We start from the raw sequence: 459,557 nt of genomic DNA, 5'->3' as shown, positions 1-459,557 counted from the left end.
TCTAGGTTGAGCACTTTACACAATTCATTTAAATTGTCTTTGTTTGCATCAACAAACTGTGGCTCAAGAGTGTTGAGGTGGTTTCGATCGTCTGAAAATATTTTTATGTGGTGGCAGTCATGATAATCACTATATTTTTTTATGATTTTTTCATTATAGCTTCCATCGTTATCTGTTATTACGGCTACGCTTTTGTTGATTTTCTTGGCAATTTCCAAAAAACGTTTGAATGTCAATTTCACAGAAATTACATCAATGCCATGCTCAATAGGTAATGATCCAAGGTTTTTATCCATATAAGCTTTTTGAAATATGAGTTCATCTGAATCACCCTCAACAAGCACAGCTTTACTACAGAGAATAAGTCTTAATGTCTGGTATCCTGGTAGTTTTTTAAAAAAATCAAAAGTATCTTTTGATAAATCAGTGAACTTTGTGACTTGGTGTTCATTTAGTAAAATTAAATTTTCAAGGCCAAGTTTATTGGCTACAAAGCTACTGTGTGTTGAGATAATAACTTGTTTGTCAGCGGAGTTATCAACTATTGATTTTAATAAATGATTTAGCTTGGAATGTGATAGATGATTCTCAGGTTCTTCTATTAATAACAGACTAGCCTCTTTTGCTTTTTTGTGAGCTAGAGCAAGATTCGTTTTTATGATGCACTGATAGCCTTTTCCTATTTGATGAAAGGGTATATCTCCAAGATAGGTCATTAAACTGGATTCCCAAGCATTTTGAGATCCCAAATCAACGGAGATGCGAAGGTGATCACCTTGGATATTTGATTTGCTATCAATTTTTTCATTAATTACTTTGACCGAATCATCTTCAGCAAAGTTATCTTTCATCTTTCTATATGCCTGAGATAGCTTAACTTTTTCACTATCGTCTAAGTCATTTTTTATAATTCTTGATATGTATACATCAGAACCGTTTTGATACTTATTGGATGTTGAATCTATTAGGACAGATTTAATTGGAATGCTTCTTGATGTAACTGCATCTCTATCGAATGATGACCAAGATATTTTATAGTACTCTATTGGTAGTGTATTTACTTTCTCTCCACTGTTTATTAGTTCTGAATACTCATCAATATAAGTGTCATCAAACTCTATTTTGAATGAAACACCACATGCATCACTCCGTTCCTTATTACCAGTGCCTTGTAATTTTGGTGCGCAATCTTTTGCAAAAAATACTTCTATACAAACTTCTGGTAAAAAACTCGGCTCCCGATTGTTTACTTTTTCCAAATACTCGGCTACAGCCTTGCTATTGAATATATATTGTGTCAATTCATTTTTTAAATATCTGCCATATAATATCCCACTCAATGCTAAATGAGTCGCCTCAAGTATTGTTGATTTTCCAGACCCATTGTCACCGACAAGAATATTTACGCCTTTGTTAAACTCGATTGAGAATTTGCTGTAATAGCATTTGTAGTTATAAATATTAACTTTTTCTATTTTCATTGTTCATTCCTATCTACATGGATATTAACTAGGAGACTATGTATTTAAAATTATTGATTAGTGTACAATTACTTAGGGTCTTTTTTGAAGCCCTGAATGCTGAATATGTGAGGTCATAATACATAATCCGATAGGAGTAATGTAAATTGCTCTGCGAATTTGGTCTTTGGTTTCAGCCCAAAAGCCGCTCGGCAAATGGTGCAATGCGCTGCGCTTATTGCACCCTACCTGTTTCGTCAATTCGCTGGGGGGCGGCTGAGCACTGAGCCTTGCCAAAGCAATAAAAGGGGCGATCTGCGCCCCGACTGTTTAATGTCCCCGTTTTATATCGCCGCGCGCTTGTCTGGCGCTGCCTGATTGTCTGCTGACTCACAACCAACACTCCAGTTTCTCCCCCATCAGGGCGAGCAGAAAAAGGCCAAGTTTACTCATACCTCGCCGCTTCCCAGGCGTGTATCGCCTGTTTGCGGGTCTCGCCCCAGTGATAGCCGCCAAGCTTGCCGTTTTGCTGAATGACCCTGTGACAGGGGATCATCAAGGCGACGGGGTTGGCGGCCACCGCCAACCCCACGGCGCGGGCGGCTTTGGGGCTGCCGACGGCGCTCGCCACCTGGGCGTAGCTCACCACCTTGGCGGGCGGGATCTGCAGCAGCGCCCGCCAGACGCTGATCTGAAAGTTGGTGCCGCTCACGTGCAGCGAGATGGGGCGATCCGGCGCCTTGCTGCCATCGAACATGGTGTTGATGACCCCTTGAGTGCGTGATGGTGCTTCTTGCAGCGTTGCCTCAGGCCAGCTGTGGGCGAGGGCGGCCAGCGGCGCCTCTGGGGCCTTTTCATCGAGAAACGAGAAGTTGCACACCCCCCGCGGGGTGAGGGCGACGAATGCCTGACCAAAGGGGGTGTCGTGCACCCCGTGATCGATAACCAGCCCGGCCCCGCGCTGCTTGTACTCGCCCGGCGTCACCGCTTCGAGCTGCACGAAGTGATCGTAGAGCCGCGAGCCGCTGCTAAGGCCCAGGGTATCGGCCACCTCAAGCAGCGGGCGCGACTCCTGCAGCAGCGCCTTGGCCCGCTCCAGGGTCAGCACCTGCAGATAGCGTTTGGGCGTCACTCCGGCCCAGCGGCTGAACAGCCGCTGGAAGTGAAAGGGACTTAAGTGAACGTGCGCCGCTATCTCGTCCAGAGTGGGCTGGCGCTCCACCTGACTTGCGATAAAACGGATGGCATCGGCGATACGGGCGTAATCAGACATAAGGCGCTCTCACGATAAGATTTCGGTCGCAGGATCTTGGGGGCGACAACGTCATGTGCGACAAATTGATACCCCACCATCTGCCAGCAGGGCAATGCCGGTGGTAAAGCTGGATGCATCGGACGCGAGATAGAGGGCCGAACGGGCGATCTCCTCCGGTTGGGCCAGCCGTTTGAGGGCATGCATATTCTGCACAAAGGCGAGACTCTCCGGCGTATCGGTAAAGGCCCGTCCCATGGGAGTGTCGGTGCCCCCCGGCAGCAGGGCGTTGACCCGCACCCCTTGTGCCCCATACTCGGCAGCCAGCACCCGGGTCAGGCCAATGAGGCCCGCCTTGCTCGCCGCATAGGCCGCCATGCCGGGCAGCCCCAGGGTATGGCCGACGAAGGTAGAGGTAAAAATAAGCGAGCCACCGCCGCGCGCCAGCATGGCGGGGATCTGGTACTTGGCCCCCACAAAGGCGCTGGTGAGGTTGGTATCCAGAATTTCCTGCCACTGCGTCAGCTCAAGCTGCTCTACGCTGCCCGGCGTGCCTGTGGTACCTGCGTTGTTGAAGGCGATATCGAGCCCGCCGAAACGGGTTAACGCGAGATCAACAAGAGCGCGGGCGTAACTCTCGCTTTTCACATCTCCCGCCAGACTCACCGCCTGGCCCCCCACATGGCGGATCTCCTCCACCAGCAGGTCCAGCTCGGGTTGGCGGCGGGCGCCGACGACGACGCAGGCCCCTTCGCGGGCAAACAGGATGGCGCTGGCGCGGCCGATGCCGGAGCTGGCGCCGGTGATAATAGCGACCTTGTTGGACAGTAATGACATGGCAGTTCCCTCGCTGGTGTGTTGTGCGCCAAATCAGTGGGGCACAGGGTTGGCTGTGGGTTGGAACCCCAATAGGTTCCAACCGACTTGGGTTTGACTCCCACTATGGCAACCACTCCTCGCCGGGACGACCCGAATCTTGCTCTCTTTCTCTCCAACTCGTTTTGCTACATGTCGATACAGGCCTTCGTGGCAACAAAAGGGGAGAACTGAGCCCCGAATTCTTTATAATGCCCCCCTTTAAAATCGCCGGACCCGGGTTCGGCGCGCGCTGATGGTCGCTGTGCCATCGGGCAGATCATCAGGATTGAGAAACGGTTATGCATACTCTGGAACAGCTGCGCGCAGGTGAACTGTGCGGTGCCCGCCATCTGAAGCTCTCTGAAAAACTCGCGGTTTTCCCCCCCGAGATTATGAGCCTGAAAGAGACGCTGGAGGTGCTGGATCTCACCGGCAACCAGCTAAGCACGCTCCCCGACGAGCTGGCCGGGTTTGGCAAACTGCGCATCATCTTCTGCTCCGAGAACCGCTTTACCGAGCTGCCCGAGGTGCTGGGGCGTTGCCCGGCGCTCACCATGGTGGGCTTTAAGGCCAACCGGATTGCTACCGTCTCGGCCAAGGCGTTGCCCGCCGGTTTGCGCTGGCTGATCCTGACCGACAACGCGGTGGAACAGTTGCCTGATGAGCTGGGCCAGTGCGACGCCCTGCAAAAGCTGATGCTGGCGGGCAACCGTCTGCGCGAGCTACCGGCCAGCCTTGCCAACTGCCGTAATCTGGAGCTGCTGCGTATCGCCGCCAACCGCATCGAGCGCTTCCCCGAGTGGCTGCTCTCGCTGCCGCGCCTTGCATGGCTCGCCTACTCCGGAAACCCCTTTAGCGAAGGGGCGGAGGCGCGGGCCATCGATGATGCCCATGTAGAACCCCTTTCCTGGGAGACGCTGGCGCTGGGCGAGTTGCTGGGGCAGGGAGCATCCGGCGTTATCCATCGCGCCACCCTTGTGGCTAATCCTGCTGATGAAGTGACTCAGGCCAGCGGCAGAGGCGATGGCAATCAGGTGGCGGTCAAGCTGTTCAAGGGGGCGGTGACCAGCGACGGGCTGCCCCGCTGCGAGATGGCGGCGTCGCTGGCGGCGGGCACTCATCCCAACCTTATCAAGGTGATAGGCAAGGTGGCGGATCACCCCTCCGGTATTCCGGCGCTGGTGATGGAGCTGATCGACCCGGCCTTTGCCAATCTGGCCGGGCCGCCGAGCCTGGACTCCTGCACCCGGGATATATATCCCGAGGGGCTGCACCTGAGTGTGCCGGATGCGCTGGCGATGGCCCACGGCATTGCCTCGGTGGCGGGCCATCTGCACCGCGCGGGCATCATGCACGGGGATCTCTACGGTCACAATATTCTGTTTGCCCGTGGGTCTGACGCACCGGCTCGCGCCCTGCTGGGGGATTTTGGTGCGGCTTCTTTATATGAGCGCAGCGACCGCGAGCGGGCCGTGGGCCTTGAGCGACTGGAAGTGCGCGCCTTTGGTTGCCTGCTGGAGGAGCTGTTGGCCCATTGCGATACGCAAGACTCATCGCTTGATGGGTTGCATCAACTCAAAGCGGCCTGCCTCTCGGAACTCCCCGCCGATCGTCCCGATCTTGCTTATATCGAGCGTCAGCTGGCGGCCGCTCGCGCCACGCTGTCGTGACCTTTCTGGCGTTGGCAGGCACGTTTTGGCCTGCCAACGTCATTTCCTTCTTTCATTAATGGCTATCAATGCATGACGTATTTGCATGGATAGGTGTGCCTCTGCCCGTCATAAACGCACCTAATAGCGATCATTGTGACAGCGAGATGCAGGGCAAGGGGAACTCCTGTCATTCATCCGTCAAAACACTGGGGCTGCGCGGCAAAAAGGGGAGGGCAGAGGGTTGCGCGGTGCCGGTTAAGTTGTGATATTGAGGCATCTTTAGTACAGAAGGGTAATAACGATGGAAGCTGCGTTTTGGCATCAGCGTTGGGAAGAGAACCGGATTGGCTTTCATCAGGCGGACTTCAACCACTGGCTGCAATCCTGGTGGTCAGCCCAGCAAGCGGACGAGCCGGTGCTGGTTCCCCTGTGTGGCAAAACCCGCGACATGCTCTGGCTGAGCGCTCAGGGTCATCCGGTGGACGGTTTCGAGCTATCGAGCCTTGCCGTCAGTCAGTTCTTCAGTGAAAACCAGCTCGCCGCGACCGTGAGCGAGGTGGGCCCTTATCAGTGCCATCAGGTGGACAGCCTGCGCATTTTTCAGGGGGATTTTTTCGCCGCCCCCAGTCTGGGTCGCCGTTACCGGCTGGTCTATGACCGCGCGGCGCTGATCGCCCTGCCGACCGCGATGCGCCGCCAGTATGCAGCCCTGATCAGTTCGCTGGTCGAGACCGGTGGCCAGATCCTGCTGGTGACCCTTGAATATCAGCCGGAGCAGCAGAGTCAGCCCCCCTTCTCGGTGGGGGAGATGGAGGTGCGGGCGCTGTTTGAACGGGATTTTCGCATCGAGGTGCTGGGGCGCGCCGCCGAGGTGGATCACCCACGGGTGTTGTCGGGCCAGCTCTCCTACTTCGATGAGGTGGCCTACCGGCTGGTTCGCCGTGGCTAACGGACAGCGAACGGGCGGCCAAAGGGTGATCTGCGCCGACAAATCGTCGGGCTGTGCGCTCTTCGCTACCTCCTTTGACGTAGATCAACGTGACTGGCGGGGGGAGTGCCTAATATGAGGCTGTTTCTCAATCACTGTTGGCATTGCAAAGCGAGTATCGGGTCTTTCCTGCTTGCTGATCAGCAACTCAGTGTCTGATTTTCACGCTCATGTTCACTTTTGGCGGCTTTGGTCGCAATTGTTATGGTTTTTCCAGCCGACCCAGATGGGTCGGCTTTTTATTGCCTGCGATATGCCGTGGGAATGGAAAAACGGGGGAGTGCGAGGCCTGATCAGGCCTCGAAGGTGGCGGCATTGAGCCGAAATGCCCGTGGATCGTCGATAAACTGGCCGGTGATCCGCTCGTCATGTTCGTGCCCGTGACCATAGCTGCAGAGGATCAGCCGATCGGAGGTGCGCGAACGCAGCTGGGTGATAAAGCGCACCAGATCGGCGCGACTCAACTTGCCCACCTCATCGCAGACCCGTTCCCGCTGATCGAACCCCAGATCCTTGTTGCCGATGCTGACCCACAGCCGCTGGCCGCGACTGCGCAGGTTGGCATCCCGCTCGCTCAGCTGGGCTTGCAGCCCTGCCTTGCTCTCCTGCCACTGCTGCTCGGTAAATTCGAGCATGGCGAGCGGAAAGAGGTCGATAAACTCCTCCACCGCATCGAGCAGGATCTGCGGCCCCGCCACCGGCGACTGGATATAGAAGATCAGCCCCGGATGGCGATTGAGGGGCAGGTTGCCGGCACCCACCACATACCCCAGTTGCTGGCGGGTGCGCAGCTCGTGGAAGAAAGTAGAGGACATGATGTGGTTCGCCAGAGTGAAGCAGGCGAGATCCCGCGCTCGGGTGGTGCGGGATTGGTAGTAGACCAGGAGCGCAGAGTCTTCGTGATCGCAACCCTGCTCGCGAATAAGGGTGCCCCTGTCCTGAATGGAGATGAGCGGGCGGCGGGTCTCGCCACTCGGCTTGCTGCTGGTGCCATTGATATCGCTCAGGTGACGCTCCATCAGGGCGGCCAGCTCCAGAGCTTCGGCGGCAGTCCAGTCGCCGTGTACCAGCGCCTCGACATGCACCTCGCCAAACAGCTGGGCCACGAAGCCGGGCATCTCCTCCAGCTCGACGGTGCGCAGGTGGCGCAGCAACTGCTCGAACGGCGGGTTGTTGGGTTGCAGCAAACTGGTGAGCTGGTTAAAGAGCTGGGAGATGGGGCGCGCCTTGGACTGGTTGTCCCAGTTGCGAATGAGCTGCTCTTTAATCTCGGCGAAGCGACCCGGATCCGGATACCCCAGGGTGCGGTTGCCGAGGATCATGTCGAGCAACAGCGGCTGCTTGTCGGCAAAGCCGCTCAGGTTGATGGTAAAGCCCCCCTGATGGGCATAGATCTGGTAACCCAGCCCCGCCAACTCCGCAGGATAGGTGAGGGCGTTGAGGTGGTCGGCCAACAGCTCCACGGCAAGGCGCGCCATGGCGATATTGCGCGGATTTTTGACCGCATGTTCGCTGTCGATGGAGATATAGAGATTGCCCTTGGGCACGCTGAACAGGTGCTCATGAAGGTGCCAGAGGCGAAAACCGGGGCGATCGATAAGGCAGGCGGGCATGTCGGCGGCAAGCTCTGGCGTGCGCGGATCGAGCCGGCTGCTGATAAAGGGGTTGGGCTTGGGCAGCGCCAGCGCCGGATCCGGTTCGCTCTGCTGCCAGCGAATTTTCTCGGCCTCGGTAATGGTCGCCACGCTGTAGGGAGTCTGATACCAGCGGGCCAGCCGATCGGTCGCCACTTCCGGCGCAGTGATGGTGATACGCAAATTGTGCGGGGTGAGCTTGGCGAGGAAGCGGCGGATCAGCCCCTCGTCATATTCGCGCATCATGTAGTCGCCGTAGAGCAGATCCTCTGGTTTGTAGCTAAAGAGGTTGAGCACCAGCCCCGACACCGTATCGAGGGGGCGGCCGCGCTCCTGAAAACGGAATGCCGATTCGAGCACGGTCCGTTTTTCGTCATAGCGCCAGCTCTGCAGCCCTTCGCGGCCAATCAGTTTCAGATAGCCAAACAGGGCGGCGAGGATGTCGTCCACATGTTCAAGGCCCAGAGGAGTGAGGCCAAAGTTGACGCCAAAATCCTTGAAGTTGGCGCCGCTGATGCCACCGCCCGCCGAGAGCTGATTGACCCAGCCTTTCGCCTTGAGCAGGGAGAGCAGGCTGCCATCCCCCTCATAACCAATCAGATGGCTCAGGAAGGTGAGGGGCTTTTTGTCGTAAAACTCGTCCACATTGGGCAAGGGGAAGCAGAGCGACAGCTTGCGGGTCTCCTTGACCGGATTGATGTGGATGCGCACGCCGAGATCATCGAGCCGGTACAGTGGCATGGTGAGGGTCGGGGTTCCCAAATTGCGATTCAAAATGGGAGCAAAGTAGCGACAGCACCACTGCAACTGGGTATCGATGGATTCCGGCGAGATCATCACCAGCGCCATGCGATCCGCGCTGTAGTGGCTTTCGTAAAAACGGATAAGGTCGGAGCGCAGATCCCGTCCCGGCAGATCGGCCAGGGTATCGAGGTTGCCCACCGAAAACTTGGAGAAGGGGTGCGCCGGGTTGACCGTCTCTTTATGCACCTGATAGCTGCGGCGCATGTCGTCCTGCAGCTTGAGGCGATACTCGGAGTCGACCGCGTTGCGCTCCTTGTCCACCCACTCCGGATCAAACGTGGGACAGATAAAGAACTGGGAGAAGCGATCCAGCCCTGCTTCGAAGAAGCCGTTGTCGATCTCGAAGAAGAAGTTGGTGAACTCGGTACCGGTCCAGGCGTTGTTGCTGCCGCCATGACGGCTCATAAATTGCTGGTACTCACCAGGCTTGGGGTAGGTGCAGGTGCCGAGAAACAGCATGTGCTCGAGAAAATGGGCCATTCCCTGCCGGTCAGCGGGATCGTCAAAATGGCCGGTATTGACCGCCAGCGAGGCGGCGGATTTGTCGGTGTCGGGATCACAAATCAACAAGACCCTGAGCCGGTTGGCCAGCTCCAGAAAATGGTATTGCCGATGGTCATTGGGACTGGCATATGGGCTCATTGGCGTGTGACTCACGTTGGATTTATTTGAATTTAAACATGATTATCGACCCCGCTATCCCGTCAGGCAAACCCTTTTCTGAGAGGTAGCGCAATTGTTTCCACACCCGTGGCGGGGTAAGATCCCCCGGCTATCAAAACAGGCCCGTTGGGCGAGGTTGTAATGAAGATCTATATCATGCGTCATGGCCAGGCTGGCATGAATGCGAAAACAGATGAACAGCGTCCATTGACCGAGCAGGGTATTGAAGAGTCTATCCAGATGGCCCGCTGGCTGGCGCCTCAGCTGATTGGCCCGTTGGATCGGGTGATCCACAGCAACTATCTGCGGGCACGCCAGACCTGGCAAGCCATATGCAGTGAATTACCTGACGCAGCAGCCGTTGAAGAGAGTGGCGACATTACCCCTTACGGTGATCCTGCTTTCGTGGCCAGCTACCTTACCACCCTGGCACAGCAACATGACCAGATCCTGATGGTCAGCCATCTGCCGCTGGTGGGTTATCTGGTGCAGAGCCTCTGCCCGGCCGCAGGAGCACCCATGTTCGCCACCTCGGGGATCGCTTGTATCGAGTGGCACGATGGCAAAGGAGCCTTGCTCTGGCTCGAAGGGCCGCATACAATAGGCTAAAAGTTAATAAAAAGTTATAGATTGAATTTTTTGGGAAGAGATGGGCGAGTTTTCCGGATTTTTATAAATACTTTACGGAATTAATTCGCAGAAGCTGCTGTCATACGGATACAACTGCAAGAGGTTGCAAACGATGAGAGTGTTCAAGAAGTACCTGCCACTGATGGTGGCAAAGCATGTCAAAACCTTCTTTAAAGGTCGGATTTACATCCATGGTCGGGGGCGGTTTGATTTCCAATCCGGTTTGTTGCTGATGCCGAATCCGGCGGATATTCCCCACCGCCAGACAGTCACCGAGGTCAACGAGCTGATCTCCAGACTGCACATGGATGCCGCGTGATGCGCTTCTGAACTTGTTTCTGCACTGATATGCCCGCACTTTTGCGGGCATATTTGTTTCTGGCGACTGGCGTTCACCGCGTGGCGGTTCAGGCCCACACCTTTGTTTATCTTCCATCGCCCCCTATACTGGCCCGCTGTTGTCTCTTCGGTCTGGATCCTCTCATGCCCCTTGCCTTTCTGTTTCCCTTTTCCTGCATTGCCATCTGGGCTGGCAATGGCATCGTCAGCAAACTGGCGGTTGGTGTGTTGTCCCCTGCAGCCTTGGCCTGGTCGCGCTGGGTGGTGGCTGCGCTGGTATTAAGCCCGTTTCTGGCCCGTCGGGTATGGCGTGCGCGTGCCCATCTGCGCGCTGGCCTTTGGCAGATCGCCATGCTGGCCTCGCTGGGCATGGTGCTCAACCAGACTTTTGGTTACTACGCGGCGCAAACCCTGGGAGCCACCGAGATGGGGTTGATGATGGGACTGACGCCGCTGCTGACCGTGTTGTTCAGCATCTGGCTGTTGCGTGAGCGGCCCACCTGGGGCGCCGTGTTGGGGGCGCTGCTCTCCATCCTTGGCTTGTCTATCTTGCTGGGGCAGGGGGATCCGACCCGGCTGTTTACCCAAGGCATTCATATCGGCTCTGTCTATATGCTGATCTCGGCCGGTACTTATGCCCTTTACAGCGTGCTGCTCAAGAAGTGGGATCTGGGGCTCGACAACTGGTCGCTGCTCTACGGTCAGGTGATCTGCAGTGTGGTGATCCTGACCCCCTTCTTTTTGCTGGTGGATGGCCAGTGGCCTGATGGGCGGGCCCTGTGGCTGATCCTCTATGCCGGTATCCCCACTTCGGCGCTCTCACCCTGGCTCTGGATGCAGGGTATTGCCCTGCTCGGTGCCAACCGTACCGCCATCTTTATGAACCTGCTGCCGGTGATGACGGCTGGCCTTGCCATCACCCTGTTGGGTGAGCGGTTGACCAGCTATCACCTGATCGGGGGCGGTCTGACCCTGCTGGGGGTTTTGCTGGCACAGCTGCTGGTGCGTCCGGTGGTGATGGGTCGCCGCCGGGTAGTGCTGGCTCCTTGTCCCGAAGAGTAATCTTGCGCGAAAGCGTAAGTGGGCCCAATGGCCTGCTTGGCCGCCAATGAAAGCGCCTGCAGCAATGTAGGCGCTTTTTATATGATCAAGCAGTGCCAGACAGGTTACTGGGCGACCAGATAGAGGTCCCGGCTATAGACGATGTCTTGCGGGCTCTCATAGGGATAACCCTTGACGAACGGCTTGAGCAGTCGTGATTTGACGTAGAAGTAGAGCGGCGCGATAGGAGCGTCAGCCTCGATCAGTGCTTCTGCCTGCTGGTAGAGCTGATTGCGCTCGGCTGCATCCTGTGAGTCGTGGGCCTTGGCCAGCAGGGCATCGTACTCCTTGTTGAACCACTTGCCGCTGTTGGCACTGCTGCTGGAGGTCAGAATATCGAGGAAGGTAGAGGCATCGTTATAGTCCCCGTTCCAGGAGTAGCGACTCACCCCGAAATCCCCCTCGTTCAGTGCCGAGACCATGGTTTTCCACTCCATGTTGTTGAGGGTGGCGGTGACCCCCAGGTTGTGTTTCCACATGGAGGAGACAGCCAGCGCGATCTTTTTATGGCTCTCGTTGGTGTTGTAGAGGATATCCACGCTGAGCGGTTTGTCCGGGCCATAACCCGCTTCGGCCAACAGCGCTTTGGCCTGCTTGATCCGCCCCTCTTTGCTCTGCTGCTGACTGGCCGGTTTTTTCAGGTCAAAACCATCGACACTCGGTGGGGTAAGGCTAAAGGCGGGCAGTTGCCCTTGTCCCAGGATCTTGTCGGTGATGGTCTCCCGGTCGAGGGCCAGCGAGAGCGCCTTGCGCACTTTCGGATCATCGAACGGTTTGCGGTTCACGTTGAACACATAGTAATAGGTGGCGAGCATGGGGGCGCTGACCAGGTCTTGCGGGCTCTGGCTCTTGATGTGCTTGTACTGCTCCAGCGGGTAGGTGGTGTAGTGCAGCTCGCCGGTGCGGTAGCGGTTGTAGGCGGCGGTTTCGGAGACGATTTCCAGATAGACCACCTTGTTCAAGACGGTGTGCTGGTTGTCCCAGTAGTGGGTATTGCGCTCGGCACTCAGCCGTTCGTTGGGGGTCCACTCCTTGAGTACAAAGGCACCGTTGGAGACGATATTGCCCGGTTTGACCCAATCCTTACCGTATTTTTCAATGGTGGCCTTGGGGGCCGGGAACGTGGTGTAGTGGGCCAGCATCTTCAGGAAGAAGGGGACCGGATTTTTCAGGGTGACCTGCAGGGTGTGGTCATCGAGCGCCTTGATCCCGAGCTCTGACGGGCTCTTCTTGCCCTGGATCACCTCGCTAGCATTGACCACACCGGTCAACTCGATAAACCAGGCGTAGTTGGAGGCGGTCTTGGGATCGGCGGCCCGTTGCCAGCCGTAGACATAATCGGCGGCAGTGACCGGTTCACCGTTAGACCATTTGGCCTCGGGCCTCAGCTTGAAGGTGTAGACGGTCCCGGTTTTGTCGACCTCGTAGCTGACAGCGCCAGCGGGCTGGGTCTTGCCTTTGCTATCCAGTACGTAGAGCCCTTCAAACAGATCGTTGACGATCTCGCTACCAGCACTCTCTTCCACCAGCTGGGGGTCGATGGTGGTGGGCTCGGTGCCGATATTGGTCACGTAGATTTGTTGGGCATCCGGCAGCAGCTTGGTACCGGCAGGCACCTGGGCAGCCCAGGCGGGAAGGGCAAACAGTCCGGCTACCATGCCGGCAATGAGAGTCTTGTTCATTGATAATCCTTGAGTTTTATTTGCTTCCAAAGCGAAATCAGTGTGCTGGATCGGCGATCGGATCTCAAGAGGCAATGACTGAGGGAACGGCAGGCCCATCAGACTCCATCTTTAATGACTCAAGGCCAGTCAGCTCATGGCTTGCCACAGGTTATTGCCACGAATTAAGAGGGCGAAAGTTATCGATTGAAACCGAATAAAAAGCGCCTTTTACCATAACATGAGGCGAAATAGTCTATTTAATAGGCCGCTTAATTCGCTGCAAAAACAAAAAACAGACGTTACATTAGGTTACAAATCAAGGCCGCCGGTGATCGGCATTTTTTTTGCTGACGCCTGCAAACGTTTTCAATGCCAACGGATGCGATCTAAAGGAACAAAAATGCGAAACATGATCACCATGGGTGAGTTCATCGTCAAAAAGCAGGCGGATTATCCTACCGCGACCGGCGAGCTGACCTCGTTGCTCAGCTCGATCCGCCTTGCTGCCAAGGTGGTGAACCGGGAGATCAACAAGGCGGGACTGGCGGATATCATCGGTTCCATGGGCGCTGAAAACGTACAAGGCGAGGTGCAGCAGAAGCTGGATGTCTACGCCAACGAACGCTTCAAGGCGGCGCTGGAAGCGCGCGGCGAGGTGTGCGGCATGGCTTCGGAAGAGGAAGAGGACTTCGTCGCCTTTGACTCACCGCTCTCCAAAAACTCCAAGTATGTGGTGCTGATCGACCCGCTCGATGGCTCTTCCAATATCGACGTCAACGTCTCGGTCGGGACCATCTTCTCCATCTACCGCCGTTTGAGCCCGCAAGGTTCGCCGGTGACGCTGGAGGACTTCCTGCAGCCGGGCAACCGTCAGGTCGCCGCCGGTTATGTGGTCTACGGTTCTTCCACCATGCTGGTCTACACCACCGGCTTTGGCGTTAACGGCTTTACCTACGATCCTTCAATCGGCTGCTTCTGCCTCTCCCACGAGAACATCCGTATTCCGGAAGAGGGCAAGATCTACTCCATCAACGAGGGTAACTACATCAAGTTCCCGGACGGGGTGAAGAAGTACCTCAAATATTGCCAGGAGCGCGACGAGGCGACCCACAGACCCTACACCTCCCGTTACATCGGCTCCTTGGTCTCTGATTTCCATCGCAACCTGCTCAAGGGCGGCATCTACATCTATCCGTCCGGCACCAACTCGCCGAACGGCAAGCTGCGCCTGCTCTATGAGTGCAATCCCATGGCGTTTCTGGTGGAGCAGGCCGGTGGCAAGGCCTCCGACGGTTTTGGCCGCATCATGGATATCCAGCCCACTGCGCTGCACCAGCGTACCCCTTACTTTGTTGGCTCGACCAAGATGGTGGAGCGCGCCGAGGCCTTTATGCGGGAGTTCTCCGCCCATGAGGATCCAGCCAACCAGGGCTGAACGTACGCAGTAGTCAGATAGCAAATAAAAAACGGGAGCCGATTTGGCTCCCGTTTTAGTTGGCATTCTCTCTCTGGCTCGACGCCAGCGTTGCAGAGACTCACAGGCTGTTGTTGGCCAGATCCGCCAGCAAACCATCCACCAGTTTCAGGCGCATGGCGCGATCCTGGGTCGGTACCTGGAAACGCAACCGGGTCGGCCCGTCCATCTTGTAGACCCTTGGCTGGCTGGAGAGCAGTTTGACCAGATAGGCCGGATTGACCTTGGTCTCCTGGGTGAAGTCCAGATAGCCGCCGCGCTCGCTCATCTCCACTCGCCGAATGCCAAGGGCGGTGGCACGCTGGCGGAAAGCGGCCAGCTCCAGCAGGGTTTTGGTCGCCTCCGGCAAGAGGCCGAAGCGGTCGATCAGCTCCACTTTCAGCTCCCGTAGCTCCTGTTCGTCCGCCGCGCTGGCGATCCGCTTGTACATGGAGAGGCGCATATTGACGTCCGGAATATAGTCATCCGGCAACAGCGCAGGCAGGCGCAGCTCCACCTCTGTGTGCTGGCTCATCAGTTGCTCGAGCGAGGGCTCTTTGCCATTTTTCAGCGCCTCGACCGCCTGCTCCAGCATCTCCATGTAGAGGGTGAAGCCGACCGATTCAATCTGGCCGCTCTGATCGTCGCCGAGCAGTTCGCCCGCGCCACGGATCTCCAGATCGTGGGTCGCCAGCGCAAAGCCGGCGCCGAGATCTTCGAGCGAGGCGATCGCCTCCAGCCGCTTGGCCGCATCCTTGGTCATCAGCTTGGGATGGGGGGTGAGCAGGTAGGCATAGGCCTGATGATGAGAGCGGCCAACCCGGCCACGCAGCTGGTGCAGTTGAGCCAGACCGAGATGATCCGCTCGATCCATGATGATGGTGTTGGCGCTCGGCACGTCGATGCCGGTCTCGATAATGGTGGTACAGACCAGCAGGTTAAAGCGCTGGTGGTAGAAGTCGGACATGATCCGCTCAAGGTCACGCTCGCGCATCTGGCCGTGGGCGATGCCGATGCGGGCCTCGGGTACCAGCTCCGCCAGGTCGGCGGCGCACTTCTCGATACTCTCCACGTCGTTGTGCAGGTAGTAGACCTGGCCGCCACGTTTGAGTTCACGCAGCACCGCCTCGCGCACCACAGCCGGTTCGTGCTGGCGCACGAAGGTCTTGATGGCGAGTCGCTTGGCAGGCGGGGTGGCGATGATGGATAGATCCCGCATGCCGGACATCGCCATGTTGAGGGTGCGCGGAATGGGGGTAGCGGTGAGAGTGAGGATATCCACATCGGCCCGCAGTGCCTTGATCTTCTCCTTCTGGCGCACCCCGAATCTGTGCTCCTCATCGACGATGAGCAGTCCCAGATCCTTGAAGGTGAGTTCGGAGCCGAGCAGCTTGTGGGTGCCGATGATGATGTCCACCTTGCCTTCGGCCAATTCCTTCATCACTGCGCTCTGCTCTTTAGCGGAGCGGAAGCGGCTCAGCACCTCGACCCGCACCGGCCAGTTGGCGAAGCGGTCGCGGAAGTTGTCGTAGTGCTGTTGCGCCAGCAGGGTGGTGGGCACCAGCACGGCAACCTGCTTGCCGCCGTGTACAGCCACAAACGCTGCCCGCATCGCCACTTCGGTCTTGCCGAAACCGACGTCGCCGCACACCAGTCTATCCATGCTCTTGGCCTGACACATGTCCCCCAGCACTGCATTGATAGCGTTGAGCTGATCGTCGGTCTCCTCGAACGGGAAGCTGGCGGCAAATTGGCGATAGGCCTCTTTGTCGTGCTTGAAGGCAAAACCGGCGCGAGCGGCGCGATGAGCGTAGACATCCAGCAGCTCGGCTGCCACGTCGCGCACCTTCTCCGCCGCCTTGCGCCGCGCCTTGCTCCAGGCCTCGCCGCCGAGCTTGTGGCTGGGCGGGTTATCCGACCCGGTGTAGCGGCTGATAAGGTACAAACTGGTGACCGGCACGAACAGCTTGTCGCCGCCGGCATATTCGAGGGTCAAAAACTCGGTGGGCAGGCCACCGGCATCGATGGTTTCGAGCCCCAGATAGCGGCCGACCCCGTGATCCAGATGGACCACCGGCTGACCCTGGGTCAGCTCGCCCAGGTTTCTGATCACCGCATCGGAGCTTAAGTTTTTGCTCTTCTCCCGCGCCCGATTGCTGCGCACTTTGCCGCCCAGCAGTTCGGTCTCGGTGATCAGCGCCAATGGATCCTGACCGGCCTCCTGCCACAGGAAGCCACGCTCAAGCGGTGCAACCAGCAGGCCGTGGCGATCCGGGCTCGCCATAAAGGCGTCGAGGGAGGGGAACTCTTTGGGTTGCAGTGAGATACGCGCCAGCAGATCGCCGAGTACCTCCCGCCGTCCTTCGGATTCCACCGCAAACAGGGTGCGCCCGGCAAAACCTTGGAGGAACTGGTTGAGCGCCAGCAGGGGTTGCTCTTTGCTGTGATCGAGTTGCAGGTCGGGCAGCGCGGAGATGGGCAGATCGTGCTGACCAGCATCACCGGCGGTAGCGGACTCTTGCAGCCGCACCGCACCATATTGGCCCAGAGAGGCAAAGAGCTGCTCCACCGGCAGATAGAGCTGGGCCGGGGGTAGCAGGGGGCGAGTGTTGTCCCAGCGTCTGTCTTCATAGCGCTGGCCGATATCGTTCCAGAAACGCTGGGCGGCGGGGTAGATATCCCCCACAGTGAGCAGCAGGGTCTCTTCCGGCAGGTAGTCAAACAGGCTGGCGGTCTGGTTGAAAAAGAGCGGCAGATAATACTCGATGCCGGCGGGCCAGCGCCCCTTGCTCACCTCCTGATAGACGGAACCCTCGGCCCGCGACAGCTCGAACTGCTCGCGAAACTGGCCGCGAAACAGTTCGATGGCCGCCTCGTCGGTAGGGTATTCCCGGGCGGGCAGCAGGCTGACCGTCTTGACCGGTTCGCTGGAGCGCTGGGTTTCGGGATCGAACGGGCGGATGGAGTCCACTTCATCGTCGAAGAAGTCGATGCGATAGGGGCTGCTACTGCCCATGGGGAAGAGATCGAGCAGGGAGCCGCGGGCGGCAAATTCGCCATGTTCCAGCACCTGATCCACCGCCACGTAACCCGCCTCGGCCAGCCGCCCGCGCAACTGTTGCAGATTGAGGCGTTGGCCGGCCTTCACCATCAGGCTGTATTTGTCGAGATAGACCCGGGGGGCGCAGCGCAACATCAGGGTGGAGATGGGGACAATCAGCACCCCCTTGCTCATCTGCGGTAGCTTGTAGAGAGTCTCGAGCCGCTGGGAGATGATGTCCTGATGGGGAGAGAAGGTGTCGTAGGGCAGGGTCTCCCAATCGGGGAACAGCAATACGGGAACGGATTGAGCGGCTGGCTGCTTGCCTGCCAGCAAGTACTGAAGCTCCTGCTCCAGGCGCAGGGCGCTCGGGGTATCGGCGGTGATAAGCAGTACCGGCCCCTTGGCTTCACTGGTGAGACGGGCTGCAATCAGCGAGAGGCTGCTGCCGACCAGCTGGCCGAGCGTGATCTTTTGGCCCGCTTTGGCGGGCAAGGCGGGGAGTGTCATTGGCATGGTTCGATTCTTTTAACGTTGACGTTATCTATCGCTGACGTTCGCTCTGGTTAGCGCTGACGCTCTTGGGCGCGCAGCTTGAGCTGTTTCGATTGCACGTGGAGGCTGGCACGAACCAGCAGTTCACGGTCATCTTCGCGGATCCGCACATAGTCGAGCTGCACATGGGTGCCATGTTCACCGCCGTCGAGCTGTTTGACCTGGCCATAGCAGTAGATGGCGGCCGCCTCTTCCCGCAGGAAAATCTTGAGGCGGACGATCTGGTGCAGGTGCGGTGCATCCCCGTGATCATGATAGGGGTGGAGGTAGGTGAGCTGGCCAGCCCCGAAGCGCAGGGTGTGAAAGCGCTGCTCCGGATGGTCCTGCAGGGAGAGTACATAGCCCATGATCATGTCGATCTTGCGGGACTGCTGATTAACGATCTCGATCAGATCGTGCATCGACTCGTTCTGGTTGCGCAGCAGGCGGGTGGTCACCAGATCGATGGAGGTAATGGCCGAAGAGATCCGAAAGGGCTCCGGCAGCTCAGCGTCCAGCTCCTCCAGCGAGGGGAGGTGGAAGTCGGCCGGCATGGGGATCACATTGACCGGCGTGGCATGAGTGACGCTGAAGAACTGTTCCTGCATGGAGGCTATCCCTTGTTGTCATGGACGGTTTCCCTTTATTATCCGGTATCTTATTTTGTTGGCAACGTACATATCCTTGAAGACCGGACTTTTTCAGCCCCTTTCGCTGGCCATCGGCCTGCGTTATGCAGGCTCGAAGCGCAGCAATCGCTTCGTCTCATTTATCTCCCTGTTCTCTACCTTTGGCATCGCCATCGGGGTTGCCGCCCTGATGGTGGTCATTTCGGTGATGAACGGTTTCGAAGGGCAGCTCAAAGGGCGCATCCTCGGGGTGATCCCCCATGTGGTGGTGACCAATCAGGCTGGCCGCATTGATGCCGACCCGCAAGGGTTGCCTGATCTGGCCAAATTACCCCATGTGGTTGCCTCGGCTCCCATGCTCGACAGCGAAGGGATGCTGCAAAGCCCCGGCCAGCTGACCGGGGTGAGCGTGCAGGGGATCGACCCTGCAAAGTGGCCCAAGGATGACATCCTCCATAGCCAGATGTTGGGGGGGCGCCTCGATACCCTGCAGGCCGGCCACTACCGCATCGTGCTGGGGCAGGGGGTGGCACGTCGCCTCAATGTCTCCATCGGCGATCAGGTTCGTTTGATCCTGACCGAGGGGACCCGCTTCACTCCGTTTGGCCGGGTACCGGCCCAGCGCCTCTTTACCGTCTCCGGCATCTTCGGGGTCGGCGCCGATGTGGATAATCAGATTGCGCTGATCGCCCTGGGGGATGCCCAGCGGCTGCTGCGTCTGCCGCCAGAAACCGTCGGTGGCATTCGCCTCTGGCTCGATGATCCCTTTGCCGCTGACGAGGTGATCAAGACACCGTTGCCGGATGGGCTGCTGTGGCAGGATTGGCGCCGCGAGCGGGGCGAGCTGTTCCAGGCGGTCGCCATGGAAAAACGGATGATGGGGCTGATGCTGGTGCTGATCATCGCCGTCGCTACCTTCAACATCCTCTCCGCGCTGGTGATGGTGGTAACGGACAAGGAGGGCGAAGTGGCCATCCTGCGCACCATGGGCATGAGTGAATCGGGGATCGTTAAAATTTTCATGGTGCTTGGCGCTTCCAGCGGGGTGATTGGTGCTCTGTTTGGCGGGCTGGCGGGCCTTGCGCTCTCCTTGGGTCTCAACCCCCTGCTCAATGCGGTGGGGCTCAACCTCTATATGGCGGCGGGCGGCAGTGGCCTGCCGGTGATTGTCGAGCCGGCTCAGGTCATCACCATTTTGCTGGGCGCCGTGCTGCTGAGCTTCAGTGCCACCCTCTATCCTGCGGCCCGCGCTGCGCGGGTGAAACCGGCCGAGGCGCTGCGTTATGAGTAATGCCGTGAATAATGCATCTTCTGTTGTGACTGGTGCCCCCGTTGTTGCGGGTGCCAGCGTTGTTACCGAGGCAAGTGGAGCCCCTGTTATGAATGAAGCCGTATCCTGTGAACCTCTGCTGCGCTGCCAGGCGCTCAACCATGTCTATAAAGAGGGGGAGCTGGAGACTCAGGTGCTCAAGGGGATCGATCTCTGCGTCGCACCCGGTGAAATGCTGGCGGTGGTGGGGAGCTCCGGCTCCGGCAAGACCACTCTGCTGCATCTGATGGGGGCGCTCGACAACCCCTCCAGTGGCGCCGTGCTGTTCAAGGGGGAGGATATTCACCATTGGGACAGCCGTACCCAGGCCCGTTTTCGCAACCGCGAGCTGGGCTTTGTCTACCAGTTTCACCACCTGCTCTCCGAGTTCAGTGCGCTGGAAAATGCGGCCATGCCGCTGCTGATCGCCGGTGAGTCGGTGGCGGTTGCCACCGAAAAGGCAACCAAGATGCTGGGGCGGGTGGGGCTCTCCCATCGCTTGAATCACCGTCCCTCCGAGCTCTCCGGTGGTGAACGTCAGCGGGTGGCGATCGCCCGAGCGCTGGTCAACGAACCGAGTCTGGTGCTGGCGGATGAGCCCACTGGCAATCTGGATCACGCCAGTGCCACCGCAGTGTATGAACTGCTGTGTGAACTGAATCGTGAACTGGGCACCGCCTTTGTGGTGGTGACTCACGACCTGAGCCTGGCGGCCAAGCTCCATCGCCGGGTGACCCTGGTGAGCGGCGTGATGGCGGAGGTTGCCTGATGTTCAAACCGCTGCCCCTCTTTCTGGGCCTGCGTTACAGCCGCTCCCGCCGTCGCAACGGGTTTATCGCCTTTATCTCAGCCTCTTCCCTGATCGGTATCGCCCTCGGGGTGATGGCGCTGATCCTGGGCCTCTCCGCCATGAACGGTTTCGAGCGGGAGCTCAAAGACAGGGTGCTCTCCGTGGTGCCACAAGGTGAGCTGGACGCCGTCGAGCGGCCGCTGCCGGATTGGCCCCGTCTTCGTGACTACCTGCTGGCCCAACCGGGCGTCGAGGCCGCTGCGCCGGTCATTCGCCTCAATGGCCTGCTGGAGCACGGCTCCGCCCTCAAGGGGGTGCAACTGCGCGCGGTATTGCCGGAGCTGGAAGCCAATTTGTCGGATGCGGGCAAATACATGACGGGCCGCGGCCTGCGTGAGCTGCAACCGGGTGAGCGTGGGGTGATCCTTGGCAAGACCATTGCCGACAAACTGGGCGTCAAGGTGGGTGACACTCTTGGTTTGTTGTTGCCACAAGGGGGTGATCAGACCGGGATCAAGAATCCCCGGCGCGAAGCCCTGACTGTGGTGGGGCTGCTGGAGATCGGCGGTCAGCTCGACGGGTTGCTCGGCTTTATGCATCTGGCCGATGCGCAAGCGATCACCGGCATGGGCAGCGATGTGGAGGGCTTCAGCCTGCGGGTGAGCGATGTGCTCAAGGCGCAATCCATCACCGTAGCCGCGGCGCAGCAGTTCCCTCATCATGTTTACATCCGCAGCTGGATGAACAGCCAGGGCTACCTCTATCAGGACATCCAGATGGTGCGTACCGTCATGTATGTGGTGATGCTGATGGTGGTGGCCGTCGCCTGCTTCAATATCGTCTCCACCCTGGTGATGGCGGTGAACGAGAAGCGCAGCGAGATTGCCATCCTCAAGACCATGGGGGCGAGCCCCGGCCAGATCCGGCTCACCTTCGTCATTCAGGGCATGTTCAACGGCGTGGCCGGTGCGCTGCTTGGCGCCCTGCTGGGCGGGCTGCTTTCGAGCAAGCTGACCCAGATCCTGAGCGTTGTCGAAAAGCTCATCGGCCATCGCTTCCTCAATCCGGATATCTACTTTATCGACTTCTTGCCGACCGAGTTGCATATGCAGGACCTGCTCATCGTGACGGGCGCCGCCATCCTGATGAGTCTGGTGGCGACCCTCTATCCCGCCTGGCGGGCGAGCGGTCTGGTACCCTCCCGCGAGCTGGGTCACTGATGCGTTGCATCTAATGCGCAATAAAGAACGAAGGGCCCGCCGGTGCAAACCGGCGGGCCCTTCTGTTTTGAGGTCGAGTGACGTGGCTTAGTGGGCGTTCAGCTCATCGAGCGGCAGGGAGAAGCTGGCTACGAAGGTGTCGATAAAGTAGCGCATCTCCTCGCTCATCCGCGCCGCCAGCATCGCCTCGAGGCGCTTGCGAGCCGGTTCAAACTCCCGGTTGCCCGCGTTGATCTCCTCCAGACACTTGGTATAGGCACAAAGGGTGTCAGCATCTTTCACCAGCCTTGCCAGCTCCTCATCCTGCATAGCCGAGTCGAGCAGGGGGCGAAAGTCCTCGACCAGCTCAGGTGGCAGCATGGCGAGCAGACGCTGCTCGGCGGCCAGCTCTATCTTCTTGTACTCGCGGGCGATTTCGGGGTTGAAGTATTTGACCGGGGTGGGCAGATCGCCGGTCAGTACCTCGCTGCTGTCATGATAGAGCGCCATCACCGCGGCGCGATCGGCATTCACGCTACCGCCAAACAGCCGGTTTTTGATGATGCCGAGGGCATGGGCCACCATGGCGACCTGCAGGCTGTGCTCGGCAATGTTTTCGGGCTGGATGTTGCGCATCAGGGGCCAGCGGTAGATGAGTTTCATGCGGGCGAGATTGGCGAAAAAGTGGCTGGGTAACATGATGGCCTCAACAAAAGAGAATAGAAAAGGGCAGACCCTAGTCTGCCCTTTTTTTCGTTGCAGGGCAGCTTCTGCCCGCGCATTTCCCGCCGTTAGCGGATATAGCGGCCCGATTCCGCTTCCTGGTTGGTCACAATCATCTGGCCGATGGGCGCCAGACTGATGAGTGCCAGCTTGAGGTGCTGGATACCGAACGGGATACCGACGATGGTCACGAAGCAGGCCAGCGCGGAAGCGATGTGGCCGATGGCCAGCCAGACACCGATCAGCACGAACCAGAGGATATTGCCAATCAGCCCCAGAGTACCGGTGCCGATATCGCTCTGGCCTGTCATGGTCTTGCGATTGACCGCCTGCTTGCCAAACGGGAAGAAGGTAAAGGTGCCGATCACGAAGCAGGCGCGTCCCCAGGGGATGCCGACCAGCGAGATAAAGCAGACAAGACCGGCCAGCCACCAGGCCAGGCCCATAAAGACACCTCCCAGTACAAACCAGAGCAGATTGAACAAGAAGCGGAAAAAGGCCATGTGAGTGACTCCAGATCATCAATTTGGTTGCCACCATAACGAGGGAGGGGTAGGGACGCAATGGTTGATTGGTCCAATCGCCATTTGGCTGGTCAAATTGAGTCGCCGCCCGCAACGGTGGGCTGTTTTTCGGCGAAAGATGGGTAATAAAGCGGCGTTCGGATGAAAAAAGGTGAGCAAACGCAAAATTATTGCCATCGGATAGTTGAAGTCGGGCTCCTATCTCCCCATATAAAGGGCAGTTTTGCACGAATTGTGCTTGCACGCCGCTCAATGTGGGGGATGTGTGGCTCGACTCGACCAAAGTGCGCCGCTATAATGCCGCGTCATATTTTCTCATCACAAAGACATATCGTTGTCTTTATAAACAGGAAGACTCCGGGCTTTGCCCAGGGGCAATAAAGGGTCAGCACACAGTGCTGAGTTGAACGAGGTAGAAGAATGCAAGTTTCTGTAGAGACAACCCAGGGTCTGGAACGCCGTCTTACCATCACTGTACCGGCTGCTACCGTAGACGCCGCTGTGCGTAAAGAATTGAATGGCCTGGCCAAAACTCGTCGCATCGACGGTTTCCGTCCTGGCAAGGCTCCGGTTGCCATCATCAAGAAGATGTTCGGCGCCATGGCTCACGCCCGCGTTGCTGATGAAATGATGCAGAGCAACTTCATCAAAGCCATCATCGAAAACAAATTGAGCCCGGCCGGTGCCCCGACCATGGATCCGAAAGAGATCAAAGAAGGTCAGGATTTCGAGTTCACCGCCACTTTCGAAGTGTATCCGGAGTTCGAAGTTGCAGGTCTCGAGACCATCAAGGTCGAGAAGCCGGTTGCGACCGTGAAGGATGAAGATCTGGCCAACATGATCGACACCCTGCGCAAGCAGCACGCTACTTGGGCTGATGCCGATGTTGCCGCTGCCAATGGCATGCGTGTGACCATGGACTTCGTCGGTTCCATCGACGGTGAAGAGTTCGACGGCGGCAAAGCTGAAGGCTTCAACCTGGTGCTGGGCGCTGGCCGCATGATCCCGGGCTTCGAAGACGCCATCATGGGCAAGAAAGCAGGCGACGAGTTCACCATCGAAGTGACCTTCCCGGCTGACTACCACGCTGAAAACCTGAAAGGCAAAGAGGCCAAGTTCGCTTCCAAGCTGATCAAGGTTGAAGAGCAGATCCTGCCTGAGCTGACCGAAGAGTTCGTAAAGCGTTTCGGTATCGAGAGCGGTTCTGTTGAAGAGCTGAAAGCCGAAGTGCGCAAGAACATGGAGCGCGAACTGGCTCAAGCCCTGAAAAACAGCGTGAAAGAGCAGGTTCTGAACGGTCTGGTTGAAGCCAACCAAATCGACCTGCCGAAAGCTGCCGTTGCTCAAGAGATCGACGCACTGCGTCAGCAGGCTCTGCAGCGCTTCGGTGGCTTCCAGGGCGGCAACGCTCCCGAGCTGCCGGCTGAACTGTTCCAGGCTCAAGCCGAGCGTCGTGTACGCGTAGGTCTGCTGCTGGGCGACGTGATCCGTACCAACGAGATCAAGGCTGACGATGCCCGTGTAAACAGCATCATCGAGTCCATGGCGACTGCCTACGAAGATCCGAAGGAAGTGATCGAGTACTACCAGAAGAACGAACAGATGCTGAACGGCGTTCGTAACCTGGCAGTAGAAGATCAAGCTATCGACCTGATCCTGTCCAAAGCGCAAGTGACCGAAAAAGAAGTTGCCTTTGACGAAGTGATCAACAAGTCTGGCGCCGCTGCCTAAGAACATTTGACTTAAGGTCAAGACTGTTAAGTATAATGGCTCGTGTGATCTCCACTCGGGCCATTTTATTTTAGGGACAATGCCTTATGTACAAGAACTATAACGATATGACCGATTCTCCCAGCAATGCGCTGGTCCCCATCGTGGTCGAACAGACTGCCAAGGGTGAACGTTCCTACGATATTTACTCCCGTCTGCTGAAAGAGCGGGTGATCTTCCTGACTGGTCAGGTTGAAGATCACATGGCCAATCTGGTGGTTGCCCAGCTGCTGTTCCTCGAGTCCGAGAATCCGGACAAGGACATCTATATCTACATCAACTCGCCGGGTGGTTCGGTGACTGCGGGCATGTCCATCTATGACACCATGCAGTTCATCAAGCCGGATGTCAGCACCGTCTGCATGGGGCAGGCCTGCTCCATGGGTGCCTTCCTGCTGGCCGGTGGCGCCAAGGGCAAGCGTTTCTGCCTGCCTAACGCCCGTGTGATGATCCACCAGCCGCTGGGTGGCTTCCAGGGTCAGGCATCTGATATCCAGATCCACGCCCAGGAGATCCTGAAGATCAAAAATACCCTGAACGAGCGCCTGGCGTTCCATACCGGTCAGGACATGGCTACCATCGAGCGTGACACCGATCGTGACAACTTCATGTCCGCCGAGCAGGCCGTGGCCTATGGTCTGGTAGACGGTGTCCTGAGACAGCGTAGCTGAGCAGGGTGTCCCGGTCTGTTGTAAACTCAACAGGCCGATCCATCCTCTATTGATAAAACGAGGTTGCTGAATGACAGAGAAACGCAAGGGTGAGGGTGATAAGCTGCTCTACTGCTCTTTTTGCGGCAAAAGCCAGCATGAAGTGCGCAAGCTGATCGCTGGCCCTTCCGTCTACATATGTGATGAGTGCGTCGAGCTGTGCAACGACATCATCCGCGAAGAGATCCGTGAGATCTCGCCCAAGCGCGATGGTAACGAGCTGCCGACCCCTCATCAGATCCGCGCTCATCTCGATGACTATGTGATCGGGCAGGAGTACGCCAAGAAGGTGTTGGCCGTTGCCGTCTACAACCACTACAAGCGTCTGCGCAACAGCGGCGAAAACAGTGGTGTGGAGCTCGGTAAATCCAACATCCTGCTGATTGGCCCGACCGGTAGCGGTAAAACCCTGCTGGCCGAGACTTTGGCTCGTCTGCTGGATGTGCCGTTCACCATGGCCGATGCGACCACCCTGACCGAAGCCGGTTATGTAGGCGAGGACGTGGAGAACATCATCCAGAAGCTGCTGCAAAAGTGCGACTACGACGTAGAGAAAGCCCAGCGTGGCATCGTCTACATCGACGAGATCGACAAGATCTCCCGCAAGTCGGACAACCCCTCCATCACCCGCGATGTCTCCGGGGAAGGGGTACAGCAGGCACTGCTCAAGCTGATCGAAGGGACCATTGCTTCCGTACCGCCGCAAGGTGGTCGCAAGCACCCACAGCAGGAGTTCTTGCAGGTTGATACCTCCAAGATCCTCTTCATCTGTGGCGGTGCCTTTGCCGGTCTGGACAAGGTGATCGAGCAGCGTTCCGTGAAGGGAACCGGTATCGGTTTTGGCGCCGAGGTGAAATCCAAGGATGCCAAGGCCACCCTGAGCGAGACCTTCGCCAAGGTAGAGCCGGAAGATCTGATCAAGTATGGTCTGATCCCCGAGTTCATCGGCCGTTTGCCGGTGGTCGCGACCCTGACCGAGCTGGACGAGTCTGCCCTTATCCAGATCCTGAAAGAGCCGAAAAACGCGCTGACCAAACAGTACGCTGCGTTGTTCGATCTGGAAGGGGTCGAGCTGGAGTTCCGTGACGATGCGCTCAACGCCATTGCCCGCAAGGCGATGGAGCGTAAAACCGGTGCTCGTGGTCTGCGTTCCATCGTGGAAGCCGTGCTGCTGGATACCATGTATGACCTGCCTTCTCTGGAAGGGGTCAGCAAGGTGGTGATCGACGAAACCGTGATCAAAGGGGACTCCGCGCCCTTGATGATCTACGAAAATCCCGAAACCCAGGCTGCAGCATCAGAATAAATGTCTGATTTTTAATCAAATGGAAGGGGCTTTTTGCCCCTTTCATGCTTTTTACGGTTTCGGCGATTGAATCTCATCTCAGCGCCCCCATATACTCAGCCAAGCGCTTTGCCAACGGTATAACAAGCCGAGAGGACATATATGAACCTAGAGCGTTCAGAACGCATCGAGATTCCCGTCCTGCCTCTTCGTGACGTGGTGGTTTATCCCCACATGGTCATTCCACTCTTTGTGGGGCGGGAAAAATCCATTCGCTGTCTGGAAGCGGCCATGGAGCAGGACAAGAAAGTTCTGCTGGTGGCCCAGAAGGATGCGTCAACCGATGAGCCAACGGTGGAGGAGATCTTCACCGTCGGGACAGTGGCCAATATTCTGCAGATGCTCAAGCTGCCGGACGGCACCGTCAAGGTGCTGGTAGAGGGTGGGCAGCGTGCCCGCCTGGAGCGGATGATCGACGACAAGGATTTCTTTGTCTGCGAGGCCCAGTACATCCCTTCCCAAGCCATTGAGGAGAAGGATCAGGAAGTACTGGTTCGCTCCGCCATCGGCCAGTTTGAAGGCTATATCAAGCTCAACAAGAAGATCCCGCCCGAGGTACTGACCTCGATCTCGGCGATCGACGATGCTGCGCGTCTGGCTGACACCATGGCGGCCCACATGCCGCTCAAGCTGGAAGACAAGCAGAAGGTGCTGGAGATCGTCTCGGTCTCCGAGCGCATCGAGTTCCTGATGGCGATGATGGAGTCGGAAATTGACCTGCTGCAGGTCGAGAAGCGCATCCGTACTCGCGTCAAGAAGCAGATGGAAAAGAGTCAGCGCGAGTATTACCTCAACGAGCAGATGAAGGCCATCCAGAAAGAGCTGGGTGAGCTGGAAGATAGCCCGGATGAGTTTGAAGCCCTCAATCGCAAGATTGAAGAGGCTGGCATGCCGGAAGATGCCCGTGAAAAGGCCCAGGCCGAGCTTGCCAAGCTGAAGATGATGTCTCCCATGTCCGCCGAGGCTACCGTGGTACGCAGCTATGTGGACTGGATGGTACAGGTGCCGTGGAAGGCGCGCTCCAAGGTCAAGAAAGACCTTGGCAAGGCGCAAGAGGTGCTGGATGCCGATCACTATGGCCTCGAGAAGGTCAAGGATCGCATCCTCGAATATCTGGCGGTACAGGCACGGGTGAACAAGCTCAAGGGCCCCATCCTCTGTCTGGTTGGGCCTCCCGGTGTGGGCAAGACCTCGCTGGGCCAATCCATCGCCAAGGCGACAGGCCGCAAATATGTGCGGATGGCTCTGGGTGGGGTGCGTGACGAAGCGGAGATCCGCGGTCACCGCCGTACCTATATTGGTTCCATGCCCGGCAAGCTTATCCAGAAGATGGCGAAAGTCGGCGTGAAGAACCCGCTGTTCCTGCTCGACGAGATCGACAAGATGAGCTCGGACATGCGTGGCGATCCCGCATCCGCCTTGCTAGAAGTGCTGGATCCGGAACAGAACAACAGCTTCAACGATCACTATCTGGAAGTGGATTATGACCTGTCGGACGTGATGTTCGTGGCTACCTCCAACTCCATGAACATCCCCGGCCCCTTGCTGGACCGGATGGAAGTGATCCGTCTCTCCGGTTACACCGAAGATGAGAAGCTCAACATTGCCAAGCAGCATCTGGTTGCCAAGCAGATCCAGCGCAACGGCCTGAAAGAGTCCGAGATCACCATCGAAGATTCTGCCCTGGTCGGAGTGATCCGTTACTACACCCGCGAGGCGGGCGTGCGGAGTCTGGAGCGCGAGATCTCCAAGATTTGTCGCAAGGCGGTCAAGCGCATCCTGCTGGACAAGAGCATCAAGCATGTTCAGGTCAATCAGGAGAACCTCAAGGAGTTCCTCGGGGTGCAGCGTTTCGATTACGGCAAGGCCACCGACCAGAACCAGGTGGGTCAGGTGTGTGGTCTGGCGTGGACCGAAGTGGGGGGCGATCTGCTCACCATCGAGACCACCAACATGCCGGGCAAGGGCAAGCTCACTTATACCGGTTCTCTCGGTGACGTGATGCAGGAGTCCATCCAGGCGGCCATGACGGTCGTGCGGGCCCGTGCCGAGAAGCTGCGCATCAACGCCGACTTCTACGAGAAGCGCGATATCCACGTGCACGTACCGGAAGGGGCAACCCCGAAAGATGGTCCGAGCGCCGGTATCGCCATGTGCACCGCCCTGGTCTCCAGCTTGACCGGTAATCCGGTTCGTGCTGATGTGGCGATGACAGGGGAGATCACCTTGCGCGGCGAAGTGCTGCCCATCGGTGGTCTCAAGGAGAAGTTGCTGGCAGCCCATCGTGGCGGCATCAAGCGAGTGCTTATTCCGAAAGAGAACGAGCGTGACCTTGAGGAGATCCCGGCAAACGTCAAACAAGACCTTGAAATTTATCCGGTTCGCTGGATTGACGAGGTGCTGGAATTGGCGTTGCAGGACAATCCACAGGGGTTTGAGCGCGTTTCTGTCGTGTAAATGTTGATGCGCCGCAAATTTGGCGCATTCGGCGGGTGGTTAAGGCTTGCATGCGCCCGATAACGGAAGTAGCCTTGACCACCGATCGGGTACTCGTGATGAGTCGCAATGCGTTGTGTGGCGCGGGTTTGCGCCAGATTGTCACTTGCAACTGATCAGGAGGCTTGCTATAAAACCTCCACTTGTTGTGGCCAGGGAAATCAGCGCCGCAGCGGTGTTTGATAAAAGGGGAATATAAGAGTGAATAAATCTCAACTGATTGACAAGATTGCAGACGGTGCCGATATCTCCAAAGCTGCCGCTGGCCGTGCGTTGGATGCCTTCATTGATGCTGTTGGTGAAGCGCTGAAAGAGGGCGACCAGGTTGCTCTGGTTGGTTTCGGTACTTTCGCTGTACGCGAGCGTGCTGCCCGTTCAGGCCGTAACCCGCAGACTGGCGCGACCATCGAAATCGCTGCTGGTAAAGTTCCTGCCTTCAAAGCCGGTAAGGCCCTGAAAGACGCTGTTAACTAAGTCGGTCGCTGATATCCGTCGGCTACCGTCCTTGGTCGCAGACCAGACAAGTTAGAGAGTCTTCTCTCATACTGATTGACCAAGGCGCATCGCAATCGGTGCGCCTTTTTATTGTTTACGCCCATCGAGTTCGGGAGCATAAGTACAAACATGATGTTGGATAAACTACGCGAAGGGGCGCAGGGCAAGGTAGCCAAGGTTATCTTGGGCCTGATCATCCTCTCCTTTGCCTTGGCTGGTGTAGGTAGTTACCTGAACGGCCCGGCCCGTACCGCCCCCGCCACCGTCAATGGCACCGAGATCAGTGCTGCGGCACTGGAAAATGCCTACCGTAACGAGCGCGCCCGCATGGAATCCCAGATGGGAGAGGCATTCAGCCAGCTAGCCGCGAACCCCGATTACATGAAACAGTTCCGTCGCGGTGTGCTGGATCGCCTGATCGATCAGGCGCTGCTGGACAGCAAGGCCCGTGAACTGGGTCTGCGCATCAGCGATGAACAGATCAAGCAAGCCATCGTGGCCATGCCGGAGTTTGCCGAGAACGGCAAGTTCAACAATGACCGCTATCTGCAACTGATCCGTCGTGCCGGCATGACTCCTGAAATGTTCCGTGACTCCCTGCGTCAGGACATGGTGCGTCAACAGTTGATGAGCGCCCTGCTGGGCACCGAATTCTCCCTCAAGGGTGAAGCGGAGCAGCTCGACAAGCTCTACAACCAGACTCGCGATCTGCGTCTGGTACGTCTGGCTGCCGCCAACTACATGGCTGACGTTCAGGTCTCCGACAACGAGCTGGAGCAGTACTACAAGACCAATGGCGCCCGTTTCATGAACGACGAGCAGGTCAAGGTCGACTATCTGCTGCTGGACGCCGCCAACCTCGCCAAGGATATCAAGGTCACCGAGCAGGATGCCCAGGATTACTACGATCAGCACCAGGATCTGTTCCAGCGTGCCGAGCGTCGCCATGTGGCTCATATCCTGATCCCGTTTGGCAAGGATGAGAAAGCGGCCGAGCAGAAAGCAGAAGCCGTTTTGGCCAAAGCCAAGGCGGGTGAAGATTTCGCTGCGCTGGCCAAGGCTGACTCTTCTGATACCTTCTCTGCCAAAAAAGGCGGCGAGCTGGACTGGTTCGAGAAAGGGGTGATGGATCCGGCCTTCGAGAAAGCCGCGTTCGCCCTGGACAAGGCTGGCGATCTCTCCGGCGTGGTGAAGAGCCCGTTCGGTTTCCACATCATCAAGCTGCTGGGGGTTGAAGCAGCCCAGACCAAGCCGTTTGCCGATGTGAAAGAAGAGACCATCACTCGTCTGCAAGCTGACAAGGCCAAGGAGAAGTTCTTCGCCGAGCAGCAGAAGATGGCTGACAACAGCTTCGAAAACCCGGACTCGCTGGATCTGACCGCTGATGCCATGGGGATGAAGGTTCAATCTTCCGATTTCTTCACCCAAGCGACTGCTCCGGCTCCGCTGAACGATCCCAAGGTGCTCTCAGTTGCGTTCTCCGAACAGCTGCGCGATGACAACACCAACTCCGACGTGATCGAGCTGGCTGACGGCAAGGCGCTGGTGCTGCACATCACTGGTCACAAGCCCAAAGCGGTCAAGCCGCTGGCCGAGGTGAAAGAGCAGGTGATTGCCGCCATCAAGCATGACAAGGCTAGCGAAGTGGCCCGTGGCAAGGCCCAGGGCCTGCTGGACAAGCTGAAAGTCGGTGAGAGCATCACCGCCGATCTGACTGCACTCGGTCTGAAAGTGGAGACCCACAAAGGGGTTGCCCGCTTCGATCGCGAGCTGGATCAGAACCTGATTGCTCAGGCGTTCACGCTGCCCCATCCGATCGACGGCAAGCCGAGTGTGGCTCTGGTTGCCGAGACCAATGGTGACCGCGTTGTGGTTGCGCTGGACAAGGTCAACGTCCCTGCCGCCGCATCCGGTATGGCTGCCATGCTGCAAGCTCAGCTGGGTCAGGGCAAAGCCCAGGTGGATTACAAGTCTCTGATCGACGAGCTGCGCAAAGCGGCTAAGATCGAGTACTTCACCAGTGTGGAAGCGACCGTCGAGTAATCGGCACTGTGCAATCCATTGAGAACGGCTCCGTGATGGAGCCGTTTTTTATTGGCTATGTCTCTATGAACTGTTCATGAGAGTCCTAGCGTCTCATGCAGCCATGCATTTATATTCAACACCCTCATGTGATCTACAGTATCCTGCGTCAACCCAGATAATTCCTTAGGTAGTGAGCCGCCACGCCATGGCCGTGCGCCATCCCATTCTTTCAACTTATGCTGATAGTCGTTTACATGCTGAATGTGATACGCACCGGCCACTTACTTACCCTGATGATTGCGCACTCCTGGATGAGTCATACCTTGCACTGTGTGGAAACTGGCATACACACCAGCACACAGTACCGCATCTGGGGAAACTAGAATCTTCAAGACAGCTCTCACCGTCTCGGTATTCTTCTTTTCCAACTAAAATGCCGTATCTTGGATCTCCCTGTTCTTTAACCGCCATCACCGTGATGTAATCCGGCCAGGCTCTGTTGGTTCGCCCCTCGTCACTATGATCCTACTCGGTTGCGCTCATCTAAGTTGTTCTAGAACGATTCGAAGAAGAGGGCTTCATCTACTTTAGCGATGCTATTTTCCCTTGCGCCCTGGTGGAGTTGCAGAGCTTGGCGCGGCGGGATTAGCGCCCCTTTTTGCCGACCATGATGGCGATCGTCTTGCCGATGATATGCACATCCTGCACCAGCCAGCGCCAGGGGTGGAGCAGGGCGACCGAGTAGGCCAGATCGAACGCCAGCTTGCTGCGCACATCATCCAGCGACTCGTCGTAACCCTGATTGACCTGCGCCAGACCGGTAATGCCAGGGGCCACTTCATAGGTGCGTTCGATAAAGTACGGCACCGCATCTTCCAGCCGGTTGGCGATCCCGGGTCGCTCCGGACGGGGGCCGATCAGCGACATCTCCCCCTTGAGCACATTGATAAACTGCGGCAGCTCATCGAGCCGGGTTTTGCGCAGGAAGTCGCCGCTGCGGGTGATCCGGCTGTCCCCCTTGCCACACCAGACCGGCCCGGTGGCCGCCTCGGCGTCGGCGCGCATGGTGCGAAACTTGATCATGAAAAAGAGCTCGGTATGGGTGGCGTGGCTGCGCCCGATCCGCAGCTGACGAAAGAACACCGGCCCCGGGCTATCGAGCCGGATGGCCAGCATGATCAGCGGCCACAGTGGCAGCGTCAGCAGCAGGCCAAAAGTGGCACCGAGCAGATCCATGCTGCGTTTGACCACCAGGGTCAATCTTGGAATGGGGTGTGTCATACGGCTTTCTCCTGTGACATGAAACGTATGGGGGCGCGCAGGCAGTAGCGCAGGGTGCCCATGCCGTTGTACCAGTGTCCGAGTACCAGATAGTGGATCTTGCGAAACAGATTGGGCCAGGGGTGCACAGGGGTCAGCTGGATCAGGATGACCAGCAGATACCCCAGCAGTTGCAGCCCCAGCAACAGCTGAAACAGCAGGGATTGGGTGGCCAGCGGGATGGCGCAGAGCCACAGCAGGGTCAGGCAGAGCGGCATCAACACCCGCAGCCCCTTGCCACTGGCAAAGTTGAAGGCAACCCAGCCGAACTTGGGGTGTAGCAGGGGCAGTAACCGCAGCAGCTGCTGGGTGTTGCCGGCCCCGATCCGCTTGCGCCGTGTCGCCTCCAGCGCGGCATCCGAAATTTCCAGCTCCAGTGCGGCGCAGCGATTGTCATAGACCGCCCGATACCCCTTGGCGATGGCCTGCATCGGCAGGATGAAATCGTCGTTGATGGTATCGGCGGCCAGCGGGGTGAGGCACTCCCGGCGCATCATGTAAAAGGCCCCGTGGGCCCCCAGCATGCCGCCAAGGGCCGACTCGCAGAGCTTGATCTGGCTTTGATAGTGCCAGTAACTCTCCTCGCCCTGTGAGCCCGGTTGCCAGAAGCGGTACGCTTCCCCGACCACCCCTACCTTGGGATCGGCAAAATGGGCGACCGCCAGCAGCAGGCTGTCGATGGGCAGCAGGGCCGAGACATCGGTGAGGGCCACCAGATCGCTGTGCACCCGGGTCATGGCCTCGTTGAGCACGGCGACCTTGCCGCGATTGCGGGGGTGATCAAACAGCCTGATCTGCAACTGCTGCAGGGCGGGATCACCGAGCTGGCTCAGCGCAATGGGGTAACTGTTGTCGCTGCAGCCGTCGAAATGCACATGTACCCACAGCTTGTCGGCGGGGTAATCGAGGCTGGCGAGGTTTTGCAGCTTGGCCGCGATGGTCGCTGCCTCGTTATAAACCGGCATCAGCAGGGTGATGGTCGGCAGCGCCTCATCGGTGGCGTCTGTTTTGAACCCTCGATCCAGAGGGCGGGGCGGATTGGCTACCTTGCGCGCCTGCCGACCACCGAATTTGAGCAGCAGGGGATAGCCGACATGGTGGTAGACCACCAGTACAGCGCACAGCCAGAACACGATCATGATCCATTCCATGGGATGCTCCTCTGGTCATCGGGTCGCTTGATCAGCGGCTGTAAAGCTGCTGATAGGCCTGAGCCATCCGGCTCAAGCTGCTTTGCTGGCACACAAACTCTCGGGTGACGGCACGCAGGCTATGGCAGTGCAGCAACCCTTGTGCCAGAAGCTGGGCAAGGCGGTCGGGATCCCGCTCCGACAGGATATGGCCGCTGGCCTGACAGACGATCTCTCTGGCCGCCCCCACATCGCTCATCACCACCGGTACCCCGCAGGCCTGCGCTTCCAGCACGCAAAGCGGCATCCCTTCCGCCAGCGAGGGAAGACAGAAGAGATCCAGCCCCTGATAGAAGCGCGGCATGTTTTCGACCAGCCCCAGAAAATGGACCCGATGGGCGATCCCCAGTTGCTGACACTGTTGTTGCAACGCATTTTGCAAACTGCCGACCCCTGCCAACGCAAGATGCACCTCCTGTGGCAGGGTGCGGATCGCCTCCAGCAGCAAGGTGTGACCCTTGACCGACTCAAGGCGGGCGGCGCAGCCAATCAGTTTGACCCCTTGCGGCAATCCCATCTCCTGACGGGCGAGGGCGGCGGCGCCCGGGGCAAAACGCCGCTCATCGATGCCGTTGGGGATCACGGTTGGCGACAGCTGGCCCAGCTTGGCCAGCAGCTGGTTGGCCACCGGCGTGGCATCGGCAACCAGAATGGGTTTGAAGGCGCGCAGCCCCCACAGGGCCAGCGTGCGCTGATGGAGATCATCGAGATACCAGGCATCGTGCTCTGTGTGTACCAGGGTGGGCACCCGGGCCAGCCGGCTGGCCAGACCGCCATAGAGCATGGGCCCCAGATGGTGGGTATGTACCGCGACGGGCTTGAGTTGGCGCAGCAGTCGGGTGAGCCGCCAGAGGGTTGCCAGCGACCAGCCTGCGGGCTTTTCCAGACAGTGAATGTGGTCCGCGAAGGGATGCAGGGCGGGCCATGCACTTAGCACATCCCCTTTGCGCCCTTCGAGGGAGATGATGTGCACCGGTTGCTCGGCAGGGCTCGCCTGCGTGAGGTTGAGCACCATGGTCTCCAGTCCGCCCGGCTGCAGGTGCTGCACGATTTGCACGACAGGTTGCACGACAGACTGAACGACGGGCTGGGCGCTGGCGCTCCCGTGGGGATGGGGTCTGTGCGACGGGGTTGATGACAACATGGTTCGCGCTCCGGCAAGGGAAGGGGTGACACCCCGGATAGCGGGAGAATGCGAATCTTGTACCACTCTTGCGATCTGCCCACAGAGGCTATCAGCTCCTCTGGTGGCACTGCCTTTGCATCATGCGGGGGGAGGGCTTTTCTCAGGGAGTGATGCCATGCCTGTCCAGTTCTATTACAACCTCTACATCATTCTCTTTGCCGCCTGGCGCCGTCGCTATCTGCTGGTGATCCCGGTACTGGTGATGCCGCTGGTGGGTGTCACAGTCGGCCTGCTCACCCCCAAGGAGTATGAGAGCCGCACCACCTTTATGGTGCCGCAAGATGCAAACCAGACCCCGACCCTCAAGGATCTGATCACTCAGGAGAGCCTGAAAGATCGCTTTGCGGTGCTCGAAGCCCTGCTGCGCAGCCGTTATGTACTGGATGGGGTGGCGCGGGATCGCGGTCTGGTCAATGACGAGACCCCGCCAGCTCAGCGCGATGCCATCATGGATTGGCTCTCGAGTGCCGTCTCGCTTCGGCTGATTGGCGATGAGGTGATCGAGATAAAGGTCAAGGCGGATTCGGCGGCCAACAGCGCCGGTTTGCTCGAAGCCATTTCGCGGCGCTTTTTCTTCAACCTGCTCAGCAAGGGGCGCCAGTCGGCGGAATCGTCCGAACGTTTCCTGCAAAGCCAGCTCGACAGCCGCCGCAGCGAACTGCAAGAGGCCGAGCAGCTGCTCGCCGATTTTAAACGGGAGCATGCCAGCGCCTTGCCCCAGCAGCAGAGTACCAACGTCGCCCGTCTCTATGGTTTGCAGGAGCGCTATGCCGAGAGCCTGATCACCTTGCAGCAGGCCAAGGCCAGGGTCGATCAGCTATCGCTGGGGCAGGAGAGCCAGCTGGCCCGCCAACTGGATGAGAAGCTGCAGCTGATGCGCACCGAGCTGGTGTTGCTGCGGGCCCGCTACAGCGACGAACACAGCAAGGTGCAGAGTCTGCGCTATCAGATTGACCAGTTGCAGCAGGAGTTCGAGCAGCTCAAATCCCAGCCGGATATGGCCCGTGGGCCCGAGTGGCAGCTGGCCCAGACGCAGTTGACGGAGGCGGAGCAAAACGCCGCCGGCCTGAAGAACCAGCTGGATGGGCTGGACAAGGTGGTCGACTCCCAGGGGGATACCGAACGCCAACTCGCCGAGCTGGAGCGGGATCTGGCGGTCAAACGCACCCTCTATCAGGATTTGCTGCTGCGCTATGAGAAGGCCAAGGTGACCGGCGATCTGGGCAACTTCGAGCAGGGGGAGCGGATCAAGGTGATCGACAAACCCTTTGCCCCCAGCAAGCCTAGCAACTACCCGCTCTGGCTGTTTCTGCTGGCGGGTATGGTTGGCGGACTGGGGCTCGGCTGCGGTCTGGCGCTGGTGGCCGAACTGGCGGATGCCAGCCTGCGCCGCTCCGATCAACTGGCCGCCCTGGTCAAGGCACCAGTGCTAAGCCGCATTCCCTACTGCGAGCCGGTGCGGGACTATCCATCCAATAGTGATCATGCGCTGGATGGGCAGGTGTTGCCCTTGTCACCAGAACCGGGTTGATTGCCGTAAAAACGGGCTGCCAGCCTGAATCTGGATATTTCTGAAAAGGCCTTGTGATAAGGCCTTTTTTATATTGTACGGATGGTGGAGTAAACATCGCGGCAAGCCCCATAAAAGAGGAGATAGGCTCCATTTTCTATTTCCGTTTCTTGACTGTGGTTTTATCCAGTGATACAAGTGGAACCGGCGCAAGGCTATTGATAATAGACCTATAAGAAGGACTTATAAGTCAGATGCTGGTTGGTAATACAGTGATTTTAATATTATCTATTGGTTGTGATGACGAGTGGTAGGGCAGAGCTAGATGGAAGACGTTACGAAGGCATTAATAGTGTTTTCCATCCTATTACCGTTAGGCGATATTAAGGCTGGCTTGAAATTATGAGGGATAAACTTTGGCAATAGAATCACCATTATTTCAGAGTGCAATGGAGTTACTTGGTCACTCTATTACACATTACAATGGTAAGAAAGAGCTAGACCGAAAATTGTTGATTTTGCATTTGGCAAATGCAGTGGAATTAATATTGAAAGATTTAGTGCTTGACTCTGGTGAATCTATATACAAAGGGCCAAAGGAAACAATTACTATTCAAGGTTGTATAAAAGTATTGCAAGATAAGTCTATAAGTCTACCCTTACTAAATAAGATAGAGTTGTTAGTTGACGAAAGAAATGCTCTACAGCATCGTTTTGGTTCTCCGAATGAATTGACCAGTATTTTTTACATGAATATAGCAGAGAACTTTTTTCGAGAGGTTCTGAAAAAATATTACAGTCAGGAGTATGATGAAATTATAGTGCAGTTTTCAGATGAATCTGACTTGCTTGAGTATAAATTGAGTGATCCAAGTAATGACCAAGAATTAGACAAGCTTAAAGATTTAGCTAAAATACATCCTTTAGGTGCATTACTCTCGGCTTGGACATATCTCGAAAAAGAAGTTGAAGTATTTGCAGAGGAAACAGGCATAAAATTTCTCCAACGTCGCCCTGCAACCACAGATCTGGTCAATGGTCGTTGGGAGCGATTCGGTGTAGCGGTACCTGATGGATTGAGTGACCGTTTCCATGAAGCACGTCGATTAAGAAACATGGCAGCACATGGCCGCCTTGAGCCGACGGTCGAAGATGTCATATCTTCAGTTGATACAATTGAAGCATTAGATAAATACTTATTGAGCCTAGATAAATCTGTTATTAAGCAAAGTGCCCAAATTGAGAGAGAACGGCATGAAAAAGAGCAGAAAGAGTATCTTGATAAACGTTCTAAAGAGCGCCAGCCAATAAAATTCATTGATTTGTTCGGTGGTACGGTAGCCTAACAAGCCCTTGAATAGGGGGGCTGCCAACGTATGGTGTTTACAGCGCGTAGGTTCGATTAGCGGGTGGTAGGCATAATCGGATGCTCGCTGTGACACTCCACTTCAATGCTGTAACTACGCCCCGACCGGTGCCAGTTCGAGGGTGATTTTTTGTGGGAGGGGGAGAAGTGGCAAGATGGAAGGGTTTTAGCGAGTTAAATAGAAATGTTGCAGAAAGACCGCGAACGTCCGATTACGCTTCGCTAATCGAACCTACTGCCCTTAAAAAATCGTAATGAGGAGAGACTATATTGATAAATCATCTGTTGTCACGCTCTGCTGAACTTGAAAAAAATTTACTGGAATTTTTAGTACTGCCTCCCTTCGATGACTCACAAAGAATCATGGTGAGCAGAGTCATGTGTAGTATTGCTTTCGAGCATGCTGAAAGTGCCAAAATGCTTATATCAGCAGGTAATCTAACCTCGGCTACGGGGCTTGTTCGTCTTCAATATGAGGCACTGGTTCGGGCAATGTGGCTGCTCTACGCTGCAACCGATACAGATGTTTTAAAGTTAACCAGCGAGCTGACGCAGGAGACGGCAAATAAGGCAAATAAGCTTCCTATGCTCAGCGAAATGTTAGAAAAACTACAAGGAAAGTCCCCTCAAGAACCGTTGGATATGTTGAGAGAATTCAAAGAGTATTCTTGGAAACCTCTTAGTTCGTTCATCCACGGTGGACTTCATGCAATCCATCGCCACAGTAAGGGTTATCCACTTCCTTTACTTGAACAGATGGTCAGAATATCCAACGGGGTGTCGTTAATGGTGGGCATGCTGTTAGTTATATTGCATGGTGGTGGTGAGCAGGTAGGTAAAATCCCACGTATTCAAAGAGAGTTTGCTGATTGTCTACCTGATACCAAGTTGTAAATTTCAATAAGAAGTGTCGTAAAGAGCCGCCAGCCCCATGTTTTAGTCGAGTAGCCTGCCTCAGCCCAATCATGAGCACAACTGCTGTATATGCTCAGCCACTTATCCTTGTTTCCAGATAAAAATCAGGGAGCCATGGCTCCCTAATCGCGACACACGGGGTGATTAACTAGCCGATAGCTGGCGATTGTTGCCAGTTGGCTTGCTGCGGACGGCCTTGAGTTCGGCGTTGATAGCGCCAGGCCAGCAGTAGCGGCATACCGAGCAGCAGCTGGGCGGCCAGCGGGATCTCCTCGATGGGGGCGGCCAGTGCACCTTCCGGAATAATGCCCCCTTCAATTTCGGCCGCCAGTTTGAGCTCCAGCGCATTGCCAAAGTCAGCGAAGGTGGTGGCATTGATGACAAATGCATCCTGACCGCCCGCCACGTTCTCCACATACCACTCTTGGAGCACCCCATCGGCATAGTCCTGACCTATGGTGATGCCGTTGATGGTATCGATGCCGGAGGCGAGCAGTTGATCCCGCACGGTAGAGGTATCCAGCCCGTTGTTCTGGATGCCATCACCCGACACATCCATCACCTGGCGGGCGGCGGTGTAGTTGTTGGTATCAAACTGCTGGGCACCAAAGGCCATGGCCGAACCGGGGGCCGTCATCCCCGCATAGGGGCGGACCAGGGCATCCAGGGTGGCGGCGAAGTTGTTGATGGAGGTCATGTCGTAGAGGTGGAACCAGTCAGTCATCACGCTCTGCTGGGTCGAGCCGCTCCACATCACCATCTGTACCGCAATGGACCCCAGCTTGTCGCCACTGGTGTCGAGGATGGCGCTCTGTACATCCTGACTGTAAAAGGCGTCCACATACCCCTGTAACTGCAAATTGAATTCCGATGAACTGACGCTGCCCGACACATCCATCAGCAGTTGCAGTTCGGTATCGACTTCGGTCAAGGCGTATGCGGGGGAGGTTACCAACAACATCCCCAGCAGCCCTGCCAACGGTTTGAGTTTCATTGCTCACTCCTTCTCCCTGGCGCTAGTGCCAGCAGGGGGAATGAATAAAGCGTGCCAGCTTTGTTGCATCCTCTGACTTGGCTTGGTCCGGGTGAGCGCGGGCAGGCATGGAACTTGCGACAGCGGTCAAAAGCGCTGATAACCGGCAGGAGTTGCGATGGAGATCCGTCCCTGGCAGTGGGCACCCAACTGGCTGCTACTTGGTTTGGCCAATCAGTGGGGCATGGTGTGGCTCAATATGGGCCACTTCAACTTGCTGGTGGTGTTGCTGATTGCTATCTGGTGGCAAATTGCATCGCGGGTTGCACCGAGCTGGCGCCCGCATCCACTGGCGCTCGCCCTCTTTATCCTGCTGCTCCTGATCCCCAGCGCCAGTTGCAAGGCGCTGGCCTGTCTGCTGTTGGTGGCCTCGCTGTGGCGCCGTCATCAGAGTGGCGATGAGCGGGCGGTGTTGCAGATTGTGCTCGCCTTTACCGTGGCGGTGTTGTGGGGGCAGCAGGTGTTTGCCCTGCTCTCCGGCCCTGTGCTGGCCCTCGACGCCTGGGGGGTGGGCCAGTGGTTGCAGCTGCTGGGCTGGGAGACTCGCCTTGATGGCAATCGCATCGAGCGGCTGGGAGGCCATGCGCTGATTGTGCTCAAGGGGTGCTCCTCGTTTTCTCAACTCTATCTGGTGGTGCTCTCCTGGTTGGTCTCCTGCTGCTGGCTGGCGCCGGATCGGCCCCTCTACCGGCAGTGGCCCATGTTGCTGCTGGTTTGCCTGCTCTATATCGGGGCCAATCAGCTGCGGTTGGTGCTGATGAGTCTGGATCTGCGCTGGTATGGCTGGCTGCATACCGGCTCGCTGGCCCAGCTCTACCAGTGGGCCATCATGTTGTTGGTGATGACCATCCTCTTTATCCGGGGGCGCCGTGATGCGTCTGTCTAAGGGATATCTGCGGTTGGTGGCGTTATCAGAGCCGGGTGGTCAATATGATGCTGCTGGTGATGACCATCCTGTTTCTAAGAGGGCGCCGTGATGCATCTATCTAGGGGATATCTGTTGCTGTTGCTGGTGGCGCTGCTCAGTGCTGCCGCCATGGGCTGGCGTTATCAGAACCGGGCAGTTAACGAGGGAGCCAAGCCCATGCTGATGGAGCTGGTCCAGATGGGCTGGCGCTTGCGGGTGGCTACGCCGGTATTGGGCGGCACCTATGTCAGCTATCAGCTGGCCCATCCCCGCTGTGATGGTCTGCTGCAGGCCATGCTGGTGGCGCCGGATAGCGAGGCGATGTCAGTGACGCTGGCGGGTGAAGGGATGAGTCAGGGGGTGATGTTTTTAGGCGAGCTGCACCAGAGTCCGCCGCTGCTCTCGTACCGTCTGACCCAGGGTTGGCGCAAATTGTGGGGGCTGGCCCCTTATCCCCTCTATCGGGTGGCCTTGCCAACCTCTTGCCTCGCGCTTATTGCGCCGCCGTTGGCGTGACCGCCCCCGATTCACCGTTTGGCAGAATGCGGATCAGCAAGGTATTGGGGGCCAGCATGGGGTCATAGCGTGGCTCCAGCTCAATGGCGCGAGAGCCCAGCAAACGGGTGAGGGCGGTCAGTCGCACGCTCGCCATCCGCGCACTCTCCAGCATGTCGGTTTGCAGCCCGGGGCCGCTTACCAGCGCAATTCGGGCCGGATCCTTGCGTCCTAAAAACTGATGCAGCAGCTGCTCCTGATCCGCTGGCAGTTGTGTCTCCGCTTGCTGGTACTGCAGTTGCAGCTGGGGCTGTTCGGCCATTTGTTGTTCCCGCAACTGGTTGAGGATCGGCAGGGTCTCATTGACCGGCTCCTGACGGGCGCAACCGGTGAGGATCAGCAGCGGCAGCATCAGGGGCAACAGGCGGGGCAGGACGCAGTCTTTTGCTGTGGTTCGGGGAGTCTGGTTGGCCATACGCAGTCACTTCAGGAGGATGAGTTGGCACCAGTTTGCAATGTTTTCAATCCCTTGGCCAGTTGTTCAATCTCGCGGCGCCACTGGATCCAGGCGGCAGAGGGCAGTTGCTCTGCCACCTGCCAGCGGGTCGGCAGCTGATCGCGCAGGCGCTCCAGCAGCAGGGCGGCCTCTACTTGATAGCGGGCCTCCTGCTCCAGCCAGGCGAGCCAGCGCAGATCCTCGATGGCTTGCTGCAACAGCAACAGATCGTGGGAGAGGCGGTGCGCCTCGCAGGCTTGCGGGCCGAGCAGCATAAAGTCGCTCTCCCGTCCGTCGGTGGGGTCATAAGGCAGGGCGGTGGGCATGCGGCCATGCCACTGCAAATAGCCCTCGGCGCCGCTTTGCCACAGATAGAACCCGGCGGCTCTCGGGGTGCCCAGATTGTAAAACCAGGGGGTGACCTTGTGCTGGCGTACCCGCGCCACATCGGCCTTGTCGGCGCCAAAGCCTGCGTTGATCAGGGCAATCTCCACCTCTGCCAGCAGACCAACCTGACCCGGATGATTGAAGTGACCTGCGCGGATCACCGCCGGATCCCGCCGTTTCATCTCCCGCGCCAGGCTGGTAATGGCGGGCAGGGTGGCAAGATCGGGCTCATCAAAGAGGCTCCATGCAAGCGGGGGCAAGCCGCTGGCGGTCAGCCCCTGTTGCCGCGCCTGCCACTGTTCGAGCTGGCTGGCAGGGTCGCTCCCCCAGCGCTTGAGCGGGGTATAGGCCAGCAGGGGGGGAACAAAACCGAGCCCCACCGCCTCTCCCATGACCTCCCGCATCCCCGCCTCATCTTGTGGCAGGGCGGGTGAGAGGCCGCTGATCCCGAGTTTGGCGAGCCGCTGCAGATCGCAGCGACTGGCCTCGGCGATCTGCTCTTTTAACGCCTCGGGATTGGGGCTCAGCCAATTCAGATAAGGGGGCACTTCGACATAGATGCCGACCGGCTTGCTGGCCGCGGGCAGGGTCAGCGGCAGCACCTCGATAGTCAGTGGCAGCTGCACCAGTTGCTGTTGGCTGAGCAGCTGAATATTGCCCAGATAGTGACCCGCAGGCGCATCGCGGGGGACGGTCATTTGCAGCACCAGACGCCGAGGTACCCCTGCCAGCAGGGTGAGCCCGGCGATCCCCTCGACCAGCTCCTGATCCGAGGGGGCCAGCAGGGTGCCACTCGCCTGCGGGCGAACCAGATGCCACTTGCCGTAATAGGGGGTCAGCGCCAGCGGCGATCCTGCCTGCTCGGGGGGCTGGATCACCAGCAAGGGGGCCGGATCGTCGGTGGCGGCGTGGATGGCAAATTCCAGCAACAGCTGGCTGCCACGGGCTGCCAGCACCGGTTGCGCAGCCTGCTGCAACGCATCGGCCGCAGATAGCGGGGCGATCTGCAGGGTTGGGGCGGCATCCGTAATCGGCGTGAGGCTCAATTGCTGGGAAGCAGGGGTTGGGGCTGGGGTTGGGGAATAGGGGGCCAGAGTCCACTTTTCCAAAAACAGCTGGCGCTGCTTGGTCAGCACGCTTGCGGTAGCGTCAGCCAATACGGCGCGATCTTTTCCACTATTCGGGAGAGCCTCTTTGCTGGTGGGGGCCGGATAGGGGGCAAGCAGCAGCCCCGCCAGGTATTTGGCATCCGGCGAGTGACCTACCAGTGTGATAGTGATCGGGCCGCCGGGGTGGTTCAGGGTGACATGGACCGGGCCGCCCTGTCGTGCCCCGAACAGCTGCCAGGGATCCGGATTTGGCAGCGCCTCGCGAGATTGTCCCGCCAGATAGCGCTGCGTTAGCCACTCCTGCGGTTGCCACTGCTCGGCCCAGATGGGCTCATCATTGACCAGTACACTGCGCTCGAAGGGGTGGGGCAGGTACTCCCACTCGCCGGGGTCATCCAGCCAGAGGGTGAGCTGGTAGCGTCCTTTGGCCAGGTCCAGCCGCACCCCGTCGAGATTGCGCAGTCCATCACGAACCAGGGCATCGCCGGAGGGACGCAAGATGGGGGTGGGGTGGCCAATCAGCCGGGGATCCCCCGGGCTCAGGGCCTCAAAGCCGGTAAAGCGGGGCGCAGCCGCAGCCCCCAGATCCAGCGCAATGGTGCCCGCTGGCAAGGTCAAACCGGGCTCCCAGTACCAGCGGCGAATGGTCAGCGAGGGGGCGTTATCGGCCATAAAGAGATAGAGCTTGGTGAGTTTGTCCAGCGCCAGCGCTCTGGACTGGCTGGTGCGCCACTCGCTCAAGGCAAAGCGCTGGGTGAAGGGGCCGGGTGCAACAATCCGCTCCAGATTGACCCGGCTGCGGTAGTTGACCGAGGCCTCATCGTCGATACGCAGGATCAGGGTTTGCGGGCGGGCGCTGGGGTTATGGCCCTCGATCACCAGTTCATCATCGCTGCCTATTGGCCAGTTGTGGGTGCTCAGATCGAGCCGCTGGGGTGTCTGGTTGCCTGTCAGGGGCAGCGGGGTCTGCCCCTCCAGCCGGGTGGCGGCCATTGCTGCATGGCAGCATAGCAGGATAACCAGCCAGAGCCCTCTGCTCATCCGGCCAGTCCCTTCAACCAGTTGTTCAGCTCGGCAGCCTTGTGATCCCAGCTTTGCTGGGCCACCTGCTGTTGGCGAGTGTGGCGCCCTTCGCTGCGGGTGAGCCCCTCCCAGCCACTCTCCTGAAACCAGCCCGGATTGGGTTGATCAAAGGCGGCCCGATTGATGGCCTGGGCCAGGTTCTCCCCATCGTGGGGGAGCTGGATCTGATCCCGATAGCCATCGAGGGCCGGAAAATCGGTGCTGACGATGGGCCTCCCTGCGGCCAGATACTCGCGCAATTTCAATGGATTGCAGGCACGGATCTGGGCGTTGTCGACAAAGGGCAGCAGGCTCACCTGCCAGTGCTGGGCATAGGCCGCCAGCGTGTGGTGGGGACGGGGCCCCAGCAGATGGATATTGGGGAGCCCCTTGAGGGGGGAGATATCGGTCTGGACCGGGCCAATCAGCACCAGATCCCAGTGGGGCAGGGCGGCGGCCGTCTCTGCCAGCAGGGGAATATCAATCCAGTCGCTCAGGCTGCCGTAAAATCCGGCAATGGGACGGCCGGAGGGGAGGTCCGCCGGGCGTTCTCTGGGGGGCATAAACAGCTCGAGATCCACCCCGTGGCTGAGCAGCCGGGTTTTATGGGGGGGAAAGCGGCTGGCCAGCACAGGGCTGGCGGCCAGAATGAGATCGGCTTTTTCCACCAGTCGGGCCTCGCAGTGGGCGATGGCCTGATGATCCACCCCCGCCAGCGCCGAGAAGTCATCGCCGCAGTAGTAGATCACCGCCCGCTCTTCGAGCTTGCCAATCAGATCGACGGCGCTGGGCAGGGAGATCCAGAGCAAGGGGCGATCCAGCTCGGGCAACTGGCGCCGGATCTGCGCCGCCAGCCAGTGGCCATTGATCTTGCCCGCCAGCCGACTGCCCGGCAGTGGCAAGGCGAGCGGCGGCAGTACCCGAGGGCTGCTGACCTCTGATGGCGAAACCGACTGGCCGCCAGCATGGCGCGCGCCGCGCAGCACGGCCCCCAGTTTGCGGACGATGCGGGTGAGATCATGAAGGGTAAAACGGGGGCAGCGCATGCCGATGGAGTTGACCCAGAGCACCTGATAATCGGGCAGCAGACGCTTGATCAGATGCTGGGTGCTGGAGGGGTGCTGGCCCCAATCCTCTCCCAATACCACCAGTTGCGGCAATGAGTGTGGTTTCATGCAAAGGTCTCCGAAGCGTGTGCGAGGTCGCTGTGATCTTGTGGCTGCAACGGGCGCAGTACGGTGGCCGGTACACCCGCTGCCAGCACACCTGCAGGCAGATCCCGGGTGACGACGCTGCCTGCGGCGACAATGGTTCCGGCGCCTATGGTGACGCCGGCCATCACCATCACACCGGTGCCAAGCCAGACATCCTGCTCCAGCACAATGGCCCCCACCTGTTCATCGCGATCCGGCAGGCCCCGGGCGCGATCGCGGGCGTTGACCGGGTGCCCCGGGTAGCCCGCCAGAAAGGCACGGCCAGCAATCCTGACGTTATCCCCCAGCACTATCTTGCTGCCCACCGCCAGGGTGGTTTGCCAGCCAATCCCGACATTGCGGCCAATCACCAGCCTTGGTGTCTGGCTCGATGCCCGGCCGCTGATGGTCATGGCGGCGCTGAGGCGGCAGTCGGCACCAATTTCGATGGTGACCGGACCGCTGATATAGGGGATGCCGCCATAGAGATAGAGACGCGGAGCGGGGGCCGTGAGGCGAGATTGAAACAAGGGGGTCCACCAAAGGGTGCGGGTCAGGGTCGCCAGCGTGTTGCTGCCCAGCAAATAGAGCCGATAAAGCAGCCGATGCAGGGGAGGGAGCACTGGGAATGACCAGTGGCGGGCACTTTTGGCCAGTCGCCATACCCGGCGAGCCAGTGGCGTTTCCCCCTGTTTGGCCCAGCTTTTCATCCGGTGCAGGTTGATGGTGTTCATGGCGACCTCTCCCTCTGGTGCAGTCCGTTGCTCGCTAAGCAGAAAGCAGGGATCGGGCCAACAGGACGGCCCCAGCTAGATCGGGCCAAATTGGGCTAAGAGGAGGGGCAGATTGCGCCGGTCGGTGCAATTTGCAGCCAGCGTTGTGCAAAACGCAAATGCCAGTCTCATTCTGGACTTGTTCAGGCCGGTTAAGCCGCACTAAGGGGCTATCGCTTCAGGGCGGGAGTGAGTGGCGTGGGCTTTGCATTAGCGGTAGCTGACCCGGAGCAGGATGCTTCTGGTGGCTGGGAGGCCCTATGAAACTTGGTGTGAACCAGATTGCCATGCTCTATTACGCCGGCGGCTTGCTCCTGATGAAGGGGATCTCCCTGCTGATGCTGCCAGTGTTGACCCATCAGCTGCTGCCTCGCGAATACGGCCAGCTGGAGGTGCTGCTGACCCTCATCAATCTGGGTTCCCTTATTTTGGGCTTCGGGCTGGTGGATGCCCTCTACCGTTTTGCCGGATTGGCGAAAGATGAGCAGGAGCGCCAGCAGGTGGTGGCCCGCATGTTTGGTCTGGTCTGGCTGATCGCCCTGGCCAGTCTGGTGCTGCTCTGGCTGCTGGCACCTCTGGTGCAAGCTTGGCTGCCGGTTGAAACCCGCCTTGCGGATGTGCGCTGGGTGCTTTGCGCCCTGCCGTTTGAAGGGGTGATCGGCGTACCACTGGCATGGCTGCGGATGCGCAATCAGGCCCGGCTCTTTTTCGTGGCGACCGCAGGAAAGGCGGTGATCCAGTCCCTGCTGACTGGCTGGTGGCTCTGGCTCGGCTGGGGCGTGAGCGGGGTGCTGGCCTCCGGCACCCTGACCTGCGTTGCACTGGCGTTGCTGCTGAGCCTCTGGCAGTGGCGAGATAGCGGGATCCGTTTTGACTGGCAGCACTATCGGCCGCTGTTGCGCTATGGATTGCCCCTGGTGGTGAGCGGGCTGGCAGGCTTTGCCCTGAGCGGACTGGATCGCTGGCTGCTGGCCGATGTGGTGGGGGAGGCGCTGCTCGCCTACTACGCGGTGGCGGGCAAGCTGGCGCTGGCAGTGGGACTTCTGCTGCAACCCTTTGCCCTCTGGTGGTATCCCCGCCGTTTCATGCTGCTGCGCGAGCCGGATGGACTGCAACTAAATGCTCACTACAGCGTGATGGGGTCGGTACTGGGGTTTGTTACCGCGGGGATTGTCGGGCTCACCGCCCCCTTGCTCATTCGCTGGCTGACCCCGGAGAGCTATCACGGGGCGATCGCCTACATTCCGCTGCTGGTGCTGGGCATGGCGGTGCGCAATGTTTCGGACTTGCTCAATGTCGGCTGCTTTAGCGGCGAGAAGAGCAATGCCCAGATGGTGATCAATCTGGGCTGCAGCGCCCTTGGGGTGGCAGGCTTTCTGCTCTCCATCCCCCCCTTCGGGGTCGCCGGGGTGATCTGGACCCTGCTGCTGGTCTATCTGGTACGGGCGCTCGCCTTTTATCTGGTGAGCCAGCGGTTGCTGCCGCTGCCGTATCGCCTCTCGACCCTCTGGGCCAGTTCCCTCGGGGCGCTGGCGATGGTCTGGCTCGGCCAATGGTGGGCAGGATCATGGCTCGTCTAACGCCGGCCATCTGGGCAAGCGCCATCTGTCTGGTGCTGGCTCTGCTCTGGTGGCGGCTGCCCCATCCCTTGCTGCTGCCGGTGCTCGGCCTTGCCATTCCCGCCATCTGGTTTGCCCTGCGCTGGCCCTTCTTGATGGTGCTGGGATTTGTCACCTTCTCTTTCTTTCGGCTGCATGAGGTGTTCCCCCAGCTCTATCCCCTCAAGATCCCGCTGCTCTTCTCGCTGGCCGCCATCGGCGCGCTGGTCTGGCACATTTTGCTGACCGGCCGGATCAAGCCCTACTGGAGTCCAGCCCTGAGCTGGCTGACGGCCTTCTTTGTGATGGTCTCCATCGGTGTGCTGTTTGCCAGCAACCGGGGCGAGGCGATCGCCACCTGGACCGGCAGCTACAGCAAGATCTATCTGATGACCCTGGCCACCGCCTGGCTGGTGCGCACCCCGGGGGATTTTGCGCTGGCGGTGCGCACCTTTGTTGTGGCGGGCTGTCTGGTGGCGCTGGTGGCCCTCTACAACAAGGCGAGCGGGATCGGGCTGGTGGAGGGCACCCGGGTGACCATAGGGCGCGAGCTGGGCTCTGTGCTGGGGGATCCCAACGATCTGGCGCTGGTGCTGCTCTTTCCTGCCGGTTTTTCGCTGAGCTTGCTGCTCAATCAGGGCAATGGGGTGGGGGGGCGTTTACTGGGTGGGCTCGGCTTTGCGCTGACTGCGGCCGCCATTATCGCCACCCAGAGCCGCGGCGGCTTGCTTGGCGTGTGTGCGGTCAGCGGCCTGTTTGCCTGGCAGCGGGTGAAGTCGAAAACCCTGTTGATCTCGCTGGGGATAGTCGCGCTGGTGGTGCTGTTTGCCGCCGCCGGGATCAGCGACCGAGCATCTGGCGGCGCCGCCGAGAGTGGGGTCGATGCCTCGGCCATGGGGCGGATCTACGCCTGGCAAGCGGCCTGGGGCATGGCGCTGGGCCATCCGCTGGTGGGGGTGGGCTTGTCCAATTTCTATTACAACTACTTCTTCTACAGCCCCCATTGGGATGGACTCAATCATGCGGTGCACTCCACCTGGTTCGGGGTGCTGGCTGAAACCGGCTTTGTCGGGCTGGCGCTGTTTATCGGCATGGTGACGGTGACCCTGCGCAGTTGCTGGCGTTGCCAGCTTGCTGGCATGCCTCCTGCAGTGATCACGGCGATGCAGGGGGTGATGGCTAGCATGGTGGGGTTTGTGATTTCGGGATCCTTCCTGACCCAGGGGTTTACCTGGCCCATCTATCTGGAGCTGGCGCTGGCCGTTGCCGCCATCAAGTACGTGCAGCAGGCGGCCACAGAGGTGAAGGCCACCGCTGAGGAGCATCAGGAGGCAACCCGGTTGCCGGCAGTGCCACCAAAGGGAGCAAGAGGATGAACGCAACCCCTGTTTTGCTGGTTCACTACGGAGAGGACTGGATCCGCGGCAGCGAACGCTGCCTGCTGGATCTGCTGGCCCACCTCGATCGCAGCCGCTTTACGCCGTTGCTCTGGTGCAATAGCCCGACGCTGGCGGCAGAGGTGGCCACCCTCGGGGTAGAAACCATGGTCGAGCCGTTCAGCCTGCTGCTGGGATGGCAGGCGCCCCGCTTTGATCTTGCTGCCCATCGGCGCCTCTCCCGGCGAGCCAGAGAGCTCATCACCGAGCGGCAGATTGGGCTGGTGCATGCCAACAGCGCGGCCCCTTGTCAGTGGCTGGTGGGGGTCTGTCGGGCGTTGCAGGTACCGCTGGTGTGCCACCTCCATGCCCGTTACCAGCCAAGAGACAGGTTCAGCCTGCGGGTCCATCAGGCAAGCGTGCTGATCGGGGTGAGCGAGCCGGTGTTGACCGGTTGGCGCCAGGATGGCTGCGCGGCCGATCGGTTGATCCGGGTACCCAACGGGGTGGATGCCGCTCGTCTGAATGGCGGTGCTCACTGGCCGGTCGTCGGCATGCTGGGCTTGCCCCCGGGGGATATGATCATCGCAACCGTCGGCTCATTGATCAAACGCAAGGGGATTGATCTGCTGATCCGCTCGCTGGCTGCCCTGATGGCATCGGGGGAGGAGGCTCAGTTGCTGATCATTGGCAGCGGTCCGGAGCGGGAAGCATTGGTGGCGTTGGCTGTCGAGCTCGGGGTGGCCGAGCGGGTCCACTTTCTCGGCGAGCGACCAGACAGTGCCGCTATCTTGCGGGGCGGGGTGGATCTGCTGGTCTCCGGCGCCCGTGAGGAGGTGTTTGGTCTGACGTTGGCGGAGGCGGGCATGTTGGGGCTTCCGGTCAGTGCCTACCGAGTGGGCGGCATCCCCGAAGTGGTGGAGGAGGGAGTGACCGGCTTGCTGGCAACCCCGGGGGATTGGGCCGAGATGGCTGATCGCTGGCGGCAATTGAGCAATCCGCAGCGCCGATGTGAAATGGGGCGGGCCGCTAAGTTGCGTGCTGCACAGTTGTTCACGGTGGCGCGCTACGTTGACGGGGTCACGGCGGTGTGGGACGCCGCGCTGGCTGGTCGTTGGCACGCCACGGCCCCCACACCCTTCCGACCACTCATGCATTGGGCGGGGCAGCGACTTCTTGCCAGAGGTCGCAATATGCTGGCGAGTGGAATGGCAAGAGCGGCGCAAAAAGTGCAACTGGGGTTTGGCCGCCGCAAGGTGCCAGAGTAAGGGAGCAGCAAGATGAGCATGCAAACTGAGCCGGTGTTTGGAAAGATCATCGTTGTGGATCCCATCCCGTTTCGCGGTGGATCCAAGGTTGCGACCGAAGTGCTGCTCGATGAGTTGGCCAAACGGATGCCCGGGCTCACATGCCATGTGTTGACCCAGGATCCCGACTCCTGGTCCCGTTGTCAGCATCATCCCTTTTGGCTGCCCCACATATTGAAGGGGCGGGAGTCCGGCATCGGTTATCTGCTCAAACAGGGGTGGCAGACCCTGCTCATCCTCTGGCTGGTGTTGCGTTTGGGGGAGGTGAAGTGCCTGGTGGCGGCGTCAGGGCCGGGGGTGGATCTCTGCTGTTACTGGGCGGCCCGCTGGTTGCGGTGCCGGGTGGTTCAGCTGATCCATGGCCCTGTGGGGTGCTCGGGGCTCTCTGCCAGGGCCTTGCAACGGGCGAATTTTGTGTTTTATCTCGAATCAACGCGCAGCTCCCTGGCGGCATTGCTGGCCCGGGTTGGCGAGACCGAGTTCCCGTCACACTGGCAGCCATTTACCAACGGCTTGAGCGAGATTGATTGGCCCAAAGCGACTCTGGGGGGGCCTCGTATTTTGTGGGCGGCCTCGTTGCTGCGCTGGAAGGGGCTGGAGACCATGCTGGCCGCCCATCAACTGATCCCTGACGCTCGCCCCGAGCTGATGGTGTGCTATCTGCAGCCCAAGGGCACGCTGCAACCCTGCAGCCAGCCCCAGCCACAACTGCCAGACACCTATTGGTATGCCAACCCCGCCAATCTTGACGAGATCCGATCTCAATGCGGCATTTTTGTCTCCACCAGTCATCAGGAACCGTTTGGTCTCTCCATTCTGGAGGCCATGGCGGCAGGATTATGCGTAGTGATCCCGGCCGATGGCGCCTGGTGGGATCGACACCTCACCGATGACGTGAATTGCCGCAAATATCAGCCAAACGATCCCGGCGATCTGGCGCGGGTGCTGGCCAGCCTCAATGCCATGCCCGACGTGGTCAAGCGACTTGGCCATCATGCCCGCCTGCATGCCATGGCCCATTACAACGCGGCGGATACCTACCAAAGCACACTGGATCAGTGGGAAGGCATGTTGCGATGGGATGCGTTGAGCCTTGCCGTGGATGGTTAGCGCGCAGTGGTTCCCCACGGGGAGGATGGGGGTGTATGAGGGACTTATGGTCAGACTGGTTGCGGGAGGCTGGGTGACTCCGCCACTCTGATGCAGTTACGGCCGGATGATTTGGCGGTGTAGAGCGCAGCATCAGCCAGTTTTACCAGTTCAGATGGCTGCCAGTGACTCGATGGTCTGAGGCAGGCAACACCCATGCTAACGGTCACCAGACCGGTGGCATTCTGTGCGTGTGGTTGTGCGAGTGCAAAAATGAGCCGCTGTATGTGTTGGGCAATCTCGTAGGCGGATTGATGTTCGACATGCGGCAACAGGATGACAAATTCCTCTCCGCCGTAGCGGGCCACCAACTCCCCTGAGCGGCGCCCGGATTGCGCCAGGGTGTGGGCCAGCAATCGAAGGCACTCGTCACCGGCAACGTGGCCATAGAGGTCGTTGAACTGCTTGAAATGATCGATGTCGAGCATGATGAGCGCAATCGGCATCTCTGTCTGAATACAGTGCTCCCAGGCCTGGTTCAATGAGTTGTCGAACAGACGACGGTTGCCGATGTTGGTGAGCCCGTCGGTATTGCTGAGCGCTTCCAGTTTCCGGTTCGCTTCCGCCAGCTCTTTGGTTCTGAGTTCGATAATCAGCTCCAGTTCATGCTGGCGCTCCTCCAGATTGGTCATCGGGTAAATCTCGTTCTCGCGAGCCAGACCGTAAGGGATGGAGATACTGCTGTGAGCAATTTTCCATTCCATGGCTTCATGCCGAAAGATCAGCACCAGTCTGGCGGTTCTGCGGGAGAGGATGGGTTCTGATTTTGGTAGATGGATATGGAAGAAGGCGGTGACAGCCACCACATCAGCGGCCAGATCTTGCAGGGCCACATCGAGTATTTCCAGGCGGATCCTGCCCGGGATCTGGGCAAAATCGCGGCGGGTTATCCGGATCCACTCATCCCTATCGGTAACCAGAACATCACTGCTGCCGGCAAAACCGCTGAAATTGTCGCTAAACCGCATGGTGAGCCGATCATCCCGTGATGAATACAGCTCGATGTACTCATCAAACAGTGAGCGGATCAACTGTTCCCGTTCAGTGGTCATTGCACTGGGTCCATGTGAAGTGGTCACGTTTTTCAAACGTTCGATTGAACTATAGTCAATTATGTCATTTTAATTGGCTATCTATCTTGATTTTTCTCGTTTTTTTGTTCAATTCCCGCACTTGGCAAGTGTCCGTAGGGCCAGCCAGAAACAAGGCTCCATGGCGTGGTTATCAGAGGCAGTCAGGGGGAGGTTTCTCTCTGCAACTGCGGCCGCTGCGGGCTGCATTTCACGAGGTGAGCAGGGCTGTCAACGAGTTCGAGTTCGATAAGGCAAGGTAGTTGCTGGAGCCACTGCTTGGCTGATGATTAACACCCTTATCGTTTGTCATGTTTATCGTCATCCCCGTTCATTTCTTTTTGCTGCAGTTGAACAAGAATAATTATCATCTATCTCGATGGAGATGGATATTTACGCTCTGGTTAATTAAGCGGGGTGACGTGAAGGTAAATAGTGTGAATGTGGGCGGTAACATCTGTAACCGGATGAGCGAATGCATCGAGAGTTAAATATGATCACTATGTTGCAGGCAGCCTTCCACCTTGCTTTTTCTCTCACCATTAATTTGAATGCAGATTCACGATGATGCGTAAACATATCCGTGAACGCGATATTTTACTCACCAGCATCCAAGACAATAAAGAGTGGGGAAGGTCATACTGATATGCATACCTCGGCGGCATCTTTTCACTAAGCGGTGTTAAACATCAGGGAGGCCAAGCGGGGTTGTGCTGTGTGGGCTAGCAGTAGAACGTGTCGCACTGAAGCGCAGGTAAAATGCAAACTGAAACCAAGCGACATGCAGGTAAATCTTGCCGTGCAGGCCGTGCAGGCCGTGCAGGCCGTGCAGGCCGTGCTTGCTACCGGTGGCAGCTGGCCGTGAGAGCGTTCTGGTGTGGGGAGGCAAGTCAGGAGGTTGTCCCGTGGATGACTGTATGAAATATGCAATGGAATGAGTAAAGATATATTCAACGGATCATTTATTGGTGGGCATCAGTATTGTGAAATGAGCGGTATAGCCAAGATTTCAATCATGTTAATTTGGCTCACAGTGAAAGAGAGGATATGCGGTGATTAATTATTTAATATCCAATTAAGTTCATAAAATTTACGGTGTTGCTAAATATCCCTTAGGGGGTAATTAATTTCGTTTGTGATGTGGCTCGCTATGAAAATAGGGGTAAGCCGGTCGAAATTGATAGAGATCAATACTGCAGGGTGGGTGAGTCCTTAGCATTTCCGCTATTAAGCATTTATCAAACAAGTGCTCACTACGGGAATAAGTAGAATGGTCGAGGATAATTTTTTATCGGCTCATGGGATTAATCGCCGTGATTTTATGAAATTGTGTGCCGGGATGGCCGCAACCCTGGGATTAAGTCAGCATGCCGTCGCCAAGATGGCCACCGCGCTCACCAGCCCCGAACGGCCGCCGGTGATCTGGATTGGGGCGCAGGAGTGCACCGGTTGTACCGAATCGCTGCTGCGCGCCACCCACCCCACCATCGAGAACCTGATCCTCAATACCATTTCGCTGGAGTACCACGAGGTACTCTCGGCGGCCTTTGGTCATCAGGCGGAAGAGAACAAGCACAACGCCATCAAGCGCTATAAAGGCAAGTATGTGCTGGTAGTGGATGGCTCCATTCCGCTGAAAGATGGTGGCGTCTACTGCATGGTGGCCGGTGAGCCTATCGTCGACCATATTCGCCGTGCTGCCGCCGACGCGGCTACGGTGATCGCCATCGGCTCCTGCGCCGCCTGGGGCGGTGTGCCTGCCAGCGGTGGCAACCCGACCGGTGCCGTCAGTCTGGAAGAGGCGCTGGGCAATATCGGTACTCCCATCATCAATATCCCGGGTTGCCCGCCCAATCCCCACAACTTCCTCACCACGGTTGCCTACTACATCACCTACGGCAAGCTGCCGGCCCTGGATAGCAAGAAGCGCCCGCTGTTTGCCTATGAGCGGCTGATCCACGAGAACTGCGAGCGTCGTCCGCACTTCGACGCAGGGCGTTTTGCCAAGGAGTTTGGTGATGAGGGTCACCGTCAGGGTTGGTGTCTCTACCATCTTGGCTGCAAAGGGCCGGAGACCTACGGCAACTGCTCGACTCTGGAGTTCTGCGATGTGGGCGGTGGTATCTGGCCGGTCGGCATCGGTCACCCCTGTTATGGCTGCAACGAGCAGGGGGTCGGTTTTAGCAAGGGGATCTTCCAGCTCGCCAAGGTCGAGAACCCGACCCCGCGGGTGGATAAACCCGATGTGAAAATTCAGGAGGGGGGCTATACCTCGCCCACCGCGACTGGCCTTATCGGTGGCGCCCTCGGGGTGCTGGTAGGGGTGAGTCTGATGACGGTGCGTGAACTCGGTCGCCAGCAGAAGCGCCACGAAGCCGGGCAGCACCCATTACGGGAGGAGTAACCGTGAACAGACGCAACTTCCTCAAATTCGCCTCCGTCGGTGCGCTGGCGGCGGGCACAGCCGTACCCGGCACCGCACTGGCGGCGGCCAAGAACAAGCCACCCATTCCCGGCGCGCTCGGCATGCTCTACGACTCTACCCTTTGCGTCGGCTGTCAGGCCTGTGTGGCGGAGTGTCAGCGCCTCAACGGCAACCCGGCCAATCCAGCCGGGGCGCAAACCTGGTCCAACAACGACAAGCTGACCCCCTACACCAACAACATCATTCAGGTGTGGAAGAGCGGCACTGGCGAGCACAAGGATCAGTTGGTGGATGGCTACGCCTACATCAAGAAGCAGTGCATGCACTGTGTCGATCCCAACTGCGTCTCTGTCTGTCCGGTGCAGGCCCTTAAAAAAGATCCCAAGACCGGCATCGTTCACTACGACCCGAGCGTCTGCACCGGCTGTCGTTACTGCATGGTGGGCTGCCCGTTCGATGTGCCCAAATATGACTACGACAATCCGCTGGGGGCGATCCACAAGTGCGAGCTCTGCAACCAGAAGGGGCTTGAGCGGATCGATCAGGGCAAGTTGCCCGGCTGTGTCGAGGTGTGCCCCACCGGCGCCGTCATCTTCGGTACCCGCGAGGAGCTGATGGCTGAAGCCAAGCGCCGCCTGCTGGCGACCCCTGGCAGTGAATATGCCTACCCGCGCCAGACCCTCTCTGCCAACGACCCTTACCTGCACGAGGTGCCCAACTACCAGCCTTACGTCTATGGCGAGAAGGAGGGGGGCGGCACCCAGGTGCTGGTGCTGGCCGGGGTGCCCTATACCAAGCTCGACATGCCCGACTTGCCGGAGCTCTCCTCCGGTGCCCGCTCCGAGCATATCCAGCACACCCTCTACAAGGGGATGGTGCTGCCCATGGTGGTGCTGACCGGCCTTTCGGTGCTCATTCGCCGCAACACCAAGAATGGTCACGATCACCATCACGATGATGGTCATGATCAGGGGAGTGCGCAGATCAAGGATCAGGGCACCACAAAGGGAGGCAAGGATCATGAGTAACCACAAGGCGTATCCCCTCGGCGGCAAGCTGGTCAGCTGGCCTGTGCTGGTGCTGGCCCCCTTTGCCGTGCTGTGCGGCATGTTGATCTTGAAACGCCTCGTCTTCGGGCTGGGCTCGGTCACCGATCTGAATGGCGGTTATCCCTGGGGACTCTGGATCTCGTTCGATCTCTTGATCGGTACCGGTTTCGCCTGTGGTGGCTGGGCGCTGGCCTGGGCGGTCTATGTGTTCAACCGGGGCGAGTATCACCCTCTGGTGCGACCGGCCCTGTTGGCAAGCCTGTTCGGCTACTCGCTCGGTGGTCTCTCCATCACCATCGACGTGGGGCGTTACTGGAACCTGCCGTACTTCTACCTGCCCGGTCACTTCAACACCTCCTCAGTGTTGTTCGAGACGGCGGTCTGCATGACCATCTATATCGGGGTGATGGCGTTGGAGTTTGCGCCCGTGCTGCTGGAGAAGTTCGGCTGGAAGGCGTCACTCATTCGCCTCAACAAGATCATGTTCTTCGTGCTGGCGCTGGGGGCTTTGTTGCCTACCATGCACCAGTCCTCGATGGGCTCGTTGATGATCGTGGCGGGGGAGAAGATCCATCCGCTCTGGCAAAGCTACGAGCTGCTGCCGGTCTTTTCGCTGCTGACCGCCTTCATCATGGGTTTTTCCATCGTGGTATTTGAGGGCTCTTTGGTGCAGGCGGGATTGGCGGGGCGGGGCCCCAACGAGAAGTCGCTCTTCTACAAGCTGACCCAGGTGATCGACATATTCCTGATCCTGTTTGTGGCGCTGCGCTTTGCCGAGATCGTCATCCACGACAAGTCGGAGTACCTCTCCGAGTTCAATCGCTACTCCATCATGTTCTGGAGCGAGATTGCGCTGATGATCTTCCCGCTGCTGGTGTTCCACTGGGACAAGAGCCGCCGGGATTCGCGCATGTTGTTCCTGGGGGCCCTCAGCATGCTGCTGGGCGCCGCCCTCTGGCGGCTGGATTACTCCCTGCTCGCCTTCAACCCCGGCAATAGCTACCACTACTTCCCCTCTGCGGAGGAGGTGCTGATCTCTCTGGGCTTTGTTGCCATCGAGGTGTGTGCCTATTTGCTGTTGATCCGGCTCTTGCCGGTACTGCCATCACTTGAACGTGTTCACCAAGATTATCAGGCCCGAGGGAAAGCCAACGTATGAGCCAACGTATCACCATAGACCCCATCACCCGCATTGAGGGGCACCTGCGTATCGACTGCGAAATCGAAGGCGGTAAAGTGACCAAAGCCTGGTCGTCCGGCACCATGTGGCGCGGGATGGAGGAGATCGTCAAGGGCAACGACCCGCGCGATGCCTGGATGATAGTGCAGCGGATCTGCGGGGTGTGCACCTCCATTCACGCCATCGCCTCGGTGCGAGCGGTGGAGAACGCCATCGGTGCCAAGGTGCCGGTCAACGCCCAGTTTATCCGCAACCTCATCATCGCGGCCCACAACATCCACGATCACATCGTCCACTTCTACCAGCTCTCCGCGCTGGACTGGGTGGATATCACCGCGGCCCTTGAGGCCAATCCGCAAAAAGCGGCGGACATGCTCAAGGGGGTATCGACCTGGTCTCTCAACAGTGCCGATGAACTGACCAAGGTGCAGGATAAAATCCGCGCCCTGGTGGCGAGCGGCCAGCTCGGCATCTTTGCCAACGGCTACTGGGGTCACAAGGAGATGAAGCTGAGCCCGGAGGTAAACCTCATCGCCGTGGCCCACTACCTGCAGGCACTGGAGTGCCAGCGCGATGCCAACCGCATTGTCGCCATTCTGGGGGGCAAGAGCCCGCACATCCAGAATCTGGCGGTGGGCGGCGTGGCCAACCCCATCAATCTGGATGCGCCGAGCGTGCTCAACCTGGAGCGGCTGCTCTACGTGAAGAGCTTTATCGACCGGCTCGGCGAGTTTATCGAGCAGGTTTACAAGGTAGATGCCGCCATCATAGCCGCGCACTACCCCGAGTGGCTGAGTCTGGGGCAGGGTGCCAAACACTACCTGAGCGTGCCGGAGCTCCCTACCGACGCCAACGGTGGCAGCTTCCTGATGCCGGGCGGCTATATCGAGAATGGCAATCTGGCGGGATATCGCCCCATCGAGAGCCATCAGGATGGCTGGCTGATGGACGGCATCGCCGAGAGCAACAAGCACGCCTGGTACAAGGATGACGAGCCTCTCAAGCCGTGGGAGGGCAAGACCGAGCCGAACTACACCGGCTGGCAGGATGACGGCAAATACTCCTGGGTCAAATCCCCCACCTTCTACGGCAAGGTGGTGGAGGTGGGGCCGCTCGCAGACCTCTTGGTCAAGCTTGCCGCCAAACACCCGGAGACGGTAGCGCACTTCGATCAGCTGAACGGCATCTACAAGGCGCTCACCGGCTCGGCCATCAAGACTGAGCAGCTGCACTCCACCATGGGCCGCATCATCGGCCGTGCGGTGCGCTGCTGTGTGCTCAAAGAGACCCTGTCCCATCAGTGGAAGGCGCTGGTGGACAACATCGGCAAGGGGGATACCACCGCCTATATCAAGGCCGAGATCCCGGCAACAAGGAGTTTCGCGGGGTGGGCTTTGAAGAGGCGCCGCGCGGCATGCTCTCCCACTGGATCGTCATCAAGGGCGGCAAGATCGAGAACTATCAGGCGGTGGTGCCATCGACCTGGAACTCGGGCCCGCGCAACTTCAATGATGAGCCCGGCCCCTACGAGCAGGCACTAGTGGGCACCCCGGTGGCGGATCCCGCCAAACCGCTGGAAGTGGTGCGCACCATCCACTCGTTCGACCCCTGCATGTCCTGTGCTGTGCATGTGGTGGATACCCAGAATGGCGAAACAACTCAGGTGAAGGTGTTGTGATGAACATCCTGATCCTGGGCGTCGGCAACCTGCTCTTGAGCGATGAGGCGGTGGGGGTTCGCATCGTCGAGGCGCTGGGGCGCAACTACCGTTTCGCCCCCGGCATCGAGCTGCTCGACGGCGGTACCGCTGGTATGGAGCTGCTCGAAGCGATGGCCAGTCGCGATCACATCATTCTGGCGGATGCGGTGCGCAGCGGTAATCCGCCGGGCACCGTCGTGACCCTGAAGGATGAGGAGATCCCGACCCTGTTTGGCCGCAAGATATCCCCCCATCAGCTGGGACTGGCGGATGTGCTCTCGGCGCTGCACATGACGGGGGAGTCGCCCAAGCGGCTCACTCTGATCGGCATTGAGCCTGAATCCCTCGAACCCCGCATCGGCCTCACCCCAGTGGTGGCAGCCGCCATGGGGGAGGCGACGGATCGGATTTTGACCCTGCTCGCTGCCGTTGGTGCGCCCGCCATTGCGCTCTCTGAGCAGGAGAAAGCTGAACAAGCGCGGGAGGGCCTATGGCGCAGTCCCATTTAAGCGAGGCTGAGAGAGTGCTGGAGAGAGTACCGGAGACGGCACAGGAGTTTGCCGGTTTTGCCATCAATCCAGCACCCTTGCTGGTAGCCCAGTACGAGCGGATCGCTCGCGAAGAGATGCAGGCGTTGCCCTTCTATCACGCCACCATGCCCATAGTGGCAGAGTGCGTGCTGTTTGAAGGTCAGTGGCTTGGCTGTGTGCTCACCCCCTGGATGCTGAGCGTGGTGGTGCTGCCGGGGCCGGATCAGCTTTGGCCGGTGCGCAGTAGCAGCGATCGGCTCGCCCTGCAGCTCCCCTGCGGCAACATGACCTTTATGGTGGGGGCATTGTCCGAGACGGGGCAGTTGCTGGCCTGCTCGCTCATGTCCCCCATCGACCCGCATCTGGGGGCCGACGAGGGGCGTGCACTGGTGAGCAGCACCCTCAAGATGCTGCTCTCCTTGCCGGTACAACAAGGGGCTGGCGGCGTGGATCTGGGTCGCAGACGGCTATTCGGTGCCCGGCGCGGTCAACCGGCATAGTCGCTAGGTTTCACGCGAAATCAAGTTTAGAATAGGGGGCCATTTTGGCCCCTCACTCTCATGTTCAGACACGCATTCCGCCTCTTTTTTGAGTGATGATCCGTGAGTGGTACAAAACAAGAAGGATCCCCATGACTGTTTCTCGCAATTCCCTTCGCCATTACGCCAGATCCAGCGCTACCGCCCTGTTGACCCTGCTGCTGGGCACTGCCTCTCACACGGCGCTGGCCGCTGCTCAACCTGTGCCTGCCGAGCTCAAGCTCGCCATCGGAGCCGAACCCACCGAAGGGTTTGACCCTCTGCTTGGCTGGAGCCACGGCAGCTACCTGCTGCTGCACAGCCCGCTGCTCAAGCAGAACGCCGATCTCAGCTGGCAGAATGTGCTCACCCAGGCGGTGACCCCGAACAAGGATGGCAAGGAGTGGCTCATTACCCTCAAGCCTGACCTGAAATTCTCCAACGGCGCGCCGCTCACCGCCGAGGATGTGGCCTTTACCTACAACAGCGCGGCCAAGGGTGGCGGCAAGATCGACATGGGCAACTTTGTCTCGGCCAAGGTGCTCTCGCCCACCGAGGTTGCCATCACTCTTAGCGCCCCCCAGAGCACCTTCGTCAATGTGCTGGGATCCTTGGGGATAGTGTCGAAGCGGGATTACGACGCAAAAGCGTACGCCCAAAAGCCGGTCGGTGCTGGCCCTTACCGGCTGGTGAGCTTCCTGCCCGGTCAACAGCTGGTGGTGGAGGCGAACCCCTATTACGCTGGCGGCAACAATGACTTCAAACGGCTGGTCTTTGTCTTTATCGACGAAGAGAGCGCCTATGCCGCGGCCCAGAGCAGCCAGCTCGATGTGGTGCGCATTGCCCCGTCACTGGCGCCCACCGTGCCTGCCTCCCTCAAGCTCTGGGTGCGGCCGAGCGTGGAGAACCGCGGCATCGTCTTCCCCATTCCTGCTGCTGGTAAAAAAGATGCCAAGGGTTATCCCATCGGCAACGACGTGACCTCGGATGTGGCGGTGCGCCGCGCCATCAACTACGCCATCGACCGCAAGCTACTGGCCGACCAGCTGCTGGAAGGGCACGCCATCCCCGCCTACAGCGCGGTAGAAGGCTTGCCCTGGCTGAACAAAGCCACCGCCTTCAAGGATGGCGATGCTGCTCACGCCAATGCCCTGCTCGACGAGGCCGGTTGGAAGATGGGCAGTGACGGCATTCGCCACAAGGGCGACCTGCGCGCCGCCTTTACCCTCTGGTACACCAGTGGCGACAGCACCCGCCGGGATTTGGCGGAAGCGGTGCGGGCCATGCTCAAACCCATCGGCCTTGAAGTGAGCCTCAAGTCTGGCAGCTGGGAACAGGTGGAGCGCGAAATGCACGCCAACCCGGTACTGATGGGGTGGGGGAGTCTGGATCCCATGGAGCTCTATCACCACTACCAGAGCGGCTCCGGTGGCGTGGAGTTCTACAACCCGGGCTACTACAGCAACCCTGTGGTGGATGGCCACCTCAAGCAGGCGCTGGATGCTCCAAACTGGCAGGCTGCCGTGCCGTTCTGGCAGCAGGTGGAGTGGGATGGCAAGACCGGCGCCGGAGTGCAGGGAGATGCCGCCTGGGCCTGGCTGCTCAATGTGCAGCACACCTATCTCGCCAACCGTTGCATCGATCTTGGCAAGGGGGCGCCGGAAATCCACGGTAGCTGGTCCCTGCTCAACAACCTGCAGGATTGGCGGTGGACGTGCCGGTAAGTTCGCCCTTGAGTCATTCAGGTTATCTGTTGCTAAAAGCCCTGCTGCGTCTGGCAGGGCTGTTATGTCTGGTCTCGGTCGCCACCTTTGTGCTGCTGAGCTACTCCCCCATCGACCCCATCAAGGCCTATATCGGCAACGACCTGCTCCATGTGCCGCCAGAGCAGTACGCCCGCATCGCCGCTCGCTGGGGGCTGGATCAGCCGCTCTGGCTGCGTTACTGGCACTGGTTTACCCAGGTGCTGCGGGGGGATCTCGGTTACTCCATGCTTTATAACGCACCGGTGGGTGAGGTCATAGGCCAGCGCTTTGCTGCCTCCTTCCTGCTGCTGGCGGGCGCCTGGCTGCTGTCCGGCTTTTTCGGGATTTTGCTGGGCCTCTGCGCCGGTCGCTATCTCAACCGCTGGCCCGATCGCCTTATTTGCCGTTTTGCCTACCTGCTCGCCTCCTTGCCCACCTTCTGGGTCGGCCTGTTGCTGCTCGCCCTGTTTGCGGTGCATTGGCCGCTACTGCCGGTCTGCTGCGCCTGGACGCCGGGGCTCGCTGCCGATGAGGCGGATTGGCTGATGCGGTTGCGTCATCTGCTGCTGCCGGTCACCACGCTCGCCCTGCTCGGGCTGGGCAATATTGCCCTGCATACCCGGGCGCGAGTGGCCGAGGTGCTGGAGAGCGACTTTATCCGCTACGCCCGCGCTCAGGGGGATGGCGGCTGGCCGATGCTGCGTTTTCACGTGCTGCGCCACGCCCTGACCCCGGCGCTCTGCCTGCAGTTTGCCTCGCTCGGTGAACTGATTGGCGGATCGCTCTTGGCCGAAAAGGTCTTCTCCTACCCGGGGCTCGGCCAGGCCACCGTGGATGCGGGGCTCAGGGGCGATATCCCCTTGCTGATGGGAATCGTGCTCTTCTGCACCCTGCTGGTCTTTATTGGCAACACGGTGGCCAGTTTGCTGCTGGCGCGCATCAATCGGGGTTGGGAGGGTGAGCATGTTGTTTAATCCGCTTCCCTCCATACTGCGGCTGGTTTTTGCCCTGCTCGGATTGGCGCTGCTGGCCACTTACGGCTGGAGCCTCTCTCATCAGGATGTGCCGATGGATCTGCTGGCGCGCCAGCAAGCCCCCTCGCTGACCCACTGGTTCGGCACCGATCAGATGGGGCGGGATCTCTGGTTGCGGGCCTTTCAGGGCACCCTCACCAGTCTGGAGCTCGGTATCAGCACGGCACTCTGCAGTGGCCTGCTGGCCATGGTGGCGGCAAGCGTCTCGCTCATTCACCCCAGATGCGATGTGGCGGTGCGGCTGCTTATCGATGCCATGCTGGCGTTGCCCCATATGCTGCTGCTGATCCTGATCTGCTTTACCGTGGGGGGCGGCATGCGCGGGGTGATCCTGGCGGTGGCGCTGACCCACTGGCCCAAGCTCGCGCTGATCCTCTGCGCAGAAGCGCGGCGGATCGCCTGCAGCGACTATGTGGTGCTGGCCCGCTGTCAGGGGATGGGGGCGCTGCGTCGCTGGCGTACCCACCTGCTGCCGGGGCTGTTACCCCAGTGGTTTATCGGCACCTTGTTGATGTTTCCCCATGCGGTGCTGCACAGCGCCGCGCTGAGCTTTCTCGGCTTTGGGCTGGCGGCCCACGAGGCCTCGCTGGGCCTGCTGCTGGCCGATGCCTTGCGTTATCTGGCCGGTGGCGGTTGGTGGCTGGCCCTCTTCCCCGGCCTGATGTTGCTGCTGCTGGTGTTGCTGTTTGATCAGGCTACCCGCGCCCTGCAACAGCTGTTGTGGCACAGGAGTGAACCATGCTGAGTTTTGATCATGTGACCATAGAGGCGGCCCACTACTCCTGGCTGGGGCGGCGCAGCTGGCAGCCTTTGCTGACCGATATCAGCCTGCAACTGGCGCCAGGGGAGATAGTGGCGCTGGTGGGGGGAGCGGCGAGGGCAAGAGCCTGTTGCTGCAAAGCGCCCTGACATTGCTGCCGGACAATCTGCGGATGCGCGGCAGCATCTCCCTCGATGGCACACCTCTGTGCGATGCCAGCCGCGCCCGTCTGCGCGGTCACACCCTCTGCTATGTGCCACAGGGAGTAAGCGCCCTCAATCCATTGCTGACGGTGGAGCGCCAGCTGGGGCGTGCGGCACGTCTCTGCGGCCAGAGCGGTTCTCGCGAGCGGCTCGGCGAGCAACTGCTGCGCTACCAGCTGCCCGCGACCACCCTGGACAGATTCCCGCGCCAGCTCTCCGGCGGCATGGCCAAGCGCATTCTGGCCTGCACCGCGGCGCTCGGCGGTGCCCGCTACATTCTGGCAGACGAGATCACCGCCTGGCTCGACGAGGAGCTGGCCTGTCTGCTGCTCGGTCAGTTGCGTGAATTGGCCAATCAGGGCAGCGGTATCCTCTGGGTCACCCACGATCTGGCGCTGGCGGCCCGGTTTGCTGATCGCATAGTGGCGCTGCATCAGGGGCAGGTGAGCGATACCTTGAGCTGCCACCATCTGCGCCAGGGGCAGGGGAGCGAGATGCTCAGAGCCCACTGGCAGGCGCTGCCCGAGTTCAATGCGCTCTTCTCTGTGCCGGAGGTTTCCTGATGTTTGAAGTACGGGATCTCACTATCGCTCAGGGGGAACGCCCCCTCTGGCAGGGTTTATCGCTGACGGTGAAAGCGGGCGAGCGGCTCGGTATCTCTGCGCCGAGTGGCCATGGCAAGACCACGCTGGGACGGGTATTGGCAGGTTGGCAACCGGTTGGGGCCGGCGGGCTGCTCCTGCTTGATGGGCAGCCGGTGCCTGAACAGGTAAAAGGTTATAACCCCATCCAGCTGGTGCCCCAGCACCCGGAACTCACCTTCAATCCCTATCGCACCACCGGGCAGGCGCTGTGGGATGTGTGGCGTCCCGATGAGGCCATGCTGATCCGCTTTATGGTCAAGCCTGAATGGCTTGGTCGTAAACCCGGTCAGCTCTCCGGTGGCGAGCTGGCCCGCATCGCGCTGCTGCGCGCCCTCGATCCCCGCACTCGACTGCTGATTGCCGACGAGGTGACCGCCCAGCTGGATCCGCAAATCCAGCGCCAGCTCTGGCGGGAGTTGATGGTTGAGTGCGAGCAGCGCGGGCTTGGCATGCTTGTCTTCAGTCACCAGCAGGCACTGCTGCGCCAGATCTGCCATCGGGTGTTGCGTTTTGGTGAGGCGCAGCCTGCGCCTGTTGTGCTGGCTGAAAGCGCGGCCTGATAGTTAGTTCCCCCTCATCCCCAACCCTTCTCCCGCGAGGGGAGAAGGGAGCAGAAGGAGCCATCTCCCTAGGCTCGTGGTTTGGAAAACAGGGCTGGTTGTTATGCTCGCAGACCCTCTCAGGGGGGCGAATATTTCGAGCATATTGCCAGCATCCACGCATAGGTTTCCCTTTCTCTGTTGAGACAGAAGAGAAGAATACGACATCCACGAACCGGTTCCCTCTCCCTGGGGAGAGGGCTAGGGTGAGGGGGCGTGAGTAACCTTATGCAATGCAGATAAAAGAGAGGGAGGCATCAGCCTCCCTCTTTTGCTATCCGCCGTTGGCAACGGCGTTTAACCGGTTTACCACTCAGGCACTGGCCAGCCAATTAAGCCAGGCATCCATTCCTTCGCCTGTGGTGGCGCTGACCTGGATCACCTGGATATAGGGGTTGACCCGTTTGGCGTTCTCGATGCAGCGGGCCACGTCAAAGCTGACATGGGGCAACAGATCAATCTTGTTGATCACCATCAGCTGGGCGGCGGCGAACATGTCCGGGTACTTGAGGGGCTTCTCTTCCCCCTCGGTGACGGAGAGGATCGCGACCTTGTACTTCTCGCCGAGATCGAAGCTGGCGGGGCAGACCAGATTGCCCACGTTCTCGATAAAGAGGATGCCCCCTTCATTGGCGGGCAGTTGGTGGCAGGCATCGTGGACCATTTTGGCATCCAGATGGCAGCCCTTGCCGGTGTTGATCTGCACGGCAGGCACGCCGGTGGCGCGAATGCGATCCGCATCGGCGCTGGTCTGCTGATCCCCTTCGATCACCGCGCAGGGGCGTTTGTCGGCCAGTTGGCGCAAGGTTTCGCACAGCAGGGTGGTCTTGCCTGAACCCGGGCTCGACACCAGATTGAGTACCAGCTGGGCCGCTTCGTCGAAGTGTTCGCGGTTGTGGGCGGCCAGTGCGTTGTTCTTGGCCAGCACATCCATCTCGATGGCGATCAACTGGCGCTGCCCCATGCCAGGCACCGACAATCCTGCTTCCCCCTTGCCGTAGTGCAGATCACCCTGCTGATGGTCATGGTCATGGTCATGGTCATGGTCATGGTCATGGTCATGGTCATGAGAGTGGGCATGTTCATGATGATGGTCATGAGGGTGATCGTGATGGTGCTCATGACCCTCTGTTCCCACTGGCGCCCGTACCCCGTGGTAGTGGTGATGGACATCTCCCTGATGGTGATAGTGGTGGTGAATGATCAGGGTGCGTTGCGCGCTCTGCTCGTGGTCATGGTGATGATGGGCGTCATGAGCATGATGATGGTCGTGCTGGTGGCCATGCTCATGAGCGTGTTCATGGTCATGATCGTGGTGGTGGTGGGCATGGTCGTGATCATCTTTATGGCCGGCGATCCGCGCCTGGCCGCATCCGCATACGCTACACATATCAACTTACCTCGATGTCGGTAATGCGCAGGCTATCACCCTGCGCGACTCGTAATTTGTATCCGCCACACTCGGGACAGGCCTGCCCGCGCTCGGTGAGGGTGACCGTCTGGTTGCAGTCGTAACACCAGGCCTCTGCCGCCTGGTGCTGAAAGTGCAGCTGGGCCCCTTCGACGGCGGTGCCCTTGGCGGCGGCCTCGAAACAGAAGGCAATGGTGTCGGGGTCGACGCAGGAGAAGCTGCCGACCTCGAGCCAGAGGGCGGTCACCTTGTTAAAGCCTCGCTGGGTGGCCTGTTCGGCCGCCAGATCGATGGCGGCCATGGCCAGAGACATTTCGTGCATGGTGGCTCCTTAACCGATATTGGGAGGAGTGACTCCTCCCTGTGCTTGGGTGAACGGCATGGCCGATCAACAGATCCGCGGCAGCAGCTCCCCCTGCGGCAGCTCCAGATAACGGCGGCTGCCCCAGGGGTTATTGAGGATCACCTTGTGGCGATCGCTTGCCTGCACCACGCCGATCTGGCTGGCTGCGGGGTTGAATTGCCGCAAGATGCCCAGTGCGTCCTGCGCCTGTTCGGCAGGCAGGGCCAGTACCATGGTCCCCTCGTTGGCGAGATCATGGGGCTCGAAACCGTAGAGCTCGCACAGGCCACGCACCGGATCGCACACCGGAATGGCGGACTCCTCCAGCTCGATGGCAACGCCGGAGGCGCTGCTCCACTCGTTGAGCACGGCGGCGATGCCACCGCGGGTGGCATCGCGCAGGGCGTGAGGGGTGATCCCCGCTTGTAGCAGCGCTTCTACCTGCGGCCAGAGGGTGGTGCAGTCGCTTTTCAGATCCGAGCCCAGCTGCAGGGCGTCACGGGCCATCAGGATGCAGGCGCCGTGGCTGCCGATATCCCGCGACACCAGGATGGCGTCACCGGCCTTGAGGTTGCGTACCGAGATGCCCCGGCTCTGCTCAGGCAGCGGGAAGGTGCCGACCCCGCTGGTGTTGATAAAGATCTTGTCGGCCGCTCCCCTCGGCACCACCTTGGTGTCGCCGCAGACGATATGGGCGCCGCTCTTGGCAAGTTCAGCCGCCATCGACTCGACGATGCGGGCGAGCTCGGCGTAGGGGAACCCCTCCTCGATGATAAAGCTGCAGCTCAGATACTCGGGCTTGGCCCCCATCATGGCGAGATCGTTGACCGTGCCGGCGATGGCCAGCTTGCCGATATCACCCCCCTCGAAGAAGAGCGGCGAGACGGTAAAGCTGTCGGTGGTGAAGGCGACGGGGCCGCTGACTGGCAGCAGGGCGGCATCTTCACCGCGCAGCAGGATCTCGTTGCCAAAGTGGCGAAAGAAGAGCTGGTTGATCAGCTGGTTCATCTCGACGCCGCCGCCGCCGTGGCTTAACTGGATTTCTCTCATTGTTCCTGGATCCCCATATATCGGTAGTAGGCATTGCAGGCCCCTTCGGAGCTGACCATGCAGCTGCCCATGGGCTGGGTCGGGGTGCAGCCCCGGCCAAAGACCTTGCACTGGTTCGGTTTGGCCAGCCCGCGCAGGATATCGGCGCACTGGCACGCCTTGTGATCGTCGATGGGGGTCTGATTGAGCGCGAAGTGGCGTTCCGCATCGCGCTTGGCAAACGCATCGCGCAGGCGCAGGGCGGAGGCGTTGATATCCCCCAGACCCCGCCAGCGAAAGTGCTCGCGGGTCTCGAAAAAGCGTTCGACCAGCCGCTGGGCGGCTTTATTGCCGCTGGCAGTGACGGCGCGGCTGTATTGCACCTCCAGCGCGTAGCGACCCTCCACCTTCTGGCGCACCATCATCAAGAGCGCCTCCATCACATCCACTGGCTCGAAGCCGCTCACCACCACAGGCACCTGATAGCGATCGACGATGGGCAGGTAGATATCGGCGCCTGTGATGACGCTGACGTGGGAGGGGCCGATAAAGGCGTTCACCTTGGCAACTCCATCGGCCATCACCGCATGAATGGCGGGGGGCACCAGCACATGGTTGATATGAAACAGCAGGTTCTCGACCCCCTCTGCTTCGGCTGCAGCCAGCAAGGCGGCCGTCATCGGGGTAGAGGTCTCGAAACCGATGGCGAAGAAGACCACGGTTTTGTCCGGGTTCTCACGGGCGATGCGCAGCGCATCGAGGGGGTCATAGACCGGGCGGATATCGCTCCCCCTGGCCCGTTGCTGGGCCAGCGTGCCTTTGGAGCCCGGCACCCGGATCATGTCCCCCAGGGTGACCAGAATGACGCTCGGTTGACTCGCCAGCTCGATGGCCTGATCGATGCGCTCCTTGGGCATGATGCAGACCGGGCAGCCGGGACCGTGGACAAACTCGATGCTGGCTGGCAGCAGCTGGTGCAGTCCGTACTTCATGATGGTGTGGGTATGGCCGCCGCACACCTCCATCACCCGCAGCGGTTCGGGCAGATCTTTGGCAAACTCGGTAATTTGGGCGGCGAGGGCGCGGATCACCTCGGGCTGACGAAAGCCCTGAAAGAGATCATTCAAGGTCAGCATGGCAAGATATCCTGCGCAGGGATAAGGGCCACCATCTGGCGGAAGCTCTCGAGGCTGGCCTGCGCCTCCTCCTGGTCAATCTTGCTCATCACAAAGCCGATATGGAGCAGCACATAGTCGCCAATGTTGAGAGGCTCTTCGAGCAGCATGCAGCTGACGCGCCGCTGCACCCCCAGGGTGTCGACGGTGACGCAGTTATCTTCGGGGTGCAGCTGCACCACCTGAGAGGGGATGGATAGACACATGGATTTCAGGACTCCGACAAGGTGGCACAACCGGTGGTGACAGGCTGGTGCGTGGCAAGATGGTGGATGGCAAACCAGAGTTGACCGGCGGCGATGCCACCGTCATTGAGCGGCAGGGTTTCGCTGGTCAATACCTGCCGACCGGTCGCTTCGAGAGCGGGCACCAGCTGGTCCATCAGCACCCGGTTTTGAAACACGCCGCCCCCCAGCGCCACCGGATAACCGGGGAAGCGTTCGGCCAGGGCAACCACCAGATTGCTGATGGCGCGGATAAAACCGGCGGCCAGGCTGGCGGTGGAGGTGCCTTTGCGCTGTTCGTTGACAAGGGTATTGAGTAGTTCTGCCCACTCGATGTGCAGTGGCCCCTGTGCTGATTGGCTTAGGCCAAAGGCGAGGGGGAAGGGCAATTCATCGGGGGCCAGCCACAAGGCGGCGGCCTCCAGCAGGAGCCCCGCTTCGCCCTCGTAATCCGGGGTATCGACAAGCCCCAGCAGCGCCGCCACCGCATCGAACAGCCGGCCGATGGAGCTGGTGTAGGGGGCGTTGCGACCCAGCTGCCAGAGCTGGTGCAGGTTGCGGATTCGCTCAGCTGGCAGTTGCTTGATCGCCGGAATATTGAGGGTGCTGATCTCCTCCACGCTATACGACTCAAACAGCAGCCCCAGCAGCTGACGTACTGGCTCGCGAATGGCCGCCTCGCCACCGATCAGCTTGAAGGGTTTGAGGTGGGCAACCCGCGTAAAGCCCAGTACGTCTGCGATCATCAGCTCGCCACCCCATAGGGTGCCGTCATCGCCAAGGCCGGTACCATCGAAGGCAAAACCCAGCACCGGGCCTGTGATGTCGTGCTCGGCCATCACCCCCAGCAGGTGGGCGTGATGGTGCTGCACCTCAAGATGGTCTGCACCGTGAGCGTGGCAATAGCCCTTGGCCCACTGGTGGCTGAGGTAGCCCGGGTGGCGATCCGAGACCAGTAGTTCGGGTTTGAGATCGTAGAGATCGCGAAAGGTCGCCAGGGTCTGCTCGAAGTGGCCCTGCATCGGCAGGCTGTGCAGGTCGCCGATATAGGGGCTGTAGATGCGCTGGCGACCGAAGGCGAGCGCCAGCTGGTTCTTCTGCTGCGCGCCGACAGCCAGCAGCGGCACCCTGACTACCTCTTTCAGGCTGGGAGTGCAGGGGGCATAGCCTCGGGCCAGTCGCAACGTCTGGCGTCGCCCGCCCGCCCACTGCACCAGGCTGTCGTCGCACGGGCGCAGGATGGGGCGGTTGTGATCCAGGATACCGTCAATCTCGCTGCCGAGCTCCCTGACCACCGCCTCGCAATCGACAAGGATCGGGCTGCCGCGACCATTGGCGCTGGTGGCCACCAGCGGCATGGCGCAGGCGTCCAGCAGCAACTGATGGAGCGGGGTATAGGGGAGCATGACGCCAAGGTAGGGGATGCCGGGGGCGATCCCCTCGGCCAGCGGCGCGGCTAACTGTCGGGATTCTGACGGTCGATCATCGTTTTTGCGCTTGCGCAGCAAGGTAATGGGTCTGGCCTGAGAGGCGAGCAGCTTCCATTCGTCTTCGCAGCCGGTGACATGCAATTTGGCCTCGGCAAGGGAGCCCATCATCACCGCCAGCGGCTTGCGCGCGCGCCGTTTGAGCTGGCGAAGCCGTACCACGGCGGACTCGTTGCGCGCATCGCATATCAGGTGATACCCCCCCATCCCCTTGACCGCAATCAGCGCCCCCGCTTGCAGGGCGCTGGCAGCTTCGTGCAGGGCATCCTCGCGCTCGGCCAGCGCATCGCCGCGACCGCTGCGCCAGCTGAGATGGGGCCCGCACTCGGGGCAGCTCACCGGCTGAGCGTGGTAGCGTCTGTCCAGCGGGTTTTCATAAGCCGCCGCGCAGCGCGGGCACATGGCAAAGTCGGCCATGGCGGTGTGGGGCCGATCGTAGGGGAGGCTGCGGATAATGGTGTAGCGCGGGCCGCAGTGGGTGCAGTTGGTAAAGGGGTAGTGGTGGTGGCGATCAACGGGGTTGGCCACATCCGTGGCGCACGCCTCGCACATCCCCTGATCCGGCGAGATGGCGACCGTGGCGGCGCTCTGCTGCTGACTCGCCTTTATATGGAATTGACCGTCATAATCGGGGTCATCGTTTTGGGGCAGCTCCCGCTCGCTGAAATGATCGATACGGCTAAGCGGCGGCGCCAATTCGCGCAGTTCGCGGGCAAAGCTGGCGAGCTGCTCAGGCGATCCCTCGGCGCCAATGGTGACGCCGCTCGCGTCGTTCAACACATAGCCGGCAAGGCCGTGGCGCAGCGCGAGCCCATAGACGAAGGGGCGAAAGCCGACCCCCTGCACTATGCCGTCGATATGAAATTCGCGGCGCAGCCGGTTGGCCACAGGATTGGCAGAGACAGAGGGGGCGGTGGCAGCGCTCATGCCGGCTCCATCTCATCTTGAGTCTGCGGCAAACGCAGCACCCGGCGCTCGTTCTCCTCGCGTCGCACCCAGCCATCCATCTCCATGCGCAGGCAGAACGGAATGGCGTATTTGCGCGACAAACCGGTGATCTCCTTGAGGGATGCCATGTCGATCAGATCTCCCACCTGATGGCCAGCCAGCACGGCGGCGACCATCTGGTTGTAAAGCTCGGCGTCGTAGTAGATGGGGCCATCGAGCTGCACCAGATACTTGAGTCGCGCCAGATTGCGCAACTGCTTTTGCAACGCGCCTTTTTGTAGCAAGCCCTGCTGCAGGGCGACGGGCAGTTTGCGGGTGATAAAGGGATCCAGCTCCACGCCGCCGGGGCCCAGTTTACCGGGCTCGTAACCCTCCTTGCCTTGATCTCGCACCACTTTGAGCACCAGCTGCGCCTCTTCCCCCAGATCATCTTCCGACTCGCCGCTGCCGTGCTGCCACTTGTCATGGTGCAGGCGGATCAGCTGCTCGCCCTTGAGCTGCTGGAGCAGGGCCTGAGTGACCGGCAGGGCGATGCCAAAGCGGGTCGCCAGCTCCGCAGCGCTCAGCGGTTCGTTTGCCAAGGTAGCGAGCAGCTGGTCGCGGCTCTGGGCCAGCCAGTGGTTGTCCAGCAGCCAGTCACCGAGGGGGGTGACCTGCTCTGGCTGCTGGTCAAAGCGGCTGGCCAGCACATAGCCGTTGAGCCCCAGTTGCAGGGTGGCCGGGTTGTAGTGCTCGAGCTCATCTGGCAGCTCGCCCAGCAGGGTGTGCAGTGCCTTGCGTCTGGCGGGATGGATGTCGCCGCACCAGACGATGCGGGCGCCGTGCAGCAGTTCGCTGCTGCCGTGGCGAATGATGGCGAGCGGCTGGCCGAAGAAGCAGGGGATGGGGCTGGTAAAGATCAGCCGCGCAAGCCGGGTCTCTTTTATCGGTACAAAGCGCGCACGGCCATGCCAGCTGCCGAGGGCGACTTCGACCTCCTTGTTGTGCAGAGAGGGGCGTAGCGTCTTGCCGCTCAGGCTCTCGGCATTGAGCCGCACGATAAGGTGGGTCGCCGCCTCGCACTGGCCGACAGTGCTGGTAAGACAGTGACCGCGTGCCACCTCCTTGTGAGGCACTTTTTTAAGGCCTACCGCCACCCGGCAGACGGCGCCAATCTCGTCGACGCTCTGGTGATAGGCCTGCAGGGAGCGCACCTGCACCTCCCGATCGGCGGGGTAGAGGCGCAGCTTGTCCCCCACCTTGAGGCGGCCCTGCTGCAAGGTGCCGGTAAGCACTGTGCCGGTGCCATTGGCGGTAAAGACACGATCAACATAGAGGCGCGGAACACCCTGTTCGCGGGTACTTTGAGATGCTGGCAGATCGGCAAGCTGACGTACGATAGCGGCGTGCAGGGCAGCCATATTGGCGCCGGTTTTGGCGCTGACGCTGACGATATCGGGCACCATGCCGCTCTCGTCCATTACCCGCTCCAGCAGGCTCTCTTCCAACAGCAAAAGCTCGTCGGGGGAGACCAGATCGCACTTGTTGATGCAGACCAAGAGGCGCGGCACCCCCATCGCCTTGAGCAGGCGCAGGTGATCGCCGGTCATCGGCATCCACCCCTCGTCGGCGGCGATGACCAGCAGCACCAGATCCAGACTCCAGAGCCCCGCCACCATATTGCGGATATAGCGTTCGTGGCCGGGCACGTCGATGACGCCTATGGTGTTGCCCTGACCGTCGTCGAAGTGGGCAAAGCCGAGATCCTGGGTCATGCCGATGGCCTGCTCGTGGGCACGGGCGGTGGTGATGCCGGTGAGGGCTTGGATCAGCAGGGTCTTGCCGTGATCCACGTGGCCGGCAAGACCGATAACTGCGCGATAGGGGGTCATGGGATCAGGGCTCCTCGGTCGCATTTGTTGCATTGAACGGGGCGGGGAGCAGCAACTCCCTGAGTTGGGCGATCAGCAGTTCCATCTCGGTCGACAGCAGGGTGGCCATATTGAGCAGCACTCTCTGCTGGCGCACGGTGGCGATGACCGGCACCGGCAGTTCGCGCAAATCATCGAGCAGCTGCTGGGCCGGGCGCGGGTCGGTGCATTCGAGCGCAGGGGCCGGGTAGAACTCGTCCGGCAATGTGCCGCCGCCCACCACCAGCTGGGCGGGGACCGGCACAAAGCAACCGGGCAGGGCGGCCATCAGCCGGGAGGCTCTCGCCTCCATGGCGGCCGGGTTGCTTAAGGTGCGCTGGGCAATCCCTTCACCGATTGGGGACTTGTTGAGCTTGTGAATGAGCAGGCGTTCGAGCAGGGAGTAGACGATGCGGCTCGGGCGGAAGGTGCGCATCATGGGGTGCTTTTCCAGCCGCTTGATGAGATCGCTGCGGCCGCTGATGATGCCAGCTTGCGGGCCGCCCAAGAGCTTGTCGCCTGAGTAGCAGACCAGATCCGCCCCCGCCTTGATGTACTGGCGTACCGAGGTTTCGTCTGGCGCAAACTCTTCGGTGGTCAAGCCCGACCCCTGATCCACCGCCAGCACCACCTGCTCGGGCAGGGCGCGGGCCACCTCGCCGATATCGGGGGATTCGGTAAAGCCGCGAATGGCGAAATTGGACTTGTGCACCATCAGCACCAGCGCGGTCTGATCGGTGATGGCATCGAGGTAATCCCGGGCTGTGGTGATATTGGTGGTGCCCACCTCCACCAGTTTTGCGCCGGAGAGGGCCAGAATATCGGGGATGCGAAAGCCGCCGCCAATCTGGATCTGCTCGCCGCGTGAGACGATCACCTCGCGCCCCTTGGCCACCTCCTGCAGCAGCAAAAAGAGCGAAGCTGCGTTGTTGTTGACCACCAGTGAATCCTCGGCCTGGGTGAGGCAACGGAGCAGGGGGGCGATCAGCCCCTTGCGCCCGCCGCGTTTGCCGGTGGCGAGGTCCAGCTCCAGATTGTTGTACCCGGTGTTGAGGTCACGCACCTCGTCCCACAGATCGGCACTTAGCGGTGAGCGTCCCAGATTGGTATGCACCAGGGTGCCGGTGGCGTTGATCACCCGGGTTTGACGCTGGCGCAACTGCTGTTGGCAGCGTTTGGCAATCAGCGCCTCGATCTGCTCGGGGACGACGCCGTGCTGGCGAAAATCTTCGCTCTGGCGCAGCTCGCTCAGGGTGTCGCGCACCGCCTGAGTCACCAGCGGGCGGCTCAGTGCCTCGATAAACCCGGCGAGAAAGGGTTGCTGCAGCAGCTGTTCCACTTGGGGCAGACGGCGGGTTTGTTGCTGGCCGGGCTGTTGCTGTGAATCTGGCTGTGAATCGTTGGCAGCCGTACCTGATGCGGGCTGGCGGTGGGGGATGGCTGGCGCGTGAGACGAGTTCGGCATGGGATTACCAGTGCAGTGCGTGGGTTCGGGATGCGCACCGGTTTGCCGATAGAGAGGCCGAGCTGACGGGTTATGGCACTGCTGGCGATTTGCGGATAACTGCAAACTGGGTGCATCAATGAGCGGGTATAAATTAATGCTGCATCGATGCTGATAAATTAATTTTTGGCCAGCGAGATAACCTGAGTTCGGAGTATATTGGCAAGCGGCAAGCACCTTTTTTAAGGTATTACTTCAAACATATTGAACAAACAATGGAAATAACATTCAGGCCGAAAAATTCAGCGAGAGAGTATTTGTTCAATAGATAAATTTGGCGGAAGAGGCAGGAATCGAACCTGCCAAAGCCTTCTCGGCTCACATCGGTTTTGAAGACCGAGGAGGCCACCAGACCCCATCAACTTCCGTAACGGTCGCCATTTTGTGGCAAATTTCTGTGACTGGCAACGCTTTTTTTGTCATAAAAAAGCGAGAGTTAGCGATTTTTTGAAAAAATCAAAGAACCTTGTTTTATATCAAGTTCAGCACAATTAGCCCGATGTTTTTAATTTAACATCGGGCCTCGATCACATTGCCGTAACAGTCGGTCAATAACGGTCGTTAACAACTCGATAAATAGTTATCGCTCGGCGTTGGTAATATTCCACTGATCCAGTTTCTCTATTAACAAGTCGGTATCCCTGGCGGCATCAAGATGCAGATAAAGATAATCCATCGCCTCGCTCACCATCTCGGTCATCGGGAAGGAGAACGCCACGATGGCCGGTTGTACCCCGACAAAGATCACCTCTGGGACAAAGGTCTTGAGCTCGTCGATCAGGAAATTGAGCGGCATATTGTGGGTCGAGAAGATAAACATCTCGGCGATGGTCTCGGGGGGGATCACCTGCAGGGTACCCGCCTTCTCGCCGATCTCGGCGGCATCCACCAGCACCACTCGCTCCGGTTGCAGCTTCCGCACCTTGTAGACCACATTTTCCGGCGCGATGCCGCCGTCGATATGGATCCAGCCGGACAGGGGGGCGGCTTGCAGTTTGTCGGCAAGATAGGGGCCGGCACCGTCGTCCCCCATCATGGCATTGCCCACGGTCAACACGAGATTGCAGCCCATCAGCGGCTCCTTACCATCAGGTACATATGGGGGTCGTTAAAGAGGGCGGTCAGCTGATCCATAAAGGTGTTGGTCCAGCCCAGCTCCTGCTCATTGAGTAGATTGTCGGCTTTGCGCAGTCGGTCGAAGGCGCAGGCCAGCATATGGCAGTGCTCGCGATAGATGGTGATCTCGCCAAAGGTGAGAAATCCCTCCATCTTGCGGCGCGCTTCACTCCCCTCTGGCAGCTTGGCTACCCAGTCGCGATAACCGATCAGCGAGCAGACCAGGTCTGCTCGCAGGCAATCGACGATGCCGAGGTGGTGGCCGATGGCGAGGCTGTAGTACATCACCTCCTTTGCCTCTTCCGGCACGTCGAACTGCTCGTCGACGAACTTGCGCGAGAGGCGATAGAAGAAAACCTCGTCAGCCATGCACCGCCTCCCCCTTGCCGGCCGCCCGGTTGAGGCAGGCGTTTGCGAGGTTGTTGACGATCTCCGAGAGGCGCGGATCATCGTGCTGATCGAGGTAGCTCTGGATACGCAGATCCACATCCTGCTGGGTCGCCCCTTCAAGCAGGGCCATGAACTCGTCGGCGATGATCCGCCCCTGCCGGTAACCGGCCATGCGGCGCGCCTCGCGTTCGATCATCACCCGGATTTCATTGGGGATGCCGGTGTGGCGCAGTTCGACCCGCTCACCCGGTTGCACCTCGTGGCTGGTGGCTTTGAGTTTCTGCTCCAGCAGACCGAGCGCCACGGCAAAGCCATAAATGGTAGCCGCCGGTGTCGGAGGGCAGCCCGGGATATAGACATCCACCGGCACAATTTTGTCGGTGCCGCCCCAGACGCAGTAGAGGTCGTGGAAGATGCCGCCGTCACAGCCGCAGGCGCCGTAGGCGATGCAGATCTTGGGATCGGGCGCCGCCTCGTAGGCGCGCAGGGCCGGTACCCGCATCGCCCGCGTCACCGCGCCGGTAAAGAGCAAGATGTCGGCGTGACGGGGAGAGGCGACCACCTTGATGCCGAAACGCTCGGCATCAAACAGCGGGGTGATGGTGGCGAAGATCTCGATCTCGCAAGCGTTGCAGCCGCCGCAATCGACCCGGTAGACATAGGCTGAGCGGCGAATGTCTTTGAGCAGGGTCTTCTTGAGTTTGGTGATCTCGGGATCCTGTGCCAGCGGCACGGCGCGGGTATGGGCATGGCCGACAACCGGTTCTATGCCTTTGATCTTGCTCATCACATCCACTCCTTTTGTGCGGCCATCGGTGTGGCTATCGGTGTGATCAGGGCCGAGTCAGGCTGGCTCAGCATGCTCTGTTTTCGTTTGCAGTCGGGGCAGTGGTGCAGTCGCTCTGGCGGCGCTAGCGGCTTGGCATCGCGAGCCAGCGGTGTGCCTGCCTGCTTGAGTGTGTCCTCCACCAGCGCCACCAGCTTGCTCGGGGCAAAGTAGGTGCCGCACAGGGTGCAGGGGGCCAGCGCGAAGCGGGCCTCCTCATAGAGGTCCGCCTTGTTGGTCACCGCCAGCTCGAATTCAGGGGAGAGGGCGATGGCGCGGGTCGGGCAGACCTCCTCAGCGGCCGCAGAAGATGCAGCGCGCCATGGAGATCTCCCAGCGCCGTTCGCCGGTCTCCATGTCCACTTCCATCACCAGCGCATTGGCCGGGCAGGCCTTGGTGCAGGCGGCGCAGGCGATGCACTGATCCGCCTGATATTTGGGTTTGCCGCGAAAATCCCGGTTCACCTCATAAGGGGCGAAGGGGTACTTGGCGGTCGGGGTGCCAGCCTTGAGGATGGTCTTGAACAGCTTGATCATGATGACCCCTTATTTCAGCGGAGAGTTTTTGCGATCGATGCCGTAGCGCTCGATCTCCTTGTAGGAGACCACGGTGGATTTGCCCTTCTTGGGGTCGACCAGGGTGACCCGGTCGGTACAGGAGTAGCAGGGATCCAGACTGCCGATGATGAGCGGCGCGTCCGCCACGGTATTGCCGCGCAGCATGTAGCGCAGAGCAGGCCAGTTGGCGTAGGTGGCGGCGCGGCAGCGCCAGCGGAACAGCTTCTGGTTGTCCCCGGTCATGCTCCAGTGGACGTTCTCGCCGCGGGGCGCCTCGGTAAAGCCCAGCGCAAACTTGCCCGGCTGGTAGGTGAAGCCTTCGGTGAGCAGTGGCCCTTCCGGCAGGTGCTCAAGGCCAAACTCAATCATGTCGAGGGAGTCGTAGAGCTCGTGGATCCGCACCAGTACCCGGGATTGCACGTCGCAACCCGCCTTGGTCTGGATCTCCATCGGCAGCTCGCGATAGCCGGCAAAGTCGTGGACCCGACGCACGTCGCGCTTGAAGCCGCTCGCCCGCACCATGGGACCGACGCAGCTGAAATCGCGGGCAATTTGCGGCTCGAGCTTGCCGATACCGATGAGGCGGGAGGAGATGTTGGCGGTATCAAGCAGCATGGCCACCAGGGGTTTGAGCTCATCACGGAGCTCGCGCACCAGCTGGGCACCCTTGATGCGATCTTCCTTGAAGATGTCGCGGCGCACCCCGCCAATCAGGTTGAGACCGTAGGTCTTGCGGGCGCCGGTCAGCAGCTCGGCCAGGGTCATGGATTTCTCCCGCACCCGGAAGAACTGCATAAAGCCGGTGTCGAAACCGGTGAAGTGGCTCGACAGGCCGATGTTGAGGATATGGCTGTGCAGGCGCTCCACCTCCAGCAGCACGGCGCGGATCATCTTGGCCCGCTCCGGCACCGGAATGCCCATGGCGTTCTCCACCGAGGTGGTGTAGGCGACGCTGTGGGTAAAGCCGCAGATGCCGCAGACCCGGTCGGTCAGAAACGCCACTTCGTTATAGCCCATGCGGGTTTCCGCCAGCTTCTCCATGCCGCGATGGACATAGAAGAGGCGGTAGTCAGCATCGATGATGTCTTCGCCATCGACGAACAGACGAAAGTGCCCCGGCTCATCGGAGGTGATGTGCAGCGGGCCGACCGGCACGATGCGGTTGGCATCACTGCCCAGCTCGTTGACGAAGGGGTAGGTCTCGGTGTCGGTGGTGGGCATCGGGCGCTGGCGATAATCCATGGCGTCCTTGCGCAGCGGGTGGATATCCTCCGGCCAGTCATCCGGCAGCACCAGACGGCGTTCATCCGGTAGACCGATGGCGCGTAGGCCGTACATGTCGCGGATCTCCCGCTCGCCCCACACCGCCGCCGGAATGGTCGGGGTGATGGAGGGGTACTCCTGGGTATCGGCATCCACCAGCACCTTGACGGTGATCCAGCACTTGGTGTCGCCCTCCATGGAGAAGACGTGGTAGACGGCGAAGTGGCCGTTGAGGCTGCGCTCGTCATTGGCAAAGGAGAGCGGAAGCCAGCCCCCCAGCTGATGGAAGATCAGGCTGGCGGTCTCGACCAGACTGGTGGGCTTGACGGTAATGGTGGCCTGATCGGCGGTTTGCCACTCCTCGTCGACGATGGCGTGGGGCAGTTGGGCTCGCACCTGCTGGATGTAGTCGCAGCCGATGCGATCCGAAATGGCGATGGTCATGCAGTTCTCACTTTAATGTTCGGGAATGAGCATTCACAAATGATGAAATCGGAAAAAGTTGCTGTGCTGGCGGGCATGATTCAGATCCCGACCAGATAGGCGAGCAGCGCCAGCAGGGCCAGCCCCAACCCGTAGCGGGTGAGCTTGTGGGTGCGCACGAACTGGGTACGGGCCATGGCGTTTTCGATGATGCCAGCCAGCAAAAAGGCCACCAGCAGCTTGCAGGCGAGGATCAGTGCCGCGCCGATGAGCGCAGGCAGGCTCCAGTTCGCTGCCTTGCCGAAGGGCAGGAAGATCACCAGAAAGAGCTGCACCACCACCAGCTGCTTGAGGCCGATGGAGAGCTTGAGCAGGGCCAGGCCCGCACCGGAATACTCGGTGAGCGGCCCCTCCTGCAACTCCTGCTCGGCTTCGGCGCAGTCAAAGGGCAGCTTGCCCATCTCGACAAACACCGCGAAGGCGCAGGCGGCGCCCGCCAAGAGGGTGGCAACCGGCGCGGCCAGTGGCTGGGTCGCCACATAGTTGCTGATGTTGCCCAGATCCGAGCTGCCCACCATCATCGCCATGATGAAGCAGGCGAGCACCAGAATGGGCTCCACCAGAATGCCGAGAGTCAACTCGCGGCGGGCACCGATCCCTGCAAACATGCTGCCGCTGTCGAGCCCGGAGAGGGAGAAGAAGAAGCGGAAGATGGCGAACAGGTAGATGTCGGTGATGAGATCCCCGGCGATGGGGAAGGGGGACTCGTGAGTCAGGGTTGGCAGCGCCATCCCTACCAGCAAGAGGGCGGCGATGAGCAGCGCAGGCATCAGGTTGAAGATGATGCCGGCAGGCTCGGGAGTTACCTCCTGACGGCGCAGGAGCTTGGCGATATCCCGGTAATCCTGCAGCAGGCCCGGCCCTTGGCGGGAGTGCATCTTGGCCCGCAGCACCCGGTTGAAACCGGTGGCGAGCGGTGCCAGCGCCAGCATGGCGATGGCCTGGGTCAGGGCGAGGGCAACCATGCCCCAGCTCGGCATTTCAAGAACAGGCATATCAGACTCCTACAGCCATCAGGATAAAGAGCGCCAGCACAACACCGTGCAGCAACCAGCCGGTTGTCCCGCTGGTATCGCTCACCCCGTCCAGGGCGCTGGCCAGATCGAGCTGCGGCTGCTTGCGATAGAGCGGCGCGCAGAGTTGGCGCAAGGTGTGGGTGACACCGCCGGAGGTGAGGCTCATGCGCTCCTCATAGGCGTAACCACAAGCCCACGGGGTGCCAGCGTGACGACGACCCAGCTTGGGGCCCTTGAAGATGGCCAGTACCAGCAGCGGAATGAGGAACAGCCCCAGCAAGGTGATGGCGATAACGGGTGGGGAGAGGATCGCCTGGCTGCTATCGAGCGGCAGCAGGGTGGCGCCGGTGGCGACACTCATCTGGCTGTTGACCAAGCCCTGGCCATAGCTGGCGATATGGGGGGCAATCCAGGGGGCGCCCAGACCCAGCACCAGACAGACCGCGGCCAGCAGCAGGGTGCCTGCCACCATGGCGCCCGGCACTTCGCGGGCATGGCTCGCGTGTTCGCTGCGCGGGGCGCCGCAGAAGCAGATGCCGTACACCTTGACGAAACACATCACCGCCATGGCGCCGGTCACCGCCAGCATCACTACCGCGAGCGGCGCGACGACAGAGGTGCCGAGTTTGGTCATGGAAAGGAGCGACTGGTAGATAAACCACTCGCTGACAAAGCCGTTGAGCGGCGGCAGCGCCGAGATGGCCATGGCACCGATCAGGAACGCCAGCGCAGTCCAGGGCATCAGCTTGGCCAGCCCCCCCATCTTGTCCATGTCACGGGTGTGCAGGCGGAACATCACAGATCCGGTGCCCATAAAGAGCAGGCTCTTGAAGATGGCGTGGTTGAGCAGGTGATAGAGGGCGCCGAGCAGCCCCAGCACCACCAGTGCCGGTTGCTGGTTGGCGATGCCGATCATGCCGATCCCCATCCCCATCAGGATGATGCCGATGTTCTCCACCGTGTGGTAGGCGAGCAGCCGCTTGAGGTCGTGCTCGGCCAGCGCAAACAGTACCCCGAGCACTGCCGAGCAGGCACCGAAGATCAGCACCACATAGCCCCACCAGAGCTGGCTGGCGCCGAGAAAATCGATGCTGACCCGCAAGATGCCAAACAGACCCAGCTTCACCATGACGCCGGACATCAGCGCCGAGATATGGGACGGCGCAACGGGCTCGGCCACCGGCAGCCAGCCGTGCAGCGGCACGAAACCGGCGCGCAGGCCAAAGCCGCAGAAGCTGAGCAGGAACACCAGGGAGGCCAAACCGCCCGCCAGATGGTGCTCGCGCAGCGCAGCGAACTCCAGCGAGCCAGATTCGCGGCAGAGCAGCCAGAAGGCGATCAGCACCAGCGCCATGCCGATATGGTTCATCACCAAGTAAAGCCGGCTCTGTTTGGCGGCATCCGGGTTGGTCTTGACCAGCCAGTAGGTGGTGAGGGTTACCAGCTCGTAGCAGAGCAAGAAACCGAGTGCGTTGTCGGCCAGCACCATGCCCACCATGGCAAAGAGGAAGAGGTTCATCAGCGCACCGATGGCCACATCCCCCTTGCCCTGATATTCGCGGATATAGGCAAAGGAGTAGAGGGCGACGGCGACGCCGACGGTGCTAATCACCAGCAGCATCAGCGCGGCCAGCATGTCGAGGTGCACCGAGCCCAGCAGCCAGAGCTGGCCGTCGACGGGGGCGCCTTGGGCAAAGATCTGGATGGCGGCGACCAGACCCGAGAGCGAGCCCAACAGGGCAAAGCCACTGTTGAGACGGTTGGCCAGTGCGGGCAACTTTTGCAGGAACAAACCGGCGGCAGCGCCCAGCAAAAAGAGCAGGAGCGTAGCCATAACAAGGGGGGACAACATCAGCACGCTCCCTCTGTGGTGGATAAATCGGATGCAGGGAGCGCCGTGTCAGGCGCCGAGAAGGCAGAGGCCCCTTGCGGGTTGGTGTCGGCCGCTTGCTGGCGACGGATACGGGCGGCGCGTTCGGTGTCGCCGTCATTGACCAGCTTCAGTGCCTGGGAGGGGCAGGCTCCGACACAGGCCGGGCCGTCGGCGCGAAACTCGCACAGGTCGCACTTGACCGCGATGCTGCGCACGCCCGGCTCCCAGCTCAGCAGATCCTCGCCAAAGCAGCGCAGGCCGGCAGAGGTGGAGGGGTTGCTGGAGCGGATGGAGCAGGGGATATAGGTGTCGTAACTGGTGGCCACGGCCACCGGACGGCTGCCGCCGCTCTGGATGGCGCCAAAGGGGCAGGCCACGGCGCAGAGATTGCAGCCGATGCAGAGTGACTCGTTGAGTTGCACGCAATCGCCGGTCTGGCGAATGGCCTCGACCGGGCACACCTTGATGCAGGGGGCATCGTCACAGTGACGGCACTGAACCGGCATGGTCGCCTGCTCGTGTCGCATAACGGTTAAACGGGGGGCTTGCTGCAAACCTTGCGCCTTGTGTACCTCGCTGCAGGCCGCCATACAGGTGCCACAGCCGATACAAAGCTTGGGGTCAGCGATAACGAAGCGGTTCATAGCCTACCTTGTCGTGTCGCGAACGGAGAAAGTAGGGGCAGGTTGGCAAGATACGGGCCAGAATGGTTTTTACAGATAAATTGGTTTTAAGTGGCTGTTTTTTAGATGAATAAAAATCTTGGTGTGGTTGGGTGAAAGGACGAGTGTGGCAGTCGAACTGTGACGTTCGTCACTTGTGACGAAGCCATCGAGAGGGTTCGTCACCTTGGAAAACGCAGCATGAGTAGGGTGCAAAGAACGAAGTGAATTGCACCGCTATCAAATATGTTCGCGGTGCACGGCGCTGCGCTTGTTGCACCCTACGGTGGGATGTCTGTGGGGGGGCGCCGTGGTTTGCCCCCTTCTCCCCTTGCGGGAGAAGGGCTGGGATGAGGGGGGAGGTCAGCCATATGTTCGCGGTGCACGGCGCTGCGCTTGTTGCACCCTACGGCGGCCTGTCTGTTCGGATAGAGGCCGCCTGTTTTGAAACCGTAGGTTCGATTAGCGAAGCGTAATCGGACGCACGAGAACGCAAACATATCGGTATCATGCCGGGAGCAGGGGCAAAGAACGAAGTGAATTGCACCGTTGGCAACATATGGTCGCCGTGGTTTGCCCCCTTCTCCCCTTGCGGGAGAAGGGCTAGGGATGAGGGGGCCGGTAATGGGGGTTAACGGAAAAAGAGGGAGGCCAATGCCTCCCTCTCTAATTACTGACGTTTTAAATGCCATCAAGAGGCCATCAACCCGCCATCAGATATCCACCTGCGAACCCAGCTCGATGACCCGGTTGGGCGGGATCTCGAACTGATCCGGGGCGCGCAGGGCGTTGCGCTGCAGCAGCATAAAGAGCTTGCCGCGCAGATAGAGATACCAGGGGCGGTCTTTCATGATGAGCGACTCGTGGGCCATAAAGAAAGAGGTTTCCATCATCCGGCAGCTGAGCCCTTCGGCGTTGCAGCGGTGGAAGATCTCCTCCACGTTCGGGGTCTCGCGCCAGCCGTAGCTGGCTACCACCCGCCAGAAGGTGGGGGAAAGCTGCTCGATGCAGACCCGGCGCACATTGTGGACGTAGGGCACCTCTTCCACCCGCAGGGTGAGCAGGATTATCCGCTCGTGCAGCACCTTGTTGTGCTTGAGGTTATGGAGCAGCGCATGGGGGATCACATTGACCACCCGCGACATATAGACCGCAGTGCCAGCCACCCGGGTCGGCGGGGATTTCTCCAGCGAGGCGATCATCGGCTCAAGGGAGTTGCCGTGCTCGTTCAGGCGACGAATAAGCTGAAAGCGCTCGCTCTTCCAGCTGGTCATCACGGTGAACATCACTGCGCCCAGAGTGAGCGGCAGCCAGCCACCGGAGAAGATCTTGGCGAGGTTGGCGGCAAACAGCGGCACGTCGATACAGAGCAGCGCGGCAAACAGGATGGCCACCAGATACTTGTTCCAGTGCCAGCTGTTCTTGGCCACCGAGCAGGAGAGGATGGAGGTGAGCACCATGGTGCCGGTCACCGCAATGCCGTAGGCCGCCGCCAGATTGCTGGAGTGCTTGAAGCTCATGATGACGATCACCACCGAGATATAGAGCATCCAGTTGATGACCGGAATATAGATCTGGCCGGACTCCTGCTCGGAGGTGTGAACGATGCGAATGGGGGAGAGATAACCGAGCCGCACCGCCTGACGGGTCAGCGAAAAGACCCCGGAGATCACCGCCTGTGAGGCGATCACCGTCGCCATGGTTGCCAAGAGCAGCAGCGGCACCAGCGCCCATTTCGGGGCGAGCAGGAAGAAGGGGTTGGCAATGGCGGCGGGGTTACTCAGCAGCAGCGCCCCCTGACCGAAGTAGTTGAGCACCAGGGAGGGCAACACCACGATAAACCAGGCGAGGCGAATGGGATTTTTGCCAAAGTGGCCCATATCCGCGTAGAGCGCCTCCACCCCTGTGATGGCCAGCACCACGGCGCCGAGGGCAAAGAAAGAGGTGGTCTGGTACTGGATAAAGAAGCGCACCGCCCAGATGGGGTTAAGCGCACCCAACACCTCGGGGTTGTGGATGATGCCGCGCAGCCCCAGCACCGCCAGCGTCATAAACCAGATCAGCATGATGGGGGCAAACAGCTTGCCCACCATGGCGGTGCCATGTTTCTGGATGGCAAACAGCAGGGTCAGCACCAGCACCGAGAGAGTGACGATATAGGGGTCGAGGGCGGGGGTGAGAATGCTCAGACCCTCGATGGCCGACATCACCGACATCGCCGGGGTGATCACCACCTCGCCATAGAAGAAGCTGCCGCCAATCAGGCCGAGGATGATCAGCAGCGGCGTCCAGCGGGTGGATGCGTTGCGGGTTGCCAGCGACATCAGGGTGAGAATGCCACCCTCGCCGGCGTTGTCGGCCCGCATCACAAAGGAGAGGTACTTGACCGACACCACCAGGATCAGCAGCCAGAAGATCAGCGAGAGAAAGCCGAGAATGGAGGCCGGCTCGACGCCGAACCCGAATTGACCTGACAGGCACTCGCGCAAGGTATAGAGCGGGCTGGTGCCGATATCGCCATAGACTACGCCAATCGCCGCCAGCATAACGCCGGGAGTGGCTTGTTGTTTATCACAGTTCATGAGTTCATCTTGTCAGTTTGATGTTTACACGTTTGCCAACGCACAGCTGCCCGACCTACCAAGAGAGTCGTGATATTTAATCGGGAGAGAATAAATGGATTGCGATGGGAAAGGGCGCTAACGGAATAGTGATCTGCTTGTCATGGAACACAGTCTGTTCATCTGTCATTAAGCTTATAATGACACACACTCTGCGGGACTATGCTCAGTTATAAATAATCAAAAGTTCAATTTGAGTAAGAGAATTAATTATCCGGTGATTGAAATTGGCAGCGATAATGCAGGCAACTGTTTGTTTTATCTAGTGAAGTGTTTTGGCTACTCTCTTTTACCAAAACGGATAATAAATAGACGATAAAGTAATCGCTAATTAATTGTTGGCAGGATGGCAAAGGGGAGAGCGTTGGGTAGCAATGGAGTCTTTATTTGCTAAAGGAGAAAAATGTAGGGTGCAATGAACGAAGTGAATTGCACCAAGTATTAAAAGAGGCAAGAGGTGCAATGCGCTGCGCTTATTGCACCCTACGGTAATTATTACTATCCATGATAGTGCTTCAATAAAAAGTAGCGGTCAGGACTATTTTTTACGCCGCTCACTTTACCGACTATTTTAAATCCCATTTTTTCATAAAATTTGGGTGCCTGAAATGAGAGAGTGTCGACTTGAGCAGCGATACATCCCCGTTTTTTTGCCTCACGTTCAGCAATCTCCATTAATTGAATGCCGAGCCCCTGTCCTCTCTTGTCATTGTGTACCCAAAGCACTTCGATCAACAGTTGATGATAAATAGTTCGTCCGGCAATGCCACCGACAACTTCGTCATTATCATCATGAATGGCAATAATTAAAGGTTGGGAGCGTTCCTCACCCATTTTATCAAAGTTAAATTGTCTAAGGTTATCAACAAGTACATTGAAGATATCATCTTTATGTTCATTATGGATTTTTATATACATCAAATATTACTCCATTAAAATATAATCGTAGGGTGCAATGAACGAAGTGAATTGCACCAAATATTGAAAGAAGCAAAAGGTGCAATGCGCTGCGCTTATTGCACCCTACGGCACTAATTTAAAATGTGATAATAAGATATCAAGTTTCAGTAGTGTTGGTATCAACTACTTCAATTGCTTTCCTTTCTTCAATTCTAGCCATTGATTCTCTCTCAAACTTAAGAGCTTCGGTGCGATCACCTAGATACCTTGGTAGGTTGCCCAAAGCCATAAAACCACCTAGATGTTGTTCATGGTGACCGATTATTAGTCCCCCATAACAATTGTGTGCACGACAACCACTAATTAAAGTAGAGTTGTTTGTGATTAATATGTTTTGAGGTCTAACCAATATCTCTACACCATTTTTTAAAAATCTTCCACGATTAACAATTACTTTGTTCGGAGGTTTGAAGTCTATTTCAATTAGTATCTTTCGGTGCGCCTCACGAATCGATAGTTTTGTACCTATTAACTGTATGTCCCAAGGGGTTGTTGAGTAATATAGTTGATTGTTTTTTATATGAAGAACTGGTGCATTAAATTCATCGAAAATAACTAGATTTAGAAGTAGATGACCATCCGCCATGATAAGGCCAATCAAGGGAGTACCATCAACACTAATAGGTACCATTGCGGTTCCATACCCTTGGTCATTACATGTAAAGCTGTTTCCACCTATTTCAATTTCAGCTGTTTTTCCGGAAAAATGTAAGCTATAGGGTTTAGATACACCCTTACGAAGATTAAATGGATTTTGATTTGCATCACGTACTACTTGTTTTGGGAGTAGGCCACCTGTTTTTTCTCTGTGGTGTTGATCACACAATAAAGTTATCTCTTCAGCTACATGGCGTTTGACGTTAGCCCATTCCTCCATGTGCTCATATTCATACAATGGCATTCCGCAGATAACACAACCGAAGCCACAACGCTGTCTAACCTCTCGTTGAATTGGAAGAGGTATATTTCGACTATTTAAATCTTGTTCTTTAGTCATACAGATTCCTATTTTAAGCTAACAATTATTTAAATGGAGAGTACCAATACTGTAACTTGGTATTATAAAAATTGTTTTCGTAGCCATCCCTCAATCTCCCCAAGTTTCAGTCATCAGTCTATTTTTGAACCCATGAGATTGTGTTGCGTATCTGCATGAAATGACCCCCCCAACGAAGCTGGTTGCCAACTGAAGCATGCTATCCAATCGGGTAGGGGGTAAAAAGGGCAATCGGCGTATAATCTGTTCAGGATCAACAAATTAGTCATTGATTGGGTGTTGCTTGAGCAATTAAGTTGAAAGGGTAGGGTGAAATACCTTAGTCAGCCGGTGTCGAGCTCGTCACTTTTGTCGTGTCGATCACACTTCCCAGCCCGTCGTCACCCTCGTCAGCGGTGATAAACAGCACACTGCGCTTTTTTATTAATCCTTTATTTTCAGTTGGTTGTAAATTTTTACCGCACCCTTGGCCCGTTTTGGTCTGATAAATGCTTTGTGGGGGGCTGGCCGCCTCTTTGCCTGTCGGCGGGCGGCCCGGTGTAACGAACCATTTAGGATCCCTCTCTATGAACAGCTTCGTGATTGCAGATCCCAGTCTCTGTATTGGGTGTCGTACCTGTGAGGTGGCTTGCGCCGTTTCACACCAGTCAGGGTCTTGCAGCGGGACCCTTGAGCGGGAGGGCGGCCTGCATCTTGCCATCGAGGATGGACATCTGGTCTCCAGGGACAGCTACTTTCAGCCGCGCCTGAAGGTGATCGTGGGCAGCAAGGTGACCACGCCGGTGCTCTGCCGCCAGTGTGAAGACAAGCCGTGCGCCATGGCCTGCCCGAACAATGCCATCGTCAGCGAGGATGGTTGCGTCAAGGTGTTGCAGGAGCGCTGCATTGGCTGCAAGTCCTGCGTGGTGGCCTGTCCTTACGGCGCCATGGCGGTGGTGCTCAAAGAGGTGCCCCCAGCTGCTGATTCGCTCTTCAAGCGTCCGCAGACCAAGGCGCAGGCGCTCAAGTGCGATCTCTGCCGTCACCGCGAGGCGGGCCCGGCCTGTGTCGAGGTGTGTCCGACCCAGGCGCTGCGGCTGGTCACGCCGGAGCATCTTGAAACCCTGAACCGGCAGAAGCAGCTGGCCAGTGCCGAGGCACTGCTGGCGATGCCTGCGCGGGTGTGAGCGGGCTTGCCGAGCCGTTTTTCGTTAACAAACAAGAGTGTGAGTCATGAAAAAAGTCATTACCGTGTGCCCCTATTGCGGCACCGGTTGCAAAATCAACCTGTTGGTTGAAAACGACAAGGTGGTGGGGGCTGAAGGCGCCAACGGCCGGACCAACGAGGGGCAGCTCTGCCTCAAGGGCTATTACGGTTGGGATTTTTTGAACGACACCAACCTGCTGACCCCCCGTCTCAAGAGCCCGATGATCCGCCGCGAGCGCGGTGGCAAGTTCGAAGCCGTCTCCTGGGATGAAGCGATCGAGTTTGCCAGCAGCCGTCTGGCTGCCATCAAGGCGAAATATGGCCCGGACGCCATCATGACCACCGGCTCTGCCCGTGGCCCGGGCAATGAAGCCAATTATGTGATGCAGAAATTTGCCCGTGCGGTGATTGGGACGAACAACGTCGACCACTGCGCGAGGGTGTGACACGCACCCTCAGTCTCCGGTCTGGAGACAACTGTAGGCAACGGCGCCATGAGCAACGCCATTCCCGAAATTCAAGAGACCAAGTGCCTGCTGGTGTTTGGTTACAACGCTGCTGACTCTCACCCCATCGTCGCTCGCCATATCCTTAAGGCGAAGGCAAACGGGGCCAAGGTGATTGTGTGTGATCCCCGCATGGTGGAGACCGCTCGTATCGCCGATCAGTGGCTGCCGCTCAAAAACGGTTCCAACATGGCGCTGGTTAACGCCTTCGCCAACGTGTTGATCAATGAAGGGCTCTACAACAAGGCCTTTGTCGCTAACTACACCGAAGGGTTCGACACCTTCAAGGCCACAGTGGCCAAGTACACCCCGGAATATGTGGAGGGGATCACCGGCCTCAAAGCCGCCGATATCCGCGCCGCCATTCGCACCTATGCCGAGTCGCCTGCTTCCATGATCCTGTGGGGCATGGGGGTGACCCAGTATGGTCAGGCAGTGGACGTGGTCAAGGGGCTGGCGGGTCTGGCGCTGCTGACCGGCAACTTCGGTCGCCGTGGCACTGGCTGCGGGCCGGTACGTGGTCAGAACAACGTGCAGGGCACCTGCGACATGGGGATGCTGCCGCACCAGTTCCCGGGTTATCAGTCAGTGGCCGATCCCGCCATCAGCGCCAAGTTCGCCAAGGCGTGGGGCGTGGCGTCACTTTCCCAAAAGCCCGGCTATCGCCTGACGGAGCTTGGCCACAAGGTGGAGGAGGGCAAGTGCAAGGCTTTCTACATCTTCGGTGAAGATCCGGCTCAGACCGAGGCTGACTTGGGTCAGTTCCGCCGCACTCTGGCGGGGATGGAGCTGGTGATCGTGCAGGATATCTTCATGACCCAGACCGCCGAGATGGCCGACGTCATTCTGCCCGCCACCAGCTGGGGCGAGCACGAAGGGGTCTACAGCTCGGCAGATCGCGGCTTCCAGCGCTTCTACAAGGCGGTGACGCCCCCCGAGAATGTGAAGCCGGACTGGGCGATCTTCTCGTTGATGGCGACCGCCATGGGGTATCCCATGGAGTACCACAACACCGAAGAGATCTGGGACGAGATGCGTGCGCTCTGCCCGCTCTACGCCGGGGTCAGCTACGACAAGATGGCCGATCTCAAGAGCGTGCAGTGGCCTTGCCCGACCGAGGATCACCCGGGCACCAGCACTCTGTTCGAGGGGAATGTGTTCACCACCCCGAGCGGCAAGGGTCAGCTGATCGCCTCCGAGTGGCGGCCGCCGCTGGAGCAGCCCTGTACCGAGTACCCGCTGGTGCTCTCCACCGTGCGCGAGGTGGGTCACTACTCCTGCCGCTCCATGACCGGCAACTGCTCGGCGCTGCAGACCCTGGCCGATGAGCCGGGCTATGTGCAGATCCACCCGAGCGATGCCAAGAAGCTTGGGGTGAAGGATCAGGCGCTGGTCTGGATCTCGTCGCGCCGTGGCAAGGTGATTACCCGGGCCAACTACAACGACCGGGTCAACGCCGGGGTGGTCTACATGACCTACCAGTGGTGGATCGGGGCCTGCAACGAGCTCACCATCGAGCACGTCGATCCCGTCTCCCATACGCCGGAGTACAAGTACTGCGCGGTTAAGATCGAGCGCATCGACAATCAGCCTGAGGCGGAAGTGTACGTCCAGACTGAATACAGCGCGCTCAAGGCGAAATTGCGCAGCGCAGCCAAAGGCTGATCGCCCTAAAAAAGAGGTTCTGCACAAATAAGGGAACCCGACTCGGATTTATCGAGTCGGGCACCCTTTTATTACCCAAAAACAGGGGATGAATGATGCAACATGAAATTGGTCGCTTATTCGGACTTTTCTATATTGGCACCTATCTGGCGGCGATATTGCTGGGAATAGGTTGCTATATTTGGCGCGACGAGATGATATTTCTGCTCGGCTTCGGTTTTTTCGGCTGTTTTATGGCAGCGCGGCTCGCCATGAGCAGCGTATTTTCTGCCTTGAGTATTTCCAGTGCCTGGCTGATCGGGTTTATCTCCACCACCTTGATCAACGGCCTGCTGCTGGGGGTGATCACCCTGCTGGTCTACCTCACGCACCAGAGCGTCACCGCCGAGCTTGCCGACAACGCCAGCTGGCTGCTGATGGCCTTCCAGAGCCTGTCGGCCCTCTTTATCTTCGGTGGCCTGAAGTGCTGCCACAGCCGGATCATCACTTCGTAAATTGCCGATAAATAGGCAGCAAACGCCATCTTGAAACCCGCAACCAGCGAAGAGTAAAGGGCAGATCTGACAGTTGACGGCGGCCCACTTTTCGGGCGCCTTAATTGAGATCAAGAACTGATGAAATAACCGGTTAAATATGGCCATCAGATATATTAAATCGGATTGTAATGAAATTTGAGCTCATCTATGATGAGTCGCCATTCCAATATATCCCCCGATAACGATGTTACTTTTTGTTGTCGTTCGTTAATAACAACTCTGGAATTGCAACATGCGACAATTTTCGTCACCGCTTTTCTTATTGGCAGCCGCTATTACGGGCTGTGGCTATTTATTTTGGTGACGGGTGCTTGTCGTGATGCGATGGCATGGACAGCCTGACTGGTGACTAAATCGATATAACGTGAGGCCGCAATGCTAAATGTGAGTGCCATCCCCCTGGACGAGATCTCTCCCATCTGGGACGACGGTTTCCTCCTGCTCTCCAAATCCCTCCTGTCGGCCGTGACGCTCGATGATTTTATCCACAAAATCAACAAGATAGATGCCAGCTTCGGCGGCGTGACCCGGGTCAACCTGATCCTCAACATGGGGGCGGACGAGGAGGCCATCTTCTACTTCATGGGACATTCCGGCCCAAAGCGTCTGGTCTGCCCCAAGGCAGAGCTGCACCTCTCCCCCCGTCCCACCAAAGAGACCCCGGAACAGGCCATCATTCTCGCTGCCGCCCGCTTTGAGAATCGCTGCCCGGCGCTGGATCGCGAAGGGGCCTACGAGGGGCTGCGCTCCTATTGCCAGCTCCCCATCACCACCGCCCGCAGCCACCTTGGCGGGGTCGAGTTTATCAACACCCAGCTCGACAGCTTCACCATGGAGACGCTCGCCAAACTGACCCAGCTGGCGGCCATTATCGCCATTGCGCTGGAGAACGTGCTCGACAAGGAGCGCACTCTGGAGCAGGCCAACTCCCTGCGCCTTGAGCGCGACAGCTGCAAAATTCTGGTGGATGTGACCAACGCGGTAATCAAACTGGTGCGCATCGCCGAGCTGCCCAAGAGCCTGTTTGCCATCCTGCACCACCACTTCGGCATCAGCAGCTTGTGTCTGGCCGAATACAACGCCACCTCCGACAGCTTCAAGAGCTATCTGGTCAATCAGCACCAGAGCGATCAGCCGGGCATCATCGATCACTCCTGTTTTGAAAAGAAGTGCCTGCAGGGGGCCCTTGGTCATAGCGAGCCGTTTTTTGTCTATCGCGAACACGGCCACGGCTGCAGCAATCGCTGCCGCTTTACCTCCCAGATCCTGCCGCCCGAGGCTGACAGCTCCTGCATTTTGCCGCTGCGCTATCGGGGCAACCTGCTGGGGGTGTTGATCCTCTCGCACCCCAACGCCGACTTCTTTGCCGATATCGATATCTCCTTGCTGGAGCAGGTGGCGGCGCGCACGGCCATAGCCATGAACAACGTGCAGGCGCAGCAGGAGATCTCCAACACCAACGGTGCCAAAGAGAAGACCATTCGCATCAACGAGCCGCAGATGCAGGGGGAGTTCCCCCACATCATCTACCAGAGCGCGGTGATGGAGAGCGTGCTGGAGAAGGTGCGGCTGGTGGCCGAGAGCGACAGTACCGTGCTGATCCTCGGTGAGACCGGTACCGGCAAGGAGCTGATCGCCCAAGCCATTCACGCCCTGAGTGCCCGCCACGACCACGAGATGGTGAAGGTGAACTGCGCCGCCATCCCCACCGGCCTTATCGAGAGCGACCTCTTTGGCCACGAGAAGGGAGCCTTTACCGGCGCCCTGACCCAGCGGATTGGCCGCTTCGAGCGGGCCCACAAGGGGACCCTGTTCCTCGACGAAGTGGGGGATATGCCGCTGGACTTGCAGCCCAAACTCTTGCGGGTATTGCAGGAGCACGAGCTGGAGCGGGTGGGCAACAGCAACCCCATCGCAGTGGATGTGCGGCTGGTGGCCGCCACCAACTGCGATCTGCTCTCCATGGTCAAGAACAAGCGCTTTCGAAGCGATCTCTACTACCGCCTCAACGTCTTTCCCATCGAGCTGCCGCCCCTGCGCGAGCGGCGTGAGGACATTCCGCTGCTGGTCAATTTCTTTATCAAGAAGATTGCCAAGCGGATGCGCCGCACCATCACCTCGATCCCCGCCGATGCCATGAAGATGCTGGTATCGCTGCCCTGGTACGGCAATATCCGCGAGCTGGAGAACGTCATCGAGCGTGCCGTGGTGATGACCCGCGGCCATGTGCTCAACCTCTCGCCCGATGAGCTGATGCCCCTCAAGGGCTACCACAAGATTGAGACTCTGGTTTATGACGAGCCCGCCACGCCGCTCTTTGCCGAGGAGGGGCCGATTGATGAGCGCGAGGCGATCATCGCTGCCCTGCGTGACTGCAACGGCATCGTCGCTGGCGAGCGGGGGGCGGCCAACCGTCTCGGCATGAAGCGCACCACCTTGCTGTCGAAAATGAAGCGGCTCGGCATTTCGGCCAGAGATCCCGAGATCATCGATGGGGTCGCACCATGAGAGAGCTACTTGAGCTGGAGGCGCGTGACGAGCTTAGCGAGCAGAGCGAACAGAACGAACTGGCCCGCTGCGCCATCCACCGCGAGGTGGTGCACTACCGCGCCGATACACTGACATGCGACAGCGAAATGGCGCTCCCCTCTGAGACGCCGGTGGCGCTGGTCTACAACGGTATCGCCCACAGCGTGATGATGTGCTCGGCTTCCGATCTGGAAGATTTTGCCACCGGCTTTTCGCTATCCGAGGGGATCATCGACAGCCTGCTCGATATCCACGACATCGAGCAGATAGACGGCTGTCAGGGGATTGAGCTGCATATCACCCTGGCCAACCGCTGCATTCATCGCCTTAAAGAGAAGCGGCGCACGCTGGCGGGGCGCACCGGTTGCGGCATCTGCGGCAGCGAGAGTCTGGAGCAGGTGATCCGCACCCAGCCAAGCTTGCCCGACAGCCAGCGTCTGGCGGTGGGGCATATCGACAAGGTGCTGAGCGCGCTGCGCCCGCTCCAGCTGCTGGGCCAGCGCACCGGCGCTACCCATGCGGCTGTGCATCTGGATGGTGAGGGCAACATTCTCGCCATCCGTGAGGATGTGGGACGCCATATTGCGCTGGACAAGCTGGTGGGCCATCTGTGCCGCACTGGTCGCCGTGATGGTGCCATTCTGGTGACCAGCCGCGCCAGCTTCGAGATGGTGCAAAAGTGCGCCAGCGCCGGAGTGGAAATATTGCTCGCCATTTCCGCTGCCACCGAACTGGCGGTCGAGCGGGCCGAGCAGACCGGGCTCACCCTGGTGGGCTTTTGCCGTCCCGGGCGGGCCGAGATCTACAGCGGCTGTCAGCGCATTCTGCTTAAGTGACAGCAAGAGTGAGAGCCTGCTAAAGGGCTTATAAAAACTGGCAATGAAAAAGGGCGGGGAGTGTGACTCCCCGCCCTTGTTGTATCTGCTGCTGTGGCGGTTTAGCGTGCCAGCAGGATACGCAGCATGCGGCGCAGCGGCTCGGCGGCGCCCCACAGCAGCTGGTCACCCACGGTAAAGGCGGCCAGATACTCAGGGCCCATATTGAGTTTGCGCAGACGACCGACCGGAATGCTGAGGGTGCCGGTAACGGCCGCCGGAGTCAGCTCGCGGGCGGTGATATCGCGATCGTTGGGGATCACTTTTACCCAGTCGTTGTGGGCAGCCAGCAGGGCTTCGATCTCCGCCAGCGGCACATCCTTTTTCAGCTTGATGGTGAACGCCTGGCTGTGGCAGCGCAGGGCGCCGATCCGCACGCACAGACCATCCACCGGAATAACGGCGTTTTCGATACCCAAAATCTTGTTGGTCTCGGCCTGACCCTTCCACTCTTCACGGCTCTGGCCGTTGTCGAGCTTGGTGTCGATCCAGGGGATAAGGCCACCGGCCAGCGGCACGCCGAAGTTGTCTACTGGCAGGGTGCCGGAGCGGGTCTTCTCGGTGATCTTGCGCTCGATATCGAGGATGGCGGAGGCAGGATCGGCCAGCTCAACCGCCACTTCGTCGCGTAGCATCCCCATCTGGGTGACCAGCTCGCGCATATGGCGGGCACCGCCACCGGAGGCGGCCTGATAGGTCGCCACGCTCACCCACTCCACCAGGTCGGCCTTGAACAGGCCGCCGAGGGCCAGCAGCATCAGGCTGACGGTGCAGTTGCCGCCAACGAAGGTCTTGATGCCATCGTTCAGGGCCTGCTCGATGACGTCGCCGTTGACCGGATCCAGAATGATGACGGCATCTTTCTCCATCCGCAGGGAGGAGGCGGCGTCAATCCAGTAACCCTGCCAGCCGGCGGCTTTCAGGCGCGGATAGACATCCTTGGTGTAGTCGCCGCCTTGCGCGGTGATGATGATATCCTGCTTGGCTAGCGCCTCGATATCGAAGGCGTCCTGCAGAGTACCGGCATCGACGCCGAAGTTGGGAGCGGCCTCACCGGCCTGGGAGGTGGTGAAGAATGTGGGTTGAATATGGGCGAAATCCTGCTCTTCCTGCATCCGGCTCATCAGAACCGATCCCACCATGCCACGCCAACCGACCAAACCTACTTTTTTCATATTGTCCTACCCTGGATTGCTGCTAAAGAAACTTGCGATGACACCCGTAACCCCTTGTCTGGCGACGCCTGTTTACAAGCGGTTTACAGGCCATTTAAAAAATATGCGCTGCGAAAAATGCGTCTATCCACATTACGGATTGTGACGGCTTGCGCAAGTCGAATTGCGCAATATTCTGTGCCGTTTGCTGCATTAACCGGCAGCCAGAGCACCGCTCAGGCAGACGGGCAGGGAGAAGGTCAACATCAGACGAAAAGGCCACCGTTTATGGCGGTGGCCTGTCAATAAAGCGGTTGAGAACGTCCTCTGCTGCTGTCTGGGGGCGTAGTTGGCGAGTGAAACAACCCGACCTGTTATGCGCTTAGCCGTAACGGGCCAGAGTGAGCCCCTCATCGCTGATGGCGGGCTCGCTGCCGCTGATAAGATCGCATAGAAGCTGACCCGAGCCGGCCGCCATGGTCCAGCCCAATGTGCCGTGGCCGGTATTGAGCCAGAGGCCGGGAATGGGGCTTGGCCCCACCAGCGGGGTGCCGTCCGGCGTCATGGGGCGCAGGCCGGTCCAGAATTCAGCCTTGCTGATATCGCCCCCTTCGGGAAAGAGATCCCCCACCACCATCGCCAGAGTGTCGTGGCGTCTCGGATTCAAGGCGAGGTTGTAGCCCGACAGCTCCGCCATGCCGCCGACCCGGATCCGCTCGTCAAAGCGGGTGATGGCCACCTTGTAGGTCTCGTCGAGCACGGTACTGCGCGGTGCGGCCTCGGCGTTGATCATCGGCAGGGTGAGGGAGTAGCCCTTGACCGGATAGACCGGCAGCTCCAGCCCGAGCGGGCGCAGCAGCGGCCGCAAAAAACCGGTGGCATAGCTGCCGAGCGCACAGACGATGGCATCGGCGCGATAGCGCTGCTCGCCCGCCCGCACCGCCACGGCGCGGCCGCGGGCTTGCTCAATCTCGTCGATGTCGCAGTTGAAGACAAACTTGACCCCGAGCTTCTCGGCTTCAAGGGCAAGGGCCTTGGTGAAGCGGAAGCAGTCGCCGGTCTCGTCGCCGGGCAGACGCAAGCCGCCAACGATTTTGCCGCGCACCCGCGCCAGCGCAGGCTCTGCCGCCTCGCAGCCGCTGGCATCAAGGGATTGGTAGGGGACGCCATACTCCTCCAGCACCTCGATATCGCGCTGACTGGCATCGAGCTGGGATTGGCTGCGAAACAGCTGCAGGGTGCCGAGCTGGCGCCCTTCGTAATCGATGTTCAGCTCGTCGCGAAGTGCCTTCATGCAGTCGCGGCTGTATTCGGCCAGACGCACCATGCGCCCCTTGTTGGTGGCATAGGCGGTCGGGGTGCAGTTGGCGAGCATTCTGAGCATCCAGCGTAGCTGGAAGGGGTCGGCAGTGGGGCGCACGGTGAAGGGGGCATGCTTTTGCAGCATCCACTTGGCGGCCTTGAGGGGGATGCCGGGGGCCGCCCAGGGGGCCGCATAACCGGGTGATATCTGCCCGGCGTTGGCATGGCTGGTTTCAAGGGCGACGCCCCCCTGTCGCTCCAGCAGAGTCACCTTGTGACCCGCTTTGGCCAGATACCAGGCGCTGGTTACCCCGATCACGCCACCACCGAGAACCACTATCTCCATATCGTCTTTCCTTGACTGATCTCCTGATATGGCCACCACCATAATCAGCCGCCACAGGATATTCAACCGCTCTGCGCAGGATTGGGATCTCCGTCTGCTTGCCGGTCACAGGCTGGTGTTTGGTGCGATGACGCGCCTGATTGCCAGCGTAAATCGCTGCGCTGTTTTCAAGGCAGTGTCAGGGGCTATGGCCCGCTTACAACTGCTCCAGCTGGATCAGGTACTGCTCCGCAGTGGCCAGAATGGCCTGCTGCTGTTCGGCGGCTTGGCCATCCCAGTTGGCATAGGGGAGGGCGAGGCGGGGATTGCCGCCCAGTTTGTCCCGATTGCGCCAGAGAAAGTGCCAGTAGAGGCTGTTGAAGGGGCAACTTCCGTCGCCGTGGCGTGCTTTGACCTGATAGTGGCACCCCTTGCAGTAGTGGCCCATCCGCTCGAGATAGGCGCCGCTGCTGGCGTAGGGCTTGCTGCCCATCAGGCCGCCATCGGCAAACTGGCTCATGCCGCGGGTGTTGGGCAGCTCCACCCACTCGATGGCATCCACATAGATGCCGAGATACCACTGATCCACCTCGTCAGGATCGATCCCCGCCAGCAGGGCAAAGTTGCCGGTCACCATCAGCCGCTGGATATGGTGGGCGTAACCGTGTTCAAGAGACTGGCCAATGGCGTGGCGCACGCAGGCCATCCTGGTTTCTCCATTCCAGAAGAAACCGGGCAGCGGTCGGTTGGCCCCGAGAAAATTGGTCTGCTTATAGTCGGGCATCTTCTCCCAGTAGAGGGCGCGGACAAACTCGCGCCAGCCGAGGATCTGGCGGATAAACCCCTCCACCTGCGCCAACGTGATGGTGGCCTGATTGGCCTGCCAGTGGGATTCGGCGGCGCGGATCACCTCAAGCGGATCAAGCATCTTGCTGTTGAGGGAAAACGACAGGCGGCTGTGAAACAGGCTCCAGCCCCGCTCGCTCAGGGCATCCTGATAGCGGCCAAAGTGGGGCAGGCAGTGGGTGAGAAAATGGGCCAGCAGCTCGCGACTCTGGCGCCTTGTGATGGGCCACGGCAGTCTGCTGGCATCCGCCTCGCCGATGGTGCTGACCCCGTGGCGGGTCAGCATGGCATCAATCTCGATCACCTCGTTGGCAAAGGTGAGGGGCGCCGGGATCGGCTGGCTCGCCGGCAGTTTGGCGCGGTTCTCGTCATCAAAGTTCCAGCGCCCGCCAAGGGGTTGGCCGCGCTCATCGAGCAGCACTTGGTATTGCTTTCGCAGGGCGCGGTAGAAGAACTCCATCCGGCTATGGGGGTAGCGCTGCCAGCCATCGCGGGAGGTGAGAAAATGTTCGCTCTCCACCTCGGTAGCTGGGATGACAAGACCCGCCGCCCAGCTTTTCAACTGGCTGGCGAGGCGCCACTCATCCGGGCTCTGCCAGGCAAAGCTGCTGGCCTGATGCGCCGCGATTTGGGCTGCCAGCAGGCTGGGCAAATCGGGCCAGCGGGCGCTCTCATCAAGGGTCAGGTAACAGACGCGGTGGCCCGCCTTGCCAAGGGCCGCTGCGAAGGCGCGCATGGCGGCAAAGAAGGCCAGCACCTTCTGGCGATGGTGGCGGCAGTAGTCGGTCTCTTGGCGCAGCTCCGCCATCAGATAGCAGACCGCCGGATCCGGCGTGCGAAACCAGCTGTGAGCGGCGTTCAGCTGATCGCCGAGAATCAGGCGCAGCTCCATCAGACTCGCTCCCCCTCAGGTTGCTGGCTGCGGTGACGAGCGTGGCGACAGCGCTCGCTGCAATAGCGAACCTCCTCCCAGCTGCGCGCCCACTTGCGCCGCCAGCTGAAGGGGCGCAGGCAGACGGGGCAGATCTTCTCGGGGAGATGGGGTTTGCGATGCATGATGGCTTCCGGCCTTGGCTGATGGGGGATGTGGCGTGTGGGTAGGGAGAATAACGAAACGGGGGCGCGGGCGGATCAACCTCACTGCCAGTTTGCCGCGCAGACGCCCACTTTGTGAGCGGGCGCACAGCCCGTCGGTGCGCCCCTTGTTTGCCAATTAACCAGCCGTTAACGTGGCGAGGCTGCCTGTTGGCAGCATCCATCAATGAACATGGGTTCATCGACATAGTTGGCCACCGACTGTCTACAACCGATATGGAGGGGAGTGATGCCAATCATGACAGCTACGCCCCGGGCAGCTTGCCTGCTCGCCCACTGGTATACCCGGGATCCCATTCTCACCTTCGATTTTCCTCACCGCTGATTGGCGGCACCCGCCGTTTGAATTTGTCAGCCGGACGACCCTGATCGCCCCGGCCTCTTTGCCAATTCCAATTCCAATTTCAAACACACTGGCCCCGCGCCGGTGAGGAGTCTTTTATGCGTCGTATACCCGAGCCGTTTCGTATCAAGATGGTCGAGCCCATCAAACAGACCACTGGCGCCGAGCGCCGTGCCGCCCTCGAGGCCGCTGGCTGGAACCCCTTCCTGCTGCTGGCTGAAGATGTCTATATCGATCTGCTGACCGACAGCGGCACCGGCGCCATGTCCGATCGCCAGTGGGCCGGCATCATGATGGGGGATGAGGCCTATGCCGGCAGCCGCAACTTCGTCGAGCTGGAGCGCACGGTGCGCGAGATTTTTGGCTATCAGCATGTGATGCCCACCCACCAGGGGCGCGGGGCCGAGCAGATCCTCTTCCCCGAGCTGGTCAAGCGCTGCAAGGGCAAGGCGCCAGTGTTTATCTCCAACTACCACTTCGACACCACCAAGGCTCACGTGGAGTTGGCCGGCGCGCGGGCCATCAACCTGCTCACCCCGAAGGCCCTCGATACCACGGCCCCTTATGCCTGGAAGGGGGATTTTGATCTCCCTCGCCTGACCGACACCATCGAAACCCTGGGGGCCGACAACGTGGCCGGCATCATCATCACGGTGACCTGCAACAGTGCCGGTGGCCAGCCGGTCTCCATGGCCAATATGGAGGCGGTCGCCGAACTGGCCCGTCGTCACCATATTCCGGTGGTGATCGACGCAGCTCGCTTTGCCGAAAACGCCTGGTTTATCAAGGAGCGGGATCCGGCCTATGCCAAGCACAGCATCAAGGAGATAGTGCGCCAGATGTTCGCACTGGGGGACATCTTCACCATGTCGGCCAAAAAGGACGGGTTGGTCAATATCGGCGGGCTCTGCTGTTTCAAAGATGATCTCGACCTGTTCCGTGCGGTGCAGGTGCGCTGCGTGGCGATGGAGGGGTTTGTCACCTACGGCGGCCTTGCGGGGCGGGACATGGCGGCGCTCGCCATCGGCCTGCGCGAGGGGATGGATGAGGAGTATCTCACTTACCGCATCAGTCAGGTGGCCTATCTCGGCGAGCGGCTGGCCGAGGCGGGCATCCCCATCCAGACCCCCACCGGCGGTCATGCGGTCTTTGTCGATGCCAAAAAGCTGTTGCCCCATATTCCGGCCGAGCAGTTCCCGGCCCATGCGCTCGCTTGCGAGCTCTATCTGGAAGGGGGCGTGCGCGGGGTGGAGATTGGCTCCCTGCTGCTGGGGCGAGATCCCGCCACCGGCAAGCAGGAGGCGGCGGACTTCGAGCTGCTGCGGCTCACCATTCCGCGCCGGGTCTACACCCGGGATCACATGGACTATGTGGCAGACTGCCTGATCGCGCTGAAAGCGCGGGCCAGCGACATTCGCGGGCTCACCTTTGACTACGAGCCGCCGCTGCTGCGCCACTTCACTGCGCGGCTCCAGCCTGTCTGATCAGCAATCGGTCAGACGGGGTGATCAACCGCTCCAAGCTGTGAAGACCAAGAGCAGTTCCCGGTTAAACAGCCAAGTAAAAAGCCCCCGCACCAAGGTGCGGGGGCTTTCGTTTATCGAAGCAAACTGGGTCAGACCGCTTGATACTCCAGCTCGACCGAGCCCAGCGCCTTGAGGGTGGACTGGGCGGAGTCACGCTGGCTGATCTGGCCGTTTTTATTCTCCAGCAGTACGGCGCGGCGGATGGTGGCGAGATCTTCGCCGTTAAGCACCGCATGGGCGCAGGCCATCTGCATCGGCGGCAGGCTGGGGTTGAAGGCGGCGTTCTCGGCGTAGCGGCCAGAGAAGATGTGGCCATCGGCAAACTGCAGCGCCACCGCGGCATAGCCCTGGCTATAGGGGGCGTAGCTTTGACGGGCGGCGGCCAGCGCGGCTTGCCACAGCGGGTCTTCGCTTTGAAGCTCAAGCTCTGCGTGATCCTGCGGGCTCATCAGCGCATCCGTGATGTCGAGATCCGCCGGGCCAAACGAGTGGGGCAGGAAGGATTGCAGGGCGCTCAGGTCATCGGGTAGAGAGACTTTCAGGATCTTGGCGGTGCTCAGCTCGTTCATGAACTGACGGCAGTGGCCGCAGGGGGTGTAGTTGACGGTGATTTCAGAGATCCCGGTCTCGCCACCCAGCCAGGCGTTGGAGATGGCGGACTGCTCGGCGTGAACCGAGTGGAACAGACCTTGTCCCGCGAACTCCATATTGGCGCCAAAGTACCAGCTGCCGCTCAGGCCGCAGGCGATGGCACCGACATAAAACTTGGAGATGGGCGCGACCGAGCAGGCGGCGGCCAGCGGCAACAGGGCGAGGCGCAGGGCGCGATCATCGAGACCTGTGGCGGCTTTCAGGGTGGCGACTTGCTCCGGCGTGAAGCGGGCGTTGAAGTCGGCACTATCCAGCATGGGCTGCACGGCTGCTTTGAGCGGGGCAGAGAGGGTATCGAATGGCTTGGCAAAACGGGGATGCATAGTGTGTCCTCAAAGGCCAATTGGGCGGCCATTGTAGGGAGCAAGCTCGGGTAAATGTGTGAGCAGGCTCACGCCCTGATGGGCAAACGGAGGGGGATGGTAATGGAAACGTTTGTCTTGTGCAAATTGTGCGGCAGGTCGCACCCCGACAGCGCTGCAGAGCCGTCGGGGTGGTTAATCATCGGTCAGGTGAGCCAGTGATAGATGGCAAAAAGGAGGGGCGCGACGGCAGCGGTGAGGATACCGCACACCACCATGGCGAGCGATGCAAAGGCGCCCTGGGTGATCCCCTTCTCGGCGGAGGTGGCGGTGCCGATGGCGTGGGCACAGGCCCCCATGGCGAGCCCTTGCGCTTCCGGGTCGGTCACTTTGAACAGTTTGAGCAGCGGGTAGCCGATCAGGGCACCGACAATCCCTACCACCACCACCACTGCGGCCGCAATGGCGGGAATGCCGCCAATGGACTGGCTGACGCTCATGGCGAGCGGGGTGGTGATGGATTTGGTCGCCAATGAGGCGAGCAGCGCCGGATCTGTGCCCATAAAATGACCGATCAGCAGGGTTGTGCACACCGAGATCAAGACGGAGGCGAGGGTACAGATTAGGATGGGCTTGAGCTTGGCCTGGATCTGGCGCGCCTGCTGATAGAGCGGCAGCGCCAGCGCCACCACGGCGGGCTCCAGCAGCATGGTAATGGGGCTGCTGCCGCGCTCGTACTGCTCAAGGGGCAGATCGAGCCAGAGCAGCAGGCCGATGATCACCGCAGTCGGCACCAGCACCGGATTGATGATGGGCCAGGGCAGGCGACGATAGAGGGCCCGGGTGGCGAAATAGAGCGCCAAGGTCAGGGGAATGGCTAGCCAGAAGATCATTTGTTCATCCTCTGGTAGAGCCGACCGACGGTGGCAAGGATCAGCACGATCCCGAGCACAATGCAGAGCATGATGACGCCGAAGGATTGGCGCAGGGGCTCAAGCCAGGCCACCAGCCCGACTGCAACCGGCACGAACAAAACGCCCATGTGGCGCAGCAGCAAACCTGCCCCCAGCTCGACCCAGTGCAGCTTTATCAGCTGCAGGGAGAGCAGCACGAAGAGCAGCAGCATGCCGATGATGCTGCCGGGAAAGGCAAACGGCAGGATGGCTGCCACGGATTTGCCTGCCAGCAGGCAGGCGACGATGACCATAAAGTCACGAAAGTACAGCAAGGCGCGTTGCGCGATCACGTGAACCTCATCGACTGGGAAGAAAAATCGCAGTTTACCAGAGAGGCCGGGTCGCGGCATTAAAACAATAACAACTGAAATCAGTTCATTTGAAGCTGATTTGATTGGCAATTTTTGAAAATTGTCTGATAGAACCCTTTTCGAACTTCAAGGAGTAGTGATGACATCCCTCTTGTCCCGAGTTCGCCAGCTGGCGAACGATACTGCGTTGCCACCCAGTCTGTTGCAAACCCGTCAGTGGGAAGGGCCCCTGTGTCGGGTGCGACTCGACAACACCGGCGCTGATGCCACTTCGGTTGAGCGCTGGGTGCTGTTTGACGGCAAGCTTGGCCTGCCTGTGGAGAGCGCCATCTATGGCGAAGGATTCCAGATGCTGGCCCAGACCATGGGTAGCTGGCAATCACCGCAACATGTCGGCCGTTGCCCCGATGCCAGCGTCTATCGCATCACTGATGACAATGGCTATCACACCATTCACAACCTGCTGCTGGTGGAGCATGGCAAGGGGTGGCTGCTGCTCGCCTTTGCCAGCTGCCACCGTTTTGGTGGGGAGTTTCGCCTCTATCCTGATGGTCGCCTGCAGATCCTGATGAACTGCGAAGGGCGAAAACTTGCGGCCGGTGGGCACTGGCAGAGCGAGGCGCTGATCTGCCTCGAAGGGGCGGAGCGCGAGGATCTGCTGGCTGAGCTGGCACGGCTGATCGAGGTCGAACATGGCTCGCTGATCGGCAAGGTGAGTGAGCGCCCGAGCGGCTGGTGCTCCTGGTATCACTACTACGCCGAGGTAAGTGCTGCCGACATTCGCGAGAACCTGCAGGTGCGTGCCGAGCGTTTCCCGGTCCTGCGTTATGTGCAGATCGACGACGGCTATCAGGCCAAAATGGGCGATTGGCTCACACCATCGGCCAAGTTCGAGCAAGGCGTTGCTTCACTGGCTGCCGAGATCAAACAGGCTGGCTGCGAGCCCGCCCTCTGGGTCGCTCCTTTTATTGCAGAGCCCGGTTCACAGGTGTTTCAGGAGCACCCAGACTGGTTTGTGAAGGGGGATGACGGCCTGCCGCTCCCCTCCGAGCGGGTCACCTATGGCGGTTGGCGCTGCACCCCCTGGTATGTGCTGGACGGCACCCACCCCGAGGTGCAAGCGCACCTTGAACAGGTGTTCCGTACCTTGCGCGAGCAGTGGGGAATCCACTACTTCAAGCTCGATGCAAATTTCTGGGGCGCTATCCACGGTGGCCGTTTCCACGATCCGGCCGCCACCCGGGTTGAAGCCTATCGGCGAGGCATGGCGGCCATTGTGCGTGGTGCTGGTGAAGGCGCTTTCCTGCTCGGTTGCAACGCCCCCATCTGGCCAAGCCTTGGGCTGGTGCACGGCATGCGGGTGAGTGACGATGTGGAGCGCAATGGCCACCGCTATCGCCAGATCGCTTGCGAGGCCTTCTGCCGTGCCTGGCAGAACGACAAGCTCTGGGCCCTCGACCCCGACTGCATTTGCCTTCGGGATCTACCGAGCCAGCAGGCAAGTAAAGCTGAATACAGTTTCCATCTGGCTGCACTGGTGGCGAGCGGCGGCATGATGCTGGCCGGTGATCGGCTGCAAGATCTCGATGAGGAGCAAGCGGCGCACCTGCGCAAGCTGCTTGAGCTCTGTGCGGCCCGGACACCCTCTGCCCGTTTCGAGTCGATGGATTTTGCCTGCGGCGAAGTGAGCCTACCTGAGGGCGGCACTCTGCTCTGCCTGTTCAACTGGGAGGAGCAACCACAGGAGTTTCTGCTGCCGGAAGGGGGAGCCGATTTTTGGCAGGGGCAGGCAGTCGGCACAACCGTGACCCTGCAAGGGGGCGAAGGGCGGGTGATCCACTACACCTGATCACAGCGTCATCACATACAATTCAGGCTCCATCACGGAGCCTGAATTGTTTCAATCAGCGGTTATCAGTAACGCCACTCAAAACCGACGGCATATTTGGCTGAGCCATAGCCGGGGATGTCACTGCCTGAGGCGATCGCCTTGAGGGTCAACAACGGGGTGATGGGTACCCCCAGACCAAAACCGATGGCCAGTTGATCATTGGGGTTCCCCATCAGATCGACCCGCATCACCCGATAAAGGGACATATCCTCGCTCAGGTGCATATAGGCTTGCGAAGCGCGGTTATAGACCTGACCAAACACCTCCAGCTGGAAACCTGACTGGGCGCTGATGGCCAGCGGTACCCCGACAAACTTGTAGAGATGGGAGCCGTTGAAGTAGCTGTTGGTGATCAGGGGAGTGAAATCAGTCTGCTGATAAAGGGTATTGAAGTTCTGTTCTACGATGCGATAGGTCTGCTCGGGCAGGCGAGCAAGATAATCCGGTACATCGAACCGGTATGCGGCGTTGGCTGCCAGCGGCAGCAGGGCCAGTAATCCGAGCAGTGCGTGGTGACGAGGCATCAGCAAATGGCTTCCGTTCGGCCAAAGAAATCTCTTGCTTGGGAGACATCCGCTCAGGATGTTGCAAGATATTGGTTTTTGGGGAAATCCCCTTCGTCATTATGACCTGAAGAAGGGGATGAGCGGGAAGGATTTATTGTGAAACTACTCACAACTCATAAATCTTCCAGATAGTGGTAGAGACTCTTTAGAATCGTAAAGTTCCGTTCGTTACTCTGGTTCTGCTCGGCAAGCGCCTCGAGGCGCGGCACATAGTCCGGCAGACGGCGGCTGAAGTAGTCGCTGCAGTGCAGGCGCCAGCGTTTCTGCTCTGCTTCGCTCAAGGTGTGTGGCCAGTTGCGGGCGCGGTAGCGGAACAGCATCTCCGGCAGCCGGGCGTCGGTAAAGGCGAACTCCCGCTCACCCAGCAGATCCGCGGGGGTGGCACGCACCAGATCCATGGTGGACTTGTCGCCATGGCCAAAGAATCCGGCGTAGAGCTGGGTATCGGGGTCGCTCTCATTGCTGCCAGCAAACTCCTGATTGAACACTTCCACCAGTTTTTCCCGCACTTCGGGGTGGGCGCGCAGCAGATCCAGGCTCTTGCGGCACTGCTCACGATTGATGCCGAGCTCGTCGGCACGCTCTGCCGTCAGGGTGGCGGCCGGTGCCAGCACCGGGCACTTGTTGATGTGTACCAGTTTGACCGGAATGCCCGCCAGATCCCCCAGCTCCTCTTTTTTGGTATAGAGGCGCTCGCGGATTTCCTCGCTGGTGAGCTCGATAAGCGGGGTGGGGTCACGGGTCAGATCCACCATGATCACTGCGTTCTGGTTGGTGGGGTGCCAGGCGAGCGGCGAGACCCAGCTTGCACAACCTTGCCAAGGAGAGAACATGCCGGAGACGTGTACCAGTGGCTTCATGGTCACCACGTCGATGAGGGCCTTCACCTTGTTTTTGTTACGCAGATCAAAGAGATAACCAAACAGCTTGGGTTGGGCTTTTTTCACCAGCTTGGCCATCTCGATGGTGGCCAGTACGTCCGAGAGTGCGTCATGGGCATTGGCGTGGGCCACGCCGTTGGCGACTGTCAGCTTTTCAAGTCTGAAACTCGGTTTCCCCTCATCGTCAAAGGCCCACTCGATCCCCTCCGGGCGCAGGGCATAGCAGGCCCGCAGCATGTCGAGAATATCCCAGCGGGAGTTGCCGTTCTGCCAGCTGTAGGCATAGGGGTCATAGAAGTTGCGATAGAGGGTGTAACGGGTCACTTCATCATCGAAGCGGATGCTGTTGTAGCCAAGCACACAGGTATTCGGCGTGGCGAATTGCTCGTGGATTTGGGCAATGAAATCCGCCTCGCACAGCCCATCCTTCATCGCCTTTTGTGGCGTGATACCGGTAATGAGGCACGCCTCCGGATCCGGCAGATAGTCCGCCGGCGGCTTGCAGTAGATGACCAGCGGCTCGCCAATGATGTTGAAATCCGCATCGGTACGAATACCGGCAAACTGCGACGGCCTGTCCTTGGCGGGGCTGATGCCGAAGGTCTCGTAGTCGTGGAAATAGAATGTTGGCTCGTTGCCCGCGTGTGCTGTTTTGCTCATGTTGCTCGAGATGAGGTATCCGATGACGGTAGCGCCTGGCGCTAGGGTGGGCGGTGCCAGGCACCACAATTGCCTGCATGGTAAACCATAGCGCAGGCAGAACGAAGGGCGAGCCGTGCAGGTGGCGGTTTATTGGGCGGTTGTTCCCGATATCTTATGCACTTCTGTCTTGCACACCGGGACTATAAGGTCAATCTATCTCTCAGGATATGATGATTGTTTAGTGATATCTGTAGTGACCGGTTAAGAGGACCCTGATTGGCGATCCTGTCCAGGTTCGGGGTCTGATAGCCCATCATCCCCTGGTTGTAGGCACTGATGTTCCAGTAGCCGATGTCATCGCCCATGATGGCAAGAATATTGGGCTTGGCGGCTGCTGTGGCACTACCAGCGGTGGCCATTAAGGCAAGGCTCATGGCTATTTTGTTTATTTGAATGGCCATTATTGGCTCCACTCCTAATCTGATGTGAATTGGTACACAAAATGGGCGATGAAAGCAGCGTGCGTTTAACGCGGTGGAAATATCATCCCGTGCAGGCTGTTGGAGGGGATGGAATACCCGGATGGGCACATTCCCCTTTATCGCTGTCGTTATGACCTGCAAAGAGTGATATGACCTGAATAGCCCGAGTTAACCGCAGCTTGGAAATCAGCTTTCAACAGTTTCAATCTATAAATCCCGTTTATCCTTGTCGCCTTATAGCGAATATAACCGCTGGTTATCCGATATTTTTTCTCCAACCTTTCGGTCGCAGGCTATCGGGTGGGCTGGAGCGAGCATGGGAAGCTGTGTCCAGAAAGCGTGAGGTGTCTAGCACTATCGATGGCGACAAGGCGAATAAATGGGTGATGGAGTTCACAGTTTGGTTAATTAATTTGGGGATGGAGGCAGTTATGGGCGTTGTGGTCTGCCTTTATTCAAAATTCTTACTGACAAGCCGAGCACTCTTTAATTCTGATTAAGTCATAATTAAGTAAAGTTGGGGTGTTGATTGTTTCGCTCAGATATGAGTTTTTAAAATTGCTCACAATCTCTACGCGAGATTTAAAAAGTCTGCTCGCATATTTTTGAACGGATAAATATAACTTGAATGGGAGTGGCCAAATAAATCCAGCTGTGATCTTTGTCTTTTCAAGGTGCTAGGGTCATAAATGCCTATAAAAACAAGGTAAAAGGCTCGGCTATTGACTAAGTTGATAGAAGGCGAAGCATAAAACAGCGCCAGTTTGATACGACAACATCGCATGGGACCCGGATCATGGACAGAGCGCAGGGCACAGCCCCCTTTTCGTTGCAAGTGGATCTAAGGCAGGTGGTGTATGCCCTGTCAGCCTCGCTGGATCTGGTGGGCATTGGCGATGTGGCCCACGGTAAACGGGTCGGGATTATGGCTGCCGAGTGCAGCCGGGAGCTGGGGATGAGTGAGGCCGAACGCTGTCTGCTGTTCGAGTTGGGGGTGCTGCATGATATCGGTGTCTCCTCGACCATCACCCATCACCATCTTGTCAGCGAGTTCGATTGGGAGTCCTCCCAGCGCCACTGCGAGGTGGGATATCAGCTGCTCAAGGATTTCCGTTTGCTGGCCCCGCTGGCCCTGCCTATCCGTTATCACCATACCCACTGGCACCTGTTGCGCGAGATGGCCGATGTGGACCCCAATGTAGCCCGTCAGGCCAACCTTATCTTTCTGGTGGATCGCTGCGATGCGTTGGCGGCGCCCTACTATGGCGATGGTTCATTGTTGATGCATACCAACGAGATCCGCGCACGCCTGCAGGATTTCCGTGACGAGTTCTTTGCCCCCGAGCTGGTGGATGCCTTCCTGAAGGCGTCTCGCTCTGAGGCATTTTGGCTGCAGCTGGAAGCACGCTCCATCAATGATTACATGCTGGAGATGCTGCAGGTGCGGGAGCCTTGCCTGACCTTCAACGGGGAGCTAAAAGCGCTGGCGCAGATCTTCTCCGGCATTGTCGACGCCAAAAGCCCATTCACGATGACGCATTCACTCGGTGTGAGCAGGTTGTCTCGGGCACTGGCAGAATTGATGGGAGTCAGTGCCATCCATTGTGACATGCTGGAGATCGCCGGTTTGCTGCATGATCTGGGCAAGCTCAGGGTGCCGGACGAGATACTCGACAAGCCTGCCAGTCTGACGAAAGAGGAGCGGGCCATCATCAATACCCACAGCTTCGAGACTTACCAGATCCTGCGCCATATCGAAGGGTTTGAAGAGATTGCCTGTTGGGCGGCCTATCACCATGAGGAGCCTGACGGGGAGGGCTATCCGTTCCACCTGCCGGCATCCGCCATGGCGCTCGAAGCGCGGATCCTGCGGGTCGCTGATATTTTTCAGGCAATGGTGCAGGACAGACCCTATCGGCGCGGCCTGCCTGCCCGTGACGCATTGACCTTTATGCAGCAACTGGCGGATCAGGGGCGGGTCGATCCCGCTGTGGTGGCGGTGCTGGCCGATCACCTGCCGCAGATGATGATGGCAGCCATTCCGGATCGCGAGCCGGATCATGCCATCAATTGAGGGAGGGGCTGGCCGCTGACTCATACTGCCGTGAGCCAGCTATGCTTGGAACAAGCCGAGCATGGTGCCGGTACCGGCGCACAAGACGCCAGCTTGATGGACTACCGTAGGGGAGCAGATATGGAATCGCTAAAAGCCAAGGATTATATGCAGAGCAGACCCATCACCTTCACTGCCGACATGATGGTGCAAGCTGCGGTCGAGAAATTTCTGAACAGTCATCAGCTCGGTGGCCCGGTGGTGGATGGGCAGGGCCATCTGATTGGCTGGATCTCCGAGCAGGATTGCATCGCAGTGCTGCTTAAGGAGGCCTATCACTGCGAACAGGTGGCGCAGGTCAAGGATGTGATGCGCAAGGAGGTGTTGTCGGTGGGACCCGATACCAGCATTTTGAGCCTGGCGGAGATGATGATGGGACAAAAGCCGAAGATCTATCCGGTGGTGGAGGAGGGACGCCTGCTCGGTGTCATCAATCGCCACAACGTCATGCAGGCCATTCACGCCCAGCTCACCACCTGTTTTGTCCATCACACCCACGGTTAACCCTGTATTCCTCTCTCCCAAGGCAAGCTTCGGCTTGCCTTGGCTATTTCATATGCTGCCATTTATTCATGTTATGCCATCTTACAATGATTGTTCTGTCATGTTTGGGGATTGGCCAATCTCTCTGTCTTCCCATATATAACGCTACGTTAAGGCTTGCACCGTTCCCGCTCGCTCTTTAGGATCGCTCCCAGCTAATCGATATGGCCCCTTTGGGCACCTATTTAAGGAATTCGTCCCTTGTCTCTCTCTATCGAGGCGCTGCGCCGCCGTCTCTCTGCCTGCATGAATCTCGACGCCCGCCGTCTTTCCAGCCGTCTGCACGGGGTCAAGAAGCTGCCTGAAGGCAAACAGGCCGCCGTGCTGGAGACCATCGCCGCCGATCTGGATGCCGCGCAAGTGCGTTATCAAACCCGTCTGGCCGGAGTGCCCAAGGTCACCTATCCGGACAACCTGCCGGTCAGCCAGAAGCAGGCTGAGATCGCCAAGGCCATTCAAGAGCATCAAGTGGTGATCATTGCAGGGGAAACAGGCTCGGGCAAAACCACCCAGATCCCCAAGATCTGTCTGGCGCTCGGGCGCGGAGTGAAGGGCTTTATCGGCCACACCCAGCCACGCCGTTTGGCAGCCCGCACCGTCGCGGCCCGTATTGCCGAGGAGATGGAGTCCGAGCTTGGGCACTACGTGGGTTACAAGGTGCGCTTTACCGATCAGGTGAGCGAGCAGACCCACATCAAGCTGATGACCGACGGTATCCTGCTGGCGGAGATCCAGAACGACCGGATGCTCACCCAGTACGACACCATCATCATCGATGAGGCCCACGAGCGCAGCCTCAATATCGACTTCATCCTGGGCTATCTAAAGCAACTGCTGCCCAAGCGCCCCGATCTCAAGGTGATCATCACCTCGGCCACCATCGACCCACAGCGCTTCTCCCGCCATTTCAACAAGGCGCCGGTGATCGAGGTCTCCGGCCGCACTTATCCGGTGGAGGTGCGCTACCGTCCGCTATTTGTTGATAAAAAAAGCAGTGACAAGAGCGAAGGTCTTGAAGAGCGCGACGAACTGCAGGGGATCTTCGACGCGGTGGAAGAGCTGGCCCGCGAGGGGCTCGGGGACATCCTTATCTTCATGAACGGCGAGCGGGAGATCCGCGATACTGCCGATGCCCTGCGCAAGCTCAATCTGCGCGATACAGAGGTGTTGCCGCTCTACGCCCGTCTCTCCAACGCCGAGCAGAACAAGGTGTTCCAGCAACATGCCGGACGGCGTATCGTGCTCGCCACCAACGTGGCGGAGACCTCGCTGACGGTGCCGGGCATTCGCTACGTCATTGACCCGGGCACCGCCCGCATCAGCCGCTACTCCTGGCGCACCAAGGTGCAGCGCCTGCCCATCGAACCGGTCTCCCAGGCCAGTGCCAACCAGCGTAAAGGGCGCTGCGGTCGGGTGGCGGACGGCATCTGTATCCGCCTCTACTCGGAGGAGGATTTCAACAGCCGTCCCGCCTTTACCGACCCCGAGATCCTGCGCACCAACTTGGCATCGGTCATCCTGCAGATGCTGGCGCTCGGCCTTGGCAATATGGAGGCGTTCCCCTTCGTCGAGCCGCCGGAATCCCGCCATATCAAGGATGGTCTGACTCTCTTGAAAGAGCTGGAGGCGGTGCGCGAGCTTCCCGCCACCGGCGATCGCGAGGCCAAACTGCAGCTGACCGAAACCGGTCGCCAGCTCTCGCGCATCCCCCTTGATCCGCGTCTGGCGAAGATGGTGATCAGCGCAGCGCAGACCGGCTGTCTGAGCGAGGTGATGGTGATCACCGCTGCCCTCAGCATTCAGGATCCCCGCGAGCGTCCCATGGAGAAGAAGCAGGCCGCCGACGAGCAACACAGGCGCTTTGAGGACAAGGATTCCGACTTCCTCGCCTTCGTCAATCTGTGGAACTACCTGAAAGAGCAGCAGGATGCCCTTGGCAGCAATCCATTCCGCCGCATGTGCCAGAAGGAGTTTCTCTCCTACCTGCGGGTGCGTGAATGGCAGGACATTCACTTCCAGCTGCGCCAGACTGTCAAGGAGCTTGGTTTTAAAGCCAACCATGAACCTGCAGATTTCAAGACGGTGCACTGCGCGCTGCTGACCGGCCTCTTGAGCCATATCGGCAACAAGGATCTGGAAAAGCCCGAATTCCTCGGCGCCCGCAATGGCCGTTTCCACCTGTTCCCGGCCTCGGGTCTGTTCAAGAAGCCGCCCAAGTGGGTGATGGCCGCAGAATTGGTGGAGACCTCGCGCCTCTACGCTCGCATCAATGCCAAGATTGAGCCCGAGTGGGTGGAGCCGCTGGCAGGCCACCTCATCAAGCTGCACTACAGCGACCCACATTGGTCGAAGAAAAACGGCGCTGTAATGGCCAAGGAGAAGGTGACCCTCTATGGTCTGACTCTGGTCAACGAGCGCACCATCAACTTCAGCCGTATCGATCCGGCGCTGTGCCGCGAGCTCTTTATCCGCCGCGCCTTGGTGGAGGGGGATTTCGAGACCCGTCACCGCTTCTTCAGCGATAACCGCAAGCTCCTGGCCGAGGTGGAGGCGCTGGAGCACAAGTCCCGTCGGCGCGACATCCTGGTGGATGACGAGGACCTGTTCCGCTTCTACGATGCTCGTTTGCCGGAGGAGGTGATCTCCTCCCGTCACTTCGACAAGTGGTGGAAAGAGGCGCAAAAGCGGGAGCCCGAACTGCTCAACTTCGAGAAAGAGATGTTGATGAAGGGGGATGCCGCCCACATTAGCGATCTCGACTACCCCAACTTCTGGCAGCAGGGGCGCCTCAAGCTCAAGCTGACCTATCAGTTCGAGCCGGGAGAGGCGGCGGATGGTGTGACCCTGCATATTCCGCTTCCGCTCCTGAATCAAGTGGAGGTGAAGGGGTTCGAGTGGTTGATCCCCGGGCTGCGCCATGAGCTGTTGGTGGCCCTCATCAAGTCGATGCCCAAGCCGATGCGCAAGAACTTCGTGCCGGCGCCAAACTATGCCGATGCGCTGCTTGCCAGCATCAACCCCGAGCAGGGGCCGCTCTTGGACGAAATGGAGCGCCAGCTGCGCCGCATGACCGGCGTGACCGTGCCCCGTGAATCCTGGGACTGGGCTGCTGTGCCCGATCACCTGAAACTCACCTTCCGCGTGGTGGATGATAAGCACAAGAAGGTGGCTGAAGGGAAAGATCTGGAAGCCTTGAAAGAGTCGCTGCGTGGCAAGGTGCAGGAGACCCTGTCGCAAGTGGCGGATGATGACATCGAGCAGTCCGGTCTCACCCTGTGGAGCTTTGGCGAGCTGCCCCAGGAGTACAGCCAGAAGCGCGGCGGCTTCGAGGTGAAAGCCTATCCGGCGTTGGTAGACGAGAAGGATTCGGTCGCCATTCAGCTGGTGGAGAGCTCTGTGGTGCAGCAGCAGCTGATGTGGGCGGGCCAGCGCCGGCTGGTGCTACTTAACGTGCCATCCCCCATCAAGTATCTGCAGGAGAAGCTGCCGAACAAGGCCAAGCTCGGGCTCTATTTCAACCCGTTTGGCAAGGTGGCGGAGCTGATTGATGACTGTATCGCCTGTGGCTGCGACAAGCTGATCGAGCAGCATGGCGGGCTGGCTTGGGACGAGGCCGGTTTCGAGGCGCTCAAGGAGTTTGTCCGTGCCGAGCTCAACGATGCGGTGGTGGAGGTGGCCAAGCAGGTGGAAGCCGTGCTGACGCTGTCCCATGAGATCAAGAAGCGGCTCAAGGGGAAGATGCAGCTCGACACCGCTTTTGCCATGTCGGATATCCAGCAGCAGCTCGGCAACCTTATTCACAAAGGTTTTGTCACCGAGACCGGCTGGCAGCGGTTGCCTGATTTGCTGCGCTATCTGCGCGCCATCGAGCGCCGCCTGGAGAAGCTCGCCATCGATCCCAACCGGGATCGGGTCTACATGCTCAAAGTGCACAGCGTGGAGTCGGAGTACAAGGCGCTGCTGGCCAAGATCCCCAAATCCCAGCTCATTCCCACCGAGGTGGCCAATATTCGCTGGATGATCGAGGAGCTGCGGGTGTCGTTTTTTGCCCAGAATCTGGGGACCCCTTATCCGGTCTCCGATAAACGGGTGCTTAACGCCATCGCTCAGTGCTAAGCTGCTATCTAACTGTTTTAACAGCATGATAGCGGGTGCTGAGAAGGGGTTACCGGTCAGGTAGCCCCTTCAAACCGCAAGTCAGGGAGGCAAGGATGCTGGGGATCTGGTTGAGTGTGGCGCAGGTGGTGATCAGCGGTTATCAACCCATCGCGGAACAAACCTGGGTGCAGTTGAACCCGGAATATTACCCGCTGGCGCGCACGCCGCCTGCGATGTTTGTGGCTTGGCGTGGCAATCAGTTTCCGCCGCTGGCCCAAAAGCAAAAGCACGGTCGCTGGCAGATCCTCTTTCCAGCCCGATTGGTGCCCCCCTTCGATCTGTTCGAGGGGGAGGCGCAGCTCTCCAAAACCTATCTGGCAAGGCTGCGGCGCATCGACGAGATGGCTTACGGGGTTGTCCCCGGGCAGGCTGTTGCGGCTGGTGCAATCGTGCAGCAGGGGAGTGGGTCCCCGGCTTATCACGCGCAACCTGTCGCGCCCTTTATCGCCGAGTTTCGCACACCTCAAGAGGCGTTCGGTGGCGTTGATATGCCCATCGACCCCGACGAGAGCGAACCTCTACTGGCTCAGCTGGGAGTGACGTTTCGCACTGCGGGGATGAGTGGTGCCAAAGGAGAAGAGGGAGTAGCGAGCACCGATATGGCGCTCGCCAGCCACACGGCTAGCTTATCCGCAGGCAGTGACGCCATGCTTACCCTCTCGGCTCCTGCGGTTGGCGGTCCACAAACAGTGTGTCATCAGGTCGCAGCAGGGGAGACCCTGTGGCGTATAGCGAATCAGTTATCCAGCGCCCAGGGAGCAGATACCTACAGCTATTTGCTGGCGCTGGTGGCGGAGAATCAGCAACGGCTTGGCAAGAGCATTCGAGTCAGAACGGGGGAGGGTCTCTACTGTCCGCGCGCCGAGACCCTGGCGCGGTTTGATGCCCTGAGCCCGGCTCAGCGTCAGCAGCAATTCGCCCGGTTGGAGCAGGGGCGCTAAATGCAGAATCGGTACCTTGTATCCGAATTTGGCCCGTGGTAGTATTCGCGCTCGTTTTGCGAGGTGTTGACCGGTCGCAGTTAGCACCATAAATTCATCCAAAAGAGATACATACTATGTCTTTCGTATTCCAAGCTGAAGTCCGTTCTGACCTGGGGAAAGGTGCGAGCCGCCGCCTGCGTCAAGCTGACCAAGTTCCTGCCATCGTTTACGGTGCAGGCAAAGAAGCCCTGTCCATCACTGTTGACCACAAGAAAATGATCCTGGCTCAAGAGAAGCCGGAATTCTATGAGTCTGTACTGACTCTGGTTATCAACGGTGAAGAAGTTAACGTAAAAGTGAAAGCTATCCAGCGTCACCCGGTACGTTACAAGCTGATCCACCTGGACTTCGTTCGCGTTTAATAGCGAACCGTCAGGTCGAAGAAAAGCCACTCTCAGGAGTGGCTTTTTGCTATCTGGCATCTTGTGAGCGGGCTGAAAGGACTTTGCCTGATAAGCCAGCAAGGTGGCTATCCCAGCTGGCTAAGGGCCTGTTGGCAGCGCTGCTCGGCGGCATCAAGCTCCAGTAGTACCATCCTGATATCTTCCATCTGCTGTTGCAGTGTCTCCCGTTTCTCCTCAACCAGTCCCAGCATGGTCTGTAACTGGGTGCGGCTGCTTTTGTCGGCATCATATAGATCAAACAGCTCGCGGATCTCGGCGAGGCTGAATCCGAGCCGCTTGCCGCGCAGGGTGAGCTTGAGGCGAACCCGATCCTGCTTGCTGTAAATGCGGGTCTGTCCTTCTCTGGCGGGATTGAGCAACCCCTGATCCTCGTAGAAACGGATACTGCGCGTCGTAATATCAAATTCCCGGGCCAGCTCACTGATGCTGAAGCGCCGTCCTTCATCCTTGTTGTTCATACAGACTTCTTGGCGAACTAAATCCTGTCTGCACCTTACCTAAACGTAAACTGCACTGCAACTCTTGTTCCATCGCGTCAGAACCCCTATGTTATGGCCATGTAACAAACAGAGGCAGGCAAATGGATATTGCAATTGTGGCGGCAAAGCGGACTCCGATGGGGGCGTTTCAGGGGGCATTGGCAGAGGTCACTGCGCCTGAGTTGGGAGCCTGTGCCATTGAGGCGGCACTACAGCAAAGTGGGCTGAGTCCGGAGCAGGTCGATGAAGTGTTTATGGGCAATGTGCTGGCGGCGGGTGTGGGGCAAGCGCCAGCCCGGCAGGCGTTGTTGAAAGCAGGGTTGCCAGATAGTGTGCCTGCTACCACGGTCAACAAGGTGTGCGGATCCGGCATGAAAGCAGTGATGCTGGCGGCGGATACCATCCGCCTTGGTGACAACAGGGTAGTGGTCGCGGGGGGGATGGAGAGTATGAGCCGTGCCCCCTATCTGCTGGATAATGCCCGCAGCGGCTTTCGGATGGGGCATCAAAAGGTGCTGGATCACCTATTCCTCGACGGTTTGCAAGATGCCTATGATGGCCAGCTGATGGGGATACATGCCCAGCGCAGCGCTGATCAGGCCGGTTTGACCCGCAGTGCCATGGATGAGTTTGCCCTGGCGTCATTGCAGCGGGCCCGCGATGCGCAGCAAGCCGGCGCGTTTGCATCCGAGCTGGCAAGTGTCTATCGCGGTGATCGCTTGTTACTGGCCGAAGACGAGCAGCCCGGCAAGGGCAGACCGGAGAAGATCCCGACCCTGAAGCCAGCGTTTGGCAAGGAGGGCACCATTACGGCAGCAAATTCGAGCTCTATCTCGGACGGTGCGGCGGCGCTGATATTGATGGATGGCGCCACGGCGCAAGCCTGGCAGGTACCAGTGCTGGCACGGATCGTCGGTTATCAGAGCCATGCAGCATTGCCCGCCGAGTTTACCTCTGCGCCCATTGGCGCCATTTCACGCTTGCTGGCGCGTCTTGCATGGTCGGTGGAAGAGGTGGATCTATTTGAGATCAACGAGGCCTTCGCCATGGTCACCATGCTGGCCATGAGCGGGGTCGGCATCCCTCATCACAAGGTCAATGTCCATGGAGGGGCCTGTGCACTCGGTCATCCGTTGGGGGCGAGTGGCGCACGCATTCTGGTGACGCTGATTGCCACGCTGCGGCAACGGGGTTTGCGGCGAGGCGTAGCCGCGCTCTGTATCGGGGGCGGGGAGGCGACCGCTATCGCGGTCGAAGTGAATGACGAAATGAATTAATTGGTTGCTTCCATCGCCAGCAGTTGTTCCGTGACCCAGGTGGTGGCGGCCAGATAGAGGTGACTCACCTTATCCTCGCTCAGCCCCAGGCGGGCTGTTCTGGCCGTGACCCGTGACCAGTTGGCGCTTTCGTAATCTTCACAAAACGCGAGGTAGAAACCCAGATTGCCTTTGCGCTCCAGCAGCGCCAGCCGAATATCGTCGATGAGAGGGATAGTGCCGAGCAGCTTGTCCATCGGCTGTTCCATTAGTACATCCAGCAGGGAGAAGAGACCGGTGATAAAGGCCTGTTGTGCCTGCTGGCTCGGGGCGTGGGCGTGGGCCAGCAGTTCACAGAATCGGGCACGGATCATCGACATCTGGTAGAGCTCGGCGCTCTTGCCCTTGCCGGCGCTGGTCGCGGCTACCAGCGAAACAAAGCGCTTTAGCTGGGTGTTGCCCAGATAGATGGCAGCCTGACGAAATGAGGAAATAGGGTTGGTGTGACCTTTGAGATGGTTGACATAGCGCAGCAGTTTGAGGGAGAGGGAGATATCCTGACCGAGTAGCTGCTCAATCTTGTTGATATCAGGCTCTGCCTCGTTGACCACGTTGAGCAACTGCATCACCACGACTTGCGCCGGCTCCATGGTGGCTTGCTTGACCATCTCGGGTCGGCTGAAGAAAAAGCCCTGGAACAGCTGGATCCCCAGCTGTTTGACCCGCTCGAACTCCGCCTTGTCCTCTACTTTTTCCGCCAGATAGGTGAGCCCCAGGGTCTGATGCCGCTGGATAAACACTTTGATCTGCATCAGGGGGGTGGCACGAAGATCAAACTTGATGATGTGGATAAAGGGGAGGAAGCGCTCCCAATCCGGTGACATGGTGAAGTCATCGAGTGCCAGTTGATATCCCAGCTTGTGCAGCTGTTTCACCTTTTCCAGCAGGGCATCATCCGGTGGGGAATCTTCCAGGATCTCAATCACCACTTTTTCGGGCGGCAGGCACTCTGCCAATCCCTCCAGCAGCAGTGAGTGGGGGAAATTGATAAAGCAGGGGCGGCCCCCCAACAGCTGATCGATATTTTGTTGGAGGAACTGTTCGACCACCAGGCGTGACGTCGCCTGCTGGGAGGAGATGCTCGGGAAGACATTATTCAGACTATCGCGAAAGAGCAGCTCATAGGCATGAGTTTTGAGGTCTCTGTCGAGGATCGGCTGTCTTGCTACGTAGGAATACATGCCTTGCTCCAGTAAAGGTACTGGGTTGATTTTATGGTGTTGCAGAACACTATGCCAGTGTTCACCTTATTGAGTAAGGCAATAATTGGCATAGCGTTTTTTGCAGGGAAGGAATTTAGAAGAGATAGCTCAATTGTGCACCAGCCAGCCAGGCATCTCCTTCGGAAGTGCCGTCAAAATTGGACTGGTAGTGGGCCGGAACGCCGTTGGGCAGGCGAACAGATTGCGTGAAGGATTCATGTACCCCCACTTTTTTGCCATCGATCAGGGTGACGCCCACATCGACCGAGAGTGCCTTGCTGTACTGATATCCCACTCCCAGGCTGTACCAGATGCGATCCGAGTCGGGGATGGAAATGGTGCGATTAGCCGCAGGGACCGGACTCTCATCGTAGGCAATGCCGGAGCGCAGTTGCCACTTGGGCGCCACTTGATAGGTCATGCCGAGCGCATAGCGCCAGCTGTCTTGCCAGTTTTCATCCTTGATGTGCATTGGCCCCTGATGATCCAGACTGGCATCTAGACCGACAAACTTGCTCCAGTTAGTCCAGTTGACGCTTCCATGGAGCGCGAGCTTGTCTGTGAGCTGCTGGAAGAGGGCAAGTTCGGCGGTGGCAGGCAGTGGCAGCACCAGATTGCCGGTATCTTTGAATGTCTGTCCCTGGTCATCTACCCCGACGGCATCCCCCTTGAGCTTGAGATCGACCCCGTTGCGATAGGTGAGACCGATACGGGTCCGCTCGCTTGGGGTGAGCAGCACACCGATATTCCAGCCAAGCTCGTTACCAGTGCCTTCGAGATGCTTGGCGATCTTGTCCTGGTGGGGGAAAGTGCCACCTACTTCCCCCTCGCCACGAATAAGGGAAAGTCCCATGCCTGCGGAGAAGAAGGGGGCGAAATGATAGGCCAGGGCCGTGCCGAGCTCGACCGTCTTGATATCGGACACATTGCCAAAGTGGCCGGCGCTGTACCCTTTTGGCATCTCGATCCCGAGCCCGTATTGGGAGGAGAGGTAGAGCCCCAGGCTGAGCAGTTCATTCAGGGGGGTAACGACATAGAGGTTGGGCACCCAGGCATCGCCCGCCACGTCGCTGGCGTCGGCGGACTTGTTGCCGGTGGGCAGGCTACCCACTGGGGTCACGAACTTATCGCTTACACGCCCTTCGATATCGACCTGGGGGCGAATATAGATGAAGCCGCCGGAGAAGGCGGTCTGTTTGAAGCGGGTAATGGCACCCGGGTTGCGGCCCAATACGGAGGCGTTGTCGGCAATGGCGGCTTCACCGGCAAAGGCGCGTCCCAGTCCTGTAGCGGACTGTTCAGCCAATTGGAACCCGGCGGCATGGGTCTGACCCGCGATCACCAGCAGGGCGATGGCGGACGGTTTGATGATGGGATGCATGGCAAAATCCTTGCTGTTACCCGAAGGTTCAATCGGTCATATGAATGGAGGCAGGATTTTATATGGTATGACCAGTAAGGCAACGGTAATGGTCGGCATCAGGATAAAACAAGATTTAATGCTGGGGGAGTACACCCTAATAGCTTGATAAAAAAAGAAAAATAAACACGTGTGCGCTACAGCTGTGCGCTGAAACGTGTTTTATGAATAAAAAAAGAGCGCCTGGTGGCGCTCTTTTTAATCGTTCAGCAATCAGAACTTCATGTTGAACTGGGCAGATGCCAGGAAAGCGTTGCCCTGGGAAGTACCCTGCCAGCGAAGCTGACCATTGTGATCAGGTGTTAAGCTTTCATTAACATCCACTTCTTTACCACTCAGGTAGGCCATACCGAAGTCCAGGCTCATATCCGGGTTGATATGGTAGGTGGTTCCTGCGCTGTACCAGATGCGGTCGGTATCGGGAATGCTCAGGCTGCGGTACTCGGCCTCGACCGCGGTATTATCGTATGCGAAGCCGATACGGGCTTCCCATGCCGGGTTGATATACCAAGTACCGCCGATGGCGTAGCGCATCGAATCCTTGAACTTCTCATCTTTTTTCAGGCACTGACCTGGAGTGCCATCATTACAAGCCCCACTAGTAGCTTTCAGTTCCTGGAAAGCGCTCCAGTCGGTCCAGTTGACCGAGTAGTGAACGGCAAACTGCTGGTTCAGACGATGATAACCGGCGAACTCAGCTTGAGCTGGTAGATCCAGCTTCAAATTCCCATCAACGGTGTTAAATACAGGTTTCCCATTTTGGACTGTTTTGAGACCGGCTGCAGTGCCTTGGAAGTCGCCATCAAAGCTCAGATCTACTTGAGAGCGGTAGGTGAGTGCGAAACGATTGTTCTCATTGACTTCATAGAGAGTACCAACGTTCCAGCCAAAGCCCCACGTATCACCTTTCAAGCTACTGATATTGGTGTCATAGCCAATACCTGGGACGTTATTCAAAGGGGGTTGAGTTGAAAGTATACCAGCATAACGATTCAGCTCGGCTTTTGCATAAACAGCGTTAATACCAGCACCGATACTGAACTGCTCGTTGATGCGATAGGCAATATTGGGGTTGATATTAAAGGTCATCAACTCGGTATCGCCTCCAGCTGAGCCGGCTGCAAAGGTCTTGGAGTATTCAGTCGAGAGACCATAGTTCGAGAAGAGTGCGAGCCCCCACGCTAGCTGATCGTTGATGGGCTGGATAAAGTAAGTGGCGGGAACAAAAGCTGCCGGAGCAATACCAGATTCGCTGACCCCTGGACTTAAGGTCATAAGCTTCTTGTGTGGGGACTCTTTCTCAGTCAAATTAATATCCCCAGCGACATCCACATCCGGTTTGATATAGGTGCCGGAGACAGAGACCGCCATCTTGTCGAAGGTGGTCATAGCGGCCGGGTTACGGGCCAGCACGGAGGCGTTGTCGGCGATAGCCGCTTCACCGGCATAGGCGCGACCCAGACCGGAGGCCGAGTGCTCGTTCAACTGGAATGCCGCAGCATGGACTTGACCGGTGGCCAGCGCAATGGTGGCGGCAATCAGGCTCTTCTTGAAAATAGTTGTCGTCATGGTGTTCTCTCTTGTAGGCAGATTTTTTTGCCGATATTGGCTGCACGTTCAATGCAAACCTCGACAAAATCCGTTTTTATTTCAGCTTCTTCCCAATCAATTCTGGCGTGATTCTATGGATCTGGTAGGAGGTAAGAAATCAGACCAGTGACAGCAGAATACATAAAAGTGATCGATGTGTTAATCATTTGTTTTAACTTGCTGTTTAATTCATCATTTTCAGGGTCTAAAGATGGATTATTGACCTGGATTGCCGATCTCCGTCACAAAAATAATTTTGTCAATTTTTCGAAATCTTGAGGCAAATGAGTGACAAAGGGGAGTAAACAGGAAGGGAACAGGCTGCGGCTCGTGACCGCAGCCTGCTATTGAGGATGGTTCGGAGGTTGTTAACCGGCGATGTTAAATGTCCCACTGCAGACGTGACTGCAGGGCGTTGGCAACGGGGGCAAGTGGCTCTTTCATCTCGCCAATCAGTACCATATTGGCGCCTTTGAGCTGGACAATCTCCCCTTTGAGGGTGCCATCTTCAAAGGTGGCCTGTTGCAGGGTTAATGGCACATGTTTGGGCACTAAAAAGAGGGTGACAGGCCCCATCTTTCCCTGGATCACCATGTGCAAGGCTGGTCCCTGATAAAACGAGCAGTGATTGACATAGGTCACCTTGAGCCCATCCATCCCGCTTAAGGTGGCGCCATACTTCTCCATCTTGGCATTGATGTTATGCAGATTGACCTGCTCATCGACACCTTCAATAAAGGGTTCTTCGCCATAGACATGAGCCATCGCCACCTGTGCGAGCGAGAGGGCCGCAGGAGCCGTTTCTGGCAGCGTGATCCAGCGGGTGCTTATTCCCAGCAGGAAGGCGACCGATGCAGCCAGGGCGATCTGGCGCCAGGATGTCGATGTCCGGATCTTGACTGGCACCGTGCCAAGGGGGCGGGATGGCGGCATCTCATCTGACGCGTCACTGTCTTGCAGCATGGCTTGCCTGAGCAGGATCCGCTCGGCCAGTCCGGCGGGGACCTCTACCTGCATGGCGTGCTTGAGAGTTCTGTCGAACTGCTTCATCTCGTCGAGATAGTTCCGATTGGCCTGGCTTGCTTCAGCGGCTTTGAGAAAATCCGGCAGTTTATCGTTGGGCTGGATCATGGCGTTGCGGCGAAATTCGAGTTCATCCATGTCCGTGTCCTCTTGCTTGGTTCTTCTGCTCCATCGCCTCCTTGATCTGGTTGCGGGCGCGAAACAGTCGGGTCATGACGGTGTTCTTGTTGAGGCCGAGCATCTCGGCAATCTCCTCACCACTGAATCCTCCCACGACTTGCAGCAGCAGTGGCTCCTGATACTCCTCGGGCAACCGGGCGATGTGACGGTGCAACCACTCGTTCTCCATTTCCTGTTCGCTGTGCAGCGCGTCGTGCTGGGGCTGAGGGTGATCGTCGAGATCCACCAGCTCCAGCTGTTTGCGTTCAAAGCGGCGGGCGTTCTCCCGTCTGAGGATGGTGATCAGCCACCCTTTGGCCGCCTTGTCATCCTGCAGGGTGTCGATAGCCTTCCAGGCACGCAGGAAGGTCTCTTGCACCAGATCTTCCGCCACGTTGGGATCCCGGGTCAGCCAGTAGGCATACCGGTAGAGATCGCCATGTAGTGCATGAACCAGTGCTTCAAATTTGGTTTGTTTGTCAGCCATGGGATCAGAGACCGGCGAAGTGGCCGGATCATTTCCACCAATATGCTGCTGAGCACGTTTTTTTCTAAAAAACAGCAGTGCCATAGGGCAATCCTTGTCAGGGGGCGTGGCGGCGGGAGCGGGAAATCCCGTGCGCCAGCAGGTAAATCAGATGCGCAATACCGGCCGTTTCATCAGCCCTGAGGATACGCGCCAGAGCGCACCACTCGATGGGCGGGCCAGAAGAGGGCCGTGCAAAACAGGCTCGCTCGAGTGCGGCGAGTGCGTTGCCGAGCCGATTATGCCCAGCGTCGGGCAACTGGCCTAATTGATAATAGGAGACCTGCCAGCGCATGGTCGCCCACTTGATCAGCGCCTTGCGACTGGCATCCGGCTGGTGTCGGGCAAGGGCTCGTTGCAGTTGATAGAAGGCGCGCCAGCGGGGCCAGTGGCGCCATAGCGTACGCAGCGCCACGGCCAGCACGACCCACCAAAGGCTCTCTCGCAGTGCCATCTGTGATGTCTGCTGATCAGGTTGTCGATTTGTCGTTGCCTGAAACGTCAGCGTGATGGCAGGGAGGCTGGCCTGCTCAATCCGGCCGCTTTGGGTATTAAACCAGGGCAGATCAAGGGGGGGCAGCTGATAGTCGCCGCTCTGCTCTGCAACCAGAGTCTGGCGCCACTGTCGCTCAAACAGCAGCTTGCCATCTCGGTAACGCTCCTGCTGTTGCTCGCCATCGGGATGTGCCTGTATGCCGCTTGGCAGTTGATGGGCCATCAGGGGGGCAAGCTGTATCTGGCCGCTGTCACCATTTTCCATGGTCAGGGTGAGGATACGGATCAGTGGTTCACCCACTTCCCCCGTGGAGGCCGGTTCAAGCCGTTGACTCAGGGTCAGCCGGGTGGCCACCGGCGTGGCGGGGGCTTTGTCGACCCGAACCTCGAGTGGTGCCGCACGGGCCGAGAGTTTTTGCGGCTTGCTCCCTTGCTGCGTGAGCTGCCCCTGCAAGCGGGGTGAGTCGAGGTACCAGAGTCCCGGCGCTTTTGCCTGAACGAGCCAGCTGCGGGTGAGCCTGCCGGGCAGACCTGCCTGAGCGGGGGCGATCCACTCGTCGCTACCGAGGCGACGGATGGTGAAGTGGGCAGAGCTAAGCTCGCTTAGCGCCGGGTTTTGCATACTGGTGGGCAGCCAAAGAGTCAGGCGGTAGATCACCGGCTGGCCGGGATAGAGCGGGCCCTGATGTTCAAGGCTGGCCTGCATCTCGAGGGGCGAGGGGGCTGCGGGTTGCGGCAGCGAGGCAGTTTTCGCCTCTCTTAATGGCAATCTCAATGGCAATGTGAGCGAGGGAGTGAACTCATTTCCGAGCTTGAGCGGGGCAATCACCACCTCTGTATTTGCGGGTGAATTGCTCTGGTGCAGCGGGATCTGCCAGCGAGTCAGTTGTTGTACCGGGGTCGTGACCCGGCTCATGGTCACTCTGCCCACTGCAAACTGGCGTAGTAGGGGGGTGATCTCCAGTTCGCTGCTCTGGCGCTCGCCATCCGCTTCGATGATCAGCAGCCAATCGCTGGGGTCGGCCCCCGGCAGCAGCTCTACCCGAGGGGGCAAAGCCCAGCAAAGTGGACTCGCGAGTGCGAGCAACAGCCCCCATCCTGCCCGTGTCACCAGGGCTCCTCCACCTTGATCAGGTCCCGGCGTAGTGCCTCTTTGCGCAGTCGCTGCTCCAGCAGCAACACAGGGGGAGAGGGGGGCAGGGGCATTGCTGCTGCCTGCTGTTCAGCCGATGGTTCGGGTTGCTTGCTGGTGCTGGTATCGGGAGCGGCGGCCGCACCGCCTTGCAACAGAGAGAGGTTATAGAGCGCATCTTCATGGCCGGGCTCCAGTGCCAGAGCGGCCAGATAGGCCTCTTTGGCGGCCGCAAACTCCCCCAGTTGCAGCAGGGCATTGCCGCGGTTGTAGTGGGCGGTGGCACTCTCTGCTTCCTGATAGGCTGCGATGGCTGGCCGGTAGGCACCAGCCCGATACCAGGCGTTGCCGCGCCAGATCGGATCGTCGAAAGTGCGGGCGGCCCGCAGAAAATCCCCCTCTTGATAAGCCTGCATCGCTTGCAGATCTCCCTTCTCTGCTGCTTGCAGATCTTGTGGCGCAAGCAGCTGAGCTCCCACCATCAGCGCCATCATCAACCGGGCGCCGACTCTGGCCAGCAAGGCCAGTGGTAACAAGGGGATCAGCAGCCAGGGGCCAAGATCCAGTGGTGCCGGGGTGAGGGCCGAGGTCGTTGTGGGCAGCGGCGCAAATCGGGGGGCGTCGCTGCCAAGCCACTGCAGCTCACCGCCGAGACGGTTGGCCAGAGCGGCAATGGCCTGACTATCGGGGGCGGGCAACTGCGCGGGCATGCGGGCGGCAAACCCCAACTCATTGGCCGGAATGGCGGGCATGGGGGCCGGTTGACCGCTGCTGGCAAGCAGAATATCGAGGCGTGCCGACTGGGTGTCGCGGCAAAGAAGGCGTTGCTGGCAGGGCCACAGGGCGGCGATTTGGGTCATCTGATTCTGGGTGAGGTCGTCGGTGATCAGCAGCAGACGCGCTTGTTCTCCAGGGGCCAGCTGCTTCATGGCAAGTTCCACCGCCCGTGCCGGGTTGCTGCCCTGCAACGGCATGATATCGGGGCGCAAGTCGGGCAGTAGCAGCGAAAGGGCCTGATGATCCCGGGTTGGCGGCATGGCGAGGTAGGCGTCGCCTGCGTAGAGGATCAGCGCAATGCGCTCGCCCTTGGCGCGGCTCAGCAGCTGCTGTAATTGCCATCTGACCCGGGTCGCCCGATCCGGTTTGAGATCGGTGGCGGTCATCGAGCGTGACAAGTCCAGTAGCCAGATATCTAGCGGTGCTGCAGGCTGCTGTTGCAGCTCACCGCGCAGTGCCGGTCCACTCAGGGCCAAAATGACGGGCAGGGTTGCCAGCCAGAGCCAGGGACGTTGAGGACGGGATGCTGGCAGCAGATAAGCCTGCATCGCAGGTGCGAGCAGCGGGGGCTGGCGACGACGGTGCCACCCTTGCCAGAGCCAGGGGATGAGTGCGATCAGCCACAGAGGGCGGAGCAAGATCAGCTCCATCTGCGCGCGACTCGTGCCAGCCAGTTACGCACCATGCGAAACTCCAGTCTGCCGTGCCTTGATGGCAGAAGCAGCAAGCCACAAAGCAGTGCCAATGGCCAGGGGTAGAGCTCGATCACCGGCTGGTACTGGGCAATCGGCATAGGGGCAGGTTCAAGGGCATTGAGAGCCGCGTTGATGGTATCGAGATCGCTTTGGGTTCGCGCCCTGAAATAGCGCCCCTGTCCTGTTTTTGCCAGCTCTTTCAGGAGCTGTTCGTCCAGTTCGCTGCTGGGATCGGCCTGACCGCTGCCCGCCTCATCATAGGGTTGGATAAAGGTATCGGGATCGGCCCCGACCCCCAGCGTGTAGATCCGTATTCCCTGCGCTGCGGCGAGTTTGGCCTCCTGCAGCGGGTCGGCATTGCCTGCGGTATTGCGGCCATCAGTGACCAGCAGCAAGGCGGTGGGGCGACCAGGATCCCCATGCTGACGTGCCAGCTGGATCGCCTCGCCAAGGGCGGTGGTTCGGCCGACCAGATCAAAATCGAGCTCGTCGCTCAAGGTCAACAGCGCCGGGATCTCCTGAGTGAGGGGAGAGAGCAGGTAGGCGTGATCGGCAAATACGATGAGGCCCACCCTGTCTCCGGCCCGTTTGGCAATCAGCGCCTTGATCTGCAGGCGCACCGCCGTCAAGCGTGCTTGTTGCTCACCGTTATCGAGCATATCAGGGGTGCGCATGCTGTCTGACAGATCCACCGCCAGCAGCAGATCCCGACTCCCTTCATATTGAATAACCGGTTCCCCCCACCACTGGGGGCGGCAGAGGGCGAGGATAAGGGCGCACCAGAGCAGCATGGCGCGCCAGAGCGGCAATCCGGCCTGAGGACGCAGCAGGGCAAACCCGGGGTGAGCCAGATAGCCGCGGCGAAGGGGCGGCAAGCCGAAGCGCACCAGCAAGGGGAGCACCAGCGCCAGTGCGAACCAGGGCCAGGCCAGGATCATGAATGCCTCCGTACGGCTTTACGCCCCGAGTGGGGGGAGCGTTGCAAGAATAGGGTCTGACCCCAGCGGCGATAATGTTGCCGAAGCTGTTCGCACTGCTCGCGAGTCGGGTTCTGGCTGCCATAGAGCCAACTGCTCCAGTGAGGGGCGAACTGGCTGAAATCGCTGCCGCCGTGGCGATCGACGAAGGCGAGCCACGCCTCTCCCTGCAGCTGGCGCGCCTCGGGCCAGCGTTGCAATGCTTCATGACGCAGGGCCTCCTGTATGCGTGCCACCAGCAGTGCCGGATCTCCCTCCAGCTGATGACACCAGCGGCGGTAACGTATCACCCTCTTGGCAATCAGGACGATCAGCAGTAGCAATAACGCTGTGATCAACAGCCACAATAGCGCCTGGACTCTGGGGTCAAGACTCTGTTCAATCAGATCCGGCCCCGGGTGGATGTCTCGCATCAGGGCGGCTAGCGGCGGAGTGATGGCCTCGGAGGCGGGACTGGCGCTGTCGAGTTCGGTGGGCGAGCTCATCCCTGATGACATAACCCCTCCTGCCACTGTTGTTGCAGCGTCTGGCCGTTATCGAGTAGATAGAGGCGCTGCACCAGCGGCAGCAACTGCTGCTTGCCGTGGGCCAGCTGCTGCTCGGCGGCATGCCGGTAGCGGCGGGAGAAACCGGCATGGCCCCCATCCAGCCAGCCCTGATAGTGTTGCCCTGGCCGATCGATGGCCACCGGCAGCTGGCCGTCAGGGGGAAGGGCAGCCTCAAGGGGATCGCGGATCTGCCAATAGTGGATATCGTGGCGGCGGGAGAGCAGCTGCAACTGCTGACAGAGCGCTGACTCACAGGGTCTGTGGTCGGTGATCAGCGTCAGTTTGGCACCATGGGGCAGCTTCACGCTGGCCAAGGTGTCGGCCAGTGAATGGGATAGTACCCGACGTGCCAGCCCTTGCTGGTAGTGATGGCAGAGGGATTCGAGCAGGGGCAGCACGCTGCCGCGCTGGCTCTGGTGATTTGGGATAAGCCCGTGGCAGATCAGGGTGTTGTGCTGCTTCTCCCCTTGCCAGATGAGGGCGGCCGCCAGCTCGCATCCCAGACGCGCCTTGAGCTGCCGTGTGGAGCCGAAATACATGGCGGGGGAGAGATCAAGCAGCAGCCAGTGCGCCTGATCCAGCTCCTCGCTATAGAGGCGGGTATAGGGACGACCGAGGCGCGCCGTCACTCGCCAGTCGATATGGCGTACCTCGTCACCAGCCTGATAGGCGCGCAGCTCGCGAAACGTGAGTCCGGGAGAGCGGCCCGGTTTGCCGCGTTCGCTACTGCTTCTGCCTGCGTGAGGTGGCTTCCTGGCCTTGGCCCAGAGCCGGATATTGAGCAGCCGTGGCAGCGACAGGGCGATATCGGGATGGAGCTCCGGCGCTAGGGACATGGCACCTGATCCAGCAGTTGGGCGATCAGGATATCGTTATCCAGATTGTCGGCCAGTGCCTGATAGCTGGGAATAAGGCGGTGGCGCAGCACCGGATAGGCTTGCAGCTGGATATCTTCCGGCAGCACATAATCTCGTCCGGCAAGCCAGGCTCGGGCGCGGGCGGAGCGAGCCAGCCCCAGCGTAGCCCGAGGGCTGGCCCCCACGGCAATCAATGGCTCAAGGGCAGGGCAAAGACCACTGCCTGGGCGAGTGGCGCAGACCAGCTCCACCAGATAGTGCTCCAGTCTGCTTTGCATGGTCACCGCCAGCACTTCGCTGCGGGCACGTTGCAAGGTGGTCTGGCTCAGGGTCACCGGCGCTGCACCAAGCTGTTCGCCGCTGGCATTGAGCTGCAAGATGGCGAGCTCCATCATAGGGCTCGGGTAATCCACCATCAGCTTGAGCAGAAAGCGGTCGAGCTGGGCCTCCGGCAGGGGATAGGTTCCCTCCTGCTCGATGGGATTCTGGGTGGCGGCGACCATAAAGAGGGGTGGCAGCCGCCAGCTCTTTTTGCCCACGGTGATCTGGTGTTCGGCCATGGCCTCCAGCAGCGCTGATTGCACCTTGGCCGGCGCCCGGTTGATCTCGTCCGCCAGCACCAGATGGTTGAAGAGGGGGCCGGGTTGGAATACAAAACTGGCATCCTGCGGGTGAAACACCTCGCTGCCGGTGAGATCGGCGGGAAGCAGGTCGGGGGTGAACTGGATACGGGCAAAGCGCCCCTCGACGGCGCCAGCGAGCGCCTTGACGGCGCGGGTTTTGGCCAGCCCGGGAGCCCCTTCGATTAACACATGTCCTTCACATAACAGGGCAATCAGGAGCCCTTCTATTAGCTCCTCCTGCCCCAGGATCTGACTGCCAAGATAGTCCCTAAGTGCTCTGAACTCGGCCGCTGCCATGCGATAAACCCGTTGTTTTTATGGAAGTTGATCTTTTTATACTCCAGTTGCTTCCCAAGGGCGAGCAAAGGGGTCTTGCCGTGCTTAATTTAGTTTCAATCAGCTGTATGAAACTTGTGATTGGATTGTTAAGATGTGGCGCAATGAGGTCAGACCTCTGCCTTTTAAACCAAGGAGCCAGGATGAAACAGCCATTGAAACTGACGACTCGCCAGGGCGAACGGATTGCCGTCGTGGCGGGGCTGCGTACCCCCTTTGCCAAGCAGGCCACCGCCTTTCATGGCGTGCCTGCAGTTGACCTCGGCAAACTGGTGGTGAGCGAGATGCTTGCCCGTACCGATCTCGATCCCAAGCTTATCGACCAACTGGTGTTTGGTCAGGTGGTTCAGATGCCAGAAGCCCCCAACATTGCTCGCGAGATCGTGCTCGGTACCGGCATGAGCGTCAATACCGATGCCTATAGCGTCTCCCGCGCCTGCGCCACCAGTTTTCAAGCAGTGGCCAACGTCACCGAATCCATCATGGCCGGTACGGTAGACATCGCCATCGCCGGCGGCGCTGACTCCTCTTCCGTGCTGCCCATCGGGGTGAGCAAGAAGCTGGCCCGCGCCCTGGTGGATCTCAACAAGGCGCGCAATTTGCAGCAGCGCTTCAATATTCTGCGTCAGCTGCGGGTCAAGGATCTGCTGCCGGTGCCGCCTGCCGTGGCGGAATACTCCACTGGCCTCTCCATGGGACAGACCGCCGAGCAGATGGCCAAGAGCCACCAGATCAGCCGCGAGGCGCAAGATGCGCTGGCTCATCGCTCCCACACCCTGGCCGCGCAGGCTTGGGCTGATGGCAAGCTCAGCGGCGAGGTGTTTACTGCCCATGTACCGCCTTACAAGTCACCGCTGGAGCGGGACAACAATATCCGTGAAAGCTCGGATCTCGTGAGCTACGCCAAGCTCAAACCGGTGTTTGACCGGGTTCATGGCACAGTCACTGCAGCCAACGCCACGCCGCTGACCGATGGCGCCGCTGCCGTGTTGCTGATGCGGGAAGGTCGGGCGAAAGAGCTGGGCCTCGAGCCGCTTGGTTATATCCGCAGCTTCGCCTTCTCGGCCATTGATGTCTGGCAAGACATGCTGATGGGGCCCTCCTACGCCACGCCGCTGGCGCTGGACAGAGCCGGTATCACGCTCAGCGATCTGACTCTGATCGACATGCACGAAGCCTTTGCCGCCCAGACGCTGGCCAACCTCAAGATGTTTGCCAGCCACGAGTTTGCCCGTGACAAGCTGGGCCGCGATCAGGCCATCGGCGAGGTGGACATGGAGAAGTTCAACGTCCTCGGTGGTTCGCTGGCCTATGGCCACCCCTTTGCCGCGACCGGTGCGCGGATGATCACCCAGACCCTGCACGAGCTGCGTCGTCGCGGCGGGGGACTGGGGCTCAACACCGCCTGTGCGGCGGGTGGATTGGGCGTGGCTATGGTGTTGGAGGTTGAATGATGAGCGCTAAGACTTTTTCCCTGGATGTTCGCAAAGATGGCATCGGCATCCTCACCATGGATGTGCCGGGCGAGAGCATGAATACCCTCAAGGCCGCCTTTGTCGAGGAGATCCGCTCTGTACTGGACGAGGTAAAACGCAACAAGGATTTGATCGGGCTGGTGATCACCTCCGGCAAGAAGGACTCCTTCATCGCCGGCGCTGACATTACCATGCTGGCCGCCTGCACCAGTGCCAAGGATGCCGAGACCCTGTCACGAGAAGGGCAGGAGATCTTTGCCGAGATCGAGGGGCTGACCATTCCGGTGATCGCCGCCATTCACGGCCCCTGCCTCGGTGGCGGGCTGGAGCTGGCGCTGGCCTGTCATGGCCGGGTGGTGACTGATCATGGCAAATCTGTGCTGGGATTGCCGGAAGTGCAGCTCGGCCTGCTGCCGGGCTCTGGCGGTACCCAGCGTCTGCCGCGCCTTATCGGGGTGGCCAAGGCGCTGGATCTGATGCTGACCGGCAAGCAGGTTCGCGCCAAACAAGCCAAGAAATTGGGGCTGGTGGACGATGTGGTGCCGCCGTCAATCTTGTTGGATGCTGCTATCAAGCTGGCCAAGAAGGGCAAACCGCGCCATCAGTTGAAACGGGATCTGCAGGGCAAGGTGCTTGAGACCAACAAGCTGGGCCGCAAGGTGCTGTTCGATCAGGCCAGCAAGGGGGTGAAAGCCAAGACCCGCGGCAACTACCCGGCGCCGGAGCGGATCCTGGACGTTGTACGCATCGGCGTGGAGGAGGGGATGAAGGCCGGTCTGGCCGCTGAATCCCGCCACTTTGGCGAGCTGGTGATGACTGCTGAGTCTGCCGCCCTGCGTTCCATCTTCTTTGCCACCACCGAGATGAAGAAAGAGGTCACCTATCAGGGAGCCGAGCCGCGCAAGGTGGCCCATGCCGCCGTGCTGGGCGGTGGTCTGATGGGGGGCGGCATCGCATTTGTCACCGCTACCAAGGCGGGCGTGCCGGTGCGGATCAAGGATGTGGCAAGCGCCGGGATCGGCAATGCCATGCGCTACAGCTATGACATTCTGGCCAAGAAGCTCAAGCGCCGTCACATCCTGCGCAGCGAGCTGGAAAAGCAGATGAGCTTGCTGACCGGCACCCTCGACTACTCCGGTTTTCACCGGGTGGACATAGTGGTGGAGGCGGTGTTTGAAGATCTCAATCTCAAACACCAGATGGTGAAAGACGTGGAGCGCGAGTGTGGTGAGCACACAGTGTTTGCCTCCAACACCTCCTCCCTGCCCATTAGCCAGATTGCGGCAGAGGCGGCGCATCCGGAGCGGGTCGTGGGGCTGCACTACTTCAGCCCGGTGGACAAGATGCCGCTGGCGGAGATCATCCCCCATGCGGGCACCAGTGCCGAGACGGTCGCCACCACTCTGGCCTTTGCCCGTGCTCAGGGTAAAACGCCTATCGTGGTGAAAGACGAAGCCGGTTTCTACGTTAACCGCATCCTCGCCCCCTACATGAACGAAGCGGCGCGACTGTTGCTGGAAGGGGAGCCAGTGGAAGTTCTGGATAGCGCCCTGCTCGACTTTGGCTTCCCGGTTGGCCCCATCATCTTGCTGGACGAGGTGGGGATCGATGTGGGGGCCAAGATCTCCCCCATTCTCGAGAAAGAGCTGGGCGGCGAGCAGTTCCAGGCGCCCAAGGCGTTCGACAAGCTGCTGCAAAACGATCGCAAGGGACGCAAGAACGGCAAGGGCTTCTACCTCTATGGCAAGGCGGCACCGCGCAACAAGCTGACCGGCAAAGAGGGCAAGAAGACGGTGGACGAGAGCGTCTATGGCGTGCTCGGCATCAAGCCTTCTGCCAAGCTGGCCCGTCAGGAGATCGCCGAGCGCTGCGTATTGTTGATGCTCAACGAAGCGGCGATGGCGCTGGATAGCGGTGTGGTGGCGTCGGCCCGTGATGGCGATATCGGCGCCATCTTCGGCATCGGTTTCCCGCCTTTCCTTGGCGGCCCGTTCCGTTATATGGACACGCTCGGGATCGATCATCTGGTTGGCCGTCTGGAGTATTACCAGAAGCGCCACGGTGATCGGTTTGCTCCCTGTTCCCGCCTCAAGGCAATGGCCGCAGAGCAGCAGACCTTCTACTGATAACCGCTGCAGATTGACCGCAAGACAAAGAGGCCCGCACCCCATGCGGGCCTCTTTCTATGTTGTGGTTTGTTCGGGTTGTACGGCTTGGGCAGCGCTCATGCTGGCAGAAGCAACCGATTAAAAAACGGCCCACCGAAGTGGGCCGTAGAGATATCAGATTACGGGTCAGAGCCCAGGTTTGCGCTCCGGGCAGCGGCCGATGATATCGGGTGGCAGATCGCCGTTATCCTGTTCCAGCACCACGTCGAATCCCCACAGCTGATGCAGGTGTTTGAGCACCTCATGGCGTGAGTCGCCAAGGGGGATGCGGTTGTGGGGTACATAGCGCAGGGTGAGGGAGCGATCCCCCTTCACGGCAACGTTGTAGACCTGAATATTGGGCTCCAGATTGCTCAGGTTGTACTGGGCTGACAGGGTATTGCGCACCTGACGGTACCCCTCGTCATTGTGGATGGCAGAGACCTTCAGATAGTTCTTCAGATCGTCGTCATCAATGGCGAACAACTTCATATCCCGCATCACTTTCGGGCTTAAGAACTGGCTGATAAAGCTCTCGTCCTTGAAGTTCTGCATGGCAAAGTGGAGGGTGTCGACCCAGTTGCTGCCGGCATAGTCGGGGAACCAGTATCTATCTTCCTCGGTCGGGTTCTCGCAGATGCGGCGCAGGTCGGTAAACATGGCAAACCCCAGCGCATAAGGGTTGATCCCCGAGTAGTAGCGGCTGTTGTAAGCCGGTTGATAAACCACGTTGGTGTGGCTGTGCAGCACCTCCATCATGAAGCGATCGCTCAGCTTGCCCTCGTCATAGAGGTGATTGAGGATGGTGTAGTGCCAGAAGGTGGCCCACCCCTCGTTCATCACCTGGGTCTGCTTTTGCGGATAGAAATACTGGCTGATTTTGCGCACGATGCGCACCACTTCCCGCTGCCAGGGCTCCAGCAAGGGGGCATTCTTCTCGATGAAGTAGAGAATGTTCTCCTGGGGCTCGGCGGGGTAGCGCCTGTCCTCCACGCCAGCCGCTTTATGCTGTTTGGGCAGGGTTCGCCACAGCTCGTTGACCTGAGTCTGCAGATAATCTTCCCGCGCCTTCTGACGCCGCTTCTCCTCTGCCATCGAGATCTTCTGGGGACGCTTGTAGCGATCCACCCCGAAGTTCATCAGGGCATGGCAGGAGTCGAGCAGCTGTTCCACCGCCTCGATGCCATGCTTCTCTTCGCACTGGGTGATGTAGTTCTTGGCGAACAGCAGGTAGTCGATGATGGAGGAGGCATCGGTCCAGGCCTTGAACAGGTAGTTGTTCTTGAAGAAGGAGTTGTGACCGTAGCAGGCGTGTGCCATCACCAGCGCCTGCATCGGCATGGTGTTCTCCTCCATCAGGTAGGCGATGCAGGGATCGGAATTGATGACGATCTCGTAGGCCAGCCCCATCTGGCCGCGCTTGTAGTTGCGCTCGGTATGGATAAAGCGCTTGCCGAACGACCAGTGCTGATAGCCGATAGGCATGCCAACGCTGGAGTAGGCATCCATCATCTGCTCGGCGGTGATCACCTCGATCTGGTTGGGGTAGGTATCCAGCTTGTAGAAACGGGCGACCCGGGCGATCTCCTGGTGATAGGTCTCCAGCAGATCGAAGTTCCAGTCTGGTCCGTCATCCAGTGGCGCTACACGTTTTTCTGTTTCGATCATGTGACCTCCTCACGCCGCTTGTTTCTTGAACAGCTCGCGGAACACCGGATAGATATCCTCGACCTTGCGAATGTGCTCCATCGCAAAGTGGGGGAACTGGCTGGCTACCGACTCATATTCGTGCCACAGGGTCTGGTGGGCACGGGTGGTGATCTCAATGTAGGAGTAGTACCGCACCCTTGGCATGATGTCCCGCGCCAGAATTTCACGGCACTGCGGTGAGTCATCAGCCCAGTTGTCACCATCCGATGCCTGCGCCGCATAGATGTTCCACTGGTTGGCGGGGTAACGCTCGTTGATGATGTCGTTCATCATCTTGAGGGCGCTGGAGACGATGGTGCCGCCAGTCTCCTGGGAGTAGAAGAACTCGTGCTCGTCCACCTCCTTGGCCTGGGTGTGGTGGCGGATATAGACCACTTCGACGTTCTTGTAGGTCCGGCTCAGGAACAGATAGAGCAGGATATAGAAACGCTTGGCCATCTCCTTGGTGGCCTGATCCATGGAGCCCGAGACGTCCATCAGACAGAACATCACCGCCTGGCTGGAGGGGACGGGCCGTTTGACGAAGTTGTTGAACTTGAGATCGAAGGTGTCAATAAACGGCACCGCATCGATCCGCCGTTTCAGCTCCCTGATCTCTTTCTCGAGTAGGGCTATTTCGGCAAAGTGCTCGTTGGGATCGGTGGCCAGCAGGGCCAGCCGCTCTTCCAGTTCGTGCAGTTGGTGTTTCTTGCCCGCTTGCAGCGCCATGCGCCGCGCCAGCGAATTTTGCAGGGAACGCACCACGTTGATGTTGGCGGGCACCCCGTTTGAGGTGTAGCCCGCCCGATAGGTTTTGACCTCCATCAGCTGATTGAGCTGGGTTTTCTGCAGCCTGGGTAGCTCCAGATCTTCAAACAGCAGATCGAGATACTCATCCTTGGAGATCTGGAACACGAAATCATCGGCCCCTTCACCCTGATTGGATGCCTGTCCCTCGCCGGAACCCTGTCCGCCGCCCCCTCCTTTGGGGCGGTCAATCTTGTCGCCGGAGACGAACTGGTCATTGCCGGGATGCACCATCTCCCGTTTACCACCGAGCCCCTGATGAAAATGGGGCTCGCCGATATCCTTGGTCGGGATGCTGATGCTCTCACCCTTGTCTACGTCCTGAATGCTGCGCTTGGAGACAGCATCAGAGACCGCTTGTTTTATCTGCTTCTTGTAACGGCGGATGAAGCGCTGCCGATTGACAGCGCTTTTGTTTTTGCCGTTGAGCCTGCGGTCGATAAAATGCGCCATAACTCCCCCTTGAACAGTCAGGGTCAGGATGACTTGCGTACCCTGAGATACCATTCGGAGAGCAGTCGCACCTGTTTGCGGGTGTAGCCTTTCTCCATCATCCGTTCGACAAAGTTATCGTGCTTCTTCTGCTCCTCGGCCGAGGTTTTGCTGTTGAAGGAGATAACCGGCAGCAGTTCTTCCGTGTTGGAGAACATCTTCTTCTCGATCACGGTGCGCAGCTTCTCGTAACTGGTCCAGTTGGGGTTACGGCCTGCATTGTTAGCCCGGGCACGCAGCACGAAGTTGACGATTTCGTTACGGAAATCTTTCGGGTTGCTGATCCCGGCGGGTTTTTCAATCTTCTCCAGCTCGCTGTTGAGCGAAGCCCGATCAAACAGCTGGCCGGTTTCGGGGTCACGGTACTCCTGATCCTGGATCCAGAAGTCGGCGTAGGTGACGTAGCGATCGAAGATGTTCTGCCCGTACTCGGAGTAGGACTCGAGATAGGCGGTCTGGATCTCCTTGCCGATGAACTCCACATAGCGGGGAGTCAGATAACCCTTGATGAACTCAAGGTAGCGATCGTGCAGCTCTTGCGGGAACTGCTCGCGCTCGATCTGCTGCTCCAGCACATAGAAGAGGTGCACCGGGTTGGCGGCCACTTCCGCGTGGTCGAAGTTGAAGACGCGGGAAAGGATCTTGAACGCAAAACGGGTAGAGAGACCATTCATCCCCTCGTCCACACCGGCGTAGTCGCGATACTCCTGATAGCTCTTCGCCTTTGGATCGGTGTCTTTGAGGCTTTCGCCATCATAGACCCGCATCTTGGAGTAGATGCTGGAGTTTTCGGGTTCTTTTAGCCGTGACAACACCGAGAACTGGCCCAGCAACTCGAGGGTTCCCGGGGCGCACTTGGCCTCGGTCAGCTCGCTGTTGACCAGCAGCTTCTCGTAGATCTTCACTTCTTCGGAGACGCGCAGGCAGTAAGGCACCTTGACGATGTAGACCCGGTCGAGGAAGGCCTCGTTGTTCTTGTTGTTGCGGAACTGCTGCCACTCGGATTCGTTGGAGTGAGCCAGCAAGATGCCGTCAAAGGGGAGGGCTGAGAGCCCTTCGGTACCGTTGTAGTTACCCTCCTGAGTTGCAGTTAGCAGCGGGTGCAGTACCTTGATAGGCGCCTTGAACATCTCCACAAACTCCATCACCCCCTGGTTCGCTTTACACAGCGCACCTGAGTAGGAGTAAGCATCGGCGTCATCCTGGGCGAAGTGCTCCAGCATGCGGATGTCGACCTTGCCGACCAGTGAGGAGATATCCTGGTTGTTGTCATCGCCCGGTTCCGTTTTGGCGATGGCAATCTGATCGAGGATGGAGGGGTTGACCTTCTCCACCTTGAACTTGGTGATGTCGCCGCCAAACTCGTGCAGGCGTTTGGCCACCCAGGGGGACATGATGGGACGCAGGTAACGGCGCGGGATGCCGTACTCTTTTTCCAGGATCTCCCCATCCTCTTCGATATCGAACAGGCAGAAGGGGTGATCGTTGACCGGTGAGCCCTTGATGCGATAGATGGGCACCTTCTGCATCAGGGATTTGAGTTTCTCTGCCAGCGAGGATTTACCGCCGCCAACGGGGCCCAGCAGATAGAGGATCTGTTTCTTCTCCTCCAGCCCTTGGGCGGAGTGTTTGAGGTAGGAGACGATCTGTTCGATGGCCTCTTCCATCCCGTAGAAATCCTTGAAGGCGGGATAGCGTGCCACGACGCGGTTGGAGAAGAGTCGGCTCAGTCTGGGGTTGGCTGAGGTGTCTACCATCTCCGGCTCACCAATGGCGGTCAGCAGACGTTCGGCTGCGGAGGCGTAGCAGGCTTTGTCCTGCTTACACATATCCAGGAACTCCTGGATGGTATATTCCTCTTCTCTCGCTTTTTCATATCGCTGTTGGTAATGCTCGAATATGCCCATAACTTTGCCCTCGTTATAGTCGCTTACCCTGAAAAAAGTGGATGACTGCTTTTGTGTTGTGCGCTTTTAAAGCCTAGTCAACAGACTCCAGTAATCCATCACGGTTGATAGGTTAAATTCTGAAGAAACCTGCCCGATCCTTGTGCGGGGAGGGTCAGTCAACAACACCGCTATGTTACTGACTGTTAAATTATTTTTGCCACGATAGTGAGGTAAATGTCAAAGACATAAAAAATAAATGTTTATGGGAAAGAGGGAACTTATTGCGAAAAGATTAAGGGGTTTGACGAAAGTCAATGGGGCTGCGGGTTGGCGGGGTTATGGATGAGAATGTCATTACGTGAACGTCAACGTAAATCACCTTGTTTGGAATTTTAGCTCTAATTTTTACATTGACGCTACATTTTGAGTGCCCTAGATTGGCGATGTGTGAGCAGCAAGACGCTTTAGCAAGAGAGTTGACTGTTGCCTCACCAAGCTCTGTTTAAGCACGTTTCCGTTGGCTTGACCCTCGCAACCGCGAGGGTCTTCTTTTTCTGCGTCCGTAAACGCTTGTTTCTGCTGGTGGCTATTGACGCCGCCAGCACTCATCTATCAAGGGTAGGCTTGTTGCACTGCCGCCAGGACGCGGGCAAACGGGTGGGCGGCCAATTGGCCTGCGCCCGCCAGCGATTTGGCCTTAACCCGGCTGGTCAACGGTGTGGCGATACCGCACAAGAAGCGGGCCAGAACACGAGCATCCACGAAACCGGTTTTGGTAATCAGCGGATCGCACCAGGCGCGGATCCCCGCCTCGTTTGGCATGGTCAGTGAGGGCAGGGGCGGGAGATGCGCCACCTCGCCGCGACAAACCGAACAGTGGCCACAATGAACCGGCGCCACCTCATCGGCAAAATAGCGGGCGAGGCGGTGGCTCAGGCACTCACTTGAGGTGAAAAAGTCGAGCATGGCTTGCAGTCTGGCCAGCTCACTCTGCTCTTTTTGCAGGAACAGGGCATGCAGGGCATTTGCTTCCTGCTCGTTGTCCCATTCCTGACGGGTGATCCGGTAGACCTCGGTCATCTGCTTGCTTTCAAGCTCGATCCAGCCTTGCTGCTGCAGGTAGTCGAGCGCCGCAACCGCCCGCTGTCGCTCCCCCTGATAGCCCTGCCAGAGGGCGTCAAAGTCCATGGTGCACCAACTGCGGGCTTGCGGGGCACAGGCGAACAGCTGCTCCAGAAACTGGCGGCGTTCCGGATTGAAGCGGCTCACTATCTCGCCTTTATCCAGCACAAACTTGAAGCGGTAATCTGCGTAGTAGCTGTAGGCCGGGGTGATGATGCCTGCCATCTCCAGATAGACCAGCAGGGTTTTAAGGGGCAACTGGCGGATATTGGTGTCGTTGGAGAGGCGCAGCAGGGTGAATTCCCACTCGCTCCCGCTCTGCTTGATGATGGCAAGGAGCTGGAGGATGGCACTCAAATCCGGCGTATCGCCGTAGACGAAGTTCTCCAGCACCGGTAGCTGGCTCTGGTTGGCCAGCACGATACAGCGCGATGGCTGGCCATCCCGTCCGGCGCGGCCAATCTCCTGGCTGTAGTTTTCAATGGACTTGGGCAGATCGTAGTGAATGACCCGCCGGATATCCGCTTTATCGATCCCCATGCCAAAGGCGATGGTGGCGACGATGCAGTCCACCTTGCCCGCCATGAAATCGTGCTGGATCTGACTGCGCAGCGCCGAGTCGAGTCCGGCATGATAGGCGCGGGCGTTGATCCCTTCTCTCATGAGTTGCTCGGCACAGGCTTCTGCGGTGTGTTGCAAGGTGACGTAGACGATGGTGGGGGCCGCCGGATCGTTGGCCAGCTCCTGTGCGAGCCAGCTATCCCGCGCGTCGGGCGACAGGGGAATGACTGCCAGATCAAGATTGGGGCGATAGAAACCGGTGACCACGACCCCCTCCGGCGCGATGCCGAATTTGGTCTGCATATCCTGAATCACCGCCGGTGTGGCGGTGGCCGTCAGCAACAACACCTGCGGGATCTTCAGGTCATGGCGATAGCTCGGCAGCTTGAGGTAGTCGGGGCGAAAGTTGTGGCCCCACTCCGAGATACAGTGCGCCTCATCGACGACTAGCAGCGAGAGCGGCACTTGCTGGATAAAGCGGCGAAAGCGCTCGTTCTTGAGTCGCTCCACCGAGATCATCAGGATCTTGAGCTGGCCATCCAGCGCCTGCTGCATCACTCGTCGGCTCTCCTCCGGGCTCTGGCTTGAGTCGAGGGTGGCGGCGCTTATTCCCTTGCTTTTGAGGAAGGCGAGCTGATCGTGCATCAGCGCCAGCAGCGGCGAGATCACCAGGGTCAGGTGAGGCAGGGCGAGGGCCGGCAGTTGATAACAGAGGGACTTGCCGGAGCCGGTGGGAAAGATGGCGGCGGCACTCTGACCTGCCAGCACCCGGCTGATCACCGCCTCCTGACCTGGCCTGAGTGCGGAGAAACCAAAATATTGGTTGAGCAGGGATGGGATCATGGCAAGGCTCCGCGGCAAATGGGGGATGATAGCACAGCGAGCCGGTCACGGGTGACACAGGAATGGTCGTGAGGGTAAGGGCAGAGAGTGTCGATAAAACGTACAAAAATGGGTGGTTGCGCTGTAGTTAAGGTTTTGTTGCGGTTTTTTGTGATGGAAACGGGATATTTTTTGGTGAGTCTCTGGAAAAAAAAGATGGCGAATGGGATATTCCGTCATGCAATCCGGTGACTGGCGGATCGGCCCGACAGAAGGCTGGCCACAGACACCACATTCGGGCGACAGGGGTCTCCCGATGAGTGGTTGCAGACAGGACTCATGATTCATGCACTACGGTGCTTAGGGACTTTTTTGATGACACAACAACACCCCCTCCTTCGGCTGGTCAATAGCACCAGCCTGGTCAGCCAGATCCTGGTTGGTCTGGTATTCGGTATCTTGCTGGCACTGTTTGCGCCCGAGTGGGCGAAAACGGCAGGTCTGCTTGGCAGTCTGTTCGTTGGTGCACTGAAAGCGGTAGCTCCGCTGCTGGTATTCGTACTGGTGATGGCGGCCATCATTGGTCACAAGCAGGGTCAGAAGACCAATATTCGCCCGCTGCTGGCGCTCTACCTGTTTGGTACCTTCTCTGCGGCCGTGGTCGCGGTGATTGCCAGCTTCCTGTTCCCCTCCAACCTCCATCTGGTGGCCAATACTGCCGAGATCACCCCGCCCGGCGGGATCACCGAGGTACTGCAGACCCTGCTGTTCAACGTGGTGACCAACCCGGTCAAGGCGTTGATGGATGCCAACTATATCGGGATCCTTGCGTGGGCCATCGGTCTGGGTATCGCCATGCGCCATGCCAACGAGAGCACCAAGGCGCTGATCACTGACCTGTCTCACGGTGTATCCGCCATCGTGAAAGCGGTGATCCGCTGTGCTCCCCTCGGGATCCTGGGTCTGGTTGCCTCCACTCTGGCAGAGACCGGCTTCGATGCCCTGTTTGGCTATGCTCAACTGCTGGTGGTGCTGATCGGCTGCATGCTGTTTATCGCCTTTGTGGTCAACCCATTGATCGTCTTCTGGAAGATCAAGCGCAACCCCTATCCGCTGGTGCTGACCTGCCTCAAAGAGAGCGGCGTGACCGCCTTCTTTACCCGCAGCTCTGCCGCCAACATTCCGGTCAACATGGCGCTGTGTGAAAAACTGCGTCTTCCCAAAGATACCTACGCGGTCTCCATCCCGCTGGGTGCCACCATCAACATGGCAGGTGCCGCTATCACCATCACTGTGCTGGCCATGGCGGCGGTACATACCCTGGGGATGGAAGTGGACATGGCAACGGCCGTGCTGCTCTCTGTGGTAGCTACCGTCAGCGCCTGTGGCGCATCCGGTGTCGCCGGTGGCTCCTTGCTGCTGATCCCGCTGGCCTGCAGCCTGTTTGGCATCAGCAACGACATCGCCATGCAGGTGGTGGCCGTCGGCTTTATCATCGGCGTGTTGCAGGATTCTGCCGAGACAGCGCTGAACAGCTCCACCGACGTGCTGTTCACCGCCGCTGCTTGCATGGCCGAAGATGAAACCTTGCTGGATGTGGCTCCGGTACCGAGCCGCGAAGCCTGATCCCGCAACGCTCAGTTTCGCAACACACTTGCGCCCTCTTAGGAGGGCGCTTTTTATTGCCGGATTTGCTCTCTTTTCCTCTTTGAGCAATCTCATTGGCTGATGTGCCGGACATTCTGTCGCCCTTGTCCAGGGCGCTGCCTTATCTTTATCCCTTCGAGTTGTGCTTCCTCCTTCTGTTGTGCGCTACACATTTTTGTCTGTTCTGCTAACAGCCGATTGCTATGGCTTACCCCAGATCTTCAGGACAATCACAGCATCACAGAAAAACGAAGATGGCTGGCTGCGGCAGATGAACCCAATCCGTCCTATCAGACACGCCATCATGGTTTGGTGAGGAGGAGTAAACGTGTTGGCAGATATTGATCAGCGGGCCTGCCATGGCGCTGGTGAGCATGCAGATATCCAACAAGGTGAGGAGAGTAATAAGGAGAGAGCAGGGCAATCGCGGAGGCACAGATTGCAGAGATAAAAAAGCCAGCCGACTGTTCGGCTGGCTTTTTGCTATCAGCGGCAGGTAGGGGATTAACCGACCAGCTGATAGAGGATGGCGGAGATGGCGATCATCCCCATCACAGCGACAAATACGTTGCTGATATGGCCCTGATATTTCGCCATGGCCGGTACGCGCTTGATGGCGTACATCGGCATGATGAACAGGATGGTGGCGATGATCGGGCCGCCAAGAGATTCAATCATGCCCAGGATGGAGGGGTTGGCAATGGCAGTGCCCCACAGGGTCAGGATGAAGAAGGCGATGATGAACATCTCGACTTTCTTGGCGTTCGGCTCTTTGCCGGACTTGCGCATGTTCTGCACGATCATCCCTTTCAGACCTTCACGGGCACCCAGATAGTGGCCGAAGAAGGAGGAGACGATGGCGACGAACGCAACCAGCGGACCAAAGTAGGAGATGATGGGGCTGGCATGCTGGTTGGCCAGATAGGAGAGCACGGCGATGTTCTGAGCCTTGGCTTCTGCCAGCTGGGCCGGAGTTAGGCTCATGACGCAGGAGAAGACGAAGAACATCACGAAGCCCAGCAGCACCATGGCGGTACGCTTGAGGATGGCATCGGCTTTCTCGACAGCCTGATCACCGTGGTCGCGGCGCTGGGCCAGGGAGAAGCTGGAGATGGCCGGGCTGTGGTTGAAGGAGAAGACCAGTACCGGGATGGTCAGCCACAGGGTAGTGGCGAAATCCTTGGCAGAGGGCACTTGTTCCAGCGCGGCACCGGTCCAGTCCGGGATCAGGTAGAGGGAGATACCGGCCAGAATGGCGATCAGCGGATAAACCAGCAGCTCGGTCACTTTCAGCATCAGCTTTTCACCGGCCAGCATCACCGACATCATGCCCATGATCAGCACGATGGAGAGGATCCAGCGCGGCGGAGCACTCATCTGCAGCTGGTTGACCATAAAGCTTTCCACGGTGTTGGTGATACCCACGCCATAGATCAGCACGATGGGGTAGATGGCGAAGAAGTAGAGCAGGGTGATTAATTTACCGGCACCCACGCCAAAGTGCTCTTCCACCACTTCGGTGATGTCTGCATTTGGCTTTTTGGAGGAGAGCACGAAGCGGGCCAGACCACGGTGTGCCAGATAGGTCATGGGACCTACCAGCAGCGCCATGACGACCAGCGGCCAGAAACCGCCCATACCCGCGTTGATCGGCAGGAACAGGATCCCCGCGCCAACCGCGGTCCCGAACAGACTGATGACCCAGGTAGAGTCGCGTTTTTCCCAACGAGTGGTTTGAGTAGAGCGGATCCCTTGCTCTGTTGACGCCGCAACTCCCTGCGTGCCAGTGACTGTGTTTGACATCTATCTCACCCCGAATGTGTGGTTCTTATTAAGTCGGCGCAAGGATACGGTTTTTCCAATCAAAAATGTTGATCAAATTCATCTTTACGGCACGAAAAACCGCACTTTCTTATGGAAATGTGATCAAAACAAGAAAAATTCAATTATTGTTTATCAATTGGCACGTTATTTTAGTGTTAATGATTAAATCTCGCTCAGCCAAATGTAGGTAAATTGTTATTTTGCGAGATGCTGGGCTAGCTGGTTGATCATGCTGGCGGTAGCCCCCCAGATAAAGTGCTGTTGCCAGGGGATCCAGTAGATGGTGTGCTGTTTCCCTCCTCTGTAAAGGGTCAGGGGGATATGGTTGCGCCGATCCAGTAGATGGGTCAGCGGCACTTCAAAGGCGTGATCCACCTCATCCGGACTCAGGATGAGGGGATAGTTGCCATCGAGCAGCCCCAGCACCGGCAGTACCTCGAATCGTGACACCGTATTGAGCGGGTTGAGGGTGCCGATCACTTCAACCAGTCGGGCTGGAATGCCGAGCTCCTCTTCGGTCTCCCGCAGCGCCGTGGCAATCAGGTTCTCGTCACCGGGATCCTGTCGCCCGCCGGGGAAGCTGATCTGCCCCCCATGATGACGCAGCCGTGGGCTGCGCCGGGTCAATAACACGCTGAGCCCCTCATCGCGCATCACCACCGGGATCAACACCGCCGCCGGACTGAGCCCGCCAATGGCGAGGCGATGGGCCGGGGCGGGTCGCTGCAACTGGAAGCGGGTCAGCAGTTCGTGGCGATCCATGGCGGGGAGCTCTCCTGTGTGTTGCCTTGACGGTGGGGGCGGTTACAGCGCCGAGAGGGGCGGCAGGATGCGGGCGACCTTGTCATAAGTCTCTTGGTATTCGCTGTCGGCATCGGAGTCGGCGATGATGCCGCCACCGGCCCAGCAGTGCAGGCGACCCGCTTCGGCGATCAGGGTACGAATGCAGATGCTGGTATCCATCCGGCCATGCTGGCTGAGATAGCCGATGCTGCCGCAATAGGCATTGCGGCGCTGGGGCTCCAGCTCTTCGATGATCTCCATGGCGCGGATCTTGGGGGCGCCGGTGATGGAGCCACCCGGGAAACAGGCCCGCAGCAGATCGACCCCTTGCCAGCGTGCATCCAGCTCACCATGGATGGTGGAGACCAGATGATGTACCGCCGGAAACGACTCCACCGCAAAGAGATGAGGCACGCTGACCGAGCCAGGCCGGCTGACCCGACCTATATCGTTGCGCAGCAGATCAACGATCATCAGATTCTCTGATCTGTCCTTTTCCGCCTGCGCCAGCTCCAGCGCGACTTGCCGATCGGTCGCCGGATCGGGGTGGCGAGGGCGAGTGCCTTTGATGGGTTTGGTTTCGATATGGCGGCCATCGAGCAGCAGGAACCGCTCGGGGGATAGGCTCAGCAGCGCGCTCTCCGGCAGACGGATAAAGGCTGAGAAGGGGGCCTTGTTGGCGGTTGCCAGCAGGCAATAGGCCTGCCACTCATCCCCTTGATAGGGGGCGCTGAAACGCTGGGTCAGGTTGATCTGGTAGCAATCCCCCGCGGCAAGGTATTCCTGAATGCGGGCAAACTTTTCGCCATACTCGGCGCGGCTCATATTGCTCTGCCACGACCCCTGCAAGGCAAAAGCGGGGGCCGGTTTGGTCTGCTGCTGTTCAAGCCAGGCCAGCCGCTTGGCAAGGCCTGCTTCATCCCCCCAGTGCACCAGCTGCCAGTCGCCGGTCGCCACATTGCGCAGCAGCGCCCAGTCGTAGATGCCCACCACCATGTCCGGCACCGCGATATCGGCGGCGGCCTGCACTGGCAGTCGCTCGAAGCGACGGCCGAGATCATAGCCAAACAGGCCGAGGGCGCCGCCAATAAAGGGCAGGTGAGTGGCGCACAGATCCAGCTCCCCCAGCAGCTGTTGCTGGGTATGGGCCAGCAGGGCGAGGGGATCTTCGCTGTGTTCGCTGATATCCGCCCCGACACGCAGAGTGGTCACCTCGCCGCGGGTTTCGAGGGTCGCCAGCGGATCGGCAGTGATGATATCAAAGCCGTTATCGGCGCCGAGTGGCCCCGCCGATTCCAGCAACATGGCCCACGGCTGATGTTGCAGGCGGGCAAAAAGCTGATGGAGTTCAGCACTATGGTCTAGATGATGGATATGAAGTGTTGGCGTCATTTTATGTTACACAGGCAACAGTTTGGTTCCCGAACCCTAGTCGGTGCTGGTGGGCAAGCGTATCATAGGTGTCGGTGACTTAAGAAAAAACTGCCGTGTCGTTCGCTTTTTGCTGGTTGATAGTTTTTAGCCAGCACGTCAGCACGGCCCATCATATGGAAGCCCTTGCCCTGCTCCGTGGCAGAGACAAGGACCAGTGAGGATGATATGAGCATTATAAAAAAACAGGATTTCATCGATTCTATCGCAGATGCCCTCCAGTACATCTCCTATTACCACCCGTTGGATTTTGTTCAGGCTGCCAAAGCGGCGTATGACCGCGAGGCCAACCCGGCCGCCAAAGATGCGCTTGCCCAGATCCTGATCAACTCCCGCATGTCCGCCGAAGGTCATCGTCCGCTCTGCCAGGACACCGGCATCGTGACCTGTTTCGTCAAAATTGGCATGCAGGTCCAGTGGGACAGCGACATGACAGTGCAGGAGATGGTGGACGAAGGGACCCGTCGTGCCTACACCAATCCTGACAACCCGCTGCGCGCCTCCGTGCTGGCCGATCCGGCCGGCAGTCGCAAAAATACCAAAGACAACGCCCCTGCCGTGGTCCATATCGACATGATCCCCGGCAACAAGGTGGAAGTGAGCATCGCGGCCAAAGGCGGCGGCTCCGAGAACAAATCCAAGATGGTGATGCTCAACCCCTCTGACGATATCGTCGAGTGGGTACTGAAAACAGTGCCGACCATGGGCGCAGGCTGGTGCCCACCCGGCATGCTGGGCATCGGCATCGGCGGTACCGCCGAGAAAGCGGCGGTGCTGGCCAAAGAGGCCCTGATGGAGCACATCGACATTCAGGAGCTGATCGCCCGTGGCCCGCAAACCACTGAAGAGAAGTTGCGGGTCGAGCTCTACGACAAGGTCAACAAGCTGGGGATCGGTGCCCAGGGTCTGGGCGGCCTCACAACCGTGCTGGATGTGAAGGTGAAATCTGCGCCGACTCACGCCGCTTCCAAGCCGGTGGTGATGATCCCCAACTGCGCCGCGACCCGCCACGTTCACTTCGAGCTGGATGGTTCAGGCCCTGCCGAGCTGACCCCGCCGAAACTGAGCGACTGGCCGGAGATCACCCGTGAAGCGGGTGGCAACGTGCGCCGCGTCAATGTCGATGGCATCACCAAGGCCGAGCTGGCCAGCTGGAAGAGCGGTGATACCGTGCTGCTGTCGGGCAAGATCCTCACCGGTCGCGACGCCGCCCACAAGCGTATCGCCGACATGCTGAAAAATGGCGAAGGGCTGCCGGAAGGGGTCGATTTCACCAACCGCTTTATCTATTACGTTGGCCCGGTCGATGCGGTGCGCGACGAAGTGGTTGGCCCGGCAGGTCCCACCACCTCTACCCGGATGGACAAGTTCACCGACATGATGCTGGGTGAGACTGGCCTGATCGGCATGATCGGCAAATCCGAACGCGGCCCGAAAACCGTCGAGAGCATCAAGCAGCACAAGGCTGTTTATCTGATGGCCGTTGGTGGCGCCGCCTATCTGGTGGCCAAGGCCATCAAGAAGGCCCGCGTGGTTGCCTTTGCCGATCTCGGTATGGAAGCGATCTACGAGTTTGAAGTGGAAGATATGCCGGTGACTGTTGCGGTCGACTCCGAAGGCAACAATATCCACGAAACCGGCCCGGCCTACTGGTCTGCCAAGATTGCAGAGCTGGATGGCAAACTCTCCTCCTGAGTGACCGTTTCCGCTGCCGGTTAACGGCATCGGCTATGTAAACAAGGCGCGTCCATCCGGATGCGCCTTTTTGCTTTGGCTGGCTTGTTATGGGCTCAGGTTGGCCGTTTGCGGCAAGCGGGTATAAAAAAGGATGGCGTGACGCCATCCTTTTTCGTCGTACTTGTGCTCTGGCAGTAGACAGCCGAGCAATCGGCCTTGGCTTAGGCCTTTTTCAGGTAGGCGGCAACCAGTACGATCTGCACGCCGTTGACTTTGCCTTCGATATGAAGCGGGTTGTTGGTCAGACGGATGCCCTTGACCAGGGTGCCGCGCTTGGCGGTGAAACCGGCGCCTTTCACGTCCAGATCCTTGATCAGGGTGACGGAGTCGCCCTCTTGCAGCACGGCGCCGTTGGAGTCAACGGTCGGTACGCTGTCGTCATCTTCGTCAGCAATACCAGCTTCAGCCCAGGCCTTGGCTTCGTCCTCCATGTACATCATGTCCAGCAGATCCTGAGCCCACACCTCACCCTTGCCGGAGAGTGCTTTCAGCTGGCGCCATGCCATCACCTGCACCGCAGGCACCTGGCTCCACATGCTGTCACTCAGGCAACGCCAGTGGTTGACCACCAGGGTATCCGGTTGTTCCAGCTGACCACGGCAGGTGTCACAGATAGCAACGCTGTGATCATCGTCGCTGGCGGGGGAGTGAGGCACCACGAAGGCGGTCAGCGCCTGCTCGGCGCTGCACAGTTCACACTTGGCGCCCGCGCGCGCTTGCAGAATGGCGTTGATGGTCATGTTGTAGGTCCCATAGCTAGTGTAAAGCGACCCGCGTTGGGCGGGGCGCGTGAAAGAGGGGGCGGAATATAGCATAAAACCCCGCACTTTGTCAGGTCTGCCCTGGCTCACAGGGTGGGTGGTGCTGTTCTGCGGCGTTGATCGTCAGGTATTGAGAGTGCAATTTGAAGCGGGATCGCTAGAATGAGCCTCCTTTTTGACTGTAAGGCAGGGGCATTCTTGCTGGCTCAACGTTTTCAACAACTGGATCGACTGCTCACCCGCTACCGACGCTGGTGGCAATATCAGCCATATCATCATCTGACCATGGCCTTTGCCGATGAGGCGCCCGAACTGGCGGCGCTGCTCAATGGGCTGACCCTTGCCCAGTTGGCGGAGCTCGATGCGGATATGGATGCACTCAGCAGTCTGCTTGCCCCCTGGATTGCCGAGGGAGCCGAGCTGCAGCAACTCAGCCAGCTTGCCCCGTTTACCCCTGAGCCCATCACCTGCAGCAAGGAGATGGCGCTGCATATGCCGGGGCGCAAGCAGGCCCAGATCGAGTCGTTCACCGCCTGTCTGCCTACCCATCAGGGCCCCTATCTGGAGTGGTGTGCTGGCAAGGGCCACCTTGGGCGGCTGGTGTCACTTCATCGACATGCTCCGATCCTCAGTCTGGAGTTGCAAGGGCAGCTTTGTGACGAAGGTCGGCTGCTGGCCGAGCGGGATGGCGCCAATATGACCTTTACCTGCGCCGATGCTTTTGCCCCCGAGTCGGCGGCGCTGATCGCCCCCGAACATCACGCTATGGCACTCCATGCCTGCGGCGAGCTGCACACCCATCTGCTGGAGCGGGTGGCCGAGCGCAGTGCCAGCGGCGTGACCATCTCTCCCTGTTGTTACCACCTGATCCGTACCAGCCACTATCGCCCGCTGTCAGCCGCGGCCAGCGCCAGCGAGCTGGTGTTGAGCAAGGCGGATCTCAAATTGCCGTTGCAGGAGACGGTGACCGGCGGTGCGCGGATCGCCCGTCTGCGCGAGCAGGAAGTGGTGTGGCGGCTCGGGTTTGACTGTCTGCAGCGTCAGGTGCGCGGGGTAGATGAGTATCTGCCGGTGCCCAATATGCAAAAGAGCCTGCTGACCGGCACCTTCGAGGCATTCTGCGTTTGGGCTTCCGAGCGCAAAGGGATTGTGCTGCCCGCCGGGCTGGACTACCCCGCCTGGTTGGAACACGGGGAGCGCCGCTTTGGTGATGTCGCCCGCATGGAGCTGGTGCGTCATTTGTTTCGCCGTCCCCTCGAGATCTGGCTGGCGCTGGATCGCGCGCTCTTTTTGCAAGAGCAGGGCTATCGGGTCGAAGTGGGGGAGTTCTGTGCCAAACCCATGACCCCGCGCAATATCCTGATCCGTGCCGTGCGTGTCTGACATCCGGCTATTTTGAGCATTTTTCTTGAATATTGATGATGGCTGACAGCTTGAGCTTGTCAGCCATTTTTTTCCATCACGAACAATGACCGTATGGCAGGCCACCTTGCCGTCTCGACTGTTCTAAAAATAGGCGACAGATCACGCTGGGGCGTTTTCGTTTGGGTTCCTTTTATTTGTTTCAGCTGCACTGAATATCACAAGGTGAAATGGCTCACAAATTCTGCTTATTTCTTAATTCTCATCGTGAATTTAGTTGTTGAAACACCTACTCTTGGAACGCATTAATTCAAACAAGGACGATAAACATGTTCAAACCCAAGCGTTGTGCCTTGCTAATCGCTGCCGCCTGCGCATTGCCAAGCTATGCCGCAATGAGTGCAGCCATGAATATTCAACCCGATCCGCAAAATGCGGGAGGATATGTGATTGCGGCCCCGGATCTGGCCGCCGTGGAAAAAGCCAAGACGGCCAATCCCATGTATGCAATATGGGCCAAGGCATTGGTGACCCGGTCAAATAAAATTGTTGATGCCATTGAACCGGGTCTGGCAAGCAATCCTGACAACGTAAAACGGGTTGAACGGGTATTTCCCCAATCTGAATGGGAATATTTAACCCAGATGGCAGCGCCGGAATATACTTATGTCCGCTTCTTGCGAGCCATCGGTAAATTCCCTGCGTTCTGTGGCGAATATACTGACGGGCGTGATTCTGATGCGATCTGTAAAAAATCCATCGTGACCGCTTTTGCCCACTTCTCTCAGGAGACCGGTGGCCATATATCCAAGGAGAACGTCTCCGACAACCCGCTGGGGCTGGAGGAGTGGCAACAGGCGCTGGTGCATGTGCGGGAGATGGGCTGGTCAGAGGGACAGACCGGCTACACCACCGGCTGTGGCCAGAACGACTGGCAAAACAAGAAGTGGCCCTGCAGCACGGGTCAGGGGTACTTCGGCCGCGGCGCCAAGCAGCTTTCTTACCACTTCAACTACGGTGCCTTCTCCGAGGCGATGTTCGATGGCGATGCCTCCGTGCTGCTCAACAACCCGGGGCTGGTGGCGGACTCCTGGCTCAACCTCGCTTCTGCCATCTGGTTCTTCCTCACCCCGCAGGCCCCGAAACCGGCCATGTTGCACGTGATTGATCGCACCTGGGTACCCTCCAAACGGGAAGCTGACGCCGGTATCGGCTATGGCTTCGGTACCACCATCAACGTCATCAACGGCGGTATCGAGTGTGGTGAACAGAACAAGGACAAGGGGCAGCCGGTCAATCGCATCCGCTATTGGGAAGGGCTGGCCAACCACTACCAGATCCCGATCAAGGCGGATGAGAAGAACACCTGCTGGCAGCAGACTCCCTATGGCAGCCTCAATCTTAACGGCGCTACCGACGTGCTCTACACCAACTGGGATGGCAACTGGAAATACTATCCGGATCGCCCGGGCGGTTACTCCTTCGAGTGCGAGCTGGTGGGCTTTCAGACCGCTTATTCTGCGTTGGTGCCGGGTGATTACGAGAAGTGCGTGACCAACTTCTACGGCTCCCACGCCAACTGGCCGAAAGTGCGTATCGTGGACAAACTGACTCCACCGCCGGTCGATCCGAGCGAACCCCCCATCGGTGGCAACCCGGCCTGGGAAGCCAGCAAGGTCTATACCGCTGGCAGCAAGGTGAGCTACAAGGGAGCCGTCTATCAGGCAAAATGGTGGACCCAGGGGGATGATCCCGCCAAAGGTGGCCCCTGGGCGTTGGTGACGACCCAATAAAGAGACAGTCCATCCATTGATTGATAAGGAGAGGGGGCTTAGCCCTCAGAGATCCCCTCATTTTTAGAGACTCAAATAATTCCAAGTGTGCGGGTATATAAGCGGTGTTGCTTCAGGTAGTAGATAAATTTATCCATCAACAAGACCGCATTGGCTTCTTTCATTTTAGGTAACAACTGGTAATAGATGACCCCTTGCCGAAAGAACGAATAGGTTCGGCTCTTGCTGGTATTGACCTTGATCGTTCTCTCTAGACCGACACTGTCTCCAGCCTTACCCAGCAGCGTCAGCAAGACGATGGCCAGGGCACTGAATAAAAACAGTCGGTCGCGCCGGACCGGATTACTGATGTGCACATCTCCCATACCCATGCCGAATTTGTAATCTTTGATATCACGAAAACTGGTCTCGATACCCCAGCGCTGGCCGTATAGTTGCAACGCCTTGGCGGCGCTCAGGTCGGTCCGGTTACTGGCCAGAAACCACGCGTCTTTCATGCCACTCTTATGACAACAATAGACCCGTTCGACAGGCTGTCGCTGCCCAGTTAGCTCCACCGCTTTGAGGGTTCGGGTGCGCCCGGTCGGCGTTAGCCAGTCCCGAGCTGGAACCTGCTCTACACCAGGGTAACCAACCAAAACATTTCCTTTAAATCTAATGAGATAAGCAAAGCCTAGCTCTTGCTCCAGGCGTTCGAACAGCTCCATGTAACCAAAGCCGCGGTCAGCTACTACCGTCACGAAGATACCCTCTGGCAACGTCTGCTTGAGCTTGGTGAGCAGCTCTTTCTCATGGGCATTGCGTTGCCCTTTGAGCAACGATTTCCGATGGGTTTTCCACAGCAGCGGAGTACTGCGACCGTGGTTGGTTTGCAGGCTGATAACCAAGGTACTGTGATCATCGGCATCGAATTCGGTCCAGTCCATGGAGACTACGATCTCGGTACGTTCACCGACCACATAGGGCACCCAATCGTCAAAGAGGCTCCAGACATTGAGCTTGGTGTTAGTGAGCAGGCGATCCACCTGTTTAACCGCATGTTTACGTTCGAGACCGTTGGCCAAGGAGAGGCCACTACCGATGGCGTGGATGGCCAGTGAACCTGACTCGATAACCCCGAGGGTAGCATTGGCGAGGGAAAGAACACGCTTAGCATGCATGTCCTGTCCAAATATATCGTCGATGTGGTTGAGGATTAGTTCGTGGTTAAACATGGGGATAGTCTGTTGGGTATTAGCTGGTCAAGGATGGCGATCATACCTCAGAAGCCGCGCCACGCCTCGCTCATATGAGGGGATGGTTAAGGGCTTAGCCCCCTTGTAATATATTTTTTCGTTGGGGGAGATATGTGGCAGAGATTAAAAAGTGATCCATCTATCTGGAGGGGCAGCTTTATTTTTCGGCCAACGTTTATTTCCCGCTTAAAGTGATGTAAACGGCACATATCAAATTTATTGATGGCTGGATTTAATGTTTTAACATTGCTGCTTAGTAATATTAAAAAGCGTTGAGTGATATTTTGCTAAACGATGGATTCGAAGAGCACACCCATGATGCTATCCTTCTCGTATTTATGATGAGGATGTTTATTCTTCCCATCTATCAACACATGGCATCACTCGGCTCGCTATTTTTACGGATGAGCGTGCGTAGTTCAGCAGATTATTTTCACTGGAAGCAAGGTAATCTTGCTCGATTTTAAAGAATCGTTAAGGTGCGCAGATGAATGGGGATTGTCGTCACGTTATCCGAATGGGAAGTCGATTGTGGTTTAATCACTAAGCAGATAGTAGGAATAAAGGAGTGCACCATGGAACTGGTGGTGATCCGCCATGGTGAGACGCAAGCCAATGCGGAAGGACGGTATCAAGGTGCACTGGATATCGGGCTTAATGACGATGGCGTGCGCCAGATCTCTTGTCTGGCTGAGAAGGTGGCTGTGACAGAGCCGCCGTTCGATCGGCTGCTGGCGTCCCCCCTGCTGCGAACAAGGGAGAGTGCTGCCATCTTGTCTCGTCAGCTGGGATTGCCTGTGGAGCTTGTGCCTGCCTTTCGTGAGCGGGATGTCGGCCTGTTTGAAGGGCTAACGCAGGTAGAGGCAAGAACACGCTATCCCGAGCTGTGGGCGCGCAATATCACCCGGCGCTGGGCTGAAGCTCCTCCCGGTGGTGAAACCATTGATGAGGTGATAGCCCGGATCTCACAGGGACTTACGGAACTTGCTTCGACCATGCAGGGGGAGCGGATACTGCTGGTGGCGCACGGTGTGGTCGCCAAGGTGATCCGCGCCGTAACGATTGCCGGTTTTGATGACTTCTTTGAATGGCAATTGCCCAACGGCGGCATGCTGTCGGTGAGGCTCTCTCTGGATGATGGTGGCCCACTGCGCTTTAGCCGTCCCCTTGATGGTTGTGATTGAAAAGTGCACCAAAAGCATGACGAGAAAAAGCGCTACCGAAGAGAGTAGCGCTGTCTTTTGTATTCGTTGCGGTTGGTTATCTCTGCAGGCAAAGGTTAGCAGTGTCACCAGAGGGCAGGGGCGTGCGCCATCAGGTCGGCTCCGGTTCCTCTTTGCGGCAGCAGTTGCGCCCCTGTTTCTTGGCCAAATAGAGGGCGGTGTCGGCTCGTCTAACCATCTTCTCTACAGTGTCATGGCTGCCCTTGCTGGCGCTGATCCCGATACTGATGGTGAGGGAGATCTCAAGAGCCCCGTCCAGTGCATGGTGCTGGGATTCGATGGCTAGCCTGATCCGCTCGGCGCTGGCCCAGGCGAGCTCGAGGGAGGTTTCCGGTAGCAGTACGATAAACTCCTCGCCACCCCAGCGACCCAGCATGTCCACCTCCCGCAGTTGTTTGCTGATCCGTTTCACCAGACTCAGGATCGCCAGATCTCCCTGCTGATGGCCAAAGGTGTCGTTGACTTCCTTGAAGTGGTCGATATCGATCAGCAGCAGGCTCATGGTATGGCCGAAACGCTGGCAGCGCTGCATCTCGGCGTTGACCAGCTCGTTGAAGCGGCGCCGGTTGGCAATGCCGGTCAGGGGATCCGTGGTGGCCGCGACCTTCAACTCCTCCACCAGTCGGGCTCGCTCCGAGATATCCCGCAAGATGGCGGTCATCTCGGTGGTCGGGCCCAAATTGATTTTGGCGATGGTCACCTCCAGCGGGAATTCGCTGCCGTCTCGGCGCAGACCCATCACCGAGGCGCGGGCATGCATCGGGCGCGAATTGATGGGGGAGCTGCTGAAGGCTTTGAAATAGGTTTCGTGATTGGCGCGAAAACGCTGGGGAAGCAGGGTTTCCAGCCGCTTGCCGAGATAGCTCTCGTCGATGCCGAACATCTCGCAGGCGGCGGTATTGATAAGCTCGATGCGTGACTCGCTGCTGACACTGATGATGCCGTCATAGGCGGAGTTGACCACCGCTTCGAAGCGGCGGCGACTGGTGGTAAGCGCCTCTTCCAGCTGCTTTTTGGCAGTGATATCAATGGCGGTGACGATGATCCGGTTGATCCGTGCCTGCTCGGGGATGATGGGGGAGAGAATAAAGCGCCACCAACTGGTGCGCGAGAGGCTGTCGATGGGCAGCTCGCTCTCGAGCCCGGTCTGCATGCGCACACATTCGTGCATTGGCGGCTCGATGGTATTGGTGATGTAGCGGGGAAACATCTCGCTCAGCTGTTTGCCAATGCTGCCAAGGACATCCAGCTCGAATGCCTTGGCAAAGGTATCGTTGGCAGAGACCAGCACAAAGTGATCATCCTTGTCTAGGCTGAACACCGCCACGGCAGCGCCGATGGCGTCGAGAGATGACTTTATGTCGGCATGGGAACCCTGTGTAAACATGCGACCTCCACGGCGAATAACATATTGATATTCAGTATAGTGTGGTCGTTTGGCTAACTACTCTTCGATATCCAGCAACACCAGAATGGCGCTGTCGCCGCCCCATTCGCGGGGGGCCTGATGGAAGGCGCGCACATTGGGGTGCTGGGCCAGCCAACTGGGAATGCGCTGTTTGAGAATATGTTTGCCGATGCCGTGCATCACCGAGGCGACGTGAATGTTCTCTTTCTGGCAGAGGGTGAGCAGGGCGGCCAGCTCCTGTTTTGCCTGCTGCTGGTTCATGCCGTGCAGATCCAGGTAGATCTCCGGCGGATAAATGCCCCGCTTGAGCTTTTTCAGCTCAAATTTTGACACATCTTCCCGCACGTAACGGGTCGGCCCATCATCGTCGAGATGGGGCTGATACTCATCGCTGAAATAGTGGTCAACCCCAAGCTTTTCGCGGGTTTCGCGCAATTCGCGTTTCTGCTTGACCGGGCGTAACTCGGCCCTTATGGTATCTTGCTTGATTTTCCGGGTACCTTTTATCGCATCGCGGAACAGCAGGGTTTCCTCGTCTGTCGGTGAGGGCGTTTTTTTCATCAGATGCTCATGTATTAGGTATGCGTCTTGCCCGCAACGTAAACGGGGCTCGGGCCGGATATTACTCGACTTGGAGGTGGATTTGGACAAGATATTTATCGATGAGGTGGTTGCCGAGATGCACACCATCCAGGACATGTTGCGTTGGGCCATGAGTCGTTTCAACGACGCCGGGATTTTTTACGGTCATGGAACCGACAACGCCTGGGATGAGGCTGTGCAGCTGGTACTGCCCGCGTTACATCTGCCACCGGATGTAGACCCGGCCATGCGCCACTCCCGTCTCACCAGCAGCGAGCGTCACCGCATCGCCGAGCTGATTATCCGCCGGGTACAGGAGCGGGTACCGGCCGCCTATCTGACCAACAAGGCCTGGTATGCCGGTTGGGAGTTCTACGTGGACGAGCGGGTGCTCATTCCCCGTTCCCCCATTGCCGAGATGGTGGCCAACCGTTTCGCGCCCTTCCTCAAACATGAACCGACCCGGATCATGGACTTGTGCACTGGCTCCGGTTGCATCGCCATCATCATGGCCCACGAGTTCCCGGAAGCGGAAGTCGATGCCATCGACATCAGCATCGATGCGCTGAACGTGGCCGAGCGCAATATTAACGATCACGGGCTGGAACAGCAGGTTATTCCGATCCGCTCCGATCTGTTCCGCGATCTGCCGGCGGGCGACAAGTACGATCTCATCGTCTCCAACCCGCCCTATGTGGACTCCGAAGATATGTCGGATCTGCCGGACGAGTTCCGTCACGAGCCCGAGCTGGCGCTGGCGTCCGGCTCCGATGGTCTCAAGCTGACCAAGCGTCTGCTGGCCCATGCGGCAGATTTTCTCAAGGATAACGGCGTGCTGGTGGTCGAAGTGGGCAACAGCATGATCCATCTGGAAGCCCAGTTCCCCGAGATCCCCTTTACCTGGGTTGAATTCGAAAACGGCGGTCACGGCGTCTTTGTGATGACCCGTGACGAGCTGGTGCAGTATCAGGATCATTTCGCCATCTACAAGAACTAAGCAGGAGCGCGCATGGCAGGGAACAGTTTTGGTCAACTCTTTCGGGTCACTACCTTTGGCGAGAGCCACGGCCTGGCGCTGGGTGCCGTGGTTGATGGCTGCCCGCCTGGGCTGGAGATCAGCGAAGCGGATCTGCAGGGAGACTTGGATCGGCGCAAGCCGGGCACCTCTCGCTACACCACGCCACGCCGCGAGCCGGATGAGGTGAAGATCCTCTCCGGGGTGTTCGAGGGCAAGACCACCGGCACCTCCATCGGGCTGCTCATCGAGAATACCGATCAGCGCTCCAAGGATTACTCCGACATCAAGGATCTGTTCCGGCCGGGTCACGCTGACTACACCTACCACCAGAAGTATGGTCAGCGGGACTATCGCGGCGGCGGTCGCTCCTCGGCACGCGAGACCGCGATGCGGGTAGCGGCGGGGGCCATTGCCAAGAAGTACCTGAAACAGGTGCATGGCATCGAGATCACCGGTTTTCTCTCCCAGCTCGGCCCCATCAAGGCCGAGGCGTTTGATGCGGCACAGATTGAGCAGAATCCCTTCTTCTTCCCCGATGCGGGCAAGCTGGAAGAACTGGATCAATACATGCGCGACCTGAAAAAAGAGGGCAACAGTATCGGTGCCAAGGTGCAGGTCATTGCGCGCAATGTGCCGGTGGGTCTCGGTGAGCCGGTATTTGATCGCCTCGACGCCGACATTGCCCACGCCATGATGGGTATCAATGCGGTGAAAGGGGTGGAGATCGGTGACGGCTTTGCGGTAGTGGAGCAAAAAGGCTCCGAGCACCGCGACGAGATGACTCCGGCAGGCTTTGCCAGCAACCATGCGGGCGGCATTCTGGGTGGGATCTCGTCAGGTCAGGATATCGTGGTAAGCATGGCGCTCAAACCGACTTCCAGTATTACGGTGCCGGGCAAGACCATCAATACCGAAGGCGAGGCAATCGAGATGATCACCAAGGGTCGTCACGATCCTTGTGTCGGCATCCGCGCCGTGCCCATCGCCGAAGCTATGCTGGCGCTGGTGTTGATGGATCACCTGCTGCGCCATCGTGCCCAGAATCAGGGGGTGTTGACCCATACCCCGCAGCTACGCTGATCGCTGTTGCTACTTATCGACTGATCACCATAAGTCAGGAGATCAAGTTCGACAATACCAAAAAGGCGACCTTCGGGTCGCCTTTGCTATTTCAGGTGGCGGCTTATCCCGTCAATGCTTGCGGAGAGTGCGGGTCAGCAGGTCCGCGGCGCCCGGATCGGCATTGAGGCGACACCTGGGGGGCGAGAACTTGTTGTGGGGTTTGGGCAAGGCATGAATGGCCTCGTTGACTTTGAGAATCTGTTCTTCGCTCACGCTGTTTTTGGCAAACATCAGACTGACCGGCTGGTGGTGTAGCAACAGCTGGCAGCTGATAAACTCTTCGGCCCCCAGTTGGGCCAGCCGGTAGCGGGCATATTGCCACTCCATGATGATGCCATCGAGGCGGCGAGCCAGCAGCAGATCGATCATCCGCTCATCGGCGTTGTATTCGGTCGCCATTTTAAGCGCCGGGCAGCTATCCATCTGATGCATGGGGCGGGTGCCGCGCAACTTGCCTATTTTGAGTCCTTTCTCGTTGCACAGCGCGGGCAGATTATCGAGCTGTGCCCAGCGATCCTGATGGCCGGGGATAGGGTCATTGCTCAGCAGCACATAGGCACTCTGGCGGTAGGGGGTCGAGAAGCGGGCATAGCTCTGGCGCTCCGGCAGAGGGAGGGCGGCCATCGCCACATCCAGCTGGTCGTGCTCTACCAGATGCAGTGCCCGCGCCCAGGGAAGCTCGCGAAACTTGGGGGCAAAGCCCGCCTGGGTGAGGATCTGGCGGGTCAGGCTGACATCCAGCCCATCCAGCTCACCCCGGTTGTTGATTTGGCTGAAGGGGGGCCAGTGACTCCAGGCCACGGTCAGGGTCTGACTGGCCTGCAGCGCAGGGCTTAGCAGCAGAAGCAGCAGGCCAATCCTTGCCTGCCAGCTGCCGCGGGGACGATATGGCGTGGTCATAGCTAAACCTCGTTATTGTGTTCTTCTATCCCGTGCTTTTGCCCTGCGAGCCATGCCTGCGAGGGCTGATATTGTGTTGTCAGTTAATAGTGTGGTGCGTGCTACATCAATCAACGGGATTATTCGGGGGGCAGGAGGGGGATTTTCTGTTCGTGCTGGGAGGAGCATCACATTTTTCTCGTTTATCCCGGGCAACTCCGTTAGACTGCGCCTCTATTCTTTCCCCTTTGCTCTGCTCCCCGGGGAAATCGTTGTTTTCTCAATAGGCCCAGATCTTGTGAGATGGCATCGGCTCAGCAGAGGAGCCCCACCACAAATTCCCGGCGCCCCTATCTCTAGCAGGTAATTATGAGTTTTACTTCCCTCGGTCTGGCCGAACCCTTGTTGCGTGCCGTTGCCGAACAAGGCTACGACACCCCGTCTCCCATTCAGCAGCAAGCGATCCCCGCCGTTCTGGCTGGCCGCGATCTGATGGCGGCGGCCCAAACAGGGACCGGCAAGACCGCAGGCTTTACCCTGCCGATGCTGCAACGTCTGATGGAGAGCAAGCGCAAGGTTTCTCCAAACCGCATTCGTGCGCTGGTGCTGACCCCGACTCGCGAGCTGGCCGCCCAGGTGGGCGAGAGCGTACGTAACTACGGCAAACACCTGCCGATGCGCAGCCACGTGGTCTTCGGCGGCGTCAGCATCAATCCGCAGATGATGGCGACTCGCCGTGGTCTGGACGTGCTGGTGGCCTGTCCCGGCCGCCTGATGGATCTTTACAACCAGAACGCCGTCAAGTTCGACGAAGTGGAGATCCTGGTACTGGACGAAGCGGATCGCATGCTCGACATGGGCTTTATCCGCGACATTCGCCGCATCCTGGCTCTGATGCCGAAGAAGCGTCAGAACCTGCTCTTCTCCGCGACTTTCGCCGACGAGATCCGCGAACTGGCCACCGGTCTGCTGGATAACCCGGCGGTGATCGAAGTGGCCCCGCGCAACAGTACTGCCGAGCGTATCGAGCAGCTGGTGCATCCGTGCGACAAGGCCAACAAGATCGCGTTGCTGAGTCATCTGGTCACCAGCAACAACTGGCAGCAGGTACTGGTGTTCACCCGTACCAAGCACATGGCCAACCGCGTTGCCGAAACCCTTGACAAGAACGGCGTCAGCGCCGCCGCCATCCACGGCAACAAGAGCCAGGGTGCCCGTACTCGCGCGCTGGCCGGTTTCAAGGATGGTAGTGTCAAGGTGCTGGTGGCGACCGACATCGCCGCCCGTGGTCTGGACATCGACAAGTTGCCGCAAGTGGTCAACTTCGAGCTGCCGAACGTGGCGGAAGATTACGTGCACCGTATCGGTCGTACCGGCCGTGCCGGTGCTGCCGGTCACGCCATCTCGCTGGTGGCGGCCGACGAAGGGAAGCTTATCAAGGCGATCGAGCGTCTGACCAAGCAGAACATTCCGTGCGAGCAGGTGGCCGGTTTTGAAGCCTCCCGCGAGACCCTGGACAACATCGCCCGTGGTATCGGCGCGCCGCTTCGCAAAGAGCCTCGTGATCCGAGCGAACAGCGCCGTGCGCCGCGTCCGCAAGGTCAAGGCCAGCGTCAGGGGGCCGGTCGTTCCGCCTCCAATGGCAATGCGGGTGGTGCACGTACCGGTAACGGTGGCAAGCCCAAGCCGCAAGGTGGTCAGCGCCCTGTTGATGGCGCTGGCAAACCGGCTCAGGCCCGTCGTCCACGTCGCTCTACCCACAACCAGTAAGCGGCTCGGGAGCTTGACTCCCCAGCTATGCGGTTGACTGAAAAGCCCTGCCAATCTGGCAGGGCTTTTTGTTTTTTCAGCCATGTAATCGGCACTGTGTGGTGCTGCGAGAACCGCGCTAGATGGCGGAGAGGTACTGCTGTTGCATCGCCAGCCAGCGGCCGTTATTGATAAACGCCAGCTGTACCTTGAGCAGGGCCGCAATTTCCGCGCGGTGCTTTTTATCGAGGTAGAGAAAGACCTGCTCTTTGGTGATCTTCTGCCAGGGGGACGCCAGTGCAGGTTGAGAGGCGGGGCGCATCTTGATGAGCCAATCCACTTTGCCTCGATGCAGTTGGGCAAGCCCCTGCTTCTCATCGTTCAACCAGATGACCTGATAGTTGCCGAGGAAGCGCTCGCACCACTGGATGCCACGCAGGCAGCCAATCACGGTACCCTCGGCAGGGGGCCAGCTCGGGTTATCCCGTGCCTGACCATAAATCGCCGCCTCCGAGATGGGGGCACCGATCTGCAGCAAGTGGGGATAGGTCTGATCAAAGCCCTTGATCCGGGCCATATCGCCATCGACGGCATGGTCTGCCTCAATCAACTTTTCGCAGCGGGCATAGGTGCAGGGGATCAACTGAAAGTCGATGCCGGCCCGGCCAAACCAGTCATGAATAAAAGGGCGCAATATCGCAGTGTGTTCGACCGCTGCCGCCAGCTTTAGCGGGGTTGCGTGGGCAACGGGAGTCAGCCCGACAAGCAGTAACCAGCCAATCCACTTCATATCGCACTCCTGAATCGGGCTTGTTTAAGCAGAACTGTTGCGACTATCTGTGCAGTGAAGAATAGCCGATTGGGATGGCTGCCAGACCGCTTCGCCAGCTATTCGTGACGGCCGGGTCAGGGGGGCAGCGCCGTGATCAGGATATGGGCAGCGCTCACCAGGATCACTGTGAAGGTCAGCCCCATTCCCGCCACCCGATAACGGAAGTTCTCCGGCGTGCGGCTCATGCCAAAGGCGTGGCAGAGGCGACCAAGCAGCAAGGCACTCCCCAGCAAATGAACCAGCCAGGGGGCATGGCTGCCGGTTTCAACGAAATAGACCAGCAGTAGGGCGAGGGGGACATACTCGGCAAAGTTGGCGTGTACCCGCATGGCCCGCAGCATGGCGGGATCATCGCCATGGCCGAGTGCCACCTTGCGGCTATGGCGGGTGCGAATGGTACGAATGCTCAGCAACACAAAAAGCAGCGCAAGCAGGGCCGCGTAAACAGGCAGTATGGTCATGGTATCTGGCTCCTTGTGTGATGATATCGAGTAGCTGGTGTTCAGAGAGGCGATATTGCTCGGCATCTCAATGGCTTACCTTGAGGGTAGCAGCAAACTGCTTTAGCACGACCGTCATCTATTCACTTGCCATCTGCCAAGCGCAGGCGCAAAAAAACAGCCCTGCCGAGGTGGCAGGGCTGTTTTTTGATCATATTGATGGTGGGCAGAGCAGGGCCCCGTCATTACCCCTCATAAGGGAGGGAGGAGTGGTGCAGCACGATGCGCACCTTGCCATCATCCCCCTTCTTGAAACCCCAGGTCTTGTCGACTGTAGTTTCCTTGTTGTCGCGATCCACCAGATGCACCTTGCCCATGGTCAGCGCCATGTCGCCGTTGATATAGACGGCGGCATTGTCATAGCGATAGCTCTGCCAGTTTTTCAGGGCGAACCCTTTGTCGGTGGGGTAGGCGCTGTTGTTGCCGACAAAGTAGGCCAGCGCCCCCTCGCGGTTGGTGCGAAAGGTCTGCTCGCCACCGGCGAGGGTGGGTTTGAACAGCACTGGCCCCTGCTGGTAGCCATAGGCGCTGTCGAGCACCGACTCGGCAGTCGCCTTGGCGCGCTCAATCCCACCGGCGCGATAGTCATCGCTGATCTTGATGAGCGCCGCGCCCCAACCATCCTGCGCGGCCTTGATCTCCGCCTCGGTAATATTGTTGTTGGCGATTTCGGCTGCGCTGAGTGCGCCGCTGGCGGCAAGCAGGACGAGGGCAAGGGTGCTCTTCTTGAGGTGCAACATCATTGTTTTCTAACTCCTGATAGCGATAAACGAGCGGGCAGTGTAGCGAAGAGGCATGAACGGTTTTTGAACTGATTATTCAGGGTTGGGTAGTAAAAAGGTCGGTATATAGCCGAAGGTTTGGGTGTTTGTTTGGTAAGGGTCGCTGTCTTAATTAATGGCGGATACCTGTATCCAACTTGATTTCTTTTCCAACAAAAAGCCCCGTCAAGTTAATTGGCGGGGCTTGGCTATTTGGGGCATTCAGTATCGGGGATTACAGCGCTGGCAGCATTCCAAGGCTGACGCTGATCTGTACGCCAACAATCAGCACCCCCATGGCGGCGGCTACTCCCAGCGCCACTACGCCACCCGGGGCGCGGTAGTGGTGGGCAGGCGCCTGTTTGCGGCTCTGCCATACCAGCGCCACCGGCAGCAGTACCGCGAGGATTGCCAGCGCAATGGCGGCGTAGCCCAGCGCCATGATAAAGCCCTGCGGGAAGTAGAGGGCAAACAGCAATGGCGGCACGAAGGTGATGAGGCCAGTCTGAGTGCGGCCCTGCCAGTTGTCCTTGCGGCGGGTTGCCTTGGCCATAAAGTCGAACAGCCCCAGCGTTACCCCGAGGAAGGAGGTGGCGAGTGCCAGATCGGCAAACAGGTGCATCGCCTGATTAAACGCAGGCCAGCTCACCAGCTTGCCGACGTTGGCCAGCAGGCTGTCCAGCGCGCTGCCGGTTTGCAGCAGGGCTTGCTGGCCGAGCAGACCGAGGATCGCCACCTGCCACAGCACGTAGAGGATCAGCGGCAGGGCTGAGCCCCAGACAAAGACCCGACGCAGCTGTTTTGGGCAGTCACCGAGGTAGAGCATCACGCTCGGAATGGAGCCGTGAAAGCCGAACGAGGTGAAGATGACCGGCAGGCCCGCCAGCAACAGGCCCTGACCCAGCGGCATCGAGAGCAGATGCTGCCCTTCGGTGCGGGGCAACAGCAACGCCAGCACCACCACCATGATCACCAGTTTGACGGTGAACATCAGCCGGTTGAGGTAATCCACCGAGCGGGTGCCGACACAGACCATGCCGCCAAACAGCAGAGTAAAGGCCCAGGCAGCCTGCTCCTGGCTGAGATTCATGCCCGCATCGGCCAGCGCCTGTGCCAGCAGGCTGCTGCCGCCGCTGATGTAGGCGGAGGCCAGCGAGTAGAACAGCATCAGGATACAGAAGGAGGCGATGCGCTTGCCCCAGGGGCCGAGCAGATGATCCGCCAGCTGGTGCAGGTACCACTTGCCGGTGTTGAGGCTTGCCTCTACTTGCAGCATGGCGGTGAAAGCCATCAGGGCCCAGAGGCCGACCATCAACATCAGGGTGGCGGGGCCGCCGAGGGAGGAGGAGGCCAGCGGCAGGGCCAGCATGCCGGCACCTATGGTGGTGCCGGCAATCAACAGGGTACAACCCAGAGTTTTGGTATTCATGTTATCCATCCGAACGTAGCGGTGTCAGTACAAACAGGCGATGTCAGCAGTGACGTCAACAAGAGGGGAGTAATTGGCGTTATCAGAAGGTGCCTCCGGTGATAGGGCCGGAGGCTAGCAATATCGGAACGGGAACATCTGTACCTAAAACCTGTCAGTTGTAAAAGATGGTTGCCACGTTAGCGGATCAAAATAGCGGAAACAACCTCTTTTATACGGATCTTGTGCTGGCTTGTGGCAACAAGTGGAAATAAATGATGACAGTGATGGCTGATTGCAGAAAAAAGCACCGAAAAAATGACTGGCAGGGGCTCATTGATACGGGTCAGCCAAGTGGTTGCAGCACGGATGGGGGAGTGCCTTGGCGTGGCGTTGGCGTTTAGTTGCGGGGTGAAAGGAGTGTGGAGGCCGGTTGTTTAGTCGGCCAGACGGTAGAGAAAGCAAAGCGGGCGGGTAGGGTTGTGGGGAAAAAAATAAGGCTGCCGATGCTGGCAGCCTTATTGTCATCTGCTTTCTTTACCCACCCATTGACAGCAAATCGGGTCTGCTTCGAGCAGGTTAGCGACGGCGCTTGAGGGTGCGGCTCACATAGTGCAGCCCGCTCTGGTAGTTGCCGTTCACCGCCTTGAGCGCCAGATCCAGCGCCTGGCTCGCCAGCGCGTCGTGCTGCTGGGGCAGGGAGTTGATGCCAAAGGGGAGGAAGTCAAGCAGGCGATCGTCCCCGAAGGTGGCCATGGCGAGCTGGCTCATATCGATCTCTTGCTCCAACAGGTAGTCGAGTACCCCCTCCATCAGGATATAGGAAGTAGTGATCAGCGCTTCGGGCAGCTGACCCAGCTGCTGGTGCAGATCTTTGATCAGGCGATACCCCTCAAGACGGGAGAAGTGATCCCCCTCGCACAGGTGGCGAGCCGCGCTGTGACTGGCGACCGCCTGCTCGAAACCGGCTTTTCGCTCCTGACTGATCGTGAGTGCCGGCAGCGCGGTGATCAAGGCGATATGGCGCAGAGTCGGGGTGAGCAGGGAGCTGGTGAGATCAAAGCTCGCTTTCTCGTTTTCACTGGCGACGGTGACGAACTTGTCGGCGGCCATCGCCCGGTCGATGGCGAGGATCTGGCTGCCTTGCGCCTGCAATTTGCCGTAGAAGGGGTCGTCTGGGGGCAGGCAACTGGCCACCAGCAGGGCGTCCACATGGCGGCTCACCAGCATCTGGGCCAGCTCTTTTTCTGTGGCGGGCTCATCTTCCGAGCAGACAATGAGCAGCTGATAGCCCTGCGCCCGAGCCCCCTGTTCCAGCCGTTTGGCGAGCTTGGCGTAACTGGCGTTCTCAAGGTCGGGCAGGATAAAGCCGAGGGTCTTGGTCTGGCCGCCGCGCAGGGAGGCGGCGCGGCTGTCCGGCTGGTAGTTATGGGCGGTGACCACGGCCATCACCTTGTCGCGGGTGGCCTGGCTGATGCGGTATTGGTCGGCCTTGCCATTGATCACATAGCTTGCCGTGGTGCGCGAGACACCGGCGAGGGCGGCGATTTCATCCAGTTTCATCATATTGGCTCTGTTTGAGTTGCAAGGCCCACGGTCACTGCCGGGTGAGGGCACCGAAAAGTGTGCGCGGGATCATATCATTGAAAAGCACTCTTTGTGGGTACTTGATCAATTCGCTGAAACGATTCAGTCTGAGTGTAAGTGAAACGATTCAGCCTGTCAGCAACGAAGAGACCCAGTAGCCTGAAAATCGGGCTCCGATCACAGTGAACCGTGTTCGGGTCTATTGTCAGCTGGCGAGTTATCCGAATGTTCAATTGTGACGTACCGGCGCGGCCGGAACCTGATGGAGAGTCTCTATGTTGAAGTTGGCGCGAGAGCAGATCTTGCTGGGGCAGTCGGTGGCGACCAAGTCGGACGCCATTGCCCTGCTGGCAGGCAAACTGACCGAAGCCGGTCTGGTGGAAGCGGGCTATGTGGATGGGATGCTGGCCCGTGAAGCGCAGCATGCCACCTATCTTGGCAGCGGCATCGCCATTCCCCACGGCACCACCGATACCCGTCATCTGGTGAAGAGCACCGGCGTCATGGTGGCCCAATTCCCTCATGGCATCGAGTGGGACGAGGGGCAGATCGCCTACGTCGCCATCGGTATCGCCGCCAAGTCCGACGAGCATCTGGGCATTTTGCGCCAGCTCACCCATGTGCTGGGTGATGAGCAGGCGGCAGCCCAGCTCAAAGAGGCCACCGATGCCGACACCATCATCAATATCCTGACCGGCGCCACTGCCGCCAAAGAGGTGCAATACCTGACCCTGGCCGACTTCCCGGCCGATGATCGCGACCAGCTGCTGCTGGGCGCCGCTGCCCGCGCCAAGTCCGCCGGTTGGGGCGATGCCGCCATGGTGAGCGCCCTGCTGGCAAGCGAACCTGCCTATCTGGGCGAGGGCATCTGGCTGGCCCGGGCGCAAGCGGCTCAGACCGGGTGGGTGCTGGCCACCCCGAGTAGCGCCCTCACGGCAGAGGAGCTGTCGGTCAGCGCCATGCTGCTGCTGTGCGCCGCAGATAGCGGCCATCTGCCGCAGCTGGAGAATCTGGCCAAACTGGCGGCTGCCGGTCAGCTGGCGACGCTGGCGGGCAGCGAGGGACTGGCCATGCTGCAAGCGGGCCCCGCGAGCGGTCTTTCCGAAACCTTCACCATCATCAACCCTCACGGCCTGCATGCCCGTCCCGGCGCCATGCTGGTCAAGGTGGCCAAAGAGTTTGCATCCGACATCCGGGTGGCCAATCTGGATGGCAGCGGCGAAGCGGTTTCCGCCAAGAGCCTGATGAAGGTGATCGGCCTTGGGGTCAAGTGCGGTCACCGTCTGGCATTTCGCGCCGAAGGGGCAGATGCCGAAGCGGCTCTCAAGGGGATCGGTGAGGCCATTGCCGCTGGTCTCGGCGAGGGGGCGCATTGATGAAGATTGTCACCATTACCCTTAACCCTGCCCTTGATCTCACTACTCGCCTTGAGGCAATGAGCCTGGGCGAGGTCAATCTGGTGAGTGAGGCCAACCTGCGTGCGGCGGGCAAAGGGATCAACGTCGCCATGGTGCTCAAGGATCTGGGCCGCGACGTAGGCGTCACCGGCTGGCTGGGCGCTGACAATGAACAGAGTTTTGTCTCCCTGTTTGCAGAGCGGGCGCTGGATGATCACTTTGTCCGTGTCGCGGGCAGCACCCGCATCAACGTCAAGATCTCCGAGCAATCCGGTCGGGTCACCGATCTCAACTTGCCGGGGCTCACCATCCATGAAAGGGAAGTGAGCGCGCTGGAGCAGGCCATCGACCAATTGGCTGAGCATGCAGAGTGGTTTGTGCTGGCTGGTAGTCTGCCCAAAGGGGTGGCCTCCGATTACTGCGCCCATCTGATCCGTCTGCTCAAGGCCAAGGGCAAGCAGGTGATCTTCGATTGCAGCGGCGCGGCCTTAAGCGAAGGTATCAAGGCTGCGCCGACCCTGGTCAAACCCAATCTGGAGGAGCTGAGCCAGTGGGCGGGCCGCCCCATCAAGACCCTGAGCGAGCAGGCCGAGTGTGCCCGCGCGCTGCAGGCAAGCGGGATCCCCAACGTGGTGATCTCCAACGGCGCCGATGGCCTCATCTGGTTTGCCCCGGATGCCGTCTGGCAAGCCATTCCGCCGCGGATGCAGGTGGTCAGCACGGTCGGTGCTGGCGATTCCCTGGTGGCCGGTCTTGCCCATGGTCTGAGCCTTGGCTGGGCGCCGGAGCAGACCCTGCGGCTGGCCACTGCCGTCTCGGCACTGGCGGTCAGTCAGGTGGCGGTCGGCTTTGACGATATCAATGTGCTCAACCCTTTACTTGAACAGGTGCGCGTAGAGCGTCTGGATGAGCTGGCACCTGTTCAATGCAATACCCCCTCAATGGAAAACTCAGGAGATGCCCAATGAAAGCAATCTTGGTTACGGCTTGCCCGGCGGGCATTGCCACCAGCTTTCTCGCTGCAAAACGGATAGAACAGCAGGCCAAACTGGCTGGCTGGGAACTCACCCTCGACGTCGGCTCCAGTGTGCAGCCCCGCCAAGTACCGAGCAAGGAGCAGATTGCCGCCGCCGATTTGGTGCTGGTTGTCGCCAGTGCCCCGGTGGATCTCGCCGCCTATGATGGCAAGCGAGTCTATCAGGGCAGCATGGATCTCGCCCTGCAGGATCCCGCTGCCTTGCTGGAAGCCGCAACCAGCGGTGCCAGCGTCTATCGTCATCAAGCCGCCTCCGCCGTTGCCAATGCTGCCGCCAAACCGACCGCCGCAGGCAAGCGCATCGTGGCGGTGACAGCGTGCCCGACTGGCGTTGCCCACACCTTTATGTCGGCAGAAGCGCTGGAGACTATGGCCAAACAGCTGGGTTATCAGATCCGCGTTGAGACCCAAGGCTCGGTCGGTGCCCAGAATGCCCTGACTGCCGAGGAGATTGCATCTGCCGATCTGGTATTCCTCGCCACCGATATCGAAGTGGACATGGCGCGCTTTGACGGCAAGCCGGTCTATCGCACCAGCACGGGCGCTGCGCTGAAGAAAACCCGCGCCGAACTCGACAAGGCGTGGATCGAGGCGAAAACCTATCGCCACAGCGGTGCCAGCCAGCCCAAGAAAGAGGAAAAAGCCGGCCCCTACAAGCATCTGCTGACCGGTGTCTCCTTCATGCTGCCCATGGTGGTGGCGGGCGGTCTTACCATCGCGCTCTCGTTTGTGTTCGGTATCGAAGCGTTCAAGGTGGAAGGCTCTCTGGCCGCCGCGCTGATGAAGATCGGTGGTGGCTCTGCCTTTGCCCTGATGATCCCGGTGCTGGCCGGTTACATTGCCTACTCCATCGCTGACCGCCCGGGTCTCGCCCCCGGCATGATCGGCGGTATGCTGGCAAGCTCGCTGGGCGCCGGTTTCCTTGGCGGCATCGTGGCCGGTTTCCTGGCCGGTTACAGTGCCAAGTACCTGAGCGACAAGGTGCGCCTGCCGACCACTCTGGAAGCGCTCAAGCCCATCCTGATCATTCCGCTCTTTGCCAGCCTCTTTACCGGCCTGGTGATGATCTATGTGGTGGGTGGCCCGGTGGCCGGCATCATGAATGCCATGACCGAGTTCCTCAACAACATGGGCTCTGCCAACGCCGTGCTGCTGGGTGTGATCATCGGAGCCATGATGTGCTTTGACATGGGCGGCCCGGTCAACAAGGCGGCCTACGCCTTCGGGGTCGGCCTGCTGGCCTCCAAAACATACGCCCCGATGGCCGCCGTGATGGCCGCCGGTATGGTGCCGGCACTGGGCATGGGTATTGCCACCTTCCTGGCCCGTACCAAGTTCATCAAGGCGGAGCAGGAAGCGGGCAAGGCCTCCTTCGTGCTGGGTCTGTGCTTTATCTCCGAGGGGGCCATTCCGTTTGCCGCCAAGGATCCGATGCGGGTTATCCCGGCCTGTATGGTTGGCGGCGCCCTGACCGGTGCGCTCTCCATGCTTTTCGGCTGTGAGCTGATGGCACCCCACGGCGGTCTGTTCGTGCTGTTCATTCCGCACGCCATTAGCAACGTCATGATGTATATCGTGGCGATTGCGGCAGGCTCGCTGCTGACCGGTGTCTCCTACGCCATGCTCAAACGCGGCGAAGAGCAGGCCAAACTGGCCACTGCATAAGCCTTGCCACCCGGCAACATGTCATAACCAAGAGCGGCCTGCGGGCCGCTTTTTTATTGCCGGATACAGGGAAAAATGCAGGCGTTGTTTTGCTTGTGGTTAATAGATTAACCCTCTAGCGTGAGGTGCTTGGGGCGCACCTGCGCCCGCTGATAACCCGATACCCAGGAGCAGATGATGACACCCATGATCCCCCCCATGCTCAATTTTGCGACCGGCAAGATCGGTGGCGCAGAACTGGTTGAGAAGAGCACCACCCTGGCTGACTTGCAGGGGCTTTTTGCCGACCCGCACGCCGAGGCCGCGCTCTCGCCCGAGACCCTGCTCTATCGGGTCGCCATGCTGCCCGGCAATGGTGGCGAGGGGGATCTCAACATGGGCGTCACCCATCTTGAGGCCGGCAGGATAGGGAGCGAGTTTTTTATGACCCGCGGTCATATCCATGCTCGCGCCGAGCAGGCCGAATACTACTTCGGGTTGTGCGGAAGGGGGCTATTGCTGTTGCAGGATATGGCTGGCGTCTGTCGGCTGGAGCAGGTCTTTCCCGGCAGCGTTCACCATATTCCGGGCCATGTGGCCCATCGACTCGTCAACACCGGCGAGACGCAGCTCTCAGCGCTGGCGGTCTGGTCTGCTGTCGCAGGTCACGACTACAAAGCGATGGGCACGCGCGGTTTTGCTGTTCGGGTGCTGGCCGGAGAAGATGGTACGCCCCACCTTGTGACCAGCGATCAGCAAGGGATATAAATCGGAGCTGGCGGCGGCCCGCTAGGGGCTGCCGCAAGATTGGCGCACCACCAGAGTAGGAGGCAGAATGATGCTTTTGGCCGGCTCGTCGTTGCCGGCCATCCGCTCAAGCAGCAGCTCGCCCGCCTTGCGGCCGATCTCCCGCGCAGCCACCGAGACGGTGGTGAGCGCCGGTTCGACCAGCGCTGTCTCCGGCAGATCGTCAAAGCCCACCAGTGCAAAGTTCTGGCCGATGAGCCGCCCCTGCTTGCGCAGCGCCAGCATGGCGCCGAGCGCCACCACATCCTGATAGCAGACCGCTGCCGTCACCTCGGGGTGCTGCTCCAGCAGCGCCGTCGTGGCGCGGGTGCCCTCTACCCGGCTGGCGCCGCAGCTGATGATCCACTCCGGTTTGGCAGTGATACCGTGTTCGAGCAGCTTGCTCATATAACCACCGAGGCGTTGGGATCGGCTGATGGAGGTGGGGGAGCCCCCAACAAAGGCGATATGACGGTGGCCGAGTTTCAGCAGGTGCTCGGTCGCGAGCTGACAGCCCAGAAAGTTGTCGGTGCCGACAAAGTCTATCGCTACATTCGGCACCGGTCGCACCACCAGAATGGTGGGCATATGGCGACGTTGCAGGCTCTCGAAAAAGCTGTGGGGCGTAGGCTGGGCTGCGCAGATCACCATGCCGGCGGCGCTGTTGCGTTGCAGCGAATCCATAAACTGCTGCTGCCTTGTCGCCGACTCCTCGCTGTTGGCGAGAAACAGCATCAGGTCGTGGTGTTCCATCTCCCGGCTCAGGCCCGCTGTCATCTCTGCATAGAAGGGGTTGGTAATGTCGTGCAGCAACAGGCCAACCTGATTGCTGCTCTTGTTGCGCAGGTTAGCGGCAGTCTGGTTGTAAACATAGCCGAGCTCGTCGATGGCCTTGAGTACCCGCTGGCGAGTGTGGTCGGAAATGCGTCCCTTGTTGCGCAGGGTCATGGAGACGGTGGCGGTGGAAACGCCCAAGTGGCGGGCAATATCTGCAACAGTCACATTGCTCATGGTGTGGGTCCAGTCATGATCGTGCCATCAAGATATATCGATTAATCTGTATTTCGGATGAGAGAAGGTTGCAAGTGAGCGGTTGATCACGAATTTCACCGCCCATGCCGATGATATATCCCAATGTTTGAGGTTAATCGTGTTTATCAGGTTGTGGTTAACGGGTTAATCGATTTATCTCTGTCGTAGGTGTCAACGAGAGAACAAGCCAATGATTCATTCGAGTTACGTTTCCAACTACGACAAATATCCAGAAGTGACCGTTGTTGGATATGAGCGGGCCGCCTGTGCGGGATGGGATGAGATTGCCCATCAGTTGCAAGCCAAAGTGAACGGGCAAGACAAGGCGAAAGTGGTACTGGTGATCGACTGCTATCACGGTGTGGATCAGACCGAGCTACGCACCCAGCTGCTGACCAGATTCGGGCCTCACACGCTCATTGATGTGGAACAGGCGCGCCTGCCCGAACCCAAAGTGCTGGCGATGCTGGATCGCTTCATCACCGATGACAGGGTCTTTGGCGTGCTGGCACCCCACAAGATGGTAGAGTTTTTTGACCCGGTCGCCTTGGCGCGCCTGCAACAGCAGGTCGCAGAGATAGCCGAAGGTCTGGTGGTGGTGATGGGCAGCGGCGCTTCGTTGGTGGCGAAAGGGGATGTGCGGGTCTATGCCGATCTTGCCCGCTGGGAGATCCAGCAGCGTCTGCGCCGTAAAGAGATTGGCAACTGGGGCGCTGATAACACCGAAGAGGACATATTGCGCCGCTACAAGCGCGCCTTCTTCATAGAATGGCGGGTGTTTGACCGTCATAAACTGGCCCAGCTGCACACCATCGATTTCCTGCTCGACACCAATACGAGGGGCAAGCCGACCATGGTAACGGGGGCGGCACTGCAACAAGGGTTGCATCAGGCGGCGCGCCAGCCGTTCCGGGTTGTTCCCTTCTTCGATCCTGGGGTCTGGGGCGGGCAGTGGATGAAGCAGGTGTGTGATCTGGACCCGGCCCAACCCAACTACGCCTGGTGCTTTGATTGTGTGCCCGAGGAGAACAGCCTCTACTTGCGCTTTGGCGAGGTGCGGGTAGAGATCCCGTCGCAAAACCTGGTGCTGTGCCAGCCAAAAGCTCTGCTGGGGGAGCGGGTACACGCCCGCTTTGGCGCCGAGTTCCCGATCAGGTTCGATTTTCTCGATACGGTGGGGGGGCAGCCGCTCAGTTTGCAGGTGCATCCGCTGACCGAATACATCCAGCAGGAGTTCGGCATGCACTACACCCAGGACGAGAGCTACTACCTGCTCGATGCCAAGCCGGACTCCTGCGTCTACCTCGGCACCCGCAACGGTATCGACTCTCAGGCGATGCTGGCGGAGCTAGCTGCCGCCCAGCGTGGTGAGAAGCCCTTCGACGACGAGCGCTTCATCAACCGCTTCCCAGCCCGCAAGCATGACCACTTCCTGATCCCGGCTGGAACCGTTCACTGCTCGGGAGAGGGGGCCATGGTGCTCGAGATCAGCGCCACCCCCTACATTTTCACCTTCAAACTGTGGGACTGGGGCCGGGTCGGGCTCGACGGCATTCCGCGCCCCATCCATCTGGAGCATGGCAGCAAGGTGATCCAGTGGGATCGGGATACCGACTGGACCGAGCGAAATTTGGTCAATTGCATTGAGCCCATCGCCGAAGGGGAAGGGTGGCGTGAAGAGCGCACCGGACTGCATGAGCGTGAATTTATCGAGACTCGTCGCCACTGGTTCAGCGTGCCGGTAGAGCACGACACCGGCGGCACTGTACAAGTGCTCAACTTGATAGAGGGTCGGGAGGCAACGGTAGATAGCCCCGACAACGCCTTCGCCCCCTTCGTGGTGCACTATGCCGAGACCTTCATCGTACCGGCGTCGGTAGGGCGCTATCGTATCCGCCCGAGTGGCGAGAGTGAAGGGCAGACCATTGCCACCATCAAAGCCTTTGTGAGGGGGTAACCGGAGATGCTGAGGATCCTTATCGCAACCCATGGTTCACTGGCGCCGGCCCTGCTGGCCAGCGCCAATATGGTCTACGGCGAGTTGCCCGCCGTAGCCACAGTTTCTCTGACCGAAGAGGGAGGAATAGAGGCGTTTCGCGCCGAGTTTGAACAGACCCTGCGCCGTCATGGCGCCGGGGCTGACGGGGTGTTGGTGCTGTGCGACATGGAGTGCGGCACCCCCTACAACGTGGCATGCCGCTTTGCATTTGATTCCGCATGGCCGCAGCCGGTAGCCGTGGTGACCGGGGTTAATTTTCCCATGCTGCTGATGAGTGCCGACTGGCTTGCTGCGACCGATGTACACGAGGCGGCCCGCCAGTTGCTGGCCCAGGCACTGGAATCCATGGTGATCGCGGCCCCGGCGGCACACCAGCAAGATGACAACTTCTAGGAGAGCGAGATGGCGATTTCATTTGTACGCATTGATGATCGGGTGATCCACGGTCAGTTGGTGACCCGCTGGGCCAGAGAGCTTCCTTGTGACGGTATCGTCGCGATCGATGATGAGGTGGCGGCCGATCCGCTGCTCTCTCAGGTGATGACGGGGGCTGTGTCGGACACCAAGGTGTGGCTGTTTGATGTGGCAACCGCCATTACCAAGTTGCCCAAGGTGATCGCCAGTGATAAGCGCTACTTCGTGATTGGCAAGTCGCCGGTCACCCTGCAGCGCCTGTGCGCCGCCGGGATCTCCCTGGATAATCTCAACGGCAAGATCAACGTCGGGCCCATGAGTGCCCGCGAGCAGACTACCACCATAGGCCCCAACCAGTCGGTGACGGCGCAGGAGATCGCCGCCTTTGATTACTTGGCCAACCTTGGTCACGAGATCGACTTTCGGCTGGTACCGGATGCCAGTCATTACAGCTGGGCAGATGCCCAGAAAAAGCTGAAATAGGGAGCAGAGATCATGTTTCTGGAAGCAACACTCATCGGGATACTCTGCTATCTCGGTGCCCTCAGCAGCCCCTGGCTGCTGGGCTTGACCGGTGGCTGGTACACCATTACCCGCCCGTTGGTATCGGGCATGCTGGTCGGTGCCATTCTGGGGGATATTCAGACCGGTATCCTGATCGGGGTGGCGGTGCAGGCAGTCTATATCGCCATGGTGACGCCGGGCGGTTCCATGCCGGCGGATCTCAACTTCGTCGCCTTTCCGGCCATTGCGCTGGGCATCATGTCGGGCAAGGAGCCGTCGGTTGCCGTGGCGATTGCCGCCACCATCGGCATCGCCGGGACCATCCTCTTCAACTTCATGATGGTGTTCAACTCCTACTGGAACCACAGGGCCGATGTGGCGCTGGAGCAGGGCGATGAACAGGGGGTTTACCTCAACAGCGCCATCTTCCCGCAGGCCAGCAACTTTGTGCTGCGTTTCGTGCCGACTTTCATTGCCGTCTACTTCGGTAACCAGTACATCGAAGGGTTCATGAACAGCCTGCCGGAGCTGGTGATCCGTACCATGACGGTGGTGGGCGGCATTCTGCCTGCAGTCGGCATTGCCATCTTGCTCAAGCAGATCATCAAACAGAACAGCATGCTGATCTACTTCCTGGTGGGTTTTGTCGGCATCGTTTTTCTCAAGCTCAACATGGTGGGGCTGGTGATGATTGGGGCCCTGCTGGCGCTCATTCACTATAACTACAAGCCGGAACCACGCCCTGCAGTCGCTGCCCGTGCTGCCACCCAAACCGATGATGAGGATGAATTCTGATGAACACAGAGCTGCAATCAGGGGAACTGGCGGCCAAGCAGCCGGTTGCTCTTACCTCACGGGATCTGCGTGCCTGCTGGCGTTCGTGGATGATGTACAACCTCTCCTCAATGAGCTTCGAGCGACTCGAATCGTTCGGATTTTGCCTCGGCATGATGCCGGCGCTCAAGAAGCTCTATCCCGGCAAGGCTGAACGGATGGAGGCGATGAAACGCCATGCCTCCTTCTACAACACCGAGCCCCAGATCGGCGCCATTATCAACGGGCTGGCAGTCGGGCTTGAAGAGAAGCGGGCCAATGGCGAGAAGATCGACGGTGAGACCATCAATACCCTCAAGGTTGGCCTGATGGGCCCCATCGCTGGCATAGGTGATTCCATGATCCCCGGTATGCTGGTGCCCATTCTGCTCAGTATCGGTATGGCGCTGGCGGCAGGGGGGAGTGTGCTGGGGCCGCTGTTTTACGTCATCAGCTTCAACGCCATCGCCATTACTGGCTCCTACATGCTGTTTATGAAGGGCTACAAGCTGGGCACTGGTTCGGTGGAGTCTCTGGTCAGTTCCGAGTCGGCCAAGCTGCGCGAGGCGCTCTCCCTGCTCGGGGTCTTTGTGATGGGCGGGGTAGCGGCCAGTTATGTCAACCTCTCCACCGGGCTCGATTTTGTCACCTCGGACGGGGTCAATATCCAGGTTCAGAGCATGCTGGATGGCATCTTCCCCAAACTGATGCCGCTGGTGGTGGTGCTGGGTACCTGGTATCTGATGGCCAAGCGCAACGTTTCGCCGGTCAAAGCGATGCTCGGGCTGTTGGTGCTGGCCTTTTTCGGGGTCGCCATCGGTCTGTTCTGATGGGGTCAAGGCCATTTGGTCAACAATGGGAGAGCTTGGCTCTCCCTTTTTATCGCCGTTGCGAGAGGTAATTCATGCATATCGAGGTTATTGAGGCCGCACAGCGTTGCCATCGCTGGCTGGTCTCCGAGGCGCTGCCCCTTTGGGGCGCGCAGGGGGTTGACCCCGAGCGTGGTCTGTTTGCCGAGGGATTGGATAGTGCTGGCCAGCCTTTGTGGCAGCCGACCCGTTTTCGGGTACAGAGCCGCCAGATCTATGTGTTCAGCCACGCCACCCTGCTGGGGTGGTACGACGGGCGCACCCTTGCCGAGCGTTCTGCTTTGGTCGGTATGGGTCATTTTGACGATGGGGCGGGGCATAGCGTTTTCTCCATTAATCGGGATGGTTCGATTGCTGACGCATCAGTCTGCAGCTATGAATACGCGTTTGCCCTGCTGGCTGAGTGTTGGCTCTATCGTCTGAGTGGCGATCCACGCTGGCAACAACAGGCCGAGTCGCGCTATCAGACCATTGAGCAACTCTTTGCGGACCCGCTGCACGGTGGATTTCACTCCACTTGGCCATCTGGCCCACTGCGCAGCCAAAATCCCCATATGCATCTGTTCGAGGCGTTGTTGGTGGCGGCAGACAGCTTTGATGATGTGATATGGCAGCAGCGAGCAACCGCGCTGTATCGGCTGTTTCGTCAGCGTTTTCTGGAACCCGGTTTACTGCGCGAGTTTTTCGACGATGCGCTGCTGGCGCGTCATGCCGACTCCCGTCTTATCGACCCGGGTCATCACTACGAGTGGTGCTGGCTGCTGGCACGCTACCGGACTCTTGCCAGCAGCTGGGAAATCCAGCCAACCAGCACCGAGATTGACGAGGCAATCGGGATATTGACCCGCTTTGCCATCCGCCACGGGCACGGGCAAACCGGGCTGGTGATCGATGAGCTGACCGATGATGGGCAACCCTATCGCGATACCAGCCGGCTCTGGTGCCAGACCGAACATTTGAAAGCACTCCTGGCGACCTATGAGCAACAGGGGGATGAGGCTACCGCCTGCCAGATCAGCAAGGTAGTTGCGCGGATCTTCCACTACTACCTGTTGCCCGCGATGCCCGGACAGTGGGTCGATCAAGTGGATAACGAGGGAAAGCCGCTGACCTCTCATGCGCCAGCCAGCACGTTTTATCATCTGTTTGTGGCGTTTAGCGAACTGGCACTGGTCGCAGGGGTGGGTATCGGGGAGTAGGGTGGCCTATGGGAGGCGTTTAAAAATCCCAGCCGTGCTGTGCTTGCAGTTCACTGGGAGCGCCTTCACGAGCCTTGCGCCGCGCAGCCTCGACCCGACGTTTGCGATCCCGGCACAGGCGCATCACCTCTTGTTGCTGGGCAGGGGTCATGGTGAGCCAGTTGAAACGCTCTTCGCGATTGCGCAGGCACCCCTTGCAGTAGCCTTTGTTGTTCACTTCGCAGACCCCGATGCAGGGGCTCTGCAGCGGGAATATTTCGAGCTGTTCCATCCATCACCTCGCACATCCTGTCACCTTGTTATAACCCAGCGGATCCCCTTTGGAGAAATCCTGCTTCAAGTGATTGATGTCGTTTGCTTTCCCCCTGCAAATTTGGCATCTTCCCCGCCGAGCATGGCTCTTGGCGTTATATGAGGACATATGAACAAACACGCGTACTGGCTGACCGCCGCAGTGCTGGGGCTGGCCGGTTGTGCGGGCAACTCTGACAAAGCAGAAGTGCCCAAAAAACAGACCGACAACAGATGTTTCCTGAACTGCGAGGTGCCGGAAAATCTGGGCAAGCAGTATCTGGACGGAACCTTGCCAGAGGATCTGGTGAGGGTGGAGCGGGTCAATAGCCGTGCGCGTGCCGACTACAGCAAATTTGGCCCGCAAAGCAGACTGGTATTGGAGCGCTCCGGCAAGATGAATCGCCGTTATGGCGAGCTCTATCATCAGCTCTCCCGCTGGGTAGCGGGCGGTGGCAATCCTGCCGACATCACCCGTTACGGTATCAGCCTCGCTCAGCTGGGCGGCGCCGATCGCATGGGTAACGTGCTCTTTACCGGTTACTACTCGCCGGTGCTGGAAGTGCGCCACCGCCCTGATGCCAAGTACAAATATCCCATCTATGCCATGCCCAAATGTGGCGGTCGCTGTCCGACCCGGGCCGAGATCCATCAGGGGGCCCTGGCCAACCGTGGACTGGAGCTGGGTTACAGCAAATCCCTTATCGACAACTTCCTGATGGATGTGCAGGGCTCGGGCTTTGTCCACTACGGGGATGACGATCGGCTGCAATATCTGGGCTACAGCGGCAAGAACGGCCACGGTTACGTCAGTATCGGCCGGGTACTGATCGACCGCGGTGAAGTGCCCAAAGAGCAGATGTCGATGAAGGCCATCAAGGAGTGGGCCAACCGTCAACCGGAGGAGAGCGTCAAGGAGCTGGTGGAGCAGAACCCCTCCTATGTCTTCTTCGAGCGTCGCCCCACCAATGATGTGATCGGCGCTGCCGGTATCCCGCTGCTGCCGTTGGCGGCCGTCGCTGCCGACAAGACCCTGCTGCCGATGGGGACCCCGATCCTCGCTGAAGTTCCCCTGCTCGATAAAGAGGGCAACTGGACCGGCAAGCACCAGCTGCGGCTGTTGATTGCGCTGGATGTGGGCGGGGCGGTGAAGAAGGGGCACCTCGATCTCTACCACGGTATGGGTGAGAAGGCCGGTGTCGCGGCCGGTCACTACAAGCACTTTGGCCGAGTCTGGAAACTGGGCCTGCACCACGGGCCGACTGCCGCCCCCTGGTTGTAATCCTCTGAGGGTTCGCGCGTCTGTAATCGGGCGCCCGAGCAATGTGAAGAGACAAAAAAAGCCGCCGGATTGCTCCGGCGGCTTTCTATTTTGTGCGAGTTGCCAGTCTGTGGCTGCGTCAGCTCTTCTGGATATCCAGCCGGATGGCGCCGACCGGTTTGCAGCAGCAGGGGAGGCACTCCCCTTGGGCGACAAATGCCAGCGGCACCGAAGGATAGTGCACCTTGCCAGCCATCAGCGGAGTGCGGCAGGCGCCGCAATAGCCGCTGCGACACTGGAACTCCACATGATGACCATGGCGCTCCAGGGTTTCCAACACGCTTTCGCCGGGATGGGCGTGCAGCACGGCACCATCCCGGGTATGTACCCGTGGTGCCACGTCCGCATGCTGTTCAGCAGGCGCGTGCGGGGCAGGGGTCAGCGTGTTGGTGGCGTCACTCACAGCTCGAAATCACCCAGGTCGTCGGCATTGACTTCGCTGTCGATCTGACCGACCAGATAGGAGCTGACCTCTACCTCTTGCGGGGCGACCTGTACGTTGTCGGATGACAGCCAGGTATTGATCCAGGGGATCGGGTTTTGCTTGGTGCCGGCAAAGGCTGGCTGCAGGCCGACTGCGCTCATGCGCAGGTTGGTGATGTACTCCACATACTGGCAGAGGATGTCCTTGTTCAGGCCGATCATGGAGCCGTCTTGGAACAGGTACTCGGCCCACTCTTTCTCCTGAATGGCCGCCTCCTTGAAGATCTCGAAGCAGGCCTGTTCGCACTCGGCAGCGATCTCGGCCATCTCCGGGTCATCCTGGCCGGTGCGCATCAGGTTCAGCATGTGTTGGGTGCCGGTGAGGTGCAGCGCTTCGTCGCGGGCGATCATCTTGATGATCTTGGCGTTGCCTTCCATCAGTTCACGCTCGGCGAAGGCAAAGGAGCAGGCGAAGCTGACGTAGAAGCGAATTGCTTCCAGCGCGTTGACGCTCATCAGGCACAGATAGAGCTTCTTTTTAAGCTCGCGCAAGGTGATGGTCACCTCGCGGCCCGCGACGGTGTGGGTCCCTTCACCGTGAAGGTTGTAGAGGGCGGTCGCTTCGATCAGGTCGTCGTAGAAGTGACTGATGGAGCCGGCGCGCTTCAAGATCTGCTCGTTGGTCACGATGTCGTCGAACACCTGGGCGGGGGTGTTGACGATATTGCGGATGATATGGGTGTAGGAGCGAGAGTGGATGGTCTCCGAGAAGGCCCAGGTCTCAATCCAGGTTTCCAGCTCTGGAATGGAGACCAGCGGCAGCAGGGCCACGTTGGGGCTGCGACCCTGAATGGAGTCCAGCAGGGTCTGGTACTTCAGGTTGGAGATGAAGATATGCTGCTCGTGGGGCGGCAGGGCCTGATAGTCGATGCGATCACGGGAGACATCCACCTCTTCCGGGCGCCAGAAGAAGGAGAGCTGCTTCTCGATAAGCCGCTCGAACACTTCGTGCTTTTGTTGATCATAACGGGCTACGTTGACCGATTGGCCAAAAAACATCGGCTCTTTGAGCTGGTCGTTTTGGGTTTGGCAGAAAGTTGAATAGGCCATGGTTACCAGAATATGTGAATAGAGAAAACAGGAGAGCGGGAGCTTCATGCTCCCGCCCGGTTATCAGTTCTTGCCGTGACTTAGATTTTGCAAGCCCCGCCAGCGCAACCGTCATCTTGCAGATCGGTCTGGGCATCGTCTGCACCATCACGGGTGTTGTGATAGTACAGGGTCTTGAGGCCGTATTTGTAGGCGGTCAGCAAGTCCTTGAGCAGCTGTTTCATCGGGACCTTGTTGCCTTCGAAACGGGCAGGGTCGTAGTTGGTGTTGGCGGAGATCGCCTGATCCACAAACTTCTGCATGATACCGACCAGCTGCAGGTAGCCGTCAACGCTCGGTTGCTTCCAGAGCAATTCGTATTGATCTTTCAGGCGATCATACTCGGGCACCACCTGTTTGAGAATGCCATCTTTGGAGGCCTTGACCGACACCAGACCGCGCGGCGGCTCGATACCGTTGGTGGCGTTGGAGATCTGGCTGGAGGTCTCGCTCGGCATCAGGGCGGTCAGGGTTGAGTTGCGCAAGCCCACGGACTTGATCTCTTCGCGCAGGCTTTCCCAATCCAGATGCAGCGGCTCGTTGCACAGCGCATCCAGATCCTTCTTGTAGGTGTCGATGGGCAGGATGCCCTGGGCATAGGTGGTCTCGCCAAACAGCGGGCAGGGGCCGAACTCGCGGGCCAGCTGCACGGAGGCTCTCAGCAGGTAGTACTGAATGGCCTCGAAGGTGCGGTGAGTCAGGGCCAGACCGGAGCCGTCGGAGTAACGGGCACCGTTTTTGGCCAGGTAGTAGGCGTAGTTGATGACGCCGATCCCCAGGGTACGACGACCCATGCTGCCCTTCTTGGCGGCGGCAATCGGGTAGTCCTGATAGTCGAGCAGGGCATCGAGGGCACGCACGGCCAGATCGGCCATCTCTTCCAGATCTTCCAGCTTCTCGATGGCACCGAGGTTGAAGGCGGAGAGGGTGCACAGGGCGATCTCGCCACTCTCGTCGTCGATGTTGTTGAGCGGCTTGGTCGGCAGCGCAATTTCGAGGCAGAGGTTGGACTGGCGTACCGGCGCCACGCTCGGGTCGAACGGGCTGTGGGTGTTGCAGTGATCGACGTTCTGAATGTAGATGCGACCTGTACCGGCACGCTCCTGCATCATCAGGGAGAAGAGGTCTACCGCTTTCAGAGTCTTCTTGCGAATGGCCGGATCCTGCTCGTACTTGACGTAGAGCTCTTCGAACTTGTCCTGATCGGCGAAGAAGGCGTCGTACAGGCCCGGCGCATCGGACGGGGAGAACAGTGTGATGTCACCGCCCTTGATGAGGCGCTGGTACATCAGCTTGTTGATCTGCACGCCGTAGTCCATGTGACGAACACGGTTCTCTTCCACGCCGCGGTTGTTCTTCAGCACCAGCAGGCTTTCCACTTCGGTGTGCCACAGGGGGTAGAACAGTGTGGCCGCACCGCCGCGCACGCCGCCCTGGGAGCAGCACTTCACTGCAGTCTGGAAGTATTTGTAGAAGGGGATGCAACCGGTGTGGAATGCTTCGCCGCCACGGATGGGGCTGCCCAGACCGCGGATGCGACCGGCGTTGATGCCGATACCGGCGCGCTGGGAGACATAACGCACGATGGAGCTGGCGGTGGCGTTGATGGAATCCAGACTGTCGTCGCACTCGATCAGCACGCAGGAGCTGAACTGGCGGGTTGGGGTGCGCACGCCGCTCATGATCGGGGTCGGCAGGGAGATCTTGAAGGTCGAGACAGCATCATAGAAGCGCTTGATGTAGTCCAGACGGGTATCTTTCGGATACTTGGAGAAGAGGCAGGCCGCAACCAGCATATAGAGGAACTGCGGGCTCTCGTAGATCTCGCCGGTAACGCGGTTCTGGACCAGATATTTGCCTTCCAGCTGTTTGACTGCCGCGTAGGAGAAATCCATGTCGCGCCAGTGATCCAGATGGGTGTTCAGCTCTTCGAATTCGGCCTGGGTGTAGTCTTCCAGCAGGTGCTTGTCGTACTTGCCCATGTCCACCAGACGAGCCACGTGCTGGTAGAGGTGGGGCGGTTCGAACTGGCCGTAGGCCTTCTTGCGCAGGTGGAAGATGGCCAGACGGGCTGCCATGTACTGGTAGTCCGGGGTCTGCTCGGAGATGAGGTCAGCCGTCGCCTTGATGATGGTTTCGTGAATGTCGGCGGTACGGATACCGTCATAGAACTGGATGTGGGATTTGAGCTCTACCTGGGAGACCGACACGTTGTCGAGCCCTTCGGCGGCCCAGTCCAGCACGCGGTGAATTTTATCCAGATCGATGGGTTCTTTGTGTCCGTTACGCTTCGTCACAAACAAGTTCATTGGCTGATGACCTTCAGTTGATTCCCGAAAAACCATCGCACAATGGCGCCACCCAGGCCCCGGCGGTGTGCGGGAGTTGGGTAGAGATTGTGCGATGAATCACAAGATGTAGTGTTATTTTAAGTTCGAGCTACAAGATAGTGAGGTCAGCCCGCCATTGCAATGTGTGGATAAGTGACGAGCTGTGGATAAATTGTGAGTCTTGCCCCATCAGTTAGTGACCGCTCACAGTGAGCGGGTTTTCATTAGTCCGCTCCGCTAAAAGCAAGTCTCCCGATCGAAGATGGAAAATTTAAATAACTTTTTTTGCTTGCGAAACGGGGGGCTTTTTACTAGCAAACGGCGGCTGATTATCCCTTATGCAACAAGGGTCAAAAGCTGTCCAGTTGTCGCAGCCGCGGGCTCAGCGTGGCAAGGGCTTTGCATCAGATGACGGTGGTTTGTGGCCGCTTTGTAACAGTTGCGAGCTTGTCAAATGGGTATCCAATAGGCAGAAAGCTGCCTTTATTATCTATGAATAGAGGCGTGATGGTGGCGCAGGACGCAGGAGCGTAAAGGAAGAGATGCAAGGGGCGAAGAGTCTCTTCGCCCCGTTATCACTGCGCGTTACGCCTTGGCCGTCAACTCATAGCGCAGCCAGTGGTGCAGGGCTTGCACGGTATCAAAGTGCAGATCGGCGCCCCATTGTGCGGGATCTTCCTCATCATTGAGATAGCCCCAGCCAGCGACCGCAGTGCGCATGCCGGCGTTGCGGCCCGCTTCGATATCCCGCACATGATCCCCCACATAGAGGCAGTGAGCCGCCTCGACCCCCAGCTTCTCACAAGCAAAGAACATGGGGGCGGGGTCGGGCTTGCGTACCGGCAGGGTGTCGGCGCTGACGGTGACGCCGCAACTGGCAAGCTCTGGCAGGGCCGCCAGCAGCGGCTCGGTGAGAAAGCCCGGCTTGTTGGTGACGATGCCCCAGGGGAGCTGTTTCTCGTCGAGCCACTCGATAAGATCCACCATTCCCTCATAGGGACGGGTACCGACGCAGAGATTGGCCGCGTAGTAGTCGAGCAGGGCATTGCGCAGGCGGGTGGCCCCCAGCTCTTCAAGCAGTTCGTCGCCGAGGCCCGCTTTCAGCAGCCCGAGCGCTCCGTGGGAGGTGGTCTGACGAATAATATCGTCAGAGAGCGGCGCAAAGCCTTCGCTGATCAGTACATGGTTGACGGCGGCCCCCAGATCCGGGGCTGTGTCGAGCAGGGTGCCGTCCAGATCGAACAGCACACAGCCAAGGGGCTGCGGGTGAGAGACGCTCATCAGCCGTGCTCCGGGCGGATGAACTCCACCATATAGTTGACGTCGACGTTGCGACCGAGCCGGAAACTGTTGGAGAGCGGCGCGTAGTGGACGCCGCTCATGTCGCGCACCAACAGGCCCGCGGCTTCACCCATGCGACACAGCTCGGCGGGCATGATGAACTTTTTATGGTCGTGAGTCCCCTTGGGCACCATCTTCATCAGGTATTCGGCGCCGAGGATCATCATCAGATAGGATTTGGGGTTGCGATTGATGGTGGAGACGAACACCCGGCCACCCGGGCGAACCAGGGTCGCGATGGCGCGCAGCACCGAGGCGGGATCAGGTACGTGCTCGAGCATCTCCATGCAGGTGACCACATCATACTGGCCGGGTGCTTCTTCAGCGTGTGCTTCGGCAGTGATCTGGCGGTACTCGAGCTCGACCCCCTGCTCCAGGGCGTGCAGGCGAGCCACACCAAGGGGCTCCTTGCCCATGTCGATACCGGTGACCTGTGCCCCGCGGCGCGCCATGCTCTCGGCGAGGATGCCGCCGCCGCAGCCGATGTCGAGCACGCGCTTGCCAAACAGACCGCCACTTTTGTCGGTGATCCAGTCAAGGCGTACCGGATTGATTTGATGCAGGGGTTTGAATTCACCTTCCATGTCCCACCAGCGGGAGGCGATGGCTTCAAACTTGGCGATTTCTGTCAGATCGACATTGGCATCACTGTTCATTTTTCGAAGATCCTGTGGCAGGGCGCCCGCTTCTGAGTCATGGGCGCAATCTATTGTCCTGGCGGGCATTATAACGGACGGACTTTGTCAAACCAGCCCGATTTGTGGCTTAAGGAATCCGCCTTGGTGTGTTACCATGTCGCGCTGTTTAAGCCAAAGAACAACTAATTAGGGATTAAGGCTTTCTATGAGCGATCTGGCCAGAGAGATCACGCCGGTCAACATCGAAGAAGAGCTCAAGAGTTCCTATCTTGATTACGCCATGAGCGTGATCGTAGGACGAGCTCTGCCGGATGTGCGTGATGGCTTGAAACCGGTTCACCGCCGCGTTCTGTTTGCTATGAACGAGTTGGGGAACGACTGGAACAAGCCCTATAAAAAATCGGCCCGTGTGGTCGGTGACGTAATCGGTAAATATCACCCGCACGGCGATATCGCTGTGTATGACACCATTGTCCGGATGGCGCAGGATTTCTCCATGCGTTACATGCTGGTCGATGGTCAGGGCAACTTCGGTTCAGTCGACGGCGACAGCGCCGCGGCGATGCGTTATACCGAAGTGCGGATGGCCCGCATCTCCCACGAGCTGCTGGCCGATCTGGACAAAGAGACCGTGGACTGGGTGCCGAACTATGACGGCACTGAGATGATCCCGGCGGTCATGCCTACCAAGGTTCCCAACCTGCTGGTCAACGGCTCCTCCGGTATCGCGGTGGGCATGGCGACCAACATTCCGCCTCACAACCTCACCGAGATTGTCAATGGCTGTCTGGCGCTGATCGAAAACGGCGACCTCACCATTGACGAGCTGATGACCTACATCACCGGCCCGGATTTCCCCACCGGCGGCATTATCAACGGTCGTTCCGGCATCGTGCAGGCGTACCGTACCGGTCGTGGCTCCATCTATGTGCGGGCCAAGGCTGAAGTGGAAGTGGACGAGAAGACCAGTCGCGAGACCATCATCGTTCACGAGATCCCCTATCAGGTGAACAAGGCTCGACTGATCGAGAAGATCGCCGAGCTGGTCAAAGAGAAGAAGATCGAGGGCATCAGTGCCCTGCGCGATGAGTCTGACAAAGACGGCATGCGCATCGTTATCGAAATCAAGCGCGGCGAGTCCGGCGAGATTGTGCTGAACAATCTCTACAAGCACACCCAGATGCAGACCACGTTCGGCATCAACATGGTGGCGCTCGATAACAACCAGCCCAAGGTGATGAACCTTAAAGAGATCCTGGATGCGTTCCTGCTGCACCGCCGTGAAGTGGTGACTCGCCGGACCGTGTTCGAACTGCGCAAAGCGCGGGATCGGGCGCACATTTTGGAAGGTCTGGCGGTTGCGCTGGCCAACATTGATCCCATCATCGAGCTGATCCGCCACAGCGCGACCCCGGCCGACGCGAAAGCGGGCCTGGTTGCCAAGGGCTGGGAACTCGGCAACGTGGCCGCCATGCTGGAAAAAGCGGGCGACGACGCGGCACGGCCAGAGTGGCTGGAGCCCGAGTTCGGTATCCGTGAAGGTCAATACTTCCTGACCGAACAGCAAGCCCAGGCCATCCTTGACCTGCGTCTGCACAAGCTGACCGGCCTCGAGCACGAGAAGATCCTGGAAGAGTACCAATCTCTGCTGGATCTGATCGCCGAGCTGCTGCACATCCTGGCGAGCCCGGCTCGTCTGATGGAAGTGATCCGCGATGAACTGTTGGCTGTGCGTGAGCAGTATGGCGACGAGCGTCGCACCGAGATCAGCATGTCCAGTGCCGAGATCAACATCGAAGATCTGATCACCCCGGAAGACGTGGTGGTTACCCTGTCTCACCAGGGTTATGTGAAGTATCAGCCGCTCTCCGACTACGAGGCCCAGCGCCGCGGTGGTCGTGGCAAGTCGGCCACCCGGATCAAGGAAGAGGATTTTGTGGAGCGTCTGCTGGTGGCCAACACCCACGACACCATTCTGTGCTTCTCCACTCGTGGCAAGGTCTACTGGCTCAAGGTTTACCAGCTGCCGGAAGCGTCCCGTGGCGCCCGTGGTCGTCCGATCATCAACCTGCTGCCACTGGAAGAGGGTGAGCGCATCACCGCCATTCTGCCGGTCAAGGAATATGACGCCGAGAAGTATGTCTTCTTCGCCACCGCCAACGGTACCGTGAAGAAGACCAGCCTCTCTGACTTCAGCCGTCCGCTCTCCTCCGGTATCCGCGCCATCAACCTCAAAGAGGGCGATGAGCTGATCGGGGTGGATATCACCGATGGCAGCAACGAGATCATGCTCTTCTCCGACGCGGGCAAAGTCGTTCGCTTCGCGGAAGGCAGCGGTCGCGCCGATGCCGATGTCAGCGATGACGTTGAAACCGACGACGATGCCGGTAATGACGATGATGGCAGCGACAACGGCGAAGGCACCGAAAGCAAGGGCACCTTCAAGGGTGTGCGTCCGATGGGTCGTACCGCGGCTGGGGTCCGTGGCATCAAGCTGGGCGCCGGCGACAAGGTGGTTTCCCTCATCGTTCCTCGCGGCGAAGGTGCCATCCTCACCGCCACCGAGAACGGTTACGGCAAGCGGACTGCGTTGGCCGAATACCCGACCAAGAGCCGTGGTACCCAGGGCGTTATCTCCATCAAGGTGGATGAGCGTAATGGCAAGGTGATCGATGCGATCCAGGTCGAAGATACCGACCAGATCATGCTGATCACCAACGGCGGCACCCTGGTGCGTACCCGTGTTGCCGAGGTGAGCGTCATTGGCCGTAACACCGGCGGTGTCCGTCTGATCCGTACCGGTGAAGACGAGACCGTGGTTGGCCTGCAGCGTATCGCCGAGAGCGACGAAGACGAGAACGACGCTTTGGCCGTTGACGGTGAGGTATCTGAAGGTACCGATACCGCGACCGGCACTGATGCGGTCGATGCTGGGGAAGCGGGCGACGAGTAATCGTCACCAGTTATTCGAGCAACGTCTCTGATCAAAAAGAGCGACCCTGGTGGTCGCTCTTTTTATTTGTCTGCTTTTTATGACTCTACGCTGCTCTTACGACTGGATCATTCCTGCAGCCACATTCTGGCGCTGCGGGCGGGAATGGCGACCCGTACCCACTGGCTCTGCACGTTGACCACGGCACCTTGGTCGAGCACGTCACGATAGTTGCGATACCAGTTCATCTCGAACCTGGCGGTATCGAGCCAATACTCCTGCTCATAGTCGCACTTGTTGATACCGACCAGCCCCTGTTTGCCCCGTTTGAACAGCACGAAGCAGTCACCGCTGCCGATCAACTGCATCGGTTGACCCTGCACCGCATTGTGGAAGCGGATCATCCCCTTGAGATCGGCGCGCTGGTAGTAATCCTGCCAGCGCAGTCCATCCTTGGCCTGGGTCTCGCCGTGATCCGAATAGACCAGTGGCGAGCCACCATCGCGGCCGAGCAAATAGGCATAGGCCAGCTTCTCGTCAGTCTGGCTTAAGATCTGATAGCGGAAGCCGTCGTTGGTGGGGATGTCGTGGGTCACGGCAAAGGTGACGGCACGACTGCCCGGCAGCGCCTGACCATAGGCGCCCGGATCCGCTAGCAGGTTCATGCTGCCGCCATACCCCAGCGCGCCACGCAGGGAGGCAAAGAGCGGAAAGTCATAGGCTCCCTGACCGCTGCTGTCGAGGTAGGGTTTGAGAAAGCGCTCGTAATCGGTGCTGCCAGCACCCCCTGTGGTGATCACCTCGCCAAACACGTGCATCCCCTGTTTGATTTCGGGGGTGAACACGGCGTTTATCTGGTAATCGCTCATGTGTTTGACCGCATCGACCCGAAAACCCTTGATCCCCATCCCCTTGAGCGCCTTGAGATAGGCCTGTTGCTGGCTTACCACCCAGTTGTTGGGATCCAGATCCGGCAGCCCCTTGTCACCGGCACCGCCACAGAGACGCCAATACTGGACATGACCCGGATCGCTCCAGTCGCTGATGCACCCTTCGGGATGAAAATCCTGACCGGAGAGGAAGTTTTGCCCCAGATCGCTAAACAGTTTCTGGCGCTCGAAATAGGCCGGGTTGCTGGCGTAGCTTTGCAGCAGCTCGTTGCCGGGATAGTTGAGATCGCTGCGTTTCCAGCTTTCGTTGGCCATGTGGTTGAGCACCACATCGGCATAGACGGCGATACCTCGCGCCTTCATGGCGGCGATCAGCTGCACGAGATCCTGCTTGTTGCCAAGAGGGGAGTCGACAAGACGCAGATCCTGCGGCTGGTAACGAGCCCACCACTCGTTGCCTGATGACTTGAGAGGTGGTGAGATGAGTACCTGTTTGTAACCGACTGACTTGATAAGATCGGCTTTGGCGGTCACTTCACTGTACTTCCAGTTGAAGGCGTGCAGTATGACGTCGGCGTGCGCCAAGGGGGCGATCAGCATGCCTGCGATCGCCCATATTCCCGCTGTGTGTTTCATTATTGTGTCCCTGTTTTTATAGATGCCTGAATGGGCAAGCCAGCTTTGGCGGGAACAGAGTGAGCTGCAATCCACAACCTGCAGATTTGTGACCGCTTTCAGGATGATTTCGCCGAATATGTGAACTGTTTCGGCTTTCCTCGCCACCGCCAGTTGCCTTTTTACAAGTGATTTTTTTGTCATTTCCCTGTCATTCCCAGCCGCTATCCTGCCTGGCGAGTGGTGCGTTGTTGCCATCACCTTCACCGTCAGGAGCTGCATATGACCAGTTGGATCACATGGGAAATTTGGTGGAGCCGGGTATGGGGCGAGTCAGAGGTGCCGCTGTATGAAGAGGATGAGCACGAAGTGGCTCATGAACCCTCGCGACTACCGGTTGAAATGGTGCAGCAGGGTCGGGATCAGCGCGCAGGCTAAGGCGTTAGCCCTCTCTTTACCGGGTAGCGCTTTCTTGTCGCGACAGGCTTTCCTCTCAACCTCTTGGCAGGCAAGGGTTGTGCATCTGATGTATGCAGGGCGTAAAAGGGGGGATTAGAAGAGCGACAGCTGCTCCCCTGGGCGGATAAACCCATCAAGCCTGAGCTGAATATGGCGTTTGCCCAGATCAAGGCGCTTGCAGATAAGGCGAAAGCGCTGGGCCAGCAGATCGGCAAAGTGCCCCTCACCGCGCATGCGGGTACCGAAGGCGGTACTGTTGAGCCCGCCACCGCGGCTGGCTCGCAACTGATTCAAAATAGCTTCCTTCTGGCCCGGATAGTGGGTATCGAGCCAGTCCCCAAATAGCGGCGCCAACTCGTGGGGTAACCGCAGCAGGATGTAATCGGCGCAGCTGGCGCCTGCACCGGCAGCCGATTTGATGATCTGCTCTAGCTCAGGTTCATTGAGCCGCGGGATCATGGGGGCGGCCAATACCCCCACCTGTACACCAGCGTTGGCCAGCTTCTCGATCACTTTCAAGCGGCCGGAGCCCGTGCTGGCGCGGGGTTCAAGCTGTCGGCGCAGGGTTTCGTTCAAGGTCGTCACCGACACCATCACCTGACACAGTCCCTCTCTGGCCAGCTCGGTCAACAGATCGAGGTCGCGCAAGATCATGGCGCTCTTGGTAATGAGCCCGACCGGATGGCGGTGGGCAAGCATCACTTCCAGCAACTGCCGGGTGAGGCGATAGCGCTGCTCGATGGGTTGATAGGGGTCGGTATTGGCGCCAATGAAGATGGTCTGTGGCTGATAGGCCGGTTTGGCAAACTCCCGGCGCAGCAGGTCGGCTGCATTGCGTTTGGCAAACAGCTTGCTCTCGAAATCGAGACCGGGGGAGAGCTCCAGATAGGCATGGCTGGGTCTGGCATAGCAGTAGATGCAGCCGTGTTCGCACCCCTGATAGGGGTTGATGGAGCGACCAAAGGGGACATCCGGCGAGCTGTTGTAGCTGATGATGCTGCGTGCATCGATCTCCCGCACCTCGGTGCCAGGCACAGAAGGAGTGAAGGTGGCATCCCAATCGGACGATTGCCAGCCGTCATCGACTGCTTCGACAAGGGGGCCGCTAAAACGGTGATCGATATTGTGGGGGCTGCCTCGTCCTGCCATGGTGTGCACCTACACTGTTTATACATACAGTTATTTTGCTGGTGCACCGGATAAATGACAACAACTGCTGAGCGACCGGGTGCAAAAAGGGTTGTTGCAGGGATCTCTTGCTTGATTGCGGCGCTACATTTCGTTTACATAGACGAAATGAGAACTGGATCACGGAAATTATCATGAGACCCACCACTTCCCGCAGGCTGTTTATCGGTCTGCTTGCCCTCGTTATCTGGCGTCTGCTTCCGCTCTCCACCGAGCAGGAGATGGCTGCCGCCAACCGTGCCTGGCGTACCGGTCACTTCGATGAGGCGACCCGGATCTGGTCGCCACTGGCCGATCAAGGCCAACCTCGGGCACAGGCACTCATGGGTTGGAGCCATGAGGTGGGGCAGGGGAGCGAGCAGGATATGAACCAGGCCATCATGCTCTATCGTCAGTCGGCGCAAGCGGGCGATCCCTTTGGCCAGTACCGGTTGGCGGATGCCTATTTGCGGGGGGCGGGGGTGACGCGGGATCTGCGCCAAGCCTTTCACTGGATGGATCAGGCTGCCCGCAATGGTGATGTCCCGGCCATGCTGAAAGTCGGCGTCCTTCATCTGATGGGGGTCAGCGGCAGGGTCGATCTGCCTCAGGCGAAACAGTGGCTCTATCAGGCGGCACAAAAGGGCAACAAACTGGCGCTTCAGGTGCTGCAAGAGCTGGCGCTGGCCTAGGAGGGGAGCAGTGACTTTGACTTCAACTGGCAATCTCTGCTTGGTGAATAGTCGGCAGGCGACTCATTTGACTGTAGAAAATATCTGCAAATCCGATACAGCACGCCCGACTTCTGGTAGCATGGGGCCGTTTTGGCTTGGTTTGTCACGTTAGACATGTGGTTTACGTGTCAGGCCGTCTTCGCAAAGTGCTGTGGAGAACCAAAACATCACCTTTTTGAATCTCTTTTCCATCCCGCATGTGACCTTTGGTAGGGGTCACCACTGTATAAGGAAACACATAATGCCAATCATTACTCTGCCTGACGGCAGCCAACGTCAATTTGCCCACTCTGTTTCCGTCATGGATGTGGCTGCGGACATCGGTCCCGGTCTCGCCAAGGCGTGCATTGCCGGTCGGGTAAACGGTGAACTGGTAGATGCGTGCGAGCTGATCGAAGCCGATGCTGCGCTGGCCATCATCACCGCCAAAGACGAAGAAGGTCTGGACATCCTGCGCCACTCCTGCGCCCACTTGCTGGGTCATGCTATCAAGCAACTCTGGCCCCAGACCAAGATGGCCATCGGTCCTGTCATCGACAACGGCTTCTACTATGACGTTGATCTTGACCGTACCCTGACCGATGAAGATCTGGCTGCCCTGGAAGAGCGCATGCTGGCGCTGGTAGCCAAGGATTACGACGTCATCAAGAAGAAAGTCTCCTGGCAAGAAGCGCGCGATGTATTCGAGGCGCGCGGCGAGTCTTACAAAGTCGAAATCCTGGATCAGAACATTGCCCGTGATGACCAGCCAGGTCTCTATCATCACGAAGAGTACATCGACATGTGTCGCGGCCCGCATGTGCCCAACATGCGTCACTGCCACCACTTCAAGTTGCTGAAGATGTCCGGCGCCTACTGGCGTGGCGACTCCAACAACAAGATGCTGCAGCGTATATACGGTACCGCCTGGGCTGACAAGAAGCAGCTCAAGGCCTATCTGCAGCGCCTGGAAGAGGCCGCCAAGCGCGACCACCGCAAGATCGGCAAGCAGCTCGACCTGTATCACATGCAGGAAGAAGCACCCGGTATGGTGTTCTGGCACAACGATGGCTGGACCATCTTCCGTGAGCTGGAAACCTTTATCCGCGGCAAGCTCAAAGAGTACGACTATCAGGAGGTGAAAGGTCCGTTCATGATGGACCGCGTTCTGTGGGAGCGTTCAGGTCACTGGGAGAAATACGCCCAGGCTATGTTCACCACCCAGTCCGAAAACCGCGAGTACGCCATCAAGCCGATGAACTGCCCGGGTCACGTCCAGATCTTCAATCAGGGTCTGAAGTCCTACCGCGATCTGCCGCTGCGTATGGCCGAGTTTGGCTCTTGCCACCGCAACGAGCCGTCCGGTTCCCTGCACGGTCTGATGCGGGTGCGCGGCTTTACTCAGGATGACGCGCACATCTTCTGTACCGAAGAGCAGATCATGGAAGAGGTCTCCGGCTGTATTCGTATGGTCTATGACGTCTACGGTACCTTTGGCTTCGAGAACATCGTGGTCAAGCTCTCCACTCGTCCCGAGCAGCGTATCGGCTCCGACGAGATGTGGGATCGCGCCGAGAAAGCCCTGGCCGAAGCGCTGGAGCTCAACGGTCTGAAGTACGATCTGCAGCCGGGTGAAGGGGCGTTCTACGGTCCCAAAATTGAATTTACCCTGCACGATTGCCTTGATCGTGCGTGGCAATGTGGTACCGTGCAGCTCGACTTTGCCCTGCCTGGTCGTCTGGGTGCCACTTATGTGGGCGAAAATAACGATCGCCACGTACCCGTGATGATCCACCGGGCCATCCTGGGTTCTATCGAGCGCTTCATCGGTATTCTGACTGAAGAGTACGCCGGTCTGTTCCCGACCTGGTTGGCACCGACTCAGGCTGTGGTCATGAATATCACGGACAATCAGGCCGATTATGCGGTGAAAGTAGCCAAAGCATTGAATGATGCGGGCCTTCGCGCAAAAGCGGACTTGAGAAATGAGAAGATTGGCTTTAAAATCCGCGAGCATACTTTGAAGCGAGTACCTTTCATGCTGGTCTGCGGCGATAAAGAAGTTGAAGCCGGTAAGATTGCAGTACGGACTCGTAAAGGGGCTGACCTGGGCACTTATCCTGTTGAAGAGTTCATCGCTCTGTTGACCCAGGAAGTTCAGACCCGCGGACAAAAGAAAGTGGAGGAATAAGCTATAAAAGGCGGAAAAAAACTGGGCAAGCAACCGCAAGCCCGCGCTCACCGGATCAATGAAGAGATCCGTCTGAAAGAAGTTCGTCTGACTGGTCTGGATGGTGAAGCCATTGGCATCACCTCCATTCAGGATGCTCTGAACTTGGCCGCAGAGGCCGGAGTTGATCTGGTCGAGATCAGTCCAAATGCTGAGCCGCCCGTTTGCCGGATCATGGATTACGGCAAATTCCTCTACGAAAAGAGCAAAACAACCAAAGAACAGAAGAAAAAGCAGAAAGTCGTCCAGGTCAAGGAAATCAAATTCCGTCCTGGCACTGACGAAGGCGACTATCAGGTAAAACTACGCAACCTGGTTCGCTTTCTGGAAGACGGGGACAAGGCTAAGGTCACCCTGCGCTTCCGTGGTCGTGAAATGGCCCACCAGGATCTTGGTATCAAGGTTCTGGAGCGCGTCAAGAACGATCTGGAAGAGTTGGCCGTAGTCGAGTCGTTCCCGAAAGTCGAAGGCCGTCAAGCTGTGATGGTTCTCGCACCTAAGAAGAAATCTTAAGGCCCACAAGAAATTGACTCATGGGGCCTGCCCCATGAGTTGGTTCGCCTTGCGATTTTGTTGTCACTCACAATGCGGAGTATGAAATGCCGAAGATGAAAACCAACCGGGGTGCTGCAAAGCGCTTCAAGAAGACTGGCTCGGGTCGCTTCAAGTGCAAGCACAACCACCTGCGTCACATCCTGACCAAGAAGAGCAGCAAGCGTAAGCGTCAGCTGGGACCGAAATTCATGGTTTCTGCTGCCGACCACAAACGTGTTGTCGCTTGTCTGCCGTACGCATAAGGGGGGATGTGAAAAATGCCAAGAGTTAAACGTGGAGTGACTGCTCGAGCTCGTCACAAGAAAGTAATGAAAGCCGCCAAAGGTTACTACGGCGCCCGTTCCCGTGTTTACCGCGTAGCGGTACAAGCGGTAACCAAAGCTGGTCAGTATGCCTACCGTGACCGTCGCCAGAAAAAGCGTCAGTTCCGTCAGCTGTGGATTGCGCGTATCAACGCTGCAGCCCGTCAGAACGGTCTGTCTTACAGCCGTCTGATCAACGGTCTGAAGAAGGCTTCTATCGAGATCGATCGCAAGATCCTGTCCGATATCGCCGTTCACGACAAAATGGCTTTCACCGCCCTGGTTGAAAAAGCTAAAGCAGCTCTGGTTTAATCCAGTTCTGTTATAAACGCTAAAAGGAGGCTCAGGCCTCCTTTTTTGTATCTATAACTCTCTGTTTTACATTACTTTTTCCTTTCTCCCGCCCATATTATGTCCACTGTTTTACACGAGCTGCATATTTCTCCACACAAGGTGATATGTGCGAGATGACCTGTTCTACAAATAGTTCATATGCCAACAAACTAGATATTTGTTCCATTATTTCAGGATTTACGGTGAACCGATAAGACTCGCTTGATATAACAAAATGATTTGTAGGGAGAAAAGCCAACCTTAGCTATGGTCAGCGAAGGGGCTTTTTTTGTATTATTCCCCTCTTGACCTTATTTAGCCTAAAGGCTCCTGTACCGGGAGTGGTGACGAGGAAGACATGCAACAGCTTGAAGAAGTAGTCGGCCAAGCCAGAGCCGAAATTGAGGGCGTGAGCGATATCGCTACCCTCGACGAAATCCGGGTCAAATATCTGGGTAAAAAGGGCTTTTTTACCGAGCAGATGAAGGGCCTGGGTGCCTTGTCTGCCGAAGAGCGTCCCGCCGCGGGCGCCGTGATCAACCAGGCCAAACAGCAGGTTCAGGATGCGCTAAACGAGCGTCGTGAAGCGCTCGAAGTTGCCGTGCTGAACCAGAAGCTGGCTGCCGAGACCATCGACGTCAGCCTACCGGGTCGCCGCATCGAGAATGGCGGTCTGCATCCTGTAACCCGCACCATCGAGCGCATCGAGCGCCTGTTTGGCGAGATGGGCTTCAAGGTTGCCCGTGGTCCCGAGATTGAAGATGGTTTCCACAACTTCGATGCGCTGAACATTCCGGCTCATCACCCGGCGCGTACCGATCACGATACCTTCTACTTCAATCCTGATCTGATGCTGCGTACCCACACCTCGGGCGTGCAGATCCGTACCATGGAGCATCAGCAGCCGCCGATCCGCATCATTGCACCGGGCCGCGTCTATCGTAACGACTACGACATGACCCACACCCCGATGTTCCATCAGGTTGAAGGCCTGCTGGTTGACGAGCATGCCAGCTTTACCGAGCTGAAGGGCATTCTGCACGACTTCCTGCGCAATTACTTCGAGGAAGATCTGACCATTCGCTTCCGTCCTTCCTATTTCCCGTTCACCGAACCGAGCGCCGAAGTAGACGTGATGGGCAAGAACGGCAAGTGGCTGGAAGTGCTGGGCTGCGGCATGGTGCACCCGAACGTACTGCGTTCGGTCGGCATCGATCCGGAAAAATACTCCGGCTTTGCCTTCGGCATGGGCGTTGAGCGCCTGACCATGCTGCGTTACGGGGTCAACGACCTGCGTGCCTTCTTCGAAAACGACCTGCGCTTCCTCAAGCAGTTCAAGTAAGGGCGAGAGAACATGAAATTCAGTAAATCCTGGGTGATGGAGTGGGTCCGCACCGAGTTGAGTGACAACGCGCTGGCCGAGCAGATCACCATGGCCGGTCTGGAAGTGGACGCCGTGGAAGCGGTGGCTGGCCAGTTCAACAATGTGGTCGTGGGTGAAGTGGTCGAGTGTGCCCAGCATCCGGACGCCGACAAGCTGCGGGTGACCAAGGTCAACGTGGGCGAGGCCGAGCTGCTGGATATCGTCTGCGGTGCGCCGAACTGCCGTCAGGGCTTGAAAGTGTGCGTGGCCAAAGTAGGGGCGACCCTGCCGGGTGATTTCACCATCAAGAAAGCCAAGCTGCGTGGCCAGCCGTCTCACGGCATGCTTTGCTCTTTCAGCGAGCTGGGTATCGACGTTGAAGCCGATGGCATCATCGAGCTGCCGGCCGATGCCCCCATCGGTACCGATATTCGTGACTACCTCAATCTGAACGACGTCTCCATCGACGTGGATCTGACTCCGAACCGTGCCGATTGCCTCGGTATCGCGGGTCTGGCTCGTGAAATTGGCGTGCTCAACAGCGTGGACGTGGTCGAGCCGACCTGGGCACCAGCTGTTGCCACCATTGATGCAACTTTCCCGATCCGGGTTGAAGCACCAGCTGATTGCCCCCGTTATCTGGGCCGCGTCATCAAGGGGCTGAACTTGCAGGCCCAGAGCCCGCTCTGGATGCAAGAGAAGCTGCGCCGTGGCGGCATTCGCTCCATCGACGCCATCGTCGACATCACCAACTATCTGCTGCTGGAATACGGTCAGCCGATGCACGCCTTCGATCTGGCTACCCTGGAAGGGGAACTGGTGGTACGTCGCGCCCACGCTGACGAGCCGATGACCCTGCTCGACGGCAACGAAGTGAAGCTCAAAGAGACCACCCTGGTGATTGCCGATGCCAAAGGTCCTGCCTGCATGGCCGGTATCTTCGGCGGCAACCGCACCGGTGTATCCGAGACCACTACCGACATCTTGCTGGAGTGTGCCTTCTTCGCGCCGCTCTCCATCACCGGCCGTGCCCGTGCTTACGGTCTGCACACCGACTCCTCCCACCGCTTCGAGCGCGGGGTGGATCCGCAGCTGCAAGCCAAGGTGATGGACAGAGCCACCCGTCTGCTGCTGGATATCTGCGGCGGCGAAGCGGGTCCGGTCATCGAGGTCAAATCCGATGCCCATCTGCCGAAAGCGGCACCCATCAAGCTGCGTCGGACCAAGCTCGACAAAGTGATCGGTATCAGCGTGGCTGATGCTCAGGTGGTCGAGATCCTGACTCGCCTCGGCATGCAAGTCACTGTGGATGCTGACGGTTGGACCGCGCTGGCACCCTCCTGGCGTTTCGATATCGCCATCGAGGAAGACCTCATCGAGGAAGTTGCTCGCATCTACGGCTACAACAACATCCCGAACCTGAAACCCGCTGCCTCCTTGGCGATGGTTGAGCAGGCAGAAGGGCAGGTGACCTTGAAGCGCGTACGCGACCTGCTGGTTGACCGCGGTTTCCAGGAGGCGATCACCTACAGCTTCGTTGATCCCAAAACCCAGCAAACCCTGTTCCCGCAGAGCGATGCCATCGTACTGCCGAACCCGATCTCGGTCGAGATGTCCGCCATGCGTGTCTCTTTGTTCCCGGGGCTGGTGCAGGCCGTTGTTTACAACCAGAACCGTCAGCAGCCGCGTGTGCGTCTGTTTGAACAGGGTCTGCGTTTCATCAAGGATGAAAGCGCCGAGAATGGCATCCGTCAGGAGCCGATGCTGGCCGGTATCATCACTGGCAACCAGAGCGACGAGCACTGGGACATCAAAACCCGCGCAGCCGACTTCTTTGATTTGAAAGGGGATCTGGAAGCGGTGCTGGACTTGACCGCCGAAGGGGCCACCTTTACCTTCGAGCGCACCGAGCACAGCGCCCTGCACCCGGGCCAGAGCGCAGCCATCCTGCGCAATGGCGAGATCATCGGCCACATCGGTGTGATCCACCCGAGCCTCGAGAAGAAGCTGGGCCTCAAGAGCCGCGCGGTGATGTTTGAGCTGGAGCTGGACAAGCTGACCCCGGCCAAGGTGCCTGTGGCAGCCGAAGTTTCCAAGTTCCCGGCGAACCGTCGCGACATTGCCGTGGTGGTCGGTCGTCAGGTTCTGGCAGGTGATGTGCTTGCGGTAATTAAAAAAGTTGGCGGAAATCAGGTAGTTGGAATAAACTTGTTTGACGTATACCAGGGTGCTGGTATGGCAGAGGACAAGAAGAGCCTGGCCATCAGTCTTGTATTGCAAGACACCCAGCGCACCCTGGAGGAGAAAGAGATTGCCGAGACCGTAGACAATGTCGTGCGGGCCCTTGGTGAAGAGTTGAATGCATCCTTGAGGGATTGATCTATGGCGCTTACCAAAGCCGACATTGCAGAGCACCTGTTCACCCAGCTCGGGATGAGCAAGCGTGAAGCCAAAGATATGGTGGAAGCCTTCTTTGAGGAAATCCGACAGGCGCTTGAGCGTGGTGAACAAGTCAAGATTTCAGGCTTCGGTAACTTTGACCTTCGTGAGAAGAATCAGCGTCCCGGACGCAACCCCAAGACGGGCGAGGATATTCCTATCAGCGCCCGCCGCGTGGTGACCTTCCGGCCTGGCCAGAAGCTCAAGGCCAGGGTAGAAAATGTTGAACCCAACGAGTGATAAAAAGCCAGGCAGATGCCTGGCTTTTGTTTTCAGATGACCAAATTCCCCGTTTTTCTTCTGGGTGCCGTACTGGCACTGCCATTGCACGCCAAGCCTTTGCAGACCACAGTGCTGCCGTTGGCGCCGGCGACCCAAGCTTATGTAAATTCACTGAGTCAGCTTTCGCTCTGCTATCCTGCGACGCTTCCTCCACCATACCTGATGACCGAGGGGGGACTGCTCAAGGATCGCCTCGCCCGGTTGCAGGAGCTGTTCCCGATTCCGCTTGTGCTCAAAGAGTTGCCCGATTGGCAGACATTGCGCAACGGGCTCGCAGAGGGTAACTGTGACATCATTCCCTATGTCGGAACCCGCAAGAAGGCCGTGGAGGGCATGCGGTTAAGTCGTCCGATGATGGAGACCGATGCCGCCATCCTCTACAAGGGTGAAAATCTCAAACAGGCCCGCTTTCTGGTCTACTCGGTGGCAGACTCTGCCCGCCTGCTGCACGAGCTCTATCCTCAGGCGCGCATTATTTCCCTAAAGAGCGGAGAGAAGGTCTACGACGCGCTGCAGAGTGGCAAGGGTGATGCCTATCTGGGGGACTATCTGCAACTGCGCTATCTGATGCGCGAGTTTCCTGCCGATGGTTTGCGCCTGCGCCGCCTGTTTGGTGAGGATCGGATCATCAGCTATCGCCTGATGATGCGCGATCAGCCTGAGTTGGCCAATCTGGTGGACACCCTGATCCGTCATATGCCCGCCGGTACTATCTATACCGATCTGGCTCGCTATCTCGATCAGGGGTCGCTCTATGTCAACCAGCCCCACTTCAGCGATACCGAGCAGGCCTGGTTATCCGGCCGCGGGCGCACCATTCGCCTGGTGGTCAATCCCGAGTTGATGCCCTATAGCGGCGTCAATGATCTGGGGGAGGCGAAAGGGTGGAGCGCGGATGTGCTGCGCTGGGTCACCCAGGAGACCGGCCTGAAATACAAGCTGGTGCCTGCCGCTAGCAAGGCGGAGGCCGTAGAAAAGCTGCGCCGTGGTGAGGCGGATATGATGGCCGGCTTGCCGGAATCTCCGGCATTGACGGATCAGTTCATTTTCAGTCGGACGATCTCCACCAACCGGTTTGCCTTGATCAGCAAGCGCAAGCTGGCTGCCGATCGCATCACCCAACTCAAGCGGCAGCGTATTCTGGTGCCGGAATCCCTCTACGATCCCTCCTTGCTCGCCCTGCTCGGTGATCAGGAGTGGCTTCGCACCGACGGCCTCGAGCAGGGGCTTGCTGCGATCAAACAGGGCAAGGCTGACGCCATGCTGAGCGAGCTATATCAGCTGCAATATCCCCAGCGTACCAACTTGCTGGAAGGGCTCGATATCGAGGAGCTGGAAGATCGCTTCAGTCTTGGCTTTGCCATCAACAAGAGTCAGACCGAGCTTGCCGGGGTGATGGATCGCAACCTGATGGCACTGACTAGCACCCAGATTGACGAACTTAACCAGCGCTGGCGCCGCTTGCTCGTCGTGCAGCAGCCCGGTGTGAGCTACGCCGCCTGGTTTGGCTCCATCGCCATGGCACTGCTGATCAGCGGTATTGTCATCGGCGGGATCTGGCGTTCCCGCCAGCAACTGGCACGGGAGGTGGCCCAGCGTCACGCCGCCGAGAAGGCGCTGGCCATCGAGAGCGAGCTACGGGAAACCATGTTTCAGGCGTTGCCAGTGCCCGTCTATCTGCGCAATAGCCAGGGCAAGGTGATCAAATCCAACAAGCAGGGGCGACGTCTGGCCCTGCGCTATTCGCAGCAGTTGATGCTGCCGCCGGTTCAGCCGCAAAAGAGCGAAGGGGAGCTTGTGCTGGGGGATCAGGTTTTCGCCTATGCCCAGCATCCGCTGCGGCTGGACAAGCAGGCACCAGCCACCGATCTCATCGCCCTGTCGGATATCAGTGTGCTGCGTGAGCAGGCCCGTTTTCTGCGTCAGGCAGAGCGCCGCCTGCGCGCCCTGACCAATACCGTTCCCGGCGTGGTGCTGCAGTTTATGTTCGAGCGGGGACGGGTAGGGGGAATCGAGTTTATCAGCCGGGGCTGTTACGAGCTGCTGGGGCTGGCGAGTCAGCAGATCCGTCGTGAGCCCAAACGGGTGCTAACTATGCTGGAGCGCGAGGATCGCCACCGGGTTCGCCGTGAGATGTTCGCCATGTTGCAGGCTGGCAAACCCTTCGCATTCACCATGCGCTACCACCATCCGACCAAGGGTCTGCGCTGGTTGCAGCTCTATGGCCGTGGCCGCAGTCAGCCGCAGGGTTGGCGAATTTATGCGGTGATGCAGGATGCCACTGCCAGGGTCGAGCAGGATCAGGCATTGCAGCACTCCCATGAGCAGGCGCAACAGGCAGTTCTGGCCAAGGGGCGCTTTCTGGCCGCCATCAGCCACGAGATCCGCACGCCGATGAACGCCATGCTCGGCTTGCTGGAGTGGCTGGCCAGCACTCCTTTGTCGAGAGAGCAGGATTCGGCGCTGGCGCGGGTGCGTCAGGCGGGGGATGAGTTGCTCGGCCTGCTCAACGATGTGCTCGACTTTAGCCGCAACGAAAACAGCAAACTCTCCCTCTCGCCGCAACCCACCGATTTTGCCGAACTGTGTGAGCACGTGGCGGCAGTGCACTGGACCAAGGCGCGGGCCAAGGGATTGCAACTGCGCCTTAAGTTGGACCCGGCTCTGCCAGCCCTGCAGACCCTCGATCCTCACCGGGTACGGCAAGTGCTCCACAACCTGCTCTCCAATGCCATCAAGTTCAGCCTGCGTGGGGAAGTGGTGCTGTGGGCCGAGGTGGTCGCATCAACCTTGCGCTTCGGTGTAGATGATCAGGGACCGGGGATCACCGCCAAGATGCGCACCACGCTCTTTATGCCGTTCGAGCAGTTTGCCGTTGAAGGGCAGCTGCGGGCGCCGGGCACCGGCCTTGGTCTGGCGATCTGCAAGCAGCTGATTGAGCAGATGGGGGGGCTTATCGATGTCGAGGGACGTGTCGGCGGCGGTAGCCGCTTCTATTGCGAGTTGCCACTGAAGCGGGTGCAGCAGGAGCCGGACTGGCAGCCCAATGTGCGACAGCTGGCGCTCTCTTTACCCCACGATGAGGCGCAAGCGTTGTCGCCCTGGCTCAGCCGATTGGGGATCGCCACCGTCAGCAACGCCGTTGATACGCTGCAAGCGGAGGTGGACGAGAAGGGGCTCTACTATTGGGCCTGGCAAGGGGAGTCCTGGGTGCCCGGGACCATCATCACCCTGCTGCAACCACGCTTGACCCCGGATCAACCGGTCGCCGGCACCCAGCCAGGGCTTGGCATGCGGGTACTGCTGGTTGAAGATCACGATGTCAATCGCGAGCTGATCAGCCTGCAACTAGGCCAACTTGGTGCCAGCGTTATCACTGCCGCCAACGGGCAGCTGGCGCTGGAGATGCTGGCGCAGCAGGAGGTGGATTTTGTGCTGACCGATCTGCAGATGCCGGTGATGAACGGGGCCGAGCTGTGCAGGCAATTGCGCCAATCCGCCCGTTGGGCCCGTCTACCGGTCTATGTGATCACCGCAGATCTCAGTGATCAGGCGGCAAGGGAGCTGCAATCCTGCGGTTGCGATGGCCATCTGGACAAGCCGGTCGCTCTCAAGGAGCTGGCGACCTTGCTGCGCCATATTGCCAAAGAGGGGAGCAATGTTGTCGCCCCGACACCGGTTGCCTCACTGCTGACCGATGAACTGGCCGCCCTTTATCTGAAGGCTACCCGTGATGATTTGGCCGAACTTGAGCGCTGCAGCACAGAAGAAGATGAAGTTGGCGTGAATGCTGCTTTACACAAGTTGAAGGGGGCCGCCAGAATGGTAGGGGCGACTGCGTTGGTGGCGGTCATTGAAGAGTGGCAACAGGCGCCCCATCCGATGCTGCAAGCCAGATTGAACCGGGCACTGGATGAGTTCAGCCAGCAGTTTTCAAAGAGGGCTCAAGATGATCATCACTGATGAAGAATTACTGGCGTTGCTCGATTCGGAAGAGCATGAGGCGGCAGGATTTTGCCCCATTGTGCTCTATGCCCTCGACAGCACCGCCCATGAGTTGGCCAGCACCATGACATTGCCCTCCTATGTCACGCTGCACCGTACCCGACCGGATGCCTGCTGGCAGTGGGAAGGGCTGTTTGCTGCCGGTGCCATTGCCCTTTACGACCCTGCCGCTCATCAGCAGGCGGACTACTTTTCCCAGTTGCAGCAGCATGAGGGGATCTACGCTATCGGCGAAGATTGGCTGGGGGGGCTTGCCGCCAGTTATCGTGACTGGTGCAACTGGCTGGCCGCTAACAAGGTGCTGCTGCTCGAGGATCACCCGTTTCAGGGGATGCAACTGCAACAGACCATCGCCGGGTTGGGGCTCTCCTGTCAGTGGGTACAGGATGAATCGGCCTGTCTTGCGGCATTGTCGGCGGGCGACATCAGCCTGCTGGTGTGCGATCTCAGCCTAGTGGAGCAAGATGCCATTAGTCTGCTGATGAACCAGCCCCAGTTGCAGGAGGCCGGGTTGCCCATTGTGCTGCTTTCGGCCCATGAGCAGACGCTGATCGACGGTGCTCGCCGCCTGCTGCACGATGCCGGTTTCAATATTCTGGCGGCGCTGGCCAAGCCGCTCGATTGCGACGAGCTGCTCAGGTTGCTGCGTCGACTCTATCTGGGCCCGCTGCGTCAGCAGCGCTTGAGCGGCCAGCGCCGCTCCATCCGCCGGTGGCAGGGGGAGGTGCAGGGTCAGCTAGGGCTGCTCTCCAGTCCCGTGACCCCTCATCCGGTCTGGCTGGCGGTAACGGGTTTACCCAGCCGCTGGGAGGCGCTCGGAGTGGCTGACGGAGCAGTCGCGTACCCCAGCCGAACTGACCCTGCTGATCCACCGTCGTGACCACCTGCTTAGCAATGCCGATCGCTTCGCGCTGGTGCTGCAAGCCAGTCTGGCGGGGAGCAAGCTTGCGCTGCTGCTCGATAACAGCCAGCATCTGCCATTCGATCTGCTGGAGCGTTTGCCGCTGCAAGCCTTGCTGCTGGGGCAGGGGATCTTGCCGGAGATGGAGTCCTTGACCTGTGACTCCCTGCTGGGGCGTTTTATGGCCAGGGTTCGGGAGCTGGGGATCGCCGTCTATCTGGATGATCCTTACAACCTGCTCGACGTCGAAGTGTGGCGAGAGCGCGGTATGACGGGGCGCTGGTAAGCCATGCCGCGTTACCTCTGCTGGCCCATGCACCGGGAGCGCCTTGGCAAAGGGCTGGAGGGCTGGCCCCATCCGGTTTCCCGGGCTGCGCTGCCACTGGCTATGGAGGTCTCCGGGGTGCCTTGCCTGCTGCGCGAGCTGCATGGGGTGGCGCCTGCCCGCATGCTGGCTGCTTACGATGCATTGAGTGAAGAGAGCATCTATCTGCGCTTTATGCGCCCGAAACGGACGCCGCCACCGGAACAGGTAGCCCAATTTCTCAATTACCATCCCGAACAACAGATCTCGCTGTTGCTGACCGATCTGGCCGGTGAGCCGCTGGCTCAGGCGCAATCAATCCGCCGCCGCCTTCATCCCGATCGGGCGGAGTTTTCTTGCATCGTAGCGGATCACTTTCAGCACAAGGGGGCGGGGAGGCGGATTCTGCTGGCGCTGGCACTGCTGGCCAGGGCGGACGGGATCCGGGAGTGGACGGCGGAAGTGCTGGCCCAGAACCGGCCGATGCTGACCCTGCTCAAGCGCCTTGGCTTGCCGCTGACCCTGGTGACCGGACGGGAGATGGTCTTTGTCAGGCTGGATCTGTCAGTACTGGATGCCTGGTTGCCCGTGCCGCCAGCGGCGCCGCTTAAGACCAAGGGCGAATAGTGACACTTTTTTCCCTGTGCTAAGGTCACATTTATTGTGCGGGGATAGACGGAGCAGCTTATGGCGCAGTCATATAAACATATCGTGATCCTAACCGGCGCGGGGATCTCTGCCGAATCCGGCATCAAGACTTTTCGTGCCTGCGACGGTTTGTGGGAAGAGCACAAGGTCGAGGATGTGGCGACCCCCGAGGGGTATGCCCGGGATCCCGAACTGGTGCTGCGCTTTTACAACTCCCGCCGCAAACAGCTGCAACAGCCCCAGGTTCACCCCAATCCGGCCCACTATGCGCTGGCCCGCCTCGAACGACTGCTGCCCGGTTCGGTGACTCTGGTCACCCAGAACATCGACAATCTGCACGAGAGCGCTGGCAGCAAGAACCTTATCCATATGCACGGCGAGCTGCTCAAGGCCCGCTGCCCCGAGTCCGGTCAGGTAATCGAGTGGCGTGGCGATCTCCATCAGGACGAGCTCTGCTCCTGCTGCCAGTTCCCCCAGCCGATGCGTCCCCATGTGGTCTGGTTTGGCGAAATGCCGCTCGGGCTGGATCGCATCTACAGCGCGCTTGCCCAGTGCGATCTCTTTATCTCCATCGGCACCTCTGGCGCTGTCTATCCTGCCGCCGGGTTTGTCCATGAAGCGGGATTGAACGGGGCGCACACCATCGAGCTCAATCTCGAGCCGAGCGAGGTGGGCAGCCAGTTTGACGAGAAACGTTATGGCCCAGCCTCCCTGCTGGTGCCCGCCTATGTCGATGAGTTGCTGGAGGCGTGCGGCATTCATCAACCGAGGCAAGTCGAGGGACACAACTGGATGGAGATGCGCGGTCCCTGAGCTACTGTGCGACGGGACAGTTGCAATGGTTCGGTGAAATCGCCACACTGGCAACCATTAAAAAAATGGGACGCAGTTGGCGCAAATTACCATGACCGCAGTAAAGCAATGGATCGCTTTTTTTCTCCTGATGCTGGCCAGTGCCAGCGCATCGGCCTCCATCCCCCTGATGACCTTGGTACTGCCAGATGGCCAGCAGGTGAGCCTCGATGAGGCGGCCCTCTCCGCCTTGCCACAGACCGAGTTCACCACGACTACCCCCTGGACTCAGGGCGCCCACCACTATCGCGGGCCGACCCTGTCAGCCGTGCTGGCGGCGCAAGGGATCCCGGATGCCCGCAAGATCGCCGTCTCGGCCCTCAACGGCTATCAGCAGGTGGTGGATCTGGCCCTGTTCGACGGCGTGCCGCTGACCCTGGTGCGTCAGGAGGACGGCAAACCGCTGACCCGGCGCAACAAGGGGCCGCTCTGGCTGCTCATCCCGTTCACCACCTATCCCAAGCTGGACGTGCCAGCCATTCACAACTGCATGGTGTGGCAGGTGACCCGCATCGAGATCGTCGATTGATGGGGCTATCCCGCCAAAATCTGCTGTTGGTTGCGGTGTCGCTGCTGTTTCTGCTCTCGTCGGGCAGCAGCCTCTATCTGCAGTATCGGCAGGAGCAGCTGGTCGATACCTTCTACCGCAATGTCCACTGGAACATCAGCCAGGTAATGCTCGAATCCCAGCGTTTCCTCTACGACCTGCAGCTCTATCGGGCTGGCAGACTGTCGATGGAGACCCTGAGCCTCGATTACGATCTGCTGTGGAACCGGCTCGACATCTTCCTCATCAGCAGTGAAACCGCCGAGATGCGCCAGCGGCACGGGCTCGGCAAGGTGCTGGCCACCCTGTTCGAACAGATCAAGCAGCTCGAACCCCAGATGGAGGCTGGTGCGCTGCGCGAGGGGGCTGAGCTTGCCCGCTTGCAGGAGGCGATCGCCAGCCAGACCCGTCTCGTCGAACAGATAGGGGATCGGATCCTCTCCGGCCAGGAGCGGGAGCATTCGATCAGCCAGATCCGCAACAGCCTGTTCTGGCTGCAGATCTGGCAACTGATCCTGTTGCTGACCGGTGGCGCTCTGGTCGCTGCCCTCATTCGCGCCAATCTGGCGAACCGTCGGCTTGCCCTGCTCGATCCCCTGACCCAGCTTGGCAACCGCCGTGCCCTGCAGGAGCAGCTCTCTCGCGCTCTGCATGCCGGCGAGGTGAGCGCTTTGGTGGTGCTCGATCTCAAGCGCTTCAAGCAGGTCAATGATCTGCTGGGTTATCAGGTCGGTGATCGGCTGTTGCAGATGGTGGCCAACAAGCTGCAGCAGGCCCATGGCAGCCACGCTTACCGGCTCGGCGGAGATGAATTTGCCGTGGTGCTGACCAAGGCGAATGATGCGCTGGAAACCGCCATTCATGAGCTGGTGGATCTGCTCCATTTCGAGTTCGTGACCCGGGAGTGCAGCTTCGATCTGGCCTGTCGGCTCGGGGTCGCCAAGGCGCAGCAACAGGATGCCGCCCGGCTGCTGGATCAGGCCATCCTGGCCCTCAACCAGGCCAAGCGTAGCCAGGAGGGGGCGATCAGCTGGTTTGAGCCAGCCATGCTGCAGCAGTTGCAGTTGAGTCAGCAGCAGCTTCATCAGCTGCGAGAGTGGCTGGCGGGGCGCGAGCCTGCACCGCTGCGAGTGGCATTGCAGGCGCTGACGGACGGACAGGGTAAGGAGATGTGGCAATTGGCGCTTGAGTGGGGTGAGCAGGGAGTGCCCTGCCACATGCGCTGGCTGCAGGAGTGCGGCGTACTGGGGCCCGTGTTGGCCCGTGTGCTGCAAGCGCACGAGGCGCAGTATGCCGATGGTCGGGCACTGCTGGTCCCGCTCGACAACCAGGCCCAGCTGACCCATCTACTGGCCTATTTGCCGGAGGCTTCCCGTACGCCGCTAGTGTTGCTGGTACCGACGCTACAGCCAGATGGTGCCTTGCTGGCGGGATTGCGGCAGCAGGGTTGCACTCTGGCGCTCAGAGAGATTGGCAGTGCCACCTCGGCGCAGCTGGCAGCCGGCTGGCCTGTCCGCTACTGGCTGCCGCAGGGTGATGAAGATGGCGAGTTGTTGCAACCTCTGGCCAGACGATTGGGGCTGGCGCCACTGCAAGTGCTGGCAGCCAGGGAGACCCGGTCGCTGGCCTGAGGGCAAAAGCGGTATTGCACGGCAGAGATAAAACGAAACAAGGCGACCTCTGGGTCGCCTTGTTCTTTTGTTGCCCCTGAAAATCAGGGGCGGGGCGCGCAAGATTGTCTGATCACCAGGTCTGGGTCGACGGTGATCAGGTGATTCTCCACCGCTTCGCCGTTGATCCGCGCCAGCAGGCGGGTGACGGCGAGGCGTCCCAGCTCTTCTTTGGGCTGGTTGACGGTGGTGAGCGGCGGCGACATAAATTCTGCCAGTGCCACATTGTCATAGCCAACGATGGAGATATCCCGCGGGATCACCAGCCCCGCCTGATGGGCGGCACTGATGGCTCCCATCGCCATCATGTCGTTGCAGACAAAGAGGGCGGTGGGGCGCTCGGGCAATGCCAGCAGACGAGTCATCGCCTGATGGCCGCTGGCGCAGTCAAAGTCCCCCTCCTGGATCCACTCTTGATTGATCGTGAGACCTGCCTCCTGCAACGCCTGTTCAAAGCCAGCTTGGCGCTGGTTGGCGGGGGCGCGGCTGTGGGGGCCTGTGATACAGCCGATGGCGGTATGGCCCAGCTCAATCAGATGGCGGGTCGCGAGATAACCACCGTGGAAGGAGTTGTCGGCGATGAGATCCACATCCTCGCTGACCAGACCCCAATCCATCACCACCACCGGCAGGCTCTTGAGCCAGTCGAGCTGATTGAAGACCTCTTGCTGTCCTTCGCTGCACATGATCAGCAGGCCATCGACCCGCTTGCGCAGCATCATCTTGAGGTAGGAGAGGGCTGTTTCCGCCTGCCCTTCGGTGTTGCCCAGCATCAGGTTGTAGCCCTGCTCGAAGCAGTAGCGCTCCACCCCGCGCACCACCTCGGCAAAGAAGGGGTTGCTGGAGGTGGTGACCAGCATGCCGATACTGTTGGTTTCCTTCACCTTGAGGCTGCGGGCCACCAGACTCGGGGCATAGTTGAGCTCACGCATGGCCGCAAAGACCCGTTCGCGGGTCTCCTCGGCGACGAAACGGGTCTCGTTGATGACATGGGAGACGGTGGTGGTCGAGACCCCCGCCAGCGCCGCCACCTCCTTGATATTGGCCATCAGTGCCCCTGTGCAGTCTGCTCAAGCAGGAAGGTGTCGACCTCCTGCTTGCTCGGGATGGAACTCTGGGCACCGAAGCGGGTGACGGAGAGCGCCGCCGCCCCGTGGGCAAAGCGCACCGCGCTGTGGAAATCGGCTCCGGCCAGTTCCGCCGCCAGCAGGGCGCCGTTGAAGGTATCGCCCGCGGCAGTGGTATCCACCGCCTTGACCCGAAAGCCCGGGATCAGCTGTTGCTGCTGTGCGTTGCTGCAATAGACCCCCTGCGACCCCAGGGTGATCATCACATCCGCAATACCCATCTGGTGGAAGCGGGCTGCCGCCTCGCGGGCACTCGCTTCGTCGGTGACTTTGACGCCGGTCAACAGCTCGGCCTCGGTCTGGTTGGGGGTGATAAGGTCGACCAGCGCCAGCAGTTCGCTTGAGAGCGGGCGGGCAGGGGCGGGGTTGAGCACCACCCGGGTGCCGTTGGCGCGAGCCAGGCGTGCAGCTTCATGGACGCTCTCGAGCGGTACTTCCAGCTGCAACAGCAGGGTGTGGGCGTCGGCGATCATCGCTTCATGGTTTTTCACCACAGCAGGGGTGATGGCACCGTTCGCCTCGGCGGAGATACCTATGCTGTTCTCCCCCTCATCGCTCACATAGATGATGGCGATACCGGTCGGGAGCTTGGGATCGAGTTCGACGGCGCTGACGTCGATGCCATCTTTGGCAAAGCCGGTTTTCATCTGGTGGCCGATGGCGTCATCACCGATGCGGGCGATAAAGGAGACGGGGGCGCCAAGGCGGGCGGCCGCAACCGCCTGATTAGCCCCCTTGCCACCGGGGACCACCTGATAGCTGTGGCCGGTCAGGGTTTCACCCGGGCGAGGAAAGTGGGGAACGCGCAGCACATGGTCTGCATTGACACTGCCCAGAACGACGAGACGATTCATGTTGACTACTCCTGATGCATCTTGGCTTGAACACTGTGATGGCGTGAGCCCAAGCCGGGAGGCACCTGAACGAGAGGGAAAAGGGGAGGCGAACCTCCCCTCGAGAACTTACTTGCTGACTACTTGCAGCGGTACCGGGATGGATTTCTCTACCGGCTGACCTTTGAGCACCTTGTCGGCAGTCTCGACGCCGATGGCACCAATCAGGGCAGGTTGCTGGGCCACGGTGGCGGCCAGTTTACCCTTGGCTACGGCGGCTTTGCCATCGTCAGTGCCGTCGAAGCCGACGATCATTACCTCTTTACCGGCAGCCTGCACCGCGCGGATGGCACCCAGCGCCATCTCGTCGTTCTGGGCGAACACTGCCTGTACGGTCGGATGGGCGGCCAGCAGGTTTTCCATGACGTTCAGACCCTTGGTGCGGTCAAAGTCGGCAGGCTGGGAAGCCAGTACCTGCAGCTTGTTGGCCGCCACGGCCAGGGCAAAACCTTCACCACGGTCGCGGGCGGCGGAGGTACCGGCAATCCCTTCCAGCTGAATGACCTTGGCGCCGGTACCCAGTTTTTCGGTGATGAAGTCACCGGCCAGCTTGCCGCCTGCCACGTTGTCGGAGGCAATGTGAGCCTTGACCTCACCCTGCGCGGCGCCGCGGTCCAGGGTCAGCACCGGAATGCTGGCGCGGTTGGCCAGACGGATGGCGTTGCCGACCGCTTCGGAGTCGGTGGGGTTGATCAGGATGGCGCCGACCTTGCGTACGGTGAGATCTTCCATGTTGGAGAGCTCTTTGGCCGGGTCATTCTGGGAGTCCAGTACCACCAGCTCGTAGCCAAGCTCTTTGGCTTTGGCTTCGGCACCCTCTTTCATGGTGACGAAGAAGGGGTTGTTGAGGGTGGAGACCACCATGGCCAGGGTTTGATCGGCGGCATGGGCGGTGCCCAGCACAGACATGATGGCGGCAGCGAGCAGGGTATTGAGCTTTTTCATCATTTCATTCCTTGTGTGTGGCTTGTCTTATCAACGATTGCTTTTGTTATCGATCATCACGGCAAGCAAGATCACGCTGGCCTTGGCGATCATCTGGTAATAGGAGGATACGTCGAGCAGGTTGAGGGCGTTGTTGAGGAAGCCGATGATCAAGGCACCGATCAGGGTCCCCATGATGCGGCCCTTGCCGCCCATCAGGCTGGTACCACCCAGCACCACAGCGGCGATGGCATCCAGCTCGTAACCCATGCCCGCTGTCGGCTGGGCAGAGGAGAGGCGAGAGGTAACGATAAGCCCTGCCAGTGCCGAGAGCGCGCCGCACAGACCATACACCGCCAGCTTCACCCGATCCACATTGATGCCGGAGAGACGGGTGGCAGACTCGTTGCCGCCCAGCGCGTAGATGTAGCGACCGAGACGGGTATGGTTGAGCATGAACCAGGCGAGCAGGAAGACGATGGCCATCAGCCAGATGGGCACCGGCAGACCGAACAGGTAACCGGTACCGAGCCAGGCAAAGTGATCGGCGCCGTCACTGAAACCGGTGGAGATGGGACGACCCTCGGTATAGACCATGGTGATACCGCGCAGGGCAGTCATGGTGACCAGGGTGGCGATAAATGCCTGCACCTTGCCCTTGGCAATGATGAGGCCGCTGACGCCGCCCAGCAGGGCACCGGCACCCAGAGTGAGGGGCACCACCAGCCAGATAGGCAGCTCCATGGCGACCATGGTGGCGGCCAGCGCGCCGCACAGGGCGAGCACAGAGCCGACCGACAGATCGATACCGGCGGTGAGGATAACCAGCGTCATACCGACCGCCATGATGGCGTTGACCGAGGTCTGGCGCAGGATATTGAGGAGGTTGTCGGCGGTGAAGAAGTTGGGGCTCAGAAAGGAGACCACACCAATCAGGACCAGCAGCGCGACCAGGGATTTGTTCTCGATCCACCACGCCTTGCTCATGACGCCACGGCGGGAAAGGGTTTGGGTTGTCATTGGGATGCCTCTTGCTCTGCTTGCCACTGTTTACCGACTGCCGCCGCCATCAGCTTCTCCTGATTGGCATCGCGGGTGTTGAACTCTGCGCTGATGCGCCCTTCGTGCATCACCATGATGCGATCACTCATGCCGAGCACTTCCGGCATCTCGGAGGAGACCAGAATGATGCTCATCCCCTCTTTCTTGAACTGGTTGATCAGCTGATAAATTTCCTTCTTCGCCCCCACGTCGACGCCGCGGGTCGGCTCGTCTAGGATCAGCACCTTGGGCCGGGTCAGCAGCCCCTTGGCGATGGCCACCTTCTGCTGGTTGCCGCCGGAGAGCAGCTTTATCAGCTGATCCTGACTCGGGGTCTTGATGTTGAACAGGCGCACATAGTCGCTCACCGCCTGCCGTTCGGCCTTGCCGTCGATCTTGCCGTTGCTGATGAACTCGTCGAGGGCGCACAGACTCATGTTTTCGCGCACCGACAGCTCCAGCACCAGCCCATCGCCCTTGCGATCTTCAGAGATATAGGCGATGCCTGCGGCCAGACCATCGGCTGGGCTTTTGGGCACCAGCGCATGACCGTCCACAGCCACTTCACCGGCGCTGATGGGGCTGGCACCGTAGATCAGCTTCATCAGCTCGGTACGACCGGAGCCCATCAGGCCGCTGAAGCCCAGAATTTCCCCCTGACGCAGGGAGAAGCTCACCCCGCGCACGCCGGGACCGGCCAGATCTTTTACCTGCAGGCTGACGGGGCCGAGCTCGCGTTCAAGGCGCGGATACTGCTCTTCCAGACGGCGACCCACCATCATCTCGATGATCCTGTCTTCATCCAGATCGCTCACCGCCTTCTCGCCAATCCACTTGCCATCGCGCAGCACAGTGACCCGATCGCAGATCTCGAAGATCTCCTTGAGGCGGTGGGAGATATAGACGATGCCGCAACCCTGCTCACGCAGCTCGCGGATAACCTTGAACAGCTGCTCGGTTTCGGTATCGGTCAACGCATCGGTCGGCTCGTCCATGATGATGACGCTGGCATCGAACGACAGCGCCTTGGCAATCTCCACCATCTGCTGTTCGCCGATGGAGAGATCCCCGAGTCGGGTATCCGGGCCATGCTTGACGCCAAGTCGCGCCAGCAGGCCACTCGCCCGTTCGCGCAGCTGTTTGTGGTCGATGCTGCCAAAACGGGTACGGGGCTCACGACCGAGGAAGATGTTGGCGGCAATCGACAACTCCGGCAGCAGGTTCAGCTCCTGATGGATGATGCTGATCCCCTGATCCTGAGAATCGCGCGGCCCCTTGAAGTGAACCGGTTGACCGCGGTAGCTGACGCTGCCCGCATCGGCCTGATAGATGCCGGTCAGCACCTTCATCAGGGTGGATTTGCCGGCGCCATTTTCACCGAGCAGGGCCATCACTTGGCCCGGATAGACCCGCAGACCCGCTTCATCGAGGGCGCGTACACCGGGGAAGGTCTTGACGATCCCGGTCAGCTCCAGAATGGGTGAGAGGGGGGAGGTTGTGCTCATTTGCAGCTTCCTTGAAGAGGCTTAAAACGCCACACCGGCGCAGAGGATCAGGTTGGCGTAGGGAGTCACCTCGCCGCTGCGCACGATCGCCTTGCTCTGGCGGGAGCGGGTTTTGAACTCCTCGTGCAGGCAGTATTCGATGGCGATGGACTTGCCCTGGGCGGCGGCGTGGGCCTCAAGCTGATCGACCAGTGCCTGGTGGGCGGCGGGGCTGATCTGCTTGATCTCGGTTGCCATGATCACCTTCTCCACCACCAGGTCGGTGAGCAGGGCGGTCAGTACGGTTTCGAGGCTGGGGGTGCCCGCCATCAACGCCAGATCGATCCGCTCCGGCCCTGCCGGAATGGGCAAGCCTGCATCGCAGACGGTGATCTCGTCGGTGTGGCCCATCTGTGCCACCAGAGCACTCAGGGGAGCATTGAGCAGTACGCCTCGTTTCATACAGCACCTCATCAGGCCTTGGCCCGTCAATCTGTGAACCGCTAGGCAACCGGTTACGCAACCGGTTGCGTCATGGCGCAAAGATAGGCTTTTTAGGATGGAAGAGCCATGGCAAAACCACGGAAATGTGAAAACGATCTCAAAGGCGGGAGAAGAAGTGCAGGGGAGGCGGCAGGAAGGGTGTCAGCAGAGCCCTGACACCCTTGTTATTCATCGAGCTATTGATTTTATGGTTAGTTGGCCAATGCCTTGGCGACCGCCGGACGGCTCAGCATGCGCTGATAATGATCGGCAACCTTGGGGAATTCACTGATCTCGACCCCATCGCTTTTCAGCCAGCCCGCGACCACGAACAGATAGATATCCGCCACGCTGAACTGCTCGCCCAGCACCCAGGGGCCTGCCAGATAGTGCTGCTCAATCTGGGCAAAGCCGTCACGCATATTGCTGGCGACTTTCTGCTGCATGGCGGCAATGGCATGCTCGTCATCGGCCCAGCGGCTGCCACGGCGACCGTGGGCGTGGGAGACATGCACAGTGGAGGCGAGGAAGCTGTTGACCTCCTGCATGCGGGCCAGCAGGAACGGGTTGTCCAGCGGCGCCAGCTTGGCATCGGGGAAGCGCTGCGCCACATAGAGCAGCAGGGCCGGGGTTTCGGTCAGGGTGCCCTGATCGGTGACAAGGGCAGGCACCCGCCCTTTGGGGTTGATGGCAAGATACGCAGGATCACGCTGCTCCCCTGCGGCGAGGTTGACGAGACGGGGTTGGAACGGGGCATTTGCTTCCAGCAGGGCAATCTGCACGGCCATGGCACAGGTGCCGGGAGCGAAATAGAGGGTCAGATCGGACATGAATACTCCTGATTGGCTCAGGCCACCCGCGATATTGGCGAAAGATTGCTTCGCGGAGCACTACGGGCAGTCATGAAAAAAGAGAGGGGGCAACGTTTGCCCCCTTAAGCAATCTACACCCCTAAGGGGTAATGAAAAAGCGCAGAATTAATCGGCTTTGGTCGCCATGTTCTTTTCCTGTTCTTGAACGATGCGATCGTTATCAGCAATACCCGCTGCTCCAGTCACTACTACATATCCTCTCTTCGTTCGTCCTACAAGACTGATTTTTATAAAAAATAAATGAAGTCAGCCAGATAAATTTTTGCTGACTGAAATGGTTTGCGTTTGATACCCTATTTATCAGGATCTCTATGTTTTTAATGGCTTGAGACCAGCCTTTTCTTTAATCCGGTTATAAAGCTGCGTGCAAGGAGCGCCCCCCCTTCTGTAGCCATCCAGAAGATGAAAGAGAAGAATATGGACACTAATAAAGGAAGAAGTAAAGGTTTTACATATTTGTATTATGAACCAAGTAGATTAGGGTAGGGCTTTGCAATGTCAGCTTTTTTAGATGTATTAAAAATGAGTTTGATATATACAAAACAGGCGTTCGTTATAAAGTGGAACATTTCTGTACAAAAATAATTATGCGTTATTGGAGGTTTTTGTGAAAGTTGAATTCAAAGAAGGAAGTGATAATATAACCATTTTTGAAAATGGTGTGCTTTTGCTAGAAATTGAAAAGCAAGATAAAAATTCATCTGAATTGGCTTACTATTCTGAGGATTTCACTGAAGAGCTTGTAGCCAAAGTTTTGCTTTGTGACGCAACTGAAATCCCTATGGGACTTCAGTTTTACTCTATTTACAATAATAGTGAATTCGAAATTATCAATTGGATTGATTTTAAACGTGAAAATACATTTATTGAAATCGAGTTATCAATAACATTCAATTGGGAGGATTGGGATAAACCTGTTGTCATTGGCAAGTTCTTGGAACTGTATAGTGCTGAATTGGAAGCCGTTGGATTTAAAACTGGAATAGTTAAAGAAACCATAGATTCTTGGGCTTCGGTAAATGTTTTTCTTTATATCGAAGAGGGCCGTTTAATAGATCATGTAATATCCAGTAGTCGCAAAGCGAAAAACATTTATGAGCAATTGTTGATAAAGTTAGTCAGAGGTGATGCTCAAAGCTCATTCGTAAAAATATTTAACTTTCCAAAAGAGTATGAAGTAATCTGCAGCCAATATATCCTTTGGTTTGGTGAGCTCCTCAGCACATTAAATATAAATGCAAATGTGACCACTGAAATTCAAGAAGGTAAGACATCAATAATTGTATCTCCGAATGATGCACCTGAATTGCTAGAGGAAATTGAGAGGCTATTTTATCAGTATCTCGCTCTTCCATACTCGGAGTACCTACCTCGTGACATGGATACTTCTTCGTATATTGAGAAAGCTACGTCTCAGCTTTTATATAATCAAGTGGAGAATTTCAAACTACAAATTCAAATGAAAGAGTCAATGCTTCAACTTAAAGATGCAACGATATCTTCCTTAGTTTTTGAAAATCAGAAGAAAGATAGTGAATTACTATTGCTAAAAAGCATTAAAAATCAAGATGAGTTAAAGATTTTCAATGGTGCAATTACTGTGGGTGAGTTTAAATGGGGGGCGGTGAAAATAAACTTTAAGAAGATTGCAGATATTTTCACCAAAAAGTTTGATTAAACTGTTAAAAATGGATACGTAAATGCTTGCTCGGTTACGCCTCTCCTCACATCGTAACAAGCTATTACTTAGATGACCTCGGCTTTGAGGCGATCCTTAGGGCCGTAAGTTAGATGTCTGGCTTAAGGTGACGGTCAATATTTGTTGCCGTTAATCGAAACTCCCCGCGTTTTTCGGAGTTAAAAATTATTGTGCCGAGAAGCCGTGTTGGCGATTAAAAAGAGAAGGGGGGCAAATATTGCCCCCCTTCATCAAATGACCTCATAAGGGCCGATTAACTGCTGCCTTAACCGGCCTTGGCCACCATGGCTTTCAGCTGCAGGAAGTACTGCTCGTAGAGGCGGGAGGCATCACCCACATCGGACTGGAACTCGCCTTTGCGTTTGATCTCGTCGCTCGGGAAGACCATGGGGTTGTTGCGAAACGCTGGGGTGAGCAGGGGAATGGCATCCTTGACCGGGGTGGGGTAGCCAATCGCCTCGGCTACCTTGGCGGCCACATCGGGGCGCATCAGGAAGTTGATCAGGGCGTGGGCTTCCTTCACATGATTGGCCTTGGCCGGGATGGCGAGGTTGTCCATCCAGAGCACGGCCCCTTCTTCGGGATAGGTCATCTGGATGGAGGGGTATTCGCGCTGGGCGCCGTAGGCCGAGCCGTTCCACAGCATGCCGATATTGACCTCACCGGCGATAAAGGGGTCGGCCGGGTTGTCGGAGTTGAACGCCTTGACGTTGGGCATCAGCTTTTTCAGGTATTCGAACGCTTCGGCAATTTGCGCCTTGTCTTGGGTGTTGGGGCTGTAGCCCAGCTGCACCAGCGCGATATGGAACACCTCGCGGGCATCGTCCATCAGCAGCAGGCTCTCTTTCCACTCCGGTGCCCAGAGCTGCTTCCAGCTGGTAACCGGCTGCTCGATGATGTCGGTGTTGGTGCCGATCCCGGTTGCGCCCCAGATATAGGGGATGGAGTAGCGGTTGTCCGGGTCGTACTCGTGGTTGAGCAGGGTGGGGTCGAGGTGCTTGAAGTTGGGCAGCTGGGCGCGATCCAGCGGCTGCAGCATCCCCTCTTTGGCCATTTTCGAAATGAAATAGGTGCTGGGCACCACCACGTCATAGCCGTCGCCATGGGTTTTCAGCTTGGCGTAGAGGGTCTCGTTGGATTCGTAGGTGGAGTAGATCACCTTGATGCCGGTCTCTTGCTGGAACTGCTCCAGCAGGCCATCCGGCACATATTCCGACCAGTTGTAGAAGTAGACCACCTTGTCGTCGGCCGCGTGAGCGCTCTGGCTCAGCAGCGGGGTGGTGAGGGTGAGGGCGGCTGCCAGCAGGGCGCCGGCCTTGTGTTGGATTGTCATCAACAACTCCTTGGGGTTATGGGGCCTTGCGGCCCACCGTGACAGAGTTCGCCAAAGATGGCGGGGACGAAACGGGCAGGGTCAACCCTGCCGTTTACGCAGTAACAGTTGCGCCAGCAGCACCATCCCGAGGGAGGCGACCAGCATCAGGGTGGCTAGGGCGTTGACCTCGGGGGAGACCCCCACCTTGACCATGGAGTAGATCTTGAGCGGCAGGATCTCGTAGGCCGGGCCGGTAACAAAGGAGCTCACCACCACGTCGTCCAGCGACAGGGTAAAGGAGAGCAGCCAGCCCGCCATCACCGCCGGCAGTGCCAGTGGCAGTATGATGCGGCGCAGGATGATCCACTCGCCAGCCCCCAGATCCCGCGCGGCTTCCAGCATCCGCACATCAAAACCGCACAGCCGCGAGTAAACGGTGATCACCACGAACGGCAGGCAGAAGGTGATGTGGGCGATCAGCAGCGACCAGAAGCCCAGCGCAATGCCGGTGACCACAAACAGGGTCAGCAGCGAAATAGCCATCACGATATCGGGGGACATCATCACCACGAACAGCATGCCGCTCACGTACTGTTTGCCGCGAAAGCGATAGCGAAACAGCGCCACGGCGGTGAGAGTGCCGATCAGGGTGGCCGCGGTGGCGGTGAGGGCGGCGATGGTCAGGGAGTGCTGGGCCGCCTGCATCAGGCTGGCGCTGGCAAACAGCTTCTCATACCAACCCAGGGTAAAGCCGCGCCAGTCGATGCCATATTTCGACAGGTTAAAGGAGTTGGCGATCAGCACCCCGATGGGTACATAGAGATAGCCAAACACCAGCAGCAAGAACAGAGCCTTCAGTGCGCGCATCATGCCAGCTCCCCCTTCTTGCTGAGCAGCTTGCCCGCCCGCCAGTAGCAGTAGACCAACAGCGCCATCAGCACTGTCAGCATCACGCTGATGGCGGCGCCGAAGGGCCAGTCACGGCTGTTGAGGAACTGGGTCTTGATCAGGTTGCCGATCAGCAGGTGCTTGGCGCCCCCCAGCAAGTCGGAGACGTAGAACATCCCCATGGCGGGCAGGAACACCAGCAGACAACCGGCGATGATGCCGGGCAGGGTGAGGGGCAAAATGATCCGCACCAGCCGCTGCCAGCCGTTGGCGCCGAGATCCCGCGCCGCCTCCAGCAAACGGCTATTCAGCTTCTCGATGCTGGAGTAGAGCGGCAGCACCATAAAGGGGAGCAGCACGTAGACCAGCCCGATGATGACGGCCACCTCGGTATACATCATCTGCAGCGGTCGCTCGATAAGCCCCAGATCCAGCAGCCAGCCGTTGATCAGCCCCCGAGTGCCGAGCAGCACTTTCAGCGCATAGGTGCGGATCAGGGAGTTGGTCCAAAACGGCACCACCACCAGAAACAGCAGCAGAGGGCGGATACGCGCTGGCAGATGGGCCAGCAGCCAGGCAAAGGGGTAACCCACCAGTAAGCAGATGCTTGTGGCGAGCAGCGCCAGCCAGAGAGAGTGGAGCAGCACCTCGAAATAGAGCGGGTCCAGCAGGCGGCCATAGTTGCTCAGGGTAAAGAGCGGCGCGATAAGCTCGGACTCATCGCGGGTCAGGAAGCTGACGCCGATGATCATCAGGTTGGGCAGGAAGACAAACAGCGTCAGCCAGCCGAGGATCAGCGCGATGGCCCCGTTGCGAAAGCCGTTGTGGGCAAAGCTGTGTGGTACCCGCAGATTAGTGAGGCTCATAGGGCAGCACCACCTCCCAGCTGTCGACCCAGTGGATCGCCACCTCCTGACCCAGGCGATAGTCAAAGTCGGGGTCATCCTCGTCGAAGAACTCGGAGATAAGCAGCTGTTTGCCGCTTTCGAGCTCGATCACCGAATCCAGCGTCGCCCCCTTGTAGTTGCGCTCGCGGATATTGCCCCGCAGCGCACCGCTCTGATCGTCATCCTGATCGAGAATGCGCAGATCTTCCGGGCGCAGCAGCACCAGTACCTTCTCGTCTGGCTGGAACGGCAAGGTAGTATGGAGCAGGCATTCGCGCCCCTCCACCTCGGCCTGCCAGATACCGGGCTCGCGCTGGCTGATCAGCTTGCCATCCATTACGTTGATCTCGCCGATAAAGCGGGCCACGAACAGGTTGGCTGGCGATTCGTAGATATCGCGCGGGGTGCCGCGCTGGATGATCTTGCCGCCCTCCATCACCAGGATGCGATCAGACATGGTGAGCGCCTCTTCCTGATCATGGGTAACGAAGACAAAGGTGATGCCTAGGCGACGCTGCAGCGCCTTGAGCTCGCTCTGCATCTGCTTGCGCAGCTTGTAGTCGAGCGCCGAGAGGGATTCGTCAAGCAGCAGCAGGCGGGGCTTGTTGACCACGGCGCGGGCGATGGCGACCCGTTGCTGCTGACCGCCGGAGAGCTGATCCGGGCGGCGGTTGGCCAGCTCGGTGAGCTGCACCATGGCGAGGGTCTCCTCGACCCGCTGACGGATTTCGCTGGCCGGTACTTTCTGCATCTCGAGGCCAAAGGCGACGTTTTCAAACACCGTCATATGGGGGAAGAGCGCATAGCTCTGGAACACGGTGTTGATGTGCCTGTGTTCGGCGGGGATATGGGTGATCTCGTCACCGGCCAGATGGATGGAGCCACCATCGACCGATTCGAGCCCGGCCAGCAGGCGCAGCAGGGTGGTCTTGCCACAGCCGGAGGGGCCCAGCAGGGTAAGAAATTCACCGTCATAGATTTCAAGGTCAAGGTCACTCAGGATCACCTTGCCATCGTATTTTTTGCTGATCTTGTTCAGCGCGACAATTACCTGTGGATTGTTCATCATCCGCCAGTCTCACCCCAGCCAGTGGCCATCGTGTTGAAAGAGGGCCGCATTCTATGCAGCCGACACATGAAATTAAAGGCTTTTTGGCCCGAATTAGCCGCAAGTGCGCAGGAAAAACGGCTACGAATAGCAGACCAAATCGCTATAATGTGCCACCTGATTTGGTCGTTTTCGATATTGGATAGTCAATTGAGTAATAAAATGCGTATTGGCGGCTCCCTTGAGCAGTCTCTGAACCAGGGCTACCGCCTTGATCTGAAAGGGGTCATCCAGGAGGGATGGCAACAGACCCGCCGTACCGGATTTGGCCTGCTGCTGGCGATTGTCGGGGTGACGGCGATCTGGATCCTGCTCAGCAATGTGCTGCTGTTGCCCTATCTGGGGGATGACAGCCAGATGAATGTGGCCATGGTGCTGAGCCTGCTGATGACGGTGGTAATGGCCCCCATGACCAGCTCCCTCGATATGCTGGGGTTGCAGCAGTCGGTCGGGGTGCGCGCTAGAGCCAACCAGGTGTTCGACTTCTTCCGCCACTTTGTACGCCTCGGCATGTTGAGCCTGCTTGGCAGTCTGCTCACCAGCCTGTTTGGCCCGCTATTCGATCTGCTGGGATTGCCCGCCGTACTCTCATTCATTCCCTCGGCCCTGATCGGCATGGGGCTGCTCTTTACCGTCCCGTTGGTGCTGGAGCGTGGCCTGACGCCGCCCCAGGCCATTCTGGTTTCTCTCAAACTCTTTGCTCGCGGCTGGCCCAGCATTGTGCTGTTCCACGGCGTGATGACCGCGCTCTTCTTCCTGGCTCTGATCCCCATGGGGTTGGGGCTTATCTGGGTGGCACCGCTCTATTTCAACTGCAAGGGGATCCTCTATCGGGATCTCTGTGGGGTGGGGGTAGAGGTTAACGAGGTGACAGAAGGCCCCAACCATTTCAATGCATGATGCAAAAGGACGTTGAATGACCCGTCGATATGGAGTGACCAAGGCTGTGCGCCAGAGCCTGCTGGCCACGCTCTTGCTGCCAGGGCTGGCGCTGGCTGAGCCGGTACTGGATCTGCAATACAGCACCTTCTACAGCCAGATGAAGACCTTTGCCAAAGGGGAGTTTGGTCACGCCAGACTGGGGTTTTATCTGACCGATCCGCAAGATGGTCAGCGCTGTGGCCTCACTTTTGCCCGGGTTGCAACCGACAGCAAGGAAGTGGCGGGCGAGGTAACGGTCGATAGCGAACTGCGCCTGCCTTTTGACGAGGATCTCAACCTCGACAAGGGGATCGTGACTGTCGGCCTGAAAGAAGAGCACGCCACATGCGATATGACGGTACAGGTGATGGCCGATGCGCCGAACGGGCCCGAGCTGCCGCTGGCCGAGCTGGCGGCCCGTCAGCAGCAGATGCAGTCGCTGCTCGACAAGATGGCGGGCATGGTCGGCAAGCACTTCCTGCCGAAGATGGAAGGGGTACGCATTACCCTGGTGCAGCAGAGCGGAACAGCTTATCTGATTGATGGTGCCCGTCAGGAGGCGCTGCCCTGGCAGGAAGGCCACCTGCTGCTGAGCAATGAGCAACTGGCCGCGTTCGCCGCCGGGCAACTGCGCCTGCAGGGTGACGTGTTGCGCCTGACCCCCTGGCTGCATAAAGGGTGAGATCGGTTGCGCTGTCACCGCAGTGACAGGCCCATCCAGAAAGCAAAAAGGAGCGATCATCGCTCCTTTTTTATTGCGTGGCGTGTGCCCTGTGAGCGCGGCTTAGCGCACTTCAATCACATCCAGCATGTCCATCTCGTCGATATCCAGCAGCGGCGCCTTTGGCATCTCGGGCGGATCAAACGCCTTGTCGCCACCATCGATGATGCCGGAGTCGCGATTGATGCTCTTGAAGTCAAACAGCTTGTGGTCGAGCAGGTGGCTCGGGATCACGTCCTGAATGGCGGTGAACATGGTTTCGATACGACCGGGGAAGCGGCGATCCCAATCCTGCATCATCTGCTTGATGGCCTGACGCTGCAGGTTCTCCTGCGAGCCGCACAGGTTGCACGGAATGATGGGGAAGGCTTTGACGTCGGCGTAGCGGATCAGATCCTTCTCTTTGCAGTAGGCTAGCGGTCGGATCACCACGTTCTTGCCATCGTCGCTCACCAGCTTGGGCGGCATGGACTTGAGCTTGCCACCGTAGAACATGTTGAGGAACAGGGTCTCGAGGATGTCGTCGCGGTGGTGGCCAAGGGCAATCTTGGTGCAACCCAGCTCCTGGGCGGTGCGGTAGAGAATACCGCGGCGCAGCCGTGAGCAGAGAGAGCAGGTGGTTTTTCCTTCCGGTACCTTCTCTTTGACGATGGAGTAGGTATCCTCTTCGACGATCTTGTACTCGATGCCGAGGGAATCCAGATACTCGGGCAGCACATGCTCGGGGAAACCGGGCTGCTTCTGATCCAGGTTGACGGCAACCAGATCGAAATGGATGGGGGCGCTGGCTTTGAGGCTCATCAGTATGTCGAGCATACCGAAGCTGTCCTTGCCGCCGGAGAGGCAGACCATGACCTTGTCGCCCTCTTCAATCATGTTGAAGTCGGCAATGGCCTGACCCACGTTGCGCCGCAGGCGCTTCTGCAGTTTGTTAAAACTGTATTTTTCTTTGGCGTTCAGCTCTTCTAGCATGCTCGTAAAACCCGGGACACAAATAAGCGCGTTATTATAGCCATGTCCCGGGGGAGGCAAGGTGCCAGGCACCTTATGATTGATTGCGACGACTGTCGACCGGGCAGCTGTAGTCCGCCGGTTTGAGGATCAGGATGTCGCAGGAGAGGCGGTCAATCACATGTTCGGCAGTATTGCCGAGCAGAGCAGCAGAAAGCCCGGTACGGCCGACGCAGCCCATGATCATCAGGGTCGCCTTGAGCTCTTCAGCCATATCTGGCAACACCTCTTCCGGTAGCCCCTCTGCTACCCGGGTCCAGAGATGACCGATCCCGAACTTGTCGGCATGGCTGAGCAGCAGGCTTTCGTGATGTTTGCGGATCGCTTCGTTGTAGGCGTTGGGATCAAACTCCGGCAGCTCGATGGCCACGTTGACCGGGGTGCCCGGGTAGGTGTTGACCAGATAGAGGTTGGAGCCCAGCAGCTCGGCGATGTCGCTTCCCTCCTGGGTGATCCGTTCGTTGAGCACTTTCTGATCCGGATCGTCGCTTGAGCAGTTGATGGCGGCGATGATGTTGCCGCCCCGTTGCCAGTGACCCTCCTTGACCAGCAGCACCGGACAGGGGCATTTGCGCAGCAGGTGCCAGTCGGTGGGGGTAAAGATGAAGGTTTGCAGGAAGCTGTGATGGTGAGTGGCTTTGACCACCAGATCGTGGCGCTGCTCCAGCACCTCCTGAATGACGCACTCGAAGGGACGATTGTGCCAGACCACTTTCACTTCGCACTCTATCCCCTGTGCCCGATAGGGGGTCAGGATCTCGTCCAGCCACTCACGTCGCTGTGAAATGACGCCGTCGCGCATCTCTTGCCGCTCGTCCACCGAGAGCATGGCGGTCATTTCATACGAGAAGTCATAGATGGTGAGCAGCAGGGTCAGATGGGCGTTTTCGTCCAGCTCGGCGACTTTGACTGCCCGTTCGAGGGCGATTTGACGCTCCTCTTCTGGATTGATAACCACCAGAATATTCTGATATTTGACCATCTTCTCCTCCTTGGAAAAGTCCAATGACAGCAGAATCTTAGCCATTACAGCTTAGCGCAGGAGGAGGGTATGGGGAACGTACCGGATCACATTCCAGAGGAAAGGATCCGGCAGGGAAAGCAGGAGAAAAGCGAGAGGGTAGCGGAAAAATCAGCCGCAGGGCGGGCGAGTGGCACCGGCCATCATGCCCAGCGCGACCTGATCCAGCACGGTAATGTATTTGCCTTTGACGCTGATGAGACCGGACTTCTGGAAGCGGCCGAGCAGACGACTGATGGTCTCAACGGTCAGCCCCAGATAGTTGCCAATGTCACCACGGGTCATGGAGAGACGGAACTCCTTGGCGGAGAAACCGCGCTCGGAGAAGCGTACCGACAGATTGTGCAGGAAGGCGGCGAGGCGCTCTTCAGCATTCTTCTTGGAGAGCAGCAGGATCATCTCCTGATCGCCCATGATTTCGCTGCTCATCAGACGCATGATCTGCTGGCGCAGTTTGGGCATCTTGCCGGAGAGATCGTCCAGCACTTCAAACGGGATCTCGCACACCATGGCCGTTTCCAGCGCCTGGGCAAAGGAGGGGTGGGCCTGCTTGTTGATGGCATCAAAACCGACCAGATCGCCAGCGAGGTGGAACGCAGTGATCTGCTCATCCCCTTGCTCGGTGATGGTGTAAGACTTGATGGTCCCGGAACGGATGGCATAGAGCGATTTGAACTCATCGCCAGCCTTAAACAGCTCTTCACCCTTCTGGATCGGCTTCTTGCGCTCGATGATGCTGTCCAGCTGATCAAGCTCGTTGTCGTTCAGAGTGAAGGGAATACAGAGCTGACTGATGCTGCAATCCTGGCAATGAATTGCACAGCCACCGCTCTGGATACGTCTGCCAGGTTTCTTTTCCGGGATCATAGGCTCATACGAATAATTGATTTATATCAAACAAGTTTACCATCAACTCATCCGTTTTGGATAGGGTTTCAAAAGGAAGCAATGCCAATCCAGAAGGTATGCACCCCGAACAAAATGAGCAGCAGGGCACCGCCAAGGCGCAAACTGCGCAGGGTGAGCCAGTATCTCAGGCGATCGGCAAGCCCTCCCAACGCAAACAGGGTGGGCAGGGTGCCGAGACCAAAAAAGAGCATGATGAGCGCCCCGCCACAGGCCGAACCCGCCGCCGCGCTCCAGGTCAGCATGGAGTAGACCAGCCCGCAGGGCAGCCATCCCCACACCATGCCAAAGGGCAATGCCTGCACAGGTGAGGTGAAGGGGAGAAACTTGCCCGCCAGCGGTTTGATACGGGGCCAAAGTCTGGCGCCGAGCCGCTCCAGGAGCAAGATCCCTTGCCACCAGCCCGCCAGATAGAGACCAAGGGCGATCATCAGCAATGCGGCTACCAGCCGCAGCCCGGCGATGGCGTGTTTGCCTGCGCCCAGCTCACTGGTAGTGGCGAGCAGGCCGCCCACCAGTGCACCTGCAATGACATAGCTCAGAATCCGGCCGAGGTTGTAGTTGAGCAGATAGGCAAGCCGCCCCCAGAAGTGCTGCTTGTCGGCGGGGATCGCCATGGAGAGCGCGGCAGAGACACCCCCACACATGCCGATGCAGTGGGCGGAGCCTGCCAGTCCGACCAGCAGGGCGCCGGCCAGATCAAGGTTGTGGGTCATGGTCAGCAGGCTTTACGGGTTTGTGGGCAGGTTGCTCTTCGTCAAACAGGATGTTGGAACCCTGCCGGTCGAGATCTTCAAACTGCTCGGAGCGAATGGCCCAGAAGAAGACGACCCCGGCGATGATCACAAACAGGATGGCGATGGGGATCAGGACAAAAATTATATTCATGAGGGATACCTTGGCGTTCATCCTTGGCAAGCGTCCCCTATGGTAACCCTGTTCGGGCAGGGGGCCAGCCGCTATCAGTGAGAAATGTGGCCTGAATCGGAGGCAGGCCACATTTTCAGCTATTTTCCGCCACCAGCCTCATCGGTTGAGGCGCATGGAGTTGGTCACCACGATGAGTGAACTGAGCGACATGCCCGCCGCCGCCAGATAGGGGGGCAGCCAGCCGCAGGCCGCCAGCGGCAACACCAGCAGGTTGTAACCGATGGACCAGGCGAAGTTCTCGATGATGATCTTGCGGGTACGCATTGCCAGCACTCTGGCCTCGAGCAGTCGGCTCAGGTCATCGGCCAGCAGGATGGCGTCGGCGCTGTTTTTCGCCAGATCGGTGCCACCAGCCATGGCAAACGAGGCGTGAGCTCCTGCCAGTACCGGGGCGTCGTTGATGCCATCGCCCACCATGATGCTGATATCCCCCTGGGCTTCCCGGGCCTTGAGGTAGGCCAGCTTGCCATCGGGTGAGACCCCCTTGACGAGCTCATCCACCCCCAGTTCCCGGGCAATCTCGTCTGCTTGCAGAGAGCTGTCACCAGTCAGCACGGTAGTTTGCAGACCTGCCGCCTTGAATGCCGCGATCAGCGCCCTGGCATCGGGGCGCAGGGTATCTTCCAGATTGAAGCGGGCCAAGACCTGCTGCTCGTCGGCCAGATAGATAGCCAGACCGCGGCCGCGCTCTTGCGCCGTATCCAGCCCAAGCCAGCGGGCACTGCCGATGCGGTAGCGTACGCCATCCACCAGCGCCGTGATGCCGTGACCGATGACCGGGGTGATCTCGCGGGCGGATCGCAGCACACTGATACTGTCGGCAGGTAGCTGGAAGGCGCGAGCTATGGGGTGCTCGGATTGCGCCTCCATGGCCCGGGCGATGGCGAGGCAGTGAGCCTCGTCCACCTCTGCCAAGGTAGTTATGCCGGTCAGACTGATCTCACCTGTGGTGAGCGTGCCAGTCTTGTCCATCACGATCCGGTTAGCCTTGGTCAATATATCCAGCACATGGCCACGGCGCAGCAGGATGCCGTTGCGGGTCAGATTGGCGGTCGCCGAGGTCAGCGCTGTCGGGGTGGCCAGTGACAGGGCGCAGGGGCAGGTGGCCACCAGCACGGCCAGCGCGATCCAGAATGCCTGTTCCGGTTGGTGGAAGTGCCAGAAGGTCCAGACCGCCGCGGCAATGATCAGCAGCACCAGAATAAAGTGGCGCGACAGCTGATCCGCCATCTGGGCGATGGCCGGTTTATCATCGAGAGCATGATCCTGCAGCCGCATGATCTGGGCGATCCGCGACTCTTCAATACGGTGGCTGACCCGGATCTGCAGCGGGGCATCTGTGTTGATGGTGCCGGCATAGACCTGATCACCGCGCTGTTTGAGCAGGGGCAGCTGTTCACCGGTCAGCATGGATTCGTTGAGGCTGGCTTGCCCTTCGACAATGATGCCGTCCGCCGGCAAGGTGGCGCCGGCCAGTACCCGCACCCGATCGCCGACCTGCAAGGTCTTGGCCGCTACCTCATGCTCCCCTTCATCATCGATGCGGGTCGCCATGATGGGCACCAGTCGCGCCAGGTTGGAGCTCGATTCCGACGCCTTGCGCCGGGCCCGCAACTCGAGAAAGCGCCCCAGCAGCAGGAAGAAGACGAACATGGTGATGGAGTCGTAATAGACCTCACCGGTATTGAACACGGTGGCCCACATGGAGGCGACAAAGGCACCAATCAGCGCCAGCGACACCGACACATCCATCGACAGGTGACCCTGTTTCAGGCTGCGCCAGGCACCCACGTAAAAAGGCTGGGCCGAGTAGATCATGATGGGGGTGGAGAGCAGCAGGCTTATCCACTTGAAGTAGACCATGAACTCATCTTCAACACTGATGAATAGGTCCATATAGAGGGCCACGGCGCACATCATCACCTGCATGGAGCCCAGCCCCGCCAGTGCCAGCCGGAACATATAGCTGCGCACCTCTTTGGCGTAGAGCGCCTCCTGTTGATGGGTCTGGAACGGGTAGGCGCGATAGCCGATCTGGGCGAATCCCTTGAGAATGTCACTCAGGGAGAGCTGGTCCGGATCCCACTTGATGCGGGCCCGGTGGGTGGTGGTGTTGACGTTGATGTAGCGCAGGCCCGTCAGTGTCATCAAGTGGCGTTCGATAAGCCAGGCACAGGCGGCGCAGGTTAGCCCTTCTACTGTCAGCTGGATTTCGCGAAGGGTACCGCTGTCGGTGACAAAATCCTGTTGCACTTCTGCCAGATCGTAGTGGGTGAGGGCGGCCAGCTCTTCGGGTACCAGATCCCCCTTGGTGCCGGGGGCGGTGCGGTGATCGTAGTAACTGGCGAGGCCGCACTCCATGATGGTTTCTGCCACCGCCTGACAACCGGGGCAGCACATAGGGCGAACAATCCCCTTTATCTCAAGGGCATAGCAACTATTGGCGGGTACCGGCTCGCCACAGTGAAAGCAGGGGGTCATGCGTTATGCCCCCCTGAATGCAGAATGCAAGCAGCAGGGGCACTGGCGAGCACCGGCCCGCCACAGTGAGAACAGCCGGTCATGGCTTAGCGTCCTTTCGGGTCGAGTTCGACAGGGGCCAGGGTGGGCAGCTGGACGGTCTCTTGCAATCGCCACTGGTGATCGAAGGCATCGACCCGAATGTGCCACTTGCCGACCAGCGGCTTGTCGAAATGGAGGCGATAGGTGCCGCTCGCATCGGCGGTGATCATGTGTTCGCTGTCCTGACCGGCCAAGGTCGGGTGAAACAATGAGAGATAGAGAGCTTGCCCGGCAGGAATGTCGCCGCTGATGGGTTTGAGGGTCAGCTCGTTGCCGTCAACCTCCAGCCCAAAGCGGATATTGAGCGCTTCGGAGCGGTCAAACTTGCTCAAGTCCTGATTGATCTCTTTCCCTTGTTTGTAATAGTCCTCGGCCACCAGATTGACCCCATCCTTGCTGGCGATGATGGCGGTGGCGATACTGCCGACCACGGCGGCAGTGGGGAGGGCGATGATAAACCAGGGCCAGAATTGGCGATACCACGGTTTGGATAGAGGTTGGGTCATGATTGCTACTGCCATGAAACGAATGATTAACGTGGAAGATGGTTTTTACGCAACACAAGATAACAAAAAGCCTCGAGGAGTCGAGGCTTTTTGCTGTGTAATCACGTGTTTATCACATGTTACAACGTTACGGGCGAACCTTACTTGGCAGGCTGTTGATGAGACAGGCTGTAAACGTAGGAGGCCAGCAGGTGAACCTTGTCCTCACCCAGAATGTCTTTCCAGGCTGGCATCACGCCGTGACGACCGTGGGTGATGGTTTGTACCACCACTTCGCGGGAGCCACCGTAGAGCCAGGTGTTGTTGGTCAGATCTGGCGCACCGACGGCAACACCGCCCTTGGCATCGGCCCCGTGGCAGGCAGCGCAGATAGCGAAGCGTGCTTCACCTTTCTTCGCTTCGACCAAGTCGACCTTGCGACCGGAGAGGCTTAGCACATATGAGGCCACTTCCTGAACGCCATCTTTGCCGAGGATTTCACCCCAAGCAGCCATGATCCCCTGACGACCGCCCATGATGGTGGTCTTTATTTGATCAGGCTGGCCGCCCCATTGCCATTCGCTGTCGGTCAGGTTCGGGAAACCGCGACCACCTCGGGCGTCAGAGCCGTGGCACTGGGAGCAGTTCTGCAGGAACAGACGCTGACCCACTTTCAGGGCTTCCGGATCCTTGGCGATCTCGGTGATGGCACGATAGGTTTTGCCATCCGCTTCATAGGTGAGTTCACGGAACTTGGCGCCGTAGATCTCGTCAGCCTTGGCGACCTCGCGGTCGTACTCCACCGCGCGACCTTCGGCCTTGGCCGATTCGGTTGCAGCCTTGGACTCGGCCAGCGAGCGCACGTCCTGGTTGGAACTTTGCCAGCCAAGCAGGCCTTTGAAGTTGCCAAGCCCCGGGAAGGCGATCAGATAGACCAGACCGGTGACGATGAAGAAGAGAAACATGTAAGTCCACCACTTCGGCAGCGGGTTGTTGATCTCCTCGATGCCATCGAAGGAGTGACCCATCGATTTGCCTTCTTCAACACCCATCTTGTCCTTGCGGCACCACATCAGCAGCAAGAAGCAGCCGAGGATGGTTCCCAGACTGATGACAGTCACAAAAATGCTAAACAGAGTGCTCATTATTGTTTCGCTCCTGCGTTCTTTTTATCAGCACCGGGTTGCTCATCATCGGCAAAAACCAGATTGGCAGCCTCGTCGAAAGAGGTCTTGCGGCGTTTGCTGTAGGCCCAGACGATGATGCCAATCATGATGGCCATCAACAGCAGGGTATACAGACCGCGAAATGTGCCGTAGTCCATCTTCGCCTCCTTATTTCAGGGCATGACCCAGTGATTGCAGATAGGCCACCAGCGCATCCAGCTCGGTTTTACCCTTCACGGCTTCGCCAGCACCCTGAATATCGGCGTCGGTATAGGGCACACCGAAGTGATCGCGGAACAGCGCCAGTTTTTTGCCGGTCATCTCGCCAGTCAGCACATTGGTATCAAGCCAGGGGTAGGCGGGCATGTTGGATTCCGGTACCACATCGCGCGGGTTGATCAGGTGAACCTTGTGCCACTCGTCGGAGTAGCGGCCACCGACACGGGCCAGATCCGGACCTGTACGCTTGGAACCCCACAGGAAGGGGTGCTCCCAGACGCTCTCGCCAGCGACCGAGTAGTGACCGTAACGCTCGGTTTCGGCACGGAACGGACGGATCATCTGGCTGTGGCAGTTGGTGCAGCCTTCGCGAATGAAGATGTCGCGTCCTTCCATCTGCAGAGCGGTGTAGGGCTTGAGGCCCTCCACCGGCTCGGTGGTTTGCTTCTGGAAGAACAGCGGGGTGATTTCAACCAGGCCCCCCAGACTGATGGCGAAGATGATGCCGACCACCAGCATGGGAACGCTTTTTTCAAATATTTCGTGACGGTTATTGTTGCTCATGGGTTGACCTCTTCAATCATGCTGGCTGGGCGACAGGTTCCAGAGAACCTTTGGGCGCAGTGATGGTGCGATAGGCGTTGTAAGCCATCAGCAACATGCCGGTGACGAAGAAGCAGCCACCCAGGAAGCGCACGAAATAGAAGGGATAGGATGCCTGCAGCGCTTCAACGAAGCTGTAGGTCAGGGTGCCGTCTTCGTTGACTGCACGCCACATCAGGCCCTGCATCACGCCGGAAATCCACATGGCAACGATGTAGAGCACGGTGCCCACGGTCGCCAGCCAGAAGTGAACGTTGATCAGCTTGACGCTGTACATCCGGCCCTGACCGAACAGGTTCGGGATCAGGTGATAGACCGCACCGATGGAGACCATGGCAACCCAGCCCAGCGCACCGGAGTGCACGTGACCAACGGTCCAGTCGGTGTAGTGGGAGAGGGCGTTGACGGTTTTGATCGCCATCATCGGGCCTTCGAAGGTCGACATGCCGTAGAAAGAGAGGGAGACGATCAGGAAGCGCAGGATGGGGTCATAACGCAGTTTGTGCCAGGCACCGGAGAGAGTCATGATGCCGTTGATCATACCGCCCCAGGAGGGTACGAACAGGATCAGGGACATCACCATGCCCAGCGACTGAGCCCAGTCAGGCAGTGCGGTGTAGTGCAGGTGGTGCGGACCGGCCCAGATATAGAGGGAGATCAGCGCCCAGAAGTGGACGATGGATAGGCGATAGGAGTAAACCGGACGACCGGCCTGCTTGGGCACGAAGTAGTACATCATCCCCAGGAAGCCGGCGGTCAGCAGGAAGCCTACCGCGTTGTGGCCATACCACCACTGCACCATGGCGTCCATGGCGCCGGAGTACATGGAGTAGGACTTCATGCCGGAGAGGGGCACTTCCATGTTGTTGACAATGTGCAGCACCGCAACGGTGATAATGAAGGCGCCGAAGAACCAGTTCGCCACATAGATGTGGGAGGTGGTGCGCTTCATCAGGGTGCCGAAGAAGACGATGGCATAGGCGACCCATACCACAGTGATGGCGATATCAATCGGCCACTCCAGCTCGGCATACTCTTTGGCGGAGGTGAAACCCAGCGGCAGAGAGATGGCGGCAGAGAGGATGATTGCTTGCCAGCCCCAGAAGACGAAGGTTGCCAGCGGGCCACCAAACAGTCTGGTTTGACAGGTGCGCTGCACCACGTAGAAGGAGGTGGCCATCAGTGCACTGACGCCGAAGGCGAAGATCACTGCGTTGGTATGGAGGGGCCGCAGACGACTGTAAGTCAGCCACGGCGTCTCGAAGTTGAGGGCAGGCCAGATCAATTGGGCTGCGATCAGTACGCCAACCGACATGCCGACAATTCCCCAGACAATCGTCATGACGGTAAACTGGCGAACAACGGTGTAGTTGTACTCAGGATGGTTAGTTGTATGGCTCATCGTTATATTCCGCTTCCGATGCTGCTGTTGTTTGGTTTTGTATCCGGAGGACCGGACTGGCTTCATCAGCCACCGCCGACCAGTTGTTAACATCTGTTAACGAAAGGAAAAGCAAAAGATGGCTAAATGAAAACTGCATGGGAATGATACTGAAGTGACAGGTAAAATAACAGTATAAACAGTGATATATTTGGCTCCGTCCGGTCTCGATATGGCAGTTTTTTACCTTGTTCGAGATCACAAAAAACCATTTTAATTGCATCTTAATCGGGCTGTTTTTGATGAAAGAGAGACTTACCGCACGTAAAGTTTTGCACCTCGTACTGGTATTGGCGCTGTTATTGGCGCTGATGGCCTATCGCACCTGGTTTTCGGCCGATAACAGCGTCTCTGCTGACCAGAAAAAAGATCAGATTTGTGATCTTTCCCACACCCCTTGCAGCGCGCTGATTGGTGACAAGCCGCTGACGGTCGCCATCAAGGAATTACCGCTGCGCGCCGAACATGACTTTGCCATCGCTATTACCGGCGGCGATCCGGCCATCAAACCGGTGAAAGCGACACTCGAAGGCAAAGATATGTTTATGGGCACCATTCCGGTGAGTTTTGAACAAATAGACGGACAGTGGCAGGGGGTAACCCAAGTGGGGAGCTGTACATCACCCGTCATGATCTGGTTGTTAAATATCGAGTGGAGTAATGGTCAACGCCAGCAATTGGCGCTTTCCGTTGCCCGGGAATAACGGCGCAAGAGGTGGGGAGTGGAAAAAATATTTGAAATTTCCCGGCCAGGCGTTACCTTCCCCACACCATCAGGGAGTGAAGTTCATTTAATCATGATTGAAAAACAACCGTTTTATCGCACCCTCAACCAGCAGGCCAAGGCGCTGCTGGAGGGGGAAACCGATCTGATTGCCAATCTTGCCAACCTCTCCGCGCTGCTGAATCAGGAGCTGGAGGAGATCAACTGGGTCGGTTTTTATCTGTTGCAGGGCGAGACCTTGGTATTGGGGCCATTTCAGGGCAAACCGGCCTGCGTGCGGATCCCGGTCGGCCGTGGGGTGTGTGGTACGGCAGTGGCAGAGGGGAGAACCCAGCTCATTGACGATGTCCACCAGTTCGACGGTCACATCGCTTGCGATGGCGCGAGCAACTCGGAAATCGTGATCCCGGTGCGCCGTGGTGGCGAGATCATCGGGGTACTCGATATCGACAGTCCGATTTTTAACCGTTTCGACCAGCAAGACCGGATTGGCCTCGAAGAAACGGTGCAAATTTTGGAAAGCATGCTCTAAGTCATTGCTAGATGGTTCGCAAAAGGCCCCAAGCTCTCTATAATGGGGCCTTTGTTGTGCTCGGGACGTGCCCGTGCGTTTATATGAAAGCCAAGGTTATACATGGAAAACACTGAGAAGCTGAAGAACAGTAAAGAGATCGTTGCCTACCTGGTCGAGAAATTCCCGGCCTGCTTCGTTGCTGAAGGAGAGGCCAAGCCGCTCAAGATTGGCATCTTCCAGGATTTGGCCGAGCGTCTTGCTGACGATGCCAGAGTCTCCAAGACCATGCTGCGTTCCGCACTGCGTCAATACACCTCCAGCTGGCGCTACCTGCACGGTCTCAAAGCTGGCCAGGCTCGCGTTGATCTGGATGGCAACCCGGGCGAGCTGCTGACCGAAGAGCACATCGAGCACGCCAAGCAAGCTCTGAAAGAGAGCAAAGAGCGCGTATTCGCCAGCCGTCGTACCAATACCAAAGAGAAGGATGAGAAGGCCAAGAAGCCCCGTCGTCCTGCTGTGCGCAAAACCGAGAAGGCTGATGTAGCTGCCAAGCCAAAAGCTGCCGCCAAGGCACCGGTCGCTGACGCTCCGCTGGTTAAAGTGGATGCCGCTACGCTGAAAGTGGGCCAGGATGTGCGCGTCGTTATGGGTAAATTCCCGGTTCCGGCAACCATCAAGGAAGTAACCAAGGACGATGTACAGGTCCAACTGCAGACCGGCATGATGGTGCGGGTCAAATCAGAGCACTTGGTTCTCTAAGGAGACAAATGTTGAAGCATGGCGTAATTCGTTTTTCCCTCGTTGCCTGTAGCCTGGCGCTTGCCGGGCTTGCACAGGCCATCGAGCCGGTGCTCAAGGAGAGTGATTTGCCTGTGTTGGCTCAAGAGAGCCAACATGCTACGGCCAGCAAGCGAATTACCAATCTGTTTACCCGCTCGCACTACAAACAGTTCAAGCTGGACGATGCCTTTTCCTCCGTGATTTTCGATAAATATCTGGAGAATCTGGACTACAGCCGCAACCTGTTTTTGGCCTCTGATATCAGCCGTTTTGAAAAGTACCGTAACGGTTTTGACACCGACCTCGAAAGAGGCCGTCTGGCTCCCGCCTACGAGATGTTCAACCTGAGTCAGCAGCGGCGTTATGAGCGGTTCGAATACGCCCTCAAACTGCTTGATACTCCTTTCGATTTTACCCAGACCGACAACTATGTGTTTGATCGGGAAGGGGCGGCTTGGCCCAAAGATGAAGCAGAGCTCAACGAGCTGTGGCGTCAGCGGGTCAAGTTCGATGCCCTGAGCCTCAAGCTCAGCGGCAAGGAGTGGCCCGAGATCAAGGAGCTGCTTGGCAAGCGTTACAACAACGCCATCAAGCGGATGTCCCAGACCGAGAGCGAAGATGTCTTCCAGCTCTTCATGAACTCCTTCGCTCGCGCCATCGAACCGCACACCAGTTACCTCTCACCGCGAAGTGCAGATCGTTTCAACACCGAGATGAACCTCTCGCTCGAGGGGATTGGTGCCGTGTTGCAGGCGGAAGATGACTTTACCGTCATCCGTTCTCTGGTGCCTGGTGGCCCTGCTGCCAAATCCAACCACCTCAAACCCGATGACAAGATCACCGGGGTGGGGCAGGAAGATGGCAAGATTGTCGATGTGATCGGCTGGCGTCTTGATGACGTGGTCGAGCTCATCAAGGGGCCCAAAGGGAGCAAGGTCAAGCTGGAGATCCAGCGCGGCAAGGGCGCAACCGCCAAGACCGAGCAGATCGAGCTGACCCGCGACAAGGTGCGCCTTGAAGACCGGGCTGCCAAGTCCAAGGTGATTAACGCCGAAGGCAAGAAAATTGGCGTCATCGAGATCCCGAGTTTCTACGTCAATCTGCACGACGACGTGATCAAGGAGCTCTCCAGCCTGAACAAGAAGAAGATCGATGGTCTGATCATCGATCTGCGCGGTAACGGCGGCGGCGCCCTGACCGAAGCTTCCGCCCTGAGCGGTCTCTTCTTTGCCAGTGGTCCCGTGGTGCAAATTCGTGATCACATGGGCCGTATCACGGTCAACGGTGACGATGATGGCAACGTCTACTACGGTGGCCCGATGTCGGTGATGATCGATCGCTACAGTGCCTCGGCCTCCGAGATCTTCGCTGCCGCCATGCAGGATTATGGCCGCGCCCTGATCCTGGGTGAAAACTCGTTCGGCAAGGGGACGGTGCAGCAGCATCGCAGTCTCGCCAAGGTCTATGACTTCTACGAGCAGCCGCTGGGTCACGTGCAGTACACCATCGCCAAGTTCTACCGGATCGACGGTGGCAGCACCCAGAACAAGGGCGTTGCGCCGGATATCAGCTTCCCGACACCGGTTGCTCCGGAAGAGACGGGCGAAAGCCGTGAGTTCAATGCGTTGCCGTGGGACAAGATTGCTTCCGCCAACTACGAGAAACTCGGCAACTTCGCCAGCGTACTGCCCAAGTTGCAGGCGGCGCACGATGCCCGGATCGCCAAGGATCCCGAGTTTGCCTATGTGATGCAGGACATCGCCGACTACAAGGAGGAGAAAGACAAGAAGTCGGTCTCCCTCAACGAGGCGGAGCGTGTTGCAGAGCAGGCGAAACAGGATGAGAAAGCGCTCAAACGTACCAACGAGCGTCTGGCACGTCTTGGCAAGCCGGCGGTGAAGAGTCTGGATGAACTGCCCGCTGATTTTGAAGCGCCCGATGAGTATCTCATCGAAGCGGCCAATATCACGGCGGATCTGGCCAAGGTCAGCAAACGCAGCTGACAAGGCGACCTCCAATGCACAAGGGCGACTGCGGTCGCCCTTTCTTTTTGTCTGGCGTATCTGACGTAATGCAAATTGTTTGACCCCGCCAGTTGGTTGTGACAGCCTCTTTCTCGCCTTTAACAAGCGTGGAAGCAGACAATAATGACCGATCACTCCCAGGCCATGACGGCCAAATATCGCCAGGATTATCAGGCGCCGCTCTACTGGATCGACACCATCGACCTCGATTTCCAACTGCAGGAGCCGCAGACTCAGGTCACCGCCATCACCCGCATTCGTCGCAACGGTGAGCACAATGCGCCGCTCGTCCTCGATGGTGAACAGCTGACTCTCAAGAGCGTTGCCATTGATGGCATTCCCTGTGACCACTACGAGCAAGGCGAGAGCAGTCTGACCCTGTTCAACCTGCCGGCCGAATGTGTGCTGACCATCGTCACCCTACTGGATCCGGCTGCCAACACCGCGCTGGAAGGGCTTTACAAGTCAGGCGATGCCTACTGCACCCAGTGCGAAGCCGAAGGCTTTCGCCGCATTACCTATTATCTGGACCGCCCCGACATTCTGGCGCGCTACAGCACCCGCATTACCGCCGACAAAGCCCAGTTCCCCTTCCTGCTCTCCAACGGCAACAAGGTCGACAGCGGTGATCTGGATGGCGGCCGTCATTTCGTACAGTGGCAGGATCCTTTCCCCAAACCCAGCTACCTGTTTGCGCTGGTGGCCGGTGATTTCGATGTGGAGCGCAGCCACTACACCACCAAAAGCGGCCGCAAGGTGTCCCTCGAGATCTTCGTCGACAAGGGCAACCTCGATCGCGCCGGTTTTGCCATGGAGAGTCTCATCAACTCCATGCGCTGGGACGAACAGCGTTTTGGCCTCGAGTATGATCTCGACATCTACATGATCGTTGCGGTGGACTTCTTCAATATGGGCGCCATGGAGAACAAGGGGCTCAACATCTTCAACTCCAAGTTCGTGCTGGCCAATCCGGCCACCGCCACTGACAGCGACTACCACGGTATCGAACGGGTGATCGGCCACGAATATTTCCACAACTGGACCGGCAACCGCGTCACCTGTCGAGACTGGTTCCAGCTCAGCCTGAAAGAGGGGCTGACGGTATTCCGGGATCAGGAGTTCTCCTCCGATCTGGGCTCCCGTGGCGTCAACCGCATCAACAACGTGCGTACCGTCCGCGGCCCGCAGTTTGCCGAAGATGCCGGCCCCATGGCGCACCCGATCCGCCCGGATGTGGTGATCGAGATGAACAACTTCTACACCCTGACCGTCTACGAGAAGGGGTCGGAAGTGATCCGCATGATGCACACCCTGCTGGGGGAAGATGCCTTCCAGGCTGGTATGCGTCTCTACTTCGAACGTCACGACGGCTCGGCCGCCACCTGCGATGATTTCGTGCAGGCGATGGAGGATGCGTCCGGTGTGGATCTCGGTCGTTTCCGCCGCTGGTATAGCCAGTCCGGCACACCCGAGCTGACCGTGACCGATGAGTATGATGCCGCCAGCGGTGTTTACCGTCTGCATGTGAGCCAGCACACCCCGCCGACCCAGGATCAACCGCAGAAGCTGCCGCTGCATATCCCCCTCGATATCGAGCTCTATGACGAGCAGGGTGCCGTCATCCCGTTGCAGTATCAGGGCAAGGCCATCGGTAACGTGCTCGACGTGCTGGAAGCGGAGCAGACCTTCGAATTCGATCGGGTGCCGGTCAAGCCGGTTCCTTCTCTGCTGCGGGACTTCTCCGCACCGGTCAAGCTGCACTATGACTACAGCGACGAAGCGCTCGCCTTCCTGATGCGTTTTGCCCGCAACGAGTTTGCGCGCTGGGATGCGGCCCAGATGCTGATCAACAAAGCGGTCATCGATGGGGTGGCACGGGTCCAGCATGGGCAGGGGGTTGAGCTTTCCCAAACCCTGTTGGCCGCCTTCGTCGCCATTCTGGACGACAGCGATCTCGATTTGGCCCTCAAGGCGGAGATCCTGGCGCTGCCCGGTGAGACGACCCTGGCCGAGCTGTTCGAGGTGGCCGATATCGATGCCATCCATCAGGTACGCGACGCGATCCACACCCGTCTTGCCGAGGCCTTTGGTGCGCGCTTGGCGGCAACCTATCAGAGCCTGCGTCTGAATGGTTATCAGGTGGTGCACGCCGATATGGCCAAGCGAGCCCTCAAAGGGGTCGTGCTCGGCTATCTGGCGGCACTGGATGCGGAGCATGCCGATGCGCTGGTGCGCGAGCAGTATGCAACTGCCGACAACATGACCGACACCCTGGCGGCACTGCAGGTGGCCAACGGCTATCTGTTGCCATGCCGCGCCGCGCTGCTGGCCGATTTCGAGGGCAAGTGGGCCAAGGATGGACTGGTGCTGGACAACTGGCTGCGGCTGATTGGCAGCAAACCGGCTGCCGATGTACTGAGCGAAGTGAAACAGGCGATGAATCACCCCACTTTCAGCATTCGCAATCCGAACCGGCTGCGGGCGCTGATCGGCAGCTTCGCCATGAGCAATCAGGTGCAGTTCCATGCGGTGGATGGCAGTGGTTACCGCTTCCTGACCGATCTGCTGATCGAGCTCAACGAGGTGAATCCGCAGGTGGCCTCCCGCCTCATTACCCCGCTTATCCAGTTCAAGCGACTGGATGAAACACGCAAGGCGCTGATCCGCGCCGAGCTGACCCGTCTTGCCAACCTTGAGGGGCTGGCACGGGATCTGTTCGAGAAGGTCAGCAAGGCACTGCAGCAGTAACTGTCGACGGGGCAGGGGCGTGAATGCGCCTGCCCCCATTGTGTGATTTGCCGTGTGATCAGGAGCAAGCGTGAAGCAGTTTACTTTTCGGCTCTCATTGAGCAGTGACGAGGTGATGCTGATGTATCAGGGCCATGCCAGACGGCTGGTGGTGCGCAGCGAACAGGGATTGACCCTGGAGCTTGGCATAGAAAAAATACGCCCCTTTGTCGCCATCAATGGTGTGCATGGCTATTTTCGGCTGAAAACCCAGGACGATTACCGCTTTATCAGCCTCGAACGCATAAATTAACAAAAATCGAACAGATTACCGACTGTTTATCTGCTTTGCGTCACTATCTATCCGGTAAACTGGCACAAAGGTAGTGGGAATTTCTGTATTTTTGGTTATTTGCAAAATTTCTCACAGTTTAAGCCGTGATCTGCACCTTGTTTTTAACATCTCGTTAGCACCTTTCCTCGCCTTCCCTTATCCAAGCCATTACACTTCGCAACAACTCTGCACCAGCGGGTAACCAGGGTGGTTGCCTCTGCGTCGGTGGTTAATGTCGTCCGATAAGGAATATAAAAATGGCATTGAAAGACGCCCCTACCTCAGTTCTGCTCGAAAACGTTCTCAGTCTGATCCATCAGAAGTTGCCCAAAAACAGTGCCTCTCTGGTCGAGCGCTTCGTTGCCAAGTTCTACGGCAACATGGCGAGCTCCGATCTGCATGATCGCAATGACAGCGATCTCTATGGCGCGGCCCTGAGTCTGTGGAATGCCCTCAATCAGCGCAGCGGTACCGATCCCTACATCCGGGTCTACAATCCCGAGCTGACCCGTCACGGCTGGCAATCGCCCCATACCATCGTCGAGGTGATCCTGCAGGACTCCCCCTTCCTGGTGGACTCCATCCGAATGGCGCTTAAACGGCTCAATATCACCGCCCACATGATGCTGCACCAACCGCTGCACCTCATTCGTGGAGCGGATGGAAAGATTGATGCCATTCTGGAACTCGACAACACCGACGGGCAGACCTCGGTTGAAACGGCATTCCTTATCGAGATCGATCACCTCACCAGCGAGGAGCAGATGGCCGCGCTGGCTGCCGAGCTCAACTCAGTGGCCGGTGAAGTGGCGCTGGCAGTCGGCGACTGGCAGCCCATGCTGGCCAAGCTCAATGAGATCATCGACGAACTGCCCAAGCGCAAGCACCCGGTCAGCAAGGAGGAGGTGGCCTCCTGCGTTGCCTTCCTCAAATGGGTGGCTGCCCACAACTTCACCCTGATGGGGTATCGCCGTTACGACGTCAAGACGGTGGAGGGGGATCACGAGATCCTGCCGCAGGCTAGCTCCAGTCTGGGTCTGATGAAGAACTCCATCAAGGAGGTAGGCCAGCGTCTTGGCAACATGCCGGCCAGTGCCCGTCACGCCGCCCTGAGTTCTGACATGCTGATCCTCACCAAATCCAACAGCAAGTCCCGGGTGCACCGTCCTGCTTATGTGGATTACATCGGCATCAAGCGCTTTGACGAGCATGGCAAGGTGATCGGGGAAGATCGCTTCATCGGTCTCTACGCCTCTTCCATCTACAACACCAGCGCGACCCAGATCCCGCTCATCAGCCATCGTCTCGAACGCATCATGGCTGCCTCCGGTCACGAGAAGGGCTCCCACGCCTACAAGGCGCTGCTGAACGTATTGGAAACCTACCCGCGCGATGAGCTGATCCAGGCCCGCGAAGAGGAACTGCTGGCTACCGGCCTTGGCGTACTGGAGATGCAGGAGCGTGACATGCTGCGGCTGTTCGTGCGCCGGGATGTGTACGGCCGTTTCTTCTCCTGCATGGTCTATGTCACCAAGGAGCGCTACAACACGGCGCTGCGGATCAAGACCCAGCAAATTTTGCAGAAATATTTTGGCAGCAATGAAGAGGTGGAGTTCAACGTCTACTTCACCGAAGGCGTGCTGGCGCGGACCCACTACATAGTGCGGGTCAATAACAACAACGTGGATGTGGATGTGAACGAAGTACAGAACAACCTGATTGAAGCGGCCCGCAGCTGGGACGACAGACTCGACTCCGTGCTGCTTTCCCATTATGGCGAGGCCCGTGGCAACGAGTTGCGCCGCCGTTTCAGCACCGCATTCCCCCGCGCTTACAAGGAAGATGTGCTGCCGGGCTCGGCCGTGGCCGACATCATGGCGCTCGATAACCTGAGCGAAGCCGAGCCGCTGGGCATGCTGTTTTACCGCGCGCAGGAGGAGGAGAACGACCGTCGGGTACGGCTCAAGCTGTTCCATCGCACCGAACCCATTCACCTCTCCGATGTGTTGCCGATGCTGGAGAACATGGGACTGCGGGTGATCGGCGAGACCCCGTATCAGGTACGCACTCCGGGGGGCGATCTGTTCTGGATCCTCGACTTCTCCATGTTGCTGCACGGCGAGCAGCCCTTTGATCTGGCCCAGAGCCAGCAGCGCTTCCAGCAGGCGTTTGCCGCCATCTGGAACAAGCAGTTGGAAGATGATGGCTTCAACCGGCTGGTGCTGGGGGCGGGTCTCACCGGCCGCCAGGTGTCGGTATTGCGCGCCTATGCCAAATACATGCGTCAGACCGGCGTCTCCTTCAGCCAGTCCTATATCGAAGAGACCCTGACCCGTTATCCCGATATCGCCCAACTGCTGTTTACCCTGTTTGAGCAGCGCCTCGACCCGGCTGGCAAGCAGGACGCCAAGGCAGAAGCCAAGCTGCACGAGGAGCTTGCCGCCAAGCTGGATCAGGTGGCCAACCTGGACGACGATCGCATCATTCGCCGCTATGTGGAGATGATCGACGCTACCCTGCGCACCAACTACTACCAGCTGGACAAGGCGGGCAATATCAAGCCCTACATCTCCTTCAAACTGGCTCCCTCCAGCATCACCGACATGCCGCTGCCGCTGCCGAAATTCGAGATCTTCGTCTACTCGCCGCGGGTGGAAGGGGTACATTTGCGCTGGGGTAAAGTGGCTCGTGGCGGTCTGCGCTGGTCCGATCGCAAAGAGGACTTCCGCACCGAAGTGCTGGGTCTGGTGAAAGCCCAGCAGGTGAAGAACACCGTCATTGTGCCGGTGGGGGCCAAGGGCGGTTTCTACTGCAAACAGATGCCGGTGGGGGCGCCCCGTGCCATCATCCAGGAGGAGGGCAAGGCCTGTTATCGCCTGTTTATCCGCGGCCTACTCGATGTGACTGACAACATCATCGGCGGCGAGGTGATCCCGCCCAAATCCGTGGTGCGCCACGATGAGGATGACTACTACCTGGTGGTTGCTGCCGACAAGGGGACTGCCACCTTCTCGGATATTGCCAACGAGATCAGTCTCGAATACGGTCACTGGCTCGGCGACGCGTTCGCCTCCGGCGGCTCGGTCGGTTACGACCACAAGAAGATGGGTATCACCGCCCGCGGCGCCTGGGAGTCGGTCAAGCGGCATTTTCGTGAAATTGGCGTCAACTGTCAGACCACCGACTTCACCTGCGTGGGGATTGGGGACATGGCCGGCGACGTGTTCGGCAACGGTATGCTGCTCTCCGAGCACACCCGGCTGGTGGGCGCGTTCAACCACATGCACATCTTCGTTGACCCCACTCCGGATGCGGCCAAGAGTTTTGTCGAGCGCCAGCGCCTGTTCGATCTGCCGGGCTCCAGCTGGGATGACTACAACCGTGAGCTGATATCACAAGGGGGCGGCATCTTCCTGCGCTCGGCCAAGTCCATCAAGCTGAGCCCGGAAATGCAGACACTGCTCGGCACCGACAAGGCCAGCATGGCGCCGAACGAGCTGATCAAGGCGCTGCTTTGCCTCAATGTCGACCTGCTGTGGAATGGCGGCATTGGCACCTATGTGAAGAGCGCTCGCGAGAGCGATGCCGAGGTGGGCGATCGCAGCAACGACGCACTGCGAGTCAATGGTCGCGATCTGCGGGCTCGTATAGTGGGTGAGGGGGGCAACCTCGGCTTCACCCAGCTCGGTCGGGTGGAGTACGCCAGTCAGGGCGGTCGCATCAATACCGATTTTACCGACAACGTGGGCGGGGTGGACTGCTCCGACAACGAGGTGAACATCAAGATCCTGCTCAACCAATTGGTGGCCGCAGGGGATCTGACTCTCAAGCAGCGTAACCAGATGCTCTATGAGATGACCGACGACGTGGCGCAGATCGTGATCACCAACGCCTATCGCCAGTCCCAGTCCATCTCGGTCACCAGCTTCCGCGGCTCTGAACAACTTAAAGAGCAACAGCGCTTTATTCAGGGGCTGGAGCGGGAAGGCAAGCTGGACCGTGCGTTGGAGTTCCTGCCATCCGATGAGGAGCTTTCCGAGCGGATGGCGGCAGGGCAGGGACTGACCCGCCCCGAACTGGCGGTGCTGGTGGCTTACGGCAAGATGGTGCTGAAAGAGCAGCTCAACTGCCCGGAAGTGACCGACGAGCCCTTCCTCGCCAACATGCTGGTCACCAGCTTTCCGGCCAAGGTGCAGCAGCAGTTTGGTACCCAGCTGGCCGATCACCCGCTACGCGGCGAGATCATCGCTACCCGGGTGGCCAACATGCTGGTTAACGACATGGGGCTCAACTTCGCCAGCCGGATGAAGGACGAAACCGGTGCCTCGGTCGCCGAAGTGGCCTGCTGCTTTGCCATGGCCCGCGAAGTGTTTGGCATGAACCAGCTGTGGCGCGATATCGAAGGGTGCGACAACCTAGTGGATGCCCAGACTCAGCTCGAGCTGATGTTCTACAGCCGCCGCATTGTGCGCCGTGCCACCCGCTGGTTCCTGCGCGCCCGCAATCGCAGCTGGAGCATCAGCGAGAACATCGCCTTCTTCCGTCCAGCGTTCGAGACCTTAGGGAAGCACCTCTACGAGGTGATGGATGAGAGCGAAGTGGCCGAGCATCGTCAGGCTGTTGCCAAGTGGATGGAGAAACAGGTGCCTGAAGCCATTGCCCGTCAGGTCGCCCATATGAGCAGCCTCTTTTCCAGTCTGGATCTGGCGCAGATTGCCGCCGAGCACAAGACCGATATCCTGCGTGCCGCCAACGTTTACTATCGCCTCGGAGCCAAACTGGATCTGCACTGGTTCCTCGACCAGATCAACCATCAGCCGGTCGGCAACCACTGGCAGGCGATGGCGCGAGCCTCCTTCCGCGAAGATCTGGACTGGCAGCAACGCAGTCTCACTTCTGTGGTACTGGAAGGGTGCAAAGATCAGGGAGAATGCGCTACCATACTGGCCGACTGGATTTCGGAGCATGAGCAACTCTTGTCCCGTTGGACCCACATGTTGGCCGACTTCAAGACCACCAGCACTCACGAGTTCGCCAAGTTCTCGGTGGCCTTGCGAGAGTTGAACCTGCTCCAGTTGAATTGTCGGGCACTTTAATTGCCAGATTAAGGCATGACACCGACATTACACCCAAAGCCCCGGCCAGTTGCCGGGGCTTTCTTTAAGGAGCAAAGATGTTGTACCCCATCGCCAGGCATTTCCTGTTCAAACTCAATCCGGAACAGGCTCACGATCTCTCCATGAAATATTTGCCCCGCCTTCTCGGTACGCCACTCGATTGTTTCTTCCGCCAGAATTTGCCGAAACGCCCCGTCACTGTCATGGGGCTTTCTTTTGCCAATCCGGTGGGATTGGCGGCTGGTCTGGATAAAGATGGTGAGTGCATTGACGCGCTGGGCGCCATGGGATTTGGTTTTATCGAAGTCGGTACCGTCACCCCCAGACCCCAAAGCGGCAATGACAAGCCTCGCCTGTTCCGGGTTATTCCGGCAGAGGGGATCATCAACCGGATGGGATTCAACAACAAGGGGGTGGATCATCTGGTGGCCAAGGTAAAAGAGGCCAAATATCAGGGGGTCATCGGCATTAATATCGGCAAGAACAAAGATACTCCCATCGAACAGGGCAAGGATGATTACCTGATCTGCATGGACAAGGTTTATGATCATGCCGGTTATATTGCCGTCAATATCTCTTCCCCCAACACACCGGGGTTGCGTTCGCTGCAATATGGCGAGGCGCTGGATGAATTGCTGGCCGCCCTCAAGGTACGTCAGCAAGAGCTGGCCGCCCAATATAAAAAGTATGTGCCGCTGGCGGTTAAAATTGCCCCGGATTTAAGCCTTGAAGAAATAGATCAGGTGGCCGCGTCGCTGGTGCGTAATGGTATTGATGGGGTTATCGCCACCAATACCACCCTCGAGCGCGAGATGATTTATGACATGCCCCATGCCGGTGAAGCGGGTGGCCTGAGCGGTCGTCCTCTGCAGCACAAGAGTACCGAGGTGATCCGTCATCTGGCCAAGGCGCTCAATGGTGCTCTGCCAATTATCGGGGTGGGTGGTATTGATAGTGCCATGGCCGCCCGTGAAAAATTGGCCGCCGGTGCCAGTCTGGTACAAATTTATAGCGGCTTTATTTATAAAGGGCCGGGGCTGGTCAAAGAGATTGTGACCAATATTTAAGAAATAGATGGCGGAGCCCTTTATTTGACGTTGCTGATTTCCTGCATATGGAATAAAGTCAACTGGTAATTATCAAGTAAGGGCTCCAACATGTTTATCCAACCGACCGATAGCTGGCAATGGCACTATGATGCCCAGAGTGACCGTCTGATGTTGGACCTGTCTGATAACATGTTATTTGCGACCGAGTATAAAGGGCGGCAATTGGTGCCCAGCTCGTTTACGACCCAACCTTTTTGTGTCGATGATGCCGCCCTCTATTATCAGTTGATGGATAAAGCAGCCGAACTTGAGTGGAGTATTCCCCATCAGGTTCAGTTGGTGCTTAATGCCATCGCGGTCAGTCGCTTTTATAAACCTCTGATGCCGCAAAGCTGGTTTTTTAGTGAACAGCATCCGCAAGTGATCCCGCAAAACGGTGATCTGGTCCTGATGAATACACCTCATGGCAACGGCGAATTTATGGTCATTGAGGCAGGGGATCAGGCTAGCGTCTGTTTGAACCTCACTGCCGATCTGGTATTGACCACCAATAAAACCTTGCCGCGTTTCGGGGTGATCAAGGTGATGAATAACCGGATGAAGCCGCGTATTACCGTGACCGAGCAATATCGTCAGGTCAGTTGATATATTTTCATCAATCTTTTTATCTCTGTGATTACACCGCTGCCTGTTTTTACTGTTGTCACCTCCATAGTGCATCGTTTCTGATACTTCATTGATCCGCGAACATCTTGCCCATTCTGATTGCTCTTCATGGTTGTGAACCAGCCTCTCTTGAGGCTTGTTACATCCACTTGCACCTTGTGTTCTAACCCACGCAGTGTCTTGGTCTTTCGTGCTGCAAGCATGGTGTCTTCCTCTTGTTTCGTTCTGCTTGCGTAGTGTCTCCCCCTAACTATCAACACATCACTCACTGCAGCGATGTTCTTCATACGACATTTTTTGCTTGAAACGAGAGCTATTCTCACTTACATTTTGTTATAACATAACAAAATGGAGTTGCCATGAAGCCTCATATTCATCCTGATTATCGTTTGGTGCTGTTCCATGACACGGCGGCAGATGCCTTTTTCCTGGTCGGTTCAACCATCAAGAGCAATCGCCGCTATACGTGGCAAGACGGGAAGGAGTATCCCTATGTGTCGCTCGATGTTTCCAGTCAGTCGCACTCGTTCTATACCGGCAAGCAGAAGCAGGTATCGAGCGAGGGGAGTGTGGCCCGTTTCAACAAGCGCTTTGGCGCATTTTCAAGCAAGAAGGAGTCCTGAATGCAGGTCGTCTGTTCACTCAAATCCGCACGGGCGCGTCATCCCGATTGTCAGTTGGTGCGCCGTCGGGGCAAATTGTTCGTGATTTGCAAAAGCAATCCCCGTTTCAAGGCTCGTATGAAGTGATCCGCTAAATGATGTCTGGCCCCATGATCTCGCCATCGGGTAGTCATGGGGCCTTTTACCTTTTCACCACCTATCAATCTGTTTCCATCCTGCTGTTTGCGCCGACTTTTGCATGCTCCAGCCCGCCTGATGAGGTATAATGCGGCACTATTTTTATGGGTTCCCCGTGAGCGTGATGAAAGAATTTTTTGCAACCTGCCCCAAGGGGCTGGAAAACCTGTTGGCCGACGAGCTGACCACCCTGGGCGCAGAGCAGGTCCGTGAGACCGTGGCTGGCGTTCACTTCAAAGGCGAACTGGCAATTGGCTACAAGGCCTGCCTGTGGAGCCGTTTTGCCTCCCGTATCGTGCTGGTGCTCTCCGAATTCCAGATGAACGACGATCTGGATCTCTATCTGGGCGCCCACACAATCCCCTGGGAAGAGCACTTCTCCGGTACCTCTACCATCGCGGTGGACTTTACCGGTACCAACCCCGCCATTCGCAATACCCAATATGGCGCGCTGAAGATCAAGGATGCCATCGTCGACCGCTTCACCAAGCGCGGTCACGTGCGTCCGGACGTGGACAAGAAGTCGCCGGATATTCGCATCATGGCGCACCTGGGCAAGGGCAAGGCCAATATCACGCTGGACTTGTCAGGCCCGGCACTGCACCAGCGTTTCTATCGTCAGGGAACAGGTGAAGCACCGCTCAAAGAGAACCTGGCCTGCGCCATGATTGCCCGTAGCGGCTGGGCCGGTGAGCCCATGATGGACCCGATGTGCGGTTCCGGTACCTTGCTGATTGAAGCGGCCTTTATCGCCGCCGACATGGCACCGGCGCTGCGCCGCGAGCGCTTCGGTTTCGAGCGCTGGCTGCAGCACGATAGCGAGCTGTGGCAGAGCCTGATGATGGAAGCGCAAGTGCGCGCCAAACGCGGCATGCAGCGTTGCGAAGTGAAGCTGTTTGGTTGCGATGCAGACCAGCGTGTGCTGCTCAAAGCCCGGGATAACGCCAAAGCGGCCGGTGTGGCTCACCTGATTACCTTCAAGCAGGCCGATGTCACCAAGCTGGAAAACCCGCTGCCGATGCCGGCAGTGGAAGGGGAGGCCCGCCAGGTCGGTATGCTTATCTCCAACCCGCCTTACGGCGAGCGTCTTGGCGAGTTTCCGGCGCTGCTGGAAGTGCATCAGGCCCTCGGCGATGCCCTGCGTCGCAGCTTCCAGGGGTGGAGAGTGTCCATTCTTTCCGCATCGCCCGAGCTGCTCAGCTGTCTGCGCCTGCGCGCCGACAAGCAATATCGCCTGTTCAACGGCGCCCTCGAGTGTCAGCTGCGCAATTATCAAATCGCACTGGACTCCGTGGCTTCCCAAAAAGAGGTCGCGCAGGACTTTGCCAACCGTCTGCGCAAGAATCTGAAAACCCTCGAGAAGTGGGCCAATAAAGAGGGCATCGATTGCTATCGCATCTACGATGCCGACTTGCCGGAATACAACGCCGCCATCGACCGCTATCAGGACTATCTGGTGGTGCAGGAGTATGCCGCGCCCAAGGACATCCCCGCCCAGAAGACCCGTCAGCGTCTGCTCGACATGGTTCAGGCCGCCATCAAGGTGACCGGCATGGACGGCGAGAAGGTTATCCTGAAGGTGCGCGAGCGTCAGGAAGGGAAACAGCAGTATCAGAAGCTCTCCGAAGAGCAGCACCGGATGGAAGTGCAGGAGTACGGTGCCAGGCTGTGGGTCAACCTCTACGACTATCTGGATACCGGCCTGTTCCTCGACCATCGTCAGACTCGACGCATGCTGGGTCAGATGGCCAAGGGAAAGCGGTTCCTGAACCTGTTTGCCTATACCGGCAGTGCCACCGTGCACGCAGGTCTTGGCGGTGCCAGCGAGACCACCACGGTGGACATGTCCCACACCTATCTGAACTGGGCGCAGGACAACATGCGTCTTAACTCGCTGGTGGGCCGTCAGCACAAGTTTGTCCAGGCCGATTGCCTGAAGTGGTTGTCTGAAGCCGATGATAAGTACGACCTTATCTTCATCGATCCGCCCACCTTCTCCAACTCCAAGCGGATGGACGAGAGCTTCGACGTACAGCGCGATCACCTGCTGCTGATGCAGCACCTGAAGCGCCTGCTGGCGGCGGACGGCACTCTGGTCTTCTCCAACAACAAGCGTCACTTCAAGATGGATCTGGCCGGTCTCGAGGCCACAGGTCTCAAGGCCCAGAATATCACCCAGAAGACGCGGCCGAAGGATTTCGAGCGCAACCAGCACATCCACAACTGCTGGATCATCACCCATGCGTCGGAGCAAGGTGAGGCGTGATGCTGACCCTGTTTCATACCGACGGTTGCCACCTGTGCGAGCAGGCTTGGGCGCTGGTGGAGGAGGCCGGCCTTGCCGCTACCACCCGTCAGTGCGACATCATGGATGATGAGCTGTGGCTTGCCGCCTATCGGGTGCGCATTCCGGTGCTGCGTGACGAAGCAGGCCGCGAGCTCGGTTGGCCCTTCACACTGGCCGAGCTAAAAAGCTGGGCCGCCCGTCAGGGGTGAGAGTGATTTGACGATAAAACGGGGGCAGACCCAGTCTGCTGCCCGTTTTTTTCATATGAAATAAGGAACACACATGGCTCTTTTAACATTGCACGGCGCATGTCTGTCGTTCAGTGATTTCCCGCTGCTCGACAATGCCGAATTGACCATCGAGCGGGGCGAGCGCCTCTGTCTGGTTGGCCGCAACGGGGCGGGCAAGTCCACCCTGATGAAGGTCATTGCCAGCGAATTGCCGCTGGACGACGGGCGTCTGGTGCTGCAACAAGATTTGAAAGTGACCCGCCTTGAGCAGGATCCGCCTGCTTCCAGCGAGCTGACGGTGTTTGACTATGCCGCCGAAGGGCTGGCGGGGGTGGGGGAGCTGCTCAAGCAGTACCACCACATCTCCATGGAGCTGGCGAGCGATCCGTCAGATGCCAATATTCGCAAGATGAGCGAGTTGCAAGAGCAGCTCGATTATCAGAACGGCTGGCAATTCGAGACCCGCATTAGTCAGGTGTTGACCCTGCTGGGGCTGGATCCCGATGTGACCCTCGATAGCCTCTCCGGTGGCTGGCTGCGCAAGGTGGCGCTAGCCCGTGCGCTGGCTTGCGATCCCGACTTGTTGCTGCTCGATGAGCCGACCAACCACCTGGATATCGAGGCCATCAACTGGCTGGAAGATTTCCTCAAGGATTTTCGCGGCGCCATCGTCTTTATCTCTCACGATCGGGAGTTCATCCACAAGTTGGCCACCCGGATCATCGATCTCGATCGCGGCGCCATCACCTCCTGGCCGGGCAACTACGACGAGTATCTGCAGGGGAAAGAGGAGTGGCTGAGGGTCGAAGAGCTGAAAAATGCCGAGTTCGACCGCAAACTGGCCCAGGAAGAGGTGTGGGTGCGTCAGGGTATCAAGGCTCGCCGTACCCGTAACGAAGGTCGGGTGCGCGCCCTTGAGGCGATGCGGATGGAGCGTTCCCAGCGTCGCGAGTTGCAGGGCAAGGCCAAGCTGCAACTGGACGAGGTCAATCGCTCCGGCAAGCTGGTGTTCGAGACTGAAGGGCTGGGGCTGGATTTTGGCGATCGCACCCTGTTCAAGGGGCTCGATCTGCAGGTGCTGCGCGGCGACAAGATTGCGCTGGTCGGCCCCAATGGCTGCGGCAAATCGACCCTTATCAAGCTGTTGCTGGGTCAGCTTGAGCCAACCCGTGGCACCGTCAAGGGGGGCACCAATCTGGAGGTGGCCTACTTCGATCAGTACCGCGAGCAGCTCGACCCCGAGCAGACAGTGGTGGACAACGTCGGGGAGGGCAAGCAGGAGGTGATGGTGCGTGGCCGCTCCCGTCATATCCTCGGTTACCTGCAGGACTTCCTGTTCGAGCCCAAGCGGGCCCGTACGCCGGTCAAGGCGCTCTCCGGTGGCGAGAAGAACCGGCTGCTGCTGGCCAAGCTGTTCCTCAAGCCGAGCAACCTGCTGATCCTCGATGAACCGACCAACGATCTGGATGTGGAAACCCTGGAGCTGCTGGAAGAGCTGCTTTCCGACTACCCCGGCACCCTGCTGCTGGTCAGTCACGATCGTCGCTTCATCGACAACACAGTGACCGGCTGCTGGCTGTTTGAAGGGGATGGCCGCATCAGCGATTACGTGGGTGGTTACGCCGACATGATGGCGACCCGCGAACAGCAGAACGCTCAACAACAGGCCAGGAGTGCAACGGTCAAGGCGCCCGAGCCGGTCGTTGCCGCCGCGCCAGAAGCGCCGAAGAAAAGCAAGAAGCTCTCCTACAAGCTGCAGCTTGAACTGGAAGGGTTGCCTGCTCTTCTTGAGCAGCTGGAAGCCGAGCTGGATGCGCTGCAAAGCGAGATCAACCAGCCCGGGTTCTTCTCGCTGCCGGCAGATAAAACCCAGCCGAAACTGGATGCGCTCAATGCCGCTGAAGCCGCGCTGGAGCAGGCATTTGCTCGCTGGGAAGAGCTGGAAGGACTCAAAAATCAGGAGTAAGTTCCCTGTAATTAAAACTTAATCCAGTTCAGTGCCTTGTGTCACATAGCCCGGTTAGGGTGGAAGTTTTTGTTTGACCGAGTGCGCTCGCAGGAGTAAAGATGAAAGCGACCGATGCAGAATTGGTCGCTTTTTTTGTTCCACGAAGAGGGTCGTAGATGATGAAGAGACAGAAGCGGGACCGTCTGGAAAGAGCTCGTGCTCGTGGTTATCAGGCTGGCGTGGTCGGCAAACAGAAAGAAGCGTGTCCGTATCAATGCCTGGATGCCCGAGGGCATTGGCTTGGTGGTTGGCGTGACGCCATGGAAGGGCGGGGCTCAGGCCTCTTCATGAAGTAGCAGGTACTTCATCACTCATTACAAAAGGAAAGGGGCCGTTGTGGCCCCTTTGCGTTAATGCTGTTTTACTACCAATCAGAGAGATCAGAATGCGGTGGTATCTTTAAACAGGCCCACTTTCAGGTCGGTGGCGCTGTAGATCGGACGGCCGTCGACTTCGACCACACCATCAGCAATCCCCATCACCAGCTTGCGGTTGATGACGCGCTTGAAGGTGATCTTGTAGGTCACTTTCTTGGCAGTCGGCAGGATCTGGCCGGTGAATTTCACTTCACCTACGCCCAGAGCACGACCCTTGCCGGGGCCGCCTTTCCAACCCAGGAAGAACCCAACCAGCTGCCACATGGCGTCCAGACCGAGACAGCCAGGCATCACGGGATCACCCGGGAAGTGGCAATCGAAGAACCAGAGATCCGGAGTAATGTCGAGCTCAGCCAGGATCTCGCCCTTGCCGTGTTCGCCGCCGTTGTCATTGATCTTGACGATGCGGTCCATCATCAACATGTTGGGGGCAGGCAGCTGACTGTTACCCTCACCAAACAGTTCGCCACGGCTGCAAGCCAGCAGCTCTTCACGGGTAAAAGAGTTCTTGCCCTGTTCGCACAGGGAAAGGCGGGCTTCCATGGTGGTATTGTCTACGGTCACGCGGTATTTCCTTCAAATGGGTCAAAGCCGGGCCAATTTAGCTTACAGTTGTTCGCTAAACAACTCCGATCACTTCATCAGCGGCCAAACAGGCGCCCCAGCAGGGATTGCAGCAGTCCGACTTTGGCAGTGGAGCCGTTCAACTCGTCCAACCGCTCCTGAATACGGCCAAACAGGGTATCGGGCATATCAGGCTCACCGGCGACACAGCCAGTGAGCAACTCGATGGCCTCTTCCACATGATCCACCGGGTGGATGTGGAACTGGCCCGCTTCAACCGCTGCAATCACCTCGTCAGAGAGGTTCAGCTGCTGGATGTTGGTGCCCGGCAAAATGATCCCTTGCTTGCCGGTGATGCCGTGGATTTTGCACACCCGGAAGAAGCCTTCAATCTTCTCGTTGACGCCACCAACGGCTTGCACATTGCCAAACTGATCGACCGCACCGGTCACGGCGAAGTGCTGATAGATAGGCTGGCGGGCGAGGGCAGAGAGCAGGGCACACAAGCCGGTCAGTGAGGCACTGTCGCCATCAATTTCGTGGTAAGACTGCTCGAACACCAGATTGGCCGACAGGGGGGAGGGGTTCTCTGCACCAAATTTGTTGGAAAGATAGCCGTGGATAATCATCATCGCCTTGGCGTGGATATGACCGGCCAGCTCTGCTTTGCGCTCGATATCCGCCACATCGCCATCACCCAGGTGTACGGTCGCGGTGAGGCGCACCGGCTCGCCGAAGTCATAAGGGTGACCGGAGACCTGAATGACAGACAGGCCGTTGATCTGGCCAATCTCTTCGCCATCGGTTTGCAGCAGGATCTGACCGTCGATAACCCCCTGATCGGACTGCTCAACCAGATAGTTGAGGCGGTAATCCTGCTCTTCCAGTGCGCCGCGAATATGCTCGTCGGTGACCACATCAGATTCCAGCTCCCGGGCCAGACTGTCAGCCATCCGCATGATGGCGGAGAGTTGCACTTCGGAGAGCGACAGCCACTCCTGATGGTCACAGAGGCGGCTGGCATGACGACAAAGGGCGGCGAGGGCGGCTGGCGTGAAGTCCAGCAGACTCCAACGCTGGCGCAGCCAAGCCAGGTACTGCAGAAATTCCTGCAGATCCTCTTCAATATTCACCTCTGACACCAGATCCGCGCGCAGGAAGATGCGTTCGGACATATCCCGATCCAGCATCTGGAACTCGGCCACGTCGAGTCGGTCACCGACCAGGATCAGCTTGAGCTTGATGGGGGTCGCTTCAGGCGCGAAGAAGGGGGTCAGGGTTTTCCCTTCCTGATAGGCGTTCCAGTCCAGCTCGCCTTTCTGCATGGCATTTTTCAGTTTGAACCAGAGGTGCGGCTGATCCAGCAGCTCGTCCAGTTGCAAAATGAGGTAGCCGCCGTTGGCTTCGCGCAGCAAGCCAGGCTCCAACAGGTGCTGGTTAGCATAGACAGAGCCTTGCTCTGTCTGGTAGTTGATGGAGCCAAACAGGGTATCCCAGTTGAGATCACGGCCATAAATCACCGGCGCTTCCTGCGCTTCGTGATGGATCAACAGGTTGATCAGAATGGGGTGCTGAAACTCCAGACCCAATGCCACGTGAGCCGCCAGATCGGAGAGGAAATCATCGATTTTTGGATCATTGTTCTGCTTGCGCATGATGCGGGTCACGATGCGTTCGGCATCGAGATGGTGGCTCAACAGCTTGAGCAGTTCGCCAACCATTTCGCAAAACTCGACGCCGGTGCCCGGTTGCAGGCGCAGCCAGATAGGTTTGTAGGGGTTGTTCAGATTCTCGGTGTAGCAGAGATCAAACAGGTCACCATCCTTGCCATTAGAGTCGGCAATCAGCGTCTGGCAAACGCCTTCGTAATCTGCGCCGGGGAATCCGTTGAGCAGCATGACCGGACAGTCACCATCAAAACTGGCAAGACGTTTGATGCCGGAAATGGCTCTGGGTTGCAGCGAAGCAAAGGGGATAGGTTCAAGCTCGCTAAGCTTGGGGAACTGTTCAATCGCAAAAGCGGGTTTTAATTGTTCTGATGTTAATTCAGCCACTTAAGACATCCGGTCGAAGATAGGATCAATTGTTGCCATTATACACAGTTCAATAAGTGGTGACAGGAAACAAGATACTTGATTTAACATAATATACATTATGCGCAGTCATGCTTAGGGACATGACAAAGGGGCCGGAGGCCCCTATATACGAAGTCACAGCAGATCTTGATGATCTATACTGCCACGAGCATTTCCGATGGGAATGAAGACATCAAAGGTTCTCGGCTTTTCTTATCGTGCCAGATGCAAAACACCAAGGTCACACCGGTAAGGCTTTGGCTATTCTTCACTGTCATCGACGGCCCGCCACTACGAAGCCTTACTGCTGCACCAGGCTCAAAACGAGTATGCAAATAGCCATATTGCTCCTGATTTTCTTGCAACTTCAGAATGCGGCTTGGGAAAGTCCATTCTATAGGTTCGCCGCCCATGTCGGTGTTGAACCAGACACAGCAAGCATCAATCCCTTTGTCATCTTCATCTTCGGCAGGTTTAACGGTCATGGGGTAACTACCGCCCGACAGTGTAACGACTTGCCCAGGATAGAAGTATTGGTATTTTTGCATCATCATTCCTTGTTATGCCAAAAACTATGTTTATAGGTAAGCGAGAGCTGCTTTATAGACGATATGCAGATCTCGAGTAATATTCAGGGTCATATTGTCGGTTGATTTAAATCCATCTAGAAAACCAGCCGGTCTTCTTGCCGATTCTTCAAAGCGTTGATGCCATGAGTGGTCATCAGTCACGATGACCGGATCACTACAATCAGGAAACTGGTCTGCAGTGATATCGATAATGTATCCACTGACCTCTAACCAAGCATGGGATTGCTGGTTATCAGCTGAGCCGCTGACGTAATCGATGTCATTGATTCCTTGTTTATAAAGGTATTCGGCGAGAATATCGCTGATATCCCCACACGTCCCAGCCGGAAATTGTCTGAAGTTCGCTGGCATAGAACCCCAGTCTAAACGTTCCAAAGCCAGACGAAAGTCGCTAGCGTGCTTCCTAAGCTCAAAAATGTTCATAAATCCCTCGTCAGGGACAAGACGCCGATAAATAGGGTTATCGGCATCATTGTGAGAGATAACAAGACTTGTTGAAAGCAGTATTTTCCTTAGCTTAAAGGATCAGGATCGAGGCTACACACAGACCTCCAGCGATCTGACTGCCCAAAGCAGAAGGACAATATCTGGTTGATTCCCCTGCAGATGCTCTTGCAGCGACAACAGAATAACACAGTCAACCGCCCTGCCCCACATCACCGAAATGTCCCATTTTGAGACAAGAGTTCACTATTAAATCAATACGTTGTGCGGAATCCCCCTCACTTATTGAGCGTTATGTTTGATTTTCACCGTTATAACTATCGTCATTACCGTGAATATTCTTGGAAATCTCTGTCCCCTACTTGAGAGGTCTCTCTCTGGAAATATTGATACTCCTTCTTGTAAAACAGCCATAAAAATGCCGACTATCGCGATAGATTCCCCTCCCCTTAATCCTCACGGTTTATTGTTGTGGCTGGCATGATTGCGACTTTTTTGGAAGTCGGGTCAATTCATATTCAAGGCACGTTTGGCGATGGCCAATGTGGATGGCTGGCAGGTCAAGTAGAGGTTGCTGTTGAACTGCTGCAATATGCGTTTGAGCTCGTTCATATCATCGGGATGGAGGGTTAAGGACCAGAGTGCTCGGGGCTGGCCGTGATGGAGGCCATTGGTATAGATAATGGTGCAATCTTCGATACGCAACTCTTTGCAGTGGGCCTCCATCTGCAGGCCCACATCCGGAAACCAGATATGCAGCGTGCCTGAAGAGATAAAGGTGAACTGGGCTATGAGAGACCCTTTGCCAACGATCCTGAAGGTCTTTTCCACCACTGCCACTTGCATACCCGCTCCTTGGTATCTTGTTAATATTGATATCAATATCACCAATGATGACTGGATATGCAAGTGTGATAACAAGGCGCTGTTCAACCGAATATGACTGCTTCCGGCATGTTACTTAGCTTTCGGCATCGGGTGTTCTCGGTGTTTCAGCAAACAATTCCGTTTTTTGCTTCTCTGCTACGGGATAAATATGTATGCCGCAGATGGCAAGGAGCCTGTTCTGAATCATCCATGTGAGCCAAAAATATTTCCTGAACCGATTGCCATCCAGAGAAGTACAAAATCGCCGCACCAACTTCTATGACATCCCAAACAAGCCATTCTGTGTTCTAAGAGCAGTCAATACAAATCAGGGTCATGTCACGTTGTTTGTTAGTTCTTGTGAATGTTATCTCTCATATGTTGGTTCAATCGGTCCAGCGGCTTTTGCTGGGCGCTCTCATGTCGTTCACTATTGCTGGTGTGCAGGTATTTCGAAGTGGTGTCGATGCTGTCATGCCCTGCATCGGCCTGTACGTGGGAAAGCGGTCTCCCATGCAGGTTGATGTCATGGGTGATCCCGGTATGGCGGATCGCATGGGGAGAGAGTTGCCGCATTTCGGCTGCATCCTGGACAAATCCATCCTGCTCTGCCAATTCTGCGCCTTTACCGATGATCACCATGATCAAATCCCGTAACTGGCGAATACCGAGATTGGCGTTTAGCTCGCCCTGCTCGCGGCCGTGGGCTGCCGCTTTATGACGAACGAACAGTGGCGTCTGTTCATCCGGTGTCGGCAAGGGAGAGAGACCGAGGAAACGGCGGTAGCGTTCGAGTGCCGCCAACAGCGCTTGGGATACCGCTACGGTACGCCGTTTACCCCCTTTGCTTTGCGGAATAAAGTAGCCCCAGACGCCGGTTTTGCGATCCCGCCTGAACTGCCCCATCACAGGTGTAAATCCCGGCCGGGCAGCAACCTCAGAGATCCGCAGATAGCAGGCGTACATCAGAATGGTGAGAAAACGGCTGCGCTCATGCTGCTCCGGATGGTCGTTGGCAAGGGTATCGGCAGCTTGCATCACGTATGACCACTGCAACTCGCTGAAGGCCTGTACCTGATCATCGGTCTCCTGCTGTTGCGGCCGTTTGACCCGCTGCAGTAGCAGAGCGGGATTCCTGTCCATGTACTCATCCTGGATCAGGAACTGGAAGAAGGCCGACAGGATGGCGAGCTTTGTCTTCATCGCCTGCTCGCTCAGGCGATAGGGCAAGGTGCGGCCCAGATCCCGCTTGCCGAGAAACGGTCGCCATTGCGGATTGGGCAACCGCTCTCCCCACTCCTTATCGAGGATAAACTGCGCCACGTTGCGATAGGCGATCAACTCGTCAGGTGGGGACTGACAGTAATCGAGATAGCGGATCATGATGCGGCGAGTGAGATCTTTCGGGCTGATGGCCGCCTCGCGAAAGCACCAGTGCAAAAAGGTGGTCAGTTCGCTGCGATAGGTTTTGTAGTTGTTTTCGCTGTTGCGCTGCTCCAGCAGCCAGTCGACCGCCAGTTCGTAAACCAGTCCGGCATCGGGCACATCGTTGAGGCTGAGGTTGGCAAGGTACTGATTGACCTGCGGGTTGCCCGCTTCCAGATAGATCAGGCTGTCAAACAGCGGCATGGCGGGCGGCAAGGATAATGGGTGTTGAGTCATGGTGTTGCTTGTTGGTGATGAGATGAATCGATATGAGTCTGTGAGCCGAGACGATAGAAGATAGAAAAGGGCTCGTAATGCATGAAGGCGACTTCTGTTGGTGTTTGTACTGTCACTTGTTGCTGCGGAGTGAGGCTGTCTGGAGCGAGATGGACGACTCCCTCACGCTTATTTGCTCGTTATTTTCTCGTTGATTTTGCTGACGTCGCTCATCGCCGCTCGCTATTTAGTTATGCATGGGATATGCACAGTTGTTAAAAAATTTTCGGGGTAAATAGCCGCAAAAATGGTTTTAAATGCAAACTAAGTGAATGGGCTTGGCTATCTACCCCGAGACATAGCAGGCCTGGGCAATCAGGCCACCTGTTTGAGTGGCTTCTCTTTGCGCTTGGCAGCTGGAGCCTCTTCCTCTTTCGCGCCAGCCTGAATCTTGCCGCCACGCAGCAGGGTTTGCAGCACATCACGCTGCTCTGCCAGGTAGAATGCCAGACTCTCTTGCTGCTCTGGCGCCAGCTCGATCGGGGCACCAGCCAACAGGGTCATCAACTCGTCGGCCGTATCCAGCAGCTTGTCATAGGCATCGGCCTCTTTTTTGCTGGCAAAGGTCATTTTTTCCACTCCCCCACGAACAACCACATATTTTATCTCGACAGCCATGATGGCCTCCTCTTGGTGATGATGGGTAGAGTGTATGTATGGATATACAGTATTGCAAGTAACCTCACCGGAAAAGAGTTCGCCGGGGTTTAGCGGCAAAAGCGGCGCTGGATCAAGCTGTCTCAAAGTGCCATTTGACTTCCACGCCTGACTGGTCGGATCATGGTCTTATGACGATCGTACGACACCTGTTTATCCTGCTGATGGTTGAGGTGCTGCTCCTCGGGAGCATCGCCCACCTGGTCGTGGGGCTCCCCTGGTTGCTGACCCTGCTGTTTGTGGTGTTTGCCCTGTTGGGTCTGCGCTGTCTGGTGGTGCTCGGCAGCTGGCTGTTTACCCGCTTCTACCCCTCCCCGGCCATTGGCGCCTGGCGCAGGGTGAAGATGATGGCCCAAGAGATGCTGGCCTACCTCTACACCTTTACCTGGTTGCTGCCGTTCGAGCCTTTACTGATGGCACCCGATCGGCTGCACCCATGCCCGCGCCCCGTATTGCTGGTGCATGGTTACGGTTGCAGTCGCGGGATCTGGCGTACCCAGCGTGCCCGACTGGAAGCCGCAGGCCATGTGGTCGCCACCATTACCCTGATGCCGCCGTTTGGTCATATCGATGAGATGGTGCCACTGCTGGCCACCCGGATTGACGATGTGCTGGCGCAGACCGGGGCCGACCAGCTGGTGCTGGTCGGTCACAGCATGGGCGGGCTGGTCTGTCGCGACTATCTGGCTCTCCATGGCGGTGACAAGGTTGCGTGCCTGATCACCCTGGCCACCCCCCATCAGGGCAGTCAGCTGGCCGCCCTTGGACTGGGGGCCAACGCCCGCGAGATGGAGCCCGGTTCCGGCTGGTTGCAGCGTTTCGCTTCGGTGCCGCTTTGCGTGCCCGGCATCTCGGTGCGCACCAGCCATGACAACGTGGTGATGCCGCAGGAGCGGCAACGGTTGGTGGGGATGGACGATATCGAGTTGTCCGCCATCGGCCATCTTTCGCTGCTCTACTCCCGCCGCACCACCGATCTGCTGCTTGATCTGCTGGCTCGGGCCTGACCTTCCTTAATCGTTTTGCCAAATAAAACAGGGGCCTGATTGCTCAGGCCCCTGTTGATCTCTTTATCCTATCATCCGGTTAGAAGTGGATCCCCTTGATCAGGGTGGAGACGGCGACCTGATCGGCGGTGGCTTTGGATTTGTCACCATCCTTGGGATCGGCAAAGGTGCGGAAACTGGTGTTCATGATCACCTGGGCGACCCGCGGTGCCAGCGCATGAACCACCTGACCGAACACCCCGAGGCGGGTCGCCAGCCGCACATGCTTGTTGATGATGGTATCGCACACCAGATCCGCAGCCTCTTCCGGCGTCATCATCGGCACCTGCTCATAGACCTTGGTCGGAGCGACCATCGGCGTTTTCACCAGCGGCATATTGATGATGGAGAAGCTCACCCCCTTGTCGGCAAACTCGGAGGCGGCGGTGCGCACCCAGGCATCGAGGGCCGACTTGGAGGCAACATAGGCGGAGAAGCGCGGCGCATTGGTCAACACCCCGATGGAGGAGATGTTGATGATGTGCCCTTTTTTCTTCTCAATCATGGTGGGCAGTACCCCCATGATCACCTTGAGCGCCCCGAAGTAGTTGAGCTGCATGGTACGCTCCAGATCGTGGAAGCGCTCGAAGGAGTCCTCAATGGAGCGGCGGATTGAGCGGCCGGCGTTGTTGATCAGGATATCCACCCCGCCGTGTTCCTCGACAATCTGCCGGGTGATCGCCTCACCCTGCGCCAGATCGGCCAGATCGCCCTGATAGACCTGCATGGTGAGCCCCAGTTCGGCAAACTCGGCCTGGGTTTCGGCAATTTTCTGCTCATCGCGGGCGATGGTCACCACGATGGCCCCTGCCCCCGCCAGCTTGCGCGCGGTTGCACGGCCAATGCCGGAGGTGGCACCAGTCACCAGCACCACTTTTCCTTCGACCCGACCGCGCAGGGAGCGATCGATAAAGAGCTCGGGGTCGAGATGGCGTTCCCAGTAATCCCACAGCCGCCAGGCATAGCTGTGCAGCGGCGGCACTTCGATGCCGGTGCCTTTCAGCAGACGCTGGGTCTCCCGGCTGTCAAAACGGGTCGGGTAGTTGATGAGGCGGAAGATATCCTTGGGCAGCCCCAGGTCGGCGATGGCGGCATCGCGAATGCGGCGCACCGGCGTCATGGTCATCAGCATTGCCGTCAGGTGGCGGGGAATGAAGCTGAACAAAGAGGCGTTGATGCGAATGGCCGGTTCCGGTGCATGGGCGGCACGGGAGAAGGTGCTGAGCATGTCGCCAACCCGCATCGGATTGGGATCGGTCAGGTGGAAGGTCTTGTTCTCCTCGCCGTCCTGATGGGCGATATGGGCCATGGCATCGACCACAAAGTTGACCGGCACGATATTGATGCGGCCCCCTTCCACCCCGATGGCCGGCATCCAGGGTGGCAACAGGCGGCGCAGCTTCTGAATGGTCTTGAAGAAGTAGTAAGGGCCATCGATCTTGTCCATCTCGCCGGTATTGGCGTCACCGACGACGATGCCCGGCCGATAGATGCGCCACGGAACGGTGCACTCGCTCCGCACAATCCCCTCCGCTTCGTGCTTGGTCTGGAAATAGGGCATATCGAGGTGCTCGGCCTCGTCGAACATGTCTTCCCGAAACAGACCGTCAAACAGGCCCGCTGCGGCGATGGAGCTGCAGTGGTGGAACTGCTGTGATCCCAACCGCTCGGCTAGTTGCACCGCCTGACGGGTCCCTTCGGTATTCACCTGTTGCTGGATGCCCGCCTTGGCGTTGAGATCGTAGATCGCCGCGAGATGGAAAAAGTGATCGATCTGGCCGCGGAGTTGCTCCTGCTCGGTGGCTGAGACCCCCAGCAGTGGCAGCGTCATGTCGCCAATGATCGGCACGGCTCTTTGCTCATCCACATTCCAGAATGCAAACAACTCCGGCAATTTATCCTGATGAGAGGCACGCATCAAAAAATAGACCCGATTCTCGGGCGCGCGTTCCAGCAATTTTTTGATCAACCTGCGCCCGATAAAGCCACTTCCGCCTGTGATGAAATAGTTCATGTCATTGTTCCGCTACTGATTTGGCTGTTACTTACCGTTAGATATATCACGCTTCATATGGAAATCTGCAATTCGATTGCCGGTTCGTGAGCCATCCCTTATTTCCACCCATTCACTATTTCGTTATTAGGTAGAACCCTCTATTTTTTGTCCCTAGACTGGAGTTGAAAAATCAGTAATGCCACAACCGGATTGCAGTTGTCGTTGTCGCCATTACGTTTAACTGTCGTTATTCAAGGAGAAGATCATGGCTAAGAAATTGAAAGCACTGGCAGGGTCAGTGACCGACAACCAACTCACCTCCACCATCAAGGAGTCCACCCAGCAGATCTGGTTGGCGGGTCTGGGTGCCTATGCCAAAGCACAGGAAGAGGGTGGCAAGATCTTTGAAGCCCTGGTGCAGGAAGGGGAAGCGCTGCAGGCCAAAACCCGTCAGAGCGCCGATGAGAAGATTGCCGCTGTGACCGACAAGACCGCCAATACCTGGGGCCGTCTGGAGCAGGTGTTTGAAGATCGCGTCGCCCGCGCCGTGGCCAGCCTCGGCATCCCGACCCGCAAGGATATCGACAAGCTCTCCAAGCGCATGGCCGAGCTGACCGATGTGGTGCAGCAACTGCTGGATGCCCAGGACGAAGAGGCCCCTGAAGCCGAAGCCAAGCCGGCAGCCGCCAAGAAGCCCGCCGCTCGCAAGCCGCCGGTAAAAAAAGCGCCGGTAGCCAAGGCTAAAGAGGCAGTGGTCGAGCAAGCCGCCGATCTGCTCTCCGCCGCCGAAGATGCGGTGAAAGAGGTGAAGGCCAAAGCGGAAAGCGTCCTGCCCTGATCCCTCACGGTGAAATAAGGTAGTTGATACCGGCCCATGCCCCTCGCTGGGCCGGTCTTGTCATGGAGAGAGTCATGGATAGGGAGGCGACGCTATGAGTACCATCGCAATTGCCCTTGCCGGCGGCGGGCCGCTCGGTGGCATCTACGAGATCGGTGCCTGCGCGGCGCTCTCCGACAGCATCAGCGGTCTGCGTCTCGACCATGCCGACATTTATGTTGGCGTGAGCTCGGGGGCCGTGGTGGCATCGGCACTGGCCAACGGTATCTCCCCGGCGAAGCTGGTGCGGATCCTGCTCAGCGATGATGCGGGGGAGATGTTTGACCCGGCGACCTTGCTGCGCCCCGCCTTTCGGGAATACGCCGAACGCCTGACCTCGATCCCGCCGCTGGCGTGGCAGAGTCTGACCTACTATCTGGCGGCCCCCTGGAAGCGCAGCCTGTTTGAGTCGTTGCAGGGACTTTCCAAGGCCATTCCGACCGGACTGTTTGACAACCGCGGGGTGGATCGCACCCTGACCCAGTTTTTCTCTCGCCCCGGCCGCAGCAACGATTTTCGCCAGCTGCGCAGCCGGCTGTTTGTGGTGGCCACCGAACTCGACACCGGTCATCCGGTCGCCTTCGGTAGCCCCGGGCTCGATGACGTGCCCATCTCTGCGGCGGTACAGGCGTCAGCCGCCCTGCCCGGCCTCTTTCCCCCTTCATTGATCAACGGTCGTTACTATGTGGACGGGGCGCTGATTAAGACTCTGCACGCTTCGGTAGCGCTGGAAGAGGGGGCGGATCTGGTGTTCTGCATCAATCCGCTGGTGCCCTATGATGCGGACATGGCCGCCGGCGCGCCGACCAATCTGGTGGACAGCGGTCTGCCGGTGGTGCTGGCCCAGACTTTTCGCGCCATCATCCACTCCCGTATGCATGTGGGGATGGATCGCTACAAACACCAATATCCCGACGCCGACGCCCTGCTGTTTGAGCCCTCTTCTGCTGATGGCGAGATGTTCTTCACCAATGTGTTCAGTTACCGGGATCGTCGCCGCCTCTGCGAGCACGCTTACCAGCATACCCGCCGCGATCTCTGGCAGCGCCGTGACGAGCTGGCGCCGGTGCTGGCCAAACATGGCCTCGAGCTCAATCTGGCCACGTTGGCCGATGAAGATCGCACCCTGCTGGCCCCCGGCATTGGCTCGGTCGCCGCCCTCGACAAGTCGCTGGAGCAGTTGCAGCACTGGCTTGCCAAACGCTATCGCCACGGCGTGCGCCGTTCATCACCAAAGGAGTAGCATGGATCGCAAACCCAAACGCCGTACCCGGGAGCGGATCCTGACCACTGCCCTCGCCTGCTTCAATCGACAAGGGGAACCCAGCGTCACCACCTCGGCCATTGCGGCCGAGATGGAGATCAGCCAGGGCAATCTCTACTACCACTTCCACAACAAGGAGGAGATCGTCAACGCCCTGTTCTGCGAATTTGAACAGCAGATGGATCGCCTGCTGGAGGCGGTCAGCACCCCGTCCGATGAGCCCGAAGATATCTGGCTCTTTCTCCACCTGATGTTTGAAGCCATCTGGCAGTATCGTTTCCTCTACTACGATATCGCGACCCTGATGAGTGGTTATCATCAGGTGGAGCAGCGCTTTTCCGCCCTGCTGCGCCGCAAGGAGCAGACCGCCATCGCCATTTGCAACCATCTGCAAACGGTCGGGCTGATGGAGGGCACGGCGCAACAGATGCGCACGCTGGCAGCCAATGTGGCGCTGGTTGGCACATTCTGGATCTCTTACCAGCGGGCACTGCACCCCAAGGCGGACGCCGATATCGCCCTCGGCGTCTTTCAGGTGATGCAACTGGTCGCCCCCTATTTGCGGGCCGATGCCCGCGCTCATCTGGGCGCCCTCGCCCACCACTACACCGACAAGGTTTGATTCACATGCTACAGGGAGAACAAGCATGACCACTTCACAACTCGAATTTGTCCCCTTCCCCTACGCGGATGCGGCCTATGACTATGCCGGCCAGAAGCTGGCGGAAAACTGGGATCGTCTCCATCAGGGGGATGCCGAACCCTGGCCCGAGGATGAACAGGTACAGGATGCCTGGCGGGCCTATCATGCCGGGGATTTTGCCCGGGCCGTCGCCCTTGGCGAAGCGGCCGGTGAGGCTGGCCTCAATGTGGCAAACAAGGCGCTGGTGATCCACGCCAGCTACCTGCTGGAGGACAAGTATGCCAAGCGCGCAGCCTTCGAGCGGGCGGCCAGCCATGCCGAGAAGCTGCAAAAGCGTCAGCCCAAGAACGCCAACGCCTGGTATTTCCACGCGCTGGCCCTCGGTCGCTACAGTCAGGTCATTTCCATCTCCAAAGCCCTCTCGCAAGGAATTGGCGACAAGATCAAGGCAAGCCTCGAGAAGGCGCTGGAGCTGGCGCCAGATCACGCCGAGGCCCATATCGCCTTTGGTGCCTGGCATGCGGAGATCGTCGATAAGTTGGGGGCCATGATCGGCGGCCTCACCTATGGCGCCAAGAAGGAGGAGTCCGAGCGTCACTTCAAGGAGGCGCTGGCGCTGCTCCCCGACTCGGCTATCGCCCGCATGGAGTACGCCAACGCTCAGGTGATGCTGCACGGCAAGAGCCGCCTGAAAGCCGCCGAAGCCCTCTATGCCGAAGCGGCCGAGTGCGAACCCATGGATGCCATGGAGCGCCTCGATGTGGAGGCGGCGCGGGAAGAGCTCGAGGATTAACCGCCACTCCTGCCACTAAGAGGTAGTAAAACAAGAGGCCAACCCGCGGGTTGGCCTCTTTTATGATGGGTGCAGTCCGGTTGGCTACGCCGTCACCGGTCGCTCAAGTGCACACTCAACCGAGCAGCGCATCCAGTCCGTTGGGGTCAAACAATAGCTCCGGCTCCATCAGAACCAGCAACAGCAGTTGCTCGAACTCCACCGCAAACCGCTCGACCACCCGATCCGGATCCGGTACCAGCTTCTTGTCGGTGATTAGGCCCAGTTGCACCTTGTGATCGTAAGAGAGGATGGAGACGCCGACGCCGATATCCCCCGATTGCGGCACCCAGAACAGCGGCTGACGCAATTTTGCTCCAGCCAGATAGAGGGTCTGCTGCGGGCCAGGCACATTGGTGATCACCGCGCTGGCTTTGGCCGTGAGCAGCTCGACGGCCTGCTGCTGCACCGCATTGGGGGCCATGCCAAGGGCATGTAACAGGTTGAGCACCACCACGGGTTGTAGAGAAGTGCGCAGCGCCTGCATCCGGTCACGCACGGTATAGAGCCGCTGCAACGGGTGTTCAACATCCAGTGGCAAGTCCAGTGCCACCAGCCCGAAGCGGTTGCCAAGTGCCCCCTCATCATCCGGTGCTCGCATATTGACCGGCACCAGGGCGCGGATCTTGACCTTGTTGGCATCATCCCCCTTCTCCTGCAGGTAGTGGCGAAACGCCCCTGCGGTGGCGGCGATCAGCAGATCGTTGACCGAGCAGCCCAGTACCTTGCCCACGGCCTTGATATCCGGCAGATCAATTTGTTCCGACCAGGCCACCCGCTTGGTGCTGGTGGTCTTGCCCCGCAGGCGGCAGGGGGAGTCATCACCGAGGGTAGCGATATTGCACAGCTCGCTCGCCACATCCCGCCCGGTCTTGAGGTAATCCACCGCCTTGGTGGGATGGGTGACCACTTCGACATATTTGGACCAGAGGCTACCGGTCAGTTTGAGACCGGCCCGCACCAGACGGCTGCCCTGGTGGCAATCCTCCTCATCCTCGTCATCGCTGTCATCCAGTGGCTCCGGTGACGGTGGTCGCGGCTCCCCTTCCGGGGTGTTATCCATCATGGTCAGCATGGCCCGCACCAGCGAGAAGCCATCGCCCATAGCGTGGTGAATGCGCACCACCAGCGCTTGCCCACCCAGCGACGTGTCGGTCAGGTGCATATCCCACAGGGGGCGCTGGTGGTTGAGCGGCGTCGAGGCGAGATCGGCCACCAGCTTCTCCAGCTCCAGCTTGCCTGCTTCACCCGGCAGGATCACTCGCTTGAGGTGCTGATCGAGATCGAAATCGGGATCATGGCGCCAGTAGTAGGAGCCCCCCTCCAGCACGGCCCGCTGGTGGAAGCGGGGTTGCACCGAAATGGTATGGCGCAATCCGGCCCGCAGACGCGTTTCATCAAGCTCTCCTTCAAACATCAGGACACCGATGATCTGCATCAGGTTGTTGGGTCTGTCCATGCGTAACCAGGCGGTATCGACGCAGGAGATAAATTCACTCAGTGGCATGGTTGTTTCCCTACAAAATGAACTTACCGAGGCGGCAAATTGCTTCTGCCCTCATATCCGGATGAAGGCTTGATGCAATCAGAATGACATTAATGAGTGCCGACTCGAAATATGAAATAAAGATGAAAGATTACTTACAAAATAGAATCGAGACCTCGCTGGATAATAAATATGACAAACCATATGGCTTGCAAACTTATTTCAAACAGCCATCGTTTACAGCTGATTTATTTAAAAGCAGTGCAACGAAGAGTTTCAAACACGTTTGGGGCAAGGTAAGCGATTGTCGACATAATCGAGGATCTCTTGCTCCAGTACGCTGCGTACCGGCAACAGCATCAAACCAAGATGCACTTCCAGTTCCAGGTTCTCATCGTCCAGGGTGAGAGTGCCATGTACCCCTGAGCCGCGAAAGTGTAGCTCGGTCTCTTCTTCATCTGCCCATTCGCAATCGAGTTGATAGCTCTCGCTCATGTCCGCAGCGATGGCTTCGGCCGCGAGCCGTGCGGCGGCCAATCCCAGCGGATGCTGACGGCTGATCTGGATGATAGAGAGTGCGCTGCTGCCAGCGAGCGAGTTGAAGAACATGGTCGTTACTCTGGGTCATAAGTTAGTTATTGATATTAAACACATGTTCACAACAAATGAAAGGATGGTTCACATAAATGGGACTCACTTAACAGAGTCGAGAGGGATGCAGGCCATCAGCGGGGCATGGCATTTATTCCCTCCCCCGTGCGCGCTACACTTGTCACGGAACGGTCAGCAAAAGCTGCTTGTTTTTCATTCACTTGTATCTTCGTATCACCGAATCCCCATCAATGGGCCCAAGGCCAGAGAGCTGTAGATGACGCATCAAGAACATGCCCACGACGACGATAGCACCCTGGGTCGGCTCTACCGCCAGCTCAAGCGGGTTGCAGCCTTGCGCGAGCAGATGCGTGCTCACCCGGAGGATCAGCAGGATCGGGATCGGCTACGCCAGTGGCAGGCCGACAGGTTGGGGCGTACCCATCGAGACCTGCTGGAGAGTGACCGCTACGGCCCTGCCGCCGAGTTTTTCCTGACCGATCTCTATGGACCGGGGGATTGTGCCCGCCGCGATGCGGACGTGATGCGGGTGATGCCAACCGCCGAGCGGCTGTTGCCGGAGTCCGGTCTCAAGGTGCTGGCGCAGGCGATCGAGCTCGACGCTCTCTCCGAAGAGCTGGACTACCTGATGGTGGTGGCGCTGCGGCGCATTGATGGCATTGATCCCATCACACCGGATCATTACACCATCGCCTATCGTGCCGTAGGTGAACAGGCGCGCCGGGAACATCAGATTGCGCTGGTGAGCGAGCTTGGGATGACGCTGGACAGATTGGCGAGAAAGCCACTGCTGGGGGCGACCCTCAAACTGGTGTCAGGTCCCGCCCATCTGGCGGGGCTTGGCGAGCTCTTCTCCTTTGTCGAGCGTGGTTACCAGGTGTGTCATCAGATGGGGCGTGCCAACGAGTTTCTCGAGACCATCGGCAGTCGCGAGACGGCCATCATGACGGCGCTCTTTAACGGCGACAGCAGTGTGCTGGCGTAGTGTTTCGGTGAGGGATAAGCCGCCAGAATAACCAAGCGGGCCGATGAGCCCGCTTTTCGTTTATCACTGTTTGCCGATATGTAGCCCAATACAAGACCGGTCAGATCACCAGCAGATCCATAAAGGCGTGCACCGGTGTGCTGGCCAGCTGCTTGCCATCCTGGCAGAGGGCCAGAATATCGCGGACCCGTTTGGCCGGGAAGCGAGTCGCCAGATTGTGCTGGAATTTTTCCACCAGCAGCGGGATCCCCTCCTCCCGACGGCGACGATGGCCGACTGGGTACTCCACCTCCACCTTGGCGGTGTGAGTGCCGTCCTTGAAGAAGATCTGGATGGCGTTGGCAATGGATCGCTTGTCTGCCTCCAGATATTCGCGGCTGTAGCGTTTATCCTCCTGCACCACCATCTTGCCGCGCAGCCCGTCGATGCGGGGATCGGCGGCGACATCGTCCTCATAATCCTCGGCGATCAGGCGACCGAAGATGAGCGGCACTGCCACCATGTACTGCAGGCAGTGATCCCGATCGGCCGGGTTGTTGAGGGCGCCGACCTTGCTGATGATGCGAATGGCCGACTCATGGGTGGTGAGTTCGATACGGTCGATCTCGTCCAGCCGCCCCTTCACCTGCCCATGCAGCTTCATGGCGCACTCCACCGCGGTCTGGGCGTGGAACTCGGCGGGATAGGAAATCTTGAACAGCACGTTCTCCATCACATAGCTGCCGTACCCCTGATGCAGGGCGAACTGATTGCCCTTGAAAAGCACGTCGTAGAAGCCCCACTTGGGGGCGCTCAGTACGCCTGGATAGCCCATCTCGCCGCTCATGGTGATAAGGGCGAGGCGCACCGCGCGCGAGGTTGCATCCCCCGCTGCCCAGCTCTTGCGCGACCCCGCATTGGGGGCATGACGGTAGGTACGCAGGCTCTGGCCATCGACCCAGGCCTGGGAGACCGCATCAATCACCTGATCGCGGGTGCCACCCAGCATATGAGTCACCACGGCGGTGCTGGCGACCTTGACCAACACCACGTGATCGAGACCCACCCGGTTGAAGGAGTTCTCCAGCGCCAGCACACCCTGAATTTCGTGGGCTTTGACCATGGCCACCAGCACATCGGCCATGGTGAGCGGCGCCTTGCCCTCGGCCACGCGAGTACGGGAGAGCCAGTCGGCGGTGGCGAGAATACCGCCCAGATTGTCGGATGGGTGACCCCACTCGGCGGCCAGCCAGGTGTCGTTGTAATCGAGCCAGCGGATGATGGCGCCGATATCCCAGGCCGCCTTGACCGGATCGAGGCAAAGCTGGGTACCGGGCACCCGGGCACCATGGGGTACGAGCGTGCCGGGGACGATGGGGCCAAGGTGTTTGGTGCACTCGGGGAAGCGCAGGGCCAGCAGGCCACAGCCGAGCGTATCCATCAGGCAGTAGCGGGCGGTGTCGAGAGCCGCAGAGCTGGTAATGGGGTGGTTGCAGACATAATCGGCAATATCTACCAGTACCTGATCGGGCTCGGGTCTGTGGTTGACGTCGACGTTGGCGGACATCGTGATTTCCTTATCGTTGTTGTAGGGAGACAAAGTGACGGGGTGCCGGGCCGACATAATCGGCGCTCGGACGGATGATCCGGTTGTGCTCGCGCTGCTCCATCACGTGGGCGCACCAGCCGGTGACCCGCGAGCAGACGAAGATAGGCGTGAACAGCTTGGTCGGGATCCCCATGTAGTGATAGGCGCTGGCGTGGAAGAAGTCGGCGTTGGGAAAGAGCTCTTTCTCTTCCCACATCACCTTCTCCGCCTCGCAGGAGACGCGATAGAGGCGATCATCACCCACAGCCTCGGCAAGCTTGGCCGACCACTCCTTGATGATGACGTTGCGCGGATCAGAAGTGCGGTAGATGGCGTGGCCAAAGCCCATGATCTTCTCCTTGGCCGCCAGCTTGGCTAGCAGTTCGCGCCTTGCCTGCGCCTCGTCTTGCCAATCTTCAATCATCGCCATGGCCGCCTCGTTGGCACCGCCGTGGAGCGGGCCACGCAAGGTGCCGATGGCGGCGGTGATACAGGAGAACATGTCAGAGAGCGTCGAGGCGCAAACCCGCGCCGCAAAGGTGGAGGCGTTGAACTCATGCTCGGCGTAGAGGATGAGGGAGACATGCATCACCCGACGCTCCAGCTCGCTCGGCGCTTTCTGGTGCAGCAGCGCGAGGAAATGGCCACCGATACACTCTTCATCGGTATCTAGGGCGATGCGAATGCCCTCGTGACTGAACTTGTACCAGTAGATCAGAATGCCCGGAAAGGCGGCCAGCAGCCGATCCGCCACTTCATGCTCATGCTCGAAACCATCTTCCGGCTCCAGATCGCCGAGCATGGAGCAGCCAGTGCGCAGCACATCCATGGGATGGGCATCGGCGGGAATGCGCTCCAGTACCTCCAGCAGCGGCAGGGGCAAGGTGCGCAGGCGACGCAGTTCGCGCTTGTAGGCGTCAAGCTGCTGCTCACCGGGCAATTCCCCCTTGAGCAGCAGATAGGCGACCTCCTCGAACTGAGCGCTGTCGGCCAGCTCCTTGATGTCATAGCCGCGATAGGTAAGACCGGTGCCGCTCTTGCCTACTGTGCAGATACTGGTCTCCCCTGCGCTTTGACCGCGCAGACCGGCCCCGCCCAACGGTTTTTGCTGTCCCATAAGCTGCCTCCTATTCCTTGGCTGTAAACAGACGATCCAGTGTCTGCTCGTAGTGGTGATATCCGAGGAAGTCGTAGAGTGACTCCCGGGTCTGCATGGTCTCCACGACGGCCCTTTGATGACCATCCTGGCGAATATGTTGATAGACGTTGAGGGCGGCCTGATTGGCTGCGCGGTTGGCGCTTAACGGGTAGAGCACCATGTCGACCCCGTGGGCGGCGAGCAACTCTTTGTCAAACAGCTCGGTTTTACCGAACTCGGTCATGTTGGCGAGGATCGGCACTTCGGCCGCCTGCTTGAACTGGTCGTACTGGGCAAGCTCGGTCACCGCCTCGGCGAAGATCATATCGGCACCGGCGGCCACATAGGCAGCGGTGCGCTCAAGAGCCGACTCCATCCCCTCCACCGCCAGTGCATCGGTGCGGGCCATGATGACGAACTCGCTATTCTCGCGAGCATCTACTGCCGCCTTGATGCGATCGCACATCTCCTCCAGCGTGACCACCGCCTTGTTGGGGCGATGACCACAACGCTTCTGAGCCACCTGATCTTCCATATGGACGGCGGCAACCCCGGCCCGCTCGAACGCGCGAATGGTGCGGGCGATATTGAATGCCCCGCCCCAGCCGGTATCGATATCGACCAGTAGCGGTACACGGGTAGCAGCAGTGATCCGCTCAGCATCGATCAGCACATCGTTGAGGGAGGTCATACCGAGATCCGGCAAGCCGTAGGAGGCATTGGCCACTCCGGCGCCTGAGAGATAGAGGGCTTGAAAACCACTGCGCTCGGCCATCAGCGCCATATAGGCATTGATGGTGCCGACGATCTGCAGGGGATGTTCATTGGCAAGGGCGGTGCGAAAGCGCAGGCCTGCCGAGGGGGGCAAACTGGACATCATGACTCCTTTCACCTGTCTAGTCTGGCTATCTAATATCACGTTTACGTTAACGTCAATTATACTTTCGTAACATTCCGGCCGCAGGCAAGACAGGAAACCGGTTTTAGGGTAAATTTTACCAATTCCTTCAACAGGTTGAATTGTATGATGGAGCCCGGTTCCGTAATTGTCTGTCCGGCGTGCGACTTGCTGATCCAGCGCAAAGCACTGCCGCTGCGTCGCCATGCCCACTGCCCGCGATGTCATCAACATCTCTATGGCCGTTATGCCTTTCGTCCCTCCCAGTTGATGGCCCTGACCATCACCGGATTTCTGCTGCTGCCCTCCGCCTTTTTTGAACCGCTGATCTATCTGCGGCTGGCGGGGGTCAACACCGACGCCGACCTGCTTCGCGGTATCCTGGTGCTGTTTGGCGAAGGTGAATGGTGGGTAGCCAGCCTGGTGCTCTGGTGCGCCGTGTTGGCGCCGGTGGGGTTATTGGCGGGGATCTTTGCGCTGGCTTCGGGTCTGGCCAAACGTTGGCACATTCTTCCCGTCACCTTGAAGCTGGTCGAGGTGTTTCGCCACTGGGCCATGCTGGAGGTCTATATCGTCAGCCTGCTGGTTGCCCTGTTCAAACTGATCGACATCGCCGATGTGCGCCTCGGTGGCGGGTTGCTCAGCCTCGGTATTTTGATGCTGCTCAACATGACCCTGCTGATCCTGTTTGACCCCGCCCCCTACTGGGCGCGGATCCCGTTAAAGGAGCCGGAACATGACCAGCGCCCGTGAGATGGGGCTCTGCCGCTGCCATACCTGCGGTCTGCTGGTGCGCTATCAAGCCGGGGCAGTCTGCCCCCGTTGCAGCAGCAAATTGCAGGTGCGCATTCCCCGCTCCCTCGCCTGGTCGTGGGGCTTGCTGGCGCTCGCTACCTTCATGTTGTTGCCTGCCAATCTGTTGCCCATAACCCATTTCTACAACAAGGGGTTGCTGCAGTCAGATACCATCTTCAGCGGTATCATGATGCTCTATCGCAGCAAAATGAGCGGGATTGCCACCATAGTTCTCACCGCCAGCATACTGGTGCCGGTGGGCAAGATATTGGGGTTGGGCTGGATCTGCTGGCAGTTGCAGCGAGCCAAGCCGGTGCGGCGCAAGCGCCAGCTGGTGATGTATCGGGTGATCGATTTTATCGGTCGCTGGTCGATGCTGGACTTGTTCGTGATTTCGCTGATGGTGGCACTGGTCGATCGGGGTGTACTGCTGAGTGTCCGCGCAGGCCCCGGTGCCACCGCCTTTGCCGGTGTGGTGGTGCTGACCATGATGTCGGCCCGCATGCTCGATACCCGTTTACTGTGGGACAAGGCGGCCCGTTGATGATTTCTCTGTTTTTGTCTGATGTGCTGTTTAATCCAGCCAATAAGGAGTCACTATGATCGGGGCTGAACCCGTCATTGAAAAGCGTCGCTGGTTATCGCCGGTCTGGCTGTTACCCCTGATAGCCCTGCTGCTGGCAGGTGGCTTTCTCTATCAGCAGGTATTGAGCCGTGGCCAGCTTATCCAGATCAACTTCGCGCAAGGCAACGGCATCTTGCCGGGTAAAACCCAGGTTCGTTATCAGGGGGTGGCCATCGGTGTGGTGCAGGAGCTGGAGCTGGCTGAAGATGGCCGCAAGATTGCGGTGATGGCCAAGATTGACAGCCGTGCCAGACCGCTGATCCGCAAGGGATCCGACTTCTGGCTGGTGAGCCCCAAGGCGTCGCTTACCGAGATCTCCGGCCTCGATACCCTGGTCTCCGGCAACTACATCAACCTGCAACCGGGGCGTGAAAGCAATCCGCTGGAGGAGACCTTCGATGCACTGGAGGGCCCTCCTCCCGGCTATCAGGCTCAGGGGCGGATGCTGCACCTGACTGCCGATTCGCTGGGATCGGTTGGGATTGGCGCCAAGCTCTATTTCCGCGGTATCGAGGTGGGCAGCGTCATCAATACCCGCCTGGGTCAGGACAACCAGAACGTCATTCTGGATCTGGTGATCGAGCCGCGTTTTGAACACCTGGTCAAAGCTGATACCCGCTTCTGGAACATCAGTGGCATCAAGGGCTCCTTCAGTCTGGCCGGGGTGAGCGTGGAGGCTGGCAGCCTCACCTCCATTCTGAGCGGCGGCATTGCCTTTGATTCACCCAAAGATTCACCGGAGCCTGAGAAGGGACAGACTTTCGTCCTCTATAAAGGGCTGGCGGAAGCGGCGCGTGGCGAGCGTATAGACATTGCGGCTGGCGATCTTCCGGTCAAGGAGGGGATGCCCATCCTCTATGAGGGGATCGAGATTGGTCGTATCGACCCCATTCGGCTTACCGATAAAGGCCGGATGGTCACAGCGCTGATAAACCCGGAGCAGGCTTATCGCATTACCGACAAGAGTCAACTGGTGTGGGAGAGCGTCTCCCTCTCCGCGACCGGCGTGCAGCATGCAGATCGCCTGCTCTCAGGCCCGGCCATTCGCCTCGACTATGTGGCGGGCAAACCGGTAGAGAAGATGACCCTGACCGATCGCGCCCCCCAGAGCGGCACCAAGGTGACGCTGCAGGCTGATGATCTGGCGGGGCTCAATCAGGATGCCCCTGTCTGGTACAAGGGATTGCAGGTGGGCCGTATCAGCCAGCTCACCCTGGATGCGCGCGGCAATGCCAGCGTCGAGCTGGTGATGGCGCCGAACTATGGTCATCTGCTCAACCGTGCCCGCTTCTATCGCGCTGCCCCGCTGCAGATCGATGCCGATCTGAGCGGCATAAAAGTAGAAACCAGTCCGGCCAGTGCCTGGTTGGGAGGCGGGATCAAGCTGGTACAAGCCAGCAGTGGCGAGCGGATTAACCGTCTCTACCCCAGTCAGGAGCTGGCACTGCTCGGTACCCGTGATGCCAAGCCCCAGCGCTGGTTGCTCAAGGCAGATCAGGCCGATGGCATCGGCATTGGCTCACCTGTGCTCTATCTGGGGTTGGAAGCGGGCAAGGTCAAACAGCTGCGCGCCGCCAAAGAGGGGGTCGAGATCGAACTCGAGATTGATGGGGTCTATGCGCCTCTGCTCGCCCAGCAACCCCAGTTCTGGAAAAAACCGGCCATCGACACCAAGGTGCGGGTCGATGGGGTGCAGGTCAAGGTGGGCAACCTCGGTACCTTGCTGCGCGGTGCCATCGAGTTCGATCGGTTGGCCAATGGCCGCAGCAGTCATCAACTGTTCGATTCCAGGGAGCAAGCCAAGGCCAAGGTGCGCCAGCTGTCATTGGTGGCAGAGAGCAATCCGGGGCTCGGGATTGGCAGCCCGATCCGCTATCGCGGTGTCGATATCGGCAAAATTGAAGAGATCGAGCTGGAGCCGTCACTGGGTCAGGTGATCTTCAAGGCGGAACTCGATGGCCACTACGCCGAGCGTTTCCTGCAGTCCGGCGCCCGCTTTACTCTGGTGCAGGCCAAGCTGGGGCTGGGCGGTGTCGCTCACCTCGATACCCTTATCAAGGGGGCGTTTGTAGAAGCACAACCCGGTAAAGGCGCTGGCAAAGATCGTTTCCCTTTGAGTCAGACCGGTCCTCTGGGTCTGGCCCTGACCCTCAAGAGCCCCTCCGTCAATGGCCTGAGCGTCGGCAGTCCGCTGCTGTTTCGCAAGATGGTGGTGGGCAGTGTCACCAAGGTGGCGCTGGCTCGGGATGGCAGCGAGGTGGTGATCGATGTCAACGTGGATCAGGAGTATGCCCATCTGGTGCGGGCCAACTCCCGTTTCTGGAATGTCTCCGGGGTCAAGGCGGATATCGGGCTGACCGGCGGCACTATCGAAGTGGAGACGGTGCAGAGCCTGCTGGCCGGCGGCATTGCTTTCAATACGCCGGAGAGAGAGATGGGGTCAACCGTCAAGGCTGGCCACAGCTATCCGCTTTACGGCAAGGCCGAGAAAGAGTGGCTGGAGTGGAGTCCGCGTATCCAGCCCTGATCTCTTCCCTTTGTATCTCATCCAAGCCCGGCACAGTGCCGGGCTTTTTTATATTCCGGTGCCTCTTGATAGGGTTCAGATTCAGAATATTCTTAGCCTTGTGGTAGGATATCGCCCCTCTTTTTCGGTCAACGAGACGGCACAGTGCACGACAACACCTTCCTTCCCGATTACTTTTTACGCCACATTGCGGCCATCATGCCGGCCCATCTCTCGATGGATGAGTTTGTGGCCAGTTGTCGACGTCCGCTGCGCCGCAGCATTCGGGTCAACACCTTGAAGATCGCCGTCTCGGATTTCGTCGCCCTGATGGAGCCACTGGGTTGGCAGCTCGACCCTGTCCCCTGGTGTGATACCGGCTTCTGGTTGACCCGCAGCGATGAAACTGTCCCCCTTGGCAACACCGCCGAGCACTTGAGCGGGCTCTTCTACATTCAGGAAGCGAGCTCCATGCTGCCGGTGACGGCACTCTTTGCCAGCGACAAGATCAAAGCGGATGGCATGTTGCTGGATGCGGCGGCGGCCCCCGGCTCCAAGACCACCCAGATAGCCGCCCTGATGAACAATCAGGGGATGCTGGTTGCCAACGAGTTTTCCAGCAGCCGGTTGAAAGTGCTCAGCGCCAATATCCAGCGCTGCGGCGTGACCAATGTGGGCATGACTCATTTTGATGCCAAGGTATTTGGCCAGTGGTTGCCGGAGACCTTCGATGCCATCCTGCTCGATGCCCCCTGCTCCGGTGAAGGGACGGTGCGCAAGGATGAAGATGCGCTGCGCAACTGGAGCATCGAGAGCATCGACGAGATTGCGGCGGTGCAACAAGGATTACTGGAGAGCGCCTTCCATGCCTTGAAACCGGGTGGTGTGCTGGTTTACTCCACCTGTACCTTGAGTGAGCAGGAGAATCAGGCGGTCTGCCAATCCCTGCTGGACAAGTTTGGCGATGCCTTGAGTTTTGATTCGTTGGCAGACCTGTTCCCCCATGCAGAGCAAGCCTGCACACCTGAAGGATACCTACACGTTTGGCCCCAGATCTTCGACAGTGAGGGCTTTTTCGTCGCCAGATTGTGCAAGCATCACTCGGTGCCTAACACCATGTTCAAGCCGGGCCTGGGTAAATTCCCTTTTGCGCCGCTTTCTGCCAAAGAGGCGGAACCCATATTGCGCGAAATTGAAGCCAACTTTGGGGTAGCACCGCAGGGTCAGCTGTTTGGCCGCAATGACGAGATCTGGCTCTTCCCCCAGCGGTTTGATCAGGTGCAGGGCAAGCTGCGTTTCGACCGCATCGGCATCAAGTTGGCCGAAACCTTCAAGAAAGGTTATCGCCTCACTCATGAGTGGGCACTGGCCTATGGCGATAAAGCGAGCAAGGGCGTGGTTGAGCTGGATAGCGCCAATGCGCGGGAATTCATGATGGGGCGGGACGTCTGGCCAGAACAGGATGCGGGCACTGGCGAGGTGATCGTCCGCTATCAGGGACATACCCTGGGGATGGGGAAATGGGTGGGTAGTCGGGTCAAGAATGCCCTCCCCCGCGAGCTGGTGCGTGACAACAATCTGTTCAATGCGTAGTGGGCCGTTCGGTGCATAGGCACTTGAACGAGTCTGAAATACCCACACTCTGGTTGAACTTTTCTTCGGATCTTGAAAAGCCTTGAGCCTTGTCTAAGCTTAAGGCAATCCGAACACCAGTTAGCGCACGGCTCTGCAAGGAGCCAATTCCCCTATGCCAGGTACAAGGAATTCGTACCTGGCTTTTTTTATCTCTTCACGTATCGCTGTTACTTCACTTTTGTGTCTATTCAACGGTCTCTTCGACCTGTGTGGCGACTCTGTTTTCAAACGGAGGTTCTCTACCCAGCTCATGTTGGTAGAGCAGATCGATCGCCTGCTCGATGAGTGATGCCTGACTGTCTTCGAGATGAAGACCCAGTGCGGCCAATCGTTCGGCGTGGCGATTGCTGATCCAGCATTGCAGCCGGGTATGGGTCTCCTGCTTGCGTTTTACATGTTGGCGCTGCCGCTCGGCATTGTTTTGGGACACCGCCTCTTGCTCTTCACGCACTGTCATTTCTTGGCTCATATGTCCTTGCGATGTTCCATTTTCGGATTTGTTATCTCTCATTACATGCCATTATCCATAGGAAGATGGCCCTTCCCCTTTGGGCTGCTGGCTGCGCGACAAATATATCATCAGATCAACAGGATATCATTTAACATAAAAAATGAAGTGACGCAGTTGTGTCAAAGCAAACCATCAAGGGCATGATCGGAGAATTTGTGGGCGTCATCGAAGTACTCCTGCAGGGTTCGCATATCCTTGTGGCGAGTGACTTCAATGATCTTGTTCATCGGCTTTCCGGCAGTCACCGCCGAGGTGATGAACCCGCGACGCAGGCTGTGGCCACTGACGTAGAGATCGTCGATGGTTTGGCCAGTTCGCCGCTTGATCATCAGATTGATGCCCTGGGGGCCGAGTGGTTCAGCCATCAGTTGACCCCAGCGGTTCATGCGCCGAAACAGCGGCCCCTCGCTGATCCGGCTTTGGCTCAGCCAGTTTTGCAGTGCCGACACAGGACAATAGTGCTTGCCCGGGATCAGGGCGATCTCGGTTTCATGCAGCTGATGCTTGCTCGGTTTGAGGCGAAGGCGGATCCCCTGCCCCACAAAATCGAGATCGCTCACCTCAATTCGGGCTGCTTCCGAGCGGCGCAAGGCGCCACTAAACATCAGCAGCAGCAGGGTGTGATCACGCAAGCCCGCCAAGTCACTGGTGTCGATGCCATCGAGCACCTGGGTCAATGGTTGCAGCGTCAGGGCGCCGGTTTTGCGTTTACGGTTATCCCCCAACCTGACAATACCGCGCATCATCTCCTTGATTTCAGGATGTTCGGTGGGCATGGGGTGAATGCCTTTCTGCTTGAAGGCATAACGGATCCCCGCCAGCCGTCTCACCAGGGTTGCCGGTTTTCGAGGCTCGCCATTACGCAGTTCTCCCTTCCCCTCCTCTTTATCCAGCCATATCCAGTCGGCCAATACGCCGTCGGCCTGATCAGCGAGAAAATTCATGATGTCGTGATGAGTGGTTTGTAGCGGATCCAGCCCGTGCAATTGACACCAGAAGACAAAAATACGGGTATCTGCCTGATAGGCATTGAGGGTGGAATCCGCTTTTGCACTGCGCAAAAAGCGGCGTGCCCGACTATTTAGCTGCGCATCGAAAACAGTCTGCAGTGACTGATGAGCCGGATTGGATAAGGATGGATATGCCACGGAACACTATGATTCATATGAAGTTTGAGAGGATCTTACAGGATCCTTTCCATACATCAAGTATCGATAATGAATATTATCGATACTTATAGTCTGATGTTTTTATACCCTTTGACCACATTAGATAAACGAAACATCGGAATATGATTCTACTCGGGTTTGTATAGATGAGCAGGTTACATTGGCTGGAAAATGTTAGAGATAACAAGGTTCGGTATTGATATTCAGGTGGGAAATCGCTTGGTATTTGAAATATAAAAGCCCCGAGCAACGGGGCTTCTGTGTTATTTTTTCGCCAGTTTGAATAGTTCAAAGAAATTCCGGCTGGTGGCTTCTGCCAATTCATTGAGCGGAATATGACGCAGGTCAGCAATAAACTGGGCAACGTCTCGTACAAAGGCGGGCTCGTTCTCCCTCCCCCGATGCGGCACGGGGGCAAGATAAGGCGAGTCGGTCTCGACCAGCAATCTGTCGAGGGGAAGTGCCTTGACCACCTCTTGCAATGCAGACGCATTTTTGAAGGTGGCGATCCCGGAGATGGAGATATAGAACCCCATCGCCATCGCAGCTTGCGCCATTTCGAGGGATTCGGTGAAGCAGTGCAGCACACCGCCAACCTGATCAGCGCCTTCTTCGCGCATGATCTGCAAGGTATCTTGCTGGGCATCGCGGGTATGGATGATCAGCGGCTTGTTCAACGCGCGCGCAACCCGGATATGTTCGCGGAAAGAGGCTTGCTGAACTTCCTTGTTCTCGGGCGAGTAAAAGTAATCGAGACCGGTCTCACCGATGGCCACCACACGTGGATCGGCAGTTTGCTTGAGCAGCAACTCGGCATCGACACCGGGTTCCTGATTGAGCGGGTGTACCCCGCAAGAGGCAAATACCTGGGGATAGGGCGCGATCGCCTCGAGCATGGTCGGGAACTGTGCCTGAGTCACACTGACACAGAGAAAATATCCCACGTCCAGTTTCGCTGCCTTGGCCAGTACATCAGACATGCTTGTCTGCTTGCTGCCATAGCTGAGGCGATCGAGATGACAGTGGGAATCAACGAGTAACATATAAAACCTTTCTGCTTGTCGGTACTTATAACCAGCGACTGAGCCAGTTCATCAGATGGATGGTGGGATTGGAGAGCTGACCCGGCTGGCATGCCGCTTTCAGGGCAACAAGATCTTGTTCTGCCTCCAGCAGTTTTTCGCTGGAGTGCTGCTCCGCCAACCGCTGACTCAAGATGGCCAGATCAGGCATTGCCAGCTGATGGTGACCACATCCGGCCTGGGTTTTCAGGGCATCGCACAAGAAGAGCTGCAACCAGTGCAACCTGACCTGCGTCTCCTGACCAAGCTGGCTGCACAATGCCGTCGCCTTGGCCGGACTTTGACTCAGGGCGACAAACTGTTCCAGCAGTTCGCGGCGCGTGCCGTCCTGTTGCTGCTCGATATAGTCGAGTACCCGCAGCGGGGCCCCCTGACAGATCCGCACCTGAGCCAGAGTGGCCTGATGACCCTGCTCGGCCAACCAGCGTACTGTTTCCCCTTCCGCAGGCAACTGACAGACATGTTTGTGACAGCGACTGAGAATGGTGGGAAGCAACCGGGAAACCTGGGAAGCGATCAGCAACAGCAAGCTGTCGCCGGCCGGCTCTTCCAGGGTTTTCAGCAGGGCATTGGCTGCCGATTCGGTCATCCGCTCCGCATCAGGAATGATCACCACCTTGCCACGGCCGAGCTGGGCAGAGCCCTGCAGCCGGGTGCAGATCTCGCGAATGGCCTCGACCCCGATGGTCTTGCTGTCGCGAGTTATGGTGCCGAGATCCGGGTGGTTGCCCTTGTCAAACAGCTGGCAAGAGTGGCAGTGGCCGCACGGCTCTCCGCGATCCGGTTGCTGGCAAAGGTGCAAACGTGCCAGCCGCTCGGCCAGTTGCTCCTTGCCAAGACCGGGATCGCCGAGCAACAACCAGGCGTGGCCGAGACGACCGGACTGGGCCGTCTGGCTCAGGGCATGCCAGTCTGAGATCAGCCAGGGATACATAGCGACTCGTTCGACAGATAGTGATCCAATGCAAGCTCGATGGCAGCTTTGACCTGTTCCGGGGTTTGCGCCGCATCGATCACCACAATGGAGTCATCCTTGGCGGCCAGTTCGAGATAACGAGTTCGGGTACGCTCGAAGAAGCTCAGTTGCTCCAGTTCGATGCGATCCAGCTCGCCGCGATGGCGCGCGCGCTGCAAGCCAAGGGCAGGATCGATATCGAGATAGAGGGTGAGATCCGGTTTGAAGTTGCCGAGCACCGCCTGCTTGATGGCACCGATAAGAGCAGCATCGATGCCACGTCCCCCCCCCTGATAGGCCTGGGAGGAGAGATCGTGGCGATCCCCCACCACCCAGACACCGTCAGCCAGTGCGGGTTTGATGCGGGTCTCCACCAGTTGTACCCGGGAGGCATACATCAGCAGCAATTCCGCCTCGATGGTGAGGCGCTCGTCGTGCACCTCTTTGACGATGGCCCGCATCCGCTCGGCCAGTGGCGTACCACCCGGCTCGCGGGTGCACTCGATCCGGTCGATGCCGTGACGCTGCAGATAGTCGGTCACATAACGCACAGCCGAGCTCTTCCCTGCCCCTTCCAATCCTTCGATCACAATAAATTTAGACATTAGGGTTTCTTCAATATGTATTCGCGAACCGCCCGATTGTGTTCATCGAGGGTCTTGGAGAAATAGTGGGCACCGCCCCCCTTGGCGACAAAGTAGAGATAGTCGGTCGATTTGGGGTTGAGCGCTGCTTCGATTGAGGCCTTGCCCGGCATGGCGATGGGCGTGGGCGGCAGACCGTCGATCACATAAGTGTTGTAGGGATTCTTGTCGGTCAGATCACTGCGGCGAATGTTGCCATCGTAGCGATCTTTCACCCCGTAAATGACGGTGGGATCGGTTTGCAACTTCATGCCCAGACGCAGACGATTGACAAACACCGAGGCTATCTGTGCCCGCTCGTCCGGCTGGCCGGTCTCTTTTTCAATAATTGAGGCCATGATCAACGCCTCGTAGGGGGTCTTGTAAGGCAGGTTGGCCTGACGTTTCTCCCAGCTCTGCTGCAGGAAAGTCTCCATATCCTGATGGGCACGACGCAGGATCGAGAGATCGCTGGCATGGGTGGTATAGGCGTAGGTTTCCGGCAGGAACCACCCCTCCAGCTTGCCATTCTCGATGCCGAGCTCCTGCGCCAGGTCGGCTTCGGATTGCTCGACGGTCAATCGCTCAAGGTATGGGGCGCTGGAGAGCTGCTTCTGCCAATCCTCGAAGCGGGAACCCTCGACGAAGGTGAGGCTGAAGTGAAACTCCTTGCCCGATGCGAACAGGGAGAGGGTCTCCTTGAGAGGGGCCCCTTCCATGATTTCATAGGTGCCCGATTTGATGGCCACCAGTTCAGGATGGCTGCGCAGCCAGAGCCGCACCGCCCAGGGGCTGGCTTCCCCCTCACCCAGTTCGGCGATGAGGCGCGCCGCATGGGCGCCCTTCTCTACCGTAAAGAGCCGGGTCGGCCCCTTGTTGGTGAGCGTCTCTACCTGTTGCCATTTGTAATGTACATAGCCCCCGGCAGCGGCAACCGTCAGTGCCGCCCCCGCGAGCAGGGTGTAAAGCCGATTAAACTTCAATGACCAAACGCTCCTGTAAACGACGACTCAATACCGCTGGGGGATAGTGAATATCCTCGATGCCATTGACCGGCACGACCCCCATCAGGGTATTGGTGAGCCACACCTCTTCCGCCTGCCATAGTGACTCCAGCGGAGCCTCTACCACACGCAACTCAATACTCATCTGTTTCAACATCGCCATCACCTGGCGACGCATGATGCCATCGACACCACCGCGGGCAAGATCGGGCGTAAACACCGTCTTGCCCCGACGCCAAAACAGATTGGCACTGACCCCTTCAATCAGAAAACCGCGACTGTTAAGTACTATCCCTTCGACTGCATTCCGGCTGACAAGTTCGCTTTTCAGCAATACCTGCTCCAGACGATTCAAGGTTTTAAGCCCGGCCAGCATAGGGGCATCGCCGATCCGCTGGCGGCACACCACCATCTCGATCCCCTCCTGTTGCCACTGGCCATAGTGAGTGGGAAATGGCGCCAGAGTGACAATCCGGGTTGTGTGCTGACATCCGCTGCCATCATAGCCCCGCCCCCCTTCGCCGCGGGTCAGGGTCACCTTGGCCACGCAGTGTGGCTGGTCGGCTACTATCTCTTCAACCTCCCGGGTCAAGAGATCCCAGTCCGGTTCAACCAATCCCAGCCGGTTGTTGGCCAGCTGCAACCGTGCCAGATGGGCAGGCCACTGCAACACGCGACCCTCCCTGACCGCCATGGTGGTGAAATGACCGTCACCATAGGCCAGCCCCCGATCATGGGCCGAGATCGTATCAAGCTTCATGCCATTGATAAGCAAAGGGATCCCTCCGATAAAAAAGGCCCGATACCGGCAGTATCGGGCCTGTGTCTTTGCCCTGCGGCAAATTATACGCGTTTGAAGATCAGTGAGCCATTGGTGCCGCCAAAACCAAACGAGTTGGAAAGGGCGTACTCGAAGCTACCTGGCTTGGCCACATGGGGTACCAGATCCAGATCGCACTCTTCATCCGGGTTGTCCAGGTTGATGGTGGGCGGAGCCACCTGATCACGCAGGGCCAACACAGTGATGATCGCCTCGATGGCACCGGCAGCGCCCAGCAGGTGACCTGTCATGGACTTGGTGGAGCTCACCATCAGGGATTTGGCGTGCTCACCAAACACCGACTTCATGCCACGCAGCTCGGCCACATCACCCAGCGGGGTGGAGGTACCGTGCGCGTTGATGTAACCAATCTGCTCGGGGGCAATGCCGGCATCCTTGATGGCATTTTTCATGGCGCGAGCACCACCGTTGCCATCTGCGGGAGGCGCAGTCATGTGGTACGCGTCACCGCTCATGCCAAAACCGACCAGCTCGGCGTAGATCTTGGCGCCACGGGCCTTGGCGTGTTCGTACTCTTCCAGTACCAGGACACCGGCACCGTCACCCAGCACAAAACCGTCGCGATCCTTATCCCACGGACGGCTCGCTTTTTGCGGCTCGTCGTTGCGGTTGGAGAGTGCCTTGGCGGCAGCGAAGCCACCCATCCCCATCGCGGTGGAGGCTTTCTCGGCACCGCCAGCGACCATCACATCGGCATCACCGTAAGCGATCATCCGGCCAGCCATACCGATGGCATGGGTACCCGTGGTACAAGCCGTAGTCACGGCGATGTTCGGCCCTTGCAGACCTTTCATGATGGAAAGATGACCGGACACCATATTGATGATGGTGGACGGAACGAAGAAGGGACTGATCTTGCGCGGGCCGCCGTTGACCAAGCTTTCGTGGTTCTGTTCAATCAGACCCAGACCGCCGATACCGGAGCCAATCGCCACGCCGACACGTTCGGCATTCTCTTCATTGATGGTCAGGCCGGAATCATCCAGTGCCTGCATACCGGCTGCGATGCCGTATTGAATGAAGAGATCCATCTTGCGAGCGTCTTTACGGTTGATGCCGTATTGCTCGGGATCGAAATCCTTGACCAGACCTGCGAAGCGGGTTGCAAACTCGCTGGCATCAAAATGTTCGATAAGGGAAATGCCGCTCTGCCCGTTGAGCAGTGCTTGCCAGCTGGATTCGGCAGTGTTACCCACCGGGGAAAGCATCCCCAAGCCGGTCACCACGACTCTGCGTTTTGACACTGAGGTAGTCTCCGAGAGGTGTTTTGAAAGGGAACAAATACAAAAGAAGCGGCCCTTGGGCCGCTTCTCTTAGAACAGGAACTTATTCCTGATTAGCGGTGATGTAGTCGATAGCCGCTTGAACAGTGGTGATCTTCTCGGCTTCTTCATCAGGAATTTCGGTATCGAATTCTTCTTCCAGCGCCATTACCAGTTCAACGGTATCCAAAGAGTCAGCGCCCAGGTCGTCGACGAAGGAGGCAGCGTTCTTAACGTCTTCCTCTTTAACACCCAGTTGTTCGATGATGATTTTCTTTACGCGTTCTTCGATGTTGCTCATGACCTGAATTTTCCTTTAAAAATACGCTATTTGCGTCTGGTTGGGGTAGTTTATTCAATTGACGTGAGTTTGCAAGTAGCTTGCCGCTGGTCAAACCACGAAATGTGCCAAACTTCGGCGTACTATCGCAAATTTGAACAGATCTCACGACAAATTGATTACACCATGTACATCCCGCCATTAACATGCAGGGTTTCGCCGGTGATATAGGCTGCTTCATCAGAAGCCAAGAATACCACAGCTGCGGCAATTTCTTTTGGATCACCCAAACGGGCGGCAGGCACCTGACTCATGATGCCGGCACGTTGATCGTCATTCAGGGCACGGGTCATGTCGGTTTCGATGAAACCGGGAGCAACCGCGTTCACTGTGATACCACGGGATGCCACTTCCCGCGCCAACGATTTGGTAAAACCAACCAGACCGGCCTTGGCGGCAGCATAGTTGACCTGACCGGCATTGCCCATGGTTCCCACCACGGAGCCAATGCTGATGATGCGACCGTGACGTTTCTTCATCATGGCACGCAACACCGGTTTGCTCAGACGGTAAAGCGAGGTCAGATTGGTATCGATGATCTCGTTCCACTCGTCATCTTTCATCCGCATCAACAGGTTGTCACGGGTGATCCCCGCGTTGTTGATCAGGATGTCGATGTCGCCAAAGCGCGCCTTGATGGCGGCGAAGACGGCTTCGATGGATTCCTGGCTGGTCACGTTCAGTGCCATGCCGCAGCCATTGTCGCCCAGATAGGCGCTGATCGCCTCGGCACCGCTCTCGCTGGTCGCCGTACCGACCACTTTCGCGCCACGGGCCACGAATGTTTCGGCAATCGCACGGCCGATGCCACGACTGGCACCGGTCACCAACACAACCTTATCGGTAAAGCTCATCACTTGCTCCTGTTTACTTGATCTGGGCCAGCGCCTGCTCGAAAGAGGCGGCATCGTTGGCGTGAATACCTTCCACGCGCTTGTCGATGCGCTTGGCGAGCCCGGTCAACACTTTGCCCGGTCCCATCTCGATCTCGAGAGTAACGCCCTCATTGGCCATCCGCTCGACAGTCTCGGTCCAACGAACCGGGCTGAACAGCTGACGTACCAGCGCTTGCTTGATGGCGGCCGGATCCTGTTCACAGGATACGTCGACATTATTGATGACAGCGATGGTTGGAACCTTGATCTCGATCCCGTCCAGCGCAGCTGCCAGTTTTTCTGCGGCAGGTTTCATCAGCGCGCAGTGAGACGGCACGGAGACCGGCAGCGGCAGCGCACGCTTGGCGCCCGACTCTTTCATCAGCACGTTGGCGCGCTCAACGGCCTCTTTGTGACCGGCGATAACCACCTGGCCCGGGGAGTTGAAGTTGACCGGAGAGACCACCTGCCCTTGTGCCGCTTTTTCGCAGTTGGCGGCGATGGATTCGTTATCCAGACCGATGATGGCCGCCATGGCGCCGGTGCCTTCTGGTACCGCTTCCTGCATAGCCAGACCACGCAACTCGACCAGTTTGACCGCATCGGCAAAATCGAGTGCGCCGCTGCAAACCAGCGCAGAGTACTCACCCAGGCTGTGACCCGCCATCATGGCAGGCGTTGCCCCACCCTGCTGTTGCCACAGGCGCCACAGGGCGACAGAGGCAGTCAGCAGCGCAGGCTGGGTGCGCCAGGTTTTGTTCAGATCTTCAACCGGACCATCCATCACCAGGGCAAACAGGTCATAACCCAGCACCTGACTCGCCTCGGCGAAGGTCTCCTTGATCACGGCATGTTGTTCGGCCAGCTCGGCCAGCATGCCAACGGACTGGGAACCTTGTCCCGGGAAGGCAATGGCAAATTGGGTCATCATTGATTCCTTTTAGATAAGACAAAAATGAAATCGGTGACGGGATGATGGAGACACCATCCCGCCGAAGATCAGAGGCGAACCAGCGCCGAGCCCCAGGCGAAACCGCCACCAAAGGCTTCCAGCAGTACCAGCTGACCCGGTTTGATCCGGCCATCCCGCACCCCTTCGTCGAAGGCAACCGGAACGGAAGCGGCAGAGGTATTGCCGTGCTTGTCGAGGGTCAGCACCACTTTATCGAGGCTCATACCCAGCTTCTTGGCGGTGGCACTGATGATGCGGAAGTTGGCTTGATGCGGCACCAGCCAGTCCAGCTCGCTCGGCTCGATGCCAGCAGCGGCCAACGTTTCGGTGACGATCTCGCTCAGACGGGTAACAGCGACCTTGAAGACATCGTTGCCCTTCATATACATGTAGGCTTCGAGCTCGGCACCCGGCATGCCGCGGCGAGGGTGCGGCAGCTTGAGCAGCTCGCCATAACGGCCATCGGCATGGAGATGGGTAGAGAGGATGCCCGGCGTCTCGCTGGCACCGACAATCACAGCCCCAGCCCCATCACCAAACAGGATGATGGTGCCGCGATCTTGCGGATCGCACATGCGGGAGAGCACATCGGCCCCGACAACCAGCACATGGCGGGCGGCGCCGGATTTGACGAACTGATCGGCAATGGAGAGCGCGTAGGTGAAACCTGCGCAGGCTGCAGCCACGTCAAAGGCAGGAATGCCCGGAACACCGAGCAGCCCCTGCAGCTCGCAGGCGGCAGCCGGGAAGGCATTTTCAGCACTGGTGGTGGCCAGCACTATCATATCGAGATCGGCAGCGGTCAAACCGGCAGCCTCCAGGGCGCGCAGGGCGGCCTGGTAAGAGAGGGTGGCAACGGTCTCGTCAGCACCGGCAATACGGCGCTCACGGATACCGGTGCGTTCCACGATCCACTCATCACTGGTCTCAACCATCTGCTCGAGATCGGCGTTGGTACGCACTGAACTCGGCAGGTAGCTGCCAGTACCTAGAATTTTGCTATGCATAGAGTTCTTATAGATCCCTGTCAGAGAAGACAGCTTCAAGGCGATCTGCTATTTGCAGTGGAAGTTGATGTTTGGCCTCTTGTGCGGCCAGCAGGATCGCATTACACAGAGCGCGCCGTTCGGCCCGCCCATGACTTTTTACCACAATGCCGCGCAATCCTAACAGACTTGCCCCGTTATACTGGTCGGGGTTCAGGTAAGAAAAACGCCGTTTGAACATAAATCCGGCGATCCGACCAAGAAAAGTGCGTTTCTTGCGGGGATATCCGGCCAGCTGGGCCATCATCCGCACTACCCCTTCTGCCGTCTTGAGGGCGACATTGCCGACAAAACCGTCACTGACAATCACATCACTGTCACCGCTGAAGATGCGATCCCCTTCGACGAACCCGACATAATTGAGCGCGTGGCACTGGCGCAACAATTCGGCGCTGTGGCGCACCAGATCGTTGCCCTTGATCTCCTCCTCGCCGATGTTGAGCAAGGCAACACGAGGTGACGCAATGCCTTCGACCTTTTCGGCCACGACGGAGCCCATCACTGCAAACTGCAGCAAGGTATCCGCATCGCAACTGACATTGGCGCCGAGATCCAGCATCACGGTGCGTTTGCCGCTCAATGTCGGCAATGCCTTGATGAGGGCGGGTCTGTCTACCCCTGGCAGGGATTTGAGCACGCACTTGGCCATCGCCATCAGCGCGCCGGTATTGCCGGCACTGACGCAGGCATCGGCCTCACCGGCTTTCACCAGATTGAGTACCACCCGCATGGAGGAGTCTTTCAGAGTACGCAACGCCACGATCGGTTTATCGCCCATGCCAACCACCTGGGATGCATGCACGAAACGAACGCGGGGATGATTCAGCAAGCCATGTTGCTGCAGCAAAGAAGAGGTCTGGTGCTGGTCGCCGACCAGGATCAGTTTTAGCTGGGGTAAAAGAGACAGTGCCTGCACGGCGGCAGGCACTGTTTCCGAGGGGCCAATATCTCCCCCCATGATGTCTAGCGCGACAGTTTGCGTAGACAAAGGCAATCCTTAAGCGATTACCTTTTTACCGCGGTAGAAACCATCGGCAGTCACGTGGTGACGACGATGAATTTCGCCACTGGTCTGATCAACAGTCAGGGCAGCGGTGGTCAGCGCATCGTGGGAACGACGCATGCCACGCTTGGCACGGGTTTTACGGTTCTGTTGTACGGCCATTGTAGGCTAACTCCTAAATTCACTTACGTTTAAGCTCTTCAAGAACTGCAAAGGGATTCGGCCGCTCATCAGCAGGTTCGATTTCACCCCAGGTCATCTCCATGTTTCCTCTCGGGCATGCATCCAGAGAATGCATAGCGACTTGAGGCAACGAGAGGATGAGTTCATCCTCCAGGATTTGATGAAGATCTATCTCGCCGTTTTCATCCAACTCAATGGGCTCATAAGCTTCCGGCAGTTCTTCCTCGTTTGTTCTTTCGAACAGCGGAGTGTAGATAAATTCAGCTTCACAGAGGTGTTCGAATGTCTCCCCGCAACGTTGGCAAACCAGGTCAACCTTGGCATGGGCAGTGCCTTTCATAACGGTCAACTTCTGGACATCTTTGCCAAAGTGCAGTGATACATCGATATCACTCTGCAAGCCAGCGGTTGATTCCTCCAGCCTGGGCATCTGCGACTTTTCCACTATCCCGATGTAATCGAGCAGCTTCAAGGCACTACGGACTGGATCAACCTTAACGGGCAACTTCACCTTTTGCATAGGGCGCGAATAATATAGGTCCAACAACTGATAGTCAAAGGAAAAAGTCCTTACCGCCGATGATTTTAACGTCACAAGTCCCTAGAATGCCGGTACCTGCTTTCATCGGTAACTCGATTATGCCACAGAATCTGATCCTCGCCTCAACTTCTCGCTATCGCAAAGCCCTGCTGGAGAAGCTCGGACTCCCCTTTGAATGTGCCGCCCCCGATGTGGATGAGCAACCACTGGCTGGCGAATCCGCCGAGGCGCTGGTGGCCAGACTGGCTCGTGCCAAGGCTGATGCCATCGCCCGACATCGTGATCACGGCTTGATCATCGGCTCTGATCAGGTGTGTGTCTGCAATAATCACATCCTCGGCAAACCGGGCACCATCGACAATGCCATCGCCCAGCTGATGGCGGCTCAAGGTCGCAGCGTCACCTTTTACACCGGGCTGTGCGTACTTAACGCTGCAACCAATGAGATTCATCAATTGATTGAACCGTTTACGGTCCACTTTCGCGATCTCGACGAATCCGCCATTCGCCGCTATGTAGAGGCAGAATTGCCCCTAGATTGTGCGGGCAGCTTCAAATGTGAAGGGATGGGGATCATTCTGTTCAAGGGGCTGGAGGGGCGCGATCCTAACGCCTTGATCGGTCTGCCACTGATCGGCCTGATCGAACTGCTGGAGCGCCACGGTATTGCCCTGCCCTGATTGCGGACGAGACGAATAGATAAGCTAGATCGAGCATATAAAAAGCCCGATCAATAGACCGGGCTTCTGTTATCAATCAGATTGATGTCTCTTAAAGAGAGGCATCTATAACAGCCCGCGAAGAGCCGCCATAGAATCCACCACCGCCACTGGCCCGTGACGACTGAGGGCATCGCGGCTATCTACACCCCAAGTAACGCCAATGCGCGGCATGGCGATTGATTCGGCCATCGCCATATCGTGAACAGAGTCGCCGATCATGACGGCCTGCCAGGGTGACAGCCCCAGCTCATCCAGGATCTGCTCAAGCATCAGCGGATCAGGCTTGGAGCGGGCCTCATCGGCCCCACGGCTGGTCACAAACAACGGGCGCAGCCCGGTCTCATCCAATACCCGATCCAGCCCACGGCGCGATTTGCCGGTAGCGACGGCCAGTTGCAGCCCTCGTGACTGCCAGTCATGCAGCAACTCCCCTGCCCCAGCAAACAACGGGCTGGGGGTGGCATCGTGCAGATAGTGATGACGATAGCGATCGATGAGTGCGGCAATCTGGCGCTCACCGCTGGTGGCGCCACTGCCACTGCATAAGGGGAACAGACGGGACATGGCGACATCGAGGCTCAACCCGATAATCTGCCGGATCTGGGCTGGAGCAGGAACCGCCAGCTCACAATCTCTGGCGGCCCCCTGCACACAGGCCACAATCCGGCCCACCGAATCCATCAGGGTACCGTCCCAATCGAAAATGGCGAGCCGGATATCCTGCATCAGCGTGGCAAGCCGTTGAGGAAGTTGTCGAGCTCAGGTGCAAGCGGCGCTTCGACCTGCATCTCGCGACCATCGGCCGGATGGGTGAAGCTAAGCTTCCAAGCATGCAAAAAGAGCCGTTTCAGCCCTTGGCTGCGCATTTTCTCGTCAAACGCCGCTTCACCGTACTTATCGTCACAGGCGATCGGATGACCGGCATGCAGGGTATGCACGCGGATCTGGTGGGTACGACCGGTGATGGGGCTGCACTCGACCAGGGTCGCTTCGGCAAATTGACGCACGATACGGAACCGGGTTTCGGAGGGCTTGCCATCGGCACTGACCCGTACTACCCGTTCACCGGATTGCAGATCGTTTTTGCGCAGCGGCGCATTAACCACCTTGACGTGAGCCTGCCACTTGCCACGCACCAGCGCCAGATACTGTTTGCGCATGGTCTTGACGCGCAACTGCTCATGCAGGCTGCGCAGGGCGCTGCGCTTCTTGGCAACCAGCAATACACCAGAGGTGTCGCGATCCAGTCGATGAACCAATTCGAGGAAACGGGCTTCCGGCCGCAGGGCTCGCAGCCCTTCAATCACGCCAAAGCTCAGGCCGCTGCCACCGTGTACTGCCATGCCGGAGGGCTTGTTCAGCACGATCATGGCATCGTCTTCGAACAGGATCTGGCTCTCCAGACGCTGGATAACCCCGAGGTTTGCCGAAGGCAGCTCATTCTTTTCGGCAACGCGCACGGGGGGGACCCGCACCTCGTCACCTGCGCAGAGTTTGTACTCCGGTTTGATGCGCTTTTTGTTTACTCGCACTTCGCCTTTACGAAGGATGCGATAGATCAGGCTCTTGGGGACGCCCTTTAGCTGAGTCTTGAGAAAATTGTCGATGCGCTGCCCGTCATGCTCAGCTTCGATGGTGAGCAGCTGCACTTGTTGTTGTATCTGTGTCATGGCGCGGATTTTAACACTGCCAGCGCCCCTTGGCTGCATGGTTTGTTGAAAAATGGCGCCTTGCTATAAAAGAGGTTTAAATGGGATAATAAACAAGGTTTTGTCATTGTGTTCAAGCCTTGTACTAAGTGGCCAAAAAGTATGCCACCCAATCCCGAAACACCGTGTATACAAGAACATGACGGTTCCCGGGTGCGAGGTACAACGCATGGAGAACACAAACATCACCGTTTATTTGTCTCCATTTCGGCATCCTTATTCATTCCTTCTCGAGAAGTGATGACCAGAACGCCCTTAGTTTGCGCCTCATGCATACCCCAACCGGGAGGTTGCCCCAGTATGCTGAAGACCCGAGGCCGGCGCTGGCAGGACCCAGATGGAGGAAATCAAAATGACACAATAATGAGAACTCAATGAAAAGAATGCTTATCAACGCAACTCAAGAAGAGGAGTTGCGCGTAGCGCTGGTTGACGGACAACAGCTCTACGATTTGGATATTGAAAGTCCGGGACACGAGCAGAAGAAAGCGAACATTTACAAGGGTAAGATCACCCGCGTAGAACCCAGTCTTGAAGCTGCTTTTGTCGACTACGGCGCCGAGCGCCACGGTTTCCTGCCGTTGAAGGAGATCGCCCGCAATTACTTCCCCTCCGGTTACTCCTATCAGGGTCGTCCCAACATCAAAGAAGTGGTCCGTGAAGGTCAGGAAGTTATCGTCCAGATCGACAAGGAAGAGCGTGGCACCAAGGGTGCAGCCCTCACCACCTTTATCAGCTTGGCAGGTAGCTACCTGGTACTGATGCCCAACAACCCCCGTGCCGGTGGTATCTCCCGCCGCATCGAGGGTGATGAGCGGACTGAACTGAAAGAAGCCCTGAGTGGATTGACCGTGCCGGAAGGCATGGGCTTGATCGTGCGTACCGCCGGTGTGGGCAAGTCTCCGGAAGAGCTGGTGTGGGATCTGAACGTTCTGCTCAACCACTGGGACTCTATCCACAAGGCCTCCCAGGAGCGCGCTGCGCCGGTGCTGATCCACCAGGAAAGCAACGTCATCGTGCGAGCTATCCGTGATTATCTGCGTCGCGATGTGGGCGAGATCCTGATAGACAATCCGGTGATTTTCGAACGAGCCAAGGCCCATATCGAGCTGGTACGTCCCGATTTCCTCAACCGTGTGAAGCTATACAAGGGTGAAGTTGCCCTGTTCAACCACTTCCAGATTGAGAGCCAGATCGAATCGGCCTTCCAACGTGAAGTGCGCCTCCCCTCCGGCGGCAGTATCGTTATCGATCCGACCGAAGCCCTGACCTCCATCGATATCAACTCCTCCCGCGCCACCAAGGGCGGCGATATCGAAGAGACGGCGCTGCAAACCAACCTGGAAGCGGCCGACGAAATTGCTCGTCAATTGCGTCTGCGCGACTTAGGGGGACTGATCGTAATCGACTTCATCGACATGACCCCGGTTCGCCATCAGCGTGAAGTGGAAAACCGTCTGCGTGAAGCGGTGCATCAGGATCGTGCCCGCATCCAGCTGGGCCGGATCTCCCGTTTCGGTCTGCTGGAGATGTCTCGCCAGCGTCTGCGCCCCTCCCTCAACGAGTCCAGCAGCCATATCTGCCCCCGTTGCCAGGGCCAAGGCGTGATCCGTGACAACGAATCTCTCGCCCTGTCCATCTTGCGTCTCATCGAAGAAGAGGCCATGAAGGACAACACCGAGCAGGTTCACGGCCAGGTGCCGGTGGATGTTGCCGCCTATCTGCTTAACGAAAAGCGTGCCGCCATCGCCAGTCTGGAACAGCGCAATGATGTGCGTGTTTACATCATTCCGAACCAGCATCTGGAAACCCCGCACTACGAAGTGACTCGTATTCGTCAGAACGAGATCCCGGAAGCGGCCAGCTACGAGCTGAAAACCGAGATTGCCAAGCCGGTCTACCAACCGAAGCAAGCTCAGGTGATCGAGCGTGAGCAACCGCTGCTGCAAGGCTTTGCCCAACCGGCACAACCGGCCCCTGTTGCACCGCAACAAGCGGCGGCACCCGTTGCTGCGGCGCCTGCCGAAGCCGGCTTCTTCAGCAAGCTGATCAAAGGCATTACCGGCCTGTTCAGCAGCGATGCAGCCCCTGCCGACGTAAAAGCGCCCGCCGAGAAACCTGCAGCTCGTGAAGCACGCAAGGATGAAGGTCAACGTCACCAGCGCGAAGAAGGCCGTGGCCGTGGTCAGCGTCCTCGTCGTGATGACAATCGTGGCAACCGCAACAATGCGGAAGCAGGCGAGAAGCGTGAAGGTGGCAACCGCGAAGCCGGTGAAAACCGCAATCGCCGTCCCCGCAAAGAGCGCGAGCCTCGTCAGGAGCGTGAAGCTCGTGGCGAAGTGCGCAGCGAACAGCGCATGGAACGTGAACCCCGTCAGGAGCGCGAGCCTCGCGAACCGCGCCAGGAACGTGCACCACGTCCGGCCCGTGAACCTCGTGCGCCCCGTGAGCCGCGCGCCGAAGTCGTTGTTGAAGCGGTAGATACCGTCGATGCAACTGCCGCCCAGCCACGTCAGGAAAAAGAGCAGAAAGTGGCCGAGCGCCGCGAACGTCGCCAACTGCGCAAGCAGATCCGCGTCGATGTCGCCGCTGCAGACACCCCTGCCCTGCCGGTTGACGAAGTACCCGCGCAAGCTGAAGTGATCGATGCTACCGTGGGTAACGAGCAGGAAGAGCAGAGTGAAGGCCAGCGCCGTTCACGCCGCACTCCGCGCAGCCAGCGTATCGAAGGTCAGCGCCGCAAGCGCATCAACGAAGATGCCCGCAGCCAGCGTGACGAAGAACAGCAAGATACCACCACTCTGACCACCGCAGCTCAGGCAGATATTGCCAAAGCGCAGGTTGAAGAGCCGGTAGTGCCTGTTGTTACCATCCCGAGCGCTGAAGCCGTCGCAGCTGCCCTGCAAGCCTCTGCGGCACTGACAGAGCATGTGGTTGTCGAAGCCGTTGCTGAAGAAGCTGCCGAGCAGGCTGCTGCCCAAGTTGAAGCAACTCAAGCCGATGTGACTGCTAGCCCGGTTGTTGACGCTGTCGCTGAGGTCGTGGTGCCAGCAGAGCCGGAAGTTGTCGTTGTCGCCGCTCCGGCTGTCGACATGGCTGCCACTGAAGTCGTTGAAACTGCTTCAGTTGTTGAAGAAGCCCCGGCTGTCAGCACTCCTGTCGTGGAAGCTGCACCGGCTGCAGTCGAAATGCCAGTTGCTGTTGTCGAAGCCCCGGCTCCTGTCGCTGCGGTTGCGGTGGAAGAGACTCCGGTCGTGACCAAACAGGTAGCTCACGGTGCTGGCCTGCTGGCTCGTGCCCGCAAAGCATCCGCCCCAATGGCAACCCCTGCCGAAGCCCCTGCCCTGCCTGTTCGTGAGCCGGTTAACTACCCGCCGCTGGTACGCAACGAAGTGAGCACATCAGGTCGTCATGGTGGCAGCACTGCCGCCGTCAACGTGGCCACCTGCCCGGCCGGTCGCCCCTAAACAACCCAGGTTGACCCCCTAAACAAAAGCCACACCAACCGGTGTGGCTTTTTTATTTCTCTTTTCCCATCCTGAATATGGTTTACACCTTTCCCCCCCAATAAATGGAGAACCCGATGGGACAAGGTGTGAAACGGACACAGCGCGATTACTCGCTGACTTTTAAACTGGCACTGGTCGAGCAGATTGAAAAAGGCGAGCTCACCTACAAACAGGCTCAGGTGCGTTATGGCATTCAGGGCCGCTCCACCGTTCTGGTATGGTTGCGTAAACATGGTCGGCAAGATTGGAGCCAGGGGGCTTCTGTGCGCGCCGGCAGGAGCATCACCATGCCTGACCCCGACAACCAGACGCCCGAACAGCGCATCAAGGAACTCGAGCAGCAGCTGGCGCTGATGAGCCAGAAGGCCCAGTTCTTTAAGGCCGTCGTCGATGTACAGAAGAATGACTACGGCGTCTCCATCGTAAAAAAGCGACTCGGCAAGTCCTCTCGCAGCGACAAGTCGAGAGGCTGACCATTGTCAGGGCTTGCCTGTTTCTGGGGATAAGCCGGCAGGCTTACTACAAGCGCAATCGGGTCGCCGACGAGCGCCATGCACAGGGATTGCAGGTGGTGCGCTTCGTGCGTCAGGTTCGACTGCGACAACCTCGGGTGGGTACTCGCAAGCTGCATTATCTGCTGCAGGGTCAGGTGTAGTGATGTGATGGACGCCCCCTCCCTGCGCGGTCAGTTTCATACTTAGGCTGACAGCGTTCAACTTGGGGGATCACCACATGAACACGATCAAAGTAGTTGGAATCGATATTGCTAAGTCTGTTTTTCAGGTGTGTGTATGGATGGCTGATGGTTCTGTTGCCTGGAATCGTAAAATATCTCGCCAGAAACTGCTCCACACGTTGCGCCAGTTTCCACCGCAAACACTGATTGCTATGGAAGCTTGCTCAACATCTCATTTCTGGGGACGAGCACTGATATCGATGGGCTATGACGTAAAGCTCATTCCCACACAGCATGTCAAAGCCTTTGCAAGACACCAGAAGAATGATGCCAACGATGCATTAGCTATTTGTGAAACAGCTTGCCGACCAGGGATCCACTTCGTCTCAGTTAAAACTACAGAACAACAAGATATCAAGGCGTTACGTAGTGCTCGCCAGCTCATAGTTGAGCAGCGAACCGCTCTGGCTAACCAACTACGGGCATTACTTGCCGAGTACGGAGTCATTATTCCAGCCGGGTTACAACGCCTGCAACGACAACTGCCAGAAGTGCTTGAAGACGGAGACAATACGATAACCTTCACGCTTCGCCGACTACTGAGCCTGTTACGAGAAGATATGCAGATGCTCACTGAACGGATTGATGTCTTGGATAAGGAACTAGCTGAACTGTCCAGCCAGCAGGTTGCCTATCACCACTTATTGACCATTCCTGGTGTCGGGCCACTGATTGCCGCTGCGGTGGTCAGTGAGGTTGATGCCACCCAGTTTTCCAGCGGCCGTGAGCTTTCTGCTTGGTGTGGCTTAGTCCCTCGACAGCACAGTTCAGGTGGAAAACAACGGCTTTCATCCATGACCAAGAACGGTAATCGTAACTTGAGGACCTTGATCATCCATGGCGCTCGAGCGGTGATGCGTTGTGTGCAAAAACGGGATGACAGTTTAGGGAGATGGGTTAAGGCAATTGAATTGCGGCGTGGCTTCTTGAAAGCCACTGTCGCCCTGGCAAATAAGTTAACTCGGATCATCTGGCGTGTACTAACTGACTCGGTTGATTTCAGTATGAACAGAGCTTTTGCAGGAAGTTAATTTGATATTTGCTTAGAAAATCTACGTTACTGAGTTTGCAGGCACTGATGAAGAAACGGGTACCGTCCTTGTAACAGCCTGAATTAGACCTGGGTATGCATATACCGGTGTAGTGATAAGGAAGCAAGGCTCGGATGACATCATGGCGAGGGAGTTAATCCCATCATAACGCCGGATATATGGTCGCAAACCGTATCAGTTCAGTTCTTGCACAACCCGGGGGCGTCCATATATGGTCTAATCATCCCGGACACCATTTTAGGTGGTACAGTCGCCACCATGACCTGAGGTGTTCAATGACAAGATTACGTCGCTCATTTACTGCCGCATTCAAACTCGAAGCCGCATCCCTGGTACTCGACCAGGGATATTCTGTCCCTGAAGCCAGCCGTTCACTGGATGTCGGTGAAACCGTACTTCGCCGCTGGGTTCAGCAACTGCAATCCGAACGAACTGGCACAACCCCAATCGGCAAAGCACTGACTCCGGAGCAGCAAAAAATTCAGGAGCTGGAAGCCCGTATCAACCGGCTCGAACGTGAAAAGGACATTCTAAAAAAGGCTACTGCTCTCTTGATGGCGGACGAGTTCACACGTACGCGCTGATAGACCGATTAAGGGAGCAAGCCCCCATCACCTTGGTCTGCTGCGCTTTCGATGTTCCAACATCCTGCTTTTACGACTATCTGGCCCGCAGACGGGCGATTAACCGTGAGCGGATACAGCAACGCAGTGAGTTGCGCCGGTTGTTCAAAGAGAGCAGGAGCTCTGCAGGCAGCCGCGCCTTGATGTCGATGATGCGGGAGTTGGGGTATCAGATTGGTCGATTCAAAGTACGTAACCTGATGAAGGAAGCCGGGCTGGTATCCAAACAGCCGGGCGCTCATCGTTATCAGGTCGCCCAGTCTGAGCGACCGGACATTTCCAATCTGCTGGCTCGCGAATTTGATGTCCAGCAACCCAATCAGGTGTGGTGTGGCGATATCACCTACGTCTGGGCAGGTGGACGCTGGCATTACCTGGCAGCGGTGCTTGACCTGCACACCCGGCGGGTCGTGGGCTGGGCGATGTCTGATAAACCTGATGCAGAATTGGCAATCAAAGCACTGGAGATGGCCTATCAGCAGCGTGGTTGCCCATCTGGTGTGCTGTTTCACTCTGACCAGGGCAGCCAATATGGCAGTAGGGCATTTCGGCAACGACTGTGGCGCTATCGCATGACCCAGAGCATGAGTCGGCGTGGCAACTGCTGGGATAATGCCCCGATGGAGCGATTGTTCAGAAGTCTTAAAACGGAGTGGGTTCCGGCTATGGGATACATGAGCGTGCGGGAGGCAAAGCGGGATATCAGTTATTACCTGATGGATTACTACAACTGGCGGCGTCCACATCAACACAATGACGGGATACCGCCAGCAAAAGCCGAAGAACGGCCTAACCAAGTGTCCGGATTTAGTTGACCACTATATTGTTTTTATTGGCTTTTTTCACGGCATACTTCTGCGGCCTCGCCTTCACACTGCGGGGGTAACTCCGCTCCCTTCGCTCCGGTAATACAAACTGCCCCGCCTGCTTATCCAGCTCCTCCACCCGCTTCGGGATACTCCCCGGTGACAGGTACGGCATGCAGCTCAGTTCATGGATGAGGTACACCGATGCCATGTGAAAACTCAGCTGGCTCGCCGTGTATCCCTTCAGACTCGCTGCCATCTTTACCATCTGGCTGCGCAGCAGGTTATACGCCAGCAGCACGCCCCACAGCTCTTGCCGTATCCCCGCCGCCTTCTTGCTGCGCAGGGTCAGCCTGTGTTGTTGCAGGCTGTGCTTCATCTCACGATAGCCCAACTCGATTTCCCAACGATGACCATACAAGTCGACGATATCGGCGCCCACAAAGCGCATCGGGTCGACCATTGAGGTCAATACTTGGCGCTCCTTGCCATTAATGTTTCGGGTCAGCAAGCGGGCTTCCACTGTGTCCGGCAGGTGCGGCCACTTCTTCCTCGCCTGTGGGCTGGTTTTCAGCAAGACCAGTGCATCCTGGCGCCCCAGCTTGCGCACCACCTCGTATTACGTGCCCTTTTTGAGTGGCAGCAGCCAGTGCCGCTCGCTGGCAGTGGTTTGCCAGGCGTGGAGCAGACCGAGAGAGTAAAACCCCTTGTCGAACAGGGTGAGCGAGTGGTCCGGCGTGCGTGCGATGAGTTGCTCGGCCAGTACCATCTCGCTGACGGCGCAGCTCTCCATGACCGTCTGAACAAGCAGGTGACTGGTCAGCTCCATTTGACAAAGCATGCGCACCTGCGGATAAGCGGTCTCGCCATGCCGGGTGCCAGGTTTGGCGAACGCGGCGGCATTGTCCGGGGTATCGGGTGTGCGCCACATCACGCCATCAACGGCGAGCAGTTGCAGCCCGGCCCAACCGGGGTGGTTGGCCTGCTGGTGCCAGAGAGAGGCGGTTTCGTGAAACAGGCGTTCGATGCTCTTGTCCCCCAGTTTTTGGCGAGCTTGCAGGAAGGCGCTGGGGGCAACGAAGGGGCGGTCGCCGGGCAACAGGATATCGAGCTGATTGACGAGCAGGGTCATGGGGATGTGGCGGAAGATAGCCATGCCGATGATGGCCCAGACCAGGCGCTCCATGGGCATACGGCGGCGACGCAGGGTCGCGACACCCTCTTCGGCGAGCAGCGTTGTGATGAGCTCGGGAGCAATGAGGTCTGAGAGTCACTCAAACTGAGCTGCATTGCTGGCGTGGAGGAAATCGAGAACATGAGCGATAAGCATAAAAAATCCGAAACCAATCAACGGGTTTCGGATTTTCACACAACAGAAGGATCGGTCAATGGATCCTTAACTGATCGGCATTACTGTTTTCTCCTGTGTTCGCGCTTTGGATATTTCTGCGAAAGTTTATTCAAAGCGTTAATGTTCAGTATCACGCCTATTGATAATTTCAATACAATATTTTGTCTGTTGGCATATTAAAATCAATCGCAGATATGAAAAAAGGGCCCGCAGGCCCTTAGAAAAATAGCGATATTATCCACCAAACAGATGGTGGCTGACGATGAACAGGCCGCCGGAGAGCAGCATGGTCAGCGGCAGGGTCAGCACCCAGGCCATCAGGATGGTCTTGATGGTCTGGCTCTGCAGGCCGGATTTGTTGGCTACCATGGTCCCCGCCACCGCAGAAGAGAGGATGTGGGTGGTGGACACCGGCATACCGGTCAGACTGGCGACCCCGATGGAGGTTGCAGCAGTGATCTGGGCCGCAATGCCCTGGCTGTAGGTCATGCCGGTGGTGCCGATCTTCTCGCCCACGGTATGGACGATACGACGCCAGCCCACCATGGTGCCGCAACCCAGCGCCAGCGCGATGGAAACGATCACCCAGGTCGGTGCGTATTCAGCGGTCGCGGTCAGATCCTTGCGCCATTTGGCCAGATCGGTCAGCTCCTTGGCTGGCAGCGGCAGCTTGGCAGCCTTGCGGGCGGTGTCATCGATACAGAGCAGCAGACGACGCACTTCGCGGCGGTCGGTCAGGCTCATCTGATCATAAGTACGCACGGCACCCAGACGGGCATCCAGGGTGGCCATCGCCTGCAGCACGCCATCGGCGGAGCAGTGAGTCATCAGCTCTTCCTGAGCCGTTGCCGGTGCAGAGAAGTTGATGACGCCAGAGAGGGCGGACTGGTTGCGCTGGTAGATCTCCATGATGCGCTGGTTGGCATCCTGGGTCCGGTCCAGATCATAGGCGCGGCTGTTCATGTCCAGTGCGAAATAGGCTGGAGCCATACAGATCAGCACCAGCATCACCAGACCGATACCCTTCTGGCCATCGTTGGAGCCGTGCACGAAGCTGACGCCCATGGCCGAGGCCACCAGGGTCAGACGCGCCCAGAACGGCGGGTGTTTCTTGCCATCCACCAGCTGGCGCTCTTCCGGCGTTTTGTGGATCTTGTTGCTGGTCCAGATGCGCTTCATCGCCAGCAGCAGCAGCGCCGCGATGATGAAGCCGATGGTGGGAGAGATGATGAGGGAAAGCATGATGTCGATCGCTTTGCCCACGTTGATCCCTTCTGTCACCGGTTTATGGGTGATCCAGGCATAGGCGCCACCTACCCCCAGAATGGAACCGATCAAGGTATGTGAACTGGAGGCCGGGATCCCGAAGAACCAGGTGCCCAGGTTCCACACGATGGCGGAAAACAGCAAGGAGAAGACCATGATCAACCCTTGGGTGGAGTCCATCCCAAGCAGCAGGTCGATGGGCAGCAGATGGACAATGGCATAGGCCACACCCAGACCGCCGAACATGACGCCAAAAAAGTTGAAGATCCCCGATGCAACGACCGCTAGGTGAGCTGGCATCGCCTTGGTATAGATAACCGTTGCTACCGCGTTGGCGGTATCGTGAAAGCCGTTGATAAATTCATAGGCAAGCACAAAAAAAACGGCCAATACCAAACCGATTGACCACCACAAACCCAAACCACTAAACATTTCAAACATAAAAAAAAGCCTGTTTATGAGTTGCGGCGGATTATGCCAGATGGCGGCCAACACCATAGCCACCATTGAAATATTTCAGCCATAAAAAAAAAGAGCTTTTTGGGAAAAAATATCCTAGAGCCAGTCCTCATGCGGCTTGCCATCGATTAATTAAAGCCGCTAATGATTGCGGGAAAGGGCAAAAATAGCTGACAATTAAGCCAATAATTTCATTTTTATGACGTTTTTATGACAGAAAAACGGGCGAAAGTGGTGATAAAACGTCCCTGCCCCGCCAATCTCATCCGACCAGCACCATCAACCCCATATCCGTTTGATTCCAGATGCAAAAAGGGAGCACCTTGTGCTCCCTTGAATCGTTGCCGTGTTGCCAGTTATCAATCCTGATTGATGCGGCTGGCAACGGCGCCCTGCTGGCTCTTGTACTTGGCATTTTCCCGCTTGTTGTAGGGACGGGCCGCGACGCCGGAGAGCATCTCGAAGTTCAAGGCGCCGATCTTCATCTTCGGACGCAGCGCCAGCGGCAATTTGCCGCCGTTGTAGAACTCCAGCACGATGCGACCGGACCAACCCGGATCGATCCGGTGCGCCGTCACGTGCACCATCAAACCCAGGCGCGCCAGTGAAGAGCGGCCATCCAGCCAGCCAACGATATCGGCAGGCAGAGTAACGGATTCGTAGGTCACCGCCAGCGCCAGCTGACCCGGGTGAAGGTAGAAGGCTTCGCCATCGGGGATGTGGATCTCGTCACTCATCACCCGATCGATGGCATCAGCCATCTCGCTGCTCGGGCCGCTCAGGTCGATATAGGGCGCGGTATGATCGCGAAACACCCGAAACTCGTTACCCAGCAGCACATCGACACTGACACCACTGATCCGCTCTACCCCGGGCCGTGGCTCAATGACGATCTTGCCTTCATCCAGATGGCGTTCAATATCGGTATCACACAGACGCATTGGGCGACTCTCCTGACAAATTGTGCTTTTAAAAAAGCCGGGCATCACCCGGCTTGTTTCATCTTAACCAATCAACATGTGGCGAATACGCGCCTTGAGCATGTCGATGGCGATGCGGTTCTTGCCACCACGGGGCACGATCACATCGGCATACTGTTTGGACGGCTCGATAAACTGCAGGAACATCGGACGCACCGTCTTCTGATACTGCTTGAGCACGGAGTCCATGGTACGGCCACGCTCCTGCACATCACGCACCAGACGGCGCAGCAGGCAGATGTCGAGCGGGGTATCCATGAAGATGGAGGCATCCATCAGATCCCGCAGACGGCTGTCGGTCAGCAGCAGGATCCCTTCCAGAATGATCACCCGGCGCGGGGCAAACGGGGTCACTTCGCTCATCCGGGTGTGTTCGGTGTAGGAGTACTGGGGAATGGCAACCGCGTCACCTTTGACCAGCTGGCTCAGGTGCTGTACCAGCAGGTCGTGATCCAGCGCGTTGGGGTGGTCATAGTTGGTCTTGACCCGCTCTTCCATGGTCAGGTGGGTCTGATCACGGTAGTAGCAATCTTCGGTGATCACACCAATCTGACCTGCGCCCAGTTCGGCCACCAGCTCTTCATAAATGGTCTGGGCTATAAGACTTTTGCCAGACGCAGATGCGCCCGCAATACCGATGATCACACACGAATGTTGAGTATCAGACATGACAAATACCTAAAAGAGAAGAGCAGTGGGGATGGTTTAAACCGATCCATTATATAAAAAAGGGTGGGTCATGCCCACCCTCAATTCCCTTTCAAGTGACCGACCGCCGATTATTCATCCAGCGCCATGGCATAGAGGGGGGTCGCAATCGGTTTTGCGCTGAAAAAGAGTTCAGCCCCTACCCTGCGCGCCAGCTTCAAATAGGCCTGAGCCAGGCTTCCTTCCGGTGCGCCGAACACCGTCGGACAGCCATCATCCATGTGTTGGCGGATATCGATGTGCAGCGGTAATTGACCAAGCAGTGCCACTTGATACTGCTCTGCCATCTTCTGGCCGCCACCGGTACCAAACAGCGGCTCATGATGACCACAGGCGCTGCAGACGTGGTAGCTCATGTTCTCGATAATACCGAGCACTGGCACATTGACCTTGTTGAACATGGCGATCCCCTTGCGGGCATCGGCCAGCGCCACATCCTGCGGGGTGGTGACGATCACTGCCGCCGAGGTAGGCACCTGCTGAGCCATAGTGAGCTGGATATCGCCAGTGCCCGGCGGCATGTCTACCACCAGATAATCCACCTCGCCCCAGCGGGTCTCATGGAGGATCTGCGCCAGCGCCTTGCTCGCCATCGGGCCACGCCAGATGGTGGCATCCTGCTCGGAGACCAGATAGCCGATGCTGTTGCTCTTGAGGCCGCAGGCCATCACCGGCTCCATCAGCTTGCCGTCATGGCTGACCGGGCGCTCCTTGAGGGTGCCCATCATGGTGGGAATGGAAGGGCCATAGATATCGGCATCGAGAATAGCGACCCGCGCCCCCTCTTTTTGCAGGGCCAGCGCCAGATTGACTGCGGTGGTGGACTTGCCTACCCCGCCCTTGCCGGAAGCAACCACGATGATGTTGCGAATGCCCTGCACGGCATTGAGGCCCTGCGCCCGCGGCATGCTGGCGACGTCAATCTCCAATGCCCAGTCGATACGGGCAGCGCCGGTGGCACTACGCAGCCTGGCATCGTAGTTCTCTTTGAGCTGATCGAGCAGCGAGAGACCGGCAAACGGCAAGACCAGCCGGATAGTAAGCCCCTGACCCTGATTGATGATCTCGCGAACGAATCCGGCATCCACCAGATCCTTGTGCCAGCCAGCTGGCTTAAATTCGGCGAGGATCTGTTTTACTGAATCAATCACCATTAACTCCTCATTATCTTGTCATTATCTTGAGGTGAACGGTTACCGCACACAAATCAGTGGCTTGCCTGCCATCGTAACGGCAGGTGCTGCCAAGGTTGGCATAGCCACAACCCTAGGCAGGCTACCCCCAATTCGGGTAACATGCACGGCACTCTATCATCCCAACAAGCACATCAAGAACGTAATATGGCAACTGATCCTCGTAAAATGCTGATAACCTGCGCCCTCCCCTATGCCAATGGCTCCATCCATCTTGGCCACATGCTGGAACATATCCAGGCCGATATCTGGGTTCGTTATCAGCGAATGCGCGGTCATCAGGTGCACTTCATCTGTGCCGATGATGCCCACGGCACCCCGATCATGCTCAAGGCACAGCAGATGGGGATCACCCCGGAAGAGATGATTGCCGCTGTCTCCAAGGAGCACCAGGCCGATTTCGCCGGGTTCAACATCAGCTTTGACAACTATCACTCTACCCACAGCGACGAAAACCGCGAGCTGGCGGAGTTGATCTACGGCCGCCTGAAAAATGGTGGCTTTATCAAGAGCCGCACCATCTCCCAGCTGTTCGATCCGGAAAAATCCATGTTCCTGCCGGACCGTTTCGTCAAGGGTACCTGCCCCAAGTGCAAGTCTCCGGAGCAGTATGGCGACAACTGTGACAGCTGTGGCGCCACCTACAGCCCGACTGAGCTGATCGATCCGAAATCTGCCGTCTCCGGCGCGACTCCGGTAATGAAGGACTCCGAGCACTTCTTCTTCGACCTGCCCCAGTTTGAAAAATGGCTCTCTGAGTGGGTACGTGGCTCCGGCGCCATTCAGGAAGAGATGGCCAACAAGATGCAGGAGTGGTTCGAGAGCGGCCTGCAGCAGTGGGACATCACCCGTGACGCCCCCTACTTCGGTTTCGAAATTCCCGGCGCCCCGGGCAAGTACTTCTACGTCTGGCTCGATGCTCCCATCGGTTACATGGCCTCTTTCAAGAACCTGTGCAACAAGCGTGGCGACATCGACTTTGACAGCTACTGGAAAGCGGACTCCGACGCCGAGCTCTACCACTTCATCGGCAAGGACATCGCCTACTTCCACTGCCTGTTCTGGCCGTCCATGCTGGAAGGTGCCAACTTCCGCAAGCCGACCAAGGTCAACGTGCACGGCTATGTGACCGTCAACGGCGCCAAGATGTCCAAGTCCAAGGGCACCTTTATCAAGGCATCCACCTACCTGAACCACCTGGATCCGGAGTGCCTGCGTTACTACTACGCCGCCAAGCTCAACAGCCGCATCGACGATCTGGACTTGAACCTCGAAGATTTCGTGCAGCGCGTCAACGCTGACGTGGTCAACAAGCTGGTTAACCTTGCGTCGCGCAACGCCGGCTTTATCGCCAAGCGTTTTGGCGGCAAGCTGGCTGCCACCTGCGCCGAACCCGAACTCTACGCCGAATTCGCCAACGCCCGTACCGCTATTGCGGAAGCCTATGAGAGCCGCGAGTTCAGCCGTGCCATCCGCGAAATCATGGCGCTGGCCGACAAGGCCAACCGCTATGTGGATGACAAGGCTCCTTGGGTCATCGCCAAGCAGGAAGGGGCTGACGCCGAGCTGCAAGCTGTTTGCTCCGTCGGTATCAACCTGTTCCGCGTACTGATGGCCTACCTCAAGCCCGTCATGCCGCTGCTGGCCGAGCGTGCCGAAGCCTTCCTGGCCGAAACCCTCAGCTGGGATGGCATCGAGATGCCGCTGGTCGATCACACCGTGGCACCGTTCAAAGCCCTCTTCTCACGCATCGAGCCGGCGAAGATTGAAGCCATGATCGAGGCATCCAAGGAAGACTTGGCCAAAGAGCAGGCACCGAAAGTGAGCGGCCCGCTGGCTGATGACCCCATCAGCGAAACCATCACCTATGACGATTTTGCCAAGATTGACCTGCGCGTCGCGCTGATCAAGAAGGCCGAAGCGGTACCGGAAGCCGAGAAGCTGCTCAAGCTGCAACTGGATATCGGCGGCGAGACCCGTCAGGTGTTTGCCGGTATCAAGTCCGCCTACAACCCGGAAGATCTGGAAGGCAAGCTGACCGTGATGGTGGCCAACCTGGCGCCACGCAAGATGCGTTTCGGCATGTCCGAAGGCATGGTGCTGGCCGCAGGCCCGGGCGGCAAGGATCTCTGGATCCTGGAGCCGCAGGAAGGCGCCCAGCCGGGTATGCGCGTCAAGTAAGCGTATCGCTGACTGCGACCACAGCCAGATAGAGAAGAGAGGCCAAACGGCCTCTCTTTTTTGTCTCACCTGTTTGGCCTTGATAGTTTTTGTAGATGCTGGTCGCGGATGACGTCCGCAGATTGCGGTCTCGGGGCTATCCACCACCGGGATTCGCGGGCGATACATTTTGTTCTGAATACCTGACCACCCGACTTGCCATGTCATCCATGTTGTGGCCTGCCTGCATCGCTAGTTTGAGCGCCACCAGCTCCGCCTGCTGGCAGTCCAGTTGACGCAATCGGGTGGTGATCTTCCCCTTCAACTGCTGTCGCAGTTTCATCTGCTTGCAGGTGTTCCCCTGCTCTGCTCGCAACCTCCGCCGCCATTGCCGCCAATCCTGCAACTGGCCGAGTCGCTCCTGCCAGTGAGTCAGAGTGCTCAACCAACCGGGCTCCCCACTCCCCAGATCCAGCAACAGTTCCACGCCATAACGGGCCTGCTTGATCTCGAGGCGCAGCCGATGCCAGCGGCGCAACTGTTGCTGACGGGAGCTGGCAGATTTCCCAACGCAGGGAATAGGTTCATCGAGAGCGCTCTGCGCCTCATCAAGGCGCAGGGCCAGATGCTGCTGATAGAGGAACGCCAATGCCCGCGCATCCGGCACCTGCGCCACCGCTGCAAGCCAGCGGGCCAGTCGCCTCGACAACAGGGGCACGCGACAGGCCGATTTGTGGGTATTGCCCGTGCTGGCAGGCGGCTTGCCAAAACGCTCGGCGTAGACCTGCGCATCCCGCAGCGCCGAAAGCCGCCCGACCGAACACAGCAGACGCCGCTCCAGCTCGGGATGATAGGTGAGTGGTCGCCACAGGGCGAGCAGTGCCAGCAAGCGGCGCGCCGCGATACGGTAGCCATGCACGGCCGGTTCGCTGGCCTCTTCGCGCACCGCCCGCGCCGCCTCCTGATAACGGGCGACCCAGCTTGTTGCCTGAGTCAGCAACAGACCTTCCTTGTCAGCGTCCATCTCGTCTCCGCCCCTTCAGTTGGTGTGAAAGCCCTGACCGGTGGGCGGCAGCGCCTCCTCATACTCCATCCGAGTCACCCGGGCGGTGCGCGGGCCATGTTCCAGCCAACCCAGCATCATCTGCACCCCCTGCGCGGGGCCGCTGATGAGGATCTCCACCGAGCCATCCTCCAGGTTGTAGGCATGGCCCCGCAAACCCAGTTGCAGCGCCCGCTCGCGGGTGAAATAGCGAAATCCCACCCCCTGCACCTGCCCCCACACCCGAATGACAAACGATTGCTCTCCCATTTCTCACACCTTCCGCTTAAGAAAAAAATTCCCGAGACGATAATGTGCCCGACACTCTATCTCTGCAGGATGCAGCTCCATTATGAAAGAAGTTAAATTCCGGTGGGTTGACCGCTATCTCATTCACCTCACCATCAGTGAAAAATTCCATATCGCGTTCTGGTTACCTCTCTTCATCATCGCCTTTCTCAGCTGGTATATGCTGGCGGCCAGCCATCAGCAGGAGATCTCCCTGCGGGTAGCGCAGTTGCAACAACGGGTCGAAACCACGGCGCAGCTGGTCAGCCAGCAGCCCACTCTGGTGTTGCCTGCTGGTCTGCGTCTGACCCGGCAAGGCAGCAGCGGGTTGCAGCAACAAGGAGAGCACTACCTCTTTAGCGCGCCAGCGGGTCAGGCGGGCTACGTCACCGGTGATCTCGATACCGGCAACCTCTCCATGTGGGAGGGTCAGGGCTCGACCCTGCTCCTGATCGGCGCGCTGGCCGCCCTGATGGCGCTGGTGATCCACTACATGATGACCTTTGTCTCCGGTGCGCTCTACTCCACCAATAAGGCGCTGCAAACCGTGGCGGACGGGGATCTCACCTTCCGACTCAACTTCTTCCCGGTGCGGGACGAGTTCTCCACCCTGGCGGGTAGCATCGACCGCTTTACCGACCGCCAGCACCAGATCGTCAAACTGGTGGAGGAGTCTGCCGAAGCGCTGACCCTGGCCGCCGACGAGTTTCGTGACCATGCACGCGAAGGCGAGACCATGGCGCGTTCCCAGCGCCAGCACATGGATTCACTGGCCACTGCCATGGAGCAGATGTCAGCCGCCATTCGCGAAGTGGCGCGCAATGCCAACGACACCCTGCAGCAGACCCGTCAATCGAGCGAAGAGGCAGCCAATGGCGCCAACCGGGTGGCTCGCACCATCGAAGCGATCCGCACCCTGGCCGACGAGATTGGCAACGCCTCCGGCGCGGTCGAGCGCTTGACCCACAACGCCAACCGGATCAACGAGGTGGTCAACGTCATCAACGCCATCTCCCAGCAGACCAACCTGCTGGCCCTCAACGCCGCCATCGAAGCGGCCCGTGCCGGTGAGCAGGGACGCGGCTTTGCGGTGGTGGCAGATGAAGTGCGTACCCTCGCCAGCCGTACCCAGCAGGCGACGGTGGAGATCCAGCAGATGATCGAAGAGCTGCAGACCGGTACCGGGGCGCTGAACGAGATCATGGGAAAGACTGTAGGGCGCGCCGCCAGCAGCCAGCAGCTCATCAGCGAGGTGGGGCTCGATATCGAGAAGCTGAGCAACCACAGCGATGCGGTGCTGGAGATGAGCACCCAGATCGCCACCTCGAGCGAAGAGCAGAGCTCGGTCGCCGCCGAGATCACCCACAATCTGGATCAGGTGCGCCATGAGGCGGCGCAGGTGGAAGAGTCCGCCAGCGCTTCGGTGGCTGGCACGCAAGGGCTCAAAGCCACCGCCAGCGAGCTGACCCTGGCACTCAAGGGGATTAAGCTCTGACCATAGAGGTGTCAGATCAGGGCAACCCCATCCATTACACAGGGTTGTTTGAGTTTTACCTGCGGGCCACATAGAATGTGGCCCCTTTTCTTTCTACCATCGGCAAACATTCATGAGCGCTTCCATCTATCTCGTCAAAGGCCGCGAAAAATCCCTGCTGCGTCGCCACCCCTGGATCTTCTCCAAGGGGATTGAGCGGGTTCAGGGCAACCCCATTGACGGCGATACCGTCGAGATCTATGCCAACGATGGCAAGTGGCTCGCCCGTGGCGCCTGGTCAGGCAGCTCCCAGATCCGTACCCGGGTCTGGACCTTCGACAAGGATGAGACCGTCGATCTCGACTTCTTTATCCGTCGTCTCAAATATGCGCAGGAGTCTCGCGATCCGCTGATCAAGCGTCAGGGCCTCACCGGCTATCGCCTCTGCGCCGCCGAATCCGACGGCCTGCCGGGTCTGACCATCGACCGTTATGCCGATTTTCTGGTGTGCCAGATCCTCTCTGCCGGTGCCGAGTTCCAGCGTGAGCTGATAACGCAAGCACTGCGTACCCTCTACCCAGAGTGCAGCATCTATGAGCGCTCCGACGTGGCGGTACGCAAGAAGGAAGGGCTGAAAGAGCGCACCGGCGTCATCTATGGCGAGACCCCGAACGAGCCGGTGGTCATCGAAGAGAACGGTGGCGTCAAGATCCTGGTAGACATTCGCAACGGCCACAAAACCGGTTTCTATCTGGATCAGCGGGACAACCGTCAGGCTGCCGCCAAGTACACCGAAGGCAAGCGGGTGCTCAACTGCTTCTGCTACACCGGCGGGTTTGGCGTTTATGCCCTCAAGGGCGGCGCCAAGGAAGTGGTCAACGTCGATCTCTCCCAGAATGCGCTGGATATCGCCCGCCAGAACGCCGAGCTGAACGGGCTGGATACCAGCAACACCCAGTTTGTCCGTCACGACGTATTCAAGCTGCTGCGTGAATACCGCGAGAAGGGCGAGAAGTTCGATGTCATCGTGCTGGATCCGCCCAAGTTTGCCGAGAGCAAGGCCCAGCTGCTAGGCGCCTGCCGAGGCTACAAGGACATCAACATGCTGGCGTTCCAGCTGCTGGCGCCGGGTGGCGTGCTCTTGACCTACTCCTGCTCCGGCCTGATGGAGCAGAGCCTGTTCCAGAAGATCGTTGCCGATGCGGCGCTCGATGCCGGTCGCGATGCCCAGATCCTGGAGCTGCTCTCCCAGGCCTCCGATCACCCTATCGGTACCGCCTATCCGGAAGGCTTCTACCTCAAGGGTCTGGTGGTGCGCGCCCGCTGATCGGCCGTCATCTTCCCTTGTGATCAATCAGGCCCCTTGTGGGCCTGATTGTTTTGCATCGCGCCGTATAAACCTGAGCCTGACGCTCGCCCCGATTCCACCTCTCTGCTTTATGGGTGTTCTCTCTCCTCCTCTTTCCCTGCCTGCGTCCCACGTCTTTATCTGTTTAAATTTTTTTGCACAATAACTGCGCATTTATGATTCAAATCACACCCGTATGACTCTCTTTTCCGTAGTGTGATCCCGCCTGCGGCAGCCGAGCCGGGGCAACCCTCCCGTCAGGATTGATGGGCGGCACAACAACAAAATAGATGTCAGGCCAAGCTGAACATCACAAGGGATCCCGTTATGAATCAATCATTGCCGCTGTTAACGCCGCTGCGGGGCATCGCTGCCCTGATGGTGGTGCTGTTCCATGCCCGATTATTGCTCTTTCCCCAGTGGATGGAGCCGATCGCAGGCCACACCCAACTCATCGAGAATGGCTACCTCTGGGTCGACCTGTTCTTTATTTTGAGCGGCGTGGTGCTGGCCCATGTCTATGGGGAGGCCTTTACCCGCACGCCCCGCACCGTGAGCTATGGCCGTTTTCTCTGGCTGCGGCTGACCCGCGTCTACCCCCTATACCTGGTGACCCTGCTGTTGCTGGTTTGCTGGGAGCTTTACAAGGCGCGGCACGGGGTGGGCTTCTACGCCGGCCCCTTGTTCAAGATGTGGGAGTGGGAAGGGATGCCACCTTTCGGTTCGCCCTTCACGCCAACCGAAGCGCTGCCCAGCGCCTTACTGTTGCTGCAGGTGGTAACCGATCACGGGTTGACCTGGAACTTCGCCGCCTGGTCCCTGAGCGTAGAGTGGATTAGCTACCTGCTATTCCCGCTGCTGATCCCGCTGGCGGTGACCCGCAGTCGCTGGAGCCATCTCGTCCCCCTGCTAACACTGACGGTGCTGGCCTTTATCGTGCACAGTCGCGGCACGCTGGATGTCACCAGCGGGGCGCTGGCGGTGGGGCGCGGGGTAAGTGAATTTGTGCTCGGCCTCTGGCTGCTGCCGAGGGTCAAGGCTGCGAAAAACTTCCCCATGATGAAGCGGGATCTGCCGCTCTTGATCGCCTTTGTGCTGCCCTTCGCGCTGATGCAGTTCACCATGACGCCACAGCTGACTCTGTTGCTGATCGGCTCCTACATACTGCTGATCTGGATTGCCGCCGCACAGGGGGAGCGCCAGAGCCCGCTGCTGCACCTCCTGGATAACCGCTTCACCAACTGGCTGGGGGATCTCTCCTACTCCATCTATCTACTCCATGCGCTGGTGCTGCTCACTGGCTGCGAGCTCATCCACTATCTGGCACCGGGGCTCACCGAGTGGTGGTATGCCCAAACCAACCCGCTGTTGGGGGTAGTGGCAACCTTGCTGATGCTGGCGGTGCTGATCGGACTCTCTTTTTTAAGTTACAACCTGCTGGAGCGGCCACTGCAACGGCGCCTGCGCCGCTGGGGCAAGTCACGACAACCGGCGCTGGAGCGGGCCTGATAAATTAATCTCGCCCTGTCTGGATGAGTTGACGGGCTTATGCCAACTCATCCAGCACCAGTTCATCCAGACTGCTCATCACCCAGGCACTCGGGTGCTGGCTAAATCCAAGCTTGGGGTAGTATGCAACCGCCTGCGGCGCGGCCAGCAGGATCAGCTTGCAGCCCGGCTGCAATTGCAAGAATGTCTCGCGAATAAGTGCTTTGCCAATCCCCTGCCCCTGCACCGACTCGGCTACCGCCAGATCCGAGAGGTAACAACAAAAATGAAAATCGGTCACCGAGCGGGCCACCCCGACCAGGGTCTCGCCCTGCCAGGCGGTGATCAGCAGATTTGCGTGATCCAGCATGCCCTGCAGGGTGGCCGGATGGTCCAGCGGCCGTCTCGCCCCGAGCGAGGTCTTCGCCAGTAGCGCCGCAAACTGCGCCGTGGTGATGGGGTAGTTAACCAAAAATGTGGTGGTCACTAAGCTCTCCTGTTGTAGATCGGCAGTTGCGTGCTGTTGGTCTCTTTGGCGTTCTTTTTGCTGCATCTGTACTGCAATCAATCAGCCAGCACCGGATCCAGCCCGATGACAGGCAAGTGCGGGCAATTCCCTGCTGTTTATGTGAATTCCTGTTCGAACCCCAAGGGGCAAATGTGGCATAATGCCCCGTCCTGTGGCCCTTGGCGGGGCTGCGCTGGCGCACCTTGTCGCCCTATTCTTCCCCGTCCGGCCTGGCGGTCCTTCATAACTGCCAGTCATCGCTGCCCCTGTTGGCACCGAGGCCACCCATATTTGCGGCTTCTTGTCCTTCTCTCTACAAGGCCGCCCATTGACCAAGACGGCTCCACAGAGCCTCTGCTCTGTTTGCAAATAAAAGGGGTAAGTATGTCTTCCATTCGTCTGACCCAATACAGCCACGGCGCTGGCTGCGGCTGCAAAATCTCTCCCAAGGTACTCGACACCATACTCAAGAGCCAGATCCCAGGCTTCAACGACCCGACCCTGATCGTTGGCAACAGCAGCAAGGATGACGCGGCCGTGGTCGATATCGGCAACGGTCAGGGCATTGTCTCCACCACCGACTTCTTCATGCCCATCGTCGATGACCCCTTCACCTTTGGCCGCATCGCCGCCACCAACGCCATCAGCGATATCTACGCCATGGGCGGCAAGCCTATCGTTGCCATCGCCATCCTCGGCTGGCCCATCAATACCCTGCCCGCCGAAGTGGCCCAGCAGGTGATCGACGGCGGCCGTCAGGTGTGCCACGAAGCGGGTATTTCACTGGCCGGTGGCCACAGCATCGATGCCCCCGAGCCCATCTTCGGCCTCGCGGTCACCGGTATCGTGCCCCTGGACGCCATCAAGCAGAACGACACCGCCAAGGTGGGTGACACCCTCTATCTGACCAAGCCCCTTGGTATCGGTATCCTCACCACCGCCCAGAAGAAGGGCAAGCTGAAACCCGAACACGAGCAGCTGGCCCCCAACGCCATGTGCACCCTCAACAGGATTGGCCAGCGCTTTGCCGAGCTGCCGGGTGTCCACGCCATGACCGACGTCACCGGTTTTGGTCTGGCTGGCCATCTGCTGGAGATGTGCGAAGGATCCAATGTCAGCGCCCGCCTCGACTTCAAGGCGCTGCCGCTGCTGGACGAGGTGGATTACTACCTCGCCGAGGGCTGCGTCCCGGGCGGGACCCTGCGCAACCACGACTCCTACGGCCACAAGCTGGATGCCATGGACGATCGCACCCGCAACATCATGTGCGACCCACAAACCAGCGGCGGCCTGCTGGTCGCCGTGGGTAAAGAGAGCGAAGCCGAGCTGCTCGCCATCGCGCAAGACGCTGGGCTAGAACTCTCGCCCATCGGCCAGATCAAGCCCCTTGAGGGCACCCGCTTTATCGAGATTGTCCAATGAGTGAATTGCCACTGGCCACGGACTACGCCCAGATTTTTTTAGGTGATGTGCCGTTGATTGATGTGCGCGCCCCCATCGAGTTCAAGGAGGGGGCCTTCCCCTGCTCGACCAGCCTGCCCTTGATGACAGACGATGAGCGCGCCCAGGTGGGGACCTGCTTCAAGAAGCAGGGGCAGGCCGCCGCCATTGAGCTTGGACACAAGCTGGTGGGGGGCGCAGTGCGTGCCGAACGACTCGAAGGCTGGCTGGCGCAGTTGCGCAAGCAGCCCGATGCCCTGCTCTACTGCTTTCGCGGCGGCCTGCGCTCGCAAACCGTACAACAGTGGCTGGCGGATGCCGGGGTAACTCGCCCCCGCGTCTCCGGTGGCTACAAGGAGCTGCGCCGTTTCCTGATCGACACCCAGGACAAGGCCTCTGCAGAGTGCCGCTGGACTGTGCTGACCGGCATGACCGGCTCCGGCAAGACCCATATGCTGGACCATGTGGCCCAGGCGCTCGATCTGGAAGGACACGCCCATCACAGGGGCTCGTCGTTTGGTCAGCTGCCCGGCGGCCAGCCCAGCAACATCAACTTTGAAAACAACCTCGCCATCGAGCTGCTCAAGCGCCGCCATCGCGGCGAACACGCCTTCGTGGTTGAGGATGAGAGCCGCCTGATCGGCCGCTGTTGCCTACCCCTCTCCCTCCATGAGGCCATGAGTCAGGCACCGCTGGTGGTGGTGGATGTTCCGCAAATCGATCGGGCCGAGCAGATCCGCGAAGATTACGTGCACGATCTCTGGCTGCGCTATCAAGCCATGTATGGCCAGGAAGAGGGATGGCCGCTGTTTGCCGCCTATCTCACCGATGCGTTGGCCCGTCTCAAGCGCCGTCTTGGCGATCAGGCCCACCGCGAGCTGGATGCCCTGATGCAGACCGCTCTCACCGAGCAGGAAAAGAGCGGTGATACCGCGCTGCATCTGGCCTGGATCACCCTGCTGCTGACCCGCTACTACGACCCCATGTATCTCTACCAGCTTGGCAACAAGCAGGAGCGCATCGTATTCCGCGGTGACAAACAGGCCTGTCTCGACTATTTCGCCGAGCAGCATGCCAGCGCGCTGCGCGGCTGACCCATCCCAAGAGAGGAACTCTATGTTGAAATTCGAGGTGATCCCGGTCACCCAGTTCGCCCAGAACTGCTCCCTCATCTGGTGTGACGAGACCCATCAGGCGGCCCTGATCGATCCGGGCGGCGAAGCGGACAAACTGCTGGCCGCCATCGCCAAGCGCGGCCTGACCCTGACCCACATACTGCTGACCCACGGTCATCTGGATCACGTCGGTGCCGCCGCCGAGCTGCGGGAAAAAACCGGCGTCGCCATTACCGGTCCCCACAAGGAGGACGCCTTCTGGCTCGACATGCTGCCCCAGCAGAGCCAGATGTTCGGCTTCGCCCATACCCCCGCCTTCACGCCGGATAGCTGGCTTGAGCAGGGTGACAAGGTGCAGCTTGGCCAGTGCGAACTGGATATCTACTTCTGCCCAGGCCACACCCCGGGCCATATCGTGCTGCTCAGCCAATCCGAGCGGCTCGCCTGGGTTGGCGACGTGCTGTTTGCCGGCAGCATCGGCCGCACCGACTTTCCCCGTGGCGATCACGGCACGCTTATCAAGTCGATCACCGAGACCCTGCTGCCGCTGGGCGACGAAATCGTCTTTATCCCGGGCCACGGCCCCAGCTCTACCTTCGGCCGCGAGAAGGCGAGCAACCCTTATCTGACCCAGCCTATCTGGTGATCAAAAAAGGCAGCGGTGTTCCGCTGCCTTTTTCCTTTTTTTTCTGAAGTCCTCATTGCTATAGGTACAAGCGAGTCTTTATAATTCACCATGATTTGGCTCTGACCATCCAAACTTGGGAACAAAAATGTATCTTGCTTTAGCTATCGCCATATTTTTATTTATTTTTTTCCTGAAGAAGTCACGAGCCAGATATAGAATCAGAGATTACAAACGCCCAACAGTCATTCATGGGATAATAATACTACTCGTTAATATTGCATTTGAAATAATATATAGAGCTGAGTTTGTCCCCATTCAGGCCAGTTACAGCAGCTTACTAACCTATGTACTGCCTCAAGTTATATACTACCTATTGTTGATCACCATTTTTTTAGTAATGGCATATAAATATGGTTTTTTCATATGGCCAGATGATAGAAATGCAATAAATAGACAGCATACAATCAATATCCCCATGTGCTTCTTGTTGACTATTTTTATAGTATGCCCATCTGCCATACGAAATGGAATTATTGAAGCATCACCCTATCTACATGTTTGCAGTCTTATTGGTAGCGGACTTACCTCTATTTATCTTGTAAGAATTTTCACTATCAAATTTAACAAGACAATTAATGATATATAACTTGTTATTGCCAACACAGTCACGGAAAATAAGCTCGTTTATTTCGAACTCTTGTTCTTGAGCCACAATTATTTGATAAGCGACCGCAAGATATTCTGACATTTTAAATCATAAATTCCCCCTAAAAATAAAAATCCCCACCCGAGGGTGAGGATTGATTTATAGGTGCAACCGTCTGGTGGCTTATTGTGCCAGCAGGTGACCGACCAGCTCATGACGCCACCCTTGCAGCAGCATCGGCTTGTCGCTGCGGGCCCGCTCTTCGTCGTTCATCCGCCAGCTCCAGGTGAAGTACTGGTGAATGATCTTCTTGCTGGCAATCAGCTCGGGCGGGATATTGTTCGCCTTGGCCTTCTCTTCCACCATGGCCTTGATGCGCTTGAGCTCGGCCTTGTACTGGGGGAAGTCCACCAGTCGGCGAATGGGCTCGGGCCAGCTGTCAGGATCGCTCTGCTGCGCCTTGGCGACGATATCGAGCATCCGCTTGCCGTGGATCTTGATCTCGATGGGCGAGAGGCCGAGCTCGTTGAGATCCCGCAGAGAGGCAGGACGGCGCTCCGCCACCTTGAACAGGTGCAGCTCTTTCACCACAAAATTGAGGGCCAGGTCCCGGCGCACCGCCTCTTGCTGGCGCCAGGCGGCCAGCTCGCGCAGAATGGCGAGCTCGCGGCGACCCAGTTGCCAGGCGTTGACGATTTCAAGATAAGCCTGACGGGGATCGCTACCCTGGGTCTTGCGGGCAGAGTGGTTCTGGCACTCCTGCTCAAACCAGGCAAACTTGCCGCTTTCCCGCAGTTTGGCCATCACTTTCTCGTAGAGCGGCATCAGGTAGAAGACATCCGCCGCCGCGTATTCGAGCTGACGCGGTGTAAGCGGGCGTGCCAGCCAGTCGGTGCGCGCCTGATCTTTTTCCAGCTCGACCCCGAGGAATTCATTCACAAGCGCACCAAAGCCGACCGAGACCCCGTAACCGAGAAAGGCGGTAGCCAGCTGGGTATCGTGCATCTGGTTGGGCAGGTGGCCCGCCTGATGCTGGATAAGCTCCAGATCTTCGCCAGAGGCGTGCAGGATGGCGATCTGCCCTTCCCGGCCCAGTCGCTGCCAGAGGGCGGAGAGATCCAGGGTCAGCGGATCCAGCAGCGCCAGATGCTCGCCGTCATAGATCTGGAACAGGCCAAGCTGGGGGTAGTAGGTACGGGTGCGAACGAATTCAGTATCGATAGCCAGGGGAACATCGGCCAGAGAAGCGAGATACTGCTCAAGTTCGTCTTGCTGAGTGATAAGTTGATAGTGCATCTGTGCCTGCGCGGTTGATCAGGGCCAAAAAGAAAAAACCGTGGGATGACCCACGGTTTTGCATAACGACGGCGCTGGTTTGCAGAAGATTCTGCAGCCGCAGTCCGGTTATTGCTTGGCAATCTCCTCGTCGCGCAGTACGCGGCGCAGGATCTTGCCCACATTGGTCTTGGGAAGTTCGTCACGAAATTCTACCAGTTTCGGCACCTTATAGGCAGTCAGATGTTTGCGGCAGTGGGCAATAATCTCGTCCTCCTGCAATTTTGCATCTTTCTTGACCACAAAGATCTTCACCAGCTCGCCAGAGACCTTGTGTGGCACACCCACGGCAGCCACTTCCAGCACTTTCGGGTGCAGGGCGACGACATCTTCGATCTCGTTCGGATAGACGTTGAAACCTGAGACCAGGATCATGTCCTTCTTGCGGTCAACGATCTTGAAGAAGCCCTGCTCGTCGCACACCGCGATATCACCGGTACAGAGCCAGCCATCCTGCATCACTTCGGCTGTCGCCTCGGGGCGCTGCCAGTAGCCCACCATCACCTGCGGGCCGCGCACCTGCATTTCGCCGGGGGTGCCGAGAGCGTGGATCACCTGACCGTTGTCATCCACCAGACGGATCTCGGTAGAGCAGACCGGCAAACCGATGGAGCCGTTGTAATCGGTCAGATCGTAGGGACAGACGCTCACCAGTGGCGAACATTCGGTCAGGCCATAGCCTTCCAGCAGCGGAGTGTCGGTCAGTGTCTTCCACTTCTCCGCGACCGCGCGCTGCACTGCCATGCCGCCGCCGATGGTCAGCTTGAGCTTGTCAAAGGCGATCCCCTGAAACTCTTCGTTGTTGACCAGCGCATTGAACAGGGTGTTCACCCCGGTAATGCAGGTGAAGGGATACTTCTTGATCTCTTTGACAAAGCCCGGAATGTCGCGCGGGTTGCTGATCAGCAGGTTGTAACCGCCGATACGCATAAAGAGCAGGCAGTTCACGGTCAGGGCGAAGACGTGGTAGAGCGGCAGCGCGGTGACCACGAACTCCTTGCCACGTTCCAGCATGGGGCCGTAGACGCCGAGGCACTGCTCGACGTTGGCAATCATGTTGCGATGAGTCAGCATGGCCCCTTTGGAGAGGCCGGTGGTGCCACCGGTGTACTGCAGGAAGGCGAGATCGTCGTTGGTGATCTCCGGCTTGATGTACTGCAGGAAACGCCCCTTGGAGAGGGCCTGACGCATGGTGGTGGCGTGGGGCAGATTGTATTTCGGCACCAGCTTCTTGACGTACTTGACCACGAAGTTGACCAGGGTGCCCTTGGCCAGACCCAGGTTGTCCCCCATCCGGGTCAGGATAACGTGCTTGATCGGGGTGTCGTAGACCACCTTTTCCAGGGTATGGGCGAAGTTGGAGACGATGACGATGGCCTTGGCACCGGAGTCTTTGAGCTGATGCTCCAGCTCGCGCGGGGTATAGAGCGGGTTGACGTTGACCACGATCATGCCGGCGCGCAGGATGCCGAATACGGCGATGGGGTATTGCAGCAGGTTCGGCATCATCACCGCAACCCGATCCCCTTTCTCCAGCTTCAGCTCGTTTTGCAGGTAGGCAGCAAAGGCGCGGGACTGCTCTTCCAGCCGGCGGTAGGTGATGGTTTGGCCCATGTTGACGAAGGCGGGCTGATCGGCAAACTGGGTTACCGAGGATTCGAACATCTCGACCAGGGAGCTGTATTGGTCTGGATTGATCTCGGCGGGGACCCCTTCCGGATAACGTTTCAGCCAGACTTTTTCCACAAACTTCTCCTGCATAACTAGCACCTGTGCGCTCACTGTGTTGCCTCCGTCCCGGTTCACATCCATTTTAATCGGTTGTTTTAAGCTGATGCTCTAATGCCGCACATATTTACACAGTGCAACATCAATTAACAGCAAATTAACAACAGAAAAATGTGAGGGAGAAAACAAACCTGGAATTATTGAAAGCTGGCGATTCTACCGAACTTGACAAAACTTTACGATACAAACGGCCGTATCAACCGAATTTTCCATATGAAAATGGTGGTTTCCACCCAATATGACCCGCTCGATCTGCTGGAAGGCATCCTGACGGGCCTGCCATTGGGTTTCAAGCGCAGCAAAGCCCTGCTCCCCCTGAATCAACAGCACAGGACAGCGGATAGCCGCCATCAGCGCCCGGGCTTGCCCTTCGCTCATTCTCAGAGGTGAAAGATCCCGCAAGCGGGGATCGCTGCGCCAATGCCAGCGCCCTGCCCTCATCTCAAGCTGCCGCTCACAGATAAGACGCGCCGCCTGCTGCGTGATATCCGCCACCTTGCAACGGGCGGCGACTGCTTCATCGATGGAGGCAAAGCCGTTGGCATTGCGCTCCCGGGTGCGACTGCGGTTTAAAATCGCACGTCGCAGCTGGGCAGGTACCTCCTCATCGGGCTGGCTCAGCGGCCCCAACCCCTCCAGCATGATCAACCGCTCCACCTGTTCGGGAAACACCCCGGCATAGGCGGAGGCGATCAGCGCCCCGAGGGAGTGACCGAGCAGGGTGAAACGCGACCAGCCGGCCGCCCGCACGATCTGGTAGAGATCGTCCAGCCAGTCGACAAATACATAAGGGGTGGTTTTGTGATCGGAGTGACCATGTCCCGGCAGATCGACACAGATGAGGTGAAAATCCCCCAGATGCGGCGCCAGCGGCAAGAAGCTGGCACTGTTGTCGAGCCAGCCGTGCAGGGCGATCAGCAGGGGTTTGCCCTGCTGAGCCTGATCCGCGAGTTGATTCTCAAGCAGGGCCACCTGCCGACCATCTGCCAAGGTGAGCAGACGTTCGTGCAGAGTGCTTTTGATGCTCTTGATCATGGCAAGCCTTAGCGACGCAGCGGCCGTCTCGGCCAGAAGGGATCATAGAAGGGGTCGTAGAAGTAGGGGTCCATATAGCGCACCTCCACCTCCTTGACTGGCGGCCACAGCTTGCTGCCCGTCACATTGAGCACCGAGAAGCGGTACTTGTGCTCGCCAATCTGGCTATCCACCGGTTGGCCTATGGTGCCAAGCACCGTCAGGCTGCGCCCCTTGGCATAGAGGGTCGGGTCGACAAAGCCCTTCATGATGGCCAGAAAACGGCCCGGGCTCTGCTCGGTCTGCTCAGGCACACCGTTGGACTTGAGCGGCAGATAGACCACTTCAATAACGCTCTGATCCGCCTTGTTGTGCACCGCCGAGATAACGCCACTCCAGCGGGCCGGTTTGCCCTCCATTCCGCCAAGGGCGGGCTGATAGGCCACCAGCTGGTTTTCTGGCTCATAGGCCAGCTCCTTGGGGACCGAGCTGCAGGCCCCGAGCAGCAGAGCCAGCGCCCCGACCACCATAGTGCGTTTCATCATGTCGCTTCTGCTATTACGCATCATGTCACTCTCCTGTTGCCGGCGTGGCCCGTCGGGCCACCCGCTTATATTGCAGCTGATGAGCGGCAAGAGCGACATGACGTCAGTGCTCCTGCCCTTATTCGCGACCCGGCAGTTTTTTCCAGGTCACCTTGTCACGCAAATAGACCGGCGTCGCCTGTTCAACCGGCACAGCCTCCCCCGCCAACCAAGCCGCGCGGGCCAGCGGCAACATGTCTTCTGCCGCCGGGAAACGCACCTGGCTCACCGCCAGCTCATCGGCCAAACCACTCAGGGTCTCGCCATAGGTTTCAAAACCGGTGCCGACGCAGGTCACGGGGCCCGCCAGCTTGCCACGGGCGTCAACCAGCGCCGCGGGCTCGCTCACCACCTCATCCCCCACCAGCTGCATGCGGCCATCGATCAGCTCATAGCGGCCGAAATAGACCTCGTTCATCCGCGCATCGATGGCGGTCAGCACCTGCTGGGCGCCATCCAGTCGATAGGCGCCTTGCGCCATGGCGGCAAGGGTCGAGATCCCAATCAGCGGCACACCCGCACCAAACGCCAGACCTTGCGCCACACTGATGCCGATCCGCACGCCGGTAAAGGAGCCTGGGCCGCGGCCAAACGCGATGGCATCGAGGTCACTCAAACTTATCCCGGCATCCTCTAACACAGCCTGAACCATGGGCAGGATTTTTCGGGTGTGATCCCGTGGCGCCTCCTCCCAGCGGGAGAACAGCTTGTCACCCACCAGCAAGGCGGCGGAGCAGGCTTCGGTGGCGGTATCAACGGCCAGGATCTTCAACTCGTTCATGCTTTCCAATCTCTATAAAATCAGTCAATTACATAACCGGCAAGCGAGATATGCTCACCCGTTGTTCAAATCTGTTAGCTGGCGGCACCCTTATTCACCACGTTCAGTGCGATCGAAAAAACTCCCCAACGTTCCCAACTCCCGGGTACGGGGGATGGCGGGTAGACTCTTGATAAAGGTGGCGCCGTAAGGTTTGTTGACCATTCGTGGATCACAGATCACCAGCACCCCGTGATCAGTGCGATCACGAATAAGCCGCCCCACCCCCTGCTTGAGGGCAATCACCGCCTTGGGCAACTGCAGCTCGGCGAAGGGATCACCCCCCTTGAGCTTGCAATCATCCACCCGCGCCTTGAGCAGCGGATCATCGGGGCTGGCAAACGGCAGTTTGTCGATGATAACACACGACAACGCCGCACCTCGCACGTCGATCCCCTCCCAGAAGCTACTGGTCGCCACCAGCACAGCGCGGCCATTCTCGACAAACTCCTTGAGCAACCGCTGCTTGTTGTCCTCCCCCTGCAACAAGACGGTGCGACCGATCTCCCGGCGCAGCACCTCAGCCACCTGACGCATCACCTGATGGCTGGTGCAGAGGAAGAAACAGCCCCCCGGCGTCTTGTTGATGAGGGGGATCATCAGATTGGCCAGCTGCTCGCCACGGCCAAAGGCGTTGGGCTCCGGTAGATAACGGGGTACACAGAGCCGCGCCTGCTCGCCATAGTCGAACGGGCTGTCGAGAATAAGCTCGGCGCTATCCGCCAGCCCCAGCTCGGCCTTGAAGTGATCAAACCGCATATCCACCGTCAGGGTGGCGGAGGTGAAGACCCAGGCCACTTCCGGTCTTTGCACCTCGGCACTGAATCGCTCGGCCACCGACAGCGGCGTCAGATTGAGGGTGAAATGAAGCCGTGAGCAATCGTACCAGTAGGAGAAACCGGTCTGGTTAACCGCCATCACCTCGCCAAGACGGGTGCGCAGTTCACTGATGCGCTCGAAGGCGTGATCCAGCTGCTCACCCCGGCCGAGCGCGAGTTTCAGCACCTCGTAGCAGAGCCCGATGGCGTCGTTAAGACGAGCCAGAGCCTGCCCCCAGAGCGGCTGGCGCAGCATGTCGCGGGTATTGCCGCGACCGCCATCCACCCCGAAGGCGAGACGCAAGTCCTGACTGGCGATAGCGAGCCGGTCCGCCGCCTTGCCGAGCTGGGCCATGTCGTGCGCCTCGGCCCGATAGGCCAGCTGGATATCCTGCGCCAGATCCTGAATCGTTCGGCTGCCTACCGACTTGCCAAAGTAGTTGGTGGCGATCTCCGGCAGTTGGTGTGCCTCGTCAAACACATAGACTTGCGCCTCCGGCACCAACTCGCCAAATCCGGTGTCTTTCACCGCCATATCAGCGAAGAAGAGGTGATGGTTGATCACCACCACCTGGGCATCCATGGCACGGCGTCGGGCCACCACCAGATGGCAGTCGTCGTAATAGGGGCAGTCGCGACCGAGACAGTTATCGTTGGTGCTGGTGACGTGGGCGAGGATCTCGGCGTTCTCCTGCAATCCCGGAATATCCCCCACATCGCCGTTATCGGTAGCAGTGGACCAGGATTTGACCTTCACCAGATCGTTCAGGATTTCAGGCTTTTGCAGATGGGATTCACTCAAGAGCCGGTTCATCCGCTCGATGCAGAGATAGTTGCTGCGCCCCTTGAGCAAGGCCACCGGCGGGGTGTAGGAGAGCGCCCCTGTGATGGTCGGGAGATCTCGATAGAAGAGCTGCTCCTGCAGGTTCTTGGAGCCGGTGCTGATCACCACCCGCTTGCCGGATTCCAGCGCAGGCACCAGATAGGCGTAGGTCTTGCCGGTACCGGTTCCTGCCTCCACCAACAGACGGCCACCACTTTTGATGGCGCGCGCGACCGCTTCGGCCATCTCCAGTTGGGGAGCGCGGGCTTTGAAACCGTCGATATGGCTGGCCAGAGGGCCATCTGGCTTGAACAGGGTCTGGATGGTCAAAAGGGCGTCCCGCAGCAAAAGCGGCCATTATGCCAAAAGCGCGGCAAAAGCGGGACAGATAATCTGCCTAGACGAACAGATCGATCTGATGCTCGGGGTCCGGCTTGTGATCGTCCTCCTCCGCCTTGGGCTGATCACGCTTGGCGGGCGTGCTATACGCCTGCTGGCGCTGCTGGGAGTCACTGTTGTCAGTGCTGGTCTTGCGCAGCTGGTGCTTTTTGCTGATCTGGTTCACTTCCCGCTTGATCTCTTCGCTGCCGGGCGCGGCAGGCGCCCGGGGCAAAATGGGGAACAACAGGTCCTGGCTGGGCATGATGGCGACTCCTGCAGGGGTTATTGTCTAGTTATCGACCAGAAAGCCGTTTTCGCCACTTTAATCGATCAAATCACAATTTCGGGTTGCATTTTCTGTCAAGGCAGGTAGTTTAAATCAGGCGTCAATTACGACATCTTATTTTGTAAAGGATTGATTACATGCAGTTCACCACCCTGAAGACTCATCACCACCATCATCATCCCGACTAGTCTTTCAGGAGGTTGACTGCTGGAAGACACTTAACTGGTGACTTCCAAAAGGACCGCAAGATTCATAAACCCTCGGAAGCACCCACTTCCGAGGGTTTTTTCGTTTTTGACTAGAAGGAAATCGAGCAATGGAAACACAACGTCTTCGTATCGCCATGCAAAAGTCCGGTCGTCTGAGCCAGGACTCCCAAGCCCTGTTCAAGAGCTGTGGCCTGAAAATCAACCTGCGCGAGCAGCGCCTCATCGCCCATGTCGAGAACATGCCCATCGATATTCTGCGGGTGCGTGATGACGATATCCCGGGTCTGGTGATGGAAGGGGTGGTCGACCTTGGCATCATCGGCGAGAACGTGCTGGAAGAGGTGCAGCTTATTCGCGCTTCACAGGGACTGCCCTTCGAGGTCAAAACCCTCAAGCAGCTGGACTTCGGTGGCTGCCGCCTCTCGCTGGCGGTGCCGGAAGATGTGAACTATACAGGGCCAGAAAGCCTGGCGGGCAAGCGCATCGCGACCTCCTACCCCGGGCTGCTCAAGCGCTTCTTTGACGAAAAAGGGCTCAATTTCAAGAGCGTGATGCTGGGCGGCTCGGTGGAAGTGGCACCCCGTGCGGGTCTGGCCGATGCCATCTGCGATCTGGTTTCCACCGGCGCGACCCTGGAAGCCAATGGCCTCAAAGAGGTGGAGGTGATCTACCGCTCCAAAGCGGTGCTGGTACAGGCCCCCAACCCCTTGTCCGATGCCAAGCAGCAGCTCATCGACAAACTGCTGCCCCGCATTCAGGGGATGCAGCAGGCCCGCGAGAGCAAATACATCATGCTGCACGCCCCCAAAGACAAGCTCGATGCCATCACTGATCTGCTACCGGGTGCCGAGCGCCCCACCATCATGCAACTGGCCGGTGACACCAATCAGGTGGCCCTGCACGTCGTATCCAGCGAGACCCTGTTCTGGGAGACCATGGAGCAGCTCAAGGCCCTCGGTGCCAGCTCCATTCTGGTGCTGCCCATCGAAAAAATGATGGAATAAGGAAGGGATATCATGCAGACCCTGATCTGGAAGACCCTCTCCCCCGCCCAGCAGGCCGACGTGCTGACTCGGCCCGCCCTCAATGACGAGGCCGATATCGGCGCCGTGGTGCGTGATATCATCGCCGCGGTGCGTAGCCGCGGCGATGAGGCCCTGCGCGAGCTGAGCCAGCGCTTCGAGCGCGCCCCCCGTGAGCAGTTGCGCGTCAGCGAGTCCGAGATTGAAGCTGCCTGCGCACAACTGGATGACGAGATCAAAAGCGCCATAGAAGCGGCGATTGCCAACATTCGCACCTTCCACGCCGCGCAAGTGCAGCTGGTGGTGCGAGTCGAGACCCAGCCCGGGGTGGTGTGCGAGCTGCGCACCCAGCCCATCAGTCGGGTCGGCCTCTATGTGCCGGGGGGCAGCGCGCCGCTCCCCTCCACCGTGATGATGCTGGCTATTCCAGCCGCCATCGCTGGTTGCCGTGAAGTGGTGCTCTGCACCCCGTCTCCGGCCAGCGACGAGATCCTGTTTGCCGCCCGCGCCTGCGGCGTCGAGAAGGTGTTCGCCATCGGCGGCGCCCAGGCCATCGCCGCCATGGCGTACGGCACCGAGAGCATCCCCAAGGTGGACAAGATCTTCGGCCCGGGCAACGCCTATGTGACCGAAGCCAAGGGGCAGGTATCCCGCGACTGGCGCGGTGCCGCCATCGATATGCCCGCTGGCCCCTCCGAGGTGCTGGTGATTGCCGACGAGAGCGCCAACCCCGCCTTCGTGGCGGCGGATCTGCTCTCCCAGGCCGAGCACGGCCCCGACAGCCAGGTAGTGCTGGTGACCACCTCGCCCCTGCTGGCCGATGCCATCGCAGGGGAGATCAAGAGCCAGCTGGCCAAGTTGAGCCGGCGTGATATCGCCGCGCAGGCGCTGGGCTCAAGTCTGGTGATCCTCTGTGACGATCTGGCAGAAGCCTGCGCCATCTCCAACGCCTATGCACCGGAACACCTGATCGTGCAGACCCGCGCCCCGCGCGAGCTGCTGGACCAGCTTGAGAATGCCGGTTCCATCTTTCTGGGAGCATGGACCCCCGAGTCAGTCGGCGATTACGCCAGCGGCACCAACCACACCCTGCCCACCTATGGCTATGCCCGCACCTGCTCGAGCCTTGGCCTCGCCGATTATCAGCGCCGCTACACGGTGCAGGAGCTGAGTGAGCGCGGTATTCAGGGCCTTGGCCCCATTGTCGAGCGCATTGCTCAGGCCGAAGGGCTCGATGGCCACAAGAACGCCGTCACCCTCAGATTGAGCGCCCTGGCCGCCGCGCCCCAACCAACAGCACAGCAAAAGGATTTGTCATGAGCATTGCCAATCTGGCGCGCCGCGTGGTGCGGGCCCTCACCCCTTATCAATCCGCCCGCCGCATCGGCGGCAAGGGCCACGTCTGGCTCAACGCCAACGAGGCGCCACAGGCCTATCCCTTCACCATCGAGGGAAGCCGCCTCAACCGCTACCCCGAGTGCCAACCGGCCGAGGTGGTGAACGGCTATGCCGCCTATGCCGGGGTTAATCCCGATCAGGTGCTGGTGAGCCGCGGCGCCGACGAGGCCATCGAGCTGCTTATTCGCACCTTCTGCGAAGCGGGTGAAGATCAGATCCTCATCTGCCCGCCCACCTACGGCATGTACGCCATCAGCGCCGAGACCTGTGGCGTGGGGATTGTTGAGCAGCCGCTGACCGCCAGCCGCCAACCTGACTGGCCCGCCATCGCCGATCGCCTCAGTGACGTGAAGCTGGTGTGTCTCTGCTCCCCCAACAACCCCACCGGGGATCTGGTGGGTCGCGACGGCCTCATCGCTTTGCTGGAAAAAGCCCGGAATCGCGCCATCGTGGTGGTGGACGAGGCCTATATCGAGTTCTGTCCCGAGGCGTCCGTAGTGGACTTGCTGGCCCGCTTCCCCAATCTGGTGGTGACCCGCACCCTCTCCAAGGCTTTTGCACTGGCGGGGATCCGCTGCGGCTTTACCCTTGCGAGCCCAGAGGTGATCGCCATGCTGGCCAAGGTGATCGCACCCTATCCCATCCCCGAGCCCATCGCCCAGATCGCGGCGCAGGCCCTCTCCCCCATGGGGCTGGAGCTGATGCAGGAGCGAGTGGTGGAGCTCAACAAGCAAAAAGCCGCTTTCAAGGCAGAGCTGACAAAGCTTGCCTGCGTGAAGGAAGTATTCGAGGACAAGGGCAACTTCGTGCTGGTGCGCTTTGTGGATGGCGCCGCCGTCTTTGCCGCCATGAAGGCTGCCGGCATCATCTTGCGGGATTTCTCGACCAAACCCGGCCTTGATAACAGCATTCGCGTCACCATCGGCTATCAGGGCGAGATGGATGCCGTGTTGGCGGTACTGCGTGATCTGCCCTCTCCCACTTTGTAAGACAAGGATGTAGCGATGAAGACCCCGTTTTTGTTTATCGACCGCGACGGCACCCTGATTGAAGAGCCGGTGACCGACAAGCAGGTAGATAGCCTCGCCAAACTGCGCTTCGAGCCCATGGTCATTCCGGTGCTGCGCGAGTTGCAGGCCGCAGGCTACGTGCTGGTGATGGTGACCAATCAGGATGGGCTGGGCACCGCCAGCCTGCCGCTGGAGAACTTCCAGCCACCCCACGACCTGATGATGCACCTGTTTGAATCGCAAGGGGTGAAGTGGGAACAGGTGCTGATCTGCCCGCACTTCCCCACCGATGGCTGCAGCTGCCGCAAGCCTCACCTTGGGCTGGTAAAGGATTATCTCGCCTCCGGTCGCATCGACTTTGCCAACGCCTTCGTGATTGGCGATCGCCAGACCGATCTGCAGCTTGCCGACAACATGGGCATTGGCGGTATTCGCTATCACCCGCAGGATCACAACTGGCTCGCCATCCGTGATCAGCTGTTATCCAAAGGCCGCGTAGCCTCGGTGGAACGCTACACCAAGGAGACCCGCATCCAGGTGGCGCTGGACTTAGACAAGAGCGGCGGCAACCAGATCGCCACCGGTATCGGCTTCTTTGATCACATGCTGGATCAAATTGCCACCCACGCCGGTTTCCAGCTCAAGCTGAACGTCAGCGGCGATCTGCATATCGACGATCACCACACGGTGGAAGACGTCGGTCTGGCCCTCGGTCAGGCGCTGCGCCAAGCCCTTGGCAACAAGCGCGGCATCGGCCGTTTCGGCTTCGTGCTGGCGATGGACGAGGTGCAGGCGGTGATCGATGCGCGCCCGCTGACCGAGCAGGAGGTGAGCACAGCGCTGGATCTCAGCGGTCGCCCCTACTTCGTATTCGACTGCCCGAGCGGCTTTGGCCGCGACAACGTGGGCGAGATGGCCACCGAGATGGTGCCCCACTTCTTCCGCTCTTTGTCGGACGCCATGGCTATCACATTGCAGATGAAGGTGGGCAGCGGCAACACCCACCATCAGGTGGAGGCACTGTTCAAAGGCTTTGGCCGCGCCCTGCGTCAGGCTATTCGGGTGGAAGGGAGCGAGCTTCCCTCCAGCAAGGGAGTGCTGTGATGGATGTAAGCAAGCAGAAGCTGGTCATCATCGATACCGGTTGTGCCAATCTGGCCTCGGTCAGAATGGCCTTCGAGCGCCTCGGCGTGCAGCCGCTGGTCTCAAGCCAGGCCGCCGATATCGAGCAGGCGGACAAGCTGATCCTGCCCGGTGTCGGCACTGCGGTGGCCGCCATGAAAAACCTCAACGAACGCGGGCTGGTGCCCCTTATTCGCGCCGCCAAGCAGCCGCTGCTGGGCTTTTGCCTCGGTATGCAGATGCTGGCGGAGGCCTCCGAAGAGAGCATGAGTGCCGATGGCAGTAAAGGCGATCTCATCGACTGCCTTGGCATAGTGCCGGGCAAGATCCGGCTGATGGAAGTGGGTAATCTGCGCCTGCCCCATATGGGCTGGAACCAGATTGAGCATGACGAGACCCATCCTCTGCTCAAGGGGATCCCGAGCGGCAGCTACTTCTACTTCGTCCACTCCTATGCGCTGGAGGTGACAGAAGCGACGCTGGCGACCTGCGACTACGGCAACCCTTTTACCGCGATTGTGGCCCGTGACAACTTCTTTGGCGCCCAATTTCACCCGGAGCGCTCAGGCGCAGCCGGTGCCCGTTTGCTGCAAAACTTTCTGGAGCTATGAATGATCATTCCCGCAATTGACCTTATCAACGGTCAGGTGGTTCGCCTCTATCAGGGGGACTACGACCAGAAGACCGAATACAGCAGCAGCCCGCAGGCCCGCTTTGATGAATATGTCTCCCAGGGAGCGGTGCAGCTCCATCTGGTGGATCTGGACGGTGCCAAGGATGCCAAGGCGCGCCAGTTGCCCCTGCTGACCCAACTGCTGTCAGCCACCGAAGCACCGGTGCAGGTCGGCGGCGGCGTGCGTACCGAGCAGGATGTGGCAGATCTGCTGGCCGCCGGTGCCAGCCGGGTGGTGATTGGCTCCACCGCAGTCAAATCCCCGGATCTGGTGGCGAGCTGGATGGAGAAATATGGCCCCGAGCAGATCGTGCTGGCGCTGGACGTCAATATCGATGAGCAGGGCAATCGCCATATTGCGGTGGCAGGCTGGCAGGAGAACAGCGGCGTGACCATCGAAGCACTGATCGAGCGCTTCCTCCCCGCCGGGCTCAAGCATGTGCTCTGCACCGACATCAGTCGTGACGGCACCCTGGCTGGCACCAATGTCGAGCTCTATCGAGATCTCTGCGCCCGCTACCCGAGCGTCGCCTTTCAGGCCTCCGGCGGCATTGGCGGCATCGCGGATATCGAGGCGCTCAAGGGCTCCGGCGTCAAGGGGATCATCCTTGGCCGTGCCCTGCTGGAGGGCAAATTCTCGGTAGGTGACGCCATCGCCTGCTGGCAAGCACCCGCTGCCGATACCACAGGAGGTAACTGATGCTGGCAAGACGCATTATCCCCTGCCTCGACGTGAAAGATGGCGTGGTGGTCAAAGGGGTGCAATTTCGCAACCACGAGGTGATGGGCGGCATTGTCGAGCTGGCGCGCCGCTACGCCGAAGAGGGCGCTGACGAGCTGGTGTTCTACGATATCACCGCCTCCAGCGATGCCCGGGTGGTAGACAAGAGCTGGGTGAGCCGGGTGGCGGAGGTGATCGATATCCCCTTCTGCGTCGCCGGTGGCATCAAAAGCGTGGAAGACGCCCGCCAGATCCTCGAATTTGGCGCCGACAAGGTCTCCATCAACTCTCCGGCCCTTGCCGACCCGACCCTCATCAGCCGACTGGCCGAGCGCTTTGGCGTGCAGTGCGTGGTGGTGGGCATTGACTCCTACTTCGACGCCGACACGGGCCACTATCAGGTCAAACAGTTTACCGGCGACGAGAGTCGCACCCGCACCACCGCCTGGCACACCCTCGACTGGGTGCAGGAGGTGCAAAAGCGCGGCGCGGGCGAAATCGTGCTGAACGTGATGAATCAGGACGGCATGCGTCAGGGTTATGATCTCGACCAGCTCAAGCTGGTGCGCAGCGTCTGCAAGGTGCCGCTGATCGCCTCCGGCGGCGCCGGTGCCATGGCGCACTTTCGCGATGCCTTTACCCTCGCCGATGTGGACGGGGCGCTGGCCGCTTCTGTGTTCCACAAGGGCCTTATCCCCATTCCCGAATTAAAACGCTGGCTGAAAACCGAAGGAGTCGCCATCCGTGAATAACTTTTCTGATAACACACAAACAACCGCCAGCGCGCGCCCCCTTGCCGAGCAGCTCGATTGGGCAAAATGTAAATGCGCCATGATCCCCCGCCCTGAGTGCCGGTCTGATAATAGAGGAGCCGATACCCGTGCATAATTCCAACTTATTAATTGAACAGCTCGACTGGGAAAAATGCGACGGCATGATCCCCGCCATCATCCAGCACGCCGTCAGTGGCGAGGTGCTGATGCAGGGCTTTATGACCCGCGAGGCGCTGGAGAAGACCCAGACTACCGGTCAGGTCACCTTCTTTAGCCGCAGCAAACAGCGGCTCTGGACCAAGGGCGAAAGCTCGGGCAATGTGCTCAAGCTCGTGGCTATCAGCACTGACTGCGATCAGGACTCCCTGCTGATTGCCGCCAACCCCGTCGGTCCCACCTGCCACAAGGGCACAACCTCCTGCTTTAATGGTCACCCGCTGCCCCCCCTCGGTTTTCTGGCGGAGCTGGAGCAGGTGCTGGCCGCCCGCAAAGGGGCCGATCCGGCCACCAGCTACACCGCCAGCCTCTATGGCAAAGGCACCAAGCGCATCGCCCAGAAGGTCGGTGAGGAAGGTGTCGAAGTGGCGCTGGCCGCCATGGCCAAGGATCGGGAGGAGCTCATCAACGAATCCGCCGATCTGCTCTACCACCTGACCGTACTGCTGCAAAATGAAGGGCTGGGATTACAGGATGTCGTTCAGCGGCTTTATGAGCGGCATAATAAATAAACTGATAATAAAGCCGGGTTACCCCGGCTTTATTTAGTCAAGATGCACGGCCAGCTCAACTAAATTTTTATACGTTGTTAAACTTCGCTCCAACTGTGACAGCTCTTTTTCTGCCAAAATAGTATTTTCTTCTACAGTCAAATTCCGCATTCGCTTAACACAATCTGTTGCTAACGTGATAAAACGATAGGAACATTTATCATCTAACATCGATTCAAATAGACTTCCATAAGTAATGGCTAAAATACTCCTCAATGAAACCATATATTCGCCATCTATAAATGGATTTAGATATCGTTCATAATCGACATCCTCAATATAACTTCCTATGGCACTTCCTGCTTTTATAAAACATTGAAAATGTTGTTCTTCATACTCACTTGTCAGTGTATTGAAACCTTTTAGCTTAGGATGGTTATCTGTCGTAGGCATTTTGCCGTCCGCTACAGCGCGATAATCTCCATTATTTTTCTCGCACAGAGAGAACAGGTAAACAAGAAAAATCAGATTTAATGTGCAACCTTGGTAATTGACGATGGACGCGATCGTTCGATCCAACACTTGCTCTGTTTTTCCTTAACCATCCCCTCATATGAGCGAGGCGTGGCGCGGCTTCTGAGGTATGATCGCCATCCTTGACCAGCTAATACCCAACAGACTATCCCCATGTTTAACCACGAACTAATCCTCAACCACATCGACGATATATTTGGACAGGACATGCATGCTAAGCGTGTTCTTTCCCTCGCCAATGCTACCCTCGGGGTTATCGAGTCAGGTTCACTGGCCATCCACGCCATCGGTAGTGGCCTCTCCTTGGCCAACGGTCTCGAACGTAAACATGCGGTTAAACAGGTGGATCGCCTGCTCACTAACACCAAGCTCAATGTCTGGAGCCTCTTTGACGATTGGGTGCCCTATGTGGTCGGTGAACGTACCGAGATCGTAGTCTCCATGGACTGGACCGAATTCGATGCCGATGATCACAGTACCTTGGTTATCAGCCTGCAAACCAACCACGGTCGCAGTACTCCGCTGCTGTGGAAAACCCATCGGAAATCGTTGCTCAAAGGGCAACGCAATGCCCATGAGAAAGAGCTGCTCACCAAGCTCAAGCAGACGTTGCCAGAGGGTATCTTCGTGACGGTAGTAGCTGACCGCGGCTTTGGTTACATGGAGCTGTTCGAACGCCTGGAGCAAGAGCTAGGCTTTGCTTATCTCATTAGATTTAAAGGAAATGTTTTGGTTGGTTACCCTGGTGTAGAGCAGGTTCCAGCTCGGGACTGGCTAACGCCGACCGGGCGCACCCGAACCCTCAAAGCGGTGGAGCTAACTGGGCAGCGACAGCCTGTCGAACGGGTCTATTGTTGTCATAAGAGTGGCATGAAAGACGCGTGGTTTCTGGCCAGTAACCGGACCGACCTGAGCGCCGCCAAGGCGTTGCAACTATACGGCCAGCGCTGGGGTATCGAGACCAGTTTTCGTGATATCAAAGATTACAAATTCGGCATGGGTATGGGAGATGTGCACATCAGTAATCCGGTCCGGCGCGACCGACTGTTTTTATTCAGTGCCCTGGCCATCGTCTTGCTGACGCTGCTGGGTAAGGCTGGAGACAGTGTCGGTCTAGAGAGAACGATCAAGGTCAATACCAGCAAGAGCCGAACCTATTCGTTCTTTCGGCAAGGGGTCATCTATTACCAGTTGTTACCTAAAATGAAAGAAGCCAATGCGGTCTTGTTGATGGATAAATTTATCTACTACCTGAAGCAACACCGCTTATATACCCGCACACTTGGAATTATTTGAGTCTCTAAAAATGAGGGGATCTCTGAGCTGTTTTTCTTAAGCTCAATGAAAAATGATCACAGACAGCTGTCAATACATTTACCAACACTTGGCTATTAGTGATCTCAGGCCATACATTGACATGCTCAAAATGCAATTTTTTATCTACAATTGCCTGCTGAATAAACTCTCGCCGAGAGATACTGCCTAACGTAAATCGTCTATGAAAAAATCGGCCAAGATAACTTTCTGCATCAAATCCTTCGCCATATATTACCTTTATGGCATGCTGCAACTGCTCAGTATCCGTGGCCAGTACAAACACCACGCGCTTAATATCAAAGATATGCTTGATAGTCTCCAGCATAAGAGGGGCGACAGCGATCCAGCTCATCAATCAGAATAAAGGCGGGATAGTCCAATCGACCTTGGCCATCCAATTGGTCTAAGTTTGCTGAAACCGCAGCTTCAACCCATTGCCGAATTTCTTGTTTAAGATAATGGATAGATTCATAACGCTCTTTATGATTGCTACAAAGCGTATCAACCAGCTTATCTGCGTCTTCGCCTTCCACAGAAAAATCACCATCTTCAAGTCCAGCTTTTTTAATAGCAGACTTGAGCACCAATTTTCCGCCCAGCTTGAGCAAACCCAATAGCTTGGGCTTGATGCCATCAGGTATGGAAACCTTATTTCCTGTTGCATCTTTCAATTGATCGATAATCGACGAAATAACCGTCAATAAAGGATCATCGGAAAAGTCCTGCTGCCAGGCATCGATATAGACGGTGGGATAATGCGCTTTCAGCTCCATATACCAGCGCTTGATAAACCAGGTTTTACCCGCCCCCCACTCGGCATTGAGGTTGAGCACATAGTTGCGCTGCTTGCCTTCGGCGGCCAAGTAGTTGGTCAGAAACTCTGCATAGCGGGCACGATCAAGCCGATCGGCACTCAAGATCTCTTCGCTACCCGCAATGGCCCCCGGCCCGTCCCACTGAACAACGTCATCCCAATTAAACGGTGCCACTGCCATCTCGAATCTCTCCATATTGCGTTGCTGAGGATGATATCAGGGGCACAGTGAAAATTGTTTGATTAAAGACCTGTTTGTTGCCCTTTCTGCCGCTCGGGCTGGCGTATTTAACTGCCGGGCAATTGCTCTGCTGCTCGCCCACGATGCCGGGCCGATATAGGTGGGACGGTTATCTGCATAGCCACGGACTCAGTTGATTTCCTTTGACCACACCAACGATGACAATCGTGTGACATGGCGCAGAACTTGCGGAAATAAACACGAAATATGGCCTGTTCAGTGCTTAATTTAAACCGTTGGTACATATATTAGCGCGGTATACAACGACTCCATTGACCAAGGATGGTTAACCCCATGAAGAATGAACCCTTCTCTATCCAGTTACAGCATGAGCTGGATCACCTCAAAGCCATCTTCAACGAGACGGACGCCTACATGTTTACCAAGGATCTGGCGGGCCGTTACACCTATGCCAATCAGGCGGTGCTGGATCTCTTTGGTTGCACCCTCGCCGAGTTGCAGGGGCAGGATGATCGGGCCTTTTTTGATCTCGAATTCTCCGACACCATTCAACGCAACGACCGGTTGGTAATGGAGCAGCAACTCGCCATCGCCCAGGAGGAGATCAACTACCTCAAATCCACCGGGGAAAAGCGCTGCTACTGGACCGTTAAAAAGCCCATCCATGACAAGGATGGCAACCTGATCGGCCTGTGCGGCATCTCCACCGATATCACCGAACACAAGCTGATTGAGGCCCGCATGGCGGAGCAGCATCAGCTGCTGGAAATCATCCTCGCCAACGTGGATGCCCATATCTATATGAAGGACAGCCTGCACCGCTTTCTCTACGTCAACCAAAAGGTCGCCGATCTGCTGGGCCTTCCTGCCGAGCAGATCATCAATCGGCGCGATGATGAGGTGATCCCGGCTGCCAGCGCCTGCCAGCTGTGGCGGCTGGACAACCGGGTATTCGAAACCGGCGAGCTGCAAGCCGGGGAAGAGATGCTGACCGATCCCGAAGGCAATCAGCACTACTACTGGTCGGTCAAGGTGCCCTTTCTGCTGGGGGATGGCACCCCGACCCTGATCGGGATCTCCTCCGACATTACCGAACTGCACCAGCTCAAGGAGCAGCTACACCAGCAGTCGGTGCGCGATGGCCTCACCGGTCTCTACAACCGCCGTTTCTTTTTCGAAATGTGCGAGAAGAACCTCAGTCTGGACATGCGCCACCACCTCACCTCGGTGCTGATCGTGCTGGATGTGGATCAGTTCAAGTGCATCAACGATCGCTTCGGTCATCCCCTTGGGGATAGCGCGCTGATGCATCTGGGCAGGGTGATGCAATCGGTGCTGCGCAGCGAAGATGTGCTGGCCCGCATCGGCGGTGACGAGTTTGCCATCTTGCTGCCCAACACCACCCTCTCGGCCGCCGCGTCCCTGGCCGAGCGGCTGCGCGTGCAGGTGATGCAAAGCCCGCTGCCCCTGCCCGATGGGGATAAGCTGGTCATCACCATCAGCGCCGGACTGGTGGAAAATGGCGAAGGGGAGCTGATGGAGAGCCTCTACGCCCGCGCCGATCAGATGCTCTATCAGGCTAAACAGAGCGGCCGCAACTGCGTCGCCTGCAAGGCTCCCTAGCCACACAACGGGAGGGCCAGCAGCCCTCCAGACCCCTTGTATCTCCCTCCAATGAATGGCTGTGCTCGCTCCTTGCGAACAGGCCGCTACCCCAGCTGTTTGCGCAGCACGAATTTTTGCACCTTGCCGGTCGAGGTCTTGGGCAACGGGGTGAAGATGATGCGCTTGGGGGCCTTGAAGTGGGCCATCTGCTCCCGGCAAAAGGCGATCAACTCCGCCTGGGTAGTCTCTCGCCCCTCTTTCAGTTTCACGAAGGCGCAGGGCACCTCCCCCCACTTCTCATCGGGCATGGCGATCACTGCCGCTTCGTCCACATCGGGATGGCGATAGAGCACATCTTCCACCTCCAGACTGGAGATATTCTCCCCGCCGGAGATGATGATGTCCTTGGATCTGTCCTTGATCTCCACATAACCATCCGGGTGCCATACCGCCAGATCGCCACTGCGAAACCACCCCTCCGCCATCGCCTCGGCGCTGGCCGCCGGATTTTTCAGATATCCCTTCATCACCACATTACCGCGCAGCACTATCTCCCCCATGGTTTTGCCATCCTTGGCCACCGGCTCGCCACTGACCGGATTGATGACCCGCATCTCCCCCTGCAGAGGTGACGCAACCCCCTGCCGCGCCTTGAGGCGGGAGAGCGCCGTGGCATCCTGCCCCTGCCAGCTTCTTTGCGGTTCGCACAACACGCAGGGGCCATAGGTTTCGGTCAGGCCATAGACATGGGTCACGGCGATCCCCATCGCTTCCATACCGGCGATCACGGTGGCGGGGGGCGCAGCGCCAGCGGTCATCACCTTGATGGGGTGATCCAGCCCCCGCTTGAGCGCCTGTTCAGCATTGTTGAGCATATTGAGCACGATGGGCGCCGCGCAGAAGTGGCTCACCTTGTGCTCGTGCAGCGCCTCATAAATGGCGGCCGCCTGCACATGGCGCAGGCAGACGCTCACCCCGGCGGTGGCCGCCAGCGTCCAGGGGAAGCACCAACCGTTGCAGTGAAACATCGGCAAGGTCCAGAGATAGACGGGGTGTTTGGGCAGCTCCCAGGAGAGCACGTTGTTGATGGCGTTGAGGTGGGCGCCGCGATGGTGATAGACCACCCCCTTGGGATTGCCGGTAGTGCCGGAGGTGTAGTTAAGGGAGATGGCCTGCCACTCATCCTCTGGCAACCAGCCGGGTTCATCGCCGTTACCAGTGGCAATAAAAGCCTCATAGGTCAGTTCACTGACAAGCGCCCCCTCCCGGTAGAGGGGATCGTCGATGGCGATGACCAGCGGTTGGATCTTCAGCAGATCCAGCGCCTTGCGCACCACAGGGCCAAACTCCCTGTCCACCAGCACCACCTTGCTCTGGGCATGCTGAAAGATAAAAGCCATCGACTCGGCATCGAGCCGGGTATTAATGGTGTTCAGCACGGCGCCGCTCATGGGCACCCCGAAGTGGGCTTCAAACATCGCCGGGATATTGGGCGCAACGATGGAGACGGTATCCCCCTCCCCGATACCGCTAAGCCGCAGGGCCGAGGCCAGCTGGCGGCAACGGCGGGCGGTCTCGCCCCAGCTCTGGCGCAGCGGGCCGTGGATCAGCGCCGGATAGTCGGGATAGACCCGCTCCGCCCGCCCCAAAAAGCTGATGGGGGTCAGGGCCTCGAAATTGGCGGCGGTTTTGGCAAGGTTGCGCTCATAGATGTTCTGCACTGTCATCGGATTCCTTCCTCACAAGTGGCACAAAACGGGCAGTTTCGGGATGATTCAGAGATCAGCAAGCGACATGGGCATCCTGCCCGTCACTGGTCTCTTATGGGGATGACAGCCTAGCAGTGAGCCTGTGGCGGCAGGTATTAGCAAAACGTCTTAGACAGTGGCAGCCTGCTGCCAACAGGGGCCTCCTGTTTTCGTTGCAAAAAAAAATATTTCATTACGGGAAAGCGTGCCATTTTTTTTCACAGGCTGTTTTTGGCGAATAACGAAAAATGACGATAATGGAATATTATTCTGTCAAAACTGCTTTATATGTCATTCCATTCATCTCGGCGCGCATTATTTTCATGACCTTTATTTAAGGTAAACCGCATAAAACGAAAGCTGAAATAGTTATTGCATAATAACTTTTATTTCATATCAGCTGTCAAATCCATGGAAAATAAATTTTGTGAGCCATCCCATAAAGCGAGCATGGCACCATGTTCATCCAGCCGCACACGGGTTACGGTTACAACGTGAAACAATCTACCGGATGTTCAATATCAGGCCAGATTTCTCGCCAATCACTACGCAATCCACAGTGAGTTTGCGTACCTTGGATGCATGACGCAGAAACCCTATCGACCCGATATTCCGCCGAGCCCAAACCTGCTTTATCAAGGAGCATTTTATGTGTGCCGTGCCGAATACCACACCACGCAGACAATTCCCTACTGCATTTACCATTCTGTTTCTTATTATGTTACTGGCCATTGCGCTGACCTGGATAATTCCGGCGGGCGTCTATGCCAAGCTCTCTTATAATCCTGCCAGTGAAAGCCTGATGGTCAATAGCCCACAGGGGGAAATAAGCCGACTTCCCGCAACCCAGGATGCCCTGGCAAAACTCAATATCAATATTGCGGTGGAGCAATTTACCAACGGCACCATCCGCAAACCCATCGCCATTCCCGGCACCTATGCCCGATTGGAGCAAGCGCCCAAGGGGCTCGGTGACGTGGCAGTCAGCATGGTCAAGGGCACCATAGAGGGGGCGGATATTATCGTCTTCATTCTGGTGCTGGGGGGGCTGATCGGCGTCATCAACAAGACTGGCGCATTCAGTGCGGGTCTTGTCGCCCTCTCACACAAGACCCGGGGCAACGAGTTCCTGTTTGTGGCGCTGGTCTGCTTCGTGATGGCGCTGGGAGGCACCACCTGCGGACTGGAGGAAGAGGCGGTCGCCTTCTACCCCATACTGGTGCCCATCTTTCTGGCGCTCGGCTATGACTCCATCGTCTGCGTAGGGGCCATCTTCCTCGCCGCCTCCATGGGAACCACCTTCTCCACCATCAATCCCTTCTCGGTGGTAATCGCCTCCAATGCCGCCGGCATTCCCTTTACCGAGGGGCTGATCTTTCGCGCCATTGGCTGTCTGGTGGGCACCCTGGCGGTGATCGGCTATCTCTACTGGTACTGCAAGAAGATCAAGGCCAATCCAGCCTTCTCCTACACCTATGAGGACAGAGAGAGTTTTCGCGCCCGTTTTCTCAAAGAGGGCTCTATGGACGAAGGGGTGCCCTTCACCCTGCGCCGCAAGATCATTCTGACCCTGTTTATCCTCGCCTTCCCGCTGATGGTGTGGGGCGTCTCCATGGCCGGTTGGTGGTTTCCGCAGATGGCAGCCTCCTTCCTGACCATCGCCATCATCATCATTTTTATCTCGGGTCTCAAAGAGAAAGAGGCGGTCGAGGCCTTCACTCAGGGGGCGTCGGAGCTGGTAGCGGTCTCGCTCATCATCGGGCTGGCACGGGGGGTCAATCTGGTGCTGGATCAGGGGATGATCTCGGACACCATTCTGGCCTACGCCTCCGATCTGGTCTCCGGCATGCACGGCGCCGTGTTCGCGGTGGCGCAGATGCTGGTGTTCACCCTGCTGGGGCTGGTGGTGCCCTCCTCCTCGGGGCTCGCGGTGCTCTCCATGCCCATCATGGCGCCGCTGGCGGATACTGTGATGATCCCGCGCTATATCGTGGTGTCGGCCTACAACTGGGGCCAATACGCCATGCTGTTCCTGGCCCCCACCGGACTGGTGCTGGTCACTCTGCAGATGCTCGGCATCCAGTTCAACAAGTGGGTCAAGTTCGTGCTGCCCATGGTGGGCTTTGTGCTGGGATTTGGCGCCCTGATGCTGGAGGCGCAAGTGATGTTGGCCTGATGGGCCTGTGATACATGAGTGACAACACCCCGTGCCTGGCGCGGGGTGTTCTTTTGTCAGCCTTAGTGGCGAACCCGTCCCTGCTGGTGGAAGCAGTAGAGCTTGAGGCTGATGTCGGCGATATCGGCGGGAAGCTCCTCTCCCTGCTCGGCCAGGGGCCGGTAGAGGGATGAGAGCAGACGTTCAGCCTGCTGCGCCGTGATGATGTTGGCCTGGATGGCCGGGGTGATCCAGCTGGGTAACATTGACATATCTCCCCCTCGTTGATCCGGTGATATCGGGTGAACATCTTTATTTCGGTCTTACGCCGTTGTCTGCCGACCCGTTCACCCTCTGCTTCACCCAATCAAAGCAAAATGCTTGCCGTGATCTCTTATCGGCATCCATCCGATGGAGCTGGAGCCATTTATCAACCACTTGCGTGGCCATCTCAAAGAACAGATCACCTGTTCAAGGCCTCCCTTGACCTGCCCCCGTCAGCACTTTGCCACTCTGGCATTCTGCTCACCGCCCGCCTTGCAAATTGCGACTCGAATTGCTCCTTATCACACTGGCAGAGTCCACCATACGCCGGAAACTGGTCACTTTTAGTCCGTTGTCGCCAAAGCCAGACACTTTTTCGGGGCGGCTATTTTTTGACCTTGCCAGCGCCTGTCGCAGACCCATCCCCCTCGCCTTGTCCGGCCAACCGGTTGTGACAAGATGGCGCCAGATTGGAAGAGCCCGTATGGGTATGCAGGAGAACCATAAAATGAACAGATCCATGATGGCAGGTATCGGTATTGGCATCGCCTCGGCCCTGGCACTCTCGGCGGCGGCCAGCGGCTCCCTCTTTACACCACAACCCACCTTTGCCGAGGTGATCGCCAGCAAGCCGCTCACCGAGACCATCAAGACTCCACGACAGGAGTGTCGCAACGTCACCGTGACTCACCGCAAGCCGGTACAGGATGAGCACAAGATCCTCGGCACAGTGGTGGGCGCGGCGCTGGGGGGCGTAGTTGGCAACCAGTTTGGCGGTGGCAGCGGCAAGAAGGTAGCCACCGCAGCCGGGGCGGTCGCAGGGGGTTATGCCGGTAATCAGGTGCAGGGCAATATGCAGGCGGGCGATACTTACACCACCACCGAGCAGCGCTGCAAAACCGTGCAGGATACGAGCGTCAACACCATTGGTTATGACGTGACCTATCGCCTCGCAGGTCAGGAGGGGGTGATCCGCATGAAGCAAGCCCCCGGAGCCACCATTCCGGTCAAGGATGGCAAATTGGTGATCGACCAGCCAAAAGTGTGATTTCTCCTGACTCCACTCAGCAGCAGGCCCGCCTCTTTCGAGGCGGGCCTGTGTTTTTGGGCGGCTTGTTTCCTTTCTCAAACAACGGCACGCACCACTCACGGCACCCGAACTATCACCCTTTGCAGCACTTCTTCACCGCCCGTACCACGTTCTGATAACCGGTACAGCGGCAGAGGTTGCCCGACAGCCCGCGGCGGATCTCCGCATCGGTCAGCGGACGACGCTCGGTCTTGTCGAGCAGGGCGGCGCTCGCCATCACAAGGCCCGGGGTACAAAAACCGCACTGTACCGCCCCCTCGTCGATAAAGGCCTGCTGCACGTCGGAGAGCTCATTGCCTTTGCGCTCCCCCTCCACGGTACGAATGGATTTGCCATCGGCCCACACCGCCAGATAGAGGCAGCTGTCGATAGCGGTGCCATTCACCCGCACGGTACAGGCGCCGCACTCACCGACACTGCACCCCTCTTTCACACTGATAAGCCCCTGCCCACGCAGGAAATGGAGCAGCGACATGGTGGGCGGCACTGCATAGGAGTAAGGCTTGCCGTTGATCTCGCACTGGATCTCCACGGCGGGACAGCTTTGCGGTTGCATCATAGGATCTTGCCTCCGGCACGTTCGACTGCGCAGGCGACCACCCGCTGCGCCAGGGTTTTGATGAGGTGTAGGCGAAACTCCTTCTCCGCCCGCCAGGAAGAGCGCGGCGCCACATCGGCCACCACCGCCTCGGCAATGGCGGCCAGTGTGGCGCGAGTCAGCGGTTGCCCCTCGGCCGCAGCTTCTGCGTGAGGCGTGCGCACCGGCGTTGGGGCCGCCACCCCGTAGGCCAGCCGTAGACGCTTGAAGTGGCCATCCTCAATCTGACAGTAGGCGGCGCAGCCGATGGTGGCGATATCCATGGCATCGCGCATGGCGTATTTGAAGTAGTGGGAGCCCACATGGGGGTGAGAATCCGGGGCGAAATGAAACGCCACCAGGATTTCTGCCGGTTGCAGCGCCACCTTGCCGGGGCCGGTGTGAAAACCGGCGATGGGGATGCGGCGTGTGCCATCGGGCCCCGCAATTTCAAGCTCTGCTTCCAGCGCGACTGTAGGCGCTGCCGAGTCTGCACTGGTGGCGCCATTGCAGATATTGCCGCCATAGGTGGCGACGTTGCGGATCTGCGGGCCGGCGATGGTAGCGGCCGCCTCGGCCAGCATCGGCAGGCGGCGCTGCACCAGTTCGTTTTCGATGAGCTCGGTAAAGGTGGTGCCAGAGCCGATGCGGATCGCCCCATCAGGCAACTCGCACACCCCTTTGAGTTCGGGCAAGTCGTGAATATCGACGATATGTCGATAGGCTGCGTTGAGGTGATGCAGCTGGATCATCACATCGGTGCCACCAGCCAACAGGCGCGCCTCGGGGTCAGCCTGACGCAGGGCGACCGCCTCGGCCACACTGTGCGCCTTGTAGTAACGGGCAATATCAAACATGGTGTTGCTCCTCCCCTGATCCCTCGCCAATCAAACCCGCTGCGACAAACTCCCGGAACAGGGTTTTGGGGGTGATGGGCAGCTCGTTGATGGCCACCCCGGTCGCCATGCGAATGGCGTTACGGATCGCCGGGCCCGGCGAGATAATGGGCGGTTCCCCCAGGGATTTGTGACCATAGACCGACTGGGGCTCGTAGGTCTGCACGAAGTCGCATTCAAGCTCCGGCAAATCCAGCATGGTGGGGAACTTGTAGTCGAGCAGGTTGGGGTTGCGTACCACGCCAGTCTTGGCATCGATGATCATCTCCTCGAACAGCGACCAGCCGATCCCCATCCCCATGCCGCCGTGCACCTGTCCCTCCGCCAGCTGCGGATTGAGGATCTTGCCTGCATCGTGCAGGTTGATGATGCGATTGATGGTCACCTTGCAGAGATCGATATCGACGCTGAGATCGACAAAGGTGCAACCAAAGCTCGGCGGATTGGTGGTGGTCTTGTGGGAGACCTCGGAGGTAATCTGGCCGCCGATGGTGAGGTGGTAGTAGGCGTTTACCGACACCTCGGCGACGCTGATCAGCACCTTGTCCGGCGCACCGGCCAGCACCACGTAGCCGTCGATCAGGGTGAGGGATCCCACATCCTGATGGCAGAGCTGGGCTGCCAGCGAGAGGATGCGGGCCCGCAGTTGCAGCGCCGCCTGATGGATGGCGGGGGCCGCTACATAGCTCTGACGCGAGGCGAACGAGCCAGGATCGTAGGCGGTAATGTCGGTATCCTGAGTCGAGATGACCCGGATCTGCTCAAACGGAATGCCCAATGTCTGGGCCGCCATCTGGGCAAAGACGGTGTCCGACCCCTGCCCTATCTCGGTGGCGCCGATCTGCAGATTGACGGTGCCATCCTGATTGAGCAGCATGCGGGCGCCGGCAATTTCGACCCCCACCGGATAGGTGTTGGAGCCGTAGCTGAAACAGGCTACCCCGATGCCACGCCGCACCCGGCTTGCAGGATCCTGCCCCAGACACTCGACCTTGAGCCGATCCCACTCGAACATCTCGCGACCACGCAGCAGGCAGTCCGGCAACCCGGCGCTGTAGATGGTCTTCTGGTTGACCTGATTGACATCCCCTTCCCGCGCCACGTTGGCGATCCGCACATCGAGCGGATCCAGCCCCAGCTCGGCGCAGGCGTCATCCAGCATGCATTCGAGGGCAAAAATCACCTGCGGCGCACCGTAACCGCGCATGGCACCGGCGGTGGGCAGGTTGCTGTAGAAGGTCTTGGCATCATAGCCGAAGGCGCTGCGCGGATAGAGGTAGCTGATCTTGTTGCCCCCGGCGCTGGCGATGGAGTGGCCGTGGGAGGCATAGCCGCCGGTGTTGGAGAGCACGTCGAGCTGATAGCCCTTGAGGGTGCCGTCGCGGTTGAGGCCCATCTTGCCATCGATGGCAAAGCCGTGGCGGGTGCGGGAGGCAAAAAAGCACTCCTCCCGGCTCAGAGTCACCTTGACCGGCACGCCGCCGAGCTTGTAGCTCAAAAACGCCGCCATCGGCTCTTCCAGCACATCCTGCTTGTTGCCAAAACCGCCGCCCATATAGGGCTTGATCACCCGCACGCTGGACCAGGGCAGACCGAGGGATTTGGCCACGCGGCTGCGCACTATCTGGGGGATCTGGGTACTGCTGACGACGATGATGTGGTCCGGTTGATCCATGTAGGCGTAGCAGGTCACCGTCTCCAGATGGCAGTGCTGCACCACCGGCGTCCGGTAGTGCGCCTGAAATTGCAGGTCAGCGGAGGCAATGGCCTGCTCCGGGTCATTGGCGCGAAGCTGGCTTTGGCGCAGCAGATTGCCGCTCGGGTGGATGGGATAGGCATCGTCGGCCAGCGAGCTTTGGGCATCCGTCATCACCGGCAGCGGTTCGTAGGTCACCTTGACCAGCGCAGCCGCTTTTTCGGCGACCAGTGGATCGCGGGCCACGACTATGGCGACCCCATCGCCAAAGTGGCGTACATGGTCGGTGAGCAGACGGCGGTCTTTCACATCCCGTTTCGCCTCATCGAGGGACCAGGCGTGACCGGCGGTGCGAAAACAGGTGGTGGGCACATCTTCATGGGTAAACACGGCTTCAACCCCGTGCAAGGCCAGCGCCTCGGTCGCGTCGATGGCGAGCACCTTGCCGTGGGCAATATTGCTTCTCACGTACTTGGCGTGGCGCATCCCGAGCATGATGTTGTCATCGGTATAGCGGGCGCTGCCGGTCACCTTGGCCTCGGCATCCACCCGCTTGAGCGGTAATCCTATGGACATATGCAAGTCCTTTTTCGAATGGAAAAATCTGGAACCGGCATAAAAAACAGCAAGATATGCGCCTGTTTCCCGCCATCGTCAGGAGAATGGGGAGAAGTGTGAAGGGGATCCCATCTAGCCCGCTTTTGTTGGCCCGAAGCGACAAGCCAAGGGCAGCCCCTGAGCAAATGGGGCACATCAGCGGTGAAAAAATCGGCAGAGCGAGGAGAGCAAGGGTGGGAGCCTATCAATCTGGTAGGGGGATTTATCAAAATGGTATCGCGATGGCACCAGCGGCTAAGGCATGGTAACCAGCGTTGACGGTCAGAGCGCTGCAGATATAAAAATGGGGCCGCCAGAGCGACCCCAAACGGGCGGGTTATCCCTAAATAGCCCACCCTCCAGCATAAAAGAGCACCAGCGCCAGGGCGATGACCACGGTGCCGACGTTGAGCTTGTGCCACTCCTTCGAGCAGATGCGGCCGATCACCAGCGAGCTGAAGCCAAGCATGATGCCGGTGACAATATTGCAGGTGAGCACGATAAAGACGGCGCACACCAACCCGGACATGGCCCCGACAAAGTCATCGAAATCGAGTTTGGTGACGTTGCTCAGCATCAAGAGCCCCACATACATCAGTGCCGGCGCCGTGGCATAGGCGGGCACCAGATAGGAGAGCGGCGAGAGGAACAGCATCAGCAGGAACAGGCCGCCGACCACGGTCGCGGTCAGGCCGGTTTTGCCTCCCGCCGCCGTGCCCGCCGCCGATTCGATATAGACGGCAGCGGGGGCCGCCCCCACCAGACTGGAGAAGATGCTGCTGACCGAGTCGGCACTGAGCGCCTTGCCGCTGTTGATGATGTGACCATCCTTATCAAGCAGGTTGGCCTGCCCCGCCACGGCGCGGATGGTGCCGGTGGCATCGAATACCGCTGTCATCACCAGCGCCAGTACGCTGGGCAACACCAGCGGCGAGAGGGCCCCCATGATATCCAGACTGAAGATGAGGGACTTGCCTTGATCGTCCGAGAGGCTCGGCAGGGCGAACAATCCCTGATACTTCACCGCAGGATCGAAAATCAGGCCGAAGATGGAGATGGCGATAATCACCAGCAGGATCCCCCCCGGTACTCTCAGCTTCTCCAGCCCGAAGATCACCGCAAGGCCGATCAGGGACATGATGACCGGCATCGAGGTGAAGGCCCCCAGCGCCACCGGCAGCCCCTCCAGCGGGTTCTTGATCACCAGCCCCACCCCGTTGGCGGCGATAAGCAGCAAGAAGAGACCAATCCCGATGCCGGTGCCGTGGGCAATCCCCATGGGCAGGTTGTCGAGGATCCAGCTACGCACCCCGGTCACCGAGATGGCGGTAAAGAGTACCCCCATCAGGAAGACGGCGCCCAACGCCACCGGAATGGGGATCTGCTGCCCCAGCACCAGACTGAAGGCAGTAAACGCTGTGAGGGAAATAGCGCAACCGATGGCCATCGGCAACTTGGCCCAGAGCCCCATCAAGAGCGAACCGAATCCCGCCACCAGACAGGTGGCGACAAACACGGCGCCGGGAGGAAAGCCCGCCTTGCCGAGCATGCTTGGCACCACGATCACCGAGTAGACCATGGCAAGGAAGGTGGTGAGGCCCGCCAGCACCTCCTGTCTGACGTTGCTGCCCCGCTCACTGATCATAAAGTAGCGATCAAGAGCCGTGAGCGGCTGTTGCTTTGCTGCGCTCTGGCTGGCGTCATCATTGGCCAGCTGTTCCACGCTGTTTGTCCTGCTGTTTGCTTGGGTCATACCCAACTCCTTCACACGCGCCTGAATGTTCCATGACGAAATGGCGACAGGATCTGCGGGTCTGCCGAGCGCAAGTTTGATAAAAAACAGGCGATGGCGGCAGCGGATGCGACAGACAGACCAGGGCAGGCAGCCTTGACTCAAACGTTTGCCTTGCTGGTCAAAAAAACCGGGCCATTTCACGTTCTATGCGGGGAGATCCCCTGTCGTGCGGCAAGACTGGCGCCCCGTGGGGTACACCAGCCGCCGTATTCGTTGGGGCTGCGCCGCGGCAGCCCCCTCCAGCCCCTACCCCCGTTCATGCACCAGTTGGCCATCCACATAGGTGCGGTAGATGGACCTGTCATCCCCCAGGGTCAACAGCACAAAGAGCTTGTCCCGCAGGGTGGTGGAGTTGTCATAACGCAGCTGCTGCAACGGGGTGGCGACCGGGTCGAGCACCACGAAGTCCGCCTCCTTGCCCACCGCAAAGCTGCCGATCTTCTCGTCTAGCCCCAGCGAATGGGCGCCGCCCAGGGTGGCCAGATAGAAGGCCTGATAGGCCGAGAGCCGCTCACCCTGCAGTTGCATCACTTTGTAGGCCTCGTTGAGGGTCTGCAGCATATTGAAGGTGGTGCCCGCACCGATGTCGGTGCCCATCCCCACCTTCACCTGCTTGCGCCACGCCTTGTGCAATTTGAAGAGACCGCTGCCCAGATAAAGATTCGATGTGGGGCAGAAGGCGATGGTGGAGCCGGTCTCCTTCAGGCAATCCCACTCCTGCTCTTCCAGATGGACGCAGTGGGCAAACACGCAGTTGTGGCCGGTCAGCCCATGCTGGTGATAGACATCGAGATAACCCTTGTGCGCCGGGAAAAGAGATTTGACCCAGGCGATCTCATCCTTGTTCTCGCACAGATGGGTGTGCAGATAGGTGGTGGGAAACTCTTCGCGCAGTCGCCGCGCCATCGTCAGCTGCTCGGGTGTCGAAGTGGGTGCAAATCGTGGTGTGATGGCATAGAGCAGTCGACCATTGCCGTGCCAGCGCTCGATAAGCTGCTTGCTCTGCACATAACTGCTCTCGGCGGTATCGAGCAGATAATCGGGTGCATTGCGATCCATCATCACCTTGCCGGCGATCATCCGCATATTGATGCGGCTGGCCGCCTCGAACAGCGCATCCACCGACTCGGGGTGAACGGTGCCAAACACCAGCGCAGTGGTAGTGCCGTTACGCAGCAACTGCTTGATAAAGAAGGTGGACATCTCGCGGGCATATTCGAGATCGTTGTAGCGCCGCTCGGCCGGGAAGGTGTGGCGGTTGAGCCACTCCAGCAGCTGCTCGCCATAGGCTCCCACCATTTCACTTTGGGGATAGTGAATATGGGTATCGACAAAGCCGGGCACTATCATCTTGCCGCGATAATCCCGCACCCGCACCTCGGCCGGAATACGCGCCTTCCCCTCCTCCCACTCACCGAACCAGTCGATGCAACCGTTGCGAATGATCAGCAGACCATCCTCGATAAGACGGGCGTTGGACTCAATCTCCTCGGGCTGATCCACCACCCGGGTGATATCGAAGAAGCTGCCGCGTACCGCTTTGACAGAGTTGTCGTTTTTCATAACCGTTTCCCTGTTTTTCTTGTTCTGTTGACGTTTTTTGCCGGTTTAACCGTCAGATCCGTTCCACTTGTGGCGCCACCGCCTGCCCGGGCACTGGCTCTGGTGAACCCTCCCCCTTGCTGGCCGATGACAGGCCCGCGCTGCGGGCGGTAAAGATCACATCCGGCTTGTCGCTCAGCTGGATCACCTCCACCGCCTCGGCATCCCTGACGGCCGCCTTGCGTTTGCGGCTTTGCGGCAGCACCAGATTCATGATGATGGCGGTGATGCCGCCAGCGCAGATGGGGTTCTCCACCAGCATGTAGATACCCGCCGGCAGCACCTTGAAGACGTTCGGGTCATAGGAGACGCCGAGCCCAAGACCCAGCGAGGTGGCGACAATCAGGGTCTCCCGCCGATCGAAACCGTGGCTGATGATGATGCGACCACCGGCGATGGCGATCATGGAGAACATGATGACCATGGCGCCCCCCATTACAGGTGACGGGATAGTAGTGAAGAAGCGCCCTACTACGGGGAAAAGCCCCAGCAGCACCAGGATGACGGCGATAAACTTGCCCACATGGCGTGACGCCACTCCGGTCATCTGGATGACGCCGTTGTTCTGGGCAAAGGTGGTGAGTGGCAAAGAGCCGAGGGCCGAGGCGATCACCGATACCAGACCGTCCGCCAGTACGCCGCCGGAGAGCCGTTTTTGAAACTCGGGGCCCTGAATATCCCGGTGGGAAACCATGGCGGTGGCGGTGATGTCCCCCACCGCCTCCAGCACGCTCAACAGATAGATGGTGCCCGCCAGCATAAAGGCGTGAAAATCGAAGGAGAAACCGTACTTGAACGGGATCGGCACCGTAATGAGCGGCAGGTCCTCAAGGGCGGAGAAATCCACCATACCGAGCATCAGGGCCACCGCATAGCCCACCATCAGGCCGATGGCGATGCCGCTCATCCGCAGCAGCGGGCTTCGGCTGCAGTTGAAGGCGACAATGACGCAGAGCACCAAAAGCCCCAGCCCGATGTTCTCGTATTTGCCGAAGGTACCGCTGCTCATGGCGGAGAAGCCGCCGCCAAAGTCGATGATCCCCACCTTGATAAGGCTCAGACCAATCATCAGTACCACCACACCGCTCACGGTCGGGGTGATCACCCGCTTGAGATAGGGCAGCACAAAGGAGGAGCCCATCACCAGAAAGGCGCCGACAAAGGAGACCCCGAGCAGGGTCGAGACGATCAGCTCCTCATGGATGCCATCTTTTTTCATGGCGCCGCCGAGCGCGATCATCACGGTGACGAAGGAGAAGTTGACCGACTGGATGGAGAGCAGCCCCGATCCTATGGGGCCATAGCGGTTTACCTGCAGCCAGGTGCCGATACCGGAGGCGATCATCGCCATGGAGACCAGATAGGCGGTGGTCTCGGTGGAGAGGCCCAGGGCGCCGCCGACGATCAGCGCCGGGGTTACCATGGGGACAAAAATGGCCAGCAGATGGGTCACTGCACCCATCAGGGTTTGATAAAACGGGGGTTTGTCTTCCAGCTCGTAAATAAGATCAGAGTGCTTGCGTGTTGTTTTAGACATCGTGTTTGTCCCATCACACAGAATGGAGGCGGAGTACTCATTCCGCCGTCAGGCGCTGGGGGCGAGCTTGCGCCCGCCCCTCACCTTTTCTTTTGTTATGCCGACACTTTTTGCTCCAGCTTGCCCAGTTCGCGCAGGATCTGCTCCGGCGTGAAGTGCCACTTGCGCAGCCAGACACCGCAGGCGTCGTGGATGGCGGTGGCGATGGCGGGCGCGGCGCCGTTCACCCCAATCTCCGAGATGGACTTGGCGCCGTAAGGGCCGACCTTGTCATCACTCGGTACCAGGAAAGCCCGGAAGTCGCGGGGAATATCGCCAATCTTGGGCGCGCCATAGCTCTTGAGATCCCGGGTGAGCGGGATGCCCTTGCTGTCGTAGCAGATCTCCTCGGTCATGGTGTGGCCGATGGCCCGCATGGTCGCCCCGTAGATCTGGCCGAGGGCCAGCTCCGGATTGATGGGGGTGCCGCAGTCGAGCAGGGCGTAGAACTTGTCGAGGCGGATCTGGCCGGTTCTGACGTTGACCGCAACCTCGGCGAAGTTGGCCCCATACGGGAAGGCAAGCTCCGAGGTGATGTAGCTGGCGGTGCCCACCAGGATACCGAAGCCGGTACCTGTCTCCGCCTTGTGGGCCAGCTTGGCGAGGCTCACCTCCCCCTGCTTACCGCGCACTATGCCCGGGTGAACCAGCTCTACGTCTTCGACCGGCTCGCCCAGCATGGCGGCGCCGTGAAACAGGATCTTCGCCTTGAGGTTCTCGGCCGCCATCTTGGCTGCATTGCCGGAGAAGCAGGTACCGGACGAGGCGTAGGCCCCCTTGTCGAATAGCGCATGGTCGGTATCGCCAGAGATGACGTGCACATCGCTGAGCGGGCAACCGAGCACCTCGGCGGTCAGCTTGGCCACCACGGTATCGAGGCCGGTGCCGATATCGGCACCACCGGAGTGGACGATAAAGGTGCCGTCCGATTCCAGCTTGACCATGCAGTTGGCCTGATCGATATCCGGGATCCCCGATTTTTGCATGATGATGGCGACGCCACGACCGATGCGCCAATCCCCGTCAGCGGGTTTGGGGCTATCCCACGCGATAAGTTCGCGGCCCTGTTTGAGGATGGGTTCGAGGGCGCAGCTGGCGGCGTGGGGCACAGAAGTTGGCATCTTGCCCTCACCGATGGCCCCCAGCACCTTGAGGATGTCCCCTTCATGCACCCGGTTGTGCTCCACCATGTCGAGCTGATCGATACCCAGTTTCTCGGCAAGTTCGGCAATGGCCATGGTCAGCGCGAAGTTGCCCTTGGGCGCGCCGTAGCCCTGATAGGCGCCGGTCGGGCAGATGTTGCTGTAGTAGGTATTGACGGTAAAGCGCACGTTGTCGCACGGATAGAGCGGCAGGGATAGCGCCGGGCCGTTGCTTGGCACCGTCAATGAGTGGTTGCCGTAAGGGCCGGTGTTGGCACGAAAATCCATGTCGATGGCGGTGATGGTGCCATCTTTCTTGGCCCCCACTTTCACCTTCACCTTGGCCACGTGGCGGGAGGTGTTGCTGATGAACTCCTCTTCACGGGTGTAGCGGAAGGTGACGGGACGGCCGGTGACCTTGGTCGCCCAGGCGCACACCTCTTCCAGCAGGATATCCTGCTTGGAGCCAAAACCGCCCCCTACCCGCTCCTTGATCACGTGCACCTGATGTTGCTTGAGGCCGACGATACGCGCCACCTGACGGCGCACGTGCCACGGCACCTGAGTAGAGGCGTGAATGACCAGACGCTCCCCATCCATGTAGGTGAAGCAGATGTGCGGCTCGGTCGGGCACTGCTGGGCCTGGGTCGATTCGTAGGTGCGCTCGACAATCTCGTCCGCCTCGGCAAAGCCTTTGGCCACATCGCCGATCTGGCCATGGACGCTGGCGGCAAGGTTCTCGTGGGGACGGGAACCGATGGGGAAGTTGATGATCATGTGCTCGTCGCCGCGACGCACCGAGCAGGCGTTCTGCTGCTCGAGATCCGCAGGCGCACCGGCCATGTAGATAATGGGTTCATCGTGGACCAGCGGGGCATTGGGGGCCATCGCCTCATCGATATTCATGACCGCTGGCAGCACCTGATACTCGACCTCGATGAGTTTGAGGGCCGCCAGAGCGACAGCTTCACTCTCGGCCACCACGGCGGCGACCCTGTCACCTACGTGGCGTACCTTGCGGCTGAACATACGGCGATCGAGCGGTGATGGCTCGGGAGCACTCTGGCCACCCGGGGTGTAAAACACATCCGGGCAGTTGAGGTGGGTGATGACATGCACGACGCCCGGCAGCGCTTCGGCGCGACTCACATCGAGTTTGGTGATCACCGCATGGGGATGGGGACTGCGCAGCATCTTGATGATCAGTGCATCCTCGGTAACCCGATCCTCCACATAGCAGGGCTTGGCCTGCACCATCTTGGCGGCGTCCACTTTCGGGCAGCTCTTGCCGATATGGCGCAGATCGTCGCGAAACTCCGGGGCGATCTGGCACAGGTAATCGGGATCCTTCATCCGTGAGCAAGCGAGCTCGATGGCCTGATAGAACTGCTGATAACCGCCATCGCGGTGAAAGAGGCCCGAGAGGGCATCGTCGATTTGATCACGGGTAGGCTCGGGATGGCGATCAAGCAGGTCAGTGACGATGAGCGCGGCGGCCGGATCGTTGTAGCCGGACTGCACCACCCCCACATCCACCATCGCCTGCTGCACCAGACTGAGCTGGTTCCAGCTGCCGAGCGACTCGGCGGTGCGCACCTCTGATCCATCCAGCTGGGCGGCGATCAGCAGGGAGGCGTTGATCACCTTGCCGTTGAAGAGAATGGCGTCGGAGCCGGCAAAACCGAAGCCGTCGTCACTGTTGCGCACCGAGTGCATCCGGCACTGGTTGAACAGCACCCGCTGGGCATTGTCACCGGCCTTGCAGATGACGGTACGCAGGGCACCGTTCAGGGTAAAGTTGAGTTCCATCATGCTTGCACCTCCTGCTGCTGGCAATCCACCAGCAGATCCGCCACTACCACGCCGGTGATATACCGCTTGTAACTTATGCTGCCCGCCAGATCTTCACGGGGCGCAATCAGCTCGCTCACGGCGGCCTCCAGCGCGGCATCGTGCAGATCGCGGCGCTCCAGATCCCGCAGGCGCATCGGCTGCGGGGTGACACCAGCGACGGCCACCCGCATCTCGCCAATGCTGTCGAGGGCCACGGCGGCGGTCATCACCGCCAAGCCATCGGCATTGCGGCTGATGCGGCGAGTGGCGCAGCGCAGTTCAGGCTCCGGCAGCACAACTCCCAGCACTAGGGCATTGCGCTGCCCCGCCAGGTAGGCGTCGATGGGTTGCAGCAGGTTGTTCTCCAGCACGACCACGGCTTCGAGTACCAGCAACACCGGCAGCAAGGGGGAGTCCTGTTGCTGGCAGGCAAGTTCGCCGCCAATGGTGGCTTGATTGCGCAGATGGCGGGAGTAGACAAACCCCAGCGCCTCGCACAGGGCGGCCGGGGTACGGGGATCCTCTTTCAGGGTCTGCAGGGTGACGGTGGCGCCGATATGGAGCTGGCCGTGCTGCTGCTCAATCTGATCAAGCCCCAGCCTCTCCAGCGAGATGGCGACTTTCTTGTCGGTGCGGGTCGGGGCGGCGTTAAGCTTGCTGCCGCCCCCCATGTAGACGGCGTCGTTGCCGAAGCTGGCCTTGAGTTCCAAAGCCTGACCCAGTTGCTCGGGTCGGAAGAATTGCTCAATCATGTGTCGTCCTTACTCTTGCTGCCCGCCGCCGGGGAGATCCACAGGGCGGGCAATCCGGTCCAAAACTGTGGAAGGTGGCCTTAGGCCAGCTGATCCATCCGTTGCCACAGGCGGCTCGCCACCTTGCTGGCCTGCTCATAAAGGGGCGCGACATCGAACGGAAACTCGCGGTCCTGATAGACCATGCGCCCCTCCACCATCACGCTGTTGACGCTGGCAGATCCCATGCCGAAGGCGAGATGGCCACCGAGGTTGCGCGGCGCCAGCGGGGTTGGCGCGTCGTAGTCGCAGATGGTGAGGTCGGCCTTGTAGCCCGGCTCCAGGCGGCCAAATTTGGCGCCGAAGTTGCGCTCCAGCAGGGTATTGCCGTTCCACAGGAAGCGGGCAAAGCTGTCGGGCCACAGCGCGCCGCCGGCATCCTTGTGCTTGAAGTAGGCAAACTTGAGCTCTTCGAGCATGTCGGAGCCGATGCCATCGGTGCCGAGCGCCAGATTGCGATACTCCGGCAGGTGCATGTTGTAGCCCACATGGTTGTTCATGTTGGAGCGGGCGTTGTGCACCAGGAAGGCATCGCGGCTGTTGAGCAGCTCGATGTCAGCCGGGCTCAGGTAGATGCCGTGGGCGATCAGGGTCTTGCTGTCGATCAGGCCAAACGCGTCCAGCCGGGCGATGGGCTCCTTGCCATAGTGGTGGTGGCCGTGGGCCATGTCGTAGCGATCTTCCGCCACATGGATATGCAGGCCGCGACCGGTGACCTGCACCGCTTCGCGCAGCATGGCCAGCCCCTCGTCGGGCACGGTGAAGGGGGCATGGGCGCCAATATGGGCCTCCACCAGATAGGGTTCGTTCCCCTTGGCCTTGGCCGCATCGATCTGTTGGGCGAACAGGATGTTCTCCTCCACCCCGGCCTGCAGCTCGGCGAGGCCACCGTTGCGATCCGTGGTCTCGAAGCAGGTCATACCGCGCAGACCCGCTTCCACAAACCCTTTGCGCAGCACATTCAGGGAGCCCTTGATGAAGTTGGGCGAGGCGTGGTGGTCGATCACCGCACTGCAGCCGCTCTTGATCGCCTCCAGCGAGCAGATGAGGCCGCTGTAGTAGAGGGACTCCTCATCGAGCGCCCGATCGAGCCGCCACCAGAGGTTTTTCAGGGTGGAGATAAAGTCCGGGCAGGGGGCGATGTTGGCCATGATCCCCCGCGACAGGCCGGAGTAGAAGTGGTTGTGGGCACAGACGATGCCCGGCATCACCAACTTGCCCCCCATCTCCCGATAGTTGGCCTCCGGGTAGAGGGCCCGCAGATTGGGCCCCACCGCTTTGATAAACGATCCTTCGATGGCGATATCCACCCCTTCCAGCACCCGGGTCGGCTCCAGCTGGACAGCGGTGACGTTCTTCAGAATAAACATGGTTTGCTCCTTCGCTTATTCGTGGTTCGCTCAGGCCTCGACGGCCCCCAGCAGGTAGTGGTGATGAGCATGGACATGGCTGATGATCCGGCACATGTCGCCAAGGGCCGCTGGCGCATCCTTGATCTGGCTCTGGGCGTCTATGGTCAGGCGATAGGTCTCGCCATCCTGACGCACACGCAGCTCACCGCCATCCGCCAGATAGAAACCGGGGTTGCGGCTGTTGTCGAAATCCTCGGGCAGGCTGAAGATGGTGACCTTGTCCTGATAGGGCTTGCCCTGCCACGGGCAGAACTGGGCGCAGTTGCCACATTCGTTGCAGTAGGCATCCAGGTGCAGGGTCTGGAACTGATCCTTGAAGCCCGGCACCGCGATGGCGACGTTGGCCCGGTTGGGGCAGACATCCACGCACTTGCTGCAGAGGTAGTTGCACTCGAGGCAGCGGTGCGCCTCTTGCGCCACGAAGGCATCGCGCTCGTTTTTGTCGACCAGGGTGACGGCGATGCTCCCCTTGCGGCGATAGATCTCATCCTTGCCCGATGGCTGGATGGTCACTGCACTCTGCTGGCTGGCGATATGCTCGCGAGAGAGCACCAGATCCGCGGCGCGGCGGGCACCACCGATGGCACCGACGATGGAGGACGGGCCGCTCTGCACGTCACCGATCAGGAAGACGTTGCGACGGCTGGTTTCGCCGGTCTGGCTGTCCACCTCGGGCCAGCCATCGCTGCCCAAGGGAATGCCCATCGCTTTGAGCACCTCGCAGTCAGGCTGCTCGCCGATGGCGGTGATCAGCGCATCCATCTGCATCACTTCGGTCTGCTCGGTGGGCACCGGACGGCGGCGGCCCTGCTCGTCAGGATCCCCCAGCGCCATCATCCGCACGGTGAGCTTGCCATCTTTCTCAAAGCGCTCCGGATTGGTGAGGAAGCAAAAACGCACCCCATCCTCCACCGCTTCCAGAAACTCCTCACGATAGGCGGGCATCTCTTTTTCGCTGCGACGGTAGATCACGGTGACATCGCTGACACCGGGCACCTTGAGGGCGGCGCGGGCGCAGTCCATGGCGGTGTTACCGGCGCCGATCACCGCCACATGGCGGCCCAGCGGCAGCGGTTTGCCCTGATTAAAGCTGCGCAGGAAGTTGAAGGACTTGTAGACCCGATCATGCCCCCCTTCTAGACGCATGCCGCCATTCTTGTCGGCACCGATACCAACGAAGACATAGGTAAAGCCCAGGGCGTGCAGCTTGTCGACGGTGAGCGCCGGATCGCAACCAAACTCGAACTTGACCCCGTGGGCGGCGACAAAGTCGATATCGTGCTGGATAAGCTCAGCCGGGATGCGGAACTCGGGGATAATGTGTTTGACCACGCCACCGGCATCCGCTTCGCGCTCGAACACGGTGACCGGGTGACCGGCGCGGGCCAGGAAGTAACCGGCGGAGAGACCGGCCGGGCCTGCACCAATCACCGCAACCGGGTGCTTGTCACCGCTGCCTGCCGGCTTGTGCCAGCGGGCCTTGTACCCTTCCCAGCCGCGCTCCAGCGCTACTTTTTTCAGCTCGCGGATATTGAGAGGGCTGTCGTAGTCGAGACGGGTGCAGTTGTACTGACACTGGTGATCGCAGATATGGCCGGTGATGGCGGGCAGGGCGTTGCGCTGATAGATCAGCTCAAGGGCTGCCACATATTCCCCCTCGCCCATCAGGCGAATGTACTCGGGGATATCCTGATGCACGGCGCAGGCGGTGACGCAGGGTGCCACGTAGCAGTCGGTCAGCGGCAGACCACCGCCCACTTCGATACGATCGTCGGACTTCCACTCCTTCTGGGTGTAATCCATGGTGAGGGCCTTGGCGGCAAGCGCTTCCAGCTTGGTCACATCCACCTGAGCCATGCCCCAGCTGTCAGAAGTGTCGATCTCTTTGAGGCACTCGATCTGGCGCAGGTAGCCGCCCGGTTTCAGCAGGTCGGTGGCCATGGTGATGGGACGAATGCCGGTCTCGAAGATCTCGGCGATGTTGAACTTGCTGGCGCCACCCGAGTAGGAGATGGGCAGCTTGCCATCGAAGGCGCGAGACAGCACGGCAGCCACGTTGATGGAGAGCGGGAACAGCGCACGGCCGGACATATACATCTCATCCCCCGGCAGCGCCCCTTTGCGGTTGATGGTGCCGAGGGTGTTGGTGAGCTTGACCCCGAAGGTGAGCCCCTTCTCGGCCCCCAGCGCCATCAGACGAACCAGCATCCCTTTGGCCTGATCCAGCTTGAGGTCGTGATCGAACGACTCTTCGCTCAGACCAATGTAATCAAAGCCGCAGGTATCGAGGATCTCGCGCACCCGCGGGTAGCCCAGCAGGGTCGGGTTCAGTTTGACGAAGGTGTTGAGTCCCTTCTCCTCCAGCATGTAGCGGCAGATGGCCTCGATCTCGTTGGGCGGGCAGCCGTGCATGGTGGAGAGGGTGACGCCGTGCACCAAATTGGCCGGGATGCGATCCACCAGCTGTTGCAGGCGATCGCGGCGCGCTCCCAGCCCCAGCTCGGCGATAAACTGCCCGTCGGCCACCAACTCGCGCAGCACCTGCTGGTACTCGGCAAACTTCGGACTTTGGCTTGCATCCATCAGGCTGTGGATAAACTGCTGCATCGGTGGCTGTTTGATGCCATCGAGGTTGTAACCCACGCTCATGTTGAAGATAAAGGACTTGGCCTCTCCGTCGAGCCGCGGGTCAAACACCTCCTCCAGCAGATAGAGGGCAAACCAGGCTTTCAGATACTCGTCAAACGCCTTGGGCAGGGTGAACTCGGTAGACCACTCGGTGTTGAAGCACTCGTCTTCGGCATCGATACAGGGCTTTTCCAGTTCGAGACGGTCCAGGATCTGCACCGTCTTGAGCTCGATAAAGCGCCCGCCGGTCAGCCAGGAGGTGACGATATTCTGGGCCAACTGGGTATGGGGGCCGGCTGCCGGGCCAATGGGGGTCTCGCAGGTTTCACCGAACACCTTGATCTTGCGCTCGTCCTGCTTGCGATAGAATTGCGCGGCGGGAATACCGAAAATGCTCTGACTCTCTTTATATTCCGCAAAAATACGGGTCAGCAGGTTCTTGAACGGAACGGGTCGCATAATATCGCCCATGGCTATCTCCTTGCAGCTGTTCTGCCCATTGGCAGCATGAATAAATGGGGTATCCCGCACGGGTGTTCCCCCTTGGCAAGGAGAAGAGCAACAATCAGGCCACTACAGTTACAAAACTATTCTTTACGGTAAAAGCGTGAGGCAGCTCCAATTAATGGAGAGAATTTACGATGCCACCATTATGGGTATTGCGAGTAGTTATCAATCACTCTGGAATTTACTTAATGAGCAGTTCAAAAAGAACTCGCCCTATCAGATCAAGTGCGAGAAATATCACTTTGATACGCCATTTATCTCCCCATTATCTTTTTAAACTGGGTTATTTCATGGGCTCGCTCTCATTTTCAAGAATGCCACCCAGCAGCGCCTGATAGCGCTCCGGGGTATCCACATCAAACAAGATGGCGGGGCTGTCGACGGGCACCATACGGTGCGGATGCCCTTGCAACCAGCGCCGTACCAACGACTGCACCGGGGCCGCTGCCAGCTCGCGGACAAGGGATTTTGGCAGCAACACCGGATGGCCCGCCTCCCCCTGCCAGGTGGGAAAGAGTGTCTCACAGCCCCGAGCCTGCCAGAGCTGTTGATAGACCTCGCGCGGGATACAGGGGAGATCCCCGTGGCTGATAAAGAGGTAGTCAGCGTCACTGGCCGCCAGGGCGCAGCGGATGGAGCTGCCCAGCCCCTGCCGATAGTCGGGGTTGTGGACGACAACAATATCCGGCCGTGATCCGTAGCGCGCTTCAAGCTCCTCGCCACGATGGCCCACCACCAGAATAACCCGCTGACAAAAGGCCAGGGCATTTTTGAGACTTGCATCAAGCATTGTCCCCTGGCAATAAGGTAGCATCATTTTCCAGGCACCCATTCGGGAAGATAAACCCGCCGCCGTTATTATACAGTCACACTGCACTTGTTCCTGGCAACGTTGTTTTCCACTCCCTTCGATATTTATTTTGGTCGTCATTATGTCGCTACCACACGTTGTTGCTGTCGTATTTCCAGATATAGATCCGCTATTAAACCCGCTCACCAAAAATATTGATAGCCATACCACCTTAATTAGCCTCTGCGGCGCCGGTGGAAAAACCAGCACCCTGTTCTGGCTGGCGGAATATTTTTATCAACAGGGTAAAAGGGTGCTAATTACCACCACCACCCGGATGTTTCTGCCTGCCCCGTCACACTATCGGGAATTGATCCTGGAAGCTGATCCCGTCCGCCAGCTGACCCGCTGTCAGCAACAGCCCGATGAGCCGACTCTGGTCGCCCTGTTCAGCCATATCGATCAGGCCAGCGGCAAGGTGGCGGGCCCCACACCCCAGCAGATTGATCTCATCAAGGGGCAGCAGCGCTTCGATCTCATCCTGGTCGAAGCGGATGGCGCCAATCACAAGTTATTGAAAGTGCCCGCTTTGCACGAACCTTGCATTCCCCAAAGCAGTGATTGGGTGATAGCCCTGACGGGCGGCGCCATGGTGGGGGCCAAGGCCGACCCGCAGCAGATCCACCGCTGGGCAGAGCTTCAGGCCCTGTGCGGGATAGAGGCCGGTGACCCCCTCGACTGGGCCCTGTTTCACCAGCTGCTCTCCCACCCCGAGGGGCTGTTCAAAGGCACCCCGGCCAGGGCGCGCCGGATCTGGTTTATCAATGGGGATTATCAAAATGAGGCGTCGTGGCTGGCGGAATTGATAAAGCTGCATACCCGCCACCCCGAGATCCACGCCATCTGGCAGGGGGCGGTTCGCGAACCACAACCCATTCGCCTCGCACTCGGTTACTTCGCTCAGGATGAGGCACAGCCGCCTCGCCCATGATGGTTTAAGGATAAGAAGAGGTACCTTATGAATCTGTTTGCACACGCAGCCCGACTGGAACAGGAGAACACGCCGTTTGCCATGGCCCAGATCATCGAGAGCCGGGGCTCCACCCCCCGCCATCAGGCCCAGATGCTGGTGATGGCCGATGGCCAGATCCTCGGCACCATCGGCGGCGGCATGATCGAGCGGCTGGTGATCGAGGAAGCGATGGCCGCCATTGCCGAGCGCAAGCCGCGCATCTTCCACGGCCGGATGGCCCGCAACGGCGAACATGCGGTCGGATCGGATTGCGGTGGTGCCATGTCGGTCTATATCGATGTCTATGGTCTGCGACCACGGCTGGTGCTCATTGGTGCCGGCCACGTCAACCGGGCTGTGGCCCATGCTGCGGCGCCGCTCGGCTTTGATGTCCATGTAGGGGATTGCTTCGAGGGGAGCCTCAACCCCGATCACTTCCCCGCCGGTACCCATCTGGTGCAGGCCGATACCATCAGCGCGGTGATCGATAAACTGGCCATCGAGCCCGCCAACTTCGTCATCATCGCCACCAACCATCAGGACAAGGAGGCGCTGGAGCGGCTGATAAGCCGTCCCCTCGCCTATCTGGGGCTGCTCGCCAGCAAGCGCAAGGTACAGACCTTCACCCAGGCCCTGCGCCAGCAAGGGGTGAGTCAGGAGCAGTTGCAGCGGCTGCACGCCCCCATCGGCTACAACATAGGTGCCGAGACCCCCGAGGAGATCGCCATCAGCATTCTCGCCGAGCTACTGCAGGTGAAAAACGGCAAATCGGGTGGGCTGATGCAGGATGACGTGCGCCTCAAGCGGGATCAACTGGTGGTGATGCGCGGCTCCGGCGATATCGCTACCGGCGTCGCGTTGCGCCTGCACAATGCCGGCTTCAAGGTGGTGATGCTGGATCTCGACAAGCCCACGGTGATCCGCCGCACCGTCGCATTCGCCCAGGGGATGTTTGACGGCGAAACCTGTGTCGAAGGGGTGCGCGCCAAGCGGGTCGAGAACGTCGAGCAGGCGTTCGAGCAGCTGGATCGGGGCATTATCCCGCTGCTGGTTGATCCCGAGTGCGCCACCCTCGCCGAGCTCAAGCCCCGCTATCTGGTGGATGCCATCCTCGCCAAGCAGAACCTCGGCACCCACAAGGAGATGGCCCCCATTACGGTGGCCCTTGGCCCGGGCTTTGAGGCGGGACGCGACTGCGATGCAGTGATCGAAACCAACCGCGGTCACCATCTGGGCCGGGTCATCTATCAGGGCCCCGCCCAGCCCAATACCGGCATTCCTGGGGTGATCGAGGGGCACTCCGCACGCCGGGTGGTGCGCGCCCCCGCTCCCGGGCTGATGAAGAGCATTATCAAGCTCGGCGATCTGGTGCAGGAAGGGGATGTGATCGCCCATGTAGGGGATGCCCCCATTATCGCGCCGCTCTCTGGCATGGTGCGGGGGCTGCTCAGCGATGGCATCGAGGTGCCGGTCGGCTTCAAGATTGGCGATATCGACCCGCGTGGCGAGCGCGCCGATGCCACCACCGTCTCTGACAAGGCGCGCGCCATCGGCGGCGCCGTGCTGGAAGCCATGATGCATCTGGCCCAGCGCAGATAAGAGAGTGTTATTAAAACCAGAAGGGCCCGCCATGATGGCGGGCCCTTTTTATCTCTTCGCTGGCAATCGGCTCAGCCGTGTTTGATACGGGTCTCCCCCGCCACCGATACCACGGAACGCTTGCCCTTGCGGCTGATGACGATAAGCGCCAGCACGATAAGGGCAATACCGCTCCCCTCCACCGGCCCCGGATTTTCGCCGAGCAGCCACCAGGAGAGCAGCACACCGGTCACCGGCACCGCCAGGGTGCTGAGGCTGGCAATCCCCGCAGGCAGCTTTTTCAGCACAAACAGCCAGAGACTCCAGGCGATGGCGGTGGCGAAGATGGCGCTATAGGCCAGCGCACCCATCACGTAGGGTTGCCAGTCGATGGGGCGCTCCGGCACCAGCGCCGCCACCAGCGTCATCACCAGGGTGGCGTAGATCATCTGCCAGGTGGTGAGGGACATCAGATCCACCGAAGGGTGGCGGGCATACATCCGCTTGGCGATGATGGCGCTGATCCCCCAGCAGATGCCGGAGAGGATTGCCAAGAGCGCACTCTTGAGGGATTCAAGATGCAGCAACCAGGGCTGGATCACCAACAGCAGGCCGCAGGCCGCCACCCCAACAGCCAGATAGTGCAGGTTGCGCATCCGCTCGCCGAGAAAGAGCGCCGCGAAGATCACCACCCAAAACGGCATGGTGTAACTCAGAATGGCCACCTTGCCCGCCCCGCCGCTGATCAGCGCCCACTGGGCCAGCCCCACCATGCCACAAGTCTGGAACAGGGCGATGGCCAGGGTATAGCGAAACGGGGTGGGCTTGAGATAACGGCGCCCGCGCAGGGCCAATACCAGCAGCAGAACCAGAGATCCGCACAGGCAGCGCAGGGCGGTGAACTCGAAGGCCCCCGCGTAGAGCATCACCTGCTTCATCACGATCCAGCTGTAACTCCAGATGGCGGTGAGCAGGACCAGTCCCCCCAGCGCCGCCATATTGATCTTTGTGCTCATTACTCTGCCTTTTTGGCGCCTGTGCGCCTGCATGCCGGGCTAACCAGCCCCGAAAAGGACCATCTTACTCTTGTGGGGGCCGACAGCCCAAACGTGTACGCCCCCCTGAAGAGGGGCGTTGGCGGAGAACCTTGCCAAGGTGGGCCTCGAACGACCAACACGCTATATACGTCCCTTATGTGACCCCTGGTAAAATCGATTGCCATCATTAAACGCAAATGCTAATACTTCTCACCCCAAAATCCGTTCAAGGTTTTCACAAGATGTTTCGTCACCCCCTGGCAAAGTTGCTGCTGCTCGGTCAGCTCGCCCTGATGAGCTGGATGGCGCAGGCAAATCCCCCGGTTGAAGTAGAAGATGTGATGGGCCGCAAGGTCTCCCTCAGCCTGCCGGCCAGCCGTATCGTGCTCGGTTTCTATCCCGAGGATTATCTGGCCGTGGCCGGTGAAGGCGGCGCCGATCGGCTGGTGGGCATGTCCCGTGGCTGGTTCGTCAAATCCCGCCCCGCCATCTGGTCGCTCTATGTGGCTAGCCTGTCGCAACTGGCCAAGGTGCCTGACCTTGGCAATGTGCAGGATCAGAGCTTCTCCATCGAGAAGACCCTGGCGGTCAAGCCCGATTTGCTGATCCTGGCGAAGTGGCAATATGAGGCCCTCGGCCCGGATCTGCCACGCTTCGAACAGGCTGGGATCCCGGTGGTGGTCATCGACTACAACGCCCAGACCCTGGAGCGCCACATGGCGAGCACCTTGCTGCTGGGCAAGGTGACAGGTCAGGAAGCTCGTGCCCAACAGATGGCCGACGAATACAAGGCCAAGATTGACATCATCACCTCCCGCATCGCCGCCGCGAAGCGCCAGCCCCCTCGGGTCTATATCGAGCTGGGTGACAAGGGCCCGGCCGAGTACAGCTACACCTATGGCAAGGACATGTGGGGCGCGATGGCCCTGCTGGCCGGGGGTGACAACGTCGCGGCTCCCTTCGTCGAGCGCTGGGGCCCCATCCATCCTGAGCAACTGCTGGCGAGCAAACCCGAGGTCATCCTGATGGCGGGCTACGAGAGCGTGAGCAGCGCAGAGGCGATGCAGGTTGGCCAGGATGTGTCAGCCGAGACGGTGCGCCAGCGTCTGCAAGGCTTTGCCGCCCGCCCGGGCTGGAGCGAGCTGCCCGCAGTGCAGCAGGAGCGCCTCTATGCGGTCTATCACGGTGCCACCCGCAGCATCATGGATGCAGCTCTCATCGAGTTCATGGCCAAGGCCCTCTACCCGGATCTGTTCCAGGATCTCGATCCCCTGGCCACCTATCAGGGCTTTTACCAGCGCTATCTGCCCATCCGTCCCCAGGGCACCTTTATGCTGGGTATCAAGCCGGGTAAGGCAAACTGAATCTGGTCGTTCGGGCTCTGCCAGTCTAGGCAGAGCCCTCTTCATCCCTCTTTCACCCTTGTGGGCGCCTCTCATGGCGCCCGTTTCAGGATTGTCATCATGAATGATTTGGCTGCCCTGCAGCAGACCCTCGCCCGCCAGCGGCAACGGGAGCGCCGTCGCGGGCACTGGCTCCTGCTGCTCACCCTGGTGCTGTGCATTACCCTGGTGCTCGACATCGCCACCGGCCCCTCTCTGCTGCCACTGGGCGAAGTGGTCGATGCCCTGCTCACCCCCGCCCAGGCCGATCCCATGACCCGCACCATAGTCCATGACATGCGCCTGCCCATCGCCCTGATGGCGCTGGTAGTCGGTGCTGCGCTGGGTCTTGGCGGCGTCCAGATGCAGACTCTGCTGGATAACCCGCTGGCCAGCCCCTACACCCTGGGGCTCGCTGCCGCAGCGGGGCTCGGTGCCGCACTGGCGCTCTATACCGGCGGTCTTGGGCTCCCTCCCCTGATTGCCATTCCGGCTGGCGCCTTCATCCTCTGCATGTTTGCCGCGAGCCTTTTATTTGGCCTGGCCATGATGCGCCATGTCAACAGCCAGACCCTGATCCTGGCGGGCATCGCCCTGCTGTTCCTGTTCCAGTCCCTGCTCTCCCTGCTGCAGTTTCTCTCCTCCCCCGAGCTCAACCAGCAGATCCTGTTCTGGCTGTTTGGCAGCCTGATGCGCACTACCTGGGACTCCCTGATCATCACCGCCGCCGTCACCCTGATCTGCACCCTGCTCATCTACCGGGATGCCTGGGCCCTCACCAGCCTGCGCTTGGGGGAAGCCCGTGCCCGCAGCCTCGGGGTCAACGTGGACAGGTTGCGCATGAAGACTCTGGTGCTGGTCGCCCTGCTCACCGCCACTGCCACCAGTTTCGTCGGTGTCATCGGCTTCGTTGGACTGGTGGCGCCCCATATCGCTCGCATGTTGGTGGGGGAGGATCAGCGTTTTCTTATCCCGCTCTCGGCCCTGTGCGGCGCCTGCATGCTCTCGGCGGCCTCGGTGCTCTCCAAGTCCATCATTCCGGGGGCCCTCTTTCCCATCGGCATTGTCACCGCCCTGATTGGCGTGCCCTTCTTCATCTGGTTGATCCTCGGCAGGGGGCGTAAACGTGCTTGAAATATCCCGACTCACCCTCTCCCTCGGTCAGCAGACCCTGCTGCGAGAGCTCAACCTCACCCTGCACCCGGGTCAGGTCCACGTGATCATCGGTCCGAACGGGACCGGCAAGACCTCATTGATGCGCGCCCTGTTTGGTGAACTGACTCCGGATGGCGGCGATATCCGGCTGGGGGGCCAGAGTGCCCGCCAGATGACGCAGGCCAGGTGGCGCCAGCAGTTTGGCTACATGCCCCAGAACATCCAGCTGGAGCTGGACTTGAGCGTCATCGAAGTGGTGGTACTCGGTCGCCTCGACAGCCTCTCCATGCGTCTGGCGGACGAGGACATCCTGGCGGCGGGTCGCGCCCTGCAGGCGCTCGGCATCGCCCATCTGGCTGATCGCCCCCTCTACTCCTTAAGCGGCGGCCAGCGACAGATGGTACTGTTCGCCCAGGTTCTGCTGCGCGATCCCCGCATCATGATGCTGGACGAGCCGGTCAGCGCCCTGGATCTGCACCACCAGATGCAACTGATGGAGCACCTGTGTCAGCAGACCCGCGAGCAGCAGTGGATCACCCTGGTGGTGCTGCACGATCTCAACCTCGCAGCCCAGTTTGCCGATCAGCTTATCGTGCTGGCAGGGGGCGATCTGCAGGCCTTCGGCCCCCCCGCCCGGGTGCTCGACGCGGCCCTTATCGAGCGCCTCTACCATGTGCCGGTGGAGATAAGCCACGACCTGAGCGGCATCCCCTTCCTCAGAACCGTGCGAAAGGCGTCATGACACAGCGCAGTACAACCCCGGCGGCCCCCTCCCGGCATGCTAGTGGGTGGCGAAGATGAACAGCGCCTCCTACTGGCGGGACTGGCAGGGCATGAGCCCGGCTGCCCGCCTGCTTATCACCAACGGGCTGGCCTTCAACCTCGGCTTCTACATGATGATGCCCTTCCTCGCCCAGCACATGGGTAGCGGGCTGGGTCTCGCCGGTTGGGCCTGTGGCCTGGTCATGGGGATGCGGGTCTTCAGCCAGCAGGGGCTCTTTCTCTTGGGGGGCACCCTTGGGGATCGCATCGGCTATCACCCCGCCATCGTCTGGGGCTGCCTGGTGCGCTCCATAGGCTTCGTGTTGCTCGGCTGGGCCGAGTCCCTGCCCATCCTGCTGCTGGCCGCCGCCCTCACCGGCTTTGCGGGGGCCCTGTTCACCCCTTGCGCCCAGGCGTATCTTGCCAGCGAATGCCACAACCCGAGCCAGCGTCAGCGCGCCTTTGCCCTGCACAATCTCGCCAGCGAGGCGGGCATGCTGCTCGGGCCCCTGGTCGGACTGACACTGACCCAGCAGAGCTATACCCTGACCGGCTTGTTGGCAGCCAGCCTGTTCGCCCTGCTCGGCGTGCTGCAATACCGGGTGCTGCCCAAACGCCCGGTTAGCCACCAGAGTCCGCGTGGCGCCATTTTGCGCCAATGGAGAGAGATAGTGCGCCAGCGCCCTTTTATCGTGTTTACCCTGCTGGCGGGCAGCTACCAGATCCTGTTCCACCAGCTCTATCTCGCCCTGCCCGCCCATATCCAGAGCCTGCCGGACGCCACCCACCTGCTCGGCGGGGTCTTTACCCTCTCGGCGGTGATCGGCGTCCTGCTCCAGCTGCCAGCCTCCCGTCTGGTAGAGAGGCGCATGGGAGTGCCGCTCGCCATGGGGTTGGGTATCGGGATAATGGGCTTGAGCTACCTGGCTCTACCGCTGCTGGCACCTTGGCCGACGGCAGGCGTGTTGACGCAGGTAGCCCTGCTATCGCTCGGATCCATTCTCTGCTTCCCGCTCTTTGCCGCCCAACTACCCCGCTACGCCCCTCCCGAGCAGCTCGGCAGCTACTACGGCTTCTATGCCAGCGCTGGCGGCTGCATGGCGCTCTTTGGCAACCTGCTCATCGGTTTTATGCTGGGGGACGCAGGCAGCCGCCCCACCACAGTCATCTGGCTGCTGCTGGCGATGATTGGTTTGCTCGCTGGTATCGGCCTCTACAGGTTTCTGCCATCCACAAAAACCGGCTGCCACTCCAACTAGCCCCATTACCACTCGCACAGAGCGGTTCATCTGGCCTGCAGAACACGATCGACAGTGATGATCCGTCACCGCCATCCCAATAAAACAGAGTGTGGAGCCAAGGCTCCACACTCTGTCAGGGGCCGGATGCCCCTGTGGATCAGTACGCATGATTACAGGCTGATCACGGTACCGGTCTTGCCAGCGATCCCCTCGGCCGCCTTCTCCAACAGGGTGATCAGGGATTTGCGTCCCGGCATGGACGTCGCAAACGAGAGCGCCGCCTCCACCTTGGGCAGCATGGATCCCTTGGCAAACTGCCCCTGGGCGATAAAGCTGTTGGCATCTCCCACGCTCAGCTGATCGAGCCACTGCACATCGGGTTTGCCGAAGTTGATGGCGACCTTCTCTACCGCGGTGAGGATGATCAGCATGTCGGCATCGATAAGCTCCGCCAGCTTGGCACTGGCCCAATCTTTGTCGATCACCGCGCTGGCACCGCGCAGGTGATTGCCTTCGCGCAGCACCGGAATGCCGCCGCCACCGACGGTGATCACCACCTGACCGGCTGCCAGCATCGCAGAGACGGTCTCCTTCTCGATGATATCGACGGGTTTGGGAGAGGCCACTACCCGGCGATAGCCGCGACCGGCGTCCTCTTTGAGCCGCTCGCCCTTGGCCATCAATGCCTCGGCCTCCTCCTTGCTGAAGAAACCGCCGATGGGCTTGCTCGGGTCAAGGAAGGCGGGATCGTTTTTATCCACCTCAACCTGGGTCACCAGAGTAGCAACCGGCTTGTGGATGCCGCGTTCCAGCAGGGCTTCGCGCAAAGCATTTTGCAGGTCATAACCGATGTAGCCCTGACTCAGGGCCACGCAGACCGACATCGGCAGATGGGGGGATTTTGGCTCGTAGCGGGCCGCCACTTCGAACGCCTGCTGGATCATCCCCACCTGCGGCCCGTTGCCGTGGGTGACCACCACCTCGTGCCCCTGGGCGATCAGGTCGGCGATGGTGTGCGCCGTGCTCTGCACCGCCTTCATCTGCTCGGGCAGGTTGTTGCCCAAAGCGTTACCCCCCAGGGCCAGTACGATACGCTGTTTCATCTTGTGCTCTCCGATGATAAGGGTGGGCCGGTGTCATACCGGCTCGGTTGTTCTGTCTATCACTGTGCTAATTGCAGTTCTCTGACCGCTTCGCCCAGCAGTGGATCAAAGGGCGCTCTGGCCAGAAAACGGCCTTGGCCACGCCGCCCCAGAAACTCGCCATCGCGGGCGACTATCTCGCCGCGACTGAGGGTCATTCTGATCTGGCCGGGGCAGCGCATCCCCTCGTAGGGACTGTAGTCGCCGTTGTCGTGCAGCGCGGCGTGACGGATTAGGGTCTCGCCACGGGGATCCATCAGCACCAGATCGGCGTCGGCCCCCGCTTGCAAATTGCCCTTACGCGGCCAGAGGCCAAACAGGCGCGCCGGGTTGGCGCTGGTGAGAGCCACGAAGCGCGATGGCGAGATGCGCCCGCCCAACACCCCGTGGGCAAACAGCAGCAGCATCCGGTTCTCGACGCCCGGCAAGCCGTTGGGGCAGCGGCTGAAATCGCCGCCCGAGAGGGTCGTGCGCTGGGCGTGGGAGAAGTTGCAATGATCGGTCGCCACCGTGTCGATGTCACCAGCAGCGATACCGACCCACAGCTTGTCCTGCTCGCGGCGCGAGCGCAGCGGTGGGCTGAGCAGATAGTCGACTCCGTTCTCCCGGTAGTAGCAGGAATCATCCAAAAGCAGATATTGCGGGCAGGTCTCCACCCAGACCGGTTGCCCCTGACGGCGCGCCAGTTTCAGATACTCCAGCCCCAGTCCGTTGGAGAGGTGGACGATATAGAGCGGGGCATTGCCGCGAGCCCCGCCAGGTTGATCATCCGGGCGATCGCCTCCGCCTCGCACTCCAGCGGGCGACTTTGCGGGTGATACCAGGGCTCATGGTGACCGGCGGCCAATAGGGCCGCCCGGCGCGCCGCGATGGCGGCGTCATTTTCGGGATGGACGGTGGCAAGCGCCCCCACCTCTTTGAGGCGAGCCAGGGCGCGCAGCACGTCATGGTCCCCCAGCTTGTACTGGTAGGTGAGATAGAGCTTGAAGCTGCTGATCCCCTCCTCCTGCACCATGGCGGCCATCTCATTAAGGATGGCGTCATCCACATGCTGGATCACGCCGTGAAAGCTGTAGTCGATCACCGCCTGATCGGCGGCGTAATCGTGATAGCGGGCCAGCTGGTGATGCAGATTGCACCCCGCCGGGCCAAATCCCATGTGGTCGATGATGGTGGTGGTGCCGCCACAGGCGGCGGCACGGGTACCGCTGAAAAAGTCATCGCAACTGCGGGCAATCCCGACATCGATGTTGAAGTGGGTGTGGACATCGATGCCACCCGGCATCACATAGCAGCCGCTGGCATCGATCACCTCGGTTTCGCCATCGGGCTGGATATCGGCGGCACGGGCGCGGATCACCCCGTTTTCGATCAGCAGATCCTGACGATATTCACCCTGCGCATCGACCAACACACCGTTTTTGATCAGCCGTTTCATCCCCACCACCTCGAACATCACTTCAAACAGCAAGGCCCCGCCTCAACACAGACGGGGCACTTGCCACACTTGCAACAGCCGGGCGGTGATGAGAGTCACCACCCGGCAGCCCCCTTACTTGTCCAGCTCCGCCAGATAAAGCATGGGGATCACGGCGTACATGGCGGCGCACTTGACCAGATGCTCTTTCCAGGTCTTCTCGTTCGGGGCGTGGGCTTCCGGCTCTTTACCCGGGCCAAAACCGATGACCGGAATACCGTGGCGACCCATGATGGATACCCCGTTAGTCGAGAAGGTCCACTTGTCCACCACCGGCTCCTTGTTGAACAGCTCGCGATAAGCCTTGGAGAGGGTTTTGACGGTGATGTGATCCTCTTCCACCTTCCAGGTCGGGAAGTAGCACTCGGTCGGGTAGACCAGACCGGTATAGGCCGGACGGTCGTACTGATACATGGAGACCTCGGCACCGGCGGCTTGTACCGCTGGCAGGGCACGGATCTCGTCGAGCGCCCCTTGCCAGGTCTCGCCCCAGGTGAGGCGGCGGTCGATGGAGACGGCGCAGCTGTCCGCCACGGCGCAGCGGCTTGGCGAAGTGAAGAAGATCTCGGAGACGGTCAGGGTACCCTTGCCGAGGAAGTCGTCATGACCGAGGTTGTGGCTGAGCTCCTGCAATTCGCCAAGAATGGGGCCCATCTTGAAGATGGCGTTGTCACCGCGCTCAGGCGCAGAGCCGTGGCAGCTCACCCCCTGCACTTCCACACGGATCTCCATGCGGCCACGCTGGCCACGGTAGATCTGGCAGTCGGTCGGTTCGGTACTGACCACGAACTCGGGGCGGATCTTGCTCTGCTCGATGATGTACTGCCAGCAGAGACCATCGCAATCCTCCTCCTGTACGGTACCGGTCACCAGCAGGGTGTACTGATCTTCCAGCCCCAGATCCTTGATGATCTTGCCCGCATAGACCATGGAGGCCATGCCCCCTTCCTGATCGGATGCACCGCGGCCACCGATGATCTCGTGATCTTCCATCCCCTCATAGGGGTCGAACTTCCAGTTGGCCATGTTGCCGACCCCGACGGTATCGATGTGGGCATCCATGGCGATCAGGTGCGGGCCGTGGCCGATATAGCCCAGCACGTTACCCATGGGGTCGATCTCGACCTTGTCAAAGCCAACCTTCTCCATCTCCTGCTTGATGCGCAGCACCACCCGCTCTTCATCGCAGCTCTCGCTCGGGATAGCGATCATGTCGCGCAGGAACTGACTCATCTCGGCCTTGTACTGGTAGGCCTTCTCCAACACCATTTCAAACGGAATTTGCTTGCTCATTGTGATTCTCCAAACATTCGAGAATGCGCGGCCTGTTCGTCGGCAGCGCCCTGTGCCCGTTACCGCGCCCCGTTGACGAGGCGCGATCAGTTCTTCAATTCGTGTCTCTGCTCTGGCGGGAGAGTTAGTCGCAGGCAGGATGTTTGCCTTCCCACACCACTTCCCGGTAGTGGGTCACATCGGTGTCCCCTTCGGTGTTGATGATGAGTACGACCGAGTTGCTATCCAGCCCGAGGCGCGCCATCAGCGCCGCGCGATCCGGGTGGTGACGCACCGCCGCCAACACGCCGGTGCCGACCGAGCCGGATTCGCCGGAGATGATGCGTGGATCATTGCCAAGGGGGTTGCCCAGCACCCGCATGCCCAGCGCCGACACCTTGTCGTGGCAGGAGATAAACTGGGTGGTGCAGCTTCTGAGCAATGGCCAACCGAGGGGGTTGGGTTCACCACAGGCGAGACCTGCCATGATGGTGTGCATGTCGCCCCCCACGTTGACCATCTCCCCCGCCACGCCGGAGCGGTAGATGCAGTCGGCCTGATCCGGCTCGACCACGATACTGTGCAGATTTTTCGCCCCGAAGCAGTCCACCAGATAGCCGAGCACACCGCCCGCCAGCGCCCCGACCCCGGCCTGCAGCAGCACGTGGGTCGGCTGCTTGATGCCCATATCCTGCATCTGCTCGACCGCTTCGTCGGCCAGGGTGGAGTACCCCTGCATGATCCAGGTCGGGATCTTGGTGTAACCCTCCCAGGCGGTGTCCTGCACTATGTGCCAGCCGCGCTCTTCGGCCATCTTCATGGTCAGGCGCACGGTGTCGTCGTAGTTCATGTCGGTGACGATGCACTCGGCACCGAGATTGAGAATGTGGTCCACCCGCTCCTGGGCCGAGCCCTTGGGCATGTAGACCACCGCATGCTGGCCCACCTGCTTGGCGGCCCAGGCGACGCCACGACCGTGGTTGCCATCTGTGGTGGTGGCGAAGGTCATCGGCTCCTTGATGGTGCGTTTGATGAGATCGAAGGAGAAATCCTCGATGGCCACCCCGTATTTTTCACAGAGCAGGTTGGCGATGGCATAAACGCCACCCAGCATCTTGAAGGCATTGAGGCCAAAACGCTTTGACTCGTCCTTGACCAATATATTTTTCACCCCGATATAGGCGGCTAGATCTTTCAGGTCGCACAATGGGGTCGGCTCATAACCGGCCAGTTTTTTATGAAAAGCGCGAGCCTTTTGTGCTTCAACACGGGAAAACAGCGGTGATGGCTCGGCGGTAAAAAAGCGGTTATCGGCAATATCCATCTTCAAAGAAAATTGGGACATGCTTACCTCACTAGGCGTTACCTGACAAAGAGCTGCCTCGCCGGGAGATCCGTTATTCAGATGCCGCGGGGAGAAAACTCGAAATAATAAATTCGACAGTGTGGGCAGGATGAACATTCACCCTGCCCTGCCGTTATTTATTTCACCCGTTTTTGCGCCTCTTTAATCAGATTTTCCAGCGTTTCTGCCGGGGCGGAGAATTTACGGGCCATGATCATGGCGGCGATAATATAGGGCTTCCAGCTCGCCTCTTTATAAGTGGCGATACGATATTTCTCGAATACCCCTTCGGTCACTTCGCCCTCTTTGCAGGAGACACCGGAAATATCGGCCGGCAGGCAGTGCATATAGAGCGCTTCGCCCCCCTTGGTCAGCTTCATCATCTCCTCGGTGCAGTGCCAATCCTTGTGCCTGGCGTTCTGCTCAAGGCAATATTTCTCCAGCTCCTTGAGGCCAGCGTGGTCATTGGCCCGCAGCAACTCGGTGCGCTGCTCCATCACCTTGTAGGGGGCCCAGGACTTGGGATAGACGATATCGGCATCCTTGAAGGCTTCTTCCATGGAGGTGACCTGACGGAAGCTGCCGCCGGAGGCCTTGGCATTCTCTTTGGCCACTTCGATCACGTCCGGGATCAGGTCATAGCCTTCCGGATGGGCCAGGGTCACGTCCATACCAAAGCGGGTCATCAAGCCGATGATGCCCTGGGGCACGGAGAGCGGCTTGCCGTAGCTCGGGGAGTAGGCCCAGGTCATGGCAATCTTTTTGCCCTTGAGGCTCTCCAGACTGCCGAAGTGCTCCTGTAACCAGGCGAGATCAGCCATGGACTGGGTCGGGTGATCAATGTCGCACTGCAGGTTGACCAGCGCCGGACGCTGGGGCAGCACCCCCTTCTCGAACCCTTCATCCAGCGCCGCACCCACCTCGCGCATATAGGCGTTACCGGCACCGAGGAACATGTCGTCACGGATCCCGATGGCATCGGCGCAAAACGAGATCATATTGGCGGTTTCACGGACGGTCTCACCGTGGGCGATCTGGGATTTGCCCTCGTCCAGATCCTGCTGGGCCAGGCCGAGCAGGTTCAGGGCAGAGGCGTAAGAGAAGCGGGTTCGGGTGGAGTTATCGCGGAAAACCGAGATACCGAGCCCGCTGTTAAACAGTTTGGTAGAGATATTTTCGGCGCGCAGGGTCTTGAGGGATTCGGCCAGTTTCAATACCAGCTCCAGCTCCTGAGGTGTTTGCTCCCAGGTCAGCAGAAAATCTTTTTCATGCAGGTTGGATTTGAGTGCTCTGATCTCTTTGATTAATTCGTTAACTGCTTTCATCGTTCGCCCCAATCATTGGATGAGATATGGATAGCTCCCCTTTCACTCACGATGTCACCAGCATCCCGGTTGTGGGTGAGCGCGTTGGTTAGCGTCGATATGAGGCAATCAATAACCGTGCCAAACCAATAAAATGCAGGCGGATATTAATAAATGGCGAAAGTGTGTGATGCCACCCACAAAATCAGCGGCTATTTAAGCGGTTTATTCCATAAAAGGATGGATAGGGTGGCCAAGCCATAAAATAGCCGAGTGATAATAATCAGAGGCGATATCTCGGCATCGGTGAGAATTATCATCAAAGGTCAGTTTCAGGGGCTGAAATGATATCAGTGGGGCTGTCGTTATCATTATGATAATGCCCGCAGCACCTTTTCTCTTGGAATGATCTCTCCAGCGTTGACACTGCTGCTATCTCGCCTCCCCTGCACTCCCGTATCACCTCTCGCCTTATCTTCCGGCCACATCGCTGGGCGCGGTTGGCCCAAGGTGCTAACGTGAATACGCCAGCTGCGCATCTGTCTCGGATGCTCAGAAGAGGCCGACGTTCACTGCCGCAACTGCGCGGAAGAACCTGCATGACTTACATCTTTGAGGGATTATCTATGTCCAGGAATGCTGCTCTGCTCATCACCCTGACCCTGCTCGGGATCACCCCTGCCCACGCCATCAGTGCCAAATATGCCGAGCAACTGGAGCGATCCGGCTGCACCCAGGTTACCGAGGCGCAGGGCTGTGACATTCACAAAACCAAAGCGGAAAATGCCAAGGCGGGATTTGGCGCGGCCGCCCCTGCCGCGGAGGGCGGTCTGAATCTGAGCTATGAGCAGAAGCTGGAGCGTTCGGGCTGCACTCAGGTAAGCGAGCTCAATGGCTGCGATATCAACAAAACCAAGGCTGAGAACGCGGCTGCCGGCGTTGGCAATGCTCCGGCCGCGGCAACCAGCACCAGCCCCTATGAAGGCAACTGGATCGCCACCTTCCCTCAAACCGGCGCCACCGTGGCCAATATCCGCATCGATGGCAAGGATCAGGTGTGGGTCAACGACAAGAAGGTCAATGCCAAGAAATCCGATGGCGCGCTGGTGTTCAAGGATGGCATGGTCATCTACACCATTCAGGGGGATCGCCGCATCAAGGGTGAAGATGGCTGGGTCGATAATGATGCCGGCACCAAGGGGCCCATCAACGCCAAGTAAGCAGCTGACCACGAAATGACGGGGAGCGCGGGCTCCCCGTTTCACCCCTGATTGCCCATCTCTTCCAATGACCAGCTCCGCCAGTGAGGGGCCAGAATCAATACCTCCTGTTCCAGCCAAGTCCCGTCTGTGATCAGTTTCTCAAGCCAGGGAACGCCTGCCGGCGTGCCATGATCATCGACCTGATCAGCCTGCTTCGTCACACGCCAGGGCACCTTGCCACTGCCCGTTGCAAAGGTGCGTACCGGACGGGCGTAGTGATCCAGATAAGGCTGCAGCTCACAGGGAAGCCAGAGCATGGCCGGTCGATTTAGCTCACGCGCCAGCTCGATGGCAATATCGATACCCCGTTGATCGAGATCGCCAAAATGGGCCACTGCACGCTTACAGGCAGCAGCGGGATTAGCTGTTTGGCCAGGGTGGTATTGCGACCGGGGGCAAAGAGCAGCAGTTGCCCGGGTTGCAGCGGGTAGTCGACGAAGGCCCCCTTATTCTCCACCGTAATAACCCGCTCCCCTTGCCAGCCGATGGCCGCCAGCGTGCCCAGAGTCCGCTCCGGCAACGCCAATTCCTCCAGCAGTGCCATCATTGCCGTCATATCGTGCTGCTGACCCTGCCGATCGACCAGTGAGAGCGGTTCGAGGGTACGGATGCGGATCACCTCATCTTGCGTGAGCGACAAGTCCGCAAGCTGTGGCGCGGCAAGGGATGCTGATCGCGGATGCTTGCTGTCCCCATGCCAGAGGGCATAAAAGCAGGCCTGATTGAGCCGTGCAGGCAAACTCACTCCCAGACGTTGCAGCTGCTCGCCCTTGTTCGGTTCGGGGTGCTCTGCCCGTGCCAGTTGTTCGGTCAGAAAAGTCCGCCCCGCGTCGGTCAACGCATAAGGAGCACCACGGCCAACCGGCGTGATCCCGCCAACTGCCTGCAACAGATCCTTCAACTCGCGGCCATGCCGACTCTCAAGGGGGCACCCCTTTCCGTTCTGGCTATCGAGCAACCGTGCACACAAATCCTGTACCCGCACCTCATCAAACAGCGACATCCTCACCTCTCCATGTGGCTTCACATGACGAAGTAGAGGTGATTTTCCCTGTCATTACCGTGACCGGCTTCGCAAGCGGTTCTTATCAGCCCCGCCATGCATGGCCCGTTACTGGTAAACCCGCCACAAAGGGAGCAAGCTGGTTTGATATAGAGATACGCTGCGCTCTTCGCGGCACGACAACGCGATACCCGCTTTCACAAGGGCTTGCCATGACCGACGCCACAGACCCATCGCCATCCTCTTCCTGGCATCTTTCGGATATCCGCGAGCTGGCGCACCTGCTGACTCTGGCGCTGCCCGCCGCGGTAGAGATCACCGAAGCAGTGCATCAGGCGGTACTGAGCGGTATGGGGCTCAAGGGACGGGATGAGGGAAAAACAGCCGGGATCACCGGGCTGGTCTACAAGGGGGTACATGGCACCGCCAACACCCTGGGCAGCGGCATCAACCATCTGCTCAACCGCCTGCCAGCCACACCGCCGCCCCACCAGATCCCCGAAACCCCGAAACGTGCGGCCCTGATCGCCACGCTCAACGGCGTGTTGGGGGACAAGCTGGTCGAACACCACAATGCCCTCGCCACCCCCATGACACTGCGCTATCAGGGCAAGCCCCTCGATTGGCAGGCGATGCCAAAGGATCTACCCCGCGAGGGACGGGTGCTGCTGATGATCCATGGCCTCTGCATGAACGATCTGCAGTGGCAGACCGAGCATCAAGGCAAACCGGTCAATCACGGAGAGCAACTTGCCGCCGCGCTTGGCTATCTGCCTCTTTATTTGCGCTACAACTCGGGCCTGCCCATCGCACAAAACGGGCAGCAACTTGCCCTGTTGCTGGAGCAGTTGCTCGCCCACTGGCCGGGAGAGCTCAAAGAGATAACGATAATGGGCTACAGCATGGGTGGACTGGTTGCCCGCAGCGCCTGCCACCATGCCAGCGTGGCCGGGCTCACCTGGCCTGCGCACCTTGCCAACCTGATATTTCTCGGCACACCACACCACGGCGCGCCGCTCGAACATGCCGGTCACTGGCTGGAACAGTTGCTGCCCGCTACCGCCTACAGCGAACCCTTCGTCAGGCTGGCACGGCTGCGCAGTGCAGGCATCAAGGATCTGCGCCACGGCAAGGTGATCGATGAAGTGGCCCAACCCGACCCCGCCGCGCCCTTGCGCGATCCCCGCGTCCCACTCCCCTTGCCCTGCAGCGTCAACTGCTATGCCATCGCCGCAACCACTGCCGCCAAGCGCAGCCTGCTGGCCGACCGGCTGATTGGCGATGGACTGGTGCCGCTACGCAGCGCCCTCGGTCAGCACAACGAAGCGCTCCATCAGCTGGCCTTTCTGCCCGCCCATACCCTGATTGTCTATCGCACCAGTCATATGGCCCTGCTCGCCAACCCGCAGGTTGGCCAGCAACTGCTGCGCTGGCTCAGCCCCTTGCAGTTATAGCGAGCTGGCTATTAAAGCAACAGAGTGCTGGTTCACAAAGGAGCCCTGTGGCACTCTGGGACGTCAAAGGGAAGACCCACACTGACACCTCATGTGTCCTCACTGCAAAGGAGCGCCACCGATGGCCAAAGCAAGCAAGAAAGAGATCAAGAAGAAGATCGCCGCTCGTCTTGAGAAAATTGCCAAGCATGAAGGCAAGATCAAGAAGCTAAAGAAGGCCCTGAAGTAGGGCCCATCGCATAAGAGAAACCGCCAAAAGGCGGTTTTTTCATCCCCCTTTCGCCCCTTTACCATCGTTTTGATACCAATGGCCTTGATGTAAACGCCTCAAGCGCACCTCAGCAGAACAACCCGACTGAAGCCACGCACGTTCTCACCGCTGATATTTGGTCTAACAGCGCCAATCGGGCGCCGCGCGTGCCCATGCCAGCAACTACCTTCAACGGAGTGTTTGATATGAGCCAGCAGTGGAGCGCCATATGTACTCTTACACCCTCACCTTCAAGGAAGATGTCGATCGCCTGACCGCCCCCGAGCAGGAGATCACCTTGCAGAGCCCCGCTCAGGCGGGGGATTTTATTATCCTCTCCGACGGCAGCCGCCATCAGGTGATGTTTGTCACCCACCGCGCCCACTACAGCAGCCTCTATCTCGATAAAGGGGTCAGGGTGCCGCAGAGTTAGTGACTATCGCCTTCAATTGATGGGGCTGAGTGAAATATTCACGCCGTTGACATAATAATCATCGCATCATGTCAATGTTCCTTTCTCGCTACCACGATATATCTGAGGAAGCGCGATGAAAAAATACAATATTGTCTTATATCAAATTCAATTTATTTAGCCCCGAAAAAACAAATCATAACTCACAAAAACTAACCACCATCACTCAATATCATTGACCACATCCTTGGTCCGTTATAACAATTACTTTGCTGAACATATTTATTCGCAAGTCATTATTAGTGATGGAGTTATCACAATGAATAAAGTTATCTTACCCATAGCATTAATTACCTGTGCCACGCTCGCTCACGCAGAGTCCAGCACTATTATCAATGGTCTGGATTTTGGTCCATTAGCTCAGTTGGCTGGCACATGGAAAAGCACCGATGCTGGTGGTGTAGATGTAGCACCCGGCCAGGAGGGCAGCAAAGTTGGCAAAGGGGGGCCAGCAGTTGAACCCTTTTACGAAGTCATTACCTTTGAACCGGCGGCCGATGCAAAAAATGCTAGCGAACAATATCTGGTAGCCATGTATTACAAACAGGAAGTATTCAGAAAAAGCGATAATGGGAAATTTCATGACCAACGCGGCTATCTGATTTATGACAAGACTAATCAGCTTGTTTACAACTCATATTGTATACCCCGTGCAGTCTGTGTGGTCACTGAAGGCAAAGCGGGTAACAAAATCGAGTTCAAGACGGGCAAGCGCGGTATTGCGGAAAGCAATTATATGACCATTAATGATTCCACCACGGATTTCTCGATGACTCTGGACTTCTCAGAGAAAGATCTCCTCAAATACAGTCAAACCACCAACCTGATGGTGTATGGCAAGCCATTCGCACACTCCGATAGTGCATCCCTGACCAGAACCAATTGATGTTTCATAGCCAAGGTATTCATTACCTTGGCTTTTTTATATTCGTCGATAGTCTATCCTGATGGCATCCCTATCCCACTCGGGATTGAGCACACCGGCATACCAGAGTGTCAGAATGACATCCATCTGATTGTTATGCTTCACAACCTTGCCGCTCTTACAGGCCGAGATCACCTCCAGCCATAACTGCTCGGGATTAATCGGTTTGGTAATATCCTTGTGTGACAATAAATCAATGGCAGCCAACACATATGCTCTGGTTTTGGTCGCAGCTACATAATGAACTGGCATGATGCAACTGATACAACCAAGACTGCAAAGAGTCAAAAAAGTTACCTTTGGATTATTTTTGAATTTTCCTGTACTGATATCACCACCAAATGCTTCAGCAATAGCCATATCCCAGGCGGTGGCATGCCCATAATTATTCTGCACCATCAGATGAACAGCTCTCAGCGCTGCACCACCATATTTACCATAGATAATCATCACTAATCCCTCCGTTTGCCCCATAGTAAGGCCGAACAGGCGAGATAAGCTAAAATAAATATCAATCACGATCATCGATTTTTTCCATTGATAACAAATCCATTTTTAGCTGAATTAAATATTGATCCATGTCAATGTTATATCTTTATCTACCGAAAGGCTGACTGGTCGATGTCAGCCTTCCAATATCATTCATCAACATCCATTTTCGTATATAAACGGGTTCACCCAGCCTAGAGCACCTCTATTTTTACTTTGATAATCCCGTCGCGAATATTGCCGATGGCGCTAAAGGCAGATTTGGAGAGATCGATAATACGCCCTTTTTTAAAGGCGCCACGGTCATTGACCTTGACCACTACGCTCTTGCCGTTGGCGAGGTTGGTGACCCGCACCATGGAGCCAAAGGGCAATTCCATATGGGCGGCGCTATTGAGGTTGTTGCGATAGATCTCGCCGCTGGCGGTCTTTTTGCCATGATAACGGTCGGCATAATAGCTGGCGTAACCGGTCTCGCTATAGCCGCGCCAGCTACCGCCGTGACTCTCGTCATAACGGCTGCTACAGGCGGCCAGCAGCAGGCAAAGAGATAACAGCAGCCCTTTCTGGATATGTTGCACCTTTCCCCTCTCCTCTCTTCTTCTTTTCGCTTTGCGCTATTTTTGCATCTTCGATGCGGCCGGTGACACTGGCGGCATGTTCGCAAGCAACTTCTCGCCTTATTGTCAGGCCGCAGCGACGGTGCGGCTACTTTGCCATATCTTCCATGTAAAAAGGGAGGCAAATGCCTCCCTTTCAACTAGTTACCGGTCATCCCGTGTCGGATGGGCCAGAGACATCTCAGGCAATCAGCTTGTCGTCGGCAAAGCCGAAGCCACGCAAACCCACCACATGCACGTGCTCGTGCTTGCCCTGCACCTTGCGGATGAGCTTGTAGGTGGTGCCCTTCTCCGGGCTGATGTTCTCGGGCGCCGCGATAAGCAGCTGCATATCCTGCCGCTCGCACAGCTCGAACAGGGTGGCGATGGATTTGCCATCCAGACGGGCCGCTTCGTCGAGGAACAACAGACGGCAGGGGGCGATATCCTTGCCGCGCAGACGGCGGGACTCCTCCTCCCAGCTGATCAGCACCATCAAGAGGATGGCCTGACCGGTACCGATCGCCTCACCGGTGGAAAGCGCGCCGCTCTCGGCACGCAGCCAGCCATCGGCCCCGCGCTGCACCTCGATCTCCAGCTCCAGATAGTTGCGATAGTCGAGCAGCACGTCGCCCATCACCTGATAGCTGCGATCCCCCTGCTCGATCTGCGGGTTCAGGCGCTGGAACAGCTTGGCCATCGCCTCGGAGAAGCTGAGCTCCTTGTCGGCGAACAGATCGTTGTGCATGGCGGTTTGATCGGCCAGCGCCGTCAGCAGACGGGTATGGGCCTCGCGGATATTGACGTTGAGACGCACCCCGCGCACCAGACCGAAGGCGATGTTCTGCAAGCCCTGGTTGAGCACCCGGATGCGGTTCTGCTCGCGGCGGATGATGTTGGTGATCTTGGCCGCCACCTCGTGGGAGGAGAGCGACAGATGGGTTTCCCGCTGCTTGAGCTCGTCGGCGAGACGGGCCAGCTCGATCTCCATCTCCTCGATCGCCTCCACCGGATCATCGGAGCGGATGATGTCGTTGCGGATGCGATCTTTGAGGTAACGGTAGACCTGCACATAGAAAGCGACCTTCTGCTCGGTGCTGCGGTTGCCCTCGGAGAGGCGCAGCGCATCGCGCAGGGCTTCGTCGTGGGCCACCGCCACCCGCAGGGCGCCGAGGGCCTTGTCCGACATGGAGCGCAGCTCGTCGCTGTCAAGGTACGCCAGTTCACGCTTGTTGAGGCGCTTCTCGACGTCGGTCTCCCGCGCCAGTCGCACCACCCGTGACCAGCTCGCCTTGTGACCCACCAGAGATTTACGGGCGCTGTAGTAATCCTTGCCCTCCAGCTTGAGACGGCCGCCAAGGGATTCGATCTCTCGCTTGGTGACCTGCAACTGGGCCTCGGCGCTGGTACGACGGGAACGGGTGCGGATCAGCAGCTCTTCAATCTCTTTCTTGTGGGCGCGCGCCTTCTCTTCCATATCGTCAGAGAGGGTCAGGCCCATGGCTGCCAGCTCCTGCTCAAACTCGGTCAGGGTCTGGCGCTTGGCTTCGACGCTGGAGTTGAGCGCAGTGCGCAGCTGCAACGCCTCGGTGTGGCGCTGGGCAATCTGCTTGTGCTGCTCGCCAGCGGTGCGGGCCGCCAGCTCCGCCGCCTTGAGCTTCTCTTTGAGTCGCTCGCTCATCTCGGACGCCTTGCCCAGCAGGTCTTGTGCATCCAGATAGGCAAAGTGCGGCAGACGGGCCACCAGCTGATCGAGGGCGTAGCAACGGCGCTTCTGCTCGGCCAGCAGGTCGCTCACCTCATCGTAAGCTGCCTGCAACGCGGCAAGATCCTGCGGATCCTGACGCAGTACCTGCACCATGGTTTCCAGTTTTTCCAGCGATTTGCCGTGTTTGGCGATAAAGGCTTCGGCCTGTTTCAGGGCGTCCACATCGGCATGAGCCGCCTCGAGGCGGGCCGCCAGGTCTGTCTCGGCAAACAGGTGGGCAAAGGGCAGCATCCCCTGCACCAGCTGGATATGGCGAGTCAGCTGGGCGGCCGCCGCTTTGGCATCACTCAGCTGCTTGTCACACTCACCGATGGCTGCTTGCAGCGTGCGCAGTTCGGCCTGTTTGGCCTGCACTTCGGCTTCGGGGTCGGGGCGGAAGACGATATCCAGATGCTGACCGATAAAGTCGCGAAAGTGACCGTAGAGACGGTGGTACTTCTGCTGCTCGAAAGCGGCCTTGGCGTAACCCTCGATCAGACCTTCGCGCTCAAGGTCGAGCTGCTCGATCCGTTTTTCCCGGGCGGCGCGACCAAACAGCGGCAGCTCGGGGTAGCGGGAGAAGCGCACCTGACGCTTGCTGGTACGCACCAGCACGGCGTCCCCCAGCTCATCCGCTTCCACCAGATCCTCGTCAAAGGAGTCGGGGTTGCCCTGAATCAGGTAAATATCTTCCGGGCAATCTTCCAGCTTTTTCAGCCGCTCGATGGCGCCCTCAAGGTCGAGCACCACCAAAGCGCTGCGAGCCGGGCCATAGAGCGCCGAGTAGTAAGGGGCATCGTCGATGGAGATGTCGTCATAGACATCGGAGAGCAGCACGCCCCCCACCTGCTCGGCGATACGGGCAAGACGTGGATCCGCCTCGCCAGCACCCAGCTGCAGGTTGCGAATTTGCAGCTCCAGCGCCTGTTTCTGCGCCGCAATGCGATTGCTCTCCTGCTCGAACTCCCGCTCCTTGTCGAGCACTGTCTGCATACCGGCCGAAAGCTCCTCGGCAGTAGTCAGCGGCAGACCGCTCTGCTCGCGCAGCTGCTCGAGTTTTTCAAAGGATTTCAGCCAGCGCGGCGCCAGCTTGGTGAGATCGCTGATATCGCGGCCCAGCTGGGTGCCCTGATGCTCGAGGCTGGCGCGGCGCTGGTTCACCTCCGCCTGCTGCTCGGAGAGTTCCTCCTGACGGGTGCGTTGGGCTTCGAGGAAGATCTCCAGCTCATCGCTGCTGGCAATCAGCTGGCCAGAGGCCTGCTGCAGCTCGTCGCGCAGCTTGAAGAGACTCTTCTGGCTTTCGCTCTCTTTCTCGAGGCGAGCCAGCGCGGCGCGCAGCCCCTGCCCCTGGGCAATGCGAGCCTTGTCTTCGATGTGACGCTTGAGCAGCGCCTGCGCGGTGGGCCAGGCGGCCTCGCGCACTGTTTCCGGAGCGATGCTGAGCAGCAGCGCCAGCGCCGCTTCGTGCTCGGCCACCGCCGCCTTGGCCAGCGCCAGTTGCTGCTCGGCCCCCAGCACCCGGCTGGTGAGACTCTGCTCGGCTGAACGGAACTGGTGCAGGGTGTCGCTCGCCTGCTCGGCGGTCAGCCCCGGCAGCTCGCACTGCTCGCGGGCAGCATCGAGAGCCTGCACCGCCTGACGGTACTGGATGGCGCGGGTCTGCTGAATATCGAGCGCCTGCTGGTAGTCGGCCAGCTGGGTCTTGAGGCTGTCGACTTCTGCCTGCGCCAACTCCTTGCGCTCTTCCACTTCCAGCAACTGGCCATGGATCTCCTCCACCACCGCCTGCTGCTGCTCGAGTTTGTCAGAGAGATCCGCCAGATCGGCGCGGTACATCTCGATCTTCTTCTGCAGAGAAACCGCCGCCATAACCTTGGCCAGATGCTCGGAGGCAGACTCCAGCTCGTCGGTCAGCAGTTTCTCGCGGTTGGTGAGCTGCTCCACCTCGTCGGCCAGATAGATGGCGCGCTGCTTCTCTTCGGCCAGAATGCGGCGCTTGTCGGCCAGCTCCTGACGCGCCTTGAGGGCCAGCTCGGAGAGGCGACTCTTCTCGGCGGCGTTGCGTACATAGTCCGCGGCCACATAGTGGGTGGTCTCGGTGATCAGGTTCTTGAACAGATCCCGCTGACCTTGCGTCTCCTTGATCGCTTCCAGCGTGCGGCGGTTTTCATAGATGGCAGCCTCCATGTCTGCAAACGCCTTGCGCACCCCGGTGTTCTCCGGCAGCAGGTATTCGCGCAGGGAACGGCTGATGGACGAGGAGATGCCGCCGTAGAGGGAAGCCTCGATCAGGCGATAGAACTTGCCGCGATCTTTTTGATCACGCAGTTTCTTCGGGGTGATGCCGAACTCGAACATGAAGTTGTGATAGTCGGTCACCGTATTGAATTTGGCGACTTTCAGCGCCCCCAGCTCGGCGGCCGCCCCTTTCAGATCGGTAAAGGCGCGTACCCGCCCCTTGCCGCCATCGAGCTTCTCCAGCAGCAGATCGGTCGGAGCCAGATTCTCCGGCACATCCACCAGCGCAAACGGGGTGATGTTGACCTTGTTGTCACGGTTGGCCACCTGTTCGAGATGGACGCCGACCCAGATCCGCTGTTCGCGGCTGTTCATCACTTCCAGCAGGGAATAGCAGTGGCCGCGCTGCAGCTTGCCGTAGAGCCCTTTGTCACGGGAGGCGCTGCTCGATCCCGCTTCCGTGGTATTGCGGAAATGGAGCAATGACTGGTCGGGGATGAGCGCCGCGATAAAGGCCGCCATGGTGGTGGACTTGCCCGCGCCGTTGCCGCCGGAAAGGGTGGTGACCAGCTGGTCGAGATCGAAGGTCCGGGCAAAGAAGCCGTTCCAGTTGACCATGGTCAGGGATTTGAACTTGCCTCGCACCGGTTATACCTCCAGATCCAGTTGTTCTTCATCGAGATCCGCCTCGATGTCATCAAAGAGCGAGTCGCTGCTCGGCATTTCGTCGTCGTGGAAGATGGCTTCACCCTCCTGGATCATCCGCAGCTGAACGGCACGCGGATCTTCATCGGAGCGCACGTCGGCGGCGAAACGGAACACCGATTCGTTGACCCGGAATTTATCCCCGTTGCCAAGGGCGGTGATCATGCCAAGGCGGCGCAGACGGCGCATGGAGGTACGGATCTTTTCGAGCAACTTCTTCTTGTCGAGATCGGTACCGCCGGAGCGGCTGTTGACCATCCGCAGCAGCTGCTTCTCGTCGGCGAGGCTCAGCACCTCCTCCTGCAGCTCGGCCATGGCGAATACCCCTTCCGAGGCGAGACGATCCGGGCTCAGGTAGAGGTAACAGAGCACCTTGCCCACCAGCATATCGAGCTCGGAGAGCACAGTGGTGCCGATGTCGGAGCTCGGGCGCGGGCGCAGGTAGAAGAAGCCTTCCGGCGCCTTGATCAGCTCCACCTGATAGCGGCCGTAGAAGATCTCCAGCTCGCTGTGATATTCGACCAGCGCCGAATGCTGCTCGAACTCGTCGGCACTGATGTGGCGGCCGGAGCGCAAGGCGGTGTCGATGCGCGGAAACAAGGGGTTGGCAATCGCCTCTGCGAGCCGCAGCGGCAAGGGAAACTCAGTATTGATCAATGACATAGGCCTGAACCTTGGATCCAGCTTGGTTAATGGGTTTCCATGCGGGTTGGCGATGCAGTTCGCGCTCGCCGCTGGCATGGCCCAGGCGCACGGCCTGGTCGATCAGAAGACGCGCCACATCGAAGTGGGCATGAGCCGGGTAGTCCAGCAGGTATTCCCGCAGCACATCGGCCAAGTCCAGCTGCTGGCCCTGCTCGGGGTAGCGGGCCAGATAGCGCTCGATGCGCTCGGCCAGCTCCTGGTTGATGTCCACCATCTCGACGTACTCCATCTCGAGGGGCACCTCACCGGTCACCTCCTCGTCGTGGATAGCGATGGTTTCGTCGCGCAACTCCAGCAGACGGGGCTCTTCGGCCACCCGCAGCTGCCAGTTGTGCTGCTCGAAATTGCGGATGGACTCGCGCAGCCGCTGGCTGAAGGCGCGGTTCTTGTCCATGTCGATGGCGTTGCGGATAAATTTGTGGACGTGTCTGTCGTAGCGGGACCAGAGCTCGATGCACTGCTGACCCCAGCTGGTGATGACATCAAGGCGCCCTTGCAAGGCGTGAGTCAGCTCCTCGACGTGGAACAGATCGTCTCGCCCCTGCGCCGCCTCCTGAATGTTGAGCAGCCCCGCCTGCAAGCGGTGGCCGGCAGCGTCCAGGGTATCCTGCAGCTCGCGCAGGGTCTGGCCGGTCTCGTGCAGCAGCTTTTCGCAGCTGTGAATGGCATCGACCCAGTTCTGGGTCAGCAGGGCCGCGATCTCGCTCTTGACCTGATTCTGCTGCTCATCCATGGCACGCTGGGTGAGATCGATCCGCCCCAGAGTCTCTTCCAGCGAGAAGGTGAGGCGCGGCAGCACCTCCGCATCCCACTGCTCGCGGGTGTTGGTCTCCAGCGCCGCCTTGCGGGCGGTGTCGAGCTCGGCAGCCAGGTGTTCGAGCAGAATGGAGAGCTTGATGGAGTCAACCTGACGCTGATCCATAAAGAAGTCGACGATGCTCACACCCAGGCGAGACAGGCGGTAGAGGCTCTCCCCCGCCACCATGTCGGTGTTGAAGCGCGACAGCAGCTGCTGGCGAATGAGATCGTTGATGGCGTTGTTGGCGCGACCAGTGAGGGTCTCGTCCATCTGGCCGAAGGCGCTGCTGACATAGCCGAAGGCATCGTGCAGCGCCGCTTCCGACAGGTCCGACTCATCTTCGGACAGGGTCTTGATTGCAATCAGAAAGGCCAGCCGGTCGGTCGGCAGGCTCAACGCCAACCCCTCCTGCCTGACCCACCCTACTAGCTCCGGCAAAGAACGCTCTGGCAGGGTACGGGATGTACTCATCATGATGTTGTCATCTCGTTGTTGTATTGGGCGCAAAATCGTGCGCGCGGCTACATCCGGTAGCATCGAAAACATGGTTCACATCGACGTGAACAGCGAGCAATCAGCTGGCCGGCTTCTGGGCCATCACATGGATATAGCGGCCGAGGGAAACAAAAGGCTCCTGACGGCAATATTGCTGCTCCATTGCCAGCAGATCGTCGAACTTCTCCACCTGATCCTGCTTGTGACGCATATAGTCGTGGATCACCCGCACCCCGGTCTTGCCGATGATGCGCAGCCCCCCGCGACCAATCCAGTCATAGACCTGCTCCGGCAGCTGGGGATTGGTGGGCGTAAGCGCAGTCTGGCGCTTCTTGCGAAGACCAAGGCGCACATAGTCAAAATTGCCCACCACCAAGCTCTGGAACAGCAAACCATGACGGTTGTAGAAAAGCAGCGACAGTATGCCCCCGGCATTGACGAAAGGGAACAGACCCAGCAAGGTCTGGCGCGGCTCGGCGAGCCACTCCAGCACCGCATGGCAGAGCACCAGATCAAAGGTCCCGGTTACGTGTTGCTTCAGATCCTGAATGGGGCAATGGATGAGACGGATTTTGTCTTCCAGCCCCTTTTCGGCGATCTGGCTGCGGGCCAGTTCCAGCATTTCTGCTGACAGATCGCACAGCTCCACCTGATGGCCCATGGCCGCCAGCTTCTGGGCGAAATAGCCAAAGCCGCCCCCCGCATCGAGGATGCGCAGCGGACGGTTGCCAAGGCGGGCCAGACAGGCTTCGATGTCGCTCCAGACAATGGTGGTGCGGATGCGCCCCTTAGTGGAGTCGTAAATGTTGCGGGCGAACTTGTCGGCGCGCCCGTCAAAACTCTGATCGTGCTTCAAGGAGAAACTCAACATTAGCGCCACAGGGTTGTGGCCATCCCAAAAAAGAGAGGTATTCTGTCACATCCCGAATTTGCTGAAAACTCAAGGAAGTGTCTGTCGTGTTTGTGCTCAAAAAGTGGCTGGGTCAGCTGTTGATGCCGCTCCCCTTCTCCCTCTCCCTGCTGCTGGTCGCCCTGCTGCTACTCTGGTTCACCCGTTTTCAGAAAACCGGCAAACTGCTGGCCACTCTCTCGCTGCTCATTGTGGCGCTGATGGGGATGCGGCCGGTGAGCTATGAACTGGCCCGCGGGCTGGAGCAGACCTACCCGCCGTTCGAGGTGAGCCAGCATCCCAACATCGAGGCCATAGTGGTGCTCGGCAACGGCCATGTCAGCGACCCGGCGGTGCCGATGCGCAGTTGGCAGAACAATATCTCGCTGGCACGGACTCTCGAAGGGGTTCGCCTCGCCCAGGCCTATCCCGACGCCGAGCTGGTTTTCTCCGGCTATGTATCGGGGGATCCCCTCTCCAATGCCGAGGTCAATGCCCGGATGGCCGAGAGCCTCGGCATATCCCGTTCGCGGATGACGTTGTTTGAAAACAACAAAGACACTCATGATGAGGCGGTCAGTATCAGTCGTCACCTCAAGGGAAAAGAGGTGGCGCTAGTCAGTTCGGCCACCCATTTACCCCGGGCCATGGCTCTCTATCAGGGTCAGGGACTCAATGCCGTGCCGGCCCCCACCGATTACACCGCCAAGCAGAGCCAGGTACCCCAGCCCCTCTACAGTTATTTACCCAAAGGGCGTTATCTGATGTATTCCGAAGCTGCCATCCACGAATGGATTGGGGTATGGTGGGCTCGCTTGCGGGGGCAGGTTAACGAATGAGCGATCAAGCGTTTCATTCCTGATTTGGATCAGGAAAGCGAAAAAAAATTACGTCATTTGCCGCCGGGTCAGCTATCTTGGGCTCGGTTCAATTCATATAATGTCGCGCAATCAAATGCCTAGGAGATATACAAGATGAGACAGCACCTGGTAATGGGTAACTGGAAACTGAACGGCACCAAAGCTTCTGTAGAAGCTCTGATCAAAGGACTGACCCCGGCTGCTGCCGCTCATCCTTCTGTACAAGTCGCCGTCTGCCCGCCGGTTATCTTTTTGGGTCTGGTTGAGCAACTGACCGCTGGCAGCAAGATTGCCTACGGTGCCCAGAACGCTGACGTTCATGAGTCTGGTGCCTTCACCGGCGAAAACGCCCCCTCCATGCTGAAAGCCTTTGGTTGCACCTACTCTCTGGTCGGCCACAGCGAGCGTCGTACCCTGCACGCAGAGACTGACGACGTGGTTGCTGCCAAGTACGAAGCGATCCAGAAAGGCGGCCTGATCCCGGTTCTGTGCATCGGTGAAACTCTGGAGCAGTTCGAAGCCGGCGTGACCAAGAACGTGGTTGAGACCCAGCTGAAAGCCGTTATCGACCGTTGCGGCATCGCCTCCTTCAACAACGCCGTTATCGCTTACGAGCCGGTATGGGCCATCGGTACTGGCAAGACTGCCACTCCGGAGATCGCTCAGTCCGTTCACGCTCACATCCGTCAGTACCTGGCCGGTTTTGATGCCGCCGTTGCTGCCAAAGTACAGATCCTGTACGGCGGTTCCGTCACTGGCGCCACTGCAGCCGACCTGTTCGGTCAGCCGGACATCGACGGTGGCCTGGTCGGTGGTGCGTCCCTGAAAGTGGACGACTTCTCCCAGATCATCGCTGGCGCTGCCAAGTAATCGCTGATTACGGCAAAGAGGGGGGCTCGTCCCCTCTCTTGTATCGCTTTTCCTATGGTGGCCCCCGCATCCCATATGAAAGCCGATATAGTAAAAGTGGCTTGTCTATTTAAACATTCGTATTTGACAACTCAGATCCAGAGGCACTCATGACCAAACAAATCAAACGTATTGGTGTTTTGACCAGTGGTGGCGACGCACCCGGTATGAACGCAGCCATTCGCGCCGTGGTTCGCGCCGGTTTGCATCATGGCCTGGAAGTTTACGGTATTTATGATGGCTACCTCGGTCTGCACCAGGATCGCATCGTCAAGCTGGAGCGTCACAGCGTCTCCGACGTGGTGAACCGTGGTGGTACTTTCCTCGGCTCCGCCCGTTTCCCTGCCTTCAAAGACCCCGCAGTGCGCGCCGAAGCGATCGAAAACCTGAAAAAGCACGGTATCGATGCGCTGGTCGTCATCGGTGGTGACGGCTCCTACATGGGTGCCAAGAAGCTGACCGAAGAGGGTTTCCCCTGCATCGGCCTGCCGGGCACCATCGACAACGATATCGCCGGTACCGACTTCACCATCGGTTTTGATACCGCTCTGAACGTGGTGGTTGACGCCATCGACCGTCTGCGCGACACCTGCAGCTCCCACCACCGTATCTCCGTGGTCGAGATCATGGGCCGCCACTGTGGCGATCTGGCCATGTCCGCCGCCGTTGCCGGTGGTGCCGAATATGTGATCGTGCCGGAAGTGGCTTTTGACAAAGAGAAGCTGCTCAAGCAGATTAAGGAAGGCGAAGCCAAGGGCAAGAAGCACGCCATCATCACCATCTGCGAGCACGTTACCGACGTGAACGCACTGGCCAAAGATATCGAAGCACTGACCGGTCGTGAAACCCGCGCCACCATCCTGGGTCATATCCAGCGTGGCGGTGCCCCGACTGCCCGTGACCGCATCATGTCCAGCCGTATGGGTGCTTACGCCGTTGAGCAGCTGCTGGCTGGTCACGGTGGTCGCTGCGTCGGTATCCAGCGCAACGAGCTGGTCCACCACGACATCATCGACTGCATCGAGAACATGAAGCGTCCGTTTGATCAGGAGCTGTACAACCTCTCCACCACCCTGTTCTAAGCCTCGCGGCTTTTAACCGGCTGTTGATGACAAAAACCCTCCATCGGAGGGTTTTTTAATATATTACAAAAACCGGTGCATCGGCACGCTGTGTGCCCCTCACCATACGGGTTGCCTGATCCCCAACCCTTGCGCCATCTGACTGATCACAGCCTTCCCCTCCTCACAGCAACCGGCTTCAGCCTACGAACAGAGTTCCGGTATTGTCGTAGATGTTTTATCACTGCGAACCGGATTGCGTTGAACTGCGCTCTGTCGACCCTGAAACGAGCTTGTTCAGCCTCCTCGTCATACACCGCTTTTTATATCTCAATCTTGTAGAAGGGATTCAGATATCTTACCCAACCATGCTCCGGCGCTGCGCTCGTATTGCACTCACATGACTCACGCAGATGCACCGGCCACGCAAATCGCTACTCGCGCCCAGCCCAGCCCAGCCCAGCCCAGCCCAGCCCAGCCAGAGAGTACGCCTCTGCTCTATTGCGCACCTCACTCTTGCTGCAGCCATGTCTATTCCGAGGCCAACGGGGAAATTGGCGGTGATAAAACAGCCAGCTGCCAATCCGTATCCCCCCAATCCATGGTTCTCCCCCCTGTAAAGCGAAGTGTTGCTGTAAAAATGCGGAGACATCGGCCTGATAAAGTCATTTTGCGACAAGGGTTGGCAACCAGACTCTCTCCATAAACTTCTTTTGGATGGGCTATCTACGTCAGGAATCGTCAAATCATTGCCTTGCGCACTTTTTATGGCCTCAATGACACTATTACGAGGGTGAAAACTTATAAAACGCCCACTTGAGCTCCATACAAAACCCTTCACCAAACCAGCCAACAGCTCACCAACTAATTGAATTTAAATGACATAATCATAAAAGCAGAGTCTTGAATGCCTATCATGCCAGAGCAGGTGATAAAATCAGCTCAATATGACAAAAATAGCCATCTCAACCAACTTAACAAGAAAAGAAGCTGTTTTATCAATTTACACCTTGTTTTACCCCCTTGTTATGGTATCTTGACTACATCAACCAACAACTTAGGGAGAGAAAAATGAAAGAGTTTGTCGTTACTGCCGTTTTCACGGTGTTTTTCACCCTGGTTGCTGTCTCTCTGCCCTCACTGTCACAGTTCTGAGCCGGATAGAGAGGCATCAATCCGGACCGACCCTCTTTGCCATGTCTGTTTAATCGCCACCAACTGGCGCTTTTCAGTAATAATGCCGAGATGGTCAACATAGATATGATTTCATCACGTTGACGCTGTTTCTTTCGCCACAAGGGTGTAACTAGGATGGTTTAACCATATGGCCCGATGGAGTAGAACCAGCAGCAGATCATATCCGAGGGGAGCAAGGCTCCCCTTTTTGTTACCCGCCGTTTGACAATCCCCTACCCCAGCATCTACAACAGGCCGGTTGACGCCACACGGCCCATGCCCACAACTGATGTTTTCCTCTCCTGTACTCTCCATTCAACACAGCTAAATCCGTCAGCAATCTCTTGTGCACACCTTTGCTCTGATACTTGTCCGGCAGATATAAAAAAGCCCCCGCCATCATGGCAGGGGCTCGCGTTACGCAGTGTCAGCTTAGGGCTGTTATATCTCAGTCCAGCTCAAAGCAATTATGCCTTGTTCCAACGCTCTGGGTCATATTCCGGGCTGAAGCGGTCAACAATGACAGCACAGGCCGCATCGCCGGTGATATTGAGGGAGGTGCGGATCATGTCGAACAGACGATCCAGCGCGAACAGCAGCGGCAACCCTTCGATGGGGATCCCGGCCGCCAGCAGCACGGCAACCACCAGGAAGCTTGGGCCCGGCACACCGGCCTGGCCGATTGCCCCCAGAGTGGAGGTCACAATGATGGCCGCCCAGGCACCGACGCTCAGATCGATGTTGTAAACCTGCGCGAAGAAGATGGCGACCAGACCGTAATAGATGGCGTTGCCGCTCATGTTGATGGTGGCACCCAGCGGCAACACGAAGGAGGCGGTCGCGTTGGTCACTTTCAGATCATGCTCGCAGGTCTCCATATTGACCGGCAGGGTCGCCATGGAAGAGGCGGTGGAGAAGGCCACGATCTGCGGCTTCTTCATGGCAGAGAGGTACTTCATCACCGGCGTGTTGGAGAACATCATCACCAGCAGCGGATAGACCACGAAGCCGAAGATGAGGATGGCTGCCACATAAACCACGAACAGCTTGAGTACAAGGGTCAGCACGTCGAAACCATAGGTACCGATGGCTTCCGCCATCAGACCGAACACCCCGAGCGGTGCGATGATCATCACCTTGTTAATCATCCAGACGAAGGCATCCACCAGAGTATTGAGCCCATCGACCAGTGGCTTGGCCCGCTCGCGTGGTTGTTTGGCCAGCGCAATGCCGAGGAACATGCAGAACACCAGGATCTGCAGGATGTTCGCTTCGTTGAGGGAGTTGAAGACGTTGGTGGGGATCATGCCAAGCAAGGTGGCGACAGCATCCGGCAGCGCCCCTTTATCGGCGTAGTCACCGCCAAACATGGAGGCAACGGAAGCGAAATCGACCCCGACACCCGGCTTGAAGATCTGCCCCATCACCAGCGCCAGCAACACGGCCAACGCGGAGGTCACGAGGAAGAAAGCCAGCGTCGCTGCACCGATCTTGCCCGCAGCCGGGCTGGCGCCCAGATTGGCGGCGCCGGAGAGGATGGCTACCGCCACCAGCGGGATCACCAGCATCTTGATCAGCTGGATAAACAGGGTACCGAGCGGTGCAAACACGGTGGCTTGTTCACCCATGAACGCGCCGACCACTGCGCCCAGTACCATGGCGACCACAACCTGGAAGCCGATGTTTTTAATGAGTCCTTTAGTTAACACAATACGTTCCTTTATGTAGCAAAATTCACACTTTTCCCAGTGCAATTAACCAAACAGGGGAATGAGCGGCTGCCCATTCCCCTGTTTGCGCGTGTTATCTCACATTTAATTGCTGTTTTAAATCAGCAAATCATTAACCTTGGCTATTAATAAGTTTGCGAAAAAGTGAAGATTCAAAGCGGTCTCGGCGATTTTTACCTCATCCCCCATGACAACTGGCAAAAGATTGTGCTAGTTTGGCTGCACAAACGTACACACAGGGATGTAAAGATGCTGAAAGTTAACGAGTATTTCGACGGAAATGTAAAATCCATCGGTTTCGAACAAAAAGGCGATAAATCAACCGTCGGGGTGATGAACGCCGGTGACTACCTGTTCAACACCGCCGCCCCCGAACGGATGACAGTGATCAAAGGCGCCCTCACCATCCAGCTGGCTGATGAAGATGAGTGGCACACCTACAGCCAGGGTGAATCCTTCCTGGTGGCCGGTCACTCTTCCTTCAAACTGGAAGTGAAAACCCCCACAGCTTATCTATGCGAATTTCTCGACTGATCAGGCCGGTTGAAGGGGATCAGCCCCTTCAACTTCCTTGGTCCCCCCAGCCCTATTATCTGTGTCCATGTCACAGCACCGCACATCCCCGCTTCCTATCCATGGCAAAAATCCTAGAATAAACAGACATAAACCATCACCGGATTGATGTCATGATCAGCGTGTTTGACCTGTTTTCCATCGGAATTGGCCCCTCCTCTTCCCATACCGTCGGCCCCATGCGTGCCTCTTATACCTTCGTCCAGCAGCTCAAGCTGCAAGGGCATCTGCCACTGGTCACGCGGGTCGAAGTTGAGTGTTACGGCTCACTGGGCCAGACCGGCAAAGGGCACGGTACCGGCAAGGCGATCATTCTTGGGTTGTCGGGCTTTGAACCGGAGTCGGTCGATATCGATGCGATTCCCGCCATTCTGGCTCGAGTGGAAAAGGAACAGAACCTGCAGCTGGCAGGCGAACAACCAAGCCATTTTCCCCGCACCGGTGCCATCATCTTCAACCGCCGCAAAACCCTGCCGGCCCACACCAATGGCATGACTCTGCGGGCCTTTGATAAAGAGGAAAACCTGCGCTTCAGCCAGACCTACTACTCCATCGGGGGCGGCTTCATCATTGAAGAGAGCCACTTTGCCACCGCCAAGGAAGAGGCTGCCAAGTCTGATGCCGAACACCCTGTCCCCTACCCGTTCGACAGCGGTGCCCAACTGCTGGCCCACTGTCAGGAGAGCGGCCTCTCCATCTCGGGGCTGATCCTCGCCAATGAGCGGGTATTTCGCAGCGATGAACAGATAAAAACGGGGCTTCGCAAGATCTGGCAGGCGATGCAGGGCTGCGTCGAGCGAGGCTGCAAAAGCGAAGGGGTGCTGCCGGGCGGCCTCAAGGTTCGGCGCCGCGCCCCGGGGCTGTTCCGCCAGTTAAGCTGCGAGACCAACTTCAACAAGGATCCGCTGATGGTGATGGAGTGGGTCGATCTCTTTGCGCTGGCGGTCAACGAAGAGAACGCCGCCGGTGGCCGGGTGGTGACCGCCCCCACCAATGGCGCCGCGGGCATCATTCCCGCCGTGCTGCACTACTACGATCGCTTCGTTCACAAGGTGGATGACGAGACGCTGATCCGCTACTTCCTCACCGCGGCTGCCATCGGCATCTTATATAAGAAGAACGCCTCCCTCTCCGGGGCCGAAGTGGGCTGTCAGGGTGAAGTTGGGGTTGCCTGCTCCATGGCGGCTGGCGCGCTGACCGAACTGCTGGGGGGTAGTCCGGCCATGGTGGAGAACGCCGCCGAAATAGGCATGGAGCACAATCTCGGCCTCACCTGCGATCCCATCGGCGGACTGGTGCAGGTGCCCTGCATCGAGCGCAACGCCATGGGGGCGGTCAAGGCGATCAATGCCGCCCGCCTCGCCCTGCGCGGCACCGGTGAGCACAAGGTGTCGCTCGACAAGGTGATCAAGACCATGTGGGAGACCGGCAACGACATGAAGACCAAATACAAGGAGACGGCCCGTGGCGGCCTCGCCGTTAACATTACCGAATGTTAAAAAACGGCAAATGACTCCATTTGGTTCCGAAATGCCCGGCATCGCCGGGTATTTTTATGGGCAAACGCTTAACAAAATGGATAAGCACAAAAATAAATTTTATACTCGCGCCTCAGATTCAACAAAAATAGATCTATTTCAACTTTTTTTAGGTCTGGAGCCGTTACACTACGGTTATCTGGTTCTGTGACCTGCGCTGACAAGCGCGCTCCATGGATCTCCCAAATTTCTGTGAGTGGGCATGCCGCCCCCTTCTACCCTGAGGTAATAGTGACATGATCAGCGTTTTTGATATCTTCAAAATCGGTGTAGGCCCCTCTTCTTCCCACACTGTTGGCCCGATGAAAGCGGCCAAACAGTTTGTTGACGAGCTGCGCGCGGGCGGCAAGATCCGCGATGTAACCCGGATCAATGTCGATGTCTACGGCTCCCTCTCCTGGACCGGCAAAGGCCACCATACCGACACTGCCATCATCATGGGCTTGGCTGGCAACCTGCCGGAAAATGTCGATATCGATGCCATCCCCGAGTTTATCTCCCGTGTTGAGCAGACCGAGCGCCTGCCGATCGGCCTGCACTGCCACACCGTCAGCTTCCCGCGCGACGCCATGGTATTCCACGACGAAGCCCTGCCGCTGCACGAAAACGGCATGAAGCTGACTGCGCTGATCGAAGATGAAGTGGTCTACAGCAAGACCTACTACTCCATCGGTGGCGGTTTCATCGTTGACGAAGAGAACTTCGGCAAGGCTGACAGCGGCGACATGTCCGTACGCTATCCGTTCAAGAGCGCCGCTGAGCTGGTTGCCCACTGCAGCCAGACCGGTCTCTCCATCTCTGCCCTGATGATGGAAAACGAGAAGTGCTTCAACACTCCGGAAGAGATCTACAAGAAGTTCGGCAAGATCTGGAACACCATGCGTGAAGGTATCGAGCGCGGCTGCCGTACCGAAGGCGTTCTCTCCGGCCCGCTGCGCGTACCCCGTCGTGCCGCACCGCTCTACCGTCAGCTCAACACCAACGAGAACCTCTCGAGCGACCCGATGAACATCGTTGACTGGGTCAACATGTTCGCTCTGGCCGTGAGTGAAGAGAATGCTGCCGGTGGCCGCGTGGTCACTGCCCCGACCAACGGCGCTGCCGGTATCATCCCGGCCGTACTGGCTTACTACGACAAGTTCATCCAGCCGGTTGGCCGCGACGAGTACACCCGTTTCTATCTGGCTGCCGGTGCCGTCGGCATCCTCTATAAGATGAACGCCTCCATCTCCGGCGCCGAAGTGGGCTGTCAGGGTGAAGTAGGTGTCTCCTGCTCCATGGCCGCTGCCGGTCTGACCGAGCTGATGGGCGGTAGCCCGGAGCACGTCTGCGAAGCTGCCGAAATCGGCATGGAGCACAACCTGGGTCTGACCTGTGATCCGGTTGCCGGTCAGGTACAGGTGCCTTGCATCGAGCGTAACGCCATCGCAGCCATGAAGGCAGTCAACGCCTCCCGTATGGCCCTGCGTCGTACCTCCAAGCCGCGCGTCTCCCTGGACAAGGTGATCGAAACCATGTACATCACCGGCAAGGACATGGACTCCAAGTACCGTGAAACCTCCCGTGGCGGTCTGGCCATCAAGGTGATGCAGGTTGCCTGCGAATAAATAAGGGTTACGACCCTCATCTGAACAAAGGCGGGATATCCCGCCTTTTTTATTGCCCGAATGGAATGCCGGGCACTTATACCGGCATACCGACCATTTCACTGTTGGGCGTCGCGGATATACCCTACTACGCCACCGCAATGCGGATTGCTTTTTCTGAATGCCTCTCTGATGAGATACCTTGATTAACTCGTCTCAGTGGATTGGAAGCGACGTTCTGCCCCTGCCAGTAACATTTACCCGCTATCTTGCCCCGGTCACGATTCCACAACTAATCGATATCGAGATGCCCCCTCAGCTCAATATCCCTCCTTTGGTCATACCCTTGTTTGGCAAGACGCGGTTACCGCTCACCCTGCGGATTATCACGCCGCCACATTGATTGCCTCCTATGTGGCACTTTCGTGATCAGGGCAAACAATCAAGTACACAAACAGGGGGTTAGTTCATCATTTTGGCCACAGCGCATCGGGCAAACTGGTTTTAGCACCGTTATCACCGCCCTCTTTACGCCCTATTTGATGTAAAACGCATCGAGCAGTGGAGGCCAAAAAAGCGCCCAAAGAAGCGGCTGAAAATAATCGATGAATGGGCCAATAGCCGTTGAAATGGAGGATATGAGAGCACGCCGCTCGCTATTTTTGTGAGCGCCAGCAAAGGTTGACGATATGGTGTTGGGAGTAGATTGACTTTCTATTTAAACAGCGAAAAGTGAATATCACCAAAGGGAGGGTTTAATTTGGCCAGATCCTGTCACGGGATTATCGCAGGCCACCTCTCCGGGGCCGGAAGGCGTCATGCAGAGTCACAAAGAATTAGCCCCGCTGGGCAGAACACACAACGGGGCTGGATATTCAGGATGGCTGTTTCAGGCTGGCCTTGTGCTGCGCCAGCAAATTCTCGGGGGGCGGCGGTACCTGCAGGTAGAAGCCCTGGTTGGTCAGCGCGGCCATCACCTTGCCGACATCAGCCAGCCCCAAGGGCTTGGCCGGATCCAGCTTGGTCATCAGCACCAGCTCGGGACGCCCGAATGCGCTCAGCAATGGCTCGGGAACGCGGGAAAAATCCTCTCTTTTTTCAACAAAAAGGTAGGTCTCGGCTTTTTTGCGACTTTTATAGACTGCACACAACATGGAAATTGATATAATCCGACGAGTTTATTGCCTCTGATGGGGGCAAACTATAACATCAGGAATTGAATAACAATAACGGATTAGCATCTCTGCCTCGGGGAAGATTCATGGTTGAGCGCGATAACGAATTGAAAGGGACCACCTTCACTATTTCTGTGTTGCATATCAGCGATGGCGAGCCTGAGCGGATACGTCAGTTGTTGGCAGAAAAAGTGGCCCAGGCACCCTACTTTTTTAATTGTGCGCCGCTGGTGATCAATGTTTCCCGACTGGAACATATTCCCGATTTCGAACAGCTCAAGGAGCTGGTGGAGTCCGAAGAGTTTGTGCTGGTCGGCATCACGGGGGCGCGCAGTGAAGAGATGAAGACAGCCGCCAAGGCGGTGGGACTGGCCGTGATGGCCTCGGGCAAGAGTCGCAAGAGCGAACCGGAACCCGAGCCTGCCCCCGCGCCAGCCGCCCCTGAGGTGGTTCCCGAGCCCGAACCCGCCCCCTTGATCCCGAGCAAGGTACATGTGGGGCCGGTTCGTTCCGGCCAGCAAATTTACGCCGCCGGCACCTCGCTGGTGGTGCTGGGGTCCGTCAGTCCGGGAGCTGAAGTGCTCGCCGACGACAGCATTCATATTTATGGCACCCTGCGTGGCAGAGCCATTGCCGGTGCCCGGGGAAACACCCAGGCCCGGATCTATTGCCAGCAATTACAGGCCGAGCTGCTCTCCATCGCGGGCACATTCCAGCTGAGCGATGCATTGCCAGCAGGCCTGATCCAGCAACCGGTACACGTCCGGCTGGACAACGAACAACTCCGAATAGACCGTATCAAATAGAGTTACAAGGAAGCGAGAATGGCGCGAATCATAGTCGTTACATCGGGTAAAGGTGGCGTTGGCAAGACCACTACCAGTGCGGCCCTGAGCACCGGCTTAGCCCAGCGTGGTCACAAGACAGTGGTCATTGACTTTGACATCGGTCTGAGAAACCTGGATCTCATCATGGGCTGCGAGCGGCGCGTGGTGTATGACTTCGTCAACGTCATCAATGGGGAAGCAAACCTCAATCAGGCGCTGATCAAGGACAAACGCTCGGAAAATCTGTTTATCCTGCCCGCCTCCCAGACCCGGGACAAAGATGCCCTCACCCGTGAGGGGGTCGAGAAGATCCTGGATCAGCTGGCGGAGATGAAGTTCGATTACATCGTCTGCGACTCCCCGGCAGGGATCGAGGCGGGCGCACTGATGGCACTCTATTTTGCCGATGAAGCGATCGTCACCACCAACCCGGAAGTCTCTTCCGTGCGTGACTCCGACCGCATCCTTGGCATCCTGGCCTCCAAGTCCCGTCGCGCCGAGCGTGGCGAAGACCCCATCAAGGAGCACCTGCTGCTGACCCGCTACTGCCCGACCCGCGTCAACCGCGGCGACATGCTGAGCGTGCAGGATGTGCAGGAGATCCTGGCCATTCCTCTGCTCGGGGTGATCCCGGAGTCCCAGGCGGTGCTGCGCGCCTCCAACTCAGGCGAACCGGTCATTCTGGACAAGGAGTCCGATGCCGGTCAGGCCTACGAAGATGCGGTGTCCCGCCTGCTGGGCGATGCCAAGGAATTTCGTTTTCTGGAAGAAGAGAAGAAGGGCTTCTTTAGCCGACTGTTCGGGAGTTAAACATGTCATTATTGGATTATTTTCGTTCCAACAAGAAACAGAACACCGCACAACTGGCCAAAGAGCGGTTGCAGATCATTGTTGCTCACGAGCGTTCATCCAGAGGGGGGCCGGATTACCTGCCCCAGCTCAAGCAGGACATCCTCGATGTGATCCGCAAATACGTCAACATTGATCCGGAGAAGATAACAGTCCAACTGGATCAGAAGAGTGATGAGCTGTCGGTACTGGAGCTCAACATCACCTTCGCCGATGACAAGAAGGGATGAGCTGACGCCCTATGCGTGACCCCTTCCCCCAATGAAGACCGGATCCTGTCACTGGATCCGGTTTTTTATTGGCACAAAAACAGGCCACAGCGGTTCGCCTCATCTCGCCAAGGGGTCTGCCGACCGCTAGAATAGCGCCGCCCCGCAGGCAGTGATCTGCGCCGGCACCTTTTTCTCTTTTCTGGAACAGACCGCTTATGTCTATGAATGACGAAATGCACAGCGTCGAGGAACTGCTCGATACCGCCCTCGAACTCTTTATGGAGCTGGCCTCTGACAACCTGCCGGAGCAGGAGATCGCCCGTTTCAATCAGGAGTTCAACGATCGCGGCCTGCTGGCCGAAACCGACCCGGCCGATGACTGGGAAGCGGACGTGGGTTTTGCCGTGAGCGATACCAACTATGCCGAGATCTGGGTTGGCCTTGGCAATGAAGAACAAGAGTATGAGCACCTGTTTGCCCGCATGCTGCTCTCCCGCCGTGTTGACGAGAAGTTCTGCCACATCGAATGGCTGCCCCAATAATTCCGGATCCCGATGATCCCAGCCACTATCAGTGGGAGTCTGACCCTGACTCTGTGGCCCCTGAACGTCCATCTGTATCGCTTGGGCGCCGGGTGTTGAGGTGGGCAGGCAAGATTGCGCTGGCCGGGCTGCTCTGCTCGGTCGGCTCGGTCGCCTTGCTGCGTTTTATCGATCCGCCGATGTGGAGCTGGCGTATCGAGCGAGCTCTGTTTCCGCCCGCCAAGATCACCCAGGTGCGCCATCAATGGGTAGATCTGGCGTCCATCTCCAAGGAGCTGCAGCTGGCGGTGATCGCCGCCGAGGATCAGCGCTTTGCCGACCATAACGGTTTTGACATGGATGCCATCAACGCCGCGCTCAAGCACAACCAGCACAGCGAACGGGTGCGCGGCGCCAGCACCCTCAGCCAGCAGACCGCCAAGAACCTCTTTATGTGGAGTGATCGCAGCTTCCTGCGCAAGGGGCTGGAGGCCTGGTTTACCCTGCTGATGGAGCTGGGCTGGGACAAGGCCCGCATTCTCGAGGTCTATCTCAATATCGTGGAGTTCGGACCCGGCATCTATGGCGCCGAAGCCGCTGCCCGCACCTACTTTGGCAAACCGGCCAGCCGCTTGACCCGCTACGAGTCATCCCTGCTGGCTGCTGCCCTGCCCAATCCGTGGCGCTATCGGGTCAAGCCCCCGTCACCCTATGTGCAGAAGCGCTCGGTCTGGATCCGCCGCCAGATGGGGCAACTGGGTCAGATCACCCTCAATCGGGTGCATCAGGCCGACTGATCCTCAGGGCTCATCGGATTTCTCCGGTGGGCCCAGATGGCCGCCCACCGTCTCGCGGTGGAGTGGCAGATAGTGCCACCACCAGGCCTCGCGCCGTCGCTTGATCTGTTGGCGCCGTCCCCGCTGTTTCATCCCCTTACTCCCTGCCAGATGATCCGCGCCTTAACCATACTCCCCCAACGGCAACTTGGACAGGCCAGCCACGCCCGGCGCACTGGTCTGGCCGCCACAGCCAATAATTGTTACAGTAGCGAACCTCGATGTATCTGGAGTGATTTCATGGAACAGCGTACCCCGGATCAGCTGGTCGAATGGGCCTATGATCAGTTTCTTGAGCAGGCCGCCGATATGCTGGCCCCCGAACAAATAGTCGACATCACCCTGGAGTTTGAGCAGCGTGGCGCCGTGGAGGCGACTCTGCCCAATGCCGACTGGTCGACCGAGCTTGGTGAGCCGGTCGATATGGAGCGCTGGGTCGAAGTGTGGGTCGGTTTGCTGGATCATCAGGATGAGTTTGAGGTGATCTTCGCCACCTTCCTACTGCCCCGTCTGTTGACCGAAGATCAAGTGCATGTGCGCTGGCATCGCCAGCAGCAGGCATAAAAAAGGCGCCATCGGCGCCTTTCTTGTTTCTGTGCACTCTTATTGCTGTTCTCTGCTAATCCTGCGCCGCGATGGCCTTGGCCAGACAGCGGCGGCACCAGCAAGCGCTGGCCTCCTGCATCGGCAATACCGGCAACTGGCTGCACCAGCACTGCGCAATGGTCTGACCGGCAGAGACGGCGCAATGGGCCGGTTCGCCACAACCCGGACAGCGGTGGGTGCTTTTCGAGCCATTCAGCTCGGCCATCACCGCCAGCTGGGCCTTGCTATCCATCGCCGACCAGTGGCCGATCTCGGTCAAGGTGCGGCCACAACCAAGGCAAAGCCCATCTTTCGCCTTGCAGAGGCCAACACAGGGACTCGGCATCTTATTCGCTATCCACGGCCGAGTCGGTCTCTGTGGCCACCAGAGTGATGGCGTTATCTTCGATGACGATCTTGCCCTGCTTGTAGAGGCCGCCGATCGCCTTCTTGAAGGTGCCCTTGCTCATGCTGAACAACTTGTAGATGAGCTCGGGTTCGCTCTTGTCACCCACCGCCAGACTGCCGCCCTGCTTTTTCATCCGGCTCAGAATGCGTTCACCGGCATCATCAACCCGCGCCAGACCCGGCTTTTGCAGGGTCAGATCGAGCTTGCCATCTTCGCGCACCTGCTTGACCCAGGCGGTTTGCGGCCGACCGGTCATCACCCGGCCAAACACCTCGTTCTTGAACAGCATGCCAGGATACTGACCGTTGACGATCACCTTGATGCCCAAGGGCGAGTGCTCCCCCGGCAGCGCGGTCACTTCGTCACCGACCTTGAAGTTGCTGCCGGCCGGGGTCAGGAAACGCTCGATGCGGCTGGTGCCGACCATGCGCCCTTCGTTATCCAGTTGCAGACGCACCAGATAAACGTGGCCCACCTGCATCGGCTTGTTCTGCTCACGGCTGGGCACGAACAGATCCTTTTTCATGCCCCAGTCGAGGAAAGCACCAATCTTGTTGGCATTGACCACTTTCAGACCGGCAAATTCGTCCACCATGGCAAATGGCTTGTCGGTGGTGATCACCGGCTCGCAATCGGCATCCAGATAGAGGAAGACCTGCACGCTATCCCCCTCTTTCACCCCTTCCTGCAGTTGACGTTTGGGCAGCAGCAGTTCACCGTACTCATCGGCCGCAAGCCAGGCGCCACGGTCTTCGAGTTCAACAACGGTGAGGGTGTTCATCTTGCCAATCTGTATCATGGTGCTCTCTTTTCTCATTACCCGGATGGGCCAATTGATCATGGCCCCTATGGGCGCGCATGTTACCTCAAGAGCGGTGATCCGGCCTAGTCCCCAAGCCACCACGAACCGCCCTTTCGCCCCTATCTTATCCGCCAATGGTGATTAAATCGCCAAACAGGCGGCCATTTACTGCAAATAACCCCACTTTTAGGTAGACTTCGCGGCTGTTCAAATCCAGAGGAACTGTCGATGAACCCATCCACTCGTACCCGCCATCTTAATCAATGGATCCAGAGCCACAGCGATCAGGACATGACCTACCCGGCCCTGCACGGTTTTCTCTGTGCTCGTCTGGTGGGGCCAGAGACCCCTGACTGGCAACACCCGCTGGCTGGTCTGCTGGAACAGGATGCCGAGTTGGATGAAAAAAGCGCAGAAGCCCTCAACCACCTGATCGCCGAGCTGGAATCCCAAGCCGACGACGCCCAGCTGGCCCTGCCCAGCCAGTGCCGCCTGCCCAGCGATAACCCCGAGCAGGTGTTCGAACAGAGCCACCCCCTCGGTCAATGGTGTTATGGCTTCAGCATGGGTTTTGCCACCTGGCCCAAGCCGAAGGATTTGAACGACCCGACCACCCAGTACCGCTTCAGTCTGGCCGCAGAGCTGAGCCTGTTTCGCGACAAGCAGATGGCCCAGATGCTCTATAGCGCAGCCGCCAGCGAACTCCCCTTTGTCGAGTTCTGCAAACGCCAGCGCCAGAATATGAAAACCGCCCTCAACCAGTTGCTCAACCTCGACCAGTATCAGGCCGCCCCCAGCGCTGATGTGGCCCTCAATGGCGAGCAGGCCCAACAGTGGCAGACCTGGTTCGAGCTGGCCGACAGCTGCCGCGATCATCAGGCCCGCCTCGGCTGGTTCGAGAAGATCATCGCCGATGCCACTCCGCTGTTTGACGACGCCTTCTGGCAGCAAATCGCCGGCCACGGCTGGAGTGCCCCCGAACTGCGCCCTCTGCTGGCCGCCAGAGCCGGGCGCGCCGACTGCCTGCTGCGCCTTGGCAAGCTGGGTGAAGCCAAAGCGGAGTATCTGGCGCTGCTGACAATCTGCATGGCCGATGAGCTGGGTTGCCGCTACAACCTCTCCACCCTCTATGCACTGCAAGGGGATTGGCAGGCGTTGGCCGCCCTGCTGGTGCGCTTCGATGAAGCCTCCAGCTGGTTGCTCTATAACAAGGCGCTGATGCTCTTTGCTACCGAGGGTGCCGAGGCAGCCAAGCCCCATCTGCTGGTCGCCATCGAGGCCAACCCGCACATTCCGGCCTGCCTGCTGGGTCAGCGCAAGCTGCCCAAACAGGAGCCACAAAGCTGGCAAGCGGGCAGCCGCGACGAGGCCGCGCTCTACGCCATCCACACTCGTGAGGCTTGGCTCAAGCAGAACGCCCTCATCTGGTTGCGTAAAGGCTGAACAGCGTTGGCTTAAAATCCCGTCGGTCAGACCCGGTTTTTCCTTGAGGGCGTGCGCCACCGCACATTTCATCGCAACCGGGTCAGACAAATCAGCTTGAGTTTCGTATCATCAATGTCAAAGTATCAAAAGAAACTGCATCTGATGCAGCCGTCACAGCAGGGTGTAATATGTCAAAAATCATAGCGTTACTCGCTCACTACCCGCCCTATCAGTTGGTACATGCCGCCGAGATGCTACGGGATACCTTCGAACAGTTTTATGAACAGCGTTACCAGCTGACCGTGCCGCAATGGCGCCTGATGATGGTGCTCGGCCCCAACTACCCCATCAGCCAGAAAGAGCTGGTCGAGGCGAGCGGCATGGACAAGGTGCGCATCTCCCGCGAGATCCGCCGTCTGGTCGAAAAAGGGATCATCTTTACCGAGAGCAGCGAGCAGGATAAACGCATCAGCCTAGTCTCCCTCACCAATGCCGGGCTCGCCCTCTTCCTGCAGCTCAAGAGTGAAGCGGGCAGCTGGCAACATACCCTGACCGACTATCTGCCTAGCGAATCCCGCGAGGCTATCCGCCAGCATCTGCACAGCGTCAGCGCCGCCATCGAGCAGCTGCAATCACTGGATCGGGAGAAATAATCATGGATTTGAAAAAGTTCGCCACCATGGACATCAACATGCTGCTGAGCGTCGTCAATATGCAGCTGCGTGATCGCTATGACGATCTGGATGATCTCTGCAAGGCGCAGGAGATCGATCAGGCTGCACTGGAAGCGCGGCTCGCTGGCGGCGATTTTCACTACCAGCCAGCACAGAAACAGTTCAGATAAAGAGAGCTAGCGGGATCGGGATCACAGCGCCAGTGATGGCGCTGGCTCTGCGGTAAAAACCTGATATGGTCTGAAGAGCCCCAACAGGGTGATGCACGGATACATCACCCTGTCACAAGAGGGCATTAAAATCGTTTCAGGTGAGCAAACCAAGGATGACCCCATGATATTGATGACCCGACAGAGCCTGTTGATCACGCTCTGTACCCTGTTGATGATCAGCCTCTTCACGCCCCACTTGCCACAAAGTACCGAACAGTGGCTGACCACCCTCTTGCTTGGCCTGCTGGTCACGGTGGCATTGCTGCTGGTGCGCGGTTGTCGCCGCTTTATGATGGAGTAGTGACTCCGCCGGAACGTCTATACCGACCGCTTGCCGCGATACTCTCTGTAGCAGTAACGTCTGTCGCAATCACATCTAGCCAAAAAACAAACGCAGCCTGATGGCTGCGTTCTTGTATCTGGCGGGGCAACCCCTTGAAGAGATAACCCCTAACGGGATAGATCGCCCTTATAGAGAGAGCCCTTAGATAGCCAGAGCCTCAAGCTGCGCTTTGGCCGCTTCCATCCCCTTGCTCTGGGCATCCGGGCCCATACCCATCCCCTCGGCGTAGATGAAATCCACCTCTTTGATACCGATGAAACCGAGCACGGTACGCATGTAGGGAGTGACCAGATCGGTGGCACTGCCAACGTGCATGCCGCCACGGGGGCTGATCACCAGCGCACGGGTATTTTCAACCATACCCACCGGGCCGGTCTCGGTATAGCGGAAGGTGACGCCAGCGCGAGCCACCAGATCGATCCAGTTTTTCAGCTGGGTCGGGATGTTAAAGTTGTACATGGGGGCCGCAATCACCACCAAGTCGCTCGCTTTGAGTTCGGCAATCAGCTCGTCGGACTGGGCGATCACCGCCAGTTGACGCTCATTGAGGTTGTCACCACCGCGCAGGCCGGAGGCCAACTCGCCATCCAGCACCGGCAAGTTGAGGGCCGCCAGATCACGCACGGTGACGGCATCATCCTGATGGTCAGCCAGGAAACCGTCTATCAGGGCGTTGGATTGGGAATATTGACCCAGGATGCTGGATTTGAGTACGAGGATATTGGCCATGGTGAAACTCCATTTGGTTATCGGTTGAACAGCCTTGCTGTCGATGGAGGTCACTCTAAACATTGTGCTTATTTGCTGATAGCGAAAATAGATGCTCAACTTGTTCAAAATTTTTGATTAAAGGCCACTTCCTCGCCAGCCAACCTCGCGGCCGCGCTTCAACCCTTGGCAGAACAAACGATTGCCGTTATGATCCGCCGCACTTTTTTCCAGCGACCCGGATCCCATGATACCCTCGCGCAGGCACTCTCCTCTGGCTGGTGCAGTCTGGATGATGGTGGCAGGACTCTGCTTCGCCGCCGTCAACAGCCTGAGCCAGTATGTCAGCTTCAAACTCGGCCTTGCCTCTACCCAGGTCGCCTTCCATCAATACCTGATCGCCCTGATCTGCCTGTTGCCCTGGCTGGTTCGTCATGGCTTGCGCCAATCCCTGATGACCAATCAGTTCCGGTTGCACCTGTTGCGGGTATTGCTGGCAGTGATCGGCATCCAGCTCTGGCTCTGGGCACTGGCGTACCCTGTACCTATCTGGCAGGGGATCGCTCTGCTGATGACCTCACCGCTGTTTGCCACTCTGGGCTCCGCCCTGCTGCTCAAGGAGCAGGTGAGCCGCGCCCGCATTCTGGCCACCCTGGCGGGCTTTGCCGGCGCCATGCTGATCCTCGCCCCCTGGACTGACGAATTCAACTGGGCCTCCCTGCTGCCGGTGGCAGCGGCGCTGTTCTGGGCCGGCTACTCCCTGATGGTGCGCTATCAGGCCGCCAACGAATCATCCCACACCATAGTGGTGTATCTGCTTATCTTCAGTACCCCGTTCAACGTCATGCTGGCTCTGCCGGAGTGGCAGTGGCCAAGCGAGAGCCAGTGGCTGCTGGTAGCCGCTTCCGGCGTGCTGACGGCGCTGGCCCAGATGTCCATCGCCCGCGCTTACAGCGTGGCGGAGGCCTCCTTCGTGCAGCCTTTCGATTTTGCCAAGCTGCCGATGAACGTGCTGGCGGGCTGGCTGGTATTTGGCTGGGCGCCCCCCGGCCGTCTGTGGCTTGGCGCTGCCATCATCATTGGCGCCATTACCTTGCTGACCCATCTGGAGCAGCGCGCTCACAAACCCGTTTCCTGAGGTACGCCATGCGTGCCTCTTTTTTTGTCCGCTATTCATGCAGTAGCGGCCATTAACAGTGACCATCGACATCAGGAGAGATCGTATGTTTGGAACCGCAACCCGCCCCGGCGCCACCCGTGCCCTGCTGCTGGGCTCCGGCGAACTTGGCAAGGAGGTCGCCATCGAGTTGCAACGATTCGGGATCGAAGTGATCGCCGCCGACCGCTACCCCAATGCCCCCGCCATGCAGGTGGCCCACGCTGCCCACGTGCTGGACATGCTCGATGGCAACGCCCTGCGTGCCCTGGTCGCCGAGGTTAAACCCGACCTCATCATCCCCGAGATTGAAGCGATTGCCACCGATACCCTTGCTGCCCTTGAGCAAGAAGGGGTCAAGGTAGTGCCCAACGCCCGCGCTACCCAGCTCACCATGAACCGGGAAGGGATCCGCCGCCTCGCCGCCGAGACCCTGAGTCTGCCCACCTCACCCTACCGTTTTGCCCAAAGCAAAGAGGAGTTTGTCGCCGCAGTCGAGGCTATCGGCCTGCCATGTGTGGTGAAACCTGTGATGAGTTCGTCCGGCAAGGGGCAGAGTATACTGCGCGATCTCGCCAAGCTCGATGAGAGCTGGACCTACGCCCAGGAAGGCGGCCGCGCCGGTCGTGGCAAGGTGATCGTCGAGGGCTTCGTCCCCTTCGAGTACGAGATCACCCTGCTCACGGTCCGCGCCGTCGATGGCATTCACTTCTGCGAGCCGATCGGCCACCGTCAGGAAGATGGCGACTACCGCGAATCCTGGCAGCCGCAGGTGATGAGCGAGCTGGCGCTGGCCCGCTCCAAAGAGGTGGCCGCCAAGGTGGTCGAGGCCCTCGGTGGTTACGGCCTGTTCGGAGTCGAGCTCTTTATAAAAGGCGATGAAGTGTGGTTCAGCGAAGTCTCGCCGCGTCCCCACGATACCGGCATGGTGACCCTGATCTCCCAGGATCTCTCCGAGTTCGCCCTGCACGTGCGCGCCATTCTGGGGCTGCCGGTCGGCACCATCACCCAGTACGGGCCGAGCGCCTCTGCCGTGGTGCTGCGCGAAGGGCACAGCCAGAATATCCGCTATCAGGGGATTGGTGAGGCATTGGCGCTGGTGCCGGGTGCCCAGCTGCGGCTGTTTGGCAAGCCGGAGATCGCCGGTCGCCGCCGTCTTGGCGTGGCGCTGGCCCGCGCAGAGGATTGCCAGGATGCGGTAGAGAAAGCCAAAGCCGTGGCCGCCAAGGTCGATGTACTGTTCTAAGGGCTTTTTTGCCATAGCAAAACAAACGTTTGCCGATGTGATCGGGCGCAAGGGGCATGGCAATGCCCCTTTTGCATTTCCCCGTCAGGCTTATAATCCCCTCTTCAAATTTGTCAGGAGTACAAGATGTTAGCTGCCGTGATCTTCGATATGGATGGTGTTCTGATCGACTCGGAACCCTTTTGGCAACGGGCCCAAATCGCCGTTTTCTCCGAACTGGGTCACCCCCACACGGTAGAGGATTGTGAGTCGACCATCGGCGTGCGCATCGATCAGCTGGTTGCCCACTGGTATCGCCTGCGCCCGTGGAGCGGCCCGAGCCAGGAAGAGGTGGTGCAGCGCATTCTGGATCAGGTCAACGCCCTGATCCTCTCCGAAGGTCAGGCCAAAGCCGGTGTGCTGGAAGCGCTCGAGCTTATCGAGGCCCGCGGCCTGAAAGTGGGTCTGGCCACCTCCTCCCCCTTTGCGATGGTAGAAGCTGTGCTCGGCAAACTCGGCATTCGCGATCGCTTTATGGCGGTCCACTCCGCTGAAATCGAGCGTTTCGGCAAACCGCACCCGGATGTCTATATCCACGCCGCAGAAAAGCTGGGGGTTGAGCCGGTGCACTGCCTGGCCATCGAAGACAGCTTTACCGGTTTGCTGGCGGCCAAGGCGGCCTCCATGACTGCGCTGATCGTGCCGGATCCCGCTTTAGTGGGTGACCCACGCTTGGCCATCGCCAACTACCAGCTCGGCTCGCTGGCCGAGCTGAATGCCGACATATTGGCCAGCTGGGTCAAGTAGCGCCTATCGGCGCCTTGTTGCGCTCGCGTTCTCATATCCGCAGGGGGCTCCAGCCCCCTGTGATTGCCAAACAACCGTTGGCAATTTCCCTCTTTTCACCTGTCATTCTCAACCAGATTGTTCCTCTCGCACACGACCAGTCCAACCGGTTGCACCTTGCCATCCCTCAGGCTTGATCTCTGTCATAAACGTGCGTTTGCTCGCGGTTAACCCCCAGCAGCCCGACTAGAATCAGGATAGATAGGCGGCCCCAGGGCCCGAGGAGGTTATCATGATCGAGTACACCAGCAAGCGCATCGTCTGCCCTCACTGTGGCCACCATACCCGGGTCGAGCTGGATGCCAGTCAGGGTGATCAGGAGTTTTACGAAGATTGCATGGCCTGTTGCAATCCGATCCACCTGCGGCTTCACCGCGACGAAGCTCGCGACTGCCTGCAACTCTTTGTGGATGCCGACGACGAGCAACTGTTTTGATTGCGAGTCACAAAAGGCCGAGCAGCTGTTTTGCCTGCAAGTCGCAAAGAGCTGAGCAGATGTTGTGACTGCGAGTCATAGAAGGTTGAGTGGATATTTTCACCATGTAAAAAACAAGGGCCTGCACACTGCAGGCCCTTGCTTATGAGGCGATTGAAACCGAGCCGTTTCCTTTCAGTGACCCGCGCGTGCCGCCAACACCCGCTCCACGGTATCGACGATGGCCTGGGTCTGGGGATCGATCTCGATATTGGTCTGCCAGCCAGCCTTGACCCAACCCAGGTTGGTGCGGGCCAGGGTCTCAGGGATCAGGTGAACGCAAAACTCCCGCTCGCGCACCTCGCCGATGGTCAGGCTGATGCCGTCGATGCCGATATACCCCTTGGTCAGCACATATTTCATCAGCTCGGGGGCGAGGCGATACCACACCTGACGGTTGTTGGGGGTGTCGATCACCGAGGTCACTTCCGCCATGCCGATAATGTGGCCGGACATGGCGTGACCGCCGATCTCGTCGCCAAAGCGGGCGGCCCGCTCCACATTGACCTTGTCCCCCACCTGCAGCTTGCCGAGGTTGGTCAGGCGCAGGGTCTCCTGCATCAAATCGAAGCTGACCAGCTCACCCTCTACCCGGGTAACGGTCAAGCAGCAGCCGTTGTGGGCGACCGAAGCGCCGAGGGCCAGCCCTTCCCCCCACTCCCGGCTGGGCATGCGGATCACGTGGGTACGAAATGAAGCACTCTCTTCGATGGCGACCAGCTCGGCCACACCTTGCACAATTCCGGTAAACATCATCACCTCTTTGTTTCTGGTAACACGCTCTGTTTTTTATCGCGGCCTGTGGCCGCTTCTTTTACATAATCCGTTTTTTACACAATTCGTTTGGTACAAACTGTCACACCTGCTCCGCCGCCTCAGACCGCGCCAGCACTCGAGCCCGGCGCTGGGAATAGATGACCACTATGCCAGCCAGTACGATAAGCAGACACCCCGCCATACTACTGAGGGTCGGCATTTCACCAAACATCAGATAGCCGCAGAGGGTAGAAAAAAAGATCTGGAAATAGAAGAAGGGTGCCAGAGTAGAGGCCTGCGCATACTGCATCGCCTTGATAAGGCAATATTGGGAGAGCAGGGTCACCACCGGTAGCGCCAGCAGATAGGGCAAGTCAGCAAGCCCAGGGTTGCGCCACAGTGCAGGCTGCCAGCAGAGTGCGACCATTGCCACCATCCCCAGCATGAAGCAGGTGACGATCAGGATATCGAGGGTGGTCAAACGTGGATCCACCAGCTTGGTGATAAGGTTGTAGCCGGTGTTGGCCAGTACAATGACCAGTGGCAGCAGATAGTAGAGGTTCGCGTCGCCCCCGTCAGGATGGGTCACCACCAGCACGCCAAACAACCCCAGCAGCACGGCCGCCACCTTGGTCCGGGTCAGACGCTCCCTGAAAAAGATCACGCCCGCCACCACGAAGGCCAGCGAACCGAGCTGGCAAATGATGGTGTAGACGTTGAGCGGTACATGGGCCAGTGCAATCACCGAGACCAGCGCACAGACCAGAAACAGCAGCGAGCGCAACAATAGCCAGCGATCCACAGCCAGCAGCGCCGACATGGTGCGCCTTGGCAACAACAGCAGCAGACCGAGGAAAGGAACAAAGAAGCGAAACCAGACCATCTCCATCACGGAGTAGCCATGGAGTACCAGATATTTGTCTGCGCCATCCTTAAGCGTCAGGGCGAGAAGTGCAAACAGCGTCAGAAAGATCGCCAGTGAGTTGCGCGAAGAGAACAGCATCAAAGAGGCCGAAACAGGAAAAGGGGGTAAACAAACTAACGGGCTTGCCGTAAATTACAACCGCAAGACTGACAAAATGGGAGCAAAACCGCTATATTTGCTCGCCCTTTTACTTTCAAGGAAGCAAATCATGATGGTTTATGAGTGCTGTGAAGCGATCCGTATCGCCTATAACCAGATTGGCTCCGGCGAACAGGGCTATGTGCCAAACGCCATTGCCGCCACTATTCGCGCCCTCAACGCGGTCGCCGCCGATGAGCGGGTACCCGCCGAGCTGCGCGAACAGGCAGCCTATGCCGCTGCCAACCTGCTGATCAGCGATCACGAAGACGCTTGATCCTGCCCCCGGGGCGGCAACTATTTCGTCCTGGCTGAATTTCAGGCTAGAATGCCTCCCCCACCCTTTGCACTTTCGTCCGAAAGTGCAAAGGCTCTTCCCGATTTCCGCTCTTTTTTACTCTTATCTGATCCACTCGGAGGTGTCAGTGCAACGTTATTGGTCCGAGGCGAAGCAGCTCGTCCGTCTAGCCAGCCCCATTCTGGTCGCCCAGGTGGCCCAGGTCGCCATGAACTTCGTCGATACCGTGATGGCGGGTCAGGTGAGTGCGGTCGATCTGGCCGCCGTGTCGGTGGCGTCCAGCTTCTGGCTACCGGTGATCCTGCTGGTGCAGGGGATCATCATGGCGCTCACCCCCATCGTCTCCCAGCTCAATGGCGCCCGTAAACGGGAGGCAATTCGCCCGGCCGTCCATCAGGGCTTCTGGCTGGCACTGATCGTCACCCCGCTGGCGATGATCGCCCTCTATTACAGCCCGCTGGCGTTGCAGTTCATGGATGTGGAACCGGTGATGGCGGCCAAGACCACTGGCTATCTGCATGCCATCCTATGGGGTCTTCCCGCGTTCGTACTGTTCCAGGTGCTGCGCAACTTCAGTGAGGGGCTCTCCCACACCATGCCTACCATGGTGATCGGCTTTGTCGGGCTGGCGGTCAATATTCCCGCCAACTACATCTTCATTCACGGCCACTTCGGCATGCCGAAACTGGGCGGGGTGGGCTGTGGCGTGGCTACTGCCATCGTGCTGTGGGCCATGCTGCTGGCGATGATCCTCTATGTGAAGCTCTCCCGTCACTTCACCGAGATCCGCCTCTTTTCCCAACTGGCTCGCCCCAACGGCAGCCGGATCTGGCGCTTGTTCCGCCTGGGGTTCCCCATCGCCATGGCGATCTTCTGCGAGGTGACCCTGTTTACCGTGGTGGCCCTGATGCTGGCCCCCTTCGGCGCCGAAACGGTGGCGAGCCACCAGATTGCGCTCAACTTCTCCAGCCTGGTCTTTATGCTGCCCCTCTCCATCGGGGTGGGTGTCACCATCCGGGTCGGTCACAGCATCGGCGAAGGGCAACCCCATCACGCCCGAGTGGCTGCTCGCACCGGCTTGATGCTGGGAATGGCCATCGCTGCTGCCACTGCCGCCATGACGGTGCTGCTGCGCGAGCAGATCGCCTCCATCTATACCGATGATCAGCAGGTGATCGTCCTGGCGGCCATTTTGCTGTTCTTCGCCGCCATCTATCAAATCTCCGACTCGGTGCAGGTGGTCGCGGCCGCCGCACTGCGCGGTTACAAGGATACCCAGGCGATCTTCTACGTCACCATCGTCGCCTACTGGGGACTGGGGCTGCCCACCGGCATGATCCTGGGGCTCACCGACTGGCTGGTGCCGCGGATGGGGCCGCAGGGTTTCTGGATCGGCTTTATCGTCGGCCTCACCAGTGCGGCCCTGATGCTGGGGGCGAGATTGCGCTACATCTATGGCCGTTTTGCCACTCCGGAGGCCTGCACTACCCTGTCGCGATCTCAGTAACAGGCTTGGCAAGCGACAACTCGCCTGCAAAATCAACAGGCTGCGCAAGAACTGGGCAAACAGTCTCCTTTGTGCATATGGCCTGTTGACAGCCTTGGGGGGCATGGGTAGTATGCCGACCACGTCAGCAGCGCTGGCGTAGTGAAGTGATAGAAAGTGGGTTTATAGCTCAGTTGGTTAGAGCACTACCTTGACATGGTAGGGGTCGTTGGTTCGAATCCAATTAAACCCACCACTTTTCTGTGATGCGTCCTTAGCTCAGCTGGTTAGAGCACCACCTTGACATGGTGGGGGTCGGTGGTTCGAATCCACTAGGACGCACCATCACACAACACTGATTATGCGTCCTTAGCTCAGCTGGTTAGAGCATCACCTTGACATGGTGGGGGTCGGTGGTTCGAATCCACTAGGACGCACCATTCAGTTTGAAAGAAATGCAGATGTGGGTTTATAGCTCAGTTGGTTAGAGCACTACCTTGACATGGTAGGGGTCGTTGGTTCGAATCCAATTAAACCCACCACTTCTGAATAAAGAAATAAAAGTCGCATTGCGCACCCTGCGTCCTTAGCTCAGCTGGTTAGAGCATCACCTTGACATGGTGGGGGTCGGTGGTTCGAATCCACTAGGACGCACCAGATTAAAAAAGCCCGCTCATCGAGCGGGCTTTTTGCATTCTGTCCAGCCACTCCCCTGCCCCGCCAATCCGTTCAGTACCGACCGGGCAATAGCGCAGAGCCTTGTTCCCATAAAAAGCCCGTGTCATCCGATGAACGACACGGGCCGGATAGATGCCGCCAGATTTTCAGTTCTGCACGGCAATCTCGTACTTCTTTATCTTGCGATAGAGGGTGGCAATCCCTATCCCCAGCGCCTGTGCAGCCAATTTCTTGTTGCCAAGCCGCTGCAGGGTCTCTTCAATCATCTGTTTTTCCATGCTCTCAAGGCCGCTCTCACCCGGAACGGGCTCAGGCAGTTTCTCCGGCGTGGCAGCGAGCGGAGCAGTGGCAGGGACATTGAACGCCGCATCCAGATTGGTCACCGGGATCGACTGGGCGGTGACGCGATGGGGCTCCTGATTGCGGATAATGTTGGGGGGCAGCAGGCCGGCGTCAATCACTTCGCCCGCCTGGCTGACGTTGACCAGATATTCGATGAGGTTGCTGAGCTCGCGCACGTTGCCCGGCCAGCGATACCCCTTGAGCAGCGCCATCACCTCGGGCGCCAGACCGGGATAGACGATACCGATCCGGCTGGTGTGCAGGTTGAGGAAGTAGTGGGTCAGCAGCTCCACGTCCCCTTCCCGCTCCCGCAGTGGCGGCAGGTTGAGGGGGATGACGTTGATGCGGTAGTAGAGATCTTCACGAAACTTCCCTTCGGCGATGTATTGATCGAGATGCTGGTGAGTAGCGGCGATGATGCGGATATCCACCGGCACCGGTCGGCTGGCACCGATGGGGGTCACCTCCCGCAGCTCCAGCACCCGCAGCAGCTTGGCCTGCATGGTGAGTGGCATGTCGCCAATCTCGTCAAGGAACAGGGTGCCCTGATGGGCCGCCTGAATAAGGCCCTGCTTGCCGCCGCTGGAGGCACCGGTAAAGGAGCCCTTCACATAGCCAAACAGCTCGCTCTCCAGCAGTTGTTCGGGAATAGCGGCACAGTTGATGGCGATGAACGGCTTGTCCTGCCGCGGACTCAGGCGATGGACGGCGCGGGCCACCACCTCTTTACCGGTGCCGCTCTCGCCGCAAATCAGCACGCTGGAGGGGCTCTGGGCGATGCGGTGCAGTAGCCGCTTGAGGGTGCGCATCGGCTTGCTCTCGCCGATCAGCTGATCGATCCGCACATCCAGATCCGGCTCCTGAACCTGGCCGGAGTGGGACTGGTGAAACGCCATCAGAAAGAGCTGCTGGCCCTGCACATGGTGCAATTGACCGATGATCAGCTCCTGACGACCTTCAAAGGTGATGATGTGCTGGAGATGACCACTCAGCCCCTGTTGGGAGAAGGTGAGCGGGCGGATCCCCACTTCGCGCCCCTGCAGCTGTTCCTGCTGGCAACCCAGATGATGGAGTGCCGCCTCGTTGGCGTAGAGCAGTTGACTCTTGTCATCGAGCAGCAGGCAACCCTGATCCATGTTGGTCATCAGATTGAGGAACACCTTGTTGACCCCGTCCGACAGCCCGCGCGAATCGAGCAACTTGGCCACAAATATGGTGGAGATGTGGCGCACATAGTCGCACACATCCTGCAGATTGTTGTTGAGGCGCGCCTGCTGCTCGTCGCTGAAAGCCACCAGACTGATCACCCCGATGCAGCGCTCGTCCACCATGATGGGCACCCCGAGGAAGGCGCGCTCACGGCAGCTCTCCTTGCAGGTACAACCGTCACACACTGGATCATCGCTGGTGTGGGTAACGATCTTCTCCCGCTGGTTATCAATCACATAGCGCAGCAGGCGGGAGTCGCCCTCTAGCTGACGTCCGAAGAACTTGCCATAGGGCCCGGTGCCAGCCACCCGAACCATATCGGCATCCACAATCTCGACCTCAAGCTGCAGCACACTCGCCAGCATCTTGGCAAAGCGCAAGATGGTCGGCTGGATCTGCATCAACAGACACTGGTTGCTCACGGATCTCATCCATCATTCCTTTTTGTTCTTGTTATCCTCCCCCTAAAGGGAGTCATGCTGGCCAGATACTAAGGGATATCAGGGGGAACTACTTCGTGGGGGATCACGAAAAGGGAAAATGATTTGCATCCTCCGCAACTTCCGAGGTACAGATAAAATTCAATAAAAACATAGAGATGAAAACACATGCAGCAAGATAAACCACTCAGACCAGCCAAGCCTGCTGATCCGCAAAGTCCATCGACAGATCATGCTAAATATGAGGAAAACAACCACTGAAATGGCATTTGGCTCACGCGCCACGTACCTGTTTCAAGACTTGGCACTCATGGTCGAAATCCGCTTTATCTTGCGGCTGAATGTACCTTTGCCAGCGGGCAAACAGCTCGGCCGTCGGATAACGATGCAGACGAATACCGGTGCGATAGAGTTTGGGAAAGAGTGGGTCTGGCTGGGATCTCACGACCAGACCGCGCAGCTTCTCGCCAGAGGGAATGGCAATCACCAACTCATCCCCCTCTTTCAACCGTATGGCCCCAAGAATGCCGATGCCGCCGATGGCTATGTCTCGCACCACCACATAGGGCACCGGATTGAGCAACTCCAGAAACCAGTTGCGACGGCGACATTCCGCCTTGTAACCACCGCCACTAAGGATAAAACGGCGGTGTCTGCGCCAGTCATAACCGGTAGGCAATGCCGGGTCATAGCGCGATTTTGCCTGCCCCACAGGATCAGATTGCTCACTTGTGTCCATCCGGTTTCCCTCACTGGCATTGGTTAAACAGTGTCAGTCAGCTCTTTTTCATACTATAGCTGTCGCCGTTAGGCCCGGGGCTCAGGGCCGGATACGGGGACGACAGATATATTACGGAGGCAATGATGGACAGAGATGGCATGGAAGAGCTTGCTGATCCTGATAGGCTAACTTTCCCCTGCAAGGATGAGATGCGAACGACTGTGACTCGGTTCGATCAAGCAATTGGCCAGTGAGTCGCACCAATGCAATCTGGCTTAACTGGGCAGATGAAGTGCCAACCAAACCGCCAGCGGGATCACCAGCACAGAGAGGGCATTGCCGCCGAGCACGATACTGGCCACCTTGTCCGGCTGGCATTGATACTGCTCGCAGAGCATGTAATTCAACACCGCAGGGGGCAAGGAAACAGACAACATCAACAGCGGGATCCACTCCGTCTTGAGCGGCAACAGCCAGATCGCCAGCAGCAGCGACAATCCCCCCGCCAGCAGATAGAGCAGGTTGCACTTGAGCGCGAGGCCCAGGTGATCGAGTTCTCCCTCCATCAGGCGAATACCCAGCGCAAAGAGCATCAGGGGCACCGAGATCTGGCCGAGCAGCGAGGCCGTGGTCACCACATATTCCGGCAGCGTAATGTGCAAGTTGGCCACCAGCAAACCGGCCAGCGCGGCCCACAACACAGGGCTGCGCAGCCACAGCCAGCGGGAGGTATTGGCCGAGAGGATAAACATACCGATCGAGAAGTGCAGCAGATTGGAGAGCACAAAAAGGATCACGATGGCCCCCAGTTGCTGCTCGCCAAACGCCAGCACCATCAAGGGGATACCGAGATTGCCGGTATTTCGGAACATGGCGGGCAAGATCAGCGCTGCCCTCTCAATTCCTTTGAGTTTGAGCAGTGCGAGCAGCAGACCGGGTAACAGAATAACCAGCGCCCCCGCCGCAATCAGCGGCATATGCTCCGCCAGCGCCAGCGGGTACTTGACCAGCGCGGAGAAGACCAGCGCCGGGGTAAACAGCTCGATATTGGCCCGATTGACGTAACCGAGCGCGGCCCCCGGTCGCAATCGACCATAGAGGGCGCCGAGCCCGACCACACCGAACACCGGAATGACGATATTGAGCAGGGCGCTGAACATGGGCGGCGTCCGTTACAGTTCGCGGGCCGGTTTGCCCATCAGCACCACCGGATCCAGCGTCACTTCCAGTGCGCCGTTACTGACCCAGAGCTGACCATCGGAGATAGTGCAGGTGAGCTGCATGGTACGCTCGACCATGGCGGTCAGCGGCAGAGTCTGGCTGTCGGAGAGTTCGATGATGCTGAGGTTGTCATGCTGGCTCAGCTTGCCCTGGTTCTGCTTCCACCAAACGCTGGTGCCACGACCACCGTAGAGATAGAGCACCACCTGACGGGCGCGGTTGCAGGCTTTTTTGAGCCGTTTTTCATCGGGTTGGCCCAGCTCGATCCAGAGCTCTATTTCGTCCGAGTAGTTCTTGCACCAGAGCTCGGGTTCATCATCGGCGCTCAATCCCTTGGTGAACTCCAGTCGCTCGGCGGCGTGCCAGGCAAAGGCCGCCAGCCGGATCATCATCCGCTCATCGGTTTCGGAGGGGTGGCGCGCCAGCGTGAGGGAGAAGTCCTGATACAGATTGCGATCCATATCAGACAAACTGATCTGGGCCTTGAATACGGTTGCCTTGAGAGCCATAGAAAACCTTGAACCCCTGATAAGAGAAGGGTGAGTGGGAAATACGGGCGCCAGTGTAATCAAAATCGGCAGCAGGTTCGACCATCCTGACCAAAGATTTCCCCTTCCCTGCCGGGATAAGTGCTTTAAAAGACACAAAAAACAAATGCCAGTCCGAAGACTGGCATTTGGCGGCATGGAGAAGCGACTCACTTCTCGGCGGACTGTACCCCGAACGCATTCAGCAGCATGCAACAGGTCACTGCCACCGCCACGAATCCGCTCAGAAAGATAAAGGGCATGGCCCCGTATCCCAGTACTGTCCAGATGGTGTGTTCAAGAAGACTCATTGTTGTGTCCTTCATCCGGTGAAAGGTGTGTTCCTTCTGGCGGATATTGGCTCCGCTCTTGATGCCTCCATTTGACCTCAATCAGCGGTTGGGTCCTATGCCACCAAAGTGATAAATGCAGGGTTCATTTGCGCTGGATCAAGCTTTTTGGCCAAATATCCATGCAGTTCAAGCAATTACCATCACCAATCTAGGATAGACACAAACACGGCAGAATAAAAAAAACGCGCCGGATGGCGCGTTTCTTGGACAGCACAGCAAGGGATCAGTTGTCGCACAGATCGCTTGGCATGTCCTGACGCAGGCGGGTCCACAGCTTGCCGGACTCGATACCGTACTGACGCACCGTCATGAACACGGCTTCGTGGTTCTTGGTCTCCGCCAGATTGAGCAGGGTCTTGTAGTAGGCATCTGCGGTCTCGCGGGCCTGCTTGTCGGAGAAGTAGTAGCTGCCGACCCGGCTGTACAATCCTTTGAAACCGTTCAGGATCAAAGCGTAGATCGGATTGCCGGAAGCAAACGCCAGCTGGTGGTGCAGGCGATAATCGAACTCGGCATAAGCCTGGGCGTTGTTCTCGACCCCATCGGCGCCACGCAGGATCTCGGCGGCCTGCTCCGGATTGTGACGGATCGCCCCGCGGATAAAGATGGTGCAGATATGGGTACGGGCGGAGAGCAGCTGAGCTATCAGATCAGGTACCTTATCCTGATCCAGACGGGCCAACGTCTCCAGAATATTGAGGCCGGAGGTTTCCCAAAAATTGTTCACCTTGGTCGGCTTGCCATGCTGTATGGTCAACCAGCCATCACGGGCCAGTCGCTGCAGCACTTCGCGCAAGGTAGTCCGCGTCACCCCGATCAACTCGGATAATTCACGCTCGGCGGGCAGAATAGATCCGGGAGGAAAGCGATTGTTCCAGATGGACTCGATGATGTATTCCTCGGCAAACCCAGCTGGGCTCTGCGCTTTTATAACCATGAATTGACTCTGTTGTAATGCGTAAAAAGGCTGACGAATGATATCAAAGCGATGATGGCTGGCAAGCATAAGGTCAGTCCTCTGCTCACATATGGCAAATATAGTGTTGGGAATATGTATCTAATCGCCACGAGGGAGCCAGCCAACCCCGACAAGGTGGTTATAAAACAGACAGATGGGCAGAGATCCATCGGCTATCATTTATAATCGTCACGCTTTTTGATTAAAATCACGAGGAATCAGACAGATAAAGGCCAACATCCGGAGGCACAGGTCGAATCATCCTTGACTGCATAGAAGCAGATCCTAACAACAAAGTTGAGACCCATTATCATGCCAATAAGCCTAGGGCAGGCATTCGCCAAGAACTTCTTGGGCAATGCACCACAGTGGTATAAAAGCGCCATCTTGCTATTTCTGGTGATCAATCCGATTGCCTTCCACCTTGATCCTTTCATTGCGGGCTGGTTACTGGTCGTTGAATTTATCTTCACCCTGGCCATGGCCCTCAAGTGCTACCCCCTGCAACCGGGTGGTCTGCTCGCGATCGAAGCCGTGTTGATCGGCATGACCTCCGCCGATCAGGTCAAACACGAGCTGGTCGCCAATATCGAGGTGCTGCTGTTGCTGGTGTTCATGGTGGCAGGCATCTATTTCATGAAGCAGCTGCTGCTCTATGTCTTCACCAAGCTGCTGATCGGCGTACGCTCCAAGATCCTGCTCTCCCTCTCCTTCTGTCTGGTCTCCGCCTTCCTGTCAGCTTTTCTCGATGCCCTGACCGTGATTGCCGTGGTGATCAGCGTCGCCACCGGCTTTTACGCTATCTATCACAAGGTCTCGTCCGGCAAGGAGTTTGGTCACAGCCATGACCATACCGATGATAAGGAAGTCGCCGAGCTCAATCGCCAGGATCTCGACGATTTTCGCGCCTTCCTGCGCAGCCTGATGATGCATGCCGCCATCGGCACCGCGCTGGGTGGGGTCTGCACCCTGGTGGGCGAGCCGCAAAACCTCATCATCGGCGAGCAAGCGAGCTGGAACTTCGCCGAATTTGCCATTCGCATGTCCCCCGTCACCGTCCCCGTCTTTATCTGCGGTCTGCTGACCTGCGTGCTGGTGGAGCAGTTCCGCTGGTTTGGCTATGGTGCCCGCCTGCCGGACACTGTGCGCGCCATCATGGAGGAGTACAACCGCTACGAAGAGGCAAAACGCAGCCCGCAAGATAAGGCGAAGCTGATCGTTCAGGCATTGATTGCGGTCTGGCTGATCGTCGGTCTGGCCATGCACCTGGCAGCCGTTGGCCTGATTGGTCTCTCGGTCATCGTGCTGGCCACCTCCCTGACCGGGATCACCGAGGAGCACTCGCTGGGTAAAGCCTTCCAGGAGGCACTCCCCTTCACCGCCCTGCTGGCGGTCTTCTTCAGCGTGGTCGCCGTCATCATCGATCAGCAGCTGTTCAAGCCGGTGATCCAGCTGGTACTGGCAGCCAAACCGGAGAACCAGCTGGCCCTCTTCTATCTGGCCAACGGGGTGCTCTCCATGGTCAGTGACAACGTCTTTGTCGGCACCGTCTACATCAATGAGGTGAAGACGGCCATGCTCAATGGTGCCATCGACCGCGCCCAGTTCGATCTGCTGGCGGTAGCCATCAACACAGGTACCAATCTGCCGTCAGTCGCCACCCCCAATGGTCAGGCCGCCTTCCTGTTTATGCTCACCTCGGCATTGGCGCCGCTGCTGCGTCTCTCCTATGGCCGCATGGTCTGGATGGCGCTGCCCTACACCCTGGTGCTGGGGCTGATCGGCTTTTTCTCTGTCGAATTGCTGCTTGGTCCTGCCACCGAGTGGTTCTATCAGCATGGATGGCTGGTGATGGAGAGTGCGCTGCCAGCGGTACAGCCGGCGCTGCATTAATCCGCTGCAACGGAACCCGAGGGCCCTTTCAGGGCCCTTTTCTTTTCTGCCCCGCTCTGCTCTAATTCAGCCACTGTTTTTTCTGAGAGATCAATGAGATGATCGAGTTTCTCCGCCGTATCGCCGCCCATCGGCTGGCCTGGGGTCTGTTGGCAGCATCAGCCCTGTTCCTCGAGTTGTGCGCCCTCTTCTTCCAGCATGTGCTAGGCCTCTCCCCGTGCGTGATGTGTGTTTACGAACGGTTGGCGACCCTGGGTGTGCTGGCCGCCGGTCTGCTCGGCATAGTGGCGCCGGATAAGTGGTATGTTCGCTGGAGTGCCATGTTGCTATGGGGCTACAGTGCCTTCCGCGGCTTCCAGCTGGCCCTCAAGCATGTGGACTATCAGGTCAACCCCTCCCCGTTCAACGTCTGCAGCCCGTTTGCCGACTTCCCGAGCTGGGCTCCACTCGATCAGTGGCTCCCCTGGCTCTTTATGCCGGAAGGGGATTGTGCCCAGATCACCTGGCAGTTCCTCGGTTACTCCATGCCCCAGTGGCTGGTCGTCATCTTCGCCGCTTACCTGTTGGTCTTCACCGTAGTGGCCATCGGCAATCTGGTGAAAGGGCGCTGCTGCAACTGAGTGTAATGCCCGCGTGGAGATAAAAAGGGGGAGCCATAATGGCTCCCCCTTTCTCGTTCTGGCTGACCGTATTTCTGGTTACGCCTTGGCAGTACCCATCTTGGCCTTGACCGCGCCAATCACCATGGGCAACAGGGAGATGCCGATGATGCCGAAGATCAGCAGGGTAAAGTTGTGACGCACCACCGGCAGATTGCCAAAGAAGTGGCCGGCATAGACGAAAGAGAGTACCCACAGCAGACCGCCAACCAGGTTGAACGCCAGGAAGCGCGGATAGGTCATGGCCCCCATCCCTGCCACGAACGGCGCAAAGGTACGCACGATGGGCAGGAAGCGGGTGATGATGATGGTCTTGCCGCCATGCTTGGCGTAGAAGGCGTGGGTCTTCTCCAGATAGTCGCGGCGGAAGATTTTGGAGTCCGGGTTGCGGAACAGCTGCTCGCCGAAGAAGTGGCCTATGGTGTAGTTGACCACGTTGCCCAGCACGGCAGCGATGATCAGCACGGCCGCCAGGGTATGGACATCCAGCACGCTGCCCACGGTAAGCGCACCGGCGGCAAACAGCAGGGAGTCACCCGGCAGGAACGGCGTCACTACCAACCCGGTTTCACAGAAGATGATGAGAAACAGGATGGCGTAAACCCAGACACCATAGTTCTCGAACAGCTCTTTCAAATGCACGTCAACGTGCAGGATAAAGTCGATTGCAAAGAGGATCAGATCCATTTTTTCCATACCCATAAAGTGAACGGCGTGGAGTCTACGCCAATGCCATCCGGGCGACAATCACTGGGCCAGCCTCTTTTTCATCCTGCAGTGCCCACCTTCAAATGAAACCGTTTTTCCGCTTCCTTCGAGGGTGGGAGTACAAAGAGATATGCCGAGCGCCGTGTTGAAAAGGTGAACTAGGAGGCCTGTTCCAGATCGCTGCGCACTGCGGAGGGCAAACAACGCTCCCAGCCCCATAGCAACACCAGCAGCAGGGTCACATCATCGAACCAACCCAGCAAGGGCAACACGTCGGGGATAAGATCCACCGGACTGATGCCATAGAGCAGGATAAGGATCACCAGGCCCCTCGCCCACCAGGGAGTACCGGGATGGCGAAAGCCCTGATAGAGACGACGAAGTCGTTGCCAAACAAGCCAGCGTTTGCGGCTCATGATTCGATCAACTCGCCACGCAGCCGCTGGATCTGATCCCGCAGTGCCGCCGCCTGCTCGAACTCCAGATCCCGCGCATGCTGGAACATCTGTTCCTCCATCCGCTTGATCTCTTTGGCAATCTCGCTGGCTGAGCGGACATGGTACTCCCCTTGCGACTCAGCCGCTTTGCGCATCCCCTTGCCTGGTTTGCCTGCCGTGCGGCTGCCCCCCATGTCCATCACATCGCCAATGGATTTGTTGAGCCCTTTGGGGGTGATGCCATGCTTGAGGTTATGGGCATGCTGCAAGGCGCGGCGCCGCTCGGTCTCCTCAATGGCTACCTTCATCGAGTTGGTGATGGTATCGCCGTAGAGAATGACCTTGCCGTTGAGGTTACGCGCCGCCCGGCCGATGGTCTGGATCAGCGAGCGGGTCGAGCGCAGGAAGCCCTCTTTATCCGCATCCAGAATCGCCACCAGCGACACTTCCGGCATATCGAGACCTTCCCGCAGCAGGTTGATGCCCACCAGCACATCGAACTTGCCGAGGCGCAGATCGCGAATGATCTCCACCCGCTCGACCGTATCGATATCGGAGTGGAGGTAGCGCACCTTGACGTCGTGCTCCGCCAGATACTCGGTCAAGTCTTCCGCCATCCGCTTGGTCAGGGTCGTGACCAGCACCCGCTCCTCCACCGCGACCCGCTTGCGGATCTCGGAAAGCAGGTCGTCCACCTGCGTGGTCACAGGACGCACCTCGATCTCCGGATCGAGCAGGCCGGTAGGGCGCACCACCTGCTGCACCACATCGCCGCCGGACTTCTCCAGCTCGTAGGGGCCCGGGGTGGCCGAGACAAACACCGTCTGCGGCATCAGCGCTTCAAATTCGTCGAACTTGAGTGGCCGGTTGTCCAGCGCAGAGGGGAGCCGGAAGCCGTACTCCACCAGGGTCTCCTTGCGGGAGCGGTCCCCTTTGAACATAGCGCCGATCTGCGGCACCGTGACGTGGGACTCGTCGATGATGAGCAGGCCATCCCCCGGCAGGTAGTCAAAAAGGGTGGGCGGTGGCTCCCCCGGCGCACGGCCGGAGAGGTAGCGGCTGTAGTTCTCGATGCCGGAGCAGTAACCCAGTTCCTGCATCATCTCCATGTCGAACTGGGTGCGCTGGCTGATGCGCTGCTCTTCAACCAGCTTGTTGAGGGACAACAGCTGCTCGCGGCGACTGCGCAGCTCCTCCTTGATATGCTCGATAGCCCCCAGAATGGTCTCGCGCGGGGTGGCGTAGTGGGTCTTGGGGTAGATGGTGTAGCGCACTACTGTCTGCTCGATGGCACCGGTCAGAGGATCGAACTGGGAGAGGCGCTCCACCTCTTCATCAAACAGCTCTACCCGCAGGGCCAACTTGTCAGATTCGGCAGGGTAAATATCGATGACTTCACCGCGCACCCGGAAGGTACCGCGTTGAAACGCCATGTCGTTGCGGGTGTACTGCAGCTCGGCGAGGCGACGCAGGATATCCCGCTGGTTAATCACATCCCCCACTTTCAGGTGCAGCATCATGCTCAGATAAGCTTGGGGATCCCCCAAACCATAGATGGCCGACACCGAAGCGACGATCACCACGTCGCGCCGCTCCAGCAGTGCCTTGGTGGCGGACAATCGCATCTGCTCGATGTGATCGTTGATCGAGGCATCCTTCTCTATAAAGGTGTCGGTGGTCGGCACATAGGCTTCGGGCTGGTAATAGTCGTAGTAGGAGACGAAATACTCTACCGCGTTGTCGGGGAAGAACTCCTTCATCTCACCATAGAGCTGGGCGGCCAGGGTCTTGTTGGGAGCCAGGATCATGGTCGGGCGGTTCAGGGTGGCGATGACGTTGGCCATGGTGAAGGTCTTGCCCGAACCGGTCACCCCGAGCAGGGTCTGATGGGCCAGCCCTGACTCGATGCCATCCAGCAGTTGGGCAATCGCCGTGGGCTGATCCCCGGCGGGTTGAAACTGGCTGGCTAACTTGAACAATTTGCTCATGAACACTCCCGACACAAAACAGCAGAGGAGCAGTGTAACCGAGGGTTTAGCAGCGGTACACCCGTGCCATCATCCCGCGAATGGCTTGACCACCCAGGACACCTTCTGTATGATGCTCCTCCTTGCCTGATGTTCCCCCGTAGTTCAGTCGGTAGAACGGCGGACTGTTAATCCGTATGTCACTGGTTCAAGTCCAGTCGGGGGAGCCAATTCCTCACCATCTCGGTGCAAGTTATCCACTTTAGTGCCCTCTCTTGCCAATTTTAATGCACAAGATCCTTCTTGCTGCTGACGCTCCCTTTTGTTACCCGTCCCAGCTCGACAGAGTTTTCTCCTGTCGCGTATAACTATTTGATTTTTATACAAACATTTTTCTTCCGGTATTTTTTGAACAGCCCTTGAATCCCAGTGCTGGCGCGGCTTTCAGGGCGATGAACAAGTTTCATAAACAGGGTTATCCACAGATTCTGTGGGTAAGTGCAGCAAGCCCTGTCAGGACGCGGGATTGCCCTTGATGGCCCCCGGCGAAGAGTCATTTTGCTGGCCAACCTGATTTTATGCTGTTTTTTTGCTCCCTCAGGAACAGCGGGGTGACAGGCTCTATTGGCACTTTTCAGAGGCATCTTTTTGCCAACCCTTTTCCCGTGGGCGAACGGGCAAATATCAAGCTGATTTGCCCCTCTATCCACCATGGCGGCCATCGGTTGAATCTGCTGAAACTGATCCCCGCCAAGCGGCTGAACAGCAGAATCTAAAATATCGGCCTGCGCCAGAGCACTTCGGTCGCGGGCAGCAGATTTCACTAATTGACAACGACGGTTACAGCAAAAATTGCCAGATTTCATCCGCTTGTCTCCCTATCACGCCGCCGGTTCCACAAATAGCGTCCGATAACGTCCGATTAATCGCTCCCTTGCGCTTCTTTATTGGGGATAGATCCGGCACAATATCGACCCCACTTTTTTCCTCGGTTTTTCCGGGCATGACCATAGATTTCGTGACACTGCTACATCAAAGCGACTCCCTGCTGCTGTTCGTGGTATTGGCCTTCGGCCTGCTGCTTGGCAAGGTGCGAATTGGCAACTTTCAGATTGGCAACACCATAGGTGTGCTGTTTACCGCCCTGCTGTTCGGCCAGATGGGCTTCGAATTTGCGGCCACCACTGAAAACGTCGGCTTTATGCTGTTCATCTTCTGTGTAGGGATCGAGGCGGGCCCTCACTTCTTCAGCGTCTTCCTGCGCGACGGCATCCACTACATCACCCTGACCCTGGTGATCTTGCTGACCGCCCTGTTGCTGACGGTGGGGCTGGCCAAGTTCTTCAATCTGGGACCGGGCATGGCGGCGGGGATCCTGGCGGGTTCCCTCACCTCGACCCCGGCACTGGTGGGTGCTCAGGATGCCTTGCGCAGTGGTCTGCTCAACCTGCCCCATCAGACCGATATGCAGGCTGTGCTCGACAATATGGGCATCGGCTACGCCCTGACCTATCTGGTGGGTCTGGTGGGCCTGATGCTGGTGGTGCGCTATCTCCCATCGCTGGCACGCCTCGACCTCAATACCGAAGCGCAAAAAATCGCCCGTGAGCGGGGGCTCTCCGACAGCGAGAGTCGCAAGACCTATCTGCCCATCATCCGCGCCTATCGGGTTGGCCCCGAACTGGCAGCATGGATAGGTGGTCGTACCCTGCGAGAGACCGGCATCTATCCCCATACCGGTTGCTATGTAGAGCGGATCCGCCGCAACGGCATTCTGGCCAGCCCCGACGGCGATGCCGTTATTCAGGAAGGGGATGAGATCGCTCTGGTGGGCTATCCCGAGAGCCACGAGAAACTGGACGTCAACTACCGCAACGGTAAAGAGGTGTTCGACCGCAACCTGCTCGACCTGCAGATCGTCACCGAAGAGATAGTGGTAAAGAATGACTCTGTGGTAGGCCGCCATCTGGTGGAGCTCAACCTCACCGAGAAAGGGTGCTTCCTCAACCGGGTAGTGCGCTCCCAGATCGAGATGCCGTTCGATCGCAACATCATGCTGCAAAAGGGCGACGTGTTGCAGATCAGCGGCGAGAAGCAGCGGGTCAAACTGCTGGCCAACAAGATCGGCTTTATCAGCATCCACAGCCAGACCACGGATCTGGTGGCCTTCACCACCTTCTTTGTACTCGGCCTGCTGATCGGCTCCGTTTCGCTGGTGTTCGGTCAGATCGAATTCGGTCTCGGCAACGCCGTCGGCCTGCTGCTGGCAGGCATTCTGATGGGTTACCTGCGGGCCAACCACCCGACGGTCGGCTATGTGCCGCCCGGCGCGCTCAGATTGGCCAAGGATCTCGGTCTGGCGGTCTTTATGGTAAGCACGGGCCTGAAAGCCGGTGGCGGCATCCTCGACCACCTCAGCGAGGTGGGTACGGTAGTGCTCTTCTCCGGCATGCTGGTGACCACCTTGCCGGTGCTGGTAGGCTATCTGTTCGGGGTCTGGGTGCTCAAGATGAACCCGGCGCTGCTGCTCGGTGCCATCACAGGTGCCCGTACCTGTGCCCCGGCGATGGATGTGGTCAACGAGGCAGCCAACAGCTCCATTCCAGCGCTCGGCTATGCCGGTACCTATGCGGTGGCCAACGTGATGCTGACCCTGGCGGGCTCCTTTATCATCGGCTTCTGGTTCTAGCAGCCATCACATTACCGCTAACAAAGAAGGGAGCCTCATGCTCCCTTCTTGCTATCTGCCCCGCTAGAGAGATGTAGATCAGGCTCATTGATGTGGCGTCACCTCCCCCCACCATCTGCGCTGAAATCTGCCCCCCTATTCCACAATAGGCGATCTCTGCTCTGCTCTGCTCTGCTCTGCTCTGCTCTGCTCTGCTCTGCTCTGCTCTGCTCTGCTCTGCTCTGCTCTGCTCTGCTCTGCTCTGCTCTGCTCTGCAATGAGTGATGGCAGATCACGGAAACAAAAAAAGCGCCCTGAGGCGCTTTTTTATATCAACCGGATAATCAGCCTTTGAACTTGCTGAACACCAGAGAAGCGTTGGTACCGCCAAAGCCGAAGCTGTTGGACATGACGGTGTTGAGTTCGGCCACTTCGTACTCACGCACGATGGGCAGACCTTCGGCCTTCTCGTCCAGAGTCTCGATGTTGATGCTGGGAGCGATAAAGCCGTGTTCCATCATCAGCAGGGAGTAGACAGCCTCGTGCACGCCCGCAGCGCCCAGCGCATGGCCGGTCATCGCCTTGGTGGCAGAGATCTTGGGACCGTTGGCGCCAAACAGAGTCTGGATAGCTTCCAGCTCTTTGGTATCACCCACCGGAGTGGAGGTGCCGTGGGTGTTGATGTAATCAACCTTGCCCACACCCTGCATCGCCATCTTCATGCAACGCACCGCGCCTTCACCGCTCGGCGCGACCATGTCATAGCCATCGGAGGTAGCACCATAGCCAGTCAGCTCAGCATAGATGTGAGCGCCACGCGCCAGCGCATGTTCCAGCTCTTCGATCACCAGAATGCCGCCACCACCGGAGATAACGAAACCGTCGCGGTTCGCATCATAGGTACGGGACGCTTTTTCCGGCGTGTCGTTGTACTTGGTGGAGAGGGCGCCCATGGCGTCAAACTGGATGGTAGAGGACCAGTCCAGCTCTTCACCACCACCGGCGAAGACCACATCCTGTTTGCCAAGCTGGATCAGCTCAAGTGCGTGACCGATGCAGTGCGCAGAGGTGGCGCAAGCTGAGCTGATGGAGTAGTTGACACCCTTGATCTGGAACGGGGTCGCCAGGCAAGCAGAGGTGGTGGAGGACATGGTGCGCGGCACCATGTAAGGGCCCACACGCTTGACCCCTTTCTCACGGGCGATGTCCACAGATTCCGAGGTGTTCTTGCCGGAGGCACCACCTGAACCGACCACCAGGCCGGTACGCTCGTTGGAGACCTGATCTTCCGCCAGACCGGCATCTTCAATGGCCTGCTGCATGGAGAGGTAGGCGTAGGCCGCAGCGTCGCCCATGAAACGCATGACTTTACGGTCGATCAGTTCAGACGGATCGAGTTTGATGTTACCCCAGACACGGCTGCGCAGGTTGTGCTGCTCGAACTGCTCGGAATAGGTGATGCCGGATTTACCTGCTTTCAGGGAGGCCAGCACTTCTTCCTTGTTGTTGCCGATACTGGAGATGACGCCGATACCGGTGATCACTGCTCTTCTCATTAATTCATCTCGTCTGGAAAAACTGGCGCCAAGTCTACCCGCTTTCGGCTGCCAAACTGGTCTGCTTTCACGTAGAATGCCCGCGATTTTGTGACGCGAGCCGAGGAAAACGTGAGTCAAACATCCTTACATCATGCCCGATTGGACTGGAATGAAGCGGGAACTCCTGTCTCCAGTGACTTCGGGGATGTGTACTTTTCCAATGATAACGGTCTAAGTGAAACCCGCTACGTCTTTTTGCAGCAAAACCGGCTACCTGCGCGATTTTCGCACCACGATAGTGACAGTTTCGTGATAGGTGAAACAGGTTTCGGCACAGGCCTTAACTTTCTGGCGACAATGCAAGCCTTCCTGGAACAGGCGCCTCAATCCGGCAACGGCTCCCGTCTGCACTTCATCAGTTTCGAGAAATACCCCCTGACCCAAGACGATCTGCGCAAGGCGCTGGCCGCCTGGCCTGAACTTGGCCACTTGAGTCAGGATCTTGTCGCCCAATGGCCGCTGCCGGTTTCCGGTTGCCACCGCCTGCATTTTGCGGGTGGCCGCATTCGCCTCGATCTCTGGTTTGGCGATATCAAGGATATGCTGCCGCAGGTGCCTCATCGGGCAGAAGGTCTGGTGGATGCCTGGTATCTGGATGGTTTCTCCCCGGCCAAGAACCCGGAGATGTGGACACAGGAGCTGTTTGATGGTCTCGCTCGCCTCGCCCGTCCCGATTGCTCCATTGCCACCTTTACCTGTGCCGGTTTTGTCCGTCGCGGCCTAATTGCCGCCGGTTTTGCCATGAAGAAGGTGAAGGGCCACGGTAGCAAGCGGGAGATGCTGGTGGGGGATCGCACCGACAAGCAGCCGCAGCAGACCATCGCCCCTTGGTATGCCCGTCCTGCCGGACGCGCTGGCGAGGTAGTGATCATCGGCGGCGGCATCGCCTCGGCCATGACGGCGCTCTCTCTGGTGGAGCGGGGTCGCAAGGTGACGTTGCTGTGTGCAGATGGCGAACCGGCCACCGGCGCCTCGGGCAACCGCCAAGGAGCCCTCTATCCACTGCTCAACGGCGAGCACGATGCCCTGTCACGCTTCTATTCGCTCGCCTTTGGCTATGCCCGTCAACGGCTGCTGGCGTTGGCCGAACGCCATCCTATCGCTTTCGAATTATGCGGAGTGACCCAGCTCGGTTATGACGACAAATCGGCAGCCAAGCTGGCCAAGATGAGTCAGGGCCCCTTCCCGTCCGAGCTGATGCATCCCCTCTCTACATCAGAGGTAGAGCAGGTGGTTGGCCTGCCCTGCGGCCACAGCGGCGTCAGTTACCCGCTGGGGGGCTGGCTCTGTCCGGCCGATCTCACCCGAGCCGCCCTGAAAGAGGCGCAAGCCAGCGGCCTGCTTGAGGTGGTGTTCAACACCGAGGTGGTTGCCATTGCCGAGCAGACAGATGCTTGGCACATAGAGAGCCAGGATGGCCGCCACTGGCAGGCCCCCAATCTGGTGGTCGCCGCCGGTCACCAGTTGCCAGCACTGCTCCCCTTTGCCGAGCTGCCGCTCTATCCGGTGCGCGGTCAGGTGAGTCATGTGCCAACCTCAGCCAGCTTGAGTCAGCTCAACACGGTGCTCTGCTACGATGGCTACCTCACACCTATGCACAACGATCAACACTGTATTGGTGCCAGCTATGGCCGTAACCAGAGCAGCCTTGAGTTTCGTGCCGAGGAGCAAATCCAGAATCAGGTGCGGTTGCAAGCCTGCCTGCCGGAACAAACCTGGCCCGCCGAGGTGGATGTGAGCGGCAACGAGGCGCGCGTGGGGGTGCGTTGCGCCAGTCGGGATCACCTGCCGGTGGTAGGGCCAGTGGCCAGATTGCAAGGTCTGGCGGATCACTATGCGCAGCTGCAGCATGATCAACACAACGCCCAGCCGCTCCCCCTTCACCCCGGCCTCTATATGCTGGGGGCGCTCGGTTCGCGGGGCCTCTGCTCGGCGCCGCTCTGTGGCGAGCTGCTCGCCAGCGAGATCTGCGGCGATCCCCTACCGCTGGCCGCCGATCTGCTGGAAGCGCTCCACCCAGCCCGTTACTGGGTGCGCAAACTGCTCAAAGGCAAGGCGCTGGTCTGAACCGGACTCTGCAAGCAAATAGAATGGCCGCCCATCGGGCGGCCATTCTATTTATCAAATCGTGCGATGCTGGATATTGCGTCTTGAGATAGCGCTCACTTGGGCCAGTGCACCCCGAGCTGTTCGCCGTAACCTGTCTGACGCTGGAATCCGTCGAGCCGTCCCTTGACCTTGCTCAGCTCGCCACTACCTGCTGCCCACGCGGCATAGCGCAGTGCCTGACAATCTGCATGACCGGGTAATCCCGCAATCGCACCGCCCACCTGATTGGCCCCTTGCAGCACCATCTCCTTGAAGCGGGATTCGTAGTCAAACATGCTGGATAGCAGCCGCCCCCAGCGCTGGCGGGCAGGCTCGTTACTGTTCGCACTCTGACGCCAGCGGGGCAGCAACACGGTGGCGTTGGTGGTCACCGTCACCCGGTTGAGCTGGCAGCGCCCCGGCAACTGCTCGGTATCCAGCTGCCAGTCCACCTGATAACTCGCCTTGCCGAGTACGGGCTTGCCATTCACCTTGGGGGCACTTTGGGCAATCGCCCGGGCAAGCTGCTCCGGACTGGTTGCATTGACCTCATAAAAACGGACATTGATGCGGGACTCTGGCACCACTTGCGGCCGGCTCGGCTGAGCCTGACTCATCAGGGGCAACAGCAACAACCCGACCCCCACTACTCCATAAACCTTGCTGACCATGCCAGACTACCTTCCTTGATTGCACGGGCGGAGTACCAACCTTGGTGAACCCCACCGCCACACAGATGACGGGTATAGCCTATGTGTGACGACGAGGCGGCGCAACACAATGATGCGCCCAGAAATCAGAGCACGCTCACAGGTTGCGTGAGCAGAGTATGGCACAAGGCCAAAACTGTATTTTTATTGAGCATGACGGCTGATGCGCTGCCAGTCGAGGTGATAGTTTTTCACATTGATGTCATGACCATCTATCTGAATAAAATGATCATTTTTAAGACGGTTGGCAAAAAAGTCCTGATCTGCCCCCTCATTGAGCCACAGCTCGCAAAGTCCCCGTTTTCCCTCTTTGGCATAGAATCTCGGAGTGACCAGCAGCGCGACCCCATCTACCCGGATGGCATGACGGGCCAGACAGTTTGCTTCGGTGGTTTTGGATGCCAGCGCGGCAAAACGGGGTTTGTTCCCCTCGGCAACCACCAGTACGCCGTAAGAGTGAGGAGCCATGAGACGCCGCATGGCGACCGCCTGATGAGGACCGGTTTGATGAAAACCGTCATTGGTTACCGCAAACACGTAAGTAGGTGAAAATAGCATCGCAAGCAGGAAAATAGAGCGTTTAATGCCTAAAAAATCACCAGTCACCATATAAAAGCCTCAAAAGACAACCAAGGCTGGCAAGGGTAGGTAGCCAAACCCGCTGGGTAAAGTACCTTTACCTTTCTTTAATTCTGTTCATGGGGTTAAACGTTGATTTAGCTCACACAACATCCTGTTTCCAGTCGCCACTCTACCCCTATCGGAATAGACTCCCTCCACTCTCATCCAATCAGAAGGCAACATATGCTGGAACTCATCGTTGGCACCCTGGTCACCCTGGTGGTGGGCCGTGCCATTTTCAAAGGATACTCCGCGACCGGGGTGCTGCTGAGCGGCGGCTTGCTGCTGCTGGTCATCACCGCCATGATGGGCAAGCCGGTACTGCCGAGCAAGGTGGTCAGCACCGGCTATATCGCCACCGATATCTTCGAATACGTCCGCTTCCTGCTCAATGACCGTGGCGGTGGACTGGGGATGCTGATCATGGTGCTGTGCGGCTTCGCCGGCTACATGAGCCATATCGGCGCCAACACCATTCTGGTCAAGCTGGCCAGCAAACCGCTCGGCATCATCAAGTCCCCCTATATCCTGCTGGTGGCTGCCTATCTGGTGGCCTGCGCCATGTCGCTGGCGGTCAGCTCCGCTACCGGCCTCGGCGTGCTGCTGATGGCCACCCTGTTCCCGCTGATGGTCAACATGGGGATCTCCCGTGGCGCGGCTGCTGCCGTGTGCGCCTCGCCAGCCGCTATCATTCTGGCACCGACCTCAGGGGACGTGGTGATGGCCGCTCAGGCCGCCAACATGCCGCTGCTGGATTTTGCCTTCAAGCTGACCCTGCCCATCTCGCTGGTGGCGATCGCCTGTATGGCGGTGACCCACTTCTTCTGGCAGCGCTACCTTGACCAGAAATCCGGTGAGCACAACGAGCCGGTCGCACCGGGTGATCTGGTGACGACTGCGCCTGCCTTCTACGCCATCCTGCCCTTTACCCCCATCATCGGGGTGCTGGTGTTTGACGGCAAATGGGGTCCGCAGCTGGATATCGTCACCATCATCGTCATGTGCATGGTGCTGGCCAGCCTGCTGGAGCTGGTGCGGATCCGCAATGGCAAGGAGCTGCTGGACGGTCTGCAGGTCTGCTGGCGCAACATGGCTGATGCCTTTGCCGGTGTGGTCATGCTGCTGGTTGGTGCCGGCGTCTTCGCCCAGGGTCTGATGACCATCGGCTTTATCGACACCCTGCTGGCTCACGCGCAGGATCTCGGCTCCGGCGGCCTGATCATGATGCTGTCGCTGGTGGTGATCACCACCCTGGCCGCCTTCACCACCGGTTCGGGTAATGCCCCCTTCTACGCTTTCGTGGAGCTGATCCCTAACCTGGCCAGCAGCCTTGGCATCAACCCGGCCTATCTGGTGATCCCGATGCTGCAAGCCTCCAACCTGGGTCGCACCATTTCTCCAGTCTCCGGGGTGGTGGTCGCCTGTGCCGGGATGGGCAAGCTCTCGCCGTTCGAGGTGGTCAAGCGCACCAGTATGCCGGTCGCCGTCGGCCTGCTGGTGGTGATCGTCGCCACCCAGATCATGGTACCCGCCTGATCATTGACCAGCCCGGCACCCTGCCGGGCTGGTATCCTCCCCCCCCTTTGCAGTAGACTCGGTGCTCATTTTCCCCCTAAGGAGGACCGAGATGAGTATTACGGTTCAACTTGCCCATTTCAGTGATTGCCACTCCCACTTCGATGGCGCGCCCATGAGCTTCTCCCCTGTCGGTGAAGGCCAATGGCGCACCCAGTGCGGCGGTTATGCCCGGATCCTGACCCGACTGACCCAACTGCGTGCCAAAGCCGCAGCAGCCGGCCAGCGTTTTCTGTTTCTGCACGGTGGCGACTCCTTTCAGGGCTCTCTCTATTTCAACCGCTTCAAAGGGCGCGCCAACGCCGACCTGCTCGCCATGCTGGCCCCCGATGCCATGGTGCTCGGCAACCACGAGTTCGATCTGGGCAACGGCCCGCTGGTGGAGTTCTTGCGCCAGCTCGATTTTCCGGTGCTGGCCGCCAATCTGGACAACAGTCAGGAGCCAGCTGACACGCCGCTTGGGCTGTGGGATATTCCCCACCTCTACGACGCCCATCAGCCCTGGCATCGTCGGGTGATCGACGGGGTTCCCTTTGCGCTGCTCGGCATCACCCTCGCCCAGATGGCTGCCATCGCCAACCCGGATCCCCACACCCGTTTCCACGCGGTCGCCGACACCCTCACCCGGGTGCTGCGGGAGATCAAGCGCGAAGGGATCCACCATATCGTGCTGCTGAGCCACCTCGGGCTGGATCAGGACAAGCTGCTGGCCGAGCGCTTCCCCGAGCTCAGCCTCATCATCGGTGGCCACACCCACAGCCTGCTCGGTGATCTCGCGCCGCTGGGTCTGCCAAGCGAAGGCAGCTATCCGCTGATGAACAACGGGGTAGCCATTTTGCACGCTGGCCACAGCGCCTTCTGCCTCGGTGTGTGCGAGCTCACCTTCGATGAGGCGGGCCGCGTCGTGCAAAGTGAGGGGCAGCTGGAGTGGCTCCCCTGGCAACCCTGGCCGTTTGCCTCCACGCCACCTGTCGGGCTCACCTTCTGCGAGCCGGATCCACAACTGGAACAACATCTGGCCAAACGCTATCGGCCGGAGATTGAAACCATGAGCCAGCGCATCGTCACCCGACTGGCGGCGCCACTTCCCCATCAGCGGCTGCCGGATGCCACCCTGCCCCACGGCAGCCAGCTCGCCCCGCTGGTGGCCAGCGCCATGCTGACCGCCGCCCGTGAACAGGTAGGCGAGGTGGACTTTGCCCTGCACAACGCCGGCGGCGTGCGCTGCTCGCTGGAGCCGGGCCCCCTGAGCGAAGCGGATATCGCCGGTCGCCTGCTGCCGTTTGCTATTCCCCTCACCCTCTATCGGGTGCACGGTCACGAGTTGGCGGAGGCGCTGGAGAATGCCATCGACAACGCCACCAACAACGGCGTGGTCGGCAATGGCAACGGCAGCTTCCCCTACACCGCAGGGGTGCGATTCACCTATCAGGCCGATCGGCCCAAGGGTCAGCGCATCACCCGACTGGAGTGGGAAGCCGCCCCCGGCCAGTGGCAAGCGGTCAATGCCGAACAGGTCTATCGCGGAGTGTCGAGCGCCTATACCGCCTCCGGCAAGGAGGGCTACACCGCACTGGCGCGGACCCTGACCCAGCACAATCAGGAGCTCGGCATCACCCTGGCCGATGCCTTTATCCGCTGGGCCCGTCACCTTCCGACACTGGAAGCGCAGCCGCCCGTGCTTGAGTACTTCAGTTGATATCCGGGGGATGCCTTTACCACATCCCCTGACGGCCAAAATTGCCGCAGCCAGCGCCCGGTTCCCTGCAAGAACCGGGCTTTTTCGAGAATATTTGCCCCACACGGGCCCGCCCCATTGCATCGCACTCACTAGCTCGGCAAGATAGGCCCGCTTTCAAGACCAGCTGCAGGAACAGGCGACTTCATGAATCACTCCATCCGTTTCACTCCCCCTCGCGTCAACCCGGGTATCAAGCCAGCCATTGTGCTGCTGACCGCCTTGCTGGCGCTGCTCTTCTGTCTGCGCAACCCGCTCTTCCACGCCATGGCGCCGGGCTTTGATGCCTCGCTGTTCGCGGTGATGGGCAAGATGTGGAGCGAAGGGGGCGTGCTCTATCGCGACATGATCGACATCAAGGGGCCGATGATCTTCGCCCTCGACGCGCTGGGCTATCGAATGGGGGGTTTTGTCGGGATCTGGGCGCTGGAGTGGGTGCTCTGCTGGCTCGGACTGCTGGCCAGCTGGCAGGCCTTTGCCCAGCTCGGACTCTCGTTCAAGGCGCGGCTCGGCGCCATGCTGGCGGTGCTGGCTCTCTACGGCACCCGTTACTACTACGGCAACATGACTGAGGACTGGACCTTCCACCTCGCCCTCATCGCCCAGTGGGCCTTCATCACCCTGCTGCTGGACAAGGGATTTCGCTGGTGGCCGGCACTGGTAGCGGCTCTTACCTTCGCCATCGTCGCCTGGATGCGCACCAACAACGGCGCCTTCTGGGGCGCCTGGTATCTGGTGCTGTTCTGCCACTGGTGCCTGCACGAAAAGTGGCGTGACGCCATCTTGCTGCTCATCTCCAGCCTGCTGGGGCTAACGCTGATTGGCGGCCCGCTTTACGCCTACTTCCAGCAGCATGATCTGCTGGCGGCCTTCAAATACTACGCCTTCGACATCTTCTTCGAAGGGAGCTATGGCAACGGCTTCTCCCCCATGGTGGGCGCCGTCGGCCTGCTGCGCACCGGCCTTGTGATGCTGCTGCCCGCCTTCATCATTCTGATGCTGAGCCGCCGTCAGGAGTGGTATCTGCCCGCCCTGCTGGCGACCCTGTTTGGGGTGCTGTTCACCCTGATCGCCAACTCGGTCTCCGGCCATGTGTTCGATCACTACGACGTGCTCTATCTGCAACTGGCAGTGCTGCCGCTGGCGGTATTGCTGGATCGCAGCGAACAGCAGGCTGATGCGATCGGCCTGCTCTGCATCTCGCTGGTGGTACTCACCGCCAGCTGGCTGCTGGCCCAGCAGCTCGCCTTTGGCTGGAGCACCAAGGAGTGGTCCCTCGAGCGGGTCAACGAGGTGCTCGGCACCAGCCTGCTGTGGGCGCTGCCGGTGCTGATCCTCATCCCCCTCTGGCGCGCCTGGGATGTGCGCAGTGCCACCCCCTGGCTGGCAACGCTGGCCATGCTGCTGATGATCAACAACGCCTGGGAAGGCACCCTCAAGGGTCGCCCTTTCAATCCGGCCGCGCAGGTACGAGTTGATCGCATCAAGGCCGAGACAGTCCCGAGCGACAAGATCTGGGTCGATGGCATCCAGCCGCAATATTATCTCTGGACCGATCGCCAGCCGGCATCCGCCTACCTCTTCTTTGCCAACGTCAATCCGCCCTATGACGTGCGCGAGCGGGTGCTGGCCGATATCCAGCGCCAGAATCCGAAGTTCATCATCGCCAAGCCGGATCGGGTGAGCGAGGAGCTGAAAAAACCCAGCTCTCCTTCCCATCTCGCCTTCTATCTATACCTGACCAGCCACTATGAAGAGGTGGATCCGGGTCTCTATCGCCGACGCTGACCGTCAATACGCCCCGCAGGGCGGCCATTGTTGCAATGGCCGCCCTTTTTCTTGCGCCAGAGCCCCCTTGCAGCAGCGGCCCGCAGTAGGCAAGCCCGCCCGAGATAACTACAATGACGCTCTTTTTGATGTAACGAGTGACACCATGGCGGAACTGACTTATCTGGGCGGCTATCCCGACCCTCTCAAGGCACAGGTACAACAGCTGATTGCGGCGGGCAAGCTTGGGGAGATGCTGGCCAAACGCTATCCGGAGAGCCACCAGATCCAGAGCGACAAGGCGCTGCTCGCCTACACCATGGAGCTGAAGAACCGCTACCTCAAGAGCTCGGCGCCCCTGTCAAAGGTGGTGTTCGATGGCAAGATCAACGTGATCAAGGATGCCCTCGGCCTGCACACCTACGTCAGCCGGGTGCAGGGCAGCAAGCTCAAGACCAAGAACGAGATCCGCATCGCCGCCCTGTTCAAGGAGGCGCCGCCCCCGTTCCTGAAAATGATCGTGGTGCACGAGCTGGCCCACATCAAAGAGAAGGATCACAACAAGAGCTTCTATCAGCTCTGCCAGCACATGGAGCCCGACTATCATCAACTGGAGTTTGATCTCAGGCTCTGGCTCACCTGGCGCGATATCGACAAGGCCAACCGCTAGGCTGACAACCGTTTCAGGGAGGAAACATGTCATTTGCCGCAACCCCCTTTGGTGCCACCCGCTTTATTGCCACTTTGGTAATGGCCAGCTTGGGCCGCGCTGCCCGTCCCCGCCGCGCGTCACGTGGGCTGCTGGCGCTGCTGCTTCTGCTCGCGGGCCACAGCGCCCGTGCCGATGAGCGCTGGCAGAGCGACAGCTATCTGGTCGAGAGCTTTATGGCCATCGCCATGGAGCGGGAGTATGGCGAAGCCAGGCAGACCCGTTTTGCCCGCTGGCAGCAGCCGATCCGGCTGCAACTTATCAACGAGTCGGGTGACAAGCCGCTGCAGGCCGACGTGGTGAAGGTACAGGCGGCCCATCTGGCTCGCATCACCGGCCACTCCATCAGCATGGTGGCCGCAAAGCCCAACCTCACCCTGATCATGACCGACTACAACAAGATGAAGAGCTGGGCCAACCGTACTATGGGGGGCGATCCATCGGTCAAGATGGCGCTCAAGGAGGGGCTCTGCCTTGCCAACTTCGCAACCAATGCAAAACACGAGATCAGCCGTGCCACCATCATCATTCCGGTAGACTACAGCCGGGCCAAGGGTCGCTTTCTCGACTGTGTGGTGGAGGAGTTCACCCAGGTGATGGGGCTGCCCAACGACTCTGACAAGGTGTTTCCCTCCATCTTCAATGACAACAGCATCGACAGTTTCCTGACCGGCCTCGACTATGTGCTGCTCAAACTAGCCTATCACCCAGCCCTCAAGGCTGGGATGAGCAGCGATGAGGTACGCGCAGCCCTGCCGCTCGCAATCAAGGATCTGCGCGCCAAAGGGGAGATCCGCGAAGCCAATCGCCGGGTGCAGCAGCAGAGCCTGAAAAGCTGGGCGGGGTTGTAACGGGCCTGGCTCACCCCAGAGCCAGACAAGCCACCGCGAACCTCTCACCACCCACAAAAAACGCAGCCACCTGGCTGCGTTTTTTGTTATCCGAGGATCAACGGTGCGTTATCGGGCATGCACGTTTATACGCCGCCCATGTATCCAACGCCCGTGTTATCCACTGACCGAGCGGGATCAGGATGCGACATTCTCTTCCGGCATCCAGCTCTCGGCGTTCTCCCACACGTCCTGCACCATGGCTTCGGCCAGCTCTTTGTCTTCCTTACTGGCACGGCTGACGGTCAGAGCCATGGCACTGCCCGGCGCGACCCGCACATGGATGTCGGGGAATTTTTCACCAAGCTGCTTGAGCAGCTCCTGACGCAGCGCCTCCATGGTCGAGGTCGGGATCTGATGTTTTCTGTCGATGATGATTTCAAGACGCATAGGAAACTTCTCCATGATTTATAACTGTATTTTTATACAGCATTTATGGGAAGTAAAGTGCCATCTTGCACCAATCAGAAAAGATCCAGCTGCTGACCACAGATCCGGTCGAACGACTCGCCGATAAAGGGCAGAATGGCATCGGCAATGGGCCGCAACTGCTTGTCTATGTAGTGTTCGTAATCGATGGCGCTGCGCCGGTACTCCAGCGGTTCGGGGCCATTGAGGGTCATCAGATAGGCGATGGAGCCCCGATGCTGATAACGCAGGGGCAAACCGCGACGCAGGTTCTCCCCATCGGCCAGCCGCGCCGCCCGCACATGGGGTGGCACGTTCTTCTGATACTCCTCGAGCTTCTGGCGCAGCCGTTTGCGGTAGATGAGCAGATCGTCGTGACGACCGGCGCGAGTCTCATCCACCATGGTGCGCACATAGCCGCTGGGATCTTCATCGTGAAACACCAGCTCATAGAGGCGGGTCTGGAATTGCTTGGCCAGCATGGTCCAGTCGGTACGCACCGATTCGAGCCCCTTGAACACCAGCTGTTCACTCCCCTCGCTGGCCTTGCCAACCAGTCCCGCATAGCGCTTCTTGCTGCCCTTCTCCAAGCCGCGGATGGTGGGCATCAGAAAGCGGCGGTAGTGGGTCTCGTACTGGATCTCCAGATAGCTCGGCAGATCGAACTCGCGCTTGATCAGTGCAGCCCAGTTATCGTTGATCATTTGCGCCAGTCGCTGGCCCATCTCGTCCGCCTCATCGGGGCTGGTCTCGCGCCCCAGATGAACGAAAGTGGAGTCGGTATCGCCATAGATCACCTCGAACCCCTTCGCCTCAATCCACTCGCGGGTCTGCTGCATGATGCTGTGGCCACGCAGGGTGATAGATGAGGCAAGGCGCGGATCATAGAAACGGCAGCCCCCCGACCCCAGCACGCCGTAGAAAGAGTTCATGATGATCTTGATGGCCTGGGAGAGCGCCTTGTTGCTGGCGGCCTTGGCCCGATCCCGCGCCGCCCACAAGGTAGCGATGAGCTCCGGCAAGAAGTGCCGCTCGCGGGAGAACATGGCGCCGCGAAAGCCCGGAATAGCGTGCTCGGGATGCTGCAGCCCCTCGATGAGCCCCATGGGGTCGATGCAGAAGGTGCGGATGATGCTGGGATAGAGGCTCTTGAAATCGAGTACCAGCACATGGCGATAGAGACCGGGTTTGGAGTCCATCACATAGCCACCTGGGCTTGCGAGCCCACCGTCGGCTGGCAGATTGGGGGCCACGTATCCGCCGCGATGGAGCCGCGGCAGATAGAGGTTGGTAAAGGCCGCCACCGAGCCCCCCACCCTGTCCAGCTCCAGGCCGGTGAGGGAGGCGCGTTCAATGGCAAACGGGATGAGGTGGCAGAAATCGAAGATCTCCCACACCAGCTTGCAATCTTCCAGGTTGTAGCGGGCCAGCGCCTCCTTGTCGGAGTGGAACAGTTCGGTGATCTTCTCCCCCCGATTGGCCACATCTTCGATATCCTTGCCACGGCCGAGCAGTTCGCTCGCCACCGCATCCAGGCTATAGCTGGCAAACTGCCAGGTGGCGCTTTTCAGGGTATCGATGCCATCGAGCACCATGCGCCCGGGGATAATGACGTTGCCAGTCTGGGGATCGCCCCGTGACGAGCGCCAGAAGCAGAGCTCGCGCCCCCGCCCGAGCCGCAGCCGCCGCTTGTTAAGCTCGGCGCGGCGTAGCAGCAGGCGAAAGTCAAAATTGACCACGTTCCAACCAATCACCAGGTCGGGGTCATGCAGGCTGAACCAGTTCTCCAGCGCACTCAGCAGGGCGCTCTCGTCCTCTACCCACTGGACCTGAGTGCCCCAGCTCTCGGCATCCGATTCCGGGGTGCCGATCATGATGACCCGCGCATCCTGTTCGCTGTAAAGGCCGACCGAGAAGAGGGCACCGTCCATGGCGCACTCCACGTCGAGGGACACCCAGGAGAGGGTTGGCGTCACCGCCTGCGGCGCGCAGCGCGCCTCGTTCACCTCCCAGTAGCCCTGCTTGCCTCCCTTCTTCACCGCCCGGCCATCGAAACGCACACCAGCTGTGATGAAACGCTCCATCAGAAACCGCTCCGGCAGCCGGATATCCGCCTCAAAGTGCTCCAACCCGCGAATAAGCAGCAGCTCGATGGCGCGGTGAAAGGCACTCAGGGTGGCGAAATAGCAGCCCACCACAGGGCGGCCATCGAAAGTGTGCATCGGCAGGCGGCGAAACCGCCCGCTCACCCCGGCCCCTTTGAATAGCTCGGCGGCTTCTGCCATATGGCTCTGTGGCAAAAAGAACACCGGCTCCTGCCCCGGCACCACCACCCGCACCGGCCCCTGCGCGCTCCAGAGCCACATCACGATTTCGGTGGTTGCAGCCTGCCCGTTGCGACCGCGCACGTCCCGACCGTGGCGGGTCAGGATAAAACCGTCGAGCGGCGGAGTGGCGGGTACGGTGGGCTGGGTTGCAGTCATGAAGCGTAAAGGGGCTGTCCGAGAATGGGACTATTGTACGTTCATACAGTGCCTGCTCGCAATCGTCACGCTGGCTGCGAGGCGGGAGTCAAACTGGTAAGCTCGATCCGGTCGTTATTCCCGCCCATCCCGTTCTGACCACTCTTCGCCGACGAAAGGAGTCTCTGTGGCAATCTATTCCCTGCTGGATCAGCTGGCTATCCCCTACCAGAGCTTTGACCATCCCCCGGTGTTTACCTGTGAGGAGGCGAGCAAATTGCTGCCCGACCTGCCCGCCGCCAAGACCAAGAACCTCTTTTTGCGCGATCCGAAAAGCGAGCGACTGTTTCTGGTGGTGAGTCCGGAGGATCACCGGGTCGACCTCAAGGCGCTGGCAACCATGCTCGGCGTCAAGCGGCTGAGCTTTGGCTCCCCCGAGCGGCTCGATGCGGTGCTCGACCTTACCCCGGGCTCGGTGACCCTGCTCGCCATGGTGCGCGACAGGGAAAAAGCGGTAGAGCTGGTGGTGGACGAGGCCATCTGGCAGGCCGAACAGGTGCAGTGCCATCCGCTGGTCAACACCGCTACCCTGATCATCCGCCTCAACGACGTGCGCCGTCTGCTGACCCATCTGGACAGGGAGGCCATCGTAATGCGCTTGCCTGCTGCAACCTGCGATTAGCACAACGGCTGGCGGTTGGGTTCACCCTGCCGCCAACACAACCACCTCTCACGCATCGAAATTGACTGATAAGACAATAAAATGGCTCCTTGTGCGCGGATAAATCGAGTCAGCAATTGCCATCGTGCAAGAAGTCGGAGGTGAGCACATTCGGCCATTTAACCAATTGATAATAGGCTGGATTCATGTTGTGATCGGCCACTGCCAGCGGGCGATACCCCATCGCCTGTTCGTTCACAGGTGACTTCCCAGAGAGCCCCTTGATGCCAAGTCTGTTTTCCTCAGCCCAGTTGTTGAGTCTGGTGCTGTTCGTCACGCTGTCACATGTGGGGGTCGCCACCATTTTCGCCGCCATGTGGCACACCCATCGCCAGATCAGGGCATTGATCTACTGGTCAGCGGGGGAACTGGTGATCGCAGGGGCTTTTTGCTGCCTGCTGCTGCGCCCCCTTGAGGGAAATGCATCCCTTGCCAATATTCTCTGCACCAACCTGCTGTTGATGTCGACCACCCTGCTCTATGAACGGGGGATGCGCCACTTCTTTCGCCGTGAAGCCGACCAACTGGGCTGGCTGCTGCCCACCGTTACCCTCGGCGGTTTCGTCCTGTTTGCCCTGACCGCCCTGCAGCAACCCCTCTTTGATGTGCACAGCCGGATCATCGTGCTCTCCGGCGTGCTTTCGCTACAGATTGCGCTGCTTATCTGGCAGCTCTGGCGCTACCAGCGGCTGGCCCCGTCTATCGGGTGCTGCGCTTTGCCATTCTGCTGCTCGGCCTGCAACTGCTGTTGCAACTGCTGCGGATCGTCAAACATCTCTGGCAGCCGGAGCTGGCGGCCAACTCCTTCACCGACCCGCTGCTCGGGCCTGTGATCCTGCTCAGCCTGCTCTTTACCATCGCCCGCAGTTATCTGCTGCTGAGCCTGGTCCACACCCGCCAGCAGCAAGCCCTGCTGGCCACCCAGCGCAAGCTGGAGCGGCGCGCCAATCAGGATGAGCTGACCGGCCTGTTCAGCCGCCACTATTTCGAGCGCCAGGTGGCCCTGCGTGCACGCGAGATGGCTAGCCCTAGCCAGCTGCTACTGATCGATCTGGACAACTTCAAACAGATCAACGACCGCCACGGCCACCCCGCCGGTGATGCCATGCTGCGGGCCGTGGGTCGGGTGATCGCCAATACCCTGCCTGCCGAGGGCATGGCCGGTCGGCTTGGCGGCGATGAGCTGGCCCTGCTGTTGATGGCGGACCCGCAGACCCTGCCCGACTACTATCACAGCCTGCAACAGCAGATCGCCGAGGCGACCCAGGCGCTGGCCGGTGGCCCCATCAGCCTCAGCATCGGCCTCACCTCGCTGCCCCCTGACGAGGGGTTTGAAGCGGCCTACCTGCGCGCGGATCAGGCCCTTTACGCCGCCAAACAGGCTGGGAGGCAACGGGCCTGCGTGCAGGAGCTCCACCACAACGAGCCGCAGCCGCTGCCGCCCTGCGCGCTCCTGTCATGAGCGCAGTTCTCGCTCTGCAGTGCCGACCGGCCAGACTGGCAGATGCCCCGGCTTACTGGCGCTATGTCACCGAATGCGCCGAGGACGGACAGCCGCTCTATCAGGTGGCGCAATTTGACCCGGACGGCTGGCTACAGAGCCTGCTGGATCACGCAGAAGGGTGCAACTTGCCCAGTGGATACCTGCCGACCACCACCTATTTTGCCCTCGATGGCGAGGAGATCATCGCCACCCTGCGCCTGCGTCACGGTGACAATGAGGCAACCCGCCAGTGGCTGGGTCATATCGGTTACGAAACCCGCCCCTCTCGCCGTGGCGAAGGGGCCGCGACCGTGCTGCTGCGCTGGGTGCAACAACAGGTGCTGGCAGCACCGGTGCTGATCTGCTGTGACCAAGACAATCTGGCTTCCCGCAAGGTCATTACGGCCGCCGGTGGCGTGTTGCTGGGGCGGCGCTTCCATCCGGGGGATCGCAACTGGCTGGAGATGTATCAGCTAGCCCCCTGCACGGCCCGACAACATCAGGTCTATTGACTACAGCAGCCAGTGATCAGTTACAGGTATGATGACCTCAACCGAGACTCCAACAAAAAGAGCGCCCCGAAGGCGCTCTTTTTGCGAACGTGGCAAGACCGTTAGTAGCTGTCTTCCTGCTCCGCCTTCATCCGGGCCTGACGGGCATAGGCCTCCTCCTCGGCGCTCTCAATCTCCTGCAGCACCGAATCGAGATCGATGGCGGCGCGGCTCTCTTCAAAGTGACCGGTCAGCTCGCTCTCGGGGGTGAGTTTGCCATCTTCAAACAGCGCCCACATCTCCTGGGCATAACGGGTCTTGAGCAGCTCGGGGGCATACATACCGTAGTAGTTGCGCATGTTGTTGACGTCCCGCTCCAGCATCGCCTTGGCCTGGTTGTTGGCGGCGGCATCCACCACCTGGGGCAGGTCGATGATGACGGGGCCCTGTTCATCCACCAGCACATTGAACTCGGAGAGATCGCCGTGGATAAGACCGGCGCAGAGCATCCGCACCACATAGCGGATCACCTTGTGGTGATCAATAACCGCCTGCTCGGGGGTGAGTGCCACATCGTTGAGGCGCGGCGCGACATTGCCATCCTCATCGGTGATAAGTTCCATCAAGAGGACACCATCGAGGCAGACATAGGGCTGCGGCACCCGCACACCGGCCGCCGCCAGCTTGAACAGGGCGTCGACCTCGGTGTTCTGCCACACCTCTTCATGCTGCTTGCGGCCGTACTTGGAGCCCTTCTCCATGGCGCGAGCGCTGCGGCTGTTACGCACCTTGCGCCCCTCCTGATAGACCACGGCCTGCTTGAAGCTGCGCTTGGACGCCTCTTTATAGACTTTGGCGCAGCGGATCTCGTCGCCGCAGCGCACCACATAGACGTCGGCCTCTTTGCCGCTCATCAACCGGCTGACGACCTCATCGACCAGGCCGTCATCAACCAGAGGTTGGATTCGATTTGGAATTTTCATGGCCGCCCTTTTACCCTATTTCCGCTCTCGAAGATAGCTCCGCGCACGCTCACCTGCCTCTCCCTTTCATAAGACACCCTGTTATCCCCTGTTTGCGCTGTTTTTGTCCACCCGTTCGCCTTAAAAACCACCAGCAGCAGACCAAATACGAAAGGCCCCTGTGCCAACAAAAATGGCCCGCAAGCGGGCCAATTTTCAAGGTTCGGGCGGCAAGCCCTGACGAATGCGCTGGATCCCCGCTTCATAGAGTCCGTCATCCCCCTCCTGATGCTCCAGGGTTTCGAAGATCTTGAGAAACCACATGTACTGCTCGGGATGGCGTGCCACCTGCATCTCCACCACCCGGTTCATGGCATTGACGTCTGCCAGCAGATCGGCGGTGGGATAAGGGTCAAACGGCGGCTCGATCTCCAGCAGATAGCGCCCCTCATCCTCGTCATAGCTGGCGAAGATGGGCACCGCTCTGGCACCGGTCAGCTTCACCAGCTTGGGCAACGCAGGCAGGGTTGCCTTGGGGCGGCCAAAGAAGGGAACAAACACACTCGCCTCGCGGCCGTGATCCTGATCTGGCAGGTAGAAGAAACTGGCACCAGCGCGGATCGACTTGATCGCCGGCTTGATCCCGGCGCTGCGCTCATACACCTTGCCCCCTTTGGCCCGCTCGCGGTTGATGTACCAGTCGAACACCTGATCTTTCGGGCTCTTCATCATGGTGCACATCTCAATGCCCATCATGGAGAAGTAGCGGCCAATCATGTCGACCGCCCAGGTATGAGGCACCACCAGGATCACCGGGCGGTCCGCAGCCTGCTCCGCTTGCACATGCTCCCAGCCGGTGACCTTGATGCGGCGGGTCAGCCGCGCCTTGCTGCGCCAGCTGAGCTCGCCAAAGCCCATAAAGGTCTTGAGCCCGACCCGGATCGATTTGAGCAGCAGCGCCTGACGTGCTGCGGCATCCAGCTCGGGAAAGCAGATCTTTGAGGTTGGTATCGGCGATATAGGCCTGCTTTTTCGAAAAACGCAGCAGGGTTGGAGAGACCATATCGGCAAAGCGATCCCTCAGTCTCGCGGGGGTAAATGCCAGCAGGGAAAGCAGGCCCAGCGCACACCAGCTGCCCCACCATTTGGGATGCAGCAGGCGGCTATGAAATGAGGTATCAAATACCGGATCTAACGCAGACATGGCGGCCATCAAGTCATCAAAAACAAACGGTTATTGTAGTTATCCTGACATTTTTTTCTACCCTGGGGAGGCTGGCCATCGACCTGCAAGGCACTGATCAGACTAGTTATCATAAAAAATGGCCCACCTGGGGCCATTTCAATCAACGCAAATTCTGGGTCAGCCGTGGGGCGACAATCCCTTGCGGATCCGCTGGATCCCCGCCTCGTAAAGGCCATCCAGCCCCTCCTGATCCTGACGGGTATCGAAGATCTTGAGGAACCACATGTACTGGCCCGGATGGCGCATCAGCTGCTGTTGCACCATGTCGTTCATCCGACAGGTATCGGCCATCACATCCTCGGTGGGATAGTTGTCGAACGGTGCCTCAATCTCCAGCCGGTAGCAGTGGTTCGCTTCGTCATAGCAGGCGAGCAGCGGCACCGCCTTGGCGCCACTGACCTGCACCAGACGGGGCAAGGCAGGCAGGGTCGCTTTGGGATAGCCAAAGAAGGGGGCGAAGATGCTCTTCTCGCGGCCATGATCCTGATCCGGCAGATAGAAGAAGCTGCGACCGCTCTTGATGGTTCTGATCACCGCCTTGATCCCGGCGCTGCGCTCATAGACGCGGCAACCGTTCTTGGCTCGTGCACGGTTGAGGTGCCAGTCAAACACCGGATTGCGCGCCCGCTTCATCATGGTACACATGGGCACCCCGCGCTGGGTGAAGCAGTAACCGGCGGCATCCACCGGCCAGGTATGGGGCACCACCAGGATCACCGGACGGCCGGCCGTCCGCTCCGCCTCGATATGCTCCCAACCGATCACCTGCATCCGGCTCATCAGATAACGCTGACTGCGCATGGTGAACTCGCCAAATCCCAACAGACTCTTGAGGCCAACCCGGATCGAGGTCAGTGCAATCGCATCCCGCTCTTCCGGGCTCTTGTCCGGAAAACATATCTCCAGATTGGTTCTGGCGATATAGATCTGTTTTTTCGAGATACGAAACACCAGCGGTGCCAAGGCTTCGGCCAAACGGTCGCGCAATCGCACCGGCACAAAGGCGAGCAACATCAGCACGCCGAGCGCCAGCCAGCTGAACCAGTAGCGGGGATGCAGAAAACGAGCTTCAAAAGAGGAGTCAAATACGGGATCTTGGGACGACATGTATTGGGGTCGAGCGAAAAAGTGGTGCTGCATTGTAGTCGTCCTGACAGGTAATACCAGTTAAATCCATGGCAAATAGCCCGCCACAGGTGCCACATCAAAAAACCATAAAAAAATGCCCCGCACTGCGGGGCATTTTGCTCGTTACACAACCAGGGTGGAGGCTCTTTGTCCATCCATCGTATGACTGGTCGTTTATCCCGTCGCTCTCGGAGCGCACTGCTTATCCATTTCCCGATGTCACATCTTCTTCAAGATTTAACGGTGAGCACCCTGGCGGGCCATGCCGTTATTCATTTCGGTATTACGCTGCGGCAGAAAAAACATCAGGTAACGCAGTGCCACATACCCGACGATCACGGTAGCCACCCCCAGCTCGAAGTGGGCCAGCAGTCTGATCTGCTCGACGTAGTGACTCCCTTGCGCAAACCCTTCCACCAGATGAGCCACTTTGAACAGGGCGGTGGCACCGATCACCAGCGGGAAGGTGAAGGCGGCATAACCCGGCGAGAAGGGCAGACGCAGCAGTTTGATGAAGGCCAGATAGATGATACCGGTCATCAGGATGGCGATCCCCAACAGCACGGCCACCAGCAGCAGTGACGGCTCCTGGCTGACGGTCAGGTAACCGGCCAGAGAGAGGCTGGCAGGGGCAGCCAGAATGGCGATGGTCGGTTTGGCGGCATCCGGCACTTCATGGCTGAAGATCAGGCGATAGAGCATCAGCGGCAGCATCAGGCCGTAGCATATGATCCCGAACCAGAGCAAGCCGTTAGCCAGCGGGGCAAACTGACCACCCGGGAAGGCGACGTCAGCAACGATGATGCCCACCGGCGGCACGAACCAGCTCGGCACCATGTGGTGGATTTCAAACTCTTTGGCGCGATGCCAGATAAAGGTGGCCAGGAACAGCAGATGAACCGCCACGGCAAACAGCCAGAGTGCCTCGCCCGCTTGCGGCGCAATCATACCGAGCGCTTTGGAGACCACCATGGTGCCCATGGCATAGGTCGGAACCACACTGCCCACCACGGGGTGAGCGAGATCCTGCAACAGCAGGCGGGGGTGAAGCAGAAACTTGAAGGTCAGGATCACCAGCAGCACGGCCGCAATGGCAGCGCCCAGCAGTTGCATCCGGCCATCGAAGTGACCGGCATTTTCCCAACACCAACCAAGGCTGGCGATGCCCAGCGCCAGACCCGCCATGGGGGTTGGGGCGGCAGCCAGTGATTTACGGGTTCTTGCGATCATGATGACACCTTTCTATTGATGACTATGGCGATAGGATAATGCCCCCTTATCGTTTACGATATCTAAATGAATTAAATCAATCATTCAGGAAAACCAAACACGATGAAACTGACCCTGCAGCAGCTGAAAGTGTTCGCCACCATTGCCCGCTATGGAAACCTTGGCCTTGCCGCCAACGAGCTCTGCCTGAGCAAGGGGGCCGTCTCCCAGTCGCTGCAGGAGCTGGAGCGCCAGCTCTCCACCCCGTTGTTTGACCGCATTCACCCCAGATTGCAGCTCAACAACGAGGGGCGCCTGCTGCAACCGGCCGCCGAAGAGCTGCTGACCCGGATGCAGGATATCGAGAACCTGTTCAGTCCCGATGCCGAACCGAGCGGCCAGCTGCGCCTTGGTGCCAGCCAGACCATCGGCAACTACCTGCTCCCCACCCTGCTCGCCAGCAGCAAACAGGAGCTGGGACTCCCCCCCAAGGTGACCATCAACAACACTCACCTGCTCTGCCATGCGCTGGCCAACTTCGAGCTGGATATGGCACTGATCGAGGGGGAGAACCACCACCCCGACCTGCTCGCCGAACCCTGGCTGCAGGACGAGATGCTGGTGGTGGCCCCACCCGGTCACCCGCTTGCCAACAAGAAGGAGCTCTCCCTCTCCCGTCTGGGGGGCGAGACCTGGGTATTGCGTGAAGCGCAATCGGGCAGCCGCGAGCAATTTATCCAGCAGATCCAGCCCGAGCTGCCCCGCTGGCAACCAGGGCTTGAACTCAACACCCTGGAGGCGGTGATGCTGGCGGTGGAGAAGGGGCTTGGCATCTCCTTTATCTCCCGGCTGGCAGCCTCGGATCGCCTGGCAGATGGGCGGCTGATCGCCCTGCCCCTCTCCCGTCGCTTCCCGCGCCAGCTCTCCCTTATCTGGCACAAGCAGAAGTACCACTCCACCTCCCTGCGCCACTTTATCCACTTCTGCCGGGCTCAAGTGAAGGATGCCGAGGTGAGCTGCCCAGAGTAACGCCCGCTCGGAGCGCCACTGGCAGGCTCGCCCGCCAATAACGGAAAAAGCAGAGAGGGAGCCGCGGCCCCCCCTCTTTGATTCGATTGCTCGGTATCACTTCGCCAGACTGCGCAACCAGCTGATCTCCTCGCCCCAGATGGACTCGTCTATGGTCTCGAGGATCAGCGGAATGCGATCGAAGCGATCATCATTCATGATGTGGTGGAAAACAGCCTCCCCCAGATTGCCCTCCCGCAAGCTGTGATGGCGGTCGACCCGACTGCCGAAAGTGCACTTGGCGCCGTTGATATGCATCCCCTTGAGATAATGAAAACCCACCGTGCGGTCGAACTCGGCAAAGACGGCAGCGCAGCTCTCGGCGGTGCGCAGATCGTAGCCGGCGGCAAAGGCGTGGCAGGTATCGAAACAGATCCCGACCCGGCTCTTGTCCTCCACCCCCTCGATGATGGTGGCGAGGTGCTCGAACGACCAGCCGAGGTTGGTCCCCTGCCCGGCGGTATTCTCGATCACCGCCGTCACCCCTTCACTGCGCTCCAACGCCCAGTTGATGGACTCGCTCACCAACTTGAGGCTGGTCGCCTCAGGGATCTGCTTGAGATGGCTACCGGGGTGGAAGTTCAGATAGCAAAGCCCCAGCTGCTCGCAGCGCTTCATCTCGTCGAGAAACGCATCGCGGGATTTGGCCAGACCATCGGGATCCGGGTGGCCCAGATTGATGAGGTAACTGTCGTGAGGCAGGATCTGCTCCGGCAGAAAACCGGCCTTGTCACAGGCCGCCTTGAAGGCACGGATGGTGGCATCCGACAAGGGGGCCGCCTGCCACTGACGTTGATTCTTGGTAAAGAGGGCAAACGCGTTGGCCCCGATGGCCTGGGCGCGGGCGATGGTATTCTCCACCCCGCCGGCCGCACTGACGTGGGCTCCAATATATTTCATACAATCTCCTCGATACGGCAAGCCGCCATTATGCCGATCCAGCCCGGCCACGCCAAACCGGGATATCCGATAGCGGGTATCGACAAATAGCGCCACCTTGGCGAATCGAAGCACTGCGGTTCATGGCGTAATCGGCCTGCACTTTAGCAACCGCTCCGCAGAAGGGATAGTTAGAGCCCGTCCACACCAACATGGCGCCCATAAAAAAACGCAGCGTATCGCCTGAGCAAAAACGCTGCGTCTTTGGGTCTCTCGGCCGTCCCCCTTGCCGTGGCCCGAATGGCCAGCGACAAGGGAGCAAGAATGCGCGGGGAGAGTCGCCTTAGAAGGGCATTTTGAAGCCCGGCGGCAGTTGCATGCCACCGGTCAGTTCGCCCATCTTGGCCTTGTTCTGCTCTTCCACACGACGTACGGCATCGTTGCAAGCGGCGGCAACCAGATCTTCCAGCAGCTCCTTGTCATCTTCCATCAGGGAGGGGTCGATCTCGATGCGACGGACGCTGTGGCTACCGGTCATGGTGACCTTGACCATGCCTGCGCCGGCTTCACCGGTCACTTCCATCTGAGCCAGCTGCTCCTGCGCCTTCTGCATACGCTCTTGCATCTGTTGGGCCTGTTTCATCAGGTTCCCCATTCCACCTTTACCAAACATATGTCGTCTCTCGTCTTGAAATCCGGCATCCAGCGCCGGGCTGTGGGCTTGTCTGTCCTAGATGGGGACAGCCAAACGGCTTTTCAACCGGAAGCAAGCTCCCGGCCACGGAATTTAGCGGTTGAGGGGCTCGATGCTCTCGTGATGGAGCACGGCACCAAACCGCTGAACTAAAAACTGCACGTTGGGATCCTGCTCCAGGTCCCGGGTCACCTGCTCGCGCACCCCGAGATAAAGGCGATGTTCGATCTCAAGGGGGGTCTCCTTGTCAGGTACCACACCGAGCGTCACCTCGACCTGCACCGGTTGACCCAGCGCTGGCCCGATGATCTCGGCCAGATCGGCGCGCGCCTTGTCGCTCACCAGATGGCGCTGCTCTGGCTTGAGGGTTAGCAGTACCTTGTCCCCTTCCCGCGTCATCACCGAGTTGATGGCCAGCTGACGCAGCCGACCCCCCACCTGAGTATGGGCAATCAACTCGGCCCAAGCATCGCCGCAACCATTGAGTAGCGAGGAGGGGATAAGGCGAGTCGCCTCCCCCTCTTGCGGCTCGCTGTCGCTCTCGAGCTCATCCCAGTCGATGGTCTCCATCACCGGCTGAGGGGGTTCATCCTGCGTTACAGGGGCTGCAGCCACCGCCGTAGTGGCAACGGGCGGCTGGGTCGCTGGGGTGGGCGTCACCGCTGGCGCCGCAGCGCTGCGCTCACCGGGTCGATAGCTCGGCTGCCCGTCGAGATCCCAGGGTGGCAGATCGGTTGGCTGGGCCGGTGCCGTGACGGGAGCGTGGCTCATCACCTGAGTCTGCTCGGCAAATCCCTGATTGAGGTACTCTTCGTAATCGCCGTTATCAACCTGCGGCTCGTAACTGTCGCCATAGAGATCCACTGGCGGCAGATCATCATAGTGACCCATCGCCGCCATCCCCTGCCCGGCCGATTGGCTGACCGGAGCTGGCTGTTGGGTGACGGCCGGTGCAGTAGCGGGCGCAGCAGGGCGAGCTGGCGCAACCGGTACTGCGCGCGGCGCAGGCGCCGCCGGGGCATCCTGACCTCGCTGGCGGCTGCGCAACATGTTTCGCTTGCCAAGCAGGCTCTGCATGCTCGATACCGCAGACACGGCTTCAGGTGCGGCAACCGGCTCGGTTGTCGGTTCGAGCGCGGGCTCGAAGGGGGCGGTCAGCGGCTCGCTACGGGAATAGTCCATATCGGCTGCGGCAGGCGCTCGATCATCAGCATCAGCAGATTGTTCGGCTGAGTGCGCTGGCACATCGGGCTGCGCATGTGGCAACGCGGGCTCGGGTTGATACCCCATGCCCGCAGCCTCGCGCAGCAGCTCATCCTGCTGGCTGAACAGCTCGGCAGCTTGCGCCTCCTCCTCGCTGTCGGCGGGGTTGCCGATGTCATCCGTCATCGAAGGCAGGGAGACATCAACCGCGGGCACGACACTGGTGGCAACAGGGCTGGCTAGCGGTGCAGGCACGGCGCCGCTGATCGGTGCCAGTGCGGCCGATTCAGCGGCCGGGCGCTTTCCCGGCAAGGAGGCTACCGGAGTGGCACTGCTCGCCGCACTGCTCGTCATTGACGGGGGCAACGCAGTGAGGCTGGCCGGATGCAGGGCATCACGCCTTGGGGAGAAGGCGAGCATCCGCAGGCAGGTCATCTCCAGCGCGGTGCGGCCATCGGGAGCCCAGGGCAGATCTTTACGGCCACCCAGCACGATCTGGTAGCAGAGCTGCACCTCTTCCGGGCTCATCGCCTTGGCCAGTTGCAGCAGGGAATCAGCATCCGCCCCCTGCTCCTG

Annotated in this window: 385 protein-coding genes, 7 tRNA genes, 10 pseudogenes and 1 other annotated feature (2 of these 403 cut by a window edge); of the genes and pseudogenes, 190 read left to right on the top strand and 212 right to left on the bottom strand. The window is 58.6% G+C overall.

Going from position 1 to position 459,557, the window contains the following annotated elements; genetic code table 11:
- From ACTG2U_RS03810 to ACTG2U_RS03800, 3 genes are all read right to left on the bottom strand, one after another.
- Positions 1 to 1,481, bottom strand: partial view of an ATP-dependent nuclease gene (locus tag ACTG2U_RS03810; RefSeq protein WP_439974061.1) — the 5' portion only. Its footprint begins 148 nt before the window's first position; 1,481 of the gene's 1,629 nt are visible here — the first part of the coding sequence; it begins with the start codon at positions 1,479 to 1,481; its stop codon lies off the left edge, out of view.
- 424 nt (positions 1,482 to 1,905) lie between these two features.
- On the bottom strand, positions 1,906 to 2,733 hold the full coding sequence (locus tag ACTG2U_RS03805; protein WP_439974060.1) for a bifunctional transcriptional activator/DNA repair enzyme AdaA: 828 nt from the start codon (positions 2,731 to 2,733) through the stop codon (positions 1,906 to 1,908).
- Between the two features lie 51 nt (positions 2,734 to 2,784).
- Positions 2,785 to 3,549 (bottom strand): SDR family oxidoreductase, encoded by a 765-nt coding sequence (locus tag ACTG2U_RS03800; protein ID WP_252657037.1) that lies wholly within the window; start codon positions 3,547 to 3,549, stop codon positions 2,785 to 2,787.
- A 320-nt stretch (positions 3,550 to 3,869) separates the two neighbouring features.
- Between ACTG2U_RS03800 and ACTG2U_RS03795 the strand changes: the two genes are divergently transcribed.
- Both ACTG2U_RS03795 and ACTG2U_RS03790 read left to right on the top strand, forming a co-directional pair.
- Positions 3,870 to 5,240, top strand: a complete 1,371-nt coding sequence (locus tag ACTG2U_RS03795) for a leucine-rich repeat-containing protein kinase family protein (RefSeq protein ID WP_252657038.1) — start codon at positions 3,870 to 3,872, stop codon at positions 5,238 to 5,240.
- A gap of 283 nt (positions 5,241 to 5,523) precedes the next feature.
- Entirely contained in the window at positions 5,524 to 6,171 is a 648-nt protein-coding gene (locus ACTG2U_RS03790; RefSeq protein WP_252657039.1) for a thiopurine S-methyltransferase, read from the top strand.
- Between the two features lie 332 nt (positions 6,172 to 6,503).
- Here ACTG2U_RS03790 and ACTG2U_RS03785 read toward each other — a convergent pair whose 3' ends face one another.
- Positions 6,504 to 9,290, bottom strand: a complete 2,787-nt coding sequence (locus ACTG2U_RS03785; protein ID WP_252657040.1) for an insulinase family protein — start codon at positions 9,288 to 9,290, stop codon at positions 6,504 to 6,506.
- 162 nt (positions 9,291 to 9,452) lie between these two features.
- Between ACTG2U_RS03785 and sixA the strand changes: the two genes are divergently transcribed.
- The 3 genes from sixA (at position 9,453) to ACTG2U_RS03770 (ending at position 11,342) form a co-directional block, all read left to right on the top strand.
- The gene (gene sixA, locus ACTG2U_RS03780) at positions 9,453 to 9,920 is read left to right on the top strand and encodes a phosphohistidine phosphatase SixA (protein WP_005351311.1); all 468 of its coding nucleotides are present in this window, start codon (positions 9,453 to 9,455) and stop codon (positions 9,918 to 9,920) included.
- Between the two features lie 133 nt (positions 9,921 to 10,053).
- Positions 10,054 to 10,260, top strand: a complete 207-nt coding sequence (locus tag ACTG2U_RS03775) for a DUF1107 domain-containing protein (protein ID WP_005336998.1) — start codon at positions 10,054 to 10,056, stop codon at positions 10,258 to 10,260.
- Between the two features lie 164 nt (positions 10,261 to 10,424).
- Complete coding sequence (locus ACTG2U_RS03770; RefSeq protein ID WP_439974059.1) at positions 10,425 to 11,342, top strand: DMT family transporter; 918 nt, start codon at positions 10,425 to 10,427, stop codon at positions 11,340 to 11,342.
- A gap of 104 nt (positions 11,343 to 11,446) precedes the next feature.
- Here ACTG2U_RS03770 and ACTG2U_RS03765 read toward each other — a convergent pair whose 3' ends face one another.
- The gene (locus ACTG2U_RS03765; protein ID WP_439974058.1) at positions 11,447 to 13,063 is read right to left on the bottom strand and encodes a peptide ABC transporter substrate-binding protein; all 1,617 of its coding nucleotides are present in this window, start codon (positions 13,061 to 13,063) and stop codon (positions 11,447 to 11,449) included.
- Between the two features lie 382 nt (positions 13,064 to 13,445).
- Between ACTG2U_RS03765 and fbp the strand changes: the two genes are divergently transcribed.
- A complete protein-coding gene (gene fbp / locus ACTG2U_RS03760; RefSeq protein ID WP_005336993.1) occupies positions 13,446 to 14,480 on the top strand; it encodes a class 1 fructose-bisphosphatase in 1,035 nt (344 codons plus the stop codon).
- A 100-nt stretch (positions 14,481 to 14,580) separates the two neighbouring features.
- Here fbp and mfd read toward each other — a convergent pair whose 3' ends face one another.
- Together mfd and ACTG2U_RS03750 are read right to left on the bottom strand one after the other, a co-directional pair.
- Positions 14,581 to 18,048 carry a transcription-repair coupling factor gene (gene mfd, locus ACTG2U_RS03755; RefSeq protein ID WP_439975105.1) on the bottom strand — a complete coding sequence of 1,156 codons (3,468 nt, stop codon included), beginning with the start codon at positions 18,046 to 18,048 and terminating at the stop codon, positions 14,581 to 14,583.
- A gap of 56 nt (positions 18,049 to 18,104) precedes the next feature.
- A complete protein-coding gene (locus ACTG2U_RS03750) occupies positions 18,105 to 18,680 on the bottom strand; it encodes a hypothetical protein (RefSeq protein WP_005351323.1) in 576 nt (191 codons plus the stop codon).
- Positions 18,681 to 18,756: 76 nt separating this feature from the next.
- Here ACTG2U_RS03750 and ACTG2U_RS03745 point away from each other — a divergent pair, with 76 nt between their 5' ends.
- The 3 genes from ACTG2U_RS03745 (at position 18,757) to lolE (ending at position 22,020) form a co-directional block, all read left to right on the top strand.
- Positions 18,757 to 19,992, top strand: coding sequence for a lipoprotein-releasing ABC transporter permease subunit (locus ACTG2U_RS03745; RefSeq protein ID WP_005345085.1), 1,236 nt, complete (start codon positions 18,757 to 18,759; stop codon positions 19,990 to 19,992).
- An 88-nt stretch (positions 19,993 to 20,080) separates the two neighbouring features.
- Positions 20,081 to 20,779, top strand: coding sequence for a lipoprotein-releasing ABC transporter ATP-binding protein LolD (lolD, locus tag ACTG2U_RS03740; RefSeq protein WP_204383079.1), 699 nt, complete (start codon positions 20,081 to 20,083; stop codon positions 20,777 to 20,779).
- Complete coding sequence (gene lolE / locus ACTG2U_RS03735) at positions 20,779 to 22,020, top strand: lipoprotein-releasing ABC transporter permease subunit LolE (protein WP_439974057.1); 1,242 nt, start codon at positions 20,779 to 20,781, stop codon at positions 22,018 to 22,020. Before lolD ends, lolE begins: the two co-directional genes overlap by 1 nt.
- 87 nt (positions 22,021 to 22,107) lie before the next feature.
- Here the strand turns inward: lolE and yfbR are convergent, their stop codons facing one another.
- Positions 22,108 to 22,698 (bottom strand): 5'-deoxynucleotidase, encoded by a 591-nt coding sequence (yfbR, locus tag ACTG2U_RS03730; protein WP_144712872.1) that lies wholly within the window; start codon positions 22,696 to 22,698, stop codon positions 22,108 to 22,110.
- Between the two features lie 92 nt (positions 22,699 to 22,790).
- Positions 22,791 to 23,225 (bottom strand): YccF domain-containing protein, encoded by a 435-nt coding sequence (locus ACTG2U_RS03725; RefSeq protein WP_323892466.1) that lies wholly within the window; start codon positions 23,223 to 23,225, stop codon positions 22,791 to 22,793.
- Positions 23,226 to 23,666: 441 nt separating this feature from the next.
- Here ACTG2U_RS03725 and tig point away from each other — a divergent pair, with 441 nt between their 5' ends.
- From tig to ppiD, 6 genes are all read left to right on the top strand, one after another.
- Positions 23,667 to 24,977, top strand: a complete 1,311-nt coding sequence (gene tig, locus ACTG2U_RS03720; protein ID WP_005336981.1) for a trigger factor — start codon at positions 23,667 to 23,669, stop codon at positions 24,975 to 24,977.
- 86 nt (positions 24,978 to 25,063) lie between these two features.
- The gene (gene clpP, locus ACTG2U_RS03715; protein WP_439974056.1) at positions 25,064 to 25,687 is read left to right on the top strand and encodes an ATP-dependent Clp endopeptidase proteolytic subunit ClpP; all 624 of its coding nucleotides are present in this window, start codon (positions 25,064 to 25,066) and stop codon (positions 25,685 to 25,687) included.
- Between the two features lie 70 nt (positions 25,688 to 25,757).
- Entirely contained in the window at positions 25,758 to 27,032 is a 1,275-nt protein-coding gene (gene clpX, locus ACTG2U_RS03710) for an ATP-dependent protease ATP-binding subunit ClpX (RefSeq protein WP_005336977.1), read from the top strand.
- A gap of 141 nt (positions 27,033 to 27,173) precedes the next feature.
- Positions 27,174 to 29,528, top strand: a complete 2,355-nt coding sequence (gene lon / locus ACTG2U_RS03705; protein ID WP_005336976.1) for an endopeptidase La — start codon at positions 27,174 to 27,176, stop codon at positions 29,526 to 29,528.
- A gap of 240 nt (positions 29,529 to 29,768) precedes the next feature.
- Positions 29,769 to 30,041, top strand: a complete 273-nt coding sequence (hupB, locus tag ACTG2U_RS03700; protein ID WP_005315375.1) for a nucleoid-associated protein HU-beta — start codon at positions 29,769 to 29,771, stop codon at positions 30,039 to 30,041.
- Positions 30,042 to 30,191: 150 nt separating this feature from the next.
- Entirely contained in the window at positions 30,192 to 32,105 is a 1,914-nt protein-coding gene (gene ppiD, locus ACTG2U_RS03695; RefSeq protein ID WP_162517381.1) for a peptidylprolyl isomerase, read from the top strand.
- A gap of 627 nt (positions 32,106 to 32,732) precedes the next feature.
- Here the strand turns inward: ppiD and ACTG2U_RS03690 are convergent.
- The 3 genes from ACTG2U_RS03690 to ACTG2U_RS03680 are packed head-to-tail and all read right to left on the bottom strand — an operon-like array spanning position 32,733 to position 35,741.
- The gene (locus tag ACTG2U_RS03690; RefSeq protein ID WP_019445314.1) at positions 32,733 to 33,368 is read right to left on the bottom strand and encodes a sugar transferase; all 636 of its coding nucleotides are present in this window, start codon (positions 33,366 to 33,368) and stop codon (positions 32,733 to 32,735) included.
- Positions 33,365 to 34,558 (bottom strand): glycosyltransferase family 2 protein, encoded by a 1,194-nt coding sequence (locus ACTG2U_RS03685; protein WP_128816446.1) that lies wholly within the window; start codon positions 34,556 to 34,558, stop codon positions 33,365 to 33,367. The genes ACTG2U_RS03690 and ACTG2U_RS03685 overlap by 4 nt, the downstream gene beginning before the upstream one ends.
- Positions 34,559 to 34,589: 31 nt before the next feature.
- Positions 34,590 to 35,741: a glycosyltransferase gene (locus tag ACTG2U_RS03680; protein WP_439974055.1), complete on the bottom strand. Its 1,152-nt coding sequence runs from the start codon at positions 35,739 to 35,741 to the stop codon at positions 34,590 to 34,592.
- Positions 35,742 to 35,898: 157 nt separating this feature from the next.
- Between ACTG2U_RS03680 and ACTG2U_RS03675 the strand changes: the two genes are divergently transcribed.
- From ACTG2U_RS03675 to ACTG2U_RS03665, 3 genes are all read left to right on the top strand, one after another.
- Positions 35,899 to 37,314, top strand: coding sequence for a GumC family protein (locus tag ACTG2U_RS03675; RefSeq protein ID WP_439974054.1), 1,416 nt, complete (start codon positions 35,899 to 35,901; stop codon positions 37,312 to 37,314).
- A 395-nt stretch (positions 37,315 to 37,709) separates the two neighbouring features.
- Positions 37,710 to 38,639, top strand: a complete 930-nt coding sequence (locus ACTG2U_RS03670; RefSeq protein ID WP_227094636.1) for a hypothetical protein — start codon at positions 37,710 to 37,712, stop codon at positions 38,637 to 38,639.
- 290 nt (positions 38,640 to 38,929) lie between these two features.
- Positions 38,930 to 39,553, top strand: coding sequence for a DUF6988 family protein (locus ACTG2U_RS03665; RefSeq protein WP_162518306.1), 624 nt, complete (start codon positions 38,930 to 38,932; stop codon positions 39,551 to 39,553).
- A gap of 169 nt (positions 39,554 to 39,722) precedes the next feature.
- Here the strand turns inward: ACTG2U_RS03665 and ACTG2U_RS03660 are convergent, their stop codons facing one another.
- On the bottom strand, positions 39,723 to 40,568 hold the full coding sequence (locus tag ACTG2U_RS03660) for a DUF1194 domain-containing protein (RefSeq protein WP_005333391.1): 846 nt from the start codon (positions 40,566 to 40,568) through the stop codon (positions 39,723 to 39,725).
- Positions 40,569 to 40,725: 157 nt separating this feature from the next.
- On the opposite strand from ACTG2U_RS03660, the gene ACTG2U_RS03655 reads away from it, so the two are divergent.
- Positions 40,726 to 41,493, top strand: a complete 768-nt coding sequence (locus ACTG2U_RS03655) for a hypothetical protein (RefSeq protein ID WP_421296958.1) — start codon at positions 40,726 to 40,728, stop codon at positions 41,491 to 41,493.
- 90 nt (positions 41,494 to 41,583) lie between these two features.
- Positions 41,584 to 42,030, top strand: a complete 447-nt coding sequence (locus tag ACTG2U_RS03650) for a hypothetical protein (protein WP_439975104.1) — start codon at positions 41,584 to 41,586, stop codon at positions 42,028 to 42,030.
- On the opposite strand, the gene ACTG2U_RS03645 is transcribed toward ACTG2U_RS03650, so the two are convergent.
- The 4 genes from ACTG2U_RS03645 to ACTG2U_RS03630 are packed head-to-tail and all read right to left on the bottom strand — an operon-like array spanning position 42,008 to position 46,990.
- Complete coding sequence (locus tag ACTG2U_RS03645; protein ID WP_439974053.1) at positions 42,008 to 42,484, bottom strand: hypothetical protein; 477 nt, start codon at positions 42,482 to 42,484, stop codon at positions 42,008 to 42,010. The genes ACTG2U_RS03650 and ACTG2U_RS03645 overlap by 23 nt on opposite strands.
- A gap of 11 nt (positions 42,485 to 42,495) precedes the next feature.
- Positions 42,496 to 45,042, bottom strand: a complete 2,547-nt coding sequence (locus ACTG2U_RS03640) for a hypothetical protein (protein WP_439974052.1) — start codon at positions 45,040 to 45,042, stop codon at positions 42,496 to 42,498.
- A complete protein-coding gene (locus ACTG2U_RS03635; RefSeq protein WP_439974051.1) occupies positions 45,039 to 46,238 on the bottom strand; it encodes a glycosyltransferase in 1,200 nt (399 codons plus the stop codon). Before ACTG2U_RS03635 ends, ACTG2U_RS03640 begins: the two co-directional genes overlap by 4 nt.
- A complete protein-coding gene (locus tag ACTG2U_RS03630) occupies positions 46,235 to 46,990 on the bottom strand; it encodes an acyltransferase (RefSeq protein WP_421296962.1) in 756 nt (251 codons plus the stop codon). The genes ACTG2U_RS03635 and ACTG2U_RS03630 overlap by 4 nt, the downstream gene beginning before the upstream one ends.
- Positions 46,991 to 47,289: 299 nt before the next feature.
- Between ACTG2U_RS03630 and ACTG2U_RS03625 the strand changes: the two genes are divergently transcribed.
- Genes ACTG2U_RS03625 through ACTG2U_RS03610 form a run of 4 tightly spaced genes read left to right on the top strand, consistent with a single transcriptional unit; the run spans position 47,290 to position 52,420 of the window.
- Entirely contained in the window at positions 47,290 to 48,609 is a 1,320-nt protein-coding gene (locus tag ACTG2U_RS03625; protein ID WP_439974050.1) for a lipopolysaccharide biosynthesis protein, read from the top strand.
- A complete protein-coding gene (locus ACTG2U_RS03620) occupies positions 48,597 to 50,003 on the top strand; it encodes an O-antigen ligase family protein (RefSeq protein ID WP_439974049.1) in 1,407 nt (468 codons plus the stop codon). The genes ACTG2U_RS03625 and ACTG2U_RS03620 overlap by 13 nt, the downstream gene beginning before the upstream one ends.
- Entirely contained in the window at positions 50,000 to 51,271 is a 1,272-nt protein-coding gene (locus tag ACTG2U_RS03615; protein WP_439974048.1) for a glycosyltransferase family 4 protein, read from the top strand. The genes ACTG2U_RS03620 and ACTG2U_RS03615 overlap by 4 nt, the downstream gene beginning before the upstream one ends.
- 12 nt (positions 51,272 to 51,283) lie before the next feature.
- Entirely contained in the window at positions 51,284 to 52,420 is a 1,137-nt protein-coding gene (locus ACTG2U_RS03610; protein WP_439974047.1) for a glycosyltransferase family 4 protein, read from the top strand.
- A gap of 50 nt (positions 52,421 to 52,470) precedes the next feature.
- Here the strand turns inward: ACTG2U_RS03610 and ACTG2U_RS03605 are convergent, their stop codons facing one another.
- Positions 52,471 to 53,490 carry a diguanylate cyclase domain-containing protein gene (locus ACTG2U_RS03605; RefSeq protein ID WP_439974046.1) on the bottom strand — a complete coding sequence of 340 codons (1,020 nt, stop codon included), beginning with the start codon at positions 53,488 to 53,490 and terminating at the stop codon, positions 52,471 to 52,473.
- Between the two features lie 1,309 nt (positions 53,491 to 54,799).
- Here ACTG2U_RS03605 and hybO point away from each other — a divergent pair.
- The 12 genes and pseudogenes from hybO to ACTG2U_RS03545 all read left to right on the top strand — a co-directional run bounded on the left by hybO (position 54,800) and on the right by ACTG2U_RS03545 (position 65,876).
- Positions 54,800 to 55,933: a hydrogenase 2 small subunit gene (hybO, locus tag ACTG2U_RS03600; protein ID WP_439974045.1), complete on the top strand. Its 1,134-nt coding sequence runs from the start codon at positions 54,800 to 54,802 to the stop codon at positions 55,931 to 55,933.
- Between the two features lie 2 nt (positions 55,934 to 55,935).
- Positions 55,936 to 56,982: a hydrogenase 2 operon protein HybA gene (gene hybA / locus ACTG2U_RS03595; RefSeq protein ID WP_115522337.1), complete on the top strand. Its 1,047-nt coding sequence runs from the start codon at positions 55,936 to 55,938 to the stop codon at positions 56,980 to 56,982.
- Positions 56,975 to 58,162 (top strand): Ni/Fe-hydrogenase cytochrome b subunit, encoded by a 1,188-nt coding sequence (gene hybB, locus ACTG2U_RS03590; RefSeq protein ID WP_439974044.1) that lies wholly within the window; start codon positions 56,975 to 56,977, stop codon positions 58,160 to 58,162. The genes hybA and hybB overlap by 8 nt, the downstream gene beginning before the upstream one ends.
- Entirely contained in the window at positions 58,159 to 59,724 is a 1,566-nt protein-coding gene (locus ACTG2U_RS03585) for a nickel-dependent hydrogenase large subunit (protein ID WP_439974043.1), read from the top strand. Before hybB ends, ACTG2U_RS03585 begins: the two co-directional genes overlap by 4 nt.
- Positions 59,613 to 59,861, top strand: coding sequence for a nickel-dependent hydrogenase large subunit (locus ACTG2U_RS03580; protein WP_439975103.1), 249 nt, complete (start codon positions 59,613 to 59,615; stop codon positions 59,859 to 59,861). The genes ACTG2U_RS03585 and ACTG2U_RS03580 overlap by 112 nt, the downstream gene beginning before the upstream one ends.
- Positions 59,861 to 60,391 (top strand): HyaD/HybD family hydrogenase maturation endopeptidase, encoded by a 531-nt coding sequence (locus ACTG2U_RS03575; RefSeq protein ID WP_236358588.1) that lies wholly within the window; start codon positions 59,861 to 59,863, stop codon positions 60,389 to 60,391. The genes ACTG2U_RS03580 and ACTG2U_RS03575 overlap by 1 nt, the downstream gene beginning before the upstream one ends.
- The gene (gene hybE, locus ACTG2U_RS03570) at positions 60,373 to 60,912 is read left to right on the top strand and encodes a hydrogenase-2 assembly chaperone (RefSeq protein WP_429012052.1); all 540 of its coding nucleotides are present in this window, start codon (positions 60,373 to 60,375) and stop codon (positions 60,910 to 60,912) included. The genes ACTG2U_RS03575 and hybE overlap by 19 nt, the downstream gene beginning before the upstream one ends.
- 131 nt (positions 60,913 to 61,043) lie before the next feature.
- The gene (locus ACTG2U_RS03565) at positions 61,044 to 62,654 is read left to right on the top strand and encodes an ABC transporter substrate-binding protein (protein ID WP_429012055.1); all 1,611 of its coding nucleotides are present in this window, start codon (positions 61,044 to 61,046) and stop codon (positions 62,652 to 62,654) included.
- Positions 62,639 to 63,649: an ABC transporter permease gene (locus ACTG2U_RS03560; protein WP_194496174.1), complete on the top strand. Its 1,011-nt coding sequence runs from the start codon at positions 62,639 to 62,641 to the stop codon at positions 63,647 to 63,649. Before ACTG2U_RS03565 ends, ACTG2U_RS03560 begins: the two co-directional genes overlap by 16 nt.
- Positions 63,639 to 64,454: an ABC transporter permease gene (locus ACTG2U_RS03555; protein WP_439974042.1), complete on the top strand. Its 816-nt coding sequence runs from the start codon at positions 63,639 to 63,641 to the stop codon at positions 64,452 to 64,454. Before ACTG2U_RS03560 ends, ACTG2U_RS03555 begins: the two co-directional genes overlap by 11 nt.
- Positions 64,448 to 65,235: pseudogene (locus ACTG2U_RS03550) on the top strand (ATP-binding cassette domain-containing protein). The gene ACTG2U_RS03555 and the pseudogene ACTG2U_RS03550 overlap by 7 nt, the downstream one beginning before the upstream one ends.
- Entirely contained in the window at positions 65,235 to 65,876 is a 642-nt protein-coding gene (locus tag ACTG2U_RS03545) for an ATP-binding cassette domain-containing protein (RefSeq protein ID WP_439974041.1), read from the top strand. Before ACTG2U_RS03550 ends, ACTG2U_RS03545 begins: the two are co-directional and overlap by 1 nt.
- Before the next feature lie 352 nt (positions 65,877 to 66,228).
- Here ACTG2U_RS03545 and hypB read toward each other — a convergent pair whose 3' ends face one another.
- Positions 66,229 to 67,053, bottom strand: coding sequence for a hydrogenase nickel incorporation protein HypB (hypB, locus tag ACTG2U_RS03540; protein WP_439974040.1), 825 nt, complete (start codon positions 67,051 to 67,053; stop codon positions 66,229 to 66,231).
- Here hypB and ACTG2U_RS03535 point away from each other — a divergent pair.
- A complete protein-coding gene (locus ACTG2U_RS03535) occupies positions 66,934 to 67,329 on the top strand; it encodes a hypothetical protein (RefSeq protein WP_439974039.1) in 396 nt (131 codons plus the stop codon). The genes hypB and ACTG2U_RS03535 overlap by 120 nt on opposite strands.
- Here ACTG2U_RS03535 and hypA read toward each other — a convergent pair.
- From hypA to ACTG2U_RS03440, 19 genes and pseudogenes are all read right to left on the bottom strand, one after another.
- Positions 67,307 to 67,648: a hydrogenase maturation nickel metallochaperone HypA gene (gene hypA, locus ACTG2U_RS03530; protein ID WP_005301911.1), complete on the bottom strand. Its 342-nt coding sequence runs from the start codon at positions 67,646 to 67,648 to the stop codon at positions 67,307 to 67,309. The two genes, ACTG2U_RS03535 and hypA, sit on opposite strands and share 23 nt — an antisense overlap.
- A 66-nt stretch (positions 67,649 to 67,714) precedes the next feature.
- On the bottom strand, positions 67,715 to 68,719 hold the full coding sequence (gene hypE / locus ACTG2U_RS03525; RefSeq protein WP_439974038.1) for a hydrogenase expression/formation protein HypE: 1,005 nt from the start codon (positions 68,717 to 68,719) through the stop codon (positions 67,715 to 67,717).
- Positions 68,716 to 69,834 carry a hydrogenase formation protein HypD gene (hypD, locus tag ACTG2U_RS03520; RefSeq protein WP_439974037.1) on the bottom strand — a complete coding sequence of 373 codons (1,119 nt, stop codon included), beginning with the start codon at positions 69,832 to 69,834 and terminating at the stop codon, positions 68,716 to 68,718. Before hypD ends, hypE begins: the two co-directional genes overlap by 4 nt.
- Positions 69,828 to 70,079, bottom strand: a complete 252-nt coding sequence (locus tag ACTG2U_RS03515) for a HypC/HybG/HupF family hydrogenase formation chaperone (RefSeq protein ID WP_337079566.1) — start codon at positions 70,077 to 70,079, stop codon at positions 69,828 to 69,830. The genes hypD and ACTG2U_RS03515 overlap by 7 nt, the downstream gene beginning before the upstream one ends.
- 5 nt (positions 70,080 to 70,084) lie before the next feature.
- Entirely contained in the window at positions 70,085 to 72,511 is a 2,427-nt protein-coding gene (gene hypF, locus ACTG2U_RS03510; protein ID WP_439974036.1) for a carbamoyltransferase HypF, read from the bottom strand.
- Positions 72,508 to 74,403, bottom strand: a complete 1,896-nt coding sequence (gene selB, locus ACTG2U_RS03505) for a selenocysteine-specific translation elongation factor (RefSeq protein WP_439974035.1) — start codon at positions 74,401 to 74,403, stop codon at positions 72,508 to 72,510. The genes hypF and selB overlap by 4 nt, the downstream gene beginning before the upstream one ends.
- Positions 74,404 to 74,407: 4 nt before the next feature.
- On the bottom strand, positions 74,408 to 75,886 hold the full coding sequence (gene selA / locus ACTG2U_RS03500; protein WP_439974034.1) for an L-seryl-tRNA(Sec) selenium transferase: 1,479 nt from the start codon (positions 75,884 to 75,886) through the stop codon (positions 74,408 to 74,410).
- A gap of 314 nt (positions 75,887 to 76,200) precedes the next feature.
- A tRNA-Sec gene (locus ACTG2U_RS03495) sits at positions 76,201 to 76,292 on the bottom strand.
- A 213-nt stretch (positions 76,293 to 76,505) separates the two neighbouring features.
- Complete coding sequence (hycI, locus tag ACTG2U_RS03490; RefSeq protein WP_439974033.1) at positions 76,506 to 76,997, bottom strand: hydrogenase maturation peptidase HycI; 492 nt, start codon at positions 76,995 to 76,997, stop codon at positions 76,506 to 76,508.
- Positions 76,997 to 77,410: a formate hydrogenlyase maturation HycH family protein gene (locus tag ACTG2U_RS03485; RefSeq protein ID WP_439974032.1), complete on the bottom strand. Its 414-nt coding sequence runs from the start codon at positions 77,408 to 77,410 to the stop codon at positions 76,997 to 76,999. Before ACTG2U_RS03485 ends, hycI begins: the two co-directional genes overlap by 1 nt.
- The gene (locus ACTG2U_RS03480) at positions 77,403 to 78,218 is read right to left on the bottom strand and encodes an NADH-quinone oxidoreductase subunit B family protein (protein ID WP_005333324.1); all 816 of its coding nucleotides are present in this window, start codon (positions 78,216 to 78,218) and stop codon (positions 77,403 to 77,405) included. The genes ACTG2U_RS03485 and ACTG2U_RS03480 overlap by 8 nt, the downstream gene beginning before the upstream one ends.
- A pseudogene (locus tag ACTG2U_RS03475) lies at positions 78,218 to 78,794 on the bottom strand (formate hydrogenlyase complex iron-sulfur subunit). The gene ACTG2U_RS03480 and the pseudogene ACTG2U_RS03475 overlap by 1 nt, the downstream one beginning before the upstream one ends.
- Before the next feature lie 9 nt (positions 78,795 to 78,803).
- Positions 78,804 to 80,522 (bottom strand): hydrogenase large subunit, encoded by a 1,719-nt coding sequence (locus ACTG2U_RS03470; RefSeq protein WP_040065714.1) that lies wholly within the window; start codon positions 80,520 to 80,522, stop codon positions 78,804 to 78,806.
- Between the two features lie 80 nt (positions 80,523 to 80,602).
- On the bottom strand, positions 80,603 to 81,556 hold the full coding sequence (locus ACTG2U_RS03465) for a respiratory chain complex I subunit 1 family protein (RefSeq protein ID WP_047435264.1): 954 nt from the start codon (positions 81,554 to 81,556) through the stop codon (positions 80,603 to 80,605).
- A 1-nt stretch (position 81,557) separates the two neighbouring features.
- Positions 81,558 to 83,429, bottom strand: a complete 1,872-nt coding sequence (hyfB, locus tag ACTG2U_RS03460; RefSeq protein ID WP_429065732.1) for a hydrogenase 4 subunit B — start codon at positions 83,427 to 83,429, stop codon at positions 81,558 to 81,560.
- Positions 83,429 to 84,094: a 4Fe-4S dicluster domain-containing protein gene (locus tag ACTG2U_RS03455; RefSeq protein ID WP_425855957.1), complete on the bottom strand. Its 666-nt coding sequence runs from the start codon at positions 84,092 to 84,094 to the stop codon at positions 83,429 to 83,431. Before ACTG2U_RS03455 ends, hyfB begins: the two co-directional genes overlap by 1 nt.
- 731 nt (positions 84,095 to 84,825) lie before the next feature.
- On the bottom strand, positions 84,826 to 86,694 hold the full coding sequence (gene kup, locus ACTG2U_RS03450) for a low affinity potassium transporter Kup (protein ID WP_439974031.1): 1,869 nt from the start codon (positions 86,692 to 86,694) through the stop codon (positions 84,826 to 84,828).
- A gap of 537 nt (positions 86,695 to 87,231) precedes the next feature.
- Positions 87,232 to 87,651 (bottom strand): GNAT family N-acetyltransferase, encoded by a 420-nt coding sequence (locus ACTG2U_RS03445; protein WP_302247192.1) that lies wholly within the window; start codon positions 87,649 to 87,651, stop codon positions 87,232 to 87,234.
- Positions 87,652 to 87,790: 139 nt separating this feature from the next.
- Positions 87,791 to 88,690: a hypothetical protein gene (locus tag ACTG2U_RS03440; RefSeq protein WP_302247193.1), complete on the bottom strand. Its 900-nt coding sequence runs from the start codon at positions 88,688 to 88,690 to the stop codon at positions 87,791 to 87,793.
- A 566-nt stretch (positions 88,691 to 89,256) separates the two neighbouring features.
- Here ACTG2U_RS03440 and ACTG2U_RS03435 point away from each other — a divergent pair.
- The 5 genes from ACTG2U_RS03435 (at position 89,257) to fdhD (ending at position 95,948) form a co-directional block, all read left to right on the top strand.
- Positions 89,257 to 89,856: a 4Fe-4S dicluster domain-containing protein gene (locus ACTG2U_RS03435; RefSeq protein ID WP_058057623.1), complete on the top strand. Its 600-nt coding sequence runs from the start codon at positions 89,257 to 89,259 to the stop codon at positions 89,854 to 89,856.
- Between the two features lie 46 nt (positions 89,857 to 89,902).
- The gene (gene fdhF / locus ACTG2U_RS03430; RefSeq protein ID WP_302247195.1) at positions 89,903 to 92,047 is read left to right on the top strand and encodes a formate dehydrogenase subunit alpha; all 2,145 of its coding nucleotides are present in this window, start codon (positions 89,903 to 89,905) and stop codon (positions 92,045 to 92,047) included.
- Between the two features lie 95 nt (positions 92,048 to 92,142).
- Positions 92,143 to 92,541, top strand: coding sequence for a hypothetical protein (locus ACTG2U_RS03425; protein WP_005351584.1), 399 nt, complete (start codon positions 92,143 to 92,145; stop codon positions 92,539 to 92,541).
- A 417-nt stretch (positions 92,542 to 92,958) separates the two neighbouring features.
- Complete coding sequence (locus ACTG2U_RS03420) at positions 92,959 to 95,091, top strand: sigma 54-interacting transcriptional regulator (protein WP_439974030.1); 2,133 nt, start codon at positions 92,959 to 92,961, stop codon at positions 95,089 to 95,091.
- The gene (fdhD, locus tag ACTG2U_RS03415; RefSeq protein ID WP_439974029.1) at positions 95,088 to 95,948 is read left to right on the top strand and encodes a formate dehydrogenase accessory sulfurtransferase FdhD; all 861 of its coding nucleotides are present in this window, start codon (positions 95,088 to 95,090) and stop codon (positions 95,946 to 95,948) included. Before ACTG2U_RS03420 ends, fdhD begins: the two co-directional genes overlap by 4 nt.
- A gap of 101 nt (positions 95,949 to 96,049) precedes the next feature.
- On the opposite strand, the gene asd is transcribed toward fdhD, so the two are convergent.
- The 4 genes from asd to ACTG2U_RS03395 all read right to left on the bottom strand — a co-directional run bounded on the left by asd (position 96,050) and on the right by ACTG2U_RS03395 (position 100,670).
- A complete protein-coding gene (asd, locus tag ACTG2U_RS03410; RefSeq protein WP_005345266.1) occupies positions 96,050 to 97,162 on the bottom strand; it encodes an aspartate-semialdehyde dehydrogenase in 1,113 nt (370 codons plus the stop codon).
- 361 nt (positions 97,163 to 97,523) lie between these two features.
- Complete coding sequence (locus tag ACTG2U_RS03405; protein WP_234664386.1) at positions 97,524 to 98,789, bottom strand: D-amino acid dehydrogenase; 1,266 nt, start codon at positions 98,787 to 98,789, stop codon at positions 97,524 to 97,526.
- A gap of 196 nt (positions 98,790 to 98,985) precedes the next feature.
- The gene (locus tag ACTG2U_RS03400; protein ID WP_439974028.1) at positions 98,986 to 100,506 is read right to left on the bottom strand and encodes a cryptochrome/photolyase family protein; all 1,521 of its coding nucleotides are present in this window, start codon (positions 100,504 to 100,506) and stop codon (positions 98,986 to 98,988) included.
- The gene (locus tag ACTG2U_RS03395) at positions 100,506 to 100,670 is read right to left on the bottom strand and encodes a DUF2256 domain-containing protein (protein WP_236563252.1); all 165 of its coding nucleotides are present in this window, start codon (positions 100,668 to 100,670) and stop codon (positions 100,506 to 100,508) included. Before ACTG2U_RS03395 ends, ACTG2U_RS03400 begins: the two co-directional genes overlap by 1 nt.
- Before the next feature lie 480 nt (positions 100,671 to 101,150).
- Here ACTG2U_RS03395 and ACTG2U_RS03390 point away from each other — a divergent pair, with 480 nt between their 5' ends.
- Positions 101,151 to 102,536 carry a tryptophanase gene (locus tag ACTG2U_RS03390; protein WP_439974027.1) on the top strand — a complete coding sequence of 462 codons (1,386 nt, stop codon included), beginning with the start codon at positions 101,151 to 101,153 and terminating at the stop codon, positions 102,534 to 102,536.
- 131 nt (positions 102,537 to 102,667) lie between these two features.
- Here the strand turns inward: ACTG2U_RS03390 and cdd are convergent, their stop codons facing one another.
- From cdd to ACTG2U_RS03375, 3 genes are all read right to left on the bottom strand, one after another.
- Positions 102,668 to 103,552: a cytidine deaminase gene (gene cdd / locus ACTG2U_RS03385; protein ID WP_279487743.1), complete on the bottom strand. Its 885-nt coding sequence runs from the start codon at positions 103,550 to 103,552 to the stop codon at positions 102,668 to 102,670.
- A gap of 185 nt (positions 103,553 to 103,737) precedes the next feature.
- Entirely contained in the window at positions 103,738 to 104,424 is a 687-nt protein-coding gene (locus ACTG2U_RS03380; protein ID WP_104014718.1) for an LrgB family protein, read from the bottom strand.
- Positions 104,421 to 104,777, bottom strand: a complete 357-nt coding sequence (locus ACTG2U_RS03375; RefSeq protein ID WP_005333279.1) for a CidA/LrgA family protein — start codon at positions 104,775 to 104,777, stop codon at positions 104,421 to 104,423. Before ACTG2U_RS03375 ends, ACTG2U_RS03380 begins: the two co-directional genes overlap by 4 nt.
- 160 nt (positions 104,778 to 104,937) lie before the next feature.
- On the opposite strand from ACTG2U_RS03375, the gene ACTG2U_RS03370 reads away from it, so the two are divergent.
- Positions 104,938 to 106,647: a glycoside hydrolase family 36 protein gene (locus ACTG2U_RS03370; protein ID WP_439974026.1), complete on the top strand. Its 1,710-nt coding sequence runs from the start codon at positions 104,938 to 104,940 to the stop codon at positions 106,645 to 106,647.
- A 65-nt stretch (positions 106,648 to 106,712) separates the two neighbouring features.
- On the opposite strand, the gene ACTG2U_RS03365 is transcribed toward ACTG2U_RS03370, so the two are convergent.
- The 3 genes from ACTG2U_RS03365 to ACTG2U_RS03355 all read right to left on the bottom strand — a co-directional run bounded on the left by ACTG2U_RS03365 (position 106,713) and on the right by ACTG2U_RS03355 (position 109,239).
- Entirely contained in the window at positions 106,713 to 107,213 is a 501-nt protein-coding gene (locus ACTG2U_RS03365; protein ID WP_005360277.1) for a hypothetical protein, read from the bottom strand.
- A gap of 155 nt (positions 107,214 to 107,368) precedes the next feature.
- Positions 107,369 to 108,796: an exodeoxyribonuclease I gene (gene sbcB / locus ACTG2U_RS03360; protein ID WP_439974025.1), complete on the bottom strand. Its 1,428-nt coding sequence runs from the start codon at positions 108,794 to 108,796 to the stop codon at positions 107,369 to 107,371.
- Between the two features lie 182 nt (positions 108,797 to 108,978).
- A complete protein-coding gene (locus tag ACTG2U_RS03355; RefSeq protein ID WP_234898288.1) occupies positions 108,979 to 109,239 on the bottom strand; it encodes a hypothetical protein in 261 nt (86 codons plus the stop codon).
- 817 nt (positions 109,240 to 110,056) lie between these two features.
- Here ACTG2U_RS03355 and ACTG2U_RS03350 point away from each other — a divergent pair.
- The 5 genes from ACTG2U_RS03350 (at position 110,057) to rplY (ending at position 117,419) form a co-directional block, all read left to right on the top strand.
- Entirely contained in the window at positions 110,057 to 111,334 is a 1,278-nt protein-coding gene (locus ACTG2U_RS03350; protein ID WP_257725608.1) for an HD-GYP domain-containing protein, read from the top strand.
- Between the two features lie 120 nt (positions 111,335 to 111,454).
- On the top strand, positions 111,455 to 111,877 hold the full coding sequence (locus ACTG2U_RS03345; RefSeq protein WP_005333273.1) for a CBS domain-containing protein: 423 nt from the start codon (positions 111,455 to 111,457) through the stop codon (positions 111,875 to 111,877).
- Between the two features lie 240 nt (positions 111,878 to 112,117).
- A complete protein-coding gene (gene hrpA / locus ACTG2U_RS03340; protein ID WP_439974024.1) occupies positions 112,118 to 116,032 on the top strand; it encodes an ATP-dependent RNA helicase HrpA in 3,915 nt (1,304 codons plus the stop codon).
- Between the two features lie 95 nt (positions 116,033 to 116,127).
- Positions 116,128 to 117,015, top strand: a complete 888-nt coding sequence (locus ACTG2U_RS03335) for a hypothetical protein (RefSeq protein WP_164536738.1) — start codon at positions 116,128 to 116,130, stop codon at positions 117,013 to 117,015.
- 116 nt (positions 117,016 to 117,131) lie between these two features.
- The gene (rplY, locus tag ACTG2U_RS03330; protein WP_005333252.1) at positions 117,132 to 117,419 is read left to right on the top strand and encodes a 50S ribosomal protein L25; all 288 of its coding nucleotides are present in this window, start codon (positions 117,132 to 117,134) and stop codon (positions 117,417 to 117,419) included.
- A gap of 107 nt (positions 117,420 to 117,526) precedes the next feature.
- On the opposite strand, the gene ACTG2U_RS03325 is transcribed toward rplY, so the two are convergent.
- Positions 117,527 to 117,919 carry a MerR family transcriptional regulator gene (locus ACTG2U_RS03325; RefSeq protein WP_005360322.1) on the bottom strand — a complete coding sequence of 131 codons (393 nt, stop codon included), beginning with the start codon at positions 117,917 to 117,919 and terminating at the stop codon, positions 117,527 to 117,529.
- A gap of 122 nt (positions 117,920 to 118,041) precedes the next feature.
- Between ACTG2U_RS03325 and ACTG2U_RS03320 the strand changes: the two genes are divergently transcribed.
- On the top strand, positions 118,042 to 119,217 hold the full coding sequence (locus ACTG2U_RS03320) for a thiolase family protein (protein ID WP_439974023.1): 1,176 nt from the start codon (positions 118,042 to 118,044) through the stop codon (positions 119,215 to 119,217).
- Here the strand turns inward: ACTG2U_RS03320 and ACTG2U_RS03315 are convergent.
- The 11 genes from ACTG2U_RS03315 to ACTG2U_RS03265 form a co-directional block, all read right to left on the bottom strand.
- Positions 119,214 to 120,437 (bottom strand): EAL and HDOD domain-containing protein, encoded by a 1,224-nt coding sequence (locus ACTG2U_RS03315; protein WP_005333249.1) that lies wholly within the window; start codon positions 120,435 to 120,437, stop codon positions 119,214 to 119,216. The two genes, ACTG2U_RS03320 and ACTG2U_RS03315, sit on opposite strands and share 4 nt — an antisense overlap.
- Before the next feature lie 115 nt (positions 120,438 to 120,552).
- Positions 120,553 to 121,839, bottom strand: coding sequence for an outer membrane protein transport protein (locus tag ACTG2U_RS03310; protein ID WP_335812446.1), 1,287 nt, complete (start codon positions 121,837 to 121,839; stop codon positions 120,553 to 120,555).
- Positions 121,840 to 122,091: 252 nt separating this feature from the next.
- On the bottom strand, positions 122,092 to 123,447 hold the full coding sequence (locus ACTG2U_RS03305) for an outer membrane protein transport protein (protein ID WP_439974022.1): 1,356 nt from the start codon (positions 123,445 to 123,447) through the stop codon (positions 122,092 to 122,094).
- 402 nt (positions 123,448 to 123,849) lie between these two features.
- Complete coding sequence (locus ACTG2U_RS03300; RefSeq protein WP_439974021.1) at positions 123,850 to 124,629, bottom strand: DUF3379 domain-containing protein; 780 nt, start codon at positions 124,627 to 124,629, stop codon at positions 123,850 to 123,852.
- The gene (locus tag ACTG2U_RS03295; protein ID WP_005333245.1) at positions 124,622 to 125,221 is read right to left on the bottom strand and encodes a sigma-70 family RNA polymerase sigma factor; all 600 of its coding nucleotides are present in this window, start codon (positions 125,219 to 125,221) and stop codon (positions 124,622 to 124,624) included. The genes ACTG2U_RS03300 and ACTG2U_RS03295 overlap by 8 nt, the downstream gene beginning before the upstream one ends.
- 13 nt (positions 125,222 to 125,234) lie before the next feature.
- Positions 125,235 to 126,758: a hypothetical protein gene (locus tag ACTG2U_RS03290; protein ID WP_439975102.1), complete on the bottom strand. Its 1,524-nt coding sequence runs from the start codon at positions 126,756 to 126,758 to the stop codon at positions 125,235 to 125,237.
- 20 nt (positions 126,759 to 126,778) lie between these two features.
- Positions 126,779 to 128,230 (bottom strand): VWA domain-containing protein, encoded by a 1,452-nt coding sequence (locus ACTG2U_RS03285; protein WP_429012096.1) that lies wholly within the window; start codon positions 128,228 to 128,230, stop codon positions 126,779 to 126,781.
- Entirely contained in the window at positions 128,221 to 129,213 is a 993-nt protein-coding gene (locus ACTG2U_RS03280) for a VWA domain-containing protein (protein WP_439974020.1), read from the bottom strand. Before ACTG2U_RS03280 ends, ACTG2U_RS03285 begins: the two co-directional genes overlap by 10 nt.
- Positions 129,210 to 129,749: a DUF4381 domain-containing protein gene (locus ACTG2U_RS03275; RefSeq protein WP_335812451.1), complete on the bottom strand. Its 540-nt coding sequence runs from the start codon at positions 129,747 to 129,749 to the stop codon at positions 129,210 to 129,212. The genes ACTG2U_RS03280 and ACTG2U_RS03275 overlap by 4 nt, the downstream gene beginning before the upstream one ends.
- Entirely contained in the window at positions 129,734 to 130,636 is a 903-nt protein-coding gene (locus tag ACTG2U_RS03270; protein ID WP_429012099.1) for a DUF58 domain-containing protein, read from the bottom strand. The genes ACTG2U_RS03275 and ACTG2U_RS03270 overlap by 16 nt, the downstream gene beginning before the upstream one ends.
- Positions 130,627 to 131,577, bottom strand: a complete 951-nt coding sequence (locus ACTG2U_RS03265; protein ID WP_429012101.1) for an AAA family ATPase — start codon at positions 131,575 to 131,577, stop codon at positions 130,627 to 130,629. Before ACTG2U_RS03265 ends, ACTG2U_RS03270 begins: the two co-directional genes overlap by 10 nt.
- 182 nt (positions 131,578 to 131,759) lie before the next feature.
- Between ACTG2U_RS03265 and fadI the strand changes: the two genes are divergently transcribed.
- Both fadI and fadJ read left to right on the top strand, forming a co-directional pair.
- Positions 131,760 to 133,070 carry an acetyl-CoA C-acyltransferase FadI gene (gene fadI / locus ACTG2U_RS03260; protein ID WP_439974019.1) on the top strand — a complete coding sequence of 437 codons (1,311 nt, stop codon included), beginning with the start codon at positions 131,760 to 131,762 and terminating at the stop codon, positions 133,068 to 133,070.
- The gene (fadJ, locus tag ACTG2U_RS03255; RefSeq protein WP_335812508.1) at positions 133,070 to 135,217 is read left to right on the top strand and encodes a fatty acid oxidation complex subunit alpha FadJ; all 2,148 of its coding nucleotides are present in this window, start codon (positions 133,070 to 133,072) and stop codon (positions 135,215 to 135,217) included. The genes fadI and fadJ overlap by 1 nt, the downstream gene beginning before the upstream one ends.
- Positions 135,218 to 135,385: 168 nt before the next feature.
- Here fadJ and ACTG2U_RS03250 read toward each other — a convergent pair whose 3' ends face one another.
- The 4 genes from ACTG2U_RS03250 to ACTG2U_RS03235 all read right to left on the bottom strand — a co-directional run bounded on the left by ACTG2U_RS03250 (position 135,386) and on the right by ACTG2U_RS03235 (position 142,641).
- Positions 135,386 to 136,906, bottom strand: coding sequence for a SpoVR family protein (locus ACTG2U_RS03250; RefSeq protein ID WP_335812455.1), 1,521 nt, complete (start codon positions 136,904 to 136,906; stop codon positions 135,386 to 135,388).
- Positions 136,907 to 136,915: 9 nt separating this feature from the next.
- A complete protein-coding gene (locus ACTG2U_RS03245; RefSeq protein WP_429012103.1) occupies positions 136,916 to 138,187 on the bottom strand; it encodes a YeaH/YhbH family protein in 1,272 nt (423 codons plus the stop codon).
- A gap of 23 nt (positions 138,188 to 138,210) precedes the next feature.
- Positions 138,211 to 140,133, bottom strand: a complete 1,923-nt coding sequence (locus ACTG2U_RS03240) for a PrkA family serine protein kinase (protein WP_033113275.1) — start codon at positions 140,131 to 140,133, stop codon at positions 138,211 to 138,213.
- A gap of 594 nt (positions 140,134 to 140,727) precedes the next feature.
- Positions 140,728 to 142,641 (bottom strand): RecQ family ATP-dependent DNA helicase, encoded by a 1,914-nt coding sequence (locus ACTG2U_RS03235; RefSeq protein WP_439974018.1) that lies wholly within the window; start codon positions 142,639 to 142,641, stop codon positions 140,728 to 140,730.
- A gap of 354 nt (positions 142,642 to 142,995) precedes the next feature.
- Here ACTG2U_RS03235 and sstT point away from each other — a divergent pair, with 354 nt between their 5' ends.
- Complete coding sequence (sstT, locus tag ACTG2U_RS03230; protein WP_005345324.1) at positions 142,996 to 144,246, top strand: serine/threonine transporter SstT; 1,251 nt, start codon at positions 142,996 to 142,998, stop codon at positions 144,244 to 144,246.
- Between the two features lie 525 nt (positions 144,247 to 144,771).
- On the opposite strand, the gene ACTG2U_RS03225 is transcribed toward sstT, so the two are convergent.
- The 3 genes from ACTG2U_RS03225 to pabB all read right to left on the bottom strand — a co-directional run bounded on the left by ACTG2U_RS03225 (position 144,772) and on the right by pabB (position 148,179).
- The gene (locus ACTG2U_RS03225) at positions 144,772 to 146,070 is read right to left on the bottom strand and encodes a serine/threonine transporter (protein ID WP_005351750.1); all 1,299 of its coding nucleotides are present in this window, start codon (positions 146,068 to 146,070) and stop codon (positions 144,772 to 144,774) included.
- A 216-nt stretch (positions 146,071 to 146,286) separates the two neighbouring features.
- Positions 146,287 to 146,853, bottom strand: a complete 567-nt coding sequence (locus ACTG2U_RS03220; RefSeq protein ID WP_204379753.1) for a CoA pyrophosphatase — start codon at positions 146,851 to 146,853, stop codon at positions 146,287 to 146,289.
- Between the two features lie 42 nt (positions 146,854 to 146,895).
- Complete coding sequence (pabB, locus tag ACTG2U_RS03215; protein WP_439974017.1) at positions 146,896 to 148,179, bottom strand: aminodeoxychorismate synthase component I; 1,284 nt, start codon at positions 148,177 to 148,179, stop codon at positions 146,896 to 146,898.
- 294 nt (positions 148,180 to 148,473) lie between these two features.
- Between pabB and ACTG2U_RS03210 the strand changes: the two genes are divergently transcribed.
- Complete coding sequence (locus ACTG2U_RS03210; protein WP_005351759.1) at positions 148,474 to 150,000, top strand: fumarate hydratase; 1,527 nt, start codon at positions 148,474 to 148,476, stop codon at positions 149,998 to 150,000.
- A gap of 203 nt (positions 150,001 to 150,203) precedes the next feature.
- On the opposite strand, the gene ACTG2U_RS03205 is transcribed toward ACTG2U_RS03210, so the two are convergent.
- Positions 150,204 to 150,782 (bottom strand): PhnA domain-containing protein, encoded by a 579-nt coding sequence (locus tag ACTG2U_RS03205; protein WP_005333203.1) that lies wholly within the window; start codon positions 150,780 to 150,782, stop codon positions 150,204 to 150,206.
- A gap of 183 nt (positions 150,783 to 150,965) precedes the next feature.
- Between ACTG2U_RS03205 and ACTG2U_RS03200 the strand changes: the two genes are divergently transcribed.
- Complete coding sequence (locus ACTG2U_RS03200; RefSeq protein WP_439974016.1) at positions 150,966 to 152,186, top strand: methyltransferase; 1,221 nt, start codon at positions 150,966 to 150,968, stop codon at positions 152,184 to 152,186.
- 308 nt (positions 152,187 to 152,494) lie between these two features.
- On the top strand, positions 152,495 to 153,958 hold the full coding sequence (locus tag ACTG2U_RS03195) for a chitinase (RefSeq protein ID WP_439974015.1): 1,464 nt from the start codon (positions 152,495 to 152,497) through the stop codon (positions 153,956 to 153,958).
- A gap of 71 nt (positions 153,959 to 154,029) precedes the next feature.
- Here the strand turns inward: ACTG2U_RS03195 and ACTG2U_RS03190 are convergent, their stop codons facing one another.
- Positions 154,030 to 155,172, bottom strand: coding sequence for an IS4-like element ISAs18 family transposase (locus ACTG2U_RS03190; protein ID WP_041204923.1), 1,143 nt, complete (start codon positions 155,170 to 155,172; stop codon positions 154,030 to 154,032).
- A gap of 596 nt (positions 155,173 to 155,768) precedes the next feature.
- Between ACTG2U_RS03190 and ACTG2U_RS03185 the strand changes: the two genes are divergently transcribed.
- Positions 155,769 to 156,377: a histidine phosphatase family protein gene (locus ACTG2U_RS03185; RefSeq protein WP_439974014.1), complete on the top strand. Its 609-nt coding sequence runs from the start codon at positions 155,769 to 155,771 to the stop codon at positions 156,375 to 156,377.
- Between the two features lie 130 nt (positions 156,378 to 156,507).
- Here ACTG2U_RS03185 and ACTG2U_RS03180 read toward each other — a convergent pair whose 3' ends face one another.
- Positions 156,508 to 157,803: a sensor domain-containing diguanylate cyclase gene (locus tag ACTG2U_RS03180; protein WP_019445127.1), complete on the bottom strand. Its 1,296-nt coding sequence runs from the start codon at positions 157,801 to 157,803 to the stop codon at positions 156,508 to 156,510.
- A gap of 57 nt (positions 157,804 to 157,860) precedes the next feature.
- On the bottom strand, positions 157,861 to 158,385 hold the full coding sequence (smrB, locus tag ACTG2U_RS03175) for an endonuclease SmrB (protein ID WP_005333198.1): 525 nt from the start codon (positions 158,383 to 158,385) through the stop codon (positions 157,861 to 157,863).
- 82 nt (positions 158,386 to 158,467) lie between these two features.
- Here smrB and prmB point away from each other — a divergent pair, with 82 nt between their 5' ends.
- Both prmB and aroC read left to right on the top strand, forming a co-directional pair.
- Positions 158,468 to 159,403 carry a 50S ribosomal protein L3 N(5)-glutamine methyltransferase gene (gene prmB / locus ACTG2U_RS03170; RefSeq protein ID WP_005360393.1) on the top strand — a complete coding sequence of 312 codons (936 nt, stop codon included), beginning with the start codon at positions 158,468 to 158,470 and terminating at the stop codon, positions 159,401 to 159,403.
- A gap of 12 nt (positions 159,404 to 159,415) precedes the next feature.
- The gene (aroC, locus tag ACTG2U_RS03165; RefSeq protein ID WP_021230156.1) at positions 159,416 to 160,504 is read left to right on the top strand and encodes a chorismate synthase; all 1,089 of its coding nucleotides are present in this window, start codon (positions 159,416 to 159,418) and stop codon (positions 160,502 to 160,504) included.
- Between the two features lie 111 nt (positions 160,505 to 160,615).
- On the opposite strand, the gene ACTG2U_RS03160 is transcribed toward aroC, so the two are convergent.
- Positions 160,616 to 161,446, bottom strand: coding sequence for a substrate-binding periplasmic protein (locus tag ACTG2U_RS03160; RefSeq protein WP_042053721.1), 831 nt, complete (start codon positions 161,444 to 161,446; stop codon positions 160,616 to 160,618).
- Positions 161,447 to 161,794: 348 nt separating this feature from the next.
- Between ACTG2U_RS03160 and ACTG2U_RS03155 the strand changes: the two genes are divergently transcribed.
- Positions 161,795 to 163,195, top strand: coding sequence for a DEAD/DEAH box helicase (locus ACTG2U_RS03155; RefSeq protein ID WP_043819983.1), 1,401 nt, complete (start codon positions 161,795 to 161,797; stop codon positions 163,193 to 163,195).
- A gap of 118 nt (positions 163,196 to 163,313) precedes the next feature.
- Here ACTG2U_RS03155 and ACTG2U_RS03150 read toward each other — a convergent pair whose 3' ends face one another.
- The 5 genes from ACTG2U_RS03150 to cra all read right to left on the bottom strand — a co-directional run bounded on the left by ACTG2U_RS03150 (position 163,314) and on the right by cra (position 168,241).
- Positions 163,314 to 163,964 (bottom strand): hypothetical protein, encoded by a 651-nt coding sequence (locus ACTG2U_RS03150; RefSeq protein ID WP_421299709.1) that lies wholly within the window; start codon positions 163,962 to 163,964, stop codon positions 163,314 to 163,316.
- Positions 163,965 to 164,080: 116 nt separating this feature from the next.
- Entirely contained in the window at positions 164,081 to 164,467 is a 387-nt protein-coding gene (locus ACTG2U_RS03145) for an MAPEG family protein (RefSeq protein ID WP_111900918.1), read from the bottom strand.
- 224 nt (positions 164,468 to 164,691) lie between these two features.
- Positions 164,692 to 165,249 carry a hypothetical protein gene (locus ACTG2U_RS03140; RefSeq protein ID WP_058057663.1) on the bottom strand — a complete coding sequence of 186 codons (558 nt, stop codon included), beginning with the start codon at positions 165,247 to 165,249 and terminating at the stop codon, positions 164,692 to 164,694.
- A 253-nt stretch (positions 165,250 to 165,502) separates the two neighbouring features.
- Complete coding sequence (locus tag ACTG2U_RS03135; protein WP_421299708.1) at positions 165,503 to 166,696, bottom strand: aromatic amino acid transport family protein; 1,194 nt, start codon at positions 166,694 to 166,696, stop codon at positions 165,503 to 165,505.
- Between the two features lie 558 nt (positions 166,697 to 167,254).
- Entirely contained in the window at positions 167,255 to 168,241 is a 987-nt protein-coding gene (gene cra / locus ACTG2U_RS03130; protein ID WP_439974013.1) for a catabolite repressor/activator, read from the bottom strand.
- Positions 168,242 to 168,537: 296 nt separating this feature from the next.
- Here cra and fruB point away from each other — a divergent pair, with 296 nt between their 5' ends.
- The 4 genes from fruB (at position 168,538) to ACTG2U_RS03110 (ending at position 173,107) form a co-directional block, all read left to right on the top strand.
- Complete coding sequence (fruB, locus tag ACTG2U_RS03125) at positions 168,538 to 169,638, top strand: fused PTS fructose transporter subunit IIA/HPr protein (protein ID WP_439974012.1); 1,101 nt, start codon at positions 168,538 to 168,540, stop codon at positions 169,636 to 169,638.
- Entirely contained in the window at positions 169,638 to 170,627 is a 990-nt protein-coding gene (gene pfkB, locus ACTG2U_RS03120; RefSeq protein WP_439974011.1) for a 1-phosphofructokinase, read from the top strand. Before fruB ends, pfkB begins: the two co-directional genes overlap by 1 nt.
- Positions 170,624 to 172,360: a PTS fructose transporter subunit IIBC gene (fruA, locus tag ACTG2U_RS03115; protein WP_439974010.1), complete on the top strand. Its 1,737-nt coding sequence runs from the start codon at positions 170,624 to 170,626 to the stop codon at positions 172,358 to 172,360. The genes pfkB and fruA overlap by 4 nt, the downstream gene beginning before the upstream one ends.
- 174 nt (positions 172,361 to 172,534) lie before the next feature.
- Complete coding sequence (locus ACTG2U_RS03110; protein ID WP_335812465.1) at positions 172,535 to 173,107, top strand: glucose-6-phosphate isomerase family protein; 573 nt, start codon at positions 172,535 to 172,537, stop codon at positions 173,105 to 173,107.
- Between the two features lie 21 nt (positions 173,108 to 173,128).
- Here ACTG2U_RS03110 and ACTG2U_RS03105 read toward each other — a convergent pair whose 3' ends face one another.
- The gene (locus tag ACTG2U_RS03105; RefSeq protein ID WP_335812466.1) at positions 173,129 to 174,136 is read right to left on the bottom strand and encodes a LacI family DNA-binding transcriptional regulator; all 1,008 of its coding nucleotides are present in this window, start codon (positions 174,134 to 174,136) and stop codon (positions 173,129 to 173,131) included.
- 211 nt (positions 174,137 to 174,347) lie between these two features.
- Here ACTG2U_RS03105 and ACTG2U_RS03100 point away from each other — a divergent pair, with 211 nt between their 5' ends.
- The 6 genes from ACTG2U_RS03100 (at position 174,348) to ACTG2U_RS03075 (ending at position 179,955) form a co-directional block, all read left to right on the top strand.
- On the top strand, positions 174,348 to 176,114 hold the full coding sequence (locus ACTG2U_RS03100; protein ID WP_429012285.1) for a class I mannose-6-phosphate isomerase: 1,767 nt from the start codon (positions 174,348 to 174,350) through the stop codon (positions 176,112 to 176,114).
- A 6-nt stretch (positions 176,115 to 176,120) separates the two neighbouring features.
- Positions 176,121 to 176,549, top strand: coding sequence for a PTS sugar transporter subunit IIA (locus ACTG2U_RS03095; protein WP_064337979.1), 429 nt, complete (start codon positions 176,121 to 176,123; stop codon positions 176,547 to 176,549).
- Between the two features lie 9 nt (positions 176,550 to 176,558).
- Entirely contained in the window at positions 176,559 to 177,053 is a 495-nt protein-coding gene (locus ACTG2U_RS03090; protein WP_064341276.1) for a PTS system mannose/fructose/N-acetylgalactosamine-transporter subunit IIB, read from the top strand.
- 12 nt (positions 177,054 to 177,065) lie between these two features.
- The gene (locus ACTG2U_RS03085) at positions 177,066 to 177,869 is read left to right on the top strand and encodes a PTS mannose/fructose/sorbose/N-acetylgalactosamine transporter subunit IIC (protein WP_064337977.1); all 804 of its coding nucleotides are present in this window, start codon (positions 177,066 to 177,068) and stop codon (positions 177,867 to 177,869) included.
- The gene (locus tag ACTG2U_RS03080) at positions 177,869 to 178,717 is read left to right on the top strand and encodes a PTS system mannose/fructose/sorbose family transporter subunit IID (protein WP_236271419.1); all 849 of its coding nucleotides are present in this window, start codon (positions 177,869 to 177,871) and stop codon (positions 178,715 to 178,717) included. The genes ACTG2U_RS03085 and ACTG2U_RS03080 overlap by 1 nt, the downstream gene beginning before the upstream one ends.
- Before the next feature lie 74 nt (positions 178,718 to 178,791).
- Positions 178,792 to 179,955, top strand: a complete 1,164-nt coding sequence (locus ACTG2U_RS03075; protein ID WP_439974009.1) for an AGE family epimerase/isomerase — start codon at positions 178,792 to 178,794, stop codon at positions 179,953 to 179,955.
- 19 nt (positions 179,956 to 179,974) lie between these two features.
- Here ACTG2U_RS03075 and ACTG2U_RS03070 read toward each other — a convergent pair whose 3' ends face one another.
- Positions 179,975 to 180,226, bottom strand: a complete 252-nt coding sequence (locus ACTG2U_RS03070) for a DUF1289 domain-containing protein (protein ID WP_236271421.1) — start codon at positions 180,224 to 180,226, stop codon at positions 179,975 to 179,977.
- 150 nt (positions 180,227 to 180,376) lie between these two features.
- On the opposite strand from ACTG2U_RS03070, the gene mltA reads away from it, so the two are divergent.
- Positions 180,377 to 181,528 (top strand): murein transglycosylase A, encoded by a 1,152-nt coding sequence (gene mltA, locus ACTG2U_RS03065; RefSeq protein ID WP_139461544.1) that lies wholly within the window; start codon positions 180,377 to 180,379, stop codon positions 181,526 to 181,528.
- Positions 181,529 to 181,646: 118 nt separating this feature from the next.
- Here mltA and yfaE read toward each other — a convergent pair whose 3' ends face one another.
- From yfaE to ubiG, 5 genes are all read right to left on the bottom strand, one after another.
- Positions 181,647 to 181,970, bottom strand: coding sequence for a class I ribonucleotide reductase maintenance protein YfaE (gene yfaE, locus ACTG2U_RS03060; protein ID WP_429119844.1), 324 nt, complete (start codon positions 181,968 to 181,970; stop codon positions 181,647 to 181,649).
- Positions 181,967 to 183,100 carry a class Ia ribonucleoside-diphosphate reductase subunit beta gene (gene nrdB / locus ACTG2U_RS03055; RefSeq protein WP_005336708.1) on the bottom strand — a complete coding sequence of 378 codons (1,134 nt, stop codon included), beginning with the start codon at positions 183,098 to 183,100 and terminating at the stop codon, positions 181,967 to 181,969. Before nrdB ends, yfaE begins: the two co-directional genes overlap by 4 nt.
- 80 nt (positions 183,101 to 183,180) lie before the next feature.
- Positions 183,181 to 185,448: a class 1a ribonucleoside-diphosphate reductase subunit alpha gene (nrdA, locus tag ACTG2U_RS03050; RefSeq protein ID WP_429012286.1), complete on the bottom strand. Its 2,268-nt coding sequence runs from the start codon at positions 185,446 to 185,448 to the stop codon at positions 183,181 to 183,183.
- A 606-nt stretch (positions 185,449 to 186,054) separates the two neighbouring features.
- The gene (locus ACTG2U_RS03045) at positions 186,055 to 186,750 is read right to left on the bottom strand and encodes an HAD family hydrolase (RefSeq protein WP_439974008.1); all 696 of its coding nucleotides are present in this window, start codon (positions 186,748 to 186,750) and stop codon (positions 186,055 to 186,057) included.
- Positions 186,750 to 187,466, bottom strand: coding sequence for a bifunctional 2-polyprenyl-6-hydroxyphenol methylase/3-demethylubiquinol 3-O-methyltransferase UbiG (ubiG, locus tag ACTG2U_RS03040; protein ID WP_439974007.1), 717 nt, complete (start codon positions 187,464 to 187,466; stop codon positions 186,750 to 186,752). The genes ACTG2U_RS03045 and ubiG overlap by 1 nt, the downstream gene beginning before the upstream one ends.
- Positions 187,467 to 187,653: 187 nt before the next feature.
- Between ubiG and gyrA the strand changes: the two genes are divergently transcribed.
- Positions 187,654 to 190,401 carry a DNA topoisomerase (ATP-hydrolyzing) subunit A gene (gene gyrA, locus ACTG2U_RS03035; RefSeq protein WP_043170192.1) on the top strand — a complete coding sequence of 916 codons (2,748 nt, stop codon included), beginning with the start codon at positions 187,654 to 187,656 and terminating at the stop codon, positions 190,399 to 190,401.
- 107 nt (positions 190,402 to 190,508) lie between these two features.
- On the opposite strand, the gene ACTG2U_RS03030 is transcribed toward gyrA, so the two are convergent.
- Positions 190,509 to 191,906 (bottom strand): alpha-amylase family protein, encoded by a 1,398-nt coding sequence (locus ACTG2U_RS03030; protein ID WP_439974006.1) that lies wholly within the window; start codon positions 191,904 to 191,906, stop codon positions 190,509 to 190,511.
- Positions 191,907 to 192,167: 261 nt separating this feature from the next.
- Here ACTG2U_RS03030 and ACTG2U_RS03025 point away from each other — a divergent pair, with 261 nt between their 5' ends.
- The gene (locus ACTG2U_RS03025; protein WP_005345370.1) at positions 192,168 to 192,323 is read left to right on the top strand and encodes a hypothetical protein; all 156 of its coding nucleotides are present in this window, start codon (positions 192,168 to 192,170) and stop codon (positions 192,321 to 192,323) included.
- 114 nt (positions 192,324 to 192,437) lie between these two features.
- Here ACTG2U_RS03025 and ACTG2U_RS03020 read toward each other — a convergent pair whose 3' ends face one another.
- Complete coding sequence (locus ACTG2U_RS03020; protein ID WP_439974005.1) at positions 192,438 to 193,493, bottom strand: PA0069 family radical SAM protein; 1,056 nt, start codon at positions 193,491 to 193,493, stop codon at positions 192,438 to 192,440.
- A 173-nt stretch (positions 193,494 to 193,666) separates the two neighbouring features.
- Between ACTG2U_RS03020 and ACTG2U_RS03015 the strand changes: the two genes are divergently transcribed.
- From ACTG2U_RS03015 to ACTG2U_RS02950, 14 genes and pseudogenes are all read left to right on the top strand, one after another.
- A complete protein-coding gene (locus tag ACTG2U_RS03015; RefSeq protein WP_439974004.1) occupies positions 193,667 to 194,203 on the top strand; it encodes a tetratricopeptide repeat protein in 537 nt (178 codons plus the stop codon).
- A gap of 283 nt (positions 194,204 to 194,486) precedes the next feature.
- The gene (thrS, locus tag ACTG2U_RS03010; protein WP_005336690.1) at positions 194,487 to 196,415 is read left to right on the top strand and encodes a threonine--tRNA ligase; all 1,929 of its coding nucleotides are present in this window, start codon (positions 194,487 to 194,489) and stop codon (positions 196,413 to 196,415) included.
- A 3-nt stretch (positions 196,416 to 196,418) separates the two neighbouring features.
- Positions 196,419 to 196,967 carry a translation initiation factor IF-3 gene (infC, locus tag ACTG2U_RS03005; protein ID WP_026034907.1) on the top strand — a complete coding sequence of 183 codons (549 nt, stop codon included), beginning with the start codon at positions 196,419 to 196,421 and terminating at the stop codon, positions 196,965 to 196,967.
- 86 nt (positions 196,968 to 197,053) lie between these two features.
- A complete protein-coding gene (gene rpmI, locus ACTG2U_RS03000; RefSeq protein WP_005336688.1) occupies positions 197,054 to 197,251 on the top strand; it encodes a 50S ribosomal protein L35 in 198 nt (65 codons plus the stop codon).
- A gap of 15 nt (positions 197,252 to 197,266) precedes the next feature.
- Positions 197,267 to 197,623 carry a 50S ribosomal protein L20 gene (gene rplT / locus ACTG2U_RS02995; protein WP_005336687.1) on the top strand — a complete coding sequence of 119 codons (357 nt, stop codon included), beginning with the start codon at positions 197,267 to 197,269 and terminating at the stop codon, positions 197,621 to 197,623.
- A gap of 379 nt (positions 197,624 to 198,002) precedes the next feature.
- Positions 198,003 to 198,986 carry a phenylalanine--tRNA ligase subunit alpha gene (gene pheS / locus ACTG2U_RS02990; RefSeq protein WP_005336686.1) on the top strand — a complete coding sequence of 328 codons (984 nt, stop codon included), beginning with the start codon at positions 198,003 to 198,005 and terminating at the stop codon, positions 198,984 to 198,986.
- A gap of 12 nt (positions 198,987 to 198,998) precedes the next feature.
- Positions 198,999 to 201,386, top strand: coding sequence for a phenylalanine--tRNA ligase subunit beta (gene pheT, locus ACTG2U_RS02985; RefSeq protein ID WP_429012295.1), 2,388 nt, complete (start codon positions 198,999 to 199,001; stop codon positions 201,384 to 201,386).
- 3 nt (positions 201,387 to 201,389) lie between these two features.
- A complete protein-coding gene (gene ihfA, locus ACTG2U_RS02980; protein ID WP_005300715.1) occupies positions 201,390 to 201,686 on the top strand; it encodes an integration host factor subunit alpha in 297 nt (98 codons plus the stop codon).
- Between the two features lie 15 nt (positions 201,687 to 201,701).
- On the top strand, positions 201,702 to 205,691 hold the full coding sequence (locus tag ACTG2U_RS02975; protein WP_439974003.1) for a response regulator: 3,990 nt from the start codon (positions 201,702 to 201,704) through the stop codon (positions 205,689 to 205,691).
- Positions 205,678 to 206,920 (top strand): annotated as a pseudogene (locus tag ACTG2U_RS02970) (response regulator). The gene ACTG2U_RS02975 and the pseudogene ACTG2U_RS02970 overlap by 14 nt, the downstream one beginning before the upstream one ends.
- Positions 206,921 to 206,923: 3 nt before the next feature.
- Positions 206,924 to 207,565, top strand: coding sequence for a GNAT family N-acetyltransferase (locus tag ACTG2U_RS02965; protein WP_236317535.1), 642 nt, complete (start codon positions 206,924 to 206,926; stop codon positions 207,563 to 207,565).
- A 60-nt stretch (positions 207,566 to 207,625) separates the two neighbouring features.
- Positions 207,626 to 208,399: a Sir2 family NAD+-dependent deacetylase gene (gene cobB, locus ACTG2U_RS02960; protein WP_005336680.1), complete on the top strand. Its 774-nt coding sequence runs from the start codon at positions 207,626 to 207,628 to the stop codon at positions 208,397 to 208,399.
- A gap of 91 nt (positions 208,400 to 208,490) precedes the next feature.
- Positions 208,491 to 208,967 (top strand): hypothetical protein, encoded by a 477-nt coding sequence (locus tag ACTG2U_RS02955; RefSeq protein WP_167572790.1) that lies wholly within the window; start codon positions 208,491 to 208,493, stop codon positions 208,965 to 208,967.
- Complete coding sequence (locus ACTG2U_RS02950) at positions 208,967 to 210,616, top strand: diguanylate cyclase domain-containing protein (RefSeq protein ID WP_439974002.1); 1,650 nt, start codon at positions 208,967 to 208,969, stop codon at positions 210,614 to 210,616. The genes ACTG2U_RS02955 and ACTG2U_RS02950 overlap by 1 nt, the downstream gene beginning before the upstream one ends.
- Positions 210,617 to 210,699: 83 nt before the next feature.
- Here the strand turns inward: ACTG2U_RS02950 and ACTG2U_RS02945 are convergent, their stop codons facing one another.
- The 7 genes from ACTG2U_RS02945 to ACTG2U_RS02915 form a co-directional block, all read right to left on the bottom strand.
- The gene (locus ACTG2U_RS02945) at positions 210,700 to 211,704 is read right to left on the bottom strand and encodes a substrate-binding domain-containing protein (protein ID WP_042053688.1); all 1,005 of its coding nucleotides are present in this window, start codon (positions 211,702 to 211,704) and stop codon (positions 210,700 to 210,702) included.
- Positions 211,704 to 212,636 (bottom strand): ribokinase, encoded by a 933-nt coding sequence (gene rbsK, locus ACTG2U_RS02940; RefSeq protein WP_279498278.1) that lies wholly within the window; start codon positions 212,634 to 212,636, stop codon positions 211,704 to 211,706. Before rbsK ends, ACTG2U_RS02945 begins: the two co-directional genes overlap by 1 nt.
- Before the next feature lie 108 nt (positions 212,637 to 212,744).
- On the bottom strand, positions 212,745 to 213,620 hold the full coding sequence (rbsB, locus tag ACTG2U_RS02935) for a ribose ABC transporter substrate-binding protein RbsB (RefSeq protein ID WP_005336672.1): 876 nt from the start codon (positions 213,618 to 213,620) through the stop codon (positions 212,745 to 212,747).
- Between the two features lie 30 nt (positions 213,621 to 213,650).
- The gene (rbsC, locus tag ACTG2U_RS02930; RefSeq protein ID WP_005336670.1) at positions 213,651 to 214,619 is read right to left on the bottom strand and encodes a ribose ABC transporter permease; all 969 of its coding nucleotides are present in this window, start codon (positions 214,617 to 214,619) and stop codon (positions 213,651 to 213,653) included.
- Positions 214,616 to 216,145, bottom strand: coding sequence for a ribose ABC transporter ATP-binding protein RbsA (rbsA, locus tag ACTG2U_RS02925; RefSeq protein WP_268011474.1), 1,530 nt, complete (start codon positions 216,143 to 216,145; stop codon positions 214,616 to 214,618). Before rbsA ends, rbsC begins: the two co-directional genes overlap by 4 nt.
- Before the next feature lie 21 nt (positions 216,146 to 216,166).
- Complete coding sequence (gene rbsD, locus ACTG2U_RS02920) at positions 216,167 to 216,586, bottom strand: D-ribose pyranase (RefSeq protein WP_071910064.1); 420 nt, start codon at positions 216,584 to 216,586, stop codon at positions 216,167 to 216,169.
- A 233-nt stretch (positions 216,587 to 216,819) separates the two neighbouring features.
- On the bottom strand, positions 216,820 to 217,437 hold the full coding sequence (locus ACTG2U_RS02915; protein WP_439974001.1) for a glutathione S-transferase family protein: 618 nt from the start codon (positions 217,435 to 217,437) through the stop codon (positions 216,820 to 216,822).
- Between the two features lie 649 nt (positions 217,438 to 218,086).
- Between ACTG2U_RS02915 and ACTG2U_RS02910 the strand changes: the two genes are divergently transcribed.
- Positions 218,087 to 219,157, top strand: a complete 1,071-nt coding sequence (locus ACTG2U_RS02910; protein WP_439974000.1) for a hypothetical protein — start codon at positions 218,087 to 218,089, stop codon at positions 219,155 to 219,157.
- Between the two features lie 286 nt (positions 219,158 to 219,443).
- On the opposite strand, the gene ACTG2U_RS02905 is transcribed toward ACTG2U_RS02910, so the two are convergent.
- From ACTG2U_RS02905 to potA, 4 genes are all read right to left on the bottom strand, one after another.
- A complete protein-coding gene (locus ACTG2U_RS02905; protein WP_439973999.1) occupies positions 219,444 to 220,511 on the bottom strand; it encodes an extracellular solute-binding protein in 1,068 nt (355 codons plus the stop codon).
- 81 nt (positions 220,512 to 220,592) lie between these two features.
- Positions 220,593 to 221,363 (bottom strand): spermidine/putrescine ABC transporter permease PotC, encoded by a 771-nt coding sequence (gene potC, locus ACTG2U_RS02900; protein WP_005336644.1) that lies wholly within the window; start codon positions 221,361 to 221,363, stop codon positions 220,593 to 220,595.
- Positions 221,360 to 222,247, bottom strand: a complete 888-nt coding sequence (gene potB, locus ACTG2U_RS02895) for a spermidine/putrescine ABC transporter permease PotB (RefSeq protein WP_439973998.1) — start codon at positions 222,245 to 222,247, stop codon at positions 221,360 to 221,362. The genes potC and potB overlap by 4 nt, the downstream gene beginning before the upstream one ends.
- Positions 222,234 to 223,337, bottom strand: coding sequence for a spermidine/putrescine ABC transporter ATP-binding protein PotA (potA, locus tag ACTG2U_RS02890; RefSeq protein WP_429078391.1), 1,104 nt, complete (start codon positions 223,335 to 223,337; stop codon positions 222,234 to 222,236). Before potA ends, potB begins: the two co-directional genes overlap by 14 nt.
- Before the next feature lie 201 nt (positions 223,338 to 223,538).
- Here potA and ACTG2U_RS02885 point away from each other — a divergent pair, with 201 nt between their 5' ends.
- Together ACTG2U_RS02885 and ACTG2U_RS02880 are read left to right on the top strand one after the other, a co-directional pair.
- Positions 223,539 to 224,276: a hypothetical protein gene (locus ACTG2U_RS02885; RefSeq protein WP_005351939.1), complete on the top strand. Its 738-nt coding sequence runs from the start codon at positions 223,539 to 223,541 to the stop codon at positions 224,274 to 224,276.
- Between the two features lie 16 nt (positions 224,277 to 224,292).
- Positions 224,293 to 224,979 (top strand): DUF2987 domain-containing protein, encoded by a 687-nt coding sequence (locus tag ACTG2U_RS02880; protein ID WP_421172915.1) that lies wholly within the window; start codon positions 224,293 to 224,295, stop codon positions 224,977 to 224,979.
- A gap of 102 nt (positions 224,980 to 225,081) precedes the next feature.
- On the opposite strand, the gene ttcA is transcribed toward ACTG2U_RS02880, so the two are convergent.
- From ttcA to ccoN, 11 genes are all read right to left on the bottom strand, one after another.
- On the bottom strand, positions 225,082 to 225,990 hold the full coding sequence (gene ttcA / locus ACTG2U_RS02875; RefSeq protein WP_005336634.1) for a tRNA 2-thiocytidine(32) synthetase TtcA: 909 nt from the start codon (positions 225,988 to 225,990) through the stop codon (positions 225,082 to 225,084).
- A 73-nt stretch (positions 225,991 to 226,063) separates the two neighbouring features.
- Entirely contained in the window at positions 226,064 to 227,011 is a 948-nt protein-coding gene (uspE, locus tag ACTG2U_RS02870) for a universal stress protein UspE (RefSeq protein ID WP_042083128.1), read from the bottom strand.
- Between the two features lie 150 nt (positions 227,012 to 227,161).
- Complete coding sequence (locus ACTG2U_RS02865; protein WP_005351934.1) at positions 227,162 to 227,917, bottom strand: FNR family transcription factor; 756 nt, start codon at positions 227,915 to 227,917, stop codon at positions 227,162 to 227,164.
- Between the two features lie 68 nt (positions 227,918 to 227,985).
- The gene (locus ACTG2U_RS02860) at positions 227,986 to 228,672 is read right to left on the bottom strand and encodes a sulfite exporter TauE/SafE family protein (protein WP_042083125.1); all 687 of its coding nucleotides are present in this window, start codon (positions 228,670 to 228,672) and stop codon (positions 227,986 to 227,988) included.
- Positions 228,656 to 228,844 carry a cbb3-type cytochrome oxidase assembly protein CcoS gene (gene ccoS, locus ACTG2U_RS02855; protein ID WP_005336630.1) on the bottom strand — a complete coding sequence of 63 codons (189 nt, stop codon included), beginning with the start codon at positions 228,842 to 228,844 and terminating at the stop codon, positions 228,656 to 228,658. Before ccoS ends, ACTG2U_RS02860 begins: the two co-directional genes overlap by 17 nt.
- A 138-nt stretch (positions 228,845 to 228,982) precedes the next feature.
- Positions 228,983 to 231,367 carry a heavy metal translocating P-type ATPase gene (locus ACTG2U_RS02850; protein ID WP_439973997.1) on the bottom strand — a complete coding sequence of 795 codons (2,385 nt, stop codon included), beginning with the start codon at positions 231,365 to 231,367 and terminating at the stop codon, positions 228,983 to 228,985.
- 86 nt (positions 231,368 to 231,453) lie between these two features.
- Positions 231,454 to 231,954 (bottom strand): FixH family protein, encoded by a 501-nt coding sequence (locus ACTG2U_RS02845; RefSeq protein WP_005345427.1) that lies wholly within the window; start codon positions 231,952 to 231,954, stop codon positions 231,454 to 231,456.
- A gap of 140 nt (positions 231,955 to 232,094) precedes the next feature.
- The gene (gene ccoP, locus ACTG2U_RS02840; protein ID WP_252656623.1) at positions 232,095 to 233,078 is read right to left on the bottom strand and encodes a cytochrome-c oxidase, cbb3-type subunit III; all 984 of its coding nucleotides are present in this window, start codon (positions 233,076 to 233,078) and stop codon (positions 232,095 to 232,097) included.
- The gene (locus ACTG2U_RS02835) at positions 233,078 to 233,257 is read right to left on the bottom strand and encodes a CcoQ/FixQ family Cbb3-type cytochrome c oxidase assembly chaperone (RefSeq protein WP_005336620.1); all 180 of its coding nucleotides are present in this window, start codon (positions 233,255 to 233,257) and stop codon (positions 233,078 to 233,080) included. The genes ccoP and ACTG2U_RS02835 overlap by 1 nt, the downstream gene beginning before the upstream one ends.
- Before the next feature lie 10 nt (positions 233,258 to 233,267).
- Positions 233,268 to 233,882: a cytochrome-c oxidase, cbb3-type subunit II gene (ccoO, locus tag ACTG2U_RS02830; RefSeq protein ID WP_021230095.1), complete on the bottom strand. Its 615-nt coding sequence runs from the start codon at positions 233,880 to 233,882 to the stop codon at positions 233,268 to 233,270.
- Positions 233,883 to 233,898: 16 nt separating this feature from the next.
- Positions 233,899 to 235,323, bottom strand: a complete 1,425-nt coding sequence (gene ccoN / locus ACTG2U_RS02825; RefSeq protein ID WP_005360548.1) for a cytochrome-c oxidase, cbb3-type subunit I — start codon at positions 235,321 to 235,323, stop codon at positions 233,899 to 233,901.
- Between the two features lie 281 nt (positions 235,324 to 235,604).
- Between ccoN and ACTG2U_RS02820 the strand changes: the two genes are divergently transcribed.
- From ACTG2U_RS02820 to ACTG2U_RS02780, 9 genes are all read left to right on the top strand, one after another.
- A complete protein-coding gene (locus ACTG2U_RS02820; protein ID WP_267529354.1) occupies positions 235,605 to 236,066 on the top strand; it encodes a hypothetical protein in 462 nt (153 codons plus the stop codon).
- A 93-nt stretch (positions 236,067 to 236,159) separates the two neighbouring features.
- On the top strand, positions 236,160 to 236,618 hold the full coding sequence (locus ACTG2U_RS02815; protein ID WP_005336610.1) for a GAF domain-containing protein: 459 nt from the start codon (positions 236,160 to 236,162) through the stop codon (positions 236,616 to 236,618).
- A gap of 102 nt (positions 236,619 to 236,720) precedes the next feature.
- The gene (gene proQ, locus ACTG2U_RS02810) at positions 236,721 to 237,359 is read left to right on the top strand and encodes an RNA chaperone ProQ (protein WP_005351923.1); all 639 of its coding nucleotides are present in this window, start codon (positions 236,721 to 236,723) and stop codon (positions 237,357 to 237,359) included.
- A gap of 8 nt (positions 237,360 to 237,367) precedes the next feature.
- Positions 237,368 to 239,383, top strand: coding sequence for a carboxy terminal-processing peptidase (gene prc / locus ACTG2U_RS02805; protein WP_005351922.1), 2,016 nt, complete (start codon positions 237,368 to 237,370; stop codon positions 239,381 to 239,383).
- 144 nt (positions 239,384 to 239,527) lie between these two features.
- The gene (pepN, locus tag ACTG2U_RS02800; RefSeq protein ID WP_439973996.1) at positions 239,528 to 242,152 is read left to right on the top strand and encodes an aminopeptidase N; all 2,625 of its coding nucleotides are present in this window, start codon (positions 239,528 to 239,530) and stop codon (positions 242,150 to 242,152) included.
- A gap of 70 nt (positions 242,153 to 242,222) precedes the next feature.
- Positions 242,223 to 242,444 (top strand): DUF2835 domain-containing protein, encoded by a 222-nt coding sequence (locus tag ACTG2U_RS02795; RefSeq protein ID WP_033136823.1) that lies wholly within the window; start codon positions 242,223 to 242,225, stop codon positions 242,442 to 242,444.
- 278 nt (positions 242,445 to 242,722) lie between these two features.
- Positions 242,723 to 247,561, top strand: coding sequence for an NAD-glutamate dehydrogenase (locus ACTG2U_RS02790; protein ID WP_439973995.1), 4,839 nt, complete (start codon positions 242,723 to 242,725; stop codon positions 247,559 to 247,561).
- Positions 247,562 to 247,638: 77 nt separating this feature from the next.
- Positions 247,639 to 248,649, top strand: a complete 1,011-nt coding sequence (gene pyrD, locus ACTG2U_RS02785) for a quinone-dependent dihydroorotate dehydrogenase (RefSeq protein ID WP_005336601.1) — start codon at positions 247,639 to 247,641, stop codon at positions 248,647 to 248,649.
- A gap of 90 nt (positions 248,650 to 248,739) precedes the next feature.
- On the top strand, positions 248,740 to 249,276 hold the full coding sequence (locus ACTG2U_RS02780) for a cell division protein ZapC (protein ID WP_236341569.1): 537 nt from the start codon (positions 248,740 to 248,742) through the stop codon (positions 249,274 to 249,276).
- Here ACTG2U_RS02780 and ACTG2U_RS02775 read toward each other — a convergent pair.
- Positions 249,264 to 249,584 (bottom strand): hypothetical protein, encoded by a 321-nt coding sequence (locus ACTG2U_RS02775; RefSeq protein ID WP_236341570.1) that lies wholly within the window; start codon positions 249,582 to 249,584, stop codon positions 249,264 to 249,266. The two genes, ACTG2U_RS02780 and ACTG2U_RS02775, sit on opposite strands and share 13 nt — an antisense overlap.
- Positions 249,585 to 249,656: 72 nt before the next feature.
- Between ACTG2U_RS02775 and ACTG2U_RS02770 the strand changes: the two genes are divergently transcribed.
- From ACTG2U_RS02770 to rmf, 6 genes are all read left to right on the top strand, one after another.
- Complete coding sequence (locus ACTG2U_RS02770) at positions 249,657 to 249,920, top strand: type B 50S ribosomal protein L31 (protein WP_439973994.1); 264 nt, start codon at positions 249,657 to 249,659, stop codon at positions 249,918 to 249,920.
- Entirely contained in the window at positions 249,921 to 250,046 is a 126-nt protein-coding gene (gene ykgO / locus ACTG2U_RS02765) for a type B 50S ribosomal protein L36 (RefSeq protein WP_005336596.1), read from the top strand.
- Between the two features lie 139 nt (positions 250,047 to 250,185).
- A complete protein-coding gene (rlmKL, locus tag ACTG2U_RS02760; RefSeq protein WP_439973993.1) occupies positions 250,186 to 252,363 on the top strand; it encodes a bifunctional 23S rRNA (guanine(2069)-N(7))-methyltransferase RlmK/23S rRNA (guanine(2445)-N(2))-methyltransferase RlmL in 2,178 nt (725 codons plus the stop codon).
- Positions 252,363 to 252,593: a glutaredoxin family protein gene (locus tag ACTG2U_RS02755; protein ID WP_127005603.1), complete on the top strand. Its 231-nt coding sequence runs from the start codon at positions 252,363 to 252,365 to the stop codon at positions 252,591 to 252,593. Before rlmKL ends, ACTG2U_RS02755 begins: the two co-directional genes overlap by 1 nt.
- 73 nt (positions 252,594 to 252,666) lie before the next feature.
- On the top strand, positions 252,667 to 254,580 hold the full coding sequence (uup, locus tag ACTG2U_RS02750) for an ATP-binding cassette ATPase Uup (protein ID WP_439973992.1): 1,914 nt from the start codon (positions 252,667 to 252,669) through the stop codon (positions 254,578 to 254,580).
- Positions 254,581 to 254,738: 158 nt separating this feature from the next.
- Positions 254,739 to 254,918 (top strand): ribosome modulation factor, encoded by a 180-nt coding sequence (rmf, locus tag ACTG2U_RS02745; protein ID WP_005315693.1) that lies wholly within the window; start codon positions 254,739 to 254,741, stop codon positions 254,916 to 254,918.
- 84 nt (positions 254,919 to 255,002) lie between these two features.
- On the opposite strand, the gene fabA is transcribed toward rmf, so the two are convergent.
- The 7 genes from fabA to ACTG2U_RS02710 form a co-directional block, all read right to left on the bottom strand.
- Positions 255,003 to 255,563 (bottom strand): 3-hydroxyacyl-[acyl-carrier-protein] dehydratase FabA, encoded by a 561-nt coding sequence (gene fabA / locus ACTG2U_RS02740; RefSeq protein ID WP_005336586.1) that lies wholly within the window; start codon positions 255,561 to 255,563, stop codon positions 255,003 to 255,005.
- A gap of 77 nt (positions 255,564 to 255,640) precedes the next feature.
- Positions 255,641 to 257,617: a Lon protease family protein gene (locus ACTG2U_RS02735; protein ID WP_110303684.1), complete on the bottom strand. Its 1,977-nt coding sequence runs from the start codon at positions 257,615 to 257,617 to the stop codon at positions 255,641 to 255,643.
- Between the two features lie 176 nt (positions 257,618 to 257,793).
- Complete coding sequence (locus ACTG2U_RS02730) at positions 257,794 to 258,186, bottom strand: DUF2158 domain-containing protein (protein ID WP_279487197.1); 393 nt, start codon at positions 258,184 to 258,186, stop codon at positions 257,794 to 257,796.
- Between the two features lie 30 nt (positions 258,187 to 258,216).
- Entirely contained in the window at positions 258,217 to 258,651 is a 435-nt protein-coding gene (locus ACTG2U_RS02725) for a hypothetical protein (RefSeq protein WP_439973991.1), read from the bottom strand.
- 528 nt (positions 258,652 to 259,179) lie between these two features.
- Entirely contained in the window at positions 259,180 to 259,518 is a 339-nt protein-coding gene (locus ACTG2U_RS02720; RefSeq protein ID WP_216948612.1) for a hypothetical protein, read from the bottom strand.
- 372 nt (positions 259,519 to 259,890) lie between these two features.
- On the bottom strand, positions 259,891 to 261,168 hold the full coding sequence (locus ACTG2U_RS02715; protein ID WP_439975101.1) for a tyrosine-type recombinase/integrase: 1,278 nt from the start codon (positions 261,166 to 261,168) through the stop codon (positions 259,891 to 259,893).
- A gap of 387 nt (positions 261,169 to 261,555) precedes the next feature.
- Positions 261,556 to 261,858 carry a YebG family protein gene (locus ACTG2U_RS02710; protein ID WP_058051970.1) on the bottom strand — a complete coding sequence of 101 codons (303 nt, stop codon included), beginning with the start codon at positions 261,856 to 261,858 and terminating at the stop codon, positions 261,556 to 261,558.
- A gap of 170 nt (positions 261,859 to 262,028) precedes the next feature.
- On the opposite strand from ACTG2U_RS02710, the gene ACTG2U_RS02705 reads away from it, so the two are divergent.
- Positions 262,029 to 262,904, top strand: a complete 876-nt coding sequence (locus ACTG2U_RS02705; RefSeq protein WP_213391400.1) for an esterase/lipase family protein — start codon at positions 262,029 to 262,031, stop codon at positions 262,902 to 262,904.
- A 79-nt stretch (positions 262,905 to 262,983) separates the two neighbouring features.
- Here ACTG2U_RS02705 and ACTG2U_RS02700 read toward each other — a convergent pair whose 3' ends face one another.
- Entirely contained in the window at positions 262,984 to 264,957 is a 1,974-nt protein-coding gene (locus tag ACTG2U_RS02700) for an SDR family oxidoreductase (protein WP_439973990.1), read from the bottom strand.
- Positions 264,958 to 265,204: 247 nt separating this feature from the next.
- On the opposite strand from ACTG2U_RS02700, the gene ACTG2U_RS02695 reads away from it, so the two are divergent.
- The 4 genes from ACTG2U_RS02695 to ACTG2U_RS02680 all read left to right on the top strand — a co-directional run bounded on the left by ACTG2U_RS02695 (position 265,205) and on the right by ACTG2U_RS02680 (position 268,516).
- On the top strand, positions 265,205 to 265,777 hold the full coding sequence (locus tag ACTG2U_RS02695; RefSeq protein ID WP_042655803.1) for a phasin family protein: 573 nt from the start codon (positions 265,205 to 265,207) through the stop codon (positions 265,775 to 265,777).
- Between the two features lie 94 nt (positions 265,778 to 265,871).
- Positions 265,872 to 267,059 carry a patatin-like phospholipase family protein gene (locus ACTG2U_RS02690; protein ID WP_439973989.1) on the top strand — a complete coding sequence of 396 codons (1,188 nt, stop codon included), beginning with the start codon at positions 265,872 to 265,874 and terminating at the stop codon, positions 267,057 to 267,059.
- A gap of 1 nt (position 267,060) precedes the next feature.
- Positions 267,061 to 267,702, top strand: coding sequence for a TetR/AcrR family transcriptional regulator (locus ACTG2U_RS02685; RefSeq protein ID WP_005345492.1), 642 nt, complete (start codon positions 267,061 to 267,063; stop codon positions 267,700 to 267,702).
- 25 nt (positions 267,703 to 267,727) lie between these two features.
- On the top strand, positions 267,728 to 268,516 hold the full coding sequence (locus ACTG2U_RS02680; RefSeq protein ID WP_429012322.1) for a hypothetical protein: 789 nt from the start codon (positions 267,728 to 267,730) through the stop codon (positions 268,514 to 268,516).
- 115 nt (positions 268,517 to 268,631) lie between these two features.
- Here ACTG2U_RS02680 and ACTG2U_RS02675 read toward each other — a convergent pair whose 3' ends face one another.
- Both ACTG2U_RS02675 and ACTG2U_RS02670 read right to left on the bottom strand, forming a co-directional pair.
- Positions 268,632 to 270,062 carry a wax ester/triacylglycerol synthase family O-acyltransferase gene (locus ACTG2U_RS02675; protein WP_439973988.1) on the bottom strand — a complete coding sequence of 477 codons (1,431 nt, stop codon included), beginning with the start codon at positions 270,060 to 270,062 and terminating at the stop codon, positions 268,632 to 268,634.
- Positions 270,063 to 270,317: 255 nt separating this feature from the next.
- Entirely contained in the window at positions 270,318 to 270,650 is a 333-nt protein-coding gene (locus ACTG2U_RS02670; RefSeq protein ID WP_279496231.1) for a polyhydroxyalkanoic acid system family protein, read from the bottom strand.
- A 259-nt stretch (positions 270,651 to 270,909) separates the two neighbouring features.
- Here ACTG2U_RS02670 and ACTG2U_RS02665 point away from each other — a divergent pair, with 259 nt between their 5' ends.
- Positions 270,910 to 271,638 carry an FFLEELY motif protein gene (locus ACTG2U_RS02665; protein WP_439973987.1) on the top strand — a complete coding sequence of 243 codons (729 nt, stop codon included), beginning with the start codon at positions 270,910 to 270,912 and terminating at the stop codon, positions 271,636 to 271,638.
- A 100-nt stretch (positions 271,639 to 271,738) separates the two neighbouring features.
- Here ACTG2U_RS02665 and ACTG2U_RS02660 read toward each other — a convergent pair whose 3' ends face one another.
- Genes ACTG2U_RS02660 through prpB form a run of 3 tightly spaced genes read right to left on the bottom strand, consistent with a single transcriptional unit; the run spans position 271,739 to position 275,220 of the window.
- Positions 271,739 to 273,184, bottom strand: a complete 1,446-nt coding sequence (locus tag ACTG2U_RS02660) for a bifunctional 2-methylcitrate dehydratase/aconitate hydratase (protein WP_439973986.1) — start codon at positions 273,182 to 273,184, stop codon at positions 271,739 to 271,741.
- Positions 273,185 to 273,194: 10 nt separating this feature from the next.
- Entirely contained in the window at positions 273,195 to 274,322 is a 1,128-nt protein-coding gene (prpC, locus tag ACTG2U_RS02655; protein WP_236360961.1) for a bifunctional 2-methylcitrate synthase/citrate synthase, read from the bottom strand.
- Positions 274,323 to 274,332: 10 nt separating this feature from the next.
- Positions 274,333 to 275,220 carry a methylisocitrate lyase gene (gene prpB / locus ACTG2U_RS02650; protein WP_439973985.1) on the bottom strand — a complete coding sequence of 296 codons (888 nt, stop codon included), beginning with the start codon at positions 275,218 to 275,220 and terminating at the stop codon, positions 274,333 to 274,335.
- Positions 275,221 to 275,367: 147 nt separating this feature from the next.
- On the opposite strand from prpB, the gene ACTG2U_RS02645 reads away from it, so the two are divergent.
- The 4 genes from ACTG2U_RS02645 (at position 275,368) to rsmF (ending at position 280,760) form a co-directional block, all read left to right on the top strand.
- A complete protein-coding gene (locus ACTG2U_RS02645) occupies positions 275,368 to 275,994 on the top strand; it encodes a paraquat-inducible protein A (protein WP_005333129.1) in 627 nt (208 codons plus the stop codon).
- Positions 275,978 to 276,580 (top strand): paraquat-inducible protein A, encoded by a 603-nt coding sequence (locus ACTG2U_RS02640; RefSeq protein ID WP_005333132.1) that lies wholly within the window; start codon positions 275,978 to 275,980, stop codon positions 276,578 to 276,580. The genes ACTG2U_RS02645 and ACTG2U_RS02640 overlap by 17 nt, the downstream gene beginning before the upstream one ends.
- A gap of 55 nt (positions 276,581 to 276,635) precedes the next feature.
- Entirely contained in the window at positions 276,636 to 279,188 is a 2,553-nt protein-coding gene (locus ACTG2U_RS02635; protein WP_335812497.1) for an MlaD family protein, read from the top strand.
- Between the two features lie 144 nt (positions 279,189 to 279,332).
- Positions 279,333 to 280,760, top strand: coding sequence for a 16S rRNA (cytosine(1407)-C(5))-methyltransferase RsmF (gene rsmF / locus ACTG2U_RS02630; protein ID WP_439973984.1), 1,428 nt, complete (start codon positions 279,333 to 279,335; stop codon positions 280,758 to 280,760).
- A 226-nt stretch (positions 280,761 to 280,986) separates the two neighbouring features.
- On the opposite strand, the gene ACTG2U_RS02625 is transcribed toward rsmF, so the two are convergent.
- The 15 genes from ACTG2U_RS02625 to yceD form a co-directional block, all read right to left on the bottom strand.
- A complete protein-coding gene (locus tag ACTG2U_RS02625) occupies positions 280,987 to 281,271 on the bottom strand; it encodes a RepB family protein (protein WP_216948600.1) in 285 nt (94 codons plus the stop codon).
- Positions 281,272 to 281,432: 161 nt separating this feature from the next.
- Positions 281,433 to 282,374: a site-specific integrase gene (locus ACTG2U_RS02620; protein ID WP_439973983.1), complete on the bottom strand. Its 942-nt coding sequence runs from the start codon at positions 282,372 to 282,374 to the stop codon at positions 281,433 to 281,435.
- A gap of 371 nt (positions 282,375 to 282,745) precedes the next feature.
- A complete protein-coding gene (locus ACTG2U_RS02615) occupies positions 282,746 to 283,525 on the bottom strand; it encodes a TatD family hydrolase (protein WP_439973982.1) in 780 nt (259 codons plus the stop codon).
- A 25-nt stretch (positions 283,526 to 283,550) separates the two neighbouring features.
- Positions 283,551 to 284,498 carry a DNA polymerase III subunit delta' gene (gene holB / locus ACTG2U_RS02610; RefSeq protein ID WP_429012331.1) on the bottom strand — a complete coding sequence of 316 codons (948 nt, stop codon included), beginning with the start codon at positions 284,496 to 284,498 and terminating at the stop codon, positions 283,551 to 283,553.
- The gene (tmk, locus tag ACTG2U_RS02605) at positions 284,483 to 285,124 is read right to left on the bottom strand and encodes a dTMP kinase (protein ID WP_429012332.1); all 642 of its coding nucleotides are present in this window, start codon (positions 285,122 to 285,124) and stop codon (positions 284,483 to 284,485) included. The genes holB and tmk overlap by 16 nt, the downstream gene beginning before the upstream one ends.
- Positions 285,124 to 286,125, bottom strand: coding sequence for an endolytic transglycosylase MltG (gene mltG / locus ACTG2U_RS02600; RefSeq protein ID WP_429012333.1), 1,002 nt, complete (start codon positions 286,123 to 286,125; stop codon positions 285,124 to 285,126). The genes tmk and mltG overlap by 1 nt, the downstream gene beginning before the upstream one ends.
- Positions 286,115 to 286,921, bottom strand: a complete 807-nt coding sequence (gene pabC / locus ACTG2U_RS02595; protein ID WP_429067942.1) for an aminodeoxychorismate lyase — start codon at positions 286,919 to 286,921, stop codon at positions 286,115 to 286,117. Before pabC ends, mltG begins: the two co-directional genes overlap by 11 nt.
- A gap of 68 nt (positions 286,922 to 286,989) precedes the next feature.
- A complete protein-coding gene (fabF, locus tag ACTG2U_RS02590) occupies positions 286,990 to 288,231 on the bottom strand; it encodes a beta-ketoacyl-ACP synthase II (protein WP_005333158.1) in 1,242 nt (413 codons plus the stop codon).
- Positions 288,232 to 288,313: 82 nt separating this feature from the next.
- A complete protein-coding gene (gene acpP, locus ACTG2U_RS02585) occupies positions 288,314 to 288,550 on the bottom strand; it encodes an acyl carrier protein (protein ID WP_005300909.1) in 237 nt (78 codons plus the stop codon).
- A gap of 158 nt (positions 288,551 to 288,708) precedes the next feature.
- The gene (fabG, locus tag ACTG2U_RS02580) at positions 288,709 to 289,443 is read right to left on the bottom strand and encodes a 3-oxoacyl-ACP reductase FabG (protein WP_005351850.1); all 735 of its coding nucleotides are present in this window, start codon (positions 289,441 to 289,443) and stop codon (positions 288,709 to 288,711) included.
- Positions 289,444 to 289,456: 13 nt separating this feature from the next.
- Complete coding sequence (gene fabD, locus ACTG2U_RS02575; protein WP_005333161.1) at positions 289,457 to 290,392, bottom strand: ACP S-malonyltransferase; 936 nt, start codon at positions 290,390 to 290,392, stop codon at positions 289,457 to 289,459.
- A gap of 71 nt (positions 290,393 to 290,463) precedes the next feature.
- Positions 290,464 to 291,423: a beta-ketoacyl-ACP synthase III gene (locus ACTG2U_RS02570; RefSeq protein WP_042655782.1), complete on the bottom strand. Its 960-nt coding sequence runs from the start codon at positions 291,421 to 291,423 to the stop codon at positions 290,464 to 290,466.
- Positions 291,424 to 291,430: 7 nt separating this feature from the next.
- Positions 291,431 to 292,450 (bottom strand): phosphate acyltransferase PlsX, encoded by a 1,020-nt coding sequence (plsX, locus tag ACTG2U_RS02565; protein ID WP_439973981.1) that lies wholly within the window; start codon positions 292,448 to 292,450, stop codon positions 291,431 to 291,433.
- 9 nt (positions 292,451 to 292,459) lie between these two features.
- Positions 292,460 to 292,627, bottom strand: coding sequence for a 50S ribosomal protein L32 (gene rpmF, locus ACTG2U_RS02560; protein ID WP_005300935.1), 168 nt, complete (start codon positions 292,625 to 292,627; stop codon positions 292,460 to 292,462).
- 19 nt (positions 292,628 to 292,646) lie between these two features.
- Positions 292,647 to 293,168 (bottom strand): 23S rRNA accumulation protein YceD, encoded by a 522-nt coding sequence (gene yceD / locus ACTG2U_RS02555; RefSeq protein WP_013723766.1) that lies wholly within the window; start codon positions 293,166 to 293,168, stop codon positions 292,647 to 292,649.
- Positions 293,169 to 293,287: 119 nt separating this feature from the next.
- On the opposite strand from yceD, the gene ACTG2U_RS02550 reads away from it, so the two are divergent.
- On the top strand, positions 293,288 to 293,869 hold the full coding sequence (locus tag ACTG2U_RS02550) for a Maf family protein (protein ID WP_439973980.1): 582 nt from the start codon (positions 293,288 to 293,290) through the stop codon (positions 293,867 to 293,869).
- Positions 293,870 to 293,974: 105 nt separating this feature from the next.
- Here the strand turns inward: ACTG2U_RS02550 and ACTG2U_RS02545 are convergent, their stop codons facing one another.
- Together ACTG2U_RS02545 and rluC are read right to left on the bottom strand one after the other, a co-directional pair.
- Positions 293,975 to 294,637 (bottom strand): HAD family hydrolase, encoded by a 663-nt coding sequence (locus tag ACTG2U_RS02545; protein WP_439973979.1) that lies wholly within the window; start codon positions 294,635 to 294,637, stop codon positions 293,975 to 293,977.
- Positions 294,637 to 295,581, bottom strand: a complete 945-nt coding sequence (gene rluC / locus ACTG2U_RS02540) for a 23S rRNA pseudouridine(955/2504/2580) synthase RluC (RefSeq protein ID WP_005351815.1) — start codon at positions 295,579 to 295,581, stop codon at positions 294,637 to 294,639. Before rluC ends, ACTG2U_RS02545 begins: the two co-directional genes overlap by 1 nt.
- A 413-nt stretch (positions 295,582 to 295,994) precedes the next feature.
- Here rluC and rne point away from each other — a divergent pair, with 413 nt between their 5' ends.
- From rne to ACTG2U_RS02520, 4 genes and pseudogenes are all read left to right on the top strand, one after another.
- Positions 295,995 to 299,087 (top strand): ribonuclease E, encoded by a 3,093-nt coding sequence (gene rne / locus ACTG2U_RS02535; protein WP_439973978.1) that lies wholly within the window; start codon positions 295,995 to 295,997, stop codon positions 299,085 to 299,087.
- Positions 299,088 to 299,203: 116 nt separating this feature from the next.
- Positions 299,204 to 299,778 (top strand): annotated as a pseudogene (locus ACTG2U_RS02530) (IS3 family transposase); the annotation flags it as partial.
- A gap of 83 nt (positions 299,779 to 299,861) precedes the next feature.
- Entirely contained in the window at positions 299,862 to 300,896 is a 1,035-nt protein-coding gene (locus ACTG2U_RS02525) for an IS110 family transposase (protein WP_201035198.1), read from the top strand.
- 296 nt (positions 300,897 to 301,192) lie between these two features.
- Positions 301,193 to 302,355, top strand: a protein-coding gene (locus ACTG2U_RS02520) for an IS3 family transposase (protein WP_439973977.1) whose coding sequence is annotated in 2 segments (ribosomal slippage) — positions 301,193 to 301,448 and positions 301,448 to 302,355 — 1,164 coding nt in all. Because the reading frame shifts where the segments join, the coding sequence is not laid out codon by codon here.
- Here the strand turns inward: ACTG2U_RS02520 and ACTG2U_RS02515 are convergent.
- From ACTG2U_RS02515 to apbC, 5 genes and pseudogenes are all read right to left on the bottom strand, one after another.
- A pseudogene (locus ACTG2U_RS02515) lies at positions 302,348 to 303,676 on the bottom strand (IS4 family transposase). The gene ACTG2U_RS02520 and the pseudogene ACTG2U_RS02515 sit on opposite strands and share 8 nt — an antisense overlap.
- A 255-nt stretch (positions 303,677 to 303,931) precedes the next feature.
- Positions 303,932 to 305,404 carry an inorganic phosphate transporter gene (locus tag ACTG2U_RS02510; protein WP_047439689.1) on the bottom strand — a complete coding sequence of 491 codons (1,473 nt, stop codon included), beginning with the start codon at positions 305,402 to 305,404 and terminating at the stop codon, positions 303,932 to 303,934.
- Positions 305,405 to 305,781: 377 nt separating this feature from the next.
- Positions 305,782 to 306,363, bottom strand: coding sequence for a dCTP deaminase (dcd, locus tag ACTG2U_RS02505; RefSeq protein WP_005336719.1), 582 nt, complete (start codon positions 306,361 to 306,363; stop codon positions 305,782 to 305,784).
- A 63-nt stretch (positions 306,364 to 306,426) separates the two neighbouring features.
- Complete coding sequence (udk, locus tag ACTG2U_RS02500) at positions 306,427 to 307,071, bottom strand: uridine kinase (protein WP_005345570.1); 645 nt, start codon at positions 307,069 to 307,071, stop codon at positions 306,427 to 306,429.
- Positions 307,072 to 307,181: 110 nt separating this feature from the next.
- Entirely contained in the window at positions 307,182 to 308,264 is a 1,083-nt protein-coding gene (gene apbC / locus ACTG2U_RS02495; RefSeq protein WP_005345574.1) for an iron-sulfur cluster carrier protein ApbC, read from the bottom strand.
- A 186-nt stretch (positions 308,265 to 308,450) separates the two neighbouring features.
- Here apbC and metG point away from each other — a divergent pair, with 186 nt between their 5' ends.
- Complete coding sequence (gene metG / locus ACTG2U_RS02490; RefSeq protein ID WP_421323286.1) at positions 308,451 to 310,484, top strand: methionine--tRNA ligase; 2,034 nt, start codon at positions 308,451 to 308,453, stop codon at positions 310,482 to 310,484.
- 136 nt (positions 310,485 to 310,620) lie between these two features.
- Here metG and ACTG2U_RS02485 read toward each other — a convergent pair whose 3' ends face one another.
- A complete protein-coding gene (locus tag ACTG2U_RS02485; protein ID WP_302247480.1) occupies positions 310,621 to 311,487 on the bottom strand; it encodes a CHAD domain-containing protein in 867 nt (288 codons plus the stop codon).
- Between the two features lie 15 nt (positions 311,488 to 311,502).
- Positions 311,503 to 311,775 (bottom strand): acylphosphatase, encoded by a 273-nt coding sequence (locus ACTG2U_RS02480; protein ID WP_005345583.1) that lies wholly within the window; start codon positions 311,773 to 311,775, stop codon positions 311,503 to 311,505.
- Positions 311,776 to 311,857: 82 nt separating this feature from the next.
- Between ACTG2U_RS02480 and ACTG2U_RS02475 the strand changes: the two genes are divergently transcribed.
- The 3 genes from ACTG2U_RS02475 to ACTG2U_RS02465 all read left to right on the top strand — a co-directional run bounded on the left by ACTG2U_RS02475 (position 311,858) and on the right by ACTG2U_RS02465 (position 316,124).
- On the top strand, positions 311,858 to 313,288 hold the full coding sequence (locus ACTG2U_RS02475; protein WP_439973976.1) for a methyl-accepting chemotaxis protein: 1,431 nt from the start codon (positions 311,858 to 311,860) through the stop codon (positions 313,286 to 313,288).
- 112 nt (positions 313,289 to 313,400) lie between these two features.
- The gene (locus ACTG2U_RS02470; protein ID WP_302247478.1) at positions 313,401 to 314,594 is read left to right on the top strand and encodes a class I SAM-dependent methyltransferase; all 1,194 of its coding nucleotides are present in this window, start codon (positions 313,401 to 313,403) and stop codon (positions 314,592 to 314,594) included.
- A 348-nt stretch (positions 314,595 to 314,942) separates the two neighbouring features.
- Positions 314,943 to 316,124, top strand: coding sequence for an acyltransferase family protein (locus ACTG2U_RS02465; protein ID WP_335813069.1), 1,182 nt, complete (start codon positions 314,943 to 314,945; stop codon positions 316,122 to 316,124).
- A 37-nt stretch (positions 316,125 to 316,161) separates the two neighbouring features.
- Here the strand turns inward: ACTG2U_RS02465 and ACTG2U_RS02460 are convergent, their stop codons facing one another.
- On the bottom strand, positions 316,162 to 316,590 hold the full coding sequence (locus ACTG2U_RS02460) for a GNAT family N-acetyltransferase (protein ID WP_302247477.1): 429 nt from the start codon (positions 316,588 to 316,590) through the stop codon (positions 316,162 to 316,164).
- Positions 316,591 to 316,995: 405 nt separating this feature from the next.
- On the opposite strand from ACTG2U_RS02460, the gene selD reads away from it, so the two are divergent.
- Genes selD through ACTG2U_RS02445 form a run of 3 tightly spaced genes read left to right on the top strand, consistent with a single transcriptional unit; the run spans position 316,996 to position 319,812 of the window.
- Positions 316,996 to 318,033 (top strand): selenide, water dikinase SelD, encoded by a 1,038-nt coding sequence (gene selD, locus ACTG2U_RS02455; RefSeq protein WP_302247476.1) that lies wholly within the window; start codon positions 316,996 to 316,998, stop codon positions 318,031 to 318,033.
- Positions 318,030 to 319,145 carry a tRNA 2-selenouridine(34) synthase MnmH gene (gene mnmH, locus ACTG2U_RS02450; RefSeq protein ID WP_206875073.1) on the top strand — a complete coding sequence of 372 codons (1,116 nt, stop codon included), beginning with the start codon at positions 318,030 to 318,032 and terminating at the stop codon, positions 319,143 to 319,145. Before selD ends, mnmH begins: the two co-directional genes overlap by 4 nt.
- Positions 319,146 to 319,167: 22 nt before the next feature.
- Positions 319,168 to 319,812 (top strand): MBL fold metallo-hydrolase, encoded by a 645-nt coding sequence (locus tag ACTG2U_RS02445; protein WP_335813070.1) that lies wholly within the window; start codon positions 319,168 to 319,170, stop codon positions 319,810 to 319,812.
- 811 nt (positions 319,813 to 320,623) lie between these two features.
- On the opposite strand, the gene rnd is transcribed toward ACTG2U_RS02445, so the two are convergent.
- From rnd to ACTG2U_RS02410, 7 genes are all read right to left on the bottom strand, one after another.
- Positions 320,624 to 321,736 carry a ribonuclease D gene (gene rnd / locus ACTG2U_RS02440; RefSeq protein ID WP_439973975.1) on the bottom strand — a complete coding sequence of 371 codons (1,113 nt, stop codon included), beginning with the start codon at positions 321,734 to 321,736 and terminating at the stop codon, positions 320,624 to 320,626.
- 108 nt (positions 321,737 to 321,844) lie between these two features.
- Entirely contained in the window at positions 321,845 to 323,521 is a 1,677-nt protein-coding gene (gene fadD / locus ACTG2U_RS02435) for a long-chain-fatty-acid--CoA ligase FadD (RefSeq protein WP_085942148.1), read from the bottom strand.
- Between the two features lie 198 nt (positions 323,522 to 323,719).
- Positions 323,720 to 324,598, bottom strand: a complete 879-nt coding sequence (locus ACTG2U_RS02430; RefSeq protein ID WP_439973974.1) for an alpha/beta fold hydrolase — start codon at positions 324,596 to 324,598, stop codon at positions 323,720 to 323,722.
- A gap of 8 nt (positions 324,599 to 324,606) precedes the next feature.
- A complete protein-coding gene (locus ACTG2U_RS02425) occupies positions 324,607 to 325,122 on the bottom strand; it encodes a Slp family lipoprotein (RefSeq protein WP_019446435.1) in 516 nt (171 codons plus the stop codon).
- A gap of 118 nt (positions 325,123 to 325,240) precedes the next feature.
- Positions 325,241 to 325,942, bottom strand: coding sequence for a tRNA (adenosine(37)-N6)-threonylcarbamoyltransferase complex dimerization subunit type 1 TsaB (tsaB, locus tag ACTG2U_RS02420; RefSeq protein ID WP_040069785.1), 702 nt, complete (start codon positions 325,940 to 325,942; stop codon positions 325,241 to 325,243).
- 90 nt (positions 325,943 to 326,032) lie between these two features.
- Entirely contained in the window at positions 326,033 to 327,952 is a 1,920-nt protein-coding gene (locus ACTG2U_RS02415) for an ATP-dependent DNA helicase (RefSeq protein WP_439973973.1), read from the bottom strand.
- Positions 327,953 to 328,019: 67 nt separating this feature from the next.
- Positions 328,020 to 328,265: a hypothetical protein gene (locus tag ACTG2U_RS02410; protein WP_005352171.1), complete on the bottom strand. Its 246-nt coding sequence runs from the start codon at positions 328,263 to 328,265 to the stop codon at positions 328,020 to 328,022.
- Between the two features lie 187 nt (positions 328,266 to 328,452).
- Positions 328,453 to 328,581: a sequence feature (His leader region), on the top strand.
- A gap of 24 nt (positions 328,582 to 328,605) precedes the next feature.
- On the opposite strand from ACTG2U_RS02410, the gene hisG reads away from it, so the two are divergent.
- The 8 genes from hisG (at position 328,606) to hisIE (ending at position 335,945) form a co-directional block, all read left to right on the top strand.
- Positions 328,606 to 329,502, top strand: a complete 897-nt coding sequence (gene hisG, locus ACTG2U_RS02405; RefSeq protein WP_439973972.1) for an ATP phosphoribosyltransferase — start codon at positions 328,606 to 328,608, stop codon at positions 329,500 to 329,502.
- A 12-nt stretch (positions 329,503 to 329,514) separates the two neighbouring features.
- Complete coding sequence (gene hisD / locus ACTG2U_RS02400; RefSeq protein ID WP_439973971.1) at positions 329,515 to 330,840, top strand: histidinol dehydrogenase; 1,326 nt, start codon at positions 329,515 to 329,517, stop codon at positions 330,838 to 330,840.
- Positions 330,837 to 331,907, top strand: a complete 1,071-nt coding sequence (gene hisC, locus ACTG2U_RS02395; protein WP_439973970.1) for a histidinol-phosphate transaminase — start codon at positions 330,837 to 330,839, stop codon at positions 331,905 to 331,907. Before hisD ends, hisC begins: the two co-directional genes overlap by 4 nt.
- 15 nt (positions 331,908 to 331,922) lie before the next feature.
- Complete coding sequence (hisB, locus tag ACTG2U_RS02390; protein WP_439973969.1) at positions 331,923 to 333,032, top strand: bifunctional histidinol-phosphatase/imidazoleglycerol-phosphate dehydratase HisB; 1,110 nt, start codon at positions 331,923 to 331,925, stop codon at positions 333,030 to 333,032.
- The gene (gene hisH, locus ACTG2U_RS02385; RefSeq protein ID WP_368171642.1) at positions 333,032 to 333,661 is read left to right on the top strand and encodes an imidazole glycerol phosphate synthase subunit HisH; all 630 of its coding nucleotides are present in this window, start codon (positions 333,032 to 333,034) and stop codon (positions 333,659 to 333,661) included. The genes hisB and hisH overlap by 1 nt, the downstream gene beginning before the upstream one ends.
- Positions 333,662 to 334,423 (top strand): 1-(5-phosphoribosyl)-5-[(5-phosphoribosylamino)methylideneamino]imidazole-4-carboxamide isomerase, encoded by a 762-nt coding sequence (gene hisA / locus ACTG2U_RS02380; RefSeq protein WP_058056833.1) that lies wholly within the window; start codon positions 333,662 to 333,664, stop codon positions 334,421 to 334,423. It abuts the gene before it with no gap.
- On the top strand, positions 334,423 to 335,196 hold the full coding sequence (gene hisF, locus ACTG2U_RS02375; protein WP_005345639.1) for an imidazole glycerol phosphate synthase subunit HisF: 774 nt from the start codon (positions 334,423 to 334,425) through the stop codon (positions 335,194 to 335,196). The genes hisA and hisF overlap by 1 nt, the downstream gene beginning before the upstream one ends.
- A 128-nt stretch (positions 335,197 to 335,324) precedes the next feature.
- Positions 335,325 to 335,945, top strand: a complete 621-nt coding sequence (gene hisIE / locus ACTG2U_RS02370; RefSeq protein WP_421305889.1) for a bifunctional phosphoribosyl-AMP cyclohydrolase/phosphoribosyl-ATP diphosphatase HisIE — start codon at positions 335,325 to 335,327, stop codon at positions 335,943 to 335,945.
- A 33-nt stretch (positions 335,946 to 335,978) separates the two neighbouring features.
- Here the strand turns inward: hisIE and ACTG2U_RS02365 are convergent, their stop codons facing one another.
- Positions 335,979 to 336,503 (bottom strand): hypothetical protein, encoded by a 525-nt coding sequence (locus ACTG2U_RS02365; protein WP_439973968.1) that lies wholly within the window; start codon positions 336,501 to 336,503, stop codon positions 335,979 to 335,981.
- 108 nt (positions 336,504 to 336,611) lie between these two features.
- Here ACTG2U_RS02365 and ACTG2U_RS02360 point away from each other — a divergent pair, with 108 nt between their 5' ends.
- Complete coding sequence (locus ACTG2U_RS02360) at positions 336,612 to 337,754, top strand: IS4-like element ISAs18 family transposase (protein ID WP_041204923.1); 1,143 nt, start codon at positions 336,612 to 336,614, stop codon at positions 337,752 to 337,754.
- A 4-nt stretch (positions 337,755 to 337,758) separates the two neighbouring features.
- Here ACTG2U_RS02360 and ACTG2U_RS02355 read toward each other — a convergent pair.
- Positions 337,759 to 338,770 (bottom strand): annotated as a pseudogene (locus ACTG2U_RS02355) (KAP family P-loop NTPase fold protein).
- 354 nt (positions 338,771 to 339,124) lie between these two features.
- Between ACTG2U_RS02355 and ACTG2U_RS02350 the strand changes: the two are divergent.
- Positions 339,125 to 340,414, top strand: a complete 1,290-nt coding sequence (locus ACTG2U_RS02350) for a sensor domain-containing diguanylate cyclase (protein ID WP_416004343.1) — start codon at positions 339,125 to 339,127, stop codon at positions 340,412 to 340,414.
- Between the two features lie 86 nt (positions 340,415 to 340,500).
- Here the strand turns inward: ACTG2U_RS02350 and ACTG2U_RS02345 are convergent, their stop codons facing one another.
- Positions 340,501 to 342,123 carry an acyl-CoA synthetase gene (locus ACTG2U_RS02345; protein WP_439973967.1) on the bottom strand — a complete coding sequence of 541 codons (1,623 nt, stop codon included), beginning with the start codon at positions 342,121 to 342,123 and terminating at the stop codon, positions 340,501 to 340,503.
- A gap of 670 nt (positions 342,124 to 342,793) precedes the next feature.
- Between ACTG2U_RS02345 and ACTG2U_RS02340 the strand changes: the two genes are divergently transcribed.
- Positions 342,794 to 344,320, top strand: a complete 1,527-nt coding sequence (locus tag ACTG2U_RS02340; RefSeq protein WP_439973966.1) for a YfcC family protein — start codon at positions 342,794 to 342,796, stop codon at positions 344,318 to 344,320.
- Positions 344,321 to 344,382: 62 nt separating this feature from the next.
- Here the strand turns inward: ACTG2U_RS02340 and ACTG2U_RS02335 are convergent, their stop codons facing one another.
- The gene (locus tag ACTG2U_RS02335) at positions 344,383 to 344,571 is read right to left on the bottom strand and encodes a hypothetical protein (protein ID WP_439973965.1); all 189 of its coding nucleotides are present in this window, start codon (positions 344,569 to 344,571) and stop codon (positions 344,383 to 344,385) included.
- A 500-nt stretch (positions 344,572 to 345,071) separates the two neighbouring features.
- Here ACTG2U_RS02335 and ACTG2U_RS02330 point away from each other — a divergent pair, with 500 nt between their 5' ends.
- The gene (locus tag ACTG2U_RS02330; RefSeq protein ID WP_439973964.1) at positions 345,072 to 345,611 is read left to right on the top strand and encodes a glycine zipper 2TM domain-containing protein; all 540 of its coding nucleotides are present in this window, start codon (positions 345,072 to 345,074) and stop codon (positions 345,609 to 345,611) included.
- Positions 345,612 to 345,726: 115 nt separating this feature from the next.
- On the opposite strand, the gene xdhC is transcribed toward ACTG2U_RS02330, so the two are convergent.
- The 11 genes from xdhC to mocA all read right to left on the bottom strand — a co-directional run bounded on the left by xdhC (position 345,727) and on the right by mocA (position 363,636).
- On the bottom strand, positions 345,727 to 346,212 hold the full coding sequence (gene xdhC / locus ACTG2U_RS02325) for a xanthine dehydrogenase iron sulfur-binding subunit XdhC (RefSeq protein ID WP_021230037.1): 486 nt from the start codon (positions 346,210 to 346,212) through the stop codon (positions 345,727 to 345,729).
- Positions 346,209 to 347,087, bottom strand: a complete 879-nt coding sequence (gene xdhB, locus ACTG2U_RS02320) for a xanthine dehydrogenase FAD-binding subunit XdhB (RefSeq protein WP_335813086.1) — start codon at positions 347,085 to 347,087, stop codon at positions 346,209 to 346,211. Before xdhB ends, xdhC begins: the two co-directional genes overlap by 4 nt.
- Positions 347,080 to 349,398: a xanthine dehydrogenase molybdenum-binding subunit XdhA gene (gene xdhA, locus ACTG2U_RS02315; protein WP_439973963.1), complete on the bottom strand. Its 2,319-nt coding sequence runs from the start codon at positions 349,396 to 349,398 to the stop codon at positions 347,080 to 347,082. The genes xdhB and xdhA overlap by 8 nt, the downstream gene beginning before the upstream one ends.
- Before the next feature lie 364 nt (positions 349,399 to 349,762).
- Positions 349,763 to 351,064, bottom strand: coding sequence for an NCS2 family permease (locus ACTG2U_RS02310; RefSeq protein ID WP_180343373.1), 1,302 nt, complete (start codon positions 351,062 to 351,064; stop codon positions 349,763 to 349,765).
- 396 nt (positions 351,065 to 351,460) lie between these two features.
- Positions 351,461 to 352,777 (bottom strand): guanine deaminase, encoded by a 1,317-nt coding sequence (gene guaD, locus ACTG2U_RS02305; protein ID WP_323905411.1) that lies wholly within the window; start codon positions 352,775 to 352,777, stop codon positions 351,461 to 351,463.
- Positions 352,778 to 352,829: 52 nt separating this feature from the next.
- Entirely contained in the window at positions 352,830 to 354,353 is a 1,524-nt protein-coding gene (locus tag ACTG2U_RS02300; protein ID WP_439973962.1) for a nucleobase:cation symporter-2 family protein, read from the bottom strand.
- A gap of 95 nt (positions 354,354 to 354,448) precedes the next feature.
- Positions 354,449 to 357,346 carry a molybdopterin-dependent oxidoreductase Mo/Fe-S-binding subunit gene (locus ACTG2U_RS02295; RefSeq protein WP_439973961.1) on the bottom strand — a complete coding sequence of 966 codons (2,898 nt, stop codon included), beginning with the start codon at positions 357,344 to 357,346 and terminating at the stop codon, positions 354,449 to 354,451.
- A complete protein-coding gene (gene ygfM / locus ACTG2U_RS02290) occupies positions 357,343 to 358,119 on the bottom strand; it encodes a molybdopterin-dependent oxidoreductase FAD-binding subunit (protein ID WP_439973960.1) in 777 nt (258 codons plus the stop codon). Before ygfM ends, ACTG2U_RS02295 begins: the two co-directional genes overlap by 4 nt.
- Positions 358,120 to 358,199: 80 nt before the next feature.
- Complete coding sequence (gene ssnA / locus ACTG2U_RS02285; RefSeq protein WP_439973959.1) at positions 358,200 to 359,528, bottom strand: putative aminohydrolase SsnA; 1,329 nt, start codon at positions 359,526 to 359,528, stop codon at positions 358,200 to 358,202.
- Positions 359,529 to 359,558: 30 nt separating this feature from the next.
- Positions 359,559 to 362,669: a putative selenate reductase subunit YgfK gene (ygfK, locus tag ACTG2U_RS02280; RefSeq protein ID WP_439973958.1), complete on the bottom strand. Its 3,111-nt coding sequence runs from the start codon at positions 362,667 to 362,669 to the stop codon at positions 359,559 to 359,561.
- Positions 362,670 to 362,988: 319 nt separating this feature from the next.
- Entirely contained in the window at positions 362,989 to 363,636 is a 648-nt protein-coding gene (gene mocA / locus ACTG2U_RS02275) for a molybdenum cofactor cytidylyltransferase (protein ID WP_439973957.1), read from the bottom strand.
- 1 nt (position 363,637) lies between these two features.
- Here mocA and yqeC point away from each other — a divergent pair, with 1 nt between their 5' ends.
- A complete protein-coding gene (gene yqeC / locus ACTG2U_RS02270; protein WP_439973956.1) occupies positions 363,638 to 364,486 on the top strand; it encodes a selenium cofactor biosynthesis protein YqeC in 849 nt (282 codons plus the stop codon).
- A 27-nt stretch (positions 364,487 to 364,513) separates the two neighbouring features.
- Positions 364,514 to 366,106 carry a selenium-dependent molybdenum cofactor biosynthesis protein YqeB gene (gene yqeB / locus ACTG2U_RS02265; RefSeq protein ID WP_439973955.1) on the top strand — a complete coding sequence of 531 codons (1,593 nt, stop codon included), beginning with the start codon at positions 364,514 to 364,516 and terminating at the stop codon, positions 366,104 to 366,106.
- A 71-nt stretch (positions 366,107 to 366,177) separates the two neighbouring features.
- Here yqeB and ACTG2U_RS02260 read toward each other — a convergent pair whose 3' ends face one another.
- Complete coding sequence (locus ACTG2U_RS02260; RefSeq protein WP_439973954.1) at positions 366,178 to 367,101, bottom strand: DMT family transporter; 924 nt, start codon at positions 367,099 to 367,101, stop codon at positions 366,178 to 366,180.
- A gap of 263 nt (positions 367,102 to 367,364) precedes the next feature.
- Between ACTG2U_RS02260 and ACTG2U_RS02255 the strand changes: the two genes are divergently transcribed.
- From ACTG2U_RS02255 to ACTG2U_RS02240, 4 genes are all read left to right on the top strand, one after another.
- On the top strand, positions 367,365 to 368,486 hold the full coding sequence (locus ACTG2U_RS02255) for an ABC transporter substrate-binding protein (RefSeq protein WP_439973953.1): 1,122 nt from the start codon (positions 367,365 to 367,367) through the stop codon (positions 368,484 to 368,486).
- A 99-nt stretch (positions 368,487 to 368,585) separates the two neighbouring features.
- Positions 368,586 to 369,638 (top strand): FecCD family ABC transporter permease, encoded by a 1,053-nt coding sequence (locus ACTG2U_RS02250; RefSeq protein ID WP_302246019.1) that lies wholly within the window; start codon positions 368,586 to 368,588, stop codon positions 369,636 to 369,638.
- Complete coding sequence (locus ACTG2U_RS02245; protein WP_129503973.1) at positions 369,631 to 370,401, top strand: ABC transporter ATP-binding protein; 771 nt, start codon at positions 369,631 to 369,633, stop codon at positions 370,399 to 370,401. The genes ACTG2U_RS02250 and ACTG2U_RS02245 overlap by 8 nt, the downstream gene beginning before the upstream one ends.
- A gap of 55 nt (positions 370,402 to 370,456) precedes the next feature.
- A complete protein-coding gene (locus ACTG2U_RS02240; protein ID WP_439973952.1) occupies positions 370,457 to 371,680 on the top strand; it encodes an MFS transporter in 1,224 nt (407 codons plus the stop codon).
- A gap of 152 nt (positions 371,681 to 371,832) precedes the next feature.
- Here the strand turns inward: ACTG2U_RS02240 and arcC are convergent, their stop codons facing one another.
- The 5 genes and pseudogenes from arcC to ygeW all read right to left on the bottom strand — a co-directional run bounded on the left by arcC (position 371,833) and on the right by ygeW (position 378,223).
- The gene (gene arcC, locus ACTG2U_RS02235; RefSeq protein WP_439973951.1) at positions 371,833 to 372,765 is read right to left on the bottom strand and encodes a carbamate kinase; all 933 of its coding nucleotides are present in this window, start codon (positions 372,763 to 372,765) and stop codon (positions 371,833 to 371,835) included.
- Between the two features lie 59 nt (positions 372,766 to 372,824).
- Positions 372,825 to 374,242, bottom strand: a pseudogene (gene hydA / locus ACTG2U_RS02230) (dihydropyrimidinase).
- Positions 374,243 to 374,356: 114 nt separating this feature from the next.
- Positions 374,357 to 375,574: a YgeY family selenium metabolism-linked hydrolase gene (locus ACTG2U_RS02225; RefSeq protein ID WP_069528193.1), complete on the bottom strand. Its 1,218-nt coding sequence runs from the start codon at positions 375,572 to 375,574 to the stop codon at positions 374,357 to 374,359.
- 124 nt (positions 375,575 to 375,698) lie between these two features.
- The gene (gene dpaL / locus ACTG2U_RS02220; RefSeq protein WP_257687551.1) at positions 375,699 to 376,898 is read right to left on the bottom strand and encodes a diaminopropionate ammonia-lyase; all 1,200 of its coding nucleotides are present in this window, start codon (positions 376,896 to 376,898) and stop codon (positions 375,699 to 375,701) included.
- Positions 376,899 to 377,035: 137 nt separating this feature from the next.
- Positions 377,036 to 378,223 carry a knotted carbamoyltransferase YgeW gene (gene ygeW / locus ACTG2U_RS02215; protein ID WP_439973950.1) on the bottom strand — a complete coding sequence of 396 codons (1,188 nt, stop codon included), beginning with the start codon at positions 378,221 to 378,223 and terminating at the stop codon, positions 377,036 to 377,038.
- A 605-nt stretch (positions 378,224 to 378,828) separates the two neighbouring features.
- Between ygeW and ACTG2U_RS02210 the strand changes: the two genes are divergently transcribed.
- On the top strand, positions 378,829 to 379,422 hold the full coding sequence (locus tag ACTG2U_RS02210; protein ID WP_257687552.1) for a hypothetical protein: 594 nt from the start codon (positions 378,829 to 378,831) through the stop codon (positions 379,420 to 379,422).
- A 41-nt stretch (positions 379,423 to 379,463) separates the two neighbouring features.
- Here ACTG2U_RS02210 and ACTG2U_RS02205 read toward each other — a convergent pair.
- Positions 379,464 to 380,467 (bottom strand): annotated as a pseudogene (locus ACTG2U_RS02205) (Wadjet anti-phage system protein JetD domain-containing protein).
- 212 nt (positions 380,468 to 380,679) lie between these two features.
- Between ACTG2U_RS02205 and ACTG2U_RS02200 the strand changes: the two are divergent.
- The 3 genes from ACTG2U_RS02200 to ACTG2U_RS02190 all read left to right on the top strand — a co-directional run bounded on the left by ACTG2U_RS02200 (position 380,680) and on the right by ACTG2U_RS02190 (position 383,529).
- On the top strand, positions 380,680 to 381,921 hold the full coding sequence (locus ACTG2U_RS02200) for a lipase family alpha/beta hydrolase (RefSeq protein ID WP_439973949.1): 1,242 nt from the start codon (positions 380,680 to 380,682) through the stop codon (positions 381,919 to 381,921).
- Between the two features lie 479 nt (positions 381,922 to 382,400).
- On the top strand, positions 382,401 to 382,604 hold the full coding sequence (locus ACTG2U_RS02195) for a hypothetical protein (protein ID WP_005352285.1): 204 nt from the start codon (positions 382,401 to 382,403) through the stop codon (positions 382,602 to 382,604).
- A gap of 298 nt (positions 382,605 to 382,902) precedes the next feature.
- Positions 382,903 to 383,529 (top strand): heme-binding beta-barrel domain-containing protein, encoded by a 627-nt coding sequence (locus ACTG2U_RS02190; RefSeq protein WP_042055942.1) that lies wholly within the window; start codon positions 382,903 to 382,905, stop codon positions 383,527 to 383,529.
- A 36-nt stretch (positions 383,530 to 383,565) separates the two neighbouring features.
- Here the strand turns inward: ACTG2U_RS02190 and ACTG2U_RS02185 are convergent, their stop codons facing one another.
- The 6 genes from ACTG2U_RS02185 to cmoM all read right to left on the bottom strand — a co-directional run bounded on the left by ACTG2U_RS02185 (position 383,566) and on the right by cmoM (position 392,201).
- Entirely contained in the window at positions 383,566 to 384,093 is a 528-nt protein-coding gene (locus ACTG2U_RS02185; RefSeq protein WP_230599627.1) for a DUF6979 family protein, read from the bottom strand.
- A 158-nt stretch (positions 384,094 to 384,251) separates the two neighbouring features.
- Positions 384,252 to 384,638, bottom strand: a complete 387-nt coding sequence (locus tag ACTG2U_RS02180) for a septal ring lytic transglycosylase RlpA family protein (protein ID WP_429119785.1) — start codon at positions 384,636 to 384,638, stop codon at positions 384,252 to 384,254.
- A 220-nt stretch (positions 384,639 to 384,858) separates the two neighbouring features.
- Positions 384,859 to 389,286, bottom strand: a complete 4,428-nt coding sequence (gene mukB / locus ACTG2U_RS02175; protein ID WP_439973948.1) for a chromosome partition protein MukB — start codon at positions 389,284 to 389,286, stop codon at positions 384,859 to 384,861.
- 3 nt (positions 389,287 to 389,289) lie between these two features.
- Positions 389,290 to 390,009, bottom strand: coding sequence for a chromosome partition protein MukE (gene mukE, locus ACTG2U_RS02170; protein WP_005345759.1), 720 nt, complete (start codon positions 390,007 to 390,009; stop codon positions 389,290 to 389,292).
- Positions 389,990 to 391,324: a chromosome partition protein MukF gene (gene mukF, locus ACTG2U_RS02165; protein WP_005345760.1), complete on the bottom strand. Its 1,335-nt coding sequence runs from the start codon at positions 391,322 to 391,324 to the stop codon at positions 389,990 to 389,992. Before mukF ends, mukE begins: the two co-directional genes overlap by 20 nt.
- A gap of 100 nt (positions 391,325 to 391,424) precedes the next feature.
- A complete protein-coding gene (gene cmoM / locus ACTG2U_RS02160; RefSeq protein ID WP_033113262.1) occupies positions 391,425 to 392,201 on the bottom strand; it encodes a tRNA uridine 5-oxyacetic acid(34) methyltransferase CmoM in 777 nt (258 codons plus the stop codon).
- Positions 392,202 to 392,302: 101 nt separating this feature from the next.
- On the opposite strand from cmoM, the gene elyC reads away from it, so the two are divergent.
- The 3 genes from elyC to pfkA all read left to right on the top strand — a co-directional run bounded on the left by elyC (position 392,303) and on the right by pfkA (position 395,085).
- Entirely contained in the window at positions 392,303 to 393,073 is a 771-nt protein-coding gene (elyC, locus tag ACTG2U_RS02155; RefSeq protein WP_439973947.1) for an envelope biogenesis factor ElyC, read from the top strand.
- Positions 393,074 to 393,208: 135 nt separating this feature from the next.
- Positions 393,209 to 393,964, top strand: coding sequence for a triose-phosphate isomerase (gene tpiA, locus ACTG2U_RS02150; protein ID WP_047440675.1), 756 nt, complete (start codon positions 393,209 to 393,211; stop codon positions 393,962 to 393,964).
- 149 nt (positions 393,965 to 394,113) lie between these two features.
- On the top strand, positions 394,114 to 395,085 hold the full coding sequence (gene pfkA / locus ACTG2U_RS02145; protein ID WP_005336840.1) for a 6-phosphofructokinase: 972 nt from the start codon (positions 394,114 to 394,116) through the stop codon (positions 395,083 to 395,085).
- Positions 395,086 to 396,707: 1,622 nt separating this feature from the next.
- Here the strand turns inward: pfkA and ACTG2U_RS02140 are convergent.
- Positions 396,708 to 397,949, bottom strand: a complete 1,242-nt coding sequence (locus ACTG2U_RS02140) for a dicarboxylate/amino acid:cation symporter (protein WP_005360943.1) — start codon at positions 397,947 to 397,949, stop codon at positions 396,708 to 396,710.
- A 270-nt stretch (positions 397,950 to 398,219) separates the two neighbouring features.
- Here ACTG2U_RS02140 and ACTG2U_RS02135 point away from each other — a divergent pair, with 270 nt between their 5' ends.
- The 3 genes from ACTG2U_RS02135 (at position 398,220) to ACTG2U_RS02125 (ending at position 401,688) form a co-directional block, all read left to right on the top strand.
- Complete coding sequence (locus ACTG2U_RS02135; RefSeq protein WP_021230003.1) at positions 398,220 to 398,504, top strand: pyrimidine/purine nucleoside phosphorylase; 285 nt, start codon at positions 398,220 to 398,222, stop codon at positions 398,502 to 398,504.
- A gap of 152 nt (positions 398,505 to 398,656) precedes the next feature.
- Positions 398,657 to 400,042, top strand: a complete 1,386-nt coding sequence (locus tag ACTG2U_RS02130) for an L-serine ammonia-lyase (RefSeq protein WP_100653670.1) — start codon at positions 398,657 to 398,659, stop codon at positions 400,040 to 400,042.
- A gap of 275 nt (positions 400,043 to 400,317) precedes the next feature.
- Positions 400,318 to 401,688 carry an L-serine ammonia-lyase gene (locus tag ACTG2U_RS02125; protein WP_005336844.1) on the top strand — a complete coding sequence of 457 codons (1,371 nt, stop codon included), beginning with the start codon at positions 400,318 to 400,320 and terminating at the stop codon, positions 401,686 to 401,688.
- Between the two features lie 854 nt (positions 401,689 to 402,542).
- On the opposite strand, the gene ACTG2U_RS02120 is transcribed toward ACTG2U_RS02125, so the two are convergent.
- A complete protein-coding gene (locus ACTG2U_RS02120; protein WP_439973946.1) occupies positions 402,543 to 402,821 on the bottom strand; it encodes a YcgL domain-containing protein in 279 nt (92 codons plus the stop codon).
- Positions 402,822 to 402,928: 107 nt separating this feature from the next.
- Here ACTG2U_RS02120 and minC point away from each other — a divergent pair, with 107 nt between their 5' ends.
- From minC to mtgA, 5 genes are all read left to right on the top strand, one after another.
- Positions 402,929 to 403,648 carry a septum site-determining protein MinC gene (gene minC / locus ACTG2U_RS02115; RefSeq protein ID WP_013723728.1) on the top strand — a complete coding sequence of 240 codons (720 nt, stop codon included), beginning with the start codon at positions 402,929 to 402,931 and terminating at the stop codon, positions 403,646 to 403,648.
- Positions 403,649 to 403,666: 18 nt separating this feature from the next.
- Entirely contained in the window at positions 403,667 to 404,479 is an 813-nt protein-coding gene (gene minD / locus ACTG2U_RS02110) for a septum site-determining protein MinD (RefSeq protein WP_005336847.1), read from the top strand.
- Positions 404,480 to 404,481: 2 nt separating this feature from the next.
- Complete coding sequence (minE, locus tag ACTG2U_RS02105; protein ID WP_005336848.1) at positions 404,482 to 404,748, top strand: cell division topological specificity factor MinE; 267 nt, start codon at positions 404,482 to 404,484, stop codon at positions 404,746 to 404,748.
- Positions 404,749 to 404,945: 197 nt separating this feature from the next.
- Positions 404,946 to 405,272 (top strand): HI1450 family dsDNA-mimic protein, encoded by a 327-nt coding sequence (locus ACTG2U_RS02100; RefSeq protein WP_302245996.1) that lies wholly within the window; start codon positions 404,946 to 404,948, stop codon positions 405,270 to 405,272.
- Positions 405,257 to 406,048, top strand: a complete 792-nt coding sequence (gene mtgA / locus ACTG2U_RS02095) for a monofunctional biosynthetic peptidoglycan transglycosylase (protein WP_302245995.1) — start codon at positions 405,257 to 405,259, stop codon at positions 406,046 to 406,048. Before ACTG2U_RS02100 ends, mtgA begins: the two co-directional genes overlap by 16 nt.
- Before the next feature lie 3 nt (positions 406,049 to 406,051).
- Here the strand turns inward: mtgA and ACTG2U_RS02090 are convergent, their stop codons facing one another.
- Entirely contained in the window at positions 406,052 to 406,180 is a 129-nt protein-coding gene (locus tag ACTG2U_RS02090; RefSeq protein ID WP_267511908.1) for a hypothetical protein, read from the bottom strand.
- 147 nt (positions 406,181 to 406,327) lie between these two features.
- On the opposite strand from ACTG2U_RS02090, the gene ACTG2U_RS02085 reads away from it, so the two are divergent.
- Positions 406,328 to 406,651, top strand: coding sequence for an HI1450 family dsDNA-mimic protein (locus ACTG2U_RS02085; RefSeq protein WP_005336851.1), 324 nt, complete (start codon positions 406,328 to 406,330; stop codon positions 406,649 to 406,651).
- A 55-nt stretch (positions 406,652 to 406,706) separates the two neighbouring features.
- On the opposite strand, the gene ACTG2U_RS02080 is transcribed toward ACTG2U_RS02085, so the two are convergent.
- Together ACTG2U_RS02080 and ACTG2U_RS02075 are read right to left on the bottom strand one after the other, a co-directional pair.
- Positions 406,707 to 407,018, bottom strand: coding sequence for a cysteine-rich CWC family protein (locus tag ACTG2U_RS02080; protein WP_005352321.1), 312 nt, complete (start codon positions 407,016 to 407,018; stop codon positions 406,707 to 406,709).
- A gap of 1 nt (position 407,019) precedes the next feature.
- Positions 407,020 to 407,880 (bottom strand): CvfB family protein, encoded by an 861-nt coding sequence (locus ACTG2U_RS02075; RefSeq protein ID WP_302245992.1) that lies wholly within the window; start codon positions 407,878 to 407,880, stop codon positions 407,020 to 407,022.
- Positions 407,881 to 408,111: 231 nt separating this feature from the next.
- Here ACTG2U_RS02075 and ACTG2U_RS02070 point away from each other — a divergent pair, with 231 nt between their 5' ends.
- The 4 genes from ACTG2U_RS02070 to ACTG2U_RS02055 all read left to right on the top strand — a co-directional run bounded on the left by ACTG2U_RS02070 (position 408,112) and on the right by ACTG2U_RS02055 (position 410,495).
- Entirely contained in the window at positions 408,112 to 409,326 is a 1,215-nt protein-coding gene (locus tag ACTG2U_RS02070) for a UPF0149 family protein (RefSeq protein WP_302245989.1), read from the top strand.
- A gap of 170 nt (positions 409,327 to 409,496) precedes the next feature.
- Positions 409,497 to 409,961, top strand: coding sequence for a MarR family winged helix-turn-helix transcriptional regulator (locus tag ACTG2U_RS02065; RefSeq protein WP_005336856.1), 465 nt, complete (start codon positions 409,497 to 409,499; stop codon positions 409,959 to 409,961).
- 2 nt (positions 409,962 to 409,963) lie between these two features.
- The gene (locus tag ACTG2U_RS02060) at positions 409,964 to 410,152 is read left to right on the top strand and encodes a DUF4250 domain-containing protein (RefSeq protein ID WP_110303770.1); all 189 of its coding nucleotides are present in this window, start codon (positions 409,964 to 409,966) and stop codon (positions 410,150 to 410,152) included.
- A 163-nt stretch (positions 410,153 to 410,315) separates the two neighbouring features.
- Positions 410,316 to 410,495, top strand: a complete 180-nt coding sequence (locus ACTG2U_RS02055) for a hypothetical protein (protein WP_005345799.1) — start codon at positions 410,316 to 410,318, stop codon at positions 410,493 to 410,495.
- A gap of 183 nt (positions 410,496 to 410,678) precedes the next feature.
- Here ACTG2U_RS02055 and ACTG2U_RS02050 read toward each other — a convergent pair whose 3' ends face one another.
- The gene (locus tag ACTG2U_RS02050; protein ID WP_005352326.1) at positions 410,679 to 411,266 is read right to left on the bottom strand and encodes an FMN-dependent NADH-azoreductase; all 588 of its coding nucleotides are present in this window, start codon (positions 411,264 to 411,266) and stop codon (positions 410,679 to 410,681) included.
- Between the two features lie 226 nt (positions 411,267 to 411,492).
- Between ACTG2U_RS02050 and ACTG2U_RS02045 the strand changes: the two genes are divergently transcribed.
- The 4 genes from ACTG2U_RS02045 (at position 411,493) to ACTG2U_RS02030 (ending at position 414,908) form a co-directional block, all read left to right on the top strand.
- Positions 411,493 to 412,383, top strand: a complete 891-nt coding sequence (locus ACTG2U_RS02045; RefSeq protein ID WP_101530832.1) for a DMT family transporter — start codon at positions 411,493 to 411,495, stop codon at positions 412,381 to 412,383.
- 85 nt (positions 412,384 to 412,468) lie between these two features.
- Positions 412,469 to 413,647: a formate-dependent phosphoribosylglycinamide formyltransferase gene (purT, locus tag ACTG2U_RS02040; RefSeq protein ID WP_302245986.1), complete on the top strand. Its 1,179-nt coding sequence runs from the start codon at positions 412,469 to 412,471 to the stop codon at positions 413,645 to 413,647.
- 126 nt (positions 413,648 to 413,773) lie between these two features.
- The gene (hxpB, locus tag ACTG2U_RS02035) at positions 413,774 to 414,433 is read left to right on the top strand and encodes a hexitol phosphatase HxpB (protein WP_302245985.1); all 660 of its coding nucleotides are present in this window, start codon (positions 413,774 to 413,776) and stop codon (positions 414,431 to 414,433) included.
- Between the two features lie 271 nt (positions 414,434 to 414,704).
- A complete protein-coding gene (locus ACTG2U_RS02030) occupies positions 414,705 to 414,908 on the top strand; it encodes a CPXCG motif-containing cysteine-rich protein (protein WP_005336871.1) in 204 nt (67 codons plus the stop codon).
- A 174-nt stretch (positions 414,909 to 415,082) separates the two neighbouring features.
- Here ACTG2U_RS02030 and ACTG2U_RS02025 read toward each other — a convergent pair whose 3' ends face one another.
- Together ACTG2U_RS02025 and ACTG2U_RS02020 are read right to left on the bottom strand one after the other, a co-directional pair.
- Complete coding sequence (locus ACTG2U_RS02025; protein WP_159144585.1) at positions 415,083 to 415,700, bottom strand: riboflavin synthase subunit alpha; 618 nt, start codon at positions 415,698 to 415,700, stop codon at positions 415,083 to 415,085.
- Positions 415,701 to 415,803: 103 nt separating this feature from the next.
- Positions 415,804 to 416,706 (bottom strand): DMT family transporter, encoded by a 903-nt coding sequence (locus ACTG2U_RS02020; RefSeq protein ID WP_439973945.1) that lies wholly within the window; start codon positions 416,704 to 416,706, stop codon positions 415,804 to 415,806.
- Between the two features lie 130 nt (positions 416,707 to 416,836).
- Here ACTG2U_RS02020 and ACTG2U_RS02015 point away from each other — a divergent pair, with 130 nt between their 5' ends.
- From ACTG2U_RS02015 to ACTG2U_RS01985, 7 genes are all read left to right on the top strand, one after another.
- Positions 416,837 to 417,043, top strand: a complete 207-nt coding sequence (locus ACTG2U_RS02015) for a YaeP family protein (protein ID WP_005336882.1) — start codon at positions 416,837 to 416,839, stop codon at positions 417,041 to 417,043.
- A gap of 148 nt (positions 417,044 to 417,191) precedes the next feature.
- Positions 417,192 to 418,571, top strand: a complete 1,380-nt coding sequence (locus ACTG2U_RS02010) for an MATE family efflux transporter (RefSeq protein ID WP_005360967.1) — start codon at positions 417,192 to 417,194, stop codon at positions 418,569 to 418,571.
- Positions 418,572 to 418,729: 158 nt separating this feature from the next.
- Positions 418,730 to 418,806: transfer RNA gene (locus tag ACTG2U_RS02005), tRNA-Val, on the top strand.
- Between the two features lie 12 nt (positions 418,807 to 418,818).
- Positions 418,819 to 418,895 (top strand) — tRNA-Val (locus ACTG2U_RS02000).
- Between the two features lie 18 nt (positions 418,896 to 418,913).
- A tRNA-Val gene (locus ACTG2U_RS01995) sits at positions 418,914 to 418,990 on the top strand.
- Positions 418,991 to 419,015: 25 nt separating this feature from the next.
- A tRNA-Val gene (locus ACTG2U_RS01990) sits at positions 419,016 to 419,092 on the top strand.
- 38 nt (positions 419,093 to 419,130) lie between these two features.
- Positions 419,131 to 419,207: transfer RNA gene (locus ACTG2U_RS01985), tRNA-Val, on the top strand.
- Between the two features lie 167 nt (positions 419,208 to 419,374).
- Here ACTG2U_RS01985 and ACTG2U_RS01980 read toward each other — a convergent pair.
- The 6 genes from ACTG2U_RS01980 to fadR form a co-directional block, all read right to left on the bottom strand.
- Positions 419,375 to 421,210: a sigma 54-interacting transcriptional regulator gene (locus tag ACTG2U_RS01980; RefSeq protein ID WP_439973944.1), complete on the bottom strand. Its 1,836-nt coding sequence runs from the start codon at positions 421,208 to 421,210 to the stop codon at positions 419,375 to 419,377.
- A gap of 283 nt (positions 421,211 to 421,493) precedes the next feature.
- Positions 421,494 to 421,958 (bottom strand): hypothetical protein, encoded by a 465-nt coding sequence (locus ACTG2U_RS01975; RefSeq protein WP_439973943.1) that lies wholly within the window; start codon positions 421,956 to 421,958, stop codon positions 421,494 to 421,496.
- A gap of 257 nt (positions 421,959 to 422,215) precedes the next feature.
- Positions 422,216 to 423,100, bottom strand: a complete 885-nt coding sequence (locus ACTG2U_RS01970; protein ID WP_302245972.1) for an AEC family transporter — start codon at positions 423,098 to 423,100, stop codon at positions 422,216 to 422,218.
- A 12-nt stretch (positions 423,101 to 423,112) separates the two neighbouring features.
- On the bottom strand, positions 423,113 to 423,670 hold the full coding sequence (locus ACTG2U_RS01965) for a YaeQ family protein (protein WP_005336887.1): 558 nt from the start codon (positions 423,668 to 423,670) through the stop codon (positions 423,113 to 423,115).
- A gap of 188 nt (positions 423,671 to 423,858) precedes the next feature.
- Positions 423,859 to 423,999: a TIGR02808 family protein gene (locus tag ACTG2U_RS01960; protein WP_005345965.1), complete on the bottom strand. Its 141-nt coding sequence runs from the start codon at positions 423,997 to 423,999 to the stop codon at positions 423,859 to 423,861.
- A 265-nt stretch (positions 424,000 to 424,264) separates the two neighbouring features.
- The gene (gene fadR, locus ACTG2U_RS01955) at positions 424,265 to 424,978 is read right to left on the bottom strand and encodes a fatty acid metabolism transcriptional regulator FadR (protein ID WP_026034983.1); all 714 of its coding nucleotides are present in this window, start codon (positions 424,976 to 424,978) and stop codon (positions 424,265 to 424,267) included.
- Between the two features lie 333 nt (positions 424,979 to 425,311).
- Here fadR and nhaB point away from each other — a divergent pair, with 333 nt between their 5' ends.
- Both nhaB and dsbB read left to right on the top strand, forming a co-directional pair.
- Positions 425,312 to 426,892 carry a Na(+)/H(+) antiporter NhaB gene (nhaB, locus tag ACTG2U_RS01950; protein WP_064338053.1) on the top strand — a complete coding sequence of 527 codons (1,581 nt, stop codon included), beginning with the start codon at positions 425,312 to 425,314 and terminating at the stop codon, positions 426,890 to 426,892.
- A 98-nt stretch (positions 426,893 to 426,990) separates the two neighbouring features.
- On the top strand, positions 426,991 to 427,512 hold the full coding sequence (gene dsbB, locus ACTG2U_RS01945; RefSeq protein WP_439973942.1) for a disulfide bond formation protein DsbB: 522 nt from the start codon (positions 426,991 to 426,993) through the stop codon (positions 427,510 to 427,512).
- 78 nt (positions 427,513 to 427,590) lie between these two features.
- Here the strand turns inward: dsbB and ACTG2U_RS01940 are convergent, their stop codons facing one another.
- From ACTG2U_RS01940 to uvrB, 3 genes are all read right to left on the bottom strand, one after another.
- Positions 427,591 to 428,238 carry a DedA family protein gene (locus ACTG2U_RS01940; RefSeq protein ID WP_013723684.1) on the bottom strand — a complete coding sequence of 216 codons (648 nt, stop codon included), beginning with the start codon at positions 428,236 to 428,238 and terminating at the stop codon, positions 427,591 to 427,593.
- Between the two features lie 179 nt (positions 428,239 to 428,417).
- Positions 428,418 to 428,675, bottom strand: a complete 258-nt coding sequence (locus ACTG2U_RS01935) for a YkvA family protein (protein ID WP_429012446.1) — start codon at positions 428,673 to 428,675, stop codon at positions 428,418 to 428,420.
- Complete coding sequence (gene uvrB / locus ACTG2U_RS01930; protein ID WP_429012447.1) at positions 428,672 to 430,684, bottom strand: excinuclease ABC subunit UvrB; 2,013 nt, start codon at positions 430,682 to 430,684, stop codon at positions 428,672 to 428,674. Before uvrB ends, ACTG2U_RS01935 begins: the two co-directional genes overlap by 4 nt.
- 133 nt (positions 430,685 to 430,817) lie before the next feature.
- On the opposite strand from uvrB, the gene ACTG2U_RS01925 reads away from it, so the two are divergent.
- A tRNA-Asn gene (locus ACTG2U_RS01925) sits at positions 430,818 to 430,893 on the top strand.
- Between the two features lie 138 nt (positions 430,894 to 431,031).
- Here ACTG2U_RS01925 and ACTG2U_RS01920 read toward each other — a convergent pair.
- Positions 431,032 to 431,529, bottom strand: coding sequence for a hypothetical protein (locus ACTG2U_RS01920; protein WP_335833416.1), 498 nt, complete (start codon positions 431,527 to 431,529; stop codon positions 431,032 to 431,034).
- Between the two features lie 137 nt (positions 431,530 to 431,666).
- Here ACTG2U_RS01920 and ACTG2U_RS01915 point away from each other — a divergent pair, with 137 nt between their 5' ends.
- The gene (locus ACTG2U_RS01915) at positions 431,667 to 433,352 is read left to right on the top strand and encodes an aspartate:alanine antiporter (RefSeq protein ID WP_005336899.1); all 1,686 of its coding nucleotides are present in this window, start codon (positions 431,667 to 431,669) and stop codon (positions 433,350 to 433,352) included.
- Positions 433,353 to 433,675: 323 nt separating this feature from the next.
- Here the strand turns inward: ACTG2U_RS01915 and fabB are convergent, their stop codons facing one another.
- Positions 433,676 to 434,887 (bottom strand): beta-ketoacyl-ACP synthase I, encoded by a 1,212-nt coding sequence (fabB, locus tag ACTG2U_RS01910; RefSeq protein ID WP_107683071.1) that lies wholly within the window; start codon positions 434,885 to 434,887, stop codon positions 433,676 to 433,678.
- 90 nt (positions 434,888 to 434,977) lie between these two features.
- Here fabB and mnmC point away from each other — a divergent pair, with 90 nt between their 5' ends.
- Positions 434,978 to 436,996 carry a bifunctional tRNA (5-methylaminomethyl-2-thiouridine)(34)-methyltransferase MnmD/FAD-dependent 5-carboxymethylaminomethyl-2-thiouridine(34) oxidoreductase MnmC gene (gene mnmC / locus ACTG2U_RS01905; protein ID WP_439973941.1) on the top strand — a complete coding sequence of 673 codons (2,019 nt, stop codon included), beginning with the start codon at positions 434,978 to 434,980 and terminating at the stop codon, positions 436,994 to 436,996.
- Positions 436,997 to 437,091: 95 nt separating this feature from the next.
- On the opposite strand, the gene ACTG2U_RS01900 is transcribed toward mnmC, so the two are convergent.
- Entirely contained in the window at positions 437,092 to 437,688 is a 597-nt protein-coding gene (locus ACTG2U_RS01900) for a DUF922 domain-containing protein (protein ID WP_064338058.1), read from the bottom strand.
- A gap of 183 nt (positions 437,689 to 437,871) precedes the next feature.
- Positions 437,872 to 438,336 (bottom strand): hypothetical protein, encoded by a 465-nt coding sequence (locus tag ACTG2U_RS01895; protein ID WP_335812918.1) that lies wholly within the window; start codon positions 438,334 to 438,336, stop codon positions 437,872 to 437,874.
- A 195-nt stretch (positions 438,337 to 438,531) separates the two neighbouring features.
- Between ACTG2U_RS01895 and dcuC the strand changes: the two genes are divergently transcribed.
- The 5 genes from dcuC to ACTG2U_RS01870 all read left to right on the top strand — a co-directional run bounded on the left by dcuC (position 438,532) and on the right by ACTG2U_RS01870 (position 444,988).
- Positions 438,532 to 439,884 carry an anaerobic C4-dicarboxylate transporter DcuC gene (dcuC, locus tag ACTG2U_RS01890; protein WP_005336914.1) on the top strand — a complete coding sequence of 451 codons (1,353 nt, stop codon included), beginning with the start codon at positions 438,532 to 438,534 and terminating at the stop codon, positions 439,882 to 439,884.
- A 91-nt stretch (positions 439,885 to 439,975) separates the two neighbouring features.
- On the top strand, positions 439,976 to 441,622 hold the full coding sequence (locus tag ACTG2U_RS01885) for a bifunctional metallophosphatase/5'-nucleotidase (RefSeq protein ID WP_439973940.1): 1,647 nt from the start codon (positions 439,976 to 439,978) through the stop codon (positions 441,620 to 441,622).
- 186 nt (positions 441,623 to 441,808) lie between these two features.
- The gene (locus ACTG2U_RS01880; RefSeq protein WP_439973939.1) at positions 441,809 to 443,449 is read left to right on the top strand and encodes a hypothetical protein; all 1,641 of its coding nucleotides are present in this window, start codon (positions 441,809 to 441,811) and stop codon (positions 443,447 to 443,449) included.
- Between the two features lie 145 nt (positions 443,450 to 443,594).
- Entirely contained in the window at positions 443,595 to 444,098 is a 504-nt protein-coding gene (locus tag ACTG2U_RS01875) for a M48 metallopeptidase family protein (protein ID WP_150389026.1), read from the top strand.
- A gap of 26 nt (positions 444,099 to 444,124) precedes the next feature.
- Entirely contained in the window at positions 444,125 to 444,988 is an 864-nt protein-coding gene (locus ACTG2U_RS01870; RefSeq protein WP_439973938.1) for a DUF2927 domain-containing protein, read from the top strand.
- A gap of 177 nt (positions 444,989 to 445,165) precedes the next feature.
- On the opposite strand, the gene ACTG2U_RS01865 is transcribed toward ACTG2U_RS01870, so the two are convergent.
- Together ACTG2U_RS01865 and ACTG2U_RS01860 are read right to left on the bottom strand one after the other, a co-directional pair.
- Positions 445,166 to 445,417 (bottom strand): DinI family protein, encoded by a 252-nt coding sequence (locus tag ACTG2U_RS01865; RefSeq protein WP_335843486.1) that lies wholly within the window; start codon positions 445,415 to 445,417, stop codon positions 445,166 to 445,168.
- A 74-nt stretch (positions 445,418 to 445,491) separates the two neighbouring features.
- A complete protein-coding gene (locus ACTG2U_RS01860) occupies positions 445,492 to 447,918 on the bottom strand; it encodes a DNA polymerase II (protein WP_439973937.1) in 2,427 nt (808 codons plus the stop codon).
- A 166-nt stretch (positions 447,919 to 448,084) separates the two neighbouring features.
- Here ACTG2U_RS01860 and ACTG2U_RS01855 point away from each other — a divergent pair, with 166 nt between their 5' ends.
- From ACTG2U_RS01855 to ACTG2U_RS01845, 3 genes and pseudogenes are all read left to right on the top strand, one after another.
- Positions 448,085 to 448,579, top strand: coding sequence for a prolyl-tRNA synthetase associated domain-containing protein (locus ACTG2U_RS01855; protein WP_302245960.1), 495 nt, complete (start codon positions 448,085 to 448,087; stop codon positions 448,577 to 448,579).
- Positions 448,580 to 448,842: 263 nt separating this feature from the next.
- Positions 448,843 to 450,080: pseudogene (locus ACTG2U_RS01850) on the top strand (GGDEF domain-containing protein).
- Positions 450,077 to 450,613, top strand: coding sequence for a GNAT family N-acetyltransferase (locus tag ACTG2U_RS01845; RefSeq protein WP_429014033.1), 537 nt, complete (start codon positions 450,077 to 450,079; stop codon positions 450,611 to 450,613). Before ACTG2U_RS01850 ends, ACTG2U_RS01845 begins: the two are co-directional and overlap by 4 nt.
- Positions 450,614 to 450,714: 101 nt before the next feature.
- Here ACTG2U_RS01845 and ACTG2U_RS01840 read toward each other — a convergent pair whose 3' ends face one another.
- The 4 genes and pseudogenes from ACTG2U_RS01840 to ACTG2U_RS01825 form a co-directional block, all read right to left on the bottom strand.
- Entirely contained in the window at positions 450,715 to 451,575 is an 861-nt protein-coding gene (locus tag ACTG2U_RS01840; RefSeq protein WP_005352386.1) for a PA4780 family RIO1-like protein kinase, read from the bottom strand.
- Between the two features lie 195 nt (positions 451,576 to 451,770).
- Positions 451,771 to 452,767, bottom strand: a pseudogene (locus tag ACTG2U_RS01835) (LpxL/LpxP family acyltransferase).
- 150 nt (positions 452,768 to 452,917) lie between these two features.
- On the bottom strand, positions 452,918 to 453,907 hold the full coding sequence (gene lpxM / locus ACTG2U_RS01830) for a lauroyl-Kdo(2)-lipid IV(A) myristoyltransferase (protein WP_216963023.1): 990 nt from the start codon (positions 453,905 to 453,907) through the stop codon (positions 452,918 to 452,920).
- 258 nt (positions 453,908 to 454,165) lie between these two features.
- A complete protein-coding gene (locus tag ACTG2U_RS01825; RefSeq protein WP_005352390.1) occupies positions 454,166 to 455,158 on the bottom strand; it encodes a TDT family transporter in 993 nt (330 codons plus the stop codon).
- A 102-nt stretch (positions 455,159 to 455,260) separates the two neighbouring features.
- Here ACTG2U_RS01825 and ACTG2U_RS01820 point away from each other — a divergent pair, with 102 nt between their 5' ends.
- Positions 455,261 to 456,166: a LysR substrate-binding domain-containing protein gene (locus ACTG2U_RS01820; protein ID WP_088868845.1), complete on the top strand. Its 906-nt coding sequence runs from the start codon at positions 455,261 to 455,263 to the stop codon at positions 456,164 to 456,166.
- Between the two features lie 96 nt (positions 456,167 to 456,262).
- On the opposite strand, the gene nfo is transcribed toward ACTG2U_RS01820, so the two are convergent.
- From nfo to dnaX, 3 genes are all read right to left on the bottom strand, one after another.
- Positions 456,263 to 457,105 (bottom strand): deoxyribonuclease IV, encoded by an 843-nt coding sequence (gene nfo / locus ACTG2U_RS01815; protein ID WP_421316372.1) that lies wholly within the window; start codon positions 457,103 to 457,105, stop codon positions 456,263 to 456,265.
- A gap of 322 nt (positions 457,106 to 457,427) precedes the next feature.
- Positions 457,428 to 457,757: a YbaB/EbfC family nucleoid-associated protein gene (locus tag ACTG2U_RS01810; protein ID WP_005333445.1), complete on the bottom strand. Its 330-nt coding sequence runs from the start codon at positions 457,755 to 457,757 to the stop codon at positions 457,428 to 457,430.
- 114 nt (positions 457,758 to 457,871) lie between these two features.
- Positions 457,872 to 459,557, bottom strand: partial view of a DNA polymerase III subunit gamma/tau gene (gene dnaX / locus ACTG2U_RS01805; RefSeq protein ID WP_439973936.1) — the 3' portion only. The gene runs 906 nt beyond the window's last position; 1,686 of the gene's 2,592 nt are visible here — the last part of the coding sequence; its start codon lies off the right edge, out of view — the gene reads right to left on this strand; the stop codon is at positions 457,872 to 457,874.

The sequence above is a fragment of the Aeromonas sp. 95A genome (genome assembly GCF_051919235.1).
Lineage (GTDB): Bacteria > Pseudomonadota > Gammaproteobacteria > Enterobacterales > Aeromonadaceae > Aeromonas > Aeromonas veronii.
The sequence above is the reverse complement of the archived record's forward strand: the minus strand, read 5'-3'. Positions and strand labels throughout refer to the sequence as shown.

What these genes read in the sequence shown, in the direction of transcription:
- ACTG2U_RS03805 (WP_439974060.1), bottom strand. Translation starts at nt 2,733, where the DNA reads ATGTCTGATTACGCCCGTATCGCCGATGCCATCCGTTTTATCGCAAGT.
- ACTG2U_RS03800 (WP_252657037.1), bottom strand. Translation starts at nt 3,549, where the DNA reads ATGTCATTACTGTCCAACAAGGTCGCTATTATCACCGGCGCCAGCTCC.
- ACTG2U_RS03795 (WP_252657038.1), top strand. Translation starts at nt 3,870, where the DNA reads ATGCATACTCTGGAACAGCTGCGCGCAGGTGAACTGTGCGGTGCCCGC.
- ACTG2U_RS03790 (WP_252657039.1), top strand. Translation starts at nt 5,524, where the DNA reads ATGGAAGCTGCGTTTTGGCATCAGCGTTGGGAAGAGAACCGGATTGGC.
- ACTG2U_RS03785 (WP_252657040.1), bottom strand. Translation starts at nt 9,290, where the DNA reads ATGAGCCCATATGCCAGTCCCAATGACCATCGGCAATACCATTTTCTG.
- sixA (WP_005351311.1), top strand. Translation starts at nt 9,453, where the DNA reads ATGAAGATCTATATCATGCGTCATGGCCAGGCTGGCATGAATGCGAAA.
- ACTG2U_RS03775 (WP_005336998.1), top strand. Translation starts at nt 10,054, where the DNA reads ATGAGAGTGTTCAAGAAGTACCTGCCACTGATGGTGGCAAAGCATGTC.
- ACTG2U_RS03770 (WP_439974059.1), top strand. Translation starts at nt 10,425, where the DNA reads ATGCCCCTTGCCTTTCTGTTTCCCTTTTCCTGCATTGCCATCTGGGCT.
- ACTG2U_RS03765 (WP_439974058.1), bottom strand. Translation starts at nt 13,063, where the DNA reads ATGAACAAGACTCTCATTGCCGGCATGGTAGCCGGACTGTTTGCCCTT.
- fbp (WP_005336993.1), top strand. Translation starts at nt 13,446, where the DNA reads ATGCGAAACATGATCACCATGGGTGAGTTCATCGTCAAAAAGCAGGCG.
- mfd (WP_439975105.1), bottom strand. Translation starts at nt 18,048, where the DNA reads ATGACACTCCCCGCCTTGCCCGCCAAAGCGGGCCAAAAGATCACGCTC.
- ACTG2U_RS03750 (WP_005351323.1), bottom strand. Translation starts at nt 18,680, where the DNA reads ATGCAGGAACAGTTCTTCAGCGTCACTCATGCCACGCCGGTCAATGTG.
- lolD (WP_204383079.1), top strand. Translation starts at nt 20,081, where the DNA reads ATGAATGAAGCCGTATCCTGTGAACCTCTGCTGCGCTGCCAGGCGCTC.
- lolE (WP_439974057.1), top strand. Translation starts at nt 20,779, where the DNA reads ATGTTCAAACCGCTGCCCCTCTTTCTGGGCCTGCGTTACAGCCGCTCC.
- yfbR (WP_144712872.1), bottom strand. Translation starts at nt 22,698, where the DNA reads ATGTTACCCAGCCACTTTTTCGCCAATCTCGCCCGCATGAAACTCATC.
- ACTG2U_RS03725 (WP_323892466.1), bottom strand. Translation starts at nt 23,225, where the DNA reads ATGGCCTTTTTCCGCTTCTTGTTCAATCTGCTCTGGTTTGTACTGGGA.
- tig (WP_005336981.1), top strand. Translation starts at nt 23,667, where the DNA reads ATGCAAGTTTCTGTAGAGACAACCCAGGGTCTGGAACGCCGTCTTACC.
- clpP (WP_439974056.1), top strand. Translation starts at nt 25,064, where the DNA reads ATGTACAAGAACTATAACGATATGACCGATTCTCCCAGCAATGCGCTG.
- clpX (WP_005336977.1), top strand. Translation starts at nt 25,758, where the DNA reads ATGACAGAGAAACGCAAGGGTGAGGGTGATAAGCTGCTCTACTGCTCT.
- lon (WP_005336976.1), top strand. Translation starts at nt 27,174, where the DNA reads ATGAACCTAGAGCGTTCAGAACGCATCGAGATTCCCGTCCTGCCTCTT.
- ppiD (WP_162517381.1), top strand. Translation starts at nt 30,192, where the DNA reads ATGATGTTGGATAAACTACGCGAAGGGGCGCAGGGCAAGGTAGCCAAG.
- ACTG2U_RS03690 (WP_019445314.1), bottom strand. Translation starts at nt 33,368, where the DNA reads ATGACACACCCCATTCCAAGATTGACCCTGGTGGTCAAACGCAGCATG.
- ACTG2U_RS03685 (WP_128816446.1), bottom strand. Translation starts at nt 34,558, where the DNA reads ATGGAATGGATCATGATCGTGTTCTGGCTGTGCGCTGTACTGGTGGTC.
- ACTG2U_RS03680 (WP_439974055.1), bottom strand. Translation starts at nt 35,741, where the DNA reads ATGTTGTCATCAACCCCGTCGCACAGACCCCATCCCCACGGGAGCGCC.
- ACTG2U_RS03675 (WP_439974054.1), top strand. Translation starts at nt 35,899, where the DNA reads ATGCCTGTCCAGTTCTATTACAACCTCTACATCATTCTCTTTGCCGCC.
- ACTG2U_RS03660 (WP_005333391.1), bottom strand. Translation starts at nt 40,568, where the DNA reads ATGAAACTCAAACCGTTGGCAGGGCTGCTGGGGATGTTGTTGGTAACC.
- ACTG2U_RS03655 (WP_421296958.1), top strand. Translation starts at nt 40,726, where the DNA reads ATGGAGATCCGTCCCTGGCAGTGGGCACCCAACTGGCTGCTACTTGGT.
- ACTG2U_RS03650 (WP_439975104.1), top strand. Translation starts at nt 41,584, where the DNA reads ATGCATCTATCTAGGGGATATCTGTTGCTGTTGCTGGTGGCGCTGCTC.
- ACTG2U_RS03645 (WP_439974053.1), bottom strand. Translation starts at nt 42,484, where the DNA reads ATGGCCAACCAGACTCCCCGAACCACAGCAAAAGACTGCGTCCTGCCC.
- ACTG2U_RS03640 (WP_439974052.1), bottom strand. Translation starts at nt 45,042, where the DNA reads ATGAGCAGAGGGCTCTGGCTGGTTATCCTGCTATGCTGCCATGCAGCA.
- ACTG2U_RS03635 (WP_439974051.1), bottom strand. Translation starts at nt 46,238, where the DNA reads ATGAAACCACACTCATTGCCGCAACTGGTGGTATTGGGAGAGGATTGG.
- ACTG2U_RS03630 (WP_421296962.1), bottom strand. Translation starts at nt 46,990, where the DNA reads ATGAACACCATCAACCTGCACCGGATGAAAAGCTGGGCCAAACAGGGG.
- ACTG2U_RS03625 (WP_439974050.1), top strand. Translation starts at nt 47,290, where the DNA reads ATGAAACTTGGTGTGAACCAGATTGCCATGCTCTATTACGCCGGCGGC.
- ACTG2U_RS03620 (WP_439974049.1), top strand. Translation starts at nt 48,597, where the DNA reads ATGGCTCGTCTAACGCCGGCCATCTGGGCAAGCGCCATCTGTCTGGTG.
- ACTG2U_RS03615 (WP_439974048.1), top strand. Translation starts at nt 50,000, where the DNA reads ATGAACGCAACCCCTGTTTTGCTGGTTCACTACGGAGAGGACTGGATC.
- ACTG2U_RS03610 (WP_439974047.1), top strand. Translation starts at nt 51,284, where the DNA reads ATGAGCATGCAAACTGAGCCGGTGTTTGGAAAGATCATCGTTGTGGAT.
- hybO (WP_439974045.1), top strand. Translation starts at nt 54,800, where the DNA reads ATGGTCGAGGATAATTTTTTATCGGCTCATGGGATTAATCGCCGTGAT.
- hybB (WP_439974044.1), top strand. Translation starts at nt 56,975, where the DNA reads ATGAGTAACCACAAGGCGTATCCCCTCGGCGGCAAGCTGGTCAGCTGG.
- ACTG2U_RS03585 (WP_439974043.1), top strand. Translation starts at nt 58,159, where the DNA reads ATGAGCCAACGTATCACCATAGACCCCATCACCCGCATTGAGGGGCAC.
- ACTG2U_RS03575 (WP_236358588.1), top strand. Translation starts at nt 59,861, where the DNA reads ATGAACATCCTGATCCTGGGCGTCGGCAACCTGCTCTTGAGCGATGAG.
- hybE (WP_429012052.1), top strand. Translation starts at nt 60,373, where the DNA reads ATGGCGCAGTCCCATTTAAGCGAGGCTGAGAGAGTGCTGGAGAGAGTA.
- ACTG2U_RS03565 (WP_429012055.1), top strand. Translation starts at nt 61,044, where the DNA reads ATGACTGTTTCTCGCAATTCCCTTCGCCATTACGCCAGATCCAGCGCT.
- ACTG2U_RS03555 (WP_439974042.1), top strand. Translation starts at nt 63,639, where the DNA reads ATGTTGTTTAATCCGCTTCCCTCCATACTGCGGCTGGTTTTTGCCCTG.
- ACTG2U_RS03545 (WP_439974041.1), top strand. Translation starts at nt 65,235, where the DNA reads ATGTTTGAAGTACGGGATCTCACTATCGCTCAGGGGGAACGCCCCCTC.
- ACTG2U_RS03535 (WP_439974039.1), top strand. Translation starts at nt 66,934, where the DNA reads ATGGTCATGGTCATGGTCATGGTCATGGTCATGGTCATGGTCATGGTC.
- hypA (WP_005301911.1), bottom strand. Translation starts at nt 67,648, where the DNA reads ATGCACGAAATGTCTCTGGCCATGGCCGCCATCGATCTGGCGGCCGAA.
- hypE (WP_439974038.1), bottom strand. Translation starts at nt 68,719, where the DNA reads ATGAGAGAAATCCAGTTAAGCCACGGCGGCGGCGGCGTCGAGATGAAC.
- hypD (WP_439974037.1), bottom strand. Translation starts at nt 69,834, where the DNA reads ATGCTGACCTTGAATGATCTCTTTCAGGGCTTTCGTCAGCCCGAGGTG.
- ACTG2U_RS03515 (WP_337079566.1), bottom strand. Translation starts at nt 70,079, where the DNA reads ATGTGTCTATCCATCCCCTCTCAGGTGGTGCAGCTGCACCCCGAAGAT.
- hypF (WP_439974036.1), bottom strand. Translation starts at nt 72,511, where the DNA reads ATGAGCGCTGCCACCGCCCCCTCTGTCTCTGCCAATCCTGTGGCCAAC.
- selB (WP_439974035.1), bottom strand. Translation starts at nt 74,403, where the DNA reads ATGACCCCCTATCGCGCAGTTATCGGTCTTGCCGGCCACGTGGATCAC.
- selA (WP_439974034.1), bottom strand. Translation starts at nt 75,886, where the DNA reads ATGCCGAACTCGTCTCACGCGCCAGCCATCCCCCACCGCCAGCCCGCA.
- hycI (WP_439974033.1), bottom strand. Translation starts at nt 76,997, where the DNA reads ATGGGCTGCAATCTCGTGTTGACCGTGGGCAATGCCATGATGGGGGAC.
- ACTG2U_RS03485 (WP_439974032.1), bottom strand. Translation starts at nt 77,410, where the DNA reads ATGGCTGACGAGGTTTTCTTCTATCGCCTCTCGCGCAAGTTCGTCGAC.
- ACTG2U_RS03480 (WP_005333324.1), bottom strand. Translation starts at nt 78,218, where the DNA reads ATGAGCAAGATCAAAGGCATAGAACCGGTTGTCGGCCATGCCCATACC.
- ACTG2U_RS03470 (WP_040065714.1), bottom strand. Translation starts at nt 80,522, where the DNA reads ATGACCATCGCCATTTCGGATCGCATCGGCTGCGACTACATCCAGCAG.
- ACTG2U_RS03465 (WP_047435264.1), bottom strand. Translation starts at nt 81,556, where the DNA reads ATGCCTGTTCTTGAAATGCCGAGCTGGGGCATGGTTGCCCTCGCCCTG.
- hyfB (WP_429065732.1), bottom strand. Translation starts at nt 83,429, where the DNA reads ATGTTGTCCCCCCTTGTTATGGCTACGCTCCTGCTCTTTTTGCTGGGC.
- ACTG2U_RS03455 (WP_425855957.1), bottom strand. Translation starts at nt 84,094, where the DNA reads ATGAACCGCTTCGTTATCGCTGACCCCAAGCTTTGTATCGGCTGTGGC.
- kup (WP_439974031.1), bottom strand. Translation starts at nt 86,694, where the DNA reads ATGAACTGTGATAAACAACAAGCCACTCCCGGCGTTATGCTGGCGGCG.
- ACTG2U_RS03445 (WP_302247192.1), bottom strand. Translation starts at nt 87,651, where the DNA reads ATGTATATAAAAATCCATAATGAACATAAAGATGATATCTTCAATGTA.
- ACTG2U_RS03440 (WP_302247193.1), bottom strand. Translation starts at nt 88,690, where the DNA reads ATGACTAAAGAACAAGATTTAAATAGTCGAAATATACCTCTTCCAATT.
- ACTG2U_RS03435 (WP_058057623.1), top strand. Translation starts at nt 89,257, where the DNA reads ATGAACAGCTTCGTGATTGCAGATCCCAGTCTCTGTATTGGGTGTCGT.
- ACTG2U_RS03425 (WP_005351584.1), top strand. Translation starts at nt 92,143, where the DNA reads ATGCAACATGAAATTGGTCGCTTATTCGGACTTTTCTATATTGGCACC.
- ACTG2U_RS03420 (WP_439974030.1), top strand. Translation starts at nt 92,959, where the DNA reads ATGCTAAATGTGAGTGCCATCCCCCTGGACGAGATCTCTCCCATCTGG.
- fdhD (WP_439974029.1), top strand. Translation starts at nt 95,088, where the DNA reads ATGAGAGAGCTACTTGAGCTGGAGGCGCGTGACGAGCTTAGCGAGCAG.
- asd (WP_005345266.1), bottom strand. Translation starts at nt 97,162, where the DNA reads ATGAAAAAAGTAGGTTTGGTCGGTTGGCGTGGCATGGTGGGATCGGTT.
- ACTG2U_RS03405 (WP_234664386.1), bottom strand. Translation starts at nt 98,789, where the DNA reads ATGGAGATAGTGGTTCTCGGTGGTGGCGTGATCGGGGTAACCAGCGCC.
- ACTG2U_RS03400 (WP_439974028.1), bottom strand. Translation starts at nt 100,506, where the DNA reads ATGGAGCTGCGCCTGATTCTCGGCGATCAGCTGAACGCCGCTCACAGC.
- ACTG2U_RS03395 (WP_236563252.1), bottom strand. Translation starts at nt 100,670, where the DNA reads ATGCATCGCAAACCCCATCTCCCCGAGAAGATCTGCCCCGTCTGCCTG.
- ACTG2U_RS03390 (WP_439974027.1), top strand. Translation starts at nt 101,151, where the DNA reads ATGCGTCGTATACCCGAGCCGTTTCGTATCAAGATGGTCGAGCCCATC.
- cdd (WP_279487743.1), bottom strand. Translation starts at nt 103,552, where the DNA reads ATGCATCCCCGTTTTGCCAAGCCATTCGATACCCTCTCTGCCCCGCTC.
- ACTG2U_RS03380 (WP_104014718.1), bottom strand. Translation starts at nt 104,424, where the DNA reads ATGATCTTCTGGCTAGCCATTCCCCTGACCTTGGCGCTCTATTTCGCC.
- ACTG2U_RS03370 (WP_439974026.1), top strand. Translation starts at nt 104,938, where the DNA reads ATGACATCCCTCTTGTCCCGAGTTCGCCAGCTGGCGAACGATACTGCG.
- ACTG2U_RS03365 (WP_005360277.1), bottom strand. Translation starts at nt 107,213, where the DNA reads ATGCCTCGTCACCACGCACTGCTCGGATTACTGGCCCTGCTGCCGCTG.
- sbcB (WP_439974025.1), bottom strand. Translation starts at nt 108,796, where the DNA reads ATGAGCAAAACAGCACACGCGGGCAACGAGCCAACATTCTATTTCCAC.
- ACTG2U_RS03355 (WP_234898288.1), bottom strand. Translation starts at nt 109,239, where the DNA reads ATGGCCATTCAAATAAACAAAATAGCCATGAGCCTTGCCTTAATGGCC.
- ACTG2U_RS03350 (WP_257725608.1), top strand. Translation starts at nt 110,057, where the DNA reads ATGGACAGAGCGCAGGGCACAGCCCCCTTTTCGTTGCAAGTGGATCTA.
- ACTG2U_RS03345 (WP_005333273.1), top strand. Translation starts at nt 111,455, where the DNA reads ATGGAATCGCTAAAAGCCAAGGATTATATGCAGAGCAGACCCATCACC.
- ACTG2U_RS03335 (WP_164536738.1), top strand. Translation starts at nt 116,128, where the DNA reads ATGCTGGGGATCTGGTTGAGTGTGGCGCAGGTGGTGATCAGCGGTTAT.
- rplY (WP_005333252.1), top strand. Translation starts at nt 117,132, where the DNA reads ATGTCTTTCGTATTCCAAGCTGAAGTCCGTTCTGACCTGGGGAAAGGT.
- ACTG2U_RS03325 (WP_005360322.1), bottom strand. Translation starts at nt 117,919, where the DNA reads ATGAACAACAAGGATGAAGGACGGCGCTTCAGCATCAGTGAGCTGGCC.
- ACTG2U_RS03320 (WP_439974023.1), top strand. Translation starts at nt 118,042, where the DNA reads ATGGATATTGCAATTGTGGCGGCAAAGCGGACTCCGATGGGGGCGTTT.
- ACTG2U_RS03315 (WP_005333249.1), bottom strand. Translation starts at nt 120,437, where the DNA reads ATGTATTCCTACGTAGCAAGACAGCCGATCCTCGACAGAGACCTCAAA.
- ACTG2U_RS03310 (WP_335812446.1), bottom strand. Translation starts at nt 121,839, where the DNA reads ATGCATCCCATCATCAAACCGTCCGCCATCGCCCTGCTGGTGATCGCG.
- ACTG2U_RS03305 (WP_439974022.1), bottom strand. Translation starts at nt 123,447, where the DNA reads ATGACGACAACTATTTTCAAGAAGAGCCTGATTGCCGCCACCATTGCG.
- ACTG2U_RS03300 (WP_439974021.1), bottom strand. Translation starts at nt 124,629, where the DNA reads ATGGATGAACTCGAATTTCGCCGCAACGCCATGATCCAGCCCAACGAT.
- ACTG2U_RS03295 (WP_005333245.1), bottom strand. Translation starts at nt 125,221, where the DNA reads ATGGCACTGCTGTTTTTTAGAAAAAAACGTGCTCAGCAGCATATTGGT.
- ACTG2U_RS03285 (WP_429012096.1), bottom strand. Translation starts at nt 128,230, where the DNA reads ATGGAGCTGATCTTGCTCCGCCCTCTGTGGCTGATCGCACTCATCCCC.
- ACTG2U_RS03280 (WP_439974020.1), bottom strand. Translation starts at nt 129,213, where the DNA reads ATGATCCTGGCCTGGCCCTGGTTCGCACTGGCGCTGGTGCTCCCCTTG.
- ACTG2U_RS03275 (WP_335812451.1), bottom strand. Translation starts at nt 129,749, where the DNA reads ATGTCATCAGGGATGAGCTCGCCCACCGAACTCGACAGCGCCAGTCCC.
- ACTG2U_RS03270 (WP_429012099.1), bottom strand. Translation starts at nt 130,636, where the DNA reads ATGTCCCTAGCGCCGGAGCTCCATCCCGATATCGCCCTGTCGCTGCCA.
- ACTG2U_RS03265 (WP_429012101.1), bottom strand. Translation starts at nt 131,577, where the DNA reads ATGGCAGCGGCCGAGTTCAGAGCACTTAGGGACTATCTTGGCAGTCAG.
- fadI (WP_439974019.1), top strand. Translation starts at nt 131,760, where the DNA reads ATGAAACAGCCATTGAAACTGACGACTCGCCAGGGCGAACGGATTGCC.
- fadJ (WP_335812508.1), top strand. Translation starts at nt 133,070, where the DNA reads ATGAGCGCTAAGACTTTTTCCCTGGATGTTCGCAAAGATGGCATCGGC.
- ACTG2U_RS03250 (WP_335812455.1), bottom strand. Translation starts at nt 136,906, where the DNA reads ATGATCGAAACAGAAAAACGTGTAGCGCCACTGGATGACGGACCAGAC.
- ACTG2U_RS03245 (WP_429012103.1), bottom strand. Translation starts at nt 138,187, where the DNA reads ATGGCGCATTTTATCGACCGCAGGCTCAACGGCAAAAACAAAAGCGCT.
- ACTG2U_RS03240 (WP_033113275.1), bottom strand. Translation starts at nt 140,133, where the DNA reads ATGGGCATATTCGAGCATTACCAACAGCGATATGAAAAAGCGAGAGAA.
- ACTG2U_RS03235 (WP_439974018.1), bottom strand. Translation starts at nt 142,641, where the DNA reads ATGATCCCATCCCTGCTCAACCAATATTTTGGTTTCTCCGCACTCAGG.
- sstT (WP_005345324.1), top strand. Translation starts at nt 142,996, where the DNA reads ATGACACAACAACACCCCCTCCTTCGGCTGGTCAATAGCACCAGCCTG.
- ACTG2U_RS03225 (WP_005351750.1), bottom strand. Translation starts at nt 146,070, where the DNA reads ATGTCAAACACAGTCACTGGCACGCAGGGAGTTGCGGCGTCAACAGAG.
- ACTG2U_RS03220 (WP_204379753.1), bottom strand. Translation starts at nt 146,853, where the DNA reads ATGGATCGCCACGAACTGCTGACCCGCTTCCAGTTGCAGCGACCCGCC.
- pabB (WP_439974017.1), bottom strand. Translation starts at nt 148,179, where the DNA reads ATGTTGCTGGAATCGGCGGGGCCACTCGGCGCCGATAACGGCTTTGAT.
- ACTG2U_RS03210 (WP_005351759.1), top strand. Translation starts at nt 148,474, where the DNA reads ATGAGCATTATAAAAAAACAGGATTTCATCGATTCTATCGCAGATGCC.
- ACTG2U_RS03205 (WP_005333203.1), bottom strand. Translation starts at nt 150,782, where the DNA reads ATGACCATCAACGCCATTCTGCAAGCGCGCGCGGGCGCCAAGTGTGAA.
- ACTG2U_RS03200 (WP_439974016.1), top strand. Translation starts at nt 150,966, where the DNA reads ATGAGCCTCCTTTTTGACTGTAAGGCAGGGGCATTCTTGCTGGCTCAA.
- ACTG2U_RS03195 (WP_439974015.1), top strand. Translation starts at nt 152,495, where the DNA reads ATGTTCAAACCCAAGCGTTGTGCCTTGCTAATCGCTGCCGCCTGCGCA.
- ACTG2U_RS03190 (WP_041204923.1), bottom strand. Translation starts at nt 155,172, where the DNA reads ATGTTTAACCACGAACTAATCCTCAACCACATCGACGATATATTTGGA.
- ACTG2U_RS03185 (WP_439974014.1), top strand. Translation starts at nt 155,769, where the DNA reads ATGGAACTGGTGGTGATCCGCCATGGTGAGACGCAAGCCAATGCGGAA.
- ACTG2U_RS03180 (WP_019445127.1), bottom strand. Translation starts at nt 157,803, where the DNA reads ATGTTTACACAGGGTTCCCATGCCGACATAAAGTCATCTCTCGACGCC.
- smrB (WP_005333198.1), bottom strand. Translation starts at nt 158,385, where the DNA reads ATGAAAAAAACGCCCTCACCGACAGACGAGGAAACCCTGCTGTTCCGC.
- aroC (WP_021230156.1), top strand. Translation starts at nt 159,416, where the DNA reads ATGGCAGGGAACAGTTTTGGTCAACTCTTTCGGGTCACTACCTTTGGC.
- ACTG2U_RS03160 (WP_042053721.1), bottom strand. Translation starts at nt 161,446, where the DNA reads ATGACCACGCCATATCGTCCCCGCGGCAGCTGGCAGGCAAGGATTGGC.
- ACTG2U_RS03155 (WP_043819983.1), top strand. Translation starts at nt 161,795, where the DNA reads ATGAGTTTTACTTCCCTCGGTCTGGCCGAACCCTTGTTGCGTGCCGTT.
- ACTG2U_RS03150 (WP_421299709.1), bottom strand. Translation starts at nt 163,964, where the DNA reads ATGAAGTGGATTGGCTGGTTACTGCTTGTCGGGCTGACTCCCGTTGCC.
- ACTG2U_RS03145 (WP_111900918.1), bottom strand. Translation starts at nt 164,467, where the DNA reads ATGACCATACTGCCTGTTTACGCGGCCCTGCTTGCGCTGCTTTTTGTG.
- ACTG2U_RS03140 (WP_058057663.1), bottom strand. Translation starts at nt 165,249, where the DNA reads ATGATGTTGCACCTCAAGAAGAGCACCCTTGCCCTCGTCCTGCTTGCC.
- ACTG2U_RS03135 (WP_421299708.1), bottom strand. Translation starts at nt 166,696, where the DNA reads ATGAATACCAAAACTCTGGGTTGTACCCTGTTGATTGCCGGCACCACC.
- cra (WP_439974013.1), bottom strand. Translation starts at nt 168,241, where the DNA reads ATGATGAAACTGGATGAAATCGCCGCCCTCGCCGGTGTCTCGCGCACC.
- fruB (WP_439974012.1), top strand. Translation starts at nt 168,538, where the DNA reads ATGTTGAAGTTGGCGCGAGAGCAGATCTTGCTGGGGCAGTCGGTGGCG.
- pfkB (WP_439974011.1), top strand. Translation starts at nt 169,638, where the DNA reads ATGAAGATTGTCACCATTACCCTTAACCCTGCCCTTGATCTCACTACT.
- fruA (WP_439974010.1), top strand. Translation starts at nt 170,624, where the DNA reads ATGAAAGCAATCTTGGTTACGGCTTGCCCGGCGGGCATTGCCACCAGC.
- ACTG2U_RS03110 (WP_335812465.1), top strand. Translation starts at nt 172,535, where the DNA reads ATGATGACACCCATGATCCCCCCCATGCTCAATTTTGCGACCGGCAAG.
- ACTG2U_RS03105 (WP_335812466.1), bottom strand. Translation starts at nt 174,136, where the DNA reads ATGAGCAATGTGACTGTTGCAGATATTGCCCGCCACTTGGGCGTTTCC.
- ACTG2U_RS03100 (WP_429012285.1), top strand. Translation starts at nt 174,348, where the DNA reads ATGATTCATTCGAGTTACGTTTCCAACTACGACAAATATCCAGAAGTG.
- ACTG2U_RS03095 (WP_064337979.1), top strand. Translation starts at nt 176,121, where the DNA reads ATGCTGAGGATCCTTATCGCAACCCATGGTTCACTGGCGCCGGCCCTG.
- ACTG2U_RS03090 (WP_064341276.1), top strand. Translation starts at nt 176,559, where the DNA reads ATGGCGATTTCATTTGTACGCATTGATGATCGGGTGATCCACGGTCAG.
- ACTG2U_RS03085 (WP_064337977.1), top strand. Translation starts at nt 177,066, where the DNA reads ATGTTTCTGGAAGCAACACTCATCGGGATACTCTGCTATCTCGGTGCC.
- ACTG2U_RS03080 (WP_236271419.1), top strand. Translation starts at nt 177,869, where the DNA reads ATGAACACAGAGCTGCAATCAGGGGAACTGGCGGCCAAGCAGCCGGTT.
- ACTG2U_RS03075 (WP_439974009.1), top strand. Translation starts at nt 178,792, where the DNA reads ATGCATATCGAGGTTATTGAGGCCGCACAGCGTTGCCATCGCTGGCTG.
- ACTG2U_RS03070 (WP_236271421.1), bottom strand. Translation starts at nt 180,226, where the DNA reads ATGGAACAGCTCGAAATATTCCCGCTGCAGAGCCCCTGCATCGGGGTC.
- mltA (WP_139461544.1), top strand. Translation starts at nt 180,377, where the DNA reads ATGAACAAACACGCGTACTGGCTGACCGCCGCAGTGCTGGGGCTGGCC.
- nrdB (WP_005336708.1), bottom strand. Translation starts at nt 183,100, where the DNA reads ATGGCCTATTCAACTTTCTGCCAAACCCAAAACGACCAGCTCAAAGAG.
- nrdA (WP_429012286.1), bottom strand. Translation starts at nt 185,448, where the DNA reads ATGAACTTGTTTGTGACGAAGCGTAACGGACACAAAGAACCCATCGAT.
- ACTG2U_RS03045 (WP_439974008.1), bottom strand. Translation starts at nt 186,750, where the DNA reads ATGAGCGTCTCTCACCCGCAGCCCCTTGGCTGTGTGCTGTTCGATCTG.
- ubiG (WP_439974007.1), bottom strand. Translation starts at nt 187,466, where the DNA reads ATGAACAGTGATGCCAATGTCGATCTGACAGAAATCGCCAAGTTTGAA.
- gyrA (WP_043170192.1), top strand. Translation starts at nt 187,654, where the DNA reads ATGAGCGATCTGGCCAGAGAGATCACGCCGGTCAACATCGAAGAAGAG.
- ACTG2U_RS03030 (WP_439974006.1), bottom strand. Translation starts at nt 191,906, where the DNA reads ATGAAACACACAGCGGGAATATGGGCGATCGCAGGCATGCTGATCGCC.
- ACTG2U_RS03025 (WP_005345370.1), top strand. Translation starts at nt 192,168, where the DNA reads ATGACCAGTTGGATCACATGGGAAATTTGGTGGAGCCGGGTATGGGGC.
- ACTG2U_RS03020 (WP_439974005.1), bottom strand. Translation starts at nt 193,493, where the DNA reads ATGGCAGGACGAGGCAGCCCCCACAATATCGATCACCGTTTTAGCGGC.
- ACTG2U_RS03015 (WP_439974004.1), top strand. Translation starts at nt 193,667, where the DNA reads ATGAGACCCACCACTTCCCGCAGGCTGTTTATCGGTCTGCTTGCCCTC.
- thrS (WP_005336690.1), top strand. Translation starts at nt 194,487, where the DNA reads ATGCCAATCATTACTCTGCCTGACGGCAGCCAACGTCAATTTGCCCAC.
- rpmI (WP_005336688.1), top strand. Translation starts at nt 197,054, where the DNA reads ATGCCGAAGATGAAAACCAACCGGGGTGCTGCAAAGCGCTTCAAGAAG.
- rplT (WP_005336687.1), top strand. Translation starts at nt 197,267, where the DNA reads ATGCCAAGAGTTAAACGTGGAGTGACTGCTCGAGCTCGTCACAAGAAA.
- pheS (WP_005336686.1), top strand. Translation starts at nt 198,003, where the DNA reads ATGCAACAGCTTGAAGAAGTAGTCGGCCAAGCCAGAGCCGAAATTGAG.
- pheT (WP_429012295.1), top strand. Translation starts at nt 198,999, where the DNA reads ATGAAATTCAGTAAATCCTGGGTGATGGAGTGGGTCCGCACCGAGTTG.
- ihfA (WP_005300715.1), top strand. Translation starts at nt 201,390, where the DNA reads ATGGCGCTTACCAAAGCCGACATTGCAGAGCACCTGTTCACCCAGCTC.
- ACTG2U_RS02975 (WP_439974003.1), top strand. Translation starts at nt 201,702, where the DNA reads ATGCCTGGCTTTTGTTTTCAGATGACCAAATTCCCCGTTTTTCTTCTG.
- ACTG2U_RS02965 (WP_236317535.1), top strand. Translation starts at nt 206,924, where the DNA reads ATGCCGCGTTACCTCTGCTGGCCCATGCACCGGGAGCGCCTTGGCAAA.
- cobB (WP_005336680.1), top strand. Translation starts at nt 207,626, where the DNA reads ATGGCGCAGTCATATAAACATATCGTGATCCTAACCGGCGCGGGGATC.
- ACTG2U_RS02955 (WP_167572790.1), top strand. Translation starts at nt 208,491, where the DNA reads ATGACCGCAGTAAAGCAATGGATCGCTTTTTTTCTCCTGATGCTGGCC.
- ACTG2U_RS02950 (WP_439974002.1), top strand. Translation starts at nt 208,967, where the DNA reads ATGGGGCTATCCCGCCAAAATCTGCTGTTGGTTGCGGTGTCGCTGCTG.
- ACTG2U_RS02945 (WP_042053688.1), bottom strand. Translation starts at nt 211,704, where the DNA reads ATGGCCAATATCAAGGAGGTGGCGGCGCTGGCGGGGGTCTCGACCACC.
- rbsK (WP_279498278.1), bottom strand. Translation starts at nt 212,636, where the DNA reads ATGAATCGTCTCGTCGTTCTGGGCAGTGTCAATGCAGACCATGTGCTG.
- rbsB (WP_005336672.1), bottom strand. Translation starts at nt 213,620, where the DNA reads ATGAAAAAGCTCAATACCCTGCTCGCTGCCGCCATCATGTCTGTGCTG.
- rbsC (WP_005336670.1), bottom strand. Translation starts at nt 214,619, where the DNA reads ATGACAACCCAAACCCTTTCCCGCCGTGGCGTCATGAGCAAGGCGTGG.
- rbsA (WP_268011474.1), bottom strand. Translation starts at nt 216,145, where the DNA reads ATGAGCACAACCTCCCCCCTCTCACCCATTCTGGAGCTGACCGGGATC.
- rbsD (WP_071910064.1), bottom strand. Translation starts at nt 216,586, where the DNA reads ATGAAACGAGGCGTACTGCTCAATGCTCCCCTGAGTGCTCTGGTGGCA.
- ACTG2U_RS02915 (WP_439974001.1), bottom strand. Translation starts at nt 217,437, where the DNA reads ATGTCCGATCTGACCCTCTATTTCGCTCCCGGCACCTGTGCCATGGCC.
- ACTG2U_RS02905 (WP_439973999.1), bottom strand. Translation starts at nt 220,511, where the DNA reads ATGACAATCCAACACAAGGCCGGCGCCCTGCTGGCAGCCGCCCTCACC.
- potC (WP_005336644.1), bottom strand. Translation starts at nt 221,363, where the DNA reads ATGATGCGCGCACTGAAGGCTCTGTTCTTGCTGCTGGTGTTTGGCTAT.
- potB (WP_439973998.1), bottom strand. Translation starts at nt 222,247, where the DNA reads ATGAGCCTCACTAATCTGCGGGTACCACACAGCTTTGCCCACAACGGC.
- potA (WP_429078391.1), bottom strand. Translation starts at nt 223,337, where the DNA reads ATGATGAACAATCCACAGGTAATTGTCGCGCTGAACAAGATCAGCAAA.
- ACTG2U_RS02885 (WP_005351939.1), top strand. Translation starts at nt 223,539, where the DNA reads ATGCGTATTGGCGGCTCCCTTGAGCAGTCTCTGAACCAGGGCTACCGC.
- ACTG2U_RS02880 (WP_421172915.1), top strand. Translation starts at nt 224,293, where the DNA reads ATGACCCGTCGATATGGAGTGACCAAGGCTGTGCGCCAGAGCCTGCTG.
- ttcA (WP_005336634.1), bottom strand. Translation starts at nt 225,990, where the DNA reads ATGCTAGAAGAGCTGAACGCCAAAGAAAAATACAGTTTTAACAAACTG.
- uspE (WP_042083128.1), bottom strand. Translation starts at nt 227,011, where the DNA reads ATGGTCAAATATCAGAATATTCTGGTGGTTATCAATCCAGAAGAGGAG.
- ACTG2U_RS02865 (WP_005351934.1), bottom strand. Translation starts at nt 227,917, where the DNA reads ATGATCCCGGAAAAGAAACCTGGCAGACGTATCCAGAGCGGTGGCTGT.
- ACTG2U_RS02860 (WP_042083125.1), bottom strand. Translation starts at nt 228,672, where the DNA reads ATGACCCACAACCTTGATCTGGCCGGCGCCCTGCTGGTCGGACTGGCA.
- ccoS (WP_005336630.1), bottom strand. Translation starts at nt 228,844, where the DNA reads ATGAATATAATTTTTGTCCTGATCCCCATCGCCATCCTGTTTGTGATC.
- ACTG2U_RS02850 (WP_439973997.1), bottom strand. Translation starts at nt 231,367, where the DNA reads ATGACCCCCTGCTTTCACTGTGGCGAGCCGGTACCCGCCAATAGTTGC.
- ACTG2U_RS02845 (WP_005345427.1), bottom strand. Translation starts at nt 231,954, where the DNA reads ATGACCCAACCTCTATCCAAACCGTGGTATCGCCAATTCTGGCCCTGG.
- ccoP (WP_252656623.1), bottom strand. Translation starts at nt 233,078, where the DNA reads ATGAGCACTCTGTTTAGCATTTTTGTGACTGTCATCAGTCTGGGAACC.
- ACTG2U_RS02835 (WP_005336620.1), bottom strand. Translation starts at nt 233,257, where the DNA reads ATGGACTACGGCACATTTCGCGGTCTGTATACCCTGCTGTTGATGGCC.
- ccoO (WP_021230095.1), bottom strand. Translation starts at nt 233,882, where the DNA reads ATGAGCAACAATAACCGTCACGAAATATTTGAAAAAAGCGTTCCCATG.
- ccoN (WP_005360548.1), bottom strand. Translation starts at nt 235,323, where the DNA reads ATGAGCCATACAACTAACCATCCTGAGTACAACTACACCGTTGTTCGC.
- ACTG2U_RS02820 (WP_267529354.1), top strand. Translation starts at nt 235,605, where the DNA reads ATGAAAGAGAGACTTACCGCACGTAAAGTTTTGCACCTCGTACTGGTA.
- ACTG2U_RS02815 (WP_005336610.1), top strand. Translation starts at nt 236,160, where the DNA reads ATGATTGAAAAACAACCGTTTTATCGCACCCTCAACCAGCAGGCCAAG.
- proQ (WP_005351923.1), top strand. Translation starts at nt 236,721, where the DNA reads ATGGAAAACACTGAGAAGCTGAAGAACAGTAAAGAGATCGTTGCCTAC.
- prc (WP_005351922.1), top strand. Translation starts at nt 237,368, where the DNA reads ATGTTGAAGCATGGCGTAATTCGTTTTTCCCTCGTTGCCTGTAGCCTG.
- pepN (WP_439973996.1), top strand. Translation starts at nt 239,528, where the DNA reads ATGACCGATCACTCCCAGGCCATGACGGCCAAATATCGCCAGGATTAT.
- ACTG2U_RS02790 (WP_439973995.1), top strand. Translation starts at nt 242,723, where the DNA reads ATGGCATTGAAAGACGCCCCTACCTCAGTTCTGCTCGAAAACGTTCTC.
- pyrD (WP_005336601.1), top strand. Translation starts at nt 247,639, where the DNA reads ATGTTGTACCCCATCGCCAGGCATTTCCTGTTCAAACTCAATCCGGAA.
- ACTG2U_RS02780 (WP_236341569.1), top strand. Translation starts at nt 248,740, where the DNA reads ATGTTTATCCAACCGACCGATAGCTGGCAATGGCACTATGATGCCCAG.
- ACTG2U_RS02775 (WP_236341570.1), bottom strand. Translation starts at nt 249,584, where the DNA reads ATGAAGAACATCGCTGCAGTGAGTGATGTGTTGATAGTTAGGGGGAGA.
- ACTG2U_RS02770 (WP_439973994.1), top strand. Translation starts at nt 249,657, where the DNA reads ATGAAGCCTCATATTCATCCTGATTATCGTTTGGTGCTGTTCCATGAC.
- ykgO (WP_005336596.1), top strand. Translation starts at nt 249,921, where the DNA reads ATGCAGGTCGTCTGTTCACTCAAATCCGCACGGGCGCGTCATCCCGAT.
- rlmKL (WP_439973993.1), top strand. Translation starts at nt 250,186, where the DNA reads ATGCGGCACTATTTTTATGGGTTCCCCGTGAGCGTGATGAAAGAATTT.
- ACTG2U_RS02755 (WP_127005603.1), top strand. Translation starts at nt 252,363, where the DNA reads ATGCTGACCCTGTTTCATACCGACGGTTGCCACCTGTGCGAGCAGGCT.
- uup (WP_439973992.1), top strand. Translation starts at nt 252,667, where the DNA reads ATGGCTCTTTTAACATTGCACGGCGCATGTCTGTCGTTCAGTGATTTC.
- rmf (WP_005315693.1), top strand. Translation starts at nt 254,739, where the DNA reads ATGATGAAGAGACAGAAGCGGGACCGTCTGGAAAGAGCTCGTGCTCGT.
- ACTG2U_RS02730 (WP_279487197.1), bottom strand. Translation starts at nt 258,186, where the DNA reads ATGCAAAAATACCAATACTTCTATCCTGGGCAAGTCGTTACACTGTCG.
- ACTG2U_RS02725 (WP_439973991.1), bottom strand. Translation starts at nt 258,651, where the DNA reads ATGAACATTTTTGAGCTTAGGAAGCACGCTAGCGACTTTCGTCTGGCT.
- ACTG2U_RS02720 (WP_216948612.1), bottom strand. Translation starts at nt 259,518, where the DNA reads ATGCAAGTGGCAGTGGTGGAAAAGACCTTCAGGATCGTTGGCAAAGGG.
- ACTG2U_RS02715 (WP_439975101.1), bottom strand. Translation starts at nt 261,168, where the DNA reads ATGCCGCTGTTTGACAGCCTGATCTATCTGGAAGCGGGCAACCCGCAG.
- ACTG2U_RS02710 (WP_058051970.1), bottom strand. Translation starts at nt 261,858, where the DNA reads ATGGCTGTCGAGATAAAATATGTGGTTGTTCGTGGGGGAGTGGAAAAA.
- ACTG2U_RS02705 (WP_213391400.1), top strand. Translation starts at nt 262,029, where the DNA reads ATGACGATCGTACGACACCTGTTTATCCTGCTGATGGTTGAGGTGCTG.
- ACTG2U_RS02700 (WP_439973990.1), bottom strand. Translation starts at nt 264,957, where the DNA reads ATGAACTATTTCATCACAGGCGGAAGTGGCTTTATCGGGCGCAGGTTG.
- ACTG2U_RS02695 (WP_042655803.1), top strand. Translation starts at nt 265,205, where the DNA reads ATGGCTAAGAAATTGAAAGCACTGGCAGGGTCAGTGACCGACAACCAA.
- ACTG2U_RS02690 (WP_439973989.1), top strand. Translation starts at nt 265,872, where the DNA reads ATGAGTACCATCGCAATTGCCCTTGCCGGCGGCGGGCCGCTCGGTGGC.
- ACTG2U_RS02685 (WP_005345492.1), top strand. Translation starts at nt 267,061, where the DNA reads ATGGATCGCAAACCCAAACGCCGTACCCGGGAGCGGATCCTGACCACT.
- ACTG2U_RS02680 (WP_429012322.1), top strand. Translation starts at nt 267,728, where the DNA reads ATGACCACTTCACAACTCGAATTTGTCCCCTTCCCCTACGCGGATGCG.
- ACTG2U_RS02675 (WP_439973988.1), bottom strand. Translation starts at nt 270,062, where the DNA reads ATGCCACTGAGTGAATTTATCTCCTGCGTCGATACCGCCTGGTTACGC.
- ACTG2U_RS02670 (WP_279496231.1), bottom strand. Translation starts at nt 270,650, where the DNA reads ATGTTCTTCAACTCGCTCGCTGGCAGCAGCGCACTCTCTATCATCCAG.
- ACTG2U_RS02665 (WP_439973987.1), top strand. Translation starts at nt 270,910, where the DNA reads ATGACGCATCAAGAACATGCCCACGACGACGATAGCACCCTGGGTCGG.
- ACTG2U_RS02660 (WP_439973986.1), bottom strand. Translation starts at nt 273,184, where the DNA reads ATGTCCGCCAACGTCGACGTCAACCACAGACCCGAGCCCGATCAGGTA.
- prpC (WP_236360961.1), bottom strand. Translation starts at nt 274,322, where the DNA reads ATGGGACAGCAAAAACCGTTGGGCGGGGCCGGTCTGCGCGGTCAAAGC.
- prpB (WP_439973985.1), bottom strand. Translation starts at nt 275,220, where the DNA reads ATGTCCAGTTTGCCCCCCTCGGCAGGCCTGCGCTTTCGCACCGCCCTT.
- ACTG2U_RS02645 (WP_005333129.1), top strand. Translation starts at nt 275,368, where the DNA reads ATGATGGAGCCCGGTTCCGTAATTGTCTGTCCGGCGTGCGACTTGCTG.
- ACTG2U_RS02640 (WP_005333132.1), top strand. Translation starts at nt 275,978, where the DNA reads ATGACCAGCGCCCGTGAGATGGGGCTCTGCCGCTGCCATACCTGCGGT.
- ACTG2U_RS02635 (WP_335812497.1), top strand. Translation starts at nt 276,636, where the DNA reads ATGATCGGGGCTGAACCCGTCATTGAAAAGCGTCGCTGGTTATCGCCG.
- ACTG2U_RS02625 (WP_216948600.1), bottom strand. Translation starts at nt 281,271, where the DNA reads ATGAGCCAAGAAATGACAGTGCGTGAAGAGCAAGAGGCGGTGTCCCAA.
- ACTG2U_RS02615 (WP_439973982.1), bottom strand. Translation starts at nt 283,525, where the DNA reads ATGTTACTCGTTGATTCCCACTGTCATCTCGATCGCCTCAGCTATGGC.
- holB (WP_429012331.1), bottom strand. Translation starts at nt 284,498, where the DNA reads ATGTATCCCTGGCTGATCTCAGACTGGCATGCCCTGAGCCAGACGGCC.
- tmk (WP_429012332.1), bottom strand. Translation starts at nt 285,124, where the DNA reads ATGTCTAAATTTATTGTGATCGAAGGATTGGAAGGGGCAGGGAAGAGC.
- acpP (WP_005300909.1), bottom strand. Translation starts at nt 288,550, where the DNA reads ATGAGCAACATCGAAGAACGCGTAAAGAAAATCATCATCGAACAACTG.
- fabG (WP_005351850.1), bottom strand. Translation starts at nt 289,443, where the DNA reads ATGAGCTTTACCGATAAGGTTGTGTTGGTGACCGGTGCCAGTCGTGGC.
- fabD (WP_005333161.1), bottom strand. Translation starts at nt 290,392, where the DNA reads ATGACCCAATTTGCCATTGCCTTCCCGGGACAAGGTTCCCAGTCCGTT.
- ACTG2U_RS02570 (WP_042655782.1), bottom strand. Translation starts at nt 291,423, where the DNA reads ATGCATAGCAAAATTCTAGGTACTGGCAGCTACCTGCCGAGTTCAGTG.
- rpmF (WP_005300935.1), bottom strand. Translation starts at nt 292,627, where the DNA reads ATGGCCGTACAACAGAACCGTAAAACCCGTGCCAAGCGTGGCATGCGT.
- yceD (WP_013723766.1), bottom strand. Translation starts at nt 293,168, where the DNA reads ATGCAAAAGGTGAAGTTGCCCGTTAAGGTTGATCCAGTCCGTAGTGCC.
- ACTG2U_RS02550 (WP_439973980.1), top strand. Translation starts at nt 293,288, where the DNA reads ATGCCACAGAATCTGATCCTCGCCTCAACTTCTCGCTATCGCAAAGCC.
- ACTG2U_RS02545 (WP_439973979.1), bottom strand. Translation starts at nt 294,637, where the DNA reads ATGCAGGATATCCGGCTCGCCATTTTCGATTGGGACGGTACCCTGATG.
- rluC (WP_005351815.1), bottom strand. Translation starts at nt 295,581, where the DNA reads ATGACACAGATACAACAACAAGTGCAGCTGCTCACCATCGAAGCTGAG.
- rne (WP_439973978.1), top strand. Translation starts at nt 295,995, where the DNA reads ATGAAAAGAATGCTTATCAACGCAACTCAAGAAGAGGAGTTGCGCGTA.
- ACTG2U_RS02525 (WP_201035198.1), top strand. Translation starts at nt 299,862, where the DNA reads ATGAACACGATCAAAGTAGTTGGAATCGATATTGCTAAGTCTGTTTTT.
- ACTG2U_RS02510 (WP_047439689.1), bottom strand. Translation starts at nt 305,404, where the DNA reads ATGTTTGAAATGTTTAGTGGTTTGGGTTTGTGGTGGTCAATCGGTTTG.
- dcd (WP_005336719.1), bottom strand. Translation starts at nt 306,363, where the DNA reads ATGCGTCTGTGTGATACCGATATTGAACGCCATCTGGATGAAGGCAAG.
- udk (WP_005345570.1), bottom strand. Translation starts at nt 307,071, where the DNA reads ATGTCTGATACTCAACATTCGTGTGTGATCATCGGTATTGCGGGCGCA.
- apbC (WP_005345574.1), bottom strand. Translation starts at nt 308,264, where the DNA reads ATGGTGATTGATTCAGTAAAACAGATCCTCGCCGAATTTAAGCCAGCT.
- metG (WP_421323286.1), top strand. Translation starts at nt 308,451, where the DNA reads ATGGCAACTGATCCTCGTAAAATGCTGATAACCTGCGCCCTCCCCTAT.
- ACTG2U_RS02485 (WP_302247480.1), bottom strand. Translation starts at nt 311,487, where the DNA reads ATGGACGCTGACAAGGAAGGTCTGTTGCTGACTCAGGCAACAAGCTGG.
- ACTG2U_RS02480 (WP_005345583.1), bottom strand. Translation starts at nt 311,775, where the DNA reads ATGGGAGAGCAATCGTTTGTCATTCGGGTGTGGGGGCAGGTGCAGGGG.
- ACTG2U_RS02475 (WP_439973976.1), top strand. Translation starts at nt 311,858, where the DNA reads ATGAAAGAAGTTAAATTCCGGTGGGTTGACCGCTATCTCATTCACCTC.
- ACTG2U_RS02470 (WP_302247478.1), top strand. Translation starts at nt 313,401, where the DNA reads ATGAGCGCTTCCATCTATCTCGTCAAAGGCCGCGAAAAATCCCTGCTG.
- ACTG2U_RS02465 (WP_335813069.1), top strand. Translation starts at nt 314,943, where the DNA reads ATGAATCAATCATTGCCGCTGTTAACGCCGCTGCGGGGCATCGCTGCC.
- selD (WP_302247476.1), top strand. Translation starts at nt 316,996, where the DNA reads ATGTCTTCCATTCGTCTGACCCAATACAGCCACGGCGCTGGCTGCGGC.
- mnmH (WP_206875073.1), top strand. Translation starts at nt 318,030, where the DNA reads ATGAGTGAATTGCCACTGGCCACGGACTACGCCCAGATTTTTTTAGGT.
- ACTG2U_RS02445 (WP_335813070.1), top strand. Translation starts at nt 319,168, where the DNA reads ATGTTGAAATTCGAGGTGATCCCGGTCACCCAGTTCGCCCAGAACTGC.
- rnd (WP_439973975.1), bottom strand. Translation starts at nt 321,736, where the DNA reads ATGCACTATCAACTTATCACTCAGCAAGACGAACTTGAGCAGTATCTC.
- ACTG2U_RS02430 (WP_439973974.1), bottom strand. Translation starts at nt 324,598, where the DNA reads ATGATCAAGAGCATCAAAAGCACTCTGCACGAACGTCTGCTCACCTTG.
- ACTG2U_RS02425 (WP_019446435.1), bottom strand. Translation starts at nt 325,122, where the DNA reads ATGATGAAACGCACTATGGTGGTCGGGGCGCTGGCTCTGCTGCTCGGG.
- tsaB (WP_040069785.1), bottom strand. Translation starts at nt 325,942, where the DNA reads ATGAACGAGTTGAAGATCCTGGCCGTTGATACCGCCACCGAAGCCTGC.
- ACTG2U_RS02410 (WP_005352171.1), bottom strand. Translation starts at nt 328,265, where the DNA reads ATGCCCAGCCAGGACCTGTTGTTCCCCATTTTGCCCCGGGCGCCTGCC.
- hisG (WP_439973972.1), top strand. Translation starts at nt 328,606, where the DNA reads ATGGAAACACAACGTCTTCGTATCGCCATGCAAAAGTCCGGTCGTCTG.
- hisD (WP_439973971.1), top strand. Translation starts at nt 329,515, where the DNA reads ATGCAGACCCTGATCTGGAAGACCCTCTCCCCCGCCCAGCAGGCCGAC.
- hisC (WP_439973970.1), top strand. Translation starts at nt 330,837, where the DNA reads ATGAGCATTGCCAATCTGGCGCGCCGCGTGGTGCGGGCCCTCACCCCT.
- hisB (WP_439973969.1), top strand. Translation starts at nt 331,923, where the DNA reads ATGAAGACCCCGTTTTTGTTTATCGACCGCGACGGCACCCTGATTGAA.
- hisH (WP_368171642.1), top strand. Translation starts at nt 333,032, where the DNA reads ATGGATGTAAGCAAGCAGAAGCTGGTCATCATCGATACCGGTTGTGCC.
- hisA (WP_058056833.1), top strand. Translation starts at nt 333,662, where the DNA reads ATGATCATTCCCGCAATTGACCTTATCAACGGTCAGGTGGTTCGCCTC.
- hisF (WP_005345639.1), top strand. Translation starts at nt 334,423, where the DNA reads ATGCTGGCAAGACGCATTATCCCCTGCCTCGACGTGAAAGATGGCGTG.
- ACTG2U_RS02360 (WP_041204923.1), top strand. Translation starts at nt 336,612, where the DNA reads ATGTTTAACCACGAACTAATCCTCAACCACATCGACGATATATTTGGA.
- ACTG2U_RS02350 (WP_416004343.1), top strand. Translation starts at nt 339,125, where the DNA reads ATGAAGAATGAACCCTTCTCTATCCAGTTACAGCATGAGCTGGATCAC.
- ACTG2U_RS02345 (WP_439973967.1), bottom strand. Translation starts at nt 342,123, where the DNA reads ATGACAGTGCAGAACATCTATGAGCGCAACCTTGCCAAAACCGCCGCC.
- ACTG2U_RS02340 (WP_439973966.1), top strand. Translation starts at nt 342,794, where the DNA reads ATGTGTGCCGTGCCGAATACCACACCACGCAGACAATTCCCTACTGCA.
- ACTG2U_RS02335 (WP_439973965.1), bottom strand. Translation starts at nt 344,571, where the DNA reads ATGTCAATGTTACCCAGCTGGATCACCCCGGCCATCCAGGCCAACATC.
- ACTG2U_RS02330 (WP_439973964.1), top strand. Translation starts at nt 345,072, where the DNA reads ATGAACAGATCCATGATGGCAGGTATCGGTATTGGCATCGCCTCGGCC.
- xdhC (WP_021230037.1), bottom strand. Translation starts at nt 346,212, where the DNA reads ATGATGCAACCGCAAAGCTGTCCCGCCGTGGAGATCCAGTGCGAGATC.
- xdhB (WP_335813086.1), bottom strand. Translation starts at nt 347,087, where the DNA reads ATGTTTGATATTGCCCGTTACTACAAGGCGCACAGTGTGGCCGAGGCG.
- xdhA (WP_439973963.1), bottom strand. Translation starts at nt 349,398, where the DNA reads ATGTCCATAGGATTACCGCTCAAGCGGGTGGATGCCGAGGCCAAGGTG.
- ACTG2U_RS02310 (WP_180343373.1), bottom strand. Translation starts at nt 351,064, where the DNA reads ATGATCAGTGAGCGGGGCAGCAACGTCAGACAGGAGGTGCTGGCGGGC.
- guaD (WP_323905411.1), bottom strand. Translation starts at nt 352,777, where the DNA reads ATGAAAAACGACAACTCTGTCAAAGCGGTACGCGGCAGCTTCTTCGAT.
- ACTG2U_RS02300 (WP_439973962.1), bottom strand. Translation starts at nt 354,353, where the DNA reads ATGTCTAAAACAACACGCAAGCACTCTGATCTTATTTACGAGCTGGAA.
- ACTG2U_RS02295 (WP_439973961.1), bottom strand. Translation starts at nt 357,346, where the DNA reads ATGATGGAACTCAACTTTACCCTGAACGGTGCCCTGCGTACCGTCATC.
- ygfM (WP_439973960.1), bottom strand. Translation starts at nt 358,119, where the DNA reads ATGATTGAGCAATTCTTCCGACCCGAGCAACTGGGTCAGGCTTTGGAA.
- ssnA (WP_439973959.1), bottom strand. Translation starts at nt 359,528, where the DNA reads ATGTTTATTCTGAAGAACGTCACCGCTGTCCAGCTGGAGCCGACCCGG.
- ygfK (WP_439973958.1), bottom strand. Translation starts at nt 362,669, where the DNA reads ATGGGCGATATTATGCGACCCGTTCCGTTCAAGAACCTGCTGACCCGT.
- mocA (WP_439973957.1), bottom strand. Translation starts at nt 363,636, where the DNA reads ATGACGACCAAAATAAATATCGAAGGGAGTGGAAAACAACGTTGCCAG.
- yqeC (WP_439973956.1), top strand. Translation starts at nt 363,638, where the DNA reads ATGTCGCTACCACACGTTGTTGCTGTCGTATTTCCAGATATAGATCCG.
- yqeB (WP_439973955.1), top strand. Translation starts at nt 364,514, where the DNA reads ATGAATCTGTTTGCACACGCAGCCCGACTGGAACAGGAGAACACGCCG.
- ACTG2U_RS02260 (WP_439973954.1), bottom strand. Translation starts at nt 367,101, where the DNA reads ATGAGCACAAAGATCAATATGGCGGCGCTGGGGGGACTGGTCCTGCTC.
- ACTG2U_RS02255 (WP_439973953.1), top strand. Translation starts at nt 367,365, where the DNA reads ATGTTTCGTCACCCCCTGGCAAAGTTGCTGCTGCTCGGTCAGCTCGCC.
- ACTG2U_RS02250 (WP_302246019.1), top strand. Translation starts at nt 368,586, where the DNA reads ATGAATGATTTGGCTGCCCTGCAGCAGACCCTCGCCCGCCAGCGGCAA.
- ACTG2U_RS02240 (WP_439973952.1), top strand. Translation starts at nt 370,457, where the DNA reads ATGAACAGCGCCTCCTACTGGCGGGACTGGCAGGGCATGAGCCCGGCT.
- arcC (WP_439973951.1), bottom strand. Translation starts at nt 372,765, where the DNA reads ATGAAACAGCGTATCGTACTGGCCCTGGGGGGTAACGCTTTGGGCAAC.
- ACTG2U_RS02225 (WP_069528193.1), bottom strand. Translation starts at nt 375,574, where the DNA reads ATGAGCAAGCAAATTCCGTTTGAAATGGTGTTGGAGAAGGCCTACCAG.
- dpaL (WP_257687551.1), bottom strand. Translation starts at nt 376,898, where the DNA reads ATGTCCCAATTTTCTTTGAAGATGGATATTGCCGATAACCGCTTTTTT.
- ygeW (WP_439973950.1), bottom strand. Translation starts at nt 378,223, where the DNA reads ATGAAAGCAGTTAACGAATTAATCAAAGAGATCAGAGCACTCAAATCC.
- ACTG2U_RS02210 (WP_257687552.1), top strand. Translation starts at nt 378,829, where the DNA reads ATGTCCAGGAATGCTGCTCTGCTCATCACCCTGACCCTGCTCGGGATC.
- ACTG2U_RS02200 (WP_439973949.1), top strand. Translation starts at nt 380,680, where the DNA reads ATGACCGACGCCACAGACCCATCGCCATCCTCTTCCTGGCATCTTTCG.
- ACTG2U_RS02195 (WP_005352285.1), top strand. Translation starts at nt 382,401, where the DNA reads ATGTACTCTTACACCCTCACCTTCAAGGAAGATGTCGATCGCCTGACC.
- ACTG2U_RS02190 (WP_042055942.1), top strand. Translation starts at nt 382,903, where the DNA reads ATGAATAAAGTTATCTTACCCATAGCATTAATTACCTGTGCCACGCTC.
- ACTG2U_RS02185 (WP_230599627.1), bottom strand. Translation starts at nt 384,093, where the DNA reads ATGATCGTGATTGATATTTATTTTAGCTTATCTCGCCTGTTCGGCCTT.
- mukE (WP_005345759.1), bottom strand. Translation starts at nt 390,009, where the DNA reads ATGTCATTGATCAATACTGAGTTTCCCTTGCCGCTGCGGCTCGCAGAG.
- mukF (WP_005345760.1), bottom strand. Translation starts at nt 391,324, where the DNA reads ATGATGAGTACATCCCGTACCCTGCCAGAGCGTTCTTTGCCGGAGCTA.
- tpiA (WP_047440675.1), top strand. Translation starts at nt 393,209, where the DNA reads ATGAGACAGCACCTGGTAATGGGTAACTGGAAACTGAACGGCACCAAA.
- pfkA (WP_005336840.1), top strand. Translation starts at nt 394,114, where the DNA reads ATGACCAAACAAATCAAACGTATTGGTGTTTTGACCAGTGGTGGCGAC.
- ACTG2U_RS02135 (WP_021230003.1), top strand. Translation starts at nt 398,220, where the DNA reads ATGCTGAAAGTTAACGAGTATTTCGACGGAAATGTAAAATCCATCGGT.
- ACTG2U_RS02130 (WP_100653670.1), top strand. Translation starts at nt 398,657, where the DNA reads ATGATCAGCGTGTTTGACCTGTTTTCCATCGGAATTGGCCCCTCCTCT.
- ACTG2U_RS02125 (WP_005336844.1), top strand. Translation starts at nt 400,318, where the DNA reads ATGATCAGCGTTTTTGATATCTTCAAAATCGGTGTAGGCCCCTCTTCT.
- ACTG2U_RS02120 (WP_439973946.1), bottom strand. Translation starts at nt 402,821, where the DNA reads ATGTTGTGTGCAGTCTATAAAAGTCGCAAAAAAGCCGAGACCTACCTT.
- minC (WP_013723728.1), top strand. Translation starts at nt 402,929, where the DNA reads ATGGTTGAGCGCGATAACGAATTGAAAGGGACCACCTTCACTATTTCT.
- minD (WP_005336847.1), top strand. Translation starts at nt 403,667, where the DNA reads ATGGCGCGAATCATAGTCGTTACATCGGGTAAAGGTGGCGTTGGCAAG.
- minE (WP_005336848.1), top strand. Translation starts at nt 404,482, where the DNA reads ATGTCATTATTGGATTATTTTCGTTCCAACAAGAAACAGAACACCGCA.
- ACTG2U_RS02100 (WP_302245996.1), top strand. Translation starts at nt 404,946, where the DNA reads ATGTCTATGAATGACGAAATGCACAGCGTCGAGGAACTGCTCGATACC.
- mtgA (WP_302245995.1), top strand. Translation starts at nt 405,257, where the DNA reads ATGGCTGCCCCAATAATTCCGGATCCCGATGATCCCAGCCACTATCAG.
- ACTG2U_RS02090 (WP_267511908.1), bottom strand. Translation starts at nt 406,180, where the DNA reads ATGAAACAGCGGGGACGGCGCCAACAGATCAAGCGACGGCGCGAGGCC.
- ACTG2U_RS02085 (WP_005336851.1), top strand. Translation starts at nt 406,328, where the DNA reads ATGGAACAGCGTACCCCGGATCAGCTGGTCGAATGGGCCTATGATCAG.
- ACTG2U_RS02080 (WP_005352321.1), bottom strand. Translation starts at nt 407,018, where the DNA reads ATGCCGAGTCCCTGTGTTGGCCTCTGCAAGGCGAAAGATGGGCTTTGC.
- ACTG2U_RS02075 (WP_302245992.1), bottom strand. Translation starts at nt 407,880, where the DNA reads ATGATACAGATTGGCAAGATGAACACCCTCACCGTTGTTGAACTCGAA.
- ACTG2U_RS02070 (WP_302245989.1), top strand. Translation starts at nt 408,112, where the DNA reads ATGAACCCATCCACTCGTACCCGCCATCTTAATCAATGGATCCAGAGC.
- ACTG2U_RS02065 (WP_005336856.1), top strand. Translation starts at nt 409,497, where the DNA reads ATGTCAAAAATCATAGCGTTACTCGCTCACTACCCGCCCTATCAGTTG.
- ACTG2U_RS02060 (WP_110303770.1), top strand. Translation starts at nt 409,964, where the DNA reads ATGGATTTGAAAAAGTTCGCCACCATGGACATCAACATGCTGCTGAGC.
- ACTG2U_RS02055 (WP_005345799.1), top strand. Translation starts at nt 410,316, where the DNA reads ATGATATTGATGACCCGACAGAGCCTGTTGATCACGCTCTGTACCCTG.
- ACTG2U_RS02050 (WP_005352326.1), bottom strand. Translation starts at nt 411,266, where the DNA reads ATGGCCAATATCCTCGTACTCAAATCCAGCATCCTGGGTCAATATTCC.
- ACTG2U_RS02045 (WP_101530832.1), top strand. Translation starts at nt 411,493, where the DNA reads ATGATACCCTCGCGCAGGCACTCTCCTCTGGCTGGTGCAGTCTGGATG.
- purT (WP_302245986.1), top strand. Translation starts at nt 412,469, where the DNA reads ATGTTTGGAACCGCAACCCGCCCCGGCGCCACCCGTGCCCTGCTGCTG.
- hxpB (WP_302245985.1), top strand. Translation starts at nt 413,774, where the DNA reads ATGTTAGCTGCCGTGATCTTCGATATGGATGGTGTTCTGATCGACTCG.
- ACTG2U_RS02030 (WP_005336871.1), top strand. Translation starts at nt 414,705, where the DNA reads ATGATCGAGTACACCAGCAAGCGCATCGTCTGCCCTCACTGTGGCCAC.
- ACTG2U_RS02025 (WP_159144585.1), bottom strand. Translation starts at nt 415,700, where the DNA reads ATGTTTACCGGAATTGTGCAAGGTGTGGCCGAGCTGGTCGCCATCGAA.
- ACTG2U_RS02020 (WP_439973945.1), bottom strand. Translation starts at nt 416,706, where the DNA reads ATGCTGTTCTCTTCGCGCAACTCACTGGCGATCTTTCTGACGCTGTTT.
- ACTG2U_RS02015 (WP_005336882.1), top strand. Translation starts at nt 416,837, where the DNA reads ATGATGGTTTATGAGTGCTGTGAAGCGATCCGTATCGCCTATAACCAG.
- ACTG2U_RS01980 (WP_439973944.1), bottom strand. Translation starts at nt 421,210, where the DNA reads ATGAGATCCGTGAGCAACCAGTGTCTGTTGATGCAGATCCAGCCGACC.
- ACTG2U_RS01975 (WP_439973943.1), bottom strand. Translation starts at nt 421,958, where the DNA reads ATGGACACAAGTGAGCAATCTGATCCTGTGGGGCAGGCAAAATCGCGC.
- ACTG2U_RS01970 (WP_302245972.1), bottom strand. Translation starts at nt 423,100, where the DNA reads ATGTTCAGCGCCCTGCTCAATATCGTCATTCCGGTGTTCGGTGTGGTC.
- ACTG2U_RS01965 (WP_005336887.1), bottom strand. Translation starts at nt 423,670, where the DNA reads ATGGCTCTCAAGGCAACCGTATTCAAGGCCCAGATCAGTTTGTCTGAT.
- ACTG2U_RS01960 (WP_005345965.1), bottom strand. Translation starts at nt 423,999, where the DNA reads ATGAGTCTTCTTGAACACACCATCTGGACAGTACTGGGATACGGGGCC.
- fadR (WP_026034983.1), bottom strand. Translation starts at nt 424,978, where the DNA reads ATGGTTATAAAAGCGCAGAGCCCAGCTGGGTTTGCCGAGGAATACATC.
- nhaB (WP_064338053.1), top strand. Translation starts at nt 425,312, where the DNA reads ATGCCAATAAGCCTAGGGCAGGCATTCGCCAAGAACTTCTTGGGCAAT.
- dsbB (WP_439973942.1), top strand. Translation starts at nt 426,991, where the DNA reads ATGATCGAGTTTCTCCGCCGTATCGCCGCCCATCGGCTGGCCTGGGGT.
- ACTG2U_RS01940 (WP_013723684.1), bottom strand. Translation starts at nt 428,238, where the DNA reads ATGGATCTGATCCTCTTTGCAATCGACTTTATCCTGCACGTTGACGTG.
- ACTG2U_RS01935 (WP_429012446.1), bottom strand. Translation starts at nt 428,675, where the DNA reads ATGAGCCGCAAACGCTGGCTTGTTTGGCAACGACTTCGTCGTCTCTAT.
- uvrB (WP_429012447.1), bottom strand. Translation starts at nt 430,684, where the DNA reads ATGAGCAAATTGTTCAAGTTAGCCAGCCAGTTTCAACCCGCCGGGGAT.
- ACTG2U_RS01920 (WP_335833416.1), bottom strand. Translation starts at nt 431,529, where the DNA reads ATGAAATCTGGCAATTTTTGCTGTAACCGTCGTTGTCAATTAGTGAAA.
- ACTG2U_RS01915 (WP_005336899.1), top strand. Translation starts at nt 431,667, where the DNA reads ATGACCATAGATTTCGTGACACTGCTACATCAAAGCGACTCCCTGCTG.
- fabB (WP_107683071.1), bottom strand. Translation starts at nt 434,887, where the DNA reads ATGAGAAGAGCAGTGATCACCGGTATCGGCGTCATCTCCAGTATCGGC.
- ACTG2U_RS01900 (WP_064338058.1), bottom strand. Translation starts at nt 437,688, where the DNA reads ATGGTCAGCAAGGTTTATGGAGTAGTGGGGGTCGGGTTGTTGCTGTTG.
- ACTG2U_RS01895 (WP_335812918.1), bottom strand. Translation starts at nt 438,336, where the DNA reads ATGGTGACTGGTGATTTTTTAGGCATTAAACGCTCTATTTTCCTGCTT.
- dcuC (WP_005336914.1), top strand. Translation starts at nt 438,532, where the DNA reads ATGCTGGAACTCATCGTTGGCACCCTGGTCACCCTGGTGGTGGGCCGT.
- ACTG2U_RS01885 (WP_439973940.1), top strand. Translation starts at nt 439,976, where the DNA reads ATGAGTATTACGGTTCAACTTGCCCATTTCAGTGATTGCCACTCCCAC.
- ACTG2U_RS01880 (WP_439973939.1), top strand. Translation starts at nt 441,809, where the DNA reads ATGAATCACTCCATCCGTTTCACTCCCCCTCGCGTCAACCCGGGTATC.
- ACTG2U_RS01875 (WP_150389026.1), top strand. Translation starts at nt 443,595, where the DNA reads ATGGCGGAACTGACTTATCTGGGCGGCTATCCCGACCCTCTCAAGGCA.
- ACTG2U_RS01870 (WP_439973938.1), top strand. Translation starts at nt 444,125, where the DNA reads ATGTCATTTGCCGCAACCCCCTTTGGTGCCACCCGCTTTATTGCCACT.
- ACTG2U_RS01865 (WP_335843486.1), bottom strand. Translation starts at nt 445,417, where the DNA reads ATGCGTCTTGAAATCATCATCGACAGAAAACATCAGATCCCGACCTCG.
- ACTG2U_RS01860 (WP_439973937.1), bottom strand. Translation starts at nt 447,918, where the DNA reads ATGACTGCAACCCAGCCCACCGTACCCGCCACTCCGCCGCTCGACGGT.
- ACTG2U_RS01845 (WP_429014033.1), top strand. Translation starts at nt 450,077, where the DNA reads ATGAGCGCAGTTCTCGCTCTGCAGTGCCGACCGGCCAGACTGGCAGAT.
- ACTG2U_RS01840 (WP_005352386.1), bottom strand. Translation starts at nt 451,575, where the DNA reads ATGAAAATTCCAAATCGAATCCAACCTCTGGTTGATGACGGCCTGGTC.
- lpxM (WP_216963023.1), bottom strand. Translation starts at nt 453,907, where the DNA reads ATGTCGTCCCAAGATCCCGTATTTGACTCCTCTTTTGAAGCTCGTTTT.
- ACTG2U_RS01825 (WP_005352390.1), bottom strand. Translation starts at nt 455,158, where the DNA reads ATGATCGCAAGAACCCGTAAATCACTGGCTGCCGCCCCAACCCCCATG.
- ACTG2U_RS01820 (WP_088868845.1), top strand. Translation starts at nt 455,261, where the DNA reads ATGAAACTGACCCTGCAGCAGCTGAAAGTGTTCGCCACCATTGCCCGC.
- nfo (WP_421316372.1), bottom strand. Translation starts at nt 457,105, where the DNA reads ATGAAATATATTGGAGCCCACGTCAGTGCGGCCGGCGGGGTGGAGAAT.
- ACTG2U_RS01810 (WP_005333445.1), bottom strand. Translation starts at nt 457,757, where the DNA reads ATGTTTGGTAAAGGTGGAATGGGGAACCTGATGAAACAGGCCCAACAG.